Origin of the sequence: Aeoliella mucimassa (assembly GCF_007748035.1) — a bacterium.
In the GTDB taxonomy this organism is placed as follows: domain Bacteria; phylum Planctomycetota; class Planctomycetia; order Pirellulales; family Lacipirellulaceae; genus Aeoliella; species Aeoliella mucimassa.
In genome coordinates this window covers 1,384,118-1,845,490 of the sequence record NZ_CP036278.1, presented here as the reverse complement: position 1 = coordinate 1,845,490, position 461,373 = coordinate 1,384,118, and the positions used below count along the sequence as shown (strand labels likewise).

At 58.2% G+C, this 461,373-nt stretch carries 350 protein-coding genes, 4 tRNA genes and 2 pseudogenes (1 of these 356 running past the window's edge); 199 read left to right on the top strand and 157 right to left on the bottom strand.

What is annotated here, in order from left to right; all coding sequences use genetic code 11:
- Positions 1 to 355, bottom strand: the 5' portion of a protein-coding gene (locus Pan181_RS07405) for a polysaccharide biosynthesis tyrosine autokinase (RefSeq protein WP_145246223.1). 1,928 nt of this gene lie to the left of the window's left edge; 355 of the gene's 2,283 nt are visible here — the first part of the coding sequence; it begins with the start codon at positions 353 to 355; its stop codon lies beyond the left edge, outside the window.
- 48 nt (positions 356 to 403) lie between these two features.
- The gene (locus Pan181_RS07400) at positions 404 to 1,366 is read right to left on the bottom strand and encodes a polysaccharide biosynthesis/export family protein (RefSeq protein WP_197529009.1); all 963 of its coding nucleotides are present in this window, start codon (positions 1,364 to 1,366) and stop codon (positions 404 to 406) included.
- 442 nt (positions 1,367 to 1,808) lie between these two features.
- On the opposite strand from Pan181_RS07400, the gene Pan181_RS07395 reads away from it, so the two are divergent.
- The 11 genes from Pan181_RS07395 to Pan181_RS07345 all read left to right on the top strand — a co-directional run bounded on the left by Pan181_RS07395 (position 1,809) and on the right by Pan181_RS07345 (position 13,046).
- On the top strand, positions 1,809 to 3,065 hold the full coding sequence (locus tag Pan181_RS07395) for a glycosyltransferase family 4 protein (protein WP_145246221.1): 1,257 nt from the start codon (positions 1,809 to 1,811) through the stop codon (positions 3,063 to 3,065).
- A gap of 25 nt (positions 3,066 to 3,090) precedes the next feature.
- Complete coding sequence (locus Pan181_RS07390; RefSeq protein WP_145246220.1) at positions 3,091 to 3,987, top strand: TylF/MycF/NovP-related O-methyltransferase; 897 nt, start codon at positions 3,091 to 3,093, stop codon at positions 3,985 to 3,987.
- A gap of 13 nt (positions 3,988 to 4,000) precedes the next feature.
- Complete coding sequence (locus Pan181_RS07385; RefSeq protein ID WP_197529008.1) at positions 4,001 to 4,654, top strand: sugar transferase; 654 nt, start codon at positions 4,001 to 4,003, stop codon at positions 4,652 to 4,654.
- A complete protein-coding gene (locus Pan181_RS07380) occupies positions 4,654 to 5,601 on the top strand; it encodes an aldo/keto reductase (protein WP_145246218.1) in 948 nt (315 codons plus the stop codon). The genes Pan181_RS07385 and Pan181_RS07380 overlap by 1 nt, the downstream gene beginning before the upstream one ends.
- Positions 5,602 to 5,690: 89 nt before the next feature.
- A complete protein-coding gene (locus Pan181_RS07375; RefSeq protein WP_145246217.1) occupies positions 5,691 to 7,076 on the top strand; it encodes a lipopolysaccharide biosynthesis protein in 1,386 nt (461 codons plus the stop codon).
- Positions 7,076 to 8,401, top strand: a complete 1,326-nt coding sequence (locus tag Pan181_RS07370) for an O-antigen polymerase (RefSeq protein WP_145246216.1) — start codon at positions 7,076 to 7,078, stop codon at positions 8,399 to 8,401. Before Pan181_RS07375 ends, Pan181_RS07370 begins: the two co-directional genes overlap by 1 nt.
- A gap of 109 nt (positions 8,402 to 8,510) precedes the next feature.
- On the top strand, positions 8,511 to 9,479 hold the full coding sequence (locus Pan181_RS07365; RefSeq protein WP_145246215.1) for a methyltransferase domain-containing protein: 969 nt from the start codon (positions 8,511 to 8,513) through the stop codon (positions 9,477 to 9,479).
- 44 nt (positions 9,480 to 9,523) lie between these two features.
- Positions 9,524 to 10,534 (top strand): glycosyltransferase, encoded by a 1,011-nt coding sequence (locus tag Pan181_RS07360; RefSeq protein ID WP_197529007.1) that lies wholly within the window; start codon positions 9,524 to 9,526, stop codon positions 10,532 to 10,534.
- A gap of 4 nt (positions 10,535 to 10,538) precedes the next feature.
- Positions 10,539 to 11,234: a sugar transferase gene (locus Pan181_RS07355; RefSeq protein ID WP_145246213.1), complete on the top strand. Its 696-nt coding sequence runs from the start codon at positions 10,539 to 10,541 to the stop codon at positions 11,232 to 11,234.
- Positions 11,235 to 11,274: 40 nt separating this feature from the next.
- Positions 11,275 to 12,096, top strand: a complete 822-nt coding sequence (locus tag Pan181_RS07350) for a transketolase (protein ID WP_145246212.1) — start codon at positions 11,275 to 11,277, stop codon at positions 12,094 to 12,096.
- Positions 12,093 to 13,046, top strand: coding sequence for a transketolase family protein (locus Pan181_RS07345; RefSeq protein ID WP_145246211.1), 954 nt, complete (start codon positions 12,093 to 12,095; stop codon positions 13,044 to 13,046). Before Pan181_RS07350 ends, Pan181_RS07345 begins: the two co-directional genes overlap by 4 nt.
- On the opposite strand, the gene Pan181_RS07340 is transcribed toward Pan181_RS07345, so the two are convergent.
- Complete coding sequence (locus tag Pan181_RS07340) at positions 13,043 to 16,468, bottom strand: S8 family peptidase (protein ID WP_145246210.1); 3,426 nt, start codon at positions 16,466 to 16,468, stop codon at positions 13,043 to 13,045. The two genes, Pan181_RS07345 and Pan181_RS07340, sit on opposite strands and share 4 nt — an antisense overlap.
- Positions 16,469 to 16,911: 443 nt before the next feature.
- Here Pan181_RS07340 and Pan181_RS07335 point away from each other — a divergent pair, with 443 nt between their 5' ends.
- Positions 16,912 to 17,934: a methionyl-tRNA formyltransferase gene (locus Pan181_RS07335; RefSeq protein WP_145246209.1), complete on the top strand. Its 1,023-nt coding sequence runs from the start codon at positions 16,912 to 16,914 to the stop codon at positions 17,932 to 17,934.
- Between the two features lie 33 nt (positions 17,935 to 17,967).
- Here the strand turns inward: Pan181_RS07335 and Pan181_RS07330 are convergent, their stop codons facing one another.
- Entirely contained in the window at positions 17,968 to 20,283 is a 2,316-nt protein-coding gene (locus Pan181_RS07330) for a carboxylesterase family protein (protein WP_197529006.1), read from the bottom strand.
- 274 nt (positions 20,284 to 20,557) lie between these two features.
- Here Pan181_RS07330 and Pan181_RS07325 point away from each other — a divergent pair, with 274 nt between their 5' ends.
- Both Pan181_RS07325 and purB read left to right on the top strand, forming a co-directional pair.
- Positions 20,558 to 21,964: an HD domain-containing protein gene (locus Pan181_RS07325; protein WP_145246207.1), complete on the top strand. Its 1,407-nt coding sequence runs from the start codon at positions 20,558 to 20,560 to the stop codon at positions 21,962 to 21,964.
- Positions 21,965 to 22,081: 117 nt separating this feature from the next.
- Positions 22,082 to 23,506 carry an adenylosuccinate lyase gene (purB, locus tag Pan181_RS07320; RefSeq protein ID WP_145246206.1) on the top strand — a complete coding sequence of 475 codons (1,425 nt, stop codon included), beginning with the start codon at positions 22,082 to 22,084 and terminating at the stop codon, positions 23,504 to 23,506.
- Positions 23,507 to 23,574: 68 nt separating this feature from the next.
- Here purB and Pan181_RS07315 read toward each other — a convergent pair whose 3' ends face one another.
- From Pan181_RS07315 to flhA, 5 genes are all read right to left on the bottom strand, one after another.
- A complete protein-coding gene (locus tag Pan181_RS07315; RefSeq protein WP_145246205.1) occupies positions 23,575 to 24,369 on the bottom strand; it encodes a FliA/WhiG family RNA polymerase sigma factor in 795 nt (264 codons plus the stop codon).
- Positions 24,370 to 24,473: 104 nt separating this feature from the next.
- A complete protein-coding gene (locus Pan181_RS07310; protein ID WP_145246204.1) occupies positions 24,474 to 24,710 on the bottom strand; it encodes a hypothetical protein in 237 nt (78 codons plus the stop codon).
- Between the two features lie 276 nt (positions 24,711 to 24,986).
- Positions 24,987 to 25,595 carry a MinD/ParA family ATP-binding protein gene (locus Pan181_RS07305; protein ID WP_145246203.1) on the bottom strand — a complete coding sequence of 203 codons (609 nt, stop codon included), beginning with the start codon at positions 25,593 to 25,595 and terminating at the stop codon, positions 24,987 to 24,989.
- A 40-nt stretch (positions 25,596 to 25,635) separates the two neighbouring features.
- Positions 25,636 to 26,799, bottom strand: a complete 1,164-nt coding sequence (gene flhF / locus Pan181_RS07300; protein ID WP_145246202.1) for a flagellar biosynthesis protein FlhF — start codon at positions 26,797 to 26,799, stop codon at positions 25,636 to 25,638.
- 96 nt (positions 26,800 to 26,895) lie between these two features.
- Positions 26,896 to 28,959 carry a flagellar biosynthesis protein FlhA gene (gene flhA, locus Pan181_RS07295; protein ID WP_145246201.1) on the bottom strand — a complete coding sequence of 688 codons (2,064 nt, stop codon included), beginning with the start codon at positions 28,957 to 28,959 and terminating at the stop codon, positions 26,896 to 26,898.
- A 364-nt stretch (positions 28,960 to 29,323) separates the two neighbouring features.
- On the opposite strand from flhA, the gene mdh reads away from it, so the two are divergent.
- From mdh to fliN, 23 genes are all read left to right on the top strand, one after another.
- Entirely contained in the window at positions 29,324 to 30,268 is a 945-nt protein-coding gene (gene mdh, locus Pan181_RS07290) for a malate dehydrogenase (RefSeq protein ID WP_145246200.1), read from the top strand.
- 403 nt (positions 30,269 to 30,671) lie between these two features.
- Positions 30,672 to 31,418 (top strand): alpha/beta hydrolase, encoded by a 747-nt coding sequence (locus Pan181_RS07285; RefSeq protein ID WP_145246199.1) that lies wholly within the window; start codon positions 30,672 to 30,674, stop codon positions 31,416 to 31,418.
- A gap of 200 nt (positions 31,419 to 31,618) precedes the next feature.
- Positions 31,619 to 34,075: a tetratricopeptide repeat protein gene (locus tag Pan181_RS07280; protein ID WP_145246198.1), complete on the top strand. Its 2,457-nt coding sequence runs from the start codon at positions 31,619 to 31,621 to the stop codon at positions 34,073 to 34,075.
- A 41-nt stretch (positions 34,076 to 34,116) separates the two neighbouring features.
- Complete coding sequence (locus Pan181_RS07275; RefSeq protein ID WP_145246197.1) at positions 34,117 to 34,608, top strand: hypothetical protein; 492 nt, start codon at positions 34,117 to 34,119, stop codon at positions 34,606 to 34,608.
- 10 nt (positions 34,609 to 34,618) lie between these two features.
- Positions 34,619 to 35,536 (top strand): sensor histidine kinase, encoded by a 918-nt coding sequence (locus Pan181_RS07270; RefSeq protein WP_145246196.1) that lies wholly within the window; start codon positions 34,619 to 34,621, stop codon positions 35,534 to 35,536.
- The gene (locus tag Pan181_RS07265) at positions 35,533 to 36,921 is read left to right on the top strand and encodes a sigma-54-dependent transcriptional regulator (RefSeq protein WP_145246195.1); all 1,389 of its coding nucleotides are present in this window, start codon (positions 35,533 to 35,535) and stop codon (positions 36,919 to 36,921) included. The genes Pan181_RS07270 and Pan181_RS07265 overlap by 4 nt, the downstream gene beginning before the upstream one ends.
- A gap of 232 nt (positions 36,922 to 37,153) precedes the next feature.
- On the top strand, positions 37,154 to 37,588 hold the full coding sequence (flgB, locus tag Pan181_RS07260) for a flagellar basal body rod protein FlgB (RefSeq protein ID WP_145246194.1): 435 nt from the start codon (positions 37,154 to 37,156) through the stop codon (positions 37,586 to 37,588).
- Positions 37,589 to 37,628: 40 nt separating this feature from the next.
- A complete protein-coding gene (gene flgC, locus Pan181_RS07255; RefSeq protein ID WP_145246193.1) occupies positions 37,629 to 38,039 on the top strand; it encodes a flagellar basal body rod protein FlgC in 411 nt (136 codons plus the stop codon).
- 86 nt (positions 38,040 to 38,125) lie between these two features.
- Entirely contained in the window at positions 38,126 to 38,380 is a 255-nt protein-coding gene (fliE, locus tag Pan181_RS07250) for a flagellar hook-basal body complex protein FliE (protein ID WP_231943849.1), read from the top strand.
- Positions 38,381 to 38,449: 69 nt separating this feature from the next.
- Positions 38,450 to 40,066 (top strand): flagellar M-ring protein FliF C-terminal domain-containing protein, encoded by a 1,617-nt coding sequence (locus Pan181_RS07245; protein WP_145246191.1) that lies wholly within the window; start codon positions 38,450 to 38,452, stop codon positions 40,064 to 40,066.
- A 55-nt stretch (positions 40,067 to 40,121) separates the two neighbouring features.
- Positions 40,122 to 41,309: a FliG C-terminal domain-containing protein gene (locus Pan181_RS07240; protein WP_197529005.1), complete on the top strand. Its 1,188-nt coding sequence runs from the start codon at positions 40,122 to 40,124 to the stop codon at positions 41,307 to 41,309.
- 47 nt (positions 41,310 to 41,356) lie between these two features.
- A complete protein-coding gene (locus tag Pan181_RS07235; protein ID WP_145246189.1) occupies positions 41,357 to 42,028 on the top strand; it encodes a FliH/SctL family protein in 672 nt (223 codons plus the stop codon).
- A gap of 1 nt (position 42,029) precedes the next feature.
- The gene (locus tag Pan181_RS07230) at positions 42,030 to 43,391 is read left to right on the top strand and encodes a FliI/YscN family ATPase (protein WP_145246188.1); all 1,362 of its coding nucleotides are present in this window, start codon (positions 42,030 to 42,032) and stop codon (positions 43,389 to 43,391) included.
- Positions 43,392 to 43,428: 37 nt separating this feature from the next.
- A complete protein-coding gene (locus tag Pan181_RS07225) occupies positions 43,429 to 43,899 on the top strand; it encodes a flagellar export protein FliJ (RefSeq protein WP_145246187.1) in 471 nt (156 codons plus the stop codon).
- Positions 43,900 to 43,914: 15 nt separating this feature from the next.
- Positions 43,915 to 44,595, top strand: coding sequence for a hypothetical protein (locus Pan181_RS07220; RefSeq protein ID WP_145246186.1), 681 nt, complete (start codon positions 43,915 to 43,917; stop codon positions 44,593 to 44,595).
- 55 nt (positions 44,596 to 44,650) lie between these two features.
- Positions 44,651 to 46,174: a flagellar hook-length control protein FliK gene (locus Pan181_RS07215; RefSeq protein ID WP_145246185.1), complete on the top strand. Its 1,524-nt coding sequence runs from the start codon at positions 44,651 to 44,653 to the stop codon at positions 46,172 to 46,174.
- Between the two features lie 41 nt (positions 46,175 to 46,215).
- A complete protein-coding gene (locus Pan181_RS07210) occupies positions 46,216 to 46,977 on the top strand; it encodes a flagellar hook assembly protein FlgD (protein WP_145246184.1) in 762 nt (253 codons plus the stop codon).
- 109 nt (positions 46,978 to 47,086) lie between these two features.
- Positions 47,087 to 49,537 (top strand): flagellar hook-basal body complex protein, encoded by a 2,451-nt coding sequence (locus tag Pan181_RS07205; protein WP_145246183.1) that lies wholly within the window; start codon positions 47,087 to 47,089, stop codon positions 49,535 to 49,537.
- Between the two features lie 161 nt (positions 49,538 to 49,698).
- Positions 49,699 to 49,932: a flagellar FlbD family protein gene (locus tag Pan181_RS07200; RefSeq protein WP_145246182.1), complete on the top strand. Its 234-nt coding sequence runs from the start codon at positions 49,699 to 49,701 to the stop codon at positions 49,930 to 49,932.
- A gap of 12 nt (positions 49,933 to 49,944) precedes the next feature.
- A complete protein-coding gene (locus Pan181_RS07195; protein WP_145246181.1) occupies positions 49,945 to 50,715 on the top strand; it encodes a motility protein A in 771 nt (256 codons plus the stop codon).
- 54 nt (positions 50,716 to 50,769) lie between these two features.
- Complete coding sequence (locus tag Pan181_RS07190; RefSeq protein WP_145246180.1) at positions 50,770 to 51,486, top strand: OmpA/MotB family protein; 717 nt, start codon at positions 50,770 to 50,772, stop codon at positions 51,484 to 51,486.
- 123 nt (positions 51,487 to 51,609) lie between these two features.
- Positions 51,610 to 52,182, top strand: a complete 573-nt coding sequence (locus Pan181_RS07185; RefSeq protein ID WP_145246179.1) for a flagellar basal body-associated FliL family protein — start codon at positions 51,610 to 51,612, stop codon at positions 52,180 to 52,182.
- 58 nt (positions 52,183 to 52,240) lie between these two features.
- Positions 52,241 to 52,942, top strand: a complete 702-nt coding sequence (fliN, locus tag Pan181_RS07180; RefSeq protein ID WP_145246178.1) for a flagellar motor switch protein FliN — start codon at positions 52,241 to 52,243, stop codon at positions 52,940 to 52,942.
- Here fliN and Pan181_RS07175 read toward each other — a convergent pair.
- Positions 52,939 to 53,634, bottom strand: coding sequence for a hypothetical protein (locus Pan181_RS07175; RefSeq protein ID WP_145246177.1), 696 nt, complete (start codon positions 53,632 to 53,634; stop codon positions 52,939 to 52,941). The genes fliN and Pan181_RS07175 overlap by 4 nt on opposite strands.
- Before the next feature lie 39 nt (positions 53,635 to 53,673).
- Entirely contained in the window at positions 53,674 to 55,404 is a 1,731-nt protein-coding gene (locus Pan181_RS07170) for a GH39 family glycosyl hydrolase (RefSeq protein WP_197529004.1), read from the bottom strand.
- A gap of 583 nt (positions 55,405 to 55,987) precedes the next feature.
- On the opposite strand from Pan181_RS07170, the gene Pan181_RS07165 reads away from it, so the two are divergent.
- Genes Pan181_RS07165 through flhB form a run of 5 tightly spaced genes read left to right on the top strand, consistent with a single transcriptional unit; the run spans position 55,988 to position 59,890 of the window.
- Positions 55,988 to 56,824 (top strand): FliO/MopB family protein, encoded by an 837-nt coding sequence (locus Pan181_RS07165; RefSeq protein WP_145246175.1) that lies wholly within the window; start codon positions 55,988 to 55,990, stop codon positions 56,822 to 56,824.
- On the top strand, positions 56,817 to 57,659 hold the full coding sequence (gene fliP, locus Pan181_RS07160) for a flagellar type III secretion system pore protein FliP (RefSeq protein WP_145246174.1): 843 nt from the start codon (positions 56,817 to 56,819) through the stop codon (positions 57,657 to 57,659). The genes Pan181_RS07165 and fliP overlap by 8 nt, the downstream gene beginning before the upstream one ends.
- Before the next feature lie 23 nt (positions 57,660 to 57,682).
- Positions 57,683 to 57,949 (top strand): flagellar biosynthesis protein FliQ, encoded by a 267-nt coding sequence (fliQ, locus tag Pan181_RS07155; RefSeq protein WP_145246173.1) that lies wholly within the window; start codon positions 57,683 to 57,685, stop codon positions 57,947 to 57,949.
- A 48-nt stretch (positions 57,950 to 57,997) separates the two neighbouring features.
- Entirely contained in the window at positions 57,998 to 58,792 is a 795-nt protein-coding gene (locus Pan181_RS07150; protein ID WP_145246172.1) for a flagellar biosynthetic protein FliR, read from the top strand.
- Positions 58,793 to 58,804: 12 nt separating this feature from the next.
- Positions 58,805 to 59,890 carry a flagellar biosynthesis protein FlhB gene (gene flhB / locus Pan181_RS07145; protein ID WP_145246171.1) on the top strand — a complete coding sequence of 362 codons (1,086 nt, stop codon included), beginning with the start codon at positions 58,805 to 58,807 and terminating at the stop codon, positions 59,888 to 59,890.
- A gap of 6 nt (positions 59,891 to 59,896) precedes the next feature.
- Here flhB and Pan181_RS07140 read toward each other — a convergent pair whose 3' ends face one another.
- From Pan181_RS07140 to Pan181_RS07110, 7 genes are all read right to left on the bottom strand, one after another.
- Positions 59,897 to 60,370, bottom strand: a complete 474-nt coding sequence (locus tag Pan181_RS07140) for an ExbD/TolR family protein (RefSeq protein WP_145246170.1) — start codon at positions 60,368 to 60,370, stop codon at positions 59,897 to 59,899.
- Between the two features lie 39 nt (positions 60,371 to 60,409).
- Positions 60,410 to 60,892, bottom strand: coding sequence for an ExbD/TolR family protein (locus Pan181_RS07135; RefSeq protein WP_145246169.1), 483 nt, complete (start codon positions 60,890 to 60,892; stop codon positions 60,410 to 60,412).
- 54 nt (positions 60,893 to 60,946) lie between these two features.
- Entirely contained in the window at positions 60,947 to 61,729 is a 783-nt protein-coding gene (locus Pan181_RS07130; RefSeq protein WP_391483991.1) for a MotA/TolQ/ExbB proton channel family protein, read from the bottom strand.
- A gap of 186 nt (positions 61,730 to 61,915) precedes the next feature.
- Positions 61,916 to 62,980 (bottom strand): tetratricopeptide repeat protein, encoded by a 1,065-nt coding sequence (locus Pan181_RS07125; RefSeq protein WP_145246167.1) that lies wholly within the window; start codon positions 62,978 to 62,980, stop codon positions 61,916 to 61,918.
- A 41-nt stretch (positions 62,981 to 63,021) separates the two neighbouring features.
- The gene (locus Pan181_RS07120; protein WP_145246166.1) at positions 63,022 to 66,075 is read right to left on the bottom strand and encodes a tetratricopeptide repeat protein; all 3,054 of its coding nucleotides are present in this window, start codon (positions 66,073 to 66,075) and stop codon (positions 63,022 to 63,024) included.
- Positions 66,076 to 66,505: 430 nt separating this feature from the next.
- On the bottom strand, positions 66,506 to 66,697 hold the full coding sequence (locus tag Pan181_RS07115; protein WP_145246165.1) for a hypothetical protein: 192 nt from the start codon (positions 66,695 to 66,697) through the stop codon (positions 66,506 to 66,508).
- A 403-nt stretch (positions 66,698 to 67,100) separates the two neighbouring features.
- Positions 67,101 to 67,601, bottom strand: a complete 501-nt coding sequence (locus Pan181_RS07110; RefSeq protein WP_145246164.1) for an RNA polymerase sigma factor — start codon at positions 67,599 to 67,601, stop codon at positions 67,101 to 67,103.
- A gap of 440 nt (positions 67,602 to 68,041) precedes the next feature.
- Here Pan181_RS07110 and Pan181_RS07105 point away from each other — a divergent pair, with 440 nt between their 5' ends.
- Positions 68,042 to 68,995 (top strand): DUF3472 domain-containing protein, encoded by a 954-nt coding sequence (locus Pan181_RS07105; protein ID WP_197529003.1) that lies wholly within the window; start codon positions 68,042 to 68,044, stop codon positions 68,993 to 68,995.
- On the opposite strand, the gene Pan181_RS07100 is transcribed toward Pan181_RS07105, so the two are convergent.
- Together Pan181_RS07100 and Pan181_RS25950 are read right to left on the bottom strand one after the other, a co-directional pair.
- A complete protein-coding gene (locus tag Pan181_RS07100) occupies positions 68,978 to 70,258 on the bottom strand; it encodes an FG-GAP repeat protein (RefSeq protein WP_145246162.1) in 1,281 nt (426 codons plus the stop codon). The genes Pan181_RS07105 and Pan181_RS07100 overlap by 18 nt on opposite strands.
- A 390-nt stretch (positions 70,259 to 70,648) precedes the next feature.
- The gene (locus Pan181_RS25950) at positions 70,649 to 71,596 is read right to left on the bottom strand and encodes a PEP-CTERM sorting domain-containing protein (RefSeq protein ID WP_197529002.1); all 948 of its coding nucleotides are present in this window, start codon (positions 71,594 to 71,596) and stop codon (positions 70,649 to 70,651) included.
- Between the two features lie 497 nt (positions 71,597 to 72,093).
- Between Pan181_RS25950 and Pan181_RS07090 the strand changes: the two genes are divergently transcribed.
- The 4 genes from Pan181_RS07090 to Pan181_RS07075 all read left to right on the top strand — a co-directional run bounded on the left by Pan181_RS07090 (position 72,094) and on the right by Pan181_RS07075 (position 77,241).
- Positions 72,094 to 72,426, top strand: coding sequence for a hypothetical protein (locus tag Pan181_RS07090; RefSeq protein ID WP_145246161.1), 333 nt, complete (start codon positions 72,094 to 72,096; stop codon positions 72,424 to 72,426).
- Positions 72,427 to 73,515: 1,089 nt separating this feature from the next.
- Positions 73,516 to 74,502, top strand: coding sequence for a hypothetical protein (locus Pan181_RS07085; RefSeq protein ID WP_197529001.1), 987 nt, complete (start codon positions 73,516 to 73,518; stop codon positions 74,500 to 74,502).
- Positions 74,499 to 75,974: a hypothetical protein gene (locus Pan181_RS07080; RefSeq protein WP_145246159.1), complete on the top strand. Its 1,476-nt coding sequence runs from the start codon at positions 74,499 to 74,501 to the stop codon at positions 75,972 to 75,974. Before Pan181_RS07085 ends, Pan181_RS07080 begins: the two co-directional genes overlap by 4 nt.
- A gap of 103 nt (positions 75,975 to 76,077) precedes the next feature.
- Positions 76,078 to 77,241, top strand: coding sequence for a sulfotransferase family protein (locus tag Pan181_RS07075; RefSeq protein ID WP_145246158.1), 1,164 nt, complete (start codon positions 76,078 to 76,080; stop codon positions 77,239 to 77,241).
- A 38-nt stretch (positions 77,242 to 77,279) separates the two neighbouring features.
- Here Pan181_RS07075 and Pan181_RS07070 read toward each other — a convergent pair whose 3' ends face one another.
- Both Pan181_RS07070 and xerD read right to left on the bottom strand, forming a co-directional pair.
- Positions 77,280 to 77,498 (bottom strand): zinc-ribbon domain-containing protein, encoded by a 219-nt coding sequence (locus tag Pan181_RS07070; protein WP_145246157.1) that lies wholly within the window; start codon positions 77,496 to 77,498, stop codon positions 77,280 to 77,282.
- 81 nt (positions 77,499 to 77,579) lie between these two features.
- Positions 77,580 to 78,512: a site-specific tyrosine recombinase XerD gene (gene xerD / locus Pan181_RS07065; RefSeq protein ID WP_145246156.1), complete on the bottom strand. Its 933-nt coding sequence runs from the start codon at positions 78,510 to 78,512 to the stop codon at positions 77,580 to 77,582.
- A 203-nt stretch (positions 78,513 to 78,715) separates the two neighbouring features.
- On the opposite strand from xerD, the gene galE reads away from it, so the two are divergent.
- The 3 genes from galE (at position 78,716) to Pan181_RS07050 (ending at position 82,552) form a co-directional block, all read left to right on the top strand.
- A complete protein-coding gene (galE, locus tag Pan181_RS07060) occupies positions 78,716 to 79,699 on the top strand; it encodes a UDP-glucose 4-epimerase GalE (protein ID WP_145246155.1) in 984 nt (327 codons plus the stop codon).
- Between the two features lie 778 nt (positions 79,700 to 80,477).
- Entirely contained in the window at positions 80,478 to 81,509 is a 1,032-nt protein-coding gene (locus Pan181_RS07055) for a transglutaminase family protein (protein WP_145246154.1), read from the top strand.
- Complete coding sequence (locus tag Pan181_RS07050) at positions 81,506 to 82,552, top strand: endonuclease toxin domain-containing protein (protein ID WP_145246153.1); 1,047 nt, start codon at positions 81,506 to 81,508, stop codon at positions 82,550 to 82,552. The genes Pan181_RS07055 and Pan181_RS07050 overlap by 4 nt, the downstream gene beginning before the upstream one ends.
- A 606-nt stretch (positions 82,553 to 83,158) precedes the next feature.
- On the opposite strand, the gene ygiD is transcribed toward Pan181_RS07050, so the two are convergent.
- The 4 genes from ygiD to Pan181_RS07030 form a co-directional block, all read right to left on the bottom strand.
- Positions 83,159 to 84,037 carry a 4,5-DOPA-extradiol-dioxygenase gene (gene ygiD / locus Pan181_RS07045; RefSeq protein ID WP_231943777.1) on the bottom strand — a complete coding sequence of 293 codons (879 nt, stop codon included), beginning with the start codon at positions 84,035 to 84,037 and terminating at the stop codon, positions 83,159 to 83,161.
- A 46-nt stretch (positions 84,038 to 84,083) separates the two neighbouring features.
- Positions 84,084 to 85,049 (bottom strand): hypothetical protein, encoded by a 966-nt coding sequence (locus Pan181_RS07040; RefSeq protein ID WP_145246152.1) that lies wholly within the window; start codon positions 85,047 to 85,049, stop codon positions 84,084 to 84,086.
- A gap of 6 nt (positions 85,050 to 85,055) precedes the next feature.
- Positions 85,056 to 85,631, bottom strand: coding sequence for a YceI family protein (locus Pan181_RS07035; RefSeq protein WP_145246151.1), 576 nt, complete (start codon positions 85,629 to 85,631; stop codon positions 85,056 to 85,058).
- Between the two features lie 148 nt (positions 85,632 to 85,779).
- Positions 85,780 to 86,295, bottom strand: a complete 516-nt coding sequence (locus tag Pan181_RS07030) for a MarR family winged helix-turn-helix transcriptional regulator (RefSeq protein WP_145246150.1) — start codon at positions 86,293 to 86,295, stop codon at positions 85,780 to 85,782.
- A 408-nt stretch (positions 86,296 to 86,703) separates the two neighbouring features.
- Between Pan181_RS07030 and pyk (Pan181_RS07025) the strand changes: the two genes are divergently transcribed.
- The 4 genes from pyk (Pan181_RS07025) (at position 86,704) to Pan181_RS07010 (ending at position 92,608) form a co-directional block, all read left to right on the top strand.
- Positions 86,704 to 88,131 carry a pyruvate kinase gene (pyk, locus tag Pan181_RS07025; RefSeq protein ID WP_145246149.1) on the top strand — a complete coding sequence of 476 codons (1,428 nt, stop codon included), beginning with the start codon at positions 86,704 to 86,706 and terminating at the stop codon, positions 88,129 to 88,131.
- A gap of 96 nt (positions 88,132 to 88,227) precedes the next feature.
- Positions 88,228 to 89,130 (top strand): DMT family transporter, encoded by a 903-nt coding sequence (locus Pan181_RS07020; RefSeq protein ID WP_197529000.1) that lies wholly within the window; start codon positions 88,228 to 88,230, stop codon positions 89,128 to 89,130.
- 139 nt (positions 89,131 to 89,269) lie between these two features.
- Entirely contained in the window at positions 89,270 to 91,633 is a 2,364-nt protein-coding gene (locus tag Pan181_RS07015; protein WP_197528999.1) for a glycoside hydrolase family 95 protein, read from the top strand.
- A 657-nt stretch (positions 91,634 to 92,290) separates the two neighbouring features.
- Complete coding sequence (locus Pan181_RS07010) at positions 92,291 to 92,608, top strand: cupin domain-containing protein (protein WP_145246147.1); 318 nt, start codon at positions 92,291 to 92,293, stop codon at positions 92,606 to 92,608.
- Here Pan181_RS07010 and Pan181_RS07005 read toward each other — a convergent pair whose 3' ends face one another.
- Complete coding sequence (locus tag Pan181_RS07005) at positions 92,609 to 93,883, bottom strand: sulfatase-like hydrolase/transferase (RefSeq protein ID WP_197528998.1); 1,275 nt, start codon at positions 93,881 to 93,883, stop codon at positions 92,609 to 92,611. It abuts the gene before it with no gap.
- Between Pan181_RS07005 and Pan181_RS26755 the strand changes: the two genes are divergently transcribed.
- From Pan181_RS26755 to Pan181_RS06995, 3 genes are all read left to right on the top strand, one after another.
- The gene (locus Pan181_RS26755; protein WP_261342246.1) at positions 93,882 to 94,016 is read left to right on the top strand and encodes a hypothetical protein; all 135 of its coding nucleotides are present in this window, start codon (positions 93,882 to 93,884) and stop codon (positions 94,014 to 94,016) included. The genes Pan181_RS07005 and Pan181_RS26755 overlap by 2 nt on opposite strands.
- Before the next feature lie 294 nt (positions 94,017 to 94,310).
- Entirely contained in the window at positions 94,311 to 95,438 is a 1,128-nt protein-coding gene (locus Pan181_RS07000; protein WP_145246146.1) for an FIST N-terminal domain-containing protein, read from the top strand.
- 32 nt (positions 95,439 to 95,470) lie between these two features.
- Entirely contained in the window at positions 95,471 to 96,562 is a 1,092-nt protein-coding gene (locus Pan181_RS06995) for a sensor histidine kinase (protein ID WP_197528997.1), read from the top strand.
- 241 nt (positions 96,563 to 96,803) lie between these two features.
- Here the strand turns inward: Pan181_RS06995 and Pan181_RS06990 are convergent.
- Positions 96,804 to 96,876: transfer RNA gene (locus tag Pan181_RS06990), tRNA-Arg, on the bottom strand.
- A 229-nt stretch (positions 96,877 to 97,105) separates the two neighbouring features.
- Here Pan181_RS06990 and Pan181_RS06985 point away from each other — a divergent pair.
- Both Pan181_RS06985 and Pan181_RS06980 read left to right on the top strand, forming a co-directional pair.
- Entirely contained in the window at positions 97,106 to 97,879 is a 774-nt protein-coding gene (locus Pan181_RS06985) for a recombinase family protein (protein WP_145246144.1), read from the top strand.
- A 76-nt stretch (positions 97,880 to 97,955) separates the two neighbouring features.
- A complete protein-coding gene (locus tag Pan181_RS06980; protein WP_145246143.1) occupies positions 97,956 to 98,222 on the top strand; it encodes a hypothetical protein in 267 nt (88 codons plus the stop codon).
- Here the strand turns inward: Pan181_RS06980 and Pan181_RS06975 are convergent.
- On the bottom strand, positions 98,219 to 99,307 hold the full coding sequence (locus Pan181_RS06975) for an IS630 family transposase (RefSeq protein WP_145246142.1): 1,089 nt from the start codon (positions 99,305 to 99,307) through the stop codon (positions 98,219 to 98,221). The genes Pan181_RS06980 and Pan181_RS06975 overlap by 4 nt on opposite strands.
- 463 nt (positions 99,308 to 99,770) lie before the next feature.
- A tRNA-Arg gene (locus Pan181_RS06970) sits at positions 99,771 to 99,844 on the bottom strand.
- Positions 99,845 to 100,082: 238 nt separating this feature from the next.
- Between Pan181_RS06970 and Pan181_RS06965 the strand changes: the two genes are divergently transcribed.
- Complete coding sequence (locus tag Pan181_RS06965; RefSeq protein ID WP_231943776.1) at positions 100,083 to 100,625, top strand: DUF420 domain-containing protein; 543 nt, start codon at positions 100,083 to 100,085, stop codon at positions 100,623 to 100,625.
- Positions 100,626 to 100,649: 24 nt separating this feature from the next.
- Here the strand turns inward: Pan181_RS06965 and Pan181_RS06960 are convergent, their stop codons facing one another.
- Positions 100,650 to 102,197: a 2-isopropylmalate synthase gene (locus tag Pan181_RS06960; RefSeq protein ID WP_145246141.1), complete on the bottom strand. Its 1,548-nt coding sequence runs from the start codon at positions 102,195 to 102,197 to the stop codon at positions 100,650 to 100,652.
- 256 nt (positions 102,198 to 102,453) lie between these two features.
- Here Pan181_RS06960 and Pan181_RS06955 point away from each other — a divergent pair, with 256 nt between their 5' ends.
- The 6 genes from Pan181_RS06955 to Pan181_RS06930 all read left to right on the top strand — a co-directional run bounded on the left by Pan181_RS06955 (position 102,454) and on the right by Pan181_RS06930 (position 111,623).
- A complete protein-coding gene (locus tag Pan181_RS06955; protein WP_145246140.1) occupies positions 102,454 to 104,808 on the top strand; it encodes an outer membrane protein assembly factor BamB family protein in 2,355 nt (784 codons plus the stop codon).
- A gap of 81 nt (positions 104,809 to 104,889) precedes the next feature.
- Entirely contained in the window at positions 104,890 to 105,912 is a 1,023-nt protein-coding gene (locus tag Pan181_RS06950; protein WP_145246139.1) for an AAA family ATPase, read from the top strand.
- Positions 105,913 to 105,973: 61 nt separating this feature from the next.
- A complete protein-coding gene (locus Pan181_RS06945) occupies positions 105,974 to 107,011 on the top strand; it encodes a 3-keto-disaccharide hydrolase (RefSeq protein ID WP_145246138.1) in 1,038 nt (345 codons plus the stop codon).
- A 468-nt stretch (positions 107,012 to 107,479) separates the two neighbouring features.
- Positions 107,480 to 108,127, top strand: a complete 648-nt coding sequence (locus Pan181_RS06940) for a YfiR family protein (protein ID WP_145246137.1) — start codon at positions 107,480 to 107,482, stop codon at positions 108,125 to 108,127.
- A 13-nt stretch (positions 108,128 to 108,140) separates the two neighbouring features.
- Positions 108,141 to 109,832, top strand: a complete 1,692-nt coding sequence (locus Pan181_RS06935; protein WP_145246136.1) for an ATP-binding protein — start codon at positions 108,141 to 108,143, stop codon at positions 109,830 to 109,832.
- A gap of 45 nt (positions 109,833 to 109,877) precedes the next feature.
- Positions 109,878 to 111,623, top strand: coding sequence for an ATP-binding response regulator (locus Pan181_RS06930; RefSeq protein WP_145246135.1), 1,746 nt, complete (start codon positions 109,878 to 109,880; stop codon positions 111,621 to 111,623).
- A 27-nt stretch (positions 111,624 to 111,650) separates the two neighbouring features.
- Here Pan181_RS06930 and Pan181_RS06925 read toward each other — a convergent pair whose 3' ends face one another.
- The 8 genes from Pan181_RS06925 to Pan181_RS06890 all read right to left on the bottom strand — a co-directional run bounded on the left by Pan181_RS06925 (position 111,651) and on the right by Pan181_RS06890 (position 123,437).
- Complete coding sequence (locus tag Pan181_RS06925) at positions 111,651 to 113,840, bottom strand: efflux RND transporter permease subunit (protein ID WP_145246134.1); 2,190 nt, start codon at positions 113,838 to 113,840, stop codon at positions 111,651 to 111,653.
- Between the two features lie 185 nt (positions 113,841 to 114,025).
- Positions 114,026 to 117,511: a protein translocase subunit SecD gene (gene secD / locus Pan181_RS06920; protein WP_145246133.1), complete on the bottom strand. Its 3,486-nt coding sequence runs from the start codon at positions 117,509 to 117,511 to the stop codon at positions 114,026 to 114,028.
- 21 nt (positions 117,512 to 117,532) lie between these two features.
- A complete protein-coding gene (yajC, locus tag Pan181_RS06915) occupies positions 117,533 to 117,910 on the bottom strand; it encodes a preprotein translocase subunit YajC (protein ID WP_145246132.1) in 378 nt (125 codons plus the stop codon).
- 188 nt (positions 117,911 to 118,098) lie between these two features.
- Complete coding sequence (tgt, locus tag Pan181_RS06910) at positions 118,099 to 119,271, bottom strand: tRNA guanosine(34) transglycosylase Tgt (RefSeq protein ID WP_145246131.1); 1,173 nt, start codon at positions 119,269 to 119,271, stop codon at positions 118,099 to 118,101.
- Positions 119,272 to 119,303: 32 nt separating this feature from the next.
- Entirely contained in the window at positions 119,304 to 120,635 is a 1,332-nt protein-coding gene (locus tag Pan181_RS06905; RefSeq protein ID WP_145246130.1) for a DNA-directed RNA polymerase subunit alpha C-terminal domain-containing protein, read from the bottom strand.
- 92 nt (positions 120,636 to 120,727) lie between these two features.
- Positions 120,728 to 120,801, bottom strand: a tRNA-Thr gene (locus tag Pan181_RS06900).
- 1,261 nt (positions 120,802 to 122,062) lie between these two features.
- A complete protein-coding gene (locus Pan181_RS06895; RefSeq protein WP_145246129.1) occupies positions 122,063 to 123,055 on the bottom strand; it encodes a hypothetical protein in 993 nt (330 codons plus the stop codon).
- Between the two features lie 109 nt (positions 123,056 to 123,164).
- Positions 123,165 to 123,437, bottom strand: coding sequence for an IS3 family transposase (locus Pan181_RS06890; RefSeq protein WP_145246128.1), 273 nt, complete (start codon positions 123,435 to 123,437; stop codon positions 123,165 to 123,167).
- A gap of 332 nt (positions 123,438 to 123,769) precedes the next feature.
- Between Pan181_RS06890 and Pan181_RS06885 the strand changes: the two genes are divergently transcribed.
- Both Pan181_RS06885 and Pan181_RS06880 read left to right on the top strand, forming a co-directional pair.
- Entirely contained in the window at positions 123,770 to 124,435 is a 666-nt protein-coding gene (locus Pan181_RS06885; protein ID WP_197528996.1) for a 3-keto-disaccharide hydrolase, read from the top strand.
- Between the two features lie 318 nt (positions 124,436 to 124,753).
- Positions 124,754 to 125,794 (top strand): LysM peptidoglycan-binding domain-containing protein, encoded by a 1,041-nt coding sequence (locus Pan181_RS06880; protein ID WP_145246126.1) that lies wholly within the window; start codon positions 124,754 to 124,756, stop codon positions 125,792 to 125,794.
- A gap of 73 nt (positions 125,795 to 125,867) precedes the next feature.
- Here Pan181_RS06880 and Pan181_RS06875 read toward each other — a convergent pair whose 3' ends face one another.
- Complete coding sequence (locus tag Pan181_RS06875; RefSeq protein ID WP_145246125.1) at positions 125,868 to 126,830, bottom strand: alpha/beta hydrolase; 963 nt, start codon at positions 126,828 to 126,830, stop codon at positions 125,868 to 125,870.
- A gap of 273 nt (positions 126,831 to 127,103) precedes the next feature.
- Here Pan181_RS06875 and Pan181_RS06870 point away from each other — a divergent pair, with 273 nt between their 5' ends.
- On the top strand, positions 127,104 to 129,116 hold the full coding sequence (locus tag Pan181_RS06870; protein ID WP_145246124.1) for a vWA domain-containing protein: 2,013 nt from the start codon (positions 127,104 to 127,106) through the stop codon (positions 129,114 to 129,116).
- A 115-nt stretch (positions 129,117 to 129,231) separates the two neighbouring features.
- Positions 129,232 to 129,816 (top strand): hypothetical protein, encoded by a 585-nt coding sequence (locus tag Pan181_RS06865; RefSeq protein WP_145246123.1) that lies wholly within the window; start codon positions 129,232 to 129,234, stop codon positions 129,814 to 129,816.
- A gap of 11 nt (positions 129,817 to 129,827) precedes the next feature.
- Here the strand turns inward: Pan181_RS06865 and metF are convergent, their stop codons facing one another.
- Positions 129,828 to 130,703, bottom strand: coding sequence for a methylenetetrahydrofolate reductase [NAD(P)H] (gene metF / locus Pan181_RS06860; protein WP_197528995.1), 876 nt, complete (start codon positions 130,701 to 130,703; stop codon positions 129,828 to 129,830).
- Between the two features lie 284 nt (positions 130,704 to 130,987).
- Here metF and Pan181_RS06855 point away from each other — a divergent pair, with 284 nt between their 5' ends.
- The 6 genes from Pan181_RS06855 (at position 130,988) to Pan181_RS06830 (ending at position 141,725) form a co-directional block, all read left to right on the top strand.
- Positions 130,988 to 132,031, top strand: a complete 1,044-nt coding sequence (locus tag Pan181_RS06855) for a GGDEF domain-containing protein (RefSeq protein WP_197528994.1) — start codon at positions 130,988 to 130,990, stop codon at positions 132,029 to 132,031.
- Positions 132,032 to 132,248: 217 nt separating this feature from the next.
- The gene (locus Pan181_RS06850; RefSeq protein WP_145246120.1) at positions 132,249 to 134,600 is read left to right on the top strand and encodes a DUF1592 domain-containing protein; all 2,352 of its coding nucleotides are present in this window, start codon (positions 132,249 to 132,251) and stop codon (positions 134,598 to 134,600) included.
- A 60-nt stretch (positions 134,601 to 134,660) separates the two neighbouring features.
- A complete protein-coding gene (locus tag Pan181_RS06845) occupies positions 134,661 to 135,644 on the top strand; it encodes a family 43 glycosylhydrolase (protein WP_231943775.1) in 984 nt (327 codons plus the stop codon).
- Between the two features lie 67 nt (positions 135,645 to 135,711).
- Positions 135,712 to 137,040: a DUF1552 domain-containing protein gene (locus tag Pan181_RS06840; RefSeq protein ID WP_145246118.1), complete on the top strand. Its 1,329-nt coding sequence runs from the start codon at positions 135,712 to 135,714 to the stop codon at positions 137,038 to 137,040.
- Positions 137,041 to 137,105: 65 nt separating this feature from the next.
- Positions 137,106 to 138,206: an acyl-CoA dehydrogenase family protein gene (locus Pan181_RS06835; RefSeq protein ID WP_145246117.1), complete on the top strand. Its 1,101-nt coding sequence runs from the start codon at positions 137,106 to 137,108 to the stop codon at positions 138,204 to 138,206.
- A gap of 228 nt (positions 138,207 to 138,434) precedes the next feature.
- Positions 138,435 to 141,725, top strand: coding sequence for an autotransporter-associated beta strand repeat-containing protein (locus tag Pan181_RS06830; protein ID WP_145246116.1), 3,291 nt, complete (start codon positions 138,435 to 138,437; stop codon positions 141,723 to 141,725).
- Here the strand turns inward: Pan181_RS06830 and Pan181_RS06825 are convergent.
- From Pan181_RS06825 to rny, 5 genes are all read right to left on the bottom strand, one after another.
- Positions 141,666 to 143,099, bottom strand: a complete 1,434-nt coding sequence (locus Pan181_RS06825; RefSeq protein WP_145246115.1) for a sodium:solute symporter family protein — start codon at positions 143,097 to 143,099, stop codon at positions 141,666 to 141,668. The genes Pan181_RS06830 and Pan181_RS06825 overlap by 60 nt on opposite strands.
- Positions 143,100 to 144,073: 974 nt before the next feature.
- Entirely contained in the window at positions 144,074 to 144,745 is a 672-nt protein-coding gene (locus Pan181_RS06820; RefSeq protein ID WP_145246114.1) for a hypothetical protein, read from the bottom strand.
- Between the two features lie 155 nt (positions 144,746 to 144,900).
- Positions 144,901 to 145,359 carry a DUF2752 domain-containing protein gene (locus tag Pan181_RS06815; RefSeq protein WP_197528993.1) on the bottom strand — a complete coding sequence of 153 codons (459 nt, stop codon included), beginning with the start codon at positions 145,357 to 145,359 and terminating at the stop codon, positions 144,901 to 144,903.
- Between the two features lie 147 nt (positions 145,360 to 145,506).
- On the bottom strand, positions 145,507 to 146,310 hold the full coding sequence (locus tag Pan181_RS06810) for a TIGR00282 family metallophosphoesterase (protein ID WP_145246112.1): 804 nt from the start codon (positions 146,308 to 146,310) through the stop codon (positions 145,507 to 145,509).
- Between the two features lie 203 nt (positions 146,311 to 146,513).
- Complete coding sequence (gene rny / locus Pan181_RS06805) at positions 146,514 to 148,091, bottom strand: ribonuclease Y (protein WP_231943774.1); 1,578 nt, start codon at positions 148,089 to 148,091, stop codon at positions 146,514 to 146,516.
- Between the two features lie 845 nt (positions 148,092 to 148,936).
- Between rny and tilS the strand changes: the two genes are divergently transcribed.
- The 13 genes from tilS to Pan181_RS06735 all read left to right on the top strand — a co-directional run bounded on the left by tilS (position 148,937) and on the right by Pan181_RS06735 (position 165,466).
- On the top strand, positions 148,937 to 149,956 hold the full coding sequence (tilS, locus tag Pan181_RS06800) for a tRNA lysidine(34) synthetase TilS (protein WP_145246111.1): 1,020 nt from the start codon (positions 148,937 to 148,939) through the stop codon (positions 149,954 to 149,956).
- Between the two features lie 204 nt (positions 149,957 to 150,160).
- A protein-coding gene (locus tag Pan181_RS26965) for an IS630 family transposase (RefSeq protein WP_391483956.1) occupies positions 150,161 to 151,302 on the top strand; the annotation gives its coding sequence in 2 pieces (ribosomal slippage) (positions 150,161 to 150,604 and positions 150,607 to 151,302; 1,140 coding nt in all).
- A gap of 388 nt (positions 151,303 to 151,690) precedes the next feature.
- On the top strand, positions 151,691 to 152,815 hold the full coding sequence (locus tag Pan181_RS06785) for an SBBP repeat-containing protein (RefSeq protein WP_145246108.1): 1,125 nt from the start codon (positions 151,691 to 151,693) through the stop codon (positions 152,813 to 152,815).
- 99 nt (positions 152,816 to 152,914) lie between these two features.
- On the top strand, positions 152,915 to 154,336 hold the full coding sequence (locus Pan181_RS06780; protein WP_145246107.1) for an SBBP repeat-containing protein: 1,422 nt from the start codon (positions 152,915 to 152,917) through the stop codon (positions 154,334 to 154,336).
- Positions 154,337 to 154,445: 109 nt separating this feature from the next.
- The gene (locus tag Pan181_RS06775; protein ID WP_145246106.1) at positions 154,446 to 157,709 is read left to right on the top strand and encodes an AsmA-like C-terminal region-containing protein; all 3,264 of its coding nucleotides are present in this window, start codon (positions 154,446 to 154,448) and stop codon (positions 157,707 to 157,709) included.
- A 127-nt stretch (positions 157,710 to 157,836) separates the two neighbouring features.
- Positions 157,837 to 158,181 carry a hypothetical protein gene (locus Pan181_RS06770; protein ID WP_145246105.1) on the top strand — a complete coding sequence of 115 codons (345 nt, stop codon included), beginning with the start codon at positions 157,837 to 157,839 and terminating at the stop codon, positions 158,179 to 158,181.
- Positions 158,182 to 158,331: 150 nt separating this feature from the next.
- Positions 158,332 to 159,177 (top strand): diaminopimelate epimerase, encoded by an 846-nt coding sequence (gene dapF / locus Pan181_RS06765; protein WP_145246104.1) that lies wholly within the window; start codon positions 158,332 to 158,334, stop codon positions 159,175 to 159,177.
- A gap of 51 nt (positions 159,178 to 159,228) precedes the next feature.
- Positions 159,229 to 159,984 carry a lysophospholipid acyltransferase family protein gene (locus Pan181_RS06760; RefSeq protein ID WP_197528992.1) on the top strand — a complete coding sequence of 252 codons (756 nt, stop codon included), beginning with the start codon at positions 159,229 to 159,231 and terminating at the stop codon, positions 159,982 to 159,984.
- 87 nt (positions 159,985 to 160,071) lie between these two features.
- Positions 160,072 to 161,316: an exodeoxyribonuclease VII large subunit gene (xseA, locus tag Pan181_RS06755; protein ID WP_145246102.1), complete on the top strand. Its 1,245-nt coding sequence runs from the start codon at positions 160,072 to 160,074 to the stop codon at positions 161,314 to 161,316.
- A gap of 20 nt (positions 161,317 to 161,336) precedes the next feature.
- The gene (gene xseB / locus Pan181_RS06750; protein ID WP_145246101.1) at positions 161,337 to 161,681 is read left to right on the top strand and encodes an exodeoxyribonuclease VII small subunit; all 345 of its coding nucleotides are present in this window, start codon (positions 161,337 to 161,339) and stop codon (positions 161,679 to 161,681) included.
- A gap of 125 nt (positions 161,682 to 161,806) precedes the next feature.
- Positions 161,807 to 162,706: a polyprenyl synthetase family protein gene (locus tag Pan181_RS06745; RefSeq protein ID WP_231943773.1), complete on the top strand. Its 900-nt coding sequence runs from the start codon at positions 161,807 to 161,809 to the stop codon at positions 162,704 to 162,706.
- A 61-nt stretch (positions 162,707 to 162,767) separates the two neighbouring features.
- Entirely contained in the window at positions 162,768 to 164,684 is a 1,917-nt protein-coding gene (dxs, locus tag Pan181_RS06740; RefSeq protein WP_145246100.1) for a 1-deoxy-D-xylulose-5-phosphate synthase, read from the top strand.
- A 104-nt stretch (positions 164,685 to 164,788) separates the two neighbouring features.
- Positions 164,789 to 165,466, top strand: a complete 678-nt coding sequence (locus tag Pan181_RS06735) for a hypothetical protein (protein ID WP_145246099.1) — start codon at positions 164,789 to 164,791, stop codon at positions 165,464 to 165,466.
- On the opposite strand, the gene Pan181_RS06730 is transcribed toward Pan181_RS06735, so the two are convergent.
- On the bottom strand, positions 165,467 to 165,847 hold the full coding sequence (locus tag Pan181_RS06730; protein WP_145246098.1) for a PilZ domain-containing protein: 381 nt from the start codon (positions 165,845 to 165,847) through the stop codon (positions 165,467 to 165,469).
- 97 nt (positions 165,848 to 165,944) lie between these two features.
- On the opposite strand from Pan181_RS06730, the gene Pan181_RS06725 reads away from it, so the two are divergent.
- Complete coding sequence (locus tag Pan181_RS06725) at positions 165,945 to 166,886, top strand: IS5 family transposase (RefSeq protein ID WP_145244898.1); 942 nt, start codon at positions 165,945 to 165,947, stop codon at positions 166,884 to 166,886.
- Here Pan181_RS06725 and Pan181_RS06720 read toward each other — a convergent pair.
- Entirely contained in the window at positions 166,849 to 167,838 is a 990-nt protein-coding gene (locus Pan181_RS06720) for an HD-GYP domain-containing protein (protein ID WP_145246097.1), read from the bottom strand. The two genes, Pan181_RS06725 and Pan181_RS06720, sit on opposite strands and share 38 nt — an antisense overlap.
- Positions 167,839 to 168,083: 245 nt before the next feature.
- Here Pan181_RS06720 and Pan181_RS06715 point away from each other — a divergent pair, with 245 nt between their 5' ends.
- Both Pan181_RS06715 and Pan181_RS06710 read left to right on the top strand, forming a co-directional pair.
- On the top strand, positions 168,084 to 168,929 hold the full coding sequence (locus tag Pan181_RS06715; protein ID WP_145246096.1) for an NAD(+)/NADH kinase: 846 nt from the start codon (positions 168,084 to 168,086) through the stop codon (positions 168,927 to 168,929).
- Positions 168,930 to 168,974: 45 nt separating this feature from the next.
- Positions 168,975 to 169,874: a hypothetical protein gene (locus Pan181_RS06710; RefSeq protein ID WP_145246095.1), complete on the top strand. Its 900-nt coding sequence runs from the start codon at positions 168,975 to 168,977 to the stop codon at positions 169,872 to 169,874.
- A gap of 9 nt (positions 169,875 to 169,883) precedes the next feature.
- On the opposite strand, the gene pyk (Pan181_RS06705) is transcribed toward Pan181_RS06710, so the two are convergent.
- The gene (gene pyk, locus Pan181_RS06705) at positions 169,884 to 171,362 is read right to left on the bottom strand and encodes a pyruvate kinase (protein ID WP_197528991.1); all 1,479 of its coding nucleotides are present in this window, start codon (positions 171,360 to 171,362) and stop codon (positions 169,884 to 169,886) included.
- A gap of 285 nt (positions 171,363 to 171,647) precedes the next feature.
- Here pyk (Pan181_RS06705) and Pan181_RS06700 point away from each other — a divergent pair, with 285 nt between their 5' ends.
- A complete protein-coding gene (locus tag Pan181_RS06700; RefSeq protein WP_145246093.1) occupies positions 171,648 to 172,460 on the top strand; it encodes an SDR family NAD(P)-dependent oxidoreductase in 813 nt (270 codons plus the stop codon).
- 96 nt (positions 172,461 to 172,556) lie between these two features.
- Here Pan181_RS06700 and Pan181_RS06695 read toward each other — a convergent pair whose 3' ends face one another.
- The 7 genes from Pan181_RS06695 to guaB all read right to left on the bottom strand — a co-directional run bounded on the left by Pan181_RS06695 (position 172,557) and on the right by guaB (position 177,929).
- Positions 172,557 to 172,877, bottom strand: coding sequence for a gamma-butyrobetaine hydroxylase-like domain-containing protein (locus tag Pan181_RS06695; protein ID WP_145246092.1), 321 nt, complete (start codon positions 172,875 to 172,877; stop codon positions 172,557 to 172,559).
- Positions 172,878 to 172,953: 76 nt separating this feature from the next.
- Positions 172,954 to 173,208: a ribosomal protein L7/L12 gene (locus tag Pan181_RS06690; protein WP_145246091.1), complete on the bottom strand. Its 255-nt coding sequence runs from the start codon at positions 173,206 to 173,208 to the stop codon at positions 172,954 to 172,956.
- A gap of 31 nt (positions 173,209 to 173,239) precedes the next feature.
- Positions 173,240 to 173,848, bottom strand: a complete 609-nt coding sequence (locus tag Pan181_RS06685) for a hypothetical protein (protein ID WP_145246090.1) — start codon at positions 173,846 to 173,848, stop codon at positions 173,240 to 173,242.
- Between the two features lie 84 nt (positions 173,849 to 173,932).
- On the bottom strand, positions 173,933 to 174,481 hold the full coding sequence (locus tag Pan181_RS06680; RefSeq protein ID WP_197528990.1) for a hypothetical protein: 549 nt from the start codon (positions 174,479 to 174,481) through the stop codon (positions 173,933 to 173,935).
- A complete protein-coding gene (locus Pan181_RS06675) occupies positions 174,478 to 175,038 on the bottom strand; it encodes a hypothetical protein (RefSeq protein ID WP_145246088.1) in 561 nt (186 codons plus the stop codon). The genes Pan181_RS06680 and Pan181_RS06675 overlap by 4 nt, the downstream gene beginning before the upstream one ends.
- A 100-nt stretch (positions 175,039 to 175,138) precedes the next feature.
- The gene (locus tag Pan181_RS06670; protein ID WP_197528989.1) at positions 175,139 to 176,437 is read right to left on the bottom strand and encodes a hypothetical protein; all 1,299 of its coding nucleotides are present in this window, start codon (positions 176,435 to 176,437) and stop codon (positions 175,139 to 175,141) included.
- On the bottom strand, positions 176,421 to 177,929 hold the full coding sequence (gene guaB, locus Pan181_RS06665; protein WP_145246086.1) for an IMP dehydrogenase: 1,509 nt from the start codon (positions 177,927 to 177,929) through the stop codon (positions 176,421 to 176,423). Before guaB ends, Pan181_RS06670 begins: the two co-directional genes overlap by 17 nt.
- Before the next feature lie 274 nt (positions 177,930 to 178,203).
- Here guaB and Pan181_RS06660 point away from each other — a divergent pair, with 274 nt between their 5' ends.
- The 3 genes from Pan181_RS06660 (at position 178,204) to Pan181_RS06650 (ending at position 182,199) form a co-directional block, all read left to right on the top strand.
- The gene (locus tag Pan181_RS06660) at positions 178,204 to 179,151 is read left to right on the top strand and encodes a universal stress protein (protein ID WP_145246085.1); all 948 of its coding nucleotides are present in this window, start codon (positions 178,204 to 178,206) and stop codon (positions 179,149 to 179,151) included.
- Between the two features lie 139 nt (positions 179,152 to 179,290).
- Positions 179,291 to 181,279 carry a mucoidy inhibitor MuiA family protein gene (locus Pan181_RS06655; protein ID WP_197528988.1) on the top strand — a complete coding sequence of 663 codons (1,989 nt, stop codon included), beginning with the start codon at positions 179,291 to 179,293 and terminating at the stop codon, positions 181,277 to 181,279.
- 326 nt (positions 181,280 to 181,605) lie between these two features.
- Positions 181,606 to 182,199: a hypothetical protein gene (locus Pan181_RS06650; protein WP_197528987.1), complete on the top strand. Its 594-nt coding sequence runs from the start codon at positions 181,606 to 181,608 to the stop codon at positions 182,197 to 182,199.
- A gap of 1,650 nt (positions 182,200 to 183,849) precedes the next feature.
- Here the strand turns inward: Pan181_RS06650 and Pan181_RS06645 are convergent.
- From Pan181_RS06645 to Pan181_RS06620, 6 genes are all read right to left on the bottom strand, one after another.
- The gene (locus tag Pan181_RS06645) at positions 183,850 to 184,803 is read right to left on the bottom strand and encodes an IS110 family transposase (protein WP_145246082.1); all 954 of its coding nucleotides are present in this window, start codon (positions 184,801 to 184,803) and stop codon (positions 183,850 to 183,852) included.
- A gap of 753 nt (positions 184,804 to 185,556) precedes the next feature.
- Positions 185,557 to 187,437, bottom strand: a complete 1,881-nt coding sequence (locus Pan181_RS06640; RefSeq protein ID WP_145246081.1) for a hypothetical protein — start codon at positions 187,435 to 187,437, stop codon at positions 185,557 to 185,559.
- The gene (locus Pan181_RS06635) at positions 187,434 to 188,258 is read right to left on the bottom strand and encodes a hypothetical protein (RefSeq protein ID WP_145246080.1); all 825 of its coding nucleotides are present in this window, start codon (positions 188,256 to 188,258) and stop codon (positions 187,434 to 187,436) included. Before Pan181_RS06635 ends, Pan181_RS06640 begins: the two co-directional genes overlap by 4 nt.
- 93 nt (positions 188,259 to 188,351) lie before the next feature.
- Positions 188,352 to 190,082 (bottom strand): cyclic nucleotide-binding domain-containing protein, encoded by a 1,731-nt coding sequence (locus Pan181_RS06630; RefSeq protein WP_145246079.1) that lies wholly within the window; start codon positions 190,080 to 190,082, stop codon positions 188,352 to 188,354.
- A 54-nt stretch (positions 190,083 to 190,136) separates the two neighbouring features.
- Positions 190,137 to 191,168, bottom strand: a complete 1,032-nt coding sequence (locus Pan181_RS06625; RefSeq protein ID WP_231943772.1) for a cytochrome c family protein — start codon at positions 191,166 to 191,168, stop codon at positions 190,137 to 190,139.
- 10 nt (positions 191,169 to 191,178) lie between these two features.
- Complete coding sequence (locus tag Pan181_RS06620) at positions 191,179 to 192,384, bottom strand: 2Fe-2S iron-sulfur cluster-binding protein (RefSeq protein WP_145246078.1); 1,206 nt, start codon at positions 192,382 to 192,384, stop codon at positions 191,179 to 191,181.
- A 309-nt stretch (positions 192,385 to 192,693) separates the two neighbouring features.
- Here Pan181_RS06620 and Pan181_RS06615 point away from each other — a divergent pair, with 309 nt between their 5' ends.
- Positions 192,694 to 194,421, top strand: coding sequence for an adenylate/guanylate cyclase domain-containing protein (locus Pan181_RS06615; protein WP_197528986.1), 1,728 nt, complete (start codon positions 192,694 to 192,696; stop codon positions 194,419 to 194,421).
- A 4-nt stretch (positions 194,422 to 194,425) separates the two neighbouring features.
- On the opposite strand, the gene Pan181_RS06610 is transcribed toward Pan181_RS06615, so the two are convergent.
- Positions 194,426 to 195,631 carry a hypothetical protein gene (locus Pan181_RS06610; protein WP_145246076.1) on the bottom strand — a complete coding sequence of 402 codons (1,206 nt, stop codon included), beginning with the start codon at positions 195,629 to 195,631 and terminating at the stop codon, positions 194,426 to 194,428.
- A gap of 62 nt (positions 195,632 to 195,693) precedes the next feature.
- The gene (aroC, locus tag Pan181_RS06605; RefSeq protein WP_145246075.1) at positions 195,694 to 196,833 is read right to left on the bottom strand and encodes a chorismate synthase; all 1,140 of its coding nucleotides are present in this window, start codon (positions 196,831 to 196,833) and stop codon (positions 195,694 to 195,696) included.
- A gap of 155 nt (positions 196,834 to 196,988) precedes the next feature.
- Here aroC and Pan181_RS06600 point away from each other — a divergent pair, with 155 nt between their 5' ends.
- Entirely contained in the window at positions 196,989 to 197,690 is a 702-nt protein-coding gene (locus Pan181_RS06600; protein ID WP_145246074.1) for a hypothetical protein, read from the top strand.
- A 29-nt stretch (positions 197,691 to 197,719) separates the two neighbouring features.
- Here the strand turns inward: Pan181_RS06600 and Pan181_RS06595 are convergent, their stop codons facing one another.
- Positions 197,720 to 198,607, bottom strand: a complete 888-nt coding sequence (locus Pan181_RS06595; protein ID WP_145246073.1) for a phosphoribosylaminoimidazolesuccinocarboxamide synthase — start codon at positions 198,605 to 198,607, stop codon at positions 197,720 to 197,722.
- 213 nt (positions 198,608 to 198,820) lie between these two features.
- On the opposite strand from Pan181_RS06595, the gene Pan181_RS06590 reads away from it, so the two are divergent.
- Positions 198,821 to 200,257 (top strand): endo-1,4-beta-xylanase, encoded by a 1,437-nt coding sequence (locus Pan181_RS06590; RefSeq protein WP_197528985.1) that lies wholly within the window; start codon positions 198,821 to 198,823, stop codon positions 200,255 to 200,257.
- Here the strand turns inward: Pan181_RS06590 and Pan181_RS06585 are convergent.
- Together Pan181_RS06585 and alaS are read right to left on the bottom strand one after the other, a co-directional pair.
- Positions 200,217 to 200,681 carry a hypothetical protein gene (locus tag Pan181_RS06585; RefSeq protein WP_145246071.1) on the bottom strand — a complete coding sequence of 155 codons (465 nt, stop codon included), beginning with the start codon at positions 200,679 to 200,681 and terminating at the stop codon, positions 200,217 to 200,219. The two genes, Pan181_RS06590 and Pan181_RS06585, sit on opposite strands and share 41 nt — an antisense overlap.
- 259 nt (positions 200,682 to 200,940) lie before the next feature.
- The gene (alaS, locus tag Pan181_RS06580) at positions 200,941 to 203,772 is read right to left on the bottom strand and encodes an alanine--tRNA ligase (RefSeq protein ID WP_145246070.1); all 2,832 of its coding nucleotides are present in this window, start codon (positions 203,770 to 203,772) and stop codon (positions 200,941 to 200,943) included.
- A gap of 183 nt (positions 203,773 to 203,955) precedes the next feature.
- Between alaS and Pan181_RS06575 the strand changes: the two genes are divergently transcribed.
- The gene (locus tag Pan181_RS06575) at positions 203,956 to 204,810 is read left to right on the top strand and encodes a matrixin family metalloprotease (RefSeq protein WP_145246069.1); all 855 of its coding nucleotides are present in this window, start codon (positions 203,956 to 203,958) and stop codon (positions 204,808 to 204,810) included.
- On the opposite strand, the gene Pan181_RS06570 is transcribed toward Pan181_RS06575, so the two are convergent.
- Together Pan181_RS06570 and Pan181_RS06565 are read right to left on the bottom strand one after the other, a co-directional pair.
- Positions 204,787 to 205,338, bottom strand: a complete 552-nt coding sequence (locus tag Pan181_RS06570) for a DUF5662 family protein (protein WP_197528984.1) — start codon at positions 205,336 to 205,338, stop codon at positions 204,787 to 204,789. The two genes, Pan181_RS06575 and Pan181_RS06570, sit on opposite strands and share 24 nt — an antisense overlap.
- Positions 205,339 to 205,369: 31 nt before the next feature.
- Positions 205,370 to 205,900, bottom strand: coding sequence for a hypothetical protein (locus Pan181_RS06565; RefSeq protein WP_145246068.1), 531 nt, complete (start codon positions 205,898 to 205,900; stop codon positions 205,370 to 205,372).
- 158 nt (positions 205,901 to 206,058) lie between these two features.
- Here Pan181_RS06565 and Pan181_RS06560 point away from each other — a divergent pair, with 158 nt between their 5' ends.
- The 5 genes from Pan181_RS06560 (at position 206,059) to Pan181_RS06540 (ending at position 211,407) form a co-directional block, all read left to right on the top strand.
- Positions 206,059 to 207,063, top strand: coding sequence for a nucleoside hydrolase (locus tag Pan181_RS06560; protein WP_145246067.1), 1,005 nt, complete (start codon positions 206,059 to 206,061; stop codon positions 207,061 to 207,063).
- 136 nt (positions 207,064 to 207,199) lie between these two features.
- Positions 207,200 to 208,471: an IS4 family transposase gene (locus Pan181_RS06555; protein ID WP_145246066.1), complete on the top strand. Its 1,272-nt coding sequence runs from the start codon at positions 207,200 to 207,202 to the stop codon at positions 208,469 to 208,471.
- A gap of 424 nt (positions 208,472 to 208,895) precedes the next feature.
- The gene (locus Pan181_RS06550; protein WP_197528324.1) at positions 208,896 to 210,149 is read left to right on the top strand and encodes an IS4 family transposase; all 1,254 of its coding nucleotides are present in this window, start codon (positions 208,896 to 208,898) and stop codon (positions 210,147 to 210,149) included.
- A 158-nt stretch (positions 210,150 to 210,307) separates the two neighbouring features.
- The gene (locus Pan181_RS06545; RefSeq protein ID WP_145244956.1) at positions 210,308 to 210,772 is read left to right on the top strand and encodes a helix-turn-helix domain-containing protein; all 465 of its coding nucleotides are present in this window, start codon (positions 210,308 to 210,310) and stop codon (positions 210,770 to 210,772) included.
- Positions 210,760 to 211,407, top strand: a complete 648-nt coding sequence (locus Pan181_RS06540) for an IS630 family transposase (RefSeq protein ID WP_145244957.1) — start codon at positions 210,760 to 210,762, stop codon at positions 211,405 to 211,407. The genes Pan181_RS06545 and Pan181_RS06540 overlap by 13 nt, the downstream gene beginning before the upstream one ends.
- On the opposite strand, the gene Pan181_RS06535 is transcribed toward Pan181_RS06540, so the two are convergent.
- Genes Pan181_RS06535 through Pan181_RS06520 form a run of 4 tightly spaced genes read right to left on the bottom strand, consistent with a single transcriptional unit; the run spans position 211,395 to position 213,201 of the window.
- Complete coding sequence (locus Pan181_RS06535) at positions 211,395 to 211,766, bottom strand: hypothetical protein (RefSeq protein WP_145246065.1); 372 nt, start codon at positions 211,764 to 211,766, stop codon at positions 211,395 to 211,397. The genes Pan181_RS06540 and Pan181_RS06535 overlap by 13 nt on opposite strands.
- Positions 211,767 to 211,770: 4 nt before the next feature.
- On the bottom strand, positions 211,771 to 212,229 hold the full coding sequence (locus Pan181_RS06530) for a hypothetical protein (protein ID WP_145246064.1): 459 nt from the start codon (positions 212,227 to 212,229) through the stop codon (positions 211,771 to 211,773).
- A gap of 5 nt (positions 212,230 to 212,234) precedes the next feature.
- Complete coding sequence (locus Pan181_RS06525; RefSeq protein ID WP_197528983.1) at positions 212,235 to 212,675, bottom strand: hypothetical protein; 441 nt, start codon at positions 212,673 to 212,675, stop codon at positions 212,235 to 212,237.
- Positions 212,676 to 212,688: 13 nt separating this feature from the next.
- The gene (locus tag Pan181_RS06520; RefSeq protein ID WP_197528982.1) at positions 212,689 to 213,201 is read right to left on the bottom strand and encodes a DUF1851 domain-containing protein; all 513 of its coding nucleotides are present in this window, start codon (positions 213,199 to 213,201) and stop codon (positions 212,689 to 212,691) included.
- Between the two features lie 437 nt (positions 213,202 to 213,638).
- Here Pan181_RS06520 and recQ point away from each other — a divergent pair, with 437 nt between their 5' ends.
- Positions 213,639 to 215,477 carry a DNA helicase RecQ gene (gene recQ, locus Pan181_RS06515; protein ID WP_145246063.1) on the top strand — a complete coding sequence of 613 codons (1,839 nt, stop codon included), beginning with the start codon at positions 213,639 to 213,641 and terminating at the stop codon, positions 215,475 to 215,477.
- On the opposite strand, the gene Pan181_RS06510 is transcribed toward recQ, so the two are convergent.
- From Pan181_RS06510 to Pan181_RS06490, 5 genes are all read right to left on the bottom strand, one after another.
- Complete coding sequence (locus Pan181_RS06510) at positions 215,478 to 217,127, bottom strand: hypothetical protein (RefSeq protein ID WP_145246062.1); 1,650 nt, start codon at positions 217,125 to 217,127, stop codon at positions 215,478 to 215,480.
- A gap of 99 nt (positions 217,128 to 217,226) precedes the next feature.
- Positions 217,227 to 220,148, bottom strand: a complete 2,922-nt coding sequence (locus Pan181_RS06505; RefSeq protein WP_197528981.1) for a multiheme c-type cytochrome — start codon at positions 220,146 to 220,148, stop codon at positions 217,227 to 217,229.
- A 240-nt stretch (positions 220,149 to 220,388) separates the two neighbouring features.
- A complete protein-coding gene (locus Pan181_RS06500; protein WP_145246060.1) occupies positions 220,389 to 221,039 on the bottom strand; it encodes a PilZ domain-containing protein in 651 nt (216 codons plus the stop codon).
- Positions 221,040 to 221,396: 357 nt separating this feature from the next.
- The gene (locus Pan181_RS06495; RefSeq protein WP_197528980.1) at positions 221,397 to 222,401 is read right to left on the bottom strand and encodes an acyl-CoA desaturase; all 1,005 of its coding nucleotides are present in this window, start codon (positions 222,399 to 222,401) and stop codon (positions 221,397 to 221,399) included.
- Between the two features lie 366 nt (positions 222,402 to 222,767).
- Entirely contained in the window at positions 222,768 to 225,296 is a 2,529-nt protein-coding gene (locus Pan181_RS06490) for a ComEC/Rec2 family competence protein (RefSeq protein ID WP_197528979.1), read from the bottom strand.
- A 260-nt stretch (positions 225,297 to 225,556) separates the two neighbouring features.
- Between Pan181_RS06490 and Pan181_RS06485 the strand changes: the two genes are divergently transcribed.
- Both Pan181_RS06485 and aroF read left to right on the top strand, forming a co-directional pair.
- On the top strand, positions 225,557 to 228,115 hold the full coding sequence (locus Pan181_RS06485) for a S9 family peptidase (protein WP_231943771.1): 2,559 nt from the start codon (positions 225,557 to 225,559) through the stop codon (positions 228,113 to 228,115).
- 354 nt (positions 228,116 to 228,469) lie between these two features.
- The gene (aroF, locus tag Pan181_RS06480) at positions 228,470 to 229,486 is read left to right on the top strand and encodes a 3-deoxy-7-phosphoheptulonate synthase (RefSeq protein WP_145246057.1); all 1,017 of its coding nucleotides are present in this window, start codon (positions 228,470 to 228,472) and stop codon (positions 229,484 to 229,486) included.
- A gap of 108 nt (positions 229,487 to 229,594) precedes the next feature.
- Here aroF and Pan181_RS06475 read toward each other — a convergent pair whose 3' ends face one another.
- Both Pan181_RS06475 and Pan181_RS06470 read right to left on the bottom strand, forming a co-directional pair.
- Complete coding sequence (locus Pan181_RS06475) at positions 229,595 to 231,700, bottom strand: hypothetical protein (protein WP_145246056.1); 2,106 nt, start codon at positions 231,698 to 231,700, stop codon at positions 229,595 to 229,597.
- Positions 231,701 to 232,009: 309 nt separating this feature from the next.
- A complete protein-coding gene (locus Pan181_RS06470) occupies positions 232,010 to 233,626 on the bottom strand; it encodes a hypothetical protein (RefSeq protein ID WP_145246055.1) in 1,617 nt (538 codons plus the stop codon).
- A gap of 328 nt (positions 233,627 to 233,954) precedes the next feature.
- Between Pan181_RS06470 and Pan181_RS06465 the strand changes: the two genes are divergently transcribed.
- Positions 233,955 to 235,190 (top strand): Glu/Leu/Phe/Val family dehydrogenase, encoded by a 1,236-nt coding sequence (locus tag Pan181_RS06465; RefSeq protein ID WP_145246054.1) that lies wholly within the window; start codon positions 233,955 to 233,957, stop codon positions 235,188 to 235,190.
- Between the two features lie 12 nt (positions 235,191 to 235,202).
- Here Pan181_RS06465 and Pan181_RS06460 read toward each other — a convergent pair whose 3' ends face one another.
- The gene (locus Pan181_RS06460) at positions 235,203 to 236,495 is read right to left on the bottom strand and encodes a c-type cytochrome (RefSeq protein WP_197528978.1); all 1,293 of its coding nucleotides are present in this window, start codon (positions 236,493 to 236,495) and stop codon (positions 235,203 to 235,205) included.
- Between the two features lie 240 nt (positions 236,496 to 236,735).
- Here Pan181_RS06460 and Pan181_RS06455 point away from each other — a divergent pair.
- The 3 genes and pseudogenes from Pan181_RS06455 to Pan181_RS06445 form a co-directional block, all read left to right on the top strand.
- Positions 236,736 to 237,173 (top strand): annotated as a pseudogene (locus tag Pan181_RS06455) (peptide chain release factor family protein); the annotation flags it as partial.
- Between the two features lie 95 nt (positions 237,174 to 237,268).
- Positions 237,269 to 237,949 carry an HAD family hydrolase gene (locus Pan181_RS06450; RefSeq protein WP_145246051.1) on the top strand — a complete coding sequence of 227 codons (681 nt, stop codon included), beginning with the start codon at positions 237,269 to 237,271 and terminating at the stop codon, positions 237,947 to 237,949.
- Positions 237,950 to 238,016: 67 nt separating this feature from the next.
- Positions 238,017 to 238,757, top strand: a complete 741-nt coding sequence (locus Pan181_RS06445; RefSeq protein ID WP_145246050.1) for a hypothetical protein — start codon at positions 238,017 to 238,019, stop codon at positions 238,755 to 238,757.
- Between the two features lie 182 nt (positions 238,758 to 238,939).
- Here the strand turns inward: Pan181_RS06445 and Pan181_RS06440 are convergent, their stop codons facing one another.
- Positions 238,940 to 239,326, bottom strand: a complete 387-nt coding sequence (locus Pan181_RS06440; protein ID WP_145246049.1) for a type II toxin-antitoxin system VapC family toxin — start codon at positions 239,324 to 239,326, stop codon at positions 238,940 to 238,942.
- Positions 239,326 to 239,538: a DUF2281 domain-containing protein gene (locus Pan181_RS06435; protein ID WP_145246048.1), complete on the bottom strand. Its 213-nt coding sequence runs from the start codon at positions 239,536 to 239,538 to the stop codon at positions 239,326 to 239,328. Before Pan181_RS06435 ends, Pan181_RS06440 begins: the two co-directional genes overlap by 1 nt.
- Before the next feature lie 462 nt (positions 239,539 to 240,000).
- Here Pan181_RS06435 and polX point away from each other — a divergent pair, with 462 nt between their 5' ends.
- Positions 240,001 to 241,728, top strand: coding sequence for a DNA polymerase/3'-5' exonuclease PolX (gene polX / locus Pan181_RS06430; RefSeq protein WP_145246047.1), 1,728 nt, complete (start codon positions 240,001 to 240,003; stop codon positions 241,726 to 241,728).
- Between the two features lie 12 nt (positions 241,729 to 241,740).
- Here polX and Pan181_RS06425 read toward each other — a convergent pair whose 3' ends face one another.
- Positions 241,741 to 242,802, bottom strand: coding sequence for a PDZ domain-containing protein (locus Pan181_RS06425; RefSeq protein ID WP_145246046.1), 1,062 nt, complete (start codon positions 242,800 to 242,802; stop codon positions 241,741 to 241,743).
- Between the two features lie 257 nt (positions 242,803 to 243,059).
- Between Pan181_RS06425 and Pan181_RS06420 the strand changes: the two genes are divergently transcribed.
- From Pan181_RS06420 to thiL, 3 genes are all read left to right on the top strand, one after another.
- Positions 243,060 to 243,833, top strand: a complete 774-nt coding sequence (locus Pan181_RS06420) for a hypothetical protein (protein ID WP_145246045.1) — start codon at positions 243,060 to 243,062, stop codon at positions 243,831 to 243,833.
- A gap of 205 nt (positions 243,834 to 244,038) precedes the next feature.
- On the top strand, positions 244,039 to 245,415 hold the full coding sequence (locus Pan181_RS06415) for a trypsin-like peptidase domain-containing protein (protein ID WP_145246044.1): 1,377 nt from the start codon (positions 244,039 to 244,041) through the stop codon (positions 245,413 to 245,415).
- A 107-nt stretch (positions 245,416 to 245,522) separates the two neighbouring features.
- Positions 245,523 to 246,440, top strand: a complete 918-nt coding sequence (gene thiL / locus Pan181_RS06410) for a thiamine-phosphate kinase (RefSeq protein WP_145246043.1) — start codon at positions 245,523 to 245,525, stop codon at positions 246,438 to 246,440.
- 10 nt (positions 246,441 to 246,450) lie between these two features.
- Here the strand turns inward: thiL and hemB are convergent, their stop codons facing one another.
- Positions 246,451 to 247,464: a porphobilinogen synthase gene (hemB, locus tag Pan181_RS06405; protein WP_145246042.1), complete on the bottom strand. Its 1,014-nt coding sequence runs from the start codon at positions 247,462 to 247,464 to the stop codon at positions 246,451 to 246,453.
- On the opposite strand from hemB, the gene Pan181_RS06400 reads away from it, so the two are divergent.
- From Pan181_RS06400 to Pan181_RS06375, 6 genes are all read left to right on the top strand, one after another.
- Complete coding sequence (locus Pan181_RS06400) at positions 247,458 to 248,048, top strand: hypothetical protein (protein ID WP_145246041.1); 591 nt, start codon at positions 247,458 to 247,460, stop codon at positions 248,046 to 248,048. The two genes, hemB and Pan181_RS06400, sit on opposite strands and share 7 nt — an antisense overlap.
- 147 nt (positions 248,049 to 248,195) lie before the next feature.
- Positions 248,196 to 249,272, top strand: coding sequence for a COX15/CtaA family protein (locus Pan181_RS06395; protein ID WP_145246040.1), 1,077 nt, complete (start codon positions 248,196 to 248,198; stop codon positions 249,270 to 249,272).
- Complete coding sequence (gene cyoE, locus Pan181_RS06390; RefSeq protein ID WP_197528976.1) at positions 249,269 to 250,180, top strand: heme o synthase; 912 nt, start codon at positions 249,269 to 249,271, stop codon at positions 250,178 to 250,180. The genes Pan181_RS06395 and cyoE overlap by 4 nt, the downstream gene beginning before the upstream one ends.
- Positions 250,181 to 250,239: 59 nt before the next feature.
- On the top strand, positions 250,240 to 251,196 hold the full coding sequence (locus Pan181_RS06385; protein WP_145246038.1) for an ABC transporter ATP-binding protein: 957 nt from the start codon (positions 250,240 to 250,242) through the stop codon (positions 251,194 to 251,196).
- Positions 251,197 to 251,241: 45 nt separating this feature from the next.
- Positions 251,242 to 252,042: an ABC transporter permease gene (locus tag Pan181_RS06380; protein WP_145246037.1), complete on the top strand. Its 801-nt coding sequence runs from the start codon at positions 251,242 to 251,244 to the stop codon at positions 252,040 to 252,042.
- Positions 252,039 to 252,542 carry a DUF420 domain-containing protein gene (locus Pan181_RS06375; RefSeq protein WP_145246036.1) on the top strand — a complete coding sequence of 168 codons (504 nt, stop codon included), beginning with the start codon at positions 252,039 to 252,041 and terminating at the stop codon, positions 252,540 to 252,542. Before Pan181_RS06380 ends, Pan181_RS06375 begins: the two co-directional genes overlap by 4 nt.
- 49 nt (positions 252,543 to 252,591) lie before the next feature.
- Here Pan181_RS06375 and Pan181_RS06370 read toward each other — a convergent pair whose 3' ends face one another.
- The gene (locus Pan181_RS06370) at positions 252,592 to 253,098 is read right to left on the bottom strand and encodes a GNAT family N-acetyltransferase (protein ID WP_197528975.1); all 507 of its coding nucleotides are present in this window, start codon (positions 253,096 to 253,098) and stop codon (positions 252,592 to 252,594) included.
- A gap of 225 nt (positions 253,099 to 253,323) precedes the next feature.
- Here Pan181_RS06370 and mgtE point away from each other — a divergent pair, with 225 nt between their 5' ends.
- Entirely contained in the window at positions 253,324 to 254,730 is a 1,407-nt protein-coding gene (gene mgtE / locus Pan181_RS06365) for a magnesium transporter (RefSeq protein ID WP_145246034.1), read from the top strand.
- Positions 254,731 to 254,762: 32 nt separating this feature from the next.
- On the opposite strand, the gene Pan181_RS06360 is transcribed toward mgtE, so the two are convergent.
- A complete protein-coding gene (locus Pan181_RS06360; protein ID WP_231943770.1) occupies positions 254,763 to 255,131 on the bottom strand; it encodes a hypothetical protein in 369 nt (122 codons plus the stop codon).
- A 505-nt stretch (positions 255,132 to 255,636) separates the two neighbouring features.
- On the opposite strand from Pan181_RS06360, the gene Pan181_RS06355 reads away from it, so the two are divergent.
- The 3 genes from Pan181_RS06355 (at position 255,637) to dapA (ending at position 258,067) form a co-directional block, all read left to right on the top strand.
- Positions 255,637 to 256,293 (top strand): hypothetical protein, encoded by a 657-nt coding sequence (locus Pan181_RS06355; protein ID WP_145246033.1) that lies wholly within the window; start codon positions 255,637 to 255,639, stop codon positions 256,291 to 256,293.
- A 31-nt stretch (positions 256,294 to 256,324) separates the two neighbouring features.
- Complete coding sequence (locus Pan181_RS06350) at positions 256,325 to 257,050, top strand: pyridoxine 5'-phosphate synthase (protein WP_145246032.1); 726 nt, start codon at positions 256,325 to 256,327, stop codon at positions 257,048 to 257,050.
- 129 nt (positions 257,051 to 257,179) lie between these two features.
- Complete coding sequence (gene dapA / locus Pan181_RS06345; protein ID WP_145246031.1) at positions 257,180 to 258,067, top strand: 4-hydroxy-tetrahydrodipicolinate synthase; 888 nt, start codon at positions 257,180 to 257,182, stop codon at positions 258,065 to 258,067.
- Positions 258,068 to 258,087: 20 nt separating this feature from the next.
- Here the strand turns inward: dapA and Pan181_RS06340 are convergent, their stop codons facing one another.
- The 6 genes from Pan181_RS06340 to Pan181_RS06315 form a co-directional block, all read right to left on the bottom strand.
- The gene (locus Pan181_RS06340; protein ID WP_145246030.1) at positions 258,088 to 259,077 is read right to left on the bottom strand and encodes a beta-RFAP synthase; all 990 of its coding nucleotides are present in this window, start codon (positions 259,075 to 259,077) and stop codon (positions 258,088 to 258,090) included.
- A gap of 31 nt (positions 259,078 to 259,108) precedes the next feature.
- Entirely contained in the window at positions 259,109 to 259,723 is a 615-nt protein-coding gene (locus Pan181_RS06335) for a DUF447 domain-containing protein (RefSeq protein WP_197528974.1), read from the bottom strand.
- A 40-nt stretch (positions 259,724 to 259,763) separates the two neighbouring features.
- Positions 259,764 to 260,429: an anthranilate synthase component II gene (locus Pan181_RS06330; RefSeq protein ID WP_145246029.1), complete on the bottom strand. Its 666-nt coding sequence runs from the start codon at positions 260,427 to 260,429 to the stop codon at positions 259,764 to 259,766.
- A gap of 40 nt (positions 260,430 to 260,469) precedes the next feature.
- Positions 260,470 to 261,870 carry an anthranilate synthase component I family protein gene (locus tag Pan181_RS06325; RefSeq protein WP_145246028.1) on the bottom strand — a complete coding sequence of 467 codons (1,401 nt, stop codon included), beginning with the start codon at positions 261,868 to 261,870 and terminating at the stop codon, positions 260,470 to 260,472.
- Positions 261,867 to 263,273, bottom strand: a complete 1,407-nt coding sequence (locus Pan181_RS06320) for a DUF6513 domain-containing protein (RefSeq protein WP_145246027.1) — start codon at positions 263,271 to 263,273, stop codon at positions 261,867 to 261,869. Before Pan181_RS06320 ends, Pan181_RS06325 begins: the two co-directional genes overlap by 4 nt.
- Before the next feature lie 66 nt (positions 263,274 to 263,339).
- A complete protein-coding gene (locus Pan181_RS06315) occupies positions 263,340 to 264,101 on the bottom strand; it encodes an SDR family NAD(P)-dependent oxidoreductase (RefSeq protein ID WP_231943769.1) in 762 nt (253 codons plus the stop codon).
- Between the two features lie 152 nt (positions 264,102 to 264,253).
- On the opposite strand from Pan181_RS06315, the gene Pan181_RS06310 reads away from it, so the two are divergent.
- Positions 264,254 to 265,945 (top strand): outer membrane protein assembly factor BamB family protein, encoded by a 1,692-nt coding sequence (locus Pan181_RS06310; protein ID WP_145246025.1) that lies wholly within the window; start codon positions 264,254 to 264,256, stop codon positions 265,943 to 265,945.
- Positions 265,946 to 266,123: 178 nt separating this feature from the next.
- Positions 266,124 to 268,334, top strand: coding sequence for a hypothetical protein (locus Pan181_RS06305; protein WP_145246024.1), 2,211 nt, complete (start codon positions 266,124 to 266,126; stop codon positions 268,332 to 268,334).
- Here the strand turns inward: Pan181_RS06305 and Pan181_RS06300 are convergent.
- Positions 268,331 to 268,762 (bottom strand): universal stress protein, encoded by a 432-nt coding sequence (locus Pan181_RS06300; RefSeq protein ID WP_145246023.1) that lies wholly within the window; start codon positions 268,760 to 268,762, stop codon positions 268,331 to 268,333. The two genes, Pan181_RS06305 and Pan181_RS06300, sit on opposite strands and share 4 nt — an antisense overlap.
- Before the next feature lie 66 nt (positions 268,763 to 268,828).
- Positions 268,829 to 269,416: a universal stress protein gene (locus tag Pan181_RS06295; RefSeq protein WP_145246022.1), complete on the bottom strand. Its 588-nt coding sequence runs from the start codon at positions 269,414 to 269,416 to the stop codon at positions 268,829 to 268,831.
- Positions 269,417 to 269,749: 333 nt separating this feature from the next.
- On the opposite strand from Pan181_RS06295, the gene Pan181_RS06290 reads away from it, so the two are divergent.
- Both Pan181_RS06290 and Pan181_RS06285 read left to right on the top strand, forming a co-directional pair.
- Positions 269,750 to 269,983 (top strand): hypothetical protein, encoded by a 234-nt coding sequence (locus Pan181_RS06290; RefSeq protein ID WP_145246021.1) that lies wholly within the window; start codon positions 269,750 to 269,752, stop codon positions 269,981 to 269,983.
- 793 nt (positions 269,984 to 270,776) lie between these two features.
- Positions 270,777 to 272,132, top strand: a complete 1,356-nt coding sequence (locus tag Pan181_RS06285; protein WP_145246020.1) for a sigma-54-dependent transcriptional regulator — start codon at positions 270,777 to 270,779, stop codon at positions 272,130 to 272,132.
- Between the two features lie 66 nt (positions 272,133 to 272,198).
- Here the strand turns inward: Pan181_RS06285 and Pan181_RS06280 are convergent, their stop codons facing one another.
- Both Pan181_RS06280 and Pan181_RS06275 read right to left on the bottom strand, forming a co-directional pair.
- On the bottom strand, positions 272,199 to 272,477 hold the full coding sequence (locus tag Pan181_RS06280) for a BON domain-containing protein (RefSeq protein WP_145246019.1): 279 nt from the start codon (positions 272,475 to 272,477) through the stop codon (positions 272,199 to 272,201).
- A gap of 249 nt (positions 272,478 to 272,726) precedes the next feature.
- Positions 272,727 to 274,196, bottom strand: coding sequence for a PAS domain S-box protein (locus Pan181_RS06275; protein ID WP_197528973.1), 1,470 nt, complete (start codon positions 274,194 to 274,196; stop codon positions 272,727 to 272,729).
- A gap of 444 nt (positions 274,197 to 274,640) precedes the next feature.
- Here Pan181_RS06275 and Pan181_RS06270 point away from each other — a divergent pair, with 444 nt between their 5' ends.
- The 5 genes from Pan181_RS06270 to Pan181_RS06250 all read left to right on the top strand — a co-directional run bounded on the left by Pan181_RS06270 (position 274,641) and on the right by Pan181_RS06250 (position 281,278).
- Positions 274,641 to 275,636: a peptidylprolyl isomerase gene (locus tag Pan181_RS06270; protein ID WP_197528972.1), complete on the top strand. Its 996-nt coding sequence runs from the start codon at positions 274,641 to 274,643 to the stop codon at positions 275,634 to 275,636.
- Between the two features lie 488 nt (positions 275,637 to 276,124).
- Positions 276,125 to 277,117 carry a diacylglycerol/lipid kinase family protein gene (locus tag Pan181_RS06265; protein WP_145246016.1) on the top strand — a complete coding sequence of 331 codons (993 nt, stop codon included), beginning with the start codon at positions 276,125 to 276,127 and terminating at the stop codon, positions 277,115 to 277,117.
- Between the two features lie 97 nt (positions 277,118 to 277,214).
- On the top strand, positions 277,215 to 278,051 hold the full coding sequence (kdsA, locus tag Pan181_RS06260) for a 3-deoxy-8-phosphooctulonate synthase (protein ID WP_145246015.1): 837 nt from the start codon (positions 277,215 to 277,217) through the stop codon (positions 278,049 to 278,051).
- A 49-nt stretch (positions 278,052 to 278,100) separates the two neighbouring features.
- A complete protein-coding gene (locus tag Pan181_RS06255; protein ID WP_197528971.1) occupies positions 278,101 to 280,323 on the top strand; it encodes a tetratricopeptide repeat protein in 2,223 nt (740 codons plus the stop codon).
- Between the two features lie 4 nt (positions 280,324 to 280,327).
- Positions 280,328 to 281,278 carry a bile acid:sodium symporter family protein gene (locus tag Pan181_RS06250; RefSeq protein WP_145246013.1) on the top strand — a complete coding sequence of 317 codons (951 nt, stop codon included), beginning with the start codon at positions 280,328 to 280,330 and terminating at the stop codon, positions 281,276 to 281,278.
- An 18-nt stretch (positions 281,279 to 281,296) separates the two neighbouring features.
- Here Pan181_RS06250 and Pan181_RS06245 read toward each other — a convergent pair whose 3' ends face one another.
- From Pan181_RS06245 to Pan181_RS06210, 8 genes are all read right to left on the bottom strand, one after another.
- Positions 281,297 to 282,475, bottom strand: a complete 1,179-nt coding sequence (locus tag Pan181_RS06245) for an alpha/beta hydrolase family protein (protein ID WP_145246012.1) — start codon at positions 282,473 to 282,475, stop codon at positions 281,297 to 281,299.
- 77 nt (positions 282,476 to 282,552) lie between these two features.
- Positions 282,553 to 286,269: a family 43 glycosylhydrolase gene (locus Pan181_RS06240; RefSeq protein ID WP_145246011.1), complete on the bottom strand. Its 3,717-nt coding sequence runs from the start codon at positions 286,267 to 286,269 to the stop codon at positions 282,553 to 282,555.
- A gap of 84 nt (positions 286,270 to 286,353) precedes the next feature.
- Positions 286,354 to 287,367, bottom strand: coding sequence for a glycoside hydrolase family 43 protein (locus Pan181_RS06235; RefSeq protein WP_145246010.1), 1,014 nt, complete (start codon positions 287,365 to 287,367; stop codon positions 286,354 to 286,356).
- An 80-nt stretch (positions 287,368 to 287,447) separates the two neighbouring features.
- A complete protein-coding gene (locus Pan181_RS06230; RefSeq protein ID WP_145246009.1) occupies positions 287,448 to 290,870 on the bottom strand; it encodes a BNR repeat-containing protein in 3,423 nt (1,140 codons plus the stop codon).
- 296 nt (positions 290,871 to 291,166) lie between these two features.
- Positions 291,167 to 293,599 (bottom strand): glycoside hydrolase family 127 protein, encoded by a 2,433-nt coding sequence (locus Pan181_RS06225; protein ID WP_145246008.1) that lies wholly within the window; start codon positions 293,597 to 293,599, stop codon positions 291,167 to 291,169.
- 202 nt (positions 293,600 to 293,801) lie between these two features.
- Positions 293,802 to 295,742 carry a lamin tail domain-containing protein gene (locus tag Pan181_RS06220; RefSeq protein WP_197528969.1) on the bottom strand — a complete coding sequence of 647 codons (1,941 nt, stop codon included), beginning with the start codon at positions 295,740 to 295,742 and terminating at the stop codon, positions 293,802 to 293,804.
- Between the two features lie 45 nt (positions 295,743 to 295,787).
- Positions 295,788 to 298,361, bottom strand: coding sequence for a CehA/McbA family metallohydrolase (locus Pan181_RS06215; protein WP_145246006.1), 2,574 nt, complete (start codon positions 298,359 to 298,361; stop codon positions 295,788 to 295,790).
- 90 nt (positions 298,362 to 298,451) lie between these two features.
- Positions 298,452 to 299,858, bottom strand: a complete 1,407-nt coding sequence (locus tag Pan181_RS06210; RefSeq protein WP_231943768.1) for a DUF5690 family protein — start codon at positions 299,856 to 299,858, stop codon at positions 298,452 to 298,454.
- Between the two features lie 384 nt (positions 299,859 to 300,242).
- Here Pan181_RS06210 and Pan181_RS06205 point away from each other — a divergent pair, with 384 nt between their 5' ends.
- Positions 300,243 to 300,977 (top strand): HAD family hydrolase, encoded by a 735-nt coding sequence (locus Pan181_RS06205; protein WP_197528968.1) that lies wholly within the window; start codon positions 300,243 to 300,245, stop codon positions 300,975 to 300,977.
- 8 nt (positions 300,978 to 300,985) lie between these two features.
- Positions 300,986 to 302,083 (top strand): zinc-binding dehydrogenase, encoded by a 1,098-nt coding sequence (locus Pan181_RS06200; RefSeq protein ID WP_145246004.1) that lies wholly within the window; start codon positions 300,986 to 300,988, stop codon positions 302,081 to 302,083.
- 834 nt (positions 302,084 to 302,917) lie between these two features.
- On the opposite strand, the gene Pan181_RS06195 is transcribed toward Pan181_RS06200, so the two are convergent.
- Positions 302,918 to 303,940 (bottom strand): alpha/beta hydrolase, encoded by a 1,023-nt coding sequence (locus Pan181_RS06195; RefSeq protein ID WP_231943767.1) that lies wholly within the window; start codon positions 303,938 to 303,940, stop codon positions 302,918 to 302,920.
- A gap of 327 nt (positions 303,941 to 304,267) precedes the next feature.
- On the opposite strand from Pan181_RS06195, the gene Pan181_RS06190 reads away from it, so the two are divergent.
- The 4 genes from Pan181_RS06190 (at position 304,268) to Pan181_RS06175 (ending at position 309,008) form a co-directional block, all read left to right on the top strand.
- Positions 304,268 to 305,551, top strand: a complete 1,284-nt coding sequence (locus Pan181_RS06190) for a hydroxymethylglutaryl-CoA reductase (RefSeq protein WP_145246003.1) — start codon at positions 304,268 to 304,270, stop codon at positions 305,549 to 305,551.
- Positions 305,552 to 305,624: 73 nt separating this feature from the next.
- Positions 305,625 to 306,719: a DUF3419 family protein gene (locus Pan181_RS06185; RefSeq protein WP_145246002.1), complete on the top strand. Its 1,095-nt coding sequence runs from the start codon at positions 305,625 to 305,627 to the stop codon at positions 306,717 to 306,719.
- The gene (locus Pan181_RS06180) at positions 306,719 to 308,092 is read left to right on the top strand and encodes a diacylglycerol/polyprenol kinase family protein (RefSeq protein WP_145246001.1); all 1,374 of its coding nucleotides are present in this window, start codon (positions 306,719 to 306,721) and stop codon (positions 308,090 to 308,092) included. The genes Pan181_RS06185 and Pan181_RS06180 overlap by 1 nt, the downstream gene beginning before the upstream one ends.
- 190 nt (positions 308,093 to 308,282) lie before the next feature.
- Entirely contained in the window at positions 308,283 to 309,008 is a 726-nt protein-coding gene (locus tag Pan181_RS06175) for a hypothetical protein (protein ID WP_145246000.1), read from the top strand.
- Between the two features lie 104 nt (positions 309,009 to 309,112).
- Here the strand turns inward: Pan181_RS06175 and Pan181_RS06170 are convergent, their stop codons facing one another.
- The 4 genes from Pan181_RS06170 to Pan181_RS06155 are packed head-to-tail and all read right to left on the bottom strand — an operon-like array spanning position 309,113 to position 315,651.
- A complete protein-coding gene (locus Pan181_RS06170; protein WP_145245999.1) occupies positions 309,113 to 311,878 on the bottom strand; it encodes a PEP/pyruvate-binding domain-containing protein in 2,766 nt (921 codons plus the stop codon).
- Positions 311,872 to 312,840 carry a UbiA family prenyltransferase gene (locus tag Pan181_RS06165; protein WP_145245998.1) on the bottom strand — a complete coding sequence of 323 codons (969 nt, stop codon included), beginning with the start codon at positions 312,838 to 312,840 and terminating at the stop codon, positions 311,872 to 311,874. Before Pan181_RS06165 ends, Pan181_RS06170 begins: the two co-directional genes overlap by 7 nt.
- Positions 312,841 to 312,864: 24 nt before the next feature.
- A complete protein-coding gene (locus Pan181_RS06160) occupies positions 312,865 to 314,535 on the bottom strand; it encodes an AMP-binding protein (protein WP_145245997.1) in 1,671 nt (556 codons plus the stop codon).
- Positions 314,536 to 315,651 (bottom strand): hypothetical protein, encoded by a 1,116-nt coding sequence (locus Pan181_RS06155; protein ID WP_145245996.1) that lies wholly within the window; start codon positions 315,649 to 315,651, stop codon positions 314,536 to 314,538.
- Between the two features lie 1,294 nt (positions 315,652 to 316,945).
- Between Pan181_RS06155 and Pan181_RS06150 the strand changes: the two genes are divergently transcribed.
- The gene (locus tag Pan181_RS06150; protein WP_145245993.1) at positions 316,946 to 317,722 is read left to right on the top strand and encodes a response regulator; all 777 of its coding nucleotides are present in this window, start codon (positions 316,946 to 316,948) and stop codon (positions 317,720 to 317,722) included.
- A gap of 185 nt (positions 317,723 to 317,907) precedes the next feature.
- On the top strand, positions 317,908 to 319,851 hold the full coding sequence (locus Pan181_RS06145; RefSeq protein WP_231943766.1) for an ATP-binding protein: 1,944 nt from the start codon (positions 317,908 to 317,910) through the stop codon (positions 319,849 to 319,851).
- A gap of 228 nt (positions 319,852 to 320,079) precedes the next feature.
- On the opposite strand, the gene Pan181_RS06140 is transcribed toward Pan181_RS06145, so the two are convergent.
- Positions 320,080 to 321,465 carry a hypothetical protein gene (locus tag Pan181_RS06140; protein WP_145245991.1) on the bottom strand — a complete coding sequence of 462 codons (1,386 nt, stop codon included), beginning with the start codon at positions 321,463 to 321,465 and terminating at the stop codon, positions 320,080 to 320,082.
- Between the two features lie 188 nt (positions 321,466 to 321,653).
- On the opposite strand from Pan181_RS06140, the pseudogene Pan181_RS26860 reads away from it, so the two are divergent.
- The 5 genes and pseudogenes from Pan181_RS26860 to Pan181_RS06120 form a co-directional block, all read left to right on the top strand.
- Positions 321,654 to 321,932: pseudogene (locus tag Pan181_RS26860) on the top strand (FHA domain-containing protein); the annotation flags it as partial.
- 18 nt (positions 321,933 to 321,950) lie between these two features.
- Complete coding sequence (locus Pan181_RS06135) at positions 321,951 to 322,778, top strand: EAL domain-containing protein (RefSeq protein ID WP_197528967.1); 828 nt, start codon at positions 321,951 to 321,953, stop codon at positions 322,776 to 322,778.
- Between the two features lie 67 nt (positions 322,779 to 322,845).
- A complete protein-coding gene (locus tag Pan181_RS06130) occupies positions 322,846 to 325,248 on the top strand; it encodes a protein kinase domain-containing protein (RefSeq protein ID WP_197528966.1) in 2,403 nt (800 codons plus the stop codon).
- Positions 325,249 to 325,613: 365 nt separating this feature from the next.
- Positions 325,614 to 328,355, top strand: coding sequence for a DUF1592 domain-containing protein (locus tag Pan181_RS06125; RefSeq protein WP_145245988.1), 2,742 nt, complete (start codon positions 325,614 to 325,616; stop codon positions 328,353 to 328,355).
- A 42-nt stretch (positions 328,356 to 328,397) separates the two neighbouring features.
- Entirely contained in the window at positions 328,398 to 329,780 is a 1,383-nt protein-coding gene (locus tag Pan181_RS06120; RefSeq protein ID WP_145245987.1) for a DUF1552 domain-containing protein, read from the top strand.
- Between the two features lie 52 nt (positions 329,781 to 329,832).
- Here Pan181_RS06120 and Pan181_RS06115 read toward each other — a convergent pair whose 3' ends face one another.
- The 4 genes from Pan181_RS06115 to Pan181_RS06100 form a co-directional block, all read right to left on the bottom strand.
- Positions 329,833 to 330,582: a 3-keto-disaccharide hydrolase gene (locus Pan181_RS06115; protein WP_145245986.1), complete on the bottom strand. Its 750-nt coding sequence runs from the start codon at positions 330,580 to 330,582 to the stop codon at positions 329,833 to 329,835.
- Positions 330,583 to 330,689: 107 nt separating this feature from the next.
- Positions 330,690 to 331,832, bottom strand: a complete 1,143-nt coding sequence (locus Pan181_RS06110; RefSeq protein ID WP_145245985.1) for a Gfo/Idh/MocA family protein — start codon at positions 331,830 to 331,832, stop codon at positions 330,690 to 330,692.
- Between the two features lie 2 nt (positions 331,833 to 331,834).
- Complete coding sequence (locus tag Pan181_RS06105) at positions 331,835 to 332,866, bottom strand: sugar phosphate isomerase/epimerase family protein (RefSeq protein WP_145245984.1); 1,032 nt, start codon at positions 332,864 to 332,866, stop codon at positions 331,835 to 331,837.
- Between the two features lie 29 nt (positions 332,867 to 332,895).
- The gene (locus tag Pan181_RS06100; RefSeq protein ID WP_145245983.1) at positions 332,896 to 334,134 is read right to left on the bottom strand and encodes a cupin domain-containing protein; all 1,239 of its coding nucleotides are present in this window, start codon (positions 334,132 to 334,134) and stop codon (positions 332,896 to 332,898) included.
- Positions 334,135 to 334,231: 97 nt separating this feature from the next.
- Here Pan181_RS06100 and Pan181_RS06095 point away from each other — a divergent pair, with 97 nt between their 5' ends.
- Positions 334,232 to 335,383, top strand: coding sequence for an aldose 1-epimerase family protein (locus Pan181_RS06095; RefSeq protein WP_197528965.1), 1,152 nt, complete (start codon positions 334,232 to 334,234; stop codon positions 335,381 to 335,383).
- Positions 335,384 to 335,406: 23 nt separating this feature from the next.
- Here the strand turns inward: Pan181_RS06095 and Pan181_RS06090 are convergent, their stop codons facing one another.
- The 5 genes from Pan181_RS06090 to Pan181_RS06070 all read right to left on the bottom strand — a co-directional run bounded on the left by Pan181_RS06090 (position 335,407) and on the right by Pan181_RS06070 (position 345,924).
- Positions 335,407 to 337,248, bottom strand: coding sequence for a HEAT repeat domain-containing protein (locus tag Pan181_RS06090; protein ID WP_197528964.1), 1,842 nt, complete (start codon positions 337,246 to 337,248; stop codon positions 335,407 to 335,409).
- Positions 337,249 to 337,342: 94 nt separating this feature from the next.
- The gene (locus tag Pan181_RS06085; protein WP_145245980.1) at positions 337,343 to 338,629 is read right to left on the bottom strand and encodes a Gfo/Idh/MocA family protein; all 1,287 of its coding nucleotides are present in this window, start codon (positions 338,627 to 338,629) and stop codon (positions 337,343 to 337,345) included.
- A 227-nt stretch (positions 338,630 to 338,856) separates the two neighbouring features.
- The gene (locus Pan181_RS06080) at positions 338,857 to 340,545 is read right to left on the bottom strand and encodes a sulfatase-like hydrolase/transferase (RefSeq protein WP_197528963.1); all 1,689 of its coding nucleotides are present in this window, start codon (positions 340,543 to 340,545) and stop codon (positions 338,857 to 338,859) included.
- 248 nt (positions 340,546 to 340,793) lie between these two features.
- Positions 340,794 to 341,621 carry a LamG domain-containing protein gene (locus Pan181_RS06075; RefSeq protein ID WP_145245978.1) on the bottom strand — a complete coding sequence of 276 codons (828 nt, stop codon included), beginning with the start codon at positions 341,619 to 341,621 and terminating at the stop codon, positions 340,794 to 340,796.
- 40 nt (positions 341,622 to 341,661) lie between these two features.
- A complete protein-coding gene (locus tag Pan181_RS06070) occupies positions 341,662 to 345,924 on the bottom strand; it encodes a LamG-like jellyroll fold domain-containing protein (protein ID WP_145245977.1) in 4,263 nt (1,420 codons plus the stop codon).
- 369 nt (positions 345,925 to 346,293) lie between these two features.
- Between Pan181_RS06070 and Pan181_RS06065 the strand changes: the two genes are divergently transcribed.
- The 19 genes from Pan181_RS06065 (at position 346,294) to Pan181_RS05980 (ending at position 368,778) form a co-directional block, all read left to right on the top strand.
- On the top strand, positions 346,294 to 346,860 hold the full coding sequence (locus Pan181_RS06065; protein ID WP_145245976.1) for a sigma-70 family RNA polymerase sigma factor: 567 nt from the start codon (positions 346,294 to 346,296) through the stop codon (positions 346,858 to 346,860).
- Entirely contained in the window at positions 346,860 to 348,896 is a 2,037-nt protein-coding gene (locus Pan181_RS06060) for a LamG domain-containing protein (RefSeq protein WP_145245975.1), read from the top strand. Before Pan181_RS06065 ends, Pan181_RS06060 begins: the two co-directional genes overlap by 1 nt.
- A 117-nt stretch (positions 348,897 to 349,013) precedes the next feature.
- Positions 349,014 to 350,021: a DUF1559 domain-containing protein gene (locus Pan181_RS06055; RefSeq protein WP_145245974.1), complete on the top strand. Its 1,008-nt coding sequence runs from the start codon at positions 349,014 to 349,016 to the stop codon at positions 350,019 to 350,021.
- 54 nt (positions 350,022 to 350,075) lie between these two features.
- Positions 350,076 to 350,507 (top strand): hypothetical protein, encoded by a 432-nt coding sequence (locus Pan181_RS06050; RefSeq protein WP_145245973.1) that lies wholly within the window; start codon positions 350,076 to 350,078, stop codon positions 350,505 to 350,507.
- 900 nt (positions 350,508 to 351,407) lie between these two features.
- Positions 351,408 to 351,590, top strand: a complete 183-nt coding sequence (locus Pan181_RS06045) for a hypothetical protein (protein ID WP_197528962.1) — start codon at positions 351,408 to 351,410, stop codon at positions 351,588 to 351,590.
- A 616-nt stretch (positions 351,591 to 352,206) separates the two neighbouring features.
- Positions 352,207 to 352,797, top strand: a complete 591-nt coding sequence (locus Pan181_RS06040; RefSeq protein WP_145245971.1) for a hypothetical protein — start codon at positions 352,207 to 352,209, stop codon at positions 352,795 to 352,797.
- A gap of 559 nt (positions 352,798 to 353,356) precedes the next feature.
- Entirely contained in the window at positions 353,357 to 353,953 is a 597-nt protein-coding gene (locus Pan181_RS06035; protein ID WP_145245970.1) for a hypothetical protein, read from the top strand.
- Between the two features lie 337 nt (positions 353,954 to 354,290).
- A complete protein-coding gene (locus tag Pan181_RS06030) occupies positions 354,291 to 354,911 on the top strand; it encodes a hypothetical protein (RefSeq protein ID WP_145245969.1) in 621 nt (206 codons plus the stop codon).
- Positions 354,912 to 355,242: 331 nt separating this feature from the next.
- A complete protein-coding gene (locus tag Pan181_RS06025) occupies positions 355,243 to 355,866 on the top strand; it encodes a hypothetical protein (RefSeq protein WP_145245968.1) in 624 nt (207 codons plus the stop codon).
- Between the two features lie 356 nt (positions 355,867 to 356,222).
- Positions 356,223 to 356,864, top strand: coding sequence for a hypothetical protein (locus Pan181_RS06020; RefSeq protein WP_145245967.1), 642 nt, complete (start codon positions 356,223 to 356,225; stop codon positions 356,862 to 356,864).
- Between the two features lie 344 nt (positions 356,865 to 357,208).
- The gene (locus Pan181_RS06015; protein WP_145245966.1) at positions 357,209 to 357,862 is read left to right on the top strand and encodes a hypothetical protein; all 654 of its coding nucleotides are present in this window, start codon (positions 357,209 to 357,211) and stop codon (positions 357,860 to 357,862) included.
- A 346-nt stretch (positions 357,863 to 358,208) separates the two neighbouring features.
- Positions 358,209 to 358,367, top strand: coding sequence for a hypothetical protein (locus Pan181_RS25940; RefSeq protein ID WP_197528961.1), 159 nt, complete (start codon positions 358,209 to 358,211; stop codon positions 358,365 to 358,367).
- Positions 358,368 to 358,403: 36 nt separating this feature from the next.
- Positions 358,404 to 358,913, top strand: coding sequence for a hypothetical protein (locus tag Pan181_RS06010; protein ID WP_145245965.1), 510 nt, complete (start codon positions 358,404 to 358,406; stop codon positions 358,911 to 358,913).
- Positions 358,914 to 359,231: 318 nt separating this feature from the next.
- Positions 359,232 to 359,954, top strand: coding sequence for a hypothetical protein (locus Pan181_RS06005; RefSeq protein WP_145245964.1), 723 nt, complete (start codon positions 359,232 to 359,234; stop codon positions 359,952 to 359,954).
- Positions 359,955 to 360,046: 92 nt separating this feature from the next.
- Positions 360,047 to 365,266, top strand: a complete 5,220-nt coding sequence (gene xrt, locus Pan181_RS06000; protein WP_145245963.1) for an exosortase — start codon at positions 360,047 to 360,049, stop codon at positions 365,264 to 365,266.
- Positions 365,267 to 365,341: 75 nt separating this feature from the next.
- Positions 365,342 to 366,610: a glycosyltransferase family 4 protein gene (locus Pan181_RS05995; RefSeq protein WP_145245962.1), complete on the top strand. Its 1,269-nt coding sequence runs from the start codon at positions 365,342 to 365,344 to the stop codon at positions 366,608 to 366,610.
- Positions 366,611 to 366,620: 10 nt separating this feature from the next.
- Positions 366,621 to 367,301 carry an exosortase-associated EpsI family protein gene (locus Pan181_RS05990; RefSeq protein ID WP_145245961.1) on the top strand — a complete coding sequence of 227 codons (681 nt, stop codon included), beginning with the start codon at positions 366,621 to 366,623 and terminating at the stop codon, positions 367,299 to 367,301.
- A 127-nt stretch (positions 367,302 to 367,428) separates the two neighbouring features.
- A complete protein-coding gene (locus Pan181_RS05985; RefSeq protein WP_197528960.1) occupies positions 367,429 to 367,923 on the top strand; it encodes a PEP-CTERM sorting domain-containing protein in 495 nt (164 codons plus the stop codon).
- Between the two features lie 99 nt (positions 367,924 to 368,022).
- Complete coding sequence (locus Pan181_RS05980) at positions 368,023 to 368,778, top strand: hypothetical protein (RefSeq protein ID WP_145245959.1); 756 nt, start codon at positions 368,023 to 368,025, stop codon at positions 368,776 to 368,778.
- A 41-nt stretch (positions 368,779 to 368,819) separates the two neighbouring features.
- Here the strand turns inward: Pan181_RS05980 and Pan181_RS05975 are convergent, their stop codons facing one another.
- Together Pan181_RS05975 and Pan181_RS05970 are read right to left on the bottom strand one after the other, a co-directional pair.
- Positions 368,820 to 369,251, bottom strand: coding sequence for a hypothetical protein (locus Pan181_RS05975; protein ID WP_145245958.1), 432 nt, complete (start codon positions 369,249 to 369,251; stop codon positions 368,820 to 368,822).
- Positions 369,252 to 369,381: 130 nt separating this feature from the next.
- Entirely contained in the window at positions 369,382 to 370,389 is a 1,008-nt protein-coding gene (locus tag Pan181_RS05970; protein ID WP_197528959.1) for a polysaccharide biosynthesis/export family protein, read from the bottom strand.
- A gap of 361 nt (positions 370,390 to 370,750) precedes the next feature.
- On the opposite strand from Pan181_RS05970, the gene Pan181_RS05965 reads away from it, so the two are divergent.
- Positions 370,751 to 371,164 (top strand): hypothetical protein, encoded by a 414-nt coding sequence (locus Pan181_RS05965; RefSeq protein WP_145245956.1) that lies wholly within the window; start codon positions 370,751 to 370,753, stop codon positions 371,162 to 371,164.
- 306 nt (positions 371,165 to 371,470) lie between these two features.
- Here the strand turns inward: Pan181_RS05965 and Pan181_RS05960 are convergent, their stop codons facing one another.
- Positions 371,471 to 372,298 (bottom strand): WecB/TagA/CpsF family glycosyltransferase, encoded by an 828-nt coding sequence (locus tag Pan181_RS05960; RefSeq protein ID WP_231943765.1) that lies wholly within the window; start codon positions 372,296 to 372,298, stop codon positions 371,471 to 371,473.
- An 83-nt stretch (positions 372,299 to 372,381) separates the two neighbouring features.
- Complete coding sequence (locus tag Pan181_RS05955; protein ID WP_145245955.1) at positions 372,382 to 373,236, bottom strand: sugar transferase; 855 nt, start codon at positions 373,234 to 373,236, stop codon at positions 372,382 to 372,384.
- A gap of 449 nt (positions 373,237 to 373,685) precedes the next feature.
- Here Pan181_RS05955 and Pan181_RS05950 point away from each other — a divergent pair, with 449 nt between their 5' ends.
- The 7 genes from Pan181_RS05950 to Pan181_RS05920 all read left to right on the top strand — a co-directional run bounded on the left by Pan181_RS05950 (position 373,686) and on the right by Pan181_RS05920 (position 381,323).
- Positions 373,686 to 374,693 carry a glycosyltransferase family 2 protein gene (locus tag Pan181_RS05950; protein ID WP_197528958.1) on the top strand — a complete coding sequence of 336 codons (1,008 nt, stop codon included), beginning with the start codon at positions 373,686 to 373,688 and terminating at the stop codon, positions 374,691 to 374,693.
- Positions 374,690 to 375,364 carry a serine O-acetyltransferase gene (locus Pan181_RS05945; protein ID WP_197528957.1) on the top strand — a complete coding sequence of 225 codons (675 nt, stop codon included), beginning with the start codon at positions 374,690 to 374,692 and terminating at the stop codon, positions 375,362 to 375,364. The genes Pan181_RS05950 and Pan181_RS05945 overlap by 4 nt, the downstream gene beginning before the upstream one ends.
- The gene (locus Pan181_RS05940; protein WP_145245953.1) at positions 375,357 to 376,394 is read left to right on the top strand and encodes a glycosyltransferase; all 1,038 of its coding nucleotides are present in this window, start codon (positions 375,357 to 375,359) and stop codon (positions 376,392 to 376,394) included. The genes Pan181_RS05945 and Pan181_RS05940 overlap by 8 nt, the downstream gene beginning before the upstream one ends.
- A gap of 37 nt (positions 376,395 to 376,431) precedes the next feature.
- On the top strand, positions 376,432 to 377,577 hold the full coding sequence (locus tag Pan181_RS05935) for a glycosyltransferase family 4 protein (protein ID WP_145245952.1): 1,146 nt from the start codon (positions 376,432 to 376,434) through the stop codon (positions 377,575 to 377,577).
- Between the two features lie 84 nt (positions 377,578 to 377,661).
- Positions 377,662 to 378,750 carry a polysaccharide pyruvyl transferase family protein gene (locus tag Pan181_RS05930; RefSeq protein ID WP_145245951.1) on the top strand — a complete coding sequence of 363 codons (1,089 nt, stop codon included), beginning with the start codon at positions 377,662 to 377,664 and terminating at the stop codon, positions 378,748 to 378,750.
- Between the two features lie 490 nt (positions 378,751 to 379,240).
- Complete coding sequence (locus Pan181_RS05925) at positions 379,241 to 379,738, top strand: methyl-accepting chemotaxis protein (protein ID WP_197529257.1); 498 nt, start codon at positions 379,241 to 379,243, stop codon at positions 379,736 to 379,738.
- A 307-nt stretch (positions 379,739 to 380,045) separates the two neighbouring features.
- Complete coding sequence (locus tag Pan181_RS05920; RefSeq protein ID WP_145245950.1) at positions 380,046 to 381,323, top strand: glycosyltransferase family 4 protein; 1,278 nt, start codon at positions 380,046 to 380,048, stop codon at positions 381,321 to 381,323.
- 137 nt (positions 381,324 to 381,460) lie between these two features.
- Here Pan181_RS05920 and Pan181_RS05915 read toward each other — a convergent pair whose 3' ends face one another.
- The 5 genes from Pan181_RS05915 to Pan181_RS05895 form a co-directional block, all read right to left on the bottom strand.
- Complete coding sequence (locus Pan181_RS05915; protein WP_145245949.1) at positions 381,461 to 382,150, bottom strand: phosphonatase-like hydrolase; 690 nt, start codon at positions 382,148 to 382,150, stop codon at positions 381,461 to 381,463.
- Between the two features lie 47 nt (positions 382,151 to 382,197).
- The gene (locus Pan181_RS05910) at positions 382,198 to 384,252 is read right to left on the bottom strand and encodes an alkaline phosphatase family protein (RefSeq protein ID WP_197528956.1); all 2,055 of its coding nucleotides are present in this window, start codon (positions 384,250 to 384,252) and stop codon (positions 382,198 to 382,200) included.
- A gap of 297 nt (positions 384,253 to 384,549) precedes the next feature.
- Entirely contained in the window at positions 384,550 to 385,353 is an 804-nt protein-coding gene (locus Pan181_RS05905; protein WP_145245947.1) for a LamG domain-containing protein, read from the bottom strand.
- Between the two features lie 70 nt (positions 385,354 to 385,423).
- Positions 385,424 to 387,232: a hypothetical protein gene (locus tag Pan181_RS05900; RefSeq protein WP_145245946.1), complete on the bottom strand. Its 1,809-nt coding sequence runs from the start codon at positions 387,230 to 387,232 to the stop codon at positions 385,424 to 385,426.
- A gap of 64 nt (positions 387,233 to 387,296) precedes the next feature.
- Positions 387,297 to 388,301, bottom strand: coding sequence for a LamG-like jellyroll fold domain-containing protein (locus Pan181_RS05895; RefSeq protein WP_145245945.1), 1,005 nt, complete (start codon positions 388,299 to 388,301; stop codon positions 387,297 to 387,299).
- Between the two features lie 358 nt (positions 388,302 to 388,659).
- On the opposite strand from Pan181_RS05895, the gene Pan181_RS05890 reads away from it, so the two are divergent.
- The 3 genes from Pan181_RS05890 (at position 388,660) to Pan181_RS05880 (ending at position 392,683) form a co-directional block, all read left to right on the top strand.
- A complete protein-coding gene (locus tag Pan181_RS05890) occupies positions 388,660 to 389,211 on the top strand; it encodes a helix-turn-helix domain-containing protein (RefSeq protein WP_231943763.1) in 552 nt (183 codons plus the stop codon).
- Between the two features lie 154 nt (positions 389,212 to 389,365).
- The gene (locus Pan181_RS05885) at positions 389,366 to 390,481 is read left to right on the top strand and encodes a DUF1559 family PulG-like putative transporter (protein WP_145245944.1); all 1,116 of its coding nucleotides are present in this window, start codon (positions 389,366 to 389,368) and stop codon (positions 390,479 to 390,481) included.
- A gap of 120 nt (positions 390,482 to 390,601) precedes the next feature.
- A complete protein-coding gene (locus Pan181_RS05880; RefSeq protein WP_145245943.1) occupies positions 390,602 to 392,683 on the top strand; it encodes an alkaline phosphatase D family protein in 2,082 nt (693 codons plus the stop codon).
- 652 nt (positions 392,684 to 393,335) lie between these two features.
- On the opposite strand, the gene Pan181_RS05875 is transcribed toward Pan181_RS05880, so the two are convergent.
- Both Pan181_RS05875 and Pan181_RS05870 read right to left on the bottom strand, forming a co-directional pair.
- Positions 393,336 to 394,541, bottom strand: a complete 1,206-nt coding sequence (locus Pan181_RS05875) for a DUF3419 family protein (protein ID WP_231943762.1) — start codon at positions 394,539 to 394,541, stop codon at positions 393,336 to 393,338.
- A 64-nt stretch (positions 394,542 to 394,605) separates the two neighbouring features.
- Entirely contained in the window at positions 394,606 to 395,211 is a 606-nt protein-coding gene (locus Pan181_RS05870; RefSeq protein WP_145245942.1) for an N-acyl amino acid synthase FeeM domain-containing protein, read from the bottom strand.
- 280 nt (positions 395,212 to 395,491) lie between these two features.
- Between Pan181_RS05870 and Pan181_RS05865 the strand changes: the two genes are divergently transcribed.
- The gene (locus tag Pan181_RS05865; protein ID WP_145245941.1) at positions 395,492 to 396,067 is read left to right on the top strand and encodes a DapH/DapD/GlmU-related protein; all 576 of its coding nucleotides are present in this window, start codon (positions 395,492 to 395,494) and stop codon (positions 396,065 to 396,067) included.
- Positions 396,068 to 396,386: 319 nt separating this feature from the next.
- Positions 396,387 to 400,505 (top strand): CotH kinase family protein, encoded by a 4,119-nt coding sequence (locus tag Pan181_RS05860; protein ID WP_145245940.1) that lies wholly within the window; start codon positions 396,387 to 396,389, stop codon positions 400,503 to 400,505.
- 296 nt (positions 400,506 to 400,801) lie between these two features.
- Here Pan181_RS05860 and Pan181_RS05855 read toward each other — a convergent pair whose 3' ends face one another.
- The 4 genes from Pan181_RS05855 to Pan181_RS05840 form a co-directional block, all read right to left on the bottom strand.
- A complete protein-coding gene (locus Pan181_RS05855) occupies positions 400,802 to 401,023 on the bottom strand; it encodes a hypothetical protein (protein ID WP_145245939.1) in 222 nt (73 codons plus the stop codon).
- Between the two features lie 314 nt (positions 401,024 to 401,337).
- Positions 401,338 to 402,327 carry a DUF1559 domain-containing protein gene (locus Pan181_RS05850; RefSeq protein WP_145252032.1) on the bottom strand — a complete coding sequence of 330 codons (990 nt, stop codon included), beginning with the start codon at positions 402,325 to 402,327 and terminating at the stop codon, positions 401,338 to 401,340.
- A gap of 121 nt (positions 402,328 to 402,448) precedes the next feature.
- A complete protein-coding gene (locus tag Pan181_RS05845; protein WP_145245938.1) occupies positions 402,449 to 403,960 on the bottom strand; it encodes a FecR domain-containing protein in 1,512 nt (503 codons plus the stop codon).
- Positions 403,961 to 403,967: 7 nt separating this feature from the next.
- Positions 403,968 to 404,501: a sigma-70 family RNA polymerase sigma factor gene (locus tag Pan181_RS05840; protein WP_145245937.1), complete on the bottom strand. Its 534-nt coding sequence runs from the start codon at positions 404,499 to 404,501 to the stop codon at positions 403,968 to 403,970.
- Between the two features lie 673 nt (positions 404,502 to 405,174).
- On the opposite strand from Pan181_RS05840, the gene Pan181_RS05835 reads away from it, so the two are divergent.
- The 3 genes from Pan181_RS05835 to Pan181_RS05825 all read left to right on the top strand — a co-directional run bounded on the left by Pan181_RS05835 (position 405,175) and on the right by Pan181_RS05825 (position 411,387).
- Positions 405,175 to 409,116, top strand: coding sequence for a PEP-CTERM sorting domain-containing protein (locus Pan181_RS05835; protein ID WP_231943761.1), 3,942 nt, complete (start codon positions 405,175 to 405,177; stop codon positions 409,114 to 409,116).
- A 164-nt stretch (positions 409,117 to 409,280) separates the two neighbouring features.
- The gene (locus tag Pan181_RS05830) at positions 409,281 to 410,177 is read left to right on the top strand and encodes a LamG-like jellyroll fold domain-containing protein (RefSeq protein WP_197528953.1); all 897 of its coding nucleotides are present in this window, start codon (positions 409,281 to 409,283) and stop codon (positions 410,175 to 410,177) included.
- A gap of 91 nt (positions 410,178 to 410,268) precedes the next feature.
- Positions 410,269 to 411,387 carry a sialate O-acetylesterase gene (locus tag Pan181_RS05825; RefSeq protein ID WP_145245935.1) on the top strand — a complete coding sequence of 373 codons (1,119 nt, stop codon included), beginning with the start codon at positions 410,269 to 410,271 and terminating at the stop codon, positions 411,385 to 411,387.
- Positions 411,388 to 411,496: 109 nt separating this feature from the next.
- On the opposite strand, the gene Pan181_RS05820 is transcribed toward Pan181_RS05825, so the two are convergent.
- Complete coding sequence (locus tag Pan181_RS05820) at positions 411,497 to 412,438, bottom strand: IS5 family transposase (RefSeq protein WP_145244898.1); 942 nt, start codon at positions 412,436 to 412,438, stop codon at positions 411,497 to 411,499.
- A gap of 67 nt (positions 412,439 to 412,505) precedes the next feature.
- Between Pan181_RS05820 and Pan181_RS05815 the strand changes: the two genes are divergently transcribed.
- Positions 412,506 to 413,438 carry a 3-keto-disaccharide hydrolase gene (locus Pan181_RS05815; RefSeq protein WP_145245934.1) on the top strand — a complete coding sequence of 311 codons (933 nt, stop codon included), beginning with the start codon at positions 412,506 to 412,508 and terminating at the stop codon, positions 413,436 to 413,438.
- Between the two features lie 216 nt (positions 413,439 to 413,654).
- Here Pan181_RS05815 and Pan181_RS05810 read toward each other — a convergent pair.
- Positions 413,655 to 413,729, bottom strand: a tRNA-Pro gene (locus Pan181_RS05810).
- A 254-nt stretch (positions 413,730 to 413,983) separates the two neighbouring features.
- Between Pan181_RS05810 and Pan181_RS05805 the strand changes: the two genes are divergently transcribed.
- From Pan181_RS05805 to Pan181_RS05795, 3 genes are read left to right on the top strand one after another with little or no spacing between them, the layout of a single operon-like run.
- Positions 413,984 to 415,198: an argininosuccinate synthase gene (locus tag Pan181_RS05805; RefSeq protein WP_145245933.1), complete on the top strand. Its 1,215-nt coding sequence runs from the start codon at positions 413,984 to 413,986 to the stop codon at positions 415,196 to 415,198.
- A gap of 54 nt (positions 415,199 to 415,252) precedes the next feature.
- Positions 415,253 to 415,639: a four helix bundle protein gene (locus Pan181_RS05800; protein WP_145245932.1), complete on the top strand. Its 387-nt coding sequence runs from the start codon at positions 415,253 to 415,255 to the stop codon at positions 415,637 to 415,639.
- A gap of 39 nt (positions 415,640 to 415,678) precedes the next feature.
- Complete coding sequence (locus Pan181_RS05795) at positions 415,679 to 417,316, top strand: ABC transporter permease (protein WP_145245931.1); 1,638 nt, start codon at positions 415,679 to 415,681, stop codon at positions 417,314 to 417,316.
- Positions 417,317 to 417,872: 556 nt separating this feature from the next.
- On the opposite strand, the gene Pan181_RS05790 is transcribed toward Pan181_RS05795, so the two are convergent.
- From Pan181_RS05790 to Pan181_RS26960, 4 genes are all read right to left on the bottom strand, one after another.
- Positions 417,873 to 418,814, bottom strand: coding sequence for an IS5 family transposase (locus Pan181_RS05790; RefSeq protein ID WP_145244898.1), 942 nt, complete (start codon positions 418,812 to 418,814; stop codon positions 417,873 to 417,875).
- Positions 418,815 to 418,877: 63 nt separating this feature from the next.
- The gene (locus Pan181_RS25935; protein WP_197528951.1) at positions 418,878 to 419,243 is read right to left on the bottom strand and encodes a hypothetical protein; all 366 of its coding nucleotides are present in this window, start codon (positions 419,241 to 419,243) and stop codon (positions 418,878 to 418,880) included.
- 203 nt (positions 419,244 to 419,446) lie between these two features.
- Entirely contained in the window at positions 419,447 to 419,671 is a 225-nt protein-coding gene (locus Pan181_RS05785) for a hypothetical protein (RefSeq protein ID WP_145245930.1), read from the bottom strand.
- Between the two features lie 538 nt (positions 419,672 to 420,209).
- A complete protein-coding gene (locus tag Pan181_RS26960) occupies positions 420,210 to 420,470 on the bottom strand; it encodes a CPCC family cysteine-rich protein (protein ID WP_145252030.1) in 261 nt (86 codons plus the stop codon).
- Positions 420,471 to 421,230: 760 nt separating this feature from the next.
- Here Pan181_RS26960 and Pan181_RS05775 point away from each other — a divergent pair.
- The 3 genes from Pan181_RS05775 to Pan181_RS05765 all read left to right on the top strand — a co-directional run bounded on the left by Pan181_RS05775 (position 421,231) and on the right by Pan181_RS05765 (position 424,948).
- Positions 421,231 to 422,136 (top strand): alpha/beta hydrolase, encoded by a 906-nt coding sequence (locus Pan181_RS05775; protein WP_197528949.1) that lies wholly within the window; start codon positions 421,231 to 421,233, stop codon positions 422,134 to 422,136.
- A gap of 178 nt (positions 422,137 to 422,314) precedes the next feature.
- Entirely contained in the window at positions 422,315 to 423,568 is a 1,254-nt protein-coding gene (locus Pan181_RS05770) for an aspartate/ornithine carbamoyltransferase family protein (RefSeq protein WP_197528948.1), read from the top strand.
- A gap of 174 nt (positions 423,569 to 423,742) precedes the next feature.
- Positions 423,743 to 424,948 carry a 2,3-bisphosphoglycerate-independent phosphoglycerate mutase gene (locus Pan181_RS05765; RefSeq protein ID WP_145245928.1) on the top strand — a complete coding sequence of 402 codons (1,206 nt, stop codon included), beginning with the start codon at positions 423,743 to 423,745 and terminating at the stop codon, positions 424,946 to 424,948.
- 823 nt (positions 424,949 to 425,771) lie between these two features.
- On the opposite strand, the gene Pan181_RS05760 is transcribed toward Pan181_RS05765, so the two are convergent.
- The 13 genes from Pan181_RS05760 to Pan181_RS05705 form a co-directional block, all read right to left on the bottom strand.
- Positions 425,772 to 427,043 carry an IS4 family transposase gene (locus Pan181_RS05760; protein WP_145245135.1) on the bottom strand — a complete coding sequence of 424 codons (1,272 nt, stop codon included), beginning with the start codon at positions 427,041 to 427,043 and terminating at the stop codon, positions 425,772 to 425,774.
- Between the two features lie 234 nt (positions 427,044 to 427,277).
- On the bottom strand, positions 427,278 to 427,412 hold the full coding sequence (locus Pan181_RS26750) for a hypothetical protein (protein ID WP_261342245.1): 135 nt from the start codon (positions 427,410 to 427,412) through the stop codon (positions 427,278 to 427,280).
- A gap of 100 nt (positions 427,413 to 427,512) precedes the next feature.
- Positions 427,513 to 427,827, bottom strand: coding sequence for a hypothetical protein (locus tag Pan181_RS05755; RefSeq protein ID WP_197528947.1), 315 nt, complete (start codon positions 427,825 to 427,827; stop codon positions 427,513 to 427,515).
- A 194-nt stretch (positions 427,828 to 428,021) separates the two neighbouring features.
- The gene (locus tag Pan181_RS05750) at positions 428,022 to 428,549 is read right to left on the bottom strand and encodes a hypothetical protein (protein WP_145245926.1); all 528 of its coding nucleotides are present in this window, start codon (positions 428,547 to 428,549) and stop codon (positions 428,022 to 428,024) included.
- 214 nt (positions 428,550 to 428,763) lie between these two features.
- Entirely contained in the window at positions 428,764 to 429,918 is a 1,155-nt protein-coding gene (locus Pan181_RS05745) for a hypothetical protein (protein ID WP_145245925.1), read from the bottom strand.
- A 381-nt stretch (positions 429,919 to 430,299) separates the two neighbouring features.
- Positions 430,300 to 431,094: a leucine-rich repeat domain-containing protein gene (locus tag Pan181_RS05740; RefSeq protein ID WP_145245924.1), complete on the bottom strand. Its 795-nt coding sequence runs from the start codon at positions 431,092 to 431,094 to the stop codon at positions 430,300 to 430,302.
- Between the two features lie 78 nt (positions 431,095 to 431,172).
- The gene (locus tag Pan181_RS05735) at positions 431,173 to 433,260 is read right to left on the bottom strand and encodes an NPCBM/NEW2 domain-containing protein (protein ID WP_145245923.1); all 2,088 of its coding nucleotides are present in this window, start codon (positions 433,258 to 433,260) and stop codon (positions 431,173 to 431,175) included.
- Positions 433,257 to 434,279 carry a prenyltransferase/squalene oxidase repeat-containing protein gene (locus tag Pan181_RS05730; protein WP_145245922.1) on the bottom strand — a complete coding sequence of 341 codons (1,023 nt, stop codon included), beginning with the start codon at positions 434,277 to 434,279 and terminating at the stop codon, positions 433,257 to 433,259. Before Pan181_RS05730 ends, Pan181_RS05735 begins: the two co-directional genes overlap by 4 nt.
- A 34-nt stretch (positions 434,280 to 434,313) precedes the next feature.
- Positions 434,314 to 435,030, bottom strand: a complete 717-nt coding sequence (locus tag Pan181_RS05725) for a hypothetical protein (RefSeq protein WP_197528946.1) — start codon at positions 435,028 to 435,030, stop codon at positions 434,314 to 434,316.
- A gap of 46 nt (positions 435,031 to 435,076) precedes the next feature.
- Positions 435,077 to 438,553 carry a coiled-coil domain-containing protein gene (locus Pan181_RS05720; RefSeq protein ID WP_197528945.1) on the bottom strand — a complete coding sequence of 1,159 codons (3,477 nt, stop codon included), beginning with the start codon at positions 438,551 to 438,553 and terminating at the stop codon, positions 435,077 to 435,079.
- A gap of 139 nt (positions 438,554 to 438,692) precedes the next feature.
- Positions 438,693 to 441,002, bottom strand: a complete 2,310-nt coding sequence (locus Pan181_RS05715; protein ID WP_145245919.1) for a vWA domain-containing protein — start codon at positions 441,000 to 441,002, stop codon at positions 438,693 to 438,695.
- A 2-nt stretch (positions 441,003 to 441,004) separates the two neighbouring features.
- Positions 441,005 to 443,233, bottom strand: coding sequence for a BatA domain-containing protein (locus Pan181_RS05710; protein WP_145245918.1), 2,229 nt, complete (start codon positions 443,231 to 443,233; stop codon positions 441,005 to 441,007).
- A gap of 211 nt (positions 443,234 to 443,444) precedes the next feature.
- Positions 443,445 to 444,347, bottom strand: coding sequence for a DUF58 domain-containing protein (locus Pan181_RS05705; RefSeq protein WP_145245917.1), 903 nt, complete (start codon positions 444,345 to 444,347; stop codon positions 443,445 to 443,447).
- A gap of 163 nt (positions 444,348 to 444,510) precedes the next feature.
- Here Pan181_RS05705 and Pan181_RS05700 point away from each other — a divergent pair, with 163 nt between their 5' ends.
- The 5 genes from Pan181_RS05700 (at position 444,511) to Pan181_RS05680 (ending at position 452,036) form a co-directional block, all read left to right on the top strand.
- Positions 444,511 to 445,800, top strand: coding sequence for a 1-acyl-sn-glycerol-3-phosphate acyltransferase (locus tag Pan181_RS05700; RefSeq protein WP_145245916.1), 1,290 nt, complete (start codon positions 444,511 to 444,513; stop codon positions 445,798 to 445,800).
- Positions 445,801 to 446,481: 681 nt separating this feature from the next.
- Entirely contained in the window at positions 446,482 to 447,741 is a 1,260-nt protein-coding gene (gene pgsB / locus Pan181_RS05695) for a poly-gamma-glutamate synthase PgsB (protein ID WP_145245915.1), read from the top strand.
- Between the two features lie 2 nt (positions 447,742 to 447,743).
- Positions 447,744 to 448,229 carry a poly-gamma-glutamate biosynthesis protein PgsC gene (pgsC, locus tag Pan181_RS05690; protein WP_145245914.1) on the top strand — a complete coding sequence of 162 codons (486 nt, stop codon included), beginning with the start codon at positions 447,744 to 447,746 and terminating at the stop codon, positions 448,227 to 448,229.
- 5 nt (positions 448,230 to 448,234) lie between these two features.
- Positions 448,235 to 449,413, top strand: coding sequence for a poly-gamma-glutamate system protein (gene pgsW, locus Pan181_RS05685; protein WP_197528943.1), 1,179 nt, complete (start codon positions 448,235 to 448,237; stop codon positions 449,411 to 449,413).
- 160 nt (positions 449,414 to 449,573) lie between these two features.
- On the top strand, positions 449,574 to 452,036 hold the full coding sequence (locus tag Pan181_RS05680; protein WP_145245912.1) for a glycoside hydrolase family 2 TIM barrel-domain containing protein: 2,463 nt from the start codon (positions 449,574 to 449,576) through the stop codon (positions 452,034 to 452,036).
- Between the two features lie 2 nt (positions 452,037 to 452,038).
- On the opposite strand, the gene Pan181_RS05675 is transcribed toward Pan181_RS05680, so the two are convergent.
- From Pan181_RS05675 to Pan181_RS05665, 3 genes are all read right to left on the bottom strand, one after another.
- Positions 452,039 to 453,190 (bottom strand): leucine-rich repeat domain-containing protein, encoded by a 1,152-nt coding sequence (locus Pan181_RS05675; protein ID WP_197528942.1) that lies wholly within the window; start codon positions 453,188 to 453,190, stop codon positions 452,039 to 452,041.
- A 206-nt stretch (positions 453,191 to 453,396) separates the two neighbouring features.
- Positions 453,397 to 454,389 (bottom strand): aldo/keto reductase, encoded by a 993-nt coding sequence (locus Pan181_RS05670; protein WP_145245910.1) that lies wholly within the window; start codon positions 454,387 to 454,389, stop codon positions 453,397 to 453,399.
- Positions 454,390 to 454,431: 42 nt separating this feature from the next.
- Entirely contained in the window at positions 454,432 to 455,493 is a 1,062-nt protein-coding gene (locus Pan181_RS05665; protein ID WP_145245909.1) for an NAD(P)-dependent alcohol dehydrogenase, read from the bottom strand.
- A gap of 378 nt (positions 455,494 to 455,871) precedes the next feature.
- On the opposite strand from Pan181_RS05665, the gene Pan181_RS05660 reads away from it, so the two are divergent.
- From Pan181_RS05660 to odhB, 3 genes are all read left to right on the top strand, one after another.
- Positions 455,872 to 456,660, top strand: a complete 789-nt coding sequence (locus Pan181_RS05660; protein ID WP_145245908.1) for an AraC family transcriptional regulator — start codon at positions 455,872 to 455,874, stop codon at positions 456,658 to 456,660.
- A gap of 318 nt (positions 456,661 to 456,978) precedes the next feature.
- The gene (locus Pan181_RS05655) at positions 456,979 to 459,915 is read left to right on the top strand and encodes a 2-oxoglutarate dehydrogenase E1 component (protein WP_145245907.1); all 2,937 of its coding nucleotides are present in this window, start codon (positions 456,979 to 456,981) and stop codon (positions 459,913 to 459,915) included.
- Between the two features lie 48 nt (positions 459,916 to 459,963).
- The gene (gene odhB / locus Pan181_RS05650) at positions 459,964 to 461,301 is read left to right on the top strand and encodes a 2-oxoglutarate dehydrogenase complex dihydrolipoyllysine-residue succinyltransferase (RefSeq protein ID WP_231943759.1); all 1,338 of its coding nucleotides are present in this window, start codon (positions 459,964 to 459,966) and stop codon (positions 461,299 to 461,301) included.
- Positions 461,302 to 461,373 lie beyond the last annotated feature (72 nt).

The following is a 461,373-nucleotide window of genomic DNA, read 5'->3' as shown; positions in this document are numbered from 1 at the left end:
TCAGATGCTCCGAGTCGAGATTGGCAAGTGCGTTGCTCACCACGATGGCACTGGTCACCAAGTCGCGTTGGTTGGCCATCAGGTCGTCGTTGGCGATCTGATCGCCAACGCTAGTGAGTTCGTCTGCCTTGCGTTCGTTGATCAGCAGTTTTGCTGTCGACTGATAATAGCGCGGAGCAGCCAAATAGTAGGCGAAACCAAGCACGCAGCACACCACTAGCGATGCGATCACGTAGTAGCGGCGGTAACTGAGTGTTCGCCATATCCGAAGCCCAGCGTGAATCATGTCGGATGTAGAGATATCATCCGACTGCTCCATGCTGGATAGATTGTTTGATTCGGGAGTCTTCAACATGATGGGAGGCTGTGAGCAAATGAAGGAAGGGGCCAGAAGGCTCGATCATTAGAACGAAAGGAAGTTTCCTCCCACGCCAGCGGAGATGCGGAATACGTGTTTGATGCTATCGACAATACTAGTCGAGATCGTCGTTTCCACACTCACCATATCGCCTGGCGCTAGTCGCAAGTTTTCGTTTCCATCCATCTTGGCTTTTGAGATGCTTACCTGGATCACGAGAGGCTCGGCCTCTTCTTCCAGACGGCGGATAACAAAAACTTTGTCCGCTACCGGAGAGCTAGCTCCACCAGCCATGGCAATCGCATCGAGCACGTGCAGGTCTTGATCACGCGGCATCTCAAACTGGTCCGGCTCGCGAACCAAGCCAGAAACATGCACCACCCGTTTTTTCGAAGGATGCACCATCACCACGTCTTGATCGCCAATCGATAGATTCTTTTCCTCGCCCGCCGAACTATCGCTCAGCATTGCCAAGTCGATCCGCTGGGTACGAGATTCCGGCACTTGGGCCATTGGGCCTTCAAACGCAACGGTTTGAATCATGGACGGATTGCCCGACTTCTCTTTATCAGCCAATAACCGCCGCGGTTGCCGCAGTACTTCGACTTCGGTCCCCGCTTCCTCGGTGAAACCGCCAGCGGCTGCGATGGCCACCAGCAGATTGCTCGAACTCTTCGGCACCGGATGGGTACCTGGTTCGCTCACAGCACCGAGTACGGTCACGTAGTTCATCGCCCGTTCGGTCACACGAATCGTCACCTGAGGATTACGGAAGATACCACGTTCAATTGCAGCAACTCGCACAAGTTCCGCTGCTTGCTGTTCGTCGAGTCCCGCAACGCGAACCGCTCCGACCAGCGGGACGTTGATGGTGCCATCGTCGCCGATGCGTGCTGGTTTTGCTTTGGGTTCGTCTTCCAGCCCACTGAGCACAGTGATATTCAGCAGATCGCCGGCCGCGAGCAACGACGAGCCGGAGGCCATCGACGACAGTCGCGAGAGCGACATGTTGGGTGCACCATGAGTTGCCGGCGCGCGCATCTCGGGCGGTAAGCTTGCAGCTCTATAGTTAGCTACCTGACAGCCGCATGCTCCCACCACGAACCACAGAATGGCAAACGAGACCAAGGGAGACTGCCAGGGCGTTGGCGGCTTCTGTTTCATGTTGCTATGACGCAGTGACAAGGGAAGAACGCAAGTGAGTTCCGCATTGCTTCGAATAGAATGCGGAGAGCTATGTACAGGAGTTCTATTCGAGGGGACAAGGCCAATCGGGCTAGCCTGCCAGAATAGTACTGCCGAAGGGAACGCTCTTGACACTTTGTTTTGCCTCTCGCTAGTATCCCCGCTCAAAATCCCGGGCGGATCATCCGGCGAGAGGGCGCTGCTAGCACACGTTTCTCTCGGCATCTACGACTGCCCCACAGACAAAAACCGTGGACTAGTTAACATGCGCGCATGGCTTATGCATATTGGTGAGCAAATGCCAGTAGATGGCCCTGCGCGAAAGTTCCGCTATGGCTACGTTGCGGATGCCCTCCGTAACGCGGGACATCACGTTACGCACTGGTCGCCTACCTTTTGCCACTTCCGCAAAGAGCAACGCTACCAGCAAGACTGCCAAGTCGAAGTCGATAGCAACTACTGCATTCAGTTTGTGCATGCAGAGGGTTATCGTCGCAATACTAGCCTTGCGCGAATGCGTATGTATTCGGTGCTGGGTCGTCGGTTCCATGAACTGGCTGGTGACTTGCCACGCCCCGATTTGATCGTGACTGCCATCCCCTCGCTGGAGTGGGCCGACGCGGCCGTGAGCTTTGGTCGCTGTCACGATATTCCGGTAATTGTCGACGTGCGTGACCTCTGGCCCGATTTGTACCTAAATGCTCTGCCGACCGCGCTGAAGCCGCTAGGGCGTTTATTGCTTGGCTCGCACCTGCGTTTGGCGAAACGAGCCTGCAGGAATGCGGACGCATTGATTGCCGTCTCCCAGTCGTATCTAGACTGGGGGCTTCATCATGCGAATCGCCCATCCACAGCACGGGACCAAGTGGTTCCGCTCGGCTATGAGCTCGCGACACTTCCGCCTACCGATGACCGCGGCCGCCTAGCAACGCTAAAGAAGCACGGGCTGGCACCAGATCATATCACCTGTTTGTACGCCGGCCAGTTTGAGACAAGCTACGACGTCGAAACCATCGTATCCGCCGCACGTTCGCTGGAACTTTCAGGCAACCACCACCTTCAGTTTGCCCTCTGCGGCGATGGCTCGAAGATGGCACAAATCCGCAAAATAGCCGAGGGGCTAAAGTCGGTCCACCTGTTCGGTTGGGTACCCCCAAAAACACTGCAAGAGTTGGCTTCGGTCTCTCATATCGGTCTGGCAACCTATGCGGTAGGAGCTAAGCAAAGCTTGCCGAATAAAGCCTTTGAATACATGGCCAATCGCCTCTGCATTCTTTCGAGTCTCAAGGGCGAGCTTCCAGAGCTACTGACTGAGAATGAGTGTGGCTCCTCTTACCAGGCAGGCAATGCCGAGTCGCTGGCGACTGCGATTCGAGCCTTTGCTAGCAATCCAGAGCAACTCGAATGCTATCGCCAGAACGCCTTCCACATATGGCAGAATTCTTATAAAAGCTCTGCCATCTATCCACGATTCGTCCAGTACCTAAATCAATTCGTCGCTCCACGTTCTCAAGCGGCCTGATATCGCAAACCAAGAAAGATGATTCATGGACACATCTGCTTTTAGCGATCCCTATACCGATGCGTCGCTTTTTAAGAAGACCGCCCGCCTGGGGCTGACTACGCTGCACCGCATTTTGCCGGCACGCGCTTACGCAGCGGTTTACCATCCGCTATTCAGCATTTACCAGCAACTACAACGTGGGCAGTATCGCTCTAAACTTAACGCAGCACGACGAGCAGGCGATCAAGATCGGGTTACTTGCATGCAACGCGTTTTGAAGGTCATGCCGCATTCGCTAATCGGCTCTCCGGGGCTCGAACATACGCACGATCTGGCCGAGCAGCTTGTAAAACAAGGGGTCCCCGGTGCATTCGTGGAGTGTGGAGTGGCTCAGGGTGGTTGTGCAGCTCTGATTGCCACCGTGGCCGATAGCGACCCCACCGAACGCACCTGCTGGTTCTTCGATTCGTTCGAAGGCCTTCCCGATCCGACCAGCGACGATTTCGCCGATGGCGAAACTGGCAGGCACATCCGCCCGCTTCCCAAAGGCTCGTGCCTGGGAACGATCGAACAAGTCTCGGGCCTGCTCTTCGACGACTTCCAACTATCGCGCGATAAAATCACGCTCGTAAAAGGGTGGTTCCAAGACACGCTTGAACCCACCCGCGATCAGATTGAGGCCATTGCCTTGCTGCGAGTTGATGGAGACTGGTACGACTCGACCAAATGCTGCCTCGAGGCACTATTCGATCAGGTAAGCCCGGGTGGTCAGATTATCATCGACGACTATTGCAGCTGCTACGGTGCAAAACGAGCCACCGACGAGTTCATCGCCAACCGTGATCTGCAGGTAAAGTTACTTCCTGATGGACGCGGTGGTTGCTCGTTCCAGAAACCGACCAACCAGGATCAGGCAATGCTTGAGCGTCAGGTGGCTTAACTACGGAGTCGACATGCAATCCACCCCATCGCGAAAACTGGTCCCATCCCTGAAACTGGGTTTGAAACGGTTGTTCGATATCAGTGTCGCCTCGCTGGCGATCGTCGCCTTGAGCCCAATGCTGCTGGCAACGAGCGTGCTGCTGCGGATGACCCAAGGCAGCCCTGTGATCTACCGCGGAGTTCGCACCGGCCTAGATGGTAAGCCCTTTTACATTCTCAAGTTTCGCACCATGGTCAATCGAGCCGAGCAGATCGGCGGCACGACCACCGGCAAGAACGATCCTCGGCTCACCCGCATCGGTGCCCTGCTCCGTCGCTATAAGTTGGACGAACTTCCTCAGTTCTTCAATGTACTCAAAGGCGACATGAGCATCGTGGGGCCACGTCCGGAAGTGTCGGAATACACGGAGCAATACGCCGGTGACGAGCTTCGCATCTTGAGCATGAAGCCCGGCATTACCGACCTGGCGAGCATCGAGTTCAATGACCTCCAGGAAGTGGTTGGCGAAGAGAACCCTGACGAGTATTACAGTCTGCACGTTTTACCTCGTAAGAACCAATTGAGACTCCGCTATGTGGATGAGTGGTCGTTGAAAAACGATGCGGCCATTCTTGCCCGCACTGCCTATGTGGTTGCCTCGAAACCGTTCCGTCGGAGTGCTTGATGGAATTCGTTCGGCTCGGTGCATCGGACTTGGTGGTGAGCCGCCTCGGCCTAGGGGGATGCCCCATGGGAGGCCATGGCTGGGGAAGCGTCGAGGATCGCGACTCGATTCGGGCCGTGCATGTAGCACTCGATGCAGGTATCAACTTCTTCGACACGGCCGATGTGTATGGCCTTGGCCACTCGGAGCAAGTACTCTCGCAAGCACTCGGAGACCGCCGGCACGAAGTGGTGATCGCTACCAAGTTTGGCGTTCGTTGGGACTCTGAGAAGCGAATCACGAACGACATTCGCCCCGCTTACATGCGGCAAGCTCTTGAAGCGAGCCTGAAACGACTCCGAGTCGAATCGATACCGCTTTACTACGTTCACTGGCCGGATGGACAGACAGCGATCGAAGACACCGTCGCCGAGCTTCAGAAATGTCGAGAAGAAGGAAAGATACGTGAGATCGGTGTTTCGAACTTCGATTCGCACCAACTAATCACAGCCTCGCAAGTGTCGCCGATCGCTGGCATTCAGGTCGAGCTTAGCCTACTAAATCGTCGGTCACTGGACTTATCGGATGCTGTCCACCGTACCAACTCTACCCTGATCACCTGGGGTTCCCTGGCTCAGGGGTTGCTCACGGGTAAGTACAATCACACGTCCAAGTTTGCGGCCGGTGATCGACGCAATCGCTATCCTAACTTCCAAGGTGAAGCCTTCCAACGCAACCTGAAGGTCGTTGAAGTCGTGAAAGAAGTCGCCAAGCGATACAGCAAGACACCTGCCCAGGTCGCGATTCGTTGGCTACTCGACACAGAATCTGTCGGAGTCGTTCTTTTTGGAGCCAAAACCGAATCACAAGTCGACGACAACCTGGGGGGTAGCGACTGGTCTCTTGAAGAGCACGACTACAATCGTTTGAATCAGGCCTCCGAGCAACTATCGAAGCTGGCAGCTTAGCAAACAATTCGATCTTGCTGGTATTCCTTGCGTTTTCCTACACTCCCGCTTTGCAGTCTTAAACGCCCCCCAGCTAGGACACGTCCATCTTGGACACTCAGCACCACAACACCGATGAAAAACGAACGCTTGTTGCCGAAACCGCTTCGGTGCCAGGCGCGGCGAACCAGCGACGGTTGGCTGCGGTGCGTGAGTATGCGTTTAGCTACTTCTGCTCGGGACTCATCATTCTCGGTAGTTTCTTGATTCTTCGTCTCGCTCTCCAGGAATTTGGTGAGCAAGGCTTTCAGCAATTCCTTATCGTGCGACGGTTTACCTCTGCCCTACTGCCTGTCGTCTCGCTGGGGCTTGGAGTGAATCTAGCGAAGCTCGTCCCACGATCGACCAAAGGCGATTCGTCGCTCGACGCCGACCGCTTCCTGGCGGCTTCGCTGCAGCTCGGCGCTCTTGCGATTGGCATCTACTCGTTGGTAGTGCTCTTAGCAGGAGAAGCTGCCTCGCAATGGCTCATCGGCGGGCCAGGGCTAACCTACGTACTACTATGCCTTTCAGCCTGGCTACTGGCTCTTGTATGGACCACCTGCAACGCTGGATTTAGCCGCGGACTCTTATGGAATAATCGAGCCAACTGGGTGCAGGTGGTATGTCTGGTTGTCGCACCAATCTCGGTCTTGCCTTTCGTTTCCACGCTTGAGAACTTTCTGCTATTCGGCGGACTGATGCAAATTGCCTTGAACGTTGTCGTCGCCTGCTTGGCGATGCAAGGTTCCTGGCGCACGCTGGTGACACCTCAAGTAACAGAAGGCCGACGGCTTTTGCGTGCGGGACTGCCTCGACTGCCCGGTGAAGCCAGTTATTATGGATTGCTGGCACTTCCTGCGATGCTTACCGCTCAACGCTACGGACTGGAGAAAGGTGCCGAAGTAGCCTACGGTTTGGTGATGCTAACGCTGCTGATGCAGTTGGTGGCCCCCGCTAATCAGTTCGTACTGGCCGAAACCGCCTATTTAACTCAGTCAGGAAATCTACGCCGTCTGGTAAGCAGACTGACCAAGATGCTGGGCTTTGCTGGGGCCGTGACCATCGCAGGCGTTGTGTTCCTGTGGTGCTTGGCTCCCTATCTGATTTGGTTCCACCTTGGCAAGAGCTCGCCCGAACTGGTTGCTGCGGTGCGGATGATCGTGCCGATCGCGTTGCCGCTTAACGTTTTCATTGCACTCAAGGGCGTAGCCGACGCAGTGTACCGCAGGGCGATTGTTCCCCACCTTAGTGCTGCTTCCCTCGTGGTGTTTTTCGCAACCTACTACACGCTGGTTTCCGCAGGGTGGTCCGAAATCGCCATTATCACGGCTTTCTATGCCGCCATTTGGATGCTGGCAGTCACAACGACTTTCGCAGCAGGCACTTGGCTGTACAAAGAGCTGCAAGGCCTGCAACTTTCCAGCGCGCCTGACTCGGTACGGAGGGCAGCCTGATGTTCTACGTGCTTGTTGCCGTCTATATCGTCATCTTCTTGGCCGCTGCGAGCTACTACGCTCGTCGCGGGGGTTACTGGCATCCCGTGACTCTCTTTGGGATCACGGGGTTCTACTATTACCTTGGCGTTCCCTTGGAATTGCAGCTGAAGAATCGCGATCTTCATATGACCGAGCCGACGTTGTTCTATCTTCCTTACGAAGGTCGAGTAACCATTGCCATTCTCGCTGTGCTCGCATTGCTGGGATTCATTGTTGGTTTTCATATGTCGGGCATGCAGCGTGCACTTGCCGACATTCGCTTCAATACCCGACAACGATTTCCTCGGTCGATTCTATTTCTCATCGTAGCTCTCGTCGGAACATTGTACGTATTCTACGGCGAAACGATGTTTCAGCACTTGTCCTATCACGAAGCGAACGAGTTTCGCTACAATGAGTCGTTGTTCAGCTACACCACGCGAATGCTCACACTGACAGCAGGCATTGTGATTGGCATTTATTCGTGCCAGCGAAAGTTCCTTAGCATTGGCTTTCTGGCGTCTTTCTCGTCTTTGGTAGGGTGGGGATTCTACACTTCGGACAAGAATCCGCTACTCACCGCGGCCATGGGCATTGGAACCTATTGGGTCGGAAAACGGAGTCGATCCTCGTTACATCTGACGCTGTACTGCTGCGGAGCTTTGTCCGCCACGGTATTGCTGCCTGCTTTCTCGGCTTGGCGAATCAACGTTACCCCTGATATTTCGCAGATTGTCGATTCGTTCACCCTGGAATACCAGGACGCGAATGGTCCGATGATGAGTCTCTCGTCCGCGGTCAATGGCGACGAAGACCCGGTCTACGGCTCGAGCTATCTGACTGCGCTAGGCGCTTGGGTTCCTCGCTCGGTATGGCCCAATCGCCCCGAAGACTTGGCTCAAGCGTTCGCCCATAACAATGTCGTGAAGTGGACACCAGGACTAGGCTTTGGATACTCGTTGTTGGCCGAGGCCTACTTGAACTTTGGTTACGCGGGAGCCTTCCTGCAGTACTTCGTATTAGGCTTCTGCCTGAATCGTTTATGGCTATTCACGTTGCCATTCTTTGCCAAGCGTTATGCGACAGCCATGTGGGCAGCAACCTTATCGGTTCTGCAGTACCAACTTCTGGTAATCATGCATCGCGCTCCAACGGTGCAGATCGTTCAGAGCTGCATTCGGGAGCTCCCCATCTATGTCATTGCGTTGCTCGTTCTCGATAGCAGTCGAAGACTGATTGCTAAACCGGTCGCTCCCTATACGACGCCAGCCATGCCAGCAATGCAGTCACGCCCTGCGGCTTAGGGCATCTATTATTAAGGCGGGGTTTTCCCTGAGAAATCCGTCTTGGACATCATTGTCCAATCTGCTACCGTCCGCCGTCCAACCGTCGTAGCACGCCCCAAACCTCTGCTTGGCAATCAATAATATGCACTGGAAATACAAGGCGTTTATTCAGAATCTGGTAGCAAGCCTCCCAGAGCAACTAGCTCTGTCGGTTTACTATCCGATCCAACGACGTTTTGGAGGACTGCGCCGCATCGACCCCACCAAACGCCTGCAGGCGGCAATCGAAACATGGGACCGCATCGTTGCCACAGGTCGAAATCCGAAAGGTGGCGTGTTCTTTGAAGTTGGCACCGGACGCATGGTAAGCGTACCGATTGCTTATTGGTTGATGGGCGCCAAGAAAACGATCACCGTCGACTTGAACCGCTATCTGAAGCATGAGCTGATACTGGAGTCGCTAGATTACATCCGCACGAATCGCTCCCAAATGGAACAGCTATTCGCCGAGCGGCTGATCCCCGACCGGTTCGATTTCCTCTGTGAACTGGCAGAAGCGCACCCATCCATCGATACGATTCTAACAAGCTTTCAAGTCGAGTACGCCTCACCTGCCGATGCTGCTCATACGCATCTGGCCAGCGATAGTATCGACTATCACACATCGTACACCGTGCTCGAGCATATCCCTCCCCAAGTACTTGCCGATATACTCAGCGAGGCCCAACGCATTACGAAACCGCATGGATTGATTGTTCATGGAGTCGATTACACCGACCACTTCTCGCATAACGACTCCACCATCGATGCCATCAACTTCCTGCAATTCACCACTCGCGAATGGGATCGATTGGCTGGCAATCGGTTCATGTACATGAACCGACTGCGTCATAGCGACTACTTGAGAACGTTCAACAAAAGTGGATTAGAGATAGTCGCTGATGATCCCCAGATTGATCCGAGTTTGGTTGCCAAGGTGCAGCAAGGCGATGCCCCTCTCGCTGCCGAGTTCAAAGATCGCCCCGCCGACGATCTTGCGGCAACTTTTGCCTGGATCGTTGCCTCGCCCGCCCAAGCATTAGCAAAATGCGGGTAGAGTACTCGATGAACCAAGAAGGTGCTCCTACTATTGAGTCTTCCATGAAAGTCCTGTGGCCTCACAATTTCTCTAGAAAAGTGCAATCTTCCGGGGTGTTTATGTTCATCCTGGCCGAGGCAATGCGCGAAGTCGGCGTGGATGTTCACTTGCACTACACTGGTTCTCTGCGTCAAGCGTGGCGTTTGCCATTCGTTGCGCAGCAGATTCGAGAGATGTCGAGCGACTTCGACCTGGTGCACGCTCAGTTTGGTTCGGCGTGTGCGCTCGTCTCGTCGGCGGCCAAATGCAGTCGGCTCGTTTCGCTACGTGGAACCGACCTGCTTGGAAGCGACACAGGAAGCCTTTTCAATCGCCTGCATGGCCGTGTTGTTCGCCAGATGACTCATCGGGCTCTGCCATCTTACGAGATGGTCATCGTCATGTCCGAGCGGATGCGAACGGAACTTTCGGATTACCATGGGCGCTGCGAGAACGTGCACGTCGTTCCCGACGGCATCAACCTCACTCGCTTTCAACCACTCTCACGACTCGAAGCTCGCGAGCGTTTGGGGTTGGGACACGACGCGAAGCCATGGGTTCTGTTTGCTTCGATGAAAGCGTGCAATCCACTCAAGCGTCCCGAACTTGCTCAAGCGGCCTTCGACATTGCGGCCGAGCAGCGTCCCGAAATCGTGCTCAAGACCCTGTCGGGAAAGACACACGATGAAGTCGCGCTATGGATGGCCGCTACCGACGTCTTGCTGCTTACCTCGACTCGCGAAGGTTGGCCAAACGTCGTCAAAGAAGCGTTAGCCTGCAACACCCCTTTTGTGGCCACTGATGTCAGCGATCTGGCTCTGATCGCCCGCCAGGAACCTTCGTGTACGGTAACCACGGCCGATCCTGCTGAATTAGCCGAAGGCATCCTGCGAGCCCTCGATGGTCCCGTCCCCACCACACTTCGGCGGCATGTGGAGCCGATGTCTACGGGTACGATCGCCAGTCAACTCCATGGACTGTACCAAGAGCTCTTGAACCCGCAAGCGATCGCCTCCCACTCTCACGCAGCTTAACCCTATGATGAAACGTGCTTTCGATATCGTTGGCGCACTCGTACTCCTGGCAGTTCTCTCTCCATTGTTTCTGCTGGTAGCTGTATGGATGAAGTACGAGTCTCGCGGCCCCGTGCTATGTCGTGAGCGTCGCGCAGGTCGCGGTGGGTTGCCATTCCGTACTTTTAAGTTTCGAGTGCTCCACGCTAGTTCTGCAGCCCTGTGTGGTACGAGCACTCCCCGTAACGACCCGCAACTCTCCGCATCGGGTCGTTTAATGCGACGCTTCCGCATCCATGAGCTTCCCCAACTACTGAACGTACTCCGCGGCGAGATGAGCTTGGTAGGCCCTGGTCCAGAACTAGTCGACCGAGTGGATAGCCTAAGCGGGAGTGATAAGCGTTTGTTGAATTTGCGTCCCGGTATGACCGATTGGGCGTCGCTGTGGAATAGTGACGAGGCCTCGTCGCTGGCAGGTGCCCCCGATCGAGAACTGGCGTACGACCGCTTCATCCGCCCTCGCAAATTGAGACTGCAGAAATACTATCTCGAAAACCGCTCGCTTGGCATGGACTTGAAGATACTCACATTCACGGTGCTGCGAGTCATCAACAGGCAATTCCTGCCGCGAGAACTTCACAATTTCCCGACTTTCGGTGAACTAAGGGCAGAGGTTCTTTGCCTGGAATCTTCTGCCATGATCCGCAAACACGCCGCATAGCGGTTCAACCAGACCTTGATCCCCGTAACGAGGTTTCCTGATGAAAACCAATGAAGAACTCACCGAATTGGCACGTCGCATTCGTGTGCACGCGGTGAAAATGGCAAACCGTGCTGGAAGTTGCCATGTAGGTAGCTCGTTTTCGATGGCCGAGATTCTCTCGGTGCTCTACGGCCGGATCATGAACGTCCGCCCTGAAGATCCAGAAGCCGACGATCGCGATCGCTTTGTGCTAAGCAAAGGCCACGCGTGCGGGGCTCTCTACTCGGTGCTTGCTGAGTGTGGATTCTTTCCCATGGAGTGGCTCGAAAGCTTCTTCCAGAACGGTGGGCGACTTCCTGGACACGCGACTGCCAAAGGCATTCCGGGCATTGAAGTCTCGACCGGATCGCTTGGACATGGATTGCCGATTGCAACCGGCATGGCCTTGGCCGCCCGGCGCGATAAGGATCCTTACCGAGTGTACTGCGTGCTCAGCGATGGCGAATGCGACGAGGGCTCCAACTGGGAAGCCGCCATGTTTGCTCCACACCATCAGCTGGACAATCTGATAGCTATCATTGACTACAACAAGATTCAAAGTCTCGGTCATGTTGACGACGTGCTGCCGCTCGAACCATTTACCGACAAGTGGGTCGCCTTTGGCTGGCATGTGGTGGAAGTCGATGGCCACTCGATTGACGAGTTGACCTCCGCACTGCAGGCCATTCCCCAAATCACTGGCAAGCCGACCTGTGTGATCGCCCACACGGTGAAAGGCAAAGGGGTCGACTTTATGGAAGACCAACTACTCTGGCACTATCGCACCCCTCGCGGCGAGGAATACACCGCGGCACTCGCACAATTGGGAGAAGTAGCATGAGAACCACCTTTATCGACACACTCACCGAAATGGCCGCGGCCGATCCCCGAGTGACTCTGGTGACAGGTGATCTTGGCTTCGGCGTGGTCCAGAAGTTCGCCGAGCGATTTCCCAATCAGTTCGTCAACGCTGGTGTCGCAGAGCAGAACATGACCGGCTTGGCCACCGGTATGGCACTATCGGGCCGCATTGTGTTCACTTACTCGATTGCCAACTTCCCGACGCTTCGGCCGCTCGAGCAAATCCGTAACGACGCTGCGTATCACAACGCTAACGTAGTGGTGGTCGCGGTGGGTGGCGGCATGAGCTACGGCGCGTTCGGTATGACACACCACGCGACGGAAGACATTGCCATTCTACGTTCGCTACCGAACATGAAAGTTGTCGCCCCTGGTGACCCCGCCGAAACCTCGGCGGCCACCAAGAAGGTGGGCTCAGGAATTGGCCCTACCTATCTTCGACTCGGTCGGGCGGGTGAGCCGATGGTTCACACGGGTCCCATCGACTGGCAACTCGGCAAGGCGCTCACCACTCGCGATGGAAACGACGCTACGATTATCGCAACTGGTGCCATGCTGGCCACGGCAGCCTCGGCCGCTGATCAACTTACCGAGACTCACGGACTGAAGGTGCGCGTGCTGAGCATGCACACCATCAAACCGCTCGACAGCGATGCGGTCGTGAAGGCCGCGGAAGAGACTGGCACCATCGTCACCCTTGAAGAACACAGTATTCTCGGTGGGTTGGGTGGTGCGGTTGCCGAGGTGCTGTGTGAGGCCTGCGTGCCCGGCGTCAAGTTCCAGCGTATCGGCTTACCTTCGGAGTACATCACCGAAGTGGGCAACCAAGACTATCTGCGAGAGTTCCACGGCTTGGATGTGGAAACCGTGGCAGCCAAACTCGCCGCACTGCTTCAACAACAACCTTCGACTAAACGACTGGCTGCCTAGGTCCAGTCGCCAATCAAGCTGAATAGATAGTCGATGGAGTCGACCGTCGCATCGTCGTTGCCACCGAGATCTCGATAGGCGTCGACACGTTCGAACCCTCGGGCCTCGTTGTAGTAGGTGCCATTGGTCATGTAGGCGCCCCAAACCTTGGCAAACACGTCGTCGTCGCCTGCCGAATCATGTAGAATGGCGCGATCGTTGCCACCATTGGAGGCAACGGCCGAAACGCGGTCGAAACCACGACCATCGTGGTAGAATCCGTTACCGGATATCAAAGCACGGTCCGACCAGGCGACATACATATCGTCGCCGGTTCCATCGTAGTAGGTGGCCGTATCGTAACCAGTAGTGGCAAACGCAGTGGTCTTATCGAACCCACGGGTATCGTTAAAATAGCCGGCACCTGCCATCAGTGCCCGGTTGCTCCAAGTCACATACGAATCGTTGCCACTGGAATCGAAGAACGTAGCCTGATCGTACCCAGTGGTGGCAAACGCCACGGTTCGGTCAAAGCCATTGGACGTGTGGAAGTATCCCGCTCCCCACATCTTGGCCCGGTTCGAGTAACCATTGAAGATGTCGTCGCCGGCCGAATCGTAGAACGTAGCATTGTCGGTACCGCTCGTAGCATAGGCTTCGAACGTATCGAAACCAATCGCATCGTTCCGGTAGTTGGCCCCCATCATGGTGCCTTGGCCTTCGCGGCCAATATAGTTGTCGTCGCCTGTGGTGTCGTAGAAAATGGCTTTATCGGTACCGGTGCTACCAATCGCTTTGGTGCGTTCGAAGCCGCGCGAATCGTTGTAATACCCGTCGCCAGTCAAGATGGCACGGTTCGACCAGGAAACGTAGGTATCGTTGCCTGCGGTGTCGTAGAAGATGGCTTCGTCGTATCCACCAGTCGCATAGGCGAGACTTCTGGTGAACCCGCGGGTATCGTTATGGTAACCGTCGCCGGCCATGATGGCTCGGTTCCACCAGCAGACGAACGTATCATCCGCATCGGTGTCGTACAACGTCGAGGAGTCGTTACCTCCAGTCGAGTAGGCCAGAGTCGACTCGAATGTACGTACGTCATGGTGGAAACCGGCTCCGCCGAATCGCACGCGGTCGGACTTACCAATGTACCACTCATCGCCAGCGGTGTCGTAGAAGGTTGCGGAATCGTATCCGCCATTCGAGTAAGCGAGTGAATTCGCGTAATTTAGCACATCGTAACGATAGCCGTCGCCGCCGAAGATGGCTCGATCGGAATAGCCAACGTAGTATTCGTCGGCCGCGCTGTCGTAGAACACGACGTTGTCGGTACCGCCACCACTACTTACCTGTACTTTTTCAAAGCTGCTGGCCGAGAGATTAAAGTTGCTCGAGACCATTTGAACGGAACCAACTCGGAAGGTGGTTAGTTCATTGGCCGTGCTACCCGTTAAGTTGGCTGTATCGCTACCAGCTCCACCGCTGAACACGATGTTGTTGATGGCGGCCGAATCGAATTGGTATTCGACTCCATTGACTACTACTTGGTGGGTACTGCCGGCGGTAAAACTAAAGGTGTCGTCACCATCGGTACCGCTCAGCGAAAGAGTTGTGCCATCGACATTCACTAAATTGGTAAGCTGAAAGTCGACGTCGGCATTCGTGCCCGAAACGCGAATATAGAACTCTTGTCCCGAACTGGCCAAGTAATCTACACGCTCCGCATCACTGCCAGAGGCACTCTCCCCTAGCATCTGCAAGTTGGCATCGTACAACGCAATATCTACATTTCCAGCCGCAGCAGCAAAGGCTGCTTGGGCAGTCACGTAACCGTTTTGCCCGGCCACGATGCGGTACCACGATTCACCGCTCGACGACAGATTGCTATGAGATTGCTGACCGGCTATCGCTCCCCAATCGATGAACGAGAACGTCGACTCAATCGACACGCCGAGGTCGTAGTAGCCTAGGCCATCGAGAGTCGAGAGACCAACCGTATAGGTCTGCCCTGCGACAACGTCCAATACCCAATTGTTGCCGTCCCGAGTAGCAGTAGCAGAGCCGAAGTCCCAACTCACATCCAGATGATGCGATTCCGTAGCCGAGAACGTTGCGACACCCGTGGTGGTTGCAGTGAAAGTAAAGTAGTCGCCGTCGGCGAGAGTGGAGATCATTCCACTTACTTGCGTATCCCCTTCTCCCAATGCGCCCAGATTATAGGCCGACTCAATAGTGCTACCGAAATCGTCATCGGGTAGCAGACTGTCGATGGCATTCGCCAGGTTCAGGCTGAAATAGTTTTGATTGGTTGCCGAATCGAAAATCGAATCGGCCGTAGCAATCATGTGATCGTAGATCATATCCTGGGTGATGTTGGTGTACCCCACCAAATCCATCGCCTCGCGAATGATCACGCTCGCGCCGGCCACGTAAGGCGAGGCCATACTGGTGCCCGAGAAGTTCGCCCAGTCGTCAGTGATCCCATTGTTATTGCCAGCGTAGTCGGGAATCGTGCTGCGAATGTAGCGTCCAGGAGCAGCAATGGCGGTTGAGTAACGCTGGCTGAAATAGCTCAAGCTGCCATTGCCATCCAAGCTCATCACCGGCACAACGTAGCTACTGGCCGCTGGGTAGCTTAACCCAGGTTCGTTGTAACTCGTGAAACTGTTGCCGGCGGAAACCGATATGAAGATGCCAAGATTCTCAATTTGCTGAAACTTTGTCTCCAGGAACGACGCCCAACTTGGTGCAGTGTCGCTGTTCCATGCAGTACCAATCGAGAGGTTCACCGCAGTGATTGGATTCTCGAATGAGTCATGGTTGTTAACCACCCAATCAAGGGCTTCGGCTACGTCGCTGAAGTAACCATTGCCAGCGTCGTCGAACACTCGAAGGGCCACTAAGTCAACATCGGGAGCCACACCGGTGTTGTTACCATTTGTATCGCCAGTGCTGCCGACAATGCCAGCCACGTGTGTGCCGTGCGACCCTTCGGTACCATCATCGAACGGATCAGCATCGTTTTCCGCAAAATCCCATCCACCTACGACTCGATAATTCGCGCCGTACCCACCACCAAGTGCGTAGTGGTCGTACGCAATTCCGCTATCGATGACGACAACAGTCTGACCAGATCCCCCAAATCCATAATTCGTACGAACCGTGTCGAGTCCGGTTTGCTCGTGCGCGCCATCGAGAGTTTGTTCAAGATCTCCATTGTTTTGGTAGCCCACTTCCGAATCGATCCAAAAGTCAGCTTGCTGGTGCTGATCGAGATCTGGAATGTCGGAGTGCCGCACCATGTCTGGCAGCGATTCATCCACATGGTGCTGATCGAGGCTCACATTGAGCAATGCGTCCATCGCATCGGCCGCCATCATCTGGCGCGCTTCGAGTGTCTCGATTTTTGTCGAACGTCGGGGGCGAGTTTGGGATTTGCGTGACATGTTCGCTACTCCAAGGCCATGCTCGTAGTTCCCGAGTGCACAACCGGGACGCTGCTGGGTACAGCGTTGGAGGGAGGGGTGAAAAGGTGCGGAAAAGGTGCAGCAACACCTGATGTGTTGCCTTCAAACCAAACTTAGGTCACGAATAAGCGCAAAGCTAAAGAAGGCGATGCGAATCTTTCCACCGCGAACAGTTTAAGTTCATACGGCGCAGTCAGAGTTGTGGTTCAAACTCAACATTCCTTTTTTGGTGTTGCAAATACTCCCCACGTCCCCCACGGCGTGTGCAATCGCTGGTTCATGTTGCTCGAAATCAACAGAAACCGGCGCCCACCGAGCGAGGTCCGTTGACCCTTTGGCAGGATTGCTGACAATAGTCAGACGCATTCGCACTCGCGCCGAACGGCGAATGTCTGATCGCTTGCACCTAGAAAGAAGTCCGCATGAATCCGCCACGCATTGTCTTTGTGGGAAGCGTCAACACTTCTCGTACTACTCTCGAATCGTTGCTTCGCAACCATTGTCAGGTAGTTGGGGTTCTGGAGTTGGCTTCTTCGGCGTCGCGACATGTCAGCGGTTTTGCTCCGCTAGCCGACATCGTAGAGGGCACTAATATTCCGAGCGAGACATTCGAGAAGATTAACGAACCACAGGTCAAAGCCTTGGTTGAGCGATGGCAGCCTGATTTGCTGTTTGTCGTCGGTCTATCTCAACTCGTGGGAGAAGACCTGCTAAACCTGCCCACCGTGGGAGCGGTTGGCTTCCACCCCACTCGGCTCCCCAAAGGCCGAGGTCGTGCCCCCTACGCCTGGCTGTCGTTGGGCGAGACGGAAGCTGCGGCCACTTTCTTTCTGATGGACGAAGGAACAGACTCGGGCCCGATTCTCGTGCAGGAACCGTTCGAAGTCTCGGCGAACGACTACGCCAGCGACATCGAACAGTCGATTCACGACGCGATCCGTCGTGGACTCGATCGGTGGCTTCCGCAACTCAACGCGGGCGAATGGGCGCCGGAGCCTCAGGATCACTCTCAGGCCACCTATATGGGCAAACGCACTCCCAGCGATGGTCTTATCGACTGGCAGAAGTCGGCGACCACGATCGCCAGTCAGGTGCGGGCGGCGTCGCGGCCGTTCCCCGGAGCCTACACGTATCTTGGCGACTCTAAGCTTATTATCTGGCGTGCTTCGGTCGCCGTGGATTGCAACCATCACGGCGTCGCAGGCCGTGTGCTGAGCTTTACGAATGAATCGCAACCGCTTATTCAAACCGGCGACGGAGCACTGCTTGTCGAAGAGTTTGAGCTAGTCAGCGACTCCCTCGACGCAAACAAATTACGCATAGGATCGCAGCTTGGCTACTTCTTGGAAAACGAGGTGCATCGACTGCGAAAGAAAGTTGCCAGCCTGGAAGAACAGTTGAATGCCGTGATGGAGCGACTGAATCGAAGAATCATCAAAGAATAGCAACCTTGTTCTCGCGAAACATGGCTTCGCAACTCAGTCGGTAACTTTGGCCCAGTAGGGATGCAATCGGTCGCAGCGTGTGCGGGCATCTTCGAGCATCACCCTTAAGTCGGGTTCAATATTCCGGTCGCGGGGACTAATGCGAGTACCGTTCTTTTCGATCTCCATCGGCTGCTGGAAATCCACAAAGTCGGGCGATAGCCACACGGTGGTTCGTTCTGCTTGATGGAACACGCCGAGCTTGTTGGTTTCGTACATCCGCCCACGAATCTGCGTGGGGCGAGTGCCGCGGTCGGGGGGCCACGTCTCAGGAGCAACCATCGATCGTTCTGGCAAGCCTTCCACTTCAAGCCACCAAAAGAAATTATCCCACGGACGCATGCTCTTTACCTCGAACTCCGCGGGGGGAAGTCGCCGGCGTCGGCCAGGACTCGACATCCAGTCGAACAACCGCTGAATCTCGTCGTGGTACGGTTCGAAACCTCGTCCGCGATACTCCACGAGGGTGGCTGGAATACCAGGACGGAGATAGAAATCCCATTGGGTGGCGTTGTGCTCAATGTTGTCGCCGTTGAGTTCGCCATCCACGAAATACCAATCCACGTGCGAAGCATTGTCGCGATACCGTGGCGTGTACTTCTCGCTGCGAGCCAAGAACGGGATGACCCCCGCCCACAGATCGGGATGCGCGAGACCAATATCCCAAGCAGCGTCGCCGCCGATGCCATGGCCCGTTAAGAAGACGCGGTCGGTATCGATCGAGAAACGACGCATGGCGTCACGCAACGAGCCCAACACCGCTTGATGCTCACGCAACGAATAGTTGTATTCGGCCTGGTGTGGTTCTAACCAATCAACAGCAATTACGATGTATCCATGTCGCATGGCCTGGCCGATACGGCCTTGAGTTGGATGTGGCCCGCCTGCCCAATAGTCAAGTTGTAACTCGGGACGGTAGCCATGCCCGTTCAGGGTCAGGATGGTCGGGTAGTGGCGTAGTGGATCGTAGTCGGGTGGCAGTTGCACCAGATAGCGTGCCGGCCCGCTCGGTGCGGGTAGCTCGAGATGCATATCGAAAAAGCGAATGCCTTTCTTCGCATCTTCGGGCAGTGGCTCAGGTGGCTTAATGAGTTTGAGGATCTCGGCAACACGCTCGGGTGTGCCACCTTCGAGTTCGTTGATATCGTGTAGAATCTGTGCACGCCGGGCAGCCTGATCCTCACGCAGGTACTCCACTACTTTGTTACGCACCTGCATCAGCGACGCAGCGACACCAAAGTTATCGAGTGCCTGGGTCGATCCGAGCAACCAACCACTCATCGCTAAGGCCACTTTACGCTCCGCGGTCATTGCCTCATCATCTACTAACTGCATGAACGAAGCGGTCCGATTGAGCGTGTCGTAGGTCAGGTCAGTCTTGACTTCCTCCAGCAATTGCTTGCCGAGTTGCTGATGTGATGCGTCGGCTAGTTTCTCGATCTCGCCTGACAATTTACTGAAAAACAACTGTTTTCGTGCTTCAAGCTGGTCGTACTCGGTGAGAATCTCACGCACTTGCTGGAGTGTTTCTCCTGCGACATCTTCCGAAGGGAATCTCGGTAGCAGTTTCTTTACTAGCGTGTGCTGCCCCACCGATTGGCGAAGTTCAATCTCTCGCAGGATGCTTCGAGCACTCAACTGCCGGAGTTGCCGTAAGTTATCACCGAGTTCTTCTCGATCGGGAAAATCCTTACCAACCTTATCCAATTCGTCGGCCGCTTCCACATAGCGTTCGCTCTGTAGATAGAGCTGTACAATCTGCAACCGACCTTCGTAGTCGTCATCTTTGATCAACTGATGAAGAATCGCGGAAAGCTGGTCGCGGGGAATCGAACTAGTAGCCAACCGCATATCCCACTGAATCGGTCGACGGGCTCCTGTGAGTCCTTCCACCCGAACGTAGTCGGGGGTGATCTCGGTCATGCCTTGAATGATCGAAAGCGGACCATCCGGCGCTTGCATGACAAACCGCCGCCGTCCGAATTTGTCCCAGGGCTCAATCGCCAGGCTGGGGCCGACGCTCATCATTCCGCCGCCATGCTCGGCCACGTTTTGCCAAGGTCGCAGGCGGACAACGCGGGCGTCGTCGCCTTCAATCACTTCTTTGACATCGATGGCTTTCCCAACATAGGTTCGTCGCAAGCCATCATCCACGAGTAGAATGGGGGCGACTTTCACCTCGCCTGCCTTGGGGTCGGTGCTGTTGGGATCGTCGGCGACGCCCGAGAGGGTTATCACCTTCCCCTTGAGCACGCGACCGTCGTTGAGCCTGACCGTGGCCCCTTGGGCTAGCGTAGCGAACGACAACAAGCAGAAGATAAGTAAACGATATATCACGAAACAACCATTCGGAAGGCAATCGGCAACGAACCACATTCCCTATTCTCGCCCGCCGAAACAAGGCGTCAAACACCGCGGTGCTCCCCACCGTGAAATGGCCAGCCAGATCCCAGCTGGATGGTGCATATTTCCAGTTATAGCGGTTATGACTGTTTCGCTCGTCCGCACGGTACTTATTGCAACCAACACTGGGCCAACCTCAGGACCCTCCCGCTCATTCCCTCATTCCGGCACAATAGGGGGTATGAAGGATTTTCACCGCGAAAGTTTGTGCCACGACCCCATTCACGGGTACATTCCGTTCCTGTCTTACGTGCCGGAAGGGGAAACCCCGGAACGTGCCTTGCTGGACCATCCCTGGGTGCAGCGGATGCGGCAAATCCATCAGCTTCAGACCGCTTGGTGGGTCTATCCATCGGCCGAACATACCCGCTTCCAGCACATCGTCGGCGCCATGCACATGGCCAGCCAGGTAATCGACCGGCTTTATGACAGCCTGCTGGACACTTGCCATGGGCAGGCCCCCAGTCGAGGGTACGTGGAGTGCCTGGTGCGGGTCGCAGCGCTCCTGCATGACGTTGGGCACGGGCCATTTGGGCACTTTTTCGACGCCCACTATCTCAAAGACTACGGCCTCACCCACGAGACGCTCGGGGCCCGCATTATCACCGATGAACTCGGCGAGTTAATTCGCGGCATTCGCGAGTGCCCCACTTGCCGAATGAACGACGACGAGCAGCTCGACCCCGCCGAAGTGGCGATGCTCATCCAGCGTCCCAAGACCGACGACGCCCATCTGTATCCGCGCTGGCAAGTACTGCTGCGGAGCTTGTTCTGTGGGCTGTATACCGTGGACAACATGGACTTCGTATTGCGCGACGCGTTTATGTCGGGCTACAGCAATCGGGCTTACGATCTCGATCGCTTACTGCGATACAGTTTCTTCAGCGAACGCGGACTTACGATTCATCAACGAGGCATGAACGCCTTGGTGAAGTTCATGCAGACCAAAAGCGAGTTGTTCCGCTCGGTCTATTTCCATCGCACCGTGCGGGCGATCGACAAAACCTTGGGCGAACTATTTCGCGACAGTCGCGATCTGCTGTTCCCAGGCAACCCTCTGGAACACCTTGATGAGTACCTTCATTTCACCGAGTGGTCGCTGCTGATCGATGTCTCGCGTTGGGCCACAAGCGACGACCAGCGAACCCGCGAACTTGGTGAGCGTTGGGATCGCTTGTTGAATCGTCAGGTCGATTGGGTGACCGTAGAAGATCGCAACCAGACCATTCGCGAAGGCGATAGCGAAGCGGCCAGCGTGTTCAGTAAAGCGGGCCTGCTGGAGCAATCCATTCGCGACAGCCTGCCACCCGAGATGCGGAACATTGAAATGCAGATCGATCTGCCTCGCCATATTTACCGCCCCGATGCTCTGGCGGCGACCGCAGGGCAGAATTTCCAATACAATCCATCGACCGATAAAGTCTACCCGCTCACCGACGATAAACTCTTCGCTCAGCTGCCGATTGCCCACCGGGCTTGCCGGATCTACTTGCGGAAAAACCACACGATCGAGCAAGCCAAGGCCATCGGAGCAGCACTCGATACCATTATTGGTAGCCGCAGCGAAGACGACCTGACTAATATGTAAGAGGGCGAGGGTGCGAGGATCGGAGCAACTCGTCGACTTTGGTCGACGCCAGGTTGCCCGCTTCCAACAGTGCCTCCTCTCCCCTGCCCCATTGAATCCTGAATCCCGATTTCACTTATGAATCACGACTACTATCAAAACCCGCTCATCTCTCGTTACGCCTCGCGACAGATGGCAGCCATCTGGGGCGACCAAAAGAAGTTCAGCACCTGGCGGCGACTATGGGTCGCCTTGGCTGAAGCCGAAGCAGAACTTGGAGTGCCGATTGCCGAGGCTCAACTCGATGAACTGCGGGCCAAAGTCGACGATATCGACTTCGTCGCAGCGGCCACCTACGAAAAGAAACTGCGCCACGACGTCATGGCTCACGTTCACGTCTACGGAGACCAGTGCTTGCGAGCGAAGGGTATTATCCACCTGGGGGCAACAAGCAACTTCGTGGTCGACAACACCGACCTGCTGCTGATTCGCGAATCGCTGGAACTGCTCCGCGAACGAGTAGTATCGGTGATCGACGCCTTGAGCAACTTTGCTACAGAGCATCGCGATCTCGCCACCCTGGGCTTCACACATCTACAGCCCGCACAACCTACCACGGTGGGCAAACGAGCTACGCTGTGGGCATACGACCTAGTACTCGACCTGCAAGAGATCGAACATCGCTTGGCCACGCTGGCGGCTCGAAGCACCAAAGGAACCACCGGCACACAAGCGAGCTTTCTCGAACTCTTTGAAGGCGATCACGAAAAAGTTGCCAAGCTCGAAGAGCTCGTCGCGAAGAAGATTGGCTTCGACAACATCTATGCGGTGACCGGTCAAACGTATCCGCGCAAGGTCGACCACCAAGTACTTAATACGCTCTCAGGAATTGCAGCGAGCTGCCATAAGGCGGCCACTGACATTCGCATCCTCGCCCACCGCAAGGAGATGGAAGAGCCGTTCGAAAAGAACCAAATCGGTTCGTCGGCCATGGCCTACAAACGCAATCCCATGCGAAGCGAACGTATCTGTGGGCTGGCTCGCTTCGCGATGAGCTTGGAGACGAGTGCTTCGGCGACTCACGCGACACAATGGATGGAGCGGACGCTCGACGACAGTGCGAATCGCCGCCTCACGCTTCCTCAGGCATTCCTGGCCGTCGACGCGATTCTGTCGATCTATCACAACGTCGCCAGCGGACTGGTCGTGTATCCGAATGTGATCGCCAAGAACCTAAACGAAGAGCTTCCGTTCATGGTCACCGAAAACTTCCTGATGCAGGCAGTCTCGGCAGGCGGTGATCGCCAGGAATTGCACGAGCGTATTCGGCAACATAGTCAGGACGCAGCTGCGGTGGTCAAGCAACAAGGCCTACCGAATGATCTACTCGACCGCCTGCAACAGGACGAAGCCTTCGCCGGCGTGGACGTGGCTGCTGCCATCGACCCCCAGTCGTTGGTAGGCCGCGCGCCCGAGCAGGTCGATGCGTTCCTCGCCGAGGTGATAGCCCCGATTCGTGAGAAGTATGGCACCGGCTCCGGCGGCGAAGAACTGCGAGTCTAAAACAAAAGCCGCTTGCGTCTTCGCACGGAGGACGCAAGCGGCTGTTTCGTTTCGATTGGTGTCGCCAACTAAGCGGTCGCACCGAACTCGGGTCGGCGGCGGCCCAACTGCCCTTGCAGGCGATTGACGATCGCACTGTGCATCTGGCTCACGCGGCTCTCCGAAAGATCGAGCGTCGCGCCGATTTCCTTCATCGTCAGTTCTTCGTAGTAATAGAGAATGATGATGAGTCGCTCGTTGCGGTTCAGACCCTTGGTCACAAGACGCATGAGATCCGACTTTTGAATCCGCTTGGTGGGGTCTTCACCCTTCTTGTCCTCGAGAATATCGATTTCGCGGACATCTTTGTAGCTGTCGGTCTCGTACCACTTCTTATTGAGACTCACCAGATTCACAGCATTTGCGTCGGTTATGAGCTTCTCAAGCTCCTTAACGCTAATGCCCATTTGCTCGGCTAGCTCGTTCTCGTTGGGTTGACGACCAAGTCGAGTTTCGAGTTGCTTGACCGCTTCATTCAACTTACTGGCTTTGCTACGCACCAGGCGAGGCACCCAGTCCATGGTACGAAGCTCATCGAGCATGGCACCACGAATACGTGGCACACAATACGTTTCGAACTTCACGCCGCGGTCCATATCGAATGCATTAATGGCATCCATCAGACCAAACACACCAGCGGAGATCAGGTCGTCGAGTTCCACACCATCGGGAAGTCGCGACCAAATGCGTTCGCCATTGTATTTCACCAGCGGCAGATACTGTTCGACAAGCCGATTCCGCAGCATTTTGTTCGTGGGATCAGCCTTAAACTGTATCCACAGTTCGGTGATCTCTTCTTTCGATGCGGTGGTCGTCGCGGCCATTCATTCCTCCGTGATTCTTCAAACGCGTCGCATCATGCGAGGCGTATCTTGCAAGCGGATAAGTGTTGGGGAGTTCTACTCAGTGTTTGAACATAGGCTGGGCGTTACGTCGCCTCAGTGGATTGGGATGCTTCGAGATTCTCTTCGAGTCGCTGACGTACGGATTGATCCACCGTCTCCTGGGCAACGCTGCCCAAGACAAAGCCGATCATCGCAAAAATGACCAACGCCACGATGGCGTTCATCATCGTGCTTTCCACTCCCCCGCTGGCCATGAACCCGCGGGCTAATGTTAGCGCCGCGGCCAGGTAGCCAAGTACGCCAGCATATGCTCGCCCCATGAATCCACCTTTTGATGCCGTTAAAGTTCATCCACATCATCCATCCTGTCACGCGAGTGCGCGAGATGGCTATGTCGAACTTTATCGGCATAAGGTGACTCAAAGCTTGAAGCGATCTGAGAAGAAACACCCAATTTTGGATCATCGAGCAAAACTATTGAGCACGCAGACTCAAATCCCAATCAGTGTGATAAGCAAGTTGACAAGGTTCTGCGAAAAGGCGTCGCGAATGGCACGACGTAGCCTGTGGTAGGCAAATGAGATGCAACCTTATAGCTATTGCGAGGGGGTCGACGCAATAGGACTGTGATCATTTGAGCTTGCCACCGGTGCTAACATTGCTAGCCTGTCGACCAATTGTGGCAGGTGCAAACGTCCATATTCTTCCGGCGACTTCACGATAACAGTATGCGTAATAGGAGCAGCGAGAAACCGCTCGCATGTTTGTTGCAAGCGATCAGCCGCGGTGTCGGCGCGAGTCTCTTGCGACTCGCTCCATACAACAATTTCGATACGCGGCAGTGGGGAGTCCCCACTCACTTGCTTGAGCAACTTGTATGACGCAAGGATGGAGTCGTCATCGGCCGTCGACATCAATACGCAGGCCGAAGCTCGTTTCCACTGCGGTTCGTCACTCGCTTGATAGGGACCGATGAGTTCGGCTATTTGCCAGTCACCCATTTCGATACTTTGTTGAGAGGGGTCGACTCTCGCAACCTCGATCGATCGAGTGCTTGCCTCTTGAAGCAACAGCTTACTGACAGCATCGACGTGCGAATGCTGGTTCGCCGCTACGAATACGAACAGCGGAGGGCCAGTCGATACTGCTGCCGCTTGGCGAACCGCCCTTACGAGCTGTCGGAGTTGGTAGGCTTGATCGTCCATCGAGTTCATCCCGCAACAAGACGCCCCCGTCCTGACAATATTAAACAGCTACAGAGCTTCCCAAGATCTCGCTGGCCAGACCGTCGCAGGTAGCAATGGCGATATCGTCGGGCACATTCTGACCATTTGTCAGATAACTGATCGGGAGCGGGCATTGCCGAAGCAACGCCAGCAGATGCCCCAAACTGGTCGCTTCGTCGAGCTTCGTGAGTAACAGCGATGTAGCCCCCACCATGCTAAACCGTTCGGCGGTGGTGATCAGGCTACGCGTAGCCGCGGTACTCGACAGCACCAAGTGCACCTCGTCGGCCTGGGCTTCGCCGAGCATCGACTTGAGTTCTTGAATCTGCACTTCGTCGCGCGGACTACGTCCCGCTGTGTCGAGTAACACCAGGTCGAGTTCCGTCATTCGCGCCACGGCCTCACGCATTTCGCGTGGCGTAGCAACCACTTCCATCGGCAAGTCGATAATATCCGCATACGTTCGCAATTGTTCGACCGCAGCCACACGGTAAGTGTCGACCGTAATTAATCCAACTCGCTTCTTCTCACGTAAGCGATAGTTAGCCGCCAGTTTGGCAACCGTCGTGGTTTTTCCCACGCCAGTCGGACCAACTAAGGCGACCAGTCGGCGTTCACCTTCGACCAATTGAATGGGGCCAGCCGCCTGTATCTGGTCCGCAACCAGATCATGTATCCGCTGGTGGGCGACTGCTCCTCCCTGCAAAGTGCCTTGGGCACCTAGGATGTCGATCAGTTCACGGGCGGTTCGCTCGTCCACGTCGGCTTCTATCAGATCGGTGTAAGCCTCGAACAACCCTTGTGGCATTTCGTTCTCACGACGCGTAGTGCTCGACGCGCAGAGCTGTTCCATCATCGACTGTAAATTACCCAACTGCTGCGACAACTCGGTGTCAATCGCCTCACGATAACGCGACCGATAGTCCATGTCCTCATGCACCGCAGGGATGGCAACCGGCGCAGGCTCTTCGCGAACAGGCCCGGCAGCCACTGCCGACGCCATCTGTGGAGTAGGCTCAGCTCGCGAGGCAACGATCTCAACCTCTCGGCCCAGCATCAGTCGACGCAGCAATCCATTGTTGACTTCGCGTGTGTGAACCACCGAGGCATCGTTACCAAACTCGCGGCGCACCAGGTCTAACGCTTGCTGCATTGATTTGGCGCGGAATGATTTGACTTCCATGTCTGCACACTCAGTTGAACGAAAAGGGTCGGGAATATTATAAGGCGACTAACCGAGAACGCGTCCTGCGATGAAACTCGGGTGGTCACCAGCGGGTTAACCATCGGTCACCAGGCCATGGGTGACAATCTTTGTATCCTTCGTAATCTCGTTGAAGCTCAATACAACCAGTTGCGGCAAGTGGTTCTGTGTAACCTGCTTGAGAGCCGCGCGAACCTGTGGGCTGACCAGTACGATGGGTGTATGGCCGAAGTTCGCGAGCTTCTCGATCTCCAGCTTAATCCTCGCACAGGTGGCTTCGATGGCTTGCGGTGCCATCCGAATGAACAATCCTCGCTCATTGTGTTCCGCCCCGGCGCGAATACGATCTTCGACCGCGGGATCCAACGCAACCACGTGCAACTGGTTCTCACTATCCCGGTATCGTGTGCAAATCTGCCGTGCCAGACGATGGCGGACGTACTCGGTTAGCAGCACCGGATCTTTCGTACGCGGAGCGTAGTCGCCGAGAGTTTCGAGGATCATCGCCAATTGACGAACCGATACCTGCTCTTGTAGTAAGAGCTGCAGCACCCCCTGTACTTCGGCTAGCGACATGGTGCCTGGGATCAGCTCGTCGACCACAGTCGGGGATACGTTCTTCAGCTCGTCGATTAAATGCTTCGTCGCATCGCGAGTGAGAATCTCGTCCGCATGACGGCGACAGACTTCGGTAAGATGCGTCGCTAACACAGCAGCCGGCTCCGCAACGGTGTAACCAAACAACTCGGCTTGATCTTGAAGGCCAGGTTGAATCCAGCGGGCTTCGGTACCGAAAGCGGGATCAGTGGTCGGGATGCCATCGATGGGATTCGAAGTCATGCCCGAATCGATGGCTAACAACATTCCGGGCTCGACACTTCCGCCGTCGATCGGCATGTCGGCGATCTTGATGCGGTAGTCGTTGGGATCGAGTCGCATGTTGTCACGAATGCGAACCTTCGGCATCACCAACCCAATTTCAGAAGCCACGTTATTGCGTACACGGCCGACGCGCTCGAGCAGGTCGCCACCGCGATTCGGATCGGCCAGACGAATCAGCCCCACCCCAAGTTCGATCTCCATGGGATCGATCGCCAAGTAGTCTTCCACCCGCTCTTCGGGCTTCTTGGTTTGTTCTTGGGCCGCTACGGCTTCTTCTTTTTCTCTCTGAGTCTTCGCTCGCTTGGTCATGGCATGCGCCATACCGATGCAAGCCAACCCGAGTGATAACAAAGGAATGCGTGGCAAACTAGTGAAGATCAACACGCCCAGAAACCCGCCGGCGACGGCCAACGCTTGCGGACGCGAGAAGATTTGTTCGATGAACTGTTGCGGCATGTTCGACTTGCGGGTGCTTCGCGTCACGAGCAGACCAGCCGCCAACGAAATCAAGAATGCGGGCACCTGACTCACCAGTCCGTCGCCAATCGTCAGACGAGTGAACAAGCTGCCTGCTTCGCCAATCGGCATACCGAGTTCGAAAACACCGATTACCAGCCCGCCAACGATGTTGATCACCGTAATCACGATACCGGCGATCGCATCGCCGCGTACGAATTTGCTGGCACCATCCATCGCCCCGTAGAAATCGGCTTGCTGGGTGATCTCTTCGCGCCGCCGCTGGGCTTCCTTTTCGTCGATAATCCCAGCGTTCAGATCTGCGTCGATCGCCATTTGCTTGCCGGGCATGCCGTCCAAGGCAAAACGAGCCGCGACTTCACTAATACGCGTAGCACCCTTAGTAATCACCACAAACTGGATGACCACGATGATGACAAAGATGATCAGACCAACGACGATTTTGCCATCACCCGCTACAAAGTCGGCAAACGCAGTGATCACACCGCCGGCCGCCTGAAGATGATCGGTTTCCGCACGAGTCAGAATCAACCGGGTGGTCGCTACATTGAGCACCAGCCGGGCTAGCGTGGTTGCCAAAAGCAACGAGGGGAAAATATTAAAATCGAGCGGCGAGCGCACGTAGATGGTCGTCAGCAGCACGATCACCGACACGGTGATATTGCCCGCCAGCAGCACGTCCATCAGTGCCGGTGGCAATGGAACCATGATCACCAACACGCTGGAGATAAACGCCAGCGGCAGGATCAGCTCCTGGGCACGTTGTACCCAAACAGGCATGATAGGAGGTGGTGAGGCCATCGCCACAATTGCTTGATGAAGTAGTCGCCCTGCTCGCCCACGTCGGCGAGCGGGCAGACCGTACCCGAACCGCCCTACCTTGTCCATACCGACAGTTACCAAGTATTGGATGCGTGGATACCTTGTTTGATTCTCTGCTGTGCGAATCAGCACGCGCTGTTTTACGGGATATTAGCTAGATTTTTGGCACCTTGCGTCGTGTGCCAATCGCGCAGATACTCAACTAGAGTTACGAACAACCTTGCGAACTGCTGGCATCCTCCCCAGTACGATGCTCCCCGTGCGGAGCCCTTGAATTGAGGAACTGGCAGTCTCCGTATCAAGCCTAAAAGGGAGAGTGACCATGCGTCGTGCAAAGATCTCAATTGTCGGAGCCGGTAACGTAGGAGCTACCACCGCTCATTGGTGTGCAGCTGCCGAACTCGGAGACATCGTGCTCCTGGACATCCCTGGCGAAATGGCCGACATGCCGCGCGGCAAAGCGCTCGACCTCATGCAGTCGTCGCCAATCTTTGGTTTCGATTCCACCGTGATCGGCACCAACGACTACGCCGACACCGCTGGTAGCGACGTGGTAGTCGTCACTGCGGGCATTCCTCGCAAGCCCGGCATGAGCCGCGACGACTTGCTAGCAACCAACGCCAAGATCATGACGATGGTTTGCGAGCAAGTGAAAGCCACCAGTCCCGACGCCGTGGTGATCGTCGTTAGCAACCCGCTCGACGCCATGGTGCAACGTGCCATGCAAGTCACCGGATTCCCACCATCGCGCGTCATTGGTCAAGCCGGTGTGCTCGACACTGCTCGCTATCGTACGTTCCTCGCCATGGAACTCGGCGTCAGCGTCGAAGACATCTGTGCCCTCCTAATGGGTGGTCACGGCGACACAATGGTGCCGCTGCCTAGCTGCACCACCGTTGGTGGCATTCCTGTCACCCAATTGATTGACGAGAAGCGTCTGGAAGAAATCGTCGACCGCACCCGCAAGGGTGGAGCCGAGATCGTCGGACTCCTGAAGACCGGCAGCGCTTACTACGCCCCCGCCGGTGCCACCGCCCAAATGGTGGAAGCCATTATTCGCGATAAGAAACGCCTGATTCCTTGTGCAGCCTACTGCGACAAGGAATACAATGTCGGCGGCTACTACGTAGGTGTTCCCGTAATCCTTGGCACCAATGGTGTAGAGAAAATCGTGGAACTGAAACTCACCGAGACCGAGACTGCTGCGTTCCAACACAGTGTCGATGCAGTGAAAGAACTCGTCTCCGTCATGGCTGGTTTGGTCTAAGCAAACCTCATTTGTCAATCGCCATAAATAAGGTTGCTAGCGAACTTTGAGCAACTAAAAATGTCCGGCGTTGACACCCTGCAGCCAGTTCGATTAAAGTCGGTTTACTGCCTGGCAATCTTGTTGCCATCAACAAGATTGCCAGTGCATTAACCTCGGCATGCTTGTCGCAGGTTGCTATTGCTATTTGGAGTCGATGCTGCCGCCGTTAGTCGAGTTTCTCCCCTTTAGACGACGTACTACGTAGCCTTGGTCTTTCTTACTAACCAAGTCGGTAACATTCGATCTGCTTCTGACTACCGGTCTATCTCCGGGTCGGTTTCCTCCCACCGCCTTGCGGAACCACAACCGCATTGGTCGTAGCACGAATTTATACATACCCAGTCCCCCCTGAGATAATCGCATGAAACGCCGACGTGCCGTTACCGCAGCGAACGAATCCTCCTGGCAACACTTAATTCCCACCCCACCCACCAGTGGCCTGGGAACCGCGCTAGCGATGGCTCCCGCTCGAACGACTGTCGACACCCCCGTTGCGACTTTTCTGCCGACAAATTACGAGATGGGATACTCCTATCCCCTGATCGTTTGGCTCCACGAAAAAGGTGGCAACGAGCGGCATTTGCCGCAAGTCATGCAGCACATTAGCACACAAAACTTCGTTGCCGTGGCCCCTCAGGCTTCTCACGAATGCAACGATCAACTCCGCAGCTACCAATGGGTTCAGCAGCCCGTAGCGATTGCTGCTGCTGGCCAGGCGGTGAGCGAAGCCATTGATTTGGCCCGCAGCGAATTCAGCGTTCACGACAGCCGCATTTTCCTTGTCGGCCATGGAAACGGCGGCAGCATGGCACTGCGATTGGCCATGCAGACCCCCGAACGTTTCGCGGGCGTGATATCGATCAATGGTGCTCTGCCTCGTCGCCACTCGCTGCTACGCAACGTAAACCGATTGCGTAAGCTCCCCTTCTTACTCTCCTCTTCTCGGGATTACCCACAGTATCCCGAAACCGCTGTTTGCCGCGACCTGCGACTGCTTCATTCGGCCGGTTGCAACGTCGATATCCGCCAATACCCTGGCAGCGACGATCTAACCACCTGCATGCTCGCGGACGTCAACCGCTGGGTCATGGAGCGAGTTTGCGGCTAATAGCTCTGCAACTACTCTCGTGCTAGCACTCTGCGCGCACGCTATCTCAAGGGCCGTTTGCCTGCAACTGCTTGCATGCGCTCACAGATTGCATTGACTCGGTTGATTCGGTTTTGTAGAAGCCCTAGACGAACCTGCGCCTATTAGATTTACATGGACGTAAATCGGCTGGTTTGCAAGGAATCGAAGGACCGATCCTGGTGGCCGACGAAACATCGACCAACGCGAACGAAACCAAGCCTGCCGGCCTGATCGGCAAGCTCATGGGTTACGTGCACGGCATCCGCGACTGGGCCGCGGTAAGTCTGCTGCGCCAGATCCTGTTGGGCGCCGGCTTCCTCGGCGTGCTGCTCGCAACCATCGGCACCTGGTTGTATCTTGCCGCACTCACGGTATCAGACAGCTCACCAACCATCGCCGATGCTCTCGAAGCCTACGACAAAGGCGAACTGCAAGAAGCACGCCTGCTGGTGGTCGAACTCACCGACAGCGGTGAAATCGATCCGGCTGACTACGGTGGTCCATTGTTTGTTCTCGGCGCGGTGAAAGCCGCCGAGGCCGAGCAACAATGGTCCTCACTACAACGCCAGAGTCAGTATCTGATTGCTTCGAAGTACCTGCAGGAAGCCAAATCGGCAGGCTTTCCGAAGACTCGCATACAGGAAGGCAACTACCTGCTTGGTCGCAGCTTACTGGAAAGCGGCGACGCCACGGCTGGTCTACGGGTGCTTGAAGAAGCTCTGCAAGACGACTCAGCCGATCACACCGACCTGCATCTCACACTAGCTGCTGCCTACTCGCTTAGCGATCCCCCGCAGTTCGAAGCAGCACTCAAACATATCGACACCGCGCTCGAGAGCAACGATTTACAGGGCGAGAAACGCTCGAAGACGCTGCTCGATCGCATCGATACGCTCTGTCAGCTCGGCCGATACAACGAAGCACGAGCTACGCTCCAGGCGATTCCCGCTGAATTGCTCACCGACAACCAGATCGCCATGGCTTCGGCTCATACGTGCATCGCAGAACTACAACGCTTTCTCGCTAGTCGCATCGATCCGAACCAAGAACCAACACAGCTTTACGCAGCGGTAAAAGACTCGATTACAAAGCTCGAACGCATCTCACCTGCGGAAGATAACGCCGAAGAAGCCATGTACCTGGCCGGCGTTGCGTATGGGCTTAATGGCGAGACCAACCGAGCAATCCGCCAATTTGAGCGTGTCCGCAAACTGTTCTCCGCCTCGCCGGCTGGTATTGCCGCATCGGTGGCCGAAGGCGACATCTACCGCCAACAAAAACGCGACGACAACCAGGCACTCACGGCTTATCGGCGCTGTCTGTCGGTGCTCGACAGCCCTAGAGCTTATCGCAATGAATACATGCCGTTGCACGAACTGCGTCAACGCATGATGGCCGCGCACGCCGACTTCCTGGCACGCGACCAATACGAATCGGCCAAGACTCTCGGAGAACAACTGGGGAGCTTGCTTGGTAAAACCAAGCAACTTGAACTCGAAGCCGACACCTACAATCAATGGGGTCGTTATTTAGTCGATGAGGCCGCTCGTGGTGTCGTCGATGCGAAGAAAGTACAACGGGAAGGCCGCCGAAAGCTGCGAGAAGCGGGAGTCGACTACGAGCAATACGCCCGAAGGGTGTTCGCTACGCCTGAGTATACTGAAGCGGTATGGAAGAGTGCGGAGTGCTATCAACTCGGACAGAGCTACAGCAGTGCGATTCGCATGCTCAACGAGTATCTCAAGAATGAGCCTGTGAAACGCAATGCACTAGCACTGCTTCGCCTGGGACAAGCCCATCTGTCGTTGGGCGAAGTCGACGAAGGGGTGTTCGCCCTCGAAGAATGTATCGAACTCCACCCACAAGACGCGGCGGTGTTCCGAGCCCGCTTGGACTGCGCAAAAGCCTTCGGCGATCATGAACGCATCCGCGAAGCCGAGCAACTACTGCTCAGCAATCTGCACAGCAGCGGTCTTACTCCAGAATCAGCTGAATGGCGAGAGTCGCTGTTCGAGCTAGGGCATCTGTTGTACGACGCAGAACGCTACGACGAGGCCGTGGACCGACTTGGTGAAGCGGTCGAACGAAAAATCGGCGGTAACAAGTCGCGCCTCGCCAATTACTTGATTGCTGAATCGTACCGACGCGCTGCGGAAAAACCGCTGCAAGACCTTGAGCAAGCCAAAACCGCCAACGAACGCGAAAGCGGAACCCGCGAGGTGCAGCACCTCTTAAACAAGGCGTTGCATCATTACGAGCAGGTACGAGTCGACATCGCCAATAGCGTGTCCACTACTCCCCTTGATCGTGCGATGCTCAGAAATTGCTACATGTTCAAAGGATCGGCTTTGTTTGCACTTGGTCGCGTTGAACATTCCCCCGAGCGGTTCAAGCAGGCGATTGATGAATACTCCAACGTTTCCACCCTGTATCAGAACGAACCGTTTGTACTGGAGACCTTCGTTCAAATTGCAAATTGCTGGCGTCGATTGAACGACCCGGTGAAGGCTCGGCTCAACGTGGGGCAGGCGCTCGAGCTGTTGCAGCAACTCCCCGAGGATGCCGATTTCTCCCAGACCACCAATTTTAATCGCAGTCAATGGAAATTGATGTTGGAGCAGATGCTCGAATGGTAGTACGAAGTATCTCTCTTTCCCTTCCTTGTCCCTGAATTACTATGACTTCCCTGGCAACCGACAATCTGGCGGAACTCATTCGCAAGAAGCAGCAAGTACTGCTGCAACTTCGCGATATCGGGCTCAAGCAACAACATGCCGTCGACTCGGCGGATACTTCTGGCTTGCTGCAACTACTCGGTGCCAAGCAACACCTGATTGCCGCCTTGCAGTTGGTGGAGCGCCACCTACGTCCGTTCCAGGCGGAGGATCCTGAACAACGCGTGTGGCGGTCGGCACAGGATCGCCAAGCATGTGCTAAACGTGCCGAAGAGTGCAATCAACTGCTTAAAGAAGTGATGGACCTCGAACGCCAACAAGAGTTGCGGATGGTTGAGCATCGCGACCGCGTGGCGGCCCGTCTGAAACAAGCGGGCACAGCCCAGCGGGCGGTGGGTGCTTATGCCCAGCAGCGGAGCCCGCAACCACGAACTCCAATGCTCGACAGTGGTCCCGCCAGCACCTCCATCGATCTAACCTCCAATTCCCATTGAACCCCAACACATGAATCCGTCTCCTTCCAACCAGTCCTCCGAATCCCCCCCGACCGACGCACCCCATCTGCGTTTGTACTCCGGCGATGCGCACGAGCAGCTCACCGCCCAGGCTGATCTGGAGACACTGCTCGATGCTTGGAACACCGCAACACTCCGATTGGAACATACCCATGCAACGCTGCATGCCGAAGTGGCTCGACTGAGCGACGAACTGGAATGCAAGAACCGCGAGCTTGCTCGCAAAAACCGACTCGCCGACCTGGGCCAAATGGCTTCGCACGTGGCCCACGAAGTGAAGAACAACCTGGTACCCGTTACCTTGAACCTGAGTTTGCTACGTCGTCGTCTCGCTGACGACTCCGTGGCGCTCGATACTCTTTCCCAAGTCGAGGCAGGGTTTCAATCCCTGGATGCTACCGTGAACGATTTACTCAGCTTCACCGCACACCGTCAGCCGCAACCGAGTAGCTTTATTGTGGGCTCGTTGGTCGAAGAGGTCATCGAATCACTTGCTCCTCAACTCGAAGCACAAGCAGTGGATGTCGATATCGACATTCCACCCAATACGGTGCTTCAAGGCGATCGCGAAATGGTTCGCCGGGCGCTGCTTAATCTGGTGCTTAACTCGCTCGATGCCATGCCCGACGGTGGCGAGCTGGTGATCACTACTTTTGAAAACAGTGCTGCCTTGGAAATTGAGGTTGCCGACAGCGGACCAGGCGTGCCGGAACAGTTCCGCCGCAAACTGTTCGAGCCGTTCTTCAGCACCAAGAGCTCTGGTACCGGTCTCGGCCTGGCGATTGTCGAGCACGTGGTCCAAGCCCATGGCGGTACAGTCAGCGTGTCGAACTGCCCTGAAGGTGGTGCAGCTTTCACTCTGCGATTCCCCTTGATCAACCGTGGCACTCTGGGAGCGGCTGCATGAGCTTGTCTACCCAGACAACGCGAATCCTGGTGGTCGACGACCACGCTCGCTCCCGCGAGTCGGTGGCCAGCGTCCTGCGCCATGGTGGATACGAGGTACACGCCTGCGCCAGCGCACGCGAGGGACTGATCTATCTCCGCGAGCATGGCAGCGACGTCGTCATCACCGATCTGCAGATGCCCGGCATGGACGGACTGGAGTTCATCCGCGAGATTGAACGCTTGAGCTTACCAGTGGAGATCTTGATGATCACCGCGCACGCGTCGATCGATACCGCGGTCGAAGCCATGCGTCACGGTGCGTTCGACTACATTGAAAAGCCCTTCGACATCGATCGACTCGAACAAGCGGTCGCCACCGCTTGCTCCCGGCGTGGTTTGCTCACCACTGCCGAGCCGACCGGTCGCGTAATGGTCGGCGACAGCCCAGCGATGCGAGAGCTGCGGCAGCAACTGCAACGCATCGCCCGCACCGACGAAACCGTGCTGATATGCGGCGAAAGCGGCACCGGCAAAGAGCTAGTCGCCCGCGAAATCCACTTGGCCAGCCAGCGTGCAGGGGCAGAACTGGTCAGCCTCAACTGCCCGGTACTCTCCGAACAACTCACCGAAAGCGAACTCTTCGGCCATCGTCGAGGAGCCTTCACAGGAGCGGATGCCGATCGCGTCGGGCGCTTCGAACTCGCCCAGGGCGGCACCCTGCTGCTCGACGAAATCACCGAAATCGATCTGAATCTACAGGCGAAGCTGTTGCGAGTGCTCCAAGAACGCAAGTTCGAACCGGTTGGCTCGAGCCATAGCGTGACTGCCGATGTGCGGGTGCTGGCCTCGACGAACCGAGATCTGCAACACGAAGTGGCCCAAGGCCGGTTCCGCGAAGACCTTTATTACCGCTTGAATGTGGTACCAGTGCAATTGCCACCACTTCGCGAGCGCCGCGACGACATCCCTCAATTGGTCCAGCACTTCTTGAACCAAGCCAACCACCGTTTAGGGGGCGACCCGCGAAGCTTTAGCAGCGACGCCATGCAGGTGATGCTCGATTATCGCTGGCCCGGTAACATCCGCGAACTACAGAACGTGGTTACCCGCGCCTGCGTGCTAGCAGACCATCAGGAGATTGCCGGCAACACGATTCGCTCCTGGTTGGGCTCGGCTCCAGCAAGTGAACCTGTACCAGAGATCACAGTCGACACACTGATTCCCAGCGAAGACGTCACGCTTGCCGAAGTCGAGCGGCAAGTGATTCTCGCTACCTTGAAACGACATAACGGACACCGCGCCCGCACCGCTGCCGCCCTCGGCATCGGCGTGCGAACCCTTAGCGGAAAACTACGCAACTACGGAGTCGCCCCTCGAGAAAACAACCTGGCAGATGTCGCCTAGACCAAGTGTGCTAGCGGCAAATAATGCCGAACGGCTTCGGCAACAATAGCTGCTAGCAGACAAGACTGGCTAGCAGGCTCGCAACTCGCGGACCTTAGGCAAACAAGCGAAACCACAGGAAACTCCGAGTGGCAGCAGTTACTGCTACCTGCTCGGCAACTACCAGAATGGATTGGCACGTCGGTTGCTTACCATCGCAACCGGGCGGGCATTACCCCCTGCGAGAAATGGCATGCTAAACAACCTACTCAACCACACGACACTTCCAGTGCTCGAACAAGTGGTGAACTTCGCCCAGGCGCGGCACGGGGTGTTGGCAGGCAACATTGCCAATATCGACACTCCTGGCTACAAGACACGTGACCTATCACCAGAGTTGTTCCAAGAGAGCTTGAAAGAGGCTCTCGTGAAACGCGAACAGGCACCCAACAGCAACCAGATATCGCACGGCGTACTGAGCAACCGCGAACGCACTCGCGAATACAACGCCTTTGAAGGAGTCGCCGAGTCAACCAAACACATCCTGTACCACGACGGCAGCGACGTCAGTCTCGAATCGCAAGTCACCGAACTGGCAAAGAACCAAAACATGCACAACATGGCGATCAGTTTGATGACTCAACAAATACGTTTAATGGAAACTGCAATATCCGAACGCGTGGTGTAACAGTTTCACTAATCGTCAAAGTCTAACGAGAACGTTAATCATGTTTAGCAGTTTTGATATAAGCACGAGCGGATTGGTCGCCCAGCGCATGCGACTCAATGCCATCTCGTCGAACTTGGCCAACATGTCGACTACACGCAACGAACTGGGACAACCCGAAGCGTATCGTCCGCGATACGTCACGTTTCAAACAGATACCAAGATTCACAGTCCCGGCGGGGGAGCAGGCGTGCGGATTGGTAGCGTCGAAACGTCGAACAAACCACCTTTAATGAAATACCAACCTGGCCATCCCGATGCCGACGCGCAGGGGTACGTGCAGTATCCGAACGTCGACATGACCACCGAGATGGTCGATGCGATGCAAGCCACGCGAGCCTACGAGGCCAACATTGGTGTAATAGAGATTACCAAAGACATGAGCGAGCAATCGCTCCGCATCATAGCTTAAGCTCTCACACTCCCCCCTCCCCTCCCTAAAACAGTCCCATGAACAGCATCACCTCCACCCAGTCGACTACTTCGATGTCGATGCCCATGTCGCTCACGAAGAGCGTTGGGCAATCGAACGATAGTAGCTTCAAGGACATGCTCGTCGATTCCATCAAGGAAGTGAACAGCATGCAGCAAGAGGCCGACCAGGCCGTGGAAGCCCTGTTCACCGGACAAGACATCAACCCCGCCGAGGTACTGTCCGCAGTGCAGAAAGCGGATATGGCCTTTCGGCTAACCATGCAGATGCGAAACAAGGCGATGGATGTGTATCGTGAGATCCGCGAGATTCAGATCTAAACCCATTACCACATGGATGTGGTAGCGAATCCCACGAATTGATACCCCGACACGACGGACGGAACCGCTGTGAATCAACTGATTGCCCAACTGCGCGACTTATTCGAGTCGATGACTCCCGGTGCCCGGATCACCTCGGGCCTATTGCTATTGGTTGCTGTGGTAAGTCTTGCCTTCTTGTTCAAGACTACTGCATCGGGTCCTGACGCATTCCTGTTCGGCGGCGAACGCTTCAGCCAGGCCGAACTCAACAAGATGATGGGGGCCTTGTCGTCAGCCAACGTGAGTGGGTGGGAGATCGACTCCGACCGCATCAGCGTTCCATTGTCGAAGCAGCAGGATGCCATCGCCGCGATTGCAAACGCTGGAGCACTGCCCGCCAATTTCTCGAGTTACATGGACAATGCTATCGACAAGGCGAGTCCCATGGAAAGCCGTCGGCAATTTGAATTGCGGACCAAAACCGCCCGCGAGAATCAACTGTCGCTCATCATCACCCACATGCCATGGGTGGAGAGCGCCAATGTCATGCTGGATATCGCCGAACGTCATGGACTCAATCGCACAAGTAATTCTACCGCTAGCGTGGTCGTCACTCCCAAGCAGGGAGAAGTCATGGACCAGTACCGCGCCCGCAATGTCAAGAAACTGGTAGCAGGCTCCCTCAGCTCACTGACAACCGACAACGTGCAGTTTATCAACGGTGGCGACGACTCCTTCAACGGCAACGAGCCTTGGTTCGACGACCCCTACTTGCGTGAACGCGAAGAACTGCAGAAGAGTTACAAGAGCCGCATCATCACAGGGCTGAGCTACATCCCCGGCGTGCGAGTGGAAGTGAGTGCAGATCTCAACAACAAGTCTTCGCAACGCAAGATCGAAACGACTCCCAACGAATCGAAGGCCATTCGCTCGGTCACCGAATCGGAGTCGGAGAACTCTCGCGTGAACGATCTGGGTGGTCGTCCTGGCCTGGTGCCAAATGGCCCGGGTCGCAATGGTTTAGACGAAGGCCTGAATCGCGAAAACACCACACAAATTGCCCGCGATAACACGAACGAAGAGTTCAAAGTCGGCGAAACCACCATCGAAGAAATATCCGAAGGCTTCAAACCCGACGAACTCTACGCTTCGATTGCGATTCCTCGCGACTACGTGGTCGATATCTGGCAGCAGAACAATCCCGACGGTGATCCCACCGAGATTACCGACACCGAAATGCGCACCTTGGAAACCAACACCAAGATCGACGTCGAACGGTTCGTACAGAATATTCTGCCACGACTGTCGCTCGGTGAAGACGAATACCGTCAAGTGGAAGTCATCTTCTACGATGCCGTGAAGCGGAAGGCTCCTCCGGGACCGACCATGGCCGAGAGTGCGATGGCCTGGGCGGGGCGGTATTGGGGTAGTGTGTCGATGTTGGGGCTGGCTGCGGTTAGCTTGCTGATGCTCCGTTCGGCACTCAAACCGGCGAAAGACGCCGACCCGACAGGCTCGCTCGAAATCGACTTCGGCGCTCCGCAGTACGCGGAGGGAACCGCTCGCGAATCGGAAGAAAACGAACGCCCAAAACTGAAGATTAAGAAAACCGACTCGCTAAAAGAAGACCTGAGCGACATGGTTCGTGAAGACCCCGATGCTGCGGCCAATATTCTGCGAGCATGGATTAACAACGCTAGCTAACACCGATTCCTAATTGTCTCCCGCAATCTCCCACATGCAAACTCAACTCACCCCAATGCTTCGAAAAGCCGCCATCCTGATGCGTAGCCTCGATGCCGAGTCGGCCGCCGTACTGCTTGCGCAGTTGTCGACCGAGGAAGCCCGCACGCTACGTCAGGCAATGAGAGAATTGCAGGAGTTCGATACCGACGAACAAGAAGAACTCCGCAGCGTATTGCGTCCCTCGCACGCAGTAGCATCCGCTCCGCAGGACACCGGGGTGGAACTCTCACTGACGAGTTCCAATGCGACTACTTACGAGTCACAGTACGAGCCCCACTACGAGTCGGCACCAATGCCGATGCAACCTGCGACCGAAGAGTGGGCGGTGGATACCAATCAACCCTTTGGATGGCTCGAGCGGGGGGATTTACCTTCGCTTGCTTCGATGCTCGAGCGCGAACACTTGTCGACCGTTGCGGTAGTGCTGTCGCACCTGTCGCCGGACTGCGCCAGCCTGGTACTGGCGGCCCTACCCCCTTCGCGACGTTCGGCGGCACTGGAGCGGCTTGCTGATCTAGGCGAATCGGACCGCGAGAGCCTTGAAGTCATCGAGCGTGAACTTGCGGAATGGATCTCGGTGCAAAAAGCCGAACGCCGACGACGCGCCGACCGCATGCGTTCGATACAGGCCATCCTGCAACACTCAAGTCGCCACACAAGCCGGTCGGTGATGGCCGACATTGCCCGTCACAACGAAGCCCTGGCCGCCGAGATTGGTCCGATTACCAGCGAGAAACGCGAACAGTCCACCGCACCAAAACCGGTGAACCGGGTCGCCGCCCAATTGGCTGCCTTGGGCCGGGCGAAACAACCGGAGTTCGCATCGCCGCGGGCCTCTGAACCTCGCCCAGTTGCTCCACCAGTCCCTCAACCGGCTCCCGAACCAGTCGCCGCGCCGGTGGCCGTGAAACCTCCGCAACCGCAATACAACTTCAACCGCATCGTCGAACTGAACTGCGATCAACTGGCCGACCTGTTCCGCCGGTGCCCCAGCGAAAGAGTCGTGATGGCCCTGGCTGGAGCGACCGAGCAGGTCTGCGATCACGTGATCAAACAGCTTCCGAAAAGCATAGGCAAAGAGCTTCGCCGGCGGATGCACACGTTGTCGGCGGTTCGCCTGAGCGATTTCGCCGACGCCCAGCAGGAAGTCGCCACCGTTGCAAGCAAACTGTTTGTCGAACGAGTCACGACCTCCGCCTAACGAGCCTTCCCGAACACACTATAGTCCCACACCCCGAGTCCTAACACGTGGCAACCATCATAAAACGCGGCAGCGAGCAGGAGTACTTCAGCGGCCAGGAAGTGCGCCCGGTGGCCTTTAGCTTTGAGGAGATGGCTGGGCGGGCGGAAGAGTATCTGGAGAGCGTGCGTCGCGAAGCGGTAAAAATCATTCAGCAGGCTCACACCGATGCCGAGGAAGTGCTCCGCAAGGCCGAGGCTGCAGGTCGCGTAGCCGCTCAGGCTGCGATCGAAGAGATGTTGGAAGAGAAAATCAACAAGCAAATGAAAACGCTTCGCCCTGCCCTGATGAGCGTTGCCCATCAATTGGCCGATGCACGTGGAAAGTGGCTTAGCGAATGGGAAGGTTCGGCAGTGCACCTGGCAGCCCGCATGGCTGAACGCATCATCCGTCACGAACTCGGCAAAGAGCCCAAGGCTCCGCTGAAACTGATTCGCGAGTCGCTGGAACTCGCTTCGAGTTCGGCCAGCATCACCATTCACCTGAGTCCTCAAGACTGTAAGCACCTCGGAGCGGCAGCGGCCGACATCATCGACAGCCTCAAACAACTCGCCCCGGCGAAGATCATGGCCGACGCTTCCGTCTCGCCCGGCGGTTGTGTGGTGCGCACCGAGTTCGGCGAGATCGACCAACGCATTGAGTCGCAACTGGAACGCTTGGAACAGGAACTAACGAACTAACATGCTGTTTTACCTCGAAACCCTCGACCGCGCGTTCCCCACTCGATTGGTGGGTAGCGTCCTCGAAACCACCGGCGGCACCGCCTCGGTGGCCGACTTCCCTGCGCCGGTCGGCGCGGTGGTACACATCGAGCGCAGCTCGGGCGGCCATGTGCCTGCCGAAGTGATCGGCTTCCGAAATAATCGCACACTCGTGTTCCCATTCGAAAGCCTAGCCGGAGTCCGCCGCGGGGCTCAGGTTCAGCTGGTCAGCACGATGCGGCAGATACGCATCGGCGATGAACTGCTCGGTCGCGTGATCAACGCCCACGGCACCTGCGTCGATGGTCGCCCGCAGCCGATGTTGTTCAATCGCACGCTGGTCGATCGCGATCCACCGATGCCAAGCCAACGCCCGCGAATCGATCAACCGTTGTCGACCGGCATTCGTTCGGTTGATAGCATGCTGACTTGCGGACAAGGACAGCGACTCGGCATCTTTGCCGGCCCGGGCGTGGGCAAGAGTGTGCTGCTGGGCATGATCAGCAAGTTCTCGTCGGCCGACGTCAATGTGATCGCCCTGGTCGGCGAGCGTGGCCGCGAACTCAACGACTTCATCCAACGCGACCTCGGTCCCGAGGGACTGAAGCGGAGCATCATCGTCTGCGCGACCAGCAATGAACCCGCGGTGTCGCGTGTGCAGGCTGCACTCACGGCAACTGCGATTGCCGAGCACTATCGCGATCGCGGCAAGAACGTGCTGCTGCTGGTCGACTCCGTCACTCGGTTTGCGACCGCACTCCGCGAAATCGGCCTCGCCAGCGGCGAGCCTCCTGCGACCCGTGGTTTCCCTCCCTCGGTGTTTGCGACGTTGCCTAAGCTCGTGGAGCGTGCCGGCCGTAACCAGCATGGCAGTATCACCGCTTTCTATTCGGTGCTCGTCGAAGGCGACGATCCCTCGGATCCGGTTGCCGACACGATGCAAGGTTTGCTCGATGGTCATCTGTGGCTGTCGCGCGATCTCGCTTCGAGCGGGCACTACCCGGCCATCGACATCCTGAAGAGCATCAGTCGGTTGATGCCGGATATTGTGCCGGCCAACTCGCTAGCGGCGGCCCGCAACATCCGCAAACTCATGGCCGTGTATCACGAAAACGAAGACCTAATCAGCGTGGGAGCCTACCGGCGGGGGTCGAACAAACTGATCGATGCAGCGATCGACATGCGGGAAGCGATTGCCCACATGCTACAGCAACAGCCGACCGAACACTGCTCGATGGAAAACTCCACCCAGCAACTACTTGAACTCGGAGCCCGCTGTGGAGGCATCACAGTGCCGCCGGCCGAAGCAGCGGCCGAGAAACAATTGGCAGCCGCGACGTAGCGAATTTGAAACAAGGAGCTTTTCGAACTAGGTTTTTATGTCCACTTATCGCTCGGAATTCGAAGCACTACACAAACTGCGCACCCGCGCTCGCGACGCTCACCTTGCGAGAGTGGCCGATGCGTTGCGTGCCGACACGGCGCTCAGCGAGCAACTTACCGCGCTCGATGTGCAGGCTCAGGAGAGCCGCCAAATGCAACTACGCGCACGCGGTAAAACGATCGATCCGCGAATCATCATGGATCTCGAGCGATACGAGTTAGTCCTTAAAACCCAAGCTGCCAGCATCCACCAACAGCAACAAGCGGTGCGTGAAGAGTTGCAGAAACGCCGTCAGCAGTTGGCCGAGGCCGAGCAGCAAGTTCGCGTGATTGAAAAACTGGACGATCGAAGACGAGAAAGATTCGAGCAGGAGCAAGCCAGAATCGAACAACGAACCATGGACGAAATCGCCACGCAACAGTTCCTTCGCCGCCAAAGCGAAGACACTCGAGCAGCACACTCCTAATCCACTGAATATTCCATGCGAGCATTATTCACACTGATTGGTTACGTCTCTACCGCAACGCTCATTGCGATTGCTGTGGGGCTCGCGTACTTGTGGCAGACCAATCTGCTGACCAATCAAAAGATGTTCCGCATAGTTGCCCTGGTTCACGACATTGACCTCGACAAAATAGCCGAAGAAGAAAACCTAGGCGAACAGGTTGCACCACCTGAAGAAGTGTCGATGGAAGACGTGGAGCTGTTCCGCGAAGTGAAACTCCGCGACTACGAAGTAAAGATCAACGCACTCACGGTCGGCAAGCAAGAGTTTGAACGCACGTTTCGCGACCTAAACGAGGGACGCAAACGATTTGATCAGATAGCCAGTGAGCTGAAAGACCGTCTCGAGCAACAGAAAGAACTTGCTTCCGAAGAGAATCTGGCCGCGGTGGTCAATGGTCTTGAGATGATGCGACCCGCGGAAGCCAAGGAACTACTGTTGCGTTTTATGGACGAACCCGATGGCAAGCGGGACGCCATTATCCTGATGAAAGAAATGCAACAAAGCAAATTGGCGAAGATTCTATTGCAGTTCAAGCTAGAAGGCGAACTCGACCAATACCACGAAATACAACAACTCATGCTCGATGGGTTCCCGGAAGGTCCCGAGATCGAGAACATGCTCGAGCAAATCCAACGAACCGACGCGGGACCTTAGCCACCAGTTTTGACGTTTCCCCTTATATCCAATACCGATTGCCCCTTAGCTAGCCATGTCGACCTCTGCTATCAACAAGCTGCTGATCACCCCACCCGCTACCAGCGGTAAGGCTGCCAGTGCCGACTTGCAATCAGCTACTGGGTTTGCCAAGACACTCGACAAAGCACTGAACACGGCTGGTGATGCTCGCAAAGCCGAAGCCCCCGAACGTCCGCAAGTGGACGATGAAGAACCGGTGGAGAAGGACTCTGCTGCGGTAGAGACCGAAACCGACACGCCCGAGGATCAAACCACCCCTGCCAGCGAAGACGAAAGCACTCCGGTCGCCGAATCGACCGATAAGGAAGACACCGAAACCACTACAGAAGAGGATGATGCGTCCGACGACGTACTGGTGGTCTCTGCCGAAGCGTCGCAGCAACTGGTTCAAGAAGAGATCGTCGATACGGGTGCTGATGAGCAACAGATTGTCGTCACCGACACGCAAGACGATTCAGGCACCGGCGATAGTTCGACCGAAGACTCCGCGGCGACCACCGAGAGTTTTAGCACCGATCTACTGCCTGAAGAAGCCGGCGACGCGTTGCCGCAGGAAGGTGCGGTAACCAGCGAAACCACCGGCGAATCGGAATCGACAGAAGACGCGGCCGACCCACTACTTACCGACGTGATCGATGACAGCCAATCGGCCACCGCTACCAGCGAAGAGTCAGCCACTACCGTGGTTGCCGCAGCCGAAGTGGAAGAGGATGTCGAAGCGACCGATACCAACGACACGCCGACCAACAAAGTTGATGAGCAAACGCCTGCCAAGACTCCGGAAACTACCCCGGTTGTCGGCGAAGTGACCGCTCCGGCTGAAACCAGCGACACGCAATCGTCGAACGAAACAACCGCTGCCCCAACAACCAATGTGGAAGCAACCACCACGACGCTCGACACCTCAACGACCGAAGAGTCGACGTCCGAGACGCAGGAAACCGAAGCGGCCGATGCCAAGGCTGCCGAACCCCGTGAAAAACCAGCGCCGCCGAGCACCAGCTTTCAGTCGTTCCTGCAACGGTCCACCGGTGCAGCCCGACAAGGTGGCGAAGCACAAACTCAAGGCGTCGATCACACACAGGTCGATCCAACTCGGTTCGTTAATCGGGTATCGAAGGCCTTTCAAGCGGCGGAGTCCCGCGGCGGCACCATTCAGCTTCGTTTGAGCCCACCTGAACTCGGTGCCATGCGGATCGAACTCGATCTGCAGCAAGGGGTGATGACCGCCAAGCTGGAGACCGAGACCGCAGCGGCTAAGAACGTGCTGCTCGACAATTTGCCGGCGCTTCGCGAACGATTAGCTGCACAAGAAATACGTATCGATAAATTTGAGGTCAACGTCCAGCAACAAAGCCAGCAAGGAAATCCCGACTGGCAAGCTGGGCAAGAGAGTAACGATCGCAACCAACAAGCCCGCGCCTTGCGCGGCGTTCAATCGCCGCTACGAGAGGGTGCCGGTGATACCGCCGGAGCGACGGACTCGCTCCGCCAGTCGTATACCAATCACAACGGTGAGTTCAACGCGGTCGCCTAATTGTCGACCGCCCAATAACCGTCCCTGTCAAGGATGACACGATGAGCCAGGTTTCTTCTACCAGCAGTTCTACGAGCGGCGCAAGTTCGTCGAGCGCAACGAGCGCGATTAGCCAGTTGGATATCGACTCGTTTCTCGATCTGATGATTGCGGAGCTGCAGAATCAGGATCCGTTGAATCCGCTCGAGAACGACCAACTCTTGGCTCAGATCAGTCAGATTCGCGAGGTCGGTGCAACTGACAAGCTGACCGAAACACTCGAATCCGTATTGCTAGGACAGAATATCAGCAGTGCCACCAACTTGATTGGAGCTGACGTGCTCGCCATGACCGATGACGGAGAGCGGGTGACTGGCAACGTACAAGCCGTGACCATCGATGGCGGTGAAGCCCAACTCGAATTGGCCGTTGCCCCCACAGGTACCGCTAGCTCCACCGAAGGCAAAGTGGAGGAAGGCGATTACGTCTACGAAGTGGTTTGGGAAGGCTCCGATGGAAACGAGTACAGTTTCCAGGTCGGGGTTTCCACAGCTTCGCTGGAAGATTTCGAAGGATCCATTCAAGTGAACAATCTGCCGGAAACCAAGGGCGTCAAGCGAATCTATCGTACCGACAGCTCCGGCTCTGGCGACAAGAAATTGATTGGTACCACTGCTAGCGGAACGACTTCGACTTTTACCGACACTACCAGCTCCAGTGCCCGTGGCAAAACGCTCGACACTACCCCACAAAAGCTCACCCTTGCGAGCAAGGTGACGGTCTCGCTCAAGAACGTGGCCGAAATCACCCCTCCCTCTTCTTAAGAATCGATCGGTCAAACTCCGAGTTTTCCTTCGCGAACTTGGCGACCAACCTGAAACACCTACCCCCCGCAGCGAACGCTACCTTACCTTAAGCTACTAGGACATAAACATGGGTCTACAATCCGCACTCACCACCGCGCTAACCGGTCTGCAGGCTGCCGAAACTACGATCGACGTGGTGGGCAATAATGTAGCGAATAGTAGCACGGTTGGTTTTAAAGAGTCCGAGGCGGTGTTTGCCACGCAGTTCCTGCAGACCATCAGCATCGGTGGTGCTCCGACGGCTGGCTCTGGCGGTACCAACCCTCGCCAGATTGGCCTGGGTGTAAAGGTAGCTGCCGTGACGCCCGACTTTTCGCAAGGCACGATCGAAATCAGTTCGAACCCGCTCGACATCGCGATCCAAGGCGACGGGTTCCTGATGGTACAAAGCTCCAACGGCGTGCTTTACACCCGCAACGGCCAGTTGCAACTGAACGCCAATAACGAGATTGTGACCACCACCGGCCAACGGGTGCTCGGGTACTCGGTGGACGACAACTACAACCTGATCGAATCGACCCCTCAGCCGCTTACCATCCCCCTAGGCCAAGAGCGTGTCGCCCAGGCGACCGAAAACGCCTACATGACAGGTGTGCTCAACCCAGCAGTCGAGGTGGCCACCCAACCGGAGATCATCCAGTCGCTCGTACTCGGCGATGGTGCCATTGAGCAACCCGACGCCTCGGGCATGGTAACGACCGACTTCAGCGAAACCGATGCTCCCAACACCGGTTCGGCGAGCACCGGAGGAGCGGTGGGTGGGCCTAACGCAGGTACAGTGCAGTACCGCATGGTATATCTCGACGCGAATGGCAATGAAAGTTCCGTTGGGAGCACGATTACCTTATCGGGACACACCGGCGGAAGCGTCGATCTATCGAGTCTGCCGACAGTACCGAACGGCATATGGCAGGATCTGGCCATCTATCGTACCGAAGCGGATGGCTCGACCTTCTACGCTCTCGACATGTCAGGTTACACCGCTGGCGACGCCACATTTACCGACACGCAAAACGACGCGGCAATTGTAGCCAATCCGGAGCTCAACAATTCTTCGTTGGAACCGGATACATATACTTACTACGTTACCTACTACGACTCGACTCCCGGCCAGGAGCTTGAATCAACTCCCAGTGTAAAACTCGGCCCCGTTTCGGTGACCGATGCTACCGGAGGTCGCTTGCATATCGACCTGAGCGGCTTGGATGCTCCCACTGATAGTCGTTTCGATACGCTTCGCATCTATCGATCGGACGACACCGGATCGACTTACAAGCGAGTGGGCGAGGTTGCCGCACCGACTACTGCGGTGCATACGACTACGTTCGTCGATTCGATGAGCAATGCCGATTGGACAACCAGCACCGACGAACTTGACCTGACTGGCCCTACTGTCGATGGGGCGACCTTGCTGACCGACGTGATTACACGATCGGGCGACGTGGTTTCCAACCCATTCCAGATTGGTACGCTTTCGTTCGCTCCGGAAAAAGATGGGGTGACCATCTCCAGCAAGAGCATGGAGATTACCGCGACTTCGACGGTAAGCGACTTGATGTCGTTCATGTCCGACACGATGGGTCTCGCTAGCACATCGAGCGACAACACGACGCCGTTCGACAACCCTCAAGCTGGCGTGACCTTGGAGAATGGTCGGCTCACGGTCACTAGTAACTATGGTGAAGAAAACGCAGTAAGTGTTCCACTTACCGCGTTTAAGGTGGTTCCCACGGGTTCCAACACCAGCGAGTCGGTCACGTTGAACTTTGGCACCACGCAGGTGGCGGATGGCCCGGGTACCTCGACCGAATTCGTGGTATACGACAGCTTAGGCTTGCCGCTGAACGTACGTGTTACCACGGTGCTAGAAGACAAGGCTGGTAACTCGACCACCTATCGATGGTACGCAACCAGCTCGAGCAACGAACCAACCAATGGCCAATCGACCGTCATCGGCGACGGGCTGCTGGTATTCGACTCCAAAGGTGATCTCGATGAGAACACCGACGCACGCATCAGCATCTTCCGAACCGATACCGCGTCGGAATCTCCATTGGAAATTGCACTCGACTTCTCTTCGGTAAAATCACTCGGCGAAGTCGATGCGTTAGGCGAGAACATTAGCACGCTCAACGTTTCGAGCCAGGATGGTTTCCCACCAGGCGTGTTGACCGACTTCGTGATTTCGGAAGACGGATTGATTCAGGGGCAGTTCTCCAATGGTACCCAGCGTACCATTGGCCAGTTGCTGATGGCCCGGTTTACGAATAACGCAGGTCTACAACAAGTCGGCGATAGCCTCTTCCAGATCGGCGTGAACTCCGGCGAGCCGGTGGTCGGTCGACCGGGCGAGGATGGTATTGGCACCCTGACCGCGGGTGCGGTGGAGCTTTCGAACACCGATATCGGGCAGAACCTGATCGAACTGATTCTGGCGTCTACCCAGTACCGTGGCGGCGCCCGCGTAATTAGTGCCTCGCAGGAACTGCTCGACGAATTGCTAGCCCTTCGTAGGTAACTAAGCCAACGCACAACGCTGGCCTCTAGCTTGAGAGAAATCTCGGGCTAGAGCATCCCCACTGAACACCAACCACCAAACTGTAAGCTACGGTAGACGATAATCAGTAATCCCCCGTGGTTCTGATTACGACGAATGCAAGGAAACGGCGAGAAATAACGATGATTCTGCTCACCAAACTCAGCGGCGACACCTTCGTGCTGAATGCAGAGCTCATCAAATACGTGGAAGCCCTACCCGACACGTTCGTGACGCTCACCACTGGCGATCGGGTTGTGGTGACCGAACCGCCCGAGGAGGTGGTCCGCCGCACGATTGAGTACCACCAACACAAACAGCTCATGCCTTCGGCGACTCCCCTGCGGGAGTCGTCCGGAGCCGCTTGGACTACGTAGTCGACTGAAATCATGGATATAGCCTCCGTAGTAGGAACCATCGTTGCCTTTGCATTGATCGGCGGGTCGATCATCATCGGTGGCGGTACGTTTATGGCTTTCTGGGATGCTCCCAGCGTGATGGTCGTGTTCGGCGGAGCCATCGCAGCCGCGCTCATCTGCTTTCCGCTGCCTAATTTTCTCGGCGTGTTCTCGGTGAGCATGAAAGTGTTCTTCTGGAAAGTGGAACCTATCAAAGACGTCATCACCCAAATCGTCAGCCTGGCCGAAGTCGCTCGCCGCGATGGGCTGCTGGCCTTGGAAAGCAAAGTGGCCGAAGTCGAGAATCCCTTTATCGTCCTTGGCGTGCAAATGGCCGTCGATGGCACACGCCCCGAGGTGATGGAAGACATCCTACGCACCGAACTCGATGCAGTTGCCACGCGCCATCGCGACGGCAAAGCGGTGTTCGACTGCATGGGACGCTTCGCCCCCGCGTTTGGCATGATCGGCACCCTGATGGGCCTGGTGATCATGCTGGGCGACATGAGCGACCCCTCCAAGATTGGTGCCGGCATGGCCGTGGCCTTGCTTACGACCATGTACGGAGCGATTGCCTCGAACGTCGTATTCCTGCCTTTTGCTGAGAAACTCGGTTTCACGAACCGCCAGGAACTGCTGATGATGGAAATCGTGATCCGCGGCATCATGGCCATCCAGTCGGGCGAAAACCCTCGTATTATCGAGCAAAAACTCAATACATTTATCCCTCCGAAACAACGTGCTTCGGAGGAAGCGGCCTAAATTCATTCCTGATTCATTCCTGAAGCTCCTCGACCTCTACCCTTTGCGACTCCCATGGCTATTGAAGAAGAACCAGAACCAGGTATTCCCGAATGGGTGGTTACCTTTGGCGACATGATGTCGCTGCTGCTGACCTTCTTCATCATGCTCGTGTCGATGAGTGAGATCAAAGAGGAAGAACGCTTTCAGGCCATGCTTGAGTCGATGCGCCGACAATTTGGCCACGATGCTGCCATGGCGGCGGTCATTCCCGGTCAGTCGCAGGCCAACTCGAACATGTCGCACATTGCCCCGAGCCAGTCGCGTTCGTTGCGCAAGAACCTGAAAGACGGTGGCAACGATGTCGACGCGGTCACCGGCGAGAACAACCGGGTGCAGACGGTCCGCCCGGGCCGAAATGCCACGACCGGCGGTGTGATTTACTTCGAGGAGCTTTCGGCCGAGCTCGACGACGATGCGCGGCAAAAGCTGCTCGGCATCGCTAAACAGGTAGCCGGCAAGCCGCAAAAGCTCGAGATACGTGGCCACACGTCCAAGCGTCCGGTGCAGACCTCGCAGAACATCCGCGACCATTGGGATCTCGCGTACGACCGTTGCTATAACGTGATGCAGGAGCTGATCAAGCTTGGCATCGAACCCGAACGAATCCGCTTGGGCTCCGCGGGATCGTACGAGCCACTCGACACCGGGCTCGACCCGATGGAGCGCAAACGCAATGCGCGGGTGGAAGTGTTGATGTGGGATGAAAGGGTTACAGCGGACGAAGACTAGGTTCGGAAACCCCCAATCTTCACCAGCTCTGCCCGTTTCGCGTTGTATGTTTACACATAACCAGTCAGCGGATGTTGAAATAAATCCGCACGTCGCGCATGCCTCTTTGAGCCACTTGTTGTCATGGCAGACTCTCCAGAAACCACGAACGAGCCCGTTAAGAAAGGCTTCGGTCTGATCGGATTGATCAAGGCCGTGGTGGTGGTCACCCTTATTGTCGTGGTGGAAGTCGGCGCTGCTTCGGTGTTCATCCCGACCGCTCAGGATGCCGAAAGCACCGCTCGCAAAGTAGCTGCTGCCGAAGAGGGCGATCTGGAAGACGAAGACGCCAAGGCCAAGGCCAAAGCCCAGGAAGCTGCCTTGCTGGCCGAAAAGTCGACGCTCGAAGCCAACCTGGGGCTTTTCAACGTCACACGCTACAACCCCGAGAACGACACCACGCTGATCGTCGACTTCGAACTGTTCGGCGTGGTGCTATCCGACGACGAGTCCGATTTCTTCGCTCAGTTTGAAAGGAACAAAGTGCGGTTCCGCGAGCAGGTGATCATGACACTCGGTAGCGCTGATAGCACCGATCTCACCGATCCGGAGTTGGCCTTGCTAAAACGCCGGATATTAGAGAAAACCAACCGCGCCCTGGGCAAACCACTGGTGCAAGAAGTGCTGTTCAGCAAGTTCAACTTCGTCGAACGCTAAACCGCACCAGCAGGCAGGACGCCGACACATAGAAGCTTGATCGAGGGAAGGGAATCCCATGGCAGACGACAATCTAGGCCAAGACGATATCGAACGGCTACTGGCCGAAGCGCAAAAGGCTAGCGGGCAGTCGCCGGCTCCCTCTTCGGAGCCCGATCCTCCTACACCGCCCCCAGCGGAGGCCACTCCTCCCCCTTCCTCCCCTCCTCCTCAGAAAGTCACTTTGGACCAGAGTGAACTCGACGCCATGCTCTCGGGCATGGCAGGTGGAACGACTCCCCCCCCGCCGGAGCCACCGAAGGCGGCTGCGCCGGCCGCGACGCCGCCGACACCTCCGCCGGCCCCGAGTTCCTCTTCCACGAGTTCGAACGTCTCGCAGAACGATATTGAGCTACTCTTAAGTCAGGCGGAGCAGGCGATCGCTTCGATCGACTCGCCCAACGAATTGCCGCCAGGCATCGAGCCTTTCCGGCTCGACGATTTCGGCGGCACTCCCGCTAACACCGAAGCTGCTACGTTGGAACTCGTTCGCGACGTACAACTCGACCTCAAAATCGAACTCGGCCGCACCCACATGCATATCGAAGATGTGCTGCGACTGAGCCAGGGAGCCGTTGTGCCGCTCGATAAACTGGCCGGCGACCCGGTCGACCTGTACGTGAACGGGCGCATGATCGCCCGCGGCGAAGTGCTGGTGCTGAACGACAACTTCTGCGTTCGTGTCACCGAGTTGATCGTCGGCGACAGCGCGTGTGCTTAGTCGTTCACTGACACCGCTGCTGGTTCGCTCGGCTTTTCACTATCGGCATTATCCGGCGGTGAGTCCCTGGGAATCGATCTCCACGATGACCATACTCCACCGGCGATGAGCAGCCCCACGACGCCGGATACCCCGCCAATAACAGCCGACATGGTAACCGCTAAGCGTTCCAAACCGCAAAGCTGGTAGGCGGCCAACAAGGTTTGGTCGATCCCCGCCAGCTTCGTTGCCCCCGAACGTATCAAGATGGTCGCTTGGTACTCCCCCTCTTCGAAGGGGTCAAGCTTCGCGAGCATGATCTGGTCGTCCCAATAGTAAACGTACTCGTCATGCATCTCGACCGAGCTGACGATGTTGCCAGCGGTGTCACAAATCTCGATGCTGCCATCGAGCCCTGCGAACAGTGTAGGTAGATCCTGTTTGTCCTCGTCCGATAGTTGCGGAGCGTCGAGGTAGAATCCCTCGCCGTGCGAGATACTGCAGGTCTGATGAAATGGCAGCGTGATCTGCTGCGGCTGCGATAGATCGATCTTGGTCGACATCGGTCGGGCGACGGCCCACTTGTCGAAGTCGTCCCACCCTCGCCACGCATAATAGCCATTGTGCGCCGCGAATGTTAATAGCACTGCTGCCAACAGTGCGAAAAACGACTGAGCACCGGTAAGTTCCCGTCTGCGACCTGTCGGCTGCATGGCAATTCGTTTCGGTCAATCTTAATCGGCGACGCTTTACTATTCGAGCTTTCGCACGGTCGCTTTGCGAATGTAGTACTTATTGTACACGTTGCCGTCGGATTGCAGTAGAAAGTTATACCCCCAGTAATTCACAAACTGCGGATCGTCGACGCGAAAGGTAACCGTGTGCCATTGCTTGTTATCGGGAATGGTGTACCATCCCCCAGCAGTCTTAAACCCTTCGGGCGACTCGTAAACCAGCTTGAAGCCTGCGTTCTCGTTTTGTTCTTGCCGGCGGACTTCCAGCTCGATTTCAATCGGCACCGTGTCGTAGCATAAGAATCCTGGGTCGACGATAAACGCGTTGCCACCCGGCACGCTGCCAGCGCGGGCCGAGCCGCCGTAGGCGACCACAGCCTTGGCAATGTCTTCGCCCGCGCGGGTGTGCAGCCCTCGCTCGACGATCTGCTCGCCGTACTCGATGGATACCTCTTTGGCATCCGTATAGTCGCCGCCCCAGTCGAGCGGTTTCTTGGCGTTCGCCTTCGCGCGATTCACGATGATATCGGGCAGCTCTGTAAACAGCACCGGAGTCACTCCCAGCGAAAGCTCGCGGAGTTGTTGCGACTCGCCGGAAGCAAGCTGGACCACGGTCATCTCGTTCGGCATCCGCAACTCGGTCGGCTCGCCCGGTTGACCCCAGGCGATCATCGCCGGACCATTCGCTCCCTCGAACACGAAACCGAGTCCCTGCTCGCGGATCCGCACCCAGCCTAGGTAATCAGGATGCGCCCCCAATTGGTGAACCAACGTGCTCAGGGCGTTGTACACCGGGCGTTTGTTTCCATCGCGATCGATCAAGCCCATCGGGCCGCTGTCGCCGTCGCGACCTTCGAACCACATGAGGCATTCCACACCGCCGGCCATCGACAGGGCGTAGGCCTTCACCGCGGCGTCGGCCTGCACTTCAAGTCCCTTGCTGGCGTCGACTCCCAGCTCGGTGTACATCACCGGCACTTCTTCTTTTTCGGGATTGCAGTTGGCCAGCATCTTGCGAACCGTTGGTACGATGTTCACAAACAACACCTCGGTGCCCAGGTTGTCGGCGATGCCATCCATCACTTCGTAGGGATGCAGCACGATGTAGTCAAAGTGATTCTTGGCTCCCGCCCGAATAGTCTGCTCCAGGTAATTCACGTGGGCCGACTTCGCCGCCAGCCCAATTTGGAACGACGGATCGACCGCCTTGGCTGCGTCGTAAGCGGCCACCACAATCTTGGCGTAGTCCTCCGGCGTTTGATCCTTGCCGGTGAAGTTTGGCGGCTCGTTCCAAATCTCGAGCCGAGTCGTGCGTCCCTTCACGTGCTTGGCGACCTGCGTCACGTAGTTCGACCACGCTTCCAGGTTATTCACCGGCAAGTGACCGGGTGGGTCGGCCGTGTTCCAGTTCGGATTCCCAATGAGCAGCGCGCCGTAGCGGAAGCCATGCGCGTCGAGATAGTCCATCTGGGCGTCAAGTTCCGCAAACTCCCACCGCCCTGGTTCTGGCTCGAGCGAGCCCCAGTTGCAATGCGGCGTGCGGTACGAAGCGAATCCCAACTCCTGCATCTGCGGCACCCACCGCTCGTAGTCGCGAACCGAGCGATTGTTCACATGACAACTTCCAATCCCAAACGGGCTGAGTGGTTGCCCAGTCAATTCGTCTTGCGCGATTGCGTGACTCGTCCAACCGATGAAGCACAGCAGAACGAGTCGACGAGTAACCGATAGCGGATGGCGACCAAGCATGCGAAGTTCCTCGGCAAGAGTGTCTCGATGGCGGCGATTGTCGTAGCGTACAACCCGCAGTATAGCCCCGGGCGTCTTGCATCGCCAAACCATGCGGCAGTCATCCAGGCCACTTCGCAGCCCCGTTCGATGGCTCACTACCCCCTATACAAGTGATCACAATTTTGTTGATTTGATTCCTCAGTTTTGAGTGGGAAATGGCCACCCAGGGTGATCTAATGGAGCGTTGGTAGCCTGCTGCTGCTCGTCGGCAGGGGGCAACCACTGCTGGCACGTCGGCCAGCAGGCTGATTTGTCGGCTTCGCTTCGGCGAAGTCTGCTAGCGTTATTTTGCCCCCCAGGGGGCAAAACCATTTGGAACTTATGGCCATCGCAATCTTCCTAAACCACGACAGCCAAACCACTTACAACGCATCGATCTTCCCTAAGAATTGCCCCCACCCATCGATTTTTCTGCCAATGGGGGCAAAACACCCCCTCGGTGGGGGATTCCTGATAGCGCCAGCACGAATCGCACTGGCCCCTGCGCCTGGGAATTCCTATAAGTCGCGTCCGGTCCCCGAAGTTCAATGCGGAGTTCTGCATGCGAATCCCTCCCCCTTTGCCCGCCGCTGCCTCAGTCCTGTTGGTGCTTGCGATGTCGACCAGTGCGCTGGCCGAATCGCTCGAACCAGTTGCCGCCCAAGGGCCGTCGGGTCGATCCGGCAGTCGTCCAACGTCGGCCTACGAAAAGCAGGATGGCGAACCGCTGTTCTCGTTTGCCACGCACGAAGACGAAGGTGCCGAACCCTCGGCGTCGCCGACGAGCGAGCCCGCAACACTCGATACCACTCTCACCGCCATTGCTTTACCCAACAGTGTTCCCGACGGGGTTGCCAACAGTGCTACCGACACCACCACCGACGGAGCCGACTCCGCCCGTCGCCCCCACTTTGGTACCACCCCCTCGATCAGCAATCCCACCACAGCAGCCGGCGAGCGCAGCTCGGCCATGGTGCAGAACTGGGCCCGCAGTTCCGGCATGACCGCGGTTACCGCGCTAGCGTTCGTCATCGGTTTGTTCATGTTGCTCGCCTGGTTCGTCAAGCGCGGCATGCCTCAAGGTTCGCAGATCCTGCCAGCCGAAGCGGTCCGCATGTTGGGTCGCATTCCCCTGGGTGGCAAACAGTTTGGCCATTTGCTGCACCTCGGCAACAAGCTGGTGCTGGTTTCAGTAAGCCAGGGTGGCGTCGAGAAGCTGGCCGAGATCGACGATCCGCAGGAAGTAGTCCGCATGCTGGCGGTTTGCTCCAAAAGCGCCGGCAAGGGAAGTCAAAAAGAGTTCGAAGAGATCTTTGGTCAGTTTGCCAAAGAGAAGACCGAGCCCGGTTTCCTCGGCAACGAGGTAAGCACCACCAAGGGAGGTCGCCAGTATGCGTAACGGCAAACCAATGATCATCGCTCTGCTCACCATGCTACTGTTGGGCTGCTGCGCCCATCAGGCGATCGCACAGCAAGAATTGATCAGCAACTCGCTGGTGGAACAAGTCGGTGGGCCCAACGATTGGACCAAGCCGGAGCGGCTCACATCGACGCTGCAAGTGATGCTGATGCTCACCGTGGTGAGTTTGGCACCTGCGATTTTGTTGATGACCACCAGCTTTGTCCGCATCGTGGTGGTACTCGGCTTGTTGCGTCAGGCACTCGGCACGCAGCAGTTGCCGCCGAGCCAGGTGATTACGTCGATCGCGATGTTCGTCACGCTGCTGCTGATGATGCCAGTTTGGCAGCAGAGCTACGACCAAGGCATCAAACCTTACACCGAGAACGAAATCAGCATCGACGAGGCCTTCACACGCAGTGTCGCTCCGATGCGGAAGTTCATGGCTCAACAGATTGAACGTACCAACAACCACGACGACGTCCACCTGTTCCTGAGCTACATGCCTGGCGAGATCGATCCCGCGACCGGCGAACTCTACACGAACTACGCCTACTACGAAGTGCAGTCGGACGAGCGGGCGGTGCCGCTGCAGGCGCTGTTGCCCGCGTTCATGCTGAGCGAACTGAAAACCGCATTCCTCATCGGCTTTCAGATCTACTTGCCGTTTGTGATTCTCGACATCGTCGTGGCCAGCGTGACCATCTCGATGGGCATGCTGATGTTGCCACCGGTGTTGATCTCGCTTCCCTTCAAGCTGTTGCTGTTTGTGCTTGTCGATGGCTGGCGGCTGGTGATCGAGATGTTGCTCCAGAGTTTCCAAGTGTTTGTTTAACCGTACTTGCGGCCCGATCCCTCATGAATCCTCAAGACGCAGTCGACCTTAGCCGCGAAGCGATGGTAATCGCCATGTTCATTGCCGCGCCGGTGTTAATCGCCGGCATGCTGGTCGGTTTGATCATTGGCTTGATCCAAGCGCTCACGCAGATCCAAGAACAAACCGTTGCGTTTGTTCCCAAGCTGGTCGCGATGGTCATCGTACTGGCGTGGACTTTGCCGTGGCTCATCAATCGGCTCATGGAGTACAGCCAGCAAGTGTTTACCGAGATTCCGAATTACCTTTAGCACCGCAGCACACACGCTCAGCAATAAAACAGAAGGGGGGCCCGCAGCATGCAATGGCTAGAAGCAATGTTGCTTACCAAGGTGGCCGTGTTCACCTTGGTGCTAGGACGCATCGGCGCCCTGGTGGCGACTGCGCCGTTGCTGAAGCTAACTAGTGTGCCGAAAGTGTTCCGCGCGTTCCTGGCCATCACCCTCACGATGCTGGTGATGCCGCTCTACGCTCACCTGACCTACACCAGTCCGTGGAATCTGCTGGCGTTCGGCAGCTTGCTGTTCAACGAGATTCTGATCGGGCTGATGCTCGGCCTCGGTATGCAGATCCTCTTCTCCGGCGTGCAAGTCGCAGGGCAGATCGTCTCGCACATGAGCGGCATGTCGCTCGCTGAAATCTCGAACCCCGAGTTTAATGGCTCGGCTTCCGTGTTCACCGAGATCTTCCACTACGTCACCATGGCAGTGTTCGTCGCTGTGGGTGGGCATCGCATGATGATGGCCGCCCTGCTCGACACGTTCGAATGGGCCCCGCCCGGGCGGGCGATGCTCGGCGACTCGTACGTGCATGTGATGGTCGGCCTGCTGACGCAGAGCTTCCACCTCGGCATCCGAGCATCGGCTCCGCTATTGATTGCACTGTTCCTATCGACGCTGCTCCTCGGTTTGATTAGTCGCACGCTGCCGCAGATTAACGTGCTTGCGGTCGGTTTTGGCTTGAACAGCATGCTCACCATCGGGCTGATCCTCATGTCGCTCGGCACCGTGGCCTGGACCTTTCAAGAACCGATTGCCGACGCCCTGCTCACATTGCAGGAGAATGTTGCCTCGATCGAAAACACAGGGCCTTAACCTCCGCAAACCATGGCCGAAGATTCGGGCGAAAAGAGTTTTGACGCAACCCCGCACCGCCGGCAACAAGCCCGCGAGAAGGGTCAGGTTGCGTACAGCCAGGATCTCGGTTCGGCGGTGTTGCTACTGATCGCAGCAGGTCTGTTGCGATTGATGGGGTCGACGGTCGTCGAATCGGCCACCGACCTGCTGATTCGAAACCTGGGAGAAGTCGACTCGCTCACCGGCGATCGCGAACTACTACTCACGCAACTGCAGCGAGCCATCGGCGGCATTGGTCTGGCAGTGCTGCCGATCCTGTTTCTGTTGATGCTCGCCGCCGCTGGCTCCACGGTGCTGCAAATTGGTTTTCTGTTTGTCCCCGACCGTCTGGCTCCCGACTTCAGCCGGCTGAACCCACTTTCGGGCGTGCAGCGGATTGTCTCGATGCAGGGCGTCGCCCGACTGGGATTCGGGCTGCTGAAAGTGGCGATCGTCGCCTCGGTGGCCGGCGCAGCCATCTACGCCCGCTGGGATCAGATCCTGCTATCGAGCAGCTTGGAGATCGGCCAAATCGCGATGATGCTGATCGACGTGACGATCGCCACGCTGCTGTGGGTCGGCGGTGCTTTGCTCACGCTCGCTCTTTTCGACTTTGCGTTCCAGAAATGGAAGCACGAGCAGGACCTCAAGATGACCCACCAGGAAATCAAAGAGGAAATGAAGAACATGCAGGGCGATCCGCAGATTATCGCCCGCCGCCGCCAGGTGCAGCGGCAAATGGTAATGAATCGCATGTCGGGTGCGGTCCCGCAGGCCGACGTGGTAGTGACCAACCCCACCGAGCTGGCGGTCGCCATCAAGTACGAGCATGGTGTGATGGCCGCGCCGGTGGTGGTTGCCAAAGGTGCCGGGGTGCTCGCCCAGCGTATCCGCCGACTCGCGCTGGAGAACAACATTCCCATCGTCGAGCGCAAACCGTTGGCGCAGTTGCTCTACAAGGAAGTGGACGTGAACCACCCGATCCCCGATGGCAGCTACGCCGCAGTGGCCGAAGTGCTAGCCTACGTCTATCAGTTAAAGGGTAAGAAGATACCCGGGATGAAGCGTGCTGCGTAGCGCGGCTTACTCCACTGGTTCTGAGAAACGGATGTTCTCAATCAGCTTAAATTGCTGTCCGTTTTCAATATAACCCGAAATCGCAGTGATGGCATTGATCGCATACTCGTAGTGCAGATCGAAGTCGCACTGCAGTTCGATCTCACGATCGCTGGCCGTACCAGGACCGGCTTCATCGTTAACCAACTTACGAACATGAGCCCGCAGTTGCTGAAAAGTATCGAAACTCAAATCGCCCAGCTTCAGTCCGTTGAGTTTGCCAGTCTCGTCGGCGGTCATCCTCAGGGTGAGCGTCGGCGTGTCGGGCGGCATCTCATTGGAACTCTCCGCCGGCGGCGGCATGCGAATATTAAAGTCGCCTTCAGGCAGAACGATCTTGAACGTCATGATGAAGAACACCAACAGTTGAAACACGATGTCGATCATCGGTGTCATCTGCAGTTCGATCTTGTCGTCGTGGGTGTTCTTGCGAATCTTCATGACTGGCTTATCGTCAAGTGCTTAAGGGGTGCACAACAATTACTGAGCTTTTACTCGCGCCTGATCTTGGGCTTGATCTTGTTGCCCTCGCAACGCAAACGCATTGAATTCGGCTTGCTGCGCGGCATCCATCATCTCTTGCACCTTGCCGATGCGGGCGTTCTTGTCGGCCCGAATCACGATTGTGACGTCGTCGAGGGTAACGTCCTTGCCGGCGGCACGAATGATCGACGCCTCACGTTTCAACGCATTGCGCAACTCGTCCATGGTCATCAACGAGTCACCACCTGCGTTGAGAATAATGCCTTCGTCTTTTGTCATCTGCAGGGTAATCGGTTTCTCGTACGCCATCTCTGGCGGCTTGGCCAGTTCGCTAAGCGGCAAGTTTACCCGTTGATCCTGATCGACCTTCGAGAAGTTAATAAGCATCATGAAGAAGGCAATCAACTGAAAGACCATGTCGATCATCGGGGTCATATCCCCCTCGGCGATCTGCGTGTTCTTTTTCTTTATGATGCGCATCGAGATTGCTCGCGAAACGGGCGAAGCGGTGAGTTGGTTACGACCTATCGGCGACTATTGCTGCTTCTTGCCAGCATTCTGGAATCGGCTCATCAGCCCTTCGCTGGCGATGCCGACTTCGAGCACGAGTCGATCGATGCGATTGCGAATGATGTTGTAAGCAGCAATCGCCGGAATCGCGATCGCCAGGCCCAACAGCGTGGTGAACAACGCGGTCGAAATACCTTTCGCCAGTTCCGATGGCGGAGGGGTACTTGCCGAGGTGGCGATCTCCTGGAACGAGCTAATCATACCGTGTACGGTTCCGAACAGTCCGACCATTGGGCTGATGGTGCCGATCAACGCCATGTAGCTCAAGCGGTGCTCGAGCTTCATCGATTCGTCTTCGCCGACTTCCTGCATCGCTTCGAGCGCTTGGTCGTATCCCTTGGATACCTTGCCCAACCCGGCCGACAGCACCTTGCCGAGGAACGACTCGTCGGAGCTGGCCAGTTCGTAGGCTTCCTGAAACTGCTTCGCGTTCAGATGAGCTTCGAAACCCTCGAGCAAGTCAGTTGGCAGCACGTTCTCGCGGCGGGCCTGCAGCAGGTTCATCACAAACAGGGCGACCAGCGTAAACGACAAGGCCAGGAAGATCAGGCTGTAGCCGATACCAAGGGCGTCGTAGACCCACGCCAGGTAGTTGAGTTTCTTTTCCGGAGCCGTGCCGGTAGCTGGGTTCGCTGCGGGAGCGTCACCACCGTCGGCAGCCGCTGCCGGTGCTTCGGCATTGTCGTCTTGGGCCACCGCGGCCGGAGGCGATGCAATCCACACGCCCAGGGCAATCACCAGCGCCATGAGGGCAAGCGTCGAGCTTGCTGGCGATTTCTTCCCCTCCAAAGCGATACTCCGCATCAAACGATTCCTCCGCGATAGGATGTCTTATGTCTCTCAGGAGGCCCAGCTGACGGCCTCTTTGCGATCTGAACTTTTAGTTTAATCAGCCCCTGCCAGCAACGCAAAGCCGCGAGCTGGCTCGGCTGGCTACTGACCCAATAGATCCTTGGCCTGGCGACTGGCTGGATACTGATTGAGCAACGCCTGGCGGGCTTTGCGGGCTTCGCCGTCCTGGCCTACTGATTCCCACAACGGAATCAGCTTGCTGAGCGCTTCGGCGTGGGCATCGGCCACTCGGCCGTAGAGCAAATCGGTATGCAAATAGGCGTAAAGTGCCGATTTCGGCTGCCCCGATTGGTTATAGCACTCGCCTAGCGCGTTATAAGCGTGGGCCATCAGCTCGGCGTTCTCGGGGTCGGCCTCGCTGATCACCCGCTCGACCGACTTGAGCCCTTCGTCCACGTTGCCGGTAGCCGATGTAGCGACCGCTTTGCCTAGTTCGGCGGAAAGCCGCTGCACCTTGCCGCCGGCGCTGTCGTCCTCGATTTTGAGTGCGGTATCGAACTGCTGAAGGGCTTCTTTGTATTTATCTTGTTGGAGCATCGCCTGACCAACCAGCACGGCCGACCTCATGCGATACTCCGGCCAAGGGGCACTGGCCAGACGTTCGTACTGCGCCTGGGCGGCGGAATACTTCCCCATCGTTGCCAGCAAATCGCCGAGCAACTCGGTCGCCTCGAGAATATGGAAGCTCCGCGGGTTCTTCGAAACGAACTCGTTAAGCGCCTTGCCGGCATCGAGAATCGGTTTCGAACCGACTAGCGCCATCTTCGCGTCGCAGTAAACCTTGTAGTACTCCACCTCTTGCCGAATGTAGTCGTTGCGAATTTCGGACATGTTAATCGCTTCCAGGCGATTCACCGCACTCTCGTATCCACCATTCGTGGCATTCAAGCGAGCTTGCGTCAGCTCCGAAGGTTCTTGGCGGAACAGAATGCTGCGAATCTCGGTAACCGGAATCTCTTTCTCTTCGCCATTCTTATCAAGCGTGACCGATAACGGCGACATATTGATCACCTCGCCGGTCTCCGAACCACCCACCGTACGAATGCGGTCGGTCGACTGCGCCGAAGCGGTTGGCAGCGTTCCGCTCACCAGCCACAGGCCGAGCAGTAGGCAGGGAAGCGCCGATTGCAGTTTTGTAACTCTCATATTCATTCTCACCAATGCAGAGATGGCCGTGGGCAGAGTTGCTACTCGTCGAGTAGTTCCTTCAGCCCCAGGGTGGGAGCACCCTCACCACGTTGAATCGATTTTAGTAGCTCGTCATATTCCGCTTTGAGCGGAGTATCTAACAATGCGGGGTAGTCGCGAACCATGGTCGAAGCCACTTTCTTGGCCTCGGACAGCGACTTCTTCTTTGCGTTGCCTTGCTCGCTTTCCGAACGCAGGTAACGCACGCGGGCGATGTTCAGCCAGCATTCGTAGAACAGGTTCTTGAACCGGGCGGCGACTTGCTTATTGCTGGCATTTTTGCTGGCAACGCTCGCGGCCACTTTGCCCAGGTAGTTCCATCCCCAGATCGTCGGCTTGCCTTTGTCGTTCAGCGGGCCGGTTCCAGTAACGGCTTCCTTAAGCTTGGCAGTCACGCCGCTCGCGCCCCACTCCTGCAGCGTGTACGCGGCATCGGTCTGGGCTTCGATCATCATCTCTTTCTCGGTGAGAATGATCTCGAACACCTGCATGGCATCTTTAAACTTACCCGCGTGACGCAGCGCGTTGGCATACTGCAATCGCAAGGCCAGCAACTGGTTCGTTTCGAAGTTGCCGATGGTCTCTTCCGAGAGCAGCAGCTTGTAAGCGTCGGCCGCACGAGCGTAGTAGGTCTGCCGCTGCTCCTCGGCGGTGGGATCGCCAGCAAGCCCCTCGGCCAGTCGGTAGTAGGTCTGCGAAATCCACTGCCGAACCACAGGATCGGTCGAACCACGCTCGGTGAGCTTATCAAGAAACGCGACGAACGCCTCGCCGACTCGCTTCGCCTCGTCGGTTTTCCCTTCGCCATTCAGCTCGTCGATCTGTTGCTGCAACTGCACACCGAGCCCCAGATACACGCGAGTGAGTTTTTCGCCACCGCCGCCGGCTGCTTCTTCCAGCGCGGTCATGGTCTCCACGGCCTTTTCCGTCTGCGGCGGAATTACCGACACGTAGGCACGCAGGGCCCCTTTGTACGCTTCCATGGCGTAAGCTTGCCGCGAAGCGATGGGGTTATTTGTTTTGCTCAGCGCGATCGCGCCGGAGTTGGGATTCTCCAGCATATCGATCGCTTGCTGGTAGTTGCCTTCGTCCAAGCGGGCTTGCGACAGGTAGAGCGTCGAAGCGGCCAGGGTATCGGCTGCAGTGGGATCTTGGGCAAGTTTCGCGAAGCTATCGTCGAGCAATTCGACCGCCCGCGACTTCAGTGCTTGCCGGTCGATCGACTGATCCCCTTCGATGCTCGCCCGCAGTTGCATTTCCCACATCGCGTTGGCAATCTTGGCCTGGTAGATAGGGCGCTGCTCTTCGGGTAGTTCCTTCAGTAGCTCCAGCGCTTCTTCAAACTTTTGGTCGCGGATCGAAAAGACCATCAGCAAACTAAAGGCTTCGTTGGCCAATGCCGAACCACTCCACCGGCGAGTGATGAAGCTGGCCATGTCTTTCAGCCGAGCCACCTCCGCTTCGCCGGCGCCGGGGGCTTTTTGCTCGAGTGCCTGCTGGAACAGCTGCTGGTACGAAATCATCGCCAGCTTCGCTGCCATCTTGGCTTTGGGATCTTCGGGATAACGCCGGGCAATGAAGCCGGCCAGCACCGCGGTGCGATAGAACTGCTTGTCTTCCCACATCAAATAGCATGTCAGCCAACGACTCTCGTTCAGCTCCGCCAGCGGTGTATCGTCGTCGACCAAAGTCTGAGCGATCGACAAGTAATACATGGCGTCCTGAAATCCCTTGTCGGCCTGCTGCTGGAGCACCTCGACCCCCTCGGGATTGTTCGCTTTGGCGACCGGCAGCGTTTGCTTCGCCACGGTCATCAGGTTGATCGAGTCTTTTGCCGCCTGCAGGGCCTCGTCGAAGGTCTTCACCCGCACGCGTTCCGCTTCGTTCGGATCGACCGGGAAGCTCTCGGCCAGAATCTGCCGAGCCACCATTTGATGCTTGCTCGGCAACTGCGCCAGATCGGTATAGAGGTCACGGGCCTCGGTGATCATCTTCCGCTTGTCGCCATCTTTTACCCCTTCGGAGTCGATCTTCTGACGCATGGTTTCGGCAACCAGGAATTTCAGATCGAGCCACGCTGGCTGACGGCTTTCCATGCCGCGAGCGGTGGCGAGCCAGACTCCCTGCTTTTCGAGCAAGGCATCGAGCTTGCCCTCGGCCAGCATCATCTCGCCCTGCTCTACCAGAGCCTCGGTGGTGAGATAACGATACGCCCCGACATCGTGGCAAATCACAATGATGTCTTCAAAGCAGGTATCGGCCCGCTTGGTGTCGCCGAGTGCCTTGAGGGCCTTGCCGAGGCCGAGTTTGGCCTCGTGCGACTCGGGAGGAAACCCATCGTAGATGTCGAACAGTTTCTGAAACTCGTCACGAGCTTTTTCGTACAACGCCTTGGCGGCCGCATCGCCTTGACCGTAGGTGCTGGCCTGCTGCAACAGGTTTTCCGACCGCTGCATCCGCACCTGAGCGAGCAGCCGACGGAACTGGCGCCGCTCGTTGAACTGCTCCGCTTGCTCGGTGCGATCCAACTTATCGGGATACGAATCGAGCTGCGTTTGAATCGACTTTTCGACCTGCTCGAACAACGTGCGGGCTTCGGCCAGTTGCCCCCGAGCGGTCTTCTTGATCTCGGGCGCATCGTCTGGCACCACCGGTTTCATCTCGAGCACGGCCAGCGAATTCATGGCGGTCACGGTCAGCAGACCAGCCATCCGCTGCAGGGCGTCGGCGGCTTCGGGAGTCGAAGGATTCGCGTTGGCGTACTCCGTGAGTTCGCTTCGCGCTTGCGCGGCGATGCGATCCTTCTCGGCAGTCGCCACGGTCTCCTGCCATTTGGCAAGCAGCGTGGTACCCCGCTCGTAGGGGATCTTCTTCTTGAACTCCTCCGACACCAGACGATCGGTACGAGCGTAATCGAGATAATCGAGCGCCAGATCATGCATGCCATGCTTACGCATGGCTTCTAGGAATTCAGCTGCATCATCAGCGGCAGTCGATACACCAGGCAGGCACAGTAGGCCGACCATTAGCAGATAGAAATAGCGATGCGGCATCCCTCTCCTCGCGCTGGGGCGATGGACTCGGTAAGTCGGGCAGGTACGCCACCTGGTTCCGGGACAGGTGGGGCCTAGCAGGCAGGGGTGGCCCGCTTTGGCGAACCACCTATCTTACCCGAATCGAGCTGGCATTTGCCACCCAGTAGCGTGCGAAAACCAGTGCGCAAGCGGCTACTCGGTCGGATTGTACCGAACAGGCATTCGGGGAAGACGTGAAATTATACGCAGCACCCTACCACGAGTATTGCTGAATGGCCAAAGAAAGATGCCCGCGAGGTCGATTAGGGACGATTAGACAAGCCGCAGCGTGCAAGGCGCGTGTGCTGGTTGGTAATCAACACAAGCTGCGCAAACAGCAGATAGCCACCCTGCAGGGTGGCCCCCATAGGTCAGGCGCGGAATCGCTAGTTGGCTGCGGATTCCAGCATCAAGCCGCGGTGTCTTCCGAGAGATCGTCGACCAAGCGATGAAGCCGCTCGACAAACCCCTGCGGCACTGCCGGCGAGGCCTTGAGCACCTCGTCCATCAGTGGGTCGGCAGGTAAACCGAACCGTAGTCCCGAAGCTTCGTCGCGCGTCGACCCTGCGGCTCCTCCCAACGGGGCGACTAACGAATCCACATCAAAACGTAACTTTGCGAAAGGTGACTTCGCGCTCGACTCAGTAAACATTGCTTGACCGCTCCGCGACCGTTGAGACTCTCCATTCATCTCGTCGGTTCCTCATATAGCAAGCGCCGAGCATGTGCGCAACGGCAGCATGTGCATACGCTTGCAGCTAACATCGGTTCATACCCCTGACACACTAATTGAAACCCCAACTGGCCCTTGGAGTTCCACATAAAACCTAGAAAAAACACGATACAAATGGAGGTTCTGGCAAATTCCCTCCGCGTATTTTTCCTACGCTTTACGCGTATTTAAACGGACGCAAATGCATGCATCCTTCCAAGCGGTTCGCACTATAAAACCACTTGTTGATACTTCTCTAAACCTCTCCGTCGGTCAACGTAGCAAGGCTACTTCAACCTTTGGCTTCGGCAAGGTAATACTGGCGAAGTCGTTGGCGGGCGCGGCTTACACGCGAGAGCACCGTGCCGAGCGGTATTCCCAAAGTGTCGGCCGCCTCTTGGTGGGTCAACTCGCCGACGACGACCAGGAGTAACGACTCCCGAAGATCGTCAGGCAGTTGTTGCAAGGCGTGTTGCATTTCGTCGGTCAACTCCGAGGCCAATGGATCCACGCCATCCACGGCTATCTCGATCCCATGCTCCCCCGCAGGGTGTGGAGTGCGCGCTTTGCGACGCCATCCATCAATCACACGTCGGCGGAGAATCGAGGCTAACCAAGCCCGATGGCTTCGGCCGCGATCAAATCGATCGCGACTCCTCCAGGCACTACGTAGCGTCTCCTGCACCACGTCTTCAGCGTCATGCGAGTCGCCTACCATGCGATAAGCGAGTCGATATAAAGCCGGAGCGTGGTCCGAAACCATACCGTGAAATTCGGTCTGCGTTAGTGCCACTGTTTGCCTCTCCTCTCTCAGCCTGTTCCGTGCTGAAACCGGAGTGTTCCGTATCGTGCATCGCACACGATGATTCGCGTACTATAGCACGAGTTGTCTCTGTTCACCTAATCAATTCGCCGGAGAACTCGACCACTATTCCCGTGTGAGCAGAAAAAAACGAGAAAGTCGCTGCCAGTTCCCAGCACGACTCGTAAGTGGTGGAACACAAACGGGTTAGGTAATATGAGCGGGCGACGAGACCCGCTGCCGCGCGTGACCTGACCAGACCACTTTGCCCAGCCGCTGCCGGCTTGGGGCTTCACCTATCCGAAGCCCACCGACCGGGCCAACTGTTTGCCGGACGGTGCTCCGGTGGGTTAAAGTCGTAGCCAATCCCACCGCTGCCGTCCCCCTCGCTGGCAGCGCAATTGCCCCCCCTCCCAACTTCGAGCCCCCCCATGCGATACGCCATGCTGCTCCTGATGAGCTGTTTATCCCTCTACTCCGTTGCGTTGACCGCCCAGGCCGACGAGACGACCGATCCCTGCGCGCAGGATTCGCCGCAGGCGATGGCCAAAGCCGTGGGGGTGGAACTTCCCCCGCGCCCGTGGCACCTGGCGAACATCTGGTGGAACTTCGAGCAGCCGATCGAACACTTCACCTCGCTCGAGGTCGATATCACCATCGATCGCGACGTGCCCGACACCTACAACCTCTACATCTCGCCGTGTGGGCTAGCGAAGATCAACGGGCTGCAGTTCTATGGTGGCATTCAGTCGAACATCAACGGCTGGGCCGACAAGCAGAGCCGCGAGCGGGTGCATCGCGGGCATGGGGCGATCTTCTCGCGTTGGTCGTCGGACAAGAAGATGCCGATCGGGCTCGATCATGTCCAGATGGCCGACGACGAGTGCCTGGTCGAGAGCGCCGGCTACGAAGGGGAGTTCGCCAGCGTTCGCCGCCCCTATGTCTGGAAGCAAGGCACCTACACCTGGAGCATCACCAAGGGGGAGACCGTCGAGCATAAGGGAACCCCCGCGACCTGGTTCACTTGCAAAGTGAAGAACCACGCCGACGATTCGGAACTGGAAGTCGGCAGCCTGCTGTTCGAAGGCGAAGACTTCACCTACTGGAACCGCCATTCGGCGTTTGTCGAGGTTTACTCGACGAGCAAGATCCGCCGCTCGAACATCCCGAAGGTGAATGTCACGTTCGGCTGGCCCCGCATCAATGGCGAGAAGGCTCCGCTGAAGAACGCCTCGGCGTTCTATCCCAGCGTCAAGCAAGGCAGCACCAGCTCGCCCGACTGCGCGAAAGTCCGCGCCGATGGCGATAACTGCGTGGTCGAAGTCGCCGAGATCTTTGTCCGCGACGAAGCCAAGCGCCGGCACGATCTACCGCTTGGCAAATAGCCGAGCGGTGCTCCCACGCCTTGCCATCACGAGAGCCACACTCAGCCAACTTACGGCGACAACGGTCGCTGGCTCGGGGACGTTGACCACCTGGTCGAGATCGATCAAATAGACCGCTCCGGCCGTGGCGCCGGCGGTGTCGTCGCCCCACGCTCCGACGATCGCGGTGCTGCCCGAGAGGGCGACCGACTCGCCGAAGAAATCGTCGGGCTGGCCGTCGCGGGCGACGAGCTTGGCCACCTGCGCGGTGCTGGCGACTTCGAACACGTAAGCCGAGCCCGCACGGTCGCCTTGGTCGCTATCCCAATACGCGCCGAGCATGGCCATCGGTCCCGACAGGGCGACCGCACGCCCCAGCCCATCGCCGGCCGCGCCGTCGATGGCGACCAGCTTGGCCCGCTGCTCGCCGGTAAGTGCGTCGAACAAGTAAGCCGCGCCGGAGTTGTGGCCATTGTCGTCGTCGCCAAAGGCTCCGATGAGTGCCAAATCGCCCTCGATGGCCAGCGAGAAACCAAAGTAGTCGTTCGCGGCGGCATCGTTCGGGGTGAGTTTCGCTAGCTGCGCGCCGGTTGTAGTGTCGAACAGATACGCCGCGCCGGAGAACTCGCCGTCGCCATACGCGCCGACCAACGCTCGATTGCCCGACAACGCGACCGCTCCGCCGAACAGGCCGTTTTCGGCGCTGTCGTCTGGCACCAACTTCGCTAGCTGCAGACCGGTGGTGACGTCGAACAGGTAGGCCGCGCCCGCCCTGCTCCCCTGCTCCGTTCGGTTGCTGGCTCCCACCAAGGCCAGGTTGCCATCTACCGCGACGTTCACCCCAAACAAGTCACCCTGTTGGCCATCGCTGGCGGTCAGCTTATGGAGCATCTCGCCTGTCGAAGCATCAAACAGATAAGCCGAGCCAGCGTTGAATCCTAAGTCATCGTCGTGCGGGGCACCTACGATGGCGGTCGCTGCCCTGAGGCCGACGTTCCAGCCGAAAGAGTCCCCCGCCTCGCCATCGTCGGGGGTGAGTTTGCTGGTGAGCGTGCCGGTAGCGGTGTCCATCAGATAGACCGCGCCGGAATCGAGTCCCTGATCGTTGCTGCCGTCGGCGCTGATCACCGCGTGCGAGCCATCGACTGCAATGCTCCAACCAAAGGCATCGCTCTCGTTGCCATCGAAGGCGACCCGCTTACTCTCGGGCAGTACGTACGCCGCTTGCACCGTGGCGGCAAAGAAGACCAGGGGTCCTAGCAAGACCCTCGCGCTACAGTTCATGAGCTCCCCTCCTTGTGACCGAACCCGCGAGCCGGGTACTCCCAGCTCCCCCTCTTCGACTCCCCATGAGTTCTCTGCTGCTTCTCGCGACTCACAACATCAACGCGCGAAACGCATGACAAGCAAGCCCACATTGTGCACCGACTACAACCACATCGCTAGCATTTCTCCGAAAAATAGTCTCACTAAAAACCACTAGCGATGTAGTATTTCCAGCGATCGCCGAATGCCCTTGGTCGCCTGACTTCACAACACCCCGCGAAGCCCCCAGCACCGCCAATCCTTAAAGTTAAAACCGCACCTAACGTCTGGCCGCTTCCTGCGCATAAAAAAACACCCCCACGCACAGGGGTGCGTGAGGGTGTAAGTAGCTCAAGTAACTAGCAGCGTTTAGCGGCGGCGATAAAGCATCAGTCCACCGAGTCCCAAGCCCAGTAGCGCCAGCGTGGTGGGCTCGGGTACTTGGGTGACGACCACGTTGTCGATCATACCAAACGTCAAACCAGGCTCAGCCGTGACCGACGAGAAGAAGTCGGCGTAGAACAGGCTGATGTTGCCATCGGAGCTGAACGGGTCGTTGCCGCTGGCGTTGATCGACGCAATCAGCAGGCGCTCACCGCCTGGCTTTTCCATGATCACATCGGCAATCGTGCCGTCGGTGGTGAACTCGAAGGTTACCCATTGAAAACCAGGGGTACCGGGCGTACCTGCCGGGAAGGCGGTTTGGCTCTGCCCAGCGGGCGGTGCGACGCCTGGCAGGAAGTCGGCGTAGTAAACATTGCCACCGTCGCGAGAAAGACCGGCCATCTCAGCGGCGTCGAGGAAGTTCGTGTCGCCAAACGCACGATAGTCGTTCGACGAACCACCGTCGCCGGTCACGATGAGCTGCGCGCCCGAACCAATGTCTTCTTTGACGCCATCGTAGCCGATGCCGCCGCCGATGAATTCGGTAGTGCCATCCGAATTGCCGTTGATGCGTTCGTTGGCGTCGTAGTTAATCCACGCATCGAAGCGAAGTTGATAACTGCCAGTAAAGCTCTGTCCCACGGGATACAGTGTGAATCCCGAGGAGCCCGCACTGTCGCTCGCGGTATTGGCTTCCAGCTTCACGCCGGTGGTCGCGGAATCGCCCACTTGCGAGTGGGGAGCCTCGGGAATGTCGTCGGCGCTGTAGTCGTAGCCGAACGTCGCCGCATGGTCGCCATCGCCGAAGGCATTGATGCCCCAGCCTGCTCCACTTTCCATGCTGTCGCTATACAGCACAGCGGCCGAGGCACTCGATACGCCCAGGCACAAGGACGCCAGAACGGCGCAGAAAGTCGTTAGTGGTCGCGTCATTAGTACACTCCTGGTGTGGTGAAAGGCACGCCGATCGACTCCGTCGCCACGACCGGCTTATTGACAGTTCCCCCCGCCTTAGCGAGCGCTGGACGAAATAAGTCTCCCCCGTCCAGCAAAGCACTTCAGTAGTCGTTATAAGCAAAAAGCCAGACGATTTACAGTTATTTGTCGGAGAAACACGGTTGGAATCTCTATTCTGCAGAATCGGCATGGCTTTCAGGGAAACAACACTGCGACTCGCCGCACCTTGCAGTGAGGATGTTGTATTTGCCGACCATTGGCTTGTCGGTCGCTCCTACAGCCCCGCCGGTTGGGTGAATGCGCAAAACACCTTTGTTCAGCGCGCCCAACGATCGACTTGACGATGATTCTATCTTTGGGATTCAAGTACCACCCATGGTTGCACACCAGCCCACAAGTGTTAAACATACATTGGTGTCAAGTCGTTGACGGAGGGGTGTTTACTGGATGCCACACAAAGTGGGGGCCTTGCGATGCGGTACCATTGGATTCTTAAGTTCATTGCTAGCGTGATCTTACTGGCATTCCACGGAACCGCCACTGCGGCGGTCATTCAGCACGACTGGCTTGTTCCAGGTGATGGGCTGCTGACCTACGACGACGTCAACCAACGCGAATGGCTCGACCTGACCGAGACGCAGCTCTTCAAGTTTCCAGGCGGCACCCTGGAAGAACAGTACCAGGCAGTTGTCGACCACACCTTGCCCGGCGGGATGTTCGCTGGCTTCACGGTTGCCACGGCGGAGGACGTTCGTGCTTTGGCAGAATCGGCAGGGATCGATACGACTACGCTACGAAACAAATAGACCACAAGCCATCGAGCTAACCACCTTTCTTGGAGTGCCTGCGTACAGTACAGGAGCCGTCTCCGACTTGGATATCGCCGAACATTCGGTGAGCGTGTTTGTGGCTAGCACACGGGATGACCGTTTTGCAGGTTGGGCCATCGAAAACGCTCTGAGGCAAGCGGACAGTGTGTGGATCTATCAACAAGTCCCCGAGCCCTCCAGTTTCGCTTTGTCCGCCTTTGCAATCCTTGCTGCCTGCTTCGTTGGTCGCACAATCAAAGGCGCAAGTTGAGAAAACACGCCGCCCAGTCCCCGCCTAAGTGGCCAAATTTAATGCTTGCAATCCCCCGCCTGTCTGCTCTAATGAGTGAGTGAACATCCATTCACATCGCTCTTTGACAATCTGGCTCCCGTCGAGTTGGCCAACGCACTCACCTGGGCCGCGGAAATCGCTGGGAGGTTTGGGCGGGATTGGCTTCGGCCAGCGAATCGCGACCTAGTAAATCGTGACCTCGTGCTCTCGATTCGCCTGGCGACCGCAACCAGCATGGTTTTGCCCCCACCCGAATCGCCTGGGGGCAAAACGGCGAATCGGTGCAACGAGGCCATTCCGCCGAAGTCGTTGTGTGGTAATGGCTTACGCCCTGCACAAAGTCTTCGCCCAGGGAGAATAAAGCCCCCACGAATCGATTTCCGGGGTTTGGGGGCAAAATCCTCCAGGCGACTGCTCGCTGCAAATTGCCTCGGCGGCCTGCTGGCTCCACCAACTTCTGGCAGTTTGCTGCGACTTCCTGCGGTCCCTGTGGTTCCTGGCAGGCCATTTGAAATTACTGTTGGGTCGATCCGCGGCGACAACCGGTTTTGTCTCCATCGGCCCTATTAAGGTAGAATGGAGCAGTTGCCGCGTGGTTTCGCTTTGGGCCGTTGGTTTTGCTGGCGGCCGGTAGTTTAGGTAGCGGCCCCCTGGCAAGCTGATGAACTCGGCTGAGCGGTTCCGATACCAGTAAACGGGGCTCCGCAAGTTGACTCCACTTTGGCAACCCTTGGTAATCCGCTGACGAATTTTCCTCCAGTCACCTCCCCCACTTGGGAGAGCCCTGTTTCGCTATGGCCTTACGTTTTACACGACCTCGCCGACCGATTTCGCCGCGTGCCGCTGCAGCAGGAGTGCCGATGCGGCTGGTATCGCTCGCGGTTGGACTCGCGGTGATCGTGGTGCTGATGCAAACCGTGCAATCGGACATGATGCGTGAGAAGCTCGCACGGTTGTTCGGCGACACTCCCCCTGCAACCCCCGCGGTGACACTCACCGAGGCTGGCGAGCCAGCGATCGCCGCCCCGCTGCCGGGCGTGGATGCCGAGCTACTCGAGTCGGTGGAGGACAACACCCCGTTCCGTGATTCGGAGACCGAGGCGTGGTTCCACTTGATCGAGGTCGCCCGCGACACCCCGGCCGACGAACTGGCGGCCGCTTCGCGCGGGGCGATTGTTTACTCGCAACTGCTCAGCCAGCCGAGCGTGTATCGTGGGCAGGTGATTTCCATCACCGGGCGCGTGCATCGCATCGAGCAACTCACCCCTGCGGCCAACGACCTGGGCATCGACCACTACTATCGGCTCATCGTGCAGTCGGATCGCGACGTGACTCGCCCGTTCCAACTCTACTGCCTGGAACTTCCCGCTGGCTGGAGCGTGGAGGGGGAAATTCCCAACCATGGCGAGATGCGAGTCGAGGCGTTGTTCTTCAAGAACTGGCCGCACACGACCGGCGTGGCCGACGAGCTGAGTTTGAGTCCCACGTTTGTGAGTCGCACGATCGCGCCGATAGTGGTCGTGGCTCCCGTGGAAGTCGAAAAGCCCACCTGGCCGGCCTGGCAACTGCTGGCGGTCGCGATGGTGATTGCCGCGTTGGCGGTCGCCTGGATCAGCACCAATCGCTCGGCGCCCGATCGCTCGCGGTACCGCGAAGACTCGGCCGATGTGGTTGCGGGGCTCGAATCGCTGGCCGACACCGCGCCGGTGGCTGATTCGAAAGCAAGCGACGAAGTGCAAGCAGACGAATTACAAGCGGACGGGGAGGACTCGCAACGATGATCGCAGTGCTCCCCAAACGTGTGCATGGCTTGGTAGGCCTGGTCGCCTGGTTGGTGGCAAGTATCGTGCCGGCGTTGGCCCTTGCCCAAGAGACGACGCATAACACCGCCGAACCGACGCGGCTCGAACGCTCGCTGGCGCTCGACTACTGGGACGAGAGCCGATTCGCCAAGTTCGCTCATCGGTTGCCGCTCTCGATCGACGAAGAACAAGAGCTGCACCGCCTGGTCGCTCGACTCGGAACGTTTGATCGCCGGGTGTTTTACGCCTCGACGCCGAAGCCGACGACACTCGCCGAGCTGCTGGACGATCCCGACAGTTTCCGCGGGGCGTTCATCCGCTGGGAGGGGGAAATCGTCAGCGACACCCCACCGGCAACCGACGCTGGCAACGTGCATCAATGCCGAGCTAAAGCGAGCGACGGAGAGTGCGTGATCTACTCGAGCAGCGTGCCGGCGAAGTGGGATCCCGCGTCGCCCGCGAATCGCAAGATTGCCGTGGAAGGCATCTTTGTGAAGATCGACGAGCAAGGCGACAAGCTGGTTCCGTTGATCGCGGCCGCCAACTTGGAGTGGTTTCCGACCGAGTGGAATCCACCACAGGTTAATTACGGCATGAGCGTCCTCGGAGTGATGGGGGTAGATGTCTCGCTGCTCGACAACGTTCAACACCGCCAGCCGCTGACGAGTCGGGAGACGATCGCGTTTTATCGGTTGCTCGCCAGCATGAAAGAGACGCCGGCCAGTCAACTGATCAACTGGGCCGATCGGCAAATGCCACGCCATCGCCAAACCTGGACAGAGAAGACTAAGGAAGGAGACAAAGCCCATCGGGCAGTCGCCCAGCAAGTGGTGTCGCTCGCCCGCTACAACAGTTACGCGGTCGCCCCGTTTTTTAACTTGCCTGCCGAACAGGAAGGCGAGCTGGTAACGTTCGACGGAGTCGTGCGACGCGCGCTACGGGTGGAGGTCGCCAGCGACGTGGATGCCGACGCCTGCGGCATCGACCACTACTACGAGCTGGCGCTGTTTACGAGCGACTCGGCTAACAACCCGGTGATGTTCAGCGTATTGGAGCTGCCGGACGGTTTTCCGGAAGGAGAGGATATTCGCGAGTCGGTGCGGGTAGCCGGGTTCTTCTTCAAGAACTGGCGCTACACCAGCCGCCACGCGGACGGGCAGCTTCGCTTGGCGCCGCTGTTCGTGGGCCGCAGCCCGCTGCAAGTAACGCCAGCTTCGGAGAACCCGATTTGGGGTTGGGTCGCTGGGCTCGGCTTCATCGGAATCGTGCTGTTGCTGTGGATTTTTGTCTGGCTTCGCACGCGAGCCGACAATCGATTCGAAGCTCAAACCCTGTCCCGCATGCGCGAGCCACCCGAGCTGTTCGATGCCGAGGACGCAGAGCTGCTGGCCGGCCTGGCCGACGAGCCGAAAACACCGAGTAGCGACAATCCGACAAACCAGTCACAATAGCGATTTGCAGAACAATCGGTGTCGACCGCGTGTGTGTCGTCGCCGAACCCATGGACGGAACCACCACTTCCGTTGACCTAACCACCTTGTTAACGGAGCCCCGATGTCGCCTTCGACACCCAAGCCACGCTATTCGGCCGACCCGACGCACGCTTGGGGCATCCTTACGCCCAGATTCTGGCACGGCATGCGGCTCGGCACCTGGCTGAGCTTGCTCGCCACCCGACAATGCCGCCTGACACCGCGGTCGATGATCACGGCCGCCTCGATCACGCCGGTCAGCGGGTTCAACTCGATAGCCGCCGCCTGGCAAAACTTTCGCTTCGGCCGCCAGGTACATCGTCAGGTACTGGCCGAGCCACCGCTGTTTGTACTCGGTCATTGGCGAAGCGGCACCACGCTACTGCACGAGTTGCTAATCACCGATCCCGAGCACACTTACCCGAACACGTACGAGTGCATGCTGCCGCACTGTCATCTGGTCACGCAAAAATGGTTAGCTCCGCTCACCTCCTGGCTGCTTCCGTCGAAGCGGCCGATGGACAACGTAGAAGCCGGCTGGGACAAACCCCAAGAGGATGAGTTCGCGCTGTGCAACCTCGGCTTGCCCTCGCCCTACTTGTGCTGGGCGTTTCCCCACAACGGGCCGGTGCACTCCGAGTACCTCGACCTGCGCGAGGTCCCCAAACGCGACCGCCGGCGCTGGCAGGCGTTGCTCAAGCTGTTCGTGAAGTCGATCGCCGTGTCGCGCAACCGGCGGATCATCCTCAAGTCGCCCCCGCATACCGCGCGGGTCAAATGGTTGCTCGAGATCTTCCCCCGCGCGAAGTTCGTGCACATCTCGCGAGATCCGTTCAAGCTCTTCCCCTCCACCATTCGACTCTGGAAGTCGCTCTCCGACGTGCAAGGCCTGCAGCCCGACTTGCCGGAGTACGATTGGATGGAAGGCGAAGTGCTCCAAAACCTTCAAGTGATGTACAAAGCTTACCAGGAAGATCGCGAGCTGATTCCCGAAGGCAATCTATGTGAGATTCGCTACGAAGATCTCACCGCCAATCCGCATCAGGAAATTCAGCGGATGTACGAGCAGCTCGACCTAGGCAACTACGACCGCGTGAAGCCGGGCGTCGACCGCTACATCGAACGAACCGGCGACTACCAAACCAACCGCTACCAAATCCCACCCGAAATCGAAGCCAAGGTCCGCGACAACTGGGGGATCTACTTCGACATGTTCGGGTACGGCGAATCGGGAAGTGATTCGTAACTTCGTATGTAAGGAGCATCACACTACCAGCAATAACCTTATCGCCGGATGCCATGAAACCAGCGATACCAGCAAGCGGCCGAGCTCCAGAAGGCGGTTCGCTTGTTCGATGCCATTTCGCACTTGGCCGTGTTGATGGCTCCTGCACCTGGGTCCATGTTGTGGGCTCCGCAGGCGACGCAGTAACGCACGCCGTTGGGTAGCTCGTCACCGCAGCGCAGGCATTTATGGGCAGTTCGCGATTCTTGGCTTTCCATTGTCTTCCTTCGAGTACAAGGTTGAGAACAGAAAGTATTCGCAGCTCCTTCTCGTTCATTGGAATGATTTCGATAGTTCCCCTATGCTCGTGGGTGGAACGATTCGTGCACTTTCTTCAGCCTTGTGTGGTCGACGTGGGTGTATAGCTGAGTGGTCGCGATGCTGGCGTGGCCGAGCATCTCTTGCACGTGGCGCAGGTCCGCGCCGCCGGCCAGCAGGTGGGTCGCGAAGCTGTGCCGCAAGCTGTGTGGGCTGAGGTCGCTATTCACTCCCGCGATGGCCGCGCACTTTTTCACCAGCTCCCAGATCCGCTCCCGCCGCATCGCGCGTCCGCGCACCGAAAGAAACAACTCGCCAGGCTCGCTCGTATTCCGCTTCGCGAGCTTCGGGCGTTCTTTGTCCAGATACTCTTCAATCACCCGACACGCTGGCTCGCCGAGCGGAACCATCCGCTGCTTGTCGCCTTTGCCATGGCACCGGCAGAACCGTTCGGCAACATGCAGATCGGCCAGCTTGATCGTCGCCAACTCCGACACCCGGCAACCTGTCGCATACAGCATTTCGAGAATCGCCCGATCGCGACGCCACCAAGGCTCCCCTTTAGGAGGGGCGGCGAGCAGTCGCTCGACCTCGCTAGCGGAGAGCACCGTGGGAATCTTCTGCCAGAGCTTCTGAGTGACCAGCAGGTCGGCTTGGTTATCGGTCAGCACCCCTTCGAGCTGCAGGTACTTGAAGAACACCTTGAGCGACACCACGTGACGACTCACGCTAGTTGGCGCGAGATCCTGCTCGCGGAGCCAGGCGGGGTAGCCCGCCAGATCACTCACACTGAGCCCTGCCAGCCGCCGCCCGCCCAACCAGGCGACAAACCGCTCGAGATCGCGGCCGTACGCTTTCACGGTGTTCTCCGACAGATGACATTCGCTACGCAGATAGCGCAGAAACGCCTCGCGGTGCTGGCGCACTTCGCTGGCCGACCGCTCGCGTCGGGGCTTCAGTGGTTTCTTAGCCATATCGTTAAAACTGTCGCAATGGTTAAAGGTTCAAGCAGGGCTGTCTTGCAGTGCTTAACGCCTGCCTTAACAGGGTATCGGCAGCATTCGCCGGCATCTCGCAACCCTGGGCAAACCGGGGGCATTCTCGGTATGCTAGAGGTCGACTTCAACGGTTAAAGTGGTTGAGGTACTCCGGTTGGTGTTAAACGAAAGCGATTGCAATGAAAGTTCTCGTCGTTGGTGGAGCAGGATACATTGGCAGCCATGCTGTGCGGGCGCTCGAAGAGTCGGGCCACGAAGCCTGGGTGTTCGATAATCTTTATCAAGGACATCGCGGTGCGGTGCCGGCCGATCGGTTGATCGAAGGCGATCTGCTCAACCCCGCCGACCTCGCTGCCGCGCTCGACAAGTCGGGCGCCGAAGCAGTCATGCACTTCGCCGCACTCGCCCTGGTTGGCGAGTCGGTCACCGACCCGGCCAAGTACTACTCCAACAACGTGGTCGGTGCACTCAACCTGCTCGACGCGATGCGCGAGAAAGGCATCTGGCGAATCGTATTCAGCAGCACCTGCGCTACGTACGGAGTTCCCCCCAGCTCGCCGATCGACGAGTCGATGCCGCAGGTGCCGATCAACCCGTACGGCGATACCAAGCTGGCGATCGAAAAGGCCCTGGATGCCTACTCGCACGCTTACGGACTCGGCGTGGCCGCGCTGCGTTACTTCAACGCGGCAGGCTCGCACCATAGCGGCGAGATCGGCGAAGACCACGATCCTGAAACGCACTTGATTCCCATCGTGCTGCAAGTTGCCCTCGGCCAGCGCGAGCACGTTACCATCTTCGGCGACGACTACCCCACGCCCGACGGCACCTGCATCCGCGATTACATTCATGTCGAAGACCTCTGCAGTGCCCACGTCGCCGCCCTCGAGCGACTCGAGCAAGGGCAGATGATGAAACTCAACCTCGGCACCGGCAACGGCTTCAGCGTCAAGCAGGTGATCGACGCCTGCCGCAAGGTGACCGGGCACGAGATCCCCGCGGTGATGGGCGAACGCCGCCCCGGCGACCCGGCGGCCCTGGTGGCCAACAGCAGCAAGGCGTTCGAAACCTTGGGCTGGAAGCCGAAGTACACGTCGGTCGAAGAGGTGGTCGCCTCGGCCTGGCGCTGGCACCAAGCCAACCCCAACGGGTACGCCAACTAAACCAGTAGGGGTTTGCGGCAACCATCGCCCCCCAGGCATGCGTTCCCCCGATTCCCCGCGGCGAATTCCACCTTCGATAGTTTCCCAAAACTGCGCAACACGATTCTCTGGGAATCTATTCCTAGCGGACTTACGTCGACGCATCTCGTCGAATCGTCGGCATTTGCAGGCGGTTTTTGCCATCGCGTTGTCGTAAGTCTCCAAGAGGACGAAAAATAGATTCCCAGCGGTGGGAATCTATTCTGGAAGCGGGAACGGGGAATGGGGAAGAAGGAACGAGTAAGCAAGAACAGCGAAGCAGGACTTCGCGACGACGATTTCGCAACGGTGATTTCCGCTGACTGCCTCAGTGAATTCGGAACCTAAAATCAAACACGTAGAACCAGCACTCTTTTCCCACCGCGCAGCAGCATACGCCGCCGCGCCAGCAGACCGGACGTCCAACGGCTTCCCCAATCGGGGTAAACCAACGAGCCGACACGCACCTGAACGTGCGCACAGACTCACTCCCCAGTTATAGCGACCTAGGTGGCCAATTGCGAGCAGAAACTGGGGAGAGATGCACCCTTCAGGGCATACTCACCAGCACCAACCATGGTCGCAAAAACACGTATAGTAACACCGCATTAGACTTTGAGCGATGCAATTATCTCGTATTCATGGTCCAAAACTACTAGTTTCTGAGATTCTACTTTTCAACAAAATAAGGTTGCGAAATGCGGGTTGTAGCACCACAATGGTTGGCACTTAACTCCACTTCATCTTTAAGCCTTAATGCATGATGCGACAGTTCCACGAGATGCCTGCTGATGAGTACGCTCGCCTCGACATCGGCGAAGTTAATCTGGCATGTGCGGACAAGTTGTGTGGTTCGGAAGAGTTAAGTATCTCGCAGTACCTTGCCGTACTGGACGAATGGGCTGCGATGGTTGCTCGATCAACAGCCCGGAATAGGCAACAATTTGACAGAAGGCCTTCCGAGTTTCGCCATTCAGAGGCTTTTTACCGAATGGTCGCACTGGCTACAGTGCTTCAACGCGACATCGGCATTGAATACGCAACAGATTCACTGGAACAGTCTTTTGACTGCACTGATAGTCGGTTGCATTTTATTCATGGTATCATCGAAGGCCGCGGAGGCACGTGCGCAACACTGCCAGTGTTATTTGTGGCCATCGGACGCCGGCTTGGCTATCCACTAAAGCTCGTTAGTGCGGCACATCATTTATTTGTTCGATGGGATGACCTCTGCTCTGGTGAACGTTTTAACATTGAAGCAACAGCTAAGGGACTCATCTCCTACCCAGACGAACATTACTATAGTTGGCCTGCTCCAGTCGTCATGCAACATGTTCGGGACGGGTGGTTACTCAAGTCAATGACTCCAACAGAGGAGCTTTCCGTATTCTACGAAACTCGCGCCAGATGCTGTCTCGACTGGATGCAATTCCGCGCAGCGTATGAACTATCAGAATTCGCTGCGACCCAATTAACAGCCGGCAATCCGTACCGTTGGGGCTTTCATGCGATTGCAACCGCGCTGTATCGCAGCGAAGTAGGCCTTGCTAAGTACGGGTTCAAGCATACTGGGCAGGGCGTCGTTATAGAAAATGGCGTTGAACGTCCAATGAAGCCCTGGGAAAAGTGGGCCATACGCGAAGGTGAGAAAGAACTCAAACGCATTGAACAATTGCACGTTACTCGGCGTCAGCAGGGTCGTGCTCACATCCGGAATCGTCGAATCATACAACTTGCCGCTCAGCCCCACGCGGCTGTGGAGGCTTACTTTGAACAGGAGGTCGCAGGATGAGTTACGACCCATCAATAGGGCAGTGGCTGAGCGAGGACCCAATTGGTTTTGAGGCTGGAGATACAAATAAGTATCGGTATGTGGGAAATACACCAACTACTTTTCTCGATACAACAGGTCTAGATCGGCTGGAGCATGGATACCTTCAGGTCATCACGTGGCGTCAGGCCGAGGATCTTGGATTCTATGACCCAGAGCATAGACCTAAGTACAGAATCCCTCTTTACTACGTGAATGAACCAAATTTCTTTAATGTCTTTGGCTCTGACGCACCCCCCGTATTGGTTGGACACTATTATCCTGAGCTCGGCTTCGTCGAACACACCCCATGTGAAGGAGCGGATAAAGGCCTTGGCCACGGCTATCGCGTATCCCTCAGTGAATTGAATAGCAAGTTAGGCAACCACGATTGGTCAAGTTGGTTTAAGGCAAATCACAATGATTCGATGAACAACTCGGCAATCCTCAAACAGTCGGTAGACATTGGCTTGAACGATCCAAGTATCCATGATCGATTCTATAACTTTGAGACCACAGCTGAATTGCTAGCGCATATCGATATTGCTTTCTACGGTATTGCAACCGGACTTGCCACACCATCTGGATCGATGGCAACCTCAAAAACCGCTCTAACTGGCAGGAGAATATTCAACAAGAATAGTGTATGGAAAATGGGAGCTGGAAACAGAGGTTTTGCAGTAGAAGCAAAGCTTGGTGGCAACTTACCCAATGGCTTTAAGACAATTGATCGCTTTAAGGATGGCGTCGCTACAAGCATCAAGTCGATTGATCTGACATCCAAAACCTATCAAGATTGTCATCAGTTAAACAAGCTCATTGATGGGTACATCGACCTCATGGCAGTGTACAAGGGTGGCGAACGGGCGGGTAAAGTCATCAGGGCTTCTGACATAACAAGTCGTAGCTTAGAGATCGCAATTCCAGCTCACTCGATGACAGGCATGCAAAAGGCAGCTATTGAAGCAGCAGTGGACTACGGAAAGTCAAAGAAAGTTACAGTTATCATAATCGAGATGTTTTAATATGACTTTGGGAATATATCTCTGGAAAGACCTGTATGTCATTCACGCCAGCGTTCGTGACGACATTGGCTTGAGTTGTATTGCGGAGCCAGTCCGCATAGTTAAAAAGGCAGAACTACCATCTCAACTTGGACTAGAATTTCGCTCAGTTTTACAGTCAGTCCCATCGTTTCCGTCTAATGATGAGAGTAACCCAGTGCTGAAAGCCTTTGGCGAGCGGTCATGGGGACGAATAGACAGAGAATCACTTTACTGCTCGGTGGAAGCGAACAATACAACATTGCAGATCATTCCTTCCGTACGAAACAAGCCAGAAGGTGGACACGACTTTCTTCCCGCCCACAGTATCCTTGTTGATTTGAAAGCTACAAACGAGGCCTTGGGATTGTCTGTACTTGAGGCTTTTAGGAAATGCAGCTAGACTTCATACATTGCCCCCTTTGGTCGTGCCCACTTATTATTCGATACCACTTTATTGTGGTGTTTTGAGTACAGCAGATCTCCTGCCTCGGAGAAACACAAGTAACTACGGAGCAGTTTCTGTTGCACAATCTTCGGAGCCATTTCCGTTTCTGCCCTGCAAATACGCAGGGACTGTCATCGCCCCTACCCCACTAGCACCGAAGTCATACTAATACTCCCCGCGACCATCTTGTCGTTGAACACCTTGGCCGTGCCCGGTTGATGCTTGGTGCCGAGCACGTAGAGCAGCGGCAGGTAGTGGTCGGGCGTGGGGATGGCCATTCGCAGGGCGATGCCTTGCTGCTCGGGGCGGAGCAGTTTGGTGTAGTCGCCTTGGGCGATTTGCTGGTTTACGAAATTGCGAGCGTCCACGGCCCAGTCGAAGCCGTAGTCGTCGCGGTCGATGCCGGCGAAGTCGATCTTTCGCAGGTTGTGTACGATGTTGCCGCTGCCAAGGATCAGCACCCCGCGGTCGCGGAGCGCGTCGAGCCGCTGCCCGAGTTCGTAGTGGGCCTTGGCCGGCTGGGTTTGGTCGACACTCACCTGCACCACCGGCACGTCGGCCTGGGGGTACATGTGCTTGATCACCGACCAGGCACCATGGTCGAGGCCCCACTGCTGGTCGAGTTCCACGCTTACTGGCTTCAGCAGTTCGCGGGCTTCGGCGGCCAGCTTTGGATCACCAGCAGCGGGATACTCCACTGCATACAACTCCTGTGGAAAGCCATAGAAGTCGTGAATCGTCCGCGGCCGAGCCATCGCGGTGACCTTGGTACCGCGGGTGTACCAGTGGGCCGAGATGCAAACAATCGCTTGCGGCTTGGGAATCTTCTTGGCGATGTCGCGAAAGCCCTGAACAAACTCGTTGTCCTCAATCGCGTTCATCGGCGTGCCATGCCCTAGAAACAGGGCCGGCATCCGCTCGCTGGCGGGTAGTTCGTCGGCAAACGCTTCGACGTCGGTCAGGCTATTCAACACAAAGGGAGTCGTGGCCATGGCATGCAACAGTTGACGGCGGTTCATCTTAGTTTCTTCCGTGAGAACACGTGGGACGCATCGACAAGCGGCGTTACTTGCCGAAACTCATGTAGTCGCTCACCGACGCCTGACTCGGCGTGCTCGACGATTGACCAGTCGGCGCGGAGCGTTCGACGAACGTCTGCCCCGCTTGCTGCAACACCAAGGCCAATGGCACCAGCACCAACGCCAGCGAACCAGCCACCCGCCCCCACCGAGGCACTCGGCCGAGCACCGGCACGGTCGGAACCAAAGCCACGAGCGGGCTGGCCGCCAGCAACAGGGCGTGCGGAGCCTTTAGTTCGGCGAAGTAGTGCCCGATGATTAGCAGCGAACCGATGGCGATCACCGCGTAGCCGACCGTCGGTGTGGCGTCGGACACTTTGCCGCGCCAGAGAGCGATGGCAAACACGCCGGCTAGCGAAGCGGCCAACGGCAAGCCAAGCTGCCCACCAGTCGCGTAGCCCGACAGCATGATGGCAATCGACGAGGCCAAGGCAACCGCCGAGAGCACCAATGGAGCTGGGCAGGCGGAGCGGAGCGGCGTGGAACTGCGAACCGCAACCCACACCAGCAGCAGTCCGCCAGCGACAAGCAGTGCGAGCACCCAAAACGACATTGGCTGAGCGGAGTCACCACCGCTGCCACTATTGGCAACGTAAGTCGACCCGTGCAACAGCACGCGAGTCACTGTTAACGCCAGCGCCGCCCGCAGCAGCCAGACCAAAGCCTGAGGTACCTTGGGGACGACGCCGAGCAGTTCGACAACGAGCACCGCTGGCAGCACCATCCAGAACATCCGGCTGCTGGCTTCCGCCAGTTGCAGGTTCGGCAACAAACCGAGCCACCAGACGCCGACGTAGTGCCCAGCAGCGATGCCAAGCAGCCAACCAACGGAGGGTAGTACGTTGCTACCCGGCGCGAACCGGCGGCCAGCGAGCCACACGACGCCCGCCATGGCGGCGGCCACCAGTGCGGCCGCTGCCATCGCGATCGAGATATGAATAGGATCGGGCATGGGAGTTTACTTTGCCTTGGTGCCTTCGAAACTGATGTTCACGAAGATCTCGTCGCCTACGGCTTCGAGCATGTTCGCCATGCCATAATCGGAACGCTTGAGCTTAAAGGCAGTAGAGTAGCCAATGCGCTCGACGCCGGCGGGGAACTCGATGCTCTTGCCACCTTGCAGCTCGAACGAAATCGGTTTGGTCACGCCGTGCATGGTCATGTTGCCGGTGACCTTAAGCCCCTTTTCCGACTTCTCGACCGAGGTCGACTTGAAGGTGATCGCAGGGAATTGCTTGACGTTGAAGAAGTCGGGGCTCTTCAGGTGATCATCCCGCTGGGCGTTGTTGGTATCGATGCTGGCGGCTTCGATATTCATGGTGAACTGCTGACTGGCGGGGTTGGCCGCGTCGACCGTGAACGCGCCGCTAACCGTATTGAATCGGCCATGGGTCCAGCTGATGCCACCATGGGCGACCTGGAACGAAACCGAGGTGTGCGCGCCGTCGACTTCGTAGTCTTTGGCCTGCACACTTGCCGACGAAGCAACCACCGCCATGGCGGCAAACAAAGCGAAACGGAACATCTTTTTCATGGTTTGACTCTCCCTACAGAGACATGGACATAAACACTGATACAGAAAACACCGCTGGGGTTCCCTTCACCACCGAAGGCAACCATCGTTACTTTTTCTCTCCATCGCAGCCGAGAACGACGTCGCTCGATGACATCATTCTTCCGAGTCACTCTGCGGCATCGCTCGATGGAGTATTCGACTTGCGAAGATTCACCAGCATCGCGTTGAGTTGTTCGAGTTCGGTGCGGCTGAGACGATTCATTTGTTGCTCGTGAATCGTTCGCAGTGGTTCGTCAAGCTTCGCGAGCACCTTGGCCGCCTTCGGCGTGCTGGTTATTCGTACGCAGCGGCGGTCTTGCTCGCTACGGGTGCGTTTCACCAGGCCATCGGTTTCGAGCCGATCTATGAGCCGCGTGATATCGGGCATGCGGGTGACCATCTGGGCTGCGATCTCCCCGGCCGGCAGGCCAGGCTTGCCATGCCCGCGGAGGATCCGCAGTACGTTGTATCGCTGCGAGGTCAGCCCGTGCTCATCGAGCAGCTTGCAGGTGTCGTTTTGTAGTAAGTCGAAGGTGCGCCACATGTTGAGAAACACTTCTTCCTCGAACGTATCGAAGGGAAGCCGCTTGCGTAGCTCTTGCTGAAGCTCGGAAGGACTGGAATCGGCAGCAGTGGCAGTCATGACAGCTCTCCCATTTAATCGACATGCAATTAGTTGTTTCAACAGATAATATATACGTTCACACAACCTCTGTGGCAACAGCTATTTTTCCGACTTTCTTCGACAACGTCGTTTTCCTCGAGAAAAACGCCGCTAGCAGTTGCGTGTACTGCAGATAAATTCAGGCCCCCCTGCCCTAAAACGCCCCGCTAGTGTTTACTTCTTGGGCAGCTCACGGCCGGCCGGCTCGGGTACTGGCCTCGGCCGACACTCCCCGGCCGAGCTCCAGCGATAGAGATTCCCCGTGCTTTGCGACCATCGCCTGCTCGTTGGTGGTCGACCGCCAAGTGAATTGGCGTCGACACGGAACGCAACTTGCAGCAAAAATGGCGACCGCTTTCCACCCCCACCCCATCCATAGACCGACCGATGCTCAATCCCAGGTATTACCGGCACACCAAGATTATTGCCACCCTCGGTCCGGCTACGGAGTCGCCCGAAATGCTCGAGCAACTCATCGCCGCGGGGGTCGACGTGCTGCGGCTCAACATGGCGCACGCTTCGCGCGAGTGGGTGCTCGACATCATCTGTCGCATTCGGATTGCATCGACCAAGCTCGACCGCCATGTCGCGGTGATGATGGACATCAAAGGCCCCGAGATTCGCACCGGCGAAGTCGAGGGACTGATCGACATCAAAAAGGGAGAGCAGCTGGAGTTCTGCACCTCGGAAGACCAACGCCCACCGTCCGACACGTTGCGGGTGCAAGTGAACTACAAAGGGCTCCCGAGCGAAGTCGAGGTGGGGCAAATCGTGCTGGTCGATAGCGGCCTGCTGCGACTCGGCGTGATGGACAAAGGCGACACTTACATTCGTTGCCAGATACTCACCGATGGCAAACTCGGCTCCCGTCGGCATATCAACTTGCCAGGCGTGCACGTGAACTTGCCCTCGCTGACCGAGAAGGACAAGAACGACCTGGCGGCTGGCGTCGAAGCCGGCATCGACCTGGTGGCCCTGTCGTTTGTTCGCGAAGCGAGCGATGTCGACGAACTGCGAATGTTCCTTAACGAGATGGGATCGTCCGCCCGCATTGTTTCAAAGATCGAGGAACAAGCCGGCGTGCGGAACATGGCAGAGATCGTCAAGGCGTCGGACGCCATCATGGTCGCCCGCGGCGACCTCGGCATCGAGATCGACTATCACCAACTGCCGCTGGTGCAAACGCAGCTCGTCAAAGCGTGCCAGGCGGAGGGCAAGCCGGTGATCATCGCGACACACTTGCTCGAGTCGATGGTGTCGTCGCCGATGCCGACGCGGGCGGAGATTTCCGATATTTCTAACGCCGTTCGCGAGCAGGCCGACGCAGTGATGCTGTCCGGCGAAACTACCACCGGCGAGTATCCCCTCGAAGCAGTTGAGGTATTCAAAAACATCATTCGCAGTATCGAGCCGTCGGTCGATTACGACTTGAACTCGACTATCATACTTCGCGAACCAAAGGCCAAGATGCTCCGCTCGGCCGCGACACTGGCCCAGGATCTTGGGCAGTCGGGCATCATCGTGTTTACCCGTAGCGGCTTCCTGGCCCACGTGCTCGGTGCGCTGCGTCCGCGGGGGGTTCCGATTTTTGCCTTCACCGATCGCGAGGACGTGTTCCGCCAGATGCTGTTGCCGTGGGGCGTCGAGCCGTTTTACATGGAGTTCTCCGACGATCCCGAGAAAACCATCAAAGACGCAATAGCTTACCTGAAGCGTCGCGAGTGGTGTGCCGAAGGGATGTGGCTGGTTGTCATCACCAACGTACTGGCTGGCGAGCAGGTCATCGACTCCATGCAGCTTCGCCAGGTGACTTAACTCGGCGGACACCCCTCACCGCACGAGCGGATGGGTCGCTATACTGGTAGGCCTGCCGACGCCCCCTTCCACCGCCCTCGCCTGCGTACTCCACCCATGGCCGCTGTTCCCTTGCTGTTACTGCTGCTCGGTGTGTTCGCTTGCGCGATGTCGGTGATTTTTATCAAGAACTGCGAAGTCGATCCGGTGATGCTAACCGGCTGGCGGCTCTTGATCGCTGCAGTCGCGCTCACACCCGTCTACATTCGCGACTGGCGGAAGCATCGCGCGCAGTTGGTCCGCAGCCATTACACCGACCCGTTGATACCAGGCGTGGTGCTGACGCTGCACTTCTTCTCCTGGATGTACGGCGCGCGGCTCACTACTGCGGTGAATGCGACCGTGCTAGTGAACCTGGTGCCGATCGCAATGCCGCTGCTCCTAATCCCATTGGCCGGCGAGCGACTCAACCGCCGAGAGCTGGTCGCTACCATCGTAGCCGCTATCGGATTAGTGATACTCTGCCAGGCCGATTATCACATGAGCAAAGAGTATCTGTATGGCGACCTGGTCTGCTTGGGCTCGATGATGCTCCTCGCGGTCTACCTGGCACTCGGCCGTCGCTACCGCCATCATCCGACGATCTGGCTCTATCTGGTGCCGCTCTACTACCTGGCGGCGATCTTGTCGTTCTTGCTCGCTCCGTGGATGGCTCACTCGACCTACATCAACTGGCAACAAGATGGTCTCTCCGTGCTCGCATTGGGATTGGTCCCGACGGTCATCGGCCACTCGATGCTCAACAACGCGATGCGATACTTTCGCGGACAGGTGGTCGCCCTCGCGTCGATGTTGCAGTTTGTGTTTGCTGGCATTCTCGGCTATTTCTTTCTCTCGGAGCCCCCGCCGCAGATGGTGTTCTATCCCGCTTGTGGCCTGATTCTGCTAGCCGGCGTGATTGTCGTCCTTGGCGAAAAGCGTGAAGCGGCCGGCAAAAAAGCGGCTGCGGAGTCGGCTTAGGCCTAAATTTTTCGCAGACGCTTTTTTCGTGTTGGTTCCGCTGTGCGATGCTCGTCCAGTGCGTGGGATGTGCTATGTTATTACTCGCTACTCACAGACGGTTTCTACTTTCGCAATCCTCCTTTTCAGGACTCCTACCATGCGAAACCTGTATGCGTTCGTCGCTATGATTGCAGCCTTGTTCGCGATGTCGCTCAGTACGACTCATGCCGAGCAGGCTCCCTTGGAACTCTGGTACGATCAACCTGCCCGCGCGTGGACCGATGCACTTCCAATTGGCAACGGTCACATGGGGGCGATGGTGTTCGGCAAGACCGATACCGAACGCGTGCAGTTCAACGAAGATACGGTTTGGGAGTCGGGCCCCGAAGACTATATCAACCCCGATGGTGGTCCCGAACTGCTGGCCGAGGTTCGCGAGACCTTATTCGAAGGCGATCAATCGAAGGCCGAGCGAATTGCCAACGGTCTGATGAGCAAGCCGCTCCGCCAGCGAGCGTACCAGCCATTCGGTGATCTACATCTGGAGTTCACGCACCAGAACCCCACGGAGTACCGCCGGTCGCTCGATCTCTCCGAAGCAGTCGCTAAGGTTCGTTACGAGCACGATGGAGTGATCTACGAGCGCGAGTACCTGGCCAGCTACCCCGAACGCACCATCGCCATTCGCTTGGAGGCCAGCGAGGCTGGCAAGGTGTCGTTCACTGCTGGGCTTTCGACTCCCCAAGACTTACGTGGCCAGTCGGCAACCGTCGACGGCAACAGCGGATTGCTCATGTTGCAAGCCAAGGTCAAAGATAACACCAGCAACGACCAACCCGCCAAGAGCGTAATCACTCTCGAGTGTCGCGCCCGCGTGTTGATAGAAGGTGGAACCATTACCAGCAGCGACAACAAGCTCACCGTGGCCGATGCCGACAGTGCCACGATCTTGCTGGTGACCTCGACCTCGTACATCGACTACCAAACGGTCGATGCCGATCCTACGAAGCTCTGCGACGAGCGACTCGCCAAACTCGAAGGTAAGACGTACGAAGCGATTCGCCAGGAACACGTGGCCGACTATCGCCAGCTGTTCGATCGTTGCACACTGACGCTCGGCGATGGCACTGCGCCCGACCTGCCGACCGACGACCGACTGATTGCCCACGCCAAGCAGACCGACCAGGCACTCGAAACACTCGTGTTTCAGTACGGTCGCTATCTGCTGATTGCCTCGAGTCGTCCCGGCAGCGCAGCGGCCAACCTGCAAGGCATCTGGAACGAGTCGCTCGCGCCCGCCTGGGATGCGAAGTACACGACCAACATCAATACCGAGATGAACTACTGGCTCGCTGAAACTACCAACCTGAGTGAGTGCAGCGAACCGTTATTCGACATGATCGACGATCTCACCGTGACTGGTGCGAAGGTCGCCCGCGAGCATTACGATTTGCCTGGCTGGGTGTTCCATCACAACACCGACGGTTGGCGCGGGGCCGCGGCCATCAACGCGACTGACCATGGGCTTTGGCCGGTCGGTGGTGCCTGGTTCTGCCAGCACCTGTGGTGGCACTATCAGTTTACCGGCGACGAAGCCTTTCTTCGCGAGCGGGCGTACCCGGCCATGAAGAAGTCGTGCGAGTTTTATTTAGCCTGGTTGATAGAAGATCCCAAGTACAACCAAGGTTGGCTGGTTAGCGGGCCGAGTAACTCGCCGGAGCGCGGCGGCCTGGTGATGGGTCCCACGATGGACCATCAGATTCTTCGCTTCCTGTTCCTTAACACCGCCCGTGCGGCCGACGCTCTCGGCACCGATCCCGAGTTCGCCGAAACCCTGCGCGACACTGCCAGCCGCATCGCTCCGCTGCAGGTTGGCTCGCACGGTCAGCTTAAGGAATGGTTGTACAAGGAAGACCCTGTGACCACGCACCGCCATGTGTCGCACCTGTGGGGTCTGCATCCTGGTGAAGAGATCACTCCGCAGGATACGCCTGAGCTGGCGAAGGCTTGCGAGGAGACGCTCGCCCTGCGTGGCGATGGCGGCACCAGTTGGTCGATGGCCTGGAAGATCAACTTCTGGGCGCGTCTGCTCGATGGCGATCATGCCCACCTGATGAGCAACAACTTCCTGAAGCTCACCTCGTCGCCCAAAACCAGCTACGGCGGTGGCGGCGTTTACACCAACTTGTTCTCGGCCCATCCGCCGTTCCAGATCGATGGCAACTTCGGCTACACGGCCGGCATCGTCGAAATGCTGCTGCAATCGCACCGCCGGACCGACGAAGGTACCACGATTCTCGACCTGCTCCCCGCCCTCCCTTCGGCCTGGCCCGATGGCAAGGTAACCGGCCTATGCGGCCGTGGCGGGTTCGTGGTCGATCTGACCTGGGAGGATGGTCAACTGATCGAAGCCGATATCGAGTCGAAACTCGGCAGGCCGGCCATCGTGACCGCAAATGGCCGCGAGTACCAGGTCGACCTGAAAGCAGGCGAGCAACTCACACTCGACCTGCGACCGTAGCATCGCTAGCAGACTCCACTTGCTTCGCAAAACTCCGCCATAAAAACCGACTTCCTCTTCCCAGTTTTCGCTGGGAAATGGCCACCTGCGGTGTTCTAATGGACAGTTGTTTTTATCCGTTGTTTGTCGTCAGTGGTCCGTTGTTGGAGAGTGGAATGGTGTAACCGAGTGAACATCAAATCGATCGACACCATCTACCACGCAAGCGCGCTGTAGGAGGGCTCTCCGAGCCCGATGGCCCTTGCGCTGGTGTTCGCTGCTGCGCGGTTTCTAAGCGGTAGGCTTTGGGCTGGAAGCGGTAGGCTGAGATCTTTCAGTCGCTGGAAGCTCCTTCAAGATGACATTTCTACATCCAACTCCCAACATCCAACTCCCAACTCAAAATAGTTTCCCATGGGTGGGAATCTATTTTGGGCAACTATCGCGGAGGTGTTGATGCAACTTATTACCTATCAAGGACTTGCGACCGCCTGGCACCGCGAAAATAGATTCCCACTCGATGCGTTATTGGGAATGGGAATCTATTTGAGGGCGAAAACTACTGGTTTTATAGAGTGCGTGCCGATTCAATTTTCCCATCGGTGGGAAAATTGGGAATCTATTTCTACGATGGTCGCTGACGAGTCGTATCCGCGAACTGCCCAAGGAATTTGAGCGATGACGAATCTATTTCAGGCGATCCCGACTGAACTGCCAGAGGAACTGGTGACCGTGCTGGCGGAGTCGAACAGCGTGCGGATCGAGCGGATCGTTTCCACTGGGCAGGCGAGCGCCGAGGGATTCTGGTACGACCAGGCGGAGCACGAGTGGGTCGCGGTGCTGGCCGGCGACGCAACGCTCGAGTTCGCCGATGGCGAGATGCTCGACCTCCGCCCTGGCGATCAGGTGCTGATTGCAGCTCACCGCAAGCATCGGGTCGCGCGGACTTCGACCACCGAACCGACCGTGTGGCTAGCGGTGTTTTTCGCCGACTGACTATTGGGCCGCTTCGCGCTGATAGACCTGCTTGAGCTTCTCGACCAACTCCGGGTGCGACGAAGCCAGGTTGGTCGACTCGCTGGGGTCGTCGTCGATATTCGCGAGGAACCAATGCCCGTCCACCAGCGCGGGGGCGGTGGTTCCGTCATGCGTTTGTGGATCGCGCATCAACTTCCATGGACCTTGCCGAACCGCCCACTGTTGCTGGAATTGCCAGCAGACCGCGTCGTGCGGAGTGGAAGCGTCGGCCGACTGAATGACCTTCAACAAACTACGACCATTGAGTTTCGCCTGCGAATCAACCGGCACGTCGCATATTTCGGCCAGCGTCGGCAGCCAGTCGCATCCGTGGGCGACCTGGCTACGAACCTCGCCGGCTGGCAGATGCCCCGGCCAGGAGATGATCGCCGGCAAACGCGTTCCCCCTTCGTAAATACTGAACTTCGCCCCCCGATACTTCCCGCTGCTTCCGCCACCATGATGCGCCCGCTGTTCCGTCGAATAGCCGTTGTCGGCTTGATAAACCACGATGGTGTTTTCGCGCAGCCCGGTGTCGTCCAGGTACTTCATCAACTGAGCCAATCGATCGTCGAGCGTCGAAACCCAGGCCGCATAGAGATTCCGCGGGTACGGCACCTGACGTTCGTTGTAATATTCGATCCACTTCGAATCGCCCTGGTAAGGATAGTGAGGAACATTGATCGCAAAGTACATGAAAAATGGCTTGTCGCGATGACTATCGATAAAGGACTCGGCTTTTTCGACCATGAGATCTGGAAAGAACTCGCCAGGGCGATGGACGCGCTCGCCGTTTTCCCACAGGTCGTGGCGATTCGGTCCGCCCCAGTAGTTGAAGTGCGAGTAGTTGTCGATGCAGCCACCCATGAATCCAAAGGAGTAATCGAAGCCTTGCTGCAAGGGTTGGCACCCCACTCCAACGCCGAGATGCCATTTGCCGATATGAGCTGTCGCGTAGCCAGCTTTCTGGAACATGCCAGGCATCGTGAACCCACCGACCGGCAATCCACTGCCGGTATAGGTGGCGAGGTTATCGTGCTCTTCGCTCGGTGGCCCCGATCCGTTGCCAGGCATGCCGACCCGCCAGGGATAGCAACCGGTAAGCAACCCCGCCCGCGATGGCGAGCAGACCGGCGCGGCCGAGTAGTACTGCGTGAATCGCACGCCTTGGTTGGCCAACGCGTCGGTCGCAGCGGTTTTAATAACGGTCGCCCCATAGCAACCGGCGTCGATGCTGCCTTGGTCGTCGGACATGATGACGATCACGTTCGGGCGCCGATCGGCCGCGGTACACCACGCTGGGGCCAAACACAAAGACATCCCCGCAAGAGTCATGGCCATTCGCACGGTTCGGTTGGTCGGCGTGTACATCGAAGTTTATTCCTGATTGGAGTTCATCTTATAGAAAGGAGAGATGGCTACGGCGATTCCATCGCACAGCTCACACCTGCCCATTCAACCATCGTAAACGGTTGCTGGTCTGCTGCGAACCACCTGTTCGGCTTATACCGATTCTGCTTCGCTGCGGGGCACTTCGAATCAAGACATTGCACGACAAATAGTCCGCAAGCGGGCCGCACTCGCCGGGCCATAAGGTACGTTTTCGTTACGTTAACCGGGGGGCACCTGCACATTGATTGTGTTATCTGGGGAGCCGGTTTTCCATCGTAAGGGGCATTCGATGCAAATCTACCAAGGGGTATCCACCGCAACCGACGGCTCGCTGGCCGTATCGGAAGCGACCGCCGACTGGGGCACCGAGCCGCAGATGGTCTTGGCGTTTGTATCCACAGCGCAAGACGCTGGCGATGTTGCCGCCGCGCTGGCCCACAAGTTTCCGCACTCGCACATCGTGGGATGTACCACTGCTGGCGAGCACCTATCGGGGCGGCATCTGCACGGCTCGCTGGTACTCACTGGCATCGATTCCGAGGACCTCACCTGGTCGACTGCGCTACTCACCGACTTAGACCACCTCGACGAATCGCGGGTGAGCCGCACCGTGGAGCAGATGCTGCACGAACTCGACATCTACAAATACACGCAGCTCGATCGCTGTTTTTGTTTGTCGTTCATCGATGGCTTGTCGATGAAGGAAGAAGTCACCTCGGCGTTGATTGCCGATGCACTGCAGGGCGTTCCGCTGCTCGGCGGTTCGGCCGGCGACGACGTGAAGTTCGAAAAGACCGAAGTCATCCACAACAGCCTGGCCTGCAGCGACGCGGTGGTGCTTACGATAGCCCACAGCCGAGTCCCGTTCAAGGTGCTCAAGCACCAGCATTTTACGACAACCCCGATCAGTCTGGTGGTGACCGAAGTCGACACAGCGGCCCGTCGTGTTTACGAACTCGATGGCTACCCTGCCCTGTCGGCCTACGCCCACGCGATTGGGCTCAATCCCGAACAGGTGACCGAGGAGGTGATTCTCAAGAATCCTGTCACTTTCTCCTGCAATGGAGAGATCTACGTCCGCTCGATTCAAGAAGTGATGCCAGATGGCTCGCTCATCTTCTACTGCGGTGTAGAAGAAGGCATGGTGCTCGAAATCGGCGCCCACAATCACATGTCGACCTCGCTGAAAACAGAGCTCGATAACCTGGCCGACAACTTTGGACCGATCGACTTCCTGCTGATGTGCAATTGCGTGTTGCGTGCTCAGGAGGCGGATAGCGAAGATTCGCACGACCAACTTGGCGACATCCTGAGCGAGACTTGTAGAACCTCCATCGGGTTCGACACCTACGGCGAGCAGCTCAACGGGCTGCATATCAATCAAACCATGGTCGCACTGGCCTTGCGTGACGGATAGACGAATTTGGGAGATTTCGGATGGGGCAGGCAATGATTGACGAGCAAACCGCTGTGCAAACCGACTGGGAACTCCGTTGTCGAGCAGCGGAGCGTACGGTCGCGGTGCTTAAAAACAAAGTAAAAGAGCTGTACAACGAGGGTGCGCAAACCAGTATCCACAAGCAACTTGAACGCGCGAAACAGCGGGAACTTGAGCATCGCAACCATGCTGCCGCCGAACGCCAAAAGCTGCAGGAAGAGTTCATTGCAGTATCGCGTCAGGCGGGCATGGCCGAAATCGCGGTTGGCGTATTGCACAACGTCGGCAACGTGCTGAACAGCGTGAACACCTCCGCCCACATGGTGCGGAATCGGCTTCGCAAAAGCCGCGCAACCACGCTCAAGCAGGCCTGCGACCTGCTTCAAAAAAACGAACAGAACCTGGTCGATTATCTGACTAACGATCCGCAAGGGCAGAAACTCCCTCTGCTGCTCGCCCGCGCTGCCGAAGCGGTGCTCCGAGAAAACGAGGATGCCTTGGTCGAGATCCATACGCTCGAACGACACATTGAACACATCGAGCGAATTGTTGCTAAGCAGCAGTCGTACGCCAAGGTGAGCAGCATGCTCGAGTCGATCCAAGTCGAGAAGCTGGTGGAAGATGCGATACAGATTAACGACGCATCGCTGATCCGCCACGACATCCGACTCGAACGCCATTTCGCCCGGGTGCCGTCGGTGATTACCGACAAGCACAAAGTGATGCAGATTCTGGTAAACCTGATCAAGAATGCCAAAGAAGCGGTATCGGACCTCACGCTCAAAGAGCGACACATCGAATTACGGATCGTGCATACCAGCGACGACATGGTAAGCGTGTCGGTGACCGACAACGGAGTCGGCATCTCAGCCGAGAATCTCGAACGCATCTTCACCTACGGATTTACGACCAAGAGCTTCGGCCATGGTTTCGGTTTGCACGCCTGCTCGATTACCGCCAAGGAGCTGTGCGGTACGCTGTCGGTCGATAGCCCGGGCGAGAACCTGGGGGCAACCTTTACGTTGAGCCTGCCGATCGAGAACGTGGTACCGGCACGCTTCAGCCGAGATCATGAAGACCAGTTGTACGCCAATCCACTGTAGAGAACGTAGGATTTGAGTGCGGAACTTTGCCAGTTTTCGATGGGAAATGGCCACCCCGCGCGTTCTAATTACAGATGCACATTCATTCGATTGGTGCATTGCTAATTGAAAACCTGGGATTCGCTGCTCAGAGATAACGAAGGCTCAATCAAACAGACATCCGTCAGCCAGACATTCCCCTGACCAGGGGAAGTCTCGTGCTGCTGCCGGCCGAGATGTACCGCAAGTGAGCGGAAAGAAGCGTCCCCGGCAGGATTCGAACCTGCAACCTTCGGCTTCGGAGGCCGACGCGCCTCTCAATCGCTACTGAAGACCTCGTCAATCTTTCCACTAAATCCAAGACCACTACATTTGCTAATCGCGAGCACTCTTAATTGAACTGAAGAAATATCGATACGAAGCGTGCGATAGCCAAGAAATCCAGACTGACGTTTTCTTAATACAAATCACACCAGACACTCCTTGACAGCTCAATCGACTCTGGTAAAGTCTTAATAGAGTTCAGCAAACGGGCCTTTTTTCAGCCCCAAAACCAGACGCTCCATGACAGCTCAAGCGAACGCAAATCACATGACCGCCAGAATGCATTTAATGTGCTGGGGAGACCACGCCGAGGATCAGCGGCAGGAGCTCGAAGAATTAGCAAATCGATTCAATATGGAAATTGCTTCCGAAATGGAAAATTTCGCTGAGTACTACAGCAGGCACTTTGATTGGGAGGCTCTCTCACTGATTGTTGATGCCAGCAACAGTGATGCGGATGCCTACCTAGGGCTACCGAAGATTCACCGCAGAAGCTACAGCCTCCTCAAGAACACTAAGGCCTTAAGCGTATTGTGTGATACGAAGCGGCCCATTCTTTGTGATCTGGCCCAACAGGAAATAGAGAAGTTAACTGCCAGCCATTTCCGAAAGTTCAGTCCTGTAGACTTGCGAGAACTTCTGCCAGCCATTGCTAGGAAGTCCAGGAGAGCCATTAAGCAGGCATGGCGATCAGCAGATAAATTGAGGCTCGCGGAGTCTGAACGTCGCAAGAAGGAGATGAAACAACGATTAGCCAATGGCTATGAAGTTACTTCGAATCTGAATCACGAAGCTAGGAGACTTGCCAACGGCAACCGCAAAAAGGAAGCCATTAAAGCCGATCAAAACGTAGCTCCATTTATTTCAGAGCTTCGCATCAATGGGAAATCCTTCCAATCTATAGCCGACCACCTGAACGCCCGCGGCTACGAAACACGACAAGGGTGTAAGTGGACATATTCACAAGTTCGTCGAGTCTATCTTCGATCAACAGAGGAAGGAGGCGATGCATAAGGGGCAAGCTTACCTACCTAACACTCAGTGCTTGGATTCTGAGTAGAACATTTTTACACTAAAGGTACCATACAAGATGAGTAAAGTCGTTATCAAACAATCTCGCGTATGCGATTACTTGCGTGCGGCCGGTTTACCTCTGAAGAAGAAAGATGATCGTGAGTTCATTCTTAAGCACTACCAGAGTGTACCAGGACTTCAGAGACGAAAAACTTCGCAAGCGAACTCTAACAATGGTGAAGGCTGCTGGTACGACTACGAATCAGCAAGAGTATTAGACGTGTTTCAAGCAGAGAAAGAGATTGCCGAGAGTATTGCGGTAATTATACGCATTCTAATTTAAACCTGCGCGTTTGAGCCGCCATCAACATACGGGGCGGCACAGACGGTTTTGATGAGTTCTTCGTTGAGCACGGCGGTCCGCCATGCGGTCATGGCCGCTTCTTCCAAGTCATCGTAGTCGTCGTAGGCCCGGTTGCTCCAGAAGTGGCTTTTGAGGTAATGCCAGAGGTTTTCGATTGGGTTAAGTTCAGGGCTGTAGGGCGGCAGTTGCACCAGCGACACGTTTTCTGGGACCTGAATTGCCTTGCTGGTGTGGAAGCCGGCGCCATCCCAGATCATCACGGCGTGCTCGCCCTCGGGGATCGTTTCGGAGAACGATTCCAAGAACGAGTTAATGATCTTCGTGTTCAGTTGCGGGCTCAGCAGGCCCTCGGCGTGTCCGGTTTCCGGGCAGACCGCCCCAATCACCCACAAGTATTCGTATTCGGTTTGACGGACGGCGGTCGGTCGGGAGCCCCGCTCGGCCCACAGGTTGGTGTTGGTCCCCTGCTGTCCGAACCGTGATTCGTCCTGGAAGTAGACCCGCAGCTGTTTATGGGGATGCTCCGCGGCGATCTCCTTGATTCGCTCAGGCCACTCCCGCTTGAACGCCTCGATCTTTTCAGGGTCTGCTTTGCGATGACGCGGCCTGGGACGCAGGTAGCTGTAGCCCAATCGGTGTAGCAGCCAGTACACCGCAGGCAACGACCGCCTCACGCCGAACTCCTCGGCCAAGATGCGTTGGAAGTCCTTGCCCCGCAACGAGCAGACAAGGTCTTCGCTCGTTGGCCCTGCCGCGAGACGCTCACGAAACGTCTGCTCTTGGTCGGCTGTGAGTGGCAGGTTCAACGACCCACCGCGGTGGTCGTCCAGCCCCGCCAGCCCGTGTCGATTGTATCGGGCGACCCACTCCTGGCACGCCCGTCGCGATAGCCCAACAGCGGCTGCCACAGCGGGGGCCGTCCAGCCCTCGTGACCTAAGATCAGAATCCGCAACCGCTTGGAGCGATTGACGTTCTTCTCCACACGCTCCAATCGCTTTAACTCCGCAAGCGGAAGATGCCCCGCCACTTTCATCGCGACCTCCATGTTCTCGGAAAGTCGCATTATGATGGGGGGAATAGGAAAGCGCAATAGAAAGCGCGCAGCTCTTCTTTAGAATGCGTATTATAGGGGACAATTCCAAGCCAACTGCTTGATCGCGCTACACCACGACTGAAACAATCCATTTCGTGTGTCAATCTCCAACAGACTTTCTACCCTAAGGAGTCTGTTGGAGATGTTTAGATACCCGAAGCAGACTCAGACGGTTGTATGCCAATCCACTGTAGAGAACGTTGGATTTGAGTGCGGAACTTTGCCAGTTTTCGATGGGAAATGGCCACCCCGCGCGTTCTAATTACAGATGCACATTCATTCGATTAGTGCATTGCTCTTTGAAAACCTGGGATTCGGTGCTCAGAGAGCACGAAGGCTCGATCAAACAGACATCCGTCAGCCAGATATCCCCCTGACTAGGGGAAGTCGCGTGCTGCTGCCGGCCGGTGTACCGCAAGCGAGCGGAAAAAAACGTCCCCGGCAGGATTCGAACCTGCAACCTTCGGCTTCGGAGGCCGACGCGCTATCCAGTTGTGCCACGGGGACATATGGTGAGCGGGCGGTCCACCGGTTTCGGGGACCACCAGCAGTCATTCACCCCATTGGGGCATTGCTGAACGACGGCTCTAGACTATCCTTTTAGAGCGGAAACCGCAATTGGGTGGTCGACCGCCGAGCCCCCTCGCTGGGCACCGCATTACACAAGACAACTGGGGTTCGGGCTTTGCTCGAAACTACTTACAATTCCTGCATTCACAATCTTGCTTAGCATATTTCGCAGGTCGTGTCCGTCGAGAACACCGACCTGATCACGGAGGATGGAATGGAATTTCCAGGGGTGGATGGCTTCTTAGGCACGCGGGCATCGCTGATGCTCGACGTGGTGTTCCTGGCAATGTTCCTGGTAATTCCGCTGATGGCAGGCAGCATTGCCCTGGCGCGGTTTCGTCGTCAATGGCAATCGCACAAGCTCATTCAACTCACACTCGGCATCGTGCTGCTGCTGGCCGTGGTTGCGTTTGAAGTCGACATGCAGTTCCTCACCAAATGGGAAGCCCGCGCAGAGCCTTCGCCCTACTTCAGCGAAGCAACGCAATGGAGCTGCCCAGCCGGCGTGGCCCTGATCGTACACCTGATGTTCGCGGTACCAACCGCTTTGGTCTGGGTATATGTGATTGTCAGTGCACTGCGACAATTCCCCAAACCACCGGTGCCAGGCGCCCACAGCTTTCAACACAAGCTGTGGGGGCGCGTGGCGGCAATCGGCATGACCATGACAGCCATCACCGGATGGGTGTTCTACTACATGGCCTTTGTTGCCAGCTAACAGCAACTCGGCCGAACACAAGTATTAAACCGTGTCGCGATACTGCGTCTTCACTGGCTCGCCGGCTGACAACGCGATGCGATTCAGCGCGTTGATAAAGGCCAGTGTACTGGCTTCAACTGTGTCGGTCGAAACACCGCGTCCACGATACAACCGGTTTTGATATTCGAGTTCAACGGTCGACTCACCTTGAGCGTCCTTACCCTGACTCACGCTGTGGACGCGATAGTCGCGAACCATCACCTGAGTGTCGGTGATTTTCTCGATCACGCGGAACAGAGCGTCGAGGGGACCATCGCCGCCGAAGAAGGTGTCGGTCACCTGCTCCCCACCCCGCTTGAGGGTGACTGTCGCAGCAGGGATGCCATCGGCTTCGAGCTTCAGCTCGTAGCGAACCAACTGCCATTGATCGTCGTGGGCGGCAACTCGCTTGTCGATCAACGCGGCAATGTCCGAGTCGTAGACTTCCTTCTTCTTATCGGCCAGCTTTTTGAAGGCCTCGAACACCTCCTGCAACTTATCCCCTTCCAAATGGTAGCCAAGCGACTTCGCCCGATCGGCCAACGCCGCACGACCACTGTGCTTGCCGAGCACCAAGTCGGTCTTCTGGAATCCAACATCCTCGGGACGCATGATCTCGTAGGTGGTGGGATTCTTGAGCATGCCATCCTGGTGGATGCCCGACTCGTGGGCGAACGCATTGCGGCCAACGATCGCCTTGTTGCGTTGCACTTCGAGACCGGTGACGCTCGATACCAGGCGACTGGTCGGCACCAAGCGGGTGGTGTCGATGCCGGTTTCGCAGTGGTAGAAGTCCGACCGAGTTTTGAGTGCCATAACGATTTCTTCCAGCGAGCAATTTCCCGCCCGCTCGCCGATGCCGTTGATGGTGCACTCGATCTGGCCGGCGCCGTTCTCGACGGCCGCCAAACTGTTGGCCACGGCCAGTCCCAGGTCGTTATGGCAATGCACACTAATCACCGCCTGGTCGATGTTCGGCACCCGGTTCTTCAGGTCAGCAATCACACGCCCCATGTACGCAGGAGTCGCATACCCCACCGTGTCGGGAATGTTTACCGTTGTGGCCCCCGCTGCGATGGCTGCTTCGACCACTTTGCAGAGGAAGTCGATCTCGGTACGGGCGGCATCCTCGGGACTGAACTCAATGTTGTCGCACAGCGACTTCGCCCGCTTCACTCCAGCGATGGCCCGGTCGATGATCTCCTGCTTGTCCATCTTGAGTTTGAACTCGCGATGGATCGCGCTAGTCGCGAGAAACACGTGGATACGTCCCTGCTCGGCGGGCTTCAAAGCCTCGCCGGCTCGGTCGATGTCCTTGTCGTTACAACGTGCCAGACCGCAGATCGTCGCCCCTTTGGTGTTTTCGGCAATGGAGCGAACCGCTTCGAAGTCGCCAGGCGAGGCGATGGGAAACCCTGCTTCAATCACATCCACCTTCAGATCGACTAGCGCTTGGGCGACCTCGAGCTTTTCGCCAAGGTTCATGCTGGCACCTGGAGATTGTTCGCCGTCGCGGAGCGTAGTGTCGAAGATTACGATGTTACGTGACATGGGTAGTTGTGGAGTAAATGAGAGGAAAACGGAGTGACATAGAAACAAAAAAACCCCGAGGTGAGAGACCTCAGGGTTGGTAGATTGCATTCAGTATGGTTGCAAAGTCCCTAAGGCGTGCTCGGAGCAAGCAGTAGTAGGAGAGCAAGGCTAAGGAGGGTCTTTGTGTCCATGGTTGTAACCTAGCTGACAGTCTGTGTCGGGTCAAGGTTCGGTAGATAGGTTTTGCCGCAGTGAATTCTGCTATAATTCGGCCATGCGAAAAATCACCCTGTGCATACCGCTGTTGCTGGCAAATTGGGCCTTTGGGCAGCTCGATTTCATGCCTTCCGAGCCGCTTCCGGCGGCCGAGGCTCGGGTTGTCGAAGTCACTAGTAATATCGAACGCGAACTCGCACAACTCCAGGCGCTGGCCGATGCTAAGGCCTGGGACGAAGCGGTCGACGGAATGCTGCGGCTAGCTGCCGAATCGAACAACGCACTGGTCGAGGTTTCCGACGACTGCTTCCTGCCGATCGGCAACGCCTGCCAATGGCACCTGAGTCGGTGGCCTGCCGAGGGTCTGGAGCGATACCGACAACGAGTCGACGCCACCGCTCGCCAGATGCTCGAGACCGCCCTCGCTGCCCGCGACACGGCTGGTATTCAGCAGGTGATCGATCAGTACTTTGTGAGCAGCGTCGGCGACGACGCTCTGCTGGCGATGGCCGATCTGTCGCTCGAAGCGGGCAATCTGTCGAAAGCACGCAGCTCGCTGCAGATGCTCTCGCCGCGACTTTCGTCTGACGACGGCCGACTGTGGGGAGTGATCCTAACCAATGGAACCTGGACCGCTGCCCAATTGAAACAGCTCGCGACGAGCGATCTTGCCAAGCGGGCAGCGACGGCCAGTTTGGTTTACCCCGATACCGATCTTCCGGTGGCCGACATGCTGGCCCGGCTGGCGGTGATCTCGATTCGTCAGCGGAACTTCGCCCGCGCCGAACAAGAACTCGCGTTGCTCGAAGCCTGGTACCCAAATGCCCAAGGCGTGCTCGCGGGCCGCCAGGCGGTGCTCGCCGAGAGTGTCGCCAGCAGCCTGCAATCGGCAAAGAACTGGCCGATGCCAGCGGCTCAACAAACAAGCCCCGCAGTCGGCGACCTCAATCAGGTGGTGTGGCGGCACGAAGCCCCCACGCCGGCAGTGCGCACGGCCCAGCGTCCGGTGGACTTATGGCTCCGTCAGGTGGGCACCCCGGCCGAAGCTCCCTTACCGGCGATCCCCGATTACCTTTTGCCATTCACCGGCAACGAAATGGTGATCTACACGCCGGTCGACGCGGAACTTCTGCAATTCAGCGCGGGCGATCCTTGGATTGCCCTCAACGCAGCAACAGGCAAACCACTATTTGGAGAGACCGGCACCGTCTACGGGCCGCCGGTTGCTCGCCCGCAAGCTTCTCGGCAAAACAATGCCGACAACTCACTCGCTGCTCCACAAATTGCGATCCGTGCTCGACAGCTTCAAATGCAGGTGGAAGTACGCAACGGCATGGTCATCCAACGAGAGCTCGTACTCAACAATCGCCCTATGGCCGCTGGGCAATCTTCCAATCCACCACAAGGCTGTCTGATCGACGACCTGCTTTATGCCGTCACGCTTCCCAAAGCGAATGCGACCATCCGCTCGAGCGCCGCGCCTGCTACCAAACACCTGATGGTGCTCGATCTGTCGGCCGAGGGAAAACTAGAACTCGAAATTGAACCAGACGAAGGAACTCAGTTTGTTACCGCGCCGCTAGTGACTGATGATTACATCTACCTGGTGGAACAACACACTGAGCAAGGGGGCCAGGTGTCGGTCGCCTGCTTTGCTCGTACGACGGGTCGCAACGTTTGGCGGACGCCGGTGTGTGCCATTTCGGGAGAAGGAGCCTCGCTCAGCAGCGACGCGTTGACACAGGTGGAAGACAAGCTCGTGCTTGCGGCTCCAGGCCTAGTGGTTACCGTCGACGCAATTACAGGGCGAATGAAGTGGGCCCGCAAGTACGAGCGTGCTCGCTCCACCGCACCAGACGATCTAGCCCTGGTTGGCACCCGCACCCGTGGAGCCGTGCTGGCGACCAGCGAAGGCATTGTATGTGCTCCGGTCGATGCGGCCGGCATGTTCGCACTCGACTCCGAAACAGGTCAAACCTTGTGGTACAACGCCCAGCCTTGGGATGTAGAGTACGTACTGGGCGTTGTGGAGAATCGTTTGATTGCTGCGGGCAATCAGCTTTGGATTTTGGATGCCACCACTGGCCAGCGGCTATCCCAATGGCCGCATCCGATGGATGGCAACCTGGTGCTCCGCGGCCGGGCATGCATGGCGGGCGATGAGGTCTTCTGCCCAACGAAAGATGCCATCCATACTTTCAATGTTCGGACCAGCCAACCATCGCGGGTGCCGATTCCTCTCGAAACTGACGAGGGGGCTAACCTTACCGTTTGTGGGCAGGGCTTGCTGGTTACCACCGACGAATTCATCCTGTTTCTCGGAAAATCCCCTCCTAAGAAGGGGGAACAGAAGGTCGACGAAATCCGCTTGGGGACCCTGCAATCGGAGCGTCGCGAGTTTATATTGGACTAACCTTGCTGGCAGGCACCCCCTGACTCCCTACCCACCTCCCGCCTGCCGGCCACATCACGCTAGAGACATTAGGAATACTCCATGCTTGGTGACAGCGATCTGGAAGACATTCGCCATCTTGGGCAAGCCAGCGATCGTTTGACGAGTGAACTCGGCAAAGTGATCGTCGGTCAGCGCGAAGTGGTTGAGCAATTGCTGATCGCCATGTTCGCCCGCGGCCATTGCTTGCTGGTGGGTGTGCCGGGACTGGCAAAGACACTGCTGATTCGCACGCTTTCCGATGCGTTGTCGCTCAACTTCAGCCGGGTTCAATTCACGCCCGATTTGATGCCGGCCGACATCACCGGCACAGAAGTCATTCAGGAAGACAAGTCGACCGGCAAACGCGAGTTTCGTTTCCTCGAAGGCCCGCTGTTTGCCAATATCGTACTAGCCGACGAAATCAACCGTACTCCGCCCAAGACGCAAGCGGCATTGCTCGAAGCCATGCAGGAGAAGCAAGTCACCGTCGGGGGCAAGCGATACACACTGCCCGAACCTTTCTTCGTGCTGGCGACCCAAAACCCGATTGAGCAGGAAGGCACCTATCCGCTTCCCGAAGCTCAGCTCGACCGCTTCATGTTCATGGTGCAAGTCGAATACCCGGATGCCGACGAAGAACTGGCCATCGTCAAACAAACCACGGCCGACATCGAAGTGTCGGTATCCGAAGTGCTCTCGGCCGAAGAGATTCTACGGCTAAGCCACGTAGTGCGGCGAGTACCGATTGCCGACCACCTTGCCCAGTACGCAATCGCCATCGTTCGCAACACTCGCGTCCGCGGCGGCAAAGCCAAGGTGCAAGTGCCGCCGATGGTGGATCAATACGTAAGCTGGGGCGCAGGCCCTCGGGCCAGTCAGTATTTGGTGTTGGCCGCCAAAGCACGAGCCGCTCTGGCAGGTCGCCATTGCGTCGAAAGCGACGACTTACGGGCAGTGGCCGGTCCGGTGCTGCGACATCGCTTAATCACAAACTTCAACGCCGAGGCCGATGGCATATCTGCCGACGACGTGATCTCCCACCTGTTAGAAACTACTCCCCTGGGAACCGAATCGGCGGCGTAACGCCTGGTATGACGAACTTGGTTCCCTCCCACCTCGTTTCTTATTTTTTGTTGAGCTTGCCATGACTAACTACCTCGATTTTCGCGCACGCCGATTTGTGCTCGTCGCCACGATCGTGGCCTTAAGTGGCATGGCCGCTAAGGTTGCCAACGCAACCGCGGCCATCCAGCGAGTGTTTATCAACGAAATCGTCAAACCAATGGACGACAAAGACTACATGAACTTTGTTCGTCGCAAGGCCAAATGCAACGTTTGCCATCAAGGCAAAGGGGGCCATAGCAATAATCCTTACGGGGCCGCGCTCGCGACCTTGATTGATCACGAGGAAGATGAAAAGGACAAGGAAAAAGTCCTGGCTGCGATCAAACAAGCGAACGAGATGCCTTTCGGCGAGAGTGGTGAAACTTTCGGCGAACGCATTGCTGCTGGCAAACTGCCAGGTGGCGACGATCTGGAAGAACTGCAAAAGGAAGTGGAACCCGAACCCATCGTGTTGTTCGATGGCGAAACGCTCGAAGGTTGGGTCGGCGCTACCGATTCGTACGAAGTACGCGATGGAGCGATTGTCTGCCCTGCAGGCAAGGGTGGTAATCTCTTTACCAAGGACGAGTACGCCGATTTCGAGTTCTCGTTTGAGTTCCTGCTGACCCCAGGCGCCAACAATGGCATCGGCATTCGTGCTCCGCTCGAGGGCGATGCGGCCTACTCGGGCTTCGAGATCCAGGTACTCGACAACACGGCCGATAAGTACGCGAACCTGCAGCCTTACCAATACCATGGCTCCGTATATGGTATCGCCCCTGCGAAGCGAGGCTTCCTGAAGCCCGTGGGCGAATGGAACACCGAAGTGATTCGCGTGAAAGGCCGTCAGATCACTGTGACCCTTAACGGCGAAGTAATCACCGACGTCGATCTCGACGAAGTCGCTCCGGAAGGCAAGACGAAGGATGGGCACAACCACCCTGGTCTCACCCGTGAAAAAGGCCATATCGGCTTCTGCGGGCATGGCGACGAAGTGCACTACCGCAATCTAAAGGTCGTGCCGCTGGTCGAACACGGCGACGACGATGAGGACGAAGAAGAGGACGACGATCAGTAGTGATTGCTAATCGTTTAACGAACAAACGATTGGTACCGGCTTTAACGGTTAGCCCATGATTGGGCGATCATAGCCGCTTCGATCCTTACAGCTACTTTCAGGCCACCACTTCCTAGCGAAGTGGTGGCCTGCTTTTTTTCAGTTTCCCGACTCTCGACCTAGCCACAAGCTAAATATCCTTATGTAGGTCGATATCGCCATTTTGCAGAGCGGTTTCGGCATTAGTCATCACGACTAGAGCACTCCTCAAGTGCTTCTCGAAACTCGGGACTTCCGCTTAGGAGTCGAGTCTCGAAAAGTGGTCTTGAGTGGATAGCTCGAATGAGTGGGCAGGTATCGTGAGGCTGCAAAACTATTCCGCCGATCCGTGGTGTCGCGCGCCGATAACCATGCGCGGGAATAGTGGCTTCTTACCCGGCCGCTCGTACGAGCTTGCAAAGGTTGCAGGAACGTAGCGAAGTTGCTCGGATGAATGTCGCACGAACAAATGGTGCCTCGCACAACGATTGCTCTTGCCATGCAAGCAGCACTCTGCGAACGCGCTGTTTACTTCGGGCGCGACGACTAGCTTTGCTCTTGTTATTGATCCAAGGTTGCTGCAGCGGAGCGTTTGCTCAAACCGTAGTTGTCAACCGCGAATACGATATCAAAGCTGCTTTTCTTTACCAATTCTCCAAGTACGTCGAATGGCCATCCGATTCGTTCTCCAAGGATGATCAACCCTTTGTTATCGGAATCGCCAGTTCCAATCCATTTGGTTCGAGTCTTGATCAAATCGCTGAGCGTAAGAAAGTATCGGGTCGAACCATTGAGATCGTCACCGTTACCGAGACGTCCGAAGTCGCACATTGCCATATCTTGTTCATCCCAGGAATAGAACTTACTGACAAAGACCAAGAACTGCTTGCAGCCGCTGCTGACGTTGCTGTACTGACCGTTGGCGAATCTGACGAATTCATTTCAGCAGGTGGCAGCATGCAATTCTATCTGGAAAACAACAAGGTTCGTTTTGCTTGCAGCCGATCGACGGCCGCTGGAAGCCGCTTAAAGATCAGTTCCAAGTTGCTATCGCTCGCGAAAATTATCGATCCCCAAACTGCATCGTCCACCCCGTAACAGATCGCGTCCCATGCTAAAACGCTGGTTAAACCGATTGCCGATCCAGAGAAAGCTCACCTTCTTGGTGCTTTCTGCGGTATTGACTGCGCTGTTGCTATCGTCCGTGGCGTTGCTGTTCAAACACTGGCAGTTCGAACGCGCTGCCATGGTTCGTCAGCTCAATTCGCTGTGCGATTTGCTGGGGGCCAACACGACCGCCTCGATTGAATTCGACGACAACTTGGCGGCTCAGCAGCTGCTCGATTCACTACGACTGCAGCCATCGATCGAAGCGGGGTACATTTACCTGCCTGATGGTGAGATCTTTACCGCTTACTCCCATTCGAAAACGTCCATCGACCCTCCCGCTGCCCCTACAGAGATGGGACACGCGTTTCTCGGCAAGAATCTGCTTTCGGTAGCCTCTCCGATTGAATCCGATGATGAAGTGATAGGCACCATCTATATCGTGGCCAATCTCGATGCACTGAACCGTGAAATATTCGACTATTCCGTCATTGTGCTGGTGGTTGTACTGATTTGCTCGGGCATCACCTATCTAGTGTGTGCCCCTTTGCAGCAATCGATTGCGGGTCCCATTCTGGATCTGGCCAATACCGCCAAACGCATTTCGGCGGAAGAGGATTACTCGATCCGTGTGACGAAAGACAGCGAGGATGAACTCGGGGTGCTCTACGATCAGTTCAATCGCATGCTCGATCAAGTCGAAACTAGCAAACAAGAGCTTCAAGAAGCGAACGATCAATTGGAAATTCGCGTGGATCAAAGAACGCGACAGCTGTCTGACGCCAATTACGAACTCAGCAACGAAGTGTCCGAACGCCGAAGGGCCGAACTGGAACTCGAGCGGGTGCATCGTGAGTTTGTCGAGGCGGCTCGATACGCTGGAATGGCGGAAATCGCTTCGGGCGTGCTGCATAATGTTGGCAACGTGCTCAATAGCGTGAATGTCTCGGCGAATACGATCTTCCAACGCCTGAAGACCTCCAAACGCAAGCAACTGAAGCGTCTGGTCGACCTGTTCAACGAGCACTCCGACGATCTGGGAGAATTCCTTAAGAACGACGAACGAGGCAAACAGATCCCGAAGTTTCTGGACAAACTAGCCGAGAGTCTCGAAACCGAAGACAACGTGATGATGATCGAGTCGTCATCACTGACGAGTAATATCGAACATATCAAGGCGATTATCGCCACCCAGCAGTCCTACGCAGGCACGAGCGGGCTGGTGGAACCGATGAATATCAACGAACTACTGGAGGATGTCATTAAGCTCAATGCATCCTCCTTCGATCGCCACCAGATTCAGATCGTCCGCGATTTCGGTGAACTATCGGAATTGCTGGTCGATAAACAGCGACTACTGCAAATCGTAATCAATCTGGTCAAGAACGCCAAAGAATCGTTGCTTGAGCAAAGCGACAACGAGCGCGTATTGCGATTAACGACGTTAACGAAAGACGACCGCCTATTGGTTCAGATTTCTGATACCGGTGTTGGTATCGAGCCACATAATCTTACGAAGGTTTTCTCGCATGGCTTTTCCACAAAGTCAGGCGGCCACGGCTTCGGACTGCACAGTTGTGCCAATGCCGCAGCCACCATGGAAGGCGAACTTACTGTCGAGAGCGAAGGCCACATGAAGGGGGCCACGTTCACACTCAGTCTTCCCTGCAAGCCTGTTGTCGTTGCATCCCATTAGCCGCCTAGCAAGAACTCGCTCATGATCACCACAGAGAGATTGGCAATGCCACAAGTCGCCACGAACACGCGGATCTTGATTGTCGACGACAATCCTGCCATCCACGAGGACTATCGGAAGATACTCGCACTCGACACCGAGGACGAAGCCCTCGACGAGTTGAGCGCGCTCGTATTCGGCGACGAAGCCTCGTCGACCGACGTTCCGACGTTCGAGCTTATCTCCGCCCATCAGGGGCAAGAAGCCTACGAATTGGTCAAACGCAGCCAACTGGAGAACACTCCGTTTGCCATGGCGTTTGTCGACATGCGTATGCCACCCGGCTGGGACGGGCTACAGACCATCGAGCACCTATGGCAGGTCGATCCACGATTGCAGGTGGTGATTTGCACTGCGTTTTCCGATTACTCGTGGTCGGAGATCATCGAGCGCATTCCCTATCGCGATCGGCTACTCATACTCAAGAAGCCCTTCGACAATGTCGAAGTTTGTCAGCTGGCCATTGCGCTGACGCAGAAATGGGACCTCGAGCGTCATGCAGAAAGCAAGATCGACTCGATCGTGGAAACCGCCGTGGATGGCATTCTAACGATGACCACCGAGGGCGTGATTGAGTCGTCGAACCAGGCGGCCAGCTTCTTGTTCGGTTTCTCGCGTGATGAGTTGGTTGGCAAGTCCTTTGCCACGCTCCTTACCGAGCCGGCCATCGCAACCTGGCAAGCATGCGTGGGCAAGACTCTTACCAAAAAGAGCGAGGAAGCAGTACCTGCCATTGATGTGAATGGCGTTCACAAATCGGGCAAGGAAGTACCGATGCTCGTGAGCCTTAGCCAATTTGACGCTAGCGACGGCAAACGCTGGACGGCTATCTTGCGAGACCTTACCGAATACAAACAACTGCAAGACAAGTTGAATCAGGCGCGTAAGCTGGAATCGGTTGGTCAACTGGCCGCCGGGGTGGCTCATGAAATCAATACGCCGATGCAGTTCATTCACCAGAACATTGAGTTTGTTCGACATTGCACCGAGAAGATCGAACGCGTGTTCGAGGCCTTCGAACGCAATCTCGATCTGACCGGTCCCTCCAAGACCTGGGATGAACGCTGGGGCGAGATGATTAGCATCAAGGATCGCGAACAGTTCTCGATGGTCCGCACCGAATTGCCTCAAGCGATTGAGGAAACCCTCGAAGGCGTGCGTCGTGTGGTCGAGGTAGTTCAAGCGATGTCTCGCTTTACCAATCCCGGACAGGAATCCTGCGCTCCGCTTGACATTAACAAGGCGATCGAGAGTGCGACCACAGTTACCCGAAACACCCTCAAGAAGATTGCCAAGGTGCATCTGCACCTCGATCCTAAGCTACCAGAGTTGGTATGCGTGCCGCATGAGATCCACCAAGTGCTGCTTAACCTGATTGTGAATGCCTCGGACGCCATTCAGCAGAAGTATGGCGAGCACGACGAACCACAGGGACGCCTGACGCTCCGCACGATTCAAGAACCCGATCATGCGGTGATCGTGGTCGAAGACGACGGTGTCGGCATTCCGTTGGATATCCGCGAGCGAGTGTACGACCCCTTCTTCACGACGAAAGAGGTCGGACGTGGCACCGGTCAGGGGTTGTCGGTTGTCTATAACACCGTGGTTCACAAACACGGCGGTTCGATCGATTTCGATAGCACTCCCGGCGTTGGCACCCGATTTACCATTCGCTTGCCGTGGGACACGCCTTGCGAGACGCTCAGCAAGTCGGCAGAAGAAGATCTGCTACCAGCCGAACCGTACAGCTAACAAGCTTAAGCGGCGTAGCTCACAATATTAGGATGTCGACAGCCTGGCGGCTTGAGTTCGCATTCGCCAGCGATCCACAACGGCCAAGAGCGCGGGCAGCATGAGCAAGTTGGCCGCCAGCGCAACGGCCATCACAACGCTGATTACGCAGCCAAAGTAGGCGATCGGCAGAAATCGCGACATCCCCATCACCGCAAAACCAGCCGCGATCACCACGCTGGTAAGCGTGCAAGCTCTCCCGACCGACAATTGAGTCGTGGCGATCGCTCGCTTCACGCTCTGCCCTTTCGCTCGACTCGAGCGATATCTCCATAGGTAGTGGATGGTATCGTCCACCGCGATTCCCAACGCGATGGCCAGCATCATGGAAGTCACCGTATTGAATGGCACATGGAAAATCGCCATCAGGCCGACGCATGACGCCCCAGCGAACAGTGGTGGCATCATGCCGATGAACGCTAGCCGCCATGACTTTAGCACCAAGGCCATGGTTAAGAGCACCCCAATCGTGCTGGCGATGAGCGATACCACTTGATCGCGGAGCAGCTCTCTAGCAACGTGAGCGTAGAAGTAGTAAAGCCCAGTCATACGGACCTGGTATTCATCGCCGAGGAGCTCTTCTGCTCGCGCGCAGATTTCGTCTCCCAACTCGATCTTGCTCGCCGCATCAGGTCCTTCGCTGGCGAAGAACGCCACACGCATGGTTCCTTTCTCTGGATGTACAAACTCAGCGAGTGGTTCGTCGCCGAGAAACATCTTTAGCGCGGTCGTGAGTAAAGTGGTTCGGCGTTTCAAGGCCGAGTCGGTTGTTGGCAAATCAAAGTTGCCGAACTTGAACAGGTCGACCACCGAAATCATGCGGACGATTGGTTCGCGACTGCCGTACTCTTCTGTCAATTGGTCAATCGCGGCCAGAGAGTGGGGCGAGAGCACCTGACTCCCGTCGCGACGATCGATTAGCAGCTCCATCGATTGCATGGGGGTCAGCGTGTCTTGCACGAATTCGTAGTTGGTACGAATCTCGTCGTCGGGACGAAAGTTTTCCAGGAACCGCAAACTGAACTGCAACTTCGCGGTGAGGGCTGCGCCGCCGATGCCTACGATCAAGAACAGCAACATAATCGGCAACGGATTCTTTCGCGCTAATAAGAGCGAACCACGAAGCAAGCGATCGATCGGCCGCGATAGCATCGGTTGCGTCTTATACTGCGTCAGCGTGCCGCACGCGCCGGCTAAACTCAGCACCAGCCCAACTCCCAAGCCTAGCAGCATGAGCAAGGCGAAGGTGCGGACCGGTTCGAGGGCCGAAACACCGACTGCCCCGAACCCAACCATGGTCGTGGCGACGACTCCGGTGCAAGGACGAATCAGCCGGCGGATCGTGATTTCGGCGTGACCTCGTGTTTCGTCGTGACCCACGGCAAGATGCACACAGTTAGCAATCGTTAACACAGCGGTCAGCAGCACCAGCATCGGCAGGTTCAGCGCGGTGTTGATGCCCAGCCATACCGACAAGCCCAGCGTAATAGCGACGCTCGCAACACCTACCAGCAACGGATAAGCAGCCAGGCGGAACGAACCGAGCGACAACAACAGCACGACCAGCGAAGCGGCTGCGCCGAGCATGCCGAACGTCACCAAGTCGTCCCACACGAGATGGGTCATCTCGTAGCTAAGCACGTAAGGGCCGGTCAGCACTACTTCGTGCCCTGGATGCTCGGCCCGCGCCTGGGCGACTATTTGCTTTAGCGCGGCGACCGTTTCGCCGCGGGTCATCTCCTTGACCACCGAATCGTCGCGCATTTGTAGAATGATGCTTGCGGCTCGCTTGTCGCTGCTGACCAACAGCCCCTTGGCGATGTTGGTGTCGGCCAAAAACCGCCGCAACAACTTCGGGGCCTGGCAGATCGAAGCTGCTCCGTCGACGGCTGGCAACTCGCTCGATTGCTTAACGACCTCTTCCAAGCATTCTTGCGTCTCTGGAGAAAGTGCATTCTCGGATCGGACGACGATCAGTGTCAGCTCGACGCCAGCGAATTCGTCGATAAATGCTTCGAGGTCGCGAAACTGCTGCGAATTGTTGCCGGCCAGAGAGCTTAGGGAATACTCGTCGGACAGCCCAGGACGCCAAAGCGAAACCGCACTGGCCACGGCAGCAACTGCCGCCAGCACCAAGATGGGGCGGTGCCAATTCGCGATTCGAGCGGCTATGTCCAAGGTCCAACTCCCAGAAGCAACAATAAACCACGCAAATCGAGCCTCTCTGCCCTAAAGCACCGAGAGGCTCGTTTGCAGGCCGGACGCCTGTTGAAGTAACTCAACAGTTCCGCCCTTCTTGTTGCATTACCTTGTGCACCCCAGACAAGTTTCGGCAAATTGCCAACCAGCCGGGGTGACAGGACCTAGGCGTCCCACTTTTCTTCGAACTTCGAGAGCCACAGCAGCACTGGCGAGGCAATGAAGATCGAGCTGTAAGTACCGACGATCACACCGACCACCAACGAGAAGGCGAATCCGTGGATTCCGTCGCCGCCGAAGAAGTAAAGAATTGCCACCACGATGAATGTGGTCAACGAGGTAAGCAATGTACGGCTCAACGTTTGGTTCACGCTGGTGTTGATCATATCCGCGGTGAGGTGCGGGCTCTTGCCTCGCACTTCGCGAATGCGGTCGAACACCACGATCGTATCGTTCAGCGAGTAACCGATGATGGTCAAGAACGCGGCCACGATCGACAGGCTGATCTGGAACGCATCCAGCTGCAGCGCGGTTGCCAGCGGCGGAACGTTGTTCACCACGAAGGCACTCAGAGCAATCAGACCCAAGGTCACGAGCACGTCGTGCACCAGGGCAGCCACGGCAGCAAGACCGTAGCTAATCTTCTGGAATCGCAACCAAATGTAACCCACGATGCCCAGCAGGCTAACGCCGATGGCGTAGATCGCTTGCAGTCGCAGGTCACCAGCGACGCGTCCACCAATCTTGTTGGCCAGCGGGAAGATCGGCTTGCCGTTGTACTCGCTGACCAGATCGTCGACCACCGCTTGAGCTTCGGACTGCTCGATGCCGTTGAGTTGGACTTCCCAGTTGGCAAAGCGGCGACTCGATCCGTCGGTGTACTCAGCGTTGGTAACCACGGGAGCCATGCCCGCATGGTCGCGTTCTTTGAGTACCCGCATCAAGTCGGCCTGAATCGAGTCGTGAGTCACGCCGGCCAAGTCGTCGGAGGCATTTTCCCCAAGATCGGCACCGAAATGGATGGTCGACTTAAACCCAGTAAATACGTTCTCACCTTCGCCCACAGTGAACGAATCCACCGGTTCGGCTTTCACGTGATGGGTCTTCAGTTGGCCCTCGAAGGCCTTGCCCAGGATATCTTCGACCAACGACACAGCGCTGGTAATCGGTTGGCCGTCCTCGTCCAACTCGTCCTGCAGGCTGCAGTCGATTTTGTAGGTGCGAGTCTTTGCTGCGGCTTCGGAGCTCGATTCGGCGTTATCCTGCTTCCGTTCCACGACCAGCAGGTTCTTATCCGCCAGTTCGGTTTCATCGAGTGCCTTGCGGACATCAGAGATGTCGAGCGGCTCGGTCAGCACCATGGTCACCGAGGTACCACCGGTGAAGTCGATGTTCAGCAAGTTCGACTGCCGCGAAGCGACACCAAACATACCGACCACGATCACGATCAGCGACAGAACAGCAGCCACGGGCCATTTGCCCATGAAGTCCATGTTGGCGCGGGTCAGCATCTGCATCATCGACAGTTGCTTGATCCAGCCATTCCGCTCGGCGATATCGAACAGGATACGGGCACAGAAGATGGCCGTATACATACTCATGATGATGCCGAGGAACAACGTGATGGCAAAACCACGAATCTGGTCGGTACCAATCACGTAGAGCACAATCGCAGTGATGAGCGTCGTGACGTTCGCGTCGACAATTGTGGTTGTCGCTCGGTCGAAACCATTACGAATCGCCATGCGTAGCGTCGAACCACGAGCGAGTTCTTCGCGAATACGCTCGAAGATCAGCACGTTGGCGTCCACCGACATACCGACGGTCAGCACCAAACCAGCAATACCAGGCAACGTGAACGCAGCGTTCAGCATCACCATGGTTCCTACCACCAGCACAATATTCACCACGAGTGCCAGGCAGGCCACGATACCGGCAAACCGGTAGTAAACCAGAATAAACAGCAGCACAATTGCCAGCGAAGAAGCCATGGCACGGGTACCCTGACGAATGGTGAGTTCACCAATCTCGGGGCCCGTCTGCTCTTCGCTCACAGGAGTCTTCTGCAACTCGGCCGGCAAGCTACCCGCGTCGAGAATACTAACGACGTGGTCGACTTCTTCTTCGTCCATCCCGCGGCCACTAATGGTACCGCTGTTGGTAATCTTACTACGAATACTCGGTGCCGAGCGGACACTTTCGTCGAGGATGATGCCCAAGAAGTAAGGACGGGGATTCGGCGTGTGAGTGGCAGTTAACTGGCCGAAACGCTTGGCCCCCTTGGCATTGAAGCTGAATCGAACCTCGAAGCCTTCCTGTCCGACACCCTTGCTCGCCGACGACAGGAATTCACCAGTCACGTCATAGGGATCAAGGTACACCAGGATTTCAGGAGTCTCATCAACACCCATCCGCTTCACGACACTCTGGCCGCGGACATCATCGCCTGCAGGATCTTCGTCGACTTTGCCAAACTCTTCGACATCGTAAGGAACCCAGCGGGCAACATCATCGGGACCCTGGGTTACCACTTTCTGACCAGGTGGCAGCAGCAATGCGCTCTTTACGATGCGCTCGAACTCGGGACGATTCTTGTCGACCAAGATACGGAACTCGAGTTGTCCCAGGTCGGTAATACGACGCTTGAGATCAATCAGCTCCGCATCGCCGGCCTTGGGAACGATGAACTCGATGCTCTTGCCGCGGGTGCGGATAGTGACTTCTTTGGTACCGCTCGGGTCGACACGTTGCTTGAGGGCTGCAAGCATCTTCGACATGCTTACCGGCGCCCGCGATTCGGTCGTTTCCTCCGTTTCGGCTTCTGGCTGATTCTTCTGGTCCTTGTCGTCGACCACCGAATCGGGATCCTTCAGGTCGTATACCAGGGTCACACCACCACCCAGGTCGGGACCCAGCTTGAAGCCACCTTCGCGAGTCGCAGCTGAGGCAATCGCGAGAATACCGGCCAGCGTCGTGGCAATCGCCAGCGAGATCTTCCACCCATGGTCGGGCAGGTTAAACGACTTGGCTAGGCGCGAACCCAGAATGGCGGGCACGATGAAGACCAGGGCCAGGATCAATAGCACTTTGCCAGCGGCCACGAAGGTGTTTTGTTCACCGGACTCGGTAGCAGCAGCATCGGTCGACGCGGTGGAATCAGCAGCGGGGGATTCAGCCGTCGTCGAATCTTCAGTCGCAGGCGTCTCAGCGGCTGGTTCGGTGCTGCGTTCTTCAGTAGTCGGTTCGGCCGCAGGAGCGGTTTCGGCTGGTTCGGCCGGAGCTTCTGGCTCGGCAGCAGCTTCTTCCGTCGCAGGCTCCGCGGCTGGTTCTTCAGCAGCTGGCTCCTCGGTAGCTGCTTCAGCAGTAGGCTCTTCGGTAGCCGCAGGCTCTTCCGCAGCGGGTTCCTCGGTCGGCGGGGCCGACTCTTCGGTCATCGCCGGCTCTTCGGCCGCGGGCTCGTCAGCAGGTTGCTCTGCCGCGGGCTCTTCGGCTGCCGGGGCTTCGTCCGCCTCGGTAGCGGGCTGCTCGGCGACAGCGGGAGTTTCGTCCTGAGCCAATGCGGTGACGGGTCCCACAGCCTTGGTGGTCGCCAACAGCATGATCATCAACAAGAGTGCGGACAGCAGCCGCGATGAAGTCAACTTGTTCATTTCGATTCGTAGATCTCTAGACTAGTTCTCGCCTTCAGCTTTATCGTCTCCCAGAACTTGGGCGATCGAGGCCAGGCTGACTTTGATTTTAGTGCCGTTATTGTCGTCCACCCGCAAGGTGACCCGACCTGTATCTTTTTGAATATTGGTCACGGTTCCGAACATGCCACCCGAAGTGATCACCTTATCGGTTTCTTTGATCGCTTCGAGCATTCTTGTTCGCTTATCTTGTTCCCGGCGTTGAGGCAATAGCACGATGACGTAAAAAGCTGCGAAAAGCAGCGTGATGAGGATCATCGGGCTGCTGAATAGGCTGGGGGCATCCTTATTGCCATCGGCGGCAGCAGGGGCATTTGCCGCTTCTTGAGCCAAGAGCACTATGGAGGAAAACCAGTCCACTACGACCGCCTATTCGTTGTCAACGAGCGAGCAAGATAACAGAAACGGCCCGGCTGCTCACACATGCCGAGCCCCGGTCCCTAGACCAAAGGGATCATCATAAGTCCTTACGCCACAACGGGGAAGGGGGATTGGAGCAATCCCCAAACTCGCATTGCCCACAACGAATGGAGGGCTTCGCGGGGTTATCACCCCCCCGACTGCCAGCCAGCCAGTTTCTGCTGGCGGTACTCCGCGTAGCGATCCGCGGCAATCGCCTCGCGAGCGCCGGCCATCAGGCGCTGGTAATAGGTCAGATTGTGGATCGACAGCAGCACCGGCCCCAGCATTTCGCCTGCCATGAACAGGTGACGCAGGTAGCCCCGGCTGTGCCGGCACGCGGGGCACGGGCAATCCTCCTCCAGCGGGCGGGGATCGACCTTATGACACTCGTTTCGCAGCCTCACAGGCCCCTCGTCGGTAAATGCCAGGGCGTTGCGGCCGTTGCGGGTGGGCATGACGCAGTCGAACATGTCGACCCCCCGGTACACAGCCTCGATCAAATCCTCCGGCTTGCCGACCCCCATCAGGTACCGCGGGCGGTCGACCGGCAGATGCGGCGTAGTGACCTCGATCGTCGAGTACATCTCCGCGGGGGGTTCCCCCACGCTCAGACCACCAATCGCGTAGCCGGCGAAATCGAGCTCCACGAGCCGTTCGGCCGATTCCTGGCGCAACTCAGGGTCGAGCCCCCCCTGCACAATGGCGAAAATCGACTGATCCTCTCGCCGGGCTGCCTGCTGGCAACGCTCGGCCCAACGCACGCTCCGCAGCATGGCATCGGCAATTGCGGGCCGCTCGGCGGGCAGCGCGATCACGTGATCGAGCTGCATGGCGATGTCGCTCCCCAGCTGCTCCTGGATCGCAATCGACTCCTCCGGCGTAAGGCTCAACCGAGCCCCGTCGATGTGCGACTGAAACTGGGCGCCCTGCTCGGTGATCTTCACCCGCTCGGCCAGACTGAAGACCTGAAACCCGCCGCTATCGGTGAGTATCGGGCCGCTCCAGCCGCTGAACGCGTGCAGTCCGCCGAGCTGCGATACCACCTCGGCTCCGGGTCGGAGTGCAAGGTGATACGTGTTACCGAGGATGATCCCGGCGCCGGTCGCTGCGACCTGGTCGATCACCAAGCCTTTGACCGTGCCGACCGTGCCGACCGGCATGAAGGTCGGCAGCGGAACCTCGCCGCGCGGGGTAGTTAACGTGCCGAGCCGAGCGGCGCAATTGGCATCGGTATGATGCAACTGGTACCGAACCGCATGGGGGGAGGAACTCTCGGGCCGCGGACTGGCTGAATCGTTCGACTCTGTCTCATCCCGCATTCCGAAATCCTCAATTCACCACGTCGAGTCGATCAGTCACCACGCAATTTGAGATTGGCCTGCGTCAGCTTCTCGCGAACTTCGTTCAAGCTGGTCACGCCGAAGTTCTTGCACTCCAGCAGGTCGTCGCCGGTGCGACGAACCAACTCGCCAATCGTGGTGAGACCCAGACGAACCATGCACTTGCGGGCACGCACCGACAGGTTGAGGTCGGATATCGGCCGATCCAGCAGCGCCCGCTCGTCGTCGCTGAGCGATTCGGGATCGTACGGCGGATCCTCTTCGCGGCGTTGGTGAGCAAACTGCCCCAGGTCGAGCCCCTTGGAAGTGAGCATTTCGCGGATTTCGACCAGCGAAGTCTCGCCAAAGTTCTTACTCGAAAGCAGTTCGAGCTCAGTGGTCTCGGTCAGATCCCCGAGTGTCATCAAGCCCATCTTTTGCAGGCAATTTCGGCTCCGCACCGACAATTCGAAGTCGGTCACCGGGATGCTGAGCACCTGGCTCAAGCGATCCTGCTCGCGGCGGGCTTCTTCGTCGTAGTACATGTCCCGCGAAGCGTCGGCGTCCTTAAAGTACAGCCGGGCACGCTTGTGGTTGGGGAACATGTCGAGAATGCGGTTGTAGCACTGCTTCGCACGGTCGAACGCTTGCATATCCTCGTACAGGATACCGAGGTTCAACAGCGTGCCGACATAAGTCGGAAACTGCTTGGCAGCCCGCTCGTAGAGTTCCCGGGCGTAGTCGTCGTTGCCATGGCGATCGTTCTCCAACGCCAGGCCGAACAGCGACCCGCCGTGCGAGGGATCAGCCTGCACCGCACGCTCGAGCAGCGCGAGCACCTCAACGCGGGGAGCACCGAGCACCTGCACGGTTGCCGAACGCTGGTACAAGTACTCTGCGGTTTGCTCCACCGCGCCCGAAAGCGTATCGAGCAGCTTCAGCGACTCTTCCGGCTGCTTCGAGTATCGCAGGGCCTCGGCCTTGGCCAGGGTGACGATATCGCGATCGTAGCCGGCCCGTTGCGAGGCGTCGTACGATTCGACCGCTTCGCTGTACCGGTCGAGGGCCAGGTACGAGCGACCCAGATAGTAGTGCGTCAGGGCACCACCATCGCTGTGCTTGAGAGTTTCAATCGCGTCGGAATAGCGACCCAGCAAATACTGGCACACGCCCAATCGCGCCGACGCAGCGGGCGAGCGGTTTGGCTGTGCTTCGAGATCCTGAACGCCTTCCTTGAGCTCGCGATAATTGGCGTAGTTCTCGGAGATGGCGTGGGTGATTTCCTCAATCTCACGGGGTCCGAATCCAGTGGACGAAACCACCATCGACTTGATTCCGGCAGACGGTGCCTGAGTCATCGACATACTTAGGTTACCTTGGGGGTAGATAGTTGTAAGTCGTAGGTCATCTAACGCCTGTGCGCAGCTCTATCGTGCTACGAGCAGACGCTTCAAAAAGCCGGCGGGGGGAGTCGAACCCCCAACCCCCGCATTACGAATGCGGTGCTCTGCCGATTGAAGCTACGCCGGCGGGCTATATCGAATCCTATAAGTTACCCGTTTGAATAAAGAATCACAATGGGCTTACCACGGGCTTCCAGCGCCCCCCCACCCCTCCCATCCAACCAATCCTGCCACCCCCTCAGGGAGCCCAATCCCCGCACACACGCCGCCCCCCCCTCGGTCGGGTGGGGCAGGTCCCATTCGCTGAGCAAATAGATTCCCACCGCCCCCGAATAGATTCCCAATTTACCCACCGATGGGAAAATTGAATCCGCGCACACTCTACAAAACCAGAGGTTTTCGCGCCCAAATAGATTCCCATTCCCAAAAACGCATCGAGTGGGAATCTATTTTCGCAGTGGGAATCAATCGCAAGTCGTTGATAGGTAACAAGTTGCATCAACACCTCCACGGAAAGTGTCCAAAATAGATTCCCACCCATGGGAAACTATTTTGAGTTGGATGTTGGGAGATGGATGTAGAAATGTCATCTTGAAGGTAGTAGGGTGGGTCCAGGAGCTTCCAGCGACGCAGCCCCACCACCGCTTTACCACACGCGCAGCAGCGCCCCCCACGCAACCGAACATTCGCCTGCGCGCCGATGCTGACATTCATTGGAATTCAAAATCAGCTAAACCATTCCACCCTCCTACAACGAACCACTAACAACAAACAACGGACCAAAAACACCTGTCCATTAGAACACCATCGGTGGCCAATTCCTAGCAAAAACTTGGAAACTTTGAGATCCGAAAATCACTCGAAATCACCCTCCGCTGGCGGAGGGTCGGCCTCTCAGGGCCGGGGAGGTGGGAAGCGGAAAACGCCCCTCACTGTTTCAAATCCGACTTCGATTAGCACCAGAGTACGGCACGACAATCGAGCCAGCATGACAGAGTCGCCGAGCCCGCGGAGATTTTTTGGGTAGCACCGACAGCTGGGCGCACCACGCATGGCCACTCCGAAAAACGCACCACGCCCAGTTGTCGGTGGGCGAAACCCAAGAGGCTACCCCATCCATGATGATCCGCGTTCATCCGTGGCCAGAACGAAACCGCTACCCACGTCCCAGAATACGCGTTAAAGCCGATCTGTAGTTGGGGCTCGTTGGCAGCTCAGTTCTTCGAGTGTCGCGACGCCCCACACCAAGCATCCAACCCACTGCTGGTGATTGGGTAACGTGGCGGATCATCACCTCCGTCATACGATCGGGAAAGGCTGTCGGTGGCACGCCAGTAGCGGAACCCTGCGAGTCAATAATTGGACCCATCCCCGTTTCTTGCCTGCCACTAGTCTCTTTCAGGGCTAACAGGAAGACCGGTCTTGTTGTTAGCCTTTTCAGCAATCAACTTTGCGTGGTCAACAGAGTTAGCATTCATATCGAGTTCCTGACCTAGCCCCAAGATTACTGGCTCTAGCTTAAAATCCCAATCAGGAAAGGGATACCTGGGATCAGTGAGTTGCAATACTTCAAATGGAAATAGTTCTGGAGGAAAATCTGGAGGAATGTCTTTAGCGTATATCCAAATTGGTTTAGACGGGTGTCCTACCAACCTCGTCTTGTGCTCTTCGTACCATTCGAGCCATTGCGGGAACTTCTTGTGAACTTCCATTGGCTGCATACCTTTAAGCAACTCATCCTGTCCAGTTGCATGAACAAGTATGATGAAATCACGAGCATGGCATGCGTAGCTACTGGATTGCCCAGTAAATTCTCTTTGTAATTCTTTAACTTTCTTGTTTAGAACAAGTAGGTCCCTACCATGGAACAGCGCTCTACTATGCACCAGAGAGTCAAAATATCGATCAAGTTTCTTTGGTTCCTTTAAGAAGTCACGTACTTGCGTCTCGCTAACGATGCGAAGTAACTCTTTGTAGTAGCCTTTTGCGATGTTGTCTTTCGGAGTGTTGGGAAACAGCGTATCCACATCCCAATCTGTGGGGTAAAACACATCTGGTGCCATCAGATAGAGTCGAATGTCTACCTCGAAACCGTGCTCACCAAACCCATGGACGAGTTCTCTTACGCGCTTTCCTCCATTTCCTTCTGCAATATCTTCCGAATACAAGTCCCAGAAGAACTTGTTCAATTCCATAGTAAGATCCATCCAGTACATGAGTCTCTCATCGTATTGGAAGTAGCCTTGTCGACTTGGCTCCATGGAGGAGAACTTTTCCCAGTCAATGTAATTCTCCGTCTCATCGGCTAACCCTAGGGTGCATGGAGAAGCCAAAAGGATACAGACGAGCAAGAGGCATGATTGGTGAATGATCGTTTTCATAATAGTTCCTAATAGCTTTTGAACCTAAAATTGGATTCGTCCACATCGCCTGCCATGTTACCATGGCGATAGCCCAAGACTTTCGGACAGCGGCGGGGGCTATTTTCTATTACGCCGCTACGGCCGGGGCGTATTCGGCCTCGAATGCTTCGGGGGTTTTATAACCGAGCGTCTGATGGAGTCGCTGGCGATTGTAGAACACGTCAATGTACTTGAACACGCCGAGGCGCACTGGCTCAAGATTGGCGTATTCGTAGTGGACAGAAAACAGATAAGTCCATCTTAAGCTTCCACTCTCAACAACGGTCGAGGATGGTGCGAGGGTCGTGGGAGCAGAAAGCAGCAGCCCGATAGTCTCCAGTAGTGCTGTCGGGCAATTCATCTTAGCCCTCGTTTTGCGTACCAGATAAAGCGAAGGGGCGAGTGAAAACACGATCCCACGCTAATTGACATCCAAGCCTCTTCGAAGTGATGCGTGGCTTCAGTTTAGCACACCGAAACGCATCCAAGCCATGCAATGGACCTATCGACCACTGCAACTCGTTTCGCATCGGTAGTGGGCGAACCGGTTTGCAGCCTCCTAAATTCCGCCAATCCGCCTCCGGAAGTCCAAAAAGCCCCCATCCCACGACTTATTTACTGGCACCTGGGATCGTGCCCGGTTTATATTCATCTCGACCGGCCCCCTCCTCCCCCCTGCTTGGAACCCCTGCCATGCGTTGCTTCGTTGGCCTTCTGCTTGCTTGCGTGATTGCGTCGCCGGTGTTGGCCGATGAGCCAGCCGAAGCTTCCCAGTGGCAGTCGCTGTTCGATGGCAAGAGTCTCGAAGGCTGGCACGCCAACTTCGACCCGGAGGCCTTTACCATCGAGGACGGCGCCATCCGTGTTCAAGCCTTGAGCGACCGCGCGGCCCACCTGTTCTATGTTGGCGACAACGACAAAGAGCCGGTGAAGTTCAAGAACTTTGAGCTGAAGCTCGTCTCCCGGGCGGAGCCAAACGCCAACAGCGGTGTGTTCCTGCACACGAGCACCAAGCTCCGCACCAAATGGCGACTGCTCGACCAGGGATACGAAGTGCAGCTAAACAACCGCCCCGAGCAACAGAAGACCGGCAGCCTGTACGCGGTGGAGCCTGTGGAAGAAACCGGCATCGACGAATCGGAATGGTTCGAGATGCTGATCCGCGTGAAGGACAAGCAGATCACCGTGAGCCTCGACGGGAAACAGGTGCTCGACTACACCGAGCCCGAGGATCCCAAACGTTCCGCGGATCGCAAAGGGCGCGTCTTCTCCGACGAAGGAGGAGCCATCGCCCTGCAGGCGCACGACTCGAATAGCGTGTGGTACTTCAAAGAGATCGCCATCCGCCCGCTCGATTGAGTTTGCCAAGTAGGTCGATCGCTTCGAGATCGCCGCAATCGCTTCGCCAAACTCACCAACCCTCAAAGTCGGCAGGGCTTCGCCCACCAGCGAGCCTTTTCTAGGACGATTAACAGGCGCTGCGCGCTTGAATCTTGCGAATGCTAGCAGCAATTCGTTGAACCAAAGGCACGTTGGTTCCGAATAAACTACGAAGGAAACACCCAAGGCGGGAGCTGCCCTGGGACTCACTGTTCACGGACGATGATTCGCAACCGATCATGGCAGGCGCGTGCTTATTGCTAGGCACGGGCTCGATGCCGATGGCGAGGTTTGTCCGTGTCTGAAATTGCAAAACTACTTTCCGCGGCGGGATTGCTGTCCGCTGGTTTCTTTGGCGCTTCGTTGTTCGGACCGCCCGCCAGCACGGCCACGCCAACCAGCGAAGGCGATTGGGCCCCGCAACGTTTACAGCCGATTGATGCTGCCCCGGTGCCGTCTGGCACGTTTGCCAATCAAGGTTCGCCGAGCGCGCTGGATACTTCGGTCGCTCCCGCTGGGCATTGGGAAGAACAAGGCGTTGCTTCGGCTCCCACAACGCACGAAGTCGCGCGGCCCAACGTCCCCGCGACCGACAATTCGTTGCCGTTTTCGATTCCTCCGCTCGCGGCCGCGCCGGACAACATCGCCAGAGCCACCCCCGCGCCGACTCCCCCTGCAGCAGCACCGACCAACGCCCCCAGTGACGATCGGCTGGCATCGCTCGAACCACCACCGCTGCTAGAGTCGACTATGTTTGCCGTTCCGCTCAAGCGAACTTCGTTCCCGACGCAGCAACCAATAGCAACGCAGACGCCGCAGCCCAACACGAGCCCTGCACCAGCGGATGCAGGAACCACGGTTGCCGCTAACGGGGGACCAGTTGCGAATCCCTGGAACAATCCCAGCCCCCCCAGCACTGGCATTACGTTGCCGCCGCAAGCGAGTAACTCGTGGAACGCCCCTTCGCTCACTGCCCCCGTGGCAAATCAATCGTGGGACGATGACGAGCCGATTTATCACGTCGTGAGCGATGGCGACAGCCTGGCGAAGCTCGCCGAGCGGTACCTCGGCGATGCGGGCCGCGCTCGGGACATCTACGAGCTAAATCGCGACGTGGTCGAGCATCCCGACCTGTTGCGAATCGGGGCAAAGCTTCGCATCCCCGAGCGACTCCCCGCCGCGCAGCAAGTGAATGTGTTCGATGCGTCCGGCACCGCGGCTGCTAGTTACGCACCGCAAAGTCGGCTGGTGCCGCTTCCCGAGCTACCAAGCGACGTGCGGGCCGCTCCGCGGGCGCGGTTGCAGGCTCCAATCAGCGCGACCTTCTCGGGGGGCTGAGCCGATTGATAATCAGAAATGTGCAAATCAACGACACGCATGGCAATCGCTGTGCGTGTCGTTTTTCTTTGGACTAGTCGCGGCCACGTTTGGTCCAGTCGAAGTCCTTCTTCGCCACATGCACGGTAAGGAACTTGACGATCAGATCCGAAGCTTTGTCGCCACCTTGGGTGAGGAGCTGCGTGCCCTGCAGCTTGGTGCTGGGATCGATCATGGCCAACGAGTGAGGCTCGCCTTCGGGGAGCGAATCGGGCTTGGGATGATAGCGTTCTAGCTGCTTCTCGATGCGTTTCGCATCCGACACGTACGAACGGTCCCCTGACCCGTACATCACCATGAAGGCAATTTGCTCGCGCACTCCGGGGTGACGAAGTGGTTTGGTCATCTGGATTCCGTTGTACGACCACTTCGGCGAGATCAGCACCAAGCCCTTTACGTCCTGGCCTTGCTTACCGACCGCAAGCGGCGGGGCGCTCCAGTCCACTGCGGTCCAGGTCACTCCGACCGAGGCACCCAGTCCGGCGCCGACGATCGACAAACGATTGATATTCAGTTCGCCAGCGTCGTTCTTATCGACCAGGAACTTGCGAACCGCTTCCATATCGTAGGCGGCCATTGCCAGGAAGTCGTTACGCTGAAGCTTGGCGGCATCGAGTTCGCGGACCGCGCCGTTGCGGCCGCGCTGCTTGGTGCTGTCGCCGTGACCACGAAGATCGACAGCCAACACGGCGAACGACTCGTGCTGCACGCCTTCGGCACCATCTTCACTCGTCTGCGGCGTTTGCAACCGGCGAGCGAGTTGGTCGTACACCGCTCGCGAATCCTTGAGATCGGCCAGCAAGATCACCGGCGTGGCATCTTTGCCTGCGGTGCTCTTGTAGTAGGTGGCCGCTATCTGCACGCCATCTTTCGTTTCGAAGGTCACGTCCTTGGGCTCAGGCACGTCTTTTTTCTGAGCCATGGCCGATTCGACAAACGACAGTTGGCTGAGACCAAGAATTACTGCAAGAAATGACAATCGGACGGCTGAAGACATCGAATTCTCGTTCCGTAGCTGCGAGACAAAAAGATTAGTGAACATGGCCCATCTGGAGCCGGATCGGGAAGAAAATGTGCGGGAACTACCGTTTATTATAGCAGCCCTGCCCGGAAGTGGGACAGGAATTGTGCCATCTGGCCGGGGAGAAGTATCCGCCAAAATGGCTTGGCAATTTCGCAAATTTCTACAAAGTTGGTATTATTAAAGACATCGGCGTCCGATTCAGGTTGTCAGCCGCAACCACCGACACTCGCCACGTAATACTCGTCTATGAATCTGGTTCAGAGCCTCAAAACCTGGTGGATCGACTTGACCGGCGGCGAAGAACTGCCGATCGACCGCGAGACCATTTCGTGGCTGGTAAGTCTGGTGCTGCACCTGGCGGTCCTGATTCTGCTGGCCACGCTCGCCTACCTGATTCCGGTGCAGGACGACTTTCTGCTGAGCACCGCCCCGCCGGAAGTCGAGGATTTGCCTCCGATCACCGAGGTGGAGTTCACCGAATTCGATCCGGCCGACATCGGCACTCTGGGCGACGATGCCATGGCCGACGCGGCCGCTGCCGCTCCAGAGCGGGCCGATTTTTCGGAAGTGCTCACCGAGTACGAGCCGCAAGCTTTCACCGGCGAGCTGCCGGCGATGGATGCCGACTTCACCCTGACTACCGCTCCGACGATCGATGATCGCATGCTGGTGAAAGGCTCTGGCAACGTCGGCACCACCGCCGCCTCGGGAGCCGTCGATCGGATTACGAACGAGATTCTCCTGTCGCTTGAACAGCGCCCCACGCTAGTGATCTGGTTGTTCGACGAGTCGGGCAGCTTGCAACCGCAGCGGGAAGAAATCGCCCAGCGGTTCCAACGCATCTACGAAGAACTCGGCATCATCGAAGACTCCGGCAACGAGGCCTTTAAACGCAACGACGATGAAGCGCCGCTGCTGACGGCCGTCGCCTCGTTCGAAGCAAACGTGACGATCCACACCAAGCAGCCGACCTCCTCGCTGAGCGACGTGCAGCAAGCCATGCAAGCGATCGAAGAGAAGGCAGCATTGATCTACAGCGATCAGAACGCGGCGACTGGCCAAGAGAACGTGTTCTCGGCCATCGGCAAAGTGGCCAACCAGTTCCGTCGCTACCGCACGAAGTCGCCGCAACGCAACGTGATGATAGTAGTGTTCACCGACGAAGCAGGCAACGACTATCAGTACCTCGATGCGGCGGTCGACCTCTGCAAAAAAAGCGTGATTCCGGTGTACGTGGTCGGCGTGCCCGCTCCGTTTGGTCGCCGGGAAGCGTTTGTGAAGTATGTCGACCCCGATCCCAGCTACGATCAAAGCCCGCAGTACGTGCCGGTTGATCAAGGCCCCGAATCGCTGATGGCCGAGCGGGTTCAGCTCCGCTACTTTGGGCGGAACGACGAAGACGAACGCTTGGAATCGGGCTTTGGACCGTTCGGGCTATCGCGCATCACCTACGAAACCGGTGGCATCTACTTCTCGGTGCACCCGAACCGTCGCGAAGGGCACGTGAGCCGCAGGCAGACCGAGGCGATGGCCACGCACATTGCGATGTTCTTCGACCCGCTCATCATGCGTCGCTACCGCCCCGACTACGTGAGTGTCGATGAATACAAGCGGCGTCTGGCAAAGAACTCGGCCAAGGCCTCACTCGTGCAGGCGGCCACCTTGAGTTGGACCGAACAGATGGAGGACATCCGGCTACGGTTCCCGAAATACGACGAAGCCGAACTGGCCCGCGACCTGACGCTCGCCCAACGAGCGGCCGCCAAGCTAGAGCCCAAACTGCAACAGCTGACCACCATGATGAAGCGCGGCGAGTCGGATCGCGACAAAATCTCCGAACCTCGCTGGAAGGCCGGGTTCGATCTGGCGATGGGGCGCACGCTGGCCGCGAAGGTTCGGACCGAGGGATACAACACGATGCTGGCCATGGCCAAGCAAGGGATGAAGTTCAAAAACCCTCGCAACGACACCTGGGTATTGATGCCATCCGACGAGGTCTCAACCGGCAGCGTGCTATCCAACGAGGCCGACCTCGCCCGCATGTATCTCGAGCGGGTCGTCGCAGAACACGAAGAGACTCCCTGGGCTTATCTAGCGTCGAAAGAGCTCGAAACTCCCTTCGGCTGGCAATGGAACGAGACGTTCACCAACGTCGTCGCCCGTCGCGAGAATCAAAACAATAACAACAACAATCCGCAGCCGGAGCGGATGCCGAACGTCCCCCCCAAAAAGCCCAGTCGACCAGTTCCCAAGCTGTAGTTCGCCGGAGTTCCCCAAGGTCGATCCCACCAACACAGCTGCTCTGCTATGCTGTAAGCACTGACATTTGGTCGGAGCAATGGTCTCAATCTAATCGCCGAGGGGTGGGGGAACGATGAAGAAGGTACTGATTGTTGTAGGTATCGTCGCTGCCGTATGCATGGTCTCCGTGCTGGGTTTCTTCGTCTGGCTCGGCACCATGCTCGAATCGGGGGCCATGCCCGATACCATGGTGGTCGTGGGCAACAAGCTGAGCAGCCCCGCCCGCAAAGCGATCGACCAGGCGGTCACGATCCGCCCCGATGAGTCGATCCTCTTCTTCTACAGCGCTGGACTCTGGAGTTGGAACGAAGATGGCAGCTTGGTCACCAACCAGCGGGTAATCTCGTATCATCAGGGCGAAGAGGATGGTGAACTCTATGTGCTGGAAGCCGACTACGCTGATATCGAAAGCGTGACCCCCTACTTCAGTGACACCTGGGCTGAAGACTCCTCACTGATCGTTGAGCTCAAGGATGAAAGTTTTTTCATGCTGCAATTCTCCAACGAGGAGGATCTCGACCACTCCGCGATCGACTACGTATTGAAGCAGGTCGAAGCGCAGGGCGGCACCATCGGCGACGACCAAGCGGTCGATCCATTCATGGACGAAGAAGCGGATTACGAGGAACCCGACGTGGAAGAACCAGCCGAGGAGTAAATGGCCGAGCCCTAGTTGGCCTTCCAGCCCAGGTTCTCGAGCACGCCGCTAGCGGCTTCCGACTTGTTAAGCACGTACAGGTGCACGCCTGGCACCCCAGCTTCGAGCAACTGAGCCATTTGCTGCGTAGCGAAGTCGACCCCCACTTGGAACTGGGTGTCGCTTTCGTCGCCGGCGGCTTCAAGGGCCGAGACAAACTCGCCTGGCAATTTGGCACCGCACAGCGAAGTAATCCGCTTGATCTGAGCGAAGTTCGTCACCGGCAGCAACCCCGGCACGATCGGCACGTTGATGCCGAGCGCGACGCAGCGGTCGCGGAACGCAAAGAAGTCGTCGTTCACGTAGAACAACTGGGTCACCACCACGTCGGCCCCCGCGTCGACCTTACGCTTCAAGTTCTCGAGGTCGACATCCAAGCTGGGGGCTTCCACGTGCTTCTCAGGGTAGCCAGCTACCGCGATCCCCATGTCGCTGAAGTCTCGGCGGATATACTCCACCAGTTCGTTCGCGTACTTGAAACCACCTTCGACCGCGGTGAACGAGTCCTCCCCCTTCGGTGGGTCGCCTCGCAAGGCGACGACGTTGTCGACTCCGCGCTTGCGGGCTTCGGTCAGGTACTCGCCTAACTGCTCGGCGGTGCTACCGACGCAGGTCAGGTGGGTAGCCACTGGCAGACCACTCATCTCGTGCACGCGGCCAATGATGTCGAGCGTCTTGTTCTGGGTCGATCCCCCCGCCCCATACGTGCAGGTGATATAGCCAGGCGAGAATTCGAGCAGGCGCTGCACATGCTTCAGCAAGGCTTCTTCGCCAGCTTCGGTTTTGGGCGGAAACAGCTCGAACGACAAGCCGGGCTGATCAGTAGAGTAGATGTCGGCTAATGACATAGAAGTAGGCAATAGGTTCCAGATCGAGGATGGTTCGTCAGTCGGCCATCGTGGCCACCGGCGAGTAGTTTACCACACGTGAGTCCCCTTTGCGTGGGGGACTAGCCGGAAGAATCGCCATAACCCGCATGAAAAACGGGTACCAGCCGAGGGTAACCACATTCCCCCCGCACGATCTCCGCGGCCATGTGCTGGGTGGACTAACCTTGGAAAGTATTCATGCAATTTATGCTTTTATTCCCGTGTCGCTTCCTACCCTCGCTAGCTTTCTCATGAGCTCCACTTTGCTTTTCGTATTAGCTGGTTGCCTACTGGGCTTAGTGCAGATGGCCATCGGCATCGCCATTGGTGTCTGGCTTCGTAGCTCCAGCACCGATAGTCGCAACGCCGATCTTCGGCGGACTCGCTCAGTGGCTCTCGAACTGCATCGCTTGACTCAGAAAATTGGCACCAGCGTATCGGATCATCGGGATCGCTTCGAGAAAATGGAGTCGCGACTCCAAGAGTCCCCCGGCGGTCGGCACAATCCAACGACTGATCTGGTGGCCGGCGTCGTCGGCGAGATTCTGGCCGCGAACCGGCAACTACAAACCGAGTTGCATCAGGCCGAGCAACAAATCGCCGATCAGGCACGCGAAATCGAATCGCACATGACCAGTGCGCTGACCGATCCCCTGACCAAGCTCCCCAACCGCCGTGCACTCGACGACCAAATGGCGAACCGATTGCGCGATTATCGCAAGCTTGGCACCCCGTTCTCGCTACTGATGATCGACGTCGACCACTTCAAGGCGATCAACGACGACTTCGGACACCAGACCGGCGACGAAGTACTGGCCGGCATGGGAGGCGTGCTTCGCGCGTCGCTCCGCCGGCACGACTTCGTCGCCCGCTACGGCGGCGAAGAGTTCGCAGTGATCCTGCCCCACTCCTCGCTCGACGAAGCGCAGTGCGCGGCCAATAAGGCCCGCGAGGGATTCACCCAACTTTCCGACCTGTTCGCCCACCTGAAGCGCAACATCACCGTTAGCGGCGGTTTGGCAACCATTCAACCTGGCGAAGAACTCGATCACCTGATCGCCCGCGCCGACGAGGCTCTCTACCTAGCCAAGCGGAGCGGGCGAGACCGGACCTACATGCACGATGGACTAATCTGTCGTGAGCTGGATGAAGAATCTCTGACTGAAGGCAACGGCCTCGATTCGTCGGCCGCCAGCAGTGCCCCCACTAAGGACACGCTGAACTCGCTGCCGACTTCGGCCGCCATGGCAACCGCTTGCAGCGACCTGAGATCCGCCGTATTTGGCTCCGCAGATTCTGCGAAGTAGTTCTGCAGTGGGATGCAAACTACCTATCTTACGGCAGGGGCCGCGATGCGCTCGCAAAACATCGAGAAATGTGCGCAGATACGACACCTCGTATCCTCTGAGAAGATTAATCGCTTCGCGATGACAAGTTGAGCGTGCAATTCGCTGCAGCACGGGTATAATACGCACAAATCCCACCGAAGTCGCTATTGTTCCCTCCCTCCGCCAAGCGACCGTCATGCCCCGCCTGATTCCATCATTCCGTTTCGTGCTTGCGCTGGTCGCAACCAGTGTTAGCTCTTCGTTTGCGTTTGCCGACGAGTCGCTGCAACCAGTCGCCGACTTCCGTCACCTGGCCCAGCCGATGCTCGAGCAGTATTGCTACGATTGCCACTCCGGCGAGTCGGCCGACGGCGGCATCGCCCTCGACGAAATCCAAGGGGCCGATCAGTTTCAAAAGGATCGCGCCGACTGGCAGAAGGTACTCGCGCGGGTGTCGAATGGTTCGATGCCGCCGGAAGACTACGAAGCCCCGACTGCCGAAGAGCGGACACAACTGGCCGAATGGATCAACACTCGACTCAATCAACTCAACTGCAATACTCCGCAAGATCCTGGTTGGATCACGCTCCGCCGACTGAATCGCGATCAGTATCGCAATACGATTCGCGACTTGCTGGGGGTCGATTTCGAACCGAGCAAGACCTTCCCCCCCGACGTGCTCGCCTACGGTTTCGATAACAACGCCGATGTGCTGACCGTGAATCCGGTGCTGCTCGAAAAGTACCTGGAAGCGGCCCGCGACATCTCACGCTTGGCGATTCCGACTCCGGAATCGGTCGAAACAGGGGTCGAGCGGATTCCCAAGGACAAATGGGAAGGGGGACAGTTCGACGGCGAAGAGAGTCGCACACTGTCGACTGTCGGCTCAGTCGAGTTTGTGTACCACTTCAACCAACCGGGCCGCTACTGGTTGCGGGCGAAGGTCTCTGCGAGTCAGGCGGGAGACGAACCAGTCAAGATGTCGCTGATGGTCGATGGCCAGCCAGTGCAAACCGTGGAGGTTTACGCCACACAGGAAGAGTCGGAGCAGATTGCGTTTGCCATCGATACCGAAGCAGGCAACTTGCGACTTGGCGTCGCGTTCCGCAACGACTTCTACGACGAAGCCACCAAGGGCGATCGCAATTTGTATGTCGAACGCTTCGAAGTGATCGGCCCACTGCCGGTTGCGTTTGGCGAGCTACCCTCCGCTTACGAACGGTGGTTTGCTGCCGAGCCTTCACCAACAGACTGGCGCGACGAGCATGCCTGGCGCACCCCAGTGGCTCAGACGCTGTCTGACTTCATGCTGGCCGCGTTTCGCCGTCCGGCGCCGGCCGACGAACTCAACCGCCTGATCACGCTCGTCGATAGTCGCCGTCAGGCGGGCGATAGCTACCAGCAAGCGATGCAAGTGGCTCTGCAGGTGATGCTGGTTTCGCCGCGATTCTTGTACATTGGCAACGTCGACGAAGCTCCACGAAGCGACGCTCAAGGAGAAGCCGGCTACGAGGTCGACGAGTACGAACTGGCCGCGCGGCTTAGCTACTTCCTCTGGAGTTCGACTCCCGATGCCACGCTGCTGCGACTCGCCAGCGAAGGGCGTTTACGGGCGGAGCTACCCGCCGAAGTCGCCCGCTTGCTTCGCGATCGTCGGAGCGAACAGTTCACGACCAACTTTGCCGGCCAATGGCTCGGCACGCGATTGCTAGCCGACCTGGAACCGGACGAGTCGCAGTTCGATGGCTTCGACGCCGAGCTTCGCGAAGCGATGACCCGCGAAGCCAACCTGGTGTTCGCCGACGTGGTGCGACAGAACTTGCCGCTCACAACGTTGATCGACGCCAACTTCACTTACTTGAACCAGCGACTTGCCACGCACTACGGCATCGCAGGCATCGAAGGCGATCAGTTCCGCCGGGTCTCGCTGGCCGAGCTTGCCCCCTACCCTGGCGTGCGTGGTGGGGTGCTTACCATGGCGGGCGTGCTGGCCTCGACCTCGAATCCCGATCGCACGTCGCCAGTTAAACGGGGCAAGTGGGTGCTCAGCGAACTGCTGGCCGAACCGCCGCCGGCCCCGCCGCCAGGCATCACCAGCCTGGAAGTGGTCGCCGAGCGTAGCAAGCGTCCCCTCTCGGTTCGCGAACAAATGGAACTGCATCGCGCAGAGCCTTCGTGCGCGGTGTGCCACCAGAAAATGGACCCGCTCGGGTTGGCCCTCGAAAACTACGACATGGTCGGCCGCTGGCGCACCGAGGATAACACTGGCCCGATTAATTCGGCAGGCGAGTTGCCTTCGGGCGACAAAATTGCCGGCGTCGCCGATCTGCGGTCGCTACTGGCGGCCCAGCCTGATGCGTTTCGCCGCTGCCTGGCCGAAAAACTACTAACCTATGGCCTTGGCCGTGGATTAGAATATTACGACGAATGCACTTTGCGCGAAATCTGTCGCCGAGCACTCGACGACGGCGACAAAATGCAAACCCTCATTCTGGCAGTGATCGAAAGCCCTGCGTTTCAACAGCGCCGCTTTGTGACTGCCGAGTAACACGACCCTTTGATGCTTCACCTGTTGATCGACTCCGAGACTCCTATGATGCCAGCTTTGATGAACCGATTATCCCTTTCCACCCTCCGCTTGCTTTGCCTCGGCGCGTGCTGCGTCGCAGGTTCGTACTGCGCTGCCGAGAATCCTGCGTTCCCAGGCGCCGACCCTCACGTGGCCGTGTTCGGTAATAAGTACTGGGGCTATCCCTCGCACTCCACGAACCCCAATATTCAGTTTCACTCGTTCGACTTCGTCGCCTACTCGTCGACCGATCTGGTGAAGTGGGAAGAGAGCGAACCGATTCTCAAGATCGAAGACATCTCCTGGATCAAGGAAGATGGTGCCAAGGATCACTGGCTGTGGGCGCCCGGTATCGCCGAGAAGAATGGCAAGTACTACTTGTACTTCAGCGTTGGCCCACAGAATCCCACGCCGAGCCGCATTGGTGTCGCGGTGAGCGATGCTCCCGATGGAAAGTTCGAAGACATCGGCCAACCGCTGCTCACCGGTGGCGACGGGTTCGAAGCGATCGACCCGATGGTGTTCCAGGACAAAGACGGTACCGCTTACTTCTACGCTGGCGGTAGCGCCGGCGCGAAGCTGCGTGTGTTCCGCATGAAGCCCAACATGATTGAGTTCGATGAAGAGATCAAAGTCGATACGCCCCCGAACTTCACCGAAGGGGCGTTCATGCACGAGATCGATGGCACCTACTACCTGTCATACAGCCATGGCGGGTGGAACAATCCGAACTACTCGGTGCACTACGCCACGGCGAAGTCGCCGGTAGGTCCCTGGGAGTACCACGGAGCCATCCTGACGTCGGGCCCTAAGCATAAGGGACCTGGCCATCATTCGTTCTTCCAACACCCCAAGACCGGGCAGTGGTACATCGCGTATCACTACTGGCCCTCGACCAAAAACGAGCCCCCGCTCGAAGGTCAGCGTCAGTGCGCAATCCAGAAGGTGACCTTCCATGCCGACGGTACCATCGACAAGGTGGTGCCTAGCGACGAGAGCCCCGAACCGGCTCCCCTACCGTAAACGATAGCCGCTGCGGAACGTTGAGCTTCGCAGCGGCTCCCCCCAACTATCCCCCCGAGAGGTGAATATGGCTTTCCAACCGATTGCACGACGCACGTTCCTACGCGGCCTGGGCACCGCGATTGCGCTGCCCGCCTTGGAAGCAATGGCCAGTTCGGCGTCGATCGGCGCCGCGGCCGAAGCGCCGAAACGGTTGGCATTCATGTACGTGCCGAACGGGGCTCACATGCCCGATTGGACCCCGCAAGACGTGGGGCGCAACTTCGCGTTGCCGAAGATTCTCGAGCCATTGGAAAAGGTGCGCCAGCACGTCTCGGTGCTCAGCGGCCTGGCAGTCGACAACGCTCGTGCGAAAGGCGACGGCCCCGGCGACCACGCCCGTAGTGCGGCCGCCTTCCTTACCGGCATGCACCCGGTGAAGACCGAGGGACGCGACCTTCGCGCCGGCGTATCGGTCGATCACATCGCGGCCAAGTACATCGCCGGCGACACTCCGTTCCCCACGCTGGAACTCGGCTGCGAAGCGGGCCGGCTGGCCGGCACCTGCGACAGCGGCTACAGCTGTGCCTACTCGAACAGCATCTCCTGGCAGTCGGCCACTCAGCCGGCCGGCAAGGAAGTGAACCCGCAGCAGGTGTTCGATCGCCTGGTCGGCGGCGGCAACTCTAAAGACATTGCCGAGTCGCAGCATCGCCGTCGGGCGCGACAGTCGAGCATTCTCGACTTCGTGGCCGAAGACGCCCGCCGCCTGCAGCGGAAAGTCAGCACCACCGATCGCCAGAAGCTCGAAGAGTACCTCGAAAGCATTCGCGGCGTCGAACGACGCATCGAAAACCCGGCCAGCCGCTTTTCGGAGACCGACATCCACCGCCCCGACGGAATCCCCAACGAATACGCCAACCACCTCCGCGTGATGGGCGACCTGATGGTGCTGGCGTTCCAGGCCGACCTCACTCGCGTGAGCACCTTAATGTTCGCCAACGAGGGAAGCAATCGCCGATACCGCGAGCTCGAGATTACCGGTGGCCATCACCAACTGTCGCACCACGATCACGACGCCGATAAGATGGCCGCGATCAGTAAGATCAATCGCTATCACGTGGAGCAGTTTGCCTACATCATCGATCGCATGGCCAACATTCCCGAAGGAGACTCGACGCTGCTGGCCAACACCGGCATCGTGTACGGCAGCGCCATCCGCGACGGTAATCGTCATGACCACCATGACGTTCCTGTGTTGCTAGCAGGCAACCTGGGAGGCACCTTCGACACCGGCAGCCACCAGACCTTCCCCGATAAAACACCGCTGATGAACCTGATGCTCACCATGCTGCAAGCGGTCGGTGCCCCAGTGGAATCGGTCGGCGACAGCACCGGTACCATCGCCTTGGTGTAGCACAGGCCCGTTTGGCGCAGGGCTGGGGGCTGAGCGGGGCTTGCCGGCCGTGCTAGAATGCCAACATGACTACTCCAAAAATCACCTCGCCGTACGATCCCGAACTCGACGTCCTCTGCGAGCAACTGAAGTCGCTCGCGGACCAGACCGATGCGACCGGCCAATGGCCGGCCGAGCAGCTTCGACTCTGTGGCGAAGCCGGCGTGTTCGAGTGGTTTCTGCCGACCGAGTATGGTGGGCAACATTGGAGCGATGTCGACGTAGTCCGCGGCTACCTGAAACTTGCGGCCGCGTGCCTGACCACCACGTTTGTAATCACCCAGCGAACAGGCGCCTGCCGACGCGTCGCAGCGGGCGAGAACGACTCGCTCAAGTCGCAGGTGCTCCCGCAACTGGCCGCTGGCGACATGTTTGCCACGGTTGGCATTTCGCACCTTACAACGAGCCATCGCCACCTCAGCAAACCAGTGCTCACCGCCCGCCGAGTCGACAACGGTTTTGTGCTCGATGGGTTCTCTCCGTGGGTCACCGGGGGTGATCATGCCGATGCGATCCTGACCGGCGCCCAAGTGATGGATGGCGACACGCCGACCGCCGAACAGGTGCTGGCGTTTGTTCCCACCAACCAGCCGGGTGTGCAACCGGGCGAACCTGCCAGTTTGGTCGGTCTGTCGGCAAGTCACACTGGCAAGGTGGCCTTCGACAACGTGCTGGTGACGAGCGACTCGCTGGTAGCAGGTCCCGTAGAGAACGTCATGCTCGCGGGACGATCGTCCACGCCTGGTGGTCACGAGACCTCGACCCTCGCGTTGGGTTTGGCAGCCGCGGCGATCGACTACCTGGAAGAAGAAGCCCCCAAGCGCCCCGAGTTCACGCAGCCGCACGCCGCGCTGGCCGGTGAGTTCTTCGACATCCTCGAAGACCTACTCTCCGTCGCCGAGGGCGACGCGGTGTGCTCCAAGGAATCGCTCCGCCAGCGAGCCAACAGCCTGGTGCTTCGCAGCACGCAGGCGGCCCTGGCCGCGGCCAAAGGTGCCGGCTATCTATCGGGTCATCGCGTGGGCCGCTGGTGCCGCGAAGCGTTGTTCTTCCTGGTGTGGAGCTGCCCACAACCGGTGATGAACGCCAATCTCTGCGAGCTGGCTGGGCTAGGCACCGACAATTAATGCACGTTGCCGCCCTCAACAGGGGCCATTTGCGAAAAGCGACTCGCGTCCTCCGGAAGCGGCTGATATCATAAATATTTAGCTTGGTGCATCTTTTCCCGGAACTAGCGCGAAGGCCCAACGAGCGAGATCTTCAGGCGACTACACGCGTGGTCCGCTGATCGTCCCTGGTGATCGCACCTCCGTTTCGAGCTGTTCGCGAATACTCTTCGAGCCATCGAGAGTCCTATGAATCGCAAGGTTGCTGTCGCTACGATGCTGGTGATGCTCCTCTCGACCCACGCGGTCGCGCAGGTGCTCGCCTTCCCCGAGGCCGAGGGCTTTGGCCGCTATGCATCCGGAGCGCGGACCAATCTGTCGTCCGCCAGTGTCTACCATGTGACCAACCTGAACGACTCGGGTGCTGGTTCGTTTCGCGATGCGGTGAGTCAGCCGAATCGTTTCGTAGTGTTCGACGTCGGTGGCATCATTCAGATTTCCCCCGACAACTCCGGCATCGTGGTCGAGGACAACGTGACCATCGCCGGCCAGACCGCTCCCGGGGGGATCGTGGTGCATGGCAACAAGGTCAGCTTCTCCGGCGCGAACAACACCATCACCCGCTATCTCGGCATCCATAAAGGCGAGGCCGGCTATCGCGAAGACGCCAGCGGCGCGGCCAACGGGGTGAACATGATGTTCGACCATGTCTCGGTCGCCTGGGGTGTCGACGAGACCTTCTCGCTCAACTGGGATGGCAAAGGCAGCGGGCTCAACAACATTACCATTCAAGACTCGATCATCGCCCAAGGGCAAGATCGCCTGGGCCATAGCGCTGGCGGGTTGATGACGCTACCTGAGGGAAGCGGCTTCAGTGTGATTCGCAGCCTGTTTGCCGACAACGTCACGCGGAACCCCAAAGTCCGCGGCGAGAACGAGTTCATCAACAACGTGGTCTACGGGTGGGACAACGCGGGTTACATCATGGGCGATACCAACAACATGGAATCGCACGCGAACGCGATTGGCAACTACTTTATCGAGAGCCCCGTCGACGGTAGCGCCCCGTTCACGAGCGGCACCAGCCACTTCCACATCTATGGCGAGGACAACTGGGTGGACGCCGACCGCGATGGAGTGCTCGACGGGGTGCCAGTGACCAGTTATCCCGGGGCCGACGTGGTCGCCAGCCCGCATGCGTTTCCAACGACCACTGCGATGCCAGCCGCTACCGCCCTGCCCTACGTGCTGGAGAACGCCGGCTTGTCGATCATCCGCGAACCGGTCGGCACCCGCCTGGTCGAAGAAGTCGAGAGCTATGGCAAGCTCGGCGGAATCATTCAGCGCGAAACCGATCTGTTCCCAGGCTACGGCAGCGATCCAGCGTATTTGATTCCCCGCGCGCAATTCATCGATACCGACAACGATGGCATGGCCAATCACTGGGAAGAGTCGCAAGGCCTCGACCCCAACGATCCCAACGACTGGAAGCAAACCACCGCAGCCGGCTACACCCAACTGGAAGCTTACGTGAACGAACTCGCAGGGCCGACGCAGATGTTTACCTCTGGCGACGGACCGTGGAGCAACATTGTTACGCGGAGCGGCGCTGGTCCCACCTTGGCCGACACCGTGGTGCTGGCAGGCGAGGTCACCCACGCGACCGGCCATGGCTTCGCCCGCCGGCTGAATGTCACCGGCTCGTTCGACGTTTCCGGCGGTACGCTCAGCGTGTTCGACACCCTCAGCATCGGTGGTCCCACGTCGCTTGCGAATAGCCAAGTCGCTGCAGGTCGGGTGCTGGTGGGCACGAACGGTCAGGCGGCCGAACTACTGCTCCACTCGGGAGCAGAGCTCGAGACCGGCCAAGTGTCGGCGATTGCCACAGGGTCGACGCTCGTGTTCGACGGGGGACAATTCACCGCCACCGCGGCTCCTGACATTCAGCTGCCGAGCGTGCTCGCGACCGCAGGCGGAACCATCGATACCGCTGGTTACTCGGGGCAAGTCTCTGGCGTGATCTCCGGCAGTGGTCCTCTCGTGAAACAGGGCAACGGTTCGCTCACCCTCTCCGGCAACAACACCTACACCGGCCCCACCCGCGTGGAACAAGGCACGCTGCTCGTCGCTGGCAACGGGCTGGGAGCCACTTCCGCGATCACTGTCGGCAGCGGCAGCACGCTCGACGTGAGTTCAGCAACCGCTGGGCTAACGCTCGACGACGGGCAGTCGCTCGATGGCACCGGCAATGTCGTCGGCAACGTGATTGCCACGGCCGGAGCAATCGTCCGCCCGCAAGGCACTGCGGCCGCGTCGAACGAACACGCCATCGCGATTCAAGCTGAAGACCTCAACCTCGGCAGCGACTGGGCGATCTATAACAGCTCAACCCACGGCACCCGAGCCGGTGGCTCGTACGACGGTACCGACCTGAGCGGCGGCGGCATTATCTTAGTCGCCGGCGAAAACACATCTGCCCCCGCGGCCGGCGGACTCGCTTCGACCACGGTCGATCTCTCGCACAGCGGCACCTGGTACTTGTTCGTCAAGTCGGCCGAGCCGAGCATCTCCGCAGTCTCCGGAGACCCTTCGACTCAGCCGCGCGGCAACAACAGTTTCTACATGTCGGCCAATCCCAGCGACCTGCAGGCGACGACCTCCAACTACGAAACCGTGCAGACCAACGCAACAAGCACCGCTGCCATCGATGCTGCGACTTGGAATCGTGTCTCTCCGTCGCTCACGAGCCTTGCTGGTGTGTTCGATCCTGAAGACGGTGGTATCGACTTCTCGCTAAATGCCGGCCTGCAAACGTTCGCCATCTTCGGGCGGGAGACTGGCACCATACTCGATGGCTTCGTGCTCTCCGATCGGAACCTGACTGCCGAGCAGCTCGACCTGGTACTCAACACCGGTGGACTTGAGACCGCATCCACACTCACCATTCAGGGCACCTATACCCATCAGGCCGGCGCGGTACTGGCCATTGAGATCGCCGATGGTAGTTCGCAAACCAAACTGCAGGTGCAAGGCACCGCGACCTTGGCTGGCGACCTGTCGATCTCGCTGGCCGAGGGCTTTGCTCCGCAGGCCGACGACGTGTTCGAGATCGTTCAGGCCACCACGCTCGAAGGGCAGTTCGGCAACGCCCCCGCAGGCATGCGAGTCGCCACTGCCAGCGGCATCGGCTCCTTCCAAGTGAATTACGACTACAGCAGCGATCTGGTCACTCTCACCGACTACCTGGCTGGCATCCCAGGCGACTTTAACGGCGACGGCATCGTCGACCTCGGCGACTACTCCGTATGGCGCGATCACCTCGGCGAGTCCGACGTAGCGCTCTCGCCCGGCAGCACGCTCGATGGCTCGGGGCTGGTCGACGCTGGCGACTATGTCACCTGGAAGGCAAACTTCGGCACGAGCCTCGCTACGTCCAGCACCTCTCCGGCGACCATGGTGCCAGAACCTGGCACTAGCGTGCTATTGTTCGCTGCTGGGTCGCTCAGCCTTGCTTTGCGGCGGAGTGAGCACCGTCCCTAACCACATGCCGAATATCGCCATGCCAAGCCCAGCCAGCTGCTGGGGAAAGCGTTCGCCAAGCGAAGTCGACATGAACAAGATCCAAGTCGCCAGGCCGAATACGATCGACGTAATCGCCCCGCGGTTCGTCGCCCGCGGCCAATAAAGCCCCGCGGCCAGCGGAACAAATGCCCCCACGAGTGGCAGCTGATAACTGCTCGATACCAGGTCGTACACGCTGGTGCCATCCATCGCAATCGAGTACGCCAGCACCAGCAGCGTAAAGAGCAGCACCATCGTTCGCATGAACAGCAGTTCTTGCCGGTCGCTCATCTCAGGCCAGAAGTGCTTCAGAACGTTCTGCACGAACACGGTCGACGGAGCGAGAATCGTGGAACTTGCGGTCGACATGATCGCCGAGAGCAATGCACCGAAAAACAGCACCCGCGTCACGTGCGGCATGTGCTCCATCACCAGCGTCGGCAGCACATGCTGCGCGTCCTGCTCGATCAGGACGGGCAGCTCGTCGGGCATCAGCACGTAGCCGCTGGCGACGATGAACATCGGAATGAACGAAAACACCAGGTAAGCCGAACCACCAATGATCGGGCCGATCACCGCAATCCGTTCGCTCTTGGCCGACATCACCCGTTGGAAGATATCCTGCTGCGGAATCGACCCCAGCAAGAAGGTCACGCCGGACCCAATAAAAAACAAGATGCGTTTCGTTTCGAGCGGCGGGAAAAAGTGCAACATGTTGCGGGCGTGGGCTTCATGCATCACCCGCATCGGTCCTCCGGCCAGGTTCGAGGCAATCACCGCGATCGCGGTCAGGCAGATCACGATCACGATCATCTGCAGAAAGTCGGTAACCGCCACCGACCACATGCCACCGAAAAGGGTGTAGAACAATACGACCACCGTGCCGATCAACATGCCAGTGAATGGCGAGATCGCACTATCCGAGAGCAATGAAAACACGATGCCGAGTGCCGAAATCTGGGCGGCCACCCATCCCAGGTACGACAGCACGCTCACGACCGAGCAGAACAGTTCGATCGCGACGCCGTATCGCTCGCGAAAGTAGTCGTTGATCGTGAGTAGCGAGAATCGATAGAGCGGCCGGGCAAATACCAGCCCCACGAGAATCAGGCAGAACGCCGCCCCCCAGGGGTCCTCGGCCGTGTCGCTCATCCCCCCTTCGAGAAACTTGGCCGGGATGCCGATGACTGTCTCCGAACCAAACCAGGTGGCAAACGTGGTGCCGATAACAATCGAAAGCGGCAACGCCCGCCCCGCCACGGCATAGTCGGCTGCCCCCCGCACCCGCCGGGCAAAGTAAAGCCCCACAACAATCGAGGCCAACAAGTAAAGCACCACGAATATAAGCAGCATGCGCAACCGATCCCTACGCCTGGAACCATCAAAAGCCGCGATAGCATATCAGCTCGCCAAACAGGAGCCTAGAGGCCGGAGGGGATAGAGAGTGGAGGGGAAAACTACCCACCGAATTGCGGCAGGCCTGACTGGAACTCCACGCTGCTTGGAGAGAAAGCAATAGGTATCCTCTGCGACGATAGACTTCGGTTACTCGGCGTCGGCTGGAAGTTGTAGGTGAAGGTCCAGCATCCGTTCCGCTTCCCGGAGCGATGCGGTGGGCTGGCATGTGATAGCCCCTTCGGGGCGATTTGAAACGCTTGCCCGCTCTGTGTGCTGTGAGGGAGTGAGTGTCTTCAATAGTCTGCTTATTGATGTGGGCGACTGCAAGAAAGCCGCGTTCGTGGGGTTTTTGGGTGCCGGAGTTGAAGAAATAATGCGAGTTCTCCACTTCCCACCTCCCCGGCTCTGATAGGCCGACCCGTCTTCCTGGAATTGGGCAAGCGGGGGGTGAATTCGGTGTTTTGATTCTTTCAACTTTTCGCTGGGAATTGGCCACCATAGGTGTTCTAATGGACAGGCATCAGTGGCTACCGGCTTTAAGCTATCAGCTGTTGGCTTTTTTATTGAAAGGAGATTAGCGAGGTGTAATGCTTGTTTTGAACTCGAAAGTCTAGCGACGCGCAGGCGAATGTTCGGTTGCGTGGGGGTTCGCTGCTGCGCGCGTGGGTAACACGCTCGAATTGGCCAGCTGAGATGCTTCGGGGCGCTGGAAGCTTCCCTCAGCATGACATTCGGCAATCAGAACTCCCAAAATCCAACCCCCAACTCCCCAAACCATAATAGTTTCCCACCCATGGGAATCTATTTGAGTGTGAAAACCACTGGTTTTGCAGCGTGTGCGCTGATTCAATTTTCCCATCGATGGGTAAATTGGGAATCTATCGCACGACCACCTCTCCTGCGCAGTTTTTGTGCGCGGGCTGATGGATTTATTGGTTGGCGATGGCGTCGAGCGCGAAGTCGGCGTTCGGGTCGTGCTTGTAGAAGTACACGGCGATCTGGCGAGCCAGGATTTCGGTGTATTCACGTTGGAACTGCTTCGGCGACTTGTCCTGCACTGGAATGGCGCTGTTGCGTGGGAAGAGCACTTCGCCTAGCGCGTGCTCCCAGACAATCTTGCTCTTGGTACCGGTCAGATCATACACGGTCACGGTTACGTCGGCGTTGCCTTGGTACAGCGTTTGGCCTTTGTAGAGGTCCAAGTGAGCAAGGTCGATCACCACCAGGCGGTCGGCTTTCACCGCGCGGCCCATGCCTTCGAAATCACCCCAGTCGTTTTCGTCATGCCATTTATCGACTTCGCGATAATCGACCACATCGACCTTAGGCACGTTCTCCCGCAACAAGTTGGTGACGCTGCGAGCGATCTGGTCGGGCGCGCCAGCAATGCTGTACTCGCTCGCCGAGGGGCAGCGACAGGCGACGACCACGCGTTGCTCTTCCAGTGCTTCGCACTGGGCAGGTACTACGTTGCCACCTTGCAGCAGGTAAACGCCGGTTGCCAGGATGGTATGACATCCCGAGGAGGTAACCGTCGTCGCTACCAGCAGCACCAACGAGAGCCAAGAGCATGTATGTCGCATGATCGGAGAACGGTCCATCGTTATCCTAAGGGGGTAGAGGAGTCAGGGGCCGGCGACAACTCACGTTGCCTACGACCAATTTGGTGGAGAGGGAAAGTCCTTATCCGGGTTGGTTGGATCATCGCGAAACCAAGCTGGCGTTGCCTTGCTGGCGAGTCGCGATCTTCCGTTTACTACGACCATCCATGTCGTAGCAACGCCAGTCCGGTGTGCTGCATCCATTGCACAAGGAGCACCAGCACCAGCACGGCGAAAGCGGGTAGTACCAAACTGGCCGTGGGACGTAAATACCACCATTGTCCCTTTATGGCACTTGCTAGCATCCAGGGGACCGCTGCGATCGACGCCAGGCACAACAGCACTCCCCCGGCGTTCGCGCCGAGCGCAGCGGTAAGCTGCCCGTCGAGCAATCGCGCCCAGGAAGTGGTCATGCCGCACGAGGGACACCGCACTCCCCACTGGGCGACGACAAAGCATTCGCCGAAACCGAGTTTTTGGTGGGTGCCGAATCCGCGCGAGTCGGGCGACAGCATCGCGGCCGCGACAAGCAGCACCGTGAGCACCAACGAAGCCGCGACTAGCAGCGTTCGTTCCAACCAGGAGAATCGTCGATGAGGATTCGCAGTAGACACAGGCAATTCGACAGGGACCAACGGACCGCCACCACTAGCGGGGCGAAGTTCCATTGTATCGTACGCCGCGCGAGCTGGGGGGACGAGTACCAAGCGAGGGGAAGTGGATCACAAGCAACCCGCCGGACTAGCAGCTTCGAGAACTTGCTAGCTGGTGAGCTGCTCCGCCCGCTGCTCGTCGACGCACAACCGGCGGATCGCCGTCGCCTGACCGGTGGATTCGTCGACTTCGACGATGGTCCCGTTCAGGCGGACATCTTCGGTCGCCACGTCGAACGGCACCGGGCGCGACGTCAGGGTGCTTTCGAGGACGCGATCGATCCGGCGGCCGATGATGCTCTCGTGCGGGCCGGTCATGCCGACATCGCACTGAAACGCGGTCCCGCCAGGCAGAATGCACTCGTCGGCGGTGGCCACGTGGGTGTGGGTGCCGAGCACGGCCGACACACGACCATCGAGGTAGCGGCCCATCTGCTGCATCTCGCTAGTCGCTTCGGCATGGAAGTCGATGAAGCGAACCTTGGCGTCGCTCGGCATCGCCGCGAGCACCGCGTCGGCCGCCCGCCAGGGGCTGTCGATTGGGTTCATGAACAAGCGCCCCAGCATGCAGGCGAAGGCGACTTGCACGCCCGACGCGGTTTGCACCACAGCCCACCGAGGCCCAACTGCTTCGTCGGGCAGGTTGGCCGGGCGGACGATGTTCGACTCGGCTTCGAGTGTCTTGTAGATTTCGCGCCGACGATAAACGTGGTCGCCAAGCGTGATGGCATCCACGCCGGCGGCGGTGAGTTCGCGATAAATGGCAGGCGTCAGGCCGGAGCCTCCCGCTGCGTTTTCGGCGTTGGCAATCACCAGGTCCAACGACTCGGCCTCGCGGAGCGGTTGCACCACGCGGCAGACAATCTCGCGTCCTGGTTTGCCAACGATGTCGCCGATGAATAGGAGTTTCACGATAGTGAGCAGGGGTGTCGGAGGTCGAAAGTCTGGAGGCTGTCGCCTAACGTCATACGGTCATGTGGTTCGATGAAGGTCAAAGCGACTTAAGCACAATGGAAAACACGCTTACCGCCAAACGAGTGCTCGCCGATGGCGATGGCTGCAGAGCCATCGGGCGAACACTTTCCGCCACTGGTCACTCAAACATACTCGGGGGGCTACTTGGCCGTTTCGCTGAATCGGCTCTCGCGAATCATGGTCACGCGAATCTCGCCCGGGTAGGTCAATTGCTGCTCGAACGCGGTCGCAATGTCGCGACAGATTTTGGCCGCCGACTCGTCGGTGGTGGCCTCGGTGTTGGCAATCACCCGCACTTCGCGACCTGCCTGAATGGCGAACGCCTGATGCACACCTTCGAACCCGGTAGCAATCGATTCGAGTTCCTGCATCCGCTTGATGTAGCGGTCGAGCGTCTCGCGGCGGGCACCGGGGCGCGAAGCACTGCAGGCATCGGCCGCGGCGGTGAGCACCGTGTATGGCATGTCGGGACGAATGTCGTCGTGATGCCCCAATGCGGCGTGCACTACTACTTCGTTCTCGCCATATCGCTTGAGCAGGTCGGCACCAATCTTCGGGTGACCACCCTCGGCGTCGTGATCGGCTGCTTTGCCAATGTCGTGCAGCAAACCAGCCCGGCGGGCGAGGTCGCCATCCATGCCCATCTCTTCGGCCAACATGCCGGTGACAAAGGCGACTTCAATCGAGTGCCGCAGCACGTTCTGGCTATAGCTGGTGCGGTACCGCAACCGACCGAGCAGCTGAATGATCTTGGGGTGCAGCCCGTGCACGTCGGCTTCCTGGGCTGCTTCTTCGCCGTACTTGACGATGAGTTTGTCGACTTCCTTTTCGGTCTCGGCAAACAGCTCTTCGATACGACTGGGGTGAATCCGCCCGTCGGCAATCAACTTGGCCAGCGACAAGCGAGCCACCTCGCGGCGGACCGGATCGAACGCGCTGACGATCACCACGCCGGGCGTGTCGTCGATGATGACGTCGACGCCGGTGATTTTTTCGAACGCCCGAATGTTGCGACCTTCGCGGCCGATGATGCGACCCTTCATGTCGTCGTTGGGAATATCGACCGTGCTGGTGGTCGCGTCGGCCGTGTGGGCAGCGGCAAAACGCTGCAGCGAGGTGATCAGCATCTCGCGGGCCTTTGGCTCCACTGCTTCGGCGATGGCTTGTTCGCGTTTCTTGATCAGCACGCCTTGTTCGTGGGCCAGCTCCGTATCGAGCTTCTGCAGCAGCAGTTCCTTGGCCTCGTCGGGGCTCAGGCTACTGAGTTGGTGCAGGGTTTGCCGCTGGACATCAAGCAGATTGTCGAGTTCGCTCTGGCGACGAGTGACGTCCTCGAGCTTCTCGGCCAGCTTCCGCTGGTTGCCTTCGACCATTTTCTCCTGCTTCGAGAGCTGGTCGTTTCGCTGCTGAAGATTGTCCTCGGCCTTGTCGATGGTGCGTTCGCGCTCGTGCAATTCCCGGCGGACGATCGACATTTGGTCTTCGATCTTCGCTTTCTCTTGCAGGGCCATCTCTTTGGCTTCGACGGCTGCCTCCTTCAACATGGTCGAGGCGTCTTTTTTGGCATCGGAGCGTATCAGTTCGGCTTCCTTCTCGACATCGCGTCGACGCAGGTAGTCGATCAGCTTCACCGCTCCAGCACCGGCGACCGCTGCCACGGCGAACAGCACCGCCTGCATGATTTCGCCATCGGCAAGCAGCAGTAGGTTGGTACCCATGCTTTACCCTTTCATAAACTTCAACGGCTATATAAATGGCTGTTCGCGCGTGTTTTGCCGCCAAGCGAACAACTCATGGAAGCAGGTGGTCGGAACCCGTCCGCCGGTTGCGCGAGCGCAAGCCGAGGCTGCGCTTGATAGAAGTTCGATCGCCCGCCCATTGCGGAGCGGTTATCGAAACCAAGGCCGAGAAGCTAAGCTGTTTGCAAACAGGATAAGTGGTGCGGCACCAGGGAAAAGGCAGGCCAGCCGGGCAAGTAGCCAGCTGGATCGTCCGCGAGTCGTCGAACGCCTATTGCCCGAGAGAGCCATGCCTTTAACCAGGCGATGGCAGCCCAGACAGTTCCCGGCGGCCAGGCCTCGCTTACGATGCCCGCGGGCCAAAGCCGGTAGCCTGCCAAGGCAAACACCGGGGGCCGAGGGACCGCCTGCGGGGCGGGCCGCGATTTTGTCGTCCGCTTCCAACGCGTCGGACGCTGCAGAGAGACTCGGCCGCAGAGCCAAGCCACGACGAGCAGCACCAGCCAAAACGCCGGCTGCGAACGGGTCGCAATACTGTTTACAATTTTGCTCAGGATCATCAACTGAGGTACCTATCAAGCGATTGCCCTACCGACCGAAACTCGCGTCACAACGACACCAGCGGGAGACAAGGCAACGGAATTCCGTTATCGCCTACAGGGCAATCTCAACCCAAACGAGCGGAACCCCGCAACGGGTTAAGATTGTCCTAAATCGTATGCTACCAAATACTTGGAAATCCGCAACACAGGATTCGGGTCGGCCCCGGCTCGCCCCGAACCACTCCCGCAGTTAACCGCTTACTCCCCACGCCTAGCCCGACGATGCCCCAGCGGGCCCGCCTGATCATGCTACAAGACGCCATCCAAGCCGTTTGGCCCACGAACACCTGGAGATCGTGCCATGTGGTGGTAGCCGTTTCGGGCGGGGCCGACAGCGTTGCGCTGCTGCGAGGGCTGGCAGAGCTGCACCGCCGAACGTCCGGTTCCGGCGAGCTGATCGTCGCCCACTTTAACCATGGCCTGCGGGGCGAGCACTCCGACGGCGATCAATCCTGGGTTGCCCAGTTAGCCCAAACACTCAACCTGCGGGGCGAATTCGGCCAACCTGCTGAAAGCGAGCAGCTTGATACCGAGCAATCAGCCCGCGACGCCCGCTACGCTTTTCTACTGAATACAGCCGAGCGCTGCGGCGCCCGATACATCGCCACCGCCCACACGGCCGACGACCAGGTGGAAACTGTGCTGATGCGAGTGCTGCGTGGCTCGGGAATCGACGGCCTGACCGGCATTCCCCGGGTCCGATCGTTGAGTGCCAGCGTGTCGGTCGTCCGGCCGCTGCTCGCGGTGCGGCGTGAAGAGATCGAGAGCTACCTGCAACAACTCGATCAGCCATATCGCACCGACGCGTCGAATCACGAATCGCACTTCACCCGAAATTGGCTCCGCAACGAGTTGCTTCCAGCCATCCGCGAGCGGCTACCTAGTGATCCCGATCGGTCGCTCTTGAGGTTAGCCGAACAAGCCAACCAATGGAGTGAACTCCTTGAGTCGATCGTCGCCCCCCTCGTCGAGCAGACGGTGCGTGTGGAGAACCATCGACTTCAGTTCAACCTGACGCTACTCGCCGACCAACCGGCGATCGTCGTGCAACAAGTCGCCCGACAAGCCTGGCGGGCCGCAGGCTGGCCTGAACAGGGGATGGGCATGGCCGACTGGGAACGCTTGTCGACAGCGATATCGGGTGCTGAGGCGGGTAAGTTCCAACTGCCAGGCCACGTGCAAGTCGCCCGCGAAGCACAAACGCTTGAACTCTTCCGGGGGGGATTCCCTGAAAACTGCTAGATCCGAGCGGCTCCGGTGCTCACTTCATTCCAACAAGACAGCCTACTCCAGTTAGAACACTTGATACTCGTTTATGGTTGACATCCAGGACGAGGCACTCCCATACTAGTGCTTCGTGACAGCTAGGAATTAGGGTTGGCTTTTCCGCCCATTGATGCGAGACTTCCTTGCGTTTTGCCCGTGCATTTCGACAAGGAGGTCGTCATGAGTAGAAAGAAGTATATCGTTGAACTGACCGAGGAGGAGCGTTCCGTTCTGCAAGATGTCGTGAAACGGCTCCAGGGGACCAGCCAGAAGGTGAAGCGAGCCAACATCCTTCTGAAGGCAGATATTGGGGGTGCGTGCTGGACGGACGCAAAGATCGCCGAGGCGTTGGATTGTCGCACGAAGACAGTGGAAAATGTGCGGCAGCGGTTCGTCGAGCGGGGCCTTGAGGAGACGCTCAACGGCAAACAGCGAGACAGCCCGCCCACCGAAAAGTTGCTTGACGGCGAACAAGAGGCAAAGATCATCGCCATGCGGCTGGGAGAGGCCCCGAAGGGCTACGGCAAGTGGACGCTGCGTCTCTTGGCAAGAAAGGCGGTAGAGCTAGAAATTGTCGACTCGATCAGCTACCAAACCGTGCGGCGCACGCTCAAAAAAACCGCATGAACACCAAACGCAACGTTCAATACTGGGTGATCCCTCCCGAAGCGAACGCCGAGTTCGTAGCCCACATGGAGGACGTGCTGGACGTTTATTCCCGGCCCTACGATCCGTGTCTTCCCGTCCTGTGCATGGACGAGCAACCGGTTCAACTGGTCGAAGAGATCAAAGCTCCCCTTCCGGCAACGCGTCATCACCCAAAGCGAGTGGATTACGAATACCGGCGATCGGGAGTGGCCAAAGTCTTCATGTTCGCCGAGCCACTTGCCTTGTGGCGTCAGGTCTCGGTGCGGGACAAGAAGACCAAGGTCGATTGGGCCGTCGAGATGGCGAACCTCCTGGAGGGCCGCTACGCAAAATGCGAGAAAGTGCTCGTGGTGTGCGACAATCTCAACACGCACACCATCGGCGCCTTCTACGACGCATTCGAACCGGAGCGTGCCCGCAGTCTAGTCCGCCGGATCGAATTCCACCATACGCCCAAGCACGGCAGTTGGCTGAACATCGCCGAGAACGAACTGAGCTGTCTCACCGGACAATGCGTTGCGGGGCGTCGCATTGGTAGTGCCGAGCAATTGCGCGAGCAGTCGGCCGCCTGGCACGAGGACGTCAATCAAATACAACGCGGAGTCGAATGGCAAATGAAGATCGACGACGCACGAACCAAACTGAAATCGGTGTACCCTGAAATCAAGGTGTAACAGAGCACTAGTGTGAACAATTGACCTTAAGCACCGATCCCATCGAACTTGCACCCAGGACAGGCCTAATGCCATGAAGAGCACCTTTACTTTCTCCCAACTCTCTGCGCAGAGCACTATCTCTTCACTTCGTTGGATTGTAGTCGCAGCACTTACTCTCTGGTTTCTGAGCACAAGCACTTTCGCCGATGTGGTGAACGAATTGGCTGATCCCACTGGGCCTGAAGTTTCCCACGACTAATACGAACACGACTGGCTCTATCTAACCAATACCACGACAAACTCTTCGTCGATCAACGGACTGGCCCCCACCGACAACGGTACCTACTTCGCGGGGAACACCGATGGCCTTCTGGGCAGCACTCATTATGGCAACTCGGATGCGTTCGTGGGACAACTCGACTCCGCAGGCAATGCCCTATGGACCTACCAGTTCGGCACTAGCCGCGTCGACTCGGCGCTCGACGTCCAACAGTTCGGTGGCCAAGCGGTCTACGTCTCGGGTACTACCACTGGCGACCTGGCCGGAAGTATTTCATCCGTACCGGGAGATCAAGACGCCTTTGTGATGAAACTCGATAGCACGGGCACACCGATTTGGACCAGACAATTTGGGTCGACCGATACCGACTTCGTCTATGACGGCGCCGTGGATCTAGACGGCAACTACTTCGTCGCGGGTTACACTTCGGGCGATATCGCAGGCACTCCGAGCGGCGACGATTCGTTCCTTGCCAAGTACTCGCCGACCGGCGATCTCGACTGGGTAGTGCAGACCGATTTCAGTGACACCGACTGGGGGCGGGCGGTCGACACCGACAGCAACGGCAACAGCTATCTGGCTGGATTCGTCAACGGCCATGCCTACGTGAACAAGTACAATTCGGCAGGCGAGTTGGGCTGGCAATACGTTTCGGATCAAGAACCGCTGCGGCTGGAAGCCAATGCGTTCACGGGTCTCGATGTAGTCGCCGACTCGGCAGGTAACGTCTACCTGACGGGCACTTCCGATGGAATTGAATCGCCGGTGAACTATCCGAAGGGGACATTCCTGATAAAACTTGACGAGCTTGGCCAACCAGTTTGGTCCCGTTCGCTTGTTACCGAAGAGTATCCCTTTAGCCCACTTCCGAACGAAGCCCAAGGCTGGTCGCTCGATCTCGATGAGCATGGCAACACTCTGCTCACCGGGCAAACCACCGGCAACGTGGCCTCCGACGTCGATACGGTTGGCGACGTCTACCTGCTGCGATTCTCCCCCAATGGCGACTTGCTCGTGGCCGAACAATACGGAGACTTTGACTACCAGCTTGGCTTGAGGGTCGCCGCCGATGGCCAAGGTGGCGTTTACCTGGCAGGGCTTGCCGATTCCTCGTTCCTCGGTCAATCGGCCTTCGGAGCTTCCGGATTCGTGATGCACCTGAATGGCCAAGTGCCGGAGCCATCGACTAACCTACTTTGCTTCGTGTGTGTAGTTGCTGGACTTGGTTTCGGCTGGAGTCGCCGCCGCTAATAAACGGATGCAGCAATCTTGCTGAACAAGGTGGCTGCATCATCCTCTCCGACAATTACTGACAACACTATCAAGATACTCAGCATCGGATCCTGTCTCATGAAGCGATGGCAACTCGAGGCCCTAACCTCTCTCATGCCAGCTGCGTTCTCGGCGTTGGCAGTTTTCATGTCCCTGGCCAGCGAGGCAGCTGCCTTCGATCCACCAGTGGTCGAGGTACCTGTCGACCACAAAGGTCCGTTGGTTTCCCACGATCAGTATCCCTTGGACTGGGTTCACCTCACGAATCTACCAGGCAGGACGAACATCCAAGGCGTACAAGCGACTACCGACGGTGCCTACTTTGCTGGCTGGACCGTAGATGGTTCGTACGAGGCCATGGTCGGCAAGCTCGACCGTTCGGGCAACGTCGATTGGATGGTCAGTTATGGGACCGAATTTGGAGACTTTGCGTCTAACATCACCAAGTATTCCGACTACCTCTATGTGGGAGGCAATACCGAAGGCGACTTTGCCAATGCTGGGACTTATGCTGATGGCTTCCAAGATGGATTCGTGTCGAAGTTCGATTTGTCAGGTAATCTTATCTGGACCCGACAGTTTGGCGGCAGCGAGTATGAAGGCGTAACCGACGGGGCGGCCGACCTGGATGGCAACTACTTTGTTGCTGGCAGCACGGCGCCACAAATGCTTGATGAGTATGGAAGAGCGGCAATGCTGGCGAAGTTCAACCCAAATGGTGAACTGCAATGGAGAGTCGAGAAGGACAACATCTATGAAGATTCAGGTTTGGCGGTAACCACCGACCACGCGGGCAACAGTTTTCTGGCCGGTCGTACCGAGGATGGCACCCTGCCCTTCCTCAATAAGTACGACTCCAGCGGCCAGTTAGTGTGGGAGTATGTGCCCGACCCCAACGCCTTGACCCTCGAACTTGGCTCTGGCATCGATGTGGTTACCGACGCTTCGGGCAACTCCTATCTTACTTACTCCGCCTATATTGAGAGCAGCACTCAGATCGAGCGTCAGGGGCTTTTCCTACTGAAGTTCGATGCTGCTGGCAATCAAGTCTGGTCGCGAAGTGTATCGTCAAGCGATCCTCCTTACTCTGGTTTCGACGATGAGGATTACGCCCTGGCGATGACGATGAATCTCGAAGGCAACCTGCTTATTGCGGGGCAATCGAAAGGCGATTTTTCGTTGGACCATACCACTGCAGGCGATGTGGTGGTGCTGGAATTCACCCCCGACGGTGAACTGGTCGTCGCCCAGCAGTATGGCGACAGCAATTATCAGTACGCCAATGAGATCTCAGCCGATCCAGCGGGGGGACTCTATGTGGTCGGCACGACCTGGGGCGATTTCGAAGGCAACCAGCTGCCCAGCGAGGATGCGTTCGTGATGCATCTCACGGGACCTACCAGCGTTCCCGAGCCCTCGACAGGGCTGCTCTGTGCGTCGGTCATGCTAGCAGTTATCGGAGTGCATCGCATGCGACGCTTGCGGTCCGCCGACAAATAACTGCTAGCACCCTGGCTTCTCCCTTGACCCCATCAGGGGGCAGCTTCTACTATCTCGCGCCCAAATACGGTGGGGCGCAAGAAGCGCCTGCGCCGACGGACTTGATACCTTGCGCAAGGAATCGCTCGCCATTTTCGCTCGACTGATTAATAGCTGCTGGTTCGTGTTCAAGTGGAGCATCTTCACGATGCTGGCCATTGCGCTACTGGTCGGCGGGTATCTTTACTTGCGACTCGACGACGAAGTACGACGTTACGCTGAGAATCTGCTGGCCGATCACTACAGCGAACTCGACGTCAAGCTCGGCTCGGCTCACTTCGAAACCGGGCGCGGCGTGGTGCTCCGTGACCTGGTGATCAGCGATCGCGATCGCTTTGGTCACACGATCGCCATCGCCGAAGTGCCGGAGATGCAGCTACTCGGTCCGTTCGATACCGAATCGCTACTCGCTGGTCAGTCGCGTGTCGAACGCATCCGCATCCGCTCCGCTCGCATCGAAGCGGTTCGCGCAACCGATGGTCAGTGGAACCTCTCGCGACTGTTCCCTCCGCCGTCGATGGGTGGCAAGCCGGCCGACATCGAACTAGTCGGCGCGATCGTCACCCTAACCGACAACTGCAACGGAGAGTGCTCGCCAGTCACGCTGCGCGAGGTAAGCCTCGGCTGTCGCTGCATGGAGTACTCTCCCGACGACCCCACGCAGCGAACGTTCCGCATTACCGGTTCCGTAGGTGGCGAACTGGCTGAGTCGTTCACGTTCGACTCGACTGCCGACACCGGAGCAGGCATCGTGGAAGGAAGTATCAAGATCGATGGGCTCGACCTTGGCTCCACGGCGGCCAACTCGCTGCGACAACACGTTCCGCAGCTCGCCCGCGTGAGCGAGGTCAGCGGCAAAGCCAATCTGAACATCAGTGGGCGGGTGGAACCGAACCAACCGCCGACCTGGAATGTCGACTATCAGCTGATCGGCGCCCGAGTCGTACTGGCTGGCGTGCCGCGCCCGGTGACCAACATTACCGGCCAGGGCACCGCCTCGAACACGCAGTTGCGGATTGTGCAGGCGTCGGCCAACCTTGGTGAAGCCTCCCTGTCGCTAGCGGTCGATCGACGCGGCTGGAGTCCCAACGCCCAAATGGCGTTTCGGGCGAGAGCCGAACAACTCACGATCGACAGCAACTTCGAAAAGCTGCTTCCCGATTCCGCCCTCGAGGCCTGGCACCGATTCGAACCACGAGGTTTGGTTTCGGCCGAGATCGCTGGTCAGTTCGATGGCAAGCAGTGGATACCCAATGTGACGGTCGATTGTCAGAAGGTATCGTTCATCGATCGCGAGAAATTCAATTACCGCCTTACCGAAGGCAAGGGGAAGCTGGTCGTCACCGACAAGAACGATGGCAGCGGCCCCGCGATGGAAATCCAGAACCTCACTGCCCTGCTCGACCTGAAACCGGTCACGCTCAACGGGCGTTTCACTGGATTCGCCTGCCCTGGCCAGTGTGCGCCGAGCGACGATGCCCCCAAACCACTGGGGTGGCTGGCAGTGTCGGCCAAACGCATTCCGATTACCGACAGCCTGGTCGATGCGATCGATCCAGCCGAACACAAGGTGCGACGCATCGTCGACAGCCTTGGCGTCGAAGGTCATATCTCTATTGACTGGAAGTACGAACGCGATCAACCGATTGGCGAGCCTCATACTACGACCGATCTCACATTCCACGACGCCCGAGTACGGTTCGAGAAGTTTCGCTACCCACTCGATCACATCGAAGGCACCGCCCACGAGTCGGATGGCGATTGGTCGTTCACGAATCTGGTGAGCAAGCAACCCGATACGCCGATGGTTGTGCAAGCTAGCGGTACCTGCAGCAAGCAACCCGATGGACTCTACGTATTGCAATTGAGGTTCGAAGGGGAGCAGTTGCCGCTCGACGATACGCTGCTGCACTCGCTTCCACCGGCCCACCAGGACGCCTGGCGAGCGGTGAATCCCCTGAGCGGGCGGGTGAACTTCGTCGCCCGCATTGCGCATCGCCTGCAAACCGACTCGGCTCCGAACATCTACCTCGAGATCCAACCGATCGACAACCTGGTGTTCATCGAGCCACAAGCGTTCCCCTATCGGCTTGAGAAACTGCAAGGCAGCTTCGTGGTGATCAACAACACGGTCACCTTCAACGGATTGCGTGGTCAGCATGGGCAAACCATGTTCGAGACCGATGGTTCTTGGGTTCCGAACGACAAAGGGGGATGGCAGCTTGAGTTCCGCAACCTGAATGTCGACCGGCTCTCGGCCAACTACGAACTCAAGGAAGCGGCCGCTTCGAGCATTGGTAAGGTCATGGATTACCTAAAACCGAGCGGCACTTTTTCCATTCACAACGGCATCCTTCGCTTCTCTCGCGAATCGGCAGGTTCCACCCAGGTTACGAGCGACTGGAAAGTGTCACTCGGCCTGCAGCAGAACAATCTTGAGTTAGGCCTGCCACTGCGAAGCGTGACCGGCATCGTGCACCTGGCAGGTCATCACGAAGGAAGTTTGCGATTTACCACGGGTCGTTTGGAACTCGATAGTGTGTTCTGGAACAACATGCAGTTCACCCAAGTGCGAGGGCCACTGTATGTCGACGCCTACGAGTGCTGGCTAGGTCGCGGCGCCGAAGAACGCATCAACCAGCTAACTGGCCGCACCAGTCAACTGCAGCGCATCGAAGCCAATCTGTATGGCGGCAAGCTGGCCTTCGACTCGCACGTGCCGATGGAAACTGGCAAGTTCTACACGTTCAACTTCGATCTCGACGATTGCGACCTACAGCGACTCTCGACCGATTACCTGGGCGGTTCGGTAGAGCTGTCGGGCACGATGTCGGGCCAGGCGACGTTGCAAGGTATGGGGCGAAGTCTTGATCTCCTGCGGGGCGGCGGGCGGGTTACTGTGCGTGATGCTCAGCTCTACGAACTACCAGTGATGGCTCGTATGCTCAAGGTGCTGCGGAACCGCGTGCCCGACAAGACAGCCTTCAACGGCATCGACGCCCAGTTCAAGATCGATGGCCAGCTCATCCGGTTTAGTGAGCTTAGCTTGTTGGGCGACGCCTTGAGCCTGTACGGCCAAGGCACCACGACGTTCGATCGCCAACTCGACCTGAAGTTCTACTCCACGGTCGGCCGAAACGACTTTAATATTCCCCTGTTACGCTCGATGATTGGTCAGGCGAGTGCGAATTTGTTGTTGATAAAAGTGACTGGCCCCGCTGAAAATGCCCAAGTAGAACGTGCCCCGTTGCCTGCGGTGAACGAATTGATGGAGCAACTCGGAGGAGAAAACGTCGCAACCCCACCCACGCAGCGAGGGTTTTGGACTCGATAAAGCCGTAAGCCACCGAAGGCCGACAGTCAGTATCCCTACCGCAAGCTAAGTTTGCATAGGGAGATGCTTACTGTTCAGCCACCCGATGGCTGCCCTTTCCTCCAACCCTCAGCCCTTCGATACCACAATGAGCATTGGATCATTCGGTGGCGTTCAAGGAAGCGCGGCAGGTGCACCGCTGTCGCAAACACGTGGTTCGGAAACCGAAAGAGCCCAGCAGGCCAACGCTGCCAGCGAACGTGGCACCGACGCTGCGGACCGGTCGGAGAAAGCCTCGGGCATCGGTACCACGGAAGAGGACCAAGGAGCGGGCGATCGCGATGCCGATGGCCGCCGCATGTGGGAAGACGACCTCCCCTCCGAACAGCACGCGGAGCAGGTCGACACGCACGAGCCCACGCCTGCCGCCGAGCTACCGAAGAGCATCGACCCTACCGGGCAGTCGGGGGGACGGTTGGACCTAATGGGCTAAGGCACGAAGCCGCAGTACAGCAGTCGACCAACCACCTAACCGGTTGTAGAAAATAGGCTGCGAAATTGGTCTAATACTTGTTGCGCGTCGGAGTGCCAACCGCCTGCGCGGTTGCCACGACCTTTCCACTGCTCTACTGCGACATCGACCATGCGATTCACCAAAATGCACGGCGCCGGCAACGACTATGTGTACGTCGATTGCTTCCGCCAAGACTTACCGAGCAACATCGAGCAACTCGCCATTGCAGCGGCCGACAGGCACTTTGGCATCGGCGGCGACGGTCTGATTCTCATCTGCCCCAGCGAGCGGGCGGACGCCGAGATGCGGATGTACAACGCGGATGGTTCGTACAGCGAAATGTGCGGCAACGGCATCCGCTGCGTCGCCAAGTACATGTACGACCATGGACTGGCCAAGAAAGAGACGCTCACCATCGAATCGGGCGGAAACGTGCTGACGCTCGAGCTCTCCACCAACGGCGGTAAGGTCGACCGGGTGCGCGTTGATATGGGCGAGCCAGTGCTCGAGGCCGCACAGATCCCCACGCGATTGGGGGGTAAGCAAGTAGTTGAGGCCCCGCTCGAATGCGATGGCAACCTGTATCGCGTTACCGCGGTATCGATGGGAAATCCGCACTGTGTTATTTTCGTCGCCCATGCTAGCGACGACCTCGTGTTCGGCGTTGGGCCTCAGATCGAGCACGATCCCGCCTTCCCCAATCGGGTGAACGTGGAGTTTGTCGAGCAAATCAGCCGCACCCAACTCCGCCAACGCACCTGGGAACGCGGCAGCGGCGAAACGCTAGCATGCGGCACCGGTGCCAGTGCGGTATGCGTGGCCGGCGTACTCACTGGGCGGACCGAACGTTGCGTGGAAATCGATTTACTAGGAGGTCGGCTCGAATTGGAGTGGAACGAAACCGACAATCATGTGTATATGACAGGTCCAGCCGTTGAAGTGTTTAGCGGCGAGTGGTTTCCCGCTGGCGAGTAAAGGATCCGCCGGCTAATGATCGGTATTGGTGCTTGCAGGGACTCATCCTCCATGCGAACGTTTGGAACTGGACTCCTGGGATTTCTGACCACGCGTGCGATTCACGCGTGGATGGGTACGCTGGACTATCGCGTGCTGTACTACGATCGCTCGCTCGATCCGATTCGTGCTTCGCAGCCAGGCATTTATATTTTCTGGCATGAGAACATCCTGTTTCCGTTGCACCTACGGGGCCATAGCAACCTGTCGATGCTGCTAAGCCGGCACCGTGATGCCGACATCCTGGCGGTTGTCGCCCGTTTGAGTGGATTCGGCACCGTGCGTGGTTCCACTGGCCGAGGTGGCCAAGACGCATTGAAGCAACTCATGCGACTGAGCGGCGGGCAGCACCTGACCATCACGCCAGATGGCCCCCGCGGCCCCCGCCGGAAGATGGCCGACGGCCCGATTTACCTTGCCTCGCGTACCGGTTTGCCACTCATTGCCATGGGGTTCGGCTACGATCGTCCCTGGCGTTTCAACAGCTGGGATCGCTTTGCGGTCCCCAAACCCTTCAGCCGCGCTCGGGCGATCGTGGGTCCTCCGATTCTTATCCCAGCAGGGATCGACCGCGAGCAGACAAAGCAATATCGCGAAGCGGTCGAGTCGTTCATGACCGAACTCACCGAAGAAGCCACCCTTTGGGCCGAGAGCGGAGTTCGCCGCGAGGGCGAGGAAGCCGCGTTCTGCCAGCCCACCTGGCCGCTGGAACCGACTGTGGTGAACGAACCCACGATTCCTATGCTCGTCGAGCGTCGCGCCGCCTAATGCCAGCGGGGGGTGTGCGTCTGGCAATTTCCTGCCAGAATACCGCATTCCCGTCCACCACCCAGCAACCTGCCCCCTGTCGACCGCATGCCTGCAGCTTCCTCCCACCAAGACGCACCGCTGGGTACGAGCGACCAGTCCGCCATGTCGGTCAGTCAGCTCACCGCTCAGATCAAAGGGGTGGTCGAGGAAAGCTTTACCAGCGTGTGGGTCGCCGGCGAAGTGTCGAACTTCGCCCGGCCGCAGTCGGGCCATTGCTACCTGACGCTCAAGGACGACAAAGCACAGATTCGCGCGGTCATCTGGCGCGGCACCGCCAGTAAGTTCCCCTTCAAGTTGGCCGATGGGGTCGAACTTGTTTGTCACGGGCATCTTGACCTCTACGCCCCGCGTGGCAGTTACCAACTGGTGATCGACCAAGCCCATCCGCAAGGCGTGGGAGCTCTGGAGCTTGCGCTACGTCAGCTCAAAGAGAAGCTAGCCGCCGAAGGGCTGTTCGATCCGCAGCGCAAACGCCCGCTCCCCCGCTTCCCCCGCCGCATCGGTTTCGTGACGAGTCCCACAGGTGCCGCGATTCGCGACTTCCTGGAAGTGTTGCGACGACGTTGGGCTGGCATCGAAGTGCTGGTGATACCCGCTCGCGTGCAAGGCGACGGAGCCGCCGAAGAGATTGCCGCTGGCATTCGCATGGCAAACCAGCTCGATCCCCCGCTCGACGTGCTGGTTGTCGGCCGCGGGGGTGGCAGCCTGGAAGACTTATGGGCGTTTAACGAAGAGCCTGTTGTGCGAGCGATCGCGGCATCGAACATCCCGACGGTCAGCGCAGTTGGGCATGAGATCGATGTATCGCTCAGCGACCTGGCGGCCGACGTGCGGGCACTAACTCCGAGCGAAGCGGCCGAGCGGGTGGTTCCTTCGTCCGATGAGGTGATCGCGCAGCTCACTCGCTTTGGCGATCGGCTTCATAACTCCATTCGGCGACAAGTGACCTTGGGCAAGCAGCGGATCGATTCGCTAGCCGCCCGGCGAGTGTTTGCCAACCCGCATACATCGGTGCTCGACCGCGCACGTCGCGTGGACGAACTCGACGCTCGCGCACGTCGCGCGGTCACGAGTATCACCACTAACAACCGTCATCAACTGGCCACGCTTAGCGGCAAGCTCGAATCGCTCAGTCCGCTGGCGGTGCTCAGTCGCGGATACAGTGTGACGCAGCACGCCGAGTCGGGTCGAGTCGTCCGATCGTCTGACGACGTCGCTGTGGGAGATCGACTGGTCACACGACTCGAACATGGACAGGTAACCAGCACCATCGACTCGGTCGATGAGTAAGCAAACGGAAGTCAGCACACATGGCCAAGAAAAAAGTCAAACGCAAACCCTCGGAAGAATCGACTCTGACGTTTGAAGAGTCGCTGGCCGAGTTGGAAACCATCGTCGGCGACCTGGAAACAGGCGAGTTGGGGCTTGGCGACGCCCTCGAGCGTTATGAACAAGGCATCGCCCACCTAAAACAATGCCATGCCCAATTGGAGCAAGCTACTCGGAGAATCGAGTTGCTTTCGGGAGTGGATGCCGCCGGAAACCCGGTGACCGTGCCATTTGAGGACGAGCAGCACGAGAGCCTCGAGGCAAAAAAACAGGCGAGAACCCGCCGTCGCGGCGGCGGCGGGGACGACCACGGCACCCTGTTCTAGTATAATAGGCTTGGACCAGGGGAGAGTGTGCAGCGGCGATCCTGCCCGCACCGTCGAGTGAGAAGCCCACGCGTTTAGCCGTCTTTGTAATCATCACCCTCCGCTTAGCCGCGATTCGAATTGCCGTGTCCGATACCGCCCCGCCTGCCGACTTGCTTGCCGAATTGGATTCGATGCGTGGGGAGGTCGAACAAGCTCTCGACCAACGTTTGCGGTTCGACGCTGGTTGCCCCGAACGTCTAAGCGAGGCCATGCGTTATGCGGTGCTGGCTCCCGGTAAGCGGTTACGCCCGCTGCTAGCCATGCTCGCGGCCAAGGCTTGCGGTGGCACCATCGAACGAGCGATGCCCGCCGCCTGTGCGGTGGAGATGATCCACGCCTACTCGCTGGTGCACGACGATCTTCCTGCGATGGACGACGACGACCTACGTCGCGGCATGCCGACCTGCCATCGCAAGTTCGACGAAGCCACGGCCATCCTGGTGGGCGACGCGCTACAGGCGCGGGCCTTCGAGGTGCTGGCCACCGAGCTTACCCCGGCCAGCGTGGCCGCTCGGGCGTGTGCTGCGTTGGGACAAGCCGCTGGGGCGACGCTGCTCGTAGGTGGCCAGGCCGACGACCTGGCCGGTGCTGCCGAGAACAATAGCCGCGAGCGACTGGAAGCGATTCACCATCGCAAAACGGCCGCCATGATCCTCGTGTCGCTCGAACTGGGTGCCCTCACCGCCGAGGCGTCCGATACCTTCCGTACAGCCCTGGCGGAATATGGCCGGCGATTCGGCTTGGTATTCCAAATCACCGACGATCTGCTCGACGCCCACGGCCAAGAGCAACAGGTCGGCAAACGCCTGGGTAAAGACGCCGAGCATGGCAAGCTGACGTATGTTACCCTGGTAGGGGTCGACGAAAGCCGCCGACTTGTCGCCCAACTGGTGGACGAAGCGATCGCCGCCCTTGCCCCGCTGGGCGAAAAGGCTGAACCACTAAAACTGCTAGCACGTATGTTAGTAGACCGGAAGAAGTAACCACACGACTCGCCGCAGCGGACTGACTGGAAGGTGCTCCGCTTCCCCTATTCAGCAAAGCATGACCAAGCAACCCGCCCCTATTCTGCCTAATCTCAGCTCTCCTCGCGAGTTAGAGAAACTCTCGCTGCCCGAACTCGAACGGCTAGCGAACGAGATTCGCGACGTGCTGTGCAACTTGATTTCGTCGCGGAGTGCTCACTTTGCGTCGAACCTAGGGGTTGTGGAACTAGCCATTGCACTGCATCAAACCTTCGACTTCCTTCATCATCGCCTGATTTGGGATACCGGTCATCAGATCTACCCGCACAAGCTGCTCACCGGACGATACGAGGAGTTCGAGACCATCCGCACCCTTGGTGGGCTGATGGGCTATCCGAATCCTACGGAGAGCGACTACGACTTGTTCTGCACCGGGCACGCGGGGTCGAGTGTCTCGACCGCCATGGGCCTGGCCAGCGGCGACCACATCGCCCGTCCCGACGACGAACGCTGGAGCGTCGCAGTGATCGGCGACGGAGCCTTCCCCTCAGGCGTGGTTTACGAGGCCATCAACAACTCGAAACGCGATGGCCGGCGGTTGATGGTGATCCTCAACGACAACGAGATGTCGATCTGCCCGCCGGTCGGCGGCATGGCCGACTACTTGGACCGCGTGCGAATGAATCGCAACTACGTTGGTCTCAAAGAGGAAGTCGCCAAACTGCTGTCGAACGTCCCGCTGCTTGGTGATCCCGTTGAGCGGTTCTTAATACAAGTGAAAGAAGCAGCCAAGGCCGGCCTGAGCGGTGGCATGTTCTTCGAAGAACTGGGCATGCGTTACTTCGGCCCGATCGATGGCCATAACATCGCCCTGTTGCGCAAGTACCTGCGACTGGCAAAGAAACTCGATGGCCCTATCCTGCTACACGTGGTCACTGAAAAAGGCCATGGCTTCCGCCCCGCGGCCGAAGATCCGGTGCTTTTCCACGCTCCGCCGCAGTTTAAGCGTCGCGAAAACGAAGTGCTCGAAATGCACCGCTCGTCGACTCGCAGCTATACGAACGTCGCCCGCGATGCGATTGCCGCTGCGATGCGCCGCGACGAGCGAGTGACCGTCATGACTGCGGCGATGTGCCAAGGCAACAAACTGGAGCCGGTTCGCGAGGAGTTCCCCGATCGGTTCTTCGACACCGGCATTTGCGAAGCCCACACGGTCGCGTTCGCCGCGGGGCAAGCCAAGGTCGGCCTGCGGCCGATTGTCGACATCTACAGCACCTTCCTGCAACGCGCGTTCGATCACGTGTTCCAGGAAGTCGCTCTGCAGGACCTTCCGGTAACATTCATGATGGACCGTGGTGGTCTCTCTGGCCCCGATGGTCCTACACATCATGGAGTGTTCGATATTGGCTACCTGCGTCTGTTCCCGAACATGGTGCTCATGGCCCCCGGCGACGAACACGACCTGACTGCGATGCTCGATTTCTCCCTCGAACACACCAGCCCGTGTGGCGTGCGTTACCCGAAGGACAAAGCGGTCACCGTGGCGCGGACCGATGGCGAACCTCGCGCACCAGTCGAACTCGGCCAGAGCGAGATCCTGCGGTGGGGACGCGATGGAACCTTGGTTGCATGCGGCTCGACACTTGCCGACTGCCTGGAAGCCGCAGCAGTGCTCGACGAGGAAGGACTCGACTTCGGCGTCGTCAACGCTAGATTCATCAAGCCGCTCGACCAGGCGACCTTGCTGCGGGCGCTCAACGAAAACCCGGTGGTGCTCACCGTGGAAGAAGGAGCTTTGGCCTGTGGATTCGGTAGCGCGGTACTCGAAATGGCTAACGCTGCTGGTGCCGAAACAGCTCATTTGCATCGTCTGGGTATTCCCGACAAGTTTGTCGAACATGGGGAACGCGAAGAACTCATGGCTCAACTCGGGCTCGACGCGGCGGGCATCGCCCAATCGTGCCGCTCAGCGGTAGAGAGCCGACACACGGTTTAAATTTGCACTGCGTGGCCAAAAATCTGGTGCAATCGTTGGCTGCTTGGGGTTAAACTCCTAACTGGCGGTTTCCAGCAACTCATCCTCAGGCCCAGGAGCAGGTGATGCAACGCACCCCATGGCGGCGAATCGTGGTGGCCCTGATTCTTTTCCTCAGCGTCGTAAAGCTCGCAGCAGCCGACGATTCACCGGCCACAGTCCCGGTCGATCAGCCGGCTCGCGCGACATCGCCCCCTCCCCTGATTGTGGAATTAGAGGTTTGGATCGTTCAATCGACCACCAGCGAAGACCAGGCCCCCTTGCCAGCCATGCTGGACCGGGCGAGGTTCGTGGAGCACCTCACACAGCTTGATAGTAATCAGCAGCTAGATCGTCTGCGACACCTCAGCACCGCGGTGATGACCGGGCGAAGCACCTCGCTCGCTTTTCAGACACGAACTCCACTGGTTCGTGATGTGAATACCACCGCGCGTGGCCGGCAAACCTCGATTTCTTTCTTGGAGACTGGTTGCCGGCTCGAAGTCGAAACTCGATTGGCTCCACCAGAATCGATCGAGTGCGAGCTGGTACTGGAAGAATCCCACCTAGAACAATCGAACGTCGTGATTTCGGAATCGCCCGATGGCGACAAACTGAACGCCGAGGAAACGCCCACTATCGTACTGAAAACAACGACTTGCTGCCCTCCCGGAAAAGTCGTGCAACTCTCAGGCATGCAGATTGACGCGCCGGGCGAATCGTCGAGCCTTGCCATCTATATAGCGGCTAAGGTCATTGAGTAATCAGTCGACCTTAAACTGCGCACCGCAGCGATAGCAAGCATGGCCGATCCGAACGCAGGTTTTGGCTACTAGCTGGATATGTCCTTCGCGGCCAAGCCACAGGTTCATGACTTCGCAAGGGAAAATCTGAATCGGCGAGTAGAACCCAAGCCCCGAACGGGAGATGTCGGCCAGGTAAACTGCCAGGAATGTGTCCTGATACTGCGCAACCGCCTTGGCTCGCATGTACTTGCGATGGTATCCCCGGCGGCTATCGGGCAGGCTTGGCATCACTCCGGAGCGACCAAAATAGTCGCCCAATTTCTCTGGCAGCGCGGCCCGCAACGGGATCGCGGTCCAGGCAGGAATGGCTACTGATTTTTTATCGTCGAGTTCCAACACTTCACCATCTCCTTAGGCCTTGTTGAACAATTAGTCACAAACCTCCGTAAAAACTAACGTGGAATGGAACCACGTACCTTTTTTACGGAGATCGAACATGGCTACGAAAGAAAAACGAACCTACAAAGTCACGAACTGGAAGGAGTATAACAAGTCGCTCATCGAGCGTGGAAACATCACTATTTGGTTTAGCGACGAGGCGTTGGAGAACTGGGAACATCCTAACGACCAGACAAAAGTCGGTCGCCCTTTTGTCTTCAGCGATACGGCGATCGAGTGCTTGCTGACGATTCGCGAACTGCTGAAACTTCCCTATCGGCAGACTGAGGGATTCGGCCGCTCGCTGGTGGCGATGTTGGGCGTCGAGGCAGCGATTCCCAATTATTCTTCGCTCGCCAAGCGAGCCAGCAAGCTGAATGTTTCGCTCGATATCGCTAACAAGAGGGGCGACATCGATATCGTGGTGGATAGCACCGGCATGAAAGTGTTTGGCGAGGGCGAATGGAAGATGCGGACGCATGGCAAGTCGAAGCGGCGGACATGGCGGAAGCTGCATTTGTCGGTGAATCCTGACACCCGCGAGATTGTGGCGGAGATTTTGACCGAGAACAGTTGCCACGATGCCGATGCGGTTCCCGAAATGCTGGAGCAGGTGGAGCAGCCCGTAAAAAAGTTTCACGGCGACGGTAGTTACGACAAGTGGAAGGTTTATGAAGGGCTGGAATCCGAAGGCATTGAGCCGGTGATTCCGCCGCAGCACAACGCCAAGATCAAACAACATGGCAACTCTGCGGAGGAGCCTTTGCCCCGGGACGAGGCAATTCGTCAGATTCGACGCAAGGGGCGTAGGAGTTGGAAAGAGGAAGTGGGCTATCATCGTAGAAGCTTGGCGGAAACGACCATGTACCGAGTGAAACAAAGCTTTGGGAGCCATCTCAAAAACCGAGTATTCGAAAACCAACAAACGGAAGCCCGCTTGCGCTGTAAAATCATCAATCAATTCACCCAACTCGGGCTTCCACAGTTCGAGTGGAGTTAGTCAACAAGGCCATCTCCTTATCAAAATGTTTGCCCGCTCTTTCCGACAAGAACTCGCACGCTTCACTTATTGCCATCGGTTGTCGATAAGGTCGACTTCCGGTCAGGGCATCAAACACGTCGACCACGGCCAGCAATCTCGACCAGGGATGTATTTCTTTCTTCAAGATCCGGACGGGATAGCCGCTGCCGTCCACGTGCTCATGGTGCTGATACACCATCAATCGCTGGACTTGGGTCACGTCAGTTCGGGGATGCAGCTCTTCGTAACCACGCAGCGGGTGGGTGCGAATGAGCGACTTCTCCTCATCGGACAAGCGACCAGGCTTCGTAATAATATGCTTGGGAACTGATCGCTTACCGAGGTCGTGCAGCATCGCCCCCATGGCAATCTCATGTTGCTCGGTCTGATCGGTGATTCCGAGTTGCTGGGCCAGCATCACCGCGTAGGCGGCAACGTTCGTCACGTGTGAGAATGTTTGCGAGTCGTGCCGAGCTATGGCGAACAGTTCGTTCGGTAACAGCTCGTTCTCTGTCACCAGGCTGTTAAGATGCTGCGAAACTTTGGCCACAAGTTCGATGAACTTGCCTGGGCCTACTGCTTTTAGCGTGCGTTCAATCTCGAACCGCACAGCGATCTGCATCACTTGAAAACGATCGGCCGGCGACACGGTTTCGTCGGACACTAGGTCGCCAAGCGACGCGGCCAAGTCGTTGCAGGCGTCGCGAAAGTCACTGAGGCGAACGTACAGGTTGTTCCCTTTTTCGGCGATCAATCGCTTCAGGGTATCTTCGTCCAACTCCACTTCTGCGTCGCGATACAACACCGGATGATCCGAATCTTCCCCACAATAATACACGGCGATCCGGGCGCTACTCAGCCGCCTGAGCATGCTGGGAGCCAGGTGGACGTATCCGCTGGGGATTTTTCGTTGCTGAAGGATGGTTGCCATTTGGTATTAGGTCGCTGGGTGATCCATTGAAAGCATCAAGCTAGACTAGCCCACGAAATGCGGGATAATGCATCCAGCAAATAGGATTTCCGATTATTCCGGTTCTCCAGTCCTCTCTGGAGGAGTCGACAGTTGGTTCACCGCACTGAACAGGGTTTTCCGCCAGTGCTCTTGCCGTTGAACCGCCGGAACCGGACACTTGAAGGATTCGCCAGGCCAGCTTGATTGGATGAAAACGAGGACGTATGAGTACCCCCCGCCCCCGCGCTGTGTTAATCGCCGACGGTAGCCGTTCGCATCTCACTGCGGAACTCGAACGCCTGGCACCGGTGGTTGCCGAACATTTGGAAGTCGTTGGTCGAGTGCTCGACCTGACCGACGGAACGATTCCCGAATCGGCCGAAATGGTCGTCGTATTCGGTGGCGACGGAACCATGCTCCGCACTGCCCACTTGATGGGCAAGCGGCAACTCCCCGTGCTGGGCGTCAATCTAGGCAAGCTGGGATTCCTGGCGCATGTGCGACCCGAGCACCTGGCCGAAGCCCTGCCGGCCGTAGCGCATCACGAGGCCAATGTCGTTGAGCACCTGATGTTCGACTGCTCGCTGGTCCGCAACGGGGCGACCGTACAGACACTGCTCGGCCTGAACGAGGTATCGGTGCTAGCAGGTTCGCCGTTCTCGATGATTCAGGTACAGCTTTACGTTGACGCCGAATTGGCCACTACCTATAGTTGCGACGGGCTGATCGTCAGTACGCCGGTTGGTTCGACTGCCCACAGCCTGTCGGCAGGCGGCCCGATCCTGCGGAAAGATCTCGACGCGTTCGTGATTTCGCCGATTAGCCCACACACGTTGACCAACCGCCCAGTAGTCGACTCGGCCGATCGAGTGTACGAACTGGCGGTTCCCGCGCCGAACGAGGCAACCTCGCTGGTGCTGGATGGACGGGTGATTACCACCCTGCATCCGGAAGACCGTGTTCGCATTGCACGAAGCGGTGCCACGTTCAAGCAACTCGACATTCCTGGCAAAGGTTACTACCGCACCCTGCGTGAGAAACTCGGCTGGGGAGGTCAATTAAGAGAGTAAATTGGCATCACGCCGTCTAGTTCAACTCGTGGAAAGGACTCCACAATGAAACCCGCCGCTTGGATCAATCTGTTCGCCATCGCTCTGATGGTATCCGCCCCGCTGAAAGCCCAGGAACCGACCCTGGCTCCCCCTCCTGCTGGCGAGAAGGTAACGCTGGCTTACAAATTCAAAGCGGGCGACATACTTCGCTACACCATCGACCATCGCGCGAGCGTGCAAAGCACTATCGAAGGCACCACCCAAAAGGCGGTGACTCGCAGCGAATCGCTGAAAGTCTGGAAAGTTCAAGACGTCATGAGCGACGGCGAGATTGAGTTTATCCATATGGTCGACCGTGTGAAAATGACAAACCGCCTGCCCGACCGGGCCGAGATGGTTTACGACAGCGAGAAGGACAAGACGCCTCCTCCCGGATTCGAAGATGCTGCGCGTGCGGTCGGCACCCCGCTAAGCTTGATTCGCATGTCGCCCCGCGGCGAGGTCATCGAGCGCGAGGTCAAGCATCACCAACCGGCCGCCGATACCGAGGCCCCGGTCACCTTGCTCCTACCAGCCGAGCCTGTTGCGGTGGGCGATACCTGGAACGAGCCGCGCACTGTTGCAGTGCGAACCGCCGATGGTGCTTCTCGCGAGGTAAAAACTCGTCGGCACTTCGAGCTGACGAAGGTCTCGAACGGAATCGCTACCATCGAAGCCAGCTATCAAGTGCTGTCGTCGGTCGACCCTGCGATTCAATCGCAACTGGTTCAACGATTGATGAAGGGCACCGTGAAGTTCGACATCGAAAAAGGCCAAGTCGTGAGCCAGCGGATGGAAGTCGACGAACGGGTGCTCGGCTTCGCTGGTCCCACGAGCAGCATGCATTATGTGATGCTCATGACCGAAGACCTGGTGGACGATCAAGAAAGCTCGATCGCCCGCAAGCCTGTGGATGTCAAATAGTCGAAGCGACTACTCTCCTTCGACTTCGTGCACCACGACCACGTCGTGCACGCCGCCAGCCATTTCGTCGTCGTCGGGTCCTGCCGCCAGGTGGGACCCACCGACGATGACGATGGGGTCGCCCTTCTTCGCATCAAACAGCAAGCGGGCCCAACCGTCGGCCGAGCGAATTAGCTCCTGCATATCGCACGCGGGGGCACCACGCAGCGGAGTGACGCCCCAGTACAGGCACATCTTGCGAAGGGTCGATTCCTTCGCGCTAACGCCGATGGTCGGCACCAGATTGCGTTGCTGCGACAGGGCCAGTGCGGTTCCGCCGGAATGGCTCGAGACCACCAGGGTCTTTGCCTTGAGCTGACGAGCGATGATGCCGGCACCGCAGACCACCGCCCGGGTGACGCTGTGCAGCGTTGCGTAGTCGTCGCGTTTCGAGTCGCGTCGCATCATGCTTGGGATCGCACTCTCGGTCGCCAGGGCGATGCTGTTCATCATCTGCACCGCCTTGGCGGGGAACTTGCCGATCGCGGTCTCGCCCGACAGCATGCAGGCGTCGGCACCATCGAGCACCGCGTTGGCCACGTCGGTCACTTCGGCCCGGGTGGGGCGTTGTGAGTCGTGCATGCTTTCGAGCATTTGCGTTGCGATAATCACCGGGCGTTCGTAGCGGTGGCAAACTCGGATAATGCGTTTCTGCTGAATCGGCATCTCGGCCACGTTGATTTCGACACCTAGATCGCCGCGAGCGACCATAATGGCATCGCTCGCCTGCACGATTTCTTCCAGGCAATCGAGCGCTTCGCGCTTCTCGATCTTGGCAATCACGTCGGCCTTCGAGCCGGACGAGCGCAGGATGTCCTTCAGGGCGCGGACCTCGTCCGGCGCGCGGACGAAGCTCAGGCTCACAAAATCGACCTGAGCCTTGGCTGCCCAGATGGCGTGCATATGGTCGGTCACGCTAATCGCTGGGGCGCTGAGCTTCACGCCTGGCAGGTTGATGCCTTGTCGCGAGCGAACATCGCCCGCCTGGGTCACCACCGCCCGCACTCGGCCTGGCTGCTTCTCGACCACCTGCATGATCACCGACCCATCGGCCAGCATCACCGAGTCACCCTTCGACAACTCGGAAGTGAGCGGTTCGTAGGTGCTGGTGAGTTCGCGTTCGTTGCCTGGCTCGTCGCCGTCGACAAAATAGTACTCGTCGCCCCGCTCGCACTGAATCAGCCCGTTGGCCACTTCGCCCAAGCGAATCTTCGGGCCCGCCAGGTCGACCAAAATGGCGACCGGCTGGTTCAGGTCCTTGCTTACCTGCCGAATAATGTCGACCTTCGGTTGCTGCTCTTCCGGTCCACCGTGGGCCATGTTCATGCGGAACACGTCGACCCCGCTCTGCACCAATTCAGCGATCCGTTCGTAGCTATCGGTCGCAGGGCCGAGGGTGGCAACGATCTTGGTGTAAGCTCGTTGGCGAAAATCCTGGGAATGTGACATGGCGGGCAATTGGGGGTGGGGGAGCGCCGTATCGTCGGCACGCGAGGCAGGGGCAAAATCGAAGGTCATGCTAGGCACTATTCTTACTCCTCGCTGCCATACTGGGAATGTGGGGGGTAACCGCGGGGCATATTCGCTCCGCAAATATAGGTCACTGCTGGCGATCCACAAACCGCATGCCCGCTATAACCCGCTCAGCCTGCATTGGCGAGCGACTGCGAACTGGACTATTATGGAGCCTTGCTACGGCCTCCGCGTTTCGCTCATCGAATCTTCATCTTCTCTATGAACTACTGGCAGAACAAAGCGTGCCTCATTACCGGAGGTTCGGCCGGCTTGGGGCGTATTTTGGCGGAAACCTTGATCGCCGCCGGGGCACGCGTGGTGATCAACGGCCGCGACGAACAACGGTTGGCCGAAACCACCAGTTTGCTGCGAGTCGATGGCAGCGACGTACTTGGGGCTCCGGGCGACATCACCGAGCGAGGCTTCGCCCATGAACTCGTAGCTTCCGTGGTGGAGACCTTGGGAGGGCTCGATTTCGTGTGCCATGCGGCAGGGCGCTCGATGCGCGGCGAGCTGACCTCGACCAGTCGCGAGGAGTTCGATGCTTTATGGAAAATTAACACACGCGCGGCGTTCGATCTGGCCAAGGCTGCGGTCGATCCGCTGACCACCAGTCACGGCCACTACGTGATGATTGGCTCGCTCGCCAGTCGCCTGGCCCCGCGGTTCTTGGGAGCTTACAGCGAGAGCAAGTTTCCGCTCGCCGCCATGGCGCAACAACTGCGACTCGAACGCGGGCCAGCTGGGCTGCACACGCTGCTAGTCTGCCCGGGACCGATCAAACGCATCGAACCGACCGCAGGCGATCGCTACGGAGCCGCCGTTCAAGGGCTGCCCGACTCGGCGACCAAACCGGGCGGCGGGGCCAAGGTAGGCTCGATCGATCCCCACAAGCTGTGCGAGAAGATCCTCCGCTCCTGCGAAAAACGCAAGGCCGAGCTCATCATGCCGCGACGGGCGCGGTTGCTGTTTGTGCTGAACCAGCTTTCGCCGAACCTCGGCGACTGGCTGCTGCGAAAAATGAGCGGCTAGCGCACGTTGCACATCCGTACTCGGCAGGTACGGCGGCTTTTCCCGGGGTTCGCAAACAATTCGTCGGAGTGGAAACGTTGAAAAAGCTCCCGCTCGTTACTCGGCTGGCTTTCCCAGGCGGTAGAGCAACTCGAACATGTAGATGCCGCTATCGTGCCCGTCGCTGAACTCGATGTTGTAAGCGTAGTTTCCTGCTGGGCGCATCGCGGCCAAGGTGATCGGCCCCCCCTGCCCTGGCTGCAGCACCGGCAGTTCGTTCGAGGGTGCCGGCGGGCCGCCATGTTTCTCGCGGCAATTCGCACAAGGGCACGCTTCTCGCAGTTCGCGAACCGTATACTCGCGAAGCGTACCATCCGACCAGGTGATCCGCAGGCGATCGTCCGATGGTTTCTCGAGCTTCGTAGGAGTCGCGGGCATGTTGCAAGCTTGTCGTAGGGAAAGGGTTGTCAAACCATGCAGATTGACCGACCCTCGGCTCGAAGTCAAGCAGCCCTTACACCAGCCAGCTATAGAGCGATGCGGTGGCCAAGCCAGCACATACGAGCACCGCGGCACCACACCCGCTCCCCTCGGCAGGCATCTTCTCGGGATACTCTTCGCGAAGTGAAGCACTCAGGGTGTCCACAAAGTCCTTGGCTTCCTTCAGCCCTGTACCGGTTGCATCGCGATACAGTTTGATCGCTTCAATCTTGCGACCGGCGAACAAACATTCGGTGATTTGGTCGCGTGTCTCGTCGGTAAGCGGCATGCGGTACCCTCCTATCGCATGAGTCCATCGGCTAAAGCAGAGGGCGTTGGTTGAATTGTGCCCGGCTCGGCGTGGCGGAGTCAAGCCGAGCTTCCGGCTCACTCGCTGGCTGCCACTCTGGCGAGCCCAGCTTTACCCAATGCACGGCAAGTTGCATCGCATAACCCAATCCGCCGATTTGCGACATCGTCAGCAGCCAACCATCGTTGGCCAGCTTTGCGTACGTAAGCGCTGGGTACACAGTCAGCACTCCCCCAGCGACCACCACGGTTCCCACGAGGATCACCGGCAGAATGATCGCCAGAAAGGCAAATCGACGCACACTCTGGTTGATCCTGAGCTGAGTGAGCAACAGCACGGCTCGCCACCACGCGCGGGCGAATACGAGCATCAGCAGTCCACCGAAGATCAACTTGGTTTGCCAGTCGAAATGCGGAAACGATGCGGTGGACGAAAACAGCAACAGCGGGGGCAACACCGCAACGAACAATGCCATGAGGTCGACCAGGCTGAACTCCCGTGATGGTTTGACCGTTTGATCACTGGTCGCTGCGAACATCGCCCGCAAGGCAATGAGCGCGCAGGCCCAGCCGACGAGCATGAAGATTAGAACCACCATCACTGAGAAGAATTGGATCATCGCGCAAGTCTACCTTGCGATCGAGAACCACCGAGGGGGGGGTTCGGCGGAGTCGCTGCGGAATGTTCCGCACAACCCGCAGCGCTAGGGATCGTCGCTCGACACCTGCGGCTTACCCAAGCGAAACACGCGTCGCTGCCCCCAACCAATGGCCGCACCGAGCAGTCCCGTCGCTACCGAGATGATGGCCCACCAGTGCCAAGGCTGGTTGGCATCAAACATGACGAACGGCGCCGAGACCAGGAGTTGCACCGCCAGCAAACCTCCGATAAGCGAGGCTGGAACCAAAAAGGCCAGGCAGGCGAATCGACGTGCGTTACTACTGATGCCTTGCAGCGACAAAGCTTCGACGCACAACCACCAGAGCACAATAAAGAACAGCAGCAACATACCTCCACCGATGCACAACTCGGACAACAGATCCTTGGTCGACTCACGAAAAAACGAGATCACCAGTAGCGGAGGGATGACGAACACGAACAGCGAGAAGAGATCGCCAAGCTGCAACCGAACGGTCGCATCAGCCGAGGGTTCCGGTTCCAGATTCTGTACCTTGGCCAGATTAAACAGAGCGTACCCCCAACCAAGTAGGATGGAGAGGGAGCCTACACTACAACTAACAAATTGCATCACAAAGTGGTTCTCGATGGATGGTGTGCCAGTTCACTCCCCGCCCGCACCCAATTGCAAGCCTGGCAGAAGAGGTAAGTTCCAAAAATGTAGCCAATCAGCATCAGCAGTTCGACGTACGTGTCGCTTGGCTCGCCTTCGTAAACGATGAAGGGGACAAACAGCAGCACATGAATACTGGCCAGAATCAAACCGAGCCCCAACGGTTGCAGCACACCGATAAAGAGCCCTCTGCGAAGCGAACCTCGCACCTGGATGACCGACAGCGCGGCGGCTCCCCACCAGGCAATGCCAAGATAGACCAGCGAGTAGATTCCGCCGAAGAACAACACGACCTCGGTCGGCAAGCTTCCGTAGCGGACGTTCAGCGAGATGAGCACCAAAGGGACCTGCAGCGTAAGACAAACCGCCAGCAGGTCGACCAGCTGAAACCTAGGCTTGATCAGATTCACGCATTGGAAGTAACGATTGATCTGAATGCAGATCAAAGCCCACCAGGCCATGTACGCGGCGACGAACCACAAGGCAAGCATCGCGAGTATGACAATAGCGTACAACATGGCACGACTCGTGGCCAAGTGGATCGAAACAAAAAAAGCCAGTGGGAACTACTATTGTTCCCACTGGCTCTCCTGAAATCAATCTAGGCCCACGCGGCGATTAAGGAATCGCAGCCGCGGCTCCAGTCACAGCCCCTGCTTCGAACAAAGCAGCTCGCCAGGTGAACGGTACCGCGGGGATCATATACGGAGCACAGTTGCCGGGACGGTAGTGACCCAACGGATAGATGCACTCGGTCGGCGACTCGATGCCCATGCAGTAAGGCAGCACCGGGATGCGGGTAAAGAAGTGAGCACCCGAAATCAAAGGCTGAGTATAAGGTCCCCACGAGTGGCCGTAACGTTCGAGCTGAGGCTGCTCGAAATACAGCGGCTTGTGGCAGTTGGCGGCCGCCTTCCACATGTAGGTGACTTCCGGCCATTCACGACCCTCGTACAGCGTGCCATCGTCGATGGTCCCCTCGAAGGGGTAATCGAGTCCTTCTCGCCCAGTCAGGCTAATGCCCAGCTGAATGCGCCCAATGCGATCGGAACGCAGGTCCGTTAAGGCTTCGTCGTACGCTTCGGTAGCCTTGCGACGTTCTTCGTCGAACTTCTCGCGAGCCCGCGGGCTGCTGATGGCCGCTTCGGAGTCGAGATTCGGTTGTTGCGTAGGATCCTGGAAGGTGGGGTCGACGCCTGGCTGGGCAACGCCGTTATCGAGGGCGTCGAAGTCGTCCTCTGGCATATCAAAACCATCGGGTGGAGTCATCTCGAGACCACCTTCGTTGAGACCACCTGGCTGCAGCGGTTCGGGCAACTCGCCAGGTTCTAAACCGGGAGCAGGACCATCGAGGGTGGGAGCCTGTTGATCGGGATCGCCAAACGGCTCGGCGATCTGGCGATTCAGCTCTGCGTCGAGATCGGTATCGTCGGCAAAAGGATCTTGCGAAAGACGATACGCAGGACCGGTACCCCTGAAGCGAGGATCGCGAGGGTGCACCACGACGCCCGACACCCGGGCTTCGCCTTGGGTGATGAGCTGCGGTCCACTCGACTCGCGGTAAGTGACCTGAATCACGCGGCCCGATTCGTTTGATTGCGTTTGTTTTGCGCCGGTCGCAGGTTGCACGTCGGCAGTCGTGGCCCAGCCCGATTCGCCGCGGGGTTTCTGCACCTCGGTCGATTGGTTTGGCTTGATCGCCCGTGCAGGCCGCCATTGGAGCGGTGCGGGCTCTTCGCCGAAGGCTTGCAAGGCGCTGGCTAACAACACCAGGGTGGCCAGCAACGCGGCTGGCAGCCAGGTGGAATCTCGCAATGCGGCGTTCGGAAGGCGGAGCGAATCTTCCGGCACGGTGCAATCGAGGTGCGTTCCGCACTCCGAACGCCGCACTGGCGACTCGTCAGCTTTGCTCACCACCGGCATATTCGGTGGTGTAGTTTGGCGCTTCTTGCGTGATGGCGATGTCATGCGGATGGCTCTCCCTAACACTTGCCGGCGTGACCCGGACGAAATGCGTTTCCTTACGCAGTTCGGCGATAGTCCTGGTGCCGCAGTACCCCATGCCCGCTCGCAAGCCGCCTACCAGTTGGTAGATGAATGCTCCCAGCGGCCCCTTGTAGGGTACGCGTCCCTCTACTCCCTCAGGAACCAGCTTGCCGTTGCCTCCATCGTCGTCGATGTCGGCCTGGCGATACCGTTCCTTTGATCCGTGCACCATAGCGCCGAGCGACCCCATGCCGCGATACGCTTTGTAGGTGCGTCCTTGGTACAACACCCGTTGCCCTGGGCTTTCGTCGAGTCCGGCCAAAAGGCCGCCGATCATCACGACGTCGGCACCTGCAGCAATGGCTTTTGTAATGTCTCCTGAGTATCGAATCCCGCCATCGGCAATGATGGTAACGTCGGTCCCTTCGGCAGCCCTGGCTGCTTCGCTGACCGCGGTGATCTGAGGTACTCCAATGCCCGAGATGATTCGCGTGGTGCAGATCGATCCAGGTCCAATGCCCACCTTCACGGCATCGGCTCCCGCATCAATCAGGTCGCGGCATCCCTCGTACGTAGCGATGTTGCCAGCGACGACGTCGATGTCAAATCGGCTCTTAATTTGTTTTACGGTTTCAATCACATTGCCCGAGTGGCCGTGAGCGCTGTCGACCACCAGGAAGTCGACCTCCTTGGCAATGAGGCTCTCCACCCGATCGAAATCGAACACGCCGACGGCTGCACCCACCCGCAATCGCCCCTGCGGATCCTTCACCGCATTGGGGAAGCGCCGCATCATGTCGATGTCTTTGATGGTAATCAGGCCTGTCAGTCTGTAATCTTCGTCAACCAGCAGAAGTTTCTCGACCTTTTTTGCCATCAAAATCTTTTCAGCTTCCTCAAGCGTTACAGTCCCCGTGGCCGTAACGAGCGCTTCCTTGGTCATCACGTCGGCGATCGGCAAGTCGTCCCCTTCGAGAAAACGCATGTCTCGCCGAGTTAAAATGCCTACGAGCTTGCCGCGGGCGTCGACGATCGGCACGCCGGAGACGTTCGATTGGCTCATCGTCGCCCGTGCGGCAGCAACGCTAGCAGTCGGCGGCAACGTGACCGGATCGATGATGATGCCGTTGGCTGAGCGCTTCACCTTGTCGACCTCTTTGGTCTGTAGATCGATCGACAGATTCTTGTGAATCACCCCCAGGCCCCCCTCTTGGGCCAGTCCGATGGCCATCTGGGCCTCGGTCACCGTATCCATTGGCGACGAGAGCAGCGGCAGATTCAGCTTGATGCGCTTCGTGAGATTGGTGCTCACATCCACCTGGCTGGGCACCACTTCGCTAAAACGGGGTTGGATCAACACGTCGTCAAACGTCAAACCAACTTTGGCAAACTTGTCGGCAAAGGCGTTGGTGTCTTCGGGCATCGTGCGATGTTCTCCTGCTAGCGGTGTTTAGGAATCCCGTATTTTCGCACTCTCGCCCCCCAGGTGGCAAGTAGGCTCTGGGGGTTGTAGCAGCAAGCGACGAGAAATGTTGCACCCGCACACTGCACATTTCCCTCGAGGAAAGCTTCGGACTCCCGGCCAGAAAGCGGGCGACCCTATTGTTTTTCCGCCTTACTGTGCGGAATAATGCAGTAAGACTCATCTGTTTCGCTCTGCCCTGCAGAGTTCGGCATTTCGCACGTAGGAGGCTGTCGTGGCGGACTTCAAAAATATACTCGTAGGGGTGGATCTCTCGCGCGGCGACTGGCTTGCATCGGCCGATGGCGATACTCCCTCGCATCACGCGTGCGACGAGGCCATTGCCCTGGCCACCGCGGCTAAGGCCCACAGCGACACCGACACCAAAGTCCACTTCCTGGCGGCGCTCGACCTTGATGAGCGCACCAAGCGGCTGCTCTCCGAAGCCTCCGACGACGAAAAAACGGTGCTCAGTCGGGCCGAGGAAGCCCTGAAGCTCCAAGCGCAAGACGCCTCCAGGCAGGGCGTGACCGCGGAAAGCTCCGTGGAACTCGGCAGCCCGCGAACCGTGCTGGTCGACCGCGCGGCCTCGGCTGGGCACGATCTGGTGCTCATCGGCTCGCGCGGCCATGGCCTGCTGTCCGGCATGCTGCTCGGCAGCACGTCGATCGCCCTGCTGTCGCACTGCACAGTGCCTGTATGGGTGGTGAAGCCATCGAGCACGACCACTCCCAAGAAGATTCTCGTCAGCACCGACTTCTCCCCGGTCTGTAACGAGTTGTTCGACTACGGATTGAGCTTGGCCAAGCTGTTCGACGCCGAGCTGCACGTTACCCACGTGGTGGAAGAAGCATCGCGTCCGTTCCTGCAATTCAGTCAGATTGCCGAGGACAGCATCCAGCAAGCCCACGAGCATGCGATGACCGATGCCCGCACAAAGCTCAACGCGCTTTCGGCGCGGGCCGAAGCGGCCCAGCTCAGCAAGCCGCTTGTGGTGCACCTAGCTGATGGAGTGCCGAGCAACGTGGTGGCCGATCAAACGCGGGTGCTCAATATCGACCTGCTGCTGATGGGCACTGTCGCCTGGGAAGGCGTACCTGGCATGATCGTGGGCTCGACCGCTCACAAAATGCTGGCCATGCTCGAGTGCTCGCTGTTCACCGTGCGACCTCCAAAAAAGTAGCGTTTCGCGCTGCTTCATGATTCTAAAGAGGAAAAGCAGGAATAAACTTTCTGCTTCGCGGGAACTCTATGCAGTGACGGTTCGTCTAATACCAGTAGACGCGCTGCGCCCTTCCCTCTCTCTTTCTCTGGAGTCTCCCATGAAGCACCATCTGCTTGCTGCCAGTCTTGTGCTAATGCTGGCCCATTCGGCCGTTGCCATGGAACCTGTTGGTTCCGAACCCATGATCATCGAAGGAGAAGTGGCCGCGGTCACGGTCTACCAAGGCCAGGCGTTGGTCACCCGTCAGGTTGGTTTGAACGAAATCTCCGGGCTGGCCGAGGTGGTGGTCACCAACTTGCCCGAGAACGTGCTGCCGGCCAGTTTGTATGCCGAACCGTTGAAGGGGGTCGAAATCCGCTCGGTCCGCTATCGCGTCCGCCCGATGGAACTCGACGTTCGTCAGGAAGTTCGCGACCTCGACGCCCAGATCCAGGAACAAACCGACGAGCTTGCCACTGCCCGCCGCAAGCAACAGTTGCTCAACGAGCGGAAGCAGTACCTCGACAAGATGGAGCAGTTCACCACGGTCACTGCTGATCGTGAGCTGAAGAACGGAGTGCTCAACGCCGAAACGCTGGTGGAGCTGACCGACTTTAACTTCACCCAGCGCGAAGAAATCGCCGAAGGCGAACTGCAAGTCGCCCGCGAGATGCGCGAACTCGAACAACAACTCAACACCCTGCAGCGCAAGCGCGGCATGGTCGCGGCTGGCTCGGCCAAAACGCTTCGCGAAGCGGTCGTGTTCGTGAACGTCACCGAAGCCAACGCGGCTGGCATCAAGCTCAGCTATCTGGTATCGAACGCCACGTGGTCGCCGTCGTACAATCTGCGCGCGACCGGCGAACAAGATCGCGTGTTGCTGGAATACAACGCTTCGATCCAACAAATGAGCGGCGAAGACTGGACCGACGTCGAGATGACCCTGTCGACAGCGACCCCGTCGCTGGTCGCCCAGGCCCCGTCGCTCGATCCGCTTGTCGTGAAACTCGGCCGCACCCAGCCCGAGCTGGTTGCCCAGATGGCCGCCAGCGGCAAAGACTACAAGGCGGCCCGCGAAGAGCTCGAGAATCAACGGAAAGTCGTCGCCGACAACCGTGGCAATAGCTTCGGTGGATTCGCTTTCGGTAGCAGTTCGTCGATGGGGGGCATGGGGGGCGGCGGTGCCGCGCAGGGGGTGAATCGTGCCCCTGCGTTTATGCCATCCCAAGAGGAAGCCAACCAGCAAGCAGCCGCCGGCGATTTGTTCGAGGCTCCCGCGAATGGCGAATTCAGTGGCCCCGCTAGCGGCCAAGTCTCAAATCGTTGGGACATTCGCGATCGCGAGATGGCCGACCGGTTCCTCAACGATGTCGCCCAGAAGATGCAGATCCTCGACTACAACACCGCCCGCATCGAGCTGAAGAAGTCCGACGACCTGAAGCAGATCGAAGGCGAAGGCGTGAGCGTCAGCTACCGCCTGGCGAGTAAGATGACACTTCCCAGCCGGAGCGATCGCCAGCTCATCCAGATCTCGTCGCACCCGCTGGCGGCCAAGTTCTACCGCCTGGCGATCCCTGTGCTCACCTCGAGCATCTACGAAGAAGCCCGTGCGACGAACGATAGCAACCAGGTGCTGCTCGCCGGCCCAGCTTCCACGTTCCTCGGCGACGAGTTTGTCGGCCGCGGCGAAGTACCGACCGTGAGCATCGGCGAATCGTTCAGCATCGGCCTCGGCATCGACTCGTCGCTTCGCACGTCACGCGAGTTGGTCGACAAGGTCGAACGTATCCAGGGTGGTAACCGCGTGGTCGACTTCACCTACGAGCTATCGATCGAGAACTTCGGCTCCGAGCCCGCCCAGGTGCGTTTGATGGATCGCATGCCAACCGCTGGCGAAGCCGACATTAAGATCACGCTGGTGAGCAGCGATCAGTCGATGAGCGAAGACCGTGACTTCCGCGAAAACGACATGGAAAATGGCATGCTTCGCTGGGACGTCGAAGTGCCGGCCAACGCCACCGGTGTGGATCGCTACGTGATGAAGTACACGATGCAAATCGAGTACGACAAACAGCTGTCGATCGTCGGCCTACCAGCCAAACGCTAATCGCGCTCGCTGGCGGTTTGCCACTTTCGCAACCACCTGCCACGGAGAAGCACGGACACCCCGGGCACTGACCCCCGGGCGCATTCCGTGCTGATCCGTGGCTTTTTCGTGCGCGGTAGCAAACACCTTTCGCTGGCTGACACTTTGCGACTACACTAGAGTTTTTGCAGTGTGCCAATGGGCACCATTCGATCAAAACTAACTTCCATGCCCGCCGGCCCGCGTAAAATTACTATCTTGTTAGCCACAGCATTCATTCCATCGGATTGCGAGCAATGAATCGGGATACAATACCGCGAAACAAAAGCAAGCAGTCCCCGAGCACCTTGCTGATTGCTAAGGGGGGAACCTTTGTCATTACTTACGAGCTTGTACGAATTATTGCACCAGACGCTCCATGGATCTTGCCACTGTTTATCTCCTTTGTGTTTGCCTTCGTTCTCGGTTCCACAATCATCGCCTTGGGAGAGCCCGGCCAGTCGAAGCCAGGCGACCGGTCGAAGCGTTGGATCCGCTGGGGCTTGGTCGCCATGTGTTTGCTTTTAACCATTCATCTTTATGATCAGCAGAAATGGATCAACAATTTCCGCACCTCCTTACGAGCCCCAATCGCCTCGATCCGTATTCATACGGATGACAGCGACGTGACCTGGAAACCTCTCAGAGCCGAGGAACAACTAGCGGTCAACAAGGCGTTGCAGTCAACGCACCTGCACGACTCCGGCAAGAACGACGTTGCAAAACAGTTGACCATTGCCATCACAACGACCCATGGAACTATTCGGCACTACGAAGGCTACCTACCGATACGACAAGAGAACGATGTCGTCATTCCCTTCCAATCATCGTTCTCACTTGGATACGCAATCGTGCCGGGACTGTACGAACTGGTCTCCACCGAAAGCGTCCCAACTCCGTGACAACGAACGCACTCAATCTTGCTTGCCAGCAACCCTGGACTCCTTCCATCGTCGCTTCTCACATAGAGCATGTGGTGATTTACCCATCAGCAAAAAGCCCAGCATGGCTGGTAGAGGTACGTTAGCCTTCAGAGCTAAGCATCGGGGCCGCTCAGCCAGTTGTACTCGGTGAGAGTGCGGTTGGTTGTTCACGGCGCAAGCCCCCCATGATCCTGAAAAGTTCAGATCTTCATCTCCTACAAGACCATAAATTAATAAGGATTCATCGCGTGAAAGGCAATCTGCAATTACCTGCACAAGCACCAAGAACTAGTGTGTTGCACCCATTTACTCAACTATAAGATGCACTTTCGTCTGATAATAGACCGTCCTCCACAAGAAGATTGCCGCCCCAACAATATCGACGCCACATGAGCCAAGAACCCAGCCGACTCGCAAGACCCTGAATCACCATTAGCCGGTGCATTACATGCACTCTACATTGCGATTTCCCTGAGGATACCGATAAGAGTTAAACCTCTACCGATAGCCATATCACCAGGCATACTCGTGCGATGAAAGCCATTCATCTAGCAAAGAACATTCGATTGACTGGGACTCTGAGATCAGCCATTCGAATTCACGGTTCCTACCTATTGTCGGTTGGCATGGTGAAATACAACGTGGCCGTATCTGAGATTCACGTGAATCGGAGTCGACCGACGAGTGAACGAGTGCTGACCATCGATTGCGATTCCCGCAACGCTTCTCTTGTCGCCCTACTTCAATCGCTTTCTACCACAGAGACAACGCACCTCACATTTGTTGCCCCAGATCATCACTTCACCATGGAGCTAATTAGATTCAGTTCGCAGACCCGACTCGTTTCCGAACCAGGTAACTCCCAGAGCGATGCAGGATCGATTCGTCAACTTTTTGTCGATAACCAGAAGGCAGCTGACTTGCAGCTAGTATCTCAAGAATCGCTACTCAACACAGAAGAGTACTTTGTCTTCGACCTTGACGAAAACACAGAAATAGAACTTCTCAAGTGTAGCACCGATAGCACTTTGAGTACCCGCTGTCGTGTTCAATGAACGACCTGCAGAGCGACACGTTCAACGAACGCATTCTCGCTACAGCACGAAAGCTCCTCCCATCCCAACCGCGTAGCGGAGGTAGCACGTAGCATGGGACGTGAGTCCCCGGTAGCAGTGTTTCTGGCCACGGACGCACACGGTTCATCACGGATGGGGTAACCTTTCGACCTGTTGGGCTTTGGCCACCGAGAACTGGGCGTGGTGCGTTTTGCGAAGTGGCCATGCGTTGTGCGCCCAGCGGTCGGTGCTACCCAGTTGCTCGGCGTCTCTGCCATGCTGGCTTGATTGTCGCGAGTTTCTCTGGTGCTACCCTCCCCGGGCCTGATAGCCCGACCCGTGTTCCTGAAATTGGGCCAGCGGAGGGTAAATTCGAGGGATAAACGATTTTTCTGGATGCTCCAGTTTTCACTGGGAATTGGCCACCTGTGGTGTTCTAATGGATAGGTACCTTGTAGTCCGTTGTTAGTCGTCAGTGGTTCGTTGTTGGAGGATGGAATGATGTAAGCGAGTGAACATGCAAACCACTGAAACCATCTACCACGCAAGCGTGCTGTAGCGACTGTCTTGAAAATCAAGTCTCCCGGGGGTCATTCCAGGTGGAATTTGTTTTAATCATGGCATTGAGTATCAGTAGTAGTTTTCGCATGCAGGCGGTAAGGGCGATCATTTTGGCTTTGCCTCGTTGCAGCAGCTGCTGGTAGTGCTCGCGAATGACTCGGTTATGCTTGGTCGCGACGAGAGTGGGCATGTAGAGCATCTTGCGTACGACCGCTCGGCCGCCGCCAATCATCCGCTTGCCTCGCAAGGTTCCGCTATCACGGTTAATCGGTGCCAGGCCTGCAAGACGTGACGCCTCGCCACGATTAAGCGATCCCAGCTCTGGCAAGTGAGCGATCAAGGCTGCGGCCGTCGTTGCCCCCACGCCAGGCACCGAGGTCAGCAGTGCCGAGCGTTCTCGAAACTGATCGTCGGCTTGTAATAGCTGTTGGATCTGTTGATCGAGCTGTTCAAGCTGTCGTTGGTAGAAGTCAATGGCTTCTTCAATCGACTGGCGCACCAAGTCATCGTGCTGTGTACCCAACCGGTTTTTCTCCCGCGTCAGAGCATCGCTCACTTGCTGCCGACGTGTCCGGAGGGAACCGAGTTTCCGCTCGTTTTCCGAGGGTTTTTTGGTCTTCTTGGGCTGCATCAGTACCGCATAACGAGCGATCACTAGCGCGTCGAGACGATCGGTCTTGGCAAGCTGGCCTTGAGTACGGGCGAAATCGCGAATCTGACGTGGGTTGGCGATACTCACCACGATCCCTTGCTCACGAAGGAAGTCGGCTAACATTCGTTCGTAGCCTCCTGTCGCTTCGAGGCAGGCATGGGTTACCTGATGCTGAGCGAGAAACTGCTGAAGTTGCTGGCATCCCTCTTGGTCGGCAGGGAAGTGATGCACCTGGGTTTGCCCGGCAACGACCACGTCCCAATGATGCTTGGCAACATCAACCCCAATCCAAGTACTTTGCAAACTGTTTTCCATCGGTTACCCTTCCTTGCTTATACGAGCTTGTTGATGAGACAGCTCCGGCGACTGTTCGGGCTACTTCGACAGGCGGCCGACCGGCGATCCAGCTACAATTTCGGTCTCGTGAGGACCCAGGAGGGCACGATCTACCGGCGGCCGCCGTCTTCTGCTACGTTCGCTGCGCTCACTCCGCAGAAGACGGCTCGGTTATTGATACCAACCTTTCTGCAAGATACAAGGAGGGCTCTCCGAGCCCGATTTCGGTTGCGTGGGCGTTCGCTGCTGCGCGCTTTGGTAACGCGGGTGGTGGGGCTGCCTCGCTGGAAGCTCTATTGGCTGTGGGCTTTAGGCTGTAAGCGGTAGGCTAGATCTTTCAGTCGATGGAAGCTCCTTCAAGATGACATTCCGCATTCTGCATTACTAAATCCCACTTTTCCTGCCCCCTGAATCCTGAATCCTGAATCCTCTCCAGAATAGTTTCCCATGGGTGGGAATCTATTTTGGGCAACTATCGTGGAGGTGTTGATGCAACTTGTTACCTGCCAACGACTTGCGATTGATTCCCACTGCAAAAATAGATTCCCACTCGATGCGTTTTGGGAAATGGGAATCTACTCGAGAGTGAAAACCACTGGTTTTATAGAGTGCGTGCCGATTCAATTTTCCCATCGTTGGGTAAATTGGGAATCTATTTTCTGTGTCGTGGGAATCTATTTGGGGGCGGTGGGAATCTATCTCGGAGTCGCCATCCTGCCCCTGGGGAGCAGACTACTCGCTGGGCCAATCCACGTGGTAATTGTGGCATTCCGTGCAGCGGTCGCTTACTGCGCCCGAGCGGTGGCACGCCGCGCACGTGGCCTTATTGATGGCGGCGAACTCGCTGGTGAACGCCTGCGGGTTGTAGCCGGAGTAGCTTCCTTCGGTGCTGGCGTTCGGGTCGAGTGCATGGCAAGCCGTGCAATCGCGGAGCTCCCTCGGCAGCAAGTGCGGGGCGTGCGAGAACCGCGTGAAGCCGCGCGGGTCGCCGCGGCGGTCGTGCGATTTCCAATGAATCTGCAGCCCTGTGGAGAGGTCGCTGGAGTCGATGCTATGACACACCGTGCAGCGACCCAATGCGCCGGGGCCGGTGAACTCGGCGAGCAGCGACTCGCGGAGCGGTTGGTCGCGGATCGACACGATCGCTTCGAGCCAGGCCTTGAGCAGCGGGTCGGCGTGCCCGGTCGGTTGGTAGCGGATCGACAGGCCGACGTTGTCGACCCACCAGGTGCCGGAGCGGGGTGTGGGAGCCTCGGCCGGGGAGTCGTCGCCGGACCAGGCGAGTCGCGCGGCGGCAACCAGTTCGGCGGTGAGCCCTTGTACTTCCGCCGACTCGGACGAATCGGGTGATTGCAGTAGATCGATTCGCCGCTGGATGGCCATCGCCAGGTTGGCCGCGGCGGTGAGTTGCTCGGGATCGTCGATGTCGACGTCGTAGAAGTCGGCATCGGGTCCCAGCACGGCAAACGCCTGCTGGGCGGCCGGATCGTCGGCCAGCAGCAGCTTGAGCACTGCCGGCAGCTTGCCATCGAAGTCGCCAGTCGCACGGGCCGGCCAGTCAGCAAGGTCGTGCCCCGCCTCGGCGAGCAACTCGGTATCGAGCATCGGCAGCGCGACCGCAGTCACGCCGCTGGCCGAGCTGGTAGCGATGTCGCTGTTGTGACACTCCGCACAGGAAGCGTCGTAACCAAGCGTCATTTGCACCACGCCGGATGCATCCTCCACATGGCACTGCTGGCAAGTGAACTCATGCTGCTTCTCGACGAAGTGCTTGCCTTGGTGCGTGGAGTGATTGAAAGCAATGCGAGTGCGTCGCTGATAAGGCCAGCGGGTGAACTCAGGATGGTCGCTGTCGAAGCGATGATAATGCTGCGTGTGACACGCCTGGCAGCGATCGTCGGCCATGGCAGCCAGGTCGTGGTCGGCGCCGTGGTGCTCCTGGTGACAAACCGAGCAGGCCAGCTCCGCAGGCGGGTGACCATGATGAGCTTCGCGGACCGGATCGGCCAGGCTGCTCAGGTAGTCGGCCGGCACGTTGTGCGGCCAGAGCGCCCGCTCGGCGTCGATCGTCTTGTCGTGACACGCCAGACACTTGGTGGGTTGCACCGGCCCGAGCTTGGCACCGACTACCGCGGTGAACCAGCTACCGACCTGGTGCTCGGCCGCGGCATGGCAACTCGTGCAACGGGTTTCCCACGCCTGACCTTGCAGCACTTGCGAGTGTTGCGAACAGAGCGGCCCTGGAGCGAGCCATTCGTTGCGGGCGCTGCCGCCGAGCATCATCAGTACGACACCAGTAGCAAACACCATGGCCGCACGAACAATCACTCCCCGCTTGGCACGCAAACTACGAGTAGGTTGGCACTTTTTCGCACGACAGCAATGTCCCTGGTCGGCAGGACCCTCCTCGCACGGACCGCCGCGGGTCGCGGGGCGGTCGCACTGCCAGTGGCCATCGATCTCCACCGGCTTGCACTCAGCGAGCGCTGGGCAGATGCCTTTTTCACTAGGACCAAACGCACACGGATCGCCCTCGGCCAGGCGGCCGCAAACCCACGGTTGGTGCGGGCGATCGTACCCCACCATGTTCGACTTCGGCAGTTTCTCCCTCATAGCACGTCCCCCCGATGCGACAGCGCCAGCACGCCGTGCAGCGTCGCCAACACTATCAGCACGTAGGTCAACGCGATATGCAAGAACAACCACAGCTTCACCCAGCGCTGCTGCATCTCCTGGAAGTCGAGGTCGTCCTTCTCGCGTACCATGGCGAACAACTGCTCGCAGGCATCGCGTTCGGGCACCGAGAGATAGCGGTCGAGCTGTTTCATGTCGTACAGCAGACGCTTGCGACGCGTGCTCGACGGCTTTAGGTAGTAGCCAAACGGGCGTGGGCGGGCGAAGAAGTCGAACAGCCGCCCGGCGTAGAAATCGGCCAGCGTCGTCGCGCCGGAGTCGGCGACCGACTGCATGACCATCTCTCGCGAGCGAACCGCCAACGCCCGGCGCAGGATCGGCACCCGCTCGTAGACCACCTGGTCGCGGACCCGGTTGAGCATCTGCGGCGTGCGGCGCGTCATGATCAATCCGAGGATGCCGCTAACTGTGGTCATCGAAAACGATGTGGCCAGCATGCACTCGAACCACCCGTTCGGCAGTCGCCAGCCGATGTGCATCACAAACAATCCAGCAGTGACCAGACCGACATAGATGTGCAGCTGCAACCAGGTCGAGGCATTCCCGAGCGGCAACGTCGGCAACTTTTTGCGGACGTTGAACGCGGCCAAGAAGGCGACCAGACCATACAGCACGTAACCCGACATGTACGACCGGCGGCCGAGGCCTTGGTCGATCCACTGCAACCAATACCCCAGCCCGACCACTACCAGAAAGGCGATGGCAAGCGAACGAAGGCGGCGACGGGCGAATGGTTTCATACGAGCGATTCAGGTAACAGTCAGCAAACAATGGGTAGTCAAACGGCCAAGCAGCAATGCGTCGGTGGAGGAGGCTTTAACGATTCGTCCGGCTCAACGGTTCATCCACTTGGCCACCTGGTTCAAGTCGGCCATATCCAAACGCACCAAAGCGTCGTGCGAGCAAGCCCGCACGCAGGCAGGGCCTCCCAGTCCGTCGCTGCACAAGTCGCACTTCGTCGCTTTCACGATCGGCAGTTCCTGCATCGAATCGACCACCAGATGCCCAAGTTGATCGCGCACTTCCACCATCTGGATGTTCGTATAAGGGCAACTGTTCGCACAGGTCGCACATCCCACGCAGGTCGAGTCGTTAATCCGCACGGTGCCAGTTTCGATATCGCGATGAATCGCCCCGGTTGGGCAGCCGATCATGCATACCGGGTCGGTGCAGTGCATGCAGGCGCTTGCGAACTGGTAGCGCCCGAAGCGAGGACCTTCGCGAACAAACCGCGGATTCCCATCGTGGGTGGTCGCACAAGCACGTACGCAGTCGTCGCAGCGGGTGCAGCGATCGAGATCGATCACCATGGCTTGGGTGCCGTTAACCAAGCGTTGGTCGACCATGAAGTCCACCAACGGAGTCGGCGCGGCCTGCTCGTCGTCGGCCACCAGGCGGTCGAGATTCACCTCGGGCATCGCCCGCGTCGAGGCGGCCTGCAACTCGGTACGACGGGCGTCGCTCAGGTGTGGCAGCACCGCACTGCGAACCACTTCGATCGGAATCTCCAGCAAGTCGACATGCCCCACGGCCCGCAACGAGTGCTCGTGTCGAATGGGGTGTTCGTCGACATCCACCAGCAACTCCCCTGCCCCGAGCACTTGGCCTTTGCCGAGGTAAGCGAGCGTGCGGTGCCCTGCTCCGAACTTGCGACTCATCCGCACAAAGCCCGACCGCACCAGCCTCAGGCTTTCGACCACCGAGCCTTCCTCGGCTATCAACGGTTCGCGAGCGATCTGTTCGAGCGGCGACATCGCTTCGCTCTTGGCAAAGTCGATGTTCCAATCGAAGCTACCATACGAGGCAAACTCGGTCGCCGCGGCGACTTCGTCGAGCGCTGCGGCTGGCAAATCGGCCAGCAGCGGTGTTTCGCGAAGATGCACTCGCAAGCTGTTGGTGCGATACAGGTGATCGATATGCTGCTGCACGGCCGGTGCGCGACGCATGATGTCGCGCAAGCCTTGCCAGCGGATCTCGAGCACCACGGCCGTGGTCTCGGCAAACACGCTGGCCGTGCGAGGCGAACGGGCCAAAGCGGCCAGCTCGCCGAAGAACTCACCCGGCTCGAGCTTGGCCGTGCGATTACCATCGAGCACCCGCGGCACGTCCTGCAGAAACACGTGGGCGAGTTCCCCCTCGCCGCGCAGGCCGAGGTCGTCGTCGAGGCCCACGGCAACCGGCCGCTCGCGAATCTCTGGCACCTGCTGCGAAGCAAACACCTGAGCAATCGCCCGCAGCCAGCTCTTACGAGGTTGCGGGGCGCGAGCCGTGGTGGCCGCTGCCAGACTTTCGAGGGCCACGTGCAACGTGCCATGGAGCAACATGAACGCACTGCTGCCGTAGTCGCCTTCGCGAATCACCAAATCGCCCGACTGGAACTCGACGATGCGGGCGTCGTTTTTCAGGATACCGTTGAGCGGCAGCGACTTCGGAAATCGACTCGCGTCGATACTGCGAAACGGCTCGACACCAAGCAGTCGCTCGACATCGCGTTGGCTCATCATCTCGCTGAAAGGAACATCCCAGCGAGCAGGTCGGGCAAAGGTGGTTTCGGCAGTCGACATACGAAAGGGAGTGACTCTGGTTGGTTGGCAAGTCGGAAAGTCGGGAGCGCTGGGTTAGTTCTTGTACTGATTCGCCGCTGGCAACAAGCGATCGATCGCCTGCAGCGTACTACCATCGACCGTGGCAAACTCGTAAGCGGCCTCGGCCACCTGATCAGCGGCTGCGAGCATCGCCTGCTGGTTGTCGAGCGTCAGCTGCAGCGTGGCCACCGCGTCGAGCGCCTTGCCGAGCAGCGGATGGTCGATGCGACGCTGCACTTCCCACAGACGCGACTTCGCTCGCGCGGCCCGGCCGGCAGACGCCTGCCCGTACGTAGCCATCTCGGTGGCTTTCGCGGTGGCTCGCAAACTAGCTTCGAGGTCGGCCATCTGCCCCACGACATACATCACTCGCAATCGCTCGGGAGAACTGACTGCGTTCGTCGCTCCCCCGGAACGCACAAAGTTGTGACGCACCAGGCCTTGCGACCAGGCAACGAGTTCAAACTGATCGGTGCCGGCCTTGTGCCCGCCGACGTTCACCAGCTTCTCGTCGGGCACAGTATGGCAACTCAGGCACTGGCGGGCGACAAGATAAAGGTTCTCGGGATTGTTCATGCCAGCGGCAATACTCGCTTCCAGGCGTTGCTCGCGATGCGCGGCAGTTTCCATTTCGCGGGTGACGTTCGGCCCCCCATAGTCCGCGTGCAGATCCAGCCAGTTTTTCGCTCCCCCATGGCACGACTCGCAACTTACGCCGGCAACCACTCGTTCGCGATTGCCAACCACCTGACGCGTATAGTGACAGGTCACGCAGGTATCGTTGCGTTTGATGGATCGCAGCCCCATTTTATCAGCAATCTGTTTGGCCTCGGGCGTGCGGTGCAATGCGTCGAACGTGCGATAGTGCGGCGTCTGCATCCATTGCTTCATGGCCGCTTCGTGACACTTGATGCAGGTTTCGTGCCCGACCACGGTTGCCGGATCGCACTGCTGTGGCGAGTACCCAGGCACCGGCTGGTTATCGGCGGCCATGAGCGCACTCATGCCGATGCCGACTAGCACCAACAACATGACAACCAAGGCTCCCGAACTTTTACCGATCATGCACTACCCCTTACAAATCCAAGACCAATGGCGACTTCGGCACGCTGATGCAAGCCAGGCAGTACCCCTCGGGCGCCTGGGCCCCCGGTTGCTTGACCGTTGCAATGTCGCCCTCGAGCACACGAGCGGCACACATCCCGCAGTTGCCGGACCGGCACCCCGAGTCGATGGCCACGCCGAGTTCCTCGATCAACTCCAACAACGATTCGCAATGATTGTCCCAATCGACTTCGTGATGACTGTTGGCCAACACCACTCTCGTCGGAGGCCCTGCGGCAACCGTCGCTGGCTCGGCAGTGTCGCTCGGCTTACGGATACTGGCCGGCCCAAATGCTTCGTACAAAACTCGATCGGCCGGAACTCCGGCGGCCAGCAGGCCTTCGACCATCGTCTCCATCAAGCCGCCGGGACCACACAAGTAGTAGTCGAATGTTCCAGTCGGCACGATCCGGCGAACCAAATCGACCGTGATCCGGCCTTGCTCATGATAGTCGTCTGGCTGCGTGTCGTCTGGCAACGGTTGCGAGTAGAGTACGAACTGATGAACATTCGGGTGTTCCCGTACGATCTCTTCAATCTGATCGCGCAGCGGATGCTCGTTGCTATTGCGAACCCCATAGAACAAGTAGACTTCGCGATCATCGCCTGCTTCGGCGAGCGATGCCAGCATGCTGACAATCGGCGTGACTCCGATGCCTCCGGCGATGAGCACCAACGGATGCCGACGGCGCGGGTCGAGGAAGAAACCACCCCGCGGGGCACTCACCGACAGCCGGTCGCCCACTTGCATGGCGTGCAGTCGACTGCTTCCGCGGCCGGGGGGAAGCTGCGGCCGATCCGCGGGCGGGCTGCACAGCTTCACGGTAAGTCGATAGTACTCTTCACGCGGTCGGTCGGAGAGCGAGTAGCACCGCACCAGCGGCTTCTCGCCAGCCGACGTCGCAAGGTGACACGTAAGAAACTGCCCCGGCTCGAAGCTCGGCAACGGAGCCCCTTCGGGATCGGTGAAGTAAAACGATTTAACGCCGAACGCCTCGTCGACAATCGCCGAGATGCGCAGCTCGCGCTGCCCGGTCCAACCAAGGTAGTCCTGCTTATCGGCGCGAGACGCTCGTGCGGTAATGGCCACCGCTTCGAGAAACGCCTGCTTGTCGTCGGCGAACTGCTGCTGCCGGCGGCGCATCCGCATCCAACCACTCAGCGCAAGACTTGCCACCTGGCCAGTTGCCAGCAAGCAGAGAGCGCATCCGGTGATATACAAAAGCGGGCTAATTGGCCTCGTCCTTCCTTGTCATGGGGCCAAACACCACGGGCGAGGCGTACCAGCAGTGCGCGCAGCGGTCCCGTGAACGCGGCGATTATTCCGCAAATGCTGGCAAGTGTCCAGAACAGTCGCCGCGGCGGTGATAGCACGGTTATAGCGGTTGTTCGGCGAGTGCGTTTCGCCTTGATTCGTGCGGTACAAAGCCCACCCGGGCGATGCGACCTATCATTGTGCAACCCCTGCACTAGCCCCCGTTGCGCCATGATCGACCTGACTGTTTACAACCCGCGCCAGCACCAGCAGTACTCCGTTGCTCAGCTGGCATCGATCGCCCGCGACGAGTCGGGCCGCTGGCACTCGCTAAACGCGACCCAAGCGCCGACACACGCCGACACGTTTACCTTGATCCCCCACCGCCCGTCGGCCGAGGTGGCGGTGGAGTGCGACGGAGTCGATTGGCTCGAAACCTTCGCTGCGGTGCCGCGCGGCACCCGGCTCGAACTGGTCGATCACCTGCACTTGCTGGTCGACGATACCCATATTGAAATTGCCGATCGCGAATTGGAGTCGACCGACGGTCGGCCGCTGATCGCCCTGGCGGCCCGCGAGCATCGCTCGAACCGCAACTCGCAGCAGGGAGGTCCGGCATCGGCTACCCTTGGTCGGTGGTTCGAGGCCCTCGGCGCCCTGCATCGCTGGTCGGCGAATCGGGCGGAGTTCTTCGACGACGCGGCTCGGTTCGTGGTTGATCCCGTGGGACTCGATGGGGCGATGGTGCTTCGCAAGGATGGCGACACCTGGCACATCGTTGCCAGCCATTTGCCTCACCCTGAGTTCGGTGTGTCGTTTCACTCGCTGCTCGTCGAGCAGGTAGCTAGCGCTGGCCACACGATGTTCCACACCGGGCATGGCGCTGGCACTTCGCTGGTGCTGGCCCCCATCCATGACGATCAGCATCAGGTCACCGGCATGGTGTACGGGTACCGCGCGACGCACGACCAGAATGGCCGCCGCGGCATCCGCTACATGGAGGCCCAACTCGTCGAGCTGCTGGCCCAATCCGTGGGAGCCGGCCTGCAACGCCTGGCCATGGAAGCCGAAGCGGCCCGCGCCCGAGTGACCTACGAGCATGCGTTCGCCCCGGCGATTGCCGCCCAGGTGGAACTCGATACCGCCACGCTGGCGGGACGCGAGCAGGAAGTGACCGTGCTATTTGCCGACCTGCGTGGATTCGCCGCGCTGTGCCAGCAGCTCTCGACTCCCGATACGTACGTGCTATTGAACGAAGTGATGGACGCGCTGACCACGGCCGTAATGCAGCATGGAGGGACACTCATCGACTACTACGGCGACGGCCTGGCGGCCATGTGGAACGCCCCGCTCGAGCAATCGCATCATCCGCTGCTGGCCTGCCAGGCGGCGCTCGACATGCAGCAAGCTTTGCCGGCCGTGTCGGAGCGATGGCAACAGGTGCTAACCGCCCCGTTGCAGCTCGGCATCGGCCTGCACACCGGCACTGCCCAAGTGGGCAACATCGGTAGCTCGGTGCGACTGAAGTACGGCCCGCGCGGGGCAACGGTGAACTTAGCCAGCCGGCTGGAGCAAGCCACCAAGCTGCTCGGCTCGCCGGTGGTCGCGACTCGCGAAGTGGTGCAGCGGCTCGCAGGGCAATTGCTCGACTATCGACTCTGCCAGGCGGAGCTGCCGGGCATCGAATCGTCGATCGACGTGTTTGCCATCAGTCCGCCGACGAGCGATCAGCGGGTGCTCGACGCAATCTCGCACTATGAAGACGCTTTGACGCAATTCGAAGCGGGCGATCTCGATCGGGCGAAGGAACTCTTGCAGGACCTGCCCGACCTGGCGAACCTGCCTCGGCAGTTCTTGATCGATCAGGTCGACAACGAACACCACCGCCGACTCGGCCGGCGAGCTGGAGACGATCGCGACACGAAAACGCGGTCGACCATCCTGCTAAGCATGAAGTAGACGACTACCGACGCATCGCTCGCGGCAGCGCCGCTGCGACTTCGTCCGCCTGCTCGGTGCCGAGCCACGACAACACGGTGGCCACATCGCCCAGCGGAGCGCACTTCGTGGGACTGCCGAACAGCACTTGCTCTTCAGCGCCGAGCATGATTGCCCGCATCGAGTTGCCACGGTCGATACCGCCAGCGAACTCGAGGGCGCGATTGTTCAAGCGAAACCAGGTACCAAGCCGTTGGAACTCAAGCGTCTGGTCATCGGCCACTTGCCCGCCGAGCTGCGAGTCGTCGTACAGAAACTGCATGAGCCGCGCCAGGCTGCCGGGCATCGAGCCGCTGCCGGCTTCGATGAGCCCCTCGGCCGATTCGATGCGGCGGTCGCGCCAGGTAAGCTTCAATTGGTCGATCGACGCGGTCGCCTGCAGCGGAATCTGCATGGCGGTCGCCAGCGACACTTGGTCGAGCGAGCCTTCCATCAGGCCGGTCACTCCATCCGCGGTGTGCGTGATGGTCACCTTGCCGGCGAACTGCGACTCGAGACCTCCATCCACGACCACGGCGCCGAGTTCGGCGATCCATCGCGTCGGCAAACTAGCCCCGGCGGTGTCGAGCACCATCCGCGTCGCCGGCGGGGTGATCTGACGGTTGCGATCGACTTCGAGCCGCACTCCGCTGTCGCCAAGTTGGAAGCTCCAGTTACGGCTAGCGGTCGACTCGTCGTGCGGCATCGTCGTCAGCTTAGCGACCAAACAACCCTCACCCAGCAGCTCGCTAGCACCAGCGGGTGCCGCCCCGAGCCAGGCGAGGTCGGTCATCTCGATCACAACCTGCTTCGGCCAATCGACGGAGAGTGTCCGCTCGACCAGCGCCGAGACGAGTGCTAGCTCCTCAGCGGCCAGCTTCACACCGGACAGCTCTACCTGAGGAACCTCACCGCGATGATCAAGCGTCGCCACATCGGCCGTCAGCACTACTGCGTTGGTTTCGACGTTCCGCAGCTCAAAGCCGCTCGCCCGATAGACCTCGGGCATCGGCGTGGTCACTCGCGCTGCGACCACTCGCATGTCGAGAGCGTGCTCCAGCTCGCTGAGGCGTGCGGAGGTCGTAGTTGGCCATCGCTCGTAGGTGGTCCAGGCCAGCACTGCTAGCGTTGGCAGGATACAACCGAGCAAAAAAATCGAGCGGCAGAATCGTCGTTGGTGCGTCTGATGCATAGAAGAGCGAGTGGAGGTCGGCCGCCGCGGCAGCAGAGACTTCGCCCTGAACGCCGGGATTCTTACCTCTCTTGAGCCATTTTTTGGAAGAGTTCGTATCGAGCCTGCATTTCGGACAGACTGTCCCCTCCAAACTTATCGACCAAGGCCGCGGCGATCTCGAATGCAACCACGTTTTCCACGATCACGCTAGCAGCCGACACCGCACAAACGTCGCTACGTTCGTAGCTAGCAGCGTCGGGCTCCTTGGTCTCGAGATTCACCGACGCTAGCGGCTTGGCCAACGTGCTGATCGGTTTCTTCGCCGCCCGCACAATCAGCGGCATGCCGTTGGTCATGCCCCCTTCGAGCCCACCCGCGTTGTTCGACGGGCGGATGTATCCCAGGTGTGGCTTGTCGGCTTGCGATGCGTCGTAGTGAATGGGATCGTGCACCTGCGAGCCAGGCAGCCGGGCGGCTTCGAAGCCCATGCCGATCTCGACACCTTTGATCGCTTGCACGGCCATTACCGCTTGGGCGAGTCGGCCGTCGAGCTTGCGATCCCACTGCGCGTGGGTGCCGAGCCCGAATGGTAGCCCGTCCACGCGTACTTCCATCACCCCGCCGAGTGTGTCGCCCGCTTTGCGGGCCTGGTCGATCATCTGCTTGATGTCGGCATCGCGGTCGGGGTTCAGCGAGTAGATCTCGCTTTGGTCGCGGGCGGTGCGAAGCGTTTGGTAGTCGCCTTCGATCGGCTCGATTCGCTCACCACCAAGCTCGACCACGTAGCCGAGGGCGGTGATGCCGAACGGTGCGAGCAACTGCTTGGCCAGCGCACCCGCGGCAACGCGAACTGCGGTCTCGCGGGCGCTCGAGCGTTCGAGGATGCCGCGAATCGAGCCAAGGTACTTCAGCGAGCCAGTGAGGTCGGCGTGGCCCGGGCGAGGGCGTGGCAGGTCGTCGAGTCGTTCGAGCTTGTAATCGCGGTTCGGCACTTCGAGCAGAATGGGGCTGCCGAGCGTGGTGCTCCGCCAGATGCCGGTGCGGATCAGCACCTTGTCGGTCTCGATCCGCTGCCGCCCGCCACGACCATACCCCCCTTGCCGCCGCCGTAGCTCTTCGTCAATCGGCGCGGTATCCAGCTCGACTCCGGCGGGAAAACCATCCACCAGGGCAGCCAGGGTTTGTCCGTGCGATTCGCCAGCAGTCCAGTAACGTAGCATGAGAAGGATGGGGGGTATCGGGGGAAACAGGATGGAGGAATCCAGTATTATAATCGGAACTGGCCTTCGGCGACACGTAGCTTGCGGGGATTCGCCAGGCGAGAGAAAAGTAGTACGATTCGCCGAGAACTGCTTGGCTACCGCGAAAAACAGCTATGAACGAAGAGAATCCCTACGCCGCACCGCAGGCCGACTTGGACTCGGTGGATTACGAGCCCGAAGGCGACGGGGAGGTCGTGCGCCATGGCAAAACGCTGATGCTGTGGGAGGATAGCCATCCGCCCCACCGATGCGTCGCCTGCAACCGCCCCGCAGCGGAAAAGTTTGTCGTTCGCACGATGCGTCGCAAAACTGCATGGCTATCCACTTTGCTGCTCGTCGCGTTTGTCTTCGGCATGCTCATGCTAGGCATGGTACTGATAGAAGACCTTCTCGATTTCAGTCGGCTAGCAGCCGCCTGCTTTCACACTGGGGTGATGTTATCGGGGCTCCTAATGGCTTCGATACTTAGCAGGCTTGTTCGCCCAAGAGACCAGATTGGTTTTGAGTTCCACATATGCTCGCTTCACAAGCGACTCCGTCGATTCTGGCTCGGCAGCAGTTGGGCGATTGGAGCTATCTTTTTCAGTATGCCAGTGGTGAGAGAACTATGGCCCGATGAGGAATACTCCATATTCTTTATGCTCGGCATTTACTTTATTTTCATTCCAGTCCAGTTGGTGCTGTGGAAAATTGGAGTAGCAGTGGGAGCCCAACCCAATCAGTTTTCCCCTTACGTATTCAAAGGGTTCGGAAAGAAATTTCTGGAGAGCTTCCCCGATGCGGATGAGACTCCCGCTGGTTCCGACGAGACGTAGCTCATGCAAGCCGCCCTCAAATGCCCCCATCACTTCCACGCGAACTCGCTTCCAGTGATTCGCTCGAATGCTTCGATGTACTTCGCGCGGGTTTTGTCGACGATGTCAACAGGAAGCTGAGGAGGTTCGCTGTTGCGGTCCCAGTCGCTGGCGAGCAACCAGTCGCGAACAAACTGCTTGTCGAACGATGGTTGCGGTCCGCCAGGGTGGTATTGATCCGCGGGCCAGAAACGCGAGCTGTCGGGCGTCATTACTTCGTCGATGAGAATGACTTTGCCCTCGAAGATGCCGAACTCGAACTTCGTGTCCGCGAACAACAGCCCTACCGATTCGGCGTGCTTTGAGCCTTGCTCGAACAGTTCGATGCTCCGCGCACGGAGTTCGTCGGCCAGGTCCTGTCCGATGGTGCTCGCCATCTGGGCGAAGGTGATGTTCTCGTCGTGCTCCCCCATCTCGGCTTTGGTCGCTGGGGTGAAGATCGGTTCGGGTAGCCGGTCGCTCTCCACGAGTCCGCTTGGCAGCTCCACTCCGCAGACCGCGCCCGACTGTTGGTACTCTTTCCATCCCGAGCCCGACAGGTAGCCGCGCACCACGCATTCCATCGGCACTACTTCGGCCTTCCGCGTGAGCATGGTCCGCCCGCGGAGCGGCTCGGGGTCGATCTCAGCCGGCAGCGGCATCTCGTCGACGTTGGTCGTGATCAGATGATGCGGTGTGTCCAGCTGCGAAAACCAGTACTCGCTCACGCCGGTGAGCACCCGGCCTTTGTCGGGAATTCCGGTCGGCAGCACCCAATCGAAGGCACTAATGCGGTCGGTGGCCACGAGCAGTAAATGTTCGCCTAAATCGTAAACGTCGCGAACTTTACCATGCCGTACAGGCAGATTGGGCAGATTTGTTTGCGTAAAAGCGGCCATAGGAACCTCCTTGGTGGTCGTGCGGCGGGTCGCAAGCCGAGTATAATGTTACGCCTTAAGAAAACAGAGTGCTTGCCCCCTCGGCGGGCGGTGAATTAAACTAAAATATTCCGCACTTCCTGACGATCCAGCCCCTCTACGTCCCCCCTCGCGATCCCACCCCTGCGAGCGTGGCACGCACTAACCCTGAAAGCCCTGCACCCCATGGGACTGATGCGACTGTTTGTACACGACAAGGGCCGGCTCGAAGGGCTCGACCCGTCCCGTGTGCACATGGTGGGGTTCGACGGGCTGCCATGGTACGGAAGCGTTTTCATCTCCGAAAATCAGCTGGTCATTCAACGCAACGAGAAAGACTCGGGCACGGTTAGCGTTCCCTGGCATGTTCGCGAATGGGGCGAGATGCTGCTTTCGACGGCCACGCTAATGGAACGCGACAAACCGTACTTCCTGGAAGTCGAACTCGCCCGCGGCGTCGTGCATCGCTTGCGGAACCAACTCGAAGCCTGGCGGCAACTCGGATTAGTGGTGCCGCCGGAACTGGAGCAGAAAGTACTTTCCGCAACCCGGCACTTCTCGCGAGCCGCGTCGGGTCAGCAAATCCCCGCTACGGCCAGCAACGAAGCGAACGAGGCGATCGAGCTGGCTGTGTCAGCCGGTCATGACCTGGCAGGCACGTACGCCAGTCAGGTGCTTGCGCTGCGGACTCGCAACGGTCCACTTACAACGCTATTGGGGGTCGACCTTAGCGGCGAATTGCCTCCGCAGGATTTGCGACACTCGATCGTCGATACGTTCAATCTGGTAAGCCTGCCGATGGCCTGGCGCGATATCGAGATGAGCGAAGGTCGGCGGGAGTGGGATGCCACCGACAACGAACTGCGATGGGCTCAGAAGCATGGCCTGAAGGTGGTCGGCGGCCCGCTGCTTGAGTTCGACGAGCGACGCGTGCCCGACTGGACCTACCTGTGGGAAGGCGACTACGACACGCTGTCGACCTTCATGCTCGAGCATGTTCGCCACACCGTGCGGCGCTACCGCGGCAAGGTGCACCTGTGGCACGTTGCCGCCCGCATGAATCGCCCGCAGGTGCTTTCGCTTGGCGATGAAGACCGCCTGCAGATCGTCGCTTCGGCCATTCACACGATTCGCGAACTCGATCCGCGAACCCCGGTCGTGGCGAGCTTCGATCAACCGTGGGCCGAGTACATGGCGAACCAGCCGATCGAACTAGCCCCGATGCACTACGCGGACGCGTTGGTGCGAGCCGACCTGGGACTCTCAGGCTTGGGGCTCGAGCTGAATATCGGCCAGCAACCGCTGGCCACCGCCCCGCGCACAGCGATTGCCTTCAGCCAGCTGATGGATCAGTGGAGCATGTTCGAACTGCCGCTGTTTTTGATGCTCACGGTCGACACCCGTGTGTCGCGCAACGCCCCCGCTACGCCCAGCGAAACGGCAAGCCGGGCGAAATGGGTAGAGTATTATCTGCCTCCGCTACTGGCGAAGAACAGCGTGCAAGTAGTACTCTGGAATCAACTCTCCGACCGCAACGCCGAGTTCCCCGGCGCAGGGTTATTCGATGAGTCGCATCAGCCGAAGGCGGTGCTTAATGCACTCGCAGAGCTTCGTAAGCGTTATCTTGCTTAACCTCGACACTCTCAGGATCGAGATGTGGCTTCGGCGGCAAGTCGCCTGGGGCATGCTCGTCGCCAAACACGGCGTTGGCTACGGTCGAATGGGTGCAGAGATGCGATTTGATTCGCGACTCAGTGCACTGCTTCGACAGTCGCTCGGCACATTTCTTGTTCAGACCGCAAACTCGTAGGGCCCCATCGTGTGCTTCGAGGTCCTCACGAAACTTATCGAGTTGCTCGATGAGTTCGGGAGTCAGTTCGTCGAATTCATTGCTGAACTCCAGCACCACACGATAGGTGAAGTGTTTCGACACCACGCTCCACAAATCCGCCGCCAGATTCTTAGCGCCCTTGCGATCGCTCGGTTCCAATCGCAAGAAGAGCCAGTTGGGTCCGCGGTTCACGTCGAGAGTGAAACCACTTTTGAATTGAATCATGGCAAGTCGCTCCGTCTAGGAAAAAGACTAGCGAGCGTGTGCGTCTGTGATCGCGGGAAGACAAGACGCGACGAGCACACTCGCCCAAAAACGGAGCATCAGGATGCAACGACTTCCGATCGTATGAACTCCGCCTAATAAAAATCTTAAGGCAGCACACTACGGTCGATCAAGAACGCTTTTCCAATTTTAGCGACAATTCAACTTGCTAGCTGTAAGTTGAATTGGCGGTTTGGCAAGTTAACTGCGATGTGCGCGGTTAGGCACCTAGCATCTCGGTGATTGTCTTCTCGGCAACCTCCAAAGCAGCAGGTAGCTCCTCGGGTTTCTTGCCCCCCGCTTGAGCCATGTCGGGGCGACCGCCGCCGCCACCGCCGAGGGCTTTGGCCACGGGGCTGATCCACTTGCCTGCACTAACGCCTTTGTCTTGCAGGTCTTTCGAGATACCAGCAATCAGCGTTACTTTGTCGTCCCCTTCGCGAGCGGCCAGCATCACCGCGACGCTATCGCACTTTGCACGCAGCGTATCGATGAGTTGTCGCATCAAGTTTTGCGGTGCACCGGGAGTCTCAGCGATCACGACCGTGGTGCCAGTCACATCTTTAGCCGACTCCAACAACTTGTCGGCCGACAACGGACCAGTCGCATCGCGCTCGGCGAGTTGCTTCTTGATCGACTCGACTTCGCTCACCAACGATTCCACTCGCTGCACAACGGCCAACGGAGCGACCGACAGCAAGCGTCCCGCTTCGGCCAGCACGAGCTTCGCCTGCTGGTAACTGAGCTTCGCGGCCGACTTAGCGGCCAAGGTGGTCGTTTCGTCGCTGGGTTGTCCGCCAGAGCTGAGCAGTTTTTTGAGCGAACGCTGCTCGTTGAGCAATAGCCCAACCGCCTCGGCGACTTGCGATCCATCGACCTCAAGCAACTTGGCCGCTTGCTCCAACTCGGCAACCGTCTTCGTGGCCTGCTCCTCGGCACGCTGGCCGGTCAAGGCAACGATGCGACGAGTTCCGGAGGAAACGCCTTCTTCGCTAATGATTTCAAACGCGCCGACCTCGCTGGTGTTGGTCAGGTGGGTACCGCCGCAGAGTTCGCGACTGTTGGTGCCAGCCGAGAGCGGGCCCATCGACACCATGCGAACCGGGTCGGGGTACTTTTCGCCGAACAGCATCATCGCTCCCTGCTTGCGGGCGTCGGCCAGCGGCAAGGTTTCCCACTTTACGGGAGCAGCGGTCGCCACGTCGGCAGCCACGTCCTCGGCAATAGCGGCCAGTTTCTCCGGCTCCACTGGACTGAGGTTCGTGAAGTCGAACCGCAGCCAGTCGGCATCCACCTTCGAGCCTTGTTGCTGGGCGTGGTCGCCGAGGTGCTTGTGCAACGCGTGGTGCAACAGGTGCGTTGCGGAGTGAGCCCGCTGAATCGCAGCCCGGCGGCTGGTATCGACCGTGGCGGTCACCGTGTCGCCTTCGCTCATCACTCCGCTCTTCAAGTGCCCTAAGTGGATGAAGAGCTCTCCATCCTTCTGCGTGTCGATTACTTCGAACTCGAAGCCTTTGCCAACCAGTTTGCCGACATCGCCTACCTGACCACCGCTCTCGCCGTAGAAGGGAGTCTTATCGAGCACGACCCGCACGGGATCTTCGTGGCCAACCTCTTCCATCTTGTCGCACAGCTGATCGCTACCCGGCTTGCCCGCAACGATACCAACCACGGTGGCTTCGGCCTCTGTGATTTCGTAACCAAGGAACTCGGTCTTGTGGTGCACTTTCTTTAGTGAGTCGATCGGCCCCTTCGAGCCCATGACGATCTTCTGATCGGTACCGGAGCGAACGCCATGCTCGTCCATCGCCTCATGGTAGCCCTTCCAATCGAAGGCCAGATTGTGCTCGGCTGCGAGCGACTCGAACAACTCGGGGGGCACACCATAAGTTTGGTACAGATCAGCGGCCACGTGGCCATCGACCGTGGTGCGATTGTCTTTGCGCATCTCGTCGAAGACAAGGTCGATGCGATTCAAACCGCCATCGATGGTAGAAAAGAAGTTCGCTTCTTCCTTCTCGATCACCCCGGCCACGCGTTCGACCGTTTCTTTGAGTTCAGGATAGGGGCCCCCCATGGCGTCGACCACGGCCGGCACGATCTTCGAGAGGAACGGATCGCGCAAGCCCATTTGATGACCATCGAGCACCGCTCGACGGAGCAATCGCTTGACAACGTACTTTTCCTTATTGGCACCCGGGTACACGTTTTCGTGCACCGCGAACGTGCATGCCCGCACGTGGTCCGTGATGCGGCGGATACGACGGCCGTTCTCGGAGTCGTACTTGTATTCTACTCCGCAGACTTCGGCGGCCGCTTTCACGATCGGCATCAGAATGTCGATGTGGAAGTTCGTCTCGACGTTCTGCAGCGCTGCAGCGGTCCGCTCGAGGCCCATACCGGTGTCGATGTTCTTGGAGGGGAGCGGGCGGAGGTTGTCTGGCGGATCGCCCACGCGGTTAAACTGCGTGAACACCAGGTTCCAGATCTCCAGCGCCTCGCGGCCGGGCGCGGTGTAGTAGATTTCGCTACAGGGGCCACACACTCCGTCGGGCCCTTGGCTCGGAGCGCTGGCGGGCCAGAAGTTCTCGTCTTCCTTTTCGAAGCTGATGCGGCTGGTCGGCAGGCCGATCTTCTCGTGCCAGATGTCGGCCGCTTCCTGATCGTCCTTATAAACCGTCACGCTCAGCGTTTCGGCGGGCAGGCCGAGCCACTTCTTGTCGGTCAGGAACTCCCACGCCCAGTGGATGGCCTCGTCCTTAAAGTAGTCGCCAAACGAAAAGTTGCCCAACATCTCGAAGAACGTATGATGCCGCGGCGTCCGCCCCACGTTATCGATATCGCCGGTCCGCATGCACTTCTGGCAGGTGGTCGCCCGGGTGTATTCGAGTTTCACTTTGCCGAGAAAGTGGTCTTTGAACTGGTTCATCCCCGCCGGCGTGAACAGCACACTGGGGTCCCACGTCGGCACCAGCACGTCGCTGGCAACGCGGGTGTGGCCCTTGGTCTCGAAGAACGCCAGGTACTTTTCGCGAAGTTCGTTGGTTTGCATTGCGGAAAGGGGGAGGATTCGGGGCTCGGAAAGTGGAAATACGAAAACGCCTAAACCCTGCATCATAACGCACTTGGGGCAAATCGTGCAGGGAGACTTCGTTGCTTGCTCCCGTTGCAGGGGGCATTCATAATGGAGGACCCGGGCGATCTGCCCGAGGTTCCCCCCTGCTGAGTCGCCTGTATGCCCTGTTTGAACCGACACCTTGGCTATCTCTATTTGCTCGCGGTGCTGGCATTCGTTCCAGCACTCCAGGCGGATGGCTGCGATCAATGCCTGGCCGGAGAGACTCTGATTTGCCCCGCCGGCGGGTGCACCATCGGCGGCGACGAGTCGAATCCCGATCTGGTAGCCAATTTCGGCACGCCCCGCTCGGGCTGGCCGCAAGCCAGCAAAGGCGATTCGGTTTACTTGACCTACAGCTATCAAAACATGTTCGACGGCGGGCTGCTCGACCCTGGGGGACAGCCAGTGCCGGAGTCGCAGATCCGCACCGCGATTGAGGAGGCCTTTCTCGTGTGGGCCGAGGTGGTGCCGGTGCACTTCCGAGAAGTCGAGGACGACGGACTCCCCTACGGCCAGTCGAGCCTGCATGGCACCATCCGCCTGCGGCATGTCTACATCAATGGCCCCGATCCCGAAAACGGCAGCCCCATCGCCAAGGCGGTCGCCCGATTCCCAGGCACCAGCAACTACAGCGGCGATATCGATTTCGACCACAGCGACCCCTGGGCGCTGATCGGCACGATTCACGAGCCCGACTTCCTGGGTGCCGCGATCCACGAAATCGGCCATACGCTGGGACTCACCCACAGCAATGTGCCGACCTCTAACATGTACTGGACCTTCAAACGCCATACCGGCCCCGGCAGCGGAGCGCTCGAGCCCGACGACATTGCCGCGATTCAAAGTGTGTATGGTCCCGGCGTCGGCAGCGTCACTCCCCTGCTCGCTGCGGTGCCCGAGCCGCAAGCCTGGGTCGTGATGCTTGTGTTGCTGTCGCTCGCTGGCAATTTAGTCGCTGGTCGGACCAACTAGCTCGCGATCCAACAGGGCGATCATCTCGTAGACGAAGCGGCTCTTCTCGGCATTGAACTGCACCCGCTGGCCCACGGTCCTATCCGCCCACTCGCGGGCGCTGCCGCCGCATTGCTGGAACTCCTGGGCCATGGCGGTCCAGTCGCACACCATTTCGATCAGGTCGACTTCGGTCATGTCGTTCGGATCGGCGTGGAACTCGGGATGGTGCCGGTTGTGGCTCATGTGGTGCGCGATGGCCGACTCGATGAGCGGCTCGACGCCCGACGGATACGTGAAAGCCTCGCCGAGCTTCCGGCGCCGATGATGCTCGGTAAGCCAGATATAAGCGACGCGTTCCTCGGGCTCGAACTTCGATGCGTCGTGCCGCGCGGCTCGCTCCAGCAGTTGCTCGCCATACGGAGTCACCCGCGCCATCACTTGCAAACAACGCTCGACGCGAGCGATGTGCGCGCGGGTGCGCTGTTCAAAGAACGCAATCATCGACGGTGTCGGTTCCACGGGGTCCATACCGAAGATTTTAGCCACTTCGCCTGTTTAGGTGTAGCGATTGCTTGACCTACGCTGACTCACGCAGCCAGGCGTGCTTTTTCTCGAGCTGTCGCACGCGGGCCTTAACCGATGCGGCTGAGTCGCTTCTCGCCTTCTCCACCAACTTGCAGGCAGTCGGGCGATACGCAGCATGCTGCTCGGCGACCTGCACCGCAACGCTCGTGGCCCACGCCCGTAGGAATTTGTTCTCGCTGGCGGCCAGGTTCTTCGCCCGCGTCGCAAGCGATCGGCAACTTGCCTTCGGCAGGTCGCACTCCACAAGCATCTGCAGTAAATGCAACTTGGCGGCCCACGTGTCTTCGTCACGCAGGCGTTCGATTAACATCGCGACCACCGCGGGCTCGTACTCCTGACCGTCGTCGGCCCAACGTTTCAGCACCCACGTGGCCCCCACGCGAATCGACTCCTGCTCGTGCTCGGCCAGGGCTAGCAGTTTTTGAATATTTGCTTTGGTCGCGGGGGTGTCGGCCGCCAGCCGCTCCAAAGGTTCCGCGTGCTTGCCGTCGAATGTCTTGAGCTGAGAGAGAAGTTGCTTCATCGGCTAAGATCCGGCCGTGGGACTTGGTTGATGACTTGCGACTACACAGGTCGCGATTGGTAATCGGGCCCACTATTTGTAATCGGATCACGTCCAGTAGTAAAATCGAGTCCTTGATTTTACTCTGCCATTACCTCGATTCGCTGGGGAATACCATCATGGCTGCTGCTCACGCGTCGCTTCGCACGCTGCTGTTCGTCTGTTTGCTTGCTGCCGCGCCGGCTGCAATGGCCGACTCGCCGGTGAAGGTGATCTTCGATACCGACATCGCCGGCGACGTCGACGACGTGGGTGCCCTGGCCGCGCTGCATGTGCTGGCCGATCGTGGAGAGGCCGAGATACTCGCCTGCGGCATCTCGTCGAACAATCCTTGGGCGCCCGCCTGCGTCGATTCGATCAACACCTGGTTTGGCCGCCCCGACATCCCGATCGGCCGCGTCGGCGAGTTTGTGACCGACAAGCCGATCGACTCGCGTTACGCGAGAGCGGTTGCCGAGGAGTTTCCGCACGACCTGCCAGCCAGCTATCGGGTGCCAACCGCCGAGCAGGTATACCGACGCGTGCTCGCCGCCCAAGAAGATGGCAGCGTCACCATCGTGACGGTCGGCTTTCTCACGAACCTGGCTGCGCTGCTCGACACACCGGCCGACGACCTCAGCCCGCTTACTGGGGCCGAGTTGGTAAAGGCCAAGGTCAAGCAGTGGGTCGTGATGGGTGGAGTGTTCCCCGAAGGGCACTTTGCCAATGGCAGCGGTGAGTACAACCTGAAAGTCACGCCCGACGCCACGCAGCAGGTGATCAACCATTGGCCGACGCCGGTGGTGTTCAGCGGTTTCGAAATCGGCGAGGTCGTCCACACCGGAGCTAAACTAGCGGACATCGACCCGGCCAGCCCCGTGCGACGCGGTTACGAACTGTACAACAAGCTCACCAACCGCAACAGTTGGGACCAAACTGCGGTGCTCTACGCGGTGCGGGGAGCAAGCGACTACTGGACGCTTTCGCCGCCGGGCGTCTGCTCGGTGCCTGATAACTCGCAAGGCTGCCACGACTGGCGCGAAGATCCCGCCGGCACCCATCGCTACCTGATCGAGAAGATGCCCCCCGAACAAGTCGCCGCCGAGATCGAATCGTTGATGATCACCCCGCCGGCTAAGAAGTGAGACATCGATTTGAGACGGACTGTTGCATTGCAGGACTAATTTTAGCGTGCCACTGGCTCCACCCATTACTGTCCGGAATTAATCTTAACCGATTCTGAACTTGCGCGGTGGGGAGTGGTGTGGTACGACATAGTCCATGCCTTCCCAGCGAGTTGCTAAAGACGAGCTACCAGTGTGGCCCGAGCAGGTCATTGGGGGGAAGTATGTCCGGCTTTTGGAGAAGTTTCTCAAACAACTCCGCTCGGAAGACGCCCACGGTAATCGCAAGTTATTTCTCGATGACGTGTTCGTAGCCTACCTGCTGGCGTTCTTCAATCCCGCCATCCGCAGTTTGCGAACCATCGAAGATTTCAGCCAAACGGTACAGGCTCAGAAACACCTTTCGATTCGCAAGATCACTAGAAGTACGCTCTCAGACTTCAATCAACTGGCCGACCCCGAGCGATTGCAGCCGATTCTCGATGCCCTCCGCCGGCAACTTGCCCGCAAGTCAAAACGGCAATCGATAGGTGACGACGATCTCGACGAACTGCTCCAGCAGACCGTGGCCGTCGATGGCACGTTTCTCCCGGCCGTGGCCGAAGTCGCCTGGGCCATGTGCAATACGAACAATCATGGGGCGAAGAAGCATCGAGCGCGGGTGGATGTCCATTTGCCGGTGAGCACGTGGCTTCCCGAGGCAATCGTCATTCCATCCCCTGGCCAGAGCGAGGCCGATTCAGCCATCGAACGGTTGCAGCCCGGTCGTATCTATCTGTACGACCGCGGCTTCATGAGTTTCGCGCTCTTGGCAGCGCACTACGACGACACACACGCGTTGCAATCGCACTTCGTGGCTCGTTATCGCCCAGCGGGGGGCAATTCGCCCACGCTGCGGGAAGTGAAAAGTCGCGAACTCACCGAAAAAGACAAAGCGGCCGGCGTGCTCAGCGATGGAGTGGGACATTTCAAGTCTTCGAATCCGAGCCGACATCGAGTTCCCCGAGTGCAGCTTCGCGAAGTCATCGTCGCTTGCGAAGAAAAGGGAAAACCGTCGCAACTGCGGTTGATCACCAACCTGCTCGATGTACCGGCGCACGTGATTGCCATGCTGTATCGCTATCGTTGGCAAGTAGAACTGTTCTTTCGGTGGCTGAAGAGCTCTGCGAACTTCGGACACTTGATCAGCCACGCAAGCGAAGGGGTGCAAACGCACTTCTACGTGGCGGTCATTGCCGTGTTGCTGATGTACCTGCACACCGGTTATCGACCGAGCAAGTACCTGTTCGCCCTAATGGGACAGGTCGGCCGCGGGGCGGCAACCCTGGAAGAGATCCTGCCGATCCTCCGCGAGCGAGAACGTCAGAACGAACTGGCCCGGCAGTCGGCCGCGCGGCGGAGCGAGAAAAAGAAACAGCAATCGACTTAGAGACGCTGCCACTCGGCCGCGATTCTCACGCTGCCGCCTGCGCAATGTGAAAGGAAAAAGGCGGCGAGTCTTGATCGCGTAAGCCAATCCATGCAATCATAAGACGCCGCGCAACACTCCCGGAATGCAAAGAACCGAACTCCGGACAGTAATGGGCGGAGCCAGTGGCACCCTACGCCGTTAACCCTTTCTTTGCCTTAAAAAAGAGGTCTCGATGTAACAGCGTATTTCGGCCATCCTTTCAGTTGAACCAAGGAAGGGGCGGCCATCACTTACCCGAAGGGAATCGGGCATGTTACATCGAGACACTCAAGTGCGGCTGAATATCGTGTGCCTTCGGCAATGTTTGCGTTGGTTGTTGGCGGGAATCTGTTGGCGAACGATCCGCTTCCGCAACGACTGCAGTTGGACTCCTCGGTCACTAATGGCAGCCGCGCTGTTATGGGCCTGGTCGGACGAGCAGACTCTCACCGAGCGTTTTTTCGTTGTGCGTAAGATACTACTCTGCCTCGATAAAGAGCAACAGCAACTGGCCACTTCCTACCAAGCCTTCATAAAAATCCTTCGTCGCTGGACGAAGCCGCTCGCCGCGTTGTTGCAGTCAGTGCTGCAACAACGGATGCAAGCGACGCTGACCGATTGCTGGCTCACCGCGGGATACCTCGTATTCGCGGTCGATGGTAGTCGCCTTGAATTGCCTCGCACCCGCTCGCACGAACAAGCCTATTCGACGATTCGTCACGCACGACGGGTAAAGAACAGTCGCTACAAGAGACGGCAGGCCAAAGATGCGAAGAAAGTCAACTCGCCTCAACTCTGGCTCACAACGATGTGGCACATCGGTACGGGATTGCCGTGGGACTGGCGGGTCGGACCTGGTGACAGTAGCGAACGTGTCCACTTGCGGGAGATGCTCACTAGCTTGCCAGCCGGGGCTTTGATAACGGCCGATGGCGGATTCATGGGGTACGAAGGGCTGCAAGCGATTATCAAAAGTGGCCGACACGTCCTGCTGCGAGTGGGAGCCAATGTGCGGTTGCTGAAACAGCTTGGTTATGTACGGGAATGGACCGGCACGGTCTATCTATGGCCCGATCGGGAATCGAAGCGTGGCAACGAACCGCTCGTGTTGCGACTGGTGGTCGCTACGGATGGCAAGCAGCCGGTCTACCTGGTTACCAATATCCTTTCTCGGCGTGAATTGAGCGACAAGCAGGTGATTGCATTGTATGCACGTCGCTGGGGCATCGAACTATTCTATCGCCATCTCAAGCAGACCTTTCACCGTCGAAAACTCCTCTCTCGCGAAGCCGAGAACGCCAAGCTCGAAATCACCTGGTCGTTGTTCGGCTTATGGGCGATGTCGCTGTTCGCGTTGGTCGAAGCGATGAAGCAAGGCATCACACCAGCAAAGTTGAGTTTCGCCAAGCTGCTGTTGGCGTTTCGCCGCACGATGCGTGATTACCTGCATCCAACGGAGAAAAACGAACGCCTGTGCGAGAGGCTTCGCCAAGCCATCATCGACAGCTACAAGAGAGCAAACAAAACCAGCCGCAACTACCCACGAAAAAAACAAGCCAAACCGCCAGGAGTACCACAACTGCTCACTGCTACCAAGACACAGGCCCTGCGAGCAAAGCAAATCAAACCAGTACTACGAAAAGGGTTAACGGCGTAGAGTGGCACCCGCGGTGACCAGGGCCAATTGGGTGCGTTCCAGACCATTCTTTCCCCCACGAAGGAGTACTTCGGCTATTTCCGGCGGCCGAGGTGCCCTTGGATTCCTCCGACTAGTACGTCTTTCCTGAAATCCATTCCGCTGCTATATGCTGCGGAATGAAAAAGCACATTGTTTGCCTGGACCACCAGGCCCGTGGAGGTTTGGAGCAGCTAGCACGCTCAGGCGCCCGCGCGGCGCAAGTGGTGCGTCGCTGCCAGATATTATTGAAATCGGACTCGGGATGCACCGACGAAGAGATCGCCGAGCATGTGGGCTGCACGACGCGCAACGTCCGAGCCGTCCGAAAGCGGTTCTGCGAAGAGGGCGTCCAGCGGGCGGTGTACGATGCGCCTCGCTCGGGCCGCCCCCCAGAGTTCACCAAGCGGCAGCAGCAACAGGTAATCGCCCTGGCGTGCAGCGAGCCGCCCGAGGGACGGGCTCGCTGGACGCTGGAATTGTTGTGCGAGCACGCGGTGAAGGAAGGCTTCGTCGATTCGCTCAGCGTGACGGAGGTCTCGCTGTGGCTCAAGGAACACGACCTGAAGCCGTGGCGAAAAAAACTTGGTGCGTGCCCAAGCTGAACGACGAGTTCTGTGAGCGGATGGAGGACGTCCTCGAGCAGTACGAGAAGCCGCTCGACCCGAACGAGCCGGTCGTCTGCCTCGACGAGCAGCCCTATCAGAGGGTCGACGACGCGCGGCCGCCCGAGCCCGCGGCACCCGGCAAGATCGCGAAGCAGGACTACGAGTACCGCCGCTGCGGAACCTGCAGCGTGTTCGTGGCGGTCGAGCCGAAGGCGGGCAAGCGATTCGTTCAGGCCAAGCGTCACCGCAAGCGAGCCGACTTCGCCCGGTTCGTCCGCGACCTCTTGAAGCGCTATCCCGACGCAGAGCGGGTTCATCTGGTGATGGACAACCTCAACACGCACAACGAGAAGTCGTTGATCGAAACCTTTGGCGAGGAGGCGGCTCGGCCAATGCTGGAGCGGATTGTGTGGCATTTTACCCCCAAGCATGCCAGTTGGCTCAACATGGCCGAGATCGAAATCTCGGCCATACAGCGACAATGCCTGGGACGTCGGTTGGCTTCGCTCGACAAGGTTCAAAGCGAACTCTCCCACTGTTCACGCGACCGCAATCGGAAGAAAATCAAAATCAATTGGACCTTCCATCGAAAAGACGCCAAACGCGTCTTCCCTGAACTCTATAGGAAATGACTTCCGGGACGACGTACTAGCAGGATGCCTCCCAAGGCAATCTTGACGATGGCCATGCCGACTTGCTCGCTGTACCTGGTAGGCACCACGCGGTACGGATAGGTCCCCGGGGGAGCCGCTTTGGCCGCCTGCTCGTATTCGGCAGCCAGTTCCGTTAACCGCGTGTACTCCTGCCAGTTCCAGTAACACGAAGCGATAAACACCACCCCGAGAACAATCAGCAGGCCGCGAAACACCCGGTTCAAATTCACACCTTGCTGCGGGTCTCCTGATTCAGGCGACTCGAAGGGGTTGGGCTGCGGCTCCCCACTTTCCGCTTCGTGAACAGCTGCCGTCGAGTTGTTGGGTGGACTAGTCATGCTGCTACTTGGGAGCGATTTCAATCGGGTCACCTGCCGTGGCGATCAGTCTGTCGGCCAGGGAGGGCATTACATAGAAGCTTATCCCCTTGGCCTGGGCAAACTTCAACTCGACGAAGGGAAAGAACATATACAGTTTGGTCTGCCGGGCGGTAATGTCTTGCCAAGGAACAAACAGTGGCGGATGGAACGGACGAAACAGAAAAAACACCGATAGCCCCAGGCCATCGCTGTTTACCGTGTAGGTGAGACATCCACTATAGCGAACCGATCCCAAACGCCCCGCACGAAAGGGAAAGATCTCCCCTTCCAGCGGTGCAGCTGCACGATAGACCATCAGGCGTTGCCAGCCCGCCGCGTAAAGCACATAGAAAACAAATACGAACCATAATCCGCCCCCTACCATAATCAATGCGATCAAGAGCGGGTGCATCTCGGCTTCGGACAGCAATAGCCCAACCATACAACTCATCCTCGTTGTTCCTCTTCCCGCCACGCGGGCCAGGCATCCACCAGGTACATCGCGAACGGAATCCACCAGATAAGATCGTTCGTCACGCACAGTACCACCGTTGCCAACGGCCAGTTGCCCGAAGCAATCTGCACCGCCAGGCCAAGGGGGCCCAACAGCTTGCCGGCCAGCCCTACCGCGGCGATCAACCACCCCTGCTCGGGCCGACGGGCCACCTCTAGGTATAACACCCCATACAGCCCGATCACCATCCCCAGGCAGGCAAAGATCTGCGGGTGGACTGCCAGCGGCAGATCTGCAAATCGGAACAACCACTGCGGGTCGGCCGCTGCGTACAGCCCCCAGGCGATGTTATACACCCCTGCAGCCAGGAAGACCCCGCGATAGAACCGCCGCCGCGGCAGCGTTGCTCGAGGAGCCGTTGTGCTAGTTGCCATCGGGAGTCTCGACTTAAGTTCGTCGCCAGCTGACTTGAGTGCCGTCGGGCAGATCTTTGAGCTGCTGGTAGAGTTGCCCATACAGCTTGTAGTGATCGACGATGCTGGCCACTTCGGTATTGGCCACCGAGTAATCGCCTCCCAGAATCGGCGGAGTGGTGAAGCTGTAGCATTGCCCAGGCTCGAGCAACAACCCTTGCTGCACGCATGCATCGACCAGCGGAATCATCAACCACGTGTTGGCGTTCTCTTCTTCGTCGATGCGATCGCCAAACTCATCGCGATTCTCAGCCAGCCTGGTCCGTGTCCCCGCACTCACATCGAGCATTTCAATCGAGCCATCGCCGAGCACTACGATCAAATCGCCAAACCGGTTGACCATCCACAAGGTGAATTCTTCCGGCACCAGACCATACCAAGGCGACAGCATCGCACTCCAGTCGTAGTCTTCCTGATCGATCAGGTAGTCTCTCAAAGCCAACAGTTCGCCCTTTGCTCGCAACAATCGCTCGACAAGTAAGTTCACTCCTGCAGTTTAGCCACGGCTGGTTGGCATTGCCAACAGACGCCAATCTCCTCAAGTTTCTCGCCGCTTTTCAGTGGGAAATGGCCACCTGTGGCGGTAGAATTTCGGGGATGGTTGGCGGTGGTGATCCACCGCTGATGACTGCTAATGTTTACCGAATTGCCCCCACTTCTCCCCCCTGGGGCGAAATTGTTCACCCCCTAATTTTTGTGATTGCGACAAGTACTGATTCTCGCTGGACTTACGACCACTCGCGACGAATCCCCGGGCTCGATAAAGCCCCCACGAATCGTTTTTCGCCAAATGGGGGCTTTATTTCGTTGCTCCGCTTCCCGCATCGACGCTGGACGGCCGAGTGTTGCCCCTCCCCAGCATCGCCCGAATTAGCGACAATACCGAGTCTCGCTAACTCCACTTTCGCCCCGCCTGGCTCACCGATGGATCGACCTGCCAATCACGACGACGCCCTCGCCGAGGTGCTCGAACAATACTGGGGCTTCGATACCTTTCGCCCGCTACAACGCGAAGCGATCGACTCGGTGCTGGCAGGCCGCGATTCGCTGGTGATCCTGCCGACCGGTGGTGGCAAGTCGTTGTGCTATCAGGCGCCGGCCCTGGCGATGCCCGGGGTGGCCATCATCGTGTCGCCGCTGATCTCGCTGATGAAAGATCAGGTCGACGCCCTGAAGCTCAGTGGGGCTCCTGCGGCGTTCATCAACAGTTCGCTGTCGTCGGAGGAACGCCGCAAGGTGCTGCAGCAGGTCCGCACCGGCGAGATCAAGCTGTTGTATGCCGCGCCGGAACGGTTGGTCCGCCCGCAGACGCTCAACTTCCTGCGTTCGGTCGACGTGTCGTTCGTTGCCATCGACGAAGCCCACTGCGTGAGCACCTGGGGTCACGACTTCCGCCCTGAGTACACGGAGCTTAGCCTGCTGAAACAAGCACTGCCCGGCGTGGCGGTGCACGCTTACACCGCCACGGCGGCCGAGCGGGTGCGGCAAGACATCACCCAAGGCCTGGCACTGCGTGATCCGCAGATGCTGATCGGCCCCTTCGATCGGCCGAACCTGGTGTTCCGTGTGCGACGAGCCACTCGCAAGCTCGACCAGGTGCAGGAAGTAATTGATCGCCATCCAGGCGAGTCGGGCATCGTGTACTGCATCAGTCGCAACGAAGTGGAGAGCGTGGCCGCGTCGCTCAAATCGGCCGGCGTCCGCGCGGCTCCCTATCACGCAGGACTCGGCGACACCGCCCGGGCGCGCAACCAGGAAGCATTTCTCAAGGATCGCATCGACGTGATCGTCGCCACGGTGGCGTTCGGCATGGGCATCGACAAACCGGATGTTCGTTTCGTGGTGCACGCTGGCATGCCGAAGTCGCTCGAAGCGTACGTGCAAGAAAGCGGCCGCGCGGGGCGCGATGGTTTGGAGTCGGAGTGCTTGCTGCTTTACAAAGGAAGCGACGCGGTGCTCTGGCGGCGGATGATCGAGGAAGGAGAACCCGCGGCCCTCGAAGGCGCGCTCCGCTCACTCGGCGAAATGATGCGTTACACCACCTCGGTTGGGTGCCGGCATCAAGCCATCGTCGAACACTTTGGGCAGTCGCTCGATCGCCATAACTGCGGCGCCTGCGATTATTGCCTCGACGAACTCTCGTTCGCCGACGAGCCGTTGATCAACGCGCAGAAGATCATCTCGTGCGTCGCTCGACTCGAACAACGCTTCGGGGCGAGCCATACCGCGAAGGTGCTTGCGGGCTCGAAGGATCAAAACGTCACGCGGTTCAACCACACGACGCTCAGCACGTATGGCATCCTGAAGCACGAGCATGGCACCACGATTCGCGACTGGATCGAGCAACTCGTGGGGCAAGGGCATCTGGCCAAGGTCGGCGAATACGGCGTGCTGCAAATCACCACCAGTGGTCGCGAAGTGCTCCGCGGCGAAACCACCCCGCAGTTGCTAGCTCCTGCGAAACGCGTGAAGGAAAGCCGCGCTCGCACCAAGGAGGATTGGGAGGGAGTCGACCGCGGGCTGTTCGACGCCCTCAAGGAACTCCGCGGCGAGCTGGCCGCCGAGAAAACAGTGCCCGCTTACATGGTGTTCGGCGATCAATCGCTTCGTGACATGGCCCGCCGACGCCCAACCAGCGAGGAGGCGTTCGCCCGCGTCCGCGGAGTGGGGGCGGCCAAACTGCGCGACTACGGCCAGGTGTTCATCGGAGCCATCACCAACTACTGCAGCGAAATGGGGGTGCCAACCGACGTGATGGAGTAACTAGAACTTCCACCGAAACTCTGCCCGGGCTCCACTGATGTCCTCGGAGTTATCGAGCCAGCCATGCATGGCATCGAACCGTAGCAGGTGAGCGTTGGTGATCGGCACCTGGTAGCGAATGCCAACGCCGGCCTGATCGCCAGCAGCAATCCGCCCAGCCGAGGAGCCATGCACTTTGAGCGCGGCGAACTCGACAATGAGTTGCTGGTCAAAGTTCGGCGACAACAAGTCGACACCTGTCGCAAAGCCAAACGTATTGTTCCCCGAAGCATCAAGCGTCGGGTAGCCAGTCAGGGCGTCGCTTTGAAACAAAATACCAGTGTTAAACAAAACCCCGCCAAACGCGGCCGCTCGTGCTGCCGGCTGGGGACGATCGAAGCCAGCAAACACATTGCAATAAGGCAGTAAGTTGTATGGCATCGGCGTAATCAACGTGTTCTCGGCAATCAGCAGTACCCCGTCGGCCGTGCGAGCCGACTGAGGGCCATCCTGGCCGGCGTTGATGATCACACGCATCGAGTTCGATACGGTGTTCAGATACCGCCGAGTGTAGGAGATGCCGATGTTGCTGTAATCGCGCGAGCTATTCGAGCGATGATTGGCAAACGCGTAACCAAGCTCGAAGTAGCCACCTCGACTTTCGATGAAGGTGGTTCCACCGAACAGCTGCATGGCGTCTTCGTCGCCAGGCGCAGCGCCTGAGCTTACTTTTTCGAGAGCGGCAAAGAAGGTGATATCGTAATTCGACCAGTCAAGGCCCGCGTGATTCTGCGCCGGCACCGTGGCGGCGAATCCCAACATGGCATCCTGCATCCAGATGCCATTCTGAAATAGCAAAGGAACCAAACCCACCGTGAAAGGCAGATCGAACGCTGCATACGACGAACTCAACCCACCGGCAATTTGTCCGAGGTCGCCCTCGAAGAACATGGTGTCGGTATCGGGGTCGAAGAAGTCGAGCTCCTCGATAAACTCCCCTTCCTCCACCCGCATGAAGTTCGTCCCTTCCTGGAAAGGACCACTAAACATATGAAACCGCTCGGTACTGGTAAGCCAGTAATCAATTTCCAGATTCAGCCGATGCGCAAGCACGGTGATATCGCGGCCGACCAGATCGTTCTGCGCGACGCCGATGCGGTAGTCGCCGTACACGTAGAACTTCTGCTGCACTGGATTCGTGGGACCGAGGATTTCGAGCGAAGGGGGAATCGGTCCCTTGCGGTAAAACGGCAATCCAAGCTCCATCAATGGATACTGCACCGGCACCAGGTGCTTGCCATTGTACACGTTCAGCTCGGCCCCCACGTCGAGCGGGCAGGAGTCGTAGAACGGGTCGTGGCTGAAGTCGCTCTCGTAGCACGTCGACAGGTCGGCGCGGCAATCGCTCGCGGGCGGGTGATGCATCGCGTGCGGCTCGCCCGGCTTGGCAGACTCGTCACTTGGCTTACCTGGCTCGTTGTCCGACAGGCAGACATCGCCAAACGTCGGCGTCATCGGCGGAGGGGGCAACAGCCCGAACCGCAACACCGAGGGCTGAAAACCAACCTCAGTGGGTGCGTCGCTGGGACAGTAGACCGACGAAGGGGGCACGGCCGCGGGGGCGTCGAACAACGTGCTACTCGCCTGCTGGGCGAGGGTGCTACCACTCATGGCGCACAGCAACAAACTCAGCCACACCGGGCGAGTAAGTCGCAAAGACCATGGGGAAGCATACCAATTCATCGTAGCACGTCAGTCGTGAGTGGTCGTTTATTGAACGGTGAATTCCACCGCGTAGGGATGGATGTCGACAATGCCTTCATTCATGCCGCGCTTCATTTCGGTGGTCGCGCGGCAGAAGTCCATGAAGTAAATCGGCTCGGCCCGACTACGCATGCGGAAGCTCAAGCGATACCGGCCCGGCTGGCACAGCAACTCGCCTGGAATCTTGTAGTTCACTTTCTTGCGCCCCAGCGGAGCGAGCGAGCGGCTCTCCATCCGAATAAACGGAGGGTGGTTCGTCACCGATACCGGAATCGCTCCTGGGCGAAGGAATGGCAGTTGGTCGAACTCCACGTTCACCGGCAAGTAGAACTCGCGATCGGTACCGACTGCGCCGGTGATCAGGAACATGGTCTGCAGATTGAACAACTGCGAGTCAAACGGCATCAGCCCCGCCCGCACATCGCGCGAGTGGATGTCGCACACGTCGCCGTAGCGGTCGGTGTAGCCGGTCTCCCACAACCGCTGACCGCTGGGGCCGATCAGCACGATGTTCGCCCACAGCTGCGGCTGGGCCCCCAGGCTGGCAGTCGGCAGGTTATGCCCAGTGTTGGTGTTGGTCACCACGTAATGGAGGTCGAGATCCTGACCGACGCTCGGCGTGCAGTCGAAGAACGGGCCATCGACGTGCGAGCCGTTTTCCATCACCTGCTTGCGAATCTCGGTCTTCCCCTCCAGACGCTTCAGGTTGTCGTCGATGATCTCGCGGGCGTCGTAGCGATCGTCGGCCTCGACCCACGCTTTGGGGAATCGCACCTGGGTCTCACCATCGGCAACGCGGTCTTCGAACTCGTCGGTGCCCCATCCGGCTCGCCAGTCGAATTCCAACCACTCGGGGATGCTCCACCGATCGGCCTTCACATGGAACGGGAAGATGCCGGGGTGGGCGATCGAGTAGCCCGGGCCATAGAACACATGGTTCGAGTGCTTCACGTTATCGCGAACGGTCTTGCCACCGACCTCGGCAATCGCACAACACTCGTAACCGCTGGGGAGCCCCGGCACTTTGCCCATATGGCAGTCCTGGCAAGTAATGCCTTGGCGGTAAGCGGGCGATGCGCGGTACTGCTCCCACACCACTTCGAGCTTGATGCCCGGATGCACCGCCACTTGATGGCAAGTAGTGCAGTACTCGGCCTGCGAGAGTTGGTCGAAGTAGCGACCTTCGACATGGATGTTCTGGCCGGGACCTTTGTCGTCGGCCGAGGTCTTCACCTTGTATTGATCCTTGTGGGCGATGGCCTCGGCAACTCCTTCGCCCCTTTTGCCGCCATAGATGGCAGCAAACTCGTCGCCGGGCACGAGTCGGCGTTCGCCATTGGTCTTCACGTACCGCTGATTCACCCGATGGCAGGCGACGCACGTAATGCCTTCGCGGGCCACGGCCGGTTGTTCCCACAGCGGAAGGTCGCGCGACAGCCCCATCGTCGTACCGACCGGGGCGTGACATCGCAGACAGAAGTAACCGATCGTGCCTTGGCTCACTTCGGTGATGCGTTGCTCGAACTTCTGGAACATCGGCGAGATGTTCGCGTACGCATGGCTCGAGCAACTCCACTCGTTGTAGATCTTCTCATGGCACTTCGCACAGGTCTTGGCCGAGGGAAAACAACCTTCAGCGACCAGTTCCAAGTGGGGATCGAGTCCCTCGGGCACGCCCGCAGCACGAGCCTGCGCCCAGGCCGACGCACGATCCGCCTCGCTGCCCGAAGCATGCAAGTTAGGGGCGGCCGGCGGGGCGAAGGTACTGGGGGCTGTGGGGGAAACAGCGGGCCCAGTTGTCGGCGCAGGCGGCGACACTGTTGTCGGCGCACTCTGCGGTGCGGCAGGAGCACTCGGCCGATCGGCCGGCGGCGTCGGCAACGACTCGCGTTGCACGGGTGCAGCGGGCTGAGTATTCGGCGATTGGGTGTTCGGCGATTGACTCTCGGTGGCTTGAGTCTTTGGGGACTCGACCCACATCTGCGCCTTCGGAACGGCAGGTTGCTCAACTGGTGTTTGCTCGACTGGTGCTTGCTCCATCGGAGGTTGTTCGACCACAGGTGGTGCGATGGCAGGTTCCGCAGGTGGAGGAGCGATTCGCCGAGGCGTTGCATCGGTCTTCGGCGGAATGCTTGGCTCCGGCGACGTGGCGGGAGCAGTCTCCACCGGCCTGACGAGCGAGGGACCGTGCTCGCCAGGCGGGGGACTGGCCTCGACCGGCAGCGGGGGGGAACGCTGGATTCGGTCGGGCGTGATGGAATTCGATTCTTCGGGGGTAACCGGGGCGGCTGCTGGTTCGCTGGGGGCCGCTTCCACTGCTGGCGACGTAGCATCGCTGTCGGCCGGTTCCAACGTTGGCTCCGACGACACACTACCCGCGTTGGCGGCCGCGTCCTCGGGGGCGTACCAGGCGTTCGGGTCGACCAACCAATTACCGCCGCCCTGCGATGGATTGCTACCCATGGCAATTCGCTGCGGAGCGATCCGCTGCGGGCGACTGTTTTGGGCAACTCGAATACTGGTGATCGTCGCACTCGGCTGAATCTTACTGGACTGGGTCGCACCAGCATGCACCTGATGGTGGGCGGTAAGGTCGACCTTGGGAGCCACCGCTCCGCTACTACTAGCCAAAGGTCGCGGAGTGGGCGACGAGAGGAGTTCTTGCTCGAGCTGCATGGCCGACGTGGGGCAGACCGTTGCGACCTCGGCCACCAGACGTTGCACTTCCGCCTGATAAGCAGCATCGGCCTGGCGAGTGGTACTGGCCACTGGCAACAAAGGAGCTTTAGCCGCCTGTGGCAATGCCGCATCGCTCTCGGGGGCTGGCACCATCGCCTGCCAGCCGGTCCACACAGCAACCAACACCATCAGCGCAGCGAGCGAACAGCGGAATGCGACTCCGCCGTGTTCAAACGAGAGCTTTGCCATCCTTGGCATGCGGTTACTGCGTTGAGTTCGAATCGATGTGACCGCTCAATCATCCATGAAGCGCGATCTTTCAAGCAGTTCATCGTCGCCTGCTTGGGGTCGAGTGTCGCGTTTTCCGCATGGCCGCCAAGCTTCACCGATCAGGCAGCAATCGCCCAATCGTCAAGGTTTACCATCCACCCCTACCCTATCAGGGGGAGCGAAAGCACTCGCCACGAATTGATGTTCATCAGAAGCCGCTTACGCGAGCGGCAATTGGCCATCGCTGCCGAGCAGGAACTTGCACCCCATCGAGTACCCTCTATTCTCTTTCTCCTCCCAACGAATCTCTCCCAGCAGTTGGGTCTCAGGCATGCCGAGTCGGGCGCAGTCGATCAGTATCATCGACGCTTCCCAAGGCTCTTCGACCATCAACTTGGCTCCCGATGCCGACAGGTCGATCAGGCGGGCCGTTTCGGCGACCCCCAACGGGTGCGCCCGCTCGTCGAGAGGGATGCAGACCACATCGCGCTGGATGCGGTAGCGAATGTGGCGGCGTCGCTCATTGGCCTGAGCCCCCGCTCCGACCAGCTGCTGCACCAAACTCGCAGTCGGCAGGCGGTCGACTCCGGCAAGATTCAGTTTCTCCAATCCGAGTCCCTGATACTGGTGTTTCGTAAGCCGCATCGACCGATCGTTGCGACCTTCGGTGAAGTAGTAGCGGCCACATTCGGGGCAACTCACCGCCGACGCCCAGGCACCCTCTCGAGGGCTGGGCCAGGCAAGCTCTCGGTAGCATCCGCCGCAATGACCGATTTCGGAGAAATCCGATTCGATGATTCCATAGGTATCGAGACCAATGTGATTTCGAACAAGCGATTCGATGACTTCGTTTGACAGCGACGCGGACAATTTCTCACCCCAGTAGTAGGTAGGTTACCCCCCCAATTGTGTTGCACTCTTAACCAACGTTGGTCTCTCGATTTTTTCTCCCGAAAGAAGACTAGTGCATAACTCCGCTGGCGATTTTGCGTTTGTCTAAGAGATTGGAAAAACCGCATGCAAAAGGACGGTAGCTTCCTATTAATTGTCACTAGATGTGAAATTGAAACCCTCATTCGGGTGGGGGCGATATACCACCAGCTTTGTAGCGATTGTCGTCATTCCAAAAAACAAGAAGGTGACTCTGATTTACCAACAAAAAACAGGGTGGAGCCACTTGGTGACTCCACCCTGTTGGGGGATACGAAGATTGTAATCATCCGATCACTAGGCGATCGACTGATCGCGTCGCTGCACGTCTTCCAAACGGATGACATCCCAAGCCAAACCGAGCTTTTCCAGTGTCAAAATCGCCCAGTAAGTGGGGTCGATTTCCCACCACTTGTGACCTTGAGCAGCGACTCGCTGGTGGGCGTGATGGTTGTTGTGCCAACCTTCGCCGAAGGCCAGCAAACCGACCCACCACAGGTTGGTGCTGTCGTCGTTGGTTTCGTAGTTCCGGTAACCCCACATATGAGTCACCGAGTTCACAAACCAAGTCACGTGCATCACATAGAACATGCGAACGCCGGTGCCCCAGAACAGCATCGACAGGCCCGAGTACATGCCACCTTCCATGCCGATGAACTGGCCGTAGTAGCCCAGCAGGAACAGGAGTCCCGACAGGATAAAGTGGCTCGGCAGGAACATCTTGTGCAGAAACAACATCATCGGGTCTTTGAGCAAATCGCCCGCATATCGCTTGGTGAGGTCGTCGCTCAGTTTCTTGCCCCAATCAGGAAGGAACCAGAACATGTGCGACCACCAGGCTCCATCGCGTGGCGAATGAGGATCGCCATCTTTATCACTGTACTTATGGTGCTTTCGGTGGTTGCCAACCCACATCAGGGCCGAGCCCTCGCCGCTCAAACCGCCGAGCAACGCCAGCAGCCAGCGAATCGGCTTGTACGTCTTGAAACTACCGTGGGTGAGCAATCGGTGGTACCCCATGCAAACACCCAGCGAACCGGTCGCGTAACTCAACACGATGCACACGGCCAAGGCCTGCCAAGTGAAGAAAAACGGCGCGGCCAGCACCAACATGTGAATCACACCAATCCAGATAGCGACGGGCCAATCGATGCCCAGCGCCCAGGTGGCTTCGGAATTCGCAGGGGGTCGGCCGTCAATCAGTTTGGGCTCGTTCGCATCCTGCGGTGCCGCGGTGGTTTGCGGCAGCGGTTCGGTAAGGGTCGAACCGCTCTCGTTCGTGTTGGAAGAATTCAAACTCATAGACCTCATCGTCTCCGCCAGGCAAGCGAGTGGGTGCGTCGTTTGGAGCTCGACGCTCTTGGTTGCCTAAGTGTTCATGAACTGCGGACAAACTCAACAGGGATTGGCCGCAAAAATGGTTGGAGTGAGAAAAACGGGAGGGCACTACTTTCGCAGCATGGGAGAGCTAGGCCCAAATACCTTGCTACGAACAGCCTAAAAGATAGGTTTTTTCACCTGAATGGGCTACCCCACTGTACCTTGGGCTCCAAAAAACAGGGTCTGGCGAAATGCCTGCACTGCATACGCAGCTATCTCTGGTGCTGTTCGCCCGCGGAGGCAAGAAACAGCGAACCCTTCGAGCACGGCCCAACGCTCTGGCAGAACTCAAAGCGGGGAGAGAAAGGGAGAAATCTGGCATCCCTGGTCGGTGAAAGTGAATTCTATCGCTCCGGTTTGCCCGGTATGCAGCACGTCGGCCCCAGCCTGCCGGTAGCTATCCGCCACATTGCGGTCAACCTCACCCCGCCCGCCGCTTACCACCACACAGCGGGGTTGGCTCCAGGCAGCGAACCCCGGCGGGTCGCTCCGTCGGCTTCCATGATGGGGAGCGAGCAGCACGTCGCAGGGAAGCGTGTCGCTGGCCATCACCTGCTCGATGCCTGGCGACTCCAAATCGCCCGGCAGCAGCACCCGATGCCCGTCGCACTCGACGGAGAGCACCACGCTGTTCGAATTGTCGCTCGCCAGCCCACCGAACTTGTCGGGAAACAGTACCTCCGCGTGGGACGAACGGTCGAGCGTCAAACGCTGGCCCATCTCGATCACTTGGATCGGAATGTCATGAGCAAGCAGCAATTGCTCCAACTGCTGCGGGGCCGATTGAGGGCTGCGATTCGGATTCGCTGCAAACATGTGCGGCGACACAAACACGCGCCCCACCTTAAAGCGATCGACCAATCCTGGCACCGCATTAAAGTGGTCGACGTCGGGATGCGAGAGCACCAGGCCATCGATGCGGCGGATACCTCGCGACCACAGGTAAGCCGAGATCGTCTCAGTCGCATGGCTCGGCGAACCGAGCGAGCCGGCATCGTACAACAGTGTGGTGCCATTGGGTGTGGTCACCACGCTGCACACCCCATGACCGACATCGAGAAAGGCTACCTGAAACTCGCGCGGCTGCTGACGACTGGCGAGCACCGGCAACGTCCCCACCACTACCCACAGCGCGAGCACCTGTCCGGTACGCTGCCAGCTCCAACGGAACCCACCCGCGCACAACAGCAGCGCCAGCAGCGCGTACCAGCCGAGGGTCCACCACCAGTCGGGCGCGGGGGTCCAGTGGTACGCCTGGGGCAGTTCGCTGCTCCCCGACACCAGCGAGTCGAGCCAGCCAAGCGAACCGCGGCAGAGCGAAGCGAGCAGTGGCTCGGTCGCAGGAATCAACCAACCGACAATCAAGAAGCCGAATCCTGTGATCAGCGAACTGGCGACGCACAAGAACAACGGAACGCATGCCAGAATGGCTACGGGAGTGACCAGATGGTAACGCTCCAACAACAGCGGCAAGCTCACGATCCACACCGCCAGCGTCGCGGCCACCGTCCAGCCGACGTACGCGGCGACTCGGCGACCAGCCCGCACGTGCCACGGTTCGACCGAACGCAACAACACCTGCAAGGGAGTCAGCGGAGCGAACCAACGGACCGACGAAAACCACAACAACACGACCGCACACAGAAAACTGAGCTGCGCACCAGTGCGAAACAAATCGGCCGGGTTCAGCAGCAATACGACGATCAGCGCCAGCGCGAGCGAGTTGCCTGCGAACGGATTGCGACCGCACCAGAGGGCCAAACAGGCAACCTCGGCCAGAATGGCCGCCCGCATCACTGGCGGGTGCCCTCCCGTGAGCACCGCGTACAAGGCAACCAGCACCATGGCCAACACCAGCGCCCACCGGCGTGGTATCCACCCCATGCCGAGCAAGGCCATCACGAACGAAATAAGCACCCCCGCATGCAAGCCCGACACCACCAGCACATGCAGCGTACCAGTCACTCGGTAGGTATCCACCATCTCTCGCGGCATGGCATGGCGGGCACCGAGCAGGATGGCCGCGGCGGTCGGAGCGTGCTCGGCTCCCACGGTGTCCCACAGTCGCGATTGCCAATGGCTTCGCAGCCGATCGACCCACCGCCAGGGCGACCAGTCACTCGCCTGCTGCACGACCGTCACGCACTCAGGCGACGAGCTCCGCACAAAGCACAACTGGCGATCAGCCCGCGAGTGCTCGGCGAAGTCGAACTCCCCAGGGTTCATCGCCGGCGATGGCTGCCGGAGTTGACCGAACACCTGCACGCAGTCCTCAGCAGCGACTTTCAACAAGTGGCCATCGACGATCAACTCGCACTCGCCCGAAGCAGGCTGCCAGTGATCGCCATGGCGGACATGCGTGACCCGAATCCGCAACTGACTCTTCTCGCCTTGAGGAATGGCTCGATAGGCCGAAGGGGGTGGAGCAGCCATCCGCTCCGGCGCGGCGACTGCCACCGCCCGCAAGCAACAAGGGTACGGCTCGAGCGAGGCCATTCGGCCCACTTCGTCGGTGGCAAACAAGTTCCAATGCCAGTGATGCCAACCACCCGCCAGCGCGGTGCAGGCGGCGAGAAGCAACACACAAGACAACGATCGCCACCGCTGCTGACGTGCGATGACCCACCAACCGATCCACAATCCAATTGCCAGGAGCCACCAATGCATGACCGAAACCGAACCACTTGCAGCCGAGTCACTCCACGAGCGATCGATAACGATGCCCGCTGCGATGGCCGCGACCACCGGCAACAACGGGGGCGCACGCCGCGAGCGCGGGCGGTTTTTGCTCGATGTAGTACGGACAGGGGAAGCCATGCAAAGTGCTAGCAAGGGTGTTAGATTCCTACCTAGTTTAACCAGTTCCGCTGCTTGATGGCGAACGCCTCGGCCAGCAGCCGCGTAGGACCTGGAGATGCGGCCAAGAGTCCCCCCGTGGTCGCTTGTTCGTAGCGAAAGGGATATACTCGCCGGATGGCGGCGAGCAGTCGAAATGCTTGTAGCCACGACTCCCGCCCGCGCTGTGCCGGTCGCTAGCACCGGTCCTTCCTCAGCACCACCATGGAGGATGTTCCGCGATGAAGACTGTAATTTTGACGTTAACCGAGCTGACATTATGGGTTGCAGTTGCCCTGTTTTTTGTCAGCGGATGCAACACTCCCGAGCCTTCGACGCCTCCGAAACCGGCCGCCGAAGAAGAGGCTCCCCCCGCCGAGCCGGAGGTAACCACCGAGCCGGTAACCGAACCTGAGGTGACGACCGAACCCGAAGTTACTGAACCTGAAGTAACGACGGAACATGAGACGATGGAACCTGAAGCACCTACGGAGCCGGAAGTTACGGTTCCAGAAATCTCGGTGCCAGAAGTGACGGTACCCGAGATTACCGTGCCTGAGATTGAGGTACCTGAAACACCTGAGATAATCGACGAGAGTAACGCAGCCGATGAACCAGCAGAGGAGCCGACGACGTTGGTCGCCGAAGCCGAGCCTGCCCCTTCTACCCTAGATGAGCCGAAAGACGAAACGATGCCGAGCGAACCCCAGGCGAGTAGCTCCGCTGCCGAACGTGTAGCCGACGTACCACTCATCCCCCGCGATGTTCTGTTTGGAAACCCCCAACGCGTACAAGCCCGCATTAGCCCCGATGGCAAATGGCTGGCATTCATCGCGCCGGTGAAGCCCGAAGGCGAAGCCGACAGCGAAGGTGTGCTGAACGTATGGGTGGCTCCCGTCGACGACCTCGACAGCGCCCACCCGGTGACCACCGACACCTTGCGTGGCATCCGTGGTTTCGACTGGGCGTACAACAACGAGCAGATCATCTACAACCAGGACAAAGGGGGCGACGAGAACTGGCATGTCTACGCGACCAACGTGGCCGATCGGGCGACGATTGATCTCACTCCCATCGATGGCGTGAACGCCCAACTGATGGGCGCCAGCGAGCAGTTTCCCAACGAAGTGCTGATCGGCCTGAACGATCGCAACCCTCAACTGCACGACATCTATCGCGTGAACCTCACCACCGGCGAGCGCAAATTGATTCAAGAGAATCCGGGTCTTGCCGCGCTGATTCCTGACGACAACTACAAGGTTCGCCTCGGGTTCACGTTTACTCCCGATGGTGGTCAGGCATGGCTCACTCCGAAGGGTGAACCGGGCGAGAAGGGTTACGCCGACTTCGACATGTCCGAGAAGTTCGGCCCCGAAGACGCCATGACCAGCGGCCCTGCGGGCTTCGATAAGTCGGGCAACATTCTGTACTACCAGGACAGTCGCGATCGCAACACGGCTGCCTTGTTTGCCAAGAACCTCGAAACCGGCGAAAGCAACCTGCTGGCCGAAGACGCCCGGGCCGATGCCGGCGGCGTGCTGGTGCACCCAACCACCCATACGATTCAAGCCGTGTCGTTTACCTTTGCCCGCCGGGAATGGAAGGTGCTCGACGCGACGATTCAAGGCGACGTCGACTTCCTGACTGACTTCGCCGATGGCGAGTTTGAAGTCACCAGTCGCACGCTCGACGACAAGCTGTGGACCGTTGCTTACATCATGGATAATGGTCCGGTGAAGTACTACTTATACGATCGCACCGCCGAAGGCGATGCCAAGATGAAGTACTTGTTTAGTAACCGCGACGATCTCGATCAGTATACATTGGTCAAAATGCACTCGCCGGTGATCAAGAGCCGCGATGGCCTCGACCTGGTGTGCTACCTGTCGTTGCCGCCAGGATCGGATGCCGATGGCGATGGGGTGCCAGACGCCCCACTGCCGATGATTCTCGACGTGCATGGCGGTCCTTGGGCCCGCGACAGCTGGGGCTACGATCCCTCGCACCAATGGCTCGCAAACCGTGGCTACGCGGTTCTGAACGTCAACTACCGTGGCTCGACCGGGTTCGGCAAGGAGTTCATCAACGCAGCCAACGCCCAATGGTCGCGCAAAATGCACGACGACTTGCTCGACGCGGTGAACTGGGCGGTCGATCAAGGCATTGCCGAGAAGGACAACGTTTGCATCATGGGTGGCAGCTACGGCGGCTACGCCACGCTGGTCGGCCTGACTTACACGCCCGAAGTGTTTGCCTGCGGTGTCGACATCGTCGGCCCTAGCAGTCTGGTGACGTTGCTGCAAAATGTTCCGGACTACTGGATTCCGTTCATGCCGGTCATGAAGATTCGCGTCGGCGACGTCGATAGCGAAGAGGGCAAAGCCGACCTGCTAGCCATGTCGCCGCTCGAACGGGTGGCAAAGATTCAGCGTCCCCTGCTGATCGGCCAAGGTGCAAACGACCCTCGCGTTAAGCAACAAGAAGCGGACCAGATCGTCAAAGCGATGAAGGAAAACAACATCCCGGTCACTTACGTGCTGTTCCCGGACGAAGGCCATGGCTTCGCCCGACCCGAGAATCGCACGAGCTTCAATGCGGTGACCGAAGGGTTCCTGGCCGAGCAACTTGGTGGTCGCTACCAACCGATCACCGACGACTTTGTCGGCTCGAGCATCCACGTGCCGGCTGGTGCCGACGGAGTGCCCGGACTCAAAAAGGCACTCACCGAAGAGCAAATGGCGATGCCTAAGCCCGAAGCTCCCGAAGCCACTGAAGAAACGACCGAGGGCGAGCAAGCCTAACGGCCCACCCGTTGCAATACTCACGAACGCCCAGCCGCCAGTCGCGGCTGGGCGTTTGCTGCTTCGCTCGGCGAGGGTAGATCACTCACTCGCTGATGCGGGCATCGGCAAGTAACTTCATGAATTCTTCTTTGAAAATCCCCTTGCTTTCGGCTCGCAATGCGACGATACTAATTGGCATGCAACGCAATTATTGGCGATTTTTCTGGTTTAGCTTTACCCGCCCGGGTTCCGGGGACGGAGGCTGTGCCTAATTGCCTTGCAGATAGCACGAAACGCCAAAGCCCTGAGAACCCCATGGTTCTCAGGGCTTTTTTTGTTCTTATCCCTCTTACTCCTGTACCCAACTAAACCATGATCATCGTAATGCGGCGTAATGCCACCGAAGAGGAGATCCAGCACATGATTGCCGAAGTCGAAAACGCCGGGCTGAAGCCTACTACCCTCCGGGGCACCGAACGCACGGTGATCGCCGCGATTGGCGACGAACGCAAAGCGGGCGACCTGCGAAAGCTCGAGAGCGCGCCGGGCGTCGACAACGTGATGCCGGTGCTGGCTCCCTACAAGCTGGCGAGCATCGAGTCGCACCCCGAGCGTTCGGTGATCACCGCCGGATCGTTCACCATCGGCGGCAAACACATCGGCATGATGGCTGGGCCCTGCTCGGTGGAAAGCGAAGAGCAAATCGTCGCCACGGCCAAGGCGGTGAAAGCGGCCGGTGCCACGGCCCTGCGCGGCGGAGCCTTCAAGCCCCGCACGAGCCCCTATAGCTTCCAGGGTCTGAAGGAAGAGGGGCTGAAGATGCTGGCGGCCGCTCGCGAAGAAACCGGCCTGGCAGTGGTGACCGAAGTGGTCGCCTCGGAGGATGTCGACCTGGTAAGCGAATACGCCGAAGTGCTGCAGATTGGTGCCCGCAACATGCAGAACTACCGCTTGCTCGAAGCGTGTGGTCGCAGTCATCGCGCGGTGCTGCTCAAGCGTGGTCCGAGCGCGACCGTCGACGAACTGCTGCTGGCGGCCGAATACATTCTCGACGGTGGCAACCCGAACGTCATGCTGTGCGAGCGTGGCATTCGCACCTTCGAAGCCCACACGCGATTCACCTTGCCGCTGGCTACGGTCGCCTGGTTGCAGGCCCGCACTCACTTGCCAGTGGTGATCGATCCCAGCCATGGCACTGGGCATACCACGCTGGTTCCGTCGATGGCCAAGGCGGCGATCGCTGCCGGGGCCGATGGCATTATCGTGGAAGTGCACCCCGATCCCGAACACGCGAAGAGCGATGGATTCCAAACGCTCGACTGCGAAGCGTTCGCCCAGATGATGGCCGATTGCCGCCGAGTGGCCGAAGCCGTGGATCGCACGATGTAGTCGATGCCTGAAGGCAAAAAAGTTGGGTATACGAACAGCACCAGCCCCGTCGAACGGCGAACCGTTTGGCGGGGCTGGTGCGTTTTTTGAGGGTGTTTTTGGTTTCGCTTACTTCACCGAGCTGGCAGCCTCGTGCACCTGGCGGTTGCCTCGCACGATGACAAAGCGGCCTGTCGAATCCTCGGCAACTGCCATGCCAGCCAGGGTGGTCGCATCGGCCAGGCTCTCCACGCGGTCGCGAATTGCCTCGGCATCGGCTCCCGGGTAGAACTCCACCCAGCAGTCGAGTTCGGCCTTGTCGACCGTCGTGATCAGAATGGTCTCCCCATCAATCGGCACCCAGGCCAGATCGAGCGGAGTCAAGCAGGTATCGAGCGCCACGTTCCATTTGGTATTCTCGATCGAGGCCGCCATCGTCGCGCGAGGGCGAAGGTCCTGGTCGGCCAGGTGCTGCCAATCGACGAGCACCACCAGACCACTGGTTTGATGCCAGTACTCAAACACATCGACCAGCGGAGTCCAGTCGACAAAGGCAAACGTGGTGGCTCGCGCGAGTGGTTCCTGGAGCTGGGCGAGGCGCGGTTCGATGGAAATGAGCCGCGAGGGGTACTTGGTGCGAGTCGCCAGCCCGCGAGCCTTGCGTAGCCGCTCGCAGAAAATCAGCATCTCGTATTGCACGGGGGTGGTTTGATCGACCCGCAGAGTTTTGCCATCGACCTCCAGCTTGGCGTCTGGCTCGTTCCAGCTCGCCGGGGCGACGAACTTGCGAACCACGTCCGCCAGCTCACTTGCATCGCCAGTTGCTGGGCAGAGATCGGCCACGTCTTTGTAGTGATGATTCCACCAGCCTGCGGGTCCACGCTTGGTGAGCACCACGCCGGTCGGGGTGGCCTCGGCCGTGAGCCGTACCTTCTCGGCAATTGCCGAAGTGGCTTCGAATACCGTCGAGTCGTTGGCTTCCACCGAAATGGGCTGCGTGGCCGTGATGCGGGCCATCTCCAGCGCCGAGGGGCGGATGGTGATCGGCACGCTGGCGAGCCGCGACAGTTCGTTGGCTGCGGTGTAGAGCGGCACGTTCCGCCAGGTGACCGACGGCAACGTATCGGCCAGACGAGCTTCAAGCTTACCGGCGCCGAATTCCTCGGAGTACGAAGGACCACGACTGGCCGAACCGGGCTCGAAGCGTAATTCGCTTGGCACCAGGGCGACGCGAAGCGGATCCTCGGGCTGATCGCCGGCATCTGGTAGCGGGGTCTCTTCCGCGGGAGCGGGCGATTGCTCCTCAGACGTCGCGGTCGCCCCCTCGCCTAACAGCAAGAGATCGAGATTCGAGGCATCGACCCTTAGCGGATCGATCGACGGCAAGGTGTCGGGCACCCGTTCGGCAGCGGCTGGTTCTTCCACCTCTGGGATAGCCGGCGGCTGCTCCTCGTCGAGCGCTGGCAAGTCGGGCAGCGCGTTCGGAGTGTCGTTATCCGGTAGCTCCGGCAGCTCAGCGGCCACCGGAGGAGTTGGCTCGGGGGGAATGTCGGTGTCGGTTTCGGTTTCGACAACCGGCTTCTGGACCTCCACCGGGTCGTCTTCTGGCTCCGCAAACGTCGCGGGAGCCGGAGTCTCTACAGTCGGATCGCGCTGAGCGACCTGTGTCGGGGAGGCAGTGTCGCCGCCACCCATGAACCAGGCAGCGGCCAGCAGCCCCAGGGCAAAACAGGCGACCGAACCACCCACGCTCACCAGTAACGTGGTCGAGCGTCCCGTTGCAGCCACGGCTGCTTGTTCGGCAACCGCTTCCTCAGCCAGGGCATCGCTGGCCATCGGCTGGTCGGCTAATGTCTGATTGAGCGTCGACTCCACGGCCTCGCTTGAGAGGTCTTCGGCTGGTAATGGAGAGTCGGCCACCGGTTCGGGAGCGGAGGGAGTACTCGGCTCGGGCGACGTTGATTTAGGGGCGGCTGTGGTAAGTAGGTCGTCGAGTTCGGCACCGAAATCGCTAGGAGCTACCAGGCCTTCCACGGGTGGCTGGCCCGTTGCGATTGGAGCGGAGGGGCTTGGAGCTGCGGACGCCGGCGTCGCCGGATCAGCCAGGGCCGCGGGGGCTGCAATCAGCACCATACTCTCGCACTTCGGACACGCATGGATTTGCCCGATAGTCCCCGGGTCGCGGACCTTGAGCTTCGCTCCGCAGGTTTCGCAGACAATCGAGAAGGGTTCCATTGCGACCGGTGTATAACGAGGAGGAAGTAGGGCAAGCCGGTGTGATCTCTACGTAGGCCATTCGCCTGGGGATCACATGAATATTCCAGCTTACCACACTCGTACGATACGGTATGCAGCACAATCGGAGAAATCAGCAAAGGCAACAGGCAAGATTACGAGAAAAACAGGATTCTCCCTCAATCTCTACAGTTGTCGTGGCGTTTTGCCGATGCCCGCATTCGTGCGTTACCAATTTCCAAGCAAAACCAGCACCGGACACTTCGCCTGCGACGACCCATTGCGGCCGAAAATCGTAGAGCCTCGAGGCTACTTCGGCACAAAGATCTCCGGCAGCTCATCCCCCCGTTTCTCGGCCTGGGCGCGGGTGGTCACCAGTACTGCGGGATCGATCGAACCAGGACGGGTACCCAACACATAGACCAGCTTCTGCTTCGGATCGTCAGGCCCGCTGGCAGTCTTGTCGGGGTTGGCCAGGCGGAGGATGCTCACCAGTATTTCGGCGGCCGGCTTGTCTTGCTCGTCGAGCCCGAACGACTGATTCTTCGTGATGCCGTCGAGCTGCAGATCGCCCCCCATCAGCACGATGTCGACTCCGATATCGTCTCCTAGCAACTGCACGGCGGTCTCTAACGTATCGCGGGCGAAGCTCAACGAGGTGCGCTGGGCGAGTCGCTCCTCGATGCTCTGCGCTGGCGGCTGGTTGCCCGCTACCTGGGGAGTGCTCGCCCCGCCGGCAGCCATGGTTTCCGACAGCAACAGTTCGCCAGCCATCAGCAGGTTATGCCCCGCGGGAGCCGGCAGATACACCCGCAGCAAGGCTTGATCGTTGTCGGCCCCCACTCGCTGGTATCGGCTAAGCGTCCGTAGCATGGCTGGCAAGCGAGCCACCACTGCAGCGCTGTAAGAAGTCGCGGTAATGCCAGCGATTGCCCGTTCGGCTTCGGCCGGCCAGCTGGCGATTTTGTCGGCAAACTGATTGGCAAACGTCCACGGCTTTTGGTCGATGGTCGCAGCGAGACGCACCTCGGCAAAGAAGTCGTCGCCGGCATGCAAACTCACCGCCGCACATCGGGTGCTGTCGGGCAGTAGGTTGAACAGGGGATCGCGAAGGCCCGCCAAGGCACCTTGCCACATGCTGCGTCCTTCGCCGAACAGAAACGCTGGAGCGGCCACCAGCGTAACATGCCGACTGGAGTCGGTCGAGCCGACCACCAATTCCACTTCGCGACGCAGCGGTGGAGCCGCCCCCTTTAGCTCTTTGATCTCGGCCAATGCATTCGGCGAGGCGATCACGAACGTTGGCTCGCGGCCCACCAGCAAGTAATGCTGACTGCTCAGCCGCTGCGACGCCCCCTCGCGAGGTGTCACTACTAGGGTCAGCTCGGTGGCGAACTCGCCGGTTGGGCGAACGCCGATCAGTAGTTGGTCGATCTCTCGAAAGGTCAAACCGGTTTGGTGTTCCAGATAATGCTCAGCCTGCCCGCCGCGTGGTCCGAGCGCGGCCAGCCACTTCTCCCCTTCGGGGGTCGCCATCAAGTCGGCAGGGCGCATGGCGAGAAACATCTCGCACCCCATCGGCAGCCCCGCCAAATCGATGGGTGGCCCTGCGGTCGGCGAAACCCACATGGTCTTGCCATCGTCCTCCACCAGCGCTGGTTCGGCGGGTTCGACGTGATCGGGCTCGCTGGTCGCACGCGACTCGTTGGGCGAACGGTTCGCAGGAGCCTGGCCGGTGGCCTGCTCCGCCAGCGGATCGGCAGGTTGCCCTCCGCCACGCATCAGAGTCGCTACGATCAGTATCACCAACACCACGCAGGCGGCAGACACGGCCGCGATCACTAGGCCCGGCAGTTTACTCTTGCGTTTGGCGGCCCGCTTCTCTGCTAGCGAAACGGTGTCGGTACGAATTTCAAAGTCCGGCATGAGGGTCCGACCATATAAAACAAAAGGTACCTTAGAGTAGGATACTCTAAGTAAGTCGTTTGATCTTGGCTACGTTTGCCGCGCGTTCAAACGCTCCACAGGCGTTCTCTCTCTAGCTTTCAGCAATCGGGCAGGGCTTATTCCGGTCCTCGCTCGTGGCACGCGCCGTTGCTGATGGCCGATGGCAGCACGCGGTGAGCCAACGGCAGTGGTTCTGATCAAATGGCAAAGTTTCTTGGGGGCAAATCCGACAAGCTCCTACAATACCCCAGCTTAAGGCATTCAACCCGGCTGACAACATCTAGCAACGTTGTTTGAGAGAACTGCAATGGAAGCTTTCGAGGCTGTTCAACACTACTTTAACATGGCTGCCGACGAACTCGAGCTGGAGGACGATCTGCGTCCCCTGCTGGCGCTGCCCGAGCGCGAGATCACCGTGCAGATCCCGGTTCAAATGGACGACGACCGACTCGTGTCGCTCATCGGCTACCGGGTGCAGCACAACCGCGCCCGCGGGCCCATGAAGGGGGGACTGCGGTACCACCACGAGGTCGATCTCGACGAAACCCGCAGCCTGGCCTCGCTGATGACCTGGAAAACCGCGGTAGTCAACATACCGTTCGGCGGAGCCAAAGGGGGCGTGGCCGTCGACAGTCGTGCGATCAGCAAACGCGAGAAGGAGCGTATCACGCGCAAATTCGTGGATGAGGTGCACGAGCTGATTGGCCCCGACAAGGACATTCCGGCTCCCGACATGGGAACCGACCACGAAGTGATGGCCTGGTTCGTCAACCAATACAACAAGTACGCGGGTTTCAACCCGGCCGTGGTCACTGGCAAGCCGGTAGAGCACTATGGCATTCCAGGCCGCGAAGAAGCCACCGGCCGTGGAGTCGGCATTCTCACCATCAAGGCGCTTGGCCGCATCGGTCGTAAGCCAGCCAAGTCGACGATCGCCATCCAGGGCTTCGGCAACGTTGGCTCGCACGCGGCCAAGTTTTTGAGCGAAGCGGAGTGCAAAGTGGTCGCCATCAGCGACTTGTCGGGCGGGTACTACAACCCCAACGGTATCGACATCCTGCAGGCAGCCCGCTACTCGCGCGAACATGGCTTCTCGCTGGCTGGGTACCCCGAGGCCGAGACGGTTACCAACCACCAACTGCTGGAACTCGACGTCACGGTGCTTATTCCCGCCGCCTTGGGTGGGGTGATCACTTGCGAAAACGTCGATCGCATCAAGGCCAAGCTCATTGTCGAAGCGGCTAACTCTCCGGTTCGCCCCGACGCCGACAAAGTGCTGACCGAGCGCGGCATCCCGATCCTGCCCGACATCCTGGCCAACGCCGGCGGTGTGACCGTGAGTTACTTCGAGTGGGCGCAGAACCGGCAATTCTACCAATGGAACCTGAACCGCGTTCGCGGCGAACTCGACCACATGCTCTCCACCGCCTTCGAGCAGGTGTGGGACCTGGCGGTCGAACGTCATGTGTCGCTCCGCACCGCAGCATTCATGGTGGGCATCGACCGGGTGGCCCGCGCCATGCGTCTGGCTGGTCAGGCGTAGCCGGTGGCTGAGCTATTTGGAAATCGACTGAATGTAGTCGACTAGTTGCCAGATTTCCTGCTCGCTGAGAGCCCCGTCCACGCCGGGGCGGGGAGATCCCTGGCCCGGCATCGGCGTGCCTGCGATCCCTTGGTGGATGCGGTGAAACAAATCGATCGGCTCACTGCCGCCGCGGAACACGCCGGTCGTTAGATCGTGGGCGGTTGCCTTGCGGGCGTAGAGCTGACGATCGGCCGCCCGCTTGCGACGCACTAGCAACTGGCGATCTGCTACGAGTTCCGCTTCGGATTGATGCCGCTGGGCCTGGCGGAACTCGATCGATTCCTCCAGTACGCCGGTCTCCTTTTGATAGTCGGCGAGCTGCTGGTTCCAGACGTCCATTTCCTTCAGCTCCATCCCTTTGCCGGCGGGGCCATGGCAATCGGTGCACTTCGTGCGAAGCGACTTATACAGCTCCTGTCCGGCCGCGATCGAGTCGGCAATCGCTTGCTCGCTGCGTTCGGCACCCGGCATCAGCGCGGGATCGGGCACCACCACTTGGCTTTCGGCGTCGCGCCAATCGGCAGCGATCTGCGTGAGCAACTGGTCGACGATCTGTTGGTCGGCCTCGTCGGTCGCGGGATCGAACGGCTCGTCGGTGGTCCCTTCCACAAAGTCGGCATCAAGCTGCTCTCCGACAGTCGCGATCAACTGCTGCTCGAACGCCCCGCGGATGGCCAGGTACTTGGTGTACTCCACCAGCGCGTCGAGTCGTTTATCTTCTTCCTCCTGATCCTTCTCGTCTTCGAGTAACGCGAACGATGGCATCGCGGTGCCGGGAATCCCGCGGATTAATACGTCTCGCAGGTCATCGTCGGTCGGCTTCGCCTTCAGGTAGGTCGATTTCCACTTGAACAGTCCCGCGGTGAAGTCACGCGGAGCGGGTACCATCATGCCGGCCGCCGGCCCACGGCCCCGCCCGGTCACGCCATGGCAGGTCGCACAATGCTGACGATACAGCCCACGCTGCAGGTGATCGTCGTCCTCGATGTGTCCCTCGTAGCCAGCCGCGCCAGAGGCCATGGTGAGCAACTCGAGATCGAGCTCTACCCCGTCGGGCACCTGGGGATCGTCGGGCGTGCCGAACAGGTCGAGCATCACCGCAGCGATCTGCTGCTGGTGCTCAAGAATCAGCCGAGCGTCGGCGGCGGCCATGCCGTTGGGTTGGAACTCGGGCGCGGAGGTTTCGCACCCTGCGACCAGCGCAAGGGACGCCAGGAGCCCAAAACCAGCCAGAAGTCGACTTTTCGAAGACCGCCAAAACATGAATAATCCCTGCATCAGAACCGTGGAACTACCCCTGTCAGCCTAGCCAGTTGGGGCCCCTCTGACCATGGGCCTGCTGCCTGTGCGACACTTCGTCGCAGCTGTTCGCAAGGTGCCAGTCGAGGTCCTGATCAGCCAACCAACGCTTGCCAACGTGTAAACTCCTGCCCCCCGCCCTGCCCCGTGACGCACCCCGCCCAACTCGATCCGCAAGAACTCGCCGCCCAATGCAAAGCGACCACTACCCGACGCTCCGGCCCCGGCGGGCAGCATCGCAACAAAGTGGAAACCGCGGTGGTGCTCACCCACGAGCCGACTGGCATCTCGGCCGAGGCGAACGAGCGCCGTAGCCAGCAGGCAAACCGCGAGCAGGCGCTCGAGCGTTTGCGTCTGCGGCTGGCCGTGGAATTCCGCACCGCAGTGGAACCACTGAGCGAGCGGTGGAAACGTCGGACCCAAGGGGGACGAATCGCGGTGAACGTGCAGCACGAGGACTACGCCGCCCTGGTGGCCGAGGCCCTGAACCACCTGGCAGCCCATGATTTCGACACCCGTCAGGCGGCCGATCAGCTTGGCGTGTCGGCCACCCAGTTGGTGAACCTGCTGAAGAAGTCGACATCGCCATTCACGCGGCTTAACCAGGAGCGAACCGAGCGGGGACTCCACCCCCTCAAGTGAATGCACTTTGCAAAGCGGGCCCGCTATCCCCGCCCACGCGCTCGCTCGGCCGGCAATCCTACCCCGTGCGGACCTCACCCCTTACAATTCGAGCTATGAAAGTTTGCTTCTTCGATATCGACGGTACTTTGATCCTCAGCCACGGCGCAGGCTACCAGGCGTTCGCCCGGGCGTTTCGCGATTTGTACGGGGTGACCGATCTCACTCGCGACGTGCCATTCGCTGGGCGGAGCGACCGCGCGATCGCCCTCGACCTGATGACGCTGCATGGCATCGAAGCGACCGAGGACACTTGGCACGAGTTTCAGGAAGTCTACCTGGCGACGCTTCCCGAGACTCTGGTCGCTTGCGATGGCCAGGTGTTGCCAGGGGTCGAAGCACTGATTGCCCAGTTACAGACAATGGACGACGTCGGGCTCGGGCTGCTCACCGGTAATGTGATCCGCGGAGCCGAGGCCAAACTCACCCACTTTGGGCTCTGGCACCATTTTGCGTTCGGCGGCTATGGCGATATCCATCCCCATCGCGACGACATCGCCCGCTCGGCAGTGCTGGCCGCGAGCGATCACCTGAAGCTCGCCCGCAACGACGACTCACGCCTGGTCGTGATCGGCGACACAGTGCACGACATCACCTGCGCCCGAGCCATCGGCGCGTACGCCGTGGCCGTGCCGACCGGCTTCACTCCGATGGACGAACTCCGCGCGGCCAACCCCGACCTAGCCGTGGAAACACTGGAAGACGCCCAAGCATTAGTCGACTGGTTGGCGGAGTAGAGCGGGAGTCAAGTTCTGCCCGACAAAGAGGCTGGCCACGTTATCCACTTGCAAAGGAGCGACCAAAATGTCATTGACTTGCAGCCCATACTCTCTGGCTCGCATCCTTTGTCTACCATTTCTAATCGCTCTTCTCAGCGGATGCGCTGACGATTCAGAGAATCAGAGTCCACCAGGACTTAATCACACGGTATTAACAGCGGACAATCCACCATCTCAGAACCAAGAGTCTGAACCGCACCCCCCACAAAACATCACGACTGAGATCGACTCCACCTCGAACTCCCCCCTAGATAGCTCGAACTCCCCCCTAGATAGTTGGTGCGGTATCTATGCATCAACCTCCGAAGTTGAAGGATACACGGGGACAGTCATTGCTATCGAACCTGCAGCGGGCCACTACTCGAAATTCCTGACGTATCGAAAGCGATATTTCACGGACGTTTCTATAGGCGGCTTAATTGAACAAGATGAGATAACCGGCGAATGCGTGGCCAATTCAGATGTCATCTATTTTTCGGAAGCATATGGCTTCTTAGCCAATGGCCATATAACCCTCGCTGCAAGACTGGATGAATACACAAAAGTGACAATTAACGACCATGTCGTACTTATGAGAGAAGATGCCCTGGAAGCCTACAAAGCAGAGAATAAACTCTATGACTATGGAATCCTCGTTAGGATAGATGACCGCGATCCCACTGCTAAGAGTTTGACTAGTATCAAGCACCCCTCGATCAAGATTCTATATGAAAACACGGATCATGCCTGGAAGGATCCCTTCGTCAACGGAGCTAACCCTCGATAGCCTCGCCTGGATGCCGTTTTCAGAGTACCAGGTCGCACAAGTTGTCAGAACCACTCCGCTGGCAGCCAAAGAACGTTAAGGCATTCTACCGCAAGCGACACCGACAATCGGCAGAACAAGCTTGCCACAATGTCCGAGCCCCTGCGGCCGACTGTCGGTGCTACCCAACCGCTCAACAACAGTCACCACTTGCGGTCAATGGAGTACTGGTCCAGCAGGCTGTCATTACTGACAAGCGGCAAACTCTCCGAGATGGCCTGTGCTACAAGGAGCCTATCGAAAGGATCGCGATGGTGGAACGGAAGTTCGCTGACGATCACCATCTCATCGATTCCCGGCGAGAGGAGACTCCACTTCGACGAGGCCAGGGGAACGGAAAAGAACTTCTCAATGCTCGTTGGTAGCGTCAGTTTGCCGAGGCTCACTTTGATGGCAATTTCCCAACACGAAGCGATACTCAAACACTTTTCGTTCTCATCGCTTTCGATAAGCGACCGTGCCGCCCCGCTTAGCTTCGGGCTGTCGGCCGCATACCAGAGCAAGGCGTGTGTATCGAGCAGAATTCTCACTACTCGGCATACTCCCGAAAGTCTTCCAGCGGCTCGTCGAAGTCGTCGCTCATCACAAGCCCCTTCGCCCAGCCCGCCTGCACCATGCTAGACGGCTCGCCGTTGCGGACCTTGTTTGCATGCTCTTGCAATACTTGCTCAAGCCGCTCACGCTCCGCAGGAGTTAGCTGCTCAATCTGCCTGGCCAGATGTTCTATCGAAATTGCGCTCATGCCTGAATTTTACCACAGGCCGAACAGGACGTGAACAAAAACTCGACTTCCGATCGCAGTTTTTGGGCACTGTTTCCTCCCCACTTTTTGCTTGAAATTGGCCACCAACCTGGTCTAATGAACATTTGTGCGCATCGCGCAGTGGCCGCCGGTTTGCGCCGACCTGGCGGTCGTTGGCCGTTCCGTGTGGTTGTTCGGTGCGAACTTAGTTTCCCACTCCCGCGAAAATAGATTCCCATATGGGAAAATATAATTCCCGACTCCGAGCAGCCCACTTTCCCCAAGTGGTTCCATACCAAGCACTTACAACCATCCCTGGCGGCGAAATCAATTTTCCCAAACAATCGTATTCTGGGAAATGGGAAACTATCGAACGCTGTAAGTGCATCGTCCGCTAGCAATTCAGACTTCCTCCCTTTCCTCTTTTACCTCCCCCTCCATCTACCTGACTCCCTTCGCACTATGGACAACCGCGAGATTGCTGCTGTGTTTGAGAAAATGGCCGACCTTCTGGAGTTCCAGGGGGCCAATCCGTTTCGCGTCCGGGCGTACCGGAACGGTTCGCGGCGGTTGCAGGACCTGCCCGACTCGATTGCGGTGTTGGTCGAGCAGGAGAGCGACCTGACCAAGCTCGATGGCATCGGTAAGGACCTGGCCGAGAAGATCGCCACGCTGGTCAAAACCGGCAGCCTGCCGCAGCTCGAAGAGCTGCTGGCCGAGATTCCGGAGGGGGTGCTCGCGTTGATGCGCATCCCGGGGCTGGGGCCAAAGAAAGCTTCGGTGATCTACAAAGAGTTGGGGGTCGAAACGTTGGAACAACTTCGCGAGGCGTGCGAAGCCGAGAAGGTGCGCGATCTCAAAGGCTTCGGTGCGAAGACCGAGAAGACCATCATGGATGGCATTGCCCTGGCCGAGCGGGCGGGCGAGCGGGTGTACTGGGCCACGGCCGATGAGATCGTGCAGCGCATTCACGAGCACCTGCAAAACTGTAAAGCGGTGGAGCAACTGGCCGTTGCCGGCAGCTACCGACGGGGTCGCGAAACGGTTGGTGATCTTGATTTTCTGGTCGACGCGAGCGACGTCGCGTCGGTGATGGATCATCTCGGCGAATTCGACGACGTGGCCGACGTCATCGCCCGCGGCGATACGAAAATGTCGGTGCGGCTCGACTCGGGCATGCAGGTCGACCTGCGGGTGGTGCCGACCGAGTCGTTCGGGGCCGCGCTGCAGTACTTCACCGGCTCGAAGGAACACAACGTCGTCCTCCGCAGCATGGCCAAAGATCGCGGATTGAAGATCAACGAGTGGGGCGTATTTCGAGTCGATGGCGACAACGAGGAGTACCTGGCCGGCGCGCAGGAAGCCGACGTGTATGCGGCGCTCGACTTGCCGTGCTATCCGCCAGAGTTGCGTGAGAACCGCGGTGAGTTCGACTACACCAGCAAGAAAGACCTGCCCAAACTGCTAGAGCTCGACGACCTGGTGGCCGACCTGCATATGCACACCACTGCGACCGATGGCAAGCAAACCATCCGCGAAATGGTAGCGGCCGCCCAGCAGCGAGGGCTCAAGTACATTGCGATTACCGATCACTCGAAGCGGGTGACCATGGCTCGCGGGCTCGATGCCGATCGCCTAAGAACGCAGTGGGACGAGATCGACAAGGTCAACGACGAAGTCGAAGGCATCCTGGTGCTTAAAGGGATCGAGTGCGACATCCTCGAAAAAGGTGGAATGGACCTGCCGGACGATGTGCTGGCCGAGGCCGACTGGGTGGTTGCAAGCGTGCACTACGGACAGAACCAGGAGCGGCAGCAGATTACCGATCGCATTCTTGGTGCGCTCGAAAACCGCTGGGTATCGGCCATCGCCCACCCGACGGGCCGGTTGATCAACAAGCGCGATCGCTACGCGGTCGACCTCGAAGCAGTAATGCAGGCGGCCAAGGCAAACGGCAAGCTACTGGAACTGAACGCTAACCCTGCGCGACTCGATCTAGACGATGTGCACTGCGCCCGCGCGAAACAGCTAGGCATTCCGATCGTGATCAACAGCGACGCGCACAGCATTCACGGGCTCGACGTACTGCGTTACGGCGTGCTGCAAGCCCGGCGAGCCGGACTAACGGCAAAGGATGTCGCGAACACACGCAGCTGGAAAGCGATGAGCAAGCTCATTAAGCGAGGCTGAGTTTGCGGAGGACTATTCGTCCTCTTCGCTCAACGGGTCGTCCTTCGACCAATCGACTTGCTCCAGCTCGGCGATGAGGGTTTCCTCACTCCCCTCGCGGTCGACAACAATCTCCACCTTGTCGCCCGGTTGATGCTGCGAGATGCGAGTGGTGAGTTCATCGAACGTAAGGATATCGTGCCCATCGAACTTCAGAATGACGTCGCCGGTACGCATGCCAGCCTTTGCGGCCGGCTTGTCGGGGTAGATGGTACGCACGGTCGGCGCGCCCAAATCGCTAAGCTTCACGCCGAGCATGGTGCGGTTCTTGAGTCGCACGCGAAGCTGTGGGTGGGTTTGCTTGAGTTCGTCGACACAGGCGATGCTGGTTTTGGTTTCGACCAACTCGATGATCTCAAGACCTTCGATGCCAGCGAGCTGGCGAACATGCTCGTCTTTGAGTTCACTGCAAGCAACCCGCAGCATGGCGACCTGTCGCAACTTTGCAAGCATCATCACATCGTCGACGGTGCCCTTCCACTGCTCACGGTTGGTGTTCACCTTAATCACCTCGGCATCGAGATTCACCAGGTTCACCCCACCTTGCTCAATGGTGAACTCGGCGCCGAGTTCTTCGAGGTGAGTCTGGCAAAGCTGTTCATAGATTTCCGCGAGTGCCAGTTCGGCTTCGCGAACGATGCCGGGAAAACGCTCGGTGTCGGCCAACACAGTCAACGCGTCCAACTTCAACTGTTCGTCAGTCGACTCGGCGAACTTCTTCAGGATCCAGACCGCGCGATCGGCGGCTTCGAGCGAATCGCCGAGTGCTGCGCGTCGCAAGTAGGGAACCGCTACCGCGCCGGCTTCGCCCAGTGCATCGGTTGCTGCTTCGCGCTGGGCGTACTTGTTCGCGTCGAGCCCGGCGAGCCAGCTTTCGAGTTCCGCCTCGGTCGGCGGGGCCGGCTGCTGTGGCTGGTCGGCCAGCGACTCGCTGGTGGAAGTTACGGGAGGAGCCGGTTCGGCTGCCAACGCACCGGGGATCAACAGCGCCAGGGCAAACGTGAGTGTCAGGGCAACGAGAGACTCTCGCATCATGGACTCGGGCTGGGAAAGGATGGGCGGAAGGAAACGAATGGCGGACTGTACCGAACGACGGCGATGCCGGCTACGTCGATGCCGGATGCTAGCAGCACCTTAGATAAAATAGCGCGAGTTTGCCGGTCGTGCAAAAGTTATGGTGCTGGGGAGTCGATGGAAACGAAAGCCCCGGGTGTTTCGAGTTGCGCATGGCAGCGGAACGCTGGAGCTTCGCTGTTATCATTTTACCCCCCAAATTGCTGCGATTGCCACTCGTGAATCGCTGGTTCCCCCCAATTCGCACTGTTTTTTCGCTGCTAGCCCTGGCCGGGCTGAGCAGTTTTTCGGGCTGCGCCAGCTTCGACATGGCGGGTAATCCGTCGATGCAGAGCGGGCAGCCGATGACCGCGGTGCAGTCAGAACCGGGCGATTATGGGGAGGATCCGCTCACTTCGCTGGTAAGAGCCTTCGATCGATACGTGGTGGACGACGGGCCACCAGAGCCCCGCCCGGCGGCTCAGCCGCGGATGGTTCCACCACAGCCGCTCGCCATGCAGGGGATTCCGCAACTGCAGTCAAAGGTGCGGCAAACCAATGCTGAGCAGCTGCCGAGCGCTGAGGGAGAGCCGACTCGGGCTGAGGAGATTCGTGGTCCGCTGTCTGATCGGAAAAACATGCCGCCGCGGCCGACACTTGGCGGCGAGCCCACCGAAAGCGATCCCTCGGCGACCATGCCCGAACCGCTAGCAATCGTCGATCCACAGACAGCTGGTGAATCGCAGGCCATGGTCCATCCACAGCCAACCATAGGCCCACAAGCTTGCGACGACTGCATGTACTGCGAGTGTTCGCCTTGCGAGTGCAACGCGAGCGGAGTGCCGGTGATGGTGCTCCCCTCGTTCAGTGGACTTGGTTGCCGGCTCCCTTCTCTGCCGAACGTGAGCCCTTATTTTCAGCCACCACTGCAGTCGGCACCGCCGAGCAGGTTCTTTCCGGTGCCATCGCGTCCGGTGTTTGCTCCTCGCGCCGAGAGCTGGGCGTCAGAGTAATTCGGCAAATTTGGTGCTAGCAGCGCGTGAAGCTAGGGCGACTCTACCGGCCTCGGCTTATGCGTTTTAAGCCGATCGTAACGGATGGTCGATCACACCCAAGCACGCCCAGCTTTGGCCCGGGCAGGCACGTTCGTTTGCTATCACCCTGCCCGCATCCACGCACCCGCCCGTTGGCGTGGACTCCACCGACCCAGTACCCACCATGCCCCAAACCCGACATGCCCGCCTAGTGGGTGGACTGCTGAATATCTTCCTTGTTTCCGCCTGCTTTGTCGCAGGCACGTGCCATGGCCGGGAGGTAACGCCGGAGCGGTTAACTCCGCTGGTTCGCGCCGTACAAAAGGCGAGCCCTGCTGTGGTGAACATTCAAGGACAGAAAACGGTTACCGATCAATCGCCTGGCACGCACGATGCCACGCGACAAGTGAACGGCATGGGCACCGGCGTGGTGATCGACCCCCGGGGCTACATCCTCACCAACAATCACGTGGTCGACGGAGTGCGTCAGATCAACGTGACGTTTGCTGATCGTCGGAAGTACGTAGCCAAGGTTGTCGCGTTCGACCCCCGTACCGATCTGGCAGTGATTCGTGTTCGCACTTCGCAGTTGCTGCCCACGATCAACGTCGGTACCTCCAGCGATTTGATGCCTGCTGAAACCGTGGTGGCCGTTGGCAACGCGTTTGGTTATGAGCACACCGTGACGGTCGGCATTGTGTCGGCGTTGCACCGCGACGTGCAGGTGAGCGACACCCAGTCGTACGACGATTTGATTCAGACCGATGCCAGCATCAACCCTGGCAACTCGGGTGGCCCGCTGCTAAACATCGACGGCGAGATGATCGGCGTGAACGTCGCCGTGCGAGCTGGTGCCCAGGGTATTGGCTTTGCCATCCCCGTCGATTCGGCCATGGAAGTTGCGGCTCGCCTGATTAGCGTGGAAGAGACCGAGAACATGTGGCACGGGCTCACCCTTCGTACCGACGCAGCCGAGGGGCAGGTGGTTGTGGAACACGTGGCGGAGGGTAGCCCTGCCGATAAGTACGGCTTCACCCGTGGCGACGTGATTGAGCGCATCGGCGAGATCGAAGCCCACCGTCGGCTCGACATCGAGCGAGCACTGATCGGCACCAACAGCCGTGCGGTCGATGTAGCAGTGGCTCGCTCCGGCGAGTCGGTTGGCTTGAAACTGGCTGCCGAACCACTCCGCTCGAACGGCAGCACTCCAATCGTGGCTGCCAAGTCCTACCACTCCGACGCCTGGGAAACGCTGGGTGTCGAGCTTGAGCCGGCTCCTAAGAACCTGTTTAGTAAAGACTCGCAATATCGCGGCGGTCTGAAGATCGTCGACGTGCGTCCCAACAGCCCCGCGGAACGCGAAGGCCTGGAATCGGGCGACATCCTGGTCGGCATGCACCGCTGGCAGACCGCTTCGATGAACGACATCGACTACATTCTGAAGAAGTCGAACATCGACCAGCTCCGCGAAGTTCGGTTCTACATCGTTCGTAACAACGAAACGCTGTACACCGACATCAACGTCGCCTCGGCGACCTCACGAAGTACGATTCGTCGTTAATCGCTCGCGAGCGATCTTGGTGGAGTGCCCCTGTCGAGAGCGGTGGTTCCTGCAAGAATAGTGAGCAGGAACCAAAGCTCACCATACGACTCGACAGGAACCTTGCCATGGAACTCGATTACGTTCGCTGGCTCACCGAACAGCTTTCGGCCGGTGGCCCGATAGCCCTGGGGATCGGCGACGATGCTGCAGTGGTGAATATCGAGCCCGGTCGGCAACTGGTGGTGACCAGCGACATGATCACCGACCAGGTGCACTTCGACCTCGGCCTGCACGCAGCCGAACGTATTGGTCGCAAGGCTTTAGCGGTGAACCTGAGCGATCTGGCTGCCATGGCGGCTGAACCGTTGGCTGCGGTGGTATCGCTCAACCTGCCGCGCGAGCACGAGCCTCGCCAGCTGGCTGAGCAGCTCACCGAGGGCATGATTCCGCTGGCCGAACAGCTCGGCTGTCCGGTGATTGGCGGCGACACCAACGTCACTCGTGGCCCGCTTGTGATCAGCGTCACCGCGTTCGGCACGGTCGACGCTGGCACCGCTTGGCGTCGTAGCGGCGCCAAGCCAGGCGATCGCATGTTGGTGACTGGCAAACTCGGTGGCAGCCTGCAAGGTCATCACCTCGACTTCACGCCGCGCGTGGCCGAGGCCCTGCAGTTGGCGAGCCAGTACGACATCCACGCGGCCATGGACCTGAGCGACGGGCTCTCGCTCGACCTTGCCCGGATGACCAAGGCGAGCCATGTGGGAGCGGTCGTCGAGCTGGCCAAGCTGCCGATTACCGAGCAGGCAGCACGAGCGGCGGTCGACAGCGGCAAGTCGCCTGCGATGCATGCGCTGAGCGATGGAGAGGATTTCGAACTACTGCTCGCAGTACCGCCAGCGGTGAGTGCCGAACTCCTGGCAACCCAACCACTCGCTTGTGGATTGACCGACGTCGGGGAGTTCACCGCCGACACGAGCCTGGTGCAACTGAATGCCGATGGCACTCGCGAAGCTCTGCTGGCAACTGGCTACGAGCATCGGTAGCTCGGGCACGTTAGCCCCGTTTGAGTAGCTCGGCCACTTCCAAGGCGAAGTAAGTGAGCACCCCATCGGCCCCGGCGCGTTTGAACGCCAGCAGGCTTTCGAGCATCACCTTTTCGCGATCGAGCCAGCCCCGTTCGGCCGCGGCCGAGAGCATGGCATACTCACCACTTACTTGGTAAGCGAACGTCGGCACCGCGAAGGTTTGCTTCACCCGGGCGACGATATCGAGATACGGCATGCCCGGCTTCACCATCACCGTGTCGGCCCCTTCGGCCAGATCAAGAGCCACCTCGCGAATGGCTTCGTCGGTGTTCGCGGGATTCATCTGATAGGTCCGCTTGTCGCCGGTGCCGAGGTTGGCCGACGATCCCACCGCATCGCGGAACGGTCCATAAAACGCCGAAGCGTACTTGGCCGCGTAGGCCATGAGCTGCACGTCGGCGAAGCCCGCCTCGTCGAGCGCGGTGCGAATGGCACCGATGCGGCCATCCATCATGTCGGAGGGGGCGATGATGTCGCAGCCGGCTTCGACTTGCACCTTGGATTGAGCGATCAGGGCCTCGATGGTCTCGTCGTTCACTACGTAACCGTCGCGGACCAGTCCGTCTTGCCCGTGACTCGAGTAGGGATCGAGCGCCACGTCGGCGAGCACGCCGATCGCGTCGCCATGCGCCTGCTTGATCGCCCGAATCGCTCGGCACATCAAGTTTTCGGGATTGTAGGCTTCGCGGGCGTCGTCGGTCTTTAGTTCGACCGGCGTGGCCGGAAACAGCGCGACCACCGGAACGCCCAACTCCACCGCCTTGCCGACCGCTTGCACCGCATCGTCGATCGACAGTCGGCTGACGCCAGGCATCGACGCAATGGGACTCGGCGCCGCATCGCCTTCTTGCACAAAGAGAGGCCAAATCAGATCGCTAGCCGACAGGGTATTCTCGGCCACCAGGCGACGCGACCAATCGTGTCGGCGGACTCGGCGAAGTCGGGTGGAAGGGTACGATCCCCAAGATCCATTGGATGCCATCGCGTATAAACCTGCTTGAAATCGGTGCCTACCTTGAAGACTTGCGAGAACTGCCCTCCATTATCTGTGTCGCTGCCAGTAAAATCTACCGACTCACGCAGCGCGACGCATTGCGTACTACCGGCTTGCTACCTTTGTCCCCTCCTTTCGATTTCACTGCCACTATGAGCCAACGCCCTAAGATTTCCGTTGGCCCGTTCCACTTTTTTTCGACGGGCATTCGTATCTCTGGCAAGCCTTCGATGGAGGACTGGAATGGCCCGCTGCAGTTTGCCATTTGGTGCCAACGAGCGGGCCCGTGGTGGATTGGCGACCTGATCAACGCCGGCGAGGATGGCTTCGGCGAGGCCTTTTCGCAAATGTGCGAGGGGATGGTGTCGACCGAAATGCTCAGCCGCTACGCGTCGGTGGCCCGCCGGGTGCCGTTCGAGAACCGGCATCCCAATTTGTCGTGGTCGGCCCACGCCGCGGTGGCCCGGCTCGCCCCGCCCGAGCAGCGGAAGCTACTGGCAGCCGCAAACCGCGAAGGCTGGACCAGCGAAGAGCTACGAGTGAAGGCTCGGGAGCTGAAATCAGGCAAATAATTGCACGTTTCGGGAGGCAAGTCGCCTTTAGGTGCGACATTTTGACCGCTTTTGCCGACAGGTGGTCACGCCTTATAATACCGGGCTATCCAATTTCCCGCCCTCGATGCGCACTCCCCCCGGTCTCACCCCTTCGGTTTCAGTTGCATGGCAACCCAGTCGGCAAAAGTACGTGACAGCCAAGTTTCGGCCGAAAAGCTACCGGCCGGGCTCCGCTGGACGCGATGGGTCGCCTGGGTGCTCTGTGTGCTCACCTTTCCATTGCTCTGGATCGGCGGGCTGGTCACGACCACGAAGTCGGGCATGGCGGTTCCCGATTGGCCGGGAACCTATGGCTACAACATGTTCCTCTACCCACTGTCGACCTGGTGGTCGGGCCCGTGGGATTTGTTTGTCGAACATGGCCACCGGTTGCTGGCCACGATTATCGGCCTCTTGAGCCTGTTGATCGCGGGGCTACTGTGGAAGTACGACTCTCGCAGCTGGATGCGGTGGGCTGGCATCGTCACCGTGATCGGAGTGATCGCCCAAGGCGCGCTCGGCGGATTCCGCGTGCTGCTCGACGACCGGATCCTGGCCATGATTCATGGCTGCGTTGGTCCGCTGTTTTTTGCCCTCACGGCCGCTCTGGTGGTGTGGACCTCGCGCAGCTGGAACGAACTCGAATTGCCCGAAAACTCACCGCTTGCAGGTCGCTTGTTCGGCATCGCCCGACTGACTTGCGTGCTGGTTTATCTGCAGATGATCGTCGGCGCGTTAATACGTCACATGCCGGTTACGTTTGTCACCACCGCGTTTACGCATGCCACGCGGGTGCATGTGGTACTGGCTGGTCTGGTGACCGTGCTGGTGCTGCGCATGGCGTGGCTCGCCACCCGGGCGGAGTTCCCCAAGTTTCTTCGTCGCAGTGGATGGGTGCTGAACTTCGCCATGCTCTTTCAATTGCTGCTGGGGCTGGCAACCTGGATCTTGAAGTACGGCACTCCCCTCTGGCTGCGGGGCATCTTGCCGATGTCGCCCGAGGCCGTGCTGGCCGACGGCTGGTGGCAGTCGCACGTAGTGACCGCCCACCAGGCAACCGGCGCGTTATTGCTCGGCACGACGACGATTGTGCTGCTCTTGAGTTGGCGAATGGCTCCCGGCGTGGCCAACGAGAACGCCCCGCACTCACTCCGCTGGAACGAGCCGACTGCTCGACTCGAGCAAGGAGCAACCACCCGATGAGCACTCCCACCACGACTGGCGTCATGACCGACCGCGTTGCTTGGACCTCCCGATTCGCTGATTTTTGGGAATTAACCAAGCCGCGCATTGTGGCCATGGAGCTGATCACGATTGCCATGGGATTTTATCTGGCCGCTGGTAGCCAGTGGTCGCCATTGGTGTTGGTGGCCACGCTGCTTGGTACCGGTTTGGTTGCTGGAAGTGCGAGCACCCTGAACATGTGGCTTGAGCGCGACCTGGATGCGATGATGGTTCGCACCGCGAATCGCCCGCTCCCTGCTGGCAGAGTGGTTCCCTGGCACGCGGTCGTGTACGGGCTGTTGCTGCTGGCTGGCGGAGTTGCCTTGCTGGCGATCGGCCCCGGCGCCCCCACGCTCACCCTTGGCCTCATTTGCTGGTGTTTGTACGTAGTGATTTACACGCCGCTTAAAACACGCTCGACGCTCAACACTGCGGTCGGCGCAGCAAGCGGTTCGCTGCCGATTGTCATGGGGTGGGTCGCCGCGGGTGGCAAGCTCGACTGGGTCGGTTGTGCGCTTTTTGGCGTGCTTTACCTGTGGCAATATCCTCACTTCATGGCCATCGCCTGGCGATGCAAAGACGACTACCAACGCGGCGGATACGTGATGAGCACCACGGTCGACCCCAGCGGACGACGCGCGGGTCAGCTGGCAATCATTGGCTCGCTGCTGCTGATTCCGGTGAGTTTGGTACCGATCATGGTTTCGGATTCGATGCTGCTGAGCAGTGCGTACGCGATTTGGTGCGTGCTGCTGGCAGGCGTCTATTTGTGGGCCTCGGTGGTATTTGCTCGCTCGCCCGGCGATGTGAGTTCCCGCCTGCTGTTGCGGGCCAGCTTGATTTACCTACCTTGCTGGATTTTGGGGCTATTCCTGGTGGCGATTTAGCCGCATCGCTGTAAAATCATGCACTTGCCTCCAGTTTCCCTTTCGCCCCGCGCCACCAAATGCCCGACTCCCCTGCCCTATCCATCCGCGAAGTGCGCTACCGTTACGGAGACCACGAAGCGGTTCGCGGTGTCTCGTTCGAGGTTGCCAAGGGCGAAGTCTTCGCTCTGTTAGGCCCCAACGGCAGCGGCAAAACCACGCTCTTCCGCCTGATTTCGACACTCGTTCCCCTGCAACAAGGCGAGATCGATGTGCTCGGCCATAGCGTTCGCACGCAGGGTGCTGCGGTACGTGGGCAGATCGGGGTCGTGTTCCAGGCACCGAGCATCGACAAGAAGCTGACCGTGCTCGAGAACTTGATGCATCATGGCCGACTCTACGGCCTGGGAGGGAGCCAGCTCAAGCAAAAAGCGGTCGGCATGATCGATCGCCTCGGCCTGTCGGAAAAGCTCAAGGCCTATGTCGAAACACTCTCCGGTGGTCAGCGTCGTCGTGTCGAACTGGCGCAAGCCATGCTGCACGCCCCCAAGATGCTCATCCTCGACGAACCAGCCACCGGGCTCGACCCGGGGGCTCGTAGCGACCTTTGGCGGTACTTCGCTGGCCTGAAGGAAGAAGGGGTGACCATCGTGCTCACGACCCACCTTCTGGAGGAAGCCGAGCGGGCCGACCGATTAGGCATCATGCATCGCGGCGAACTCGTGGCCCTCGACACCCCGACCGCGCTACAGGCGTCGCTCGGTGGCGACACGCTGATCCTTCGCACGGCCGATTCCCAGGCGTTGTGCCAGGCAATCCGCGAGAAGCTCCAGCTCGAAGCCAGCGTGGTGGATGGCACCGTGCGACTCGAACAACCCAACGGGCACGAGCTTGTTCCCCGCTTGATCGAAGGACTCGGCGAACAAATCGACGCGGTCACGCTAGGCAAGCCGACGCTCGAGGACGTGTTCATCGCCCGCACGGGTCATCAGTTCTTTGCCGAAGTCGAGAACGAACCTACGCCTGCCAGCCACTAGTCGCCCGCCCTTTCGAGCCTGTCCTTCGAACCGAATTCTGTTGCCATGTCTACCGCTTCGCCTGCTGTACGCTCTGTTCCTGTAGTGCCTGCAATCGTCACGCTGGCCTGGCGCGAGCTGATTCGGTTCTTCCGCCAACGCACTCGCGTGTTTGGGGCGTTAGGCCAACCAATCATCTTCTGGCTGATGTTCAGCGAAGGATTCAAGTCGGTCGATCTCGGCTACGCCTACCAGTTCCCCGGCATCCTGGCGATGATCCTGCTGTTCACGGCGATCTTCACCACGATTTCGGTGATCGAAGACCGCAACGAAGGCTTCCTGCAAGGCGTGCTGGTCTCGCCGGTGCCGAGGTGGGCCATGGTGCTCGGCAAGGTACTCGGTGGAGCGACCATCGCCTGGCTGCAGGCGATGCTCTTTCTGCTGCTCGGCTGGCTAACAATATCCGAGATTCACCCCCCCATCACCGGCGTGCTGCTGTCGATGGTTTTGATGATGGTGCTGTCGATCGCCCTCACAGGGCTCGGTTTCTACCTGGCTTGGAAAACCGATTCGAGCCAGGGCTACCACGCAATGATGAGTTTGTTGCTGTTTCCCATGTGGCTGCTCAGCGGGGCGTTTTTCGCTCCCCCTAAAGATAGCCTGCTCAGCTACCTGGTAACGATCAATCCGCTCACTTACGGCGTCGCTGGCTTGCGTCACCTGTTGGCCGAATCGAAAGTGATTGAAGACAGCTGGCTACCTTCGCTCAGCGTGTCGTGGATCGTAACAATTGCCTTTGCCGTGGTGATGCTGGCACTGGCCTCGATGGCGGTCCGCACCCGCACCCAAGGGGATTTGAAGTCATGAGCCCGCACCCGATTGTTCATGTCAACGCGTCGCTGAATCTGCTGGCTACTGTGCTGCTGATCGTTGGCTTCTTGCTGATCAAACGCCGCAAGGAGCAGGCGCACAAATGGGCCATGCTGGCCGCGTTTGGGGCGTCGATCGTGTTCCTGGGCTGCTACCTGTACTACCACCTGGTGCTGAACTTGCAGACCCCGTTTGGCGGCGACGGGCTTGTGAAGTTCCTGTACCTCACGATACTGCTGTCGCATATCGCCCTGGCGATGAACGTTCCGTTTCTCGCTGTATGGACCATCTACCTCGGCCTGCGGGCCCATGGCGACTGGTTACCAACGCAGGTAAAGCTCGCCAGCGAAGCCGAGCAAAGCGAGTACATGCAGCGAATGCGGATACTGCACCGCTGGTGGGCTAAAATCACGTTTCCCGTGTGGATGTACGTGTCGGTAACCGGAGTGGTGGTATACGTGATGCTGTACCACCTGTGGCCGCCAGAAGTCTTCTAGCGATCATGTGAGCAGAGCGACGCCGGCTGCCATGACGGACCGCTGACGCTTACGACGGTTCGCTCGGCAGCCATTGCATGAACATGGCGTCCTGGAACTTGTCGAACTTGCGGGCGACTTGCATCAGGCGACCGATTTCCTTGAACCCATGCTTGCGATGGGCTTCGATGCTGGCGACCTTCTCGCTATCGATCACTGCAATGATGCTGTGCAGCCCTAGCTCCACCGCCCGGCGGGTTTGGTCGGCCAGGATCATCGAGCCGAGCTTCTGCCGCACAAAGTCGGGATGCACGTACACTGAGTTTTCGGCCGTGGTGCGGTATCCAGCCAGCAAGCGGAATACGCCCAGCGCGCCCCAGGCGACGATGCGATCGTCGCGTTCCACCACGGTCACCGGATGAATCTCGGCGCGATTGGTAAACCACGCACGGCGGGCTTCGAGCGTCATTGGCTCGAGCGCGTAAGTGCTGGTGGTATTGACCACGTAGTGATTGTGAATGTCGTTGATTGCCGCCAAATCCGCTTCGGTGGCCAATCGTAACAAGGGACTGCTCATGGTAGGCGGCAATCGTACTGGTAACGCCGGGGGAATAACGAATCTCCCATTGTAACCACGGTTGCGTCGAAGCCTATCCGGGCTCAAGAAAGGTATTTTAATTCGGTAAATCATGCGGTTTCGCTTGTCGCTGGGCGTTTACGGTCTAAGGTGTGGAAACTAAACTGCTGGGACGCCCCTCGCCCCTCGAAAAATGCCGCCTATTGCAAGAATTCGACCCGCTTCATGATTAATACGCTGCTACTCCCCGAACTGCGCGAAATGCTGACTTCCGGCGATACCGAAGGTCTCCGCGAGTTTAGTTCAGCGTTGCACCCCGCCCGTGCGGCGGAATTTATGGAAGGGCTCAATCCGCAGGAAGCCTGGCAGGTGCTGCAGGCCGCCGATTCGAATCGGCAAGCCGAACTGTTTGGCTTCTTGCCCGACAGCATGCAGGTCGACATCCTCGAAACGGTATCGCCGACCGAGACCTCGTCGCTGGTAGCCGATCTGCCTGCGGACGACCGTGTCGACCTAATTAGCGACGTGCATCCCGACGTGGTCGAAGAGATGCTTCCGTTGCTGCCGGCCGAGGAGCGACGCGAAACACTCCGGCTGATGGAGTTCCCTGAGGGAACCGCTGGTAGCGTGATGACCACCGAGGTTGCGCGGCTGAGCGAAACACTCACCGTGCACCAGGCTTTGGAAGCTATCGCCCGCCAGAGCGAAGACCTTGAAACGGTGTATTACAACTATATTGTGGATGAGGACAACCGACTGCGAGGGTTGATTTCGGCTCGTCAGCTGGTGACTCACTTCGGCAAACCCAACACCAAAATCACCGACCTGATGCAGCGCGACGTAGTAACCGTGCTGGCAACCGACGATCAGGAAACAGTTGCCGCAAAAGTGGCCAGCTTCGACTTCATCGCCATTCCGGTAGTCGACGATCATCAGCACCTGCTCGGCATCATCACGCACGACGATATCATCGACGTGTTGCGTGAAGAGGCCACCGAAGACGCTCACATGGCCGCGGCCGTCGATCCGCTAGACGATAGTTACCTGGAAACGCACTGGTTCACGCTGGCCTGGAAGCGGGGCATGTGGCTCAGCATCTTGTTCCTGGGGGCCTTGTTCACCGCGTTCGCGCTCGGCGAGTACCAAGGCGAGTTCGAGCGAGTCCCTTGGCTCGTGCTATTCATCCCGCTAGTGATCTCCAGCGGTGGTAACTCGGGAAGTCAATCGGCCACGCTGGTGATTACCGCCATGACCCATGGCGATGTAAAGCTCAGCGACTGGTGGCGCGTGATTAAGCGCGAAGTCTGGATGGGCTTCTGCCTGGGCAGCATGCTCGCCATCGGCGGTTATCTATGCGCGATGGGCATTCTCAGCACGTTTGAACCCGACGACCCGCAGGTCGCAGCAACCTTTCAACCACCGAGTTGGCACGAAGTACTGGTGGTGCCCATTACCCTCGTGCTAGTGGTGATCTGCAGCACCTTATGCGGCGGTACTTTGCCGATGATCTTTCGCCGACTGGGGCTCGATCCCGCGTTGATGAGCAACCCATTTGTGGCCGGCATCATCGACATCGCAGGAATCGTGATCTACATGAACGTGGCGGCCGGCCTGCTATCGTCGATGTCGTAGCCAAGCCGCTTTCGTCTATCGAAGCGTCGCGACTACACATCCAACAAAGGATGGCCCACGTACATCTGCAAGATCTGACTCTGCACCTTGATGGCGCGAATCAGCACCCAGATTTGCTCCTGCGTGAAGCTCTTGGGGTCGCCGCTCGCCAGCTCTTCGAGTTCTTGAGCCATCGCAGCATGCTGATCGGTTGCTAGCTGCAAACGCAAACCGGTTTCTCGCCAGGCGCGTTGCAGGGTCGGTCCGTCGACTAGCTGTTCCAGATCCGCATACTCATTTGTCAAAAGAAGACACAACCGGGCGACGTCCTGGGGCGTTGCTTCGGGCTGCAGGTCTTCGATTCTGCAAGCTAAAGAATGGCAGTTCATGGCCGAGGCCTTTGTCTCAAGATGTGCGTTCAAGGGGTTGTCGCTTTCCGCTTGGTGTGCCCGACCATCTTATGTCGAACTTCACTTGGTTTGTTACTTGCCTCGCTTAGTGCGGGCGTCCGATCTCAGTCGGCGTTCCTGCCGGGACGCACAAAGGTAGCTCAGTATTCGACAGCGTCGAATCGTCGAACCGTCGACTGATGAAGCCACAAATAAGCACGGTTGCAAAACAACAACATCAGCCGTTGGGGGGTGTCGTTTCGCTGCCACGGGTGTGTCGGTTTTCCCCTTCGAGGTGAGGAATAGCGATGGGAAAATCGATATTTCCGGCCAAGCTGTCACGCCCAAAATTGGCACAACTGGCATGGCTAACCACAATCGGTCTGGTACGAAAGGGAGTAAAAAAGCTGAAAAATTCTCAGCTACCTGCCGAGCACCCTCCGCGGTATTTCGTGGACATCCTCGGTGGTCGCCGCAACAATGTCGGATGGCACCTTTTGCACCGCCGCTCGAACCTTCAGGCCCCTGGGAGACTGATATGCCGCTTTGCCCGAAATGCCAGCATTTGATTTCCCGCCAGCAGCAAGCAACCGGCGTTTGCCCCACCTGTCAGCCGGCCGCGGAGGATGCCCCCTGGAGCGACGTCGCGCGGGTACCGAATCTGGCCGAAGCGGGCTATCTGGTGAGTTTTTTGGAATACCACGAAATCGAAGCCCGGCTCGTGCATGCCGAATCGTTCAGCGCGACTTCCGGCAGCTGGGCCAGCGACTACGTGCTGCAGGTACCATCGGAGTATCGCCAACAAGCGGCCGAAATTGTACGAACCGAAGCAGCAGCCCTACAAGACGAACAACCTGAATACAACGACTTTGGCGAACCTATTACCGAGGAACCGCTTCAGTTAGTGATCTGGCGCCCGGTCGCCTTGATGGCGCTGGCTGGTTTAGCGATACTATGGCTCGGCCATCGAATCGCAGAACAACGGGCACGCGACACTCCGCAACGCCCCGACGAGGCCCTGGCCGAGGCCATTGCTGCGATCGGTCGTCCGCTGGTGGCTACCTCGCCCGGGGGACAGGTGCAACATCGCTTGAGTTACGATGCGGCGACCCAAACCTGGCTGCTGGAGTCCGATACCAACCGCGACGGCCGATTCGACCGCCGGCAAGTGTTTGCCCAGCCGGTCTCCCCTTAGCCCCACCTTACATAAGCGACCTCGAAAACTCATGGCTCGACTCGGCGTTAATATCGATCACGTGGCAACCGTCCGCCAGGCTCGTAAGACCAACGAGCCCGACCCCGTATGGGCGGCCGCGCTCGCTGAACTCGGAGGCGCCGACGGCATCACGCTGCACCTGCGTGAAGATCGCCGGCACATCCAGGACCGCGACGCTCGCCTGCTGGTGCAAACCGTGGCCGTGCCGACGAATCTCGAGTGTGCGACCACCGACGAGATGCTGCAGATTGCCTGCGAGCTGCGACCGTCGCAAGTGACGCTGGTGCCTGAACGACGCGAAGAGGTCACCACCGAAGGGGGACTCGACGTCATCGGGCAGCAAGCCAAGGTCGGCGAGGCGGTCAAGCGATTGCAGGACGCGGGCATCGTCGTCAGTTTGTTTCTCGATCCCGATCCGCGTCAGCTCGAAGCTGGTATCGCGACCGGGGCCGAGGCCATCGAGCTACATACGGGTGCCTACGCCCACGCGTCGGACCATGGCAACGCCGAGGGAGAACTCAAGACGCTCACCGAAGCGGGCCGGCAGATCACCGATGGCGGGCTGATTCTCAACGCCGGGCATGGGCTCACGTACCGAAATGTCCGCCCCGTGGCCGCGATTGCCAACATGCACGAACTCAACATCGGCCATAGCATCATGGCCCGCGCGATGATGGTCGGCATGGAGCAGGCAGTGCGCGATATGAAGCGTTTGGTGGCCGGCTGCGACGCCTAGCGAATGGCGATAAATCGCTCTTAAAAGGCCTTTTTGGCTCGTCGGCCGAGGGTGCCGCCCCTAGCCTGCCGGGCGGGTCGCTCGGTATCATACCGGACCACTGAAAATCTTTACAAATGAGGTCCCCGGATGACGACCAAAGGCGAGGCGTTTGCTGGACTTTCCGTTGCGCTCACTACCCCCATCACCAACGGCGAAGTCGATTACGACAAGTTCGGCGAGCAGATCGAATTCCAAATTGCCGCTGGCACCAACTGCCTGTGCCCCGTTGGCACCACCGGCGAATCCCCCACGCTCAGCCATGAAGTGCACGAGCGGGTAATCGCCTTTGTGGTGGAAAAGGCCGCTGGCCGCATCAAGGTAATGCCTGGCACCGGTAGCAATAGCACCGCCGAAGCCTTGCGACTCACCAAGTTCGCCGAGCGCGTCGGTGCCGACGCGGCGTTGCAGGTAGCTCCCTACTACAACAAGCCAACGCAAAAGGGCTTCTACGAGCACTTCCGCGTACTGGCCGAAGAGTGTGGCATCCCTCAGTGCATCTATAACATCCCCGGCCGCACCGCGAAGAACATGGAGCCGGAGACCATCATTCGCCTGGCCGAGCTTGAGAACATCAAGCTGGTGAAGGAAGCCACTGGCTCGCTCGATCAAGCCTCGCAGATCATCGCCGCGACGAACCTCACCGTGCTTTCGGGCGACGATAGCCTGACGTTGCCGCTCATGGCGGTCGGTGCCCACGGCGTAGTCTCCGTGGTCGGCAACTTGGTGCCTGGTGACATGCTGCAGCTGATCGCGGCGGTGAATGAAGGCGACTTCGCCCGCGCTCGCGAGTGGCACTACAAGCTGTTTGCCCTCTGTCGCGACATGCTCGGCCTGGCCACCAACCCAATTCCCGTGAAGTCGGCCATGCAGTTGGTCGGCCGCGATTCGGGCGAGATGCTGCTGCCGATGACTCCGCTCGAGCCGCACGAAGTGGACGTGCTTCGCAAGACGCTCACTGCTTACGGGCTGCTGTAACGGCCTCGGATAGCGTCAGCTTATACCGGATCGACGACCAACTCCGCCCCGCGATTGCGGGCGGGAGTGATGGTAATCGTGCAGCGATTCGCGGTAGTATCGCTCCGTAGCTCGGCAACCAGCTTTTCGGCCGCTGCTTGACTTGGCTGCATGGCAAACAGGGTCGGCCCCCACGAGCTTTGGCCCACCCCCGCGACACCACGCTCACGTAGCGCGGCGACCATTTCCGCGATGCGATCACTCGAGTAGGCTCCCCCCTGCACTTCGGCGAAGCACAGCCCGGCGAGATGCCCGTACTCGTACACCGCGGTGGCAAACTCGTTGAAGTCGCCTTGCTGACATGCTGGCACGATCCGCTCGCGGGCAATCTGCTGCAACTGGTGCGTGGTCGCCATAGGAACCGCTGGCAGCTTGGCAAACGCCGATTGCTCTTCCTTGCCCGCTTTGCCCTGCTGGTTGTCAGGTGTGAGCAGCACCACGCGCCAGGGCTCGGGGAACTCCACACGAGTTTCCAGTTGCCCCAGCGGTTCGTCAGCCGCTTTGCCCGCATCGACCAGCAATCCTCCTCGGCAGAAGCCGTGGGTGCCGATTGCCGAGCGTCGGCCCCGCTTCGCAGCGCGAGCCAATTCCTCGCCGGGCATTAGCTTGGCAGTGTGCCTCTCCAGAGGATCGCTCCACGCGCTCAGCAGTTGGGCCACGGCCAGGCTTAGCTGCGTACCGACTCCAAACCCCGCATGCGTAGGAGGCGATTCCACGACTTCCAGCACGCAAGTTGGCAACGAGTTAAGCCTCCACGCAGTGCGGCAACGTTCGGCTACCGCAAGCATGCGACTCGCAAACGCCCCACGAGCTTCGAACTGGGAAGCACCCGTCGCCCGCACGGTAAGCTTCGGCTGCTCGATCATCAGGCCGACCCCACCGAACTGGCGGGGGTGCATGGGGCCCCAGGCCCACAACCCAAAGTGCAGGCGAGCGGCCGTACGTAGTTCGATGGACTGCGGGTTGCTCATCGTCGGCCGCTGCGTTCTCACGAAAGGGGGCTTACGAATCGAACATCGTGCGGGTTTCGCCTTCGGCCATTCGCTCGTTGACGAACCCTTGCAGTTCGGCGAAGGCCATCCGCTCGTCGGGCCCGGCGGTCTTGTCGATGATCATGCCATACTCGTTGTAGCGATCGAGCACGTCTTCCATCGGGATCAGCGACAACCGACTTGCCAGAATGGCCGCTTCGATGACTGCGCCGCGGGCGCGATGCAAGCCAAAGAAGTCGCGCACCCGCCCTTCGTCAGTCACTCGGCATTCCATCTTCGACCGCTCCTGCGAATCGTCGATCGTCTCGACCTCGAACGCGTACCAGCGCACGCAGTCGGCCAGGCGCGGGGGGTAGCCCTCGGGCCCTGGCTCGGTGGCTGGCTGCTCGGGCAGCCGACCAATTGCCGCCCGGGCGAGCAGCAGCACGTCGTCGGTTACATGCAGAATGCCACGGCGCGTGCGGCACAGGTTGTGGAACGTCACTGCTGATTTGAACGGTCGCAGCAGCATGCGTGTGATCGGCCAGTCGACTCGCGGTCCCATCGCGGCAATATGCAGGCTACCGTCCTCGTTCTGGGTCGTGATCACACCCTCGAGCAGCGGACAATCGTGGTAATTCATCATGGCACTATTCGGGCAGAAGAAAAGAACGTGCGAACGATTCCTAAAAGGTAACCGGTCGACCGGGCATCGGTCGAGGCTCGACCGGCTCTCGCAACTCCGACTTTCCTAAACTGGCAAAATCGCACGCTATTTGCACACCTGCCAATTGCAAGAAATTGGCAAGCATCGTGTAACCATATTCGGTGAGAATCGACTCGGGATGGAACTGCACGCCCACCAGGGGAAGCTCGCGATGCGCGAAGGCCATTAACGTGTCCCCTTCTGTGGTCCACGCTGTCGGTAGTAGACAATCAGGCAGCGTCACCGGATCGACCACCAACGAGTGATACCGCCCCACGGTCACGGGAGATGGCACGCCCGCGAACACCCCCTCGCTAGTATGGCGAATCGCCGACGACCGCCCGTGGTAAGGCTGCTCGTCGCGAAGGATGCTGGCCCCCAGGGCCTGAGCAATGGTCTGATGCCCTAAGCAGACTCCCAGCATCGGCACCGATAGATGCAGCTCGCGGACCAACTCCAACGAGCACCCCGCTTGGTCGGGGGTGCACGGACCAGGCGAGAGCACCACCGCTTGCGGATCAAGCTTGCGCACCTCGTCGATGGTGATCTGATCGTTACGTACTACGCGCGTTTGCCCTCCCAGCCGCTCGATGTAGCGAGCCAGGTTATGCACGAAGCTGTCGTAGTTGTCGATGATCAAAATCATAGCGTCGCTGCTAGTCGCAAAGGCTTCTCAAATGGTACGGTCACGCCTGGCGTGCTTTGAGCATGCCGTGGGCTTTGTGCCAGGTCTCTTCGTACTCTCGGCGGGGATCGCTGGCAGCGACGATACCGCCACCGGCCGGGAGTTGCCACCAACCTTTGCCAGCGGTGATCGTACGGATCAGCAGGTTGCTATCCATCGTGCCATCGAAGCCGATATACGCGAGCGATCCACAGTACGCCCCGCGGGCGGTTGGTTCGAGCTCGGCGATGATCTCCATCGCTCGCACTTTTGGCGCGCCGGTAATCGAGCCCCCGGGGAACGAAGCCCGCAGCAGGTCGACCGCTGTTTTCTCCGGTTGCAGCTCCCCTTCCACCGCCGAAACCAGGTGCTGCACATAAGCATACGTTTCGAGCCCGCATAGTTTAGTAACCTGCACACTGTGCGGCAAACAAACCTGCGACAGGTCGTTGCGAAGCAGGTCGACAATCATCACGTTCTCGGCCCGATCTTTCTCGCTCCGCGTAAGCTCGTCGCCTGCAAACAAATCGGCTTCGGGACGCGAGGTCAGTGGACGGGTCCCTTTAATCGGGCGCGTTTCGACATGCCGACCAACGACCCGCAGGAACCGCTCGGGCGAGGCGCTTGCCAGCTGGTAATTGCCGAGATCGAAATAGCCCGCGAAGGGGGCCGCATTGCGGGTGCGAAGCCGCTCGTAGAGTTCCCTCGCACTCCCCTCGGCTGGCACCATCAACCGCTGCGAGAGGTTCACCTGAAAGATGTCGCCCGCGTGAATGTACTCCACTCCCCGCGCGACCGCCCGCAAGTAATCGTCGCGTGAGAAATCGCTGGTGATGCCATCGCCGACGTCGAACTGCGGAGCCAATTCACCGATTGGTATCTCAGCTGACTTGGCTGGCGGTGGCGGCACCGTGGTTTCTAGCAGCTCCAGAAACTGCTGAGCACGCGAGGTGGCTCGCTGCGGTCGCTCACTGCTCTCGGTGGATGGAAAGCCTTGCGAGACGAGCCAGCCCTGCCCGGTCTGGTGATCGAACGCGGCGACCACGTCGTACAGTCCCATCGCCAAAGCGGGCACCTTGAACTCATCGTGCTGCGGCTTCGGCAACTTCTCAAGGCTATGGCACAAGTCGTAACTCAGCAGGCCTGCGGCACCTCCCTGCAGCGGCGGCAAACCAGCGATCGGCTTCGCCGTGTATCTGGAGAGCTTCGCCGCCAGCACACCGAGCGCATCGCTTCCATCGGCTGGCAGCTCAATCCACTCAAACGGATCGCAAGCCACGAACGAGTACCGCCCGAGCGTCGCATGGGGCATCGCACTATCGAAGAACACACAATGCGGCTGATGTTGCCAGCGACGGAACACCTCGACCGCGGTCCAATGGCTCGGCAGCTCGGTTACTACCGGCTGGAATGCCTCGCTCATTCGGGCCTCCGGCTGCCGCGCAGGTAGTGACGCTGCTCGTCCTGAGTTAAGTGTCCCCAGTCGAGCGATTCGTCTTGCTGATACTGCTTGCCGAGCGCCAGGGCGGTCGCGGCCTTGCACATTTCGTAACCGAGATAGAACGCGTGACTTGCATCGAGGTTCTTGGGAGACGACCCGTTGGGGCCGCTCACCAGAAGTTGCTTCATCACTTCAAATGGATCTTTGTGATGCAAATGAGTATCGGCCGAAACGAGATGCACCTCGCCTTCGGTGGCAAAGACGCGGTAGTTATGATCCTTCACTTGCTCAGCAAGCGTTTGCAGCTCGTCGCGCGCGGGACTCGCCAACTTTTCATCACGAAGCACGAGCAGTTGTCGCTCCAGGTGCTTTGGCGGAATGCCTTGCTCGACCGCGTGATAGACCAACCGCCGGGCGAGGTCGCACTCGCGGACGCTGGACCGTGCCCAGTTAATTACTTCGGTCGTGAGCACGCTGCGAATACCAAGCTCCTGGCAAATCGCAAGCAACACGACGTTCACGCCGGCCGAATCGACATCGGTCAGCTCGGTGAGGTTGCCGATGCCCATCAGCATTTCCGCATCAGGGTAACGCCGACGAGTGGTCATGTAGCGTTCCACGCTCGCGGCGAATCCCATGCCGATCGGCTCGAGGATGGGGTCGATCCGCAACGGCACCGAGCGGGTCGCCAGATACTCAATGGTGTCGTCGAGACCAGCAAGCGTCTTGGGGTCGTCGGGCACGACGATCACGGTGGCCCCCCAATCGACAGCCGCCTCGCGGTTGGCACTGCTGACCGACAGCACCAGCTCAGCCCCGGCCGACACCGCGGTGGCAATCTCGCGAACGTCGGTGCTATCGATCGACACCCGCAGCCCTAGGTCGCGGACTGCCTGCACAGCTTCGCTTACCCCGAGCCATCCACCGCCGGGGTCGCAGCCAAGGTCGATCACATCGGCACCATCGGCCGCGTAGCGCTGGGCGATGGTAACGATCTGATCGATCGTCAGCCGAGGGCAATGATTGATCTCGGCCAGGATCTCGATGTCGTAGTTACCGTAACCATCGGCAACTGCGTGCTGCCCAAAGTGCTCGGGCAACCGCCGCAGGTCGCGCGGGCCAAGCTCGATGGTCGCCTCGCCGACCAGTTGTTGCAGCGCGGACACGTTGCCCTGGCAGTAACCCGGTAGCACCACGCGAGTCGCGTTTGGGTCGGGCGTTAGCTTCTTGGCGATCCACTCGGGGGTCATCAGCGCGGCGACCGTGATCGGGAGCACCGCAATCGAGTAGTCGAAGTCGAGTTCGCGCGCAAGCGTCTCCACTTGCTTGCGAAGCGATGGCTCCGCCAGTCGACCGGTCACGAATTGAATGGTCTCGCGCGTCACTGCAGCAGAAGGTCTCGAAGGGAAGCAAGAATATAGGAACGAAAGAATGAAGCGAACGCTGGCGAGCTACGCCTCGCCTTGATACGGGCCGGCGAAGCCTCCGTTGACGGGCAGTGTGTGTCCGGTAATGAACTGCGATTGCTCGCTGGCGAGAAACAGCGCGGCGGCCGCGACATCCTCGGGAGTCCCCCACCGCCCGAGCAACGCTTCGCCCTGGGCGCGGCGGTTCCAGTAGTCGCTCGCGTTGCCGCTCCACTTGGTCGCGATCCACCCCGGTGCTAAGCAGTTCACACGAACCGTCGGGGCCAGACTCCGCGCCAGGCTGCGGGTGAAGGCCATCACCGCTGCCTTGACCGCGGCAAACATCTGCCCGCTATCCCCTTCCATGCCGAACTCGGCCTGGTCCCAACCGATGTTGATGATGTTGCCCTGCCCGCAGGCGAGCATCCGCTCGCCGACCGCCCGCGAAAGCTCCATCGTCGCCCGCACGTCGACTTGCCAGAGCGCTTCGAGCTTGCGATCGAACGACCAGTCGGCCGCCGGGCCAGTGAGTACGTCGACGCCGGCGTTGTTCACCCACAAGTCGACCGCACCCGAACCACAGGTCTGGGCGACGAGCGCCTGGCAGGTGGAGGAATCGGCCAGATCGCCCACGAAGTCGCTACCGCCGACACCCAGACTGGTCATCTGCTCCCGCAGTTCGGCCAGCCCGGCGCGGTTCGCGCGGGTGTGCAGGTGGACGTCGGCCCCGGAGTAGGCAAACGCCAGGGCGATGGCCCGCCCGATGCCGCTCGCGCTACCGGTAACCACCGCGGAGCGACCTGCCATGAGTGGTTTTCTTTGATTCGTCACGTTGGAAGGCAATTCAGCCATCAACCTGCTGTTGTCGTGTAAATGGGAGGGCCTTAGGATTAAAGTCGGCTACACGCACTTTCGCTACGCATTTGCCAAGTCTCCTAATATACAAGGTCGAACCTCCCATGTCGTCGGAGCCTGCTGAAGTTACCACGAACAAACCGCGGGCCTGGTGGCGGCGTTATTTCCCACTCTGCTGGTGGGCGCTCATGCTATTGCTGGCGGCCTTGGTGCTGGTACTCGGTTCGCACGGCATGGAGTCCGACCGGCAAACCGTCGCGCTGATTGCCATCGCCAACCTGTCGTTCCTCGTGCCGCTCGGTTGGCTGCTGTTTGCCTGGCCGCCGGTCAAGCAGCTCGGCTATTGGCCACGCTGGGGGCTGCGGCTGCTCGTCGCAGCGCTCTTGGTGCTCGGGTTCATGAGCATCGACGTGCAGTACGATGGCGACGGCAACTGGCGGCAGGTTCGTTTCGCCTGGCAAGCGGCTCCCGATGAGCAACTGGCCGAACTCTCTGGCAACCAAGTCGCGAGCGGATGGCAGACCACCCCGAACGACTACCCTGGTTTTCTCGGTGGTCGTTACTGGGCCGAGGCCACCAACGTGACGCTCTCTGGCGATTGGCAAGCCATTCCGCCCGAGATGATGTGGAAGCAAGACATCGGCGCCGGCTGGTCGGCCTTCGCCGTGGTGGGTGATTACGCGGTGACTCAAGAGCAGCGAGGCGACCAGGAACTCGTCTCCTGCTACCACATCGACGATGGCAACGTAGTGTGGACCCATGCTGACACCTCGCGGCACGACCCCGGCGACGTCGGCGGGGGGATGGGGGGCGTCGGCCCGCGGGCGACTCCAACCCTGCATGAAGGGCGCGTCTACACGATGGGCGCTACTGGCATCGTCAACTGCTTGGACTCCGAGACTGGCGACGTAATCTGGTCGCACAACATGCCCGATGAGTACCAAGTGGAACCGCTACTGTGGGGCAATAGCAGCTCGCCGCTGATCGTTCCCGAGCAAAATCTGGTGGTGATCGCGGCTGGTCAGGCGGCCGAAGACTACATGAACTCACTCTATGCGTTCGACCTGGCAACCGGAAAGATCCAATGGTCCACTGGCCCGCCGACAACGTCGTACGCCTCGCCGGTGCTGGCCACCATTGGTGGTGTGCTGCAAGTCGTGCACGTCAACGAAAGCTCCGTGGGAGGCTATCGCGTGACCGATGGCGAAGAGCTGTGGCGGTTCGAACAGCCTGGCAGTTCGTCGGCCGATGCGTCGTGTTCGCAGGCCATCCCGCTACCGAACGATCAGGTGCTGGTCTCCAAAGGCTACGGCGTCGGCGCCCGACTCGTGCAGATCAGCAAGAGCAACGACGGCTCCTTCGAAGCCACCACGATCTGGGAAAAGCGGGTGCTGAAAACCAAGCTCTCGAACCTGGTGATCCGCGACGGCTATGCCTACGGACTCGACCACACGTTGCTCTCGTGCGTCGAGATCGAAACAGGCAAGGTAGCGTGGAAGAAACGTCGCAACCCAAACTTTGGGCATGGGCAACTGCTGCTGGTCGGCGACTATCTATTTGCGATCACCGAACAAGGCGAAGGGGTGCTGCTCGATTGCACTCCTGAAAAGTACAGCGAAGTAGCCCACCTGCAGATGCTCACCGACGAGGGAATCACCTGGAACAACCCCGCCCTGTCCGGCGATCGGTTGCTGGTGCGCAACAACTTGGAAGCCGCCTGCTACCGGCTGCCGACCGCGTCGGAGCCCCCGACTGCTGGGGAATCAGCATCCGAATCGCCAGCCGACACTCTGTAGCGTATCTGTATGCTAGCCGTGCGCCAGTTTTTTCGATTGCCACCGGGGCAAAACTTTCTCTAAGATATAGCCTATTCCGGCCACACCCGAACTGGGGGTACTCCTATCGATGCGAATGGGTATCGCATCGCAAACCTGCACTGCCGGGGCACTCACGCATGACACCACAGGAACTTGCATGTCTCGACACTTGCTGATAACGCTGCTGTTACTCGCTAGCAGTTTCGCGATTTGCACCCACTCGGCCATCGCACAATCGGTGTACTACACACATACGTCCGGTCCCACCGGCGATGGTTTCCTGTGGGATCAATCCCCGACTGGGGGGCTCAACGACCTCGACGATGGCGAAGTGTTCTACACGCCCGACATCAACATGGCGTACGCCAACTACTCGGGCAACACGACCTACTTCGATAACAACTACCAGGCAGCCGGCAACAGTTCGGTGATCGATGGCGACGCCTGGTGGGGCAACCCGACGGTCGATGGCTACTCGCTGGAGTTCGAGTTCGATCCTTTTGTCTCGGGGCCGGCGACGACGTTCTCGTTCGACTTCGCCTGGGCCAACGCTGGCCGCGATGCGCAGAGCTATCTTGGCATTCAAGTGTTTGATTACGAGGGGGATGGCTCTTCGTCGTACGAAGCGTATACCTACCTCGACCTGAACGAGGTGTTCAACGCAGGCTCGGCGTTTGGTGGCTTCGAAGGGCGGGCGGGCCATGCCGAAATCGATGTGACTCAACTGTTCGATATCTACACCGACGCGCCGTTCGGTCAGATCGACTACATGATCCTCGAGATCTACGAGCCGACCGATCCCTCGTTCCCACTCGAGTTCGCCATCGACAACGTAGAGGTCAATCAGGCGGGCACGTCCGACAACAACTCGGAGGTGGCTCCCAGTTCGCTCGCGATCAGCTCCAACTTTCTCCGCGGCACCAACCCCTTCTCGATCGGCTTCGACGTACAGAACACCAGCCTGGTAGATACCACGTTTTCCGCGTCGATCGAGCCGACCAGCTCGCCGGAGTTCCAAGCGGCCGATCCGCTACCCACCGGAGTCGATGCCCCGGCTGGCAGTAGCGTGTACACCGGGTACATCGCCACGCTTCCGGCCGACACGCTATCGGGCGAGTATCTGCTGGAGACTCGCATTTCGAACGACCTGAACTCGAGCGATCCCGACGAGGTTGTCCCCTACACGCTGTCGGTCTTCGATCCAGTCGAGCTGTCGGGCAACAACAGCAGTACCATTCAAGTCGACACATCCCCCGGGCTTTCGCTAGCGAACGCCGCAGTCGAATCGCACACCGGTGCACTGCGGGCCACAGCCGAGGTGATTGCCGTGACTGCCAGCGATGGCTTTGGTCTGGTCGGCCTTCCCCCTACAGTGGGCGACACCACCGGAACGCTCATCGCTCCTGGCAGTTCGCAAGCAGCCGAGGTTACCTTCGATCACCTCGGCAAGCGAAGCGCCACCTACGCGGGTACCGTGAGTGTCGAGGTCGAGATGACCACGCCCGCTGGCTATCTGAACTACGCGAACGAACAACCGATGGTCAGCTGGGAGGTCGCTTACACGCTGGCCGATACCACGACCGACTCGGCAAGCTTGTCGCAAAACGGGTCGTACGCGGGCAGCGTCGGCATCAACTCGGCGAAGAGCGCCACGACGATCGTCGCTGGCAGTTCGCCGGTGGGTCAAACACTCGGCATCGACCAGGCACCGAACACCGGCACCAACGCGACACTACTGTCCGATGCAGCCGAGCTCGACTTCTCCGGCACCAGCGGGCTGTACGTGCTGCAAATCACCTACGACCCCGCAACGCTCGGGGAACTCTCCCCCATGGACCTGGCGATACTTGAACTCGACACCACCGGCACTCTCTGGCAGCTGGCCATCGAGCAGAACACCGATGGTGGAGTTGGCGGCACCGCGGCCTTCTCGGGCACGTTCGAAGACTACCTGACCAGCGATGGCAACGGAGTGCTCGACAGCGCCGACCTCAGCCAGTTCGGTTTCGATACCACCAATCACACCGCCTGGGCAGTGCTCGACCACGAGGGCACCTTCGCACTCGGCAGCTTCGAGTCGCTACCAGGCGACTACAACGCTGATGGCGTGGTGAATCTGGCCGACTACACCCTTTGGCGCGACCATCTCGGCAGCAATTTTGTACTACCGAACGACCCGATCGGCGGCATCATTGGTTCCGCCCAGTACGACACCTGGAAGGCGAATTTCGGCCAATCCATAGGAGCAGGCACCGCGGCCACGTTGGCCACGGTGCCTGAACCATCTACCGCCTGTCTGCTTGCGATACTGATGGCTGCCGCGGTGAGCAGGTTACCGCGGCAGCCACTTGTTGCAGCACGCGCTTAGTGCCGCAACACCAGCACCGGCAGGTGCGCCAGCCGTAGCACCCGCTCGGCAACCGATCCCAACAATAGACGCCGGAACCCGGCGCGTCCGTGGGATGGCATGACTATCACGTCGGCGTCGATCTGCTCGGCGTGCTTAACGATGCCCCGTCCCGCATCGCCAAACGCCACGTGATAGGAAACTCCATCGTACTTGGGAGAGGCAAACGTCTTGGCGAACGTCTTCAGCACGTGCTCGCGCTGCACGTCCTCGCTGATCGACTCCCACACGACCCCCGGGGTGGTCACATCGAGATCGGGAGCCACGTGCACCACGTGAACCAACTCGTTCGTGTCGGCCATTTCAATCGCGTCGTCCACGGCCTTCATCGACTCCTCACTGAAGTCGACCGGAACAAGCACTTTCTTGTTCATAAACCAGTTTTTCATCGTCCTGTTCCTTTCATTCACGCCTTGGATCCGACATGCCTCGGAACCTCTTCACTTACAGCCGTTTTACCCTGGCCTTCTGTTTGCCTCCTGGGCTCCATTCGCCAGCGGCGAACCCGACAAGTGTGGCCGGGACACAGGATCTTCCTCACCGCTGGTTTGCTCTGCAGTGGCCTTCGACATCACCGGCACCGCCCCGCTGCCAGCCACGTCGACACCCACGGGGTGCTTCATGGTGAGCACTGGGCACTTGGCCAGTCGTACCACTTCTTCCGCAACACTCCCCATCAGCAGTCGCGACACTCCGGTCCGCCCGTGCGATCCCATCACGATGAGATCCACCTTTTTATCCTCGGCCACCTTCGCAATCGTGCGGGCGGGTGGTCCCAGCATTAGTATTCGTTCGAAACGAACCTTCGGCTCAGTTGGCTCGATCTCGTCTAACAAGTGAGAGCATTCGTACTCGATGCGTTGCGACATGTCGGGCATGTAACCCATGCCGGTGTACTCGGTGCAGTAGGCTGCACTCTCGTCGATCACATGCAAGATATAGAGCTTCGCATCGGCCTCTACGGCGAGTGCCGAAGCATGCTGTAGCGCCGCCTCGCTCGACTTCGAAAAGTCGACAGGGCATAGGATGGCATGAAGATTCATGACCGCCTCCAGGCACCTGGTGCCGTTGAATAGTTGGCTAGCGGGTCCAAGCAATCCCGCTAGTCAATCCTATACAAATGCAATTTTGATGCCAGAGAATCCGCTACCCGCTTGCGGAGTCTTACCCTAGAAATACCGCTTGTTTTTCGTGGCCGACTTTTCTTGCCGAACTGGTCAAATGTGCGACCCGGCACAAATGGTTTCAATTAGCACACCAGGGGTGGTTTGCAAGAAGTCACCCCCTGCTGCGAATACTCTCCAGCGAATGGGTTCTGCAGCGGTTGGTTCGTTTGCCAACTGCTAGCGAACTCGACGCCTTATTGAGTACCTACGATGAACTACAAAATCGACCCTCCCCAAACCTTTTGCCGAAACTGCAACGGCTCGCGTATCTACAGCAAGCAAGTCTCCGCCAATGGTGGGCATGGCCCTGTGCTGTTGCCACTCGGCTTTTTCCATGGCTCGAAGTTCCTCATTCGCGTGTGCTCGGATTGTGGCTTCGTCGACTGGTTTGTGGCACCCGATTCTCGCGATCGGATCAAGGACCACTTCGATCGCGAACTGTAGGGGTCCCCCCACAACAAACGGCTGAAAATGCAGCCTAAAGCGTGTTGGAGAGTCCCTGGCAATCGGTCATTTTTCGCTAGGAATTGGCCACCTGCTGTGGTAATGTACATACATACCGCAATACCCCGCCCGCCACACCCAAGCGATCACGAACCGATGAGCATCTCCCAACATGTTGCAGCGACCGGTGTTCTGCCCCCACCTGATTCGACCGGGGGCACTTCGCCAAACGTTTTGCCCCCACCCCCCACGAGAAGCCTCGGGGAAACGCGTTGTTTTTTGATGTGGGTGGGGGCACTATCGAGCGAATAAAGCCCCCACGAATCGATTTCGCCGAAGTGGGGGCAAAACCGCGGAGGCTTCCTACACTCGATGGGGGGGAGTCGATCCATCACTCACCTTTGGATGCGATGGTGCTATTGCCCTCGGCTTGCCGCAAGCGATACAACGTTTGCAGCGCGACAAAACCGACATCGACGATGCCTGACAAGCCGCAGGGTTCCCTATGTGTGCGACACCGAGAAAAACAGGATTTACGCGATTATTCGAGCCGCGCTAACTGCGATTTCGAGGGGGATAAGGTACAACAAGCTGTGCGTCGCCGCACACATCAACTGTGCGGCACAGTGACCGCACACTGCGAAGTGTGCCCAAAACCGCCCAATTCCCGCTTGTAGAAAGCACCCAAAAGATTCCGCTGCACTTGGCACCCGAGTTGCTTAAGTGGTCCGGGTATTGTCTTACCGTCGCTCATCGAGGGAGTGGTGGATCTGTTTGCAGGAGAAAACGACCGATGGCCGACATTAGCCTCGACCTATTAATTGTTGACGACGACGCGGAACTTCGCGAAGCACTGGTGTCGTACATGACCGCCCAGGGGCACCGGGTAACCTCTGCCGACTCTGGCGAGACGGCCGTCGACACCCTGGCGAGTCGCACCTTCGCCGTGGCGGTGGTCGACATGGTGATGCCGGGGATGTCGGGCATTCAATTGCTCGAGAAGGTGAAGGACGACAATCCCGAAATGGAAGTCATCCTTCTCACCGGGCAAGGCACCATCGAGCGCGCCGTCGAGGCGATGAAGCTCGGGGCCTACGACTTCCTCACCAAGCCGGTGCGGATGAAGCAATTGGAAACCGTGATCGCCAAGGCGGGCGACACCGCGAACATTCGCAAAGAGAATCGCCAGCTCAAGGCCTTGCTGCAACGCGGCCACTCGAAGCACAAGATGATCGGCGAATCGCCGGCCATGGAAGAAGTGTTTCGCTTGATCGAGCGGGCTGCCCCCAGCGAGAAGCCGATTCTCATTCAAGGCGAGAGCGGCACCGGTAAGGAACTCGTCGCCCGGGCGCTGCACGATGCGAGTTGCCGGTCGGACAAACCGCTGGTGGTGATCAACTGCGCGGCCCTACCCGAACCGCTGCTCGAGAGCGAACTGTTTGGTCACGAGAAGGGAGCCTTCACCGGCGCGGCCGCCTCGAAGCCTGGCTTGTTCGAAGTCGCCGACGGTGGCACCTTGTTCATCGACGAAATCGGCGAGCTCGCCCCAGCGCTGCAGCCCAAGCTGCTAAGGGTGCTCGAAGATGGCTCGCTCCGCCGCGTCGGTTCGCTCAAAGAGCGTCACGTCGATGTGCGAATGATTGCGGCCACCAATCGCGATTTAAGTGCTGAAGTGGAAGCCAAACGGTTCCGCGAAGACCTTTACTACCGGATCAACATGATGACCATCATGTTGCCTCCGCTGCGAGGTCGCACGACCGACGACATCCTGCTGCTGGCCGATCATTTTGCCGGCGAAGGCTGGGAATTCGATCGCGAATGCCGCGAGGCGATCGCGCGCTACTCGTGGCCAGGCAACGTGCGTCAGCTGATCAACGCCATCGAGCGGGCGAAGATCCTGGCCGACGACGAAGTGCTGCGAAAAGAGAACCTGCCGCCCGAGGTGGTGGGTCAAGCGAATGCCTCCGGCGCCACCGTGCTGGCGCCGGATGTCGACCTGGCCAGCCTCACCCGCGCTCGCGTGGTGCAAGCCCTGCAGCACGAAGGTGGTAACAAACTGCGGGCGGCAAAATCGCTCGGCGTCAGCCGCCGTAGCCTCTATCGGTTAATCGAGAAATACCACATCGAACGAAGCGAAGTGAATAGCTAATCGCTTCGCGCAAGCAAAAGCTCGGCGGTTTGAACACCGCCGAGCCTGCCCCCAGTTGCTAGTCGTTTAGCGCCAGCTGCTCCGGTTGGCGCACACTTCCACATTGTTAAACACGCAGCGAATCCCTTCGACGTGGCTCGCTGTTTCTTGAGCTAGTTGCTTCAAATAAAAGGTCGGTACCTGACCGCACAACCGAACTTGATCGCCGGTGACCTCGCAGACGATCTGCGTAATCGCCGGGTGGGTTGTGGGGCCTGCGAACTCGACCAGCGTTTGCTTTTGCGTGCCGCCCGCAGTTGGATCTGTGGAAGCAGCGGTCATTGATTTTGATGAAGCGGTTGCCATGGATCGGCCCCTCCTCGCAGTCAAACTCGCTTGAATAGGTGTAGCCATGAATTTTCGGCTAACCAAAAACTACGCAAGTCGCGTGCCGAGATTGCCGCATCTGCAGTTACCGGTTTTTATGCTCGTTCACGCCCATTTATCGCGAAATAGCGTGCTAGCTGTGCCGAATGGTGTGGCACACAGTGAGCGATTCCGTCACAGGAGCCCAGTTACGATGCTTCTACATCCACAAGGAACCTTTAGAAACCGTCAGGCAGGTAGCTCGATATCGAATTGCGCGCCGGTAGCGGCCGCTACCACCGCGATGGTACCGCCGTGCGATTCCACGATCCGCCGGGCGATGGCCATCCCGAGCCCGGTGCCCTTGGCCTTGGTGGTAAAGAAGGGCTCGAACACCCGCCGGGCTTGCTCGATATCGAGTCCTGGGCCGTTGTCGCTCACGCTGATCCGCCAGCGAGGAGCACCGCTCTCGTCCGATTTTTCGACTGCCACCACAATCCGCACGGGATCGTCGCACGCGGCCAGCGAGTTCTCGAACAGGTTTCGAAACACCTGGGCGATGCGGAATCGGTCGATATTGGCCTTGGCCTCGGGGTCGGCCGACTGCTCGATCAGCTCCACTTTGCGTTCGGTAAGGTGGTGCGACACGGTGTTCCACGCCTCGCGCCAGGCGCTGGCGAGCGACACTTCCTTGCGTTCCAAGTGCAAAGGAGCCGCATAATTCCGCAATTCTTCGAGCAACGCGTTCAGCGAGTCGTTGGCTCGCTCAATGGCATCCAGCTGCCCCAGCAGCGGTGGCAGCCCATCCGCATACACCCGCGCGGTCTCCACTGCGATCTGGATGCGCTGCAGGGCGTTGCGACTTTCGTGGGCCAGGCGGGCCATCGCTTCGCCGAGTACCGCGAGTCGCTCGGACTGCACCAGACGTTTTTCGGCACTTTTCTGCTCGGTAATGTCGTGAATGATCCCCGTAAACAGCCGACGCCGGTCGAGTTGAATCTCGCTAACCGACAGCCGAATCGGGAACTGATGCCCATCTTTGTGCAGCCCGTACGCTTCGCGGCCGATGCCGATGACCTTCTGCTCGCCGGTGTGCATGTACTTCGTAAGATAGCCATCGTGCTCGCTGTGGAAGGGTTCGGGCATCAACACCGAAATGTTGTTGCCCAGCAGTTCTTCGGCTGTGTAGCCGAACATCTTCTCCACGGCCGCATTGATCGACTCGCAGCGACCGCGTTCGTCGATGGTAATGATGGCTTCGACCGCGGTGTCGAGAATCGCCTGCAACCGGGCTTCGCGTTCACGGCGTTTTTCGTTGCCGACCACCCGAGTGGTCACGTCGCTGGCAAGCCCGACAAAGTGGGTAAGCTGCCCCTCGGCGTCGCGCATCGGCGACAAGCTCAGCTCGTTCCAGAACATCGCCCCATCTTTGCGATAGTTGCGAATCAGCACCTTGCAGTACTTGCCCTTTTGAACCGCGTTGCGGATCTGCTGGCGGGCGTCCTGATTGCGATCGTCGCCCTGCAGGAACCGGCAATTGCGCCCCAGCACTTCCGAAAGGTTGTAGCCGGTGATCGTCTGAAACGCGTCGTTGCAGTACACCAGCGGGCAATCCGGCTGGCGGGCGTCGGCGATGGCGATGCCCACCTGCAGGGCCTCGATGGCCTGAGTACGCGTCGAGAGATCGGCGACCGGAGGAGGATCGGAGGGCTTAGTCATGGGGCAAGCGAATGGATTCGGGGCTTCGTAGCGAGATTTCTCGTGTTTCAGGATACCAGGAATCGCCCCCCCGGCGGCAGAGCCTTCCCCCATCGCCCCCACACACGCCCACGGGCAGTACGCTCCGCGGGTGGTCGCACGGTCCGATCAGCGATCGCAGTGCCGACATTGTGCCTGAACGGTAACACAACCAGCCATCGATTTTTAGCCTTAAATGCCCCGAAACGCCCGAGTTCTGCGAGTTGCGAAAAACCACATCCCACGGCCCGGCGGTGCGCCATGCCGTTGCAAACGCTAGAGACCTCGCAGTCGCACCCGAGTCGCCCGCTGCCGCAGAAGGCGAGATGGCCGCAGGGAGTCGTTTGGAACTACAAAAACCGAGGTTTCCTTCGCGATGAGCGAATCGCGCAATTGTGGACAGTTTGCCGCCTACCAAGTAGGCTAATGGTTTGGCAATCGAGGCAAAAACAACAGGGATTGAAGGCCTTCTTCATGCAAATCGGCAACGCACTTACCAAGCAACCTCGCAGGGCAGCTTTCATCCTCTGCTTGGGTCTGATGGCCATTTCAGCGTCTGCAGAGTCGGCGATTGTTCGCTTTAGCACTTCCGCGGGCGATATCGATGTCCGACTGTTCGAGAGCCTGGCTCCGAATAGCGTCGACAACTTCATGAACTACGCTGATACCGATCGCTACGAAGGCACCTTCATCCATCGCACGCCTGGCAACTTTGTGGTGCAAGGCGGCGGATTCAAGATGAACGCCAACATCTTCGAGGCCACTGGCATCGAGACCGACGCTCCGATCCCCGACGAACCAGGGCTCTCTAACCTGCGTGGGACATTGTCTTTTGCCAAGAATAGTCTGGGAGCCACCAGCCAATGGTTCTTCAATCTTGTCAACAACTCGTTTCTCGATAGCCAAGGCTTCACGGTGTTTGGCCGAGTGGTCGGCGATGGCATGGATGTGGTCGACTACATTGAGGACCTCGACATCATCAACGCGGCGGTGGCGCAAGATGCTGCCGGCGAAGATTTTGACGAGATTCCTGTGTTCGATGTCGACAAGGTAGTTGCGCAGCAAAACATCTTCCCCGAAGACGCGGTAATGATTTCCAGTGTTGAGCTGCTGCCGATTCCCGATGGCGACTACAACTTCGACGGCTTGGTAGACGATGCCGACTACCAGATCTGGGTCAGCACGTTTGGCTCGACTACCGACGTGCGAGCCGATGGCAACGGGGATGGCCTGGTGAATCTGGCCGACTACACCGTGTGGCGCGATCACCTCGGCGCTAGTAGTTCGCTCGGCGGGGTGACCTCGGTCACCGTGCCCGAGCCCGCTTCGTGGGTGCTGGCCCTTTCGCTGGCAGCCATCTGGAAACTTGCTCGCGCAAAAAAAAGCGGGCCTCGAATGAGCCGGACACACGCCGACAGATGAGACGGTCAGGGGCAAGTCAACCGTCTCACCACATATCATTCGAGGCCCCGCGGGCCAGCGATGTTAAGCGAAGGGCCTGGGAAACCTCGGCCACTTCACACACGCCTATAACGCATGCAGCGTGCCAGAAACCGACGGTGCCGGTGCAGCGAGCGCTCGGAGCCTGCTCGTAACCCGTTACCAACACTCAGGTTAGTGTGAGACAAGAAATTTTTAATCACCGCATTCGAGAGCAGCGATGGCGTGAGAATCCACCTTTTTTTGCGGTGATACGCTGGTGTAATATGCCACAAAGTGTTGGTGAACCATACACAACACTTTAGAATCCCCGTGATGAACCGCTTCGGTTTCAAAACGAGACAAGATGACCTAAACCTTTTAACGACAACTAGTTCCAACGATTTCGCGGCCGCAACCGCGGCGTTTCGGCAAACCAGATTTAGTGGTACCGCTCGCCGAAGCGTTCTCAACCTGAGACACGCCTGCCTATGCAGACTCCCCCAATAGCCAGCCCACAGCCCAACGAGCTGCCACGAGCCAAGCGGCTCGATGGTACTGCGCGTCGCGTGCTGATGCTCGTCAATCGCAAGGCGGGCAACGGCTTGGGGCAGAAGGTCGTGCATCAGGCGATCGAGTCGCTCGAAGCGCATGGCTACGACACCAAGATGGTGGCCGACGCCAATGAGTTTGCCGACCTGTCGCATCGCTGGATGGAACAGGGAGAGCTGCGGCTGGCCATCTCGGCCGGCGGCGACGGCACCCTGAGCCTGGCTTTGAACAGCTCGCCGCAAGGCACGCCGCTGCTGATCTTTCCGCTCGGCACCGAGAACCTGCTGGCCCGCTACGTGGGTCACAAGCGGTTGCCGCTGTCGATTGTGCCGCTGATCGAGTCGGGCGTGGTCATCCCGCTCGACGCCGCCCGCGCCGGCGACCGGCTGTTCTGCATCGTGTTTAGTGCGGGGCTCGACTCCGAGGTGGTTCGCGAAGTGCACCATCGCCGAGGGGGCAACATTACCCACTTGGCGTACGCGGCCCCGTTGTTCAAAACCATCACTGGCTACCGCTACCCGCAAATCAAAGTAACCGCGACCAACCTACGAGGCGAGGCATTCGAGGCCACCGGCTGCTGGACCTTTGGCGTGAACCTGCCGCGTTACGCACTAGGGCTACCGATCGCTCCCGCGGCGGTTGGCACCGATGGCCAGCTCGATGTCTGCGTGCTCGAGCGAGGATCGTTGTGGTCGGGGCTGAGCTACGTGACTCACATGGTCCGCCGACGACATCACCTGCTCGATCACGTCCACGCCTTTCAGGCAAACAAGATTCGCTTCGAAGCCCTGGGAGACCAGCCGGTGACCTATCAGGTAGATGGCGATCCCGGCGGGCTGCTTCCGGTGGAGCTTTCCGTTGAGCCGAGACGGATGCATCTCTTAGTCGAACCGCTGGTCGCTAAAAAGTTGGGGTTTGCCGTGGAGCCCTAACGCCCGGTCGCGAGCTGGTCGGGATTGATTGACCGGCAGGGGTGCGTCATCATGAGTTACCCCCATTTTGTGGTAGTTATCTTTAATTTTAGCAGGGATGCCCGTGCCAAATTTGCCCGCCCAGATCGGCCCTTACCGCTGTGGTCCCTCCGAGCCGCTGCTGTTGATCGCCGGCCCGTGTGTACTCGAAACGGCCGACGCCGCCCTAGCGATCGCCGAACGCCTGGCCGCGCTCGCTCAGGAGACTGGCGTGGGACTGGTGTTTAAGGCCTCGTTCGACAAGGCGAACCGCACGAGTATCGACTCGTTTCGCGGTCCTGGACTGGAGGAAGGGCTGCGGATTCTCGAGCAGGTGAAGACCGCCACGGGATTGCCGGTAACGACCGACATCCACGAGTCGAGCCAGGCCGCCGCGGCGGGGGAGGTTTGCGATTTGCTGCAGATCCCCGCCTTCTTGGTCCGCCAAACCGACCTTTTGGTCGCAGCTGCGCGAACCGGCAAGGCCGTGAATGCGAAGAAAGGACAGTTTCTTGCTCCCAGCGACATGCAGCATGTCGTGGGCAAACTGTCGGCCGCAGGGTGCGAGAATATCCTGCTTTGCGAACGCGGCACCTTTTTTGGCTACGGACGACTCGTGAACGACATGCGATGCATCCCCCAGATGCAGGCGCTCGGCACCCCGGTGGTGTTCGATGCCACGCATAGCGTCCAGGAACCGGGCGGCCTCGGAGGTCGCACCGGCGGGCAACGCGAAATGGTCGAGCCGCTCGCCCGGGCTGCCATGGCGGTGGGCTGCGACGGACTGTTTTGCGAAACCCATCCCGATCCCGACCGCTCGCCGAGCGATGGCCCAAACATGGTCCCCCTCGACCAACTACCTGCTCTCGTCAAGCGACTGCTTGCGATTCGCGAGACGGTTCGCTCGTTTGCTTAGTTTACATCTCTTCTCTATCGCCACCACACAACCCCGCATGCCATTCCTCATGAATCGATCGAAACTAGTCGCCATGGCACTCGTTGCCGTCGTTGCGGGGTGGACGCTCACCGCTGGCTGTAACAACGGCAAACGCACCGTGCGCACCCCTCGTGCCTCGAGCGCCGAGCGGAGCCAGTCGCTGCTAAGCACGGTTACCGGACAACTGGACGACCTGCCTGAGCAATCGATCATCGAACTGAGCCCCCCCACGGTAGTGCTGGACGCCAAGAAGAGCACGGATGGCCAGGATGTGATGGCCGAAATCGCGACACTTGGCAACGCTCCCAACAATCCGATTCCAAACGCGCTGGTGGTGCCGGCCGACAACGGACGATTTAAGTCGTTGGTTCGCTCGGGAGACCTAATTAAGTGGTATGGCAACCTGCGATCCGAAATCGAAGAGGAGTTTCGGAGTTCGAAGAAGAAGCTGTCGAACATTCAGATCTATGTGTTCTTCACGACATTGTCGGAAGCCGACCAACGCACGATCGCTGCACAGCGCGCCCGGGGCGGCGACGACGAGCTTGTGAAGATGCTGGCGCTTCCCCCCGAACGTCGGCAAGAAGTCCTCCAATCGATGGAAACGGAGATCAACAATCAAAGTGGTAGCGGCGACATCGTTTCGGCCGAGGCTTATGAGTTGACCGTCGATCAGGTGATCGACTCGAAGACGCTCGTGTTCGACATCAGCAAGTTCACCACCGAGGAGCTGATTTCGATGCCGAAGGAAAGGCTATTCCGCATGGAAGTGCTCCGTTTCCGCGATACCCGTTTCCGCGATCTGGTCACCGATTTGTTCCGTTACACCGATTACGGAGTACCCCTACTCGGCTGGGAACCGAGCCCCGATCAAATGGCCACCGAGCAAATCGTCGAGCGGCTTAATCAATGGCTGCGACAAACCTCGGCGAAGGTCGAGTGGTCGGCCACTCCGCTGTTAGAAACGTTGCCGCAATCGCTTCGCGATCACGAACGACTCGCCCTGCTGGCGAGCACCGAAGCCCTCGATCGTAACGCGTTCTCGCTACCGACCGAAAAAGAACGCGCCATTCAAGCCCAAGGCTACGAAGGACGATTGATGCAAGAAGCGAGTTGGGCTCGCGACATCAGTCGTTGGCTCACGCTCGGCGAGATGCAGCAGCAGACTCAGGTCGATTTGGTGTTCGATTGGACCGTGCGTCAGTTGCAACTCGACGAACAGGACGATAAGACGCTTCCGCTGCGTCCTTGGCAATGCCTGGCGTACGCTCACGCGACGGTCGAAGGTCGGGCGTGGGTGTTTGCGCAGCTTTGCCGCCAGTTGGACGTGCCGGTGGTGGTGCTTCGTCCCGCCGGCGACGAGGGTCCGCTGTGGTGCGGAGCGCTGGTCGAAGGAAAGCTCTACCTATACGATCCCGAGCTAGGACTCGCTCTGCAGAATGCGGAGGGAGCCACCGCGACGCTGGCCGAGGTGAAGGCCGACTCCGCATTAGCGGCTGAGTTCAACGAAGAAGGTGCCCCTTACCTGCCGGAGGGAACGACGCTCGAAGAACTGACCGCCGAGATCGTTGCCGGGCCCTTCGCGCTTTCGCGCCGGGCTGCCTTGCTCGAGGAACGCATGACCAGCAGCGATGCCTTGCTGGTGTACGTGGATGCCGCGGAGCTGTCGACTCAGCTCGAGCAGATTGCCGGTGTTGCCAAGACTTCGCTATGGGCTCACCCCTACCAGGTGCTCGCCGAACAGCTCGATCCCAAGAAGTCGGTGCGGGTGAATCTGGCCATCGAGTTCGAACCTTACGTCCACAAACCTCGATTGTGGAAAGCCCGGTTGCTCCACTTCCGTGGACACGAAGGCGAGACCATCGATACTGGCCGAGGCAATCTGAAGACCGAGGTGAACGACCATCGTAGCGCAGGGCAGTTGTACATTCACTCTCAGGTCCGGCCGACCGACGCGGCAATTGCCAAAGTAGAAGCCAAGGACGCCCGCCGGGTGTGGGGCACAGCAAAAGAGAATGCCACTTACTGGCTCGGCTTGTTATCGTACGATCGCGGCGACTATCGCGTCGCCACCGACTGGCTGTCGCAAGCCAGCGAGGTAGAGCGTTGGCAAACCGGTGCGAACTACAGCCTGGCCCGCTCCTACGAAGCCCTCGGCGAACTCGACAAGGCAGTGGAGTTGCTCGAAAGTTCCACTGGCCCTCAAGCCCGCGGCAACCGCCTGCGAGCAAAGCGTCTGCAGGCCCAATAGTTATATGCATCCGTTTTTTCGCCGACATTGGTTTCTGTTGCTGCTGCTCGGGGTGTTGGCCATCGGCATGGCCTTCGCGCCGGAGTTGGTCGGCCCGCTGTCGCAATTCCCCCGCGGCTGGCTCGTGGCCTTGGTGATGTTCATCACCGCATTGCCGATGTCGCTCTCGCAGATCACCGGAGCGATTAGTAACCGTCGAGCGGTCGGTCTCGCACTGCTGCTGAGCATCGTCGCGGCCCCACCGCTGGCGTGGGTCATTGCACGAGTGCTTAACGACCAACTTGGTATCGGCCTGATCGTTGCCGCGTGCGTGCCTTGCACGCTCGCCTCGGCGGCGGTGTGGACCCGCCGGGGAGGTGGCAACGACGCCATCGCGCTGGTGGTAACGCTGGTGACTAACTTAGCGTGCTTTCTGGTGCTGCCAGGATGGCTCTCAGTATTACTCGGAAAGGAGGATTACTCACTCGACGCGGGCGCACTTTCCTTGCGACTGCTGATGCTGGTGGTCGCTCCGGTGATGCTCGCACAACTGCTGCGAAGCTCGGGTATCGTGATGAACTGGGCCGGTAAGTACCGAGTAGAGCTTAGCACAGCCGCCCAACTCGGCATGCTCGCAATGGTGCTGTTCGGAGCGGTTAGCGCTGGCAACATGCTGCGAACCATCGAGCCAGGCACAGTGAACCTGATGGAGTGGAGCTTGATGATTGGCTGCGTTCTCGGCTCGCATCTGTTGCTGTTCGCGGCCGGGTGGATTGGTTGCCGCGCGCTCGGCGAGCCACACGGCAACCAACTTGCGGTTGCGATTGCTGGTAGTCAGAAGACCCTGATGATCGGCTTGGACGTCGCCCTGGCGTTCGGTGGTCTGGCTATCTTGCCGATGGTGGCCTATCACATCATTCAATTGGTGGTTGACACGATGCTGGTCGACCGACTCGGCGTGAAAGAAACGGATTGACCTCTCGCCTTACCCGCTCTAGGGCAGCGGAGTATTGGGCGGCACCGCGTCGGCTGGGCGTGGATGGTCGCTGTTGAACACCAGCAAGTCCTCGTACGACTGCGGGACGAAGCACGACTCGTCGACCGTTCCATCGGCTTTCAAGAAAGGCCCGATATTCAGCTTCAGATGTTTGGCCAGAAACGGGTAAGCGGCCTGCCGTTTCGAGGGGCCGTAGTCGTGCCCCTCGTCGGCGAAGTGCGCATTGCCCACGAGCGACTGCTTGCCATAAAGCCCATAAATGTACTGCACGTGCGGGAACTCAACGTTAGGTGTGTTGAGGGTCCAGTCGCCACCGTCGGAGATCATGAGTTGCGGGCGAGGAGCGGCCAACGCGGCGATCTCCACGTTGTTGGTCTTGTGAGTATCGCTCCAATGAATCGGCATGCCACTTTCGCAGGTGCAACCGCCGAAGAAGTGGGCCGACACCTGACACACCGGTACCGACACGCGAATCCGCTCGTCGAGCGCCGATAACAAGAAAGTCTGCGTACCGCCGCCGGAGCAACCGGTCATGCCGATACGCTTGGGATCGACCTTATCGAGCGATAGCAAGTAGTCAAGCGCCCGAATGCTGTTCCAAGTCTGCAATCGCAGCAACTCGGGTACCTGCTTGTGGTCCCAACCAGCTTCCTGCCAATCGCCGTAGCCGACCATGTCGTACTGAAACACGATGGCTCCCATCGCAGCGAGCAACGCGCAGCGGGCTTGGCGATTTTCGCCAAAGCGTCCGCCATGGCCATGCGGGCAGAGAATGCCAGCGTACGACTCCTGAGGCTTGGCGGGACGATACAAGGTGCCGGTGACGTAGAAGCCCGGCGAGCTTTGTATCGCGACGTTCTCGATGGTGTAGGCATCGAACTCTGCGCGGCGAGTCACGATCGGCTCGAGGGGAGTCCGCTCAGGCAGTTCTTCGAGCTTTGCCCCGCGCCACATCGCCTCGATCACTTGCTGCCGACGCTGCTTCCAGCTCGCCAGGTCGGGTACTTCGTCGCGAATCGACTGTAGCTCGGCAACCGCTTCGGCTTCGGTCTGGGCGTAGCCCACCCGCAAACGTTCCGCTTGATCGGCTTCGGTGCTTGCCGGTTCGGCCGCGTAAGCAACTCCAGCGGCGAACAAAACGATAACAGCAATTTTCGGGAGTGATGAGTACAGCATGCGTGGCGCTCCGATGTTCGGGTGACGGGAACCGCTATAGCTGCTCAACATCGTACCACTGCGACTGCTGCGAAACACTACTTGCCAGAGGGAGTTAGCCGAATCACCGTGAGCGAGTTGCCTGGAGCGGTGTACTCGAACTCTGGTCCCACGGAAATAGTCGAATTGACTGGTTCCACACGCCCGGTATCTCCTAGTTTGTTGTCGTGCATCAACGGCCCGGTGAGCGTCGTACAACTTGCCGACGAGGCGAGCCCAGCCGCGCCGGAGAGTTCGAACTCAAACTTGCGGGCTGTGGATTCTAGATTTACGAGTTTGATTACCACGTCGCCTGTCGCGTGGTCGCGAACCACCGACATCGGTTGTTCGCACTCGGTCGCCAGGTAGGTATCACCGCTGCCGGCCGAGAACATCTGCTGAACGTAGTAGTTGATGGTCGGCGACACGCTCTGGTTGTCGAAGTAAATTAAATCGGGATTCCACTGCGTCCTGCCCACCTTGCCCAACAGCGGAGCATACGAGGACAAACGCACGATGTCGCCGTTGCGTTCGAGGTGAGTCATGTAGGCGGCCTCGGCCAGGGCCGAGCGAAGCGTTGTGCGGCGGTCGCGTTCGTGGGCAGCGTACTCGCCAAGATATACGGCCGATTTCTCGCGGTCGTACGAATCGTATCGCGAAAGATTTTCGAGGAACCACTCAGGCGTGCGATAGTAGTGCTCGTCGACCATCGCCAGGTGCATGTCGTTGGCGATCAACCATCCCTTGTCGAAATCTTCGCCATCGGAGAACGGCCCGACCGTGCCAATGACCGTGATCTCGGGATGGGCGGCCTCGACCGCGCGGTGGATCATGCGAAAACGCTCTTCGAACTCTGGTGTAATGGCATCCTCGTTACCGATACCGAGGTACTCGAGACCAAATGGTTCGGGATGCCCGGCCGCAGCACGCTTGCTTCCCCACGGCGAGTCGGCCGGTCCGTTGGCATACTCAATTAGGTTCAGCACCTCCTGGATGTACTCCGGCATGTCGTCCAGTGGAATGCCGCGTTGGCCTTCCCCCCACTTACGGGTGATCCGCGCGCCCGCGTTCTGGCAGCAGACTCCGGCTGGCACTACCGGCACCGGTTTGGCACCGATGTCTTCGCAGAACTGAAAGTACTCGAAGTAGCCGAGCCCAAACGTTTGATGGTAAGTCCAGATGTTGCGTTGGCTCTTTCGCTCGTGCACCGGGCCAATGGTGTCTTGCCAGCGATACATGTTGTCGAGCCCATCGCCATGCACCAGGCAGCCGCCTGGGAATCGGACAAACTTCGGCTTGAGGTCGGCAATAGTTTGAGCCAGATCTTTGCGGAGCCCGTTCTTACGACCTTTGAAGGTGTCCTGCGGAAAGAGCGACACCATGTCGAGAGCCACCCGCCCGATGCCGCGTGAAGCTACTATCAAGCGGGCTTTGTCGGTCGATCCTTCGGCAGTCAGCGTGGCTTGCAGCTGCTTCCAACTGCTAGTCGGTTTGCCAAGGTTGGCCTCGGCGAGCACTGCTCCATCTTCTGCTTCGAGTCGCACCAACAAGTCGCCATCGGAGCCAGCGATCTGACGTGCGAAGAGGCTGAAGTCGTACGGTTTGCCTTTCTCGATCGGCAATCCTTGGAAACCGCGGTTCTCGATGCCAACGAGGCCCTCGTTGCGAATCACGCCTAGCACGGCGTAGTGCGGGTTATTCGCGTGCAGCGGCTGATTCGACTCGGCCACCACATGACCTTTGCCCCCATCGCGTTCGAGGAGTCGCCAGTTGGTCAGGGCATTCCAACTTCCGTTATCGGAAACCGAATACTCGAACGAACGATTCTCCACGAGTTCGGCGTATAGACCACCATCGGCCGCGTAGTTGAGATCTTCGAAGAAGATGCCAAACAGATCGGCGCTAATCTCTTTGCCAGGTTGCGACAGATCGATCTCGACCTTCGTAGCGGGAGCAGCAGACTCTGCGGCCGACCACTTAGTTGGTTTCACCGCTTCGTAAACGTCAACCGGCTCGATCGACCCATCGTCGTTGAATCGCAAGGGAGACAGGCATGTTTCGCGATGATAACCATCGCCGCCGGGGATGCGGAAGCGGTGGTAGGCGATCACCCAATCGTCGGTGCCAGGGATGTTGGCCAGCGAGTGATGCCCTGCTCCTTTGACGATACCCTTTTGTTTAAGAATGGGGTTTTGCTTGGCTTTCGTGTAAGGTCCCAGCGGCGAACTACTCGTTGCGTAGGCGACTGAATAACGAGGGTCGCGGGTATCGAACTCCGACCACGTCAGGTAGTACAGTCCTTTTCGTTTGTGCACGAAAGGGCCTTCGTTGTAGCCGGGCGGGGTGATATCGCGTACTTCCTTGGGATCGAACGAGATCATATCGTCGTTGAGCGGCACCGCCTTGCAACGTCCCTGCCCCCAGAACAAATAAGCTTGGCCATCGTCGTCGACGAACACCATGGGATCGATCGCCTGCATGCGGGAGTAGTCACTCGACGACACGAGTGGTTTACCAAGCGGATCGCGAAATGGCCCCTCGGGACGATCGGCTACTGCGACTCCAATGTTTTTGTCGGCGCTGTAGTAGTAATAGTACTTGCCATTCTTCGTAGCACACGCGGGAGCCCAGGCGTGCAGATCGGCCCACTCGAGGTCGCGAGGAAGATCGAGAATCACTCCCTCGTTCTTCCAGTTCACCAAGTCGTCCGACGACCAACATTGGAACGAGGTCGACCTCCATCCTTCGGTTCCGTCGGTCGTGGGATACAGGTAGCAACGGTCGCCAAAGAAAGCGATATGCGGGTCGGCATTCACCCCTGTTAGCACAGCTTGGGGTGGTTCGGCACCGGCTGAGGGATCGATCTTGGCTAGCTCCTCGTGAGAGACCTCGATAATGCTGCCATGTCGCTGGCCATCGATGATGGTGCAATCCCTAGTCACATCGCGCCAGTTTTGCCAGTCGCTCGACTCGCGGCACCCGTACCGCCCGTTCGCATAGTAGTCGACGTACAACAGCGTGCTGCCATCGACCTCAACTACCGCGGGACCTTCCACGCGCTCGTTGGCGATGATCGGCTTCTCGAGCAGTTTGAATGGGCCGGTGGGGCTGTCGGCTTCGGCTCCGCAGATGCGGCCCCAGATGCCGGCCGGTTGATCGTCGGTTTCTTTGAACACGATGCGATACTTATTGCCGACCTTCAGCATCGTGGTATCGATGTTGTTGAAGCCAGGGTCAAATAGCATCTTCGGTTTCGAAAAGGTCTCGAAGTCGCGCGTGGTTACGTAGTAGGCGCGGTGGTACCCACCCTTGGGATTCTCCTCGGGCGACGCCGAAGGGATATCGGACGACCACATCACAATAAACTGCCGATTGCGAGCATCGTAAATAGCTTCCGGCGCCCAGCAGGTGCGGCAGTCGGACTCATGCTCCATCAACGGCAGGAATTTCTGTTCCGACCAGTTCACCAAGTCCTGCGAACTGGCGTAGCCAATGCCTTTGTCGCCCCACCCGCTGGTCCAGACCATGTGAAACGTGTTGTCGGGTCCGCGAACGATGTGAGGATCGCGCATCAGCTTGCTGCCAACTTCTGGCTTCAAGCGGTTTCCGCGAATCTCGGTCCAATTGCGGGCATCGTTGCTATAAGCCAAATGCAGCCCATCGCCGCTGCCGCGAAACGAAGTAAACAGCCAATCGGCTTGGCTTGCGTCGACCATCAACAGTGCGGTCAAACAGAAAAATAAACGAACGATCGCTATAGAGTGTAAGCGGTTCACGGGGTTGCGCCTGGTTGAGAGGAGTATTGTGAGAAGCGAGCTACAGAACAGTAGCCTTACGATCGAACTGCGTCTGGTCGACCGCTATGGTTTGGCTTCGAGTGGCCAGGCGATCGCATCACGCTCGGCAGCGAACACGGTGCCATGTCGGGGGTGGCGGGCGGGGTGCGATAGTTCTCGCGAAATATCGGTCCACTGCACCAAGTCGGGCGAGCTAGCCAGCGAGTAGTGCCGAGCGCCGTAGCTATCCCAATACAGCAGCCACTCCCCGTTCCAGTGAATCAGCGTAGGCCCTTCGGCCATGTCACGGCCTTGAATACTGGTGCTGGCACCGACAATCGGCTTGGTCGCGTTGGTGAAGCTCTCGGGAGAAATCTCAGCAGGGCTGAACGCCAGACGGATGTTCTTGCCATCCTGCTGAACGGGCGTTTCGCGTTTGAGGGCCATGATCCAACGTCCCTCGTGCGGATCGTCGGAATCTTGAGGATCGAATGCCACCTGGGCGTCGATTACGCTGTAGTTCTCGTCGTTGAACAGTAACTTCGGTTCGCTAAACGACTTGAAGTCGCTGGTGCTGATGTAATACATCCGGTGATCGTGGCCATGCGTATCGGCACTTCCATCGTCGTCGTTCAACTCGCTGGGCAACGTCGAAGACCACACGATCTTGAAGTCCCCCGCCACGGGGTCGCGAAACAACTCAGGCGCCCACACGTTGTTAGGTTGTTCTTTCCCATCGGCAAAGGGCTGAATCTTCACTGGCTCGGACCATTGCTTCAAGTCGGGCGACGAGGCGTAGCCGAACCAACGGCCATCCCAATTGGAAGTCCACACCATGTGGAACAAGCCATCGTGAAACACGATGGAAGGATCGCGGGTAAGATGCTGTCCTTCGCTCCATTTCGGCGGAGTGAAGATCGGCCGACCGTCGTTCACGGGATGAAATGTTCGGCCGTCGCTGCTCCAGGCCAGGAACACGCCGTTCTCGCCGTTGCTGTCGAAGTAAGGAAACAACAGAACGTTTTCAGCCGAAGCGATGTTCGCCCAAGCCAGGACGATCGACAAGACGAAAAGCGACCACACACGTGAACAAGTCATTTGTTCCTCCCAAGTGCTGCTGGACGTCGCACCCAATCGACGGCAACGTCGCTTGATTTAGTTTATTACTTGCGAACAAGTTATCGGCAGAGTCTCGTTTGCACCCCACGGTACCGTTGCGACGCGTGATATAGCAATAGACTCGCGAAAACCAGACTGCACCATGCCAAGGTTGCTGGCTCGGGCACTGCCTGCGCGGCGAACTCTCCCGCTGGAAGCGTAGCACCAAAATTGTCTTTCCACACCTGATAATCATCGAGGCCTACGACTCCCGTGAGGAGCGTATCGCGATTGCTAATCCAATCGCTGCCGAGATGATCCCGCCAAACCGTATAGTCGGCCAGATTCACGGTTCCGTCGCCGTTGTAATCGCCGGCCAGCCCCACGGATAGCATTCCACTAATGCCTAGCTGGGTGGTATTCCATCCCCAGCCGTCGGCCAACTCCGGCAGCACAAAGTCGTCGAATGCGCCGACCGCCGACGCAAACTCGAACAAGTCGTATCCTTCGCCCAGTTCGGGAGCGGTGGCTCCTTCGGCCAAGGTGAGTTCAAGAGTTCCTGCCAACGTCATCTGCCCGGTAACCTCGATGGTGTCGCTAACACCTGCAGTAGCGATATCGAGTTGCAGTAGGGCTCCCTGCTCGAGGGTTAGATCCCCCTCGACCAGCAGCGACTCGACTGCGTACACCCCACCACCGCTACCAGTGAGCGGGTTGGCGGTGTTCGCGCCGAGCGACATGTAGAGGTTATCGATCTGCACTCGGCCGCTTTCCCGTCCGTTGATGCCAAAGGCGGCCATCGAACTGTTGCCGTAACCATTTCGGAAAATGGCGTTGGACACAGCCAGTGTGCCATCGTCGTCGCCGAGCGACGTGTAGATATCGAACAGATTGGTCTGAGTATCGACCACGAGCCACACGTTGTACCACTGATCGGCCGCGACGTTCTCGATGGCAATCTGATCGCCCGTAGTGGTGCTCGCCTTGAAGTCGGCGGCTCCGATTCCGCCACCAGCCAGGAAGGGCATTACGGCAAAGTCTTGCCAGGCGTCGGCGTTGTCGATGTTGGCCACGTCGTCGGACAGGCCGAACATGGTGTCGAACACGCCGGTGTTGTCGAGCGCTTTGAATTGGAAGAACAGCGTGGTGGTCTCGGAGTCTTCAACCGTGAAATCGAGGTCGTAGCTCGACGACAAGTCGGTCTTCGCTCCGCGCCAGCCGTTACCACCTTGAGCAGGAAGCCCCCAGACCTCTAGTGACTGGTTCGAGGTTCCTTCGTCGACCACCTGGGCGTTGTTGGTGCCATCGAACACGCCATCCCACGCTCCGTTGGTAACATCGCCCGAACTGTGACTGCCGATGTTCTGGTTCGTAGCATTGTTGTACGAGTCGAAGTTGTCGATCAGGCTGTAACTGCTGTTGCCAACCTGCTGAGTGAGACCAGCGGCGCCGACGCGAAGCATGCCGGCTGACTGCACCACGAGCGAACCATAGACACTGCCGGATGCGTGCATTGCTGCCGTGGAACCGACCTGTGTGTCGCCGATCACGCGCCCTTCAGTAGCGACTTCGAGCACTTGGCCCGCCGCGACGGAGAACGTGCTGTTAAGGGCCGAAACGTTGAGTGTTGCATTGTCGCTCACCGAAATCACCGGCGATGCGGCAATCGTGGCCTCGCCAGAGAGCGAGAGCGTGCCCCACTCCACCTGCGTGTTGCCGGAGTAAGAGTTGGCCGCATTATTCAGCGTCACAAAACCACCACCAGTGACTCGCAAACTTCCCGAACCAGCAATCCCCTGGCCGGTGAGGGTGTAATTGTTGCGGGCGTTGTTTTTGAAGGTCGTCGACGAGGGGGCCACTGCTTCGGTGATGTTCACGGCCATCGTACCGCCGCCGTCGTCGAAGGTTACTCGGTAACCATTGGCAAACGTGGTATCTCCCTGGTTGTCGCCGTAGCTGTCCCAATCGTTGGTGCCACCGGTGTTCCACTCACCCGCGGCGGTGCCTGCCCACACCAGGTGTTGCGCAAGACGATCGAGTTCGAATACATGCAGTGCCGATCCAGTCGAGCCGCTCAGGTTGTTGCCATTCTCTTGCAAATAGACCGAGAGCACCCCATCTTGCAGCAACCGATTGCGATCGACCTGGGGTTCGCCGACGAAGTCGCGAGTGTCGGTGTAGACGATTTCCCAGTCTTGCCAACCGGTGGCTCGCGATGCAGTGGCGATCACCAAGTCGCCATTCGTGTAGTAGTCGAGCACCCCTGCCCCGTCGCCTGCACCGGGCGAAACATAGAAGGCATACAGGTTGCCATCGGAGTCGACAGCCATGTCGGGGCGAGAGCCAACCTTGCGATCGGTCGGCAATTCGGTTCGCTCCCACACGTCGTTCGCGTTGCGGAAATAGTGATAGTAAGCAGCCGGACCAGTAGTAAAGCCATTGACGGCATCGGCATTGTCGTCGGTCGCGTGCCACATGATGGAGTGCACAGTGCCATCGCCATCGACAAGCTGCGTTTGCTGATTCATCAACGTATTGCGACGATCCATCGATACGACCGTCGCGCCGGCTGAATTTAGATTGATCGGATTGTTGAGAGTGCCGATCACGGTTCCGCTGTTGTTAAGCCAGGTGTCGCCACCGTCGTCGCTATAAGCGTACATGATGTCGTGGTTCGTGCCGCCAGCGCTCTCGCGCCAGGTCCACGTGGTATGCATCCGCCCGTTGGAATCGATGTCGAGCCCATTCAAATAGGCATTGCGACTACTGGAAGAACCAAGCGCGTCGCTGTAAGTACCCGTGCGTCCATTGATAATCATGTGAGGGGTATCCCACACATTGGACGCAGGATCGTAGGTAGCAATGTAGACGTTGCCGTCGCCACTGGTACCGTTGCGGAAGGTCATTACCAGATTGCCGGTCGAGGGGTCGTTGATGAACCGTGGATAGGTAACATCGTTAAACGGCGACGGCGGTGGATTGATGTTCGAGTTGAGCGTATTCTGCTCGGCATTCAGCGTGGGGTTCCACTCGCTCGCCCAGGCAGCCCCATCGCTGGTATTGCGGTAGTTCAGATAGCTGTTGTGATGGTCGTAGCTGAGGTGAATCTGACCATCGGTGTCGATGCCCATAGAAATCACGTTGTGGGCGTCCCACGAGTTATCTCCATCGTCGAATGTCTGACCGGTGTTGGCGACATCCCATGTAGTGCTTCCCAGCTCACGTCGGCCGAGATAGACGTATTCCTGATTACCGGAGTAGTGGTACCAGGTAGCGTATTGATAGTCGCCAACCGTCGTGAGCGCTTCGGTTTGGTAAGAGGCCCCGTTGATCACCGGCCCGTATACAGCATTGCGCGGCATGAGCAACGCTTGGGCGTCGAGCACCATGTCGTTTGATAAGCTCAGCTGGTCCTGACCGCTGACAGGCACCACCGACAGCATGTAGCCAAGTAAGGCTACAAACAGTGAGCGCCCGGTCCAGATTACTGTCCGCCGATTCATCGATTGCCTGCTCTCTGAAAAGTACTCGTCGCAGTCGGTCGCATGCCAACCGACACTTCACAACATCAGCTCCTCGTCGCAGCTTCCCGGCGAGTAGCCAACGGAGGAGCCCAGCCTGGTTAGGGAATGCTGCACGCACGCGCTGGGCGGGGAGGAAAACGCCGCGCCGACGCATTTCCTTAATTTTTTCTAGAAAACCGCGGTTTGTCCAGTAATCGGCCTCCGCTCAGGGAGGGTTTCCGGCAATTAACCTTGGAAACACCCGATTGAGGCCGAAAAACAAGCCGTTTGCGGGTTTATGGATTACTTTCGGAGGGGAGCTCCGAGGGGTTCAGCAACCGTAAATCGTAGACTCCCCCCGCGACTCCGCGAGTGGCTTCGAACCGAATGGTCAGGTTGCCATCGGCTGCCTGGGTGAGGGTTTGGGGAGCGATTGGATACTTCTGGGTGAAGAACTCTGTCGGATGCGACGCGGTAAGGGTCTCGCTGGCCAGCTTCTCGCCATTCACTAGGATGTCGAAGCTGCGACCATTATCGCCTCCCCAGTAGGTGACCATGAGTGTCGCTTTTGACTCGCCGCGGGTGTTGAGCGTGTACTCGAACCACTTCCCATGTCGCCAGCGGCGTCCCTGATGGCTACCGGATTCGGTCTCGCTACCGGCAAACTGGTGTTCGACCTCCGGTTGCTGCTCGCCGATGGCAACGCGGTCGAGCGTGGCTCGCTCAAGTGCTTCCCGAGCGCGCTGCTCGGCCGCGAAACGCTGCTTGCGTGCTTGCATTTGCTCTTGGGTGGTAAGCTCCCAATACATCTGGTAACGCTGCTCATGCAGACGGAAGAACGGCACCAACGACACTCCGTCGCCTACCGGCGGCTGCACGACATCCGTTAGTTCGAAGTGCATGGGCCCCTCGCCGGATTGCGGAACCACGTGCGATGGCAAGTCTTCTTCGGTGGTTAGCAGCACTGGCACCTCTTCGAACGGAACCAATTCCCCTTCGGCCACGTGGGCCATTCGCTCGTTGTCGGCGAATAACCCAACCAGATCGTGCGTGCCTGCGGGAGCCACCAGCACAATCGGCCCTCGCAACAGAGCTACCCAGTCGGAACCATCCGGCAGACGTTCGGTCGTAGTGTGCATCGGCAGCGCCACGTCGACCACGTCGCCATTTTGCCATTCGCGGGAGATTTCCGCGTACGACGATGGCTGCGATTCGACTTGCATCAGCTCGCCGTTGACGCGTACCTGGAACTCACCGGCCGGTACCCACGCGGGATGACGGACTCGCAGCGCGAAACTCGCCGGTTGCTTGAGCTTCAGCGTCAGCTGTGTGCTCGGTTCGTCAGGGAAGCTCGTTTGTTGCGTGATTTGTACGTTGTCGCTGGCCGTAAGGGTGCTGGCGATGAACAGATTGACGTAGATGCCACCGTCGTCGGCTGCAGAGTAAATCAGCTTACCGTAGCGTCCGGGGTTCTCGATGCCGGTACCGACGCAGCACCAGAAACAGTTCTCCGGCGTCGAGTACACTCGGTACAGTTGCGGCCGAATCGGCGTGAAGTACACGAAGCCGGGATGCTCAGGATTAATGGCCGCCAGAATGTGGTTGTAGAGCGCCCGCTCGTAAAAATCGATGTAATTGGCCGACGGCTCGGCAGCGAACAACTGCTCGGTAAGGCGAAGCATGTTGTAAGTGTTGCAGGTCTCGGGGCCTTCGCGACGCTCCAGCACCGACGAGTAGTCGTTGGGATCGTTGAAGTGCTCGGCAACGCTGTTGCCGCCGAACGCCAGGCTTCGCTCTTGCGAAACGGTTTGCCAGAAGAACTTGGCGGCCGAGTTCGCCTGTTCGTCGCCGGCCAGTTCGCCGATGCGTTTCAGACCGATGACTTTGGGAATCTGCGTGTTCGCGTGCAGCCCGGTGAGTCGATCTTGATGTCGGCGGAGCGGGTCGAGCACCTGGCGATGGCAGAATCGCTGGGCCGCTTGCAGGTACTTTTCGTCGCCAGTAATGGCATACAGGTCGGCCAGCACCTCGTTCATGCCGCCATGCTCGGCTCGCATCATGACCTGCATTTGATTGTCATCCAAATGCGACATCAGCTCGACACACCAGTCGCCGAGGTTCACCAGTAGCTCTTTGGCAACCGGCTTTTCGGCAATCACATACGCGTCGCGAATGCCAGCAAAGGTCTTATGAATGTTGTACCAAGGCACCCATTTGCCGTTCAGCCCGAAACCATGCGTATCGATGTTTCCAGCACGTACGTCGGCCCACAGTTGCCGGCTGCCTGGCACGCCGCCGACGTAGCCGTTGCCATAGGCCTGCTGACACTCAGCCAGCTCGCTGAGGGCGTAGTCGAGACGGCGGTTCAGCTCACCATCGGGGGTGTCTTCGCCGAGGGCGACCATTAGCGAGAGCGCCGACAGATAGTGCCCACCAGTTTGGCCGCCGAGCCCACCACTCTCCCAGCTGCCGTAGAAGGGTTTGCGAGGTTCGAGGCCCGCTTCGGTGCGGAATGGAGCCAGCAGCCGGTCGGCGTCGAGCGCCAGCAGGTACTCGCGATTCGCCGCCGCGGCGTCCTTGAAAGGCCCAGCCCCTAGTCGCACTGCCGAGACCGGATAGGGACTCGCGTGGGGAGTGTCGCCGGCCGGGGCCGCCGAGGCCGATCGCATCGTTGCGACCATGAGTACCAGTAAACCAACTTGCAGAGCCTTGCGCATTGTTTCAACCATCTTCCAAGCTATTGAAAAGCGAAGCGCCCGGAGTTCCGGCCAGCTTCCGCGAGCAGCGAAGCATCGAATGCTCACCTACACGCCGCCGTGTATTTCTAAAAATAGTTTACCCGCAACAGCGCCCGTTGTCCTCCTGTAAAAACAATCAGGAGGGGAAAGTGTCGCGTGGAGCCGCAGGTTTAGCGACTTCTATAGCTTGAACTCAGTGATCGCCTCGGCGGGCGAATCGGCCAGCTACGGTTGCTGAAATCAGCACGACATACCAGACCAGCGAAGCCGGCTCCGGAACCTGCGTAGCGCCCGATTGCACGTGGTCGGCCGAGGTGCGGCCGAAATTGTCCTTCCACAGCTGGTACTGTGCGGTGCCGATTACCTCGCCGGAGCGATCGTTCAGCAACGTGCCGGCCGGGGCACCGAGACTGTCGCGCCAGAGCGTGTAGTCGGCCAGGTCGACGATACCATCGTCGTTAAAGTCGCCCGACAAGATCGTGGGGAGCGGAGTGATTTCGAACGTAAACGAATTGGCCGAGTCGGTCTTTTGCAAGTCGTGCAGCGGAGAGTAAGTGCGAATGCGTACGGTCTTACCGTCGTCGAGGAACTCAACCATCCGAATCCAACCGTTGCCTGCATTGGTTTCGAATTGCGAGTTGAACAGCATCTGATGCACGAGTTGGCCGTCGCTGCCGGGATCGACCTGGTACCCAACACCGTCGCCACCCACATGCCCGCTGAGCACCATCTCGAACTGATCGTGCTGACTCACCAGCTCTTCCCACAGATCCTGGCCATCGTTCGTGTCGTTGGCCGTGCCGTACGAGTAAGGATTGCCGCCCTGGTTGTTGTTAGGATCGGAGTCCTGATTACGGCTCCAATCGTAGCGAGTCTCGTCGTGATACATGTAGGCATGCGTCATCATAATCGCAGTATGATCCGCGTACTTGGGATCCGACATCACCCGGTTCGCTGCATTCACTACGTACTGACGAGGTCCCCACTCGAGCGTGAGAATTAGCATCTCACGACCATCCGGCGCGGTGAACTCAAAATACGCGCTGTCGAGTTGCCCCGGTATCAGGGTGTCGACCAGGATGCCCCCCTGAGCGGGGTCGACCAGCGGATTATCGGTCTCCCTAAAGTAGTCGTTAAACTGTGTCTCGCGGGTTTGGGCGCTGGTGGTTCCGTAATCGTGATTTCCTGGCGAGAAGACGTAAGGCACCACTCCGTCGAGCACGCTCATCGCGGCCTTGGCGTTTTGCCATTGCTGATCGCCGGTTTGGTTGCCGCTGGTCGGCGTGCTGGTGTTGTTATTGTTGACAATGTCCCCTTCGTGCATCACCAGCTGGATGTTGAACGCATCGCGCTGGTCGCGAATCCACTCGTTCATCTCTCGCAAGATGTGCACGTCGGCCGAGTTCTTCACGTAGTTCTGCGAGTCGGGCATCACCACCATCGACCAGGCTGCGTCGGGCGAGGGCTCGAACGCTGTTTGAGGTACCCGATCGACGAAGCCCGGCGAGGCCCGATCTTGGGTCCCTTCGGGCGAGGTACGATACTCGGCACCGTATACGCCCCACATCGAAGGCAACCAGGCGCCGCCCGCGTTGTTGTGCGCGGGATGCAGGTACTCGGGTTGCAGCATGATGCTCGACCCATCGGGGCTGTCGGTCGGCCAACCGTTGGTATCGTCGTAGGTAACCGTGTCGCCCTGGTTCGTTACCGGGTTGTAGAACGCGAGTCGTTCGTTGCCGTTGGTCGGCGTGTTACTGAGCGACGGAAAATTGCTCAGCTCCACCCTCGGCAATCCCGTGCCCCATTGGGCATCGAACGTCGCCGCGTCGCCCACCAGCACCAGTGCGCTGCCAGGCTGTAGAATCGTGTTTTCCGGCACCAGGCTGGCGTAGTCGTTGTCGTACAGATCGGCAAACTGCCAACCACCGAGGTTCACCGCTTGGGATCCGCTGTTGTACACCTCGACCCACTCGCGATTGAATCCAGCGGTATTATCGCGATCGCTACCATCGGGGTTATACATGATCTCCGAGATCACGATATCCCCTAAGGCAGTATGGCCAAGCAAACATAGTAACGCAGCGATGGCTGCCATGCTCCCACTCACGAGTTGCCAGTGGGAGCAACTCTTCACACAAACTCTCTCCAGCCGCATAGGGTGTCTCTTCTCTGGGAACTCTTAGTGGTGGGGGTGGGGATGGTCGTGGCCGTGAGTCGGCTGGTGATCGGCTTCCACGGGAAGCGCGATGCCGAGCGTATCGCCGTTCGGCTTGAATCCATCGCCTTCGATGTCGACGAAGATCGGGTTGCTGATCGCAATCGGCATGGTCTTGCCTTGCTTGGGACCGTAGACCCAGCCGAGCTGACGCCCTTCGGCAGCGGCAACCACCACCACATGAGCATCTTCCGAAAGCGGAAGCTTCAGGTCGCTTTCGTACTTCACGGTCTCGTTGCCAAAGCCTTCGGCATTGTCGGCCCGTGTGAAGTTGAACTCCGGTACCAACTGGCCATTCACCACGATTTGAATGCGGTTCACATCCAACCAGTTCGCGCACTGCACTTTGATGTGGAGCACTGGCTCTCCATCGCTGGCCAGCAGATCTTCGCCCGGGCCAACGGTCGAGTCGCCTGAAGTCGCCGTGACTTCCATGAAGGGACCATTCGTCATCACAACCTGGCCCTTCTCGAGGGCATGGCACACTTCCATCAAGTCGGCCTCGGCCGGATTGTCGGTAGTCGAACGGACATAGTTGCGTCGCCAGCCACTGCCGTAGTAGTTGTAGTGAGCATCGGTGTTCACCACGCCGGGAATACGGTAACCGAGGTTCATCAGCTGCAACCAGTTTTTCACCGTGTTACCACGGCCAGCTTTGCCATCGTCGCCGACAGTTAGTGGTTCGAAGATGGCTCCCATCGGATGTACTTCGATCACGTCGGCAAAGCCAAACATCTTGCGGAAGCCTTCGTCGGGCGTGCCATCGAGATTCTTGTCGCCGACCATCTGGCCGATGTTAGGGTGATTGATCTGCACCACTTTGTCGCTCTGCGAGTCCCACATGGCCAATCGCTCGATTTGCACTTCGGGATTCACGTGACGAGTCGGGCCACCGCCGTTTTGGGTGCGTGGACGCTCGACCAACGGGAATGCATTTTGGTGGTTAATCGGAAGCGGTGAGCCGGTCATCTCAATCCCGCTGCAGGTCAGCACCCGCTGCATGGCGTTGAAGTGCTCGAGGTGAGCAACATAAGTCGAAACGCGTTGATGCTCGGTGCAGGGAATGAACTCCAACTGATCAACCAGCAGGTTTAGCACCCGCCCGCGCTGGCTGGCGGTGTTGTCGCCCGAGGGGGACGAATGGCTGTGCAGTTCCGAGCTGAGCCAACCGGTGGTGTCGACCGAATGCACCAGTTGCTCAGCAACCTCGGTGGCCTCGCCCGCTGCGACTTCGATGTTCTTGATCACTGCGTCGTACTCGGGGCCATAGCTAAGCACCAGGCGATACTCACCCGGCAACACGGCCACGTCGAACGTTCCGTCGGCGGTGTGCCAGAGATTGCGAACACCATGCACCGCGCTATCGGGACCGAAATTGGGATCCTCGACGTTGAGACCGTACAACGCCACGCGACAGGGAATCGCCTGTCCTTCGCCGTCGGTCACCGAGCCAGCTACGTGGCCAAGTTGCGACAGCTTCGATTCGATCGTCACTTCCCCGTCTGCTTCGAGATCGGTGTTCAGATCCTGCTGTTTGCGGCCGAGCGACTCGATCACCCAGCGGTAGCTACCCACCGGCACCTTGGCCACCAGCGAGCCGGTATCGTCGGTCTTGGCCGTCGCGACCACTTTGCTATCGACAATCGCTTTGACCGTGGCGCCAGCCACGGGGCCATCGGGGTCGGTCACTTTCACCGTGACCGTCGCGGTCGGTTGGCCTTGATCGGCGGCAATCTTGGCCAATAGGGCCATGGTGTCGGGCGCTGCATAGAGCCGACGCTCGAGCACCACGCTCTTACCAGCGGCGATTTCCATAGCTTTGTTCGAATCGCTGCGATACTGAATGAGCCGTGGCTTCCGCTTAGTGGTTTTCTTGTCGGCCATCTTCCAGACGCTATCGACTGGAATCACGCCGTAGGCTTGCTGCCAGTACTCATCCTGACACCACCAGACGTTCAGCGGTTGGTGGACACCAAACTTGAAGTCACCATCGGCCCGGATGCCGTCGGCCAATTGGAACGAGACGGTCTCGTCGGTGGGATTGGTAATCAGCGAACGGATGGTGAGATAGTTCTTGCCTTCTTCGAGTTCGTAGCCAACGACCAGCGTGCAGGGCGACATCGTCGCTGTGGCATCCTCGGGGGGAGTCAATTGGTAAGCCACTTTGGCCGAGCCTTCGGTCGCGGGCAGGTCGGCAGGCCATTCGACCGGGCCGGTGATGTCGTAGGATCCCGCATGAGGATAGAAGCAGCTAAGCTGATCGTTCTGATCGCCCCGTTCGGTGAAGTCGATTACCGTCCCCGCCACGCCTCGGATCGTCAGGTTGGCGTTCCGCGACTTCTTTGCGTCGGCCACGATGGCGACCACTCGGTCGCTCACAAGTGCACGATCGCCGTAGATGGCATCGACTTCCTTACCAGCCGGAACCGTCGCGTCCCAGTTTTGTTCGTTTAACTTTACTAGCTCTGCCGCCTGAAGTGCAGCACTAAGCCATAGACAGACGATGGCTACTGAGAGGGTGATCAAACGTGGTTTCATAGAAGTTCGCCTTGAATGCAGTAGGTGGGTCGGTGGGGAGGGAGGCTGAACCGCTGACGTTTTCGCCAGCTTGCTTTGGATGATGGGCAATCAAACCGTTTCGGGCAAAGGTTCATCGGCGATCGGTACGGGGCTTTGATCGCGGGGAATGCGCCGACCGTAATGCACTAGAAGCATCGCTCCTAATCCGAGCGATACGCAACTCATCCAAAACGTGGTATTCACGAACAAAGGCAGAAAATTGATGCCTTTGGGTAGGTAGTTCTTCAAAATCATCACACCGACGTAGACCAGGTAGCCGGTCGCGTCGGCCAGGTACATCAGGTAACCAATGTTGCCGCGTTCGTGAAACGCAGCGAGCAATCGCTCGAACACCGTGGTATGGATTGCCACGTAAGGAACGTAGGCCCCCAGCCCCAACAACACCATAAAAGTGAACGGGTCGAGCACCCCGGCCGAGTGCCCCGCAAGACTGGCCAGCACCAGCACGAAGCCTCCGCAGATCAATGAATACGATCCGAGTAACGCGGTGCGGTTGTTACGAATGAACACGGCGCTGCCGTTAATGAAGATCACTCCAAACATCACCAACAACTCCGAGCGAGCAAAGATGCTTGGCTCGCCCTCGGTGCCGAGTTCGGACCATAGTTCCACGGCAAAGTCGTCGCGGAAGCTGCGAATCACAGTTAACAACGAATAGACAACGACAATCGCACTCAGCCCGAAAGCGTGTCGCAGGAACAGATCGATGCGGTCTTTACCAGTCATAGGTTGCCGCTCCGATCGTTCGCTCACATCGTTCTGATTCGGAGCGGGGATACGGCTCAGCATCCATACGCCCAAGAACAGCGGCGGTACAAACAACAAGCCAGTCAAAGCAGGCATCCAATACTCGGAAACGCCGAAATCGACGATCAGCATTCGCCCGACCGACTTCACGACGCCGGAGGCCAGAATAAAGCTGGCACACAAGCCAGCACTCAACGCTTCGGTTACCTGGCGACCTTCCAAGAAGGAGAGCACCAGTCCGAACACCATGCCGAGCGGCAAGCCATTGAGGAACAGGAACACGAAGTTCCAGGGAACCGGAGTCATGCCGAACAGTAGCAAAGCGAGCTCGGCCACGCCGATCAAGCCGAGGATGAACACCGCCCGCCGGCCCGGCGGCATCTCGGATATCACCTTGATGCCGACGAACTTCGAGATCGTATAACCCGACACCTGAGCGGCGACGAGAACCGTTTTGTAAGCGACGCCGTAGTATTCAAGACTCAGCGGCTCTTCGAATTCGCCGGCCGTAAACGGCTTGCGAAACGCGTACATGCAGAAATACGTCGTGAACGCGGCCACGATGCAGTAGGCCGAGAACACCGGCGACGGCAACCCCGACAACCATTTCGACATACCCGTAGCACCTGCGTCAGACGCGTCGACAGCCTCGGATGCAGCATACGGATTGTCCAAGTTCCACTCCCAGTCAGGGGGATCAACAGTCACGACACACGATTCGGGCGAGTCGCAGTATAGCGGTTTGCAGTAGCTGGTGCCGAACTTGGCGTGCTCCACTCGTCGAGCAGCCCACGCGCGAATCTACTGATGTAACACTCCCCCATTAAGAAGGCGTGAAGATGCCCGGCACCCTGCGCACTTTTCAGTAAAACGAACAAGATAATTGGTACTTTTCTCCTTCAACCGGCCGGAAACCAAACCGCTCTTCACCGAATCTTCATGGTTGTGATTAGCATCAGAATCCTTCGCGATAGTTTCCTGCATTCTCGGTGGATCGGCGGCGATTTACCCCATTCCCCCAGATGCGACCAGTCGGTATCCTACGTGAGTAAGAATCACGCACACCTGTTTTCTTTTGCCTTGGAGTCTCCTGTGTCCGCCGTTCGCATGGTGATGTTTGACCTCGCTGGAACCACGGTGCGCGATGAGAATTACGTGGCCAAGTGCCTGCACCGGGCGGCGGTCGATGTCGGCATCGATGTTTCGCTGGAGGAAATCGGCAAGAACATCGGCACCAACAAGCGTGACCTCTACAAGATGCTGATCGCCCGCTGGCGGGGCGACATTGCCTCGCTCGAGCAGCTTGGCACCCTGCAGGTCTCCGATGCCGATGCGGCGCTGGCCGAAGAAGCGTTTCACCTGTACGAGCGATACATGCTCGAACTTTACAGCAACGATATTCAGGAAGTCCCCGGAGCGAGCGACACGTTTCGCTGGCTCCACGACCACGATATCAAAGTGGCCACCGATACTGGATTTCACAAACAAATTAACGAAGCCATCATGCACCGGCTCGGGTGGCTTCGCGACGGTCTGGTCGATGTTGCCCTCGACGTACAGGACATCCCCGGCGAGCGTGGGCGTCCTACGCCGTACATGATTTTTCGAGCCATGGAACAGCTTGGCATTACCAGTGTGCACGACGTTGTGAAGGTAGGCGATCAGCCCGCCGACATGATGGAAGGCACCAACGCCGGTTGCCGCGCGGTAATCGGCGTGCTCTCCGGACCGCTCGATGCGGTCACGCTGGGAGTTCATCGTCATACGCATCTCCTTCCTAGTGTTGCGATGTTGCCACAGTTGTTCGAAAGCGAGGGTTGGGTTTGATCGCTAGTTTGCCAACTACCGTCCGCGCGGCCGTGATGACCGCTCCGGGTCGCGAGCTCGAAATCAAAGCATATCCACTTCTTCCGCCGGTCACCGGCGGGGCATTGGTTCGTGTTACTTGCTGCACTATTTGTCGCTCCGATCTACACACCTGGCGCGGGCGCCGGCCCGGCCCTACGCCGGCGATTTTGGGCCACGAAATCGTGGGCGAAATCGCCGCTCTGGCCGAGGACGTTACCCACGACTCGGCTGGTCAGCCGCTCGCCCCTGGCGACCGAGTGACCTGGACCTTGCACAGCTCGTGCGGCGAGTGCTACTACTGCCGTGAGCACCAGTTGCCGATGAAGTGCCTGGAGCTGCAAAAGTACGGGCACGACGCCTGCGACCAGCCGCCGCACCTGCAAGGTGGCTTTGCGGAGTACTGTCACATCTCGGCCGGCACCAGCCTGCTGAAGCTGCCCGACAACATTCCCGACACCGTGGCCGCGCCGCTCAACTGTGCTGCGGCGACCGTCGTGGCCGGCTGGGACGCTGCGGAGCTGAAGCCTGGCGAGCATGTGCTGATTCAAGGTGCGGGTGGTCTCGGTTGTTACGCTGCAGCGATGGCCAGCTTTGCCGGCGCCGAGCGGATCATCGTGACCGACATCCATTCCGAGCGACTGGAGTTCGTCCGCCGGTTCGGAGCGACCGACTGCATTAACGTCGCCTCGCTCACCGACGAGCAAATCGCCAACTGGGTTCGCGAGCTAACCGGCGGGTTCGGCGTCGACTGCGCGATGGAAGTCGCCGGCGTGCCAGCGGTCGTACCGGCGGGGCTCGCTTCGCTCCGCAAAGGGGGGCGGTTCGTTGAACTCGGCTGCTCGTTCCCCGAAGCAACCACCTCGCTCGACCTGTCGACCATCCTGTGGAACCTGCTCACCATTCGGGGGGTGCACAACTACGACTTCCGCCATCTGCAGCAAGCGGTCGACTTTGTGTCGCAAACGATCGACCGCTTTCCATTCGACGAACTGACGAGCCGCCAGTTCAAGCTCGAAGATATCGACCAGGCGATCGCCGCCGCCGAACAAAACGGCCTCGGGCGAGTCGCCATCGTGTTCGATTGACCCGAGCAGATAGATTCCCAATTTTCCCACCGATGGGAAAATTGAATCTGCGCGTACTCTATAAAACCAGTGGTTTTCGACTGCGAATAGATTCCCATTTCCCAAAACGCATCCGATGGGAATCTATTTTCCCACTGCGCACTTATCGCAAGTCGTTGATAGGTAACAAGTTGCATCAACACCTCCGCGATAGTTGCCCAAAATAGATTCCCACCGGTGGGAAACTATTTTGGGAGGAGTCAGGAAACAGGATTCGGGGGACAGGGGAGTTGGGATTTATGATTTCTGAGTTGCGGATGTCATCTTGAGGGAGCTTCCAGCGACCGAAAGATCTCAGCCTACCGCTTACAGCCTAAAGCCCAAAGCTTTGACAACCGCGCAGCAGCGAACGCCCCCGCAGACGAAACATCGCCTGCGTATCGTTAAACGTTCGAGTTCACAGCAACCATCACCTCACGCAAACCTCCAATCATCACAAGAGCCAATAGCCGACAGCTGAAAGCCGACAGCCAAAGACATACCTGTCCATTAGAACACTTCATGTGGCCAATTTCCAGCGAAAAGTTGGAAACTTAATGAACCGCATTGCCGTAAGAATTTCACCCTCCCGCTTGCGGGACGGGTCGGGCTATCAGGCCCGGGGAGGGCAACACCGGAGAACGGCGCGAGAATCGAAAATACTTTATTGAGCTAAACAGTCACCACTAGCAACAACGCCGCCCCCAGCTCTCCCCATTCCCTGAATGGGAATCGTCCCCCAGCGAAGGGTTGGGCGCCGGCAAGCTCCGCGAGCCAAAGCCCTACCCTGGCATGCCGGCTCTGCCCTTCCCTCTCTTACTCCTCGGCTTCCGTCTCCGGTTCGCTTGGCTTGGCAGTGTCGTCCTGGAATACGAGTTGTACGAAGTGGTACAAGCTGTTTCGCCAGTGGGTGCCGTCGTGCCCGTTGGAATCGACGTTCCAGAGGTGCGGCACGTCGTTTTCTTTCATGTAACGCTCGACTTGTTGGCTGATTCGCAGCAGCCCGTCTTTGTTACCGCACGAGAGCCAGAGCAACTTGAGTTGCTTCTTCGCCTGCTCGGGATTCGGCATCAGTTCCTCGACCGGCTTCGTGTTCGGTGCCGAGGAGAAACCGCCGACCCAGGCGAACGTATCGAGGTGCGTGAGGCCGAAGTTGAGTGATTGACCGCCCCCCATCGACAGCCCGGCAATCGCCCGTTGCTCTCGATCGGTGTTCACTGAATAACGCGACTCGATGGTGGGAATCACATCCTCCAGCAAGTCGGCTTCGAAACGCGCGAAGGCGGGCGCTGCCTGGTAGACGTTGCCCTCCGCCCGATCGTTTTTCTGGGCCCGCCCGTTCGGCATCACGATGATCATCGGCACCGCTTTGCCGTCGGCGATCAGATTGTCGAGCATCACATTCGGCTTCGCGAACCGATTCCATTCGGTCTCATCGCCACCGATGCCATGCAGCAGGTACAGTACCGGATACTTCTCGTCGGTCGAGTAACCGGGCGGGGTATACACATTCATCTTGCGAACGGTTCCCACGGTCTTCGACTCGTACTCGATCATCTCCAGCTTGCCATGCGGAATGTCGTCGCGGACCTCTAGAATGTCGCTCGCGGGATCGGGATAGTGCTGCTTGTCGTCGGGGCCAAGTTCCACCGGGCCGCCAAAGCCTCCTCGACGAGCAGGCCGCGCGGGCCGGGCGTTGTTCTCTGCTCGCTCCGACTCGGCTGCAGGAGCCTCCGGGGATTGCGCCATGGCCCTCTGACCGCAGGCGCTGCCGACAACCACGAGTAAACCGAGCGAAGCTGCCAGCAACGGATTCCACTTTCGGATGACAAGACTCATAGCTACTCCTCTGCGAGATGACCGAACGGACGCGTACCACGTTAACTCTATCCTACTGTACCAACACCGCAGGAATGAATAGGAGGCGGTACCTTTTCGATTTTGGTCGATATTCATTGGGCAAGCGGACCAATCCATCCATTTCTAGTCGTAGTTAGTCAAACCAGCTGCATCGCCAGTTGTTGCTTATCGCCTCACACTTCTTCTATCCGTTGAACCTGCAAGCACAAGTCAACACTAGCTTCGCCCCTGTTACTAGACAGCCCATCGGGCAGTTGTCACCATGAACGCTTGGCGACACATACCTTTTCGAGGGGACTCTAGGCGATGGCTCAGAACAGCGAACAATCTTTGCTCATTCTTCAGCGGCTGCTGGCCGATGGCGACGCCGAGGCGCTTCGCGAGCGGCATCGTCCTCGGTTGCCAGAAGAGCAGCCATTGCCGCCGCGGTTTCGTCACTCGGCGGCCAAGACTCCCGAGGCCATCGAGGCTCGACGGACCATCCTACGCGAGCAAGGCATTGCGATCGATCAGCTTTGCGGGTCCGACGACCGGATGGATCCTGAAACGCTCGAAGGCAACATCGAAAACTACGTGGGCCTGGCCCAGGTGCCGGTCGGCATCGTTGGACCGCTGCGGGTGAATGGGGCCTTCGCGTCTGGCGACTTCTACGTGCCGATGGCCACCACCGAAGGGGCGCTAGTGGCCTCCTACCAGCGCGGCGCGCAGGTCGTGAATCAAGCCGGTGGCTGCACCGCGTCGTGCCTGACCGAGTCGGTGATTCGCAGCCCCTGCTTTGTGTTCGACCGGGCGGCCACCGCAGGTGCGTTCCTCGCGCAAGTGCTGCAGCAGATCGACGAGTTGAAGCAGGCGGTCGAGAGCACCTCGCGGCATTGTCGGCTGCTGAATCTACGACCATCGCTGCTGGGCAAGGAGCTATATCTCATCCTCGAGTTCTTCCCAGGCGATGCGAGCGGGCAGAACATGGTAACGCTGGCGACCGAAGCCGTGTGCCGCACGATACTTGAGCGCAACAGCGTGACACCAACGCGGTGGTACATCGAAGGCAACTTATCGGGCGACAAGAAAGCGACGATGCTCGCGTTTTTGTCCGCCCGCGGCAAGAAGACCATCGCCGAGTGCGTGCTGCCCGAACCACTGGTGCGGCGGTACCTGCACACCACGCCGGAGGCGATGTTCCGCTACTGGCAGATTTCGGTGCTGGGGGGCATCCAAAGCGGCTCGATCGGCGTGCATGGCCATTACGCAAACGCGCTGGCTGCCATCTTTATCGCTTGCGGGCAGGACGTAGCTTGCGTAGCCGAGGCCAGCGTTGGGGCGACGCGGATGGACCTGACCGACGACGGGGAACTGTACGTTTCGGTCACGCTTCCGAACGTGATTTGTGGTACCGTGGGGGGTGGCACCCACCTGCCGACCGCGCGGGAGTGCCTGCAGATGCTCGGCTGTGTGGGCGAAGGCACCGCCCCGAAACTGGCCGAGATTATCGCTGCAACAGTGCTGAGCGGCGAAGTTTCGATCATTGGTTCGATGTCGGCCGGCGACTTTGCTCAGGCCCACGCGAGTTATGGTCGAAAAAAGAAGTCGTAGGGCCCGCGATGTCCGCTTCGCCCTCGACTTGGAACAACGGTACCTTCCCGTGTTAGTTTGAATTGAATTGAAGATGCCCAAGCAACTGAATGAGCGAGTCGACTTTTCGGGCGTGCGTTACGCCAATTGTTGGGAAGATGCCGACATCCTCTGCACGGCACTGAACCCACGCCCGGGTGCGCGGATGCTGTCGATCGCGTCGGCCGGCGACAACGCCCTGGCGCTGCTGGCCGAAGGGGCCGAAGTGGTAGCGGCCGATCTCAGTAGCGCGCAACTCGCCTGCGTTGAGCTGCGCCGCGCAGCGTTTCGCGAGTTGGACTACGAACCACTGCTGCGCTTCCTCGGCATCCACGACGACGACTCCCGCCTGGCGACGTTCGATCGCTTGAAGCCGCAGCTTCCCACCGAAGTGCAAGCCTACTGGCAGGCGCACCCCGAGTGGATCGAGCGGGGCATCTCGCACGTTGGCAAGTTCGAACGGTACTTTCATCTCTTCCGCGAGCGGGTGCTGCCGTGGGTGCATAGCCGCCGCCGCGTGGAAGCGTTGGTGGAAGAGAAAGACGCCAGCGGTCGACGGACGTTTTACGACCGACAGTGGAACACCTGGCGTTGGCGGTGGATGTTTCGCGTGTTCTTCAGTCGCACCGTGATGGGCCGCTTGGGGCGCGATCCCGAGTTCTTTCGTTACGTCGAAGGGAGCGTGGCCGATCGCATCCTCGCCCGGGCGGAGTACGCCCTTACCGAACTCACGACGCACGACAATCCGTATCTCGATTACATCCTGTTCGGCAACTACCGCACCGCCCTGCCCCGCTACTTGCGACGAGAGAATTTCGACAAGGTGCGCGAAGGGCTCGATCGGCTCATGCTAGTCGATGGCACCATCCAGCAAGCGGCCGAACAACATGGCGACGCGGGTTTCGATGGTTTTAACCTGTCGGACATTTTCGAATACCTCGACGACCAACTGTGCGAGCAGATTTTCTCGCTGCTCCGCGACAAGTGCCGTCCTCATGGCAGGATGGCCTACTGGAACATGCTCGCCCCGCGGACTCGGCCCGAATCGCTGGCCGATCGCTGGGAACCTCGCAACGAGCTGGCGAGTGAGTTGTTTGCTCGCGACCGCGCGTTCTTCTACAGTCGATTCGTCGTAGAGGAAGCCATTTGATGGACTGGCAGGCCGACCTACTTCCTGCGGCGCTGCTCGGCGGGGCTTTCGTGTTGCTTCTGGTGATTGCCGAAGCCTGGACCGTACTCGCCAGCCCCGCACCGGAGCGCCCTCGCAAGCTGGTGCATCTAGTGGGTGGGCTGATCTGCCTGAGCTTTCCCTGGTTGCTTCGTTCGCCTTGGACCGTGGGGGTGCTCGCGATAGGACTCACGGTGCTGTTCGTGGCAAGTCGCTCGCTTGGCATGCTCCGCTGTTTGCATGGCGTCGAGCGCAAATCGCGCGGAGTCGAGTACTATCCGGCCATGGTCTTCACACTCTTCTGGCTCGCCCACGAGCGTCCCTGGCTCTACGCCGCATCGCTGCTCGCGCTGGCCGTGGCCGACGCCCTAGCCGCGCTGGTTGGCAAGCGGTACGGGCGGATTCTGTACGAGGTCGACGACGAAAAGCGATCGCTCGAAGGCTCGCTCACGTTCTTTCTGGCCGCGCTCGTGGCGATTGGATTGCCACTGGTGCTCAGCAACGAAGCGACATTGCCATCGTTCTACGATCGGTTGCCGATTGCGGTAGTCACCGCGATTCTGGTAACACTGTTCGAAGCGATCTCGCGTCACGGGCGCGACAACCTGTGGGTACCGCTTGGCACCTACATGGTGCTCTCGCGACTCACCGGCGCGGCCGAAAACGAAGCCTACTACCAGGTGCTGAGTCTCTCGTCCGCCTGCCTGATCGTCGGAGTGCTCGGCATGTTTTCGCGGGCGCTCAACGTGGGGGCGACCCTGACGCTGATGCTCGCGGTCTACGGCTGCTGGGCGTTGGCTTCGTTCGATTGGGCATTGCCGCTGTTGAGCGCGGTGGTCGTTAGCTCGCTCGTCTGCATCTGGCTGCCGCCAACTTGGCCGCTGCGGGCGCGGGCCATGCTGCACATGGTATTGCCTGTGGTGCTGGTGGCGGCCGCTGGCGATTTGTGCGCAATTGCCGATCGCACGTACGCGTACGACTTGCTGTACGCTGCGTTCGTGGGAGGGTGCCTGATGGTGCTGGTGCAAAACCTCTGGCATGGCGAGATTCGCCGGCGACGGACCGGAGGGGTGCCGATGGCCGTGTGGTGCGCTGGCATCTCGCTGCTGGCGACGGGCGCCATCGCAGTTCCACTGTGGATCCGCGAAATCGGCATGACGCTGCAGTTCGCTGTCTTACTGCTAGCGATTGCCGCGATCGCCTGCATCTGGCACGACCGACTCTTCATGGGCTACGCCCCGCACACGCAGCGCCCCGCGCTAGTCGCCCGGCGACATCTCTCAATCGCCCTCGCCATGGCCGCGTGCGCGGCAATGCAAGCCAGCGGGCTCATTCCGCTGTTGAGCCCACGCTAGGGAGTTGGTGAATCGCGAGTTGACGCGATTCCGCACACCGGCATTTTTACACTATCCTATCCCCAATACGGACCTGCGATGCTGGCAACACAGTTCATCGGAATTGTCTCCTTGAAACCGTCTTGTTAAAACAGGTGAAGTTCGTTGGATAGTGGGGGTAATTCCTGAGAACCCATGGAAGAAAATAGGAATGAAATATCAATACCTACTGACAGTCGTTCTGTTGATCACTAGCTCAAACGTTACCGCTGCCATCATTTATGAGAGCGCGACATTGGGTACCACGGGGATTCCGCGGGAGGACGTGAGTTCGCAGATCGTGCCAGGGGCAAACATAAATCCCTATGTGTTCCAAGGAGTACGATTCGAGTTGACGCAGAATGTTGTGACGACTTCGATCGGAGGTCACTTCGTTGGGCCCTACAGCGAAGCAGACACCGTCTTCGGTGCCATCGTCGCGTTAGAAGGGCCGACCGATTTTCCCAATTCAAACGACCTCTCCACGCCAGACGTGCTTGGCACCACACTCATCACCGTGCCCCTGTTGTCGGATGACGTTTATGGCGACTTGGAGCTCAACCTTGCGCCAGGCTGGTACGCATTGGTGTTTGGAAGCGGCCTGTTTGAAGCCGAAGGACGAGGGGCCGCGGTGCTAAATAATACCGAAGTAGCTATTCCTGCATATATCGGACGGCAATTGGGTACAGAATGGTATGACTTGCGAAACACCGGTGGACGAGAAGGTCTTGTCAATTTCCGATTTACCCTCAATGGCACAGTAGTTCCCGAACCCTCTACACAAATGCTTCTAGCCGGTTTCTTTATCGCTCTAGTGATGCACTGCACGCTAGAGCGTAGATTCAATTCAAATACAGTCGGGTATCCACTGAGTAACACTTCCTTGAAAGAGACATGATGGGATTCTCCAAGAAACGCATCATGGTTCTTTACAACTCCCGTCCCCCAGCGAGCCCGCCCCCGATCCTGCAGCGATCTCTCGCGAGATGACTTTACTACCACCTACGACTGAGTTGCCGAGTCGCTCCCCGTGTCGATCACCTCGACGACGCCCGACTTCCCGTTCATGTGCACGGTGTCGCCCGACTTGACTCGATGTAGCAGGCCGCGGATGCCGACGACGGTGGGGATTCCCATCTCGCGGGCCACCACTGCGGAGTGGGAGAGCACGCTGCCGCGTTCGATGAGGATGCCGGAGACCGCTGGATAGAGTGGAACCCAGCCCGGATCGGTTCGCTCTGCAACCAGGATTTCACGGGCGAGCTGCACGTTGTCCGAAGGGTTGGCGATCACTTTCACCTCGGCGGTGACTTCGCCGGCGCAGACACCGATGCCCCGCAGTTGGCTATCGTCGCTGGTGGTCGCGAGGTCTTCGGGCTGGCGGAACTCGTTGCGATGGTACACCATGCCATGGGTGGTGAACCGTTCGTCGGGGGCTGGCAGCTCGTCGCGGTAGCGATCGAACTCGCGTCGGCGAAGCCCGGCCAGCTCGGCCAGGTCCGTGGTGACCGCGGTCCCCTTCACGTAGTCCCACACTTCGTCGAGCGTCAGGTAGAAGACATCCTCGCGATTCTCAAGCAGCTGCTCCTCGGCCAAACGGCCCCCCATCGCCCGCAGTAGCTCGCGGACCACCCCGTAGATGCGGGTGCGGGCGAAACGCATGTTCTCGCGGTTCTTCACCCCCAGCCGCGCCCGTTTGAGCACCCGCGTGAACAACCACCGCTTGATCGGTTTGCCTTTCAGCGACTCGGCCGCGCGTTGTTCGGCGGTGCTACGGATTTGCTGCTCGCGACGATGCATCGCTGCGACATCGAGTGCGGCCGGATCGTCGAGGGCCAGGTAATTGCGGAGCATCTGATAGACCACGTGCGGACGATCGCGCAGCGAGTACTCTTCGAGCTTCAGCTCATTCATGCAGCGGAAGCCATACAGGTCGAGATACCGCTGCATCTCAGCCTCGAACGCCTGGCAATCGTCGCGGCTGGCCACGCGGGCGGGGAGCGACTCGACGGGGTCGTGGAGGATCATCTCGCGGAGCTCTGGGTTGCCGCTGGACTGCTGGGCAAGGCGGAGCAGGAACTTGGCCGGCTCGGCGCTCTCGATGCCAGGCTCGCCGCATACCAGGTCGTTGCCCAGCGAGTCGGACTCGTCCTTGCACCAGTTTTTCGAGAGCTTCCGCAACAGCCCAAAGTAGATCATCACGTAGAAGTCGTTGATGATCGGCGCCTTCCAATTCCAAAGCAGGGCCGACTCCATCTCGTAGTAGAGTTTCATCAACTCGTGCGGCGGCAAGCTCTCGAAGTCCATCTTCCGCCAGCGATCGTAGTGCTCGTGAAAGTTACTTTCGAACCGCCCGACGATCGTCTTAATGCGGGCGAAGTTCCATGTCGAACGCACGAGCAGCGCGATGAGCTTGGGAAACTCGACGAACCACTTATTGAAGAAGCTCGCTTCGGGCTCTGGCTCGTCGAGCGTAAAGGCCTCTTTCACGCCCATCATCGACTCCATCGCCCGGCTGTTGTATTGGTAGCCAGGGAACAAGCGGATGAGCCGATACCAGTTTTTCAGGTTGTAGTACACGCGGCCGCGAAGCAGCCCCAGCATATTCTCGAACGTACCGCGATTCTGGCGGACCACGTCTTGCGAGATGCCCATCACCTCGGCGAAGCAGTGATACACGATCGTGTACGCCCGACGAATGAAGCTGAACGTCATTGGACTGGTGACACCGCTGTAGCTTTCGATGATATTCGAGTTGTCCCACAACAGTGGATGCCCCGCCGCAGGGCCATACTCCGGCACGCCGGCCACGGGTCGGGCTTGCAGCAGGTAGAGTTCCCCCGCGTGATCGAAGCAAAACTCCAGGTCTTGCGGCTGGCGATAGCGGTTCTCTAGATCGATCGCCAACTGCGTAACGTGCCCGATTTCGCTCTCGGTAAGACTCGCGTGCGTGCGAAGTTCACTCGGCGTCGGCTCGCGGCGCAGCCCAGCGTTGGTCGCGGCATCGAGCACCATGCGTTCCGGCTTCTCGGCCAGCTCGCTGGTGATCGCGTTGGTTTGTTTGTCGACCACAAACGTATCGGCGTCGAGCCCTTCGCTTACGAGTCCCTCGCCCGCTCCCCACAGGCTCGAGACCACGACTTTCGACGTGTCGTACGTCGCGGGATGACAGGTAAATGCGACCCCGCTGGTGCGGGCGTCGATCATCTGCTGCACGACCACCGCCATCGGTACCACGCGGATCCCCCGCTGCCCCGCGTGCCCTAACCGGTAGGCCAGCGCCCGCTCGTTGTAAGCCGACGCCCACACACGTTTTACCGCCTGACGCACCTGCTCGACGCCCTGCTGGAATAGGAACGAGTCGTGCAAACCGGCGAACGACAAATCGGCAGCATCCTCGTCGACCGCCGACGAACGAACCGCCAAGTGACTCGGTGCCATCGACTCGACGGATTTGTCCAACGCTTGCTCCAACTCACTTGGCAGCGGTAACTCGACAATCCGCTGTCGAATCCGCTCAGCCAGTTCAGCCAGCTGCTGACTCTCAGGCGTCAGTTTTTGCAGCTCATCGAGCAGCGATGCGAGTTGAGTATCGGCTTCCAACGCATTGGCTGCTGCGCTGGCGGGCACTACCACGAATGAGGGGACCTGAAAACCAGCAGCGGTTAGGTCGAGCAGGCGAAGTCCTTTGCCTCCCACCAGCAGTACGTCGGTGGTTGGCAATTGGGGAGTGACAAGCAATGGTGAGGAATCGGGCGAGTTTACCACGTGAAGGTTACTCCGAACTTACGAATCAATTCGATCGCCAAGGCCAGGTCGAAGGCAATGATGTACAGCCCGGCGACTCGCTCGAGGTGCTTGGCCGCCTTGGCGGTCATCTGGCGAATGAAGGCCACGTAGCTGGTGAGTGTGGCAAGAAACATGACGATCAACGCCAGGTAGAACCACATACTAAGTTGCAAATGATATCCCACCGCGGCCACCATGCCGGTGTCGATTACGCGAATCACCAGCACCGTGGTTGCGGCCACGCGGGGACCAAACAGGCTGCTGTAGGTATCGACTCCCTCGATCTCGGCCTCGGGGGCGCGGATCTTTCGCGAGATCTCCCAGTTGAACGTCACAAAGAATCCCACGAACGCGTACCACCAAAACCATGGCGGCGCGTTCCACAGGTACTCTCCCGTCGAAAAGCTGAAGGGAATCATCGCCAGTAGCGGCATGATCAGCATGTGCGACACCGCGTACCAGATGAATCGTTCGCCGAGCCAGCGGCTGCAGAAGAACTCCTTCAGCATCAACAGCGAATAGCCGAGCGCCACGCTCACTGCCACCAGCGCGGCTGGCTTGCCGAGCGGTTGCCATAGCCCGGCCAGCACGAGTTCGATGCCAATCGCAGCGATACCGAGCAACGTGAGTTGGCGAAGAGTCACCAGCCCCCGCTGCAGCACCCGTTCGGGATGATACTGGCAATCGTCGGCATAGTCCTTGTGCTCGTCGAACACTCGTAAATGGAAGAAAAAGCAGAACAGCACGATCGCTCCCATCAACGAACTGCGGTTGTAGTGCAGCGATTCGTCGCGACTGGTGAGCACCTGAGCGAGCAGCGAGTTCGAGGAATAGTAGCTGACGATCAGCACCCCATGCCCAACAAGCGGAAATCGCTCGTCGGCGTAGGCGAGCAATCGCCGCCAAAAGGGAGTTTCCGCGGTAAGTTCGCGATCCGACACGTGATCATTCCCCCTTGAGTCTAGCTACGTATTTCGCAAGTCTTTCGGCTTCCACCGGACAAAGTCGCGGCTGGCCCTGCTCGACTCTAGCTCCGTGCGCAGTCGGGCATAGTCGATTTTTGAGTTATGTCGCGGATCGACGGGCAAACGCCCTTCGGTCAAGGCGATCTCGTCCCACTCAACACCCCGCTTGGCAAGCCGATCGGCAATTGTGCGGGCAGCAGCGTCGGTAGCCCGCGAAATGCTCGCAACCACTACCAGCCGCTCGTCATGCACCGCATCTTCGATTCCCAAGGCGGCCACCTGTTCCACGGGATCGCCTGCAGCAATTTGCTCGACCACTTGGGGATGCACCAACACCCCGTCGCGGCGAATCGTGGAATGCACCCGACCGACCAACCAGAAACGCCCCAGGTGATCGAAGTAACCGGTGTCGCCCATCCGATGCCAAATGGTTCCATGGCGATCGACGATTTTGTTCGCCGCGACCGCCTGGGGGTTGCGAAAATAGTCGCGGCCTACGTGCTCGCCGGTTACCACCAGCTCGCCCACCTCTCCAGCAGGTACTTGCCAGTCGCTCCAGTCGTTTTCGTTGAGTTGGACCGGCGAGTCGACAATTCGAATGACTTTCGACTGCAACAAATCGGTCGGCTTGCCGACGCAATATCCATCATGGCTGGCGACTGGGTTGCTCGCGATTTCTAAGCGTTCGGCAGCAGGGATATGGGCGACCGGCTCAGCTTCGGTCGAGCCGTAGACCACCACGATTTCGACGTTCGGCAGTCGCTGCTGCCAGAACGTCAGCTGAGCATCGCTAACCGGTGCCCCACCGACCAGGATCCGGCGGAGCGAGCTCGGCGGACTGCTTCCTACTAGAGCTTTGCACATACGATCGATCAACGGCGGCGAGCCGGTGATGGTGGCAACTTGCTCACGTGCGATCTGATTCACCAGCGCCCCGCCATCGGCTTCGGCCACCTTGCGAAAGTCGATTTCGGGAACAATCGTCGGGATGCCCTTCGCCAGATTGTTGAGCGCGAACACGGGGAACATTGTCAGGTCAATGTCGGAATCGTGGTATGGAAACTCATGCTGCAACGCGGCGTGCTGCGCCAGCAGGTAGCCGTGCGTACGATTAGCCCCTTTCGGCTCGCCACTTGACCCGGTGGTGAACGTAATAAGTGCCGAATCGTCTCCCTCGACACCGGCGATGCGACCATCGCCTGCGGTGCTTAGGAGTTCCTCCAGCGAGTGACGAGCCGCCCATCCACCCCAACGATTGCCGGTAGTGACCGTGAGGGGAATCTGGCGAAGCTGCGAATCCATCCACCGCAGCAAATGAGCTTTGCCAATGCCGAAATAGGCCTTGGGCTCCGAGAAGGCTGCGAAGCGGGCGATCTGTTGCCGGGAGATCCAAGGGTCGACAAACACGGCTGCGGCCCCGATCTTGAGCACCGCCAACAACAACGTGTAGAGGTCGATCGACATGGGAATCATGATCACCGCGCGATCGCCCTGTTCGATGCCCAATTTGGAGAGTCCAGCCCCGACGCGATCGACACGACTCCAGAGGTCGCCAAACGTGATCCGCTGGGTAGAGTCGGCCCCGTCGCCCATGACAATCGCCTGTCGGTCGGCGTTGCGTTCCGCGGCTGCTTTCAGCAGGCTCACCACGTTGGCCTTGTCGTCCTGCACTTAAATGGCCCCTTCGAATTTGTACAAAGTGTAATGGCGAAGCATGGTACCGAGCCCCGCGTCGAGCCGGCTCGAGGGATTGTCGTCGTGAATCAAACAGAGATTCGCCCGCTGGAAGCCCATGCCGAGCATCTCACGATACACCTGCGCGACCAGGGCGACCCCCAATCCGGAATGCCGCTGACCAGGCACCACGCCTAGAGACTTGATATTGATCGCCTTGGCTCGGCGTTTGTGCATCACGAACCGCAGCTTCGCCAACCAACCGTCCTGCCCTCGCATGGCGACAGCCGCGTCGTGGTAGTCGTGCACCGCAAATACGAACCCCACGTCTTCTCCCTCAGGCGAGCAGGCGAACCAAACCAGTCGGCGATCGAGCAGCGAGCGGGCCGATTCGTATAGCTTGAAGAACTCGTCGGCCGAAATTGGTGAGTACAACTTGTTGGCAGCGAAGATGGCAAGCGACAAACGATAGAGTCGCTCGAGTTCGCTCTCGAACTGGTCAACACGAAACGGCTCAAGCACAAACCCGCGATTCACCGCTCGCTGGTGAATGGGCTCAAATCGCTCGAGGGCCGTGCGAACATCTTCGAGCTTCTTCGAGTGATAGGTTTCGAACGGTGCGAATCCCGCTTGCTGCCATAACGCAGGGTAGTAAGCTGGGTTGTAGGGCTCCATCAGAAACGGAGGATCGTCGAACGGCCCCGTGACCAAGCGATAGCGATGCCAGGTGTCGCCCTCCATCGGCCCGATGATTTCGGTCGCACCTTGTTCGCGGAGCCAGCGAACCGCCGCCAGCAACATGGCGACAGCCGCTTGCGGATCGTTATGCGATTCGAAGTCGCCGATGGTCGCCGGCAATACCGATGACTCTCCAACGGCCTGTGAATCTTCCGCTGGCAACCGGGCGACGAGTCGGCCAACGAACTTGCCTTGGCGTTCGGCCAGGAAGCACCGCTGGCGGCCGGCAAACTCGGGCCGTGTGAGGCTACGCTCCACCGATTTGCGAGTGGGCTTGGTGTAGTGCCGATCGCCGGCGTACACGCTGTTACTCACCGCGATGAAATCGGCAATCGCTTGCCGACTGTCGGAGACCTGCCGAACCTCGACCGTCACGTATCTATCTCCCTGATTGCAAAAGCCCATCGACGCAGTGCGGTTTATTCTCGCATAAGAGCGGCCCGCCTGCCACAGCGGGTGGGGAGTCTGGACCGGCTGGCCACAAAACATGGAAAACTGGGGTTGGGCCTAGCAAATAGAATCGGTTAGATATTGCGTTCTCGAATGTTGTGGGGAATGAATTCCTGGTGTCGTCTTTCGACGCGCCCGACAGTGACGTCACGCAGCACCAACTTCCGACTTACGGCAACCCTTTCCTAGGCAACCATTCCGCCAGCCAGCGATTGTCGCCGGACTCTAAGAGCACGATCGACGAACGGCTGGCCGGGCTTAATCCGATAAGTATTATCGAGTTCGCGATTCGGTTATGGCCGAGGCAAATACAATCGATAATATGCCACTAAAGAAGAATTGAATAGGTTCGAATGGCCACCTAGTACTTACCAACTAGGTGCTCACTGGTGGTCTCAATCTGCCAATCGATATCTTCTTCTCATCGCTGGCTGCTGATATCCGCGGTCGGGCTATCGTAATCGGTGTGCTCGATGTGATCGCTAGTCCTGATCAGTGCCAGATGAAGCACATTGAATCCTTGCAGTGCTTCCCCCTCCTTCGCGTTATTCCATCCAGGCGATCAAGTCACGCAGCGCATCATAGATCTTAAAGTTCACGAAATAGTCGCTGCTTACTGCGGTCAAAGAACCGTGTAAAGTCAACGCCATATATCCGGCGAAAGATCAATGAGTTGACTCAACACTCTGTCGAACTCGCCAACCTGTCCCGTTCCACCGACATCGGCGCCATGTTCCTCTATCGTAATTTTCTATCCGAGGATTCACGTCTATCATCAGAGCAGCCACTCAGGTGATGGAACAAGATAACAGACGCCCAACTAGGATATCGCGGGAGCTCCATCTATCAATTCCTTGATTCGCTGGCTCAGGAGCTACGGACGCGAGAGCGATCGTCAACAAGCCTTGACCGCTGGCTTCGATATACATCTCGTGAAGCCGCTGGATCCAAACGAAGTGCTAGTGGCGATCTCCTCGTACCTTTCCGACGAGCCACAATCATCGTTTAGCACCAGCAATCGCCCACCGAGCAACTAGTGTATCGACGCGTGATTTCCATTTGACAGCTATCACAAACGCTCTACACTGTGATCACGAGTGATCGCATCGCAAACCGTGCCCGGATACCCAGGTTCATTAGTGCACAGTTCTTTTGTGTTCAATGGCCTTCAATGCATCAACGCTGTCGAGTCGCGCGTTGATCAGAAAGAAGTTCGCTCATGTTAGTTTTCTCCCGTCGAGCGAATGAGAAAATCTCGTTTCCTGAAATCGGAATCACGATTCATTTTATCCGAATTCAATCGGGCTCGGCCAAAGTGGGTATCGACGCGCCGCCGCAAATCCGTATCGTCCGCGATGAGGTAGATCCCTCCCAAGCAGTAAATACGCAGTTGGTGCGGGAAGAGTTTCTGCGGTTGCCTAGAGAAGTGCGACACTCGATTCGTAACGAGCTGCATGCGGTATCGGTGGGCGTGCATTTGCTACGAGAACAACTGCGGATGAATCTGGTCGACGACGCTCAGGATACATTTCACGAGATTCAGCAATCGCTTCGACGACTAGACGAAAATCGCGTGCTTCGCCGCCCCGATCCGTCTACCAGCAACCGCCTGACCACCGAAGACACTCGTACGGTGCTGCTTGTAGAGGATCAGGACAACGAACGTGAGTTGTTGGCCAACCTCCTCCGCATCAAAGGGTTTTCGGTTGCCACCGTGCCGGACGGGGAAGCAGCCCTGGAGTACCTAAATAGACACGATACTCCACGGGCGATCCTGGTCGATATGCATATGCCGAGGTGCGATGGTGCTGCGACAGTTCGCCAGATCCGGGCCAATCTGCAACATCAACAAGCTTACGTGTTTGCGGTAAGCGGCACTTCGCCCGAAGAAAACGGCCTGGAAATTGGCTCGAAGGGAGTCAACGATTGGTTCCCAAAGCCGGTCAACACCGACCTATTGATGGAAGCCCTGGTGGCTCCAATCTCCGCCAACTAGGTCTCGGAACTGCGAATAGTGCCTGAGTGCAAACGGTAACGACTGGCGCGATTGTATTGGTTGGCCAGTTATACCACGCCTCTTCAGCCGACTCTGTGTGTCGACCTCAGGTCGAATAGACAATGGTGAGGTACGCTTTGGCTGAGGTCTTTTTTGGCTCAGCACTTACGCGAGACTCGCCCCCCATGCACACGCTAGAACACGCAGAAAACCTGCTTGCCGAGGAACAGGCAATCGTTCAAATGGCTGCCAAGAATCGCGGCGCGTTCGAAATCGCGAACCGATCCGATACACGCGGGCCTGCGATCCGTTCTGGCAACGACAAGCTTTTCGATCCTGCGAATCCCACGTACGCCATGCAGTGCCTGGAGGCCATTCCGCACCTGATTGAAATGCAACTGGTGCGACAGGCTGGCGGGCCCAAGCGATTTGAGCTTACCAACTTTGGTTGGCAGCTCAGCCGCAACCTCACCGCGAAACAGGAAGAAGAACTGGCGATGACCGCCGCCCGACCGACTGCTGCTGAAGTAGCGCCGGTTGGCAACATTCAAATGACCTCTCCGATTGGCCGCCCTGCAACGGAACCGCCGCCAGCGGCTTCCCCGTTGGAAGCGGTGGAAGACTGCACCATTCCCCGCAGTGAGGAAGCGGTTAGCGAGTCGCCGACGATGCCGCCAGTTGCCGCGCCCGATCCAGATTTCGATCCACCGGTTCCGATGGCAGGCCCTTCCCCATCGACTACGCTGGCCCCTTCGGCCATTCCGTCCGCACCGACTCCTGGCCCCTCGGCGACCCCTCCCGATTTTGGTGGTAAAGCCAAGACGACCGACAAGAGCTTGGTCGCAGCGTTGGGCCTAGACAATGGATTCTTGCCGCCTGAACCTCGCTCGCTGGAAGAAACCGGTTTGAGCGGTGCGGTAATCGAAGACTTGATCCTGAAAGTAGTGCAAAACGCTGGCTCGATGACCGGTCGTCAAGTTGCCGAGTTAATTTGCTTGCCGCTGCCGATTCTCGAAGACCGTTTCACCGTGCTTCGTAATCGGCAACACATTGCACCAACTGGCTCGGCCATGCTTGGTGACTATGTTTATCAGCTGACCGACAAAGGTCGCGAGCGGGCAAGGTTGGCGATGCAAGACTCGGCCTACACTGGCCCGGCTCCTGTGCCACTGGAAGACTATGTCGATTCGGTCGAAGCCCAGACGATTCGCTCCGAGAAGCCAAAACGCCCTCAGTTAGAAGAAGCGTTCTCGGACATTAACGTCGAACCCGAGATGCTCGCCCAACTCGGCCCAGCGATTAGCGCTGGCAAAGGCATGTTCATTTACGGTCCGCCTGGCAACGGCAAGACCACCGTCGCCCAGCGTATTACTCGGTGCTTCGGACAGAACATTCTGATCCCGTACGCCATTATCGAAGATGGCCAGATTATCAAGCTCTACGACGCAGCTTGCCACGAACGGGTTGGTTCGCAACTATCGAACTTGCTGAAAACCCACGAACACGATCAACGATGGGTGCGAATCCGCCGCCCCACGGTCGTTGTCGGTGGTGAACTCACGATGGATAGCCTGGAACTCAAGCACGATCCGGTAAGCCATATTAGTGAAGCGTCCCTGCAGCTAAAGAGTAACTGCGGTAGCTTGCTGATCGACGACTTTGGCCGGCAACGCGTGAACCCCACCGAATTATTGAACCGGTGGATTGTTCCGCTCGAAAACCGCATCGACTACCTGAGCCTGGCGAATGGCAAAAAGATACAAGTGCCATTTGAGCAACTGATTATCTTCTCTACCAACCTTGAACCCCACGATTTGGCCGACGACGCGTTCTTGCGACGTATTCCGTTCAAGATCGAGGTCGGTGCCCCATCACGGGAAGAGTTCGTCAAGCTGTTCGGCATCTTCTCGAAGAAGCTGAAGGTCTCCTGCCCTCCCGATGCACTGGAGTACTTGCTGGCGCGACACTACGAGTCGTGCAATCGGCCTCTGCGTCGGTGCCAGGCCCGCGACCTGCTCGACCAAGCGTTGCACTACTGCGAATACAACGAGATCCCCCCGGTCGCAACCCCAGAGATTCTCGACCACGCGGTTAACAATTACTTCACCGCCATGGCTGGTACCGAGTAAGCAAATAACTGCCCGCTAGTGCAAGCTGCAGATCCACCTAATTGCGTGGCAGTCGTTGTTCCGGCGGTTCAGCAAGTTATCCGCCGGAGTGGCAACTTTGAAAACGCTCTAGCTAATAGGACTATTCACCTGCAACGAGTGTGTTCTCGCGCAGGGCATAGGCGCACCCCGGTCGCAAGCTCTTCGAGTTAGCTCACCACGCTCACAATGCAACCGCGGCAACTTGTCTTAGGTTGCCGTGGCCTTGGCGTGGGCATTGGGACGCATCGGTACCACTGGCACGACGAGCGATGCAGTGTGTCGATCGCTGTTATCTTCGGCAGCGTAACGCGACGCATTCACTTGATCGAGCACCAGGCTGGCTAAACCTTCGCAGGTCAGATAGCCGAGCGGACGGAATTGATCGTCGACGACTACCAAGTAATCGCTTTCGCTCGAATTAAAGGCTTCGAACAAGTCGCTTAGCGGCTGATTATATTCCACCGTGTGCAGTTTGTTCGCTCCGGAGGAGTCGGTGGGATGATAAAAGCTCGAGAACTGTAGCGCCCGAACCAGTTTGCCCTCCTCGTCCACCACCGGCATGCAAGGTAGCTGCAAGTCGGGGGTTGGCAACGCGGCTTCGAAGTTCTGGGCAGCTTCCTCGCAGGTGAGAATCGCAGGGAACAACTCCATCAGATCCTGGGCTACCACATTCTCAAACGGTACCCCTTCGTCGAGATCGCTCCGCCATTCGGCGATGCGTTGCTGTACCTCGGAAGCCATCGCAATGTGATCGCCACCAAAATAGTGCACCTGCTCGAGGGTCGATTCGCAACGATCAAGCAACTCGGTGGCCGGAGCCTCGCTGTTCCATTCGACCACAGCGGCCGAAATGGTGGGCACTGACCGAATTTCGCGAACCAACGTATCACTGATCGAGAAATCGCCGGTAATGGCTTTGGCAAACTCGCGGGCGGCGTCCTTCGTACGGTCGAGCGCGACCAGCATGCTGTAATCACCAAGCACACCGCACGTTTCGGTGTTGGTTAACCGCCGTTCGATGCAGCGGGCCAAAGTCGATCGCAGATGCCGAATCGCGTGCACTCCGTATTGTTCACGAAGCTGATCGCTATAGTCAATACCGAAAGCCACGCATGATTGGGGGGGATGCGACGCGTTGGCCGATTGTAGGGTTTGTACGAGGGCGTTCCGGGTCAGGATACCGGTATCGGGATCGCACTTCGCATAACGAAGCAGGCGGTTCTCAAATTCCAAACGTCGGACACCGGCTCGCATACGGGTTAGCAACTCACCTGTATTTACGGGGTAACCAACTACGTCGTCGGCCCCCTTTAGCAGTACCTTTTCGGTTGCTTCGGCGGTTTCGATGGCGATGCGATAGACGTAACTAGGCGACGTTGGCTGCGTCAGCAAGTCAGCCAACTCCGGATTGTCGCGGGTATCCACCAGCAACAATCCAGGCTTTTGTTCACGACGGCAAGGGCTTTCGTCGCTGAAATCGCAGGTAGCGGTCACGTGGTAACCAAAGATCGAAAGCGTCCACGACAAGTCGGAAAGCAACTCTCGATCGGCTGAAACGATTGTGACACGCAAATCAGTAGTAGCGGTGCTCACGAGAAGGCGGCTCCCCAGGGTTCAGGTTCTTCGCTCATGCACAACACTAGAGTCTAGCATTTACATCTGGCTACCACGCCCAACGAGTTCTAATAAGCTAGAGTTTTCGTAGCCGGGAAGCCCCGCGCCGTTGGATTACTGCGCCTTCCCGTCCACTTGCCCCAAATCTATATCAGAGGTTGTATCAGGTGTTTTCGTCATCACCACCCGCTGAAGATGCACGGCCGCGATTCGAGTACTACCCACTCGACAGCACCAAGCTTCAAACCGTAGACATCGACCAATTTCCATTTGTGATTGGTCGGTCGGCCTCTGCATCGTTCCAAATCAACTCCACATCGGTTTCGCGAGAGCACGCCGAGATCGTGCGTGCCCCAACAGGGTACTGTGTGCGAGATCTGGGAAGTACTAACGGAACGGCGCTCAATGGGCGCTCCGTTCGTGAATCGCCAATAGTCGATGGCGACACGCTAAGCATCGCCGACGTGGAACTTACGTTCGTATGCACCTCGCTGGGACGTTTGCAACGCACGCTTACCAAGCCGCTGCCGCGCAAGAAGCCGTCGATCGTGCTGCCCGGCACTACGCCTGAACTGGCCGCGGTGCGCAGCATGAACGAAGCGTTATTGCTGCAAGCTATTCCGATTGGCTGGAGCTACTTTACCGATCCATCAAGTGGTGCTGCATTGATGACAGCCGCCAGGATATTGCCGCCCGTCGACGAGTCGATGGTTCAGGGCGATGCCAAGCTGCCGACTCGCGTTGCTTCGCGACTCGAGCTGATGGGCTGGCATCTGGCAGCCGAGCATTTTGCTTCGCTCGGCCAACCAGGCAATCTATTGCTGAATATCACGCACCGCGAATCCCTCAATCCGCATACCGCCGACGCACTCGACGAAGTGGCGGTTTCGCTCAAACCGTCGCAAGGACTGGGAATCGGCATGTCGTGGGATTGGGTCTCGTCGGCTCCTGACTCGCACCGCATCCTGCATTCGCTCCGCGAACTGGGTCACACTATCGTGTTCCACGACTTCGCTGGCGGCGGTGGTTGCATCGAGTCGATGGATACCGCCCCTCCCGACTATCTTGTGTTAGCCTCGCAAGTGGTCCGAGATATTGCCGATCAATCGCGTCGCTTGCAGCGGCTCGAGATTGTGAATGCGGCTTGCGTTGCCCAAGGCATACGAGTTGTTTTACCACTTGGAATTTCAGAGAAGGACCAAATCGCCTGTCGTGATCTGGGTATTTCTGTGGTGCAGAGCGAGTCGGCCTCGTCTGCCCACGCCCCGATGCTGGCCGCGCTCAGTTCGTAGCGTAGGCAAGCCAACGATTGCCCAGCGACAACACTTCTCTTCGTTACGATTTAGCAGAGCGGTTGATATGGAAGCGGCCCCCGAAACGACGACCACCATTGCTCCTAGCGTCCAACTACCGGATGGCTACGTAGCAACTGAACGCATTGGCTCCGGCGGCTACGGCGAAGTCTGGCGGGCCACAGCCCCTGGCGGTGTCGAGAAGGCGGTGAAGATTGTGTTCGGCCTTTGCGATGAAGAGCTTGCCGAGCGTGAATTAAAGAGCCTCGAACGCATCCGTTCGGTTCGTCACCCATTCGTTATTTCGCTGGAACGATTTGAGATTGTCGACGGTCGGTTGATCATCGTCACCGAACTAGCCGACATGAGCCTCGACGCCTGCTTCCGCAAGAATCAGGAATCGGGTCGCATAGGCATTCCTCGAGACGAATTACTTGTTTATCTTCGGGATGCTGCTGAAGCGCTTGACTGCCTGGTAGAACGGCACAAGCTGCAACACTTGGACATCAAGCCCGAAAACCTGCTAGTGGTTGGCGAGCACGTAAAAGTGGGCGACTTCGGCCTGGTGAAGGAACTCGCAACGCGGTCGATGAACTCGATGATGGGTGGCATGACCCCGCGATACTCTGCGCCGGAAGTGTTTGACGATGCTCCCTCGCCTCGCAGTGATCAATACAGCCTGGCGATCGTCTATCAACAGATGCTCACAGGCCAGTTGCCATTCCCTGGCCGTACTCCCGCCCAACTCGCGAAGCAACACACACAAGCCGAACCGATCCTGCACAGCCTGGCCGAATCGGATCGTCGCGTGGTAGCCAAGGCGCTCGCAAAACGCCCGGAGCAACGTTACAACTCGTGCCGGGAGTTCGTGGCTGCACTAACCTCCGAAGCTGCGCACGTCCCCACCCGGCAATCCGCTGCCGCGCGTCCTGGCGCGACTTCGTCGATCGTCAAGCCATCGAATACCGCAGTACCTACATCACCTGTCGTCGCTCCAGTAGTAGAAACCCATCCCGCCCCGGCCAACGACACGGCTTCGTCGTCCTGGTCCCGAGACGAGCTCGCTAACCTATCGCACGACGAAGGGGTGAAGGACATCTCACTCCCTGAAATCAATGAAGCCTCTGCGGTAGCGATACCAACTCTGGTAGTGGGTGCCGGTGGTCTGGGCCTGAATGCCATGAATGCTACCCGGGCGCTGGTGGCCACAATCGATGGGGAAGATTCGCCCAATCCATTGCCGATTAATTTTCTGGCGATCGATACCGATCGCGAGACGCTGAAGCAAGCCGCCTACCTTGAAGGTGCCGGATCGCTTTCGCCGGATAACATGATTCACATGCCGCTGAAGCGTCCCAAGGAGTATCGCGACGACTCTCAACAGCTACTCCGCTGGCTGAGTCGTCGCTGGCTGTACAACATTCCGCGTTCACTAGAAACCCGCGGCTATCGTCCTCTGGGTCGCATTGCTGCGGTGGACCATGCGGAGCAAATACTCAGCCGGATGTATGCCAGCTTGTTTGCCTTGATGCAATCGAATCCTGATGCCAAGCAGTTACGGGTGGTCGTGATAGCTAGCACCGGCGGCGGTACCGGCAGCGGCATCCTGATCGACCTGGGCAACGCAGCAAAGTCGCTCGCCGGCGACCTGGGTATCTCAATTCGAGTGGATGCCATGCTGGTGACACCTGAGCGGGTTGCTGGTACTACCGATTCGCTGCCACTGGTAAATGCATATTCGCTTCTGACCGAACTGACCCACTCCCAGCAAAATGGCAACAGCGGAGCTGCATCGCCGACAGGTCCTGCTGAGCGGTTTGAGAGCGACAAGGCTCCTTTCCAATCGGTCTACTGGATGATCATCCCCTCGAGCCAGCGCGGCAATCGGAAGAACACGACCCTTGTGTCGATCGCCGAACAAATCGTACTGGAAGCCTCGAATCCCGTTGCGACTTCCGTCTTCGCCAATTGCCAAGCGGTTGACCAGAAAACAGGTTTCCACCTGAAATCTTGCGCGTTCAGCTTCGTGGACCTGTGCGACACCCCAGAAGAACTCTTTGAGCGGCTTAGCCAAAGTTTGCCGGCTCCCAAGTACAAGCGAGCAACTTTTGAAATTGGGTCGAAGAGCTCCCCGCTGGCCCGCGCCGTGGCCAGCCAGGTTGCCGAAATGGGCAGCTACGAATCAACTACCATGACCGACGTAGTAGGTGCAATGGCCTTGGGCATCGAGCCGCTGCAGGTTGCTGCTCGCCTGGCAGAGTTCTATCCCGATATCGCCGACGCTGCGCTGCGCGTCCACGCCCGCGAAGATATCGAATGGCAGGACCTGCTTCGTTCGCACGATCCTTCGAGTGCAGGCGACTTTGCATCGAAAGAGGTATTCTCCACGGATGCTTCCCCCAACGATGCATTCGATCTTGAACCAAGTTCTGCCGCAGCCGTTGGTGAAGACGCAACGATTCGACGTTAATCGAAGCGCGTAGGTTCTAGTAAGCGGCCTCCATTCGCATGACTCAAATGCGTAACTTCATTGCGCCAAAAGTGTAGGAATGCGGCAACCATTTTTTGGTTTCTTGTAACTCCTCTCTTCAGGGGGGTGCGCTGTTTCCCCCGATTATCAAAGTCGAAAACGATGACGTCGATAATTTCGACTATCTTTCGTCAGAAGGCCTAATTCTGCTTGACACCTGTATCGGACAACCACTTACAATGTGACGAGCGAATACAGCCCACTCCGTTCGACACTACTCCCTGTCACTCGCGGTTTCGACTTGGCCAATCGTGGCCAGTCGCCCACCCAACCGCGACGCCATTCACCCTACCCAGGTTGTCACTATGAATCAGCGTGAGTCACGCGCCCTGACGAAACGTCGCTTCGACGCCCGCGTGCTTTCCGCTTCGGTTTTGTTCGTATCGGCCTTAGTGCTGGTGGCCCATGCTGAGGAAGCACCGGTTGTCGATCCGGTTGATTCTTCGGCCAGCTCCTCGAAAGAGGATGCAACGAAGCAGATGCTCGATTCATACCAAAACAAAGCTCAGCCGCTGCTGGAGCAGTACTGCTATGGTTGCCATGGGGCCGATACCCAAGAAGCTGGCTTTCAGATTGATGATCTCAATCCAAATATGATTGATGGGTCGGATGCCGAACATTGGGATTTCGCGCTCGACATGATCAACCAAGGCGACATGCCCCCCGACTACGACGCCCAGCCCACCGACGAAGAACGTCGCGTGATGGTGGAATGGATGACCAGCTCGATCGAGTTGTCGCGTAAGTTTTCCAAACCAGTAGTCAACGCGAACCTGCGACGCCTAACCCGCGAACAGTACGCCTATACATTAGGTGAGTTACTACATCTCCCGATCGCTTTTGAGCAGGACCTGCCGAACGAAGCCAAGTCGAAAATGGGTTTTACCAACAGCGGCGAGGCCTTGGTGACTTCTCCGTTGCATGTGGAGTACTTTCAGTCCATCGCTCGCAAAGCGCTCGACAAGGCAATCGTCACAGGCGAGCGGCCGGAATCGCATCACTATCGAGTCACTTTGGGCACCGATGTCGGCAAAGGACACCATGCCGCGGTGATTGGTGGCTACCAGTCGGCACCGATTCCCAGAGAGCACGTTCGAGCCGAAATACTCGACGACCAAGGGCATCCCAGAAGCGGGACTACCGAAGAGGAAACCGCTGCATTACGGACCATCGAGTCTGATATCGGCATCGGCATGCGTGGCTCCGATGGTAATCGCTACCGTGTGGTCGATGATGGGTTGCTGCTCTATTCGGCATTGCCGCATACCGAGTTGCCGCCGAAGTCGTGGCAAGGACCTTCGCCAAACATGAAGCTGCTGCTTCGCAAGTGCTACCCAAGCGAAGGCCCGATTATCGCCCGCGTGGTGGCCTCGCTCGCCGCGATTGAAGAAGAATCCGCAGAGGCAGAAACTGCGGAAGGAGAAACAGCGGAACCGACTACCGAAGAACCACGCACCGCTGCGATTCGAGCGTTTGTGGGGAATCGTACCGACGATGGCATGGAGTACACCGAACTCACGGAACCTCACGTGGTGTCAGCCGAACCAGGACAGCCTGCGACATACGAATTCCGTGGTTACCTCGAGAACCTGCCGATACCGGTGATCGATCTGAACGATACCGGTGATCTTGCCAACATTATGATCCTCGGCATTTGGAACGATCACCTCGTGAAATCGAACTCCGAAAGTGGGGTTCCGATTGTGGTTCGTTCGATTGAGTTCGAAGCCCCCTACTACGAGGTCTGGCCGCCGGCCAGCCATACGGGCATCTTCTTCGACTCACCACTGAAAGAAACCGACGTTGATGCTTACACCCGCGAGGTGCTCAATCGATTCATCTCCAAGGCATTTCGTCGAGATCTTACCGACGTGGAACTCGATCGCTATTTTGAGTTCTGGCAAGCCATTCGCGGGGACTACGACAACTACCATCAAGGAGTCAAGGAAGTACTGATTGCCGCGCTTTGCTCGCCTCACTTCCTATATCTTGATACTCCTCTCGACCAGGTTGCTGCCGATGTTTCGTTGGCCGAGAAGCTAGCCTATTTCCTGTGGAACTCCCCTCCGGACGAAGAACTCTACCAACTAGCCGAACAAGGCACATTGCGTGAAAACCTCGGTCTGCAGGTGGAGCGGATGATCGCCGACAAGCGGTTCGAGCGGTTCATCGACTCATTCACCACCGAATGGCTTCGGCTCGATCGCCATTCCGGTATGAACGTAAACATCGGTGCCTACCGCGACTACACGCGATTTGTCAAACGCGACATGGCCCTCGAAACCAAGTACTTCGTCCAACATGTGATCGAAAACAACCTGAGCTTGCTTACGTTTGTCGATTCCGACTTTGCCATGCTCAACCAGAACCTAGCCGAGTTCTATGGTATCGAAGGAGTCACAGGCGGGGAGTTCCGGCCGGTGTCGATCACGCCCGACATGCATCGTGGCGGGCTGCTCTCGCAAGGAGCGTTCTTGTGCGGGCACTCCGATGGCACGCAGGCCCATCCAATCAAGCGAGCGGTCTGGCTGAAGGATAAGATCCTCGGCACCCCCCCTCCCCCTCCCCCACCGAACGTACCCCAACTCGATCCCGAGACACCTGGATTCCAGAACCTGACCCTCAAAGAGCAACTGGAATTGCATCGCAACAAACCATCGTGTGTGGATTGCCATCGCAAGATCGATCCCTATGGCGTCGCGTTCGAGAACTACGACGCAGTGGGTCGCTACCAACTGAAAGCGAAAGGCCGCCCCATCGATTCACGATCGGAACTTCCCGATGGTACGGTGGTGAATGGCATCGACGAACTGAAAACCTACCTGCTCGAAAAGCAGCCCGATGCGGTCACTAAATCGGTAGTCGATCACCTGATGGCCTATGCTCTGGGTCGCGATACGAACTACGCCGATGAGCCTCAGATCGATGCGATTGTCGATCGGGTAGTGGCCGATGAGTATCGCGTGCAAACCGCGATTCGAGCGATTGTTGAAAGCCCCGCGTTCCTGGGCGTCGAGACGAGTATCGTATCCAATTCAGGCGAATAAAAGGACTGATGCAACCTTGCCGTTGCTAGGGAGAACAATCACATGAGTCGACAAAGCTGGAAGATCGACCGCCGCACGATGCTGCGAGGCGTGGGAGTCGCTTGTGCATTGCCATACCTCGAGGCCATGGGACTCGCAAACACTGTATCCGCGCCGCCAGCGGCCGATATCAAGCGGATGTGCTTTGTATATTTCCCCAACGGTGCGAGCTTGCCGCCAGAGTCGAATCCCGCCCACCAGGAGTGGAGCTGGTTTCCGATGGGCAGCGGGGCTGATTACAAAAACACCCGAGTGCTCGAATCGCTCAATCCACTCCGCGACAAGATGTCGATCCTCGGTGGCTTCAGCCATCCCAATAGCCGGAGCGTGCTCGGGCATCTAGCAGCCGACACATGGCTGACCGGTGGCGACCTGCGTGGCTCGGTTTATCAGAACCAAATTTCCGTCGATCAGGTTGCCGCTCGCCATTTCACCAAGGACACCCGTTACCCGTCGCTAATCCTCTCCACCGACGGCGGCATCGGCTACAAGTCGCGTGTATCGACGCTCAGCTTCGGTGACGGCGGCCGACCAATCCCCTCCGAAAATCGCCAGCGAGCGATCTTCGAGCGATACTTCGCCCCGGCTGGTGGTTCCTCCTCGGACGAACGCCGACAATCGCTGGCTCAACGCAAGAAGATTGTTGATCTGGTGATGGAAGACACCGAATCGCTCGAACGCAAATTGGGCAAGGCCGATCGCCAACGGCTCGAGGAGTACATGACCTCGCTAAGCTCAGTCGAGGAGCAAATTCTTCGCAACGATCGTTGGCTCGACACTCCACTGCCGAAGGTCGACGGTACACAGATTAACTTCGACTGCAATCCGGCTGTCGACCCCACGGCCTACCTGCGGACCATGTTCGACCTGATGGTGCTCGCTTTGCAGACCGACATGACTCGGGTGCTGACCTATATGATGGCCCGCGAAGATGGCATGGGCTTCGGTGAGAACTTCCCGAAGCTGGCCCTTGGCATCAAAAAGGGCCACCACGCAATTAGCCACGATCAGGCTGATGGGCACTGGGAAGAATGGGGCAGCTACGACCGTTGGCTCGCCGAACAGTTCGCCTACTTCCTCACGCGGCTCAACGAGACCCACGATGCTCGGGGACCACTCATTGATAGCACCATGGTGCTGTATGGAAGTGCCTGCAGTACAACACACAACGCAGTGAACTACCCATTGGTGCTCGCTGGCGGCAAGTCGATGGGCATGAATCATGGCCATTACTTGAAGATGGCCGAAGAGACACCGATGTCGAATCTATTTGTCAGCATGCTCAATACGGTCGGATGTCCCACCGCTTCATTTGCGGATAGCACCGGCCCATTCGCTTGCGACTCGCATCAACTATTCCCCACATCGGCCGCCCCTCCCGCTTAGGGAGGGGGGACCGCTAACAAGTGGGTGACCCATTGGTCTAACAATCGCCGCGTTACTTGTCGTCGCCGAGTTTCTTCAGACGAATGTTGCGGAACATGACGTTCATCGGCTCACCGACATGCACCTGGAATGCCAGCACACCACTTTGCGAAGCACGAGGAGTGTCGTTATCGACGATGTTCACGATCTCGCGGCCGTTGATCTTGTGGATCAGGTGATTGCCATCGGCCACGATTTCGTACTTCTGCCACTGGCCGGCCTTTACGTCTTTGAATAGCTCCTCGCGAGTCCCCAGTTCGCCGACTACTTTCTTTGCGACTTGCTTGCCGCCATCGGAAAGCTCGACATCCTCGCCCGGTAGCGCCAGGATGCCTCGGCCACCTTCTTCGTAAAGAATGCCCATGTATTGATTGGTGCGTTCGATGTCAGCCTGGTAACCACGCACGACCCATTTGCCGACCTCAGGATGATGCTTCGAACGATACTGAATGCCTGAGTTGCCAACTCCCTCGTCGGCAATGCAGAACTCAAGTCGCAGCACGAAGTTATCGACTTCGTCCTTGAAGATGATAAACTGATTCGCCTTGAGTGGGTTTTCTTTGGTAGTAGTTCCCGAGATCGACTCTTCTTCCACTTTCCAAATCTCAGAATCTCCATCCCAACCATCCAAGGTCTTGCCATCGAAGATCGGCACAAACCCTTCTTCGCTCTTGTCGGTTTCTTCCGCCCAACCCAGTTGGCCGGCCGCTAGGAATAGCACGGACGCGAGTACAACAACGGCCCAAGAGAATCGTGATTGCATGAGGTAGAACTCCGTTGAGACACTTCAATGAATAAAGGGATCGATTTACTGCACTTTACCATCGCTCACCCAGTGCGCCGGGTCAACACTTTGCAGACAAATCACAACTATTCTACGTTCTTCCAGCTTCCGCACTCAGCACTTGCGAGCACCGCGTCGCAGACCTGCTGGGTTTGCAGTGCATCGCGGAACGTCGGACCGACTGGGGTGCCGGTCGCCAGTCCTTCGAGGAAGTCGGCCACTTGATGTACAAAGCTGTGCTCGTAACCGATCTGCAGGCCGGGCACCCACCACCGATCCATGTAGGGATGCTCTCCGCCGTGGTCGGTGACATGAATCGATCGCCAGCCCCGCAGCTTGCTTTCGTCGCGATGGTCGAAGTACTCCAGGCGATGCAGATCGTGTAAGTCCCACTTAATCGAAGCATGCTCGCCATTGATTTCGAACGTATACAACGCTTTGTGCCCGCGTGCATAGCGAGTTGATTCGAACAGCCCTAGCGAGCCATTTTCAAAGTGACATAAAAATGCAGACGCATCGTCGATCTTCACCGGTTCCATTTTGCCGGTCAGATTATGATGCCGCTCTTTGACGAAGGTCTCGGTCATGGCGCTCACGTTGCGAATGGCACCGTTGAGCCAAAGTGCGGTGTCGATGCAGTGAGCAAGTAGGTCGCCGGTAACGCCGGATCCTGCGGAGCTGGCATCGAGTCGCCAGAGAGCGGTTCCCCCCTGTGGCAAGTCGTCGGCGATCGTCCAGTCTTGCAAGAAATTGGCCCGATAGTGAAACACTCGGCCGAGCTTACCTTCCTGAATCAGCTGATGGGCGAGTGTGACCGCAGGCACGCGGCGGTAGTTGTACCACACCATGTTCGGCACGCCGGCCTTCTCCACGGCTTCGCACATGGCCTGGCCATCGGCGGTGTTCAATGCGAGTGGTTTCTCGCACAACACGATCTTGCCGGCCTCGGCCACGGCGATGGCCATTTCGCGATGCAAATGGTTCGGCACGCAGATGTCGATCGCGTCGATATCGTCGCGCTGCACGAGCGTCCGCCAGTCGGTCTCGAACGAAGCATACCCCCAGGTCTTAGCGAACGCCTCGGCCGACTCGGCGTTCCGTGCACAAGCAGCTTGAAGCACCGGTGTGTACTCGAGGTCGAAGAAGTTACTCACCCGATTATAGGCATTCGAGTGGGCCCGCCCCATGAAGCCGCAGCCAATGAGTCCGATACGAAGAGGTTTTGTCATGGTTAATCCCACCCGTGAGCTTGGCGAACTTGAATCATGGTTTCGAGAATATTATTCCAAGTACTTGGTGTTTCGAGCACTTGGTTAGGGAACATGCACCCATCCCAGCAAATATGCTGAATGCCGCGATCGGCTGCTCCCTCGAGCCAGTAACTGGCGCAACGCACGATGTCGAGCTTGCCGCGCGGGTCGTCGGCCTGGCAGTGCTTGCCGGTCTTGTCGTGCGAGCCGGCACCAAACACTTCGCCATCGTTCTGGGCGATGTGCAAATCGATAGTCCATGGGCGTAGCTTCGACACCATTTGCCCGTAGGCTTCGTAGAACTCCTGCTCGCTGTAACCGTCCTGCAGCAATGCATACTCTGGAGCGTTGTAGCCCATCAGAAAGAGATAGGTGTGTGCCAGGTCGGCTTGGAATCCAAGCGTTTCTGGCATCCCAACTTCTTCCAGCAGGTTGAGCATGTCCTGCCAGCTATGCATGCCGGCCCAGCATATCTCGCCCTCGGCCGCGAGTCGTTCCCCGTAGTCGGCCGCTACTTTGGCCGCTTCGCGAAACGTGTCGGCGATACGGCGTGTGTTTGCGACTGGATCTTCGCGCCATTTCTCAACGCCGAACTCGGCCGAGTCGATGCGAATCACCCCGTACTTTCTCACGCCATGCTCGTTGAACACCTTCGCCGCGCGACAAGCCAGGCGAATCGATTCGACGAACTTACTCCGGGCGGTTTCGTCGCCCATGGCGGAGTCGCCGACCGTGCCGGGCCATACGGGAGCGACTATCGAGCCAATCGCCAGACCTCGCGACTGAATCTCGTCGGCTACCTTGCGAAGCTCGTCGTCCGACGAGTTTGGATCGGTATGGGGATTGAGCAAAAAGCAGTCGATGCCATCAAACTTCTGGCCATCCACTTCCGCAGCGGTAGTGAAATCTAGCATTTGCTGCAAACCAATGGGGGGCTCCAGCCCGGGCTCGTCTCCTTTACCAACCAGCCCAGGCCACATCGCATTGTGCAGCTTTGGATGAGCGTGACTCATCGTTTCCTCCTGATATAAACCAAGCGAGTTTAAGCCTTGTAGTCGCCAACAGCTGGCACGGAATCGAACGTATTGGGACCAAAGTAACGCAGTCCTTCGAGCGGCTCGCTGCCGGTGTTTTCGATCTCTATGCCTCGATTGGCGGCCTCGTGCGTGATGAAGATCTCGTCTTCGGTTTCGGCACCGAACTTGATCATCGTGGGAGTCTGTAGAGCCAGGGTGCCCATGCGTCCCTTGCCTTGCACGGTAATCCACCCACTGGCGCCAGGGTCGTTCAACACACACTTAGCACCAGGTTCGAGGGTCAATCGCTTGGCGCTAAAGAGCTGAGCGCCGTCGACTCGTCCGTACACGATCCAGTCGTCTCGCCAGCCATCGCCGGAGTTGGCCGTGATGGGTTCCAGGTAATTGCTCTCTTTGAAATTGGGGTCGACGTTCCGCTCCCAATCAAGTTCGTCGACGATGAAATCGAGGTCCTGGTGCTTCTCCTCCGGCATGTCTTTCACCAAGAGCGACCATGGCACGTAGCGCCCTTCGACGATGTTCTGATACATGCCGAACACGTCGCTACCCCACTGTGGCTCGTAGGTACAAAGTGAACCGGGAGCGTGCAGCACTCCGGGTGGGATCAACCAACCAGATCCTCGCTTCAAGCGATACGCCTTGGAGAGGTCGAGGATGCCGTTCTCGCCGTTGTTCCAATTCTCCAAGCACTTCCGCACTTGATCTTTCGTAGTGCCTGGCTCGAGTCCCATGAAGGTGTAAGGGAAGTTGTTGTCGCAGTTGTTATATTGTGGCGGAAAATAGTAGCTTTCCGGCTTGCCTTCCTGCCCCACCAGCTTGGCATCCTCAAAGCTTTGATGCATGTGGTGAGGAATCGGGCCCATGTTGTCGAAAAACTTCGAGTAAACTGGCCAGCGTTGGTAACCTTCCCACATTGCCTGACCGATCATCCGCGCACCGGCTTCGGCTACTGCGTCTTTCAGTAGAAAATGCTGCCCTTCGAAGAGCACGAAGCTCTGCCCTTCGTACCACACGCGTCCTTCGTTGGCCGCGTCGGTGGTGCTGGCAAACCAGCGTTCATCAATGCCACCGCGTTCGGCTCCGTACGAATAATAATCGCGAGGGTCGAGGCGAATCCGTTTGCCTGGATGAAGGAAACTGCGTGGCACCCAGTTAGGCGACAGTCGAAGCAGCCCTTCGCCTGCATCGAGAGCACGATCGAGGATGGCTTGCACGTTGTCGCTGGATACAATGTTCTGCATCATGATAGGTGGAACCTGGGAAGAGAATTAGAAAGCAATGGCCGCGGTAAATCAGGTAGGTGACGCGGCAAAACCCCAAAGTCGAAAAGGCGAGGTAACCATGGCGAGTAGTAACTGGAGTGTATACGCTTCCGACACCCCAATCCAGTACCAGGACTTCGCGGTCGAAGGCCTTGCCGAACTGTCGGCTTCGCTGCGTCGACTCTATGGTGGATTACAGGACGGTGTCGACCTACTAACGCTCCGCAATGGTCCTTTGCAAATCGATCTACTTCCCACGCGAGGCATGGGGGTGTGGAAAATGACCTGCGATGGAGTCGACATCGGTTGGAAATCGCCGGTAGCGGGTCCCGTGCATCCCAAGTTCGTCAACCTATCCGATCCAAGTGGACTTGGTTGGCTCGATGGGTTCGACGAGTTGATCGTGCGCTGTGGACTAGAGAGTAACGGGGCTCCCGTGTTCGACGAGCAAGGCACACTGCAGTATGGATTGCATGGCAAAATTGCGAATCGCCCTGCCAGCGAGGTCATTCTTTCGATCGACCCCGAACAGCAGTTGCTACGCGTTTCGGCAATCGTGCAGGAAACACGTTTCCACTTCACCAAACTACGACTGCGAACCACGCTAACCACCCGCCTGGGAGAAAAGGGATTTACGCTACAAGATCAAATTGAAAACATCTCGGGCATGCCGGCCACTTGTCAGTTGCTGTACCACATGAATGTCGGCCAACCGATACTCGATGCCGGATCCAAGGTGATTGCTCCCGTGAAAACGCTGGTGCCTCGTGATGCGAATGCCGCCGAAGGGGTAGGAGTCTGGGAAACGATGCCAGCTCCGACCCCCGGGCTGAGCGAACAGGTTTACTTCATGGACTTGCTGTCGTCCGAATCCTCCGAAACCGAAGTGGTGCTGCACAATCAGGCGGCGACTCAGGGAGTTGCTTGCAGGTACCCAACCAACTCGCTACCCTGCTTCGCATTGTGGAAGAACCCCGTGCCATCGGCCGATGGGTACGTCGTCGGTTTGGAACCCGCTACGAACTTCCCCAATCCCAAACCTTACGAAGCCCAACACGGGCGGGTCGTCATGCTTGATCCGGGCGAAACGCTCGATGTGGGGTTGCGATTCGACTACCTACCTACGACCGATGCGGTGGCCGCGGCTGCGCGTCGCGTTGGCGAGTTGCAGTCGCAAGCCAATTCGCAAGTTTATACCTATCCACAGGAAGGTTGGACTTCGGCCGTGTAACCGCACAGCACAGGAGCAATTGCTTAGGAACTTTTGAGTTTATTGGAAATCTCGTTGGATACTTTGGTTGCTTGCTCCTTTAGCTCAGGAATGTCCTGTGCCTCGTTGGCCAGTTCCAAATTGGCTTGGCTCGGGTAGCGTTCGAGCACTTCGAGCACCATTTGTTGCTCATTCGTGCGAGTCGCTGCCTGCCAAGCCTGGCGGCACATTTCGCTTCGCTTGGCAATATCCATTGGCAACTGACGAGCAATGCGAATGTAACCACGCAGTGCACGAACCTGGTAGTTGCCGGCTACGTTGTCGCTGGTTGCTACCTTGAGCAGCACTGGAGCGGCATCGGCCGTAGACCACTTGCCGAGCAGGCGAGTGCCAACGTCCTGCAACGCTTTTTCGTCGCTAACCGCGGCATCGCCGACCGTTGCGAGGGCTTTGGTACCGCTGACCGCAGCAACGATCTCAAGCAACTTGCTCTTGAGTTCGATCGACGAGGCCTTCTCCACTGCGGCCGACAACTCGGCAGCACAGGCCTCGCGGTCGGGCATGCGAACGCTGGCGGTCTTGAGCGCCTGAATCGCCACTGGCAGGTCTTCGCTGTGCTTGTCGCCCAGCACCTTATCGACCAGCAGCGAAAGATTTTCGGCCTGTACCACTTCGCCAAGGGCAACGAGTGCTGCCTGGCGAATTGATGGCTTCGCGCTCTCAAGTGCGGGCTTCAACAAGCCAGTCGCGTCGATACGACGCTCGCCGACCAGTGCGATGGCCACGGGATAGGCTTTGCCCTCGCCGGAGTTGACGACCGACAATAGATAGGTATCAACATCGCTGCCAGGAATCGTGGCCAGCGACTTTTTAGCCAGCTGCGATTCTTCCGCATCGTCGCTCGTGGCAAACTCGAATAACAAGTCCAAGCAACTGGAGTCGCCGATTTGCCCAAGGGCACTAATGGCTGCCAATCGTACCGGTTTGGCACTCTGTTCGGCGGCCGCCATGATGGCTGGCAGCACCGCTTGCTTGGGCCGATCGGTCAACACCTGCACAAGCAGCGCTGCTCGCTCAGGAGTGGTATTCGCCAACTCGGCCACGAGAGCCTGATCGACTCCTCTGCCCGACAGCTGACGAGCCGTGGTGAGTCCCAAACGGAACAGGTCGCGATCGTCCGAACGAAGCTGCGTGACAAGCAACGGAACGCCCAACTGCCCGCGGGCCAAGATGGCTCCCCGTGTTGCTTCGAGCATTCGAGGCTTCGGCACTTCGGCCTGACGAACTAGATCGTATAGCTTGATCGCTTCGGCGGTGTTCTGGTTCGCCAAGCATTGCTCCGCACAGAGGATGCATCCCTCAGCAACTGCAGAGCGAACGGTTTCGGATTTGGCAGCAATCATGGGAGTCAGCGCCTGCGCGGCGTCGCTCCCTGCAATGCGTCCCAATGCCACGGCGGCAGCCGCAGCGACGTTGTCGTCGCTGTTCTTGAGTAATGCGGCGAGTGTTTCTGTCGATTCGGCATCGCGTCGCACGCCAATCGAGTTGATCGTGCCAACGAGCAAACGCCCTTCGACGAGACCGGTCGCATCGCGAAGCGCCTTGTTGGCTTCGGGGCCTGGAATTGCTTCCAGAGCAATGCGAGCCCAGGAGGCCAATTCTGGATCGACGAGCAGCTTGCCTAACGTGGGCACCGATTCCGTGGTGCCGTAGATAGCCAGGTACTTGCAGGTCACGGCTTTCTCGGCCGCGGGAGCATCGGAGTTGAGCTTGGCCAGTAGTTCGGCTTCGCTCTTTTCGGCGTAGGCCGAGCTAGCAGCCAGCAGCACCGCCATGCCCAAAGCGACGCATGCCGACAAACGCAACTGTTTGTGAATATTCAACATGGGAATGAACCAAGTGAGATGAATGATCGAGAACAGGGAACCACCCGCCATGGCAAGCCGATATCCCTGGTTAGATAGACCGTGTCAGTGGGGATTACAGCCGCCAAGGTTCGCGGAGTGCTTCGCTACGCAAGCGATTCGCCTCCGCGTCGTCGACAAACATATGTGTCGAGTTATCGAGCTTCACCTGACGATCCAGGAACAGTGCGATGTTGGCCGCGTGGCAAGCGATATGGGCGTTGCACATCGCTTCGGCGTTGCACTTTGGCAAGCTACGCGACTTCACGCTATCAAGGAAATCTCGAACGTGGAACGTAGCGGGGTAGCCGCCGATCTCCTCGACCTTGCGACCAGCAAGCAGTTCGGGCGAGCTGAGTACCAGCTTGCCGCTGTCGCCCGCTTCGACCCAACCGTCGTCTCCTTCGAAACGCACCGGGCACGATCCGAGTGGAATCCACCCAGTTTCACGGAAGATCAGTTCCACGCCATTTTCATAGCGGGCGACCAACTGCCCATTTTCGGGAGCGTCGTATTCCACCGGTGGGGGACAATCGTCGACCGCCCACTGGCAGAGGTCCACGCAGTGCGAGCCCCACTCGAGCACGCCACCGCCGACGAGACCACCACCCTTTTCGAAGTTAAAACCGTCGAGCAGTGCTTCGTTGAATGGACGCCAGGCCGCGGGGCCGAGGTACATGTCCCAGTCCACCACATTCGGATCGGGCGCGGGTTGCGGGGGAAGCCAACCGCTGGTCATGGCATGCATGCCAGCAGGGTGAGCGTACACTCGACGCAACTTGCCGAGCTTACCGGTGCGAGCCAACATGCAGGCGAACGCGAAGTGCGGCAGGTTCCGTCGTTGGGTACCGGCCTGGAAGACGCGCCCGGTGCGATTGATCGTATCGCGTAGCGTCAGACTTTGCACGATGTTCTTAGTAACGGGCTTCTCACAGTACATGTCTTTGCCAGCTTTGGCCGCGTAGCTGGCAGCAGTGCAGTGCCAGTTCGGACCGGTGGCGATCAACACCGCGTCGATGTCGTCGCGCTCGAGCAAGTCGCGGAAGTCGCGATACATGTCGCAGTCGCTGTTGCCGTATTTCTGATCGGCCATCGCTTTCACCGCTTCGCGGCGATTCGCCTTGACATCGCAAACCGCTTTGAATTGCACATCGGGTTGCTGCAGGAAGCAGTTCAAATCGTAGGTACCACGATTGCCGATGCCGATACCGCCGACGGTAATGCGCTCGCTAGGGGGCACGGCTCCGTCGCGTCCTAGTGCGGAACTCGGAATGATCGTGGGGGCCACGATCGCGGCGCCTGCGGCCGCTAGGGTGTTCTTTACGAAACGCCGCCTGTTGAGCTTTGCGGACTCACGTCGCATAACATCTCTCCCGTATCGAAGTTCGCCTCGTGAGATGCCCACCGGGTTACTCGGGCGTAATGAGGCTTCCGCGATTCAAGATAGCGACTGGACGATCGAATTGCCATCAATCGCAACGGTTTACTTCAACAACGAGCTGGAGAGATCGCTATCTACAGACAATGCAATAAAGTACATGTCCCGAAGTAGCTCAAACTGACATATAAAATGGTTAGATTCTCAGCATTTCACCCATTTCGCCTGCTTTGTACGAATTCAAATCGATAAAGCACGGCCAACGAGATGATGGCAACCGAAACCGAAGCCACTGTGCGAGGTTCAGGTACCCCCTGAGTAAGCGAAGCGAAGCTACCTGCACCATTGTGTTGCTCGAATTGATTTTTGAACGCGGCAAAGTCGGCTATGCCGATGCGTCCGTCGAGATCAAAGTCGCCCATTAGGTAAGCTTGTGCCGAATCGAGATCGGATACGTCCTTCAGAATATTTGGACGAAACAGCGACCAGTCGCTCAAATCGACCACGCCGTCGTGATTCAAATCGCCATAGATCGTGAGCGATGGCAGTAGAGTTCCGGTGCCAATCGGGCGGACGTTCGGGCCGGCCGGCGTGCTGGTAAGGCTATCGCCAAGATCCGCGCGAAAGTCATTCGCCATGCTCAGCAGTTCCGCGTAAACCATTGGGTTACTGCTAATAAGGTTATTCGTTTCGCCGGGATCGTTCACCATGTCGTACAAAGCCAACGGTTCGTTCACCCAATCGTAGGTGCCACGATCGCCGTCCATGCCAGCCTCGTCGACCGTTTCGTACGAATGCGGGAACACTAACTTCCACTGCCCGCTACGTACCGCATGGAGACTTCGGCTATCCCAATCGTAGAACGCTAGCGGACGTTCTTCGTCGTAAGTAGTGCCAGTGTCTTCCATGAAGAGCGAGCGGATGTCGACGCCATCGATCTTGCGATCGGTTGGAACGGTTGCTCCGCTGATGGCGGCAAACGTCGGAAACAGATCCATCACCGCGGCTGGGGTGTCGACCACTTGCCCGGGATCGATTCCCTCGGGCCAGGAGATCACCGCTGGGGTGCGGACTCCCCCGTCGAAGGTGGTTCGCTTACCTTCGCGCAGGTCGCCGGTCTCGCCGGAGTGATTTCCGTAGACCAACCATGGTCCATTGTCGGCAGCAAACACCACGATGGTGTTGTCGCGGATGCCTTCGTCTTCAAGCGTCTGCAGAATAGTCCCCACGCCGGCATCGAGTTCCTGCATCACGTCGCCATAGAGCCCACGCTCGGAAGTGCCAGCGTACTCGTCGGTCACGGCCAACGTAACATGCGGCATCGGCTGGGCTACGTACAGGAACATTGGCTTCGAGGTATCGCGTTCGCGAATGTACTGAGCGGCTTTGTTCGAGAAGCGGCCCGTGTACTGGGCGACTTGCTCAAGATTGTTTTCGTTCACCACTCGTTCGACGTAGTAGTTCTGGCCTGGTTCCTTGACGTAGGTGGGAACTCCGTCGGGAAAGTTCGGGCCGCCGTTGTTGTAGTCGTGCGATACGGGAATGCCGTAGAACCGGTCGAAGCCCTGCTGCCAGGGCATCATGTTCGTGGTGTGGCCGAGATGCCATTTACCGACCATGGCCGACTGGTAGCCCGCACCGTTCAGCATTTCTGCCATGGTGATTTCGTCGGGATTCAAACCTTGCGTGCTTCCCGGACTAAACACGGTTTGCACACTCGTACGCGGGTGATACGACCCGGTGAGTAACGAAGCCCGCGAAGTGCTGCAGGCGGACGACGAGTTGTAGAAGTTCGTGAACTTCACACCGGTCGAGGCAAGACTATCGATATTCGGCGTCGACAGGTCGGTAGCCCCAAAGCCGCTGAGGTCGCCGTAGCCCATATCGTCGGCATAAATCATTACAATATTGGGCTGTGCTTGGGCATAAATTGGCTCGACCCTCAAGCAACCCAATGCCAGGCAGGCCAACAAACATACAAGCGCCAAACGCTGCTCTCGACCTCGAAAACCGATTTCCATACTACTTTTCATATCGCCTACAATTCCGCGGGAAGTGAATCGCAACTCTGTTCCGTAATCTCTGTAAGTAAGCTGCCGGACGAGTAGACGTGCTCCTCGTCCGGCAACTGCCATTCCTAACAAATCTGCTAAGCCCGGCGACGAACACCAACAGCCAACAGGGTAGTCAATCCACCCAACAACATCAAAGCGGTCGATGGCTCTGGCACCTGAGTCGGGAGCAACGAGCCTTCGTAGATGCCCTGGATCTGGGCGGGGGTGAGCGTGCCGCTGTAGATGGCAACATCGTCGAGCGATCCATCGAGCCCACGAGCAACCTGCGTGGTGTAGTTCACGTTGAACGCTCCCAGGTACTGATCGGCATCCCAACCACCCACAGCGTCACCAAAGCTGGCATCGAGCGAGCCAACCACCGTGGAACCATCGACATAGAGTTCAATACCGGTTGTGGGATCGTAGTTGGCAGCAACAAAGTGCCACTGGTCGTCTTCCAGACCACCTTCAGGAGCGTACGTAGCAGCCCCACCACCACCGGCGCCATCCATGCGGAAAGCCAGCGTGTCGCTATTGCCAATGTAGAGCGACTGCGGGCCATCGCCGCCGTTGCCGCTGAAGTCGAACAGGCCGCGGGGGTTCGTGGTACCGTCGTCGGCGATCTTGAACCAATAGGTAAAGGCGTAGGCACCAATGACGTCGGCACCAGTCGTGTCGACGAAGCCCTCTTCCGTGAAAGCACCGCCGCCGGCGAGCGAACCGGGGAACGTAGCAGCAGTGGCTCCATCGTGTCCGACGCTGGTCGTGACTTCGGATCCAGCGGTTCCGTCGGCCGCGCCAACCTTATCGGCGTAGCTGGTTTCGAAGTCCCAGTAATGCAGAATTTGGGCCGCGGAAGCGGTCGAGGCGAACACAAGAAGCGCCAGGACAGCACTTCCAACGCATAGTTGTTGAAGTCTCATTAGTCAGTTTCTCCCAAGAATAGATCACCAAAAGAATAAATCACCTGTAACGTCGAATGCCTGCGCTAAGAGCAACGCCGAGCAATAGTGTGGCGAGCGTCGTTGGCTCGGGTACCGCAGTGCTGCCGAGCTGAGAAAAGTCGAGCCCGGCCAGTCCGGCGGCTACCGCGATGCCGTTGAACTCGACCGCGTCGCCGAGGTCGACGATGCCATCGAAGTTCAAGTCGCCGTTGGCATAGCTGTTCAGATCGCCGACCAGGATGCTATTCACACGATTTTCGCTAAGCCAACCAGCCATGAATTGATTGATGTCGGCACTGGTCACTGCCCCGTCGCCGGTGATATCGCCAAACGTTGCAATCTCCGCAGCAATGTAGTCGTTGTCGACCGCCGGATCGAACGAACCATACTGCACGCGGGGTAATTCGGTATCGGTACCAAAGAAGTCGGTGAACGTGGTCTTCTGCGAAGTGCCGGCGACAAACATCTCCATCTCGTCGATCGAACCATCGAAGAACTCAATGGGGTTGCCAGTTGAGTCCATGTTGGCGCCGACCGTCAGGTCGCCCCCTTCCCCCTCCAACGTGGTGTTGGCCGCGCCGTAAGTGCCGGAGGTCGCGGTGACCGCAATGCCATCGACGTACATCACGGCATTAAAAGCCGGTGCCGCGGTGCTTCCCCCCGACCGCTCGGCCGCGACCACCATGACGTGCGACCAGTCGTTCACAGCCGCGGACACGCCGGAGTCGTAATTGGTCGAAGCGTATCGCATGACCCAATTGCCGGTTGTCCCTATGGCCAGTCCATGGCTCGTGGTATCGCGAACTACGGTTTGAGTCGAGCCGCCTGCGACATCGGGATTCACCCACAATTGAAACCCGCGGGCTTGGATGCCTTTATAATTCAAAGGGCCATCGCCGTAGCTGATGCTGAGCACGTAGTCGGCCGAAGCATTCGAGGCTTCCGGATTGCCGAGAAAACCACCACGAAAGTACCCTGTGGTTCCATCAAAGTCTGCTGCATAGTTGTTGCTGAATCCTCGAGCAGTGCTCTGCGGCGAGGTCGCCGGAGCAACCGACGTGGTGTAGCTCGCCCCGCCGTACCCGCCCATCGGCGAGTCTTCGTAGTCGAGGCTCGGATTATCGGCCCCATTCAGTGCGGGGTCGAACCAGCTATCGGCAACCGAAGTAATGGTCACCCCATTGCCTGGCGACTCCTGCGAGGTGTCATCGCCGAACGAATAGAGACGGTCGGTGGTGACTTCTGCCTGAACAGCGGTCGCGCAGCCGAGTAGCAGCACGAGCGACGCGACCGCGCGAGCCGAGCGACGCACGCCGAATGCGGCCATCGCGAGAAACACCACCATGATCGTTGCGGGCTCCGGGACATTGGCCGCCTCGACGGCCGAAAGCGATCCGCTGGTCGCCCCGAAGTTGGATTTCCAAGCTTGGTAGTCCGAAGCATCGATGCCGCCACCGTTTCCCGTGCCCGGGGCGAAGGCCGACTCGTCGGACGAGCCCAGATTGTCGCGCCAGACCGTGTAGTCGGCGAGATTCACCATGCCGTCGCCATTAAAGTCGCCAGCCATCGCAGGAGTGCTAACATAGGTCACGTCGCCTTCGACGTAAACGCCGCTAGCGTCGCGATAGATGAAGCTCAGATCCTGTGGCATGTCAGTGCGGAAAATCGAGCCCAAGCTGATCGGAGTCGTGCTGCTGGTGAAGGTCGAGAAACCGTCGAGGTAAACTTCGCCGAGCGCTGCGTCGCTGCTACCACCAGCGGACTCCCATCCATTTCCACTGCCATCGCCAGCGGGGAAACCTGTGAGGTCTTGATCTTCCAGACTCGACCACTTCGAAACGTCGAGCGATTCGCTCCCCTCGCTAACGATCTCGTAATAATCGAAGTCGATCGGATTGATGCCCGAGTAACTCAGCTTGACCACTCCAGTAGTGGTATTTACTTCGATGCCAATCGGCTCGGGCAAGAAAGCATCGGGCGTGAGGGCCGAGGTGTAGAGTCCTGCGATCTCGTCGGAGGTCAGCACCCCGCTGTAAATGGCCATGTCGTCGAGACTGCCATTCATCCCCCGCGAGGCAACCGTGGCAACGTTGAACGCTCCCAAGTACTGATCAGGACTCCAATCAACCGTGCCGACCCCGGTGGCCAGTGCACTCGCATCGACCCCGGCTCCGTCGACATGGACTTCGAGGTTGCCAGTAGGATCGAACGTGGCAGCCAAGAAGTGCCATTGATCGTCCTCTAGCGGCAGGTCGACCAATGCCAACGCGTTGCCGCTGCCGACACCATCGACACGGAAGGCGAGCTTATTTTCATTCGTCCCGGTCTGTATCCACAGCGACTGAGGACCGTCGCCTCCGTTGCCGCTGAAGTCGAAAATTCCGCGGGCATCCGTCGTGTCGTCTACCGCCAGTTTGAACCAGTAGCTAAACGAGAAAGCAGCATTGCCGGTATTCGTGGTTTTGGTGCTATCGATATCGACGTAACCGGTCGCATCGAAGGCTTCGCCACTGGCGAGCGCGGCAGGGAAGTAAGCGGCCGTGTTACCGTTATGCCCGGTAACGCTCACCACCTCGGCTCCCGCGGTGCCGTCGGCCAGACCGGCCTTGTCTTCGTAGGAGCCTTCGAAATCCCAGTAATGCAGTAGTTCAACGGCCGAAACCTCGGCAGCAGTGCTCACCAAGATCAAAAGGGCCACCATGGTTTTGATAATAGAACGCGGATACCTCTTCACGGTCTTCGTTTCCTCATGATTAATACGTGCATACGTAAGATTTTGCGACGAACGCCATTTACTTGCCCCCAACAGCAGCAAGCCACCAAGTAACGCGAGCATCCACGTGGAAGGCTCGGGAACTGCAGCGGTGCCAGAGATCAGCGATTGGAGCGCACCAGGGCCGCGAGCGGTGTCGTAGAGAGCCTCAAACAAGTCGAAGTCGCTCCGGTCGTTGTCGCCATCGAGATCGATATCGCCCAGCAGATAAGCTTCGCGTTTGGTAAGCGTGGGAAACTGCGAAAGCAAGTTCGAGCGGAAGATCTCCCAGTCGGCCGCATCAACATCGCCACTGAGGTCAAGGTCGCCCTGCGGGAAGGCGGTGCCGGTGTTTATATAACTGACGCCGATCGCTTGACGCTCGCCGTTGTGGAAAATGATTTCCGCGGTGATGTCGCCAACGGCCTCGTAAGGAAGCGGTGACCACACATTCCCCAGATTGAGCGGGGTTCCGCCGCTGGCGAGCGATCCGCCATCGCCATTGATCGTGAACTCGCTAAGATCCGAAGAAGTAGGCTGGCTGGTGTCGGTGATTTCGAACCAAGTGTCGTTTCCATCGAAGCTGGAGCTACCGCTGTCGGCATCGTAGTTCTCGGCAACGCTCAACCAATTTGCGGTGCTTAGGTTGCCCGCGTCAGAGTGCAACGTGTAGCCGACGATCTCGTTGACTGTCGAACCATACTCATTGTGTAGCGAGATGTTGCCGGTCACCGCGTCGACCACAAACCCAAAGGTGGGCAGCGTGCTCGGAACCTGCGAAGCAATCGAGGAGCTGCTAAGCTCTTCGTTCCACAACCGCACTTCATCGATCACTCCCTCGAAGGGGAATTGCCCGTTCACGCGCTGGCCGATGCGGACCAGCCCATTGGTTGTTGCGATCGTGGTGTCGAGCACCCCGCTGAAGGGGGTGGTGCTCGCGTCGCCATCGAGTTGACCATCGACGTACAACTTGATGTCGTCCACGCTTCCCGCATCGGGAACCGTTACCGCAACGTGATGCCATTGGCCATCGTTCACCGGCGTGTTGGCCACCGCGTAGCCTCCGGAGACCTCGAGTCGCAAGGCACCCATCACTCCCTGGCTGGATGTGTTATTCGTGCGAAACGTAAATCGGCTGTTCAGCGCTTCGGTACCCGAGTCGGCGATCGTCAGGTTGCCGTCGCTGGTGGTTCGCACCCAGGCACTAATCGTTCGCGGCAAGCTATCGGTCACCCCTTCGAGCGTGTCGCTCAGCAAGTAGTTGTCGATGCCGCCAGAGGGAAACTGTAAAGCAGCAGAGTTACCGCTGGCTGGGGCGAGCAGGTTGGTGACCCATTGGATGTCGCCAAATAGTGTTGCGTCGCCTGCCGAGCCGCCAGCCGACGAAGCGGTTTCGCCGCCGGTTCCCTCGTTCATGGCATAACGGGCGATCTCTACCGCACGGCAGTCGCTGCCCGCGAGGCCTACGCTCAGTAATCCCAGCCCCACCACCACGGCAATCCGCAGCGCAAGTCGGTACGCAACCAACATATAGCTATCCTCTGCTAATCAATATGAAATGAATAATGCACTGGTATTCAAACGACGTTGCGATCGAATACGCCCGCCTCACCCCGCCCGAGGTATTCACGTCCAAGCTGGCCAGCCTTGCCAATCGAGAAGCACCACTCGACTCCGCTACTCCATCCCTGCGGGTTGAGCGGCTAAGTATTCACTGCCGGTGCTGGCAAAAGTAAACTGAAGAAATCGTTTTTTTCTTACAAATTGCCCAATCGCATCCTCCGCGAGGGTTGGAGCCAACCGTTTTGTCATTTCTCAACTTTTCTGGATGTATCTCTCAAGACTTCGGCAGTTAACTAACCGGCTTACTATCTCAGGCGGGTTACGAGGTATGTGCGAGTGATCAATCCTTACGACCCAAGCAGTGCACCCGACTCCGACGGCGATCGGGCGGCCGAGTTCATGGAACTCCTAGCCGCGCGGCAAGGTCAGATCTTCGGGTACATATTTGCGATTATCTCCAACGCGACCGACGCTCAAGACGTGTATCAACAGACCGTCATGGCGCTCTGGCGTAAGTTCGATGAATTTGAGAAGGACAGCAATTTCACCGCTTGGGCCTTGAAGGTCGCTTACTACGAAGTGCAGATGTACCGCCGAGCAAACTCGAGGTCGAAGCTGCTCTTTAGCGACGATCTGGTAGCCATGCTTTCCGACTCGCAACTGGAAGCAACCGCCGGGCTGGAAGAGTCCGGCGACCGCCTGGCGAACCTGCAGCACTGTTTGTCGAAGCTCAAAGGTGCCGATCGTGAATTAGTGCGAATGTCGTACGAAGAGCGAACTCCGGTGCTCGAAATGGCCAAGCTGCTGAAACGGTCGTCGCAGAGCATTTGCAACTCCCTGCGTCGCATTCGCATGGCTTTGCTCAAATGTGTAGATAGCCAACAAGCCAGGAATGGAGCCTGATGAATCGCCCCGGTTACCAAGATCCCGTTTGGCAATGGATCGACCAGCGCATCGCGGGTACGATCTCGGCCGAAGACGCCCAGCGGCTCGAAGACCGCCTGGCTAGCGATCCCCATGCGCGGCGGTTGTATCTGGATTACTGCCGGCTGCATGCGGAACTGATGCTCGAAGCCCGCGACAGCATGGCTTCGCGCGTGGCGATGGAACAAATCTCGGCGGCCCAGCTCGGGACGCTCACCTGCGAAGCTCCATCGAAAACGCCCAAACACGACTGGCGACGGACCACCCTCCCCTGGGCGATCGCTGCAGCATTGCTGCTGGCCGTTACCACCTGGGCGTTCGTCGCAAGCAACGGTTCGCGCGACTCGGCAACTGTTGCCGTGGAGTCGAACGACGACCAATCCACGACGACTCCCCCCACCGAGCCAATCTCCGACAGCCCAGACAACAGCATTCCCGACACGATCGATCCACCAGCAGACAACACGCCACAAATAGCGGAAAACCAGCCAAATACTGGCAATTCTGCCGCTGCTGGTGACTCCGCACCCGATACGATCGCCGGGACCGGCGACACACCGACCACGCATGACAGTTTGGCGACCGACGACGAATCGTCGAAGCCGGTCGCTTCGATCGCGAACATCCGTGATGCCCGCTGGGCGGCTGGTGCTCAGGAGTTTGTCGAGGGCGACACCCTGCTCCCTGGTAGCCGCCTCGCGATTGAGCAAGGCTGGATCGAGCTGCACCTTGCCGCGGGTGGCAAGGTCGACCTCGTTGGTCCGGCCGAGCTGGTTGTCGAGTCGCCTTCGGCCTGTCGACTCGAAGCGGGCAAAGTGTCGGCCAACATCTCGAACCAGGCGAGCGGCTTCGCGGTACGCACGGAGAAGAACGAAATCGTCAGTCTGACCGCCGACTTCAGCATGCAGGTGAAAGACAACCGCGAAGTCTCGGTGCACGTGCACTCCGGCGAGGTCGTCTTCTGGAACCCCGGCGGAACCAGCAAAGAAGTCCATGTACTGGCTGGCAACTCGGTGGTTGCTTCGCCTCGTCGGACATCGCTCGACTACGGGATAGCGAGCACCACGCGATTTGCTGGGCCCACGAATAACAATCTGGCCTCCGCTGCGGCACCCACGGCCACGCTGCCGATCACCCGCAATCTGGCACTCTGGCTCACCGCCGAGTCGCGGATGGTGACCGACGACGAGGGACACATCCTCGCTTGGCCCGACCGAGCCGCAAACGATGGCGACACCAACGAAGACGCCTGGCAGCACGAGCCCGAGGCTCGGCCCACGCTGGTTGAAGACGGCATTGGCCACCGCCCTTCGGTGCACTTCGATGGCGAGAACGACTACATCACGACCGAGCCGCTGCTGTCGACGCCCGACCAAACCCTGTTTTTCGTGTTCCGTTCGGCTAGCGACTTCGCCCCGCCAACCACGCATGGCGAGTCGGTCAAAACCTCGCGTCAGCTGATCAACTACAACGGACCGGTCCACCAGCCCAATACCCCGCGCCGCGAACCGCATCAAATCCACTCGCTGCAGATCTGCGACCGCTTGTTCCCCGGCATGTACTGGGGTCGGGTCTATGCGACGCCGCCGAGCAGCAGCAACGGTGGTTTGCACCTTGGTTCGGTGGCCACCCGGCGGTTGGTGCAAGTCGACGAAGCAGTGGTGCTGACCTACGCCTACCACCCGTCGCGAAATCGAGCCGGCATCTTCATCAACGGCGAGCTGCAAGGGGTCGACACTGCTCCTCTCGGCCGCGCGTATGTATCGCAAAAAGTGATTGGCCGCTCGCCCGCGTATCCTGCGTTTTTCCACGGCGATATGGCCGAAATCCTGATTTACAACCAAGCTCTCAACGGCGATCAGTTGAATCAAGTGAGTCGTTATCTGGGGCAAAAATTCTCGATCGAAGTGAGTGCAAAGGTCGAGGACCTCGCGGACCACCATCCGCAGCAAGTCAAAGTTCGTCAACGCGAAGACGTCGGGCCACTGGTGCACTGGCGCGATTCGAAAGATTGACATCCTACAGGCGCTTAATTTAGTGGGGTGAAGTGAGATTCCCGAGGGGGTTGTGCGCGAGCACGGGTCCGAGAATTCACTTACCGAACCTACTCGTAGCGGAGTGTTACACGAGTCATGAAACAAACGTCCATCAAGCGATCGGCTTTTACCCTGGTGGAACTGCTGGTGGTGATCGCCATTATCGGCATTCTGGTTGCCATGCTGCTGCCGGCCGTGCAGTCGGCTCGCGAAGCGGCACGGCGTACTGCTTGCCGCAACAACTTGAAGCAACTCGCGCTGTCGATGCTCAACTACGAGCAAACCCATCGCCAGCTTCCCCAAGGGGGCCAAGGCATCGACCCCGAAACCGGGATCTGGGGTTACGACATACAAAACAAACCATGCACGTCGTTCTTCAACTACCTGTTCCCTTACATCGAGCAGGACAGTATCGACGACATCTACGACTACGACATCCCCGTGCAGGCTCAGTCGGCAGCGGTGCAGGAAGTGCTGCGTCGCTACTACCCGATTTTCCACTGCCCAAGCGACGAAGCCCAGCAGATTCTGCAAGGTAACAACCTGCAATTCTCGGGCTACAAAGGCAACTACGGCGTGAACTGGGGCCAAAACACCTTCATGCTGCAAGGCAAGCAGGCGCCGTTCTTCCTGGAGTTCGGAGCCAAGCTCCGCCAGATCACCGACGGAACCACCCACACGTTCGCGTTTCTCGAAATGTGGCAAGTTTCTTCGCTCGACTCGAGCGAGTCGCTGGTCGACCGCCGGGGACGCTTGTGGAACTGCGAATCGGGATGCCATCAGATCACCGCGAAGTTCGGCCCGAACGACTCGTCGCCCGACAATAGCCGCTGCCACGATCGCCCCGAGTTCCCCTGCATCGAGTCGAACAACACCGGCAGCACCACGCCGTACGGTAGTTCGCGTTTCGAGCAGTACATCGTGTCGCGAAGCCGCCATCCCGGCGGGGTGCAGGTCGCGATGTGCGATGGATCGGCCACGTTTATCCAGGACGATGTCGAGTTGAACCTCTGGCGCAACATGACCAGCATCGCCGGCGAAGAAGTGGGGGCGGAGTACTCGCCGCCCGAAACGACTCGCCCCGGTCGACCAGGCCGTCCGTAGAGTCGGTTTGTATTGCGTGACCTTCATTTCTTCGCCCCCTTCGACGCTTCCGGTATGTCCACTCGATCCATTTCTTTCGTAACGCTTACGCTTCTGCTCGGGCTTGCCAGCCTAGTTGGTTGTTCCGAACCCACTCCCGACACCTACCCCCTGGCCGGCACGGTAACGCTTGACGACAAGCCGCTCGACCATGGCACGATGAACCTGGTGCCGATGGACTCCGGCAGCGGCTTGCCCGCGATCTCGATCGAGCAGGGAGCCTTCTCGTGCCCCGTGGAATCGGGACCCATCGCGGGGAACTATCGCGTGGAAATCACCGCCTCGGAAAAGACCGGGCGGATGATCGAAGACCCCGACTTCGCCGGCAAGCAGACCGAAGAAACGCGGCAACTGATTCCTCGCAGATACAACGTGCAGTCGACCCTCACGCTGTCGATTCCTGCGGACAACGCCGAGTCGCTCAAGTACGATTTGAAGTCACGCTAACAGCATCCCCAAACAGGGAGCGAACCGGCTCCCATCCTGCAGCTGAGCTATCAGTGCGGGGGGTAATTCCCAGCTTGCGGGCAGCAGCTGCGAAATTGCCCCCCGCCTACTTTTTTGCCCCCCTGCTCCGGCAATGCTCGCTCGCGAATAGATTCCCAATTTTCCCACCGATGGGAAAATTGAATCTTCGCCCACGCTACAAAACCAGTGGTTTTCACGCCCGAATAGATTCCCATTTCCCAGAACGCATCGAGTGGGAATCTACTTTCGCGGTGGGAATCCATCCCAAGTCGTGTATATGTATAGATTTACATCAACACCTCCGCGATAGTTGCCCAAAATAGATTCCCACCCATGGGAAACTATTTTGAGTTGGAAGTTGGATGTTGGGAGTTGGATGTAGAAATGTCATCTTGAAGGAGCTCCCAGCGACTGAAAGATCTAGCCTACTGCTTACAGCCTAAAGCCCAGAGCCAATAAAGCTTCCAGCGACGCAGCCCCACCATCGCATTAAAACCGCGCAGCAGCGAACGCCCACGCATGCAGCCATTCGCCTGCGAGTTACTAGTACTTCGATCTCATAAGCAAGCATCACATCGCAATCACCTCCTTTCACTGAAAAGCCAACAGCTCATAGCCGATAGCCGGCAGCCAACAACACATATTCATTTGATCACTACAAGTGGCCAATTTCCAATGAAAACCATTGAGAAAACAAACTCCCCCGCTTCGGCAAGGAACTGGTTCTGCTAGCCTTGCGATCCAAGTGAAGCACCATCGCCACGCGACGCTCGTATTGCGGGAGGTCGCACCATGATGTAGGGTGCGTTCTCGCAAAAACTCGCTTTTGATCGTGAGAAACCAATGAGATTTGCACTCTCTCTTTGCTGCTTCATAGCCATGGTGGGATGCGCTGGGCCTAAGTACCGCAATGTTGGTGTTGGGGTGTCCGAAGAGGAGCAGAAGGCAGCGGTTCGTTACGCGGCCGAGAACGACCTTACGTACGACGAAGCGCGGCGAGAACTATCGGCCGCAAACCCCACAGCCAAGCCGAAATTGCTGCAAGCCCAAGAGTCGCCCTGAACTGGCTTGCGATACGGCGGTCAGTGACGAACTCCAGTTCGCTAAGCTTTTCGCGGGTCCTTCACCAAAAGTGAACCTGACGACGCGCGAAGGCTCTTCGCAAGCCAGGTTTGCGAGGCATGGCATAAGACGGCCTTGGGAATCTCCCCCCAGACCTCAAAGCACTCCGCCGAGCAAGTTCACGATGCCTCATCTGTCGCTGCGATATCGATTCAACCATTGCTCAGGCACCGATCCGGGCACCCCATTTGGCTCAAGTAAGCACGAGCAACAATTACCCATTCGATAATTACAGCCTTAGCTATCAGTCAATTCCCGCGAAGCCACTCACCCCAAACGCCCCATTTCTCCCACTCCTTGATTTTGAGTGGACTGGCCAAGAACGCACGAACTCCACACCAACATATTTTCAGCATCCCGCACTCTATAAAACACGGCATTCCGAACTAATCAGTACCTGAAAGTCCACTTTCTCTCATCTTCCGCATCACCTAATCGGGGGAGTGGCGCGCCACTTGCGGATATCATCAGCGGGGGCTGTATCAGGGGCCGCCAAGGATTCTTGTTTATCCACATGCGTTATTCGAAATCCCTGGGTGTAAAGGAGCTTATTTAGATGCGAACACTACTAGCTGCAGCACTATTGGTGATGTTGGCTTCGCAGAGCGAAGCTGGATTCACTGTGTCTGCATCCACCACTGGCAATGGCACCCTAGAAATCAATGGCACGGCCGTTGCTAACGGTGCCACCTACGATGTTTTCGAAGGTTCTGGTTCGCTCGGCGACGATATGCCGCTCGATATCCCGGGAGCTGTCGCCACGGTTGCCGCTGGCACCGAGTTTGAGAGCTACATGTTCAACCTCTCAAAATCGCCCAATAATGGTACTCTCAACTACGAGCTGACCCTGACCTTCGATCAACCGATTCTCGGCATTCAGTTCGTGAACAACACGCTCGCTGACGGTTACACGCTGATGAATCAGGCTGGGAGCCCGTTTACCCCAATCGTGGCGAATGGCAGTATCAACCCAGATGACTCGATCACGATCTCTGGCAACAAGATCACCATCGCTGAGGGTGTTCTGAGGGGTGGATTTGATCCCTTCCGCGTACTGACCGCGGTGCCCGAGATGTCGACCATCCTTAGCTGGTCGGCCTTGGCTGGCGTCGGCTGCGTGCTATACCGCCGCCGCAAGCAAGCCTAAGCTTCGGCTTCCAGTCGAAGAGCTGCTACTAACAAGAAGGTCGCAGGATCCACGTATCCTGCGACCTTTTTTGCTGCGCTGATCGATATTCAAACACTTCACAGTGATGCCTATTGGGCTTTCCATGCTGCTCCGCCTGGCATCACCAGCAGTCTCTCGGCCATGGAGATCGGGTGCTGGTTCCAGACGAATCTCGCTGCACAAGATTACTCATTTGATAATTACCAATCTGCGTTGCAATCATTTTCGCACAATACGGATGGATCCCACACGCCGCAGACACCCCACTCCGCCCATTCGCTCAGTAGGACGACATTCAAGAAGGCGATCAGATAAACAACTCAGCAGCGTCGGGATGCCGCAATTCTGCGAATTTCAGCCCCCCGATGGAGCGGGTAATTAAATCCAAGCAATTCCGCAAACCTTTCTTAGCTATCTCGCTTAAGTGGCGCAGCACTTGCACTGATTAGCTCTCTGGTACACAACAGGAGTGCGCCAAGGATATATTGTTTTACCCGTGGCTTGGATTGAATCCTGGCGGATTAAGGAGCTTAACTACATGCGTACACTTTTAGCTGCAGCACTGCTCGTGATGCTTGCTTCGCACAGCGAAGCCGCATTCAGCGTGTCGGCAACCACCACTGGATCGGGAACCCTGCAGATCAATGGGGTTGCCGTCGACGATGTCACTGTCGACACCGTCTTCGAAGGATCGGGAGCGCTGATGGACGATATGCCCATCGACGTACCAGCACCTGGTCAAGTGAGTGAATTCACCGAATTCAGTAGCTACATGTTCAATGTGTCGAAGTCACCGGTGAACTCGACCGCACTTGGCTACACGCTGACCATTACTTTCGATCAGCCAATTCTGGGTATTCAGTTCGCCAGCGGCAAGCTTGCCACCGGTTACAGCCTGCTGGACGCCTCGCCTTCGTTCGATGCCATCCAACCGATTGGTGCATTCAACACGGGCAGCGGCGGCGATTCGATCACGATCGACGGCAATACCATTACAATTGCTACTGGTTTGGTGAGCACCGGAACGGATCCCTTCCGTATCCTGACCGCTGTACCTGAGATGTCGACCAACCTTAGCTGGTCGGCCCTGGCTGGCATCGGCTGCGTGCTTTATCGCCGCCGTAAGCAAGCCTAGGTTTCGGCACCTTAGCTGAGAAGCTGTAAAACACTTAGAAGGCCGCAGAGTCAACCGATTCTGCGGCCTTCTTTGCTGCGCGGTGCTTACCACTTCGATAAACAAGACTCCTCTGTCCGCCAACCGCCGCAAGCTGCCGAAATCTCCCCGTTCGACCGCCTACCAACAACCACAAAACACTTAAAAACAAGCGTTTTTCCAAAATCGACCAAAGAAGCCATTTCCCGCAAAAACCAATGGACAGCACCTGCGGGGTAATTACTATGCACTAGTAGCAGTAGTCGGTACCGGTAGAAAACAAAGCCATATTCCCACCTTAAGAAGAGAGCAACATTTGATGAAAACCAAACTGTCTTTGATTGCCGCGTTAGCGTTTGCCATCCTGCCTGGCACCGCTTTTTCGGCATTCAGTATTTCGTCTTCGGTCACCACCAATGGCAATGGCTCGCTCACTGTCAACAACGTGGCTGTCGACGATGTTGTCGAGGGCGATGTTTACGAAGGCACCGGGACGCTCAATGTCGACATGCCAGTCGACGTACCGGCTGCACCTGGAAGCGTTGCCGCTGGCACTGAGTTCAACAGCTATATGTTCAACCTGAGCCAATCGGGCGACGACGCTCAGCTGTTCTACACGCTGACCATTACGTTCGATAATCCCATCATTGGCATCCAGACCTCGAGCGGCTTCCTGAGCCAAGGCTTTACCTACCTGCTCGACGCCGGCAACACCTACGTGACCGACGGTTCGTTCGACGCAATTGCACCTGAAGGTAATTTCAATGAAACCGAGTCGATCAGCATCGATGGCGACACGGTCACCGTCACTGGCCGTTTGACCTACGGTAGCGACCCGTTCCGCGTACTGACCGCTGTGCCCGAGATGTCCACCATCCTCAGTTGGGCTGGGTTGGCTGGCATCGGCTGCGTGCTGTATCGCCGCCGCAAACAGGCCTAATTTCCATCGCCTGACCGATAACCTGCTATTCACTTCGAGGGCCGTAGGATCATCGTATTCTACGGCCTTCTTTGCTGCGCACTATCTATCAATTCGATAAATTAGAATCGCCCCGCCAAAGCAGGTTTACAACTCGACTTCTTAACGGAGGTTCGGGAATACGAAAACCGCAAATCACCCTATTAATTATGTGCTTTTCACCCATTCCCCGCTTTGCCGCTCATCGTTTTTGAAAATAGACGCTTGGTACAGCAATTGCCTTGAATTACAGTGGAACTAACCAAATTAATCGGCAATAGACCGAGATACCCACCTTGAAGTGAGCCCACCGATGAAAACCCACCTGTCTTGGATTGCCGCTCTGGCGCTTGCCATCCTGCCCGGCACCGCCTTCTCGGCATTCAGTATTTCCCCTTCTGTCACCACCAGTGGCACTGGCACGCTGACGATCAACAGCATCGCAGTTGACGACGTCACCAAGAGCGACGTGTTCGAAGGCACTGGCGCGCTAAATGTCGATATGCCGGTAGATGTGCCCGCCCTGACTGGTGTGGTAGACGCTGGCACCCCGTTCAGCAGCTACATGTTCAATGTATCGCAGTCGGGTGACACCACCCAGATGTCGTATACGCTGACCATTACGTTCGATAACCCCATCATTGGCATTCAGACCTCGAGCGGCTTCCTGAGCCAGGGCTACACCTACCTGCTCGATAACAGCAGCACCTACGTCACCGCTGGTTCTTTCGATGCGATTGCCCCCGAAGGCAACTACAACGGGGACGACAGCATTACGATCCAAGGGGACACCATCACGGTAGTCGCCAAAGGCCGCCTGACGAATGGCACCGACCCGTTCCGCGTGCTGACTGCCGTGCCTGAGATGACTACCATCCTCAGTTGGGCCGGACTGGCTGGCATCGGCTGCGTGCTATACCGCCGCTCGCGTAAGTAATCGCCTAACTGCGATTCGGCGAACGAGAACAACATCAAGCCGCTGGAGCCTTCGCTTCAGCGGCTTTTTGCGTTCACCAGCCGTTGTTTCTCCGTTTGATAAATTGCAGTTGTTTTTCGCCAGAATCAGAAGTCCCAGGCCAGTCGCCTAGCCTATTGCGAGATTTCCCAATCCTACCGAAACAGCGAAGCCCCCTATTTTACCGGCGAATTTCACTTTGCCGCAAAAACCTCACTCCGGCAGCTCCATACCTCCCTCCTCTGGCGCGACTTTTGCACTTAGTTTTCTAGATTGCCATGGTGCATCGATTTATCAATCTGCCTAACCGGCACCCACAGGGGAAAGAGACACACAACATGAGAACCTACCTATCCACACTGGCAGTTGCCGCCGCACTGCTGGTGCCTGCCTCGGCCTTCGGCGGTTTCACCCTTTCGGGCGACATCGAAGCGATCGCTCAGCCCACCGATGCCACTCCAGGTGCTACTTACAGCACGAACGACAACATCCTCATTTGGTCGGAAGGCGTGATTGATATCACCACGGCCGTGACCGTGAACCACGACGGTAGCGAAGCCACCATGCAGGGCATTGCTCCTAATGGCGTCGGCTCGAGCAACAACGTGCCGACCAGCGTCTCGGGTGAGTACCAGAGCTACATGATTCACTTCGACACTCCCGGCTCGCTGACCTACAAGTCGGCTACGATCACCTTCGATACCCCGATCCTCGGCATTGCCTTCGAGAACCCTGCCCTGCTTGCTACCGACCTGTCGGGAACCACCTACTGGAACAGCGGCGACCGCGGCCTTGAAGGTGGTGACTTCATTCAAGTAACCAACGGTGGCTACACACTGGTCCTAGACGTTATCGGCGTCAATGGTGTTGCCATCGATAACATTCGTGTGCTGACCGCCGTTCCTGAGATGACCACCATCCTCAGCTGGGCTGGACTGGCTGGCATCGGCTGCGTGCTGTACCGCCGCTCACGTAAGTAAGCGACGAGAGACATCGCCAACAATTAAAAAAGGCCGCTGGAGATTCCTCTCCAGCGGCCTTTTTTCGTGGCCAATGCAGATTTTCCTATTTGATAATTTGCTAGTGCTAATTGCCAGAACCAGCAGGCAGATACCTGCCCCCGCTCAATCCCAAGTGACTCGCACCCCCATTTCCTCCTATACCGCCCATTCTTCCTTGTCGCAACAAGACCTGCACCGTCGCCAGATCGCCTTCTGGCACACACTTTGCATATGATAGCTTTGCTTTTGATACTGCTTCTGATGATTCACACGCTAGGCAGAAACACTATGCCTAGCACTTCCAGGGGAAAGAAACACACACCATGAGAACCTACCTACCCACACTGGCAGTTGCCGCCGCACTGCTGGTGCCTGCCTCGGCCTTCGGCGGATTCACCCTTTCGGGCGACATCGAAGCCGTCGCCCAGCCCGCCTCGGCATTGCCTGGCGCAGCTTTTGATACCGATGGGGATAACATCCTTATTTGGTCGGAAGGCACCATCAATATTACCTCGGCCGTGACCGTCAATCACGACGGCAGCGAAGCGACCATGCAGGGCATCACCCCCAATGGCGTGGCTTCCAGCAACAACGTGCCGACCAGCGTCTCGGGTGAATACCAAAGCTACATGATCCACTTCGATAACCCTGGCACTCAGGTCTCGAAGTACGCTTCAATCACTTTCGACACCCCGATCCTGGGCATAGCCTTCGAAAACCCAGCCCTGCTGGCCACCGATGCTTACGTGCCGGGAACCACCTACTGGAGCAGCAACGACCGTGGTATCGAGTCAAACGATATCATTCAAGTCACGAACGGTGGATACACGCTGGTTCTCGACATGCTGAACGTCAACGGCATTGCCCTCGACGATATCCGCGTCCTGACCGCAGTACCTGAAATGACGACCATCCTCAGCTGGTCGGCCCTGGCAGGAATCGGCTGTGTGCTCTATCGCCGCCGCAATCGCAGCTAGTCAGATACGACAACGCTACAATCCAACAAGGCCGCTGGAGCCCACTCCAGCGGCCTTGCTGTTTTTACCAGTTCGATAATTACGCAGTACTGTCTCTCCAAACCAGCAGGGCGGCCCCTCCCAGCTCTGTACAATCTATCTCTTGCCTAGATTTAATGGATTCCATTCCGTGCAGCCATTTAAGCGCGAATAGCCGACCTAGATCAGGCACTACAGCCCCCTAGTAGCCCCCCCCAACATTACGGCATACCGTTTGCACCGATTGCCAGTGACTATAGTTTATCAAGTCACAACTAGAATAATTGACAATTAGACATTTTTAACACTTGGATGGGGAACTAAAGATATGAAGATTGGCTACCTATGTGCAGCACTGCTTGCTGCCCTGTCGCTGCCGGGCATGGCCTCGGCCGCGTTTACCATCGACAGCAGCTCCAACCTGATTGAAATCGCCGAACCAGCTGACGCCGACGAAGGCTCGGTTGAAAGCAGCAATTCGGCCTAGATTTGGTCGGAAGGCGAAACGGTAACCGGCACCTCAGTGTTTGTCGACCACGATGGCTCCGCTGGTACGTTTACTCTGTTCGGCCAGCTTTCTGGGACCGATCTCTCGGCCGGCACGTATGGATCGTACATGATCCACTTTGACCCCAATGGCCAACCTTCGGCCACTGCCGTGACTGCTGGCAGTGTGACCTTTGACTCGTACACCAAAATCGTTGGTGTGGTGGTTCAACCTGGTGCCTCGTCGACCTCGATTGAAACCCTGGACGACACCGACGACGTATTCGGTAATCCAGCTACCGATTATTACGACGAAAGCGACTGGCGTGGCCTGGAACTCAGTGGCGCCAGCAATGGAGATGGATTTACTATCTCGGCCGACGGTCGCACTTTTTCGTTCGACTCGGGAGTTGATTTCAACGCCAATGGCATTGGCATTGACGAAGTACGTCTCATCCTTCAAGCGGTGCCAGAAGCCACGACGATCCTGAGCTGGACTGCCCTGGCAGGTATCGGTTGCGTGCTATATCGCCGCATGCGTGGCTAAAAAGCAACGCCCCTACATAACACCCTATAAACGGTCGCCGGATTTATCTCCGGCGGCCGTTTTTTATTTACCGCGACGCTATTTATCACTTTGAGCATTCCTATTGCGTTCCTCTTCCTTTTCGCTGTCGTTCGTCTGTCGAATTCCGCACATTTCCGCTGGTGCACGTCGCTGAAAACGCCTTAAAAAAGGCACTTCTACTGCACTGCGGCCATCCCCCACAACTTCCCCCCCGCCAGATCCAATCAATCGGCACGGCAATTGCGGTTAATCCCTCTGCTGAATTGCTACCAAGAGTTACCTGCCCGGAACATTAAGATGCCCTCCACACGATCCCTCCTATTTCTGGTATGTGTTTTCGCGACTCCCGCACCGGTTTTCGCTGCGTTTGGAATCACCAGCACGACCAACGCGACCGTTATCGACGCCCCCGCTAGCGTCGCCCCCGGTGCCCTGAAAACGTCGACACCTGTTGTTTTTCAAGAAGTCTCCAATGGCGTGCTGAGCTACGACTTGGCCACGAATCACGATGGTTCGTCGGTGGTTGCCGCTCCCACGATCATTAACAGCGGTGGCAGCCTGATCGCTAACCCCGCCCTGGTCCCCAGTGTGATCGAATCTGGCACGGCTTTTAACAGCTATATGGTTCATTTCGATCCCACCTGTTATCCCTTCTATGTGTGCACCATCGAGTTCGAAACCGACATCATCGGCGTACAACTTTTCAGCGATGGCCTGGGACTTGCCAGTATTGATGGTACACTCGAAGAGGGCGACGCAGCAGTAACGGAACTCGGTTCGACGACTGAGTATCCAACGGGGGTTTCTGAACGTGGCGTTGAAGCTGACTTGTTCATGATCGCCACTGAAGGAAACAAGCTGTTGCTCGCAGGTATTGGATTTGACCAGATTCGCGTATTCACTGCGGGATATGATGCTGTGATCGGGCCTCAAGGAGTCCCCGAGCTTACCACGGTTGTTGGGTGGACCATCCTAGCAGGTCTTGGCCTAGTAGCTTACCGGCGTAACGCCAACAAGTAAGCTGCTCGGTTTGACCCGACGGATCACTGCTCTGCAGCCAAAGCTTCAGTTCCTTTCGGAATGAATAAGCGACTAGCAACTAATCAGGTGTGATGTCGGGGAAAACCAAAGCGGCGATAGCCGCAATTTTAGCCCTACTTGGGGTATGGGCTTACTGGCCAGCTATTGTCGCAACCGTAGCCAATTGGTCGTCGAATCCAGATTACTCTCATGGATTCCTTGTACCGTTTATCTGCGCGGGCATCCTGTACGCACGCAGATCCAGCTTTCCGGGCTTTGATGATCGGCCTTTAGCTCCCATCGGATTGTCACTGCTAGTTGTAGCAGCACTGTTCCGATACGTTGCAGGTCGTTTCTATCTGCCGGATATCGATCCTTGGACTATCCCGTTCTGGATCGGCGGATGCGTCTGGATGCTTTGTGGCTGGAAAGTCTTTCGCTGGGCTGCTCCTGCGATCGGATTCCTGTGGTTTGCGATGCCACTGCCAGCGACTATCGAGCTGGCGCTCAGCATGCCGCTTCAACGGATCGCGGCCGGATGGTCGGTATGGGTACTGCAACTCTTTGGCCAGCCCGCCATCGCTGATGGCACGGTTATCCTGCTCGACGATCACCAGCTGGACGTCGAACGTGCCTGCAGCGGCCTGAGAATGTTCTTTGGCATTCTGGCCTTGGCCGTGGCAACCATTACGCTTGCCCGCCCTGGACTTTGGAAGTCGATCGTCCTGCTGGTCGCTACGATTCCCGTTTCGATCACGGCTAATGTGGTTCGAGTAGCGACGACTGCGCTGTTGCTGAAGTATTTCTCCGGCGAAGCAGCCCATCGATTCTCTCACGACTTCGCCGCGCTGGCGATGATACCACTGGCGGCTGTTCTGTTTGGCCTGGTGTTATGGATCCTACAAACCAGCACCAAGAAGTTTGAGAAGAGCCAATCCGAAGGAACGACCTGGGTGGTTCGCAATGGTTTGATTGTGGTAGCGGTGGCGGTTTGTTTACTGCTCACGCAACGTTACTTCTCGAATCGCACGCTCAATACTTTGCTAAAGACCGCGGCCCGATATGAAGAAAAGGGCGATCTCAAGCAAGCAGCCAGTTACCTGTCGAGGTACTACGCGTCGAATCGCGATAATCCGGAGATTGCTGCCAAACTGGCCGAGCTTTACGAACGTGGTGCGCTGACAACCGGCGGGGTGCTGCGAAGCGTGCAGCTGTATCGGCATGCTTGGGAACTGCAGCCCGAGAAGATCGAGTACGGTGTATCCGCCGCGCGGTTATCGACCCAAGTTCATGACTACCGATTAGCTCTCGATATCTTCGCCGATCTTCGCTCCAACAAAGCGAAGACCACCGACGAAGAAGCCGCCAGCATCAATCGCATGTATGCGGCGGTGCTTGTTGAGTACCTTCGCTGGGAGGGAGGACGTGCGGATGTTAGCTGGAAACAAGCGATTGATGTTTTGAACGAAATCATCGCGTCGAAGGACTATTCGGTCTGGCACGCGGCCACGCTGGCGAATGCGTTGGTGGACTACGAAGAGCTCAATTCGGAAGAAACGAGTAGCGACGAAGCAGCACCGAAATCGCAAGCAATTGAAGTGATGCAACAGCTGATCAAAGACAAACCCAACGATGCACTCGCTTGGCTGGCACTCTACGAATTCGAGCGAACCCACGGCAGCGACTCGGTGCTTCCCGAGAAAGACGCTGCGTTGAACAAGGCGATTGAACTCGCCACGGAAGCTGATGCCAAGACCAAGTCGCGCGTCAATCTAATCGCGGCCAACGCTGCGCGAGAAAGTGGTGACTGGAAGTCAGCCGAAAGCTATCTGCAAACGGCCGTCGAGGCTGAGCCAAACTACTACGTTCCCTACCTGGCGCTGGCCCAGGTGTATCTGGATGAACAAGCGGACGACTCGCAAGAAAAGGCGATCCAGATCCTCCAAACCGGCTTGGATACGCTCAAGCAAAAAGAGTTGTCGTTGCTTGTGCCGCTCGCTTCGCTGCTTGTACAGACCGAACAGTTCGAAAAAGCCGAAGCGCTCATCGAACCACTGGAGAGAATCCTGCCGAGCGTTTCTTCCGAAGAACGCGGCGCCGTGGCCGCCAGCATTGCGCTGGTGCGTGCCCGCATCGCCTGGAAACGCAACTCGCCTCGCGAGGGGGTCGATCTCGTACGCCCCGTGTTAACCGCTCCAGAGCTGCAGCAATACCAGAACCGGTTCCCCAAGATTTACGCCGACTTATGGACGTTGTACGGGGATCTTTGCACTTCGCTGGGCGAGCTGGATATCGCCACCAACGCCTATCAACAAGCGATTCTGCTCACTCCACGGTTTAGTTCGCTTCGGCTACAACTAGCTAATGTTGCCACCCAAGCTGGTAATCTGGCGTTGGCCGAGCAACAGCTCTCGAATCTGACAGCTGAGCAGTCGGAAGCTGCCGAGGCATTTCTGGCATTAGCCAACGTCGAGATTCAACGCCAAAAACGCGAACCGGCTAGCCGTCGCAATTGGACCGCGGCCACCAAGGCCTTGCAGAGTGCGCTCAAAGCAGGAGCATCGCAAGAGTCGCTCAGCTTGATTGCAGGAGAACTACTGCTCGCCCAGGGACGTATTCAAGATGCCCTGGAAGGTCTTCAGCGGGCGATCGATAACGGTCAAACGACTGCCAGCATTTGGCGGGGCTACACGATTCTCAACCAGCAAATTGGCAACCAAGAAGAAGCATTGCGAGGACTCGAAGAGTTCCGCAAAGTCTCTGACGACAATACCGACAAGGCATTACTCGCGGCTCAAATCTTTAGTGGCAACAAAGAGCTGGACAAAGCGGTAGAGACGATTCGCGAGGCTTTGAAAGCTGAGACCGACGCCCGCAACAAGGCGACTTTATACATCGAGCTTTCGCGACTGTATCTGCAAGCCGGCGACTTGGATAAGTCGATTGAAACACTCGATCAAGGGCACGATGACCTACCGAATAGCCACCGCATAATCGACGAAGCAGCTGGTCTGGCCTGGCTACAGCAAGATTGGGATCGACTTGCCCAGCAGGTGAAGTATCTCGAAAAAGTGGAAGGCGAAGACGGTACCGAATGGCGGGCGTACAAGGTCCAGATCTTGCTGGCTCAAATATCGACCAGCGATGATCCTCGTTTCCGTGAGGTCATCACCCTTATTCAATTCATCAATCAGGCCCGGCCCAACTGGCCCAAGGCTCAATACCTGTATGGTGAACTGTCGCTGATTCAAGGCGAACTCGAAGCCGCGCTGGCATCCTATCAACGCGCCTGGAAGTCGGGTAGTCGGAACATTCTGTTGGCCGATCGTATTATCGACGTGCTCACACGCCTGAACCGATTCACCGAAGCACAGGAATACGTGACCCAAGCGAGCGAACTGCTGGCGCTGTCGCCGCAGTTGTTCGACCGTGCAGCCCCCTACTATGCTCGCGGCTCCGAACGGGAGCAGGCGCTTACGCTTGCCCAGTCTTGGGTGAAGGCTCAGCCCAACAATGCAGATGCTCAACTACGACTTGGCCGGGTGTTGCTGATTCTCTCGGAAGGCGGCGACGACCAGGCAAAAGAGAATGCTGTAGAGCAAGCGGAGCAGGCCTTTAAACAAGCGATTACTGCCTCGCCGTCCGATATGCGCACCTGGGTCGCCTGCGTGATGTTCTACGATCGCACGCTGGAGTCGCGTGATAAGGCCTTGGCCATGCTCCAAGACCTTTCGAGCGAAGTAAGTATTGGTGAACTCGACAAGTCCTATGTACTTGCTCAGTTGTATAGCCGACTGAACGTCGTGGAGAAGGCTCGCGAGTATTACCTGAAGACGATTTCGTTGGCCCTACAGGATCTGAATCCAAAGTCGTTGAGCATTCTCAATCAGGCTTCTATTTTCTACGCCTCGCAATCTCCCACCTTGGCAGAGTTTCTCTGCCGTAGCATTATCGACCATGAGCCCGACAACTTGGCGGCGAAGCAAATCCTGGCGCAAATCCTCTTAGCCCAAGAAGACAACACAAGTACGACTGAGATCGAGTCGTTGTTGAAGAATGAACTTGCGCAGCTTGAAGACTCCCCTAGCCTGCCGGTGATTCGGCTCTGTGCCAAACTGTTCGCAAAACGCGACACAGCCGCAGATAACCGCCGGGCGATTGATCTTCTCGAAAGCATTCTTGAGAAGAGCCCTGACGACCAACGATTGTTGGCCAGCCTGTACGAGCGATTGGAGCGTAGCGGCGCGACGTACAACCTGCTGGAAAGTCTTGCCCTTGCCCCCAACGCTCAGGTGGTTGATCTGACTTCTTACCTCGATTTCTGGCAGACGGAGTTTTTGACCAAGTCGTTGCTCGAAAATGGAACTCCTGGATTTGAGGGCACCGCCAAACGCATTTATCAGCGACTGGCAACAACACCAGCATGGCTGTCGGAACTATTCCGCTGGCGACTGCGAGAAATGCGACTCAACGCAGCGGCAGCATCCGTTGCCGCCGGCGCGACGGAACTACCGGTTGAGTCGGGTGCGCTTACCGCTGCCGACCTCAAGACTCTCTTGAACGAGGTCACCTCGGCTCCTGCTTTTGCCGAAACGACAGAGGTTGATGATAAGGCGCTGTTGATGATTCGTATGATGGGCGTACTGCTGCATGAGGGAGAACCTCAGCTCATCGCCCAACTTCAAGCCGAAGGTCTTGCCGGGCTTACCGCGGACCGGATCGATCAATGCTTGCTAGAGACATTGATTACGAATCGCCATCTACCGGAGAGCAGCTCCAAGGAAGTCGAGAGCGCTCTGGCCGATATCGAACAACGCCAGGCAACCAACACAGCACTCATTCAACTACTGGCCGACTGGAGACTGCTGCAAGGCAATCCTCAGCAAGCAGTTGACCTGTACAACAAGGTGCTGGCTCAATCGCCTGGTAGTGCGAACGTGAAGAATAATCTCGCCTTGGCGTACTGCGATCTTGGCAATACCAACGAAGCACACCGCGTGCTGGATATCGCCTTGGCCGAGTCGCCAGATGATCCTCAATTGCTCGATACGCTTAGCATCGTTGCATTCAAGGAAGACGAATCGGCGAAAGCCATTCAGATTCTTGAGAATCTGGTACAAGCGAACCCCACCAATGCTTCGGCTTGGATGCATCTGGCCGATGGCTACCAACGTTCGAACGCCACGAAGAAATCTCAGGATGCGTTGACCAACGCTCTTGGACTGGGAATCGAGCAATCGATTCTTACGTCCGCCGACGAAACCATCCTCCAGATGCTGGTGGACAATCTACTGAGACACTCGCAAATCTGAGTTCTACTCGGATCAACGGTTACTCGCCCTCAAGCACCAGAGGGTTTCCATCTGCCCACCTGTTTCACCTTCCTCATGACTTCTGATACAAACCAGAACCTCCGAGTCGCGGTGGTGGCGGAAATGGCGTCCGATCGCATGGGCGGGGAAGCGGTGCTGCCATTGCATTTCTTTCGCGAGCTCCGCCGGGCGGGTGTGGATGCTCGATTGGTTACCCACGAACGCGTGTCGAGCGAGTTGCAGGAGAGCCTGGGAGACGACTTCCAATACGCGTCGTTCGTGAAAGATACGTTCCTTCATCGACTGTTCTTCAAGATGGGATGCTGGCTCCCCGGGCGCATACGCATTGGGTGGTACACCATGACAGTCAACACGCTTACCCAACTTGCGCTTTGCCGACTGGTGCGCCGCCTCGCCAAGGGCGGCCAGATCGACTTGGTGCATCAGCCGGTTCCCGTTTCGCCAAGGACCCCTTCGTGGTACTTTCGCATCGGGGTGCCGGTGGTCATTGGCCCCATGAATGGCGGCATGGAGTATCCAGAAGCCTTCCGCGATCGTTTCGAATCGCGCTTCATCACCAGAATCGTCAACTCATTGCGGTTTGGTTCCGAGTTGATCAATGTGCTTATCCCCGGCAAACGTTTGGCCGCGCACCTGTTGGTCGCTAACACGAGGACCCAAGAATCACTGCCCCGTTTCTCGACACCGAATGTCTCGATACTCGTCGAGAATGGTGTGCTTGAAGAGGAGGTCACCAGCGAGCTGGCGCGAACCAGCGATCCTAACCAGCAGTCGACATCGTTTCTCTTTGTCGGCCGACTCGTCGATTGGAAAGGGGTCGACTATCTGTTGCGGGCGTTCGCCAAGGTTCGTCAGCAAATTTCGGCGACACTCACCATTGTCGGCAATGGAGGCCAACGCGCCAATTTAGAACAACTCGCGGCCGAACTGGGGTTAGCCGACAGCGTCGAATTCACTGGAGCCCTCCCTCGCCAAGATTGCCTTGCGCTCATGCGCAGCAAGGATGTATTCGTACTCTCCAGCGTGCTCGAGTGTGGCGGAGCCGTTGTGCTGGAAGCCATGGCCAACGGCATGCCGGTGATTGCTTCCGATTGGGGTGGTCCGCAGGATTATATCGATTCGGAGTGCGGGCTGCTCGTTCCCCCTACTACCCCCGAGCAGTTTGAGCACGACTTTAGTGAAGCGATGCTAAAACTAGCCCGGAACCCAGAGTTACGAGTTCAACTTGGCAACAACGGTCCTCAGAAAGTTGCTGATCACTATACGTGGACCAAGAAAATTGAACACATCCTGCAAGTTTATTCAGCAGCTTGCAAGCACTAAGTATAATTAAATGATGGTCAAACTTCTCAACATCGCAGTTATTGTCGCCGCTGTCGCCATTACGGCAGGCTCCAGCTTGCTCGTGGAACGCGTGTACCAACGCTGGGGAAATGCGGAAGACTTGGTGATCCACGCCGACGCGTTGAACCAGTTCCCGATGAAGTTCGGCGAATGGGAATGCCTTGGTGAGCAAGAGGTCCCCGAGTACACGCGAAACCTGCTGAAATACAAAACAGCCATCTGGCGCGACTACCAAAAACAGGACGGAGTCGAATCCGTTCAATTCATGGCACTGGTCGGCACTCCAGGCCCACTGGTTCGCCACCCGCCGGAAGTCTGTTACGACCAACAAGGCTATCCCTTGATCGTCGAACCCAAGACCATCTCAATCGATGTTGCTGGTGTCGAGCATACCTTTAAAGCGACGACCTATGGCATGAGAGGGGCGCCGGACGATCACTTTATCGTGGCAACAAGCTGGTCCGATTGCACAACATTCGAACGCTCTGCTATCCCCCGTGCCCGCTATGGTGGTTCTCCCTTCGTCTATGCAGTACAAGCACTGACGAAGATCAACCACAAAGAGACGGAACAAGATGCGATGGCGCGACTAAAGAACTTCCTAACATCGATGGCGACTGACTACCCTGCTTATTTCGACAAGATTGACAACGCTGAACCGAATCAGTAGGTCAACTGCACCGCTGATTCAACCACTCTTTTCTGCTTGAGGTTGAAGGCTAATGATCGACTCCTTGATTTACCGGAACACTGTTTTTGCCACACGCCCCCTACTTGCTACACTCTGCTTGGCAGTGATGCCCACGTTGGCGACCGCCTCGGAGTTTACCTTTCACAACGAGAATACCCTGGAACCACTGGTGGTTTTAGAGCTTTCGGGCACCGGTCCATTTGACCACTCGGACGTGGTATCACTCGAGGTTACCGACCTGGGAGCCACCTACTTCGCCGGCATGGTATCAGGCACTTATTCAGGAACCTTCACCAGTTCGAGCGGTGAAGCCATCATGGATGTCCCGCCATTTAGCTTGGCCTCGAGCGCATTTGTCGATGCGTTCTTTGCCAGCAACGATGCCCCCGACAGCAACTCAGGAAACGCTGGTGTGTTCCAATTGGGATTCGGATCCCTCAATGGAGCCGCAGATTTCCTGTACTACGATAACCTTTCCTCACAAACCTCGATCGCAGGTTCTTGGATTGGCATGTCGAACGTCGTCCCCGAACCAAACAGCCTACTCCTGCTTTCCGCAGCAGGCACTTGCCTCGCTTTATGCTATCGACGATTTCGATAGTCCTACCAGATGATCCACAAGCAATTCCCTAGCCAAGAGTCGGGGCACGATGTCCCGACTCGGCAGGTTGCTTGTACGCTTTCCCAAGACTAACACCTGATGAATACCCTCGCGACCACCACTGCTGCCTGCCTTCTTGCGCTGACCTTTGCGACCACGTCGGCCACTGCCGCAACCGTTGCCACACCATCGTTGGCGGCTGACACCCAAGTTGCGTTCGTCATTCAGAATTTTGGCACTGTTCGTCGCGGCGCCGAAATCGCACCAGCACCGTATCAAGTCTACAACCTCGACACCGGAGAGACTTCTATTTCGCTCATGTCGCTGGTGGAGGTGACCTCCATTGGCAACTTCGACACCCTGATCATCGATGTTCCTGAGATAGCAGCACTTGCTCCTGGCGAATCGACCGATGTCACGATGTCCCTCGATACCAGCGTCTCAGGTTTCTATCAGGTCAACTACAACTTGCAATTCACGAGTGACGAACTGCCTGAAGCCGAACCTAGGTACCTCGCTTTGGCGGGATTCGCTACGGTACTTCCCGACGGCGACTACACCGAAGATGGCATCGTAGACTTCGACGACTACAATCTTTGGAAGTCGAGCTTAGGCACCGCCGATGCGGCTGCCGACGGCAACATGGATGGTATTGTCGACTTGGCCGACTACACGATCTGGCGCGATAACTTGGGAGCCGAAGTCGTGACCATCACCGCTCAGCAAGGTGCAACTTCTCCATCCGCGGCCACCGCCGCCGTGCCCGAGAGCAAGGCGATGTGGCTGATGTCGCTAGCGATGCTCTTCGTTCTGGGCAGCAAGACCTATCTGTTGCGTCATCGTTCGGTCGGTTGATCGAAATCTCGCGACGATCACGATCGATCAACCGTGATCGATTAACGAAACGGATTGGTGTGGTCGACCGGCGGCTGGTTCGCGGGCGGCGAGAACAGCTCGTTCGGAGACGATTGCCACTCGTCCGATGGTTCCATCGACTGGCCTGTCTCGACTGGCGTTGGCTCCAGCAATAGTTCGTCGGGCTCACTCGCCTGCGGCGTGTAAATCGACTCCATCTGCGGACTCGAATAGCCTTGCGACATCGAACCGCCGGGCGAGCAGACACATCCGTCCACGCAGGGACAGGGACTTGCCGGCTGATAGGCGTTATTGCACCGCCAGGTGGTCGGCTTCACGCCAAAACCAACTTCGTCGGTACAACAAGGCCAGCGTCGTACTGCTTCGTTCGAGCAGTAGCTATAGGTATATCGCAGGTCGGTTGGGCAGCACTCTTCTTCTTGCCACCAGCGGGTAGTACAACCTGTCGACATGGCCAAGCATGCACTGCAGATGAATGCACTTAGCAGTCTCGTGTGATAGGATTTTGCGCACATCTTGTATACTTCAGTCTTCTGGGTCAGTAGAAGGGGAGACTGTAACTCTGAAAGCGCTACGCTCGGGTTAGAAGTTGCTTCCGTTTCTCGTGCCATAGGTGGCAAACGCATTGCCGGTTTGGGTACCTAGCAACGTGACACCAAAGATCCGTTCGACCGGCGAGATGATCTTGCCCAGAGCGGTATCGATGGCCACCAGCTTGTCCTCAGCAACGTATAGTCGGTCGCCAGGCATCAACTGGTAGTTGGTAGCGACATCGCCGCGTTGAGTAATACCCAACCAGTCGATCGGCATGATCTGGTCGCCTCCCTGCTCATTACCACCGGGGCGAGCCACCCACATACGAATCGATGAAGTGGACGAGAGCCCTTGAATCTCGCTCAATGCATCGAGCGCCGTTTCATTCCCCTTAACGGGCAGACGGAAAACCTGGTCGCCCAGGCCTGCTCCTTGGGTAATGATGTAGTACACCTTGCTGTTGAAGCCAAACACGTCGACCGACACCTTGGGATCCTCAAAACTCGAGGAGAGGTGAGCTTCGATCGCTTGCTTGGCATCGTCGATCGTCATGCCAACCACGCACACTCGGCCATAACTACCCAACGTAATTCGGCCGTCGGCGGCAACGAGATGCTCGCCTTGCACTTCCTGCTGCGAGGCAATGCTGGAAAGGGTGATCCATAGATTTGGCTCGCGAAAATCTGCCATGCGGGCTAGCAGTTCTTCGCGAACTTCTTCGATCGATCGACCAGCGGCTTGAATCGGTTGATAAACCTTGTCGCCATTCGGCCCTAGTACATTGTCGTAATCGAAGCCGATCACCAACTTACCGTCGAGGCCCACTCGATACTCTCCACCGATCGGGGCTTCTTCGGGAATGCCCGACGCCTGAATGATCAGGGTGTCCATCGGACGCAGGTGGTAAGGATGCTTCGGTACCAGGCTGATCGCCGAAACGGCCAGCACATCTGGTGGCTCGATCACGTAGTCGGGAATGGTAGCCTTCGATAGCTCACGCGGAATGGTGGGTGGTACCGAAGGTGGAGGCAACTGCTTCGGAAAAGGCTTGTGCATCAGGCTGCAACCTTGCCCAAAGCTCATCAGAAGCATCACCAAAAGAAGCCCCCATGATTTCCTGTGCGATTGCATTGATCGATCAGCCATTACTGGGTCCAAGGCTTCGAGGCAAAACGGATGAAACTAAAGTGACTCCCTGATACATATCGCTCCGCTGGGAACCACGTAGTGGACTGAATCGGCACAATCGCTCCCTTCAGACTATTTGATTCGAGCAGAACGGGAAGAATTTTCGGAACAACCGTGAAATCCGGAATATCCTCCACATTCAGTTCTGTTTGAGCCCTGACCTAGCGATATAATGAATAAGAGGCCGAAACCCGTAATCCGTGCCGAGTTTGAAGTGAGGAACATGGCGATGACTTCCTATCCCTACGCTAAGAGCGTATTGCTAGCATTCACATTGATGGCTTGTAGCGTGCTAGCAGCGAATGCCCAGGCCCAAGTTCCTCGTTACCAACCGACAAGGCCGACAACGAGTCCCTACCTGAACTTGTTGCGTCCCGAGGGTGCGATTCCGAATTACTACTCGCTGGTGCGACCGATGCAGCGTCAGAACCAGATGCAGAGCCAACTGCGGAGTGATTTCCAGAAGTTTGGTCAGCAACAAGGGATGATCAATCGCACCTTGGAAAAGCGATTGTCGCAGCCAGAGTTTATCCGCCCCACCGGTTCGGCCGGCTGGTACATGGAAGAAGGTACCGTGCCGCCTTATCAAAATACGGGATACTACTATCAACAGACCGAGCTCCGTGGCGTTGGACGACGCTAGGTGGTTGAAGAGTCCTTTAACAGAGCGATTAGCAGGCTGAATAAGTTGGCACGGGCCAATGGTTCAATCCCGCCCGCACTGTGGACACCAGGCTTTGCCGCTCTGCGATTCCGCGACAAGGGATGAACCACCGCATTGCTCGCAGTAGCCCTCGATCTCGACAGAGTCGCGATCGCTGGAACGCCATGTATAGAGTAGGTGCTTCAGCCATCGGATCATCGCTGGACTCTTCCTTTCGCTCCGAGTGAGTGACAGGACCACAAAGCCATCCAAGGCTTTCCGCCTTTCGATCACCAAATACCTCGATTACTTCTTGGTCCACATTTCCTTGAGCACTAGCTGAGGAAAAACGATCGCGTCCTTCGCGTAGCGACCGATGAGCCGCCTTGGATTCGTAGCGATCCGATGCAGCCATTCGAGCCGCATTGCCTGGATCCAACCGGGCGCTCGGGTTTGCTCGCCGGCCATGAAATCGATGGTCGCCCCGGCGGCAATCGCTACCTTCGCCCGCAAGCGATCGCGATGAGCAGCCAACCAAAGCTCTTGCTTGGGTGCCCCGAAGCCAACCACCAGCAGATCGGGCTCGGCTTGATTCACCTTTTCGACGATGCGATCGCTCTCTTGCTCGGACTTCTCGAAGCCCATGGGAGGACTGTCGGTTCCGACAATCTCAAGGTGGGGATGAGCTGCTAACAACCGCTGCGTTGCTCGCTCGCCAACGCCGGCCGCCCCGCCTAACAGAAATACCCGGGGGCGGAAGTCAGTCGTACCCGAAGCAATCACGGTAGGCACCAATTCGGAGCCTGGCACACGTGCTGGAAGCGTCTTATGCAACATTCGCGACGCGGAGACGATGGGCCAGCCATCGGCGATTACCAAGTCGGCCCGCTCATAGGCTTGCCGAAACGCGAGGTCGTCGCGCAGTTTTACCACGTGGTCCACATTCGGTGTGAATACCAGCTGGCACTGGCGATCAGCAGCCTGCAATCTGGCCATAACCCATTCCACCGCATCGGCCATGCGCACGACATGAAAGTCGATGCCGAATAGATGATGCGAATCGGGATTGGGAAGTGGCGATGAATAATCGCTTGCTTCTGCTGCTGTATCCACCATTTCGAAAGCTGCCGACACCTAAGAGTACTGCAATGCTAGACCAGACTCAGTCGACCAGCTATCGAGGAAAGATGCAATACACCCTTCCCACACACCACGCTTTAGTAGGCCCCGCGAGTGCTCAAGACAGCAGGTACCGTCTTGGCGAGCAGGGTTACGTCCATCCAGATGGTCCGGTTCTCGATGTACTCGATATCCAGACGCAATTGTTCGGGGAACGGCAGATCGCTGCGACCAGAAACCTGCCAGATGCAAGTAATGCCAGGCTTCACTTCCAGGCGACGCAGGTCGTCGTAAGTGTATTGAGCCACTTCTTGAGGAACGGCGGGGCGAGGTCCTACCAGGCTCATTTCGCCACGGAGCACGTTGAACAGCTGAGGCAACTCGTCGATGCTTAGCTTGCGAATCAACCCGCCGATCGTCGTCAGACGGGGATCCTTGGCAATCTTGAAAGTACGAGTGTCGTCGTGGTGGCTCTCTTCGAGCAACTTCGCCTTCAGCTTGTCCGCATCCTCAATCATCGAGCGGAACTTAAGGCACCAGAACTCACGGCCGCGGTAACCAACACGCTTGTGGCCGTAGAAAATCGAGCCACCGTCGGTCAGCTTGATAATCAGAGCGGTCACCAACATCACAGGCGACAGCAACAGCAAAGCGACGCTGGCGATCACGATATCCATCGTCCGCTTCAGCACGTTGTAAGCCGAAATCTCGACTTCGTGAAGGGCTTCGGAAAGCTCGGCCGAGGGGTCCCAGGCGATCGCTTCGCCAGCTACGCCCGATTCGAGAGCGAATTGGCGGGCACCACGGTAGGCCTCGGTATGCGACATACCCTGACGAGCCAACCGGCGAGCAAGGTTTTCTTGGGACACCCTAGATGCGGATCCACGCCGCTCAGGGGAAACATTTGGCACTTTAATGCGGGCTTCGAGAGTTGCCTCAGTGCAGGTGTTCATGGTGGGCAGGTGGGGGGGTGGGTATTCATGGGGTGGGTCTTCCGCCTAGCGACCACCACTTGAAGCAAAAAGCGGACCACTTGGTACGGATGGCCCTACTTTTCCGTTTGATTTAGCAAAGCCCAAAAAACCCGCATTAATCGAGCAATGTGATACCCGCAGCAACCCTCACCAGCACCATGACACGTTCAACTCGCACGACTGTTTATCAGTTTGGAAAAGCTCGTTGATAAATCCCCCCGAGAGACGCTCTTTCTTTCTCATGTGGTAACTTATGAGAGTGGATTTTGCGTCCCTAAAGGTGGTCGACGATCGCTTAACAGGCCGATCTGCTCACCTCACTCCCTTCGAAGATTGCTCGAATTGCTGGGAGCGAATAAGATGAACCACTCCCCTGACCAGGCGAAGCACTCCCCCCTGCCCTTATGAGTTTCTTAGGGAACGTCTCGATGCAGTCTCCGTCGCCTACTCAGAGCCCCGTTGCAGGCAGCCCACTGCGCACTGCGGCCGTGATCGTGAACTACGGCACCGGCGATCTTACCTGTCAGTGCCTGGAGTCACTGGTCCCTGTCCGAAACGAGTGTGCTAGCTTCCACGTGTATGTCGTCGATAACTGCTCGCCGGACGATTCGGCCGATAAGATCGAACGAGCCATCGCTGAAACATCGGATTGGGCTTCGTGGATCGAACTTATTCGGGCTCCTAAGAATGGTGGGTTTGCTTATGGCAACAACGTCGGTATCAAACGGGCGCTGGAGCTTTGCGATCCGCAAGTCGACGCCATCTGGCTATTGAATTCCGACACCATCGTGCATCCCGGGGCGTTGATCGAACTGCTAGCGGAACTCGACGACGAGCGAACTGGCATCGTTGGCTCGCGACTGGAAAATCCGGATGGTTCGTTACAAACCTCCTCGTTTCGGTTTCATACTCCCAGTCGCGAATGGGCGCGAGGCCTCAATCTCGGTTGGTGGAATCGTATCTCCCCGAACTCCGATATTGCCCCGGCACAAATCGACGAGATCCATCACTGCGACTGGCTGGCGGGTGCAAGCATGCTGATCCGCAGGGAACTGATCGAAGACGTCGGGCTGCTCGACGATCGCTACTTCCTCTATTACGAAGAGGTCGATTTCTGCTATCGCGCGGCCAAGCATCATTGGAAGACTATATATAAGCCTGCAAGTCGCGTGATCCATTTGGTCGGACAGAGTTCCGGAGTTACCAACACCGACGCTAAGTTGCGTCGAGTTCCTAAGTACTGGTTTGAATCGAGAGCCAGATATTTCGAACAGAACTTTGGCAAACTGCAGCGCGTCATGGCCGACAGTGCTTGGCTATTAGGGCATCTTGTATTCCGGCTTCGCACCCTGGCGCAACTGCGAAAGTACTCTTACCCAGATTCACAACTGTCGGATTTCACTCGCTACAATTTTTGGCCTCCCACCCGAGTATGACTTACAAGTCGTACGCCAGCGAACCATTCATGTCACCGATCACTGCACAAGACGCAACGGACTCTCCAGCTTCGGCGGGCCATCAGCCAACGTCGCCGGCGGTGCCTATTGATATAAGTGGGAGTCGCAACCTGAATCCCGCTGGCATGACTCTCTGGCAGCTATGGCGCGAGGATTACCATACGCACGGTCGGAAACTATTCGACCAAGGCTTCTGGTCGGTGGCCGTGCATCGCTTCGGCAACTGGCGAATGGGCATCAAGTGGAAGCTGGTGCGCATGCCGTTTACGCTACTCTACAACGTTAGCTTCAAACTCGTCGAAATCCTCACCGGCATCACCCTGCCCTACACCTGTCGCTTGGGCCGGCGGGTGCACGTCTGGCATCACAGCGGTATTATCATCTCCGCTTACGCGATCGGCGACGACGTGCACCTGCGACAAAGCACAACGATGGGGGTGGTTCGCCGGGATGAGAACGCCGACATTCCTATTATCGAAGACCGTGTCGACATTGGCTGCGGAGTCTGCATCTTAGGCGGGGTTCGCGTGGGTCACGATAGCGTGATCGGCGCCAACGCGGTGGTGCTCGAAGACGTGCCCCCCCACTCGATCGCGGTGGGCATTCCCGCCCGCGTCATTCCCAAGAAAAAGGCCGCTAGCGATGACTGAATCTTGCTCCAAGATCGGCATCGTCGCGATCGGGCGCAATGAGGGAGATCGCTTGAAACGGTGCCTGCAGGCCGCGGTTGGCTCGGACCGCACGGTCGTGTACGTCGACTCGGGATCGACGGATGGCAGCGTCGACTTTGCCGAGTCGCTGGGGGTCGATGTCGTCGATCTCGATACCAGCAAAGGATTTACCGCCGCGCGTGCTCGCAATGCCGGGCTGGCACGCTTGATGGAGCTCGATCCATCGATCACGTATGTCCAGTTTCTTGATGGCGACTGCGAATTAGTGGAGGGTTGGATTCGCGAAGCAAGCGAGTTCCTCACCACCCACGACGACTACGCGGTCGTCTGCGGACGTCGGCGTGAACGTGCTGCGCAGCAAAATATTTACCATCGTCTCACCGACATGGAGTGGGACACCCCTACTGGCGATGCCCAATACTGCGGTGGCGACGCGTTGATGCGAACCGCTGCGCTCCAACAAGTTAGCGGCTACCGCGATTCGCTCATCGCAGGCGAGGAACCCGAGCTTTGCGTTCGCCTGCGCCAGGCGGGCTGGCGGATCTATCGACTCGATGCCGAGATGACCCTGCACGACATTGCCATGACCTCCTGGCACCAATGGTGGAAACGCTGCGTGCGGGCTGGTCACGCTTACGCCGAGGGGGCCGCCCTGCACGGCGCCCCGCCGGAACGACACTGGGTCAAAGAGCGGCGCGGTATCTTGCTCTGGGGAATCATCGTCCCGGTGCTTGCGCTGGCGCTCGCCTGGCCTACCTATGGCATCAGTTTGCTGGTTGCTCTGATGTTGTACGTTCTGCAATTCGTGAAGACCCGACGGTACTTTCGGCAAGTTGATCGCTGGACCGCAGCCGACACCACGCTTTACGCGGCCCACTGCGTGTTGGCCAAGTTCCCTCAAGCCAAAGGGATGTGTGGATACTGGATGAACCAATTGCGTGGCAAACAGGCGAAGATTATCGAATACACTCCCGCGACGGACACGAGCTATCAAACCGCTCCCCGCTAACGCGCGATGTCGTCATCCACTTTCAGCGATCCCCCGAATGAACATAGTCTTTCTGCAATATGGCGACTTTGCCGAAGCCTACCATCGGCTAGGCTCCGGGGGCCCCGAGACCTACCGCGACCAGAAGCACAGCGTCGACTTCGTTGCCGCATTGGCTCCAGAGCATGTCGTCACGACCATCTCCATTTGCGATCGTGAACACGACGAGATGGCCAGTGACAACTTGCGATCCATCGGCCTGCTCGAACAGCAAGCCTACTCCACATCGCTGCATGGCTTGCTCGACTCGCTCTCGCCCGATCGATTCATTTGCCGTACGCCACACAAGATCGCCTTGGCCTGGGCAGCTAAGCATCGGGTGTCGACATTGCCGGTTTTCGCCGACATCTTTAAACAACACTCCTTGCGACAGCGATGGGGGAACTCGCGGTTTGGCAAACTACTCCGGGGAAGCAACGTTCCGTTTGTATCGAATCACAGCCTTACCGCTTCGCAGTCGCTGCAATACTTAGGGCTTCCGCTCGAACGCATTAACCCCTGGGATTGGACTCCCATCCCCCCGATCGAACCGGCCAAGACAGCCTCCCGAGATCCCAAGACCCTTCGGGTCTTCTATGCAGGCGCACTCTCCGATGCCAAAGGGGTCGGTGATCTGCTGGAAGCATGCGCGATAGCCAAATCGCAAGACGTCCGCGTAAACATTACCCTGGCTGGCCCCGGGGATGTTGAGCACTGGTATCAACGAGCAACCCAACTTGGCGTTCGCGAACAGCTAGAGTGCCTGGGGACGATTCCTTCAAGCGATGTGCTCGATCAGATGCGCGAGCACGATGCGGTGGCCGTACCGTCGCGACATAGCTATGCCGAAGGATTACCTAACACCATTTTCGAGGCACTCGCTTCGCGTTCGCCGCTCATTGCTTCGGATCATCCCGCGTATATCCAACGTTTAGAACATGGTGAGTCGTGCCTGATTTTCAAAGAACAAGACTCTCCTCAGTTGGCCGAGTGCTTTAAAACACTGCTTCACGACAACGCGACGTACCAACGCTTGTCGCAGAACTCCGCCAGCCGCTTAGCGGAGTTGTACATCGGCATGCAATGGAGCGAGCTTGTTACTGCGTACCTCCACGACGACCATGCGACGCTTCAATCGTACACACTGGCCAACCTAGGCACTTAACGCTCAAAAACTGCTTCACTCACTTCGCTAAATCAGTTTCGTTGCCTGACGAACAAACGTCACGGCTCACCAGGAAATCCCTACATGCCTTTAGTTGCTTATCAACGCGCCCATGGAGCAAACGACTACCCACTGCACTTCGCGTTCTTTGAACAACTCGAAAAAAGAAAGCTTCTTGATAAGTACGATTTTTCCATCGATACCTTCCTGGATCCGGAATACGCAAAGCGGTTGGTATTGCGTTTTCCTCAGCTAGTGCTGGCAACGGACAAGAGCCCATCCCGGAAAAGGATTGAATGGCTGAAACGCTACATCGGCAAAGGCTACCGATGGGCTGCAAAGCTTGACCGCGTGGACGCGGTGTGCGAAGCCCCGGGAGGACGACTGGCCTCGAATTACAGTGGCAATCTCTCGAACTGGTGGTTGTATCCTCGCGCAAAGCGCCGAGCGGTGTTCTTCCATTCCATGGAGAAAAATGTTCTGGATGCACCAAAGCTGCGGCAGTCTCTAGGCGAAGCGGATCTGTTCGTCGCTCGAACTTCCGAATCGGGAAACTACGCTCGAATGGCAGGTTGCCCCAAGGTTGTCTGCTCAAGCGACATTGCTTTCAGCATTCAACCCTCCAGCATTGTCTACCGAGATGGTGTGGCTGCTGCGCTGCGCATCCCACACGCGAACGCAACGGAGGGCAAAGCCAAGGTAACCGACTTACTTGACTACTTTGAGAGCGATACCAGCCGGGTCTACGATTTAGTAAGAGTCGAAGAACCGATTGGGAGTGAGATGTATGCGAGAAACTACGTATGTGGCAAGCATAATCACATGCATCTCTACAGCGACGATCTCATGTATACGCCATTCCAGTTCAAACGCGATGCGATCATTAGCTGCAGATTACATACAACGATTTTGTCGCTACTGAGCGGAAACACGCGGATCCTCCAAGCTCAAGTGGAAATGGGAACGACCAAGATTCAACAGATCAAAGACGACCTCCAACTAAGTAGCCTGAGTATTCACCAACTCCACGATCTCACAGTCGACAAAGTGGCCGAGTTTATTTCGAGCGGGCCCGACCTGGACCCAGTAGAGGTGCAAGCGTCCATCAGCCTGGCGCGTGAACGCAACGAGGTGGGGCTCGATGCGGTACAAGAGTGGCTCGAGTCTCTGTAACACCGTGTCCGATGGCCATCCCCTCATCACCTATTGAGCCCTAATCTTCCTCACGGAATGTTCTTTTTTTGCTAGGAATTGGCCACCAAAAGTGTTCTACTGAACAGTATTATATTGTCCGTTGTTTGTGGTCCGCAGCTCGTGGTTGGAGGGTTAAGTGGTTTAACAGAATGCGTGTTCCACCGCAGGTGAGCATCCGCCGCGCAGGCGAGTGGTAACAGCAGTCACTGACTCTGTTTACGCTTGCGGGGGCGTTCGCTGCTGCGCGTTGGTAACTCGTTCGAAGTGGCGAACTGAGAAGCTTCGGGACGCTGGAAGCTCCTTCGAAATGCCACGCCACCATCATGAATATCTGCCCCCGGAGTCCCCATTCCCGCCACCCCAAAATAGCTTCCCACCCTTGGGAATCTATTCTGGGCACTCTCCGCGGTCGCCTGACTGTAACTCATGAACTACCAACGACTTGCGATGAGCGCGCAGCGGAAAATGGATCAAAGGCCTCATCGAAGACTCGGTCTCCAAGGTTGAAGCCGGTTCGGAGTTGGTCTCTCAATCAGGCGATACGCTGAAGGAAATCGTTACCTCGGTGAAGCGAGCGACCGACATCGTCACCGAAATTGCCGCTGCGTCCAAGGAACAAGCCACTGGCATCGAACAGGTGAACGTGGCCGTTTCTCGTATGGATCACGTGACTCAAAGCAACGCCTCGCAAACCGCAGAGCTTTCGAGTACTGCGGTTTCGCTGGCCACCGAAGCACGTCACCTGCAAGAGGTGGTGGATCTATTTAATCAGGTCAAGAAGTCGCCTGCTGAGCAAGCTGTCGACGTGGACCACCATCCTAGTACTGCCGCTCCTTCGTCCGCTCCACCTAAATCCACCAAGGCCAAGCAGGCATTTGCCGATTTCGACCTGGAAGACAATGTCGAGCGAGAACTGCAATCCGTCGGAGCTGGCAACGATGGTTTTGGAACGTTCGAAGAGTTCTAACCGTTGCTCGCCACAGCGTCTCCGAATGCCGGAAATAGTTGGCAGATTAAAGCTCGAGATCTGCCAGCCTGATTCACGAAACTGTGCCATCGGGTTGCCGTGATTTGTAGTAGCAGCAGACTGCGGATGAGTTGAGATGTGTTCGGGGCGTGCCTGGTCTGCATGAGTAGTATCCGTGCCGGTTGATCGCAAGGCGGTGGTTAACGATACTCGACAATACCAATAGTAGTGATAGACATTACTCCTGGTGATCGGTAGAGTATCGCTAGCCCGCCCGCAAGCATCTCCTGCAGAAAGTCCCTTGTTGATGAATCCATTGATCATAGCCGAAGCTGCGAATCCCGAATGGGTCTCGGTTCCGCTAGTGGGATGGAGTCACGCGAGGGCGATTCAGAAGGTGATCGGTGGCCATCTGGTCACGCAGATTCGCAACGCGGAAGCCATCGAGCGATCGGGCGTCGATCCGAGTGAGTTCACTGCGATCGATTCCGAAGCCGTTGCTAGCGCAATGTGGAAGATCGGCGACTTCCTCAGTGGCGATGCTGGCAAGGGTTGGACGACCAAGATGGCAGCCTCGGCCCTGCCCTACTACTATTTTGAGCGATTGCTCTGGAAACAGTTTGGCCCTCGAATCAAGAGCGGAGAGTTTTCGCTGGTGCATCGAGTGACTCCGCTGAGTCCCACGATGCCAAGCCTGATTGCCCGCAAATGCGCGAAGCATCGGGTGCCTTTTGTGGTCGGTCCACTCAATGGCGGCTTGCCTTGGCCACGTGAGTTTGACGCCGAACGACGCAGAGAACGAGAATGGCTTTCGTATCTGCGTAGTGCCTACAAATTGCTACCCTACTATCGCAGCACCAGAAAATACGCGTCGGCCATCATCTGTGGCTCGCAACACACACTCGCGCAGATGCCTGCTTGGGCGAAAGACAAAATCATCTACCTGCCTGAAAACGGAGTCGATCTCGATCGATTCTCCGGGCAGCGGTCGCACACCGCAGCATTGCCAATCAAGGCGGTGTTCCTGGGGAGACTCGTCCCCTACAAAGGGTGCGACATCGTACTTGAGTCGGCTGCCGAACTGATCAAGCAAGGCAAGCTGATACTCGAAATCGTCGGTGATGGACCTGAGCGACAGGCGCTCGAGAACCAGACCGCGGAACTTGGTATTCAACACGGAGTAACGTTCGCGGGCAATGTACCTCACGAGCAGGTTGTCGACAAACTGGTGAATAAGGACCTGCTGACTTTTCCGAGTATTCGCGAGTTCGGCGGCGGTGTCATCCTGGAAGCAATGACCGTCGGCCTGCCTTCGATGGCGGTGAACTACGGCGGTCCAGCAGAACTGATGACAGCCAGCACGGCGTTTCCTATCGAGCTCGGTTCGCGCAGCGAGATCGTCGATCGCATGCGGGCTGGGCTGGAGCAGGTGGTGTCGAATCCCACTATCATCGCTGAGAAATCGCAAGCGTGCGTCGATCGGGTTCGCAAGCTATTTACCTGGGAAGCGAAAGCTCGCCAGATCGAACAGATCTACTCTTGGGTACTCGGAAAAACCGAGAAGCCGACAATCTCGTTTGAGTAAAGTAGCTTCGCTGGGATGAACCTTCCATCAATGATGGGAGGAGAAATCGCCGTCCTGCGAGAGGACGGCGATTTCGATTCTTGAACTGCATCGAGCGTGAATCATTTGGCACGCTCAGCTGCCAAACCAGCGCCGCCTCACGGGGCGACGGTCGCACTTTCGATGGCGTGCAGCAGTTCCGACAACCCATCGAGCACCGCAGTAGGCTCTGCTTGCAGTAATTGCTCTGCGGTTTGAGCGCCGGTGGTGATACCGAAGGTCATTCCACAGCCGGCGTTCTTGCCTTCCTCGATATCAATTTGCGAGTCGCCGATCTTCGCCACCGCATCCGCCGAGCTAACTCCAGTGACTTCAATCGCCTTAAGAATCATGTCGGGGTGGGGGCGGTTGTTCGACACGTCGCTGGCAGTAACCAGGGCGTCGATATGCGTACCTACTTCCCAGCCGAGTTTCTTGATGAGCATCTCGGCCGTGGGACGGTCGTATCCAGTGTTCAGCACCGACTTGATTCCCCGTTCTCGCAGATCGGCAAACACCTGCGCGGCTTGAGGCTGCTCGCGAACGTCGAGTTCCTGGTAAGCAGTGCCGAGGCGTTGCTTGAAGTCGGCAAAAATCTGCTGAACCTCTTCCTCGCTGTGTTGCTGGCCATCGAGTTTCAACACATCGCGAATGGCCTGTGATTTTTCCTTGCCTGCCCCATGAGCTTGCACCTGGTCTTGGGTAAACTCGTACCCGGCAGCATTCACAGCCGCACGCACGGTCTTGTAAACCACGTTATCTTCGTCGATCGTCGTGCCGGCCATGTCAAATACGACTAGTTCAATCACAATAATTACTCCTTAATTCTATGAATGCGAGTGACTTCGAACGCAGGTCACCGCTTGATTGTTTTTTGTTGCACCCAAGATACCACCATCAGCAACGCGAGCAACCAATAAGCTGGCGGTTCCGGCACGGTTTGGCCTTGGATGTTATCGACTGGAGGATACAGCTGGCCGAACGATTGCTTCCAGACTTCGTAGTCCGCTCGGTCAACCTTGCCGTCGCCATTGCCATCGGCCGGCTGGCCGATTCCGACAGCCCCCAGCGTATCACGCCAAATGGTATAGTCGGCCAGGTTCACGATTCCGTCGCCGTTGTAGTCGGGGTTTTCCGGCAATATATCGTAAACCACGCGGAGCGAGGCGGCATTCGCCTCGCCTTCGATCAGCAACTGAAAAGCGAGATCTTGCATGCCACCTTCGCTATCGAAGATATTGCCGAGCCGGATCACATGATTGCTCTCAAGCGTGAAATCGCCCGACTCAAGTAGCTCGGCCAGTTGATCCTTCGAGGGATTCGACTCGCGCCAACCACCGTCGTCGTTGCCAGATCCATCCAGATCGTCCAGGCTCTGCCACGCTTCAGGGAGCAGCGATCCACTTTCGGACTGCAGCTTATAGGCCTCGAAGGAAACATCGCTGCCTGATTGGTTCCGCAGTTGCACGTCGCCACTGTTGGGGTTCACCAGCAGCAGGACTTCGTCGATGCTCGAAACTGGTTGAGGGACGATATTGTAAAACACCTGGGCGGCGACCGGCGTGGATTGCCCCGAGAGCAACAATTCGAACTCAAGGTCCATCACCCCCACCGAGGGATCGAACAACTCTTCCAAGTCGATCACCTGCCCCGGAGTCATGGTGAAATCCCCGTCCTGGTACAACTCGGCCAGAAAGGTGGAAGAAGGATTCGACTCGCGCCAAGGCCCTTCACCGTCCTGGTCGTCCAGGCTATGCCACCGCTCGGGATTGAGCGAACCACTCGCCGAGCGAATGGCGTATCCATCAAACTTCACGTCGCTGGTCGACTGATTGCGAAGCTGAGTAGCGCCGGTTACCGGATCGACCATCAGGAACATCTCCTGCAGTTCGTCGAGTTCGAACTTGAGCCGCAAGTTTTGTTGGGAGTTGATCGAAGAGCCTGGCACCGCTCCGAGTCCTAGCAGATCAAGGGCCAAGTTGCCCGAGTCACCGTTGCGGATCGGTTGCAGCGGGGCGGTGTAGTCGGGCGCGAGTAACCCAGGATCGGCCCGCACACCCGCGTTGGCGCTGTAAAGCTCTTGGCCAATCTGCTCGCCCGACACCCACGTGTAGAACGGCACGCGGTACGTTTCGACGCTGTTGATATCGCCATGCCCGGTACCGATTCCACCATGGTCGGCGGTGATGATGACAGCCGTGTTTCCCGAGAGTGTGGGATCGCTGCTGACGAAATCGAGGATGCGTCCAACCTGCACGTCGGCAAGTCGCACCGCATCGCGATACTCCTCGCTATCCCAGCCATTGCCATGCCCCGCGGCATCGGTGCGATGCATGTGCATGAACGTGTACGTGTAAGGGTCGGTCGCCAAGTCGCTGATCAGATCACTCGTCTGTGCTTGAATGTCGTCATTCGTTCGCAGATTGAAGACGTCGATCTTGTCTTTGCCGTTGTCGGCACCGATCAAGTCGGCGGCTCCCGAGACTTCGTTCCAACTGTTGTCGATATAGTTAAAACCGCTCCACCCTGCGTAAAACGCGGTCGATCCACCATGGTCGTGCACCACATCGAACACGCTCGGCACGTACTCTCCCTTGTCGGTATGCACGGTAACGCTCGCGTCGCCAGGATCGCTGTTGCGAGTCACTCCGTGCCCCAGCTCACCATCTCTTGGTCGCCCAGTGAGGATCGAAATGTGATTTGGCATGGTCACCGTATTCTCCCGCAAGGTGCGGGCGTTGTTGGTGTATGCCCCTTCGCTCTGGATGCGATAGAAGTTCGGCAATTCGGTCGGACCCAACAGATCGATCGCCGATCCGCGAAGACCATCCACGGTGATGTGAATCACGTGATCGACGTTGTAATCGGCTGCATCACAAGGTGCGCAGTGCAGGAAGAGACCAGCACACAAAAGAATCCAAGCCGAGAGTCTGCAACGCGAGCGAGGCGCACTGTCAAACACTCCTCGATTCACGAAACACCGGAGGTTACTCATCGTCATCGCCCACATTGCTATTCAAGTCCCACAACCCGCCCAGGTTGTGCGAGCCATCGAGAAACCTTGGTTGCTTGCTACACGGCAAGCATGGAAGGCTCGGCAATCTCGACTGGCTCCAATCTCTCGAAACTCAACAAGGACGGCGCAGTGCTGCCCGCCTGCGCCGTCCTCTGGGAAATAGCAGGCTCCAAGGAGTCCCGCTACAAGTCGCTAGGCATTCCGACGCTTGAGGGTGGCAATGGCCACGAAGGCCGCAAAACCAATTAACCAGCTACTTGGTTCTGGAACCACGGCTTGCTCCTGCAACATGGCGACTTGCGAATCGCTCAGCACATGATCGAAGAAGGCGACTTCGTCGATCATGCCGTCGAAGTTACGTCCTGTGCCGGCGCGATGCCCACCGATTACTAGCCCACCAACGGCAGTGCGGGTGGCCAGATTGTCTTCGGTATCGATCAGGGCGCCATCGAGGTACACCTTCATTACGCCGGTGTCTTCGTTGGTACCTCCGTCGGCATCGAACGTAACGATCACGTTTTGCCATTCGTTCAAGGCCATGGGAGCTTGCACCACCGACAGACTCGGGTGGGTAAACACTTCCATGACATCGGTACCGGAGACGTCTCGCAGACCAAGCGAAGCGGTCCAGGCACCGTCGCCGCTCGGTGTGTCGTTCAAGGAGGTCTCGAGCACGAAGTAGCGATTGCTTCCTTCGATGCCTTCCTCTTCGTTTTCCAGGGCCGTCTTGTACCACGCGGTATAGCTAAAGTCTTGCCCTGGCTGCAGCACATCGCCGCCGGTGAAGGCATACTCTTCGTTCGCCCGCTCAAAGGTGGCCGCGTTGCCGAACTTGCCGCCGGCATCGCCTGCAGTGGCACCGTTCATAGGGGTCAGATCGTAGCCCGCACCACCAGCGGTAGCCGTGAAGTCGTGATCAAAAGAGTAGTATGCAACCACTCCCGCTTGGGCTGGCACGCAGAGTGAAGCGATTGCCAGCAATAGTAACATTCTCATTGGGTCACTCTCCTGAAGCAAATCTATGTATGTGATGAAGAATCAGAATAGTCGGAAATTCAAATTCGAGCTAAATTGTTGCTCTTCCTCGTTTGGGTCGCACCACTTGCATGGCGAAGTACCCTCCCACGACGAGAGCCACGAGCAATGCCGTGTTCGGTTCCGGCACATTCGAGCTGGCAACCGCGGATAGACCATTGGTGTAGTCGGCGCCGAAGTTATCCTTCCAGATCTCGTAGTCCGCAGCGGTCACGACGCTACTTCCACTACCATTTCCGTTGAGTGCCGAGGCCGAGCCACCAAGATTGTCGCGCCATACGGTATAGTCGGCGAGATTCACCAGGCCGTCGCCGTTGAAGTCGCCAAGATCGGCCGCCGACGGAGTGAACTCCTGGTACAATACCGTCCCCATGAGTGGTTCGGTTTCACCAGCCATGAGGAAGGTGAATACCAGATCGCGAGCGTCGGTTGCAAAGTCGTAGATTGAACCAAGATTCTTGCCCGCTGCACTCACAGCCAGCGTGCTATCTTCGTTCAACTCGGCCAGATACGACGAACTGCCTGGCGTTTCACGCCAACCACCATCGTTGCTGCCTGCTCCATCGGCATCGTCCAGACTCGTCCAGCCCCCTGGCACCAAAGAGTCCATCGACGACTTGATTTCGTAAGCTTCAATCTCTACCGCAAACCCCGAAGGATTGCTTAACTTCACATCACCATCCGTCGGATCGACGGTAAGCACCAGGTCGTTCACATAGCTCGAGTTGATGTTCACCAGTCCCTGCCGCACCGAACCATCGGCCAGCGTGTAATCGAACACCAAGTCGGTTCCCGGAACCGCTTCGCGAAACGCAGAAGGCGATCCAGGCATGAAGATGGTACCGAGACTAACACCAGCATCATCGATAGAGCTCGCTCCATCTTGATTCAGCTCGGCGAGCTGATTTGCGGTGCCGGGCGTTTCGCGCCATCCGCCGTCGTCGTTGCCAGGACCATCGAGATCGTCCAGGCTATTCCATCCCGCGGGATTCAATCCACCCGCTGCCGAGCGAATCCGATAGCCTTCGATCGAGACCGGGAATCCTGCCACAGGGCTTTTGATGGTCGCGACACCACCACTATCGGCATCGACTTCCAGGACGAGCTGCGTATCGACGAACAACTCCGCGGCCTCGCGACCTCCGCCGACGCTAACAGTTCGAGTCCCCCAGAAGAGCCCCTCCTGCAGAGTGACTCCAGGAGCGGAGATATCGACAAACGAACCAGAAACCGAGTTGGCTTCGATCAATGCCCACGAACCGGAACTGCTGGGCGTGAAGCCGCTGAAGTCGATCTCGAGGTTGCCGCCGAGATTCACCGACTGTCCAACCTGAATGGCCGTAAGCCCAGTGCTGGTGATTTGCTGCTGAAGCAGGCCGCTCAGCGATAGGGACTCCGCTTCAAACGCCCCTCCATTGGCGATACTCAGCACACCATTGCCACCAAAAGTTGCTGCCCCAGAGGTAAACACCCCTGTGGGATCCGAGTTTCCATCCACGGTGTCCACCGCGGCAACTTGGATGCTGCCGCCCGAGCCGACTGCGAGCGTTCCGTTGGATACACTCAGGGAGCCCTGCACTGGAACCGAACCCGATACCGTGGCGGTTCCACCGTTGTTGATGATGGCAATCTCGTCGTAGATTCCTTCGGGCACGAAGGGTCCGTTGATCGAAGGGTGATCCCAATAGTCCGCTACGTTGAAGTCGCCATCGAAGTTACTATTGCCAGGATCAGCACCTACCCACACGACCTCGACTTGTGCCGCCGCATGCGTGGCCCAGAGCATCAGCCCCAGAGCGGTCAGGGCAACATGCATGCTGCCGGTGATTGAACGTCTCATGATTGTTTATGCTCGCTATTAATTGCTTGGATATGAAGTGGGGAAAATCAATCGATCGTTCGTCTTAACGATGGCGAAACCGACGCAATCCAAACAACACCACAGCACTGCCGAATAGCAGCAGAGTCGATGGCTCAGGCACCGCGAAACCGGCCGCAGCCAGCACGGCAGCCGGAGCATTGTCTTTCCACTGACGAAAGTCGGCAAAGTCGACAACCCCGTCGATGTTGAGGTCGCCATCGGTGCCGAGCGCGACTCCCAAAGAGAGGTTGTTGCTTATGTCGTAGAAGTCTTGAACCGTATAGGTCGAAGGATCACGCGGCTCGGGAATCGCCAGACCATTGAGGCCGGTGTTATAGATGCTGGTGATCGATTCCGGGGGAAGGGCCGAGTTCCAGAAAGCGACTTCGTCCATTTTGCCGTCAAAACCACGATTCAGCGCGGTGTTGCGAGCGTTGCCAAGATTGATTGCCTCGGAGACCAGGCTCGTGGTGGGACCAACCAGTGGATCACCTACTTCGGATCCGTCGAGGTAAGTGCGAATGGTGGTGATTCCGCCGATGCTCTCGTACGTATGAGCGACATGTTGCCATTGCCCAGCAGTATGCGTATCGGCGTAAAGCGCGGAACCTACCCCATTGGTAAACGTTTGGGTATCGGCGAGACCATCGACGTCGCTGTAGCTACGAACACCAAAGGAGATGTCGTAGTCGGTGGTTCCCTCGTAAACGAAGAAACGGCTCGATGGGCTGCTTGGATTGGTATCGAGATTGAACCAGGCGGAAACCGTGAAGCTATCGCCCAGCTGGTTGTCGCCACCACCGCCGAAGCCTAGTCCGGCAGTGAACACGTTGCCTTCGGTGCCGGTGAACTCGACGGCGTTGCCAACGATGCCGCCTGAGGCTCCCAACGTGTGCCCGGTTCCCGTGGCGATGAGCTCCGGCCCGCTCAGGCTGCCAGCATTCGAGAGATCTTCGAAATCGTAGTAAGCCACGAGGTCGGCCGACACAGGTCCGACCGAAATCATGCAGGCCAGGCCGATAAGCAGGTGCGTCAGGTGCTTCAACATTTTACTAGTTCTCCAGTAGACTTTGGCTCACAGTGCTGGTTCAGAGCTGAGCAGAATGGCGACCTGCAGGATGGCTTTTACTGATCGGAAACTGGCCTCGCAGGTTAATTACCCCGAAATCGCCCCATTCCGCTAAACTGAACCCCAGGAAGGAAACGGTACTTTTGGTGCGAAACACGATACTGCTTAACAGGAAATTAACGCGGTTCACACTTTGTGACTCTCAGTCACACACGTGAATCAGTCTACGGACCCTCCAGCCCCCGTCAACAAAGTGTCAGAAAAATTAGTTGAATCTTCACAATCCTCAACGTCCTCGGATTCGAGCGATTCAGCCACTGGAACCAACGGCAATCTGGTGGAACTCGCGCAGCGAATCCGTCAGCAACGCCTGGATCGCCGAATGACCATCGAGCAACTGGCTGCTGGCACCGGGCTGACGCGTAGCTGGCTGAGCAAGGTGGAAAACTTCCGCGTGACGCCGTCGCTGCCGGCGCTTTTCAAGATCGCTGCTAGCTTGGGGACTCCTCTTTCGGAACTGCTGGAGGGCCTGGAAGCAGGCCCGGAACTCTGCATCGTGCGTAAAGGCGAGGGAAAGGAGTTCGATCGCGACCCCTCGCCCGGCAACAACATTCACTACGAGTCGCTCGCCCACGGTCATCAATCGCGAGCGATGGAGCCTTTCTTGCTGACGATTCCCCCGCACGGCGGAAGAGCCCAACTGCTTCCTCACCAAGGCGAAGAGTTCCTGTTGGTGCTCTCGGGGCAAGTCTCGTTCGACTACGGCGAAGACCAGTTCGTGCTCGACGCTGGCGATAGCTTGTACTTCAATGGCTCGACTCCTCATCGGGTTTATAACCCCAGCAAAAAAGCGGCTCAGGTGCTTTGCGTCTTCTATGTGACCAACTAGCTGGCAGCAAAACTTAACCGAAAGTTAACTACACTTTTGTTGACTTTAAGTCACACCCCTGTATCCTGGTCGGCGTACAGCTCACTCAAAGAGTCCCAGTATCGTCAGCTTTCTAGCCGCTGAGCGGCATTTACCAGTTGCAGGAGACGGACCCATGCGCGTGTCCACGAAGACGGTGTCTCGTAACGGTTTTACGTTGGTCGAATTGCTTGTAGTCATCGCCATTATTGGCATTTTGGTGGCTTTGCTGTTGCCAGCAGTCCAGGCAGCTCGTGAGTCGGCCCGACGCATGAGTTGCAGTAATAATCTCAAAAACCTCGGGTTGGCCTCGCTAAATCACCACGACACAATTGGCTACTTTCCACTAGGCGCTGCGGCGAACGAAGGATCGATGTGGTCGTACTACACGCTCCCTTATCTCGAAGAGGGGGTCTCGTACGAAGCGGCGACCATCCAGGAGCATTCGGGGCTGAACTATCAATGGGGCAATCCCGGCGGCGCTTACACCAACATCGGTGATCTGCCGGAGAACATTCGCCGCAACACGCAGTTGCAGGAGACTGTTTATCCCGTCATGCGGTGTCCTTCCGCAGGGTTGCTCGAGCACCAACTCGACGTAGCGATGGATAGCTTTTACGTCATGCGTCGTGTCCCGGCTTCGTACCTGGGAAGCGCGACAGGCATTGTCTCCAACGGATACAAATCCTCCTGTCCAGCCAAGGTGCTTTCGACCTCCAACGGCAAAATAAAGACCGAAAACACCCGGTTTGGCGACCTCGACGGAGTGCTCTACTCGTGGAGTCGCACCAAGATCCGGCAGATCACCGATGGCACGTCGAACACCATGCTCATCGGCGAGGCCGTGCACGACACCGAAGCCCAGGAACGCGTCGGCGGAACCCGCGAGCCCGATCCAGGCGATCACAAAGATCACTGGGCCATCGGTAGCGACGATATCGATATCTCCCGCAACGGCGCTCATGGCCTCGACGTCTCGGAGTGCCTTGGTTCGCTGGCGGTGCCGATCAACTACCAGAAGCAGTTCCCCAACAACTCGGCCTGCGAATCCCCCGGATCTCCTGGTAGCTCCGACTGCCAGCGGGTGCAACTCGCGTTCGGCAGCGAGCATCCCGGCGGGTTCCAGATGGTTCGCTGCGATGGCTCGGTGGAGTTCATCGACGAAGACATCGACGCCGACGCCCGCATGGCATTGGGGACCCGCGCCAGCCAAACCGCGGCGGATTCCTGCGTGCAGGTTGGTCCCCGCTAGCTGCGTTGCTAACGCGGTATTCCGGCTTGTTTTTCGTTTATAACTCCTTTGATTCGACTCCTTCCCCTCCGCAAAGTGCTGAAGCGGCCAGCTGATTCCATTACATAAGGCGCGTACCCCATGAGTTCCTCCCGCTTTGATCGACGCAAGTTTATGGTGGCCGGCACCGCTGGCCTGACCACCCTGGCCATCGACACCGCTGCCGCCGAGAACATCGACCAACCTCAAGCCGAAGTGCGAGTTTGCGTGCTGGAGCATGCGGATCGTTGGACCGAGAAGTCGACCGGGCTTACCCCCCTGCTCTCCTCTGCTGGCTGCAAGGTCGCGCCGCTGCAGGTGGACCGTTCGCCACTCGAGCAGCCGAATCGTCCTCAGCTGATCGTCTTTGGCTCGTTCACCAACAACGACGAGCCATACGGAGCCTACGTCGAGCAGTTTACTGCGGAGCTTCAGCAGTTTGTCGCTGCCGGCGGGGTGGTGCTGGAGATGACTCAGTCCGACCAGTTTGGCAATACCGTGAAGTACCTGCCGAAGGGCATGAACGCCAAACGCGGCGATCGCGATCTTACTTCGGTGTTTGCTTTGGCTATCGACCACCCGCTGGTCAGCAGTTGGTGGCCCGATGGTGCAACTCAGGTGGGCACCGATTTCTTTCATCGCAACGATCCTAACTGGGAGAGCTTCGACGAATGGTCTGGCATGCAAGTCGTTTTGGCCTCCGAAGCCGATGGCCGCAGTCCCTGCTTGCTCGAAGGAGCGTTTGGCAAAGGTCGCTTTCTGGTTAGTAGTCTTTGGCTCGACAAGTGCTATCGTCCCGATGGCACACCGACTTACGGCAAAGCAGCCATCGACGCGAGCGAACGCTTCTTCGCGGCCGTCACCGACCATGTTCGCGCGGTCACCGCAGGCACAGCTCCTTCGGTCGTAGTGACTCCGCTGCCACCCTCGCCTCCGGCAGGGCCGATGGTCGGACATGTCGACACCGAGTCGGCACGCATCTGGTTCCGACCGAGCGACGACCAGCGGCACATCACTACCTGGCAATGCTCGGTGCAATCGAGCGATGGTCGCACCGTGACTGCGACCAAGACTCCTGATGCCGACCATGATTTCACCTTATTGTTCGATGTCGATGGATTGGAACCGGCCACCGAATACCAGTACGAGATCACTCCGATCACCGATGGTTCCGAGGTCGAGACGTTTGGTCCTTTCAAGTTCAGCACCGATACCATGGCAGGCACGCCCACCAAGATGGTGCTCAGCATGGGCTCCTGTGCTCCTTCCGATCCGAATTACGTGTGGACTCGCATCGTCGACGAAGGGTGCGAAGGGTTCATTTTCTTAGGCGATACTCCTTATGTGGATTCAGGCGATTTGAAAGTAGCTCGCGAGAAGCACCGTCGCTTCTTGTCGCAACCGGAGATTGCCAAGATGGTTGCTAACATGCCGTGCTGGGGCACGTGGGACGACCACGACTTCGGCCGCAACGACGGCCACGGCGATTTTCCTGGCAAGCATGTTTGCCGCACCGCGTTCACCGAGTACCGCGCCAACCGCGAGTTCGGACATCGCGCGGACGGCGCGCTGCAAACCGACCCGTTCGGCGACGGTCGCGGCGTCTACACGTCGTTCCGTCGCGGCCCGCTCGAGGTGTTCCTCATCGATCCTCGCTGGTTCAGTCGCACCGAACCAAGCTGGGCCGACCCGTCGCAAACCACCTGCATCGGCAAGGTACAGTGGGAATGGCTGAAGCAAGGCCTCACCAGCAGCACCGCAACTTTCAAGGCCTTGGCCACCGGCATGATTTGGGACGACAAAACCAACTCCGAAAAAGACGACTGGCACACCTATCGCTACGAACGCGATGCCATCTACGACTTCATTCGCAACCAGGCCATCCCCGGCTGCTTCCTCATCGGCGGCGACATCCACGTTTCCAGGGCGCTGAACTACGGCCCCCGTGTCGGCTACGACCTCTGGCAGTTCATCGTGAGCCCGTTGCACGCCGGGGTGATTCCCGAGCTGGATGTGCCTCACCCAAATCTGGTACATCACGCCCAGGAGCCGCACGTATTCCTGCGAATCGAAATCGACACCCATCTCAGCCCGGCGACGCTCAAGGCCGAATGGATCAACCGCGATGGCGAGCGAATGTTCACGGTGAATCTCGACAGCGACCAACTCACCCCCACGGTTTAGTCGTGACGAATAGATTCCCATCGCTGCGCAAATAGATTCCCAATTTACCCACCAATGGGAAAATTGAATCCGCGCCCACGCTGCAAAACTAGTGGTTTTCGGTCTTGAATAGATTCCCATTTCCCAAAACGCATCGAGTGGGAATCTATTTTCGCGCTGGGAATCTATCGCAAGTCGTTTACCAGCAGTGAGTTGCATCAACACCTCCGTGATAGTTGCCCAAAATAGATTCCCACCCATGGGAAAGTATTTTGAGAAGGGAAACGATTGGGGATTGCGGATTGCGGAATGTCATCTTGAGGGAGCTTCCGGCGACTGAAAGATCTCAGCTAGCCATTTCGAACGCGTCACCAACGAGCGACTCGTAGGATGGGACCAGGAGCGACAGCGACGCAGCCCCATCACCCAAATTACCCACACGCGCAGCAACGAACGCCCACGCAACCGACCATTCGCCTGCGCGTCGCTGAAGGTTCGAGTTCATCGCAAGCATCACATTTCGCAAACCTCCTTTCATTAAATAAAGCTATCAGCCGACAGCTATCAGCTGAAAGCCGACAGCCTCACTTACCTGTCCATTAGAACACCACCTGTGGCCATTTTCCAGCGAAAACCGACGCAATCTCAGAATGGGAATTCCCCCAGCGAAGCCCTACCCTGGACTGCCTCGAAGTGTCGCAATCGTAAAACTGCCATACGTATGCACTCGATCTTTGGCGTGCAGCTCGCGGGCGAGTTCGTGCTGGTAGTCGAGCAATTCGCCGACGGTATGACTCCGGCCCTCGATCGTTACCGGCAGGCGTTCCACGAAGTCGGTCGTGAGTCCCCCGCTCCGCCAGAGGATCTGAGCGTTAGGCTCTGCGGTATCGACGATGCTTTGCCATTCGCGAATCAGCACGGGATGGGCATGGGTGCTTAACCAATCCATATGATCCAGCAGAACGAACTTGCTGATTTTGCCTGGATGGCTCTCCAGGAACTCATGCACCGCCATACTATGGGTACTCACTCGATCCAACCGATCGAGTCGCAATTGCTCGAACCCTTCACGAGTGAGATACTCGGGGCAATATGTTTCGCTGTAGCTGCCATAGAGATAGACGCGCCAAAAGTAATTGTCGCGCAGCGGGATCTCGGTAAACACAGCATCCATCGCGTCCTGAATAAATTGGGCGACTCCCCCCTGGTAGTCCTTCTCTAGCTGCCGGCGCTGGGCGAGCGGCACCCCTAACAGTGCCATGGTCGTATCGCGACTCACCAACCAGCGAATCATCGGCTTCCAAAAAGCATCGCGGGCTTCGTTCTCATAGAGCGAGCGCTGCTCCTCCAAAGTCGCCGCATGAAAGAGCCGATCAACCAGGGCGCGTTTCCGGATCACGTAATCAATGTAAGCATTGATCGCCCTGGCGAACGTGCCACAAGGTCCCGTCAGATAAAACGAGTGGGAAGGCTTCTGCCCCCGGAATCGGCGAATCTGGCGATCCCAATACTCGGCCGCGGGTGCTGACAGCTGAGCACGCAGCGACTTCCGATAGTGCTCTTCGGCATCCGGCAGGTAGCCCCGCCCGAAAAACGAAAAGAAGGTGTCGAAGTCTAGCGTGCGAAGCCCCGCGATCTTTAGCTCGAAGAGCCAGTTCTGCCGTGGGTTGATATCGACTGCGTAGATGCGACGAGGACCACACAGCAGATAGTCGAGCGCATTGCATCCGGCCGAAGTAATCACCACGATTTCGTCATCGGCGTTGATGTTGAGCGCGATGCGATCGATGCGTGGGTCTTCGCGACAATCGTTGAACACAAGCGTTCGGCCGTGGATGCGGTGAAACATCCACTGATTGATGCGTGTACGGAGACTCACGTTGCTGGCCCTCGATTCATAACACGCTCCGCCGACGCTGGCAACGGACTTGGGAGTACTCCGCTCAGTGTCGTTTTTGCCAACGTTCGAGGTCTCGGCACACGTGCGCAGGGATCCGTGACAGTTCGATCGCCATCGGGACAAAATGCTCCTTCCCCCGCAACACTGGCGGGCCGATCGCGGCGAACCCCATCCGTTCGTACATGCGTTGCCGCGTCGCCAACCCGGTGATGGCAATGTGTTTGCAGCCCTCCTGCAAGGCATGCGTAAACGCCAGGCAGGCGAGGCCAGCGAACACAAACCCGTAACGTTCACTCGGTTCGACCGCGAGGATGCGTGCTTCCCACAGCGGCAAGCTCAACTGGTCGACAATCGCGGGGTCGTCGACCGCATCGGCAAACGAATAAGGAGGCTGGTCGTGCGTGGCAAGCATGCCACACACGCGATCGTTACGGAGTGCGATGAAGTATAGATTCTGGTCGTGAAACTTATCGACCAGCCGATCGCTGCCAGGGTCGGCATAGCGAGGCACTTCCAACACAAACGTACGATACAAGAGTTGCTGTAGCTGGGCGATCTCCTCCTCAGTGCTCGCCAGCCGAAACGCATACCGTGGCTGACTCGAACGATCAGCACGACGCAAGTCGGCGTTAGGAAAAGTGCCAGACACAGCGATTGCACCTGAGCCAGTGTTTGCTACAAGAAACGACCTACGCGAAATGTACCACGCCTTCGCACCGAGAAGCAAGCAACTTGCGGGTTGCCACTCTATGCTGTGAACCCTTTTTCTAGCACTTGTTTGTTATACTTTGCTCGTTGGACCACACCTATTGTCGTTCGACAAGTTGAAGAACATCTTGAATGAGAACCGCTAGAGATAGAGCGACTCGGCAACTTTAGTCCGAGCCAGCAATCCGGTCATGGGTGCCCCCTTGCTCAGAGACACTTTCATGGAACAAAGCAACGACATATTCGCAAGGCTGCGATCTGGTGAGCAGGTCCCACTCGACGATCCGGGCTTCCGGCAAGTAGCAGCGGAGGTCAACCGCGCACTGCGTTTGCTGCAGCAGCTCAACAGTGCCGAAGACACCGACCAAGTACGTCGCCTCCTGAGCACACTAATTGGGAGTCAGGTGGACGAGAGCACAACACTATTTCCTCCGCTATACACGAACTACGGACGGAACATCACACTCGGCCGAAACGTCTTTATCAACCACGCATGCTCACTGCTCGACCTTGGTGGCATCATGATCGAAGACGATGTGATGATCGGCCCTCGCGTCAACATCACGTCCGAAGACCATCCGGTCGACATCCAACACCGAAAGACCCTTGTGCCTGGCCAAGTCATCATCAGGAAGCATGCCTGGATCGGTGCGGGAGCAACGGTATTACCAGGCATCACCATCGGCGAGGGAGCCGTCGTAGCCGCTGGAGCAGTTGTCACGAAAGACGTCCCTAGTGGAACGATAGTGGGAGGCGTTCCAGCTAAACATCTGAAGCAAGTGGAAGGAGATGGCTAAAGCTCTCACTCTTCCGGCATCAAGAAAGGGATTTCGAGCGAGCCGCTCCCCGAGCGAGGTCACTGCTCTTCCACAATATCGGTAGCTCAAAGAACGAGCCGGATTTACAATGAATGAATTGGAAACACCGAACTCGTGGGGTTTGCATTAACTGTTCTTATGCGGCGGTGCGTTTCATCACCTCCGTCTCCACTCGATTACGAAACAACTCTTCTCCTCCCCCATCAAGTTGCCATAGATACTCTTCTCTGATTTTCCCATTCAAAGTGCGAGCCTCCAATCATGCTCGCAATCGCAACTGCCGGAAACCTGCACTCCTATGAATGTCTGTAACACACGAAAGTCGCTTCGGTCGCTTACCTTCGAAAAACTGGAACCGCGAGTCGTGCTGAGTTCGGCCCCCATCATCACCGAGTTCGTCGCGTCGAACGACAACTCGCTTGATGACGGTGATGGCAATAGCAGCGATTGGATTGAAATCTACAACCCAACCAAAGACGTGATTGACCTGGCCGGCTGGCACTTGACCGACAAGGCCAACAACCTCGATAAGTGGACCTTCCCTAGCCTACCGCAGTCCATCTTGTCGCCTGGCGAGTACCTCATCGTCTTTGCTTCCAGCCAAGAAACCGAGACTTATATCGACCCTGAAGGCAATCTCCATACGGACTTCGCTTTGAGCGCGAACGGAGAATTTCTGGGGCTTACCGATCCGCTGGAGAACATCGCCTGGTCGTACGCGCCGGAGTTCCCACAACAACTGACCGATGTCTCTTACGGCGTGAACACCCAGATCGTGAACCTTATCGACGACTCGACGACTACGTCGGCGTGGGTGCCGACTTCGGACGTGTTTGACACGGGGGCGTCCCCCGCCTGGACCCAAATCGCATTCGACGATTCCTCCTGGCCGCAGAGCGCAAGTGGCCCTGGAGTCGGATACGACTCCTCAATAGGACATTCCCCTGGACCAGCCAACGGTATCGAGCTTAGCGACCTCGTGGGCGGTGACCTCACCGACCCGGAGGACGACGGCATCCTGACGGTCGCTTTCGAGGGTGGGTCTTCAAGCAACTCCCCCACCGGCGAAGAACCCGCCAAGGCGTTAGACAACACCGACGCAACCAAGTGGTTGGCCTTCGCTCCGTCGGGCACCTACTATGAAATCCACTTCACCGACGGTTTGCCGCGCATTATCGATGGGTACACGATCACGTCGGCGAACGACGCATCGAACCGCGACCCGTATAGCTGGACGCTGAGCGGCTCCAACGACGGAGAAACGTTTACAGTCGTCGATGGTAGAAATGCCCAAGACTTCGAAGATCGCTTTGAGACGAGGCTCTATGAGTTCTCTAACACCACGGGCTATTCCTCCTATCGTTTCGACTTTCAGACCGAGTACGGCGTAACCGGCAGCAACATGCCCAACTCGATCCAAATGGCCGAGATTGAATTGTTCAGCTCGCGGGAATTCAACATGGACCAACTAGTCGATCTTGACCTGCAGTCCGAATGGGAGCAAACCCGCAGCAGCATCTATCAGCGCGTTGAGTTTAATGTGGTCGATCCGTCGGCGCTGGGCGCGTTGTGGATGGACATGCAGTTTAACGATGGTTTCGTCGCGTACTTGAATGGCGAGAGGATCGTGGTGGAAAACGCCCCGGAGAATCTTAACTGGCAGTCGCTCGCTTTGGAGGAACGCGAAGCCTCCGACGCGTTAAGCCCCAAACGTTTCGACCTGAGTGAATTTCACGACCTGCTCGTGCCTGGCAACAACGTGCTGGCATTTCAGGCGTTGAACGACAACGACTTCAGCAGTCAGTTGCTCTCGCGGCCACAGCTAACCGCGGCATTGCTGGATATGTCGGCTGCGACGGAGTTCTACTACGAGACTCCTACGCCCGGCGCACCAAACGGAGAAGGGAGGCTTGGTTTTGTGAGCACTCCGAAGTTTAGCGTGCCGCACGGTTTCTACAGCAACGAGTTGAGACTTTCGATCAGCAACGAGACGGCCGGCTCGCAGATCTACTACACCACCAACGGGGCCCCACCGACACCCGATTCCGGCCTGCTTTACACGTCCCCCATCCCGATCGACGGCACCATGGTCATCCTTGCTGCCGCGTTCCAGGAAGGCTACTACGATTCCACAATCGTCGGCAGCACCTACGTGTTCGTTCACGACGTTGTATCTCAGAGCTATTCATCAACACTCGCGACGGGGTTCCCAACTAGCTGGGGAGGGGTATCCCCCGACTACGGCATGGACCCCGACGTGATCGGCAACTTCGACAGCGCAGGAAACTCGCTCGGCGGCGATCTATTCGGTGGCCAGTACGCAAGCACGATCCAGAACGACCTGCTCGCGATTCCCACGCTTTCGATCGTGATGGAAACGGATGATTTGTTCGGGCCTGACGGCATCTACACCCAGTCGACCAACAGCGGCGTGGCCTACGAGAGGGCTACATCGGTTGAACTTATCTATCCGGATGGGTCGGAGGGGTTTCAGGTGAACGCAGGCATTCGCATTCAGGGCGGCGCCTTTCGCAGCCATGACCTGAGTAAGAAGCACTCGTTCCGCCTGTTGTTCAAGGACGACTACGGCCCGACGAAGCTCGAATTCCCTCTGTTTGGCGATGATGCTGTCGCAAGCTTCGACACCATCACACTGAGGATGGAATCGAACGACGGCTACGCGTGGGACGGCGCAGGCACGCATCCCCAATACGCCCGCGACGCATTCGCAAGCAGAACACTGGCTGCGTTGGGACAGGTCGCGTCGCACAGCAACCGAGTGCATCTCTATATCAATGGGGTCTACTGGGGCGTCTACAACCCAACCGAACGTCCCGACGCCTCGTTTGCGGCCATGTATTTCGGTGGGGACAAAGACAACTGGGACGCGATCAACGATGGCAGTCCAACCAATGGCGACCTGGACGCCTGGAATGCCATGGTGGCGTTAGCGCAACAGGCGGGTAGCGGAACATCGAGCGAGCGCGCCGCGGCGTACCAGCGTCTGCAAGGTGCTAACCCCGATGGTTCGAACAACCCCGCTTATGAAGACTACTTGGACATCGACAACTATATCGACTATTTACTCGTCAACTTCTACGGCGGAAATGTCGACTGGCCGCACCGCAACTGGTACGCGGTGAGAGAGCGGGGGCTGGACAGCACCGGCTTCAAATTCGTGAGCTGGGACGCCGAGTCGACGATGAATCTGTTCGGCTCAAGCATTAACACCAATCGACTAAATGTTAACGTTGAGGCGGCGTTGCCTTACAGCTACCTGAGAAACAATGAGGAATTCCGGATACAGTTCGCCGACCACGCCTACCGCGCCTTATTCAACGATGGTGCCCTGACTCCCGACGAAACCATCTCTCGGTACCAGTCTCTACTAACGGAGATGGAGAACGCCATCGTGGCCGAGAGCGCTCGATGGGGTGACATGCACCGCAGTACCCCCTTGACCAAGACTCAATGGGAAGCGGAGGGACAATCGGTTGTCGATACCTTCCTGACTGGTCGCACCAATGTGTTTATCAACCAGTTGCGTTCCGCCGGCCTGTATCCTTCGGTTGATGCCCCCGTTTTTAGCCAACAAGGCGGCCAGATAGCTGCGGGCGGTATCAACCTGGACATCACAAGCACCAGTGGTGTCATCTATTACACGCTGGATGGTACGGATCCAAGGGCGATGGGGGGCGACATTGTGGGGCAGGAATACACCACGCCTGTGTTGGTTACCCCCGGCGTCACGGTAAAAGCCCGTGCGCTCAATGGTGGCGAGTGGTCGGCGCTGAACGAAGCAACCTTCGAAGCGATTCTGCTTCCCGGAGACTACGATGGAAATGGTACGGTTGAACAAGCCGACTACCTCGTCTGGAAAACCCAGTTCGGCCAGGAAGTGGCCACGCCAGGCACCGGCGCAGATGGTAACCTGGACGGTGTGGTTAGCCTTGCCGACTACACGATCTGGCGAGACAACTTAGGTGCCACTATCCCGTTCAATCAACCGGCGTCCCTGCAGACCTCACCTTCCTCCCCAGCAGTGACAGTAGTCACCACGAATGATACGACTTCAGCGACTATTGCTGCAGATACAAACGTCAAGGACACGCAAGTCGAGTCGTCTGCAAAGCTTCCCTACTTCATTCTCCCCAAGGCCACGACAAGCCGAGTTGCAGGTCCCGTCAAACTCATAAAGGATTCATTACCGCAATCCTGGAGTTCCGCACGGGCCGAAGCGTCTCTTCCATTCTGGTACTCAAACGATCCACAAGAGAAGCAAAGCTCTAAGAGTCCTGAGAAGCTAGCAGACTTTGAGGGCAGCCATGGCGACGAGCGATACGATACATCAACTGAATTGCGAGCAGTGGAAGAAGTGTTTGCGAACTTGGCAACAGAGGTCATTCGAAGGTGGTGATCAACTTGTGACACAACGAATAATTGATTCGGTTGCCCTGATTAATTGGGCAAACTTCAGAACACACGGTTCAAGTCGAGGCAACAAGACACCACTTCAACTATCTTTTCCGCAGTTACCTGCTTTTATCTCCAAATAACGAGACAACTGGATCTTGTTGCGACAAGCGATGTGAGCTTCCGTCTTCTGACTGCGTTGTATGGATCCTGAGCACGAATGTTGTGCTATGAGGATACCGACCACTTGAGGCTTCTGGGTATTAGTCCGCAGATTACAAGATCACAGTACTTTGAGATCTAGAAGCTCTCCACGAACGGTTTGCCACCGTCCCAGGTGAGGTCAATTTCCAAATCAGCGGTCTCTTCCGTGATCTCAATCATGACATTCGACATGGAGGGATTGGAATACTTCTTGGGGGCGTACCATTTCTGGCGGCTGTTGGGCTGCATCTCCATGGCGGTGATCGTGACCTTGTGCTTACCAGGTACGCACCCATCCCCCGCGGTGTGTGTGGTCAATTCGAATCTCCCGTTTTCGTCAAGCTTGCCAAAAGCAGGGCGATACCCCGCAGGCAGTACTTGAAGCGACCCGCATGGAACAGGTTGCCCGTCAATGAGCACCCGCCCAGAGACCGGTACTAGCGTGACATCACGGTTGTTGCAGCCAGCTATAAAGCCACACAGTGCCAGAAAGATAGCGATACGCAGAGGGGTTTCATACATGGGTGTATACTTTTGAATGGTAGACATTTAGCGCAGTGCGTTGGAGAGCAATCGTGCAACCGCCTGCTGCTTGTCGCTTGAGCGAGCGCCGCATTTGCTTGAAGCTCGAACTAGCGAGGGGTAGGCGTGTCGTCTACGGTGTCATCGATTCCTTCCAAGTCCCCATTGGCTCGCGTGGAGAGAGTTCGGTAAGTCCAGATGTCAATGCTGTCGTTGAGGAACTCAACGTGTCCGTCGCCGAACGCAAACAATCCACCATCTGGGTGGCGACTGGCAAATGCTCCATTGGTTGTGTATCCATACGCGGTATAGGGTGTGCCGTAGCCGGGGGGTGTATTTAGTGGGTTTTCAGTCGACCTCAAGCTGTCCTGATGGCGAGCCGCAGCGGTCCAGCGATTGGAAGTGGCTTTCTCGTGTCCATCGATCGTTTCGCCCACAAACATTGTGCGGCTGAGTCCATCGGTTATCTGTCTAGGCTTGATCTTTCGCGCGTAGAGGAACACTCCTGTGTTATCGACCTTCACAGGAAGGGAGGCCCAGCCATAGGTGGGACCATTCGATCCCATGCAGAGTGCATAGCTACCAACCGCCTCGGGGCCATTGCCCCAATCCACTGACTTCGGACGCGAATCGGAGGGACAGTTGTAGGCCTCGATAACCGTAGCGACGATGGCTTGATGGGCCACGGAGTGCGTGTCGTCGCCGATGCGTTCAGGCACCCCTGGAGAGCTCCAGAAATGATCCAGGTCGATCGCGTCGTAGAGAGCACCCTGCTCCATAAAAGGAAGGATCTGAACAAACCCGCTGTAAGACCTGCTGTTGTCCCAACCCGAGGTCGACAAGCCGGCATTGGCAGCATCCGTGAGACTGGCACCATCGCATCCAGCTCGCCCCTGAGGATAACACTTATTCGTATCGGAATAGTTCTGTATCGCCAAGGCTATTTGCTTTAACTGATTCGTACACTGAATCCGCCGAGCCGCTTCTCGCGCAGCTTGGACAGCAGGGAGCAGAAGCGCCACGAGGATACCGATGATTGCTATCACCACCAATAGCTCGACCAATGTAAAACCACGTTTGTACCGCCAAGTACAGGCCATAGTACCTACCCTAATAATGAGTTGTGAAACAATGTGAATAGGAGTGTGAAGGGTTAGCAACCAATGCGAAGACAGCTTGTGCGCATCGACCCCCAGGAGGGAGAAGACCTGACGTCGCTCACTAGCGATTCGGTGCTGTTGGCTCAACCGTCAATGGCACGGCCGCCACGCCGTACATGTTGGCCCCGGCTTTCAAGCTCTTATGACGTTTTCCGGTACTAATCAGCGGACCATTAGGTCCCAGATTGGCAACCCCTCCCTTTGGCATCACTTTTCTCCACACGGAGAATCGACGCTCAATACTCTTACCTGGCCCTACGTCAGTAGCCACTCCCGAACCGGGAATGAGGAACTCACCTTCATCGAGACCAATCTCGTCGCCAGTATTCTCAAAAGACTCCACTAACCACTCTGGTGTGGTGATTCGTTCATCCAGAAACACATAAACGATTGCTGGCTGGGCAAGTGTAAGGCTGATATTGAGTGGCCCGATCATTTTGTCATTGTTGAACGTCTTAACTAGCTCCGCGCCAATCAGATACTCGGGAATGCCCGCGGCAGTTACTCCGTTCCATTCATGCGAAGGGCGATCGACGTAAGCCAACGCATCCTCTTGTAAACCGTTAGGTACGATCTCGTAAAAGCTCCACAAGTCTTCGCGTACGTTGTTGTCCGTCACCGAGGCAATCACGTTCTCATTTTTGTCGACAGCATGTCGACCTACTCCAAGCCGCTGCACATCAACAATTCGAGATAGAGTTCCGGCGCGAGTGACTTGCACCGCCTCTCCCGCACGCAATTTTTTAAGAACTTCTCTTGGTTTCGCCCCGTCGTCGTTTGGCATGACCTTAAATCGCAGTTCGAGATCGCCATCAAACACCACCACGTTGGTGCTGCCCGCCTCGACTCCGACAGAACATTCCGCGCCCAAGTGGAGCACTTCGGCGGCCTCCGACTCGATCGTAAACCCTTCGGCCTCGCTGGGGACGTTGATCATTACATCGCCGTCAATCATGCGAATGCGATCTGCGGAAACGATCTGCATAATGACAGGAGACTCCAGCACTGCTACCGCGTTCGAGACCATCCGCAATTCGATGGCGCCCTCCCTGAGCCAGAGCGTGTCGCCCTGGAGCACTTCGTTCGTATGGCTTGCATTCGAACGCCCTACGGTCCAATCCACCTTAGCCATCAATGGTGTAATGGTGCCGACGTAGTTGACGGTCTCCACCGGCACGCTTGGCGGAATCGTCTTCTGCCCCGCAAGGAACTCGCCCTGGTCTCGCCACCGGAGCCACAAGACACAGCAAATGACTGCCAGCAGACTCGCAGCAATGCCGAGCCGCCACATCGAGCCCATTTCCCACTTACTTGGAACACTATTCAAGTCGGCAAACAATGAGACGTCGCAATCTGGTGGCATCGTGGTCTGTATGTTCTTGCGTAGCGACCATTCAAGCTCAGTGTGAACAGCCATCACCTCGAAGTACTTCATGCGCGCATGAGGGCTCGCCGTGAGCAACGCCGACAGCTCTTGCACTTCCTCCTCCGCAATCGCCCCGCTGCAACTCGCTAGGGCGAGATCCACGAGCCGATTCTCGTCGAACGGATGGTTTGTTGACGATGTTTCCATGGTTGAATCACCCGAATTGTTCACGCTGTGATCGCTTAACGCATTCGCGAAGAGCACGGATCGACTTAGCTAGGATCTTATAAACAGTACTGGCGGGTTTTCCCGTCTGTGTCGCAATCTGCTTAACGCTGGCTTGGTTTCGATATCGTTCTTCGATAAAGCTGCGCTGTTGATCGCCCAATTTGTCGATACAGCCACTCAACATACGATGAGTCTCTTCGCGGAAGCTATCAGTCGCCGTCCAGTCGGACGTGAGCGCCATGATTGCCTCTTCGCTGTACCACAGCCGGCTTTTGGCGTCGCGACTTCGAAAGCTGCGAACCTCCATGGCAGCAAACCCAATCGCCCAGCGTAGAAAGAGCTGCTCGGAGTCGTAGGTATGCCTCTTCCGCCAGAGAGCCAAGTTGACTTCTTGAAGTACGTCATCAGCATCCACCGAGTGTGGTATCAGACTCACAATGAAGGCACGTAGATCCCTCTGGCTCTGTGCTATTGCAGTGACGAAGCCTTCGTCATCTCGAGAAACATTTCCGCTTATCATCGGTAGACCTTCACCACTCGTCGAATGACCTAAGGAAGCCGAGCAATACGAACTGGCTTCGGATGAGTTTCGAGTAGGCTACATGGTAAAACGAGCCGCCTACAAACACTCGCGAGCAGGCGCCGGATTTTGCCATGTTTTTTCTCAGGAACCCAAAGAATCGACAATCAATCAAGTTGGAAGCGATCGATTCCTTCGGTTTACCGTCAGGCCAGTCGGCTCGATAGTTTTTTTGCCTTTCGCAGAAATTGCTTGGCAAAATCTCTGGTCATCGTGCGAAATCGGGTGAAGCCAGGCGGCTTAGTGTTTCAAATCCTTGGAAATACTTCGACTTATCCCCAGCTTCTGAAGTGGATAACTAGGGGTAGATTTAAAGCCCCTCCCAAAGCAACGCAGCCTTTTTAGAGCCCGATGACCACCTGGGAGGTGGGAAGTGGTTGCTGTAAGCAACAAGTCCCTGTCTCCCACTTACTTTAGCGCGCGTTACGCTCTGGTTCTTGGTCAACGAGCTTATCAAGAAGCATGCTGATGTTGTCGTAGAAGTACGCGTGTTCGTACTCCTGAACCCCCATATATCGTAACGATTCCTTATCGAGGCCATCTTCTTTGGAGTTATAGGATTATGCGCAGGCGAGCCATCCCTCTTGCACTTTCAGCCCCCCTGCTAGTGCTGTTGTCACTGCTACTGGGACCTTCCGCAGTTTCCGCCCCTCCCAGTTATGAATCGGAGGTGTTGGCCGACAATCCGTTTGTGTACTACAGGTTCAATGAAGTCAGTGGCACTGCTGCCACCGACTCTAGCAGCCATTCGTTGGATCGGGCGACGGAGCAGTACCTGGCTGCCCCCGAGGGCTCTAAGGCGTTCTCTAACTCGCTCGGAAGTGCCTCCTACGAGTTTGTGTTTAATGGGACGAATGTCGACAACAGAGTCATGCTGTACGGCAGTGCGAATGATGGATCACATACCAATTCGCACATCTCCATCAACGATGGTGCGCAGGGACGATTCCGCTTGTATTTACGGGACGAATCAGGCGATTTTATCGGAGGGTATTTCGACGACGCCAGCCTGCTAGACGGTTCCTATCACCATTTGATCTGGACCTACGATCAAACAGGTGCCGAGTTGACGGATCGCCTGAAGGCTTATGTGGACGGAGTACCAGTAGGTTTTACCTTTAACGGTGGCTCGAAGGCACCGTCCGACTTCTCCTCTGAGTTTCAGTATGCTCCGTACTTTGGAGCCTTGAATAACCGCGGCAGTATCTACTCGCCGTTCGACGGATTGCTCGACGAAGCCGCCCTCTACGCCTCGGTACTGGATGCCCAGGATGCGAGCGCACGAGCTATTTCGTTGGGTATGAATATTCCTGATTATTGGATCCTCAATAAGGGTGGCAGCTTCAACAATGCCGCCAATTGGGCTAACGGCGTCGTTCCGAGCTCTACCGCCCTGTTTGCGCAGACCCTTTCTTCAACCAACGCACCGGCGGAGGTGACGCTGGACAGCCCCGTCACCCTTGGCAACTTGTCGTTCAACAGCAGTCTGCAATTCGAGCTTGCTGGCCCTGCCGCCTTGACCCTGACTGGTGACGCGGAAGTCCATGTCAACCGGGACGTACATACCATTTCTGCCGACGTGCTTGGTAGCACAGGCGTGTTGAAAACCGGAGGGGGGGCACTCGTACTCGACGGAGCCAAGGGCTACACCGGGCAAACCACCATTCAAGGCGGCCAGGTGATCATTAACAACCTGGATGCAGTCGACAACCAGGCCAGTGGCGTAGTGAATATCAGCGGTGGCGCCAGGCTGTTGCTGCAAACCGGTGCCAGCGGCGTGTTTGCTACGGAACTGACTGGCGAGACCTCCGGCGATGGCGAGGCGATCTTCCAAATGGATTATACCCTGCTTCCCGAAGAAACGGTCAGCATCAACCGTAGCAACCCCACCTTTGGCGGAGTCATACGCGTTCAAGGCGGCACTCTCGCGATATCGAACAATGGCGCCCTGGGTGTCGGTGGCACCCTAGCTGCCGAAACGGAGATCGAATCAAACAGCACTGGCAAGCTTGCCCTTACCGGTGGAGTAACGATTGCGAATGAGGTACTCGACTTCGAAGGCCGCACGACGGAAGACATTGCTCTTACCAGCAGTGGCAATAACGCCTGGAATGGTTACATTTTTGCGGACGGCACGGTCAACAACCCTCTGTTCAACATCGAGTCGGCTTCGGGAACACTCACCATCGATAAGGTGTACGCCTCGGACGATTCCGATCCGCATACACTCGTGTTCTCTGGAGCTGGAAACACCGTCATCTCAAGTTACATTACCGATGGAGAGGTCAATCTGGCGTCGGGACAAGTGACCTTCACCAATTCGCACGACAAGAACGTCAGCGTCGTCAAGCAAGGTTCCGGCACACTCACGATTGGCTATACTTCGAGCGAGTCGGCCCATTACTGGTACGGGGACACCGTTGTTGAAGAAGGCACCATGGTGGTGACCGGCTCGGGCAACACCGGCGAACTGTTGAGCGAGAACATTACCATTAAGTCGGGGGCGACGCTGGACGTCTCTTCGTTTACCAACTATCAGCAAACCATTAGCGGCGTGATCCGAGGTGGTGGTACCATCGACGCCCAAGCCGGCACAACCAACAAATCGGTCGACTTCTACGACGATGGCAGCCTGGTGCCAGGAGATAGCGACGGAGAAGTTGGCACGCTTTCGATCATTGGCAACGCCCGGCTTTTGGCGGGCGATGGCGGTGGCGCGTGGGCCTTTGACGTTGGTAACGACGCCGATACTAGTGGCGACCTTCTGTCGGTCTCGGGCTCGTTTACCGCTTCGACAACTGACTTTACGTTCAACATCACTCCCGCCCATGGTTATCTGGACGTCGGTTCGAAGACGCTAGTGACCTATTCTTCTGGCACCAACAGCTCTTTGAACTCAGTAGCCGCAAACATTACTGACCCATCTGGCAATCAGCTGACCACACGACAAACCGCGTCGATCAATGGATCGACCGCGGGGCAGGTGCAGGTAGTCATTTCCGGTTCGTCTGCTACGCGTACTTGGAACGGAACCACCTCGGTCTGGGATGTTGCTTCGAGCCAAAACTGGCAAGAGGGAGATAAACAGTATCAAGACCTCGACCACGTCGTGTTCGACGACTCGGCTACTGGTTCTACGATTGTCAGTGTGGATGGAGATCGCTATGCAGGCTCGGTGACGTTTGCTGGTTCGTCGAAGAGCTATACGTTGGTTGGCGATGGAGGCATTGCCGGCAGCGGTGAGGTGAATATCGAATCCGGGACCGTTTACTTCGGCAACACTGGCAACAACTATTCTGGTGCCACTACCGTGGCTTCTGGTGCCTCGACCAGTTACTTGGTCGATGCCTCCACCGGCGACATCAGCAACTCAGGCCTACTGGCGGTCGGCAGCAAGAGTGCGGGAAGTACTCCGCTGCCGATTGTGAATGGCGACTTCGAAACAGGCACCGACAACGATTCGGAACTTACCCCGATTGCCGGCTGGACCAGCGGCTCGGGAGCGACCCCCGGTTGGTGGTTGAGTGATGGCACCGACGACCCCAATCCCGTGGATGCCAATGGATCGTTGATCTTAAGTGCCAACCGAAATAGCGCAGGAGCTCCAGCGGGGGCCACCGACTCCAGCATCACTCAGTCGCTCAATGTTTCTGCTCATAGCACTGCGATCGATGCGGGCGGTCAGACCATTGCTTTGTCCCTTATGTATGCTGGCACCGATGGTAACGATAAGGGCGAGATGCGCGTTGAGTTTCTCGATGGCAGCGGTAACAGCCTCGGCTTTGCCGACCCCGCAAACTACGGCAATACCGGTTCGGCTTGGCGTGAAACGAACCTCACGGCCTACGTGCCGATTGGGACGCGAGAACTGTCGATTGAGCTCTTTGCAACAAGGTCCACTGGTAGCGCGACCAACGTAGCCGTCGACAATCTTCAAGGGAATATCGTTGATGGATTCGATAATCTGGCTGATCTTAACGTGGCCGGCGACCTCGCTTTGGCTAATAGTTCCACGCTGGAATTGTTCGTGCAGTCGGAGGGAGAGCATAGCACGGTCACGGTGGCGGGAGCCTTTACCGCCGATGGTATATTCCAGCTTACCGAACTGGCAGATGCCGTCTTTAATGTGGGCGACGTATTTGATGTGCTGAACTTCGATCCCGAATCCGTGACCGGAGCGTTCGACAGCCTCGTGTTGCCGGTACTGGCTAGCGGTCTGGACTGGGATACGACCAATCTGTTGCTAACGGGCGAATTGGCTATTGTTTCGCTCAACCTCGCCGGCGACTTCAACGGCGACGGAATCGTCAACTTGGCCGATTACACCGTTTGGCGTGATAACCTGGGCGCCGACGAGTCGGTTCTACCGCCCGGCACGGGGGACAATTCCGGCCTTGTTGACGCCGGTGACTATACCGCATGGAAGAACAACTTCGGCGCATCAACGCCTGGAACCATCGCCAATGGTTCGGTCGCCGTGCCCGAACCTGGCAGTATTACCCTGCTGATTGGTTGCCTAGGCATCGCCGGAATGCTGTTCAAGCAACGCAAGTAAGATTCTTCACTTCTCAGGTAGCGGCCGGCGGGCATAGGGCAGCAGCTCGCCGGTCGCTGCTGGAGTCTTTGCATCCGCCCTTTTGCATGGCCCCTGCGTCCCTTCTCAATGAGGCTGTTTCACTTCCCCTCTTCATGTCAGTACCACACCCAAGGAAAAGCATAATGATCTTTGACCGAAGCTTTCGCCCCACTCTTATATTGCTGTCGTTACTTGCCGTTGGTACGGCCTGTGGCAATGTGAGTTTGGCTGCTCCTCCGAGTTACGCAGCTGAAGTGCTCTCCGACAATCCATTCCTCTATTATCGCTTTGGTGAAAGCACCGGCGACGTGGCCGCCGACGCTGGCGCCAGTGCGATGGATGGAACCTATGTAAACTCCCCCCTATTGGGCACTACTGGTGGAGGATTAGGCAGTGACGACGCGGTTGCCTTTTCTCGCGGATCGTCGCAGTACCTTGCGACACCCGATGCCGCCAAGCCGTTCTCTTCTTTCCTGGGGAATTCGACTTACGAGTTTGTATTCAGTGGGACCAATACCGACAACAGAATAATGCTCTACGGCTCTGCGAATGATGGATTGACCACCAACTCTCACGTATCCATCAACGATGGCGAGCCAGGAAGGTTTCGCTTCTATATTCGTGATGACTCCGGCAAGATCATTGGAGGATATTTCGATGATGCAACCCTCCTCGACGGTTCCCATCACCATCTGCTCTGGACTTATGACCAAACAGGAGCTGAACTCACGGATCGCCTGAAAGCTTATGCCGATGGAATGCCCCAAGAACTGCTATTCAATGGGGGATCCCAGGCTCCCTCGAACTTCTCCTCCGAGTTCAACTACGCCCCGTATTTTGGAGCAATGAATCTACGCGGTAGTCTTTACTCCCCGTTTGACGGAGTGATTGATGAAGCCGCTCTCTACACAACTGTTCTCACAGAACAAGAGGTGCTCAATAGGGCTCAGGCGCTCGGAGTTGGGGTGCCCGAACCCACCAGTGTCCTACTGCTGTTGTTAGGCGCCTGCGGATACTTAGTAACGCGCCGACGTGTCTAAGACTCTCTATCGCCGCTGGTCGCACCCAACGGTTCGGCCAGCGGTTCCTTATTACTCCCTTGATTTACCAACGATAGATTGTGACGAAGTGATGAGCTCCCTATTGAACCAACTTATGAACGCGCACCAAGTACTGCAACGTGCGGCAGCGGCTTTCGCTCTGTCCTGGAAAGGTAAACGCCTGGCATTGCAGATGGCAGCACCTGCCAGACGATCGATGGCCGTTCTCTTGATGGCAATTGCACTACTTCCTAGCACGTTACACGCAGAGAAAATTCATGTCTATCTAGTGGGCGGTCAGTCAAATGCGGATGGGCGTGCACCAAACAATGACTTGCCAGCAGAGCTAAACGGTTCGCAGTCGGACATTCCCTTTTACTGGGGAAAGGGAACTTCAAATAGCCATTCGAGTCCCAGCCAGATAACGTTGATGTACGACTTCCTCCAGCCTGGCAACTCGAGAACCAACCAATTCGGACCGGAGATCACCTTTGGGCGAGCAATGGCCGACTACCACGCAGCCCGTGGGGAGAAAGTCGCCATCATTAAATACGCTCAAGGGGATACCAACCTTTTTAGCCAGTGGAAAGCGGGCGGCGATACAACCACTTCGGGCGACGGGGATGTCTATAAAATCTTCCAGTACGTCGTAGAGCATGGCATGGAGACCATTCAGTCCGACGAAAACCTGAACGGCAACTCGCCTTCGCCTCGGGGCGACTTCGGCACCACCGGCACTCTTGAGTTATGTCTTGAGGGGATGATTTGGATGCAAGGCGAAGCCGACACCCATGCCGAGCGGAGCCTCGTGTTTGAGGACAATCTAAGAGGATTTATTGCCGATATCCGTGCCACCTACGGCAGCGATCTGCCGTTTGTGATTGGTCAGTTGTCGAGCAATCAGACGGCCCTCAACAGCACCTACCTCGATCGAGTTAGCTCTGCTCAAGCGGCCGTGGCCGCCGAAAGCCCTTACACGGGGCTAGTGAACACCGACGACTTTGAACTCAAAAGCGATAATCTTCATTTTTCAGGGGCTGGTCAGCAAGCTCTGGGATACGCATTCGCGGAGCAGATGCAGGAGATGCGCGTACCAGAGCCATCGGGGGCAGCGATTGCCTTAGGGGCTTCGCTCGCCTTCTGCGCAGGGCATCGCTGGCGACGTACAAGGTGCCGGCGATCGTTGCTCCACTGTTGCGGGGCGAGATAGGTTGACGCACAGAGTCTTAGAGCTGCACTCATTGCTCTGTTAGCTTGTTCGAGACTGAGCGGTGGTAGAGCAGTGATGTGCAATTCATACTCCTTGATGGCCTTGTTGACTAACTCCACTCGAACTGTGGAAGCCCGAGTTGGGTGAATTGATTGATGATTTTACAGCGCAAGCGGGCTTCCGTTTGTTGGTTTTCGAATACTCGGTTTTTGAGATGGCTCCCAAAGCTTTGTTTCACTCGGTACATGGTCGTTTCCGCCAAGCTTCTACGATGATAGCCCACTTCCTCTTTCCAACTCCTACGCCCCTTGCGTCGAATCTGACGAATTGCCTCGTCCCGGGGCAAAGGCTCCTCCGCAGAGTTGCCATGTTGTTTGATCTTGGCGTTGTGCTGCGGCGGAATCACCGGCTCAATGCCTTCGGATTCCAGCCCTTCATAAACCTTCCACTTGTCGTAACTACCGTCGCCGTGAAACTTTTTTACGGGCTGCTCCACCTGCTCCAGCATTTCGGGAACCGCATCGGCATCGTGGCAACTGTTCTCGGTCAAAATCTCCGCCACAATCTCGCGGGTGTCAGGATTCACCGACAAATGCAGCTTCCGCCATGTCCGCCGCTTCGACTTGCCATGCGTCCGCATCTTCCATTCGCCCTCGCCAAACACTTTCATGCCGGTGCTATCCACCACGATATCGATGTCGCCCCTCTTGTTAGCGATATCGAGCGAAACATTCAGCTTGCTGGCTCGCTTGGCGAGCGAAGAATAATTGGGAATCGCTGCCTCGACGCCCAACATCGCCACCAGCGAGCGGCCGAATCCCTCAGTCTGCCGATAGGGAAGTTTCAGCAGTTCGCGAATCGTCAGCAAGCACTCGATCGCCGTATCGCTGAAGACAAAAGGGCGACCGACTTTTGTCTGGTCGTTAGGATGTTCCCAGTTCTCCAACGCCTCGTCGCTAAACCAAATAGTGATGTTTCCACGCTCGATGAGCGACTTGTTATACTCCTTCCAGTTCGTGACTTTGTAGGTTCGTTTTTCTTTCGTAGCCATGTTCGATCTCCGTAAAAAAGGTACGTGGTTCCATTCCACGTTAGTTTTTACGGAGGTTTGTGACTAATTGTTCAACAAGGCCCTCCTTGATTATCCGTTTCATGACGATTCCATCTGTTTCATCTTCCCGATGCTCTCTCATATCCACTCACAGGTTCGGTTAGAGGCACACCCTCGCCTGAAATCAAACATTACAATGATGCCACTAAAGACTACGATTGCGTTTCTCCTATCGCTTGCTCTTGTCATCGTGGCACAAGGCGAAGAGCGAGGTCAGCCCAGCACTTCATCAACCACAAAGCCACTCACCGATGATAGCGAGGTCATCCTCATCGGCTCGCAAGGTCTAATCGGCTTTGAAGAAGTGAATGAGTCACTGGTGCAATGCGGCGACGCTCGCATTGCACCTGACGGGAAGTATCTCATCACCACACCAGGCAGCGGTGTTCTAACCGCCGCAAAAAAAGAAAGCGGCAATCTCTACACGAAGCAAAGCTTTGGTGACTGCGAGGTTCACGTCGAGTTTATGATGGGCAAAGGCTCGAACTCCGGCGTCAAACTACAATCTCGCTACGAAATCCAACTCTACGACAGCCATAACATCGAGAACCCTACGGCCAAACACTGCGGTGGAGTCTATCCCCATTGGGTATACCGCAAGAATGGAAAAGGTCTCAACTACATCGACGAGGGGGTCCCACCTCGCGCCAATGCCGCCAAACCTGCTGGAGAATGGCAATCGCTGGATATCGTGTTTCGTGCTCCACGCTTCTCTGCCGACGGTAAAAAGGTCCAGAACGCCCGCTTCGATTCGGTGAAATTGAACGGGGTGATTGTCCAGCAAGACGTTGAACTTTCCTCCCCCACCGGCAACGCCCAAGACCCTCTCCCCGAGATCGCCGAGGCGCCGCTTTTCCTGCAAACCGACCATGGCGCAGTGGCGTTTCGTAACGCCCGCGTGAGCCCTTTAGCAGTGGATACCTTAGATTCAGGCGAGTAGTCTATGGATGCCACGATGCCTGCACGTTCCACTTTCGTTGGCCTGCACGGGTTCCGGAACTATGGCGTTGAGGACTAACTGGAACCAGCGACCTACCTCCATCATGAAAGTTGGTGGAGAGTGAGAAAAACGCTGGAAGCAGCAAAGGAGCAAGCTGCACTGCCGACCACCAGCAGGTAACCTCGAAGGGCTTGTCAGCAAAAGACTTAGAGAGAATCGGGCTGAGAGGATTTGAACCTCCGACCTCTGCGTCCCGAACGCAGCGCTCTAGCCAAGCTGAGCTACAGCCCGTTTCAAGCTCGTTAGCCTACCAAAGCCGAATCGGATCGGCAAGGTCGGCGGGCTGTCGCCTGCCTGGGGGAGCGGCTTCGCGTTGCTTTGCCCGGCGGGGGGCGTGCAATCCCCGAATTCCTGCGGTTTCTTCTCCACTTCCGGGGGGCTCGCCGCTTGCTTATTAGGGAGTAGACAACCACAATCGAGGGCTGATTGTCGCGCGTTTGCTGCGGCTTTTCTGGCTTCCTGTCGTTTATTGGGATTCGAATCTTATGGCTAGTTGCGTGCTTGCGTATTCGGGTGGATTGGATACTTCGGTCATTTTGGGCTGGTTGCAGGACGAGGGGTACGAAGTGCACTGCGTGTACGTCGACCTCGGCCAACCGGGCGAAGATCGCGATGCGATGATCGAAAAGGCCAACAACAACGGGGCCGCCTCGGCTCGTATCCTCGACGTGCAAGAGGAACTTTGCCGCGACTACGCGTTCCCGGTCATGCAATGGCAGGCCAAGTACGAAGGCATTTACCTGCTGGGTACTTCGATCGCCCGCCCGCTGATCTCCAAGGCCATCCTGCAAGTCGCCCGCGAAGTCGGTGCGGTTGCCTACGCCCACGGAGCCACCGGCAAGGGGAACGATCAGTGCCGCTTCCAGCTGGCAGCCGAGGCCCTGGACCCCGATATCAAGATCATCGCCCCCTGGCGGATGGAGAAGTTCCGCAAGCTGTTCCCCGGCCGTACCGAGATGATCGAGTACTGCGAGTCGAAGGGAATTCCCGTCAAGGCTTCGAAGGCCAAGCCTTACAGTAGCGACGAAAACTGCCTGCACATTAGCTACGAAGCAGGCATGCTCGAAGACCCCGCGGTCAACGGCGTGTCGATCGTCGACTTTGGCATGGGAGTTTCTCCCCAAGATGCGCCCGACACCACCGAAGAAGTAACCATCGGCTTCGAGTCGGGCGTACCGGTTTCGGTCAACGGCAAGAAGCTCAGTGCCTTGGAAGTAGTAAAGACGATGAACGACATCGCCGGCCGCAATGGCGTCGGACGGATCGACATCATCGAAAACCGCTTCGTCGGCATGAAGAGTCGTGGCGTGTACGAGGCCCCTGGTATGACCGCCCTGTACGCTGCCCACCTGCAAATGGAACAACTGACCCTCGACCGCGACCTGATTCACCTTCGCGACCGCATGGCCCCCGAAGTGGCCGAGATGGTGTATTACGGATTCTGGTTCGTGCCGAAGATGGATGCCCTCATGGCGTTCATCAAGGAAGCCCAGAAACCAGTCACCGGCGAAGTCACCCTGGGCCTGTACAAAGGCAACATCGAGGTCCATGGCCGCACCAGCCCCAACAGCCTGTACGACGCCGAAGTCGCCAGCATGGAAGGCGGCGGCAGCTACGACCAAACCGACGCCGAAGGCTTCCTCCGCATCCAAGGCCTGCCAAGCCGAGTGATGGGCAAAGTCCACCCGCGGGCGTATTAGTTGGGTGTTGGAGGTTGGAAGTTGGGAGTTGGAAGGTAAGCCTGGGGGGAATCCATGGCAAGTTTTCGCGAACTGAAGGTTTGGCAGCTCGGCACCGAGTTGGCCATCGATGTCTATGGAGCTACACGATCGTTCCCCAACGATGAAAGGTTTGGCCTTATCAGCCAGATGCGACGAGCCGCTGTGTCGATTCCTTCGAACATTGCCGAAGGGCATGGCCGAAATTCCACACCCGAGATGATTCGCTTCTGTGGATACGCTCTCGGCTCCGTCGCTGAGTTGGAAACGCAGATTACGATTTCCCAAGGACTCGGGTTTGGCAACAGCAACGAACTTACAAGCGTCCTGGAAAAATGCGATACCACTTCCAGAATGCTCCATGGTTTGATTCGTTCTAATCGAGGCCGCGACAACCACAACTCTGGATCTGCCAACGAATAACTCCAAACGCCCAACGTCCAACCTCCAACTGACTTCGTTATGTACCTCACTCAAAATCCTGTCCTCCAGTACGAGCTCCTGAGCAATCTGCGATTGTTTCGGGCGTTTGTGTTGTTGTTTGCTTACGTGGCTTTGTTGGGTGGGGTGGTTTATCTGGCTTGGCCGCAGTCGGCGGTGTTGGATTTTGCTCAACCTGAAGAGGCCAAGCGGTTGGTCAATCTGTTCTTCTTCGGGCAGTACATCATCGCTTCGCTGATGACTCCCAGCTTTGCTGCGGGAGCCATCACCGGCGAGAAGGAACGGCAGAGCTACGAGATGCTGCTCGCCAGCCCGCTGAAGCCGAGTGCGATCGTGCTGGGTAAGTTGCTTGCTTCGCTCTGCCATCTCGCTATCCTGATGCTTTGCTCGTTGCCGATCGTGATGCTCTGCTTGCCGCTTGGTGGGGTTTCGCCTTACGAGGTGTTCTCGGCCTACATGGCCATGATTTCGTCGGTGGTTCTGTCGGGTACGATTTGTTTGTGGGCGAGTAGCTTCTTCAGTCGCACTTCGGCGTCGCTGCTGGTGAGTTATTTGATGATCCTTCCGCTGGCACTGGTCGGCGTGTTGATTTGGAACTCGCTCGGCACCCTCGGCTCGGCTCGCTTGATGTTCGGCATCGTCTTCGCGCCGGCCATTTGCTTGTTGCTCTCCTCGGTGTTCTGGTTTGCTACGCAACGTCGTTTGATGTACCCGGCCGACTTCGGCTCCGGCGGCAAGGACGTGGTCGACCTCGACAACGAAGCTCGCGAGTCGGTGGGCCTCTACATCAAGCGCGACGAGTTCCCCGATCGGCTGTTTGCTCCTCCCAAGCGAACCACGCTGCTCGAAGATGGGATGAACCCGATCTACGACAAGGAAATGCGCAGCGAGATCTTCAGCCAAGGCACCCTCATGCTACGGCTGGTGATTCAGATTTCGATGTTCCTGGCGCTGCCGATCATGGCGGTTTGCTTGTACATTTTTCCGCGTTATGCTCCTTGGTACATTTGTTACGTGTTGTTGTTCAACGTGCTGGTCGGGCCGGTCTTCTCGGCCGGCAGCGTGTGCAACGAACGCGAGCGCGAAACGCTCGACCTGCTGTTGGTGACCTTGATCACCCCCTGGCAAATGCTGTGGGGTAAATTGCTCTCCGGCCTGCGGGTGTCGAGCGTGCTGACCTGCTTTCTGATGTGGCCGGTGCTGCTGGCTTGCTTAATGCCGGTCGGTTACTGGGAAAACCTCGGCACGATGGCCGGGTACTTTTTGATTTTCGCCTTGAGTTGCATCACGACCGCGCTGACCGCGCTGTTTTGCTCCACGGTGTTTTCCAAGACTTCGCAGAGCTTGATGGCCAGCTACATCGTGCTGATCACGCTGTTCATCGCCCCGCTCGCTGCCCGCTATTTTTCCGACACGTTCTTTGCCGGCACCGAGGGGGCCCAAGTCGTGCGGCTGACCAGCGCGGCCAGCCCGTTCGCCGCGGCGTTTGCATTGCCGCTGGAGTTCGAGCAAGACATGCTCGACGCCCAGGAAGTCGCGGCCGTGTGGGCCGACCTCGACCTCTTCTACGCCTATGTCGGCGCGACCGTGCTATACAACCTGGCCCTGCTGGTGCTGATCGTGTGGATGTTCCAGGCCCGCTGGCGAATTGCCGATTAGCTTCGCGCTTGCATCGCGAGAGCGGGCACGCATCGATTCAACGCGGGTGGCAGGCGAATCGTTTTGCCCCCAAACCCCGGAAATCGATTCGTGGGGGCTTTATTGTCTCTACTCCGAGCCCGCCGACTTCGCGTTTCGCCTTGGTTTCCCGGCACATTTTCACGTTGCCGAAAAACGCCCGCAGGGAGTTTCGCCCCACCCCGCTGCTGAGTGGGGGCAATTGGGGACATTTGCCCGCTGAGTGCCCAGGCGACTCACGGTCCGGAGCACTGCGTAGCCCAAGTGCTGCCTTGAGGTTCGAGTTGTCAAAGATCGACGCACCCATCACAAGAGAGTGTACTGTTCATTAATGCACACCAGGTGGCCAATTACTACAAGAAACTGGGGAGAATTCTGGAGTCGTTTGGGGAGGGCTTGGAGCCTGCTAGCTAACCGAGATAACTGGCGTAGAACTATGACTCCTGTTCGGGCCATTGAGACTTGTCAGCGGCATTCCGTGTCCTTAATTGAGCACGTCGGGATCGCGACGATTAACAATGACAAATGGCCTTGTTGACTAACTCCACTCGAACTGTGGAAGCCCGAGTTGGGTGAATTGATTGATGATTTTACAGCGCAAGCGGGCTTCCGTTTGTTGGTTTTCGAATACTCGGTTTTTGAGATGGCTCCCAAAGCTTTGTTTCACTCGGTACATGGTCGTTTCCGCCAAGCTTCTACGATGATAGCCCACTTCCTCTTTCCAACTCCTACGCCCCTTGCGTCGAATCTGACGAATTGCCTCGTCCCGGGGCAAAGGCTCCTCCGCAGAGTTGCCATGTTGTTTGATCTTGGCGTTGTGCTGCGGCGGAATCACCGGCTCAATGCCTTCGGATTCCAGCCCTTCATAAACCTTCCACTTGTCGTAACTACCGTCGCCGTGAAACTTTTTTACGGGCTGCTCCACCTGCTCCAGCATTTCGGGAACCGCATCGGCATCGTGGCAACTGTTCTCGGTCAAAATCTCCGCCACAATCTCGCGGGTGTCAGGATTCACCGACAAATGCAGCTTCCGCCATGTCCGCCGCTTCGACTTGCCATGCGTCCGCATCTTCCATTCGCCCTCGCCAAACACTTTCATGCCGGTGCTATCCACCACGATATCGATGTCGCCCCTCTTGTTAGCGATATCGAGCGAAACATTCAGCTTGCTGGCTCGCTTGGCGAGCGAAGAATAATTGGGAATCGCTGCCTCGACGCCCAACATCGCCACCAGCGAGCGGCCGAATCCCTCAGTCTGCCGATAGGGAAGTTTCAGCAGTTCGCGAATCGTCAGCAAGCACTCGATCGCCGTATCGCTGAAGACAAAAGGGCGACCGACTTTTGTCTGGTCGTTAGGATGTTCCCAGTTCTCCAACGCCTCGTCGCTAAACCAAATAGTGATGTTTCCACGCTCGATGAGCGACTTGTTATACTCCTTCCAGTTCGTGACTTTGTAGGTTCGTTTTTCTTTCGTAGCCATGTTCGATCTCCGTAAAAAAGGTACGTGGTTCCATTCCACGTTAGTTTTTACGGAGGTTTGTGACTAATTGTTCAACAAGGCCATGACAAATAGTAAAATGGTAGAGAAGGAAATGGAGATCCATACGTAGTCCGTCAATCCGCCTTGAAGAGATGGAAAGAGCATTCTTGTGACCACTCCAAGACTGGCACTGGTCAGTCCAATTGAAACCAACCAGATATGCGTAGCGTTAGGGTACTTCGAACGTAGGCGACTCGTCAGAGAGCCCCGCGCTGCATAGCCGAAATAGGACGCGCCAAATAGAATAAACGTCGCTCGCCAAACGGCATCTAACCACCCCAGGTATGCGAGAAAGGCAGTCACCCCGAGCGCAAACAGAATCGCTGGCCAACTGTCGATGACACCATTATCGAGGCGGAACGATTTCACGAGACCCATTTCTCCAAGAACAAACTGTTTTCCCAGAACATGACAAGTTACTTTTCTGCAACGGGGACTTCAAGGCAATTTGAGTAGTCGTGCAATTTCTACGCCATCAGCGTGACACTTTTATATGCCAGTCATGGTGCACCGGCCTTCACTACAAAAATTCGCCACAATCTAGCGCATAACGACAAATAGGTTGCGAGGCTTTAGTGTTCTATAACTTCGCACTCGGGCAGTGTTTCTTTAAGTCTCTTGATTGCCTCGGTATCGAGTCCCGTGTAACCCAAGTGGAGCTTCTTGAGATGCTTCAACTCGGTCAGGCAGGACCAATCGGTTTCGGGCGAGACATAATTCATCAAGGCCAGGCTCTCTATCTGTGCGAGATCACCCAGCGGCTGAAGGTTATCGATTTCATCGCGGTCGAGAGTCACTCCGATGACCGATGAGAAATAGTGAATACCGACGATGTCTCGCAGCCACTCCGGTCCCGGCGGGCTCGCCCCTTGGGGATAAGAGCCGTTCTCCGTGGGACGTTCGTAGGCGAACGTAAGGTGTCCCCCTTGCGAAGCAACCCACTCGGCTGCTTACGCTTGGCGACGCGCGGAATGCACCCACCACCCCATGAGTATCGCCAGAAGCGTAAACGCCAGAAGAAACGCACGCAGCGAGAAACGCCAGGTCGGTCGATGCATGTTGAGTTAAGTGGCTAAAGGACTTGGTTGAGGACAAACCTCAGGCTAACAGGCGATGGACTTGCTGCCTAGCAGTTTTTCATGAGATGAGCTTCGGTGTGAAGGTCTTTGGTCGACTATGTTTCTTGCTGCTGAGGTTACCGTCGTAAAGCACGCTGCAGAAGAGCGGCGAGCAGTGACTTAACTCCGTATCACGCTTGGGCACCATAGAGGCAATCGACTTCGCAGGCCCCACCCGGTGACAATCCATATTTGACGGGTTCGTCGAATCCAGCTTTCACAGGGACCGTGATCGGTGCTCGAAAGCATCTCTTTCAGCAGCAGGCAAAACGTTTACCAGCATCTCCTCATCACATGCTCCGATTCGTTGAAAGTTAGCCCGCCCTGTTCGAAGCGTCATTTGATTGGGCCCAGAATGAACGTCCAGGCGATCGACATCAATGCCATCGTCTTCCCAAAAGCAAATGGGGCATATTAGATAATTGTTTCGCTCCGGGAGAGAAATGTAGTCACAGCAAGGACATTGTTCGCGAGGCATTGGGTTGTCTGGCTCGTACCATTCAAGTTCATCGGTTCCGCGGAACTTAATGTGGTTGCCTTTCAGTTGAACCGAAGCAGTGCCAGTAAATGTGGCATCCTCAACAAGCTCAAAACTAGATTCAGCGTACACGGTAAACTTCAGAGCTGATTCCGATTGGTAGCAGACCCCCTGTTCGTTGGGGTTTCCCAGAACAACCAAGTGAAGGTTTCTCATAATAAGCCTCAAACGCTCGATGGTCCAGAAAAAGTGCCGAGGTGCCTTGCGCCGAGCGAGGTTGTTGTGAGCCTTCGATGAGACATATACTTAAGTGAACCGGTAATAAATCATTCCAGCAGAGACTCGATTTAGTGGAAACGATGTGATGTTTAGGTGGCTGATTGGTCTCGACAAGGAAAGTCGCGAAGCCCGCAAGCTGGCACTTCAGTATGTTGCGGATACCGCACCGGATGCGAGTGTATACGGTGCTAGCCTCCGAGCGGACGAACCCAGTCGTTGGGTATTTGCCGTGTTCTACACGACTCCGCAACTCATGATAAAGCCGATGCCATATCGTCTCATCTCCGTATCGAAGTCGTCGCGGTCTGCGAGTGAACTGCCGCAACCCCCGGAGTCTCCATACTGCATACGTGGGCGTAAGTAAGCCAACAATGCGACCCTCCTCCTGAACCGCTGAATTGATTGTCTCCCCCCGCGTCCCCTCGGTAGAATGGGTCCGCTTGAAACAATCATTCACTTCGGTACTGCGAAGGAGACGACGATGCGTAAGGTGGTCGCTAGTGCGTTGGTGTGGTCGATGTTGTTGGTCGGTTGGGCTCATGGCGAAGAGCAGGTGCTTCGCGACATTGCTTACGACGATCAGCACGAGTCGCAGAAGCTCGACGTGTATCTGGCGGACACCCAGGAGCCCGCGCCGGTCATGGTGTTCATTCATGGGGGTGGTTGGGAGGCGGGGTCGAAAGCGGACGTGCCTTACTTCCTGCGCAAGGCGAACAACGAGGGCTGGCTGGCGGTGGTCTCGGTGGAGTATCGCTTTACCAACGTGGCCGTGCATCCGGCTCAGGTCGACGACTGCGCGCGGGCGATTCAGTACGTTCGCCAGCACGCGGAGGAGTGGAACATCGCCCCGCACCGTATCGGCGTGACCGGCGGTTCGGCCGGCGGGCATCTCACTGCGTACATGGCGCTGCAAGACGACGAGGCGAATCCCGACTCCGACGATCCCGTCGCCCGGCAGAGTTCCCGCGTCGCGTTTGCGATTCCGTTCGCCGGTCCCACCGACTGGGGGCTGCTGAGCAAGATCGAACATACGCACCCTGGTTACTTTCGGTTGCTCGGCGTGGCTCCTGGAACCCCGGCCGACCAGCTGGAGGCCGAGCGGGTGAAGGATGTCTCGCCGGCGAGCTTTGCGAGCGACGACGATCCTCCGATGCTCATCGTGCATGGCGATGCGGATAAGATTGTGCCGTTCGAACACGCAGCGGTGTTGGAAGCCGCGCTCGAGAAAGCCGAAGTCGAAGTGGAGCTGTACGTGGTGAAAGGGGGCTCGCACGGCGTGGCCGGCGCCGGCGGTGAAGGTGGCGAGCGGGCCGAAGCCTACATGCGCGAGAAGTTCGGCCACGCGGAACCGGCTCCCTCCAAAGAAGCGGAAGTCGCGCAGCCGTAGCGTTCGGCGGGCGGGTGAAGCAAGTTGCACGTCGTCGCTCATCGCATTGCTCGTGGGTTCGATGGTGATTTGTGGATAAAGTTCTCGCGGTTTCCAAAACGCAGGTGTTGACGATCGGCTTCTCGTTGTGCGATAACTGGCGAAGCGCTTCGCCCCCTTCCTCCCCCAGGTTCGCGCAATGTCTGTGGTTATGTCTTCGCCTGCTTCCGATTCTGCTCCCAAAACTCAAGACGAACGCGATTTACTGCTTTACGAAGGCCGACTTCAGCGGCCTCAAATGGCCAAAACCCCGGAATTGGCCCGCAACGGTCGCCTGCGGCACGTGATTTTCTCGGGCCAGTTCAATCCCGCGTTGCTCGACGAACTGGCCGGCGTGGCCGACGTCATCCGCCAACTTTCGAAGCACCGCGCCGGGCAAGATTTCCTGATCAGCCTGCTGCACCACAAGCGGGCGATGCTGTACTTCACGCAGCCTTCGACGCGTACGTTCCTGTCGTTCATGGCCGCCTGCCAGATCCTCGGCATTACCTGCAACGAGGTCCGCGACCCGCAAACGTCGAGCGAAACCAAGGGCGAAACGCGATTCGACTCGCTGCGGATGTTCAGCAGCTACTTCGATTTGATCGTCATGCGGTCGCCGATGGCTCGGCTGGCCGAAAGCTGCGCGTACCTGATGAACGACCTCGAGCGGAGCGGCAACCGTAGCGTGCCGATCGTCAACGCTGGCTCCGGGGCCGACGAGCACCCGACCCAGGCGCTGCTCGACATCTACACCCTGCAGCGTACGTTCAACTTCACGAGCCCCAACGATTCGTCCTACTCGTCGCGATTCGAAACGCTCCGCACCACGCCTGGTTGCGAAAACCTGACCAAGGGTCTGTCGAACAAAACCTACGCATTCTGCGGCGATATCGGCCGTGGGCGCACCGTGCGGTCGCTGGCCATGCTGCTGGCCAACTACGAAAACGTGCGGCTGGCGTTCATTTCGCCGAATCACCAGTCGCTGCAGATGCGTGAGGATCTCCGCGAGCGACTCACCGCCCGCGGGGCCCAGTTCTACGAGTTCGACTCGTTCGAACAAACGCTCGACGGCAAGCCGATCATCGAGACACTCGACGCGTTGTACATGACCCGTGTGCAACGCGAGCACGATACGTCGGACGATGCGGCCGGCTACGCAGCGCTCGACCTCACGCAGTACTGCCTGACCCCGCAACTCGTTTCGCGGATGAAGCCCTACGCCCCGATTCTGCACCCGTTCCCCCGCGATCAGCACTTCGGCGAAATCCCGACCGAGATCGATAACGACCCCCGAGCCATGTACTTTCGCCAGGCGCGCAACGGCATGTGGGCCCGCGCGGCGCTCTTGGCTCACGTGTTCGACGTCGACGGGCATATTATGCGATTCTTCCATAACGATTTTAGTGTGTGACAAATCCGCACGCGCGGTTTCCAGTCGTGTAGCGTAGCGCCGAATCGCCGCCTGCTGGCAGCGGCGGCGGTCTGCCCCGCCCTGCCGCAAATCGGCAGGTAGCGGTAAAATCGAACTCACGGCGACCGCTTCGCCTGGCGACCCTTCACTCAACTCCAACCCCGCCCACGAGCCATGGATATTCACGACCTGATCCGCGACCTCCACGTAAAAAACGATTCGAAGATAGTGATGCTCGTCGGCGATGGCCTGGGGGGCCTGCCGCAGCAGCCGGGCGGCCGGACCGAGCTCGAAACCGCCGCCACGCCGAACCTCGACAAACTCGCCAGCGAAGGCGTACTCGGTAGCAGCATTCCGGTGTTCCCCGGCATTGCTCCCGGTAGCGGCCCTGGCCACTTGGGACTGTTCGGTTACGATCCCATCAAGTACCTGATCGGCCGCGGTGCCCTGGAAGCCACCGGCATCGGCTTCGAGCTGCAACCAGGCGACGTTGCCATTCGGGCGAACTTCTGCACGATCGACGCCGATGGCAAGATCACCGATCGTCGCGCGGGCCGCATCCCTTCGGAAGAGAGTGCCCCGCTGGCGATCAAGCTGCGTGAGGTCTCCATCCCTGGCATCGAAGTCTTTGTCGAGCCAGTGAAGGAACACCGCTTTGTCATCGTTCTCCGTGGCGAAGGCCTGTCGGACAACGTCGACGACACCGACCCGCAGGCCACTGGCGTTCCGCCGCTCGAGCCGAAGGCCAACGACGAAGCCAGCAAGAAAACCGCCGAGGTTTGTGCCGAGTTCGTCAAGCAAGCCAAGCAATTGCTCAAAGACGAAACCAAGGCCAACTGCTGCACCCTGCGTGGCATCGCCGGCAAGCCGTCGCTCCCCAGCTACGAGGAAGTCTACGGGCTCAAGGCCGCTGCGATTGCGGTCTATCCGATGTACAAAGGCCTCGCCCGACTCGTCGGCATGGACATCATCGGCGACGCGAAGACCCTCGACGAACAAATGGAAGTGCTGAAGTCGAGCTGGAACGACTACGACTTCTTCTTCATCCACTTCAAGTACACCGACTCGACCGGCGAAGACGGCAACTTCGAAGCCAAGACCAAGCGGACCGAGGAACTCGACACCTGCGTGCCGAAGATCATGGAGCTCAAGCCCGACGTCTTCATCTGCACCGGCGACCACTCCACGCCGTCGATGCTTGCTAGCCATAGCTGGCACCCAGTACCGACGCTGCTGTGGGCAAAGAACTGCCGCACCGACCCGTGCCAGTCGTTCGGCGAAGCCGAATGCCTGAAGGGGGGCCTTGGTCAGTTCGAAGCCAAGTACCTGATGTCGCTCGCCCTGGCCAACGCTGGCCGTATGGGCAAGTTCGGCGCCTAACACAACGCTCGCGTCCCGCACGCATAAAGCGACCCAGCCCCCGTTTTCGCCCCACGCGAGAACGGGGGTTTTTCATGCGCCGGTTGCGGGGTGTTGGATGGCGTCGAGCTCCGCGCTGCCCCACCACCAAACAATCCCCTCCCCCTCCGATGGAGGGCTAGGATGAGGGCCTTTGCTGGGGCTAGCGTGAAGCATTTTGCCCCCAAAAGCCGAAAATCGATTCGTGGGGGCTTTATTCTCTCCTTCCACGGGCGGCCAGATTCGCCTTTCCCCTTTGTTTTGCGGCATTTTTTGCCTTCCCCAAAAATCACCCGCCGGGAGTTTCGCCCCACCCTGCTCGTGAGTGGGGGCAAAACGATTCGTTGTCAGTTGTCAGTCGTCAGTCGTCAGTCGTCCGTCGTTTGTGGTTCGTGGTTCGTGGTTTGTGGTTCGTTGCCATCGGCGGGGAGATTTCTTGATGCCAGCACCGCGCAGCAGCGAGCCTACCGCTTACAGTCAGCAACCAAATTGTCAAACAGCGCCGCACCGATCGCGTGGTGATGCACTGATCATTAGAACACCATAGGTGGCCAATTCCAAGCGAAAAGTGGAGAGATAAAACAGGTCGCAAAAGAATGCAGCACCACTCTCCGAGTGGTATGCGGATCGCCGGGTGCCACTGGCTTTGCCCATTACTGTCCGGAGTTCGGTTCTTTGCATTCCGGGAGTGTTGCGCGGCGTCTTATGATTGCATGGATTGGCTTACGCGATCAAGACTCGCCGCCTTTTTCCTTTCACATTGCGCAGGCGGCAGCGTGAGAATCGCGGCCGAGTGGCAGCGTCTCTAAGTCGATTGCTGTTTCTTTTTCTCGCTCCGCCGCGCGGCCGACTGCCGGGCCAGTTCGTTCTGACGTTCTCGCTCGCGGAGGATCGGCAGGATCTCTTCCAGGGTTGCCGCCCCGCGGCCGACCTGTCCCATTAGGGCGAACAGGTACTTGCTCGGTCGATAACCGGTGTGCAGGTACATCAGCAACACGGCAATGACCGCCACGTAGAAGTGCGTTTGCACCCCTTCGCTTGCGTGGCTGATCAAGTGTCCGAAGTTCGCAGAGCTCTTCAGCCACCGAAAGAACAGTTCTACTTGCCAACGATAGCGATACAGCATGGCAATCACGTGCGCCGGTACATCGAGCAGGTTGGTGATCAACCGCAGTTGCGACGGTTTTCCCTTTTCTTCGCAAGCGACGATGACTTCGCGAAGCTGCACTCGGGGAACTCGATGTCGGCTCGGATTCGAAGACTTGAAATGTCCCACTCCATCGCTGAGCACGCCGGCCGCTTTGTCTTTTTCGGTGAGTTCGCGACTTTTCACTTCCCGCAGCGTGGGCGAATTGCCCCCCGCTGGGCGATAACGAGCCACGAAGTGCGATTGCAACGCGTGTGTGTCGTCGTAGTGCGCTGCCAAGAGCGCGAAACTCATGAAGCCGCGGTCGTACAGATAGATACGACCGGGCTGCAACCGTTCGATGGCTGAATCGGCCTCGCTCTGGCCAGGGGATGGAATGACGATTGCCTCGGGAAGCCACGTGCTCACCGGCAAATGGACATCCACCCGCGCTCGATGCTTCTTCGCCCCATGATTGTTCGTATTGCACATGGCCCAGGCGACTTCGGCCACGGCCGGGAGAAACGTGCCATCGACGGCCACGGTCTGCTGGAGCAGTTCGTCGAGATCGTCGTCACCTATCGATTGCCGTTTTGACTTGCGGGCAAGTTGCCGGCGGAGGGCATCGAGAATCGGCTGCAATCGCTCGGGGTCGGCCAGTTGATTGAAGTCTGAGAGCGTACTTCTAGTGATCTTGCGAATCGAAAGGTGTTTCTGAGCCTGTACCGTTTGGCTGAAATCTTCGATGGTTCGCAAACTGCGGATGGTGGGATTGAAGAACGCCAGCAGGTAGGCTACGAACACGTCATCGAGAAATAACTTGCGATTACCGTGGGCGTCTTCCGAGCGGAGTTGTTTGAGAAACTTCTCCAAAAGCCGGACATACTTCCCCCCAATGACCTGCTCGGGCCACACTGGTAGCTCGTCTTTAGCAACTCGCTGGGAAGGCATGGACTATGTCGTACCACACCACTCCCCACCGCGCAAGTTCAGAATCGGTTAAGATTAATTCCGGACAGTAATGGGCGGAGCCAGTGGCACCCTGGCCACATCGAATATCCACGCCCCGAAGGGACAACCACAGACCAGCCCGGGGCATCGCCCGGGGAAAGCTGGAAAGCCAGGCCTCAATCCAGGCCTTCCCGGGTGGGCGGGGCATTTCGCGTACGATCGACTCACAGTCGATTACTTCAAGAGACTATAGATCACTCCGATCAGAATCGGGCCGAACAAAAACAAGATGGCGATCAGGCAGCCTTTGCCCTCGCCGGGGCTGGCCTCGGGGGTGGGGGAAGCGGGGCCTTTGCTTTCGGTACTCATAGCATGTTCCTACAAAAGGAGCCTAAGCCGCGCGCACAGTTCGCGCTAGCTTGCGAAGGGATTCAAACGGTCGAAGGTGCTAAACGCATCGAACGTTGAATCAAAGTCGCAACAACACATGCTGGGATAGCAAGGTACGGCACTTGAGAAACGGAACCGCGAATCGCACTCGCTGGTCGACCAAGGGCCAATCGTAAGCGAGGCTCACCAGGCGGAAGCAGATGCCACCTGCGGTAGGGGTGGTGTCGGCCGGCTGACTGGCAAACGTGGCCAGCCGCAGTTCGCAGGCCCCCGAAGAAAGCGGGCGAGTGGAATCGTCGCGGGCACCTGCCTGAGTCACAGGCAACAAAAGGCCCCCAGGGCTACTACAGCCCATAGCGACCAGCACCACGACAGTAACGATCACGTTCCGCATAACGATCATTATCGCTCGCGCATCGACCAACGTCTAGAGCGAGCAGGGCGAATGGAAGAAGGTCGCTGAAGGGCCCCCTCCGCCTTCTAGAGATGTTTCGCTGGTGGAATGCACGCTCCGAATCGGCTAGGGCAGGAAACCAGGATGTTCCCTACATCCACCAAAGGGACTAACGGACAAGACCATTCCACCGGTCACTTCGGATCGACGTATTTTGCTTTCGATAGGGATTCCACCACGACTTGAAACGTCTTGCCTGTTACCGACTCTCCCACCTTCATCGGCAGCAGCAGTTCCTCGCTCTTGCCATCCTTACTTTGCACTTTCACCCGGAAGGTCTTGTTGGTTATGGGATACCTGGATTCTGGTGGGGTACTCCCACTGGTTGAGTCAATGGCTGTCACACCATAGGTGATGCTTGCGGAACCGGAGTCATCCACTTCAACTCGCGGTGTCCATGGATAAAGCTGCTTCCCCCGCTCTGGGTTGTAGCTCTCCAATTCCCGTTCCCTGTCAGAGAGTTCATAGTACTCGGATATCGTTACAGTGAGAGGATTCGCCCCAAGTTCGGATTCCACAGCGAACTCCGACACCTTGAGTACCACCGTTTGCTCCACGCGCTGAACTGGATCACACCCGACCGAAACCAGTAATAGCCACGCCATCGCCGCAACTGGACCACCATACGCTTTTAGCTGCCCTTTGGGCGAATCGTGATCCATCGGATCTGTCCCCTATTAAGATTTCGTAAGGCAGACGCAAAACACTGGCAACGGTCTCTGAGATTCTCGCCAGTGAAGCGTCTGAGCACTCTGCACAGGGTGTCGCCCAGGCGAACCACTGGCTTCACGTCGATGGAGGATCGCCCCAGAAAAGAGCCTTCCCCATTGCCACAAGGCACTGGCAGGATGGGTGCGAGGCTCACGTTCTACGAGACTAGAAACCCTGCGTTGGAATCCCCCCGTCCTTGATGGTGTTGATCGACCAGTCGATTAACTTGGGAGGGATACCAGGGGTTTTGTACAACTGCTCCAACCTGGGAATGGATTCGAGATCTCCCTGAATGCCAAGATAAGTGATGGCTACCGGGTCGGGGAGTTTATGGTAGAGAAACGCATTGGAAAACTCGGTTCCGTGGAAGCGGGCTCGCAATACTCCAGCCAGAAGATAGTCCTCTTGGCAGTCTCCTCCAACGGACATGTCTTCCAGAATTTCTATCTGGTAGAATAGCAGTTCTTGCTCATCCCACTTTGCCCGTTCTTCGGGAGCCTGCAATTGAAATCGGTACTTTAGCACCTCGATCGCTTCTTCGTAGCCGCGAGGAGGATAATCGTAACGCTTGCGGGTGCTCTCGAAAATCGAAAGCGACTCCGCATCACCGACGACGCCCAACAGTTGCGGTGCCATTGCGAACGCTGAGTCCTTTTCAGGTTTATCGATGATCCTTTCTAAAGAATCCCGGAGCAACGGCTTGGATAGATAAGACGCAGGAAGCATACTTTCGACATTCGCATTCAACTCCTGCGTCAGTAGATCGATGGCTTTCTCTTCATGACCATCCAGATAGAGTTGCTCGTAGTAGAATAGCAAACAGAGGGTCTCAAGATGGCTTGCCTGGTGGGCTTCTCTCAATTTTTCAATATAGGCACAAGGATCGAGTTTTCGTTTGTAGAGCGATGCGGCAAGGTCTTGAGCGTGGCGAACAGCAGTGCGGACGTCATGCCAAGTTCCTCCGGTGGGCGGAAACAACTTCAGGACCGCTTTCTGAACCTCAGCACTGCACTCCTGAGAATTGGTATTCACGCGCCTGTTGAGTTCGAATACGCCCGGCAGCATGAATAAATCGCATCTGCGTTGAATCCCCATTCTCCGAGCAGCAAGCCTGCTCATTGACGAAGCTTTATCAAGATATTTGTAGAAAAGCCCAACCTTCGTGCGAGCACTCTCAAAGTACCGCTCGATCTGCTCTTGCTCTTTGTCCAATGGCGGCTCTCCGGCAGCGGGCTCTTCGGCAACTGCCCGGACTGCCAAGATAACGACGCAGCCTAACGCTGCGATGGAAACCAAAATCGCGTGTCGCCAGCTGTGCATGGCTATTCCCCGCTATTCCCCTGGAATCGGATTATGCGATAAGTGCGAGCACACTATTCCACCTCCTTAGTACCGCCGCCCCTCTACCGATTATTCCGATACCCCTCATGATTCGTCGCGTTCGATCACCGCTGCCGACGAGAACGACCAGCAAGAGCCAGTTGCGACAAGAACCAGAATCAACCAACGGAAACTGGGCATGCAATGCTCTCCGACAAGGAATCTCGACAAGGATCACCACCAACAGACCTTACGCTAGTGGAAACACCGGTGCCGAAGCACCATCGTTATTCTACCCCAGGTCGGCTGGACTTGCTACCAGACCTGTGATCTCAGAAATAAGCGAGGGTGTCGCCAGCAATTCTTTAACCGGTTCACCTTTCAAGACGACATTCGCCCCCAAACGATCTCAACGCCAGGCATCTGCTGCTTTAGACGATGGAGCCCTTCCGCTGTGACATCAGTTTCCGAAATGTCTAATCTCTTCAGACGCCTCAATTGGGTCAGCGTCGGGATCGCAAGATCGTCGACACGACTCCATGATACATCCAAGACTTCCAAATGGGTTAAGCCTGCGAGCGGTGATAATTCTTTTGAAGTAAGATCGGGAAGACTAATAATCAGTTTTCGCAGCGACCGCACCTTAGCAACTTCAATCACGCATTGAGGAGTCAAGTGCGGAGGGGGCCCACTCCTTACCCCCTCCCCAATCCCCAGCGTTAGCAGACTATCCAGTTTACTGAGCTCTCTACAACCAGCATCGGAGACGTCTACATCGAACAGCAAAAGATGCTCTACCTGAGGTACCGCCTTTACGATCTCCTGTACATGGCGGTCGTCTAAGTCCGTCCATCTAGCATCAACCGCTCTCAGCCACGGCATCTCTTTGAGATGCTGTTCTAAAAAACCGGGTGGGTAAATCGGTTCTCCCACATTGCCAATCCGAGCGGTCAGCACACGATGAAACTTATCCTTGGAGACAAACCAACCTAGAACGCTAGGACTTCCCGCTTCTACCTCATCTGCAACTCTACAATCGGTGAGCCTCTGCAATTCCTGTAAGGCACGATCTTGGTAGATATACTTGGACCGTTCCAAGCTGATGTAAGCTACAGTGACTGCAGCAATCGTCATGGCCAAAAGAAGCCATCGCATGGAGAATTGCAGTTTAGGCATGGCAGACTCCATACACGACTACTGAGTCCAATGCAGTGCTTGTTAATGCGAGCATTTACGAATAGTACCGCCGCCCCTCTACCGATTATTCCGATACCCCTCGTGACACGTCGCGCACGATTGTTTTAGTTCGGTCATCAGCGTGCTGGCTTTGGCGACGTCGCCTTGTTCGAGGGCCTGGCGGAGTTGTTCGGCTTGGGTGATCGATGGGTCGAAGAGCTTCGCGAGGTCGGCTTCGCCTTGTTGCTCGCTGAAGCGTTGCGACTCGCGGTAGCCTTCCCAGAGCAGCGTGGCTTGTTCGGCGCGGTCAAGGTCGGGGTGGTCGGCCGGGGCTTGCCACTCGTTCGACTCGAGCGCGGTCAGGTGCTCGAAGGCCATGTCGATTTGCGACATCGCCGCGACGCGCCCGGTGACGCTGGCAGTTTCGACCAGTTCGGGGAGTTGTTCCTCCGGCTTCGGCGGGGCGAACTCGGCCACATCGCGCCAGAGCCCGCGGTACTTCTCGCTGGTGCCGGCGACCTCGAGCACATGGGCGGCGGCCGCCGGGTCGAGCGCACCATCGGCAAGGCAGGCAATCGCCGCCGCCGCTGGCCCGCGATGCTTGCCATGATGGCAATGAATGTACACGCGGCCCTCGGTCTCCTGCATCACGCGGGCGAGGGCCAGCTCGGCCTCGCGCGAGAGCCCGTCGTAGCCGATCGGAATGTGGAGGTAACGCAGCCCATGCTTGTGGGCGAGGTCGATGTCGGGCTTCGCCCCGTCGACACTCACCACGGTTGTGATCCCCTGCTCGGCCAGCGAGGCAAACGCCTGGTCGGTCGCTGGTCCGCTACCGCTGGTGACTCGGGGAGTGAGTTGAAACACGTTCTCGAGCCCGGCCAGTTCGAGCGGTTGGGGTTCGTGCTTGCTGGTCGCGTCGGGCGTGGGCTCGGGCGTGGGTTCGGCTGGCGGCGGCTCGCTCGCTGCGACTTGCACGAACCTCGCGTCGAGCCAGTTGGCGTGATCCTGCTGGTCGCCATCCTCGGCGTAGTCGACCACCAGTACCACGGCCGTTGCACCGGCGACATCGACGGCAACCGAACGAGGAGCATCGCCGCCGCGGACGACGCCGGAACTGTACGCGGGCTTCACCCCTTCGGCGTTCACACGATACACCGCAAACAGGGCGCTACCGCCGCGGTGGGTGGAGTCGTCGATGGCCACGTCGGCGAGCAACTGCTTCGCCCCGGCCGGCACCCGATACACCGCGCGGGCGGCCGAGTGCATGGCCAGCCCCTTGGCGTACGACTTGCCCCCCGCACGAAGCGGCGAACCAGCGAGCGCTCGGTCGCGCGCCAGCGGCCAGGTACCAGTGAAGTAGGGCGTGTGGCGAAAGTCGACCGGCTGCAGATCGCTGAGGTAATCGATCGACTCGTCGAGCGACTGCACGAAGACCAACTGGTCGATCTTGCGCGTGCGCCATTCGCCAAGCGCGGTGAGCACCAGTTGTTCGCTATCGAGCGTGACCTCGGTGGATTCTACGAGCGATCCATCGGCCATGCCGACCAAATAGCGGCTGCCCTGGGGAGCCTGCGGAGTCGATGCCAGCGCGACCGCGGCGATGTCTTTCGCCAACAGCGGCACTTTGCCGCCGGCGAACTCGAACTCGAGCGTAACACCGTTGAACGAGAGCACTTTGCCGCTGAGTTGATCGCCAGCGGCCAGCCAGACGCGATCGGTATCCGCGGGTTGTTGCGCCTGAGCGAGAATCTGCTGGCTGCGGAGCGGTTCCTTCGCGGCTTCGATCAACAAACAATTCAACTGCTTGCGGGGAATGGTGATCTTGCCGAGCGAAGCGGTATCGATGGTTGCAGTCTGCTGGTTGAGGGTGATCGGCACCTTGCCGGTCCAGTCGCGTTTGGCGACCAAATGGGTTCGCCCTTGCAGCCAGAGTTGCGGGCGAGGTTCGCAGTCGGCCGGATGTTGCCAGCGGAGCCACTCCCCGGGGCCGTAGCTGCTGGTGTTGTCGCCGGAGTTGACGACAAGCGTGCCGGCGTTGAGCGATACGACCTGACCAGCAGTGCGAGCGCCGGAAGTGAGCACCAGTTGATTCGCAGCCTGGGCGGTCGTCGCGAGCATTGCGCCGAGTGCGATCGTGCAGGCCAGCGCGCGAATAGCAAAACTCATCGTTGAAAAATCGGTAAGGCGTTGTTCGGAATCTGCAGAATGATGCACGACATCGCCGTGGCATAGTCGGCCCCGACGGAGTCTTGCCACGAGCCATCGGGGCGTTGCGACTTGACCAGGGTTTCGCGAATAGCCGGGTACCAGCGTTGCCACCGAGGCCCGCCGGCGTGCCACATGGCTTGCACCGCGTAGTAATGGCCATAGAAGTAGTGCGACTCGCGCGACATCTGCCGCGGGTCGGGCAGGAAGCGGTCGACGTACACCAGCCCCTTCTCGATCTCGGGTCCTTCGTACACGCCAGCGCTATAGAGGGCGACGACGCCGGCCGCCGAGCGGGGGAACATGCTCCCGCGGTTCTGCAGCATGTAGCTAAACCCGCCATCGGGTTCCTGGCATTGCTTGACGTAGGCTTCGCATTTGTCGACGGTTTCCTTCGGCACGTGCAAGCCAGCGTTGCGTGCTGCCCGCAAGGCCATGATCTGGCAAATAGTGACCGAGATATCGGCGTCGAGCGGTTCGGGATTGTAGCGCCAGCCTCCCTCTTCGTTCTGGCAGCGGACGATCAAGTCGACCGAACGGGCCAGGCTGTCGCGAAGGTCTTCGCGGGGAGTCATGCCGTAGACTTCGCCGAGGAACAGCGTGGCAAAGCCATGCCCATACATCGGCCCGTGCCCTGCCCCTTCGGCGTTGGTGATGAATCCATCCGCGCGGGTATTCGCGATCAGAAAGTCGACCGTGCGATTGACCTCTTCGCCATACTTGCCGCGTCCGGGGGTGTTGCCTCCGGCGAGAAAGGCCATGCCGCCAAGCGCAACCACGGCCGGGTTGCGTCCCATGTTACTGGAGCGAAACGAGCCATCTTCGTTCTGATTCGCCGCCAGGTAGGCCAGTCCACGATCGATGGAGTCGATGGCCGGCTCCATCATATCGGCCGCCGAGAGTTCCGTATCGCCCTCTTGAGCCATGACCGGTTGCGACAACAGGCATAGCAAGACCACGGTGCAGACGAGCGGCTTCATAGGGGGGGATGCTCCTGGGTCGTTCGTCGAGTGCTTAGTTGGCGGGCGGGGTGTCGGCTTGCTCTTCCGCCAGACGTCGGAAGTACTGCTGGAGCTGCTCACGATACTTTGGCAGGAACTCATCGGCCGACGATTGCAGCAATTGCTGACGGAGCCGCTCGGGCAATTGTCCCCAGAGTTGCTTGACCACTTCGCCGTCGGTGGCCTCGCCCGGGGTGCCTTGCGACTCACCAGAGTTCGTGGCTTGCGACTCGGCAGCGGCCGACTGGGCCGACGAAGCCGAGGTGGGCTTGCCTTTGCTGCCGGGCTTCGGGGAGTTCTTCTGCGTTTGCTGCTGGCCCGGTTTGTTGCACTGCCCACCTTTGCAGTTCTTGCATTGTTTATTGAGCTTCTCAATCAGTTGATCCAGTTCGCTGATGATCTGCTGCTGCACCACCTTGGTCTCGCCGGAGGTGTTCTGCGATTGAATCAATTCCCCAGCAGCATTCATCTTGTCGCCAATTCGTTCGAGCGGCGATTCCTGCGGGCCGAAGTCTTCTCCGTCGCTTTCTTCCGGAGCGGGAGCAGGCACCGCGGGGGGCTGCTTCATCAGCTCCTCGAGCAAGCTATCGTCGAGCAGTTGATCGCCGAGGCCTTCGAGCGCGCTGTCTTTCGCTTCCCCGGGCACCGCCTGGCTGAGCGACGGAACGCTCCACGTAGCAATGGCGACCACCAGGAACAACGCGAGTCGGCGGGCTTCGAGTAAAAGCATGGCGATTGGGTGGGTTAAGGGGTTTGTAAAATTGCCTGTCACTATTCTAAAGGTCGACAGGACGATTGGCAGCTTTATTATTGCGCTCAAGTAGTTCGCGAACCAGCCTGGCGAGCTCATTTTGCTCGTTCGACAGGCGATTGGCCGCTTCGCGTTTTACCTGGCTATCCGACACATTGTCGGTCACATCGGCCTCGAACATCCGGGTGCGGCCGTTCAAGTCGGCCTGTAACCATCTTAACATCTTTACTTCGGCCAATTCGATAAGGGGTGGACGCTGAGGCTGATTGCCGCCCCCCTCGCCACCTCCGCCGCCGTCAGAATCGTCTTGTTCCTCCTCGGGGGGTGCGGGGGGAGGCTCGCGGAGGATCTCGAGCACGTGACGCATCCGAGTGAGGGCAGCTAGCTCCAGGTTCTGCGTCGGCCGACCGGTTTGCTTGTCCGCCAAGGCGGTAGACGCCTGGCGCATGTCGTCGGCAGCCCCGCCGAGGGCCAACTGGAAGATAGGCTTGTTCTTCACGTCGGTCATCGCCTGGTCGAGTTGATCAGCGAGATCGGTTTCGCGCTTCGAGAGTTCAGCGATTCGCTTGGTCGCTCCGTCGTCGAACCGCCCGGTGCTCTCGCGGAACACTTGCAAGGCGACGGTTTGCTCGAGTGCTTGTTGCTGCGAAGGAATCAACTCGTCGAGCACTTCGGCCAGCTGATCGAGAATCTTCTGCTGCTGTTCCCCTTCGAGTTCCGCGATGCGCTGCCCCAACTCGCGTTCGGCTTGTTCGATTTTGCGGCGGGTTTGTTGCATCCGCTCTTTTTGCTGCTCGGGTGTCTCACCGCGACGAGGTCCAGCGGTGGAACTCGCTTGCTGCGTGGATTGGCTCGCCTGCTCTGCAGTCATGCGATTGAGTTCTCGCGACAAGTTCTGCAAGTCGTCGGCCAGCTTTCGCTCTTCGTCGTCGTTCTGTGCGCTAGATGCTTGCTGCTTGGTTGCGGCCAGCTGCTTTTGCATCTGTCGCAAACGCGCAGCAAGCTCGGCCGGATCGGTTGGCGTGTGATCGCGAAGCCGGTCGATGAGTTCCCGCAACGCATCGGCAGCCGACAACTGGGTTTCGGCTGCCCGACCAACTTGTTCGCTAAACAGCTCTTGCGAGGCAGCCGAGAGCATGGCCGAGATGCATTGGCCATCGGCCGCAGCCAGAGCGTTCGACAAACGCGAGGCAAAGTCGTCGCTCACCGATTGCCCCTCGGCCATCTGCCGCATCGACTGCACGACCTTCTCAAATCGTCGCCCTAGCTCACTCTGCTGATTCGACAACCGGGCGTACTCAGCCTTGGCGACCGGCTCGATGCTTCGATCGGTGGCTGCTTGCAAGTTCTGACGCACCGCGTCGAGCGAGGCTTGCCGAGCGTCGCGTTGCTGCTGTTCGAGACGCAGCAGCTCGCGAATGAACCGTTCCGCGTCGCTCCAAGCGTTCGCCCGATCGATGAGCGACTCGAGCGTGTCGATGACTGATTGCTGCTCCTGGTTGAGTTGGCCAAACGTGGTAGCTAACTGCTGGCGACTCGCGTCGGAGAGCGACTGCCCGAGCTGAGTTTCCAACTGCTTGCGGGCGGTGGTCAATGTTTGCTCAGCCGCTGGCAACGTAGTTTGGCCCAGGTCTACGACCGTTTGCACGATGCCTTGCAGCTGCTGCACCAACTCGGGCTGGGCCTGACGATTGATCTGCAATTGCTCCAGCAAGTGCTGAATGGCTGCCACCACGCCAGCTTCGGGCTCCAGCAAGGTACGCCCCACGGCCTGCTGCGACAGTCGCGCGGCCAGTAGTTCGTCGAGCGTTTGCCGCGAGGGCTCCAGCTGACTGGCGACTCGCGACGCTTGCTCTTGCGAGGCACGTTGTTCGGCCAGGGCTTGTTCGAGCAAGCGGAGGATCTCGGCCTGATCGCCTGCGAGTCGCGACTGCAATTCGGCCGGCGTGATCAGCGTTAATCGGTAGGCCACGTTCGTGCGCGTCGATTGCGGGCGGTAGTCGCTAGCGACCCCGTGCAGTTCGACCACGCTTCCGACCTCCAGTTGCCAGGCACTCACCTGCAGCTCGGTGGTAAGCGACCGCTGCTCGAGCGTTTCGCCAGCGGGAGGAAGCGACGGTCGAATGGGGGGAGTCGCCCCCGCGTTGTAAAGTTCGATGGTCGCTGGCATGCCTCCGGTTTCAGCCATGCCAGGTGCGCGGAGTTCGAGGTGCACTTCCGATAGCGCCAGGTTGTCGCTGGCTTCGAGCCGTACTGGCACCACAGCATCCGGCACGACGAACAGTTCGGCCGCGCTCGATAGCCAACGAACCTCAGGCGGGTTGTCCATCACCACTTCGAGCGAAGGTAGTTCGACCTCGCCGGTTAGTCCTCGCGATGACTTTAAATGCAAGTTTGGTCGGAGCAACTGGCTGCCCGATTCGACCGCTACCTTCCACGCTTCGGGGGGTATCGACAGCTTCGGGTCCACTGGCTGTTTTGGGTCCGACGACTTGGCAACGGAGATTGCCAGCGGCTCGGGGAATGCTCCCACCAGTTCGGCGGTCGCGAGCGGTTCGGTCGCCATGGCCGACAGTTCCAATTGCGAGCCGGAAAGCACGCGGTTGCCACGCCCCAGCGGCAGCGGGGAGAGCCCGCTGTAAGCAGGTGGGTGAACCGTGACTTGCAGATCGGTCACCGAAGGAGGATCGACCACTTCGACTTTGGTCCACGGCATCGAGTGGTGATCGCCCCCCATGGCGCGGAACTCGAAGTCGCGGCGAACATTCTCGCGGCGGGCCACCATGGCGTCGCCGACCTGCTGCATCCAGGTTTGCTCGGTCCGCCAGCGATCGTCGTCGTGATACCGATACTCGATTGCGACCTCCTCGGGCAGGTGGCCCGAAGTGTCGATCAGCGCGACCTCGAACGCTTCGCCTCGCGCGAGCAACGTGGGAGGATCGCTGAACTCAAGATTGTGCTGCCGGGGCCACTCCAGGTTGTTCCAAGGGGCCAAGAGCCGAGCGAGGGATGTTTGCGTGCTCGCAGGAGCCAGCACGGCAATGGCCAAGGCCACCACGCCAGCCGAGCAAACGACGGTCAAAGCCCGGCGATGCGTGGGGTTGTCCAGCACCTGCTTGGTGGAGACCATCTCGAGCAAGGCGGTCGCATCGGCGACCACCGCCCGACGCATCGGTGCCGAACCAGCCGTGGGATCGTCCTCTTCTTGTCGCAGAAACTCCAGCGCGCTCGCCAGGCGATCGCCGAGTTGCGGGAAAGCTTGTTGCAAATGCTGAGCGGCCGACAGATCGCTCCACTGCCGGCGTTGCCACCACCGGGCCAGTCGCACCGCAACGGCCGCCAGCCCCAGGACGAACACCAGCGACAGCAGCACGCGAATGCCGCGGTCGACGGGGCGGATCGCAAAGTCCACCAGTCCGATCACCAAAAACAATGCAATGACTGCTACCAGCAACCAGCAGACAAGCTCGATAGTCGCCCGACGATTCCATCGTTGGCGCACCTCGTGAACACGTTGCTGAAGGGGATGGGTCAACTTGCGATCGGGAAAGGGTTAAGGGAGTAATAAAAGGTAACGGCCGCGACACTCAGTCGCCTGAGTACTATTCTACAGCATGGTCTGTCCTACAGCATGATCGGGCCTACAACATCGCCCGGCGTTTTCGCAAAATCCATTCCAGGCTTAAACAACCGGTAATCGCGGCCAGCATCCACCATTGGTTCCATAACTCGACCGGCGGCAACGTTTCGAGCGGCACTCGCTGGGCCTTCGGCAGGTCGTCGGCCAACTGATTGGAGGAATCGGCCATGTAAAACTTGCCGTAGGTTTGCTCGGCGAGCTGCTCGAGCCCGGTCTGGTTCATCGTGGTATCGGCGAACTCCCCAGGCGGAGTCATCACTTGGAACTCCACCGCTTCGGGGGGCGACTCCAGTCGCGAGTCAGCCACAGTCGCCCGATACTGTCCAGGCGGCAAGTCGCTGAGCACCGCCTGCCATTCTTCCGGCATCGCCTTGCTGGGGTTGAGCGTCACCCGGCGATTCGGTTGATCGTCGGCAGTTAGCAGCACCTGCAGCCCACCAGAGAGCGACGCGAGCTGTTTGCTATCGACTCGCATCCGAAAGCGAACCGGCTGTCCCAGTTCGTAGCGAGGTCGGTCGAGCACCAGTTGCAACGGAGTTTGCTGGTTCAACGCTTTGGAGCGGGCGAGCTGCCGCAGGGTTTGCCCCCAGTAGCGGGCGAAGTAAACATCGCCGACGCGAAAACGCCAACGCCAGGTGGAGTCGAACCCGTGATACAGCACGCGACCAGCACCAACGTATTGTTCGGCCATCAGCGGAACCGGGGCCCCCGTCGTCGTGCGGGCAGTGGGATGCGTCGCCAGCACGCGGGCGGCCGGCTTCGGCGTATCGGCAGCCACGTACCAATACAATGGAGGCAACTGCCGCCAGATGGTTTGCGAGTCGCTCGCGGTCGGACCAAGCTGCAACGAGGTGGTTTCTTCGGCCAGCGGAGTAAGCTGCGGTTGATAGCCAGTGTCGGTCTGGCCGCCAGACCGCCCTGCCCCACCGACTACGATCGGCGAGAGCGTCGCTACCGACGAAGTATTGGTGTACGCCCAGGGGAAATAACGTGGCCCGGCAACGAGCACCAATCCGCCCCCTTGGTCGACCACATGCCGCTCGACGCTTTGCCACCACCGAGGGGGGAGCAACCGCGGGTTGAGATCGATCAGCACGATGACCTCGAACGGATCGAGGCCGTCTTCCTCGAGCGGCAGCTGACGAATGGTCGTTTCGTCCTGCGATGCGGAATCGAGATCGGCTTCCTGCAAGTAGCTGGTGAGTTCGAACGAGCGATCGCGGTCGAGCAGGTTCTTTAAGTATCGATACTCATAGTTGGGATAGCCGGCCGCGAGCAACACCCGCACCGCCTGGTCACGAACCGTGACCACGTGCTGCTTTCGGTTATTTGCCAGATCGGTTTCGTCGGCGACCGGCGCTACCTCGACCACGTAAGTGATTTCGCCCGAGCGGTTAGGCTCGACCACGAGTTGCACGGTCTTGCTGAAGCGGGCAGTATCGATCTCCACCGACTTACTGGCGACAATCTTGTTCTCGGCAACGTCGCGCACTTGCAGTTGGGCGGTTTGCCCTGCGGCCGAAGTGGATTCGAGCGTTACGTTGATGGCCAGCAGGTCGTCCTTAAAAGCATTGGTCTGGGCCAACAAGTTGGCGATCCGCAAATCGGCTGGCTCGTCGACCGTTCCGTAACCGACCGCATAGACCGGCACCCCGCGGCGGCGAGCCACCTGGCGGGCTTCGTCGAGCGAACGCCCAGCGGTGGTCCGACCATCACTCAGCAGCACCACCGCGGCCGGTAGCACATCGCCTCGTTGATCGATGGCAGCCGATAATGCATCGCCGAGTCGCGAAGTGCGAGCGGCGGCCTCGTCGGCATCGAGGGTCTCGAGTTCGCCTGTCAGCTGATCGTCCGCCAGGGAGTCGATCGGTTGGGTGCCATCGCCGACGAGACGGAGGTCGATCTCGTACCGCGATTCGAGCTGCCGAATCCACTCCGCCTGATCGGCCACGAGCAACTGTCGGGCGAGGTCGAGTCGGCTTTCGTTCGACGCATTCGCAGCTGGCAGATTCATGCTAGCCGAGCGGTCGAGCAGCACCACAAGTCGCGGCAAACCGGTTTGCGAAGTGGAAACCATCAGCTCGCTGATCATCACCAGCACCAACGCAATGGCCACCAAGCGTAGCGTGGCCAGCAACACGCGATAAGCCCGGCCCGCCGGCGAGGTCTCGCGAGAGTACAGGTAGCCGATTCCGACGATCACCAGCACTGCGAATAGCACCGTGGCCCACGGAGCCCAGGTCCAATGGGTGAAGATCTCGCGTTCGGTTTGCGAGGCGGCTTGGGCGAGCAATGGCCAGAGATTCGGCATGGCTACACAGCCCTCCCTGCGAACCACCACGCCATGAGCGGCTCGATCAACAGCAACACCAGCACGAAATAAAGGAACGTGCGATGGAGCGATGTGTTCGTAGCCAGCGACTCCCCAGCGACCGAGGCATCGGGCGGGGCCGATTGCACCTGTACTGCTTCGGGGAGTAACGATTGGTCGACGCGAGTCAGATCGCTTTCCATCGCGGGTACATTCACCGCAACGCGAGCGAGCGAGTCGCCGGCCGTGTAGATGCCTGGCAGGTTGGTCGACACGTACTGCCAATTGGCGGTCGCATCCTCGCGAATAATCGGCACCTCGGCCGTTTGCTGATCGGGACGCTCGACTTTGAGCGTGGTTGCCGAAAAGCTCGCTGGCACCGGCCCGGCGATCGCCTGACCGATCTCGGCTTGGTCGTCGGCCCACGTTGCCGCCAGCCCGAAAGCGACCAGTTCGCGAACAATCGGTAGGAAGCTCGGCCAGGCAGGCATCAGGGTCCAAGGCTGATTGGTATTGGGGTCGACCGTGTCGAGCGTAGCGGTCGTCGCCAGCATGGCTACCATGCCTTGCCCATGCTTGCTGGTCACCAGCAGCGGGTCGCCGTTGGGCAAGGCCAAAGCCACCTGCGCAGTGCTAGTGGGCTGAAGCTGGAAGTACCGCGAGACAGGAGTCGAGAGCAATCCCGCCCGCTCGTGATCGAGAAACGCCGCGGCGATAGGATGACGATACTCCAACGGATCGATGCCTGGCTGCTGGTTGGCTTTGAGCGGTCCGACGCCGGCCGGCAACCACCCTGCATTCGCTGCTGCAGGAGATTCAACTGGCGGCAATTGCAGTGTGAGCCCCCAATCACCGGCGGCCGAAGCCAAGGCCCAGTCGCCCCAGCCTAGTGGAGAGGCAGCCAGCGGTTGGTTATAGCTATCGGCCATTACGCGATCGCCGAGCACGAAGATCAAGCTCCCCCCCTGCAGCACGTACCGTTCGAGCAACGTGCGTTCGGCGGGAGTGAATTGGGCGATGTTGCAGAGGAAGATGCAGTCGAAGTCCACCAGCGGCTGATCGACCAATGCCCCTTCAGCAGCGACCACCACCTGTACCGGCGAAGCGGTGCCGCCGCCGGGGTCGAGGGCGTGCCGCAGGTACCTGGCCGCGCGGGGGGTGCCTTCGACCACCAGCGTTCGTACGCTAGGCCGGACGTCGAGCGCTAGCCACGCTTGGTCGTCGGCCGCCAGGGCATCGCCCCGCGTGCGGACCGAAAGGCTCTGCCAGGCCGACTCGGTGAAGCGGGCGTCGAACTCCACTGGCAACGTGCTGTTGGCCGGCAGCGTGAGCACCTGCTCGTCGATACTGGTTCCCTGCACTAGCAACTGCACTGGCAAGTCGCTCACCGGGGTATCGCCATAGTTGGTAACGTCGGCCACCAGATGCAACGGTTCGGCCGTAGTCGAAAGTCCGCTGGCGACACGCAAATGATGAATGGAAACGCCGGTTGGCTCCGCGGGACCCACGTCCACCAGCGTCACCTGCGCCCGTTCAGTTAGCTCGGCCAAAGTACTCTGGTCGGCCTGCCCTGCGGTGGCCGACTGCCAGGTATGCTTGGCCGCGTCGCTAAAGAACAGCACCTCGTGCCCGGACAGGGAGCGATGATTGGTCTCGGCCTGGTCCATCAAGTCGGCGATCGTAGGGAGCACGTCCCCTAGCCGCCCCGAGGCGTAGGTGGCTTCGAGCGAGCCCACCTGGGCAGCGATGCGGCGCGGGTCGGCCGAGGGGCCGGCCACGATGTCGGCCGACGTCTCGGCTAGCACGCATAGCGAGTAGACATCGCCAGGGCGGCCGCTGTCGAGCATCTCGGTCGCAAGCTGCTTGGCCCGGGCAAAGCTCGACTGCTCTCCCTCGGCGTACTGCATCGACATCGTCGCATCAATCACCAGCACGCGATGCATTTGCGGTCCGCCGGTGAGCAAGTTCCAGTTACTCAAGTAAGGCTTGGTCGCGGCCAGCGCCAGCAGCACCAGCAACAAGGTGCGAATCGCCAGCAGCAGCCATTGCTGAAGCTTCAGCCGCCGTGAATTGCGCTGGATGGCTTGCCGCAGGAACTCCATGGCCGCCCACGGAGTGTCGCGATGGGTGTGCCGCATCCATAAGTGAATCAGAATCGGCGCAGCCGCCGCCCCAAGCCAGCCGAGCATGGCCAGGTTTCCGAATCCAAAGGCGAGCGGGATTGAGATCACGAATCAGGGATGGAGCAAGAAGGAATAAATCACGGAGAGCACGGAGTATATGGAGGGCGTTGGCGAGTCAGTTGACAAAGCGATGCAGGAAACGATTCATCCTTTGAGGGCAAGTTCATCAGAAACAAGTTGTACCGCGTTTGCTTTGGCCTCGCCCCTCGGTGTCCTCCGTGAACTCTGTGGTTAGTAAAACATAAGTAGTAGTAAAAGCTCACCGCACGCGTCGGCGGCGGTGCGATAGGTAGGTCGACAGCGCAACGCTCAGCGGCATATCGGTTCGTAGCTGTACGTAGTCGGCCCCTTGGGCCAGGCAGCCGGTTCGCACCTGGTTGGCGAAGCGGTTGATCTCCTGCTGGTAGGCGCGACGCAGTTGGGCTGGTTCGACCAGCAGGTCGCCGGTGCCTTCGAGTCCGTGGAACATCGTCGCGTGCTGAAACGGAAAATCGAGCTCCGCGGGGTCAAAGGTGTGCAGCACCACCACGTCGTGCCGACGGTGGCGGAAGTGCTTGAGCCCGGCCAGCAGCTCTTCGGGGTCGTCGAACAGGTCGGACAATACGAACACGATGCCCCGGCGGGTAAACCGCTCGGCCAGCTCGTGGAAGATCGGCCCGGTGCGGGTTTTCTTCTCGGCCGAGGTCATTTCCATCAGCCGCACCAACTGCGACAGGTGCGATGCGCTGGAGCTCGGGCGGGCGATCTGCCGCACCGCGTCGTCGAAGGTCACCAAACCAACGCTATCTTGCTGACGGATTACCAGGTAGGCCAACGCTGCGGCCGCACTCTGGGCATACTCCAACTTGCTGAGCGGCGCCAGTTCGCTGCGGTACTGCATGCTCTCGCTAATGTCGAGCACCAGGTAGCAAATGAGGTTGGTTTCCTCTTCGTATTGCTTTAGGTAAACCTTGTCGGTTTTGCCGAATACCTTCCAATCGACGTACCGCAGGTCGTCGCCCGGGGCGTACTCGCGATGCTCGGCAAATTCGACCGAGAACCCCTGATAAGGGCTGCGATGCAGGCCCGAGACGTACCCCTCGACAATCCGGGCTGCTCGTAGTTGCAGGCCTTCGAGTTGGGCCAGCACGGCCGGATCGAGGTAGTTAGGGGCGTCGGCCATGTTTAGGGCACGGGGTGTCGGTCGCTAGTTTCGCTAAGACGTCGCAGCACAAAGTGTTTTAGTATAAGATACAGCCGGTCGCGAGCGGCGTTAAGCCGCACGCCAAACCCCATCTTTGCCGGACGATTTTCTTGCACCCCGCTTTTTCTGCCCGCTCGACGCCATGCAGTGCATTATTCATGAGGAGTCTTACGAGTTTATCCCCCCAGTGGAATCGGATGCCTGGGTATGGCTGCTGCGATTTCTGCTGAAAGGCTATCTAAAAAAACAGTATCAGGTGGAAACCTACGAATGCCGCCATGTAGAGCGGATGCGGAAGACTATCGATGAGGGGTACAGCGTGCTGATCGCCCCAAATCACGCTCGGATCGCCGATCCGATGGTGCTGGGGCTGCTATCCGGCGAGCTGGGAACCAACACTCTAACGATGGCCAGTTGGCACCTATTCCAGGAGGGCTGGTACCAACAGTTCATTCTTCGGCGGCTAGGGGCCTTCAGCGTGTACCGGGAAGGAACCGACCGGGCGAGCGTGAATTTTGCCATCGACACTCTGGTGAGCGGCAAACGCCCGCTGGTGATCTTTGCCGAGGGGGCCGTATCGCGTCATTGCGACGTGCTGATGGACCTGATGGACGGCCCAGGCTTCATCGCCCGCCAGGCAACGAAGCGACGTTTGAAACTAGGCAAGAAACCGGTGATGGTACACCCGGTAGCGGTACGATATTCCTATGATGGAGATCCGTACGCAGCAGTGGCCGAGGACCTAGCCCGGATGGAGCGAAACTTCACCTGGGAACCGCAGACCCACCTCTCCACCGTGCAGCGGATGAAGAAACTAGGCGAGGCCATTTTGGCCGTAAAAGAAGTGGAATACCTGGGCTGCGTTCGCGAAGGAGATCCCTTTGAACGCGTGGAGCGACTCGCGATGGAGTCGCTGGCCGAAATGGAAGACAAGTGGCATATCAAGGACCGTTCGGGAGGCGTGGTTTCGAGGGTTAAGAACGTCCGCACCGCAATCATGCCCGATATGATCGAAGGAAAATGCGACGCCGCCGAACGGGCTTCGCGGTGGCGTGACCTGGGCAAGCTTTATTATGCCCAGCAGATGGCCCACTACCCGCGGAAGTACGTTCGCGAAGGCCGGAACCTACCGGAGCGAATCCTGGAGACCGTGGAAAGATTAGAGGAAGATTTTACCGACGAGGCCGTTCCACACGGTCCATTACATGCTACAATTGATGTCGGAGAACCAATAGAAGTCTCCGCCGAGCGGGATCGCTCGGCTAAGCAAGATCCGGCGATGGCGCAAGTAGCCCAGCAGCTTCAGCAAATGCTCGATGCTCTGGCTGCCGAACGAGCACCAGTCGCTGAGCAACGGCCTGACCACTCTTCCCAGGCCAAGAGCGAATCAATCGCAGAGCAGGCCCCCACCTCGCCCGACATCGTGGCTTAAGGTGCGCCAGTCCGCTGCTGCGGTTGCCCCGTTTCTTAACTTTACCGTTTGAGGAATACCAAAGCATTTACAAGGCGCTGCTGGCCAGTCACGGCACACGATAGCCGAACCGCGTGCGTTGCACCGGGAAGCCGAGATCGAACCTCCAGGTCGATCGCTTCGCCGATGCCCGCAACCCGCCCCGAAACCGCAGTCGTCGAGTTCCCTCTTCCGTGAACTTGTAAACGGTTTCACCGTATTGCAATTCCTACCATCGGTACGCAAAGAGTTACCTCTGTGACTGCTAGCACTCTAGCAATCATTGCCGCCCTCGGTTCACGTTAAGATCTCGCTAAACCCAGTCCCCAGCAATGCTTCCGCGCATTTCCCACCTCATCGCTGCTCACAAAGCCAGGTTTTTTAACCTGCACCTAGCGCTATTGGTATTTCAATTGCTTATTGAAGAAACCGACCCAGGAGGGGTCTAGCCTACCAATCAGTCCGCTCTCGAGCGCACGACTCCCGCGACTCTCAAAGCTTCGAGTAAACGGAAGCCATACGCTTGAAAGCACCGCGACCTGAGCAGTGTCTATTCCACTGCTCTCAGCTTGGTTCATGTAGGCGACATCGCCGGGTTATCGTTTTTCACCACCTTTCACCGGTACACCGCAGCACACGCGGTAGCTTCAAGAAGGAAGCACAATGGATGGCACTCTCTTACTAGCGGGCGGGGCCGCTATGCTCTCTGCCTTGGGAGCCCTCGAATCGTATTACCACAATCGCCTGCTTCGGCGCATTCCTTACCGTATCCATGTGAATGGAACGCGGGGCAAGAGCAGCGTTACTCGCTTGATTGCTGCTGGCCTGCGTGCTGGTGGCATTTCGACTTGTGCGAAGACCACTGGCACCTTGCCGCGGATGATCTTCCCCGACGGCAGCGAGTATCCGGTGTATCGCCCTTCGCGATCGAACATCATCGAACAGGTTCGTGTGATTCGCGCAGCCGCAGCGGCCAATGCCGAAGCGCTGGTGATCGAATGCATGGCGCTTAACCCACAGCTTCAAAGTGTCTGTGAACTGAGCATCGTAAAAAGCACGCATGGGGTTCTGACCAATGCTCGTGCGGATCACCTGGAAGTGATGGGCCCCACCGAACAAGACGTCGCTCGGGCGATGGCTGGCACGATGCCGGTAAATGGCAAGTTCTTCACGGCCGAGCAGGATCACCTGGGCATTTTTGCTGAAGCGGCCAAAGACCGCGGAAGCAGTGTGAACGCGGTGACCGTCGACGACGTCGCAAACATCTCGTGGGACGACCTCAGCGGGTTCGCCCATATCGAGCACCCCGATAACGTGGCACTCGCCTTGAAGGTTTGCCAGGATCTCGGCGTACCTCGCCGGGTTGCCTTGGCTGGCATGTGGTCGGCCGCTCCCGACGCAGGCGTGCTGCAAATGTACTCGATTCGCGAAACCGAAAAGGAACTGGCATTCGTCAACGGCTTTGCCGCGAACGATCCTGAATCGACCGGTCAGAACTGGAACATGGTGGTCGGTCGCTTCAAGAGCTTCGACCAACGCATCGCACTGTTCAACTGCCGTGCGGACCGTTCGGAGCGTTCGGTGCAACTGGCCGACGCCTGCCTGAAGTGGCAACCAGCCGATCGCTACGTGCTGATCGGTTCCGGCACCGAGGTATTCGCCAAGCGGGCCCTGGCCAACGGCATGCACCCCTCGCAGCTATTGAATGCGGAGCGGCTGCCGACCGAAAACGTCGTGAACAACATTCGTCAACACTCGGGCCGTGCTGCCATGATCATGGGCATGGGCAACATCTACGGACCCGGCATGCAAATGATCGATTACTTCAATCAACGCGGAACCCGTTACCTCTCCACGCTCCCCAACCGGGACACCACCGACGGTACCGCTTCGCCAACACTCGAATATGCGGGGGCAGTTTAATTATGGATCCACTTACCGTTGCGATTGGTTTAGGGCTGATTGTCAGCCTGTTATTTACCGAAGCGTTTGGCCTGGCGGCCGGCGGCATGATTGTGCCGGGCTACTTTGCTTTGAGCTTCCAGCGTCCGCTCGATATCGTACTGACGCTTACCGTCTCGCTGGCTGCCTACCTGGTGGTCCGCTGCATTTCGAACTTTGCCGTCATCTACGGACGACGGCGCATCGTGCTGATGTTGCTGATGGGTTTTGTGATTGGCCACCTGGTTCGTACGCTGCTCGCCCTTCCCGCGATGGGCAACACCGACTCGGCCACGGTCGACACCGCCATCGGTGTGATTGGCTATATCGTTCCCGGCCTGATCGCCTTGTGGTTTGATCGGCAAGGGTTGTTCGAGACGCTAGGCACCGTGCTCACTGCCTCGGCCGTGGTGCGACTCGCCTTGATTGTCTTGGGAATGGAAACCTTCATAACTTCAGCATGGAACTAAACACGATGAAACGCGTCTACTGGCGACCCCAAAAGATCTCGAAAGCGGCCCTGTTTGCCATCGGCTTGGTAGCAGTTGGCGGCACCCTGCTGCTCGAACGCTTCCCCACCCACCATCACCAAGGCGACTTGCAAACCAAAATCGTCGCCGCGCAGCTTGCCAGCCGAGGCATGAACGCGGTCCGCGAAGCCCGGCAGCAACGAGGCCACGACTTCGACCGCGTGTTCGACCCCATGCAGTCGGGGATGATCGGCACCGCCATGTCGCCGGTGACCAGCTTGCCTGGTCACTTGGAAGCCAAGCAAACTAGTGTGAATCCAAACTTTGCGGCCGTGTCGGTCGAACTGCTACAGAAGGCCGGCGTCGGCAAAGGCGACCTGGTGGCCGTCGGCTGCACCGGCTCGCTGCCAGCCTTGAACACCTGCTTGTTCGCGGCCATCGAAGCCATTGGTGCCGAACCGGTGATCGTCCACTCGGTTGCGTCGTCGCAATTCGGTGCCAACATGCCCGACATGCTCTGGCTCGATATGGAACAAGTGCTGTACGACGAAGGCATCATCTCGTTCCGCTCCAACGCAGCAACGCTGGGTGGCTTCGGCGATCGCGCCCGCGGAATGGATGCCGACTCGGTAGCTTTGCTCAAGGCATCGCTCACCCGCAGCAACATTCCGGCCCTCGAACCAAACTTACTACGCGAATCGATTGACCAGCGGATGGATATCTACCGTACCGCGGCAGGCAATCGCCCCATCAAGGCCTACGTGAACGTCGGTGGTGGTGCTGCTTCGATTCATGGCGAAGATGGCCGCGAGGCCTTCGGCGGTGGACTCACCGAGAACATGCCAGCAGGAGCCGATTCGATCGACTGTGTCGCGACACGTTTCTCCAAGCAAGGAGTGCCAGTCATCAATCTTGGGAACACCATCTCGTTGGCCAAAGAGTTCGGTCTGCCCACCGCTCCGCAAGAAATGCCAACCATTGGCGACGGCCCGGTCTACTTTAGCTCGCGGCCCAACCGCCTGGTGGCCACCCTGCTGCTGATTGCCGTGCTGGGAATGGTACGCGTTTACGTGTGGACCGACCTGTGGGCCCGCCTGCGGGCGAAGTTCACCTACTTCGACTCGACTCACCCCGATGTCCTCCGAATGGAGGAATCGCCCAAGGGTGTGGAGTTGATGGTCTAGTACGTTTTGATAACAGGAGTCGCGGTCATCGCTCTTGGGAGCTGTGATCGCAGTGGAAAGTGCGATTCAGGGACTGGTCGCTGCATTGCAGGAGGGCAGGTGTTACAATAATCCTACATTTTATTGTGATACCTCCCTCCTGCAGTCTTCAGGCTTTCCCATGTCTCAGGCGCTCTCTCGTTTGGCGAAGCTGCCGCAATCGCTGCGGTCTCTCTCGATGCTCACACTGGCAGCTGTTGCTCTAAGCTTGCCTGCTTCGCTCAGCTCGGCCGACAACGCTCGGCAGCAACTCACCTTCGATTTCGACTGGCGATTCCACCTCGGCGATGTCCCTCAAGGGCCCGACCCGAGTCTCGACCACCAGCAGTGGCGTCAACTTTCGGTGCCGCACGATTGGTCGATCGAGCACTCGTTCAGCCCCGACCATGCCAGCGGCACCGGCTACCTGCCAGGCGGCATCGGTTGGTATCGCAAGTCGTTTGAGGTTCCCGCCGACTGGCAAGGCCGCGAAGTCACCCTTCACTTCGATGGGGTGTATCGCAACAGCGAAGTCTGGCTCAACGGCCAGCGACTTGGCGAGCGGCCCTACGGATATGCTCCCTTCTACTTTCGTTTGACTCCCTACCTCAAGACCGGCGAGACCAACGTACTGGCAGTGCGCGTCGCCCGCCAGCAGGTGGCTGACTCGCGTTGGTACACCGGCACTGGCATCTACCGACATGTTTGGCTGACCGTGACAAACCCCGTTCACGTCGATACCTGGGGCACGTTTGTCACCACTCCTCGCGTGACCGACGAGCGGGCCGACATCCACGTGACCAACGAAGTGGTCAACCACAGCGAACAGCCTGCCGAGATTCTTGTCGAAACGTCGGTACTTGCTCCCGATGGGAGCCGGCTCGGCGAGCAGTCGACCAAGTCGGAGCTTGCCGCTGGCGCGAAATACACGTTCGCTCATTGGCACATGGTCGAGGATCCTCAGCGGTGGACTTTAGACGAGCCAACGCTCTACACGATGGAAACACGCATCGTGGAGAATGGCGAAACGGTCGACGTGGTTCGCACTCCCTTTGGGATTCGCACCTATTATTTCGATGCCGACGATGGGTTCTTCCTGAACGGTCAGGCGATGAAGATCAAAGGGGTCTGCCTGCATCACGACGCCGGCGTGGTCGGAGCGGCCGTACCCGACAAGGTGCTCGAGCGACGCCTGCGCATCGTGAAGCAACTTGGCGCCAACGCGGTGCGTTGCAGTCATAATCCAATGGCCAAGGAGCTGTACTCTCTGTGCGACGAGATCGGGCTGCTCGTGATGGACGAAGCCTTCGACGAATGGGAACTCGGCAAGCGCAAGTGGGTGAAAGGGCGCAATGTCGGCCGCGCCGAACGGTTTGGCTACAACGAACACTTCGAAGAGTGGGCCGAGCAGGATGTTGAAGCGATGGTGCGTCGCGGCCGTAATCATCCCTCGATCATCCTCTGGAGTATCGGCAACGAAATCGATTACCCAGGCGATCCCTACGTGCACCCGGAGTTCTTCGATCCTGCAGCCCCGCCGGCCGATGCGGGATCGCCCAAAACCACCCGCCTGGCGGTTGTCGCGCCGTCGCTCATCGCCGCGGTGAAGCGTCACGACCCGACCCGACCCGTCACAATGGCACTGTCGAACGTGCCGGCTTCCAACGACATTGGGCTGGCGAACATGCTTGATGTCGCTGGTTACAACTACCAGGAGCAGTTCTATAGCCGGGACCACCGCGACTTCCCCGGTCGGGTCATCTACGGCAGTGAAAACGGCCAAGGCCCACCTAGCTGGCAAGCGGTAGCCGACAACGATTACATCAGCTCCATCTATTTGTGGTCGGGTTTCGACTTTCTTGGCGAAGCCGGCGAGTGGCCCAACCATGGCAGCAAGTCAGGCGTGTTCGACACTCGTGGTTTCCTGAAGCCCCGTGCGTGGATGCATCGCTTGAATTGGAGCGACGAAGCGATCGTGCACCTTACCGTCAACCAAGAGCGGCGTAACGCACCGCGACGTCTTTTCTCAACTTCGCGAACACCACGACTGTGGAAAACGGAAGAAGGCACGATGATAATGGTGCTGATCGCCTCGAACTGCGATCGCGTTGAGTTGACGCTCAATGGCAAGCCGCTTGAAGTCAGCACCGAGAAGTTTGGCCCCTACTTTCGGGCTCGCGTTCCATTCACCGCTGGCACGCTTGCGGTGAGTGGCTTCAAGGATGACCAACTGGTAGCGACCGACTCGCTCGTCACCCCTGGCCCAGCAGCCAAGTTGGAATTAGTGGCCGACCGCGAAGCTCTCGCCGCCGATGGGCAGGATGTTGCCCACGTTGAAATCCGCGTGGTCGACGAAGCCGGCACGCTTGCTACCGATGCGACGACTGAAGTTACCGTCGAAGTCACCGGCCATGGCAAGCTGTTAGGTGTCGACAACGGCGATCAGGACGATACCACCAACCTGCTGAGCCCCACCAAGAAGACGAGCGACGGTCGCCTGCTGGCCATCGTTAAAAGCACTCGCACCGCGGGCGAATTGACGATCACCGTCGAGTCCGCAGGGCTGGCTCCGGTAGAACTCATGCTACCGACAAGCAGCGAGTAATGTCAGTCCATCTCGGGCTCGCCCGTCAGCACGTTAATTGCGGCCGCGGTGCCATCGGGATACCACTCGATGCACCGCAGTTCGCAGTGCGGAGCCGCTTTCTGGAAGGTCCGCGCGCCCACGACGCTAATCCCTTCGCCAAGTGAGACGTCCAAGTACTCTAGCTGCTGGAGCGCGACCAGCTGCATCAGTCCTTTGTCGGTGATTTCGGTCTTGCCGATGTCGAGCCTCACCAGCTCCTTAAACCCCAACAAGGTCTCAATCACCTCGTCGGTCAGGTCGGTATCTTCCACGTTAAGTACGCGGAGATTAGTAAGCGCCGCGAGAGACTGAATGCCTTTGTCGGCAATCTGAGTGTTTCGCAGCATCAGTTCTTCGAGAGAGACCGCCGCCCCTAACGCGGCGAGTTCCTCGTCGTCAACGGGACAATTCAACAAGCTCAAGTGCTTGAGCGATGGCATCGTTGCCAGCGATTGCAGGCAGTCTCCTTCGACTTCGGTGCCAAAGATATTTAGTAACTCCAGCTTGGGAAGCGATTGCAGGGCTGCGATTCCTTGATCGCTCACGTGCACGCAGTTGAGCACTCGCAGCTCTCTCAATTCCCGCAGTTCAGCGAGCGACTCGAACTCGGCATCCGTGGCGTCCGAACCTACCAATTGCAGGAACTGCAAGCTCTTGAAGTGTTTTAGTGTTGCGACATACTCTTTGTCGGAGCGTTCGAGAGTCATCCGCAGTCGCTTGAGGTTCGGCAACTGCTGTAGCCGCCCAAATGCACTGGGTGTGATCGATGTCTCGCCCAACCCAAGCGACTCTAGCTTCTCGATCTTCAGCAACGAATCGACGCTGGCGTCGGTAATCAGCTCGCCTTGAAGATTCAGCTCGCGAAGGTTTGGCAACCGCGTGATCGCTTGCACGTCTTCGTCGGTGTAGCCATAGCCGGCAAACCAGACCGATACGACCGTTGCAAAGAAGTCGTCCCCGAATACCGACCGTGCGAGCGCCGGGCCGGGGGGCTCCGCCCGTCGGTCTTCCCGTTGGTAGTCGTGCCCCACGCGTCCTCCGCGGGCGACGATTCGCTCGACCACCGGGCGTTCGATACTCTTACGGTAAGCGTGCCGACCGTACCAACCCGAAAGCATCGCTAGCAATGTCATAGCAATCAGCATGGTCCGCAAGCGAAAGCGGAAACGGCCGCGGCGTTTCGTTGGGATCGGCTCCGTATGCATACAACCTGCTTAAGTAGCTCACGAGAATAAAAAACGGAGATCGGATGCGTGCATCCGACCTCCGTTATAGCATCTCTCGCTAACTCGCAAGGAATGTACCTGGCAACCTCGCGAGGAATCTCCGATCGTCAGATTTAACGGCCGGTCATCCGTTCCAGTTCCTCGGGATAGCGATCGCCGAGCACCGGCACCTTGGCCGCGGCAGCATCGATTTCGCGAAGATCATCGGCCGACAATCCCAGGTTGATCGCCGCCAGGTTCTCCTGCAACCGCGTCAGCTTCGTGGTCCCGGGAATCGGCACGATCCAAGGCTTCTGGGCCAAGAGCCACCCCAGGGCGATTTGGGCCGGCGTGGCATTTCGCTGAGCGGCTAACTCGCCGAGCAACGCAACCAACGCCTGATTGGCCTCGAGCGCTGCGGGCGAGAACCTTGGCAATCGGCTTCGCATGTCGTTGCTATCAAACGTGGTGCTCTGCTCGATCTTGCCGGTCAAGAAGCCACGGCCCAGCGGGCTGTAAGCCACGAATCCAATGCCGAGCTCTTCGAGCGTGGGCAGCAACTCAGCTTCAGGCCCGCGATACCACAGCGAATACTCACCCTGGTACGCCGTGACAGGCTGCACCGCGTGGGCACGACGGACGGTTTCGGGCCCCGCTTCGGAGAGTCCGAAGTACTTGACCTTTCCAGCGTCGATCAGTTCCTTCACCGCTCCGGCCACTTCTTCGATCGGCACATCGGGATCGACCCGATGCTGATAGAACAAGTCGAGGCAATCGACCTGCAGTCGCTGGAGCGACGCCTCGGCTACCTCTTTGATATGCTCCGGCCGACTATCAACGCCGGCCCAACCGGGCGAGCCGTCGTCTTTCATCTTGAAGCCAAACTTAGTAGCAATGACCACCTGCTCACGAACCGGAGCCAGGGCCTCGCCGACGAGTTGCTCGTTGGTAAACGGACCGTAAACCTCTGCGGTATCGAAGAACGTCACGCCAAGCTCCACGGCTTGTCGCAACAGCTCGATCATTTGCTGACGATCCTTGGGGGGACCGTAACCAAAACTCATGCCCATGCACCCCAGGCCGAGGGCCGACACTTGTAGCTGGTTGCCCAACTGGCGTGTCTTCATGGAAGCCTCCTCTCTGTTCGGGACTCTTGGTGGAAGAACGCTCTATTCGGTTTTGAGCGATTCCATATCGATGCAGAAGCGATACTTCACGTCCGACTTGAGCAACCGCTCGTACGCTTCATTGACCTTCTGAATTGGGATCACTTCCACGTCGGAGGTAATTTGATGCTCGCCGCAGAAATCAAGCATTTCCTGCGTTTCGGCGATGTCGCCGATCATCGATCCGACCAGCCGTCGCATACCGAAGATCAAGCTCATCACCGCGATCGGCAATGGTTTCTCTGGCGCACCGACCAGGATCATCGTGCCATGCGGCCCGAGCTGATTCAGGTAGGCATTCAGATCGTGTTCGGCCGAAACGGTGTCGAGAATGATGTCGAAGCTGCCTGCGTGCTGCTTCATCTCATCTTCGTTACGCGACACAATCACTTCGTCGGCCCCAAGCTCTAGCGCGTCGGCCTTTTTGGCTTCGGAGCGGGTGAACAGCACCGTGTGAGCCCCAAAGGCGTGGGCGAACTTCACGCCCATGTGGCCGAGACCGCCGAGTCCGACGATGCCGACCTTTTTGCCTTTGCCGGCTCCCCACCGCCGTAGCGGCGAGTAGGTCGTAATGCCAGCACACAACAGCGGAGCCACGCCCGGTAGGTCGAGGTTCGTCGGCACGCTGAGCACAAAGTGTTCGTCGACCACGATACTGTCGGAGTACCCACCATAGGTCACCGGCGCGGTGCCATGCTTATCGGGACCGTTGTAGGTGAGCACCATATTTGGGCAGAGGTTCTCGTGCTTCTGCTTGCACTGGGGGCATTCGAGATCGGAATCGACCATGCACCCCACGGCCGCCAGATCGCCCACTTTGAACTTGGTAACCGCCGAACCAACTTCGGTGACCTTGCCAACGATCTCATGGCCTGGCACCACGGGATAAACGGTCGGCGCGAACTCGTTCCACTCATCCCGTACCTGATGCAGGTCGGAGTGACACACACCGCAGTAGAGGATTTCGATCTTCACGTCGCGCTCGGTGGGATTGCGACGCGGAATGGCGTCCGACGCCAACGGGGCGGTGGCACTAGCAGCGGAATAGGCTTTGGTTTGATACATCCTTGGGTTCCTTATAGAGCTTCGATTCGGTGATCCGCGAGCAACCTCTATTGAACGGTACTCCAAACGCTCTAGCAATGGCTGTCATCGGGTTAGGGGTGCGATGACTGATTCTAGAGCGTTCGATTCTTATGGCGATAGAACGATTGTCGACGATCGTTGTACAATTCTCTATTCCTCAGTAAACCGATTCTCGGTTCCCGATGGTTTCGACTAACTTGGACCGCATGAGCCACGAAGAAAGCCAATACGAACGCGACCGGCTGAGCACCACGCAGCAGGAACTCACCCGGCGGATCACTCGCCAGCTGCCCGCGAGCGGCATCCTGGAAGTCCGCCCTGGGGTGTTCTTCAATCGTTTCTCAGAGCCGGGGGGTAATGAACCACAGCCTGGTGGGTCCCTCGTTCTGCGTGATCGCTCAGGGGAGCAAAGAAGTCCTGCTCGGCGACGATCGCTTCCGCTACGACCCCGCCCATTACCTGATCACCACGATGGAGCTACCGCTCACGAGCGAAGTGGTGCAGGCTTCACCGGAAGAGCCTTACCTGAGCTTTCGCTTGGTGCTCGACCCCAGCGTGGTAACAGCCGTGATGGTTGAATCGGGCCGGGCGATCACCAATCGCAACCGCAGCGTGAAAGCGGTAAACGTCAGCCCACTCGATGCGAATCTGCTCGACGCGATCGTCCGCTTGGTGCGGCTCACGGAGTCGCCAGAGGAATACGCGGTGCTGTCACCGCTAGTGATTCGCGAGATCGTCTTTCGATTGCTCACTGGCTCGCAAGGAGATCGCATGCTGCACCTGGCCACCCTGGGGGGCGACGTACACCGCATGGCGCGGGCGGTGGAACGCATTCGCCGCGACTTCGACCAGCCACTGAGCATCGAGCAACTCGCCCAGGAGCTGCACATGAGTGTCTCGGGCCTGCACGCCCACTTCAAAGAAGTCACGGCCATGAGCCCGTTGCAGTTCCAGAAGCAGCTCCGCTTGCAGGAGGCTCGCCGGTTAATGCTGAGCGAGGACCTGGACGCCGCGCAGGCTGGTTTTCGCGTGGGATATCAGGACGCTTCCTATTTCAACCGCGATTACAAACGGCAATTCGGCGAGCCTCCGAAACGCGATATCGAACGGCTTCGCGAGTGGTCGTCTGCCGATCAGCAAGCGTAGCGAGTCGCCAGCAGACGACGCGTTTCGCCGACTATAACGACTATGCGGATCGCGTTCGCTATGGGAGTCGTACCACCCGCAATCACGATTTGTGGGTCGCACTTGAGCGAAAAGTTTGCTGCCACCGCAAACGGACTAGCCGATACACGACCTCGTTCGGAGTTGATTCTACGGGAAAACTCCCCCGTTTTCTTTTCCCGCGATTGCCTAACCGGCAAGACGAGGCGCATAATAACGTATTGGGCGGTAAGTGAGCGGAGCCGCCCGTTTGAACATAAGTCGTTGGCAAATAATAAGTTGGCCCCAAAGCCATTATCGATGAATAGCCAAAGCCTCAACTATATCGAGCAAATCTACGCCGACTATCTGGCTAACCCTGAGACGGTCACCCCTGAGTGGCGGCAGTTTTTCCAAGAAGATGGTTGGCGAGAAGCGGTGGCCATGCCCCCGGTATCGCCCCCTGAGCCGGCAGTAGAGCCTCCCGCGGTGTCTCAGGCCCCCTCCAACGGGTCGGCCGATGGCACCCATGCAGGACTAAACGGTGACCACTACGGCGGCAATGGCGAGTCGGCCCGTCGCAGCGAGCACGCCCCGCCGAACCCGCTGCCCCCGCCCGGCCTGCCAAGCACACCGGCCGCCAGTGCCCCCCGCGTAGGTGGCGAAGGTCGCCCGATGCGCGGCGACGTGCAACTGGTCGCCCTGCAGGAACGTGTCGACCAACTTATCCGCAATCACCGTGTCCGCGGGCATATCATCGCCCGACTCGACCCGCTGAAGCAGCCACGGCCTCAACCGCCGGAACTCGATCCCGCTTACTACGGGTTCTCCGAAGAAGACTACGATCGCGTCTTCTCGACTCGCACCTCCTACGGCCCGCAAGAACGCTCGCTCCGCGAGATCGTGGGCTGGCTCCGCAATACGTATTGCCGGTACATCGGTGCCCAATTCATGCACATCGACGACCTGGCGGTACGCCAGTGGTTGCAGGATCGCATGGAGAGCAACGAAAACCGCATCCATCTGCGCCGCGATGAGCAGCTTCGCATCCTTCGCAAGCTGACCGACGCGGTCATTTTCGAAGAGTTCATTCAGAAGAAGTTCCTCGGTGCGAAGAGCTTTTCGCTCGAAGGGGCAGAGAGCCTGATTCCGCTGCTCGACATGGCGGTGGAAGACGCTGGCTCCGACGGCGTGGAAGAAATCGTGCTGGCCATGGCCCACCGTGGTCGGTTGAACGTGCTGGCCAACGTGATTGGCAAGAACCCGCGGCAGATCTTCCGCGAGTTCGAGGACCTCGACGCCGACAAGCAAATCGGCCGCGGCGACGTGAAGTACCACCTTGGGTACTCCAGCAACCGCGAAACGGCCAACGGCCGCGAAGTGCACCTGTCGCTCTGCTTCAATCCAAGCCATCTGGAGTTCGTGAACACCGTGGCCATGGGCCGCATGCGGGCGAAGCAAGATCGCCGGGGCGATCGCGAACGCCGCCGCGGCATGGCGCTCATCGTGCATGGCGATGCGGCTTTCGCCGGCGAAGGCGTGGTGCAGGAAACGCTGAACCTGAGCGAATTGCCCGCTTACTCCGTCGGCGGAACGATCCACCTGATCGTGAACAACCAAATCGGTTTTACCACGACTCCGCAGGAAAGTCGCTCGAGCACTTACTGCACCGACGTGGCCAAGATGCTTCAGATTCCCATCTTCCACGTCAACGGCGAGCATCCCGAAGCGGTCGCTCAAGTGCTGCGACTGGCGATGGACTTCCGCTACAAGTTCCAGCGTGACATCGTGATCGATATGTATTGCTATCGTTTGCGAGGTCATAACGAAGGGGACGAACCGTCGTTCACCCAGCCGCTGCTGTATCAGGCGATCGAACAACGCAAGAGCGTTCGCGCTGGTTACCTGGAGCACCTGCTCGAACTCGGCGGCGTGAGCCGTCACGAGGCCGATCAGATTGCTGAAGAGCGGCAAGCCCACCTCGAGCAAGAACTCGCCTCGGCCCGCAGCGACAACTTCGTGCCGCAGCAGGACATGCTCAGCAAGGTGTGGAAAGGCTACCGTGGTGGCCCCGAGAGCGAAGCTCCCGACATCGACACCGGTGTGGAACGCGATCGGCTTTCGCAACTGCTGGCCGTGCAAGCCCGTATGCCTGAGGGCTTTAACGTGCACCCGAAGATCCAACGGGGCATGGACAAACGGATGGAAATGGCCGACGGTGCTGCCCCGTTCGACTGGGCGGCCGCCGAAGCCGTGGCTTTTGCGTCGCTGGCGACCCAAGGCTATCCGATTCGCCTGACAGGCCAGGACTGCGAACGCGGAACGTTTAGCCATCGGCACTCGGTGCTACACGACTATACGAATGGCGCGGTTTATATGCCGCTCAACCATTTGTCGAAGGACCAGGCTCACGTCGAGATCGCCAACAGCCCGCTCTCCGAAGCTGGTGTGCTGGCGTACGAATACGGCTACAGCCTCGATTCGCCCGACGCACTGGTGATGTGGGAAGCCCAGTTCGGCGACTTTGCCAACGCCGCGCAGGTGGTGATCGACCAGTTCATCGCCAGTGCCGAAGATAAATGGCGTCGGTTGAGTGGTTTGGTGCTGCTATTGCCTCACGGTTTCGAAGGGCAAGGCCCCGAGCACTCCAGCGCCCGCTTGGAGCGGTTCCTGCTGCTCGCTGCCGAGGACAACATTCAGGTGGTCTCTCCCTCGACCCCCGCCCAGTACTTCCACTTGCTCCGCCGGCAGGTGTTGCGACACTGGCGCAAGCCGCTGATCGTGATGACCCCCAAGAGCCTGCTCCGCCATCGCGAGTGCGTGTCGGACATCGAGGACCTGGCGAACGGTCAATTCCAACGCGTGATCCCCGATACTCGGATTACCGACTTGAGCCAAGCGAATCGCATTTTGCTTTGCTCCGGTAAGGTGTACTACGAGCTTTATGATCGCCGCGATGAGCTCGGTTTGCAGGACGTCGCCATTCTGCGAGTCGAACAGTTCTACCCGTTGCCGACCAAGGCATTGAAGGCCGCGCTCGACACAGCAAAGCCTGGCGCGGATGTGATTTGGGTACAGGAAGAGCCCGAAAACATGGGTGCTTGGCGATTCCTGCGTTGCCACTATGGTGACACATTGCTTGGCAAGTTCCCCTTGAGTGTGGTTAGCCGGCCCGCATCGGCCAGCCCTGCCACTGGTTCCCGCTCGGCCCACATCTCCGAACAAAACAAACTGATCGCCGACGCACTAGGTCAATAACCTTACGCAGCGATTCACTCTCAACTACGACAACCAAACGCAATCATCATGTCTAACACCGCAGGTGTCGAAATGGAGGAACTTCGCGTCCCCTCCGTCGGCGAGTCCATTACCGAAGTCGTTATTGGCCAATGGCACAAGAACGAGGGCGACACCGTTGCCCGCGACGAAGAACTAGTGGAACTCGAATCGGAGAAGGCCACGTTCGAAGCACCTGCTCCCGTGGCTGGCACCCTGGCGAAGATCCTGAAAAAGGCTGGCTCGACTGCCGAAGTCGGAGAAGTGATCGCCTATATTGATCCCACTGGCAACGGTTCGGCCAGCATGCCGGAAGCGAAGCAGCCAGAACCTGCACCAGCTCCCCCCGAGCCACCCAAGCCAGCCGCCCCGGCGACGCCCCCCCCTGCCCCAGTGGCCTCTTCGGCTCCGGCGAAAGCCCCCGAGAAGCACGTCCAATTGCCACCTCGCGATCAGCCGGCGTCAGACGATCCTGGCATCGTTGAAACCGCACCTCGCGTTATGCCCGCTGCTGCTCGAGAGTTGCACGAACGCGGGCTGTCGTCGTCGGAAGTCGCCGCCAGCGGTCCTGGTGGCCGACTGTTGAAGGAAGACGTTCAGCGTCACACCTCCAGCCCCGCACCGGCGAGTGCCCCAAGTTCTCCCGCTGCTGCATCGCGTAACACCAGCGAACGCGAAGAGCGCAAGCCGATGTCGCCGCTGCGTCGCCGGATCGCATCGCGTTTGGTCGAAGCCCAACACAACGCTGCACTGCTTACCACGTTTAACGAGGCCGACCTGACCGAGGTCAAGAAGCTTCGCGCCGAGCATGGCGATGCGTTCCACAAGAAGCATGGCGTGAAGCTCGGCTTCATGGCCTTCTTCGTGAAAGCCGTGGTCGAAGCCCTGAAGAACTGCCCCGAGCTAAATGCCAGCATCGACGGCGACGAATTGGTTTACCACCACTACTACGACGTCGGTATTGCTATTGGCACCGAACGTGGTCTGGTAGTGCCGATCCTGCGCGATACCGATCGCATGGGCTTTGCCGAGATCGAGAACACCATTGCCGACTACGGCACCCGCGCCCGCGCTGGCAAGCTAGGGATCGACGAAATGATGGGCGGCACCTTCACCATTAGCAACGGTGGTGTGTACGGCTCGCTGCTCTCGACCCCCATCGTGAACCCGCCGCAAAGCGGGGTGCTCGGCATGCACTCCATTCAGGAACGCCCGGTCGCCATCGACGGACAAGTGGTGATCCGCCCGATGATGTACCTGGCTTTGACTTACGATCACCGCATTGTCGACGGCCGCGAGGCTGTGACCTTCCTGCGGGAAATCAAAGAAGCGATCGAGGAACCCGCCCGGATTCTCATCGAGATCTAACCGGCGCAAGAGCGTGTTTGCACGCCCCCCCGACGCTTCCCAATCACGATTTGGTGAGCAAGCGAGTAGGTG

What these genes read in the sequence shown, in the direction of transcription:
- Pan181_RS07400 (WP_197529009.1), bottom strand. Translation starts at nt 1,366, where the DNA reads ATGTCGCTCTCGCGACTGTCGTCGATGGCCTCCGGCTCGTCGTTGCTC.
- Pan181_RS07395 (WP_145246221.1), top strand. Translation starts at nt 1,809, where the DNA reads ATGCGCGCATGGCTTATGCATATTGGTGAGCAAATGCCAGTAGATGGC.
- Pan181_RS07390 (WP_145246220.1), top strand. Translation starts at nt 3,091, where the DNA reads ATGGACACATCTGCTTTTAGCGATCCCTATACCGATGCGTCGCTTTTT.
- Pan181_RS07385 (WP_197529008.1), top strand. Translation starts at nt 4,001, where the DNA reads ATGCAATCCACCCCATCGCGAAAACTGGTCCCATCCCTGAAACTGGGT.
- Pan181_RS07380 (WP_145246218.1), top strand. Translation starts at nt 4,654, where the DNA reads ATGGAATTCGTTCGGCTCGGTGCATCGGACTTGGTGGTGAGCCGCCTC.
- Pan181_RS07370 (WP_145246216.1), top strand. Translation starts at nt 7,076, where the DNA reads ATGTTCTACGTGCTTGTTGCCGTCTATATCGTCATCTTCTTGGCCGCT.
- Pan181_RS07360 (WP_197529007.1), top strand. Translation starts at nt 9,524, where the DNA reads ATGAAAGTCCTGTGGCCTCACAATTTCTCTAGAAAAGTGCAATCTTCC.
- Pan181_RS07355 (WP_145246213.1), top strand. Translation starts at nt 10,539, where the DNA reads ATGATGAAACGTGCTTTCGATATCGTTGGCGCACTCGTACTCCTGGCA.
- Pan181_RS07350 (WP_145246212.1), top strand. Translation starts at nt 11,275, where the DNA reads ATGAAAACCAATGAAGAACTCACCGAATTGGCACGTCGCATTCGTGTG.
- Pan181_RS07345 (WP_145246211.1), top strand. Translation starts at nt 12,093, where the DNA reads ATGAGAACCACCTTTATCGACACACTCACCGAAATGGCCGCGGCCGAT.
- Pan181_RS07340 (WP_145246210.1), bottom strand. Translation starts at nt 16,468, where the DNA reads ATGTCACGCAAATCCCAAACTCGCCCCCGACGTTCGACAAAAATCGAG.
- Pan181_RS07335 (WP_145246209.1), top strand. Translation starts at nt 16,912, where the DNA reads ATGAATCCGCCACGCATTGTCTTTGTGGGAAGCGTCAACACTTCTCGT.
- Pan181_RS07325 (WP_145246207.1), top strand. Translation starts at nt 20,558, where the DNA reads ATGAAGGATTTTCACCGCGAAAGTTTGTGCCACGACCCCATTCACGGG.
- purB (WP_145246206.1), top strand. Translation starts at nt 22,082, where the DNA reads ATGAATCACGACTACTATCAAAACCCGCTCATCTCTCGTTACGCCTCG.
- Pan181_RS07315 (WP_145246205.1), bottom strand. Translation starts at nt 24,369, where the DNA reads ATGGCCGCGACGACCACCGCATCGAAAGAAGAGATCACCGAACTGTGG.
- Pan181_RS07310 (WP_145246204.1), bottom strand. Translation starts at nt 24,710, where the DNA reads ATGGGGCGAGCATATGCTGGCGTACTTGGCTACCTGGCCGCGGCGCTA.
- Pan181_RS07305 (WP_145246203.1), bottom strand. Translation starts at nt 25,595, where the DNA reads ATGGACGATCAAGCCTACCAACTCCGACAGCTCGTAAGGGCGGTTCGC.
- flhF (WP_145246202.1), bottom strand. Translation starts at nt 26,799, where the DNA reads ATGGAAGTCAAATCATTCCGCGCCAAATCAATGCAGCAAGCGTTAGAC.
- flhA (WP_145246201.1), bottom strand. Translation starts at nt 28,959, where the DNA reads ATGCCTGTTTGGGTACAACGTGCCCAGGAGCTGATCCTGCCGCTGGCG.
- mdh (WP_145246200.1), top strand. Translation starts at nt 29,324, where the DNA reads ATGCGTCGTGCAAAGATCTCAATTGTCGGAGCCGGTAACGTAGGAGCT.
- Pan181_RS07285 (WP_145246199.1), top strand. Translation starts at nt 30,672, where the DNA reads ATGAAACGCCGACGTGCCGTTACCGCAGCGAACGAATCCTCCTGGCAA.
- Pan181_RS07275 (WP_145246197.1), top strand. Translation starts at nt 34,117, where the DNA reads ATGACTTCCCTGGCAACCGACAATCTGGCGGAACTCATTCGCAAGAAG.
- Pan181_RS07270 (WP_145246196.1), top strand. Translation starts at nt 34,619, where the DNA reads ATGAATCCGTCTCCTTCCAACCAGTCCTCCGAATCCCCCCCGACCGAC.
- Pan181_RS07265 (WP_145246195.1), top strand. Translation starts at nt 35,533, where the DNA reads ATGAGCTTGTCTACCCAGACAACGCGAATCCTGGTGGTCGACGACCAC.
- flgB (WP_145246194.1), top strand. Translation starts at nt 37,154, where the DNA reads ATGCTAAACAACCTACTCAACCACACGACACTTCCAGTGCTCGAACAA.
- flgC (WP_145246193.1), top strand. Translation starts at nt 37,629, where the DNA reads ATGTTTAGCAGTTTTGATATAAGCACGAGCGGATTGGTCGCCCAGCGC.
- fliE (WP_231943849.1), top strand. Translation starts at nt 38,126, where the DNA reads ATGTCGCTCACGAAGAGCGTTGGGCAATCGAACGATAGTAGCTTCAAG.
- Pan181_RS07240 (WP_197529005.1), top strand. Translation starts at nt 40,122, where the DNA reads ATGCTTCGAAAAGCCGCCATCCTGATGCGTAGCCTCGATGCCGAGTCG.
- Pan181_RS07230 (WP_145246188.1), top strand. Translation starts at nt 42,030, where the DNA reads ATGCTGTTTTACCTCGAAACCCTCGACCGCGCGTTCCCCACTCGATTG.
- Pan181_RS07225 (WP_145246187.1), top strand. Translation starts at nt 43,429, where the DNA reads ATGTCCACTTATCGCTCGGAATTCGAAGCACTACACAAACTGCGCACC.
- Pan181_RS07220 (WP_145246186.1), top strand. Translation starts at nt 43,915, where the DNA reads ATGCGAGCATTATTCACACTGATTGGTTACGTCTCTACCGCAACGCTC.
- Pan181_RS07215 (WP_145246185.1), top strand. Translation starts at nt 44,651, where the DNA reads ATGTCGACCTCTGCTATCAACAAGCTGCTGATCACCCCACCCGCTACC.
- Pan181_RS07210 (WP_145246184.1), top strand. Translation starts at nt 46,216, where the DNA reads ATGAGCCAGGTTTCTTCTACCAGCAGTTCTACGAGCGGCGCAAGTTCG.
- Pan181_RS07205 (WP_145246183.1), top strand. Translation starts at nt 47,087, where the DNA reads ATGGGTCTACAATCCGCACTCACCACCGCGCTAACCGGTCTGCAGGCT.
- Pan181_RS07200 (WP_145246182.1), top strand. Translation starts at nt 49,699, where the DNA reads ATGATTCTGCTCACCAAACTCAGCGGCGACACCTTCGTGCTGAATGCA.
- Pan181_RS07195 (WP_145246181.1), top strand. Translation starts at nt 49,945, where the DNA reads ATGGATATAGCCTCCGTAGTAGGAACCATCGTTGCCTTTGCATTGATC.
- Pan181_RS07190 (WP_145246180.1), top strand. Translation starts at nt 50,770, where the DNA reads ATGGCTATTGAAGAAGAACCAGAACCAGGTATTCCCGAATGGGTGGTT.
- Pan181_RS07185 (WP_145246179.1), top strand. Translation starts at nt 51,610, where the DNA reads ATGGCAGACTCTCCAGAAACCACGAACGAGCCCGTTAAGAAAGGCTTC.
- fliN (WP_145246178.1), top strand. Translation starts at nt 52,241, where the DNA reads ATGGCAGACGACAATCTAGGCCAAGACGATATCGAACGGCTACTGGCC.
- Pan181_RS07175 (WP_145246177.1), bottom strand. Translation starts at nt 53,634, where the DNA reads ATGCAGCCGACAGGTCGCAGACGGGAACTTACCGGTGCTCAGTCGTTT.
- Pan181_RS07170 (WP_197529004.1), bottom strand. Translation starts at nt 55,404, where the DNA reads ATGCTTGGTCGCCATCCGCTATCGGTTACTCGTCGACTCGTTCTGCTG.
- Pan181_RS07165 (WP_145246175.1), top strand. Translation starts at nt 55,988, where the DNA reads ATGCGAATCCCTCCCCCTTTGCCCGCCGCTGCCTCAGTCCTGTTGGTG.
- fliP (WP_145246174.1), top strand. Translation starts at nt 56,817, where the DNA reads ATGCGTAACGGCAAACCAATGATCATCGCTCTGCTCACCATGCTACTG.
- fliQ (WP_145246173.1), top strand. Translation starts at nt 57,683, where the DNA reads ATGAATCCTCAAGACGCAGTCGACCTTAGCCGCGAAGCGATGGTAATC.
- Pan181_RS07150 (WP_145246172.1), top strand. Translation starts at nt 57,998, where the DNA reads ATGCAATGGCTAGAAGCAATGTTGCTTACCAAGGTGGCCGTGTTCACC.
- flhB (WP_145246171.1), top strand. Translation starts at nt 58,805, where the DNA reads ATGGCCGAAGATTCGGGCGAAAAGAGTTTTGACGCAACCCCGCACCGC.
- Pan181_RS07140 (WP_145246170.1), bottom strand. Translation starts at nt 60,370, where the DNA reads ATGAAGATTCGCAAGAACACCCACGACGACAAGATCGAACTGCAGATG.
- Pan181_RS07135 (WP_145246169.1), bottom strand. Translation starts at nt 60,892, where the DNA reads ATGCGCATCATAAAGAAAAAGAACACGCAGATCGCCGAGGGGGATATG.
- Pan181_RS07130 (WP_391483991.1), bottom strand. Translation starts at nt 61,729, where the DNA reads ATGGCGCTGGTGATTGCCCTGGGCGTGTGGATTGCATCGCCTCCGGCC.
- Pan181_RS07125 (WP_145246167.1), bottom strand. Translation starts at nt 62,980, where the DNA reads ATGAGAGTTACAAAACTGCAATCGGCGCTTCCCTGCCTACTGCTCGGC.
- Pan181_RS07120 (WP_145246166.1), bottom strand. Translation starts at nt 66,075, where the DNA reads ATGCCGCATCGCTATTTCTATCTGCTAATGGTCGGCCTACTGTGCCTG.
- Pan181_RS07105 (WP_197529003.1), top strand. Translation starts at nt 68,042, where the DNA reads ATGCGATACGCCATGCTGCTCCTGATGAGCTGTTTATCCCTCTACTCC.
- Pan181_RS07100 (WP_145246162.1), bottom strand. Translation starts at nt 70,258, where the DNA reads ATGAACTGTAGCGCGAGGGTCTTGCTAGGACCCCTGGTCTTCTTTGCC.
- Pan181_RS25950 (WP_197529002.1), bottom strand. Translation starts at nt 71,596, where the DNA reads ATGACGCGACCACTAACGACTTTCTGCGCCGTTCTGGCGTCCTTGTGC.
- Pan181_RS07090 (WP_145246161.1), top strand. Translation starts at nt 72,094, where the DNA reads ATGCGGTACCATTGGATTCTTAAGTTCATTGCTAGCGTGATCTTACTG.
- Pan181_RS07085 (WP_197529001.1), top strand. Translation starts at nt 73,516, where the DNA reads ATGGCCTTACGTTTTACACGACCTCGCCGACCGATTTCGCCGCGTGCC.
- Pan181_RS07080 (WP_145246159.1), top strand. Translation starts at nt 74,499, where the DNA reads ATGATCGCAGTGCTCCCCAAACGTGTGCATGGCTTGGTAGGCCTGGTC.
- Pan181_RS07075 (WP_145246158.1), top strand. Translation starts at nt 76,078, where the DNA reads ATGTCGCCTTCGACACCCAAGCCACGCTATTCGGCCGACCCGACGCAC.
- Pan181_RS07070 (WP_145246157.1), bottom strand. Translation starts at nt 77,498, where the DNA reads ATGGAAAGCCAAGAATCGCGAACTGCCCATAAATGCCTGCGCTGCGGT.
- xerD (WP_145246156.1), bottom strand. Translation starts at nt 78,512, where the DNA reads ATGGCTAAGAAACCACTGAAGCCCCGACGCGAGCGGTCGGCCAGCGAA.
- galE (WP_145246155.1), top strand. Translation starts at nt 78,716, where the DNA reads ATGAAAGTTCTCGTCGTTGGTGGAGCAGGATACATTGGCAGCCATGCT.
- Pan181_RS07055 (WP_145246154.1), top strand. Translation starts at nt 80,478, where the DNA reads ATGATGCGACAGTTCCACGAGATGCCTGCTGATGAGTACGCTCGCCTC.
- Pan181_RS07050 (WP_145246153.1), top strand. Translation starts at nt 81,506, where the DNA reads ATGAGTTACGACCCATCAATAGGGCAGTGGCTGAGCGAGGACCCAATT.
- ygiD (WP_231943777.1), bottom strand. Translation starts at nt 84,037, where the DNA reads ATGAACCGCCGTCAACTGTTGCATGCCATGGCCACGACTCCCTTTGTG.
- Pan181_RS07040 (WP_145246152.1), bottom strand. Translation starts at nt 85,049, where the DNA reads ATGCCCGATCCTATTCATATCTCGATCGCGATGGCAGCGGCCGCACTG.
- Pan181_RS07035 (WP_145246151.1), bottom strand. Translation starts at nt 85,631, where the DNA reads ATGAAAAAGATGTTCCGTTTCGCTTTGTTTGCCGCCATGGCGGTGGTT.
- Pan181_RS07030 (WP_145246150.1), bottom strand. Translation starts at nt 86,295, where the DNA reads ATGACTGCCACTGCTGCCGATTCCAGTCCTTCCGAGCTTCAGCAAGAG.
- pyk (WP_145246149.1), top strand. Translation starts at nt 86,704, where the DNA reads ATGCTCAATCCCAGGTATTACCGGCACACCAAGATTATTGCCACCCTC.
- Pan181_RS07020 (WP_197529000.1), top strand. Translation starts at nt 88,228, where the DNA reads ATGGCCGCTGTTCCCTTGCTGTTACTGCTGCTCGGTGTGTTCGCTTGC.
- Pan181_RS07015 (WP_197528999.1), top strand. Translation starts at nt 89,270, where the DNA reads ATGCGAAACCTGTATGCGTTCGTCGCTATGATTGCAGCCTTGTTCGCG.
- Pan181_RS07010 (WP_145246147.1), top strand. Translation starts at nt 92,291, where the DNA reads ATGACGAATCTATTTCAGGCGATCCCGACTGAACTGCCAGAGGAACTG.
- Pan181_RS26755 (WP_261342246.1), top strand. Translation starts at nt 93,882, where the DNA reads ATGATGACGATCACGTTCGGGCGCCGATCGGCCGCGGTACACCACGCT.
- Pan181_RS07005 (WP_197528998.1), bottom strand. Translation starts at nt 93,883, where the DNA reads ATGTCCGACGACCAAGGCAGCATCGACGCCGGTTGCTATGGGGCGACC.
- Pan181_RS07000 (WP_145246146.1), top strand. Translation starts at nt 94,311, where the DNA reads ATGCAAATCTACCAAGGGGTATCCACCGCAACCGACGGCTCGCTGGCC.
- Pan181_RS06995 (WP_197528997.1), top strand. Translation starts at nt 95,471, where the DNA reads ATGATTGACGAGCAAACCGCTGTGCAAACCGACTGGGAACTCCGTTGT.
- Pan181_RS06985 (WP_145246144.1), top strand. Translation starts at nt 97,106, where the DNA reads ATGACAGCTCAAGCGAACGCAAATCACATGACCGCCAGAATGCATTTA.
- Pan181_RS06980 (WP_145246143.1), top strand. Translation starts at nt 97,956, where the DNA reads ATGAGTAAAGTCGTTATCAAACAATCTCGCGTATGCGATTACTTGCGT.
- Pan181_RS06975 (WP_145246142.1), bottom strand. Translation starts at nt 99,307, where the DNA reads ATGCGACTTTCCGAGAACATGGAGGTCGCGATGAAAGTGGCGGGGCAT.
- Pan181_RS06960 (WP_145246141.1), bottom strand. Translation starts at nt 102,197, where the DNA reads ATGTCACGTAACATCGTAATCTTCGACACTACGCTCCGCGACGGCGAA.
- Pan181_RS06955 (WP_145246140.1), top strand. Translation starts at nt 102,454, where the DNA reads ATGCGAAAAATCACCCTGTGCATACCGCTGTTGCTGGCAAATTGGGCC.
- Pan181_RS06950 (WP_145246139.1), top strand. Translation starts at nt 104,890, where the DNA reads ATGCTTGGTGACAGCGATCTGGAAGACATTCGCCATCTTGGGCAAGCC.
- Pan181_RS06945 (WP_145246138.1), top strand. Translation starts at nt 105,974, where the DNA reads ATGACTAACTACCTCGATTTTCGCGCACGCCGATTTGTGCTCGTCGCC.
- Pan181_RS06940 (WP_145246137.1), top strand. Translation starts at nt 107,480, where the DNA reads ATGAATGTCGCACGAACAAATGGTGCCTCGCACAACGATTGCTCTTGC.
- Pan181_RS06935 (WP_145246136.1), top strand. Translation starts at nt 108,141, where the DNA reads ATGCTAAAACGCTGGTTAAACCGATTGCCGATCCAGAGAAAGCTCACC.
- Pan181_RS06930 (WP_145246135.1), top strand. Translation starts at nt 109,878, where the DNA reads ATGCCACAAGTCGCCACGAACACGCGGATCTTGATTGTCGACGACAAT.
- secD (WP_145246133.1), bottom strand. Translation starts at nt 117,511, where the DNA reads ATGAACAAGTTGACTTCATCGCGGCTGCTGTCCGCACTCTTGTTGATG.
- tgt (WP_145246131.1), bottom strand. Translation starts at nt 119,271, where the DNA reads ATGCGGGATGAGACAGAGTCGAACGATTCAGCCAGTCCGCGGCCCGAG.
- Pan181_RS06905 (WP_145246130.1), bottom strand. Translation starts at nt 120,635, where the DNA reads ATGTCGATGACTCAGGCACCGTCTGCCGGAATCAAGTCGATGGTGGTT.
- Pan181_RS06895 (WP_145246129.1), bottom strand. Translation starts at nt 123,055, where the DNA reads ATGAAAACGATCATTCACCAATCATGCCTCTTGCTCGTCTGTATCCTT.
- Pan181_RS06890 (WP_145246128.1), bottom strand. Translation starts at nt 123,437, where the DNA reads ATGAATTGCCCGACAGCACTACTGGAGACTATCGGGCTGCTGCTTTCT.
- Pan181_RS06885 (WP_197528996.1), top strand. Translation starts at nt 123,770, where the DNA reads ATGCGTTGCTTCGTTGGCCTTCTGCTTGCTTGCGTGATTGCGTCGCCG.
- Pan181_RS06875 (WP_145246125.1), bottom strand. Translation starts at nt 126,830, where the DNA reads ATGTCTTCAGCCGTCCGATTGTCATTTCTTGCAGTAATTCTTGGTCTC.
- Pan181_RS06870 (WP_145246124.1), top strand. Translation starts at nt 127,104, where the DNA reads ATGAATCTGGTTCAGAGCCTCAAAACCTGGTGGATCGACTTGACCGGC.
- Pan181_RS06865 (WP_145246123.1), top strand. Translation starts at nt 129,232, where the DNA reads ATGAAGAAGGTACTGATTGTTGTAGGTATCGTCGCTGCCGTATGCATG.
- metF (WP_197528995.1), bottom strand. Translation starts at nt 130,703, where the DNA reads ATGTCATTAGCCGACATCTACTCTACTGATCAGCCCGGCTTGTCGTTC.
- Pan181_RS06850 (WP_145246120.1), top strand. Translation starts at nt 132,249, where the DNA reads ATGCCCCGCCTGATTCCATCATTCCGTTTCGTGCTTGCGCTGGTCGCA.
- Pan181_RS06845 (WP_231943775.1), top strand. Translation starts at nt 134,661, where the DNA reads ATGAACCGATTATCCCTTTCCACCCTCCGCTTGCTTTGCCTCGGCGCG.
- Pan181_RS06840 (WP_145246118.1), top strand. Translation starts at nt 135,712, where the DNA reads ATGGCTTTCCAACCGATTGCACGACGCACGTTCCTACGCGGCCTGGGC.
- Pan181_RS06835 (WP_145246117.1), top strand. Translation starts at nt 137,106, where the DNA reads ATGACTACTCCAAAAATCACCTCGCCGTACGATCCCGAACTCGACGTC.
- Pan181_RS06830 (WP_145246116.1), top strand. Translation starts at nt 138,435, where the DNA reads ATGAATCGCAAGGTTGCTGTCGCTACGATGCTGGTGATGCTCCTCTCG.
- Pan181_RS06825 (WP_145246115.1), bottom strand. Translation starts at nt 143,099, where the DNA reads ATGCTGCTTATATTCGTGGTGCTTTACTTGTTGGCCTCGATTGTTGTG.
- Pan181_RS06820 (WP_145246114.1), bottom strand. Translation starts at nt 144,745, where the DNA reads ATGGACCGTTCTCCGATCATGCGACATACATGCTCTTGGCTCTCGTTG.
- rny (WP_231943774.1), bottom strand. Translation starts at nt 148,091, where the DNA reads ATGGGTACCAACCTACTGCTGCTTGCCGATGGCGAAATCATGCAGGCG.
- tilS (WP_145246111.1), top strand. Translation starts at nt 148,937, where the DNA reads ATGCCCCAGCGGGCCCGCCTGATCATGCTACAAGACGCCATCCAAGCC.
- Pan181_RS06780 (WP_145246107.1), top strand. Translation starts at nt 152,915, where the DNA reads ATGAAGCGATGGCAACTCGAGGCCCTAACCTCTCTCATGCCAGCTGCG.
- Pan181_RS06770 (WP_145246105.1), top strand. Translation starts at nt 157,837, where the DNA reads ATGAGCATTGGATCATTCGGTGGCGTTCAAGGAAGCGCGGCAGGTGCA.
- dapF (WP_145246104.1), top strand. Translation starts at nt 158,332, where the DNA reads ATGCGATTCACCAAAATGCACGGCGCCGGCAACGACTATGTGTACGTC.
- Pan181_RS06760 (WP_197528992.1), top strand. Translation starts at nt 159,229, where the DNA reads ATGCGAACGTTTGGAACTGGACTCCTGGGATTTCTGACCACGCGTGCG.
- xseA (WP_145246102.1), top strand. Translation starts at nt 160,072, where the DNA reads ATGCCTGCAGCTTCCTCCCACCAAGACGCACCGCTGGGTACGAGCGAC.
- xseB (WP_145246101.1), top strand. Translation starts at nt 161,337, where the DNA reads ATGGCCAAGAAAAAAGTCAAACGCAAACCCTCGGAAGAATCGACTCTG.
- dxs (WP_145246100.1), top strand. Translation starts at nt 162,768, where the DNA reads ATGACCAAGCAACCCGCCCCTATTCTGCCTAATCTCAGCTCTCCTCGC.
- Pan181_RS06735 (WP_145246099.1), top strand. Translation starts at nt 164,789, where the DNA reads ATGCAACGCACCCCATGGCGGCGAATCGTGGTGGCCCTGATTCTTTTC.
- Pan181_RS06725 (WP_145244898.1), top strand. Translation starts at nt 165,945, where the DNA reads ATGGCTACGAAAGAAAAACGAACCTACAAAGTCACGAACTGGAAGGAG.
- Pan181_RS06720 (WP_145246097.1), bottom strand. Translation starts at nt 167,838, where the DNA reads ATGGCAACCATCCTTCAGCAACGAAAAATCCCCAGCGGATACGTCCAC.
- Pan181_RS06715 (WP_145246096.1), top strand. Translation starts at nt 168,084, where the DNA reads ATGAGTACCCCCCGCCCCCGCGCTGTGTTAATCGCCGACGGTAGCCGT.
- Pan181_RS06710 (WP_145246095.1), top strand. Translation starts at nt 168,975, where the DNA reads ATGAAACCCGCCGCTTGGATCAATCTGTTCGCCATCGCTCTGATGGTA.
- pyk (WP_197528991.1), bottom strand. Translation starts at nt 171,362, where the DNA reads ATGTCACATTCCCAGGATTTTCGCCAACGAGCTTACACCAAGATCGTT.
- Pan181_RS06700 (WP_145246093.1), top strand. Translation starts at nt 171,648, where the DNA reads ATGAACTACTGGCAGAACAAAGCGTGCCTCATTACCGGAGGTTCGGCC.
- Pan181_RS06695 (WP_145246092.1), bottom strand. Translation starts at nt 172,877, where the DNA reads ATGCCCGCGACTCCTACGAAGCTCGAGAAACCATCGGACGATCGCCTG.
- Pan181_RS06690 (WP_145246091.1), bottom strand. Translation starts at nt 173,208, where the DNA reads ATGCCGCTTACCGACGAGACACGCGACCAAATCACCGAATGTTTGTTC.
- Pan181_RS06685 (WP_145246090.1), bottom strand. Translation starts at nt 173,848, where the DNA reads ATGATCCAATTCTTCTCAGTGATGGTGGTTCTAATCTTCATGCTCGTC.
- Pan181_RS06675 (WP_145246088.1), bottom strand. Translation starts at nt 175,038, where the DNA reads ATGTTGTACGCTATTGTCATACTCGCGATGCTTGCCTTGTGGTTCGTC.
- guaB (WP_145246086.1), bottom strand. Translation starts at nt 177,929, where the DNA reads ATGCCCGAAGACACCAACGCCTTTGCCGACAAGTTTGCCAAAGTTGGT.
- Pan181_RS06655 (WP_197528988.1), top strand. Translation starts at nt 179,291, where the DNA reads ATGAAGCACCATCTGCTTGCTGCCAGTCTTGTGCTAATGCTGGCCCAT.
- Pan181_RS06645 (WP_145246082.1), bottom strand. Translation starts at nt 184,803, where the DNA reads ATGGAAAACAGTTTGCAAAGTACTTGGATTGGGGTTGATGTTGCCAAG.
- Pan181_RS06640 (WP_145246081.1), bottom strand. Translation starts at nt 187,437, where the DNA reads ATGAGGGAGAAACTGCCGAAGTCGAACATGGTGGGGTACGATCGCCCG.
- Pan181_RS06635 (WP_145246080.1), bottom strand. Translation starts at nt 188,258, where the DNA reads ATGAAACCATTCGCCCGTCGCCGCCTTCGTTCGCTTGCCATCGCCTTT.
- Pan181_RS06630 (WP_145246079.1), bottom strand. Translation starts at nt 190,082, where the DNA reads ATGTCGACTGCCGAAACCACCTTTGCCCGACCTGCTCGCTGGGATGTT.
- Pan181_RS06625 (WP_231943772.1), bottom strand. Translation starts at nt 191,168, where the DNA reads ATGATCGGTAAAAGTTCGGGAGCCTTGGTTGTCATGTTGTTGGTGCTA.
- Pan181_RS06615 (WP_197528986.1), top strand. Translation starts at nt 192,694, where the DNA reads ATGATCGACCTGACTGTTTACAACCCGCGCCAGCACCAGCAGTACTCC.
- Pan181_RS06610 (WP_145246076.1), bottom strand. Translation starts at nt 195,631, where the DNA reads ATGCATCAGACGCACCAACGACGATTCTGCCGCTCGATTTTTTTGCTC.
- aroC (WP_145246075.1), bottom strand. Translation starts at nt 196,833, where the DNA reads ATGCTACGTTACTGGACTGCTGGCGAATCGCACGGACAAACCCTGGCT.
- Pan181_RS06600 (WP_145246074.1), top strand. Translation starts at nt 196,989, where the DNA reads ATGAACGAAGAGAATCCCTACGCCGCACCGCAGGCCGACTTGGACTCG.
- Pan181_RS06595 (WP_145246073.1), bottom strand. Translation starts at nt 198,607, where the DNA reads ATGGCCGCTTTTACGCAAACAAATCTGCCCAATCTGCCTGTACGGCAT.
- Pan181_RS06590 (WP_197528985.1), top strand. Translation starts at nt 198,821, where the DNA reads ATGCGACTGTTTGTACACGACAAGGGCCGGCTCGAAGGGCTCGACCCG.
- Pan181_RS06585 (WP_145246071.1), bottom strand. Translation starts at nt 200,681, where the DNA reads ATGATTCAATTCAAAAGTGGTTTCACTCTCGACGTGAACCGCGGACCC.
- alaS (WP_145246070.1), bottom strand. Translation starts at nt 203,772, where the DNA reads ATGCAAACCAACGAACTTCGCGAAAAGTACCTGGCGTTCTTCGAGACC.
- Pan181_RS06575 (WP_145246069.1), top strand. Translation starts at nt 203,956, where the DNA reads ATGCCCTGTTTGAACCGACACCTTGGCTATCTCTATTTGCTCGCGGTG.
- Pan181_RS06565 (WP_145246068.1), bottom strand. Translation starts at nt 205,900, where the DNA reads ATGAAGCAACTTCTCTCTCAGCTCAAGACATTCGACGGCAAGCACGCG.
- Pan181_RS06560 (WP_145246067.1), top strand. Translation starts at nt 206,059, where the DNA reads ATGGCTGCTGCTCACGCGTCGCTTCGCACGCTGCTGTTCGTCTGTTTG.
- Pan181_RS06555 (WP_145246066.1), top strand. Translation starts at nt 207,200, where the DNA reads ATGCCTTCCCAGCGAGTTGCTAAAGACGAGCTACCAGTGTGGCCCGAG.
- Pan181_RS06550 (WP_197528324.1), top strand. Translation starts at nt 208,896, where the DNA reads ATGGCAGCCGCGCTGTTATGGGCCTGGTCGGACGAGCAGACTCTCACC.
- Pan181_RS06545 (WP_145244956.1), top strand. Translation starts at nt 210,308, where the DNA reads ATGAAAAAGCACATTGTTTGCCTGGACCACCAGGCCCGTGGAGGTTTG.
- Pan181_RS06535 (WP_145246065.1), bottom strand. Translation starts at nt 211,766, where the DNA reads ATGACTAGTCCACCCAACAACTCGACGGCAGCTGTTCACGAAGCGGAA.
- Pan181_RS06530 (WP_145246064.1), bottom strand. Translation starts at nt 212,229, where the DNA reads ATGGTTGGGCTATTGCTGTCCGAAGCCGAGATGCACCCGCTCTTGATC.
- Pan181_RS06525 (WP_197528983.1), bottom strand. Translation starts at nt 212,675, where the DNA reads ATGGCAACTAGCACAACGGCTCCTCGAGCAACGCTGCCGCGGCGGCGG.
- recQ (WP_145246063.1), top strand. Translation starts at nt 213,639, where the DNA reads ATGGATCGACCTGCCAATCACGACGACGCCCTCGCCGAGGTGCTCGAA.
- Pan181_RS06510 (WP_145246062.1), bottom strand. Translation starts at nt 217,127, where the DNA reads ATGAGTGGTAGCACCCTCGCCCAGCAGGCGAGTAGCACGTTGTTCGAC.
- Pan181_RS06505 (WP_197528981.1), bottom strand. Translation starts at nt 220,148, where the DNA reads ATGGCAAAGCTCTCGTTTGAACACGGCGGAGTCGCATTCCGCTGTTCG.
- Pan181_RS06495 (WP_197528980.1), bottom strand. Translation starts at nt 222,401, where the DNA reads ATGAGTTTGAATTCTTCCAACACGAACGAGAGCGGTTCGACCCTTACC.
- Pan181_RS06490 (WP_197528979.1), bottom strand. Translation starts at nt 225,296, where the DNA reads ATGGCTTCCCCTGTCCGTACTACATCGAGCAAAAACCGCCCGCGCTCG.
- Pan181_RS06485 (WP_231943771.1), top strand. Translation starts at nt 225,557, where the DNA reads ATGAAGACTGTAATTTTGACGTTAACCGAGCTGACATTATGGGTTGCA.
- aroF (WP_145246057.1), top strand. Translation starts at nt 228,470, where the DNA reads ATGATCATCGTAATGCGGCGTAATGCCACCGAAGAGGAGATCCAGCAC.
- Pan181_RS06475 (WP_145246056.1), bottom strand. Translation starts at nt 231,700, where the DNA reads ATGGAACCCTTCTCGATTGTCTGCGAAACCTGCGGAGCGAAGCTCAAG.
- Pan181_RS06470 (WP_145246055.1), bottom strand. Translation starts at nt 233,626, where the DNA reads ATGCCGGACTTTGAAATTCGTACCGACACCGTTTCGCTAGCAGAGAAG.
- Pan181_RS06465 (WP_145246054.1), top strand. Translation starts at nt 233,955, where the DNA reads ATGGAAGCTTTCGAGGCTGTTCAACACTACTTTAACATGGCTGCCGAC.
- Pan181_RS06460 (WP_197528978.1), bottom strand. Translation starts at nt 236,495, where the DNA reads ATGTTTTGGCGGTCTTCGAAAAGTCGACTTCTGGCTGGTTTTGGGCTC.
- Pan181_RS06450 (WP_145246051.1), top strand. Translation starts at nt 237,269, where the DNA reads ATGAAAGTTTGCTTCTTCGATATCGACGGTACTTTGATCCTCAGCCAC.
- Pan181_RS06445 (WP_145246050.1), top strand. Translation starts at nt 238,017, where the DNA reads ATGTCATTGACTTGCAGCCCATACTCTCTGGCTCGCATCCTTTGTCTA.
- Pan181_RS06435 (WP_145246048.1), bottom strand. Translation starts at nt 239,538, where the DNA reads ATGAGCGCAATTTCGATAGAACATCTGGCCAGGCAGATTGAGCAGCTA.
- polX (WP_145246047.1), top strand. Translation starts at nt 240,001, where the DNA reads ATGGACAACCGCGAGATTGCTGCTGTGTTTGAGAAAATGGCCGACCTT.
- Pan181_RS06425 (WP_145246046.1), bottom strand. Translation starts at nt 242,802, where the DNA reads ATGATGCGAGAGTCTCTCGTTGCCCTGACACTCACGTTTGCCCTGGCG.
- Pan181_RS06415 (WP_145246044.1), top strand. Translation starts at nt 244,039, where the DNA reads ATGCCCCAAACCCGACATGCCCGCCTAGTGGGTGGACTGCTGAATATC.
- thiL (WP_145246043.1), top strand. Translation starts at nt 245,523, where the DNA reads ATGGAACTCGATTACGTTCGCTGGCTCACCGAACAGCTTTCGGCCGGT.
- Pan181_RS06400 (WP_145246041.1), top strand. Translation starts at nt 247,458, where the DNA reads ATGCCATCGCGTATAAACCTGCTTGAAATCGGTGCCTACCTTGAAGAC.
- hemB (WP_145246042.1), bottom strand. Translation starts at nt 247,464, where the DNA reads ATGGCATCCAATGGATCTTGGGGATCGTACCCTTCCACCCGACTTCGC.
- Pan181_RS06395 (WP_145246040.1), top strand. Translation starts at nt 248,196, where the DNA reads ATGGCAACCCAGTCGGCAAAAGTACGTGACAGCCAAGTTTCGGCCGAA.
- cyoE (WP_197528976.1), top strand. Translation starts at nt 249,269, where the DNA reads ATGAGCACTCCCACCACGACTGGCGTCATGACCGACCGCGTTGCTTGG.
- Pan181_RS06385 (WP_145246038.1), top strand. Translation starts at nt 250,240, where the DNA reads ATGCCCGACTCCCCTGCCCTATCCATCCGCGAAGTGCGCTACCGTTAC.
- Pan181_RS06380 (WP_145246037.1), top strand. Translation starts at nt 251,242, where the DNA reads ATGTCTACCGCTTCGCCTGCTGTACGCTCTGTTCCTGTAGTGCCTGCA.
- Pan181_RS06375 (WP_145246036.1), top strand. Translation starts at nt 252,039, where the DNA reads ATGAGCCCGCACCCGATTGTTCATGTCAACGCGTCGCTGAATCTGCTG.
- Pan181_RS06370 (WP_197528975.1), bottom strand. Translation starts at nt 253,098, where the DNA reads ATGAGCAGTCCCTTGTTACGATTGGCCACCGAAGCGGATTTGGCGGCA.
- mgtE (WP_145246034.1), top strand. Translation starts at nt 253,324, where the DNA reads ATGATTAATACGCTGCTACTCCCCGAACTGCGCGAAATGCTGACTTCC.
- Pan181_RS06355 (WP_145246033.1), top strand. Translation starts at nt 255,637, where the DNA reads ATGCCGCTTTGCCCGAAATGCCAGCATTTGATTTCCCGCCAGCAGCAA.
- Pan181_RS06350 (WP_145246032.1), top strand. Translation starts at nt 256,325, where the DNA reads ATGGCTCGACTCGGCGTTAATATCGATCACGTGGCAACCGTCCGCCAG.
- dapA (WP_145246031.1), top strand. Translation starts at nt 257,180, where the DNA reads ATGACGACCAAAGGCGAGGCGTTTGCTGGACTTTCCGTTGCGCTCACT.
- Pan181_RS06340 (WP_145246030.1), bottom strand. Translation starts at nt 259,077, where the DNA reads ATGAGCAACCCGCAGTCCATCGAACTACGTACGGCCGCTCGCCTGCAC.
- Pan181_RS06335 (WP_197528974.1), bottom strand. Translation starts at nt 259,723, where the DNA reads ATGATGAATTACCACGATTGTCCGCTGCTCGAGGGTGTGATCACGACC.
- Pan181_RS06330 (WP_145246029.1), bottom strand. Translation starts at nt 260,429, where the DNA reads ATGATTTTGATCATCGACAACTACGACAGCTTCGTGCATAACCTGGCT.
- Pan181_RS06325 (WP_145246028.1), bottom strand. Translation starts at nt 261,870, where the DNA reads ATGAGCGAGGCATTCCAGCCGGTAGTAACCGAGCTGCCGAGCCATTGG.
- Pan181_RS06315 (WP_231943769.1), bottom strand. Translation starts at nt 264,101, where the DNA reads ATGGCAGGTCGCTCCGCGGTGGTTACCGGTAGCGCGAGCGGCATCGGG.
- Pan181_RS06310 (WP_145246025.1), top strand. Translation starts at nt 264,254, where the DNA reads ATGTCGTCGGAGCCTGCTGAAGTTACCACGAACAAACCGCGGGCCTGG.
- Pan181_RS06305 (WP_145246024.1), top strand. Translation starts at nt 266,124, where the DNA reads ATGTCTCGACACTTGCTGATAACGCTGCTGTTACTCGCTAGCAGTTTC.
- Pan181_RS06300 (WP_145246023.1), bottom strand. Translation starts at nt 268,762, where the DNA reads ATGAAAAACTGGTTTATGAACAAGAAAGTGCTTGTTCCGGTCGACTTC.
- Pan181_RS06295 (WP_145246022.1), bottom strand. Translation starts at nt 269,416, where the DNA reads ATGAATCTTCATGCCATCCTATGCCCTGTCGACTTTTCGAAGTCGAGC.
- Pan181_RS06290 (WP_145246021.1), top strand. Translation starts at nt 269,750, where the DNA reads ATGAACTACAAAATCGACCCTCCCCAAACCTTTTGCCGAAACTGCAAC.
- Pan181_RS06285 (WP_145246020.1), top strand. Translation starts at nt 270,777, where the DNA reads ATGGCCGACATTAGCCTCGACCTATTAATTGTTGACGACGACGCGGAA.
- Pan181_RS06280 (WP_145246019.1), bottom strand. Translation starts at nt 272,477, where the DNA reads ATGGCAACCGCTTCATCAAAATCAATGACCGCTGCTTCCACAGATCCA.
- Pan181_RS06275 (WP_197528973.1), bottom strand. Translation starts at nt 274,196, where the DNA reads ATGACTAAGCCCTCCGATCCTCCTCCGGTCGCCGATCTCTCGACGCGT.
- Pan181_RS06270 (WP_197528972.1), top strand. Translation starts at nt 274,641, where the DNA reads ATGGTTTGGCAATCGAGGCAAAAACAACAGGGATTGAAGGCCTTCTTC.
- Pan181_RS06265 (WP_145246016.1), top strand. Translation starts at nt 276,125, where the DNA reads ATGCAGACTCCCCCAATAGCCAGCCCACAGCCCAACGAGCTGCCACGA.
- kdsA (WP_145246015.1), top strand. Translation starts at nt 277,215, where the DNA reads ATGCCCGTGCCAAATTTGCCCGCCCAGATCGGCCCTTACCGCTGTGGT.
- Pan181_RS06255 (WP_197528971.1), top strand. Translation starts at nt 278,101, where the DNA reads ATGAATCGATCGAAACTAGTCGCCATGGCACTCGTTGCCGTCGTTGCG.
- Pan181_RS06250 (WP_145246013.1), top strand. Translation starts at nt 280,328, where the DNA reads ATGCATCCGTTTTTTCGCCGACATTGGTTTCTGTTGCTGCTGCTCGGG.
- Pan181_RS06245 (WP_145246012.1), bottom strand. Translation starts at nt 282,475, where the DNA reads ATGCTGTACTCATCACTCCCGAAAATTGCTGTTATCGTTTTGTTCGCC.
- Pan181_RS06235 (WP_145246010.1), bottom strand. Translation starts at nt 287,367, where the DNA reads ATGACTTGTTCACGTGTGTGGTCGCTTTTCGTCTTGTCGATCGTCCTG.
- Pan181_RS06230 (WP_145246009.1), bottom strand. Translation starts at nt 290,870, where the DNA reads ATGAATCGGCGGACAGTAATCTGGACCGGGCGCTCACTGTTTGTAGCC.
- Pan181_RS06225 (WP_145246008.1), bottom strand. Translation starts at nt 293,599, where the DNA reads ATGGTTGAAACAATGCGCAAGGCTCTGCAAGTTGGTTTACTGGTACTC.
- Pan181_RS06215 (WP_145246006.1), bottom strand. Translation starts at nt 298,361, where the DNA reads ATGAAACCACGTTTGATCACCCTCTCAGTAGCCATCGTCTGTCTATGG.
- Pan181_RS06195 (WP_231943767.1), bottom strand. Translation starts at nt 303,940, where the DNA reads ATGAGTCTTGTCATCCGAAAGTGGAATCCGTTGCTGGCAGCTTCGCTC.
- Pan181_RS06190 (WP_145246003.1), top strand. Translation starts at nt 304,268, where the DNA reads ATGGCTCAGAACAGCGAACAATCTTTGCTCATTCTTCAGCGGCTGCTG.
- Pan181_RS06185 (WP_145246002.1), top strand. Translation starts at nt 305,625, where the DNA reads ATGCCCAAGCAACTGAATGAGCGAGTCGACTTTTCGGGCGTGCGTTAC.
- Pan181_RS06180 (WP_145246001.1), top strand. Translation starts at nt 306,719, where the DNA reads ATGGACTGGCAGGCCGACCTACTTCCTGCGGCGCTGCTCGGCGGGGCT.
- Pan181_RS06175 (WP_145246000.1), top strand. Translation starts at nt 308,283, where the DNA reads ATGAAATATCAATACCTACTGACAGTCGTTCTGTTGATCACTAGCTCA.
- Pan181_RS06150 (WP_145245993.1), top strand. Translation starts at nt 316,946, where the DNA reads ATGTTAGTTTTCTCCCGTCGAGCGAATGAGAAAATCTCGTTTCCTGAA.
- Pan181_RS06145 (WP_231943766.1), top strand. Translation starts at nt 317,908, where the DNA reads ATGCACACGCTAGAACACGCAGAAAACCTGCTTGCCGAGGAACAGGCA.
- Pan181_RS06130 (WP_197528966.1), top strand. Translation starts at nt 322,846, where the DNA reads ATGGAAGCGGCCCCCGAAACGACGACCACCATTGCTCCTAGCGTCCAA.
- Pan181_RS06125 (WP_145245988.1), top strand. Translation starts at nt 325,614, where the DNA reads ATGAATCAGCGTGAGTCACGCGCCCTGACGAAACGTCGCTTCGACGCC.
- Pan181_RS06120 (WP_145245987.1), top strand. Translation starts at nt 328,398, where the DNA reads ATGAGTCGACAAAGCTGGAAGATCGACCGCCGCACGATGCTGCGAGGC.
- Pan181_RS06115 (WP_145245986.1), bottom strand. Translation starts at nt 330,582, where the DNA reads ATGCAATCACGATTCTCTTGGGCCGTTGTTGTACTCGCGTCCGTGCTA.
- Pan181_RS06110 (WP_145245985.1), bottom strand. Translation starts at nt 331,832, where the DNA reads ATGACAAAACCTCTTCGTATCGGACTCATTGGCTGCGGCTTCATGGGG.
- Pan181_RS06105 (WP_145245984.1), bottom strand. Translation starts at nt 332,866, where the DNA reads ATGAGTCACGCTCATCCAAAGCTGCACAATGCGATGTGGCCTGGGCTG.
- Pan181_RS06100 (WP_145245983.1), bottom strand. Translation starts at nt 334,134, where the DNA reads ATGATGCAGAACATTGTATCCAGCGACAACGTGCAAGCCATCCTCGAT.
- Pan181_RS06095 (WP_197528965.1), top strand. Translation starts at nt 334,232, where the DNA reads ATGGCGAGTAGTAACTGGAGTGTATACGCTTCCGACACCCCAATCCAG.
- Pan181_RS06090 (WP_197528964.1), bottom strand. Translation starts at nt 337,248, where the DNA reads ATGTTGAATATTCACAAACAGTTGCGTTTGTCGGCATGCGTCGCTTTG.
- Pan181_RS06085 (WP_145245980.1), bottom strand. Translation starts at nt 338,629, where the DNA reads ATGCGACGTGAGTCCGCAAAGCTCAACAGGCGGCGTTTCGTAAAGAAC.
- Pan181_RS06080 (WP_197528963.1), bottom strand. Translation starts at nt 340,545, where the DNA reads ATGATTTATGCCGACGATATGGGCTACGGCGACCTCAGCGGCTTTGGG.
- Pan181_RS06075 (WP_145245978.1), bottom strand. Translation starts at nt 341,621, where the DNA reads ATGAGACTTCAACAACTATGCGTTGGAAGTGCTGTCCTGGCGCTTCTT.
- Pan181_RS06070 (WP_145245977.1), bottom strand. Translation starts at nt 345,924, where the DNA reads ATGTTGGTTGCGTACCGACTTGCGCTGCGGATTGCCGTGGTGGTGGGG.
- Pan181_RS06060 (WP_145245975.1), top strand. Translation starts at nt 346,860, where the DNA reads ATGAATCGCCCCGGTTACCAAGATCCCGTTTGGCAATGGATCGACCAG.
- Pan181_RS06055 (WP_145245974.1), top strand. Translation starts at nt 349,014, where the DNA reads ATGAAACAAACGTCCATCAAGCGATCGGCTTTTACCCTGGTGGAACTG.
- Pan181_RS06050 (WP_145245973.1), top strand. Translation starts at nt 350,076, where the DNA reads ATGTCCACTCGATCCATTTCTTTCGTAACGCTTACGCTTCTGCTCGGG.
- Pan181_RS06045 (WP_197528962.1), top strand. Translation starts at nt 351,408, where the DNA reads ATGGTGGGATGCGCTGGGCCTAAGTACCGCAATGTTGGTGTTGGGGTG.
- Pan181_RS06040 (WP_145245971.1), top strand. Translation starts at nt 352,207, where the DNA reads ATGCGAACACTACTAGCTGCAGCACTATTGGTGATGTTGGCTTCGCAG.
- Pan181_RS06035 (WP_145245970.1), top strand. Translation starts at nt 353,357, where the DNA reads ATGCGTACACTTTTAGCTGCAGCACTGCTCGTGATGCTTGCTTCGCAC.
- Pan181_RS06030 (WP_145245969.1), top strand. Translation starts at nt 354,291, where the DNA reads ATGAAAACCAAACTGTCTTTGATTGCCGCGTTAGCGTTTGCCATCCTG.
- Pan181_RS06025 (WP_145245968.1), top strand. Translation starts at nt 355,243, where the DNA reads ATGAAAACCCACCTGTCTTGGATTGCCGCTCTGGCGCTTGCCATCCTG.
- Pan181_RS06020 (WP_145245967.1), top strand. Translation starts at nt 356,223, where the DNA reads ATGAGAACCTACCTATCCACACTGGCAGTTGCCGCCGCACTGCTGGTG.
- Pan181_RS06015 (WP_145245966.1), top strand. Translation starts at nt 357,209, where the DNA reads ATGAGAACCTACCTACCCACACTGGCAGTTGCCGCCGCACTGCTGGTG.
- Pan181_RS25940 (WP_197528961.1), top strand. Translation starts at nt 358,209, where the DNA reads ATGAAGATTGGCTACCTATGTGCAGCACTGCTTGCTGCCCTGTCGCTG.
- Pan181_RS06005 (WP_145245964.1), top strand. Translation starts at nt 359,232, where the DNA reads ATGCCCTCCACACGATCCCTCCTATTTCTGGTATGTGTTTTCGCGACT.
- xrt (WP_145245963.1), top strand. Translation starts at nt 360,047, where the DNA reads ATGTCGGGGAAAACCAAAGCGGCGATAGCCGCAATTTTAGCCCTACTT.
- Pan181_RS05995 (WP_145245962.1), top strand. Translation starts at nt 365,342, where the DNA reads ATGACTTCTGATACAAACCAGAACCTCCGAGTCGCGGTGGTGGCGGAA.
- Pan181_RS05990 (WP_145245961.1), top strand. Translation starts at nt 366,621, where the DNA reads ATGATGGTCAAACTTCTCAACATCGCAGTTATTGTCGCCGCTGTCGCC.
- Pan181_RS05985 (WP_197528960.1), top strand. Translation starts at nt 367,429, where the DNA reads ATGCCCACGTTGGCGACCGCCTCGGAGTTTACCTTTCACAACGAGAAT.
- Pan181_RS05980 (WP_145245959.1), top strand. Translation starts at nt 368,023, where the DNA reads ATGAATACCCTCGCGACCACCACTGCTGCCTGCCTTCTTGCGCTGACC.
- Pan181_RS05975 (WP_145245958.1), bottom strand. Translation starts at nt 369,251, where the DNA reads ATGTCGACAGGTTGTACTACCCGCTGGTGGCAAGAAGAAGAGTGCTGC.
- Pan181_RS05970 (WP_197528959.1), bottom strand. Translation starts at nt 370,389, where the DNA reads ATGCACAAGCCTTTTCCGAAGCAGTTGCCTCCACCTTCGGTACCACCC.
- Pan181_RS05965 (WP_145245956.1), top strand. Translation starts at nt 370,751, where the DNA reads ATGACTTCCTATCCCTACGCTAAGAGCGTATTGCTAGCATTCACATTG.
- Pan181_RS05955 (WP_145245955.1), bottom strand. Translation starts at nt 373,236, where the DNA reads ATGAACACCTGCACTGAGGCAACTCTCGAAGCCCGCATTAAAGTGCCA.
- Pan181_RS05950 (WP_197528958.1), top strand. Translation starts at nt 373,686, where the DNA reads ATGCAGTCTCCGTCGCCTACTCAGAGCCCCGTTGCAGGCAGCCCACTG.
- Pan181_RS05945 (WP_197528957.1), top strand. Translation starts at nt 374,690, where the DNA reads ATGACTTACAAGTCGTACGCCAGCGAACCATTCATGTCACCGATCACT.
- Pan181_RS05940 (WP_145245953.1), top strand. Translation starts at nt 375,357, where the DNA reads ATGACTGAATCTTGCTCCAAGATCGGCATCGTCGCGATCGGGCGCAAT.
- Pan181_RS05935 (WP_145245952.1), top strand. Translation starts at nt 376,432, where the DNA reads ATGAACATAGTCTTTCTGCAATATGGCGACTTTGCCGAAGCCTACCAT.
- Pan181_RS05930 (WP_145245951.1), top strand. Translation starts at nt 377,662, where the DNA reads ATGCCTTTAGTTGCTTATCAACGCGCCCATGGAGCAAACGACTACCCA.
- Pan181_RS05920 (WP_145245950.1), top strand. Translation starts at nt 380,046, where the DNA reads ATGAATCCATTGATCATAGCCGAAGCTGCGAATCCCGAATGGGTCTCG.
- Pan181_RS05905 (WP_145245947.1), bottom strand. Translation starts at nt 385,353, where the DNA reads ATGAGAATGTTACTATTGCTGGCAATCGCTTCACTCTGCGTGCCAGCC.
- Pan181_RS05900 (WP_145245946.1), bottom strand. Translation starts at nt 387,232, where the DNA reads ATGAGACGTTCAATCACCGGCAGCATGCATGTTGCCCTGACCGCTCTG.
- Pan181_RS05895 (WP_145245945.1), bottom strand. Translation starts at nt 388,301, where the DNA reads ATGTTGAAGCACCTGACGCACCTGCTTATCGGCCTGGCCTGCATGATT.
- Pan181_RS05885 (WP_145245944.1), top strand. Translation starts at nt 389,366, where the DNA reads ATGCGCGTGTCCACGAAGACGGTGTCTCGTAACGGTTTTACGTTGGTC.
- Pan181_RS05880 (WP_145245943.1), top strand. Translation starts at nt 390,602, where the DNA reads ATGAGTTCCTCCCGCTTTGATCGACGCAAGTTTATGGTGGCCGGCACC.
- Pan181_RS05865 (WP_145245941.1), top strand. Translation starts at nt 395,492, where the DNA reads ATGGAACAAAGCAACGACATATTCGCAAGGCTGCGATCTGGTGAGCAG.
- Pan181_RS05860 (WP_145245940.1), top strand. Translation starts at nt 396,387, where the DNA reads ATGAATGTCTGTAACACACGAAAGTCGCTTCGGTCGCTTACCTTCGAA.
- Pan181_RS05850 (WP_145252032.1), bottom strand. Translation starts at nt 402,327, where the DNA reads ATGGCCTGTACTTGGCGGTACAAACGTGGTTTTACATTGGTCGAGCTA.
- Pan181_RS05845 (WP_145245938.1), bottom strand. Translation starts at nt 403,960, where the DNA reads ATGGAAACATCGTCAACAAACCATCCGTTCGACGAGAATCGGCTCGTG.
- Pan181_RS05840 (WP_145245937.1), bottom strand. Translation starts at nt 404,501, where the DNA reads ATGATAAGCGGAAATGTTTCTCGAGATGACGAAGGCTTCGTCACTGCA.
- Pan181_RS05830 (WP_197528953.1), top strand. Translation starts at nt 409,281, where the DNA reads ATGATCTTTGACCGAAGCTTTCGCCCCACTCTTATATTGCTGTCGTTA.
- Pan181_RS05825 (WP_145245935.1), top strand. Translation starts at nt 410,269, where the DNA reads ATGAGCTCCCTATTGAACCAACTTATGAACGCGCACCAAGTACTGCAA.
- Pan181_RS05820 (WP_145244898.1), bottom strand. Translation starts at nt 412,438, where the DNA reads ATGGCTACGAAAGAAAAACGAACCTACAAAGTCACGAACTGGAAGGAG.
- Pan181_RS05805 (WP_145245933.1), top strand. Translation starts at nt 413,984, where the DNA reads ATGGCTAGTTGCGTGCTTGCGTATTCGGGTGGATTGGATACTTCGGTC.
- Pan181_RS05800 (WP_145245932.1), top strand. Translation starts at nt 415,253, where the DNA reads ATGGCAAGTTTTCGCGAACTGAAGGTTTGGCAGCTCGGCACCGAGTTG.
- Pan181_RS05795 (WP_145245931.1), top strand. Translation starts at nt 415,679, where the DNA reads ATGTACCTCACTCAAAATCCTGTCCTCCAGTACGAGCTCCTGAGCAAT.
- Pan181_RS05790 (WP_145244898.1), bottom strand. Translation starts at nt 418,814, where the DNA reads ATGGCTACGAAAGAAAAACGAACCTACAAAGTCACGAACTGGAAGGAG.
- Pan181_RS26960 (WP_145252030.1), bottom strand. Translation starts at nt 420,470, where the DNA reads ATGCCTCGCGAACAATGTCCTTGCTGTGACTACATTTCTCTCCCGGAG.
- Pan181_RS05775 (WP_197528949.1), top strand. Translation starts at nt 421,231, where the DNA reads ATGCGTAAGGTGGTCGCTAGTGCGTTGGTGTGGTCGATGTTGTTGGTC.
- Pan181_RS05770 (WP_197528948.1), top strand. Translation starts at nt 422,315, where the DNA reads ATGTCTGTGGTTATGTCTTCGCCTGCTTCCGATTCTGCTCCCAAAACT.
- Pan181_RS05765 (WP_145245928.1), top strand. Translation starts at nt 423,743, where the DNA reads ATGGATATTCACGACCTGATCCGCGACCTCCACGTAAAAAACGATTCG.
- Pan181_RS05760 (WP_145245135.1), bottom strand. Translation starts at nt 427,043, where the DNA reads ATGCCTTCCCAGCGAGTTGCTAAAGACGAGCTACCAGTGTGGCCCGAG.
- Pan181_RS26750 (WP_261342245.1), bottom strand. Translation starts at nt 427,412, where the DNA reads ATGAGTACCGAAAGCAAAGGCCCCGCTTCCCCCACCCCCGAGGCCAGC.
- Pan181_RS05755 (WP_197528947.1), bottom strand. Translation starts at nt 427,827, where the DNA reads ATGCGGAACGTGATCGTTACTGTCGTGGTGCTGGTCGCTATGGGCTGT.
- Pan181_RS05750 (WP_145245926.1), bottom strand. Translation starts at nt 428,549, where the DNA reads ATGGATCACGATTCGCCCAAAGGGCAGCTAAAAGCGTATGGTGGTCCA.
- Pan181_RS05745 (WP_145245925.1), bottom strand. Translation starts at nt 429,918, where the DNA reads ATGCACAGCTGGCGACACGCGATTTTGGTTTCCATCGCAGCGTTAGGC.
- Pan181_RS05740 (WP_145245924.1), bottom strand. Translation starts at nt 431,094, where the DNA reads ATGCCTAAACTGCAATTCTCCATGCGATGGCTTCTTTTGGCCATGACG.
- Pan181_RS05735 (WP_145245923.1), bottom strand. Translation starts at nt 433,260, where the DNA reads ATGAGTTTTGCTATTCGCGCGCTGGCCTGCACGATCGCACTCGGCGCA.
- Pan181_RS05730 (WP_145245922.1), bottom strand. Translation starts at nt 434,279, where the DNA reads ATGAAGCCGCTCGTCTGCACCGTGGTCTTGCTATGCCTGTTGTCGCAA.
- Pan181_RS05725 (WP_197528946.1), bottom strand. Translation starts at nt 435,030, where the DNA reads ATGCTTTTACTCGAAGCCCGCCGACTCGCGTTGTTCCTGGTGGTCGCC.
- Pan181_RS05715 (WP_145245919.1), bottom strand. Translation starts at nt 441,002, where the DNA reads ATGCCGAATCTCTGGCCATTGCTCGCCCAAGCCGCCTCGCAAACCGAA.
- Pan181_RS05705 (WP_145245917.1), bottom strand. Translation starts at nt 444,347, where the DNA reads ATGGCCGACGCCCCTAACTACCTCGATCCGGCCGTGCTGGCCCAACTC.
- Pan181_RS05700 (WP_145245916.1), top strand. Translation starts at nt 444,511, where the DNA reads ATGCAGTGCATTATTCATGAGGAGTCTTACGAGTTTATCCCCCCAGTG.
- pgsB (WP_145245915.1), top strand. Translation starts at nt 446,482, where the DNA reads ATGGATGGCACTCTCTTACTAGCGGGCGGGGCCGCTATGCTCTCTGCC.
- pgsC (WP_145245914.1), top strand. Translation starts at nt 447,744, where the DNA reads ATGGATCCACTTACCGTTGCGATTGGTTTAGGGCTGATTGTCAGCCTG.
- pgsW (WP_197528943.1), top strand. Translation starts at nt 448,235, where the DNA reads ATGAAACGCGTCTACTGGCGACCCCAAAAGATCTCGAAAGCGGCCCTG.
- Pan181_RS05680 (WP_145245912.1), top strand. Translation starts at nt 449,574, where the DNA reads ATGTCTCAGGCGCTCTCTCGTTTGGCGAAGCTGCCGCAATCGCTGCGG.
- Pan181_RS05675 (WP_197528942.1), bottom strand. Translation starts at nt 453,190, where the DNA reads ATGACATTGCTAGCGATGCTTTCGGGTTGGTACGGTCGGCACGCTTAC.
- Pan181_RS05670 (WP_145245910.1), bottom strand. Translation starts at nt 454,389, where the DNA reads ATGAAGACACGCCAGTTGGGCAACCAGCTACAAGTGTCGGCCCTCGGC.
- Pan181_RS05665 (WP_145245909.1), bottom strand. Translation starts at nt 455,493, where the DNA reads ATGTATCAAACCAAAGCCTATTCCGCTGCTAGTGCCACCGCCCCGTTG.
- Pan181_RS05660 (WP_145245908.1), top strand. Translation starts at nt 455,872, where the DNA reads ATGAACCACAGCCTGGTGGGTCCCTCGTTCTGCGTGATCGCTCAGGGG.
- Pan181_RS05655 (WP_145245907.1), top strand. Translation starts at nt 456,979, where the DNA reads ATGAATAGCCAAAGCCTCAACTATATCGAGCAAATCTACGCCGACTAT.
- odhB (WP_231943759.1), top strand. Translation starts at nt 459,964, where the DNA reads ATGTCTAACACCGCAGGTGTCGAAATGGAGGAACTTCGCGTCCCCTCC.